Genomic DNA, 461373 nt, shown 5'->3' with positions numbered 1-461373 from the left:
GTGTGCTAAGTACACAAGGCGTTAGCTTTGAGGTCCATGATACACAGAAATTTGGCCAGGCAACTGGCCATCAGGGAAAACTGACTCAGGGCACAATCAAAGTTGGTGCTAATTTAACGGCTTTAGTCGATAACAACTTGCGCAAGAGCACTGAACTTAACCATTCAGTGACTCACTTACTTCATGCTGCACTTCGTCAAGTATTAGGCAGTCATGTGACCCAAAAAGGCTCCTTAGTTAATCCTGAGCGTCTACGTTTTGACTTCTCACATTTTGAAGGTGTCAAGCCGGCTGAAATTAAAGAGATTGAGGAGTTAGTTAATACTCAAATTCGTCTAAATCATCAATTAAATACCCAAGAAATGGGTATAGATGAAGCCAAAGAAAAAGGCGCAATGGCGTTATTTGGCGAGAAGTATGATGCACAAGTGCGTGTTGTTACCATGGGTGACTTCTCTATTGAGTTATGTGGTGGTACGCACGTTAGTCGCACGGGTGACATTGGCTTATTTAAATTAACCTCCGAGAGCGGTATTGCTGCAGGTGTGCGTCGTATTGAAGCTGTTACAGGCGCTGCGGCATTGGCGTATGTGGCAGATCAACAAGCCCAGTTAGAAGAAGCCGCTGCGTTACTTAAGTCAGACAGTGCTTCCGTTATCACCAAATTAAAAGCGCAGCTAGATAAAGTTAAACAGCTCGAAAAAGATTTATCGCAAATGAAAGATAAGCTTGCCGCTGCAGCAAGTGCTGATTTAGCAGGTGATGCTATTGAGATAAATGGTATTAAAGTCCTAGTGAAAAAGCTTGAAGGTGTTGATGCTGGATCACTACGTGGTTTGCAAGATGAGCTTAAGCAAAAGTTAAAGTCTGCCATTATCGTATTAGGTGTTGCCACTGAAGGTAAAGTTAATTTGATTGCCGGTGTCAGTAATGATTTAACCAAGCAAATTAAAGCCGGTGAGTTGGTGGCCATGATTGCTCAGCAAGTCGGCGGTAAAGGCGGTGGACGCCCAGATATGGCACAAGCGGGCGGTACTCAGCCTGAGAACTTAGATGCCGCTTTAGCTTTAGTGTTACCTTGGTTGACTGAACGCTTAGGCTAAACAATAGCCGTGAACGAAAAATAATACTTAAATCAAGTCTTAAAGCAGGGTTATTACACTTTAAGGCTTGAGTGTCATTGACACTTTTGGCATAGTTAACACAGTTTTGCTGCTGGTCACTATCACAGCGCGGTTAACTTAACACTTAAGTTGGTTCGAAAATGGTTTAATATGTCGTGCATAACGGGTTTGTTAACTATTTATCGTAATTGTCATTTTGTATGATCTAATGTCGATGCATTTTTATGTTGGTGTTAGATCATTTGTTAATTTTTGAATTATATATGCTTAATAGTCAAACTTTGTATTTGAAGTTACTATGACTTTTACTGAGCAAACCCTATAATAACGCATATTACGGACAAAGCGTGTTATGCAGTGTGAACTAAAGGAGTAACCAATATGCTAATTTTGACTCGTCGTGTAGGCGAAACATTGATGATTGGTGATGAAGTCACTGTCACAGTATTAGGTGTTAAGGGTAACCAAGTACGTATTGGTGTCAATGCACCCAAAGAAGTATCTGTTCACCGTGAAGAGATTTACCAACGGATCCAATCTGAAAAGTCAGACTCATCTGATGGCGGTAACTTCTAAGCAGTTTTTGTTAGATATTGAAACGACTAAGTCAGCATTTGCTGACTTTTTTGTTTTTACACGCGGTAAAGTTTTGTTTAGCTTGACTGCAAATATTGTAATAGGTGAGAAAGTATTTTATTTAGCTAATATTATTTATTCACTTAATAAGTAGAGCGTTTGGAGTCTTATTTGCTGTTAAACCCCTCAATGTGCTTAAAAACAGTTCAAATGGTTAGCGGTTTGGAAAAAGGGTTTGACTTATTTTCGGCAAACAGTAATATGTGCGCCAAGAAAACGGAGAGGTGGCCGAGTGGCCGAAGGCGCTCCCCTGCTAAGGGAGTATGGGCTTTAACTCCCATCGAGGGTTCGAATCCCTCCTTCTCCGCCATTTCTTACAATAGTTAAATCGATGCGGATGTAGCTCAGCTGGATAGAGTACCTGGCTACGAACCAGGCGGTCGAAGGTTCGACTCCTTCCATCCGCACCATTTCTATTGTTGTGATTTTGAATGCGGATGTAGCTCAGCTGGATAGAGTACCTGGCTACGAACCAGGCGGTCGAAGGTTCGACTCCTTCCATCCGCACCATTCAAAATAGAAAGAGTGTATAAAACAAATTTGCGCGTGTAGCTCAGCTGGATAGAGTACCTGGCTACGAACCAGGCGGTCGGAGGTTCGACTCCTCCCACGCGCACCATATTTGACGGAGAGGTGGCCGAGTGGCCGAAGGCGCTCCCCTGCTAAGGGAGTATGGGCTTTAACTCCCATCGAGGGTTCGAATCCCTCCTTCTCCGCCATTCATTCATTGATGTTATAGTGCAATGCACTTTAATCTGATGTAATGATGGCATTAAGTACTAAGTAAGATTTTGCGCGTGTAGCTCAGCTGGATAGAGTACCTGGCTACGAACCAGGCGGTCGGAGGTTCGACTCCTCCCACGCGCACCACATTAAAAAAACCTGCTATTAATTAGCAGGTTTTTTTTTGCCTTCGATTTCTAATCATTCCATTTAGCTGCGTTTAATCATCCATATTCATCTTCGATAGACATTCTGGTGATCTTTCAATCTACTTATCATCTTTGATCACTAGAAATAATGAACTCCATCACAAAGTAGTGACTTTATTTTTATGTTTAGTAAATTTTTATTCAACGATCAAGATTGGAAAAAATAAGTGGCGGTAAATCGTTGGTGGTTGCCTGTTTAGTTTGATTAACAATGATGTAACACTCTTGTGTGTCAGAGGGGGAAGTAAGATTTATTATGTAATTCTTAGTTAACGGCTGCTTTTATTATCAAATTCTTATTTGTTTCTATTTTTGGTAATTATTTATGGTAAGACCATTTTACAGTTGGATAGTGATTTTGTTATGATTTGTGTATATTTTGTAACATAAGAAGTCGTTAAAATGGATATGAATTCAGTTTCTGTTAAAGTTGGCTTGATTAGCTGGTCAAGTATTAATTGAATATTTATTCTGAAAATGGTTTTGAATAAAAGAATGCGAAATAACGAGGCCGCGAGTCATCATGCCTTAATACGCATGTCAAAGCTTGGCATGTTACCCAATGGAACACATTTGTCGTATTTATTACAGTGAGGGACTATGGCATCGATCAGCCAACAATTAGTTGATGCGCTTGGCATTATGGTGATGGGAATGGGCTTAGTGTTCATTTTCTTGAGTATTTTAATTGTTGGTATTGGAATAGTGGCTAAATACAGTCCAGTTCCTATTGAGCCAACACCAGAGCCAAAGATCAACACAGGATCAACGACAGGATTAAATCCTAAGTTAGTCGCCGCTATTACTTCTGCGATTCATCAATATCGCGCGTAAGATTTATTTTGGGAGCTTTTATGAGCAAGCCGTTATTACTCACCGATGTCGTCCTGCGTGACGCCCACCAATCTCTACTTGCAACACGCTTACGTATTGATGACATGTTACCCATTGCTCCTTTGCTGGATAAAGTGGGTTATTGGTCATTAGAATCATGGGGTGGCGCTACTTTTGATTCATGTATTCGCTATTTAGGCGAAGACCCGTGGGATCGCATTCGTGAACTCAAAAAGGCCATGCCAAACACGCCACAGCAAATGTTGTTACGTGGACAAAATTTATTAGGGTATCGTCATTATGCTGATGATGTTGTTACCCGTTTTGTTGAGCGTGCTCATACCAATGGTGTAGATGTATTCCGTATTTTTGATGCCATGAATGATGTGCGTAACTTAGAAACCGCCGTTAAAGCGGTTAAAAATGTAGGTGGCCACGCGCAGGGAACGATTTCATTTACGACTAGCCCAGTACATACCCTTGATACCTGGGTTGATATGGCTAAGCGCTTAGAAGACATGGGCGCGGATTCATTATGTATTAAAGATATGGCTGGCTTACTTAAGCCGATGCAAGCTTATGATTTAATTAGCCGCTTAAAATCGCAAACTGACTTAATGGTATCGATGCATTGTCATGCGACAACAGGTCTTAGCACAGCGACATACCAAAAGGCCATCGAGGCGGGTGTTGATGTGCTTGATACTGCAATCTCTTCAATGAGCCAAACCTACGGCCACAGCGCAACCGAAACGTTAGTTGCCATGGTAGAAGATACCGATAGGGCCACTGGCTACGATATGGTGCTCTTAGAAGAGATAGCCGCTTATTTCCGTGAAGTACGTAAAAAGTACGTCCGTTTTGAGGGCGCACTTAAGGGAATTGATTCACGTATTTTACGCGCCCAAGTGCCAGGTGGTATGTTAACTAACATGGAAAATCAGCTAAAAGAGCAAGGCGCTGCAGATAAGATGGATGCGGTGTTAGCTGAGATCCCACGGGTACGTGCAGACTTAGGTTTCTTACCTTTAGTGACACCAACATCACAAATTGTTGGCTCTCAATCGGTTATCAATGTGTTGATGGGTGAACGATACAAATCGATGACTAAAGAAACCGAAGGTGTGTTAAAAGGTGAATATGGCGCGACACCTGCTCCGGTTAATGCTGAGCTACAAGCTCGTGTGTTAAATGGAGCAAAAGCTATCACTTGTCGTCCTGCTGATTTAATCGCCCCTGAACTCGATAAGCTCCGAACAGAGCTAGCCATTAAAGCCCAAGAAGAAGGTTTTACTTTGGCAGCTGAGTCTGACGACGATGTAATGACCTATGCTTTATTTAACCAAATTGGTCTTAAGTTTCTACAAAATCGCGGTAACCCTGATGCCTTTGAACCTGTGCCCTCAGCAGATGATTTAGTGGTTAAAGCGGATAAAGAAAAAGGTCCTGAAACCTATACCGTTAATGTAGAAGGTCAAAGTTTTGTTGTTCAGGTAAGCCAGGGTGGTGAGATCAGTCAAATAGTGCCTGTGGCTACTTCTAATGCAGCTACCCCTACTCAAGTCGTCTCTGCGCCTACTGGTGCAGTTAAATACAGTATGACAGCGCCACTGTCGGGTAATATATTTAAAGTGCTTGTGGCTAACGGTCAAGCGATTAAAGCCGGTGAAGTGGTTATCATTCTTGAAGCTATGAAAATGGAAACTGAAGTGCGTGCGAACGAAGACGGTGTGGTCACTAATCTTGCGGTTAAGCAAGGCGACAGTGTTACGGTTGGCTCAGCATTATTAGATTTGGCGTAAGAGGACATTATGGAAGGATTAATGGCCTTTTGGGGCGAAACAGGTATTGCTCATTTCACCGGTGGGCAAGTATTAATGATGGGAGTAGGGTGTTTATTACTTTATCTTGCCATCGCACGTGGCTTTGAGCCTTTGTTATTATTGCCTATCGGCTTTGGCGCCATTTTAGCCAACATTCCCAATGCAGGCTTTACCGACGAAGGTGGTTTACTTTGGTACGCTTACCATATTGGAATTGAAACGGGGGTTTTTCCGTTATTGATCTTTATGGGCGTTGGCGCTATGACCGATTTTGGAGCCTTAATTGCTAACCCTAAAACGTTACTTTTAGGGGCCGCAGCACAGTTTGGTATCTTTGCCACATTGTTAGGTGCGATTGCATTAAATTGGGTGCCAGGTTTTGAGTTTACTATGCAAGATGCGGCTGCCATTGCCATTATTGGTGGTGCAGATGGCCCCACAGCTATCTTTTTGGCCTCCAAGCTCGCGCCAGATTTGTTAGGCGCAATTGCGGTAGCAGCATATTCGTACATGGCGTTAGTGCCTTTAATTCAACCGCCTATTATGAGGTTGTTAACTACTCCAGCTGAACGTAGCATTAAAATGGAGCAGCTTCGCGAAGTCAGTAAACGTGAAAAAATTATTTTCCCGTTAATGGTAGTTGGGTTAACCATTTTGTTTTTACCGGCCGCCACGCCACTTGTGGGTATGTTCTGTTTGGGTAATTTGATGCGTGAATCGGGTGTAGTTGACCGTCTATCTAAAACATCACAAAACGAACTTATCAATATCGTCACTATCTTCTTAGGGTTAGCTGTGGGATCTAAACTGTCAGCTGATCAATTTCTACGAATTGAAACCTTAGGCATTTTACTTCTAGGTGCCGTGGCATTTTCTATTGGTACCGCTACAGGCGTGTTGATGGCTAAGTTAATGTGTAAGTTATCTGGCGGTAAGGTTAATCCATTAATTGGCGCAGCAGGCGTGTCAGCCGTGCCTATGGCTGCCCGAGTGGTTAACAAGGTTGGCTTGGAAGCTAATCATCAAAACTTCTTGTTGATGCATGCTATGGGCCCGAATGTGGCTGGTGTGTTAGGCAGTGCCGTTGCTGCTGGGGTCTTATTAGCGGTATTAGGCTAATATCGTTTTAAAGTTATATATACACATTGAAGTAGCGCTTAGAAATCTGTGTCGATATTATTAAAATAAGGCCAGTACATCATGTACTGGCCTTATTTTTTGCTTAATCATCATTAGCCATAACTGCTACACTGTTTGAGATTACTTGCTACTTAAAGACCCATTTCTATGCAGCGTGCCCCATTACGTCAAGCCAAAACTATCGATAATGTCTTTAACAGTGCTTACTGGCATCTTGGTCAACAAGACTTCACCATTAATGAAATCCGCACCAAGCTAGCGCGTAAAACTGACAATCAACAATGGATTGATATCGTACTGGCTAGACTGGTAGAAAGTGGTTATTTAAAAAATGACTTCGACTTCGCTGTACGTTATTGCCAGTCGGCCTTTAGCAGTGAGCTAGGCGCAGGCGCAATAAGGCGCAAACTACAACTGCGCGGCCTATCGGCAACTGACATTGAAACAGCAATAGAGCAAGTTATGCACGAGCAACAGGTTGATACCTTTGAAATGGCCACGTCTAGATTACTTAATAGATTCGATAACTTTAATGGCACCAATAAAGAAAAAGTCTATACCCAGATGACCACAAAAGGATTTTCACGCGCAGAAATTGATCATGCGTTATCACATCATCCAGAAAGTGACACATTGCGCAGTAAGCTGTCGATAAAAGCTGACAAAGTCGATTTAACAACAGAAATCGTCAAGCTATTTAATAAAGGCAAAGGTAAAACACTTATCTTGCAGGAGCTTAAACAGCGATTGATTGACGTGACTGATTTTGAAGAAACCCTGTACCAGTTAACCTTAACAGAAGAGGTTGATTTCTATCAAAGCTGTAAAGATCAGCTAGCTAAAAAACGTTATAACTTATCGGATTATAAAGAGAAATCCAAAGCATATGCATATTTATCCCGTAAAGGGTTCGGTAGTGATGAAATAAAAGAAGCGATGTCGCTAGATGATGAGTAATCAAGAAATCTGTGTTTATATGTTGATATTTAAAGGCAGTGTTAATAGCCGATATGATCAGTTTTTGTGTCATGACGTGACTCGGCTTTAGGTTCCATTTAAGGCTCCATTTATTGCCAAAGGTGTTTACCACATAATGTTACCGCACGATGTTACTGCAAATGCTGTTATGGCAAATCAGCGCTAGGGAAAATCAAAGTGAAGTTAGCAAAATGAGCGATAAAAAATGCCAATATCATTAACGTGATATTGGCATTTATTGTTTAAGCAACAGACTTAAAGATACTCAATCAAACCTGAGTTATTTCAACGCAGGTTAAGCTATTTTCTGTTCAGTGAGTGTCTCTTCAGAGTTGAACTGCTCAATATCTAACTGGCCTTCACTTTTGCCTATAACAACCGCGGTCATCATGTCACCGGTGACATTGGTCGCGGTGCGGATCATATCAATAATGCGATCAATAGCAGCAATAAATGCGATACCTTCAAGGGGTAAACCAATCACGCCTAAGGTCACGGTTAACATCACCATCGCGCTACCGGGTACGCCTGCTGTGCCGACAGAAGCTACTGTTGCTGTTACGGCAATCAAGATGTAGTCAGTCATATCTAAGGGAATACCGTAAATTTGTGCAATGAATATTGCCGCAATAGCAGGATAAATACCGCCACAACCGTCCATGTTCATGGTCGCGCCTAAGGGTAATACAAAGGCACTGTAACGTTTTGATACGCCCATTGCTTCAGTACAACGTGTACTAGCAGGTAGGGTACCAAAGCTAGATGCGGTACTAAATGCCACTAGTTGAGCCGGCATGGCTTTGCGGAAAAACTTTACCGGGCTTAAGCCAGCGGCAAATTTAATTAACCCACCATAAACAAAAATAATGTGAATTAATGCGGCAATATAAATGGCAATAATAAATTTACCTAACGGTAAAAGAGTACTTAAACCGTATTCGCCTACAACCCAAGCCATTAAGCCAAACACACCAATCGGGGTCAGTTTTAATACCATGCGCGTCAATTGAAACATCACTTCAGCACTGGCTTCCATGACCTTCTTCAATGGTTCAGCTTTTTCACCGACGGCATTAATTGCAATACCGACTAAGGCTGCAAACACAATTATCTGTAACACTTTGCCTTCCGCTAAAGAAGCAAAAGGATTAACCGGGATCATATTGAGTAATACTTGGGCAAATCCGGGAATGTCACGTTCACGCACTTCGGTAGTGGCTAATTCAAGTGAGCCGCCCATGTCGATTAAGCTGCCAACCGCTAAACCAATAAATGAAGCTATCGTGCCCGTCAGCATAAATAGGCCTAAGGTTTTCAAGCTTAAGCGCTTTAAGTTGGTTTGATTGCCTAAAGAGGTAATGCTGACCACAATGGCGCAAAAGACTAGTGGGGCGACCAACATTTTGATCGCGCTAATAAATAGGTCACCAAGAGGCTTAAGCACAATTGCTGATTCGCCCAAAGCGATACCTGCAAGAGTGCCCAAGATGAAGCCTGCGAGAACTTTTTGCCAAAATGGAATACGTTTAAAGGTGTCTAAAATCATCGAGGCTCTCATTTTATGGTCATTGTTAGGCGTATTTATAAGATGAATGGGCGATTATGCATAATTCATCCGTCTATTGCGGTTTGAACCAGCCGTGTAAGTTACCCATTCTAGGCAGATGAATCAAATTTAATGGCATTCTAGAGAGGCAAATAAAGACAAACAACGTCAATTTGATATAACTTATAATTATATATATCAATGTTAATATAATTATAAGTTTTTTACTGTGCAATAACTTTTAAAATAAAGCGTTTATAAATAAAAAAGTATTTTAAAATCATAAGGGTATATTTTGACTGAGTTATGGCTGATGTTTTCTGGAGCTTTTTTAGCTGCCACCTTGTTACCGGGGGGATCAGAAGTTTTACTTATTGGTTTGTTACAGCAAAACAGTGACCCTTGGTTAGGTTTATTGATTGTTGCCAGTTTGGGCAATACCTTAGGTGCCGTCACGAGTTATTATTTAGGCCGAGCGGGACGGTTTGCAAAATCACCAGCTGATTTTGATAATAAGTACTATCAGCGATCACTGGGATGGTTTGAACGTTTTGGCGTATGGGCGTTACTCTTGTCCTGGCTACCGCTTATTGGTGATATTTTATGCTTAATTGCTGGGTGGTTAAAATTACCAGTGGTAAGCTCAACAGTAATGATTTTTATCGGTAAAACAGTACGCTATAGTTTAATTGTTTTTATATTTATGGCAGCAATTTGATAATGCAGTTATGTAAGCTCAAGGAGTGTGTTTTTTGAAAAAGTGGATACTTGCGGTCGCGATTAGTGCGGCAATCACCGGATGTGCAGCAGAAAAGACGAATAGTAGTGTTAGTTCCATTACACAGCAAACCAGCTTACCAGCAGGAGTCAGTTTAATTGAAACGGTTGTCGCTGCTGACAGTGAGATTGGCATTTCTTACAAAAAATATCAGCTGGCCAATGGGCTAACGGTGATTCTGCATCAAGACACATCAGATCCCCTTGTACACGTTGACGTGACCTATCATGTGGGCTCGGCACGGGAATTAGCCGGACGCAGTGGTTTTGCCCATTTATTTGAACATATGATGTTCCAGGGCTCACAAAATGTCGCCGATGAGCAACACTTTAAAGTGGTTACCGAAGCGGGCGGTACACTAAATGGTACAACCAATTCCGATAGAACTAATTATTTTGAAACTGTGCCCAAAAATCAGTTAGAAAAAATGCTCTGGTTAGAGTCCGACAGAATGGGATTCTTGTTACCCGCATTAACCAGTGAAAAATTTGAAGTACAACGTGAGACCGTTAAAAATGAGCGGGCACAACGGATTGATAACCGCCCTTACGGCCGTTTAGGCGAACGTTTTGCACAAGCCCTTTATCCTGAAGGCCATCCTTATTCATGGCCAGTTATTGGCTGGCCGGACGATCTTGAACGAGCCACTGTTGATGATGTTAAGCACTTTTTCCAGCGTTGGTATGGGCCTAATAACGCCACATTAACCATTGGTGGTGATTTTGATGAAACACAAACTTTAGCCTGGATTAACCAATATTTTGGTGAAATTCCTTCAGGACCTAAAGTAGATGCTGCCACCAAAACCGCGGTGACCTTAGATAAAACCCGTTATCTTTCAATGGAAGATAAAGTACATTTGCCTTTATTATATGTGGGTATGCCAACCGTGTATGCCGGTCACCCTGATGAAGCCGCATTAGATCTACTGGCGAATATCATTGGCGGTGGTCAAACGTCATTGTTATACAAAAACTTAGTTAAAGATGGGTTGGCAGTGCAATCATCTGTTAGTCATCCATGCCAAGAATTGATGTGCCAATTTACTTTATATGCCCTAGCTAATCCTGCAAATGGTGGCAAGCTGGATGCGTTAGAAGCTAAAATTAATGAATCTATTGCCGAATTTGAGCAACGTGGTGTGACTGACGAAGACCTACAAAAGGTTAAAGTACAGTTTGAAGCCAGTACTATTTTTGGGTTGCAAAGCGTCGCTGGCAAGGTGGCGACTTTAGCTTCAAATGAAACCTTCTATGGTGATCCTAATCGAGTAGCAAAAGATTTAGCCCGTTATAACAGTGTGACTAAAGCAGATGTTATGCGGGTATTTAATCAGTACATCAAAGATAAACCTAAAGTGGTGATGAGTGTGGTGCCTGAAGGCCAATCACAATTAATTGCCAAAGCAGATAATTTTGCGCCCAAAAGCTTAGCCATTGCAGAGGATGCTGTGACGGGATTGGTTGATATTAAGCCTGTTGTATCAAGTTTTGATCGCACCTTAATACCTGCTCCGGGTGACGCTCCACAACTGACTGTACCCACACTTTGGTCTGCCACCTTAAGCAATGGTATTGAGGTGATGGGCACTGAAAGTGAAGAGACACCGACAGTCGAGCTAGTGATTTACCTTGAAGGCGGCCACCGTACTGTGCCTGTTGAAAAAGCCGGACTAGCCAAGCTAACCGCAGCTATGATGAATGAATCAAGCAATAAGCGCTCTGCAGAAGAGTTAGCTCAAGCATTAGAAATGTTAGGTTCAAATGTCAGTGTTAGCGCAGGTGAGTCACAAACCTATGTACAAGTGTCTAGTTTGTCGAAAAATCTTGCCGCAACCTTAAGTATTGTTGAAGAACGTCTATTCCAGCCTGGTTTTGTCAGTGCTGACTTTGAACGCGTTAAACAGCAGCAATTACAAAGTTTACAACAAGCAATGACTAATCCAAGTTTTCTAGCCAGTAATGGTTTTTCTGCCTTGTTATATGGCAATAATACTGCCATGGGCAGTAGCGATTTAGGCACAGTGACATCGGTATCGGCATTAACACTTGATGATGTAAAAGCTTTTTATCAACAGCAATTTACAGCAGGTAATGCCCAAATGGTGTTGGTGTCTGATTTAGCCAAAGCTGATGTGATACCTATGCTTAATGGATTTAGCCATTGGGAGGGTAACGCCAGTGTGCAGTCACCTATTGATAAACGGATCCACGCTAAACCTGCAACCATTTATATTATCGATAAGCCAGATGCGGCGCAGTCGGTGATTAATATTGGTAAACGCGCGTTAACCTATGATGTCACCGGTGATTATTTTAAAGCCAATTTGATGAATTACCCATTGGGCGGCGCATTCAATAGTCGAATAAACTTAAACTTACGCGAAGACAAAGGTTATACCTATGGCGCCAGAACAAGCTTCAGTGGCCAAGAAGACAGTGGTGAGTTTATCGCCTCCGCCAGTGTTAGAAGTGATGTCACAGGCGCGGCAATTAGCGAGTTTATTAATGAAATTCAAATCTATCAGCAGTCGGGTATGAATGAAACAGAGTTGGCATTTTTACGCAATTCTATTACTCAAGGACAAGCGTTAGACTTTGAAACACCTTATCAAAAGGCCGGTTTTATTCGTAAAATTCAGCGTTATCAGCTAGACCATCAATTTACCGCTGAGCAAACTCAGATCATTAATTCAGTGACCACCACTGAATTAAACTCACTTGCCAAATCGCTGCTTGATATCAATACTATGGTGATATTAGTGGTTGGCGATAAAAAAGTGATTGAGCCACAACTTGCACCATTGGGTTATCCAATTGAGGTGTTAAATTAATTGTCTAAAATGGCTGACTTGAATTGATCTGATTTACCCCAATATCAGTATTAATTCCAGTTAAAACGGCGGCAGAATTTCTGTTGCCGTTTTTGTTTACAGTTTTTTTGCCAATTTGGTAATAATCTCGGGTATCATCGGGTCTACTGATACCAATCGTATTTAATCACGCGAATTAATCAATAGAGAATAGAATATTGAAATCTTTCAATGAAATTGTCGACCAGCTTGGCGACAGCGAAGGGCGCGAAGCCTTACTCGGTATGCTCCGTGGTATTGAGCGTGAAGCTTTACGTATCGAAGGTAACGGCCAGTTGGCACAAGATTTACATCCGCAAGCTTTAGGCTCTGCATTAACACACTCAAGAATTACCACTGACTACAGTGAAGCTTTGCTTGAATTTATTACTCCTGTCCACAATGACATTGATGAATTGCTTGAAGAGCTAACGCAAACTCATGCCTACACAGTACGGAACTTAAATGGCCAAAAATTATGGCCAGTGAGCATGCCTTGTTATATTGGCGATGTGAAAAATATTCCTGTGGCTCAATACGGTGTGTCAAATAACGGTCTGATGAAAACCCTCTATAGAAAAGGCTTAACTCATCGTTACGGTGCGTTGATGCAAATAATTTCTGGGGTGCATTTTAACTTTTCTGTCTCAGCAGAGCTATGGCAACGCTTATTTGATAATAAACTATCTAATAATCCGCAGATGCGCTCAGACTCATTAAGCCGTTGTGAGTTTATTTCTGAATCTTATTTTGGTTTGATCCGAAATTATCGCCGTTTGGTATGGGTGTTGCCATATTTATTTGGCTCTACTCCCGCATTATGTTCATCGTTTGTGAAAGATCAAACCGTTGATTTTGATTTTAAAAAAACCGGAAAAGGCACACTTTACTTACCTTATGCCACATCATTACGCATGAGTGATTTAGGCTATACCAATAAAGAACAAGATACGCTGAATATCAGCTATAACTCGCTGCCCGAGTATCTAGCGGGTGTGCAAGCTGCGATTAAAATGCCATCGAAAAAGTTTGAACAAATTGGCGTTAATGTGGACGGAGAATACCGTCAGCTAAACCATAATATTTTGCAAATTGAGAATGAATTTTACTCGCCTATTCGTGCTAAACGCGTGACAAAATCGGGCGAAAAACCTTCACAGGCTCTGATGCGTGCAGGGGTTGAATATATTGAAGTGCGAGCACTGGATGTTAATCCATTTAGCCCGGTTGGTATTGATGCCACTCAAGTACGCTTTTTAGATTTATTCTTACTGTATTGCTTATTGTCACCGTCAGCACTGACCGATGATCAAGGCGAGAAAGAAATTGCGGCAAACCTAAAAGCTGTAGTGTTAGAAGGACGTAAGCCTGGACTAATGCTTAAGCAAAATGGCCAGGATATTGATATTAAAGTGTGGCTAACCGATTTGTTTGCTGACTTGTCTCGACTCGCCACTTTATTAGACGGTGAGCATGGCTACAGTTATCAAAACGCATTAAGCCATTGGGCTGGTGCGATTGAAGATCCTAGCCAAACACTTTCTGGCCGTGTCCTTAATGAAATTATCACTAAAAATGTGGATCATGGCGACTGGGTTAAACAACTCGCTAATAATTACCATGATTTTTTATGCACTTATCCATTAAGTCATGAAATTGAGCAGCAATATAAAGATGAGGCAGAATCATCATTAGACAAACAGCAGCAGATAGAATCTGAATCTATGCCTAATTTTGATATTTTCCTGCAAGAATATTTTAAAGAAGTTGCTTCGCCAGAGTTGTATAGTGGCTGTAAAGCATAATGAAGGGCGATAAAGTCTGATGGGTGCAGTAAAACGATTGAACCCACAATCAGGGGTGTTCCTCAGCCTAACAGCAACGATTATGTTGCTGTCTGGTTGTGCATCGTCTGACAATGGCCTTGAATGTGGCACTGTGTCTGCTTATATAAAACCTGATGCAACCCAGTACCTTTATCGCACTATTGTGACCCACTTAGATGGGGTGCCTGTTATTTCTCGCCCTAATTACTTGCTGCAAACGGGTGAGCATCAATTTACGGTAGTGGAATTAATTAACTCACCTGAGCTAAAAGTGTCACTGTCCTCGCGAGGTCCAAAAACTTTAACTGTGAATGTTGAAACGGATCAGCGTTACCATATAGCCGCTCAAATGAATACCGACAAAATTTACGTTGGTAGTAATAAAGACTTCTGGCAACCCGTGGTATTTAAGCAAGAATTCTTTGAGTGTGAGCTAAATCCAAAACCATAAATTGCATTAGCAAGCCATAGATGTGACACTTAATTTTTATTAAGTGAGCTAATTGAGGTGCTATGAAACCGTTTTTATACATGGTCAGTTTGTGTAGTGTAATTGTATTATCCGGTTGTGCGACCTCTCCTCCTGCTGAACCTGAAAACCTTTGCTCCATTTTTAAACAACATCGTTCATGGTATGAAGCTGCGGTAGATACCCGTGAAAAGTGGGGCGTGCCTGTGCATGTTCCTTTAGCCATGATGTACCAAGAAAGTTCATTCAAGCATAACGCCGCTCCACCCATGGAGTACTTTTTGGGCTTTATTCCTACCGGGCGTGCCAGCGATGCCTACGGTTATGCGCAGGCTAAAACCATGACCTGGGATGATTATGTGCGAGAAACCGGTAATTCCTGGTCTAGCCGCAGCGACTTTGATGATGCGATGGATTTCATGGGCTGGTTTATTTATAAAACCAATAAGATTAATGGCGTGTCTAAATGGGATGCGAAAAATCAGTATCTCAATTATCACGAAGGCTGGGGCGGTTATAAACGTGGCTCATATAAAGCCAAAAAATGGTTAACACCCGTTGCTCAAAAAGTTGATGATCGCGCCAGGCGCTATGCTCAGCAATATCAAACATGTAAGGATGATCTTGATTCATCATGGTTATGGCGACTTTTCTTTGGCTAACTTGACCCGATTTTTGTTGTTAAAAAAATCAAAAAAATATCACCAATTAGGTGGTATTTTTTTATGACATTTTATTAACCTCAGCTCGGGGTAGAGATGAAAAAACGGTATTGAAATAGCTAAAAATCAATGGTTTACCCTCAAGTTTGAGCTTTACGCTGTTAACAAGGCGAATTTATGCGTCAATAGCGAGCTATTGCAAATGAATTCAATGCATTTAGCGGGGCAAAGATCTGTTTGATATGGATTTATTATCCCGAGCTGAGGTTTATTAGTTTAACTTCCCCCTTGTTTGCCGATACAATGTAACTAGCTTGTTAACAATGCATTTACCTTATGATGAATAACACCAATATTATTGATAACACAGCCCCTCCAGATTGCAGAATAATAACAAGATAATCGGAAAATAATATGAATACGATATTCCAAAAATCGATACACCGTAAGTTATTAGCGCCTATTTTATTAACAATAGTGCCTTTTTTAATCATTATTAGCTTTTTGGACGCTGAAATAACTAAGACTACGATATTAAGCTTACTGATTGGATTGCTGGTGTGTCAGCTGGCTATCGGATTATGGTCAATGGAGTATTACTTACAAGCACGTTTGGCTAAATTACATCAATATTTACAGCTGGTGGTTAATACAGAAAAAGCGCCAGCAGGGCCGCTTAAAGATAATGAAGCTGACGAACTGGCATTGATCACCAATGACTTAAGCCAGTTTGTTGAAGGCTTGAAAGTGATATTAGATGTTATTCGAGTCGATGCCAAAGCGTTCAAACAAGGTGCTAAAGTATTAACCGAACAAATGCACCAAGCGGAAGGTTCGGTTGATAAAAGCGTACATGAAAACCAACAAATAACCTTATCACTGCAAGAAATTACCCATACCGCTACTGAATTATCCTCTAATGCAAACGAGTTAAAGTCAACGTCAGCAGAAGTACACCAATTACTGCAAATCGGTAATAAAGATGCCATTGAAAATCAAACGGCAATGACCGCTTTAGCTAGCGGAATTGAGAGTATGGTCAATGATGTCAGTTTATTGAATCAAGACAGTTTAAAGATTGGTAATGTACTTGAGGTGATCAAAAGTATTGCCGAGCAAACTAACTTACTGGCATTAAATGCTGCCATTGAAGCTGCACGTGCTGGTGAGCAAGGGCGAGGATTTGCGGTAGTTGCCGATGAAGTAAGAGCACTTGCACACCGTACTCAAGAGTCAACAGTAGAAATACAAATCATTGTTGAGCAGTTACAAACCAAAGCTAAAAATGCCGTGAATGGCATCAGTGAAAGTCAGCGTATTAGCCATGGAAGTGTCGAACAGTGTCAACGTGTTACCCGCGCATTTAAAGATATCGAACAGGCTTATGGCTTGCTAGATAATGTAGCCAGTAATATGACTTACAGTATTCAGGGCCAGCAGTCCTCTACTGAAAGTATTAATCAGCGCGCCAATGAAATATCGCGCCTTAGCCAAGAAGTGTCCCAAGGGTTAAAAGTAGTTGTCGAAAGTGCGCAAATTCAAAGTAAAACCTCAGATAAACTAGAACAAGTACTTGGGCGAGTCTGCGTGTAATCTATTGATAATTTGATGGCCTATCTTTTTTATTGATAGGCCATAATGCGAATAGCGGACGCTTAAATACTGTGTTGATAAAAGTTCAATTTGTTTGCCATTTTGAAAAAAGTCAACGTCGTGGCGCTTCGCCCACACCAGACCAAAGGGGCAAAACGCTTGCGCCCCTTTAGAAACCCTCAGCGCCCCAGACGAAAAATACTGAAAAGCGCATAATTTTCGATGGGGATCGATCCAGCTTTAAACTTCATCTGTATCCAGCGTCGGCCATTGTCACCTAATATAAAAAATATCCTAACGCTTCCGATGGGCCGTCCATGGCCCAACGAAAGCTAGCGTGGCATCCATGCCAAGCTCACGGGTTCTCTGAATAAAGAGTCTCGATGACCTCAATTCAAAATGGACATCCCAGCTTTTCTTATGGAATTGTTACAAATGAAGTTGAATCGAAGATGTGAAAATTTCGGGTGCAGATGAGCCAGCGAGTATCCCAAACAGGGCGAAGTTTCACTAAGTGAAACATTTCTGAGCGAGAGGCATGGATGCCAAACTGGCTGTTTAACATGGATGTTATTGGTTTGGTTAAGCCCACATGGATGCTGATTTTAAAACCAAGAGTCGGCGTCTCGCTGGATCATCTGCACATAGGCCTGCGGCAGGCAATTGGTTAGATTGAAGTTGTGGGCTTCAGTAACCAAACCAATAAAAGCAAAGTAAAACATTGAATTAAAGCCATAAAGTAGATTAAAGTATCAAACTTAAGGGAAAAGTAGGGTAACCTCGAACATAATCATCGAGCACGCCATTTAGGGAAGAAAAAGCCATTCAATAGCATGTGCCCATAAGCTACCTTTTTAAAGTTTACTCTGACCCAACTAATTTCAAAACATAAATCACAGTAATCTTTAAACACTAATTTAGTATCAGTCATAATTATCTTCACTTATTGTTAACATTGCACATCAATCTGATGTGTTTTTAAGGCCTGTTTTGACGTTTAATTTGAAATAATTTGCTTACTTTATTCAAACCTCCTTCTTATACTTAACAGATTCAAGTGTCGCTAACCAAACTAAAGGTAAGATGATTAACGCTGAACCTATCACAAAACTCAAATCAGGAACTTCATCAAACCACATGATGCCCACTATTATGGCACCTAATAAGCCAGTATATTCAGCGCTAGAAATTTTATGTGCTTCAACTGTTCGGTATACCAAGACGCATATACCTGCATAAATCAAAATGAATAAATTTGAGCTTGCCGCTGTTAATAGCGGGTACCAATCCAAAGGTTGGTGTTCCCAAATTGCTAAACTAAAGGCAAAAGGTATTCCCATTAGATTGGTCAAGAATAAAGTCTGAGCGACAGTGTGGTGCTGAGGAAGTTTACGAACCAAGAGATTATTTGTAGCCATTGTTACCGCGACTATAAGTGCAGATACAGCCGCCAAACTAATTTGTGTCGGTTGTACAACGACGAGAATACCGACAAAACCCACAATCGATACGGTTATAGTTGGGGTGGTTAACGTGTCTTTATAAAATAAAAAACCCAACGGTAACATAAGTAATGGGGCAGTATAAAAAATAGCATTAACAGTTGCCAGAGGTAGAGCTTGAAGAGACAATACCATGAATATAGCACCAAATAACCAAATATGGCCACGTACAAAGTGCCATTTTAAATGACTAAATAATTTGATTTTTGTATTGAATAAGCAAAATGGCAAAAGCATCAATACTGCTGTTAATTGTCTAAATAGAACAAATTGATACACTGCAGCCCCAGTCGGCAGGCTTTTTATTAAAGCATCCGAAATGACGGCGACAATATTTCCTAAAATCAATAAAAACATTGCAAATCCAACACTCATCTTCGGCATTTTTTCCCTCGATTTATTCTAAAAATGTAAAAAATTAAATACCATTACGCAAATCAGGTGCTTAAGTAGGGAGTATATTCATATAATTCTATGACGTATAATGATATAAAATTGCTTAGTATTAGCTGAGGTAATAATGAAGTTGCCACCATTGCGCGCAGTACAATGTTTTGAGTCAGTTGCTAGGCTTAATAGTTTTTCAAAAGCAGCAGAAAGTCTTAATGTGACTCAAAGTGCGGTGAGTCATCAAGTACGAATGCTTGAGGAGTATCTTGGTGAAGCTATGTTTTACAGGCAAGGCCGGACATTTTCATTAACAGAAGTTGGAGAGCGTTACTTCACAGAAGTCAGTCAATCACTAGCTATTCTGTCTAATGCCAGTCAGATTATTCGACACGGTAAACCTGGGTATATTCGTTTAGCACTTTATAGTTCAGTAGCCGTCAATTGGTTAATCCCTCGATTAGAAGATTTCCGTAAACAGTATCCAGAGATAGAAATAACGTTAGATATGGTCACAGATCAGCCGGATTTTAATGACCAATTCGCAGATTGTTTTATTACCGTAAATCCACCAAAACGTCACTTTGTAAGTAAATTGTTATTTACTGAAAAGTTATTTCCTGTTTGCGGTCAAAAGCTTTGGGAAAAAATAAGAGATAAGCCACTCCCTGAGGCATTGTGGCAACATCCGATATTGTCTGTGCGATATTCTGACACAAATCAAAACATCGCCGATGATTGGTTACGATGGTGTAAAGCCGGTGGGTTTGAGCTACCTAGTGATCTAAAAGTTAATCAATTTAGCCATGTGCTACTCGCGGCAGAAGCGGCACGTTACAATTTAGGTATTACGCTTATTAATAACTATATGACGGTAGATCAATCTCATAAACAGAATTTTGTCAGAATTCCTATGCATGAATTGAAAACTGGTGATAACTTTTACTTTGTCTATAGTGAGTTAAATTCTAACAGGACTGATATAACAGCGTTTGGTCGTTGGTTGGAACAGCAATGCTATACACTTAATATATGATAATTGTCATGTTGTCATATCCCGCCTAATAAGACTTTCAACAAGTTAATGGAGTAAAAGGTTGTATTGGCTTAGTAAAATTGGCCATAGATTTTTAGTAAACAAATAATTTTCACATAGAAAAATCTATCTGAAAGTTTAACGTTGTCGGAACTTCGTAACTCGAAAATGTCCAAAATCGAATTAGACGTTGATCAAGCTTTATCATGCTTGTACACCAATACAAAATATCCAGACTTAACGCAAATTAGGCTTATTATGCGGTTTTAGCGGGCATTAGGCATTATTACACTGTGATTGATTACGTTTACAGCGGGTTAAATTCACAAAGTGCGCAATAGCCACCAGGCTGGAGCCAATTAATGTCAGTACTTTTTCGCCAGTATCTCCCACTAACTCATGTCCCCAAATCGCAGCAAATAAAAGTAACATAAGCCCTGTGCTGCCTAGCATCAACAATCTGAAACTGTTATGTTTTTTACACCCTAAAGACAATGCAACTAGGCTAATGGGAATAACGGCGATGAGTATCCATAAATGAAAGGCTTCATTGTCGAGTTGCAGTGCCCCTAATCCTGGCAGTAGTACCAGTAATAGTGGTAAGAATAAACAATGTACAGCGCATAATAGCGACAAACCAATTGAAAACTGGTCTGTTATTTTTTGAACGACTTTCATTGTTATATCCTGTGAACTGTTTGTAAATACAGCAGATATGAGTAAAACACTTTGCTTTACTCATTAAGAAGGTTATCTCACTATCGGGCTAAGCCGCTGTCGATAAGCAGGTATGACATATACAGTTCATTTCTAATTGAGGGCTAACTAAGTGAAAACCAGCCTGCTCAACATTACTTTTAAGTTCGGCGATAGTTGATTTATTTATGGTGATTTCTTTTACCTGATTACATGAACTACAAATCAAAAACTGCGGTACACCATGATCATGGCTACAGGTAATGTGCGAGCACGCGACATATTTGTTGGCCAAATTGAGCTTATGGACTAGGTTCTCATTCTCTAAGAAATCCAGTATGCGATATACGGACATAGCGGGGATTTTTTCGCCAAAATTGGTCAGGTATAATTCGATTAAGTCATATGCCGACAGCGCTTTTTCGGATTGAACTAATGAAGCCAATACTTGTTTTCTTTTGATAGTTAATCGCGCACCATGACTTTTACAGTTTTGTTCAGCATGTTTTATAATGACGTCTACGTTATGTACCATTTTTATCTCAAACTAATAATGTTGTTTTTAATGTTTAGGGTGATAGCACCTTGTTGAGTGCTGGTAACCCACATAGCCTGTATTTTTTCAACACTAGGGAATTTTTCAAATACTGTAACAGTAATGGTAGATAAATTTTCTATTTTTTTACAGTGATAATGATAGTGAGCAATAACCTCACTATGGCCGTCATTATGTGATGGCTTATTTACCTTATCTGTCACGCCACTGTTCTGGTTCTGGTTTGTCATGCTTGAGGTATTGATAGTGTGATTTACAAGTTTACAATTTCCGGCTTTAAGCACAAATAAATCGGCATTTTTAGCCAGTTTTGTTGCTAAATCCGCAACGGACTTTATGTCACTCTCCGTTTTTGCCACATGTTCAAAACCAACTAAATCTGCCGCTGGAGCGCTTATTTCAATTTCAATCGTCTGGTCTTCTATCGCTATCGTGACTTGTGCTAATCCATGGACATGGGCATCAAGATGAGCGTAACTGGCGGGTGAGCAAGTCACTATTATCAGTATGATGGTGTTACACCAATAACGCTTAATCATGCTAATACTGCTGTGTTTCATTTGGCGATGATTCCCTTGCTATGTTCTTGCAAACGATGGCGAGTCTTCTAAGCGAATGCCTTGCAGCAAATTGCTGTGAAGTTGGCTTTAAAAGACCCGCAGACCTTAATTAATGAAGTCGATAGTTAACAGTAAACGAGATTCACCAACCGCTAATGGTGGGGAGCGATGAACTAATCCTGCCCCTTGATGTTCATCCCAAAGCTCACCTTTTAGTAATGCAACATCACCGGTGTTTAAGTGTTGAATTTTGTTTTGATGATCAAATAGTCCTGAGTTTTCATCAGTGTGACCTTGGTTACCCGCACCTAGTTTGCTTCTTACTACATCTTTATGCTCAAGCCACTGAGTCGCTATGCCTTGGTATGTGGTGACTAATCTGCAAGGGATACGATCGACATGAAATCGAGGGCACATGGCATGGTCTAAAATGGTTAGCCTTAATCCGACACGCTTTTGATCAAATAAACAACAAAACATATCAACTAGCTGAGAAATGTCATGACTAATCATAGTAACCGCATCGGTTTGACCAAATATATCGTAGAGTTTTTGTTGGGTATCTTGTGGCGTTACGGCCAATATTGTTTGCTTTGTAGTACTGGTATTAACAAATGTTCTGACGGCTAAAGATAAGGCTTCAGACATGCTACGTTGCCAAATCACCATATTCGTATCTGGTTGGTAAATATCTGTAAAAATAGCTAAGTCATCTCCTTTTACTGAGCGCCGAGAGAGGGTGCTATGGATTTTTTCTTGCTGTACAGCTTCTAATTGGCTCATTGATCATCTCCCCACTGAGGGAAGGGATCATTGAGTGTCACCCAATAGTCTTGGCCTTTTAGCAATTCATCATCAGTTAGCAGGCAGTCATTTAATGCTTGTATCATGGCGGTTTTATCTAATTTTTGACCAATAAAGACTAGTTCCTGACGCATGTCACCAAAAGGTTCAAGCCATTGTTTTTGTATTTCCATGAGAGACTCCTCATCAGTGGGCCAATCTTCTTTTGGTACCGCTTTCCAAAACATTCCGGAAATAGCATATCGTGCCATGCCACCAGCTTGATTCCATTGACCGACAAATTCTGGTTGTGACGCTAACCAAAAGTAGCCTTTGGATCTGAGTAGTTTTCCAAAGGATTCAGTATTGTGAATAAACTGATGAAATCTGTCGGGATGAAATGGACGACGCGCCTGAAAGTTGCAACTACTTATGCCGTATTCTTCTGTTTCAGGAATGTGTTCTCCACGCATCTCTTTAAGCCAGCCTGGGGCTAATTGGGCTTGTTCAAAGTTAAATAAGCCGGTGTTAAAAACTAGGCTAGTATCAATTTTCCCCTCTGACATGGGAATAATCTTAGCTGTGGTGTTTAAGGCTTTGAGAATCGCAGTAAGTTTTTCTAGTTCGGGTGATTCAACTAAATCTGTTTTACTGATCAAAATAATATTAGCAAATTCCACTTGATCGATAAGTAAATCTGCAACGCTTCTTTCATCTTCATCCCCAAGTGATTGCCCTGTTTCTTGTATATCTTGCGCTTCCTCATAGTCGCGTAAAAAATTCACCGCATCCACAACGGTCACCATAGTATCTAACGTAGCAATATCTGACAGCGATACGCCATTTTCATCTGCAAAAGTAAAGGTTTCGGCAATAGGTAATGGCTCTGATATACCCGTTGATTCAATGACTAGGTAATCAAATCGACCTTCTTTAGCTAATTGACTTATCTCGATCAGAAGATCTTCACGTAATGTACAACAGATACAGCCATTGCTCATTTCGATCAGCTTTTCATCGCTTCTATTAAGCGATATATCGTTATTGACTGTGGCTGCATCAATATTAATTTCACTCATATCATTGACGATAACGGCGACTTTTTTACCATCACGATTATTCAGAATATGGCTAAGCAGGGTGGTTTTACCTGCACCCAGAAAACCAGAAAGTACCGTCACAGGCAGTTTTTGTTGTTGAAGCACGGTTAATGATCTCGAAGTAATTTTGAGTTATGTTACAACGTATCATTTTCGTGATCCATATCTTTATCAGATTAAAAATAAAAATAGACTGAAATATCACTTAGACGCCGTGTGATTAAATTGCAGCGACGCCAGACCAAAATGATCAAACATAAAAAAAGGAGCCTAGGCTCCTTCTTGTATTTCACTGAGGTTTAATAAACTTTAAGCAAACTCAGCTAATATCCAATCAAGTGGTGCTTGATATTGCGTTGGCATCCATAATTTTAATTGGTTTATGGTTTCATTTAACGCTGCAGTATTATGTATTGATAGATTCAAATGACCCACTTTACGACCTGGGCGAACTTCTTTGTTATACCAAAACAGTTCAGCGTTAGGCAGGCTTAACCAGCGGTCGTCTTTTTCAATGCCAATTAAGTTCACCATTACACACTGGAAGTTTACTTGTGGGGTATGAATGGGCAAGTTACATAGAGCACGTAAATGCAATTCAAATTGATTGATATGACAACCCGTTTGAGTCCAATGACCTGAATTATGCACCCGTGGAGCCAGTTCATTTACCAGTAAATGTTCGCCGATACGGAAACATTCCATGGCCATAACACCGACATACTCAAGGCCATTCATAATAGTTGAAAGCATGCTTTCAGCTTCATCTTGCAAATGGCTAAGACGAGCTAATGGCGCAATTGACGCCATTAAAATACCGTCTTGATGTAAGTTTAATGTCAAAGGATAAAATAAACAGCGACCATCTTGAGTTCGCACACCGACTAAAGACACTTCTTCGTCAAAATTAATCGCTTGCTCGGCAATGGCTTCATTGCGCCAGTCATTCGGAATGCTGGTCGCTTCAGCTTGCTTTAACCAGTGTTGACCTTTACCGTCATAACCACCGGTGCGACGCTTTAGTAACACACGGTCGCCATAGGCTTGATGTAAGTCGTCGGCTTGTACTTTATCGTCAACTAGCTGCCAAGGTGATGTGGCTACCTTGAGTTCATCTAACAGACTTTTTTGAGTGAAACGATCGGCTAGGCGCCCAAATACAGGGCCATTGATGAAGTGCGCATGAGTACTGAGTTGTAAGCTAGTGCTTGATTCTGGCCATTGTTCACGTTCAGCGGTAATGATGTGCGATGCATCAATGGGTAAGGTGTCGCCTGTTGGCGCCATTATGTCAACCGGGCGAACATCTATCGCTAGAGGCTGACCTGCATGGCTGAGCATTGCACCCAATTGACCATCACCTAACACCCAAACAGTATGTTGTTGGCTCATTACGCTTCTCTCGGATCAGGATTGTCTAAAATCATGCGAGTTTGTTCTTCACGAAACGCCTCAAGTCGAGCAGCAAGCTCACTGTCGGTTATCGCAAGAATTTGGCTGGCTAATAAGCCTGCATTAAATGCGCCTGCAGTACCAATTGCCAAAGTACCTACGGCAATACCTTTTGGCATTTGCACGATGGATAATAAACTGTCCATGCCTGATAACGCTTTACTTTGCACCGGGACACCCAGAACAGGTAAACGTGTTTTTGAAGCTATCATGCCAGGTAAATGCGCCGCGCCACCCGCGCCGCCAATAATGACTTTGTAACCTTTGTCGACAGCTGTACTGGCAAAGTCCATCAGCTTGTCTGGAGTACGGTGAGCTGAAACCACTTCAACATGATAAGGCACTTGGAGTTTATCCATAATTTCAGCCGCAGCTTCCATCGTTGGCCAATCACTTTTAGAACCCATAACTACAGCAACAAGGGCTTGCATGTTTACTCCTTAATGTACTATTTATTGGTATATTTAGCTCATCATTACCCAGTTAGTGGCGAAGTGATTACAGCATTAATATTAAGGCGATAAAAAAGGGGACAGATAATAGCATGATGACTTTTGTTTCGCTGCTGTTTAGTGTTTCGTGCGGCTAACACTTAGTTTGTAAAATAGAAAACTCTACAGAGTGAGGTTTGAACCGCTTGCTCATAAAAATGATAAAGATCAAAAAAGTGTGAGTTATCTGGCTTTGTTAGTAAAATGATACCCAAAAGGTGTTATATTGTTATTTGTGGATCAAGGATTCCGTTTGGCAATAATGGAATGGTGTATGCCTAAATATAATCATCATAAAATAATTTTAAAAACGAGTTAAATTTATCAGTAGTTTAACTTTATTTTGACTGGCTATAATCACTAATTTAGAGCTGAACCTTGACTATCAAACACTCAACAATTAAATCTTCATTCATAAAAACGGCATCAAGTTTATTTGCTGGTGGAGTCGTATTTGGACTGCTTTTATCAAACTCATTTGCTGATGATGCTGAACTGAAAGCTGTAATGTTAGGTGAGTTTTCTGAAAACGCTATTGATGTGACGCAAATGAAACCTATGGCTGTGTTGGCCCTGTTGAAAAAAAACAGCTCACGAAATATTGCCTTTTCTTTTCAACAAATGAGTATGCCCCGCGGCTGGTTAGAGATAACTAAAATTGACAATGCCTGTATGTATAACAAAGTCAAAACCGAAAAACGGCAAAAAATTGCTTATTATAGCCAATATCCTATTACCCTATACCCACCATTAAGACTGATTGTACGGGCAGCTGACGCTAATCAATATTCAGCGGACTTTGATTTATCGACGATTGAGCCGCAGCAATATATGCGTTATGCGGTGGCTAAAAATCGCTCATATGGCAAAAGGCTCGACATACAGATTTCTGCTCAAAAAGAGTTATTATTTTTTCGTGATGGGGCTAATTCAGTTGGCAAACTCGTGGATATGTTAGCGCTTAATAGAATTGATGGATTTATCGAGTATGCTGATTCGGTTAACACTCATATTACTGAGAATAAGATTAACTTCGATTTTAAAAGCATTGCCATAAAGGGAGTGGATAAACCCTCACCAGGTTATATTGTCTGTTCTAAAACAGATTATGGAAAACAATTGATTGATGCGATTGATCAGGCGATGAGTAGAAAACCTTTCCAAAATGAGCTAATCTCTATTCATAATGATTTTGCATCCATAGATGACAAATCACTGTTAACTTCTGAGTTAATCAGTATCTTTGGGCAACCTGAATAATTAAAGTTAAAGCAAAAACACCGCTGTAAAGGATTATTAATTTAAAAATGGATAGACGTTAACGACTGTTTTGCAGGAGTATTATGTGAGCTATTCAATCTTTAAAAAAGAGTCTCTATTTACGGCTAAAATGATTAAGCGTCTATGCTTAAGCCTAAAGCTGGTGTTATTGATCCCGATATTTCCCTCCTTACTACAATCAATCCAAGCTAGCCCGTTACAGGGAATTTTATTAGCTGAAATTGACAGTAATCAAAACGATTTAGCCCAAGAGCAACCGATGGGAATGTTTGCTATTTTATTGCAACATAACCAAAATCTATTTCATTTCGATCAACAGCAGGCGAGTTATACTCGCTCTTGGAGTGATTTAAATAAGCTTGGCAATGCATGCATGTATAACAAGTTTAAATCAACTGAACGTGAGCAAGTGGCTTATTTTAGCCAAAAACCGATCAGTATATTTCCACCGCTAAGATTAATTGTGTTAAAAAAGTATGCGGCACAATTTCCACAACAAATCGATTTAGCCAATTTACCCCCAAGTTTAAAAGGTCAAATAGGTGTAGTGACATCACGCTCATATGGTGAAGCGATTAACCCAATATTATTGGCTCACCCTGAGTCTTTTTATTTTCGTAGTGGCATGGGCTCGACGCTTAAACTTTTAGAAATGCTCGCAAAAGAGCGGGTAGCAGGTGTTATTGAGTACTCAAAAGAGGCCAGTTTAATTCAGAATTTACAGGGGCTGAACTTTGATTTTCAAGCTATTCCGATTAAAGGTGTGATGCGACCAAACTTTGGCTATATGGCTTGTTCAAAAACAGCTGCGGGTGAAAAGTTGATCGCAAATATAGATTTAATTATGGCGACGCCGGCTTTTAAACAGGCTTTTATTAAAGAACATCTTCAAAATTTTGATGATGATGAGAAAGCTTTACTCAAGCCAGAATTGGACAAGTTACTTCAGCCATAATGTGTTTAGGTTATTTAGAAAAACCCTTTTTAGTTTTGATTACGTTATAAAACACAAGCGTATTCAAATAAGGGTTTTACCATGACTATTTTTACTTCATTACGACTCTCAAGATATACCCAGTCACAGCATCTACTTTCGCAACAGCACTGTTATTCTGCAGCAAAATGGCCAATGGGCTTATTGCTAATCGGTGCTTTAGGATTAGTGGGCTGTCAGCAAAAACTTGAATCCGAATCTGTTGGGCCTGAAGGCATTTCATCAGAATCTATGCCACTTGATGCTGGGCAGATTGATAAGCGAATAAACGAGCAACAAAAAATGCCCAACGTCAGTGAAGGGATTGCTTATTCGTTAGCGCAAACTAGCATCGATATTGCTGAACATCAGGCTAAATCAGATTGGGTTAAATCATCTGTACTTACTCATCAAAACGCGAATGACAAATATCATCTAGTGTCGAATGAAAATCGCATCGGTGCCATCGGAAATTTTGCCGCCTATGTGCAAAATGGCAATATGGTCACCGCAGAAACGCCCATATCGACCTTTTCAATTGATGTTGATACTGCAAGTTATACCACCATGAGACAGCAAATAAACCGTGCAATATTACCGCTAAAGAACAGTGTTCGTGTGGAAGAACTGCTGAACTACTTTGATTATGACTATCCCATACCAACTATAAATGAAGCGCCTTTTAGCATTAATACCGAATTAGCTCCCTCGCCGTATAACCAAGATGCAAAGCTTCTGCGCATAGGCATTCAAGGATTTAAGCTAGCAGCGGATCAAATAAAAGCTAAAAATTTAGTTTTTTTAATCGATGTTTCAGGCTCAATGTCTGCAGCGGATAAATTACCGTTATTACAACAAGCCTTATTGCTGTTAACCCAATCATTAACCGCGCAAGATAAAGTCTCTATTGTGGTATATGCAAATGGCGTACACCAAGTGCTTAGTGGCGCAGAAGGTAATAATACCCAGCAGATAAAACAGGCGTTAAATAACCTTCAAGCTGGTGGCGGCACCAATGGTGGTAAAGGGTTGGCACTCGCTTATGACTTAGCGGCGCAGCATTTTATTGATCAAGGTATTAATCAGGTGTTACTGGCAACCGATGGTGACTTTAATCTCGGCATGACCAGCCAAGAAGATTTGATAAACTACGTCAGCCAACAACGAAATAAGGGTATTGGTTTAACCACATTAGGGTTTGGCTTAGGCTCACAATCTGCCCAGTTTAACGATGTTTTATTAGAGCAACTGGCTAATCAAGCTAATGGTCAGTATGCCTATATTGATAACCTCAATGAAGCGCGTAAAGTGTTACATGATCAATTATCGCAAACGTTAGATATCATAGCGTCTGATGTAAAAATTCAAGTCGAGTTTAATCCCGCCATCGTGTCGGAATACCGTTTAATCGGGTATGAGAACCGCCAGTTACAACGTCAAGATTTTAATAATGATAAAGTCGATGCTGGCGAAATTGGCGCCGGCCATAACGTGACAGCTATTTACGAGCTACGTTATAACGACAGTGAAAGTTTGATGCATGAGCCGTTACGCTATAAACAAAACCGTGAGCCGAGTTCAGGGGAGGTGGGTAAGCCATTTACCCGTAACGAAATAGCATTCTTAAAACTGCGTTACAAACCTTTTTCAGGGGGCAAACTCGCTGCAAATGACAGCCTGTTAATCAGCCAACCTATTTATGCCGACATCGAAGTTAAAGGCATTCAGCAAACCAGTGATGATTTCAGATTTGCCGCCGCAGTAGCGGGATTTGGGCAATTACTCAACCATAATCATTATGTGCATAATACTGATTATGATAAGTTGATAACACTCGCTCAAACGGGATTAGGCGAAGATAGATTTGGCTATCGGCATGAGTTTGTTCAATTAATGCGTTCGGCTAAATTGCTCGTTGAACAGGGTGTCGGGCAACAAGGAGGCTTTTATGACAAGGTACAGCCAACTGAGTATTCATCAGCGCTTTCTACTGCAGTAACTCGCTCAGTGCCGAAAACGATGCAAACCAATTAACACTATTATCCCTAGGCTGGTGGCACTTAACCTCTAGCTTATGGGTAAACAAACGGATTTTTAAGAGAGTGTGCATGACAGCAAATAATAGTGAAACCATTGAGTTAGAAGTAAATTTTGTTAATGCGCAAAGCGATGAGCAATTGATGTTAGCTTACCAGTCGGGCGATATAAAAGCATTTGAGGCCCTTTATACCAAACATAAAGGACCGCTATATCGTTACTTTGTGCGTCAGCTATACGATAACGTCTTGGCGGAAGATTTATATCAAGAGGTGTGGGGCAAGGTAATAAAAGCGGCGGCAAATTATCAGGTCAGTGCTAAATTTACCACCTGGCTATATAAAATTGCCCATAACTTAATTATCGATCACGTTCGCGCGGTAAAGCCCTTGGATGACACGCAAGAGTTGGCAGAAGATCAAACCATGGACAGCTTTAACGCTGCGTCAAATGTAGAACCTGATAGCCAATTGCAGCAACAACAGCAAGCTAGATTATTACAAGCCTGTATTGATTTGTTACCCGCAGTACAAAAAGAAGCCTTTTTACTTAATGTCGAATTATGCCTGACCGCATCTGTTATTAGCGATATTGCGCAAGTGACAGTGGAAGCAACTAAAAGTCGTATTCGCTATGCTTATCAAAGTATTAAATCTTGTGTCACCCAAAAATTACAGGCGGTATAAAGATGACTCAACAACATGATGAAACATTTTTAGCCTTACAAGATGAAATCGCTAAGCTATACCATCAAGGCCCCAAACCGCAGCCATCAGCGCAACTAGATGAAGCGATTTTAGCCCAAGCACAAACCGAATTAAGCTTAAGTCAGTCTGCGGCACTAGCGCTAGCGGTTCAAAACCAGGACGAAACAAATGTTGTAAGCATAAAGGGTTGGCGACAATATCGTTGGCAACTGTCTTCCGCAGCATCAGTGGTGCTGGTGGCAGGCTTGTTTATGATGATGCCGATGGAGCAGCACTATAATTCATTAGAGCTTAATCTATCCGATCCAAACTCATCAGATTTTGAGGCGTTATCATTGGATATGCCAGTGGCTGATAACCAAACTAATGACAAAACAGCCTCTGCCGCGCTTAAGTCTGCGCCCACGTCAGCACCTAACTCGACTGCACCTAATACCTCAGCAGCACCTATATCTACAGCACCTCAATTGTCGTCATTCGCCCAAGAGCAAAACATCGTCGACACTCATAGCGCAGATGATAGGTTTAGCAGTAAAGGATCATCGCAAACAAGTTTATCGCAGCAAGCTGAACAAGCGAATGAAACCGCTAAAGTGGTTGAGCAAGTTGAGCAAAGTCGTCAGCAAAAAATGATGTCGGAACTCAAACCTTCAGAACACAGTGAACTTACCCAAGTTGCTAATAATCAATATTTAAAAGACTCAGGTATGATCACCTTAGATACCGCTGATAAAGCGATGGTAAGGTTAACTGAGTTGGTTAAATTAAAAAAATTGTCACAAGCTGAGCGCTACATGTTAACGATGGAGCAACGGTTTCCTGAGTTGAATAATCTTAATCATCCACTACATGAAGATTACAACAAGATTAAGCAGCAATTAACTGTAAAGTGATGTTTTATAAATCAAACTAAATAGGCTCTATGGGACACATGTCTCTTAGAGCCTATTTTAGCGGTGATATTTATCACAGCACTTCACGTCAACTTATACCTGTGCCACTTAATATCATTTCCATTGAGCTTCCTCTCTCCAAAATAAGTAGTCTAGCGTTATGAAGACACCGCAATAAAGGCGATTAATCTGTTGCCATTAGTTACATTTTTAGGCTTTTAAAAAAGTCACATTCTGGTAACTTGTCTGCTAACAAAAATAATATGGAATAAACCCTTAATGAAACTTCGTCGCTCAGTATTAAGCTGCATGATTGCCCTAGGTTGTGTTAGTGCGTTCTCATCTGTGGTGCAAGCCAGTAATGGTTATTATCGTGCCCCCGCATTACATGACAATACCTTAGTGTTTACCGCTGAAGGGGATTTATGGAAAACCCAGCTTAATAGCAAGATTGCGAGCCGGTTAACCACTCAAGCGGCGGAAGAAACCGATGCCAGTATTTCCCAAGATGGACAATGGATTGCATTTAGCGCTAACTACGAAGGCGCGACAGAAGTGTATGTTATGCCTATGGCAGGTGGCGTGGCCAAGCGAGTCAGCTTTGAAAACTCGCGGATAAGATTACAAGGCTGGACAGCCACAGGTGAGATCCTGTATTCCACAGACAATGCCTTTGGCCCAGCAAACTACTGGGTATTAAAAACCATTAATCCTGATACGTTAACGGTAACTAATTTACCGCTTGCCGATGCGATAGAAGGTGTCATTGATGCTAAAGGGGAATATGTTTATTTTACCCAATTTGGTCTGCAGGCCAGTGGTGATAATGCCAAAGTGTATCGCGGCGGCGCCAAAGGTGAAATTTGGCGTTTTGGTTTAGGCCAAGACAAAGAAGCACAGCAATTAACCACCCAACATGAAGGGTCAGTACGTCAACCCATGTTGTGGCAGGACAGAGTTTATTTTATTAGTGATGCATCGGGTAATGATAATATTTGGTCTATGTCATTAACCGGAGGCGACATTAAACAACATAGCCAATATACCGATTGGCAGGTCAGAGATGCTAAATTACATCAAGGTAAAGTGGTTTTTCAGCAGGGTGCTGACATCAAATTATTTGATCTCGCCAGTAATAAAGACTCAGTTGTGGATGTTGAATTAAGCAGTGATTTTCCCCATCGACGTGAGCACTGGGTTAATGATCCAATGGATTACGCTACCTCAACCAGCTTAAGCCCTAAAGGCGATCAAGTGGTGATAACGGCTCGTAGCCATGTTGCCATTGCCAATAAAGATGATCGTCGCTTAGTGCAAATAGCCTCTGCACCAGAGAGTCGAGTACGTGATGCATTACTGAGTAAAAATGGTAAATGGGTATACGGCATAAGTGATGCTTCTGGTGAACAAGAAATATGGCAATTCCCAGCCGATGGCAGCGAGGGTGCAAAACAGCTGACTAAAGATGGCAATACGCTACGTACCAGTTTAAAGCTGTCACCGAGTGGTCGATATTTGGCCCATGACGATTATATGGGCAATGTGTGGCTACTTGATTTAACCACGAGTAAAAATAGCAAAATCGCCGTCAATGGCGAAGGTCTAGGGCCATATCAAGATATTGTCTGGTCACCAGACAGCGAATATATCGCATTAACTAAAGCCGAAATCGGTAAACAACGCCCACAAGTCGTGCTGTATTCAGTTAATGAATCTAAAGCGCAAACACTGACCTCTGATAAATATGAATCATTCTCACCAAGCTTCAGTTTAGATGGCAACTGGCTGTACTTTTTATCTAATCGTGATTTCAATGCCACGCCAAGTTCACCTTGGGGCGACAGAAACATGGGCCCGGTGTTTGATAAACGCACCCAGGTTTTTGCCCTAGCGTTAAATAAAAAAGCACTATTTCCGTTTGCTAAAACAACCGAGTTATCAGTACAAAATGACAAAGATGATGAGGGTAAAGTTGAAACAGCCGACATAAAACTTGAATGGCAAGGCTTGGCGCAGCGACTATGGCAAGTGCCTGTTGAGTCTGGTAATTACAGCCGTTTACAACAATCAAAATCAGGTCTGTATGTTATTGATAGTGTGAATGATAAAAGCGCTTTAAAGTGGATTAAGTTCGATAATGTCGCGCCAAAAGTGGACGTATTTGCTGAAGATGTCGCTGACTTTACTCTAGCTGATGATCAATCCACTATTTTACTGCGCAAACAAGCCAATCCGAAAGAGTTATTGATTGTTGCAGCGGGTGAGAAGTTACCTGCAGATGTGAGTCAGGCGAAGGTCAAAACAAATCAATGGCAATTACGCATTTCACCGATGCAAGAATGGCAGCAAATATTTGAAGATGCGTGGTTAATGCATCGCGATCAATTTTTTGATACCCAAATGCGCGGACTCGATTGGCAAGCAACCAAAGCTAAGTATCAACCTTTACTGCAAAGGGTCACCGAACGTAACGAGCTAAACGATATATTTGAACAAATGATGGGCGAGCTAAACTCGCTACACTCGCAAGTGCGCGGTGGCGATATGGTGCAGGATAAAGATGCGGCTAAATCGGCGTCACTCGGTGCACGGTTAAATCTGAGTTCCAAAGGCGTTGAGATAGCCCATATTTATCAAAATGATCCTGAGTTACCGAGCCAGGCTTCACCATTAGCCCGTATTGAAGTTGATGCCCAAGTGGGTGACATCATTAAAGCCATTAACGGTAAGCCAGTGGCAAATTTAGGTGATGTAACACAGCTATTGCGTAACCAAGCCAACAAACAAGTGTTATTAACCCTAGAGCGTGGCAGAAATCAACATAAAACCGTGGTGTTACCTACCGACACTAACACTGATGCCACATTGCGTTATTTAGATTGGGTGCAACATAATCAAGCTAAAGTTACCGAAGCATCAAAGGGTGAGTTTGGTTATTTGCATTTATACGCTATGGGCGCGGGCGATATCGAAAGTTTTGCGCGTGAGTTTTACACCAACTACGACAAACCAGGGTTAATTATCGATGTACGCCGCAATAGGGGCGGTAATATCGACAGTTGGATTATTGAAAAGTTATTACGTAAAGCGTGGGCATTCTGGAAGCCAACCCATGGCAGTGCTAGCACCAATATGCAGCAAACATTCCGTGGCGAGCTAGTGGTCTTGGCTGATCAAATGACGTATTCAGATGGGGAAACCTTTTCTGCAGGTATTAAAGCCCTAGGTATAGCGCCACTAATCGGCAAGCAAACCGCTGGTGCAGGGGTGTGGTTATCGGGTCGTAACAGTGTAACTGACAATGGCATGGCAAGGGTTGCTGAGTATCCACAATATGCAATGGACGGTCGCTGGGTAGTTGAAGCCCATGGGGTTGAACCGGATATTGAAGTGAGTAACTTACCCCATGCAACATACCAGGGGGACGATGCTCAGTTAGCCGCCGCGATTGAATACTTACAGCAAGCGCAAGCTAAGCAGCCAATGTTACCGCTTAACGCATTGCCGTTGCCAAAAAGTGGCAAAGCGGATGATATTAAATAGTCATACTTAAAGTGCCTGTAGTGATATAGGCACTTTTAAAACAAGCATAAATAGATATGGATAAGTAGACACAAAAAAGCCGCGAAAGCGGCTTTTTTGTGTTTGGTGCTTTATGTTTAGCGCATGATTGTTAACAATCAAAACAGCATAATTAAGCTAAAAATTAATGCTTAATTTCAACTTCACAGGCTAAAGAATTAGCGATAAAGCAATTGGCGTGGGCTTTTTCATGAATTTTAGCGATGGTTTCTTCGCTTACTTCAAGGCCATCGGCAAACACAACCTGAGGATAAAGGGTCATTTTCACCACTGCAATTTTACCTGCATCATTTTTACCTAAATCAGCAATGGCGTTATCAGTATAGCTATCAACCGGTAAACGTTTTAGGTGTGCAATGGCCAGAAAAGTCAGCATATGACAAGAAGACAGCGCAGCTAATAAGTTTTCCTCTGGATTAACTTTATCGGCATTGCCTTTATATTCTGGCGCTGATGAAGCTTGAACCGCTTGACCACTGCCATAACTGACTTGATGGTCACGATTAAACTCACCCTCTGGTGCAGGTGAAGTGTGCCAATCAACAGTGACTTTAAAACCCATCTGATACTCCTAGTTTGAGCGACCACATTGCATTCACAATGCGTTATTCGGTGCTGATTCAACACTAACTGGACGCTAATGTCCATGTTTTATCTATGCTTTTAGGCGCTCGGTTTAAATGATTTTCATATGAGTACTAGCACAAAAGAATATGACGCACCCCAAATTAATTACAAAGTATTAATTTATAACACTAAAAATACACAAGTTAGCTTTTTAGCTGTGATGTTGAAAATTCAATTGTTACCAATATGTTATGAATACGTATGCACTGTATTGTTATCAAAAGGGGGAGAAGCCTAGTATATCGGAATAATAAGTGTCCGGTATTCTGCATAATGTGGGTGGTATATCCGAGTATTGGACAACAATAAAAACCTTAAAGGTGAAGGGGAAAACCAATGCTCAAAAGTAAACCCAGTGTTTTATCATTGGCTTTAGCAACAGCAGGTATGAGCGTGATGTTCATGTCTTATGGCGCTAATGCAGCAGATGATATAAAGCCCATAGTGCAACAAAAAACAGTTAAAGCTGATGCTAGCCTTGAAGTGAATAAAACCACCAGTGATCAAGCTGCCAGTGGTGCTATTGCAGATGACACGCTTGCAGAAAATGATCAAGAAATCGAGCGCATTGCCGTCAAAGGCTACAGTCGTAGCCTTATCGATTCACTTAACTCTAAACGATTTAGTGACACGGTGTCCGAGCAATTATCTGCCGATGATTTAGGCGCCTTGCCCGATGTCTCAATGGCCGATGCATTAACGCGTTTACCGGGTATTTCCGCGGTACGAACCGGTGGCCAGGCCGCTGAAATTAACATTCGCGGTATGTCTGGCGGGTTTGTGTTTTCAACACTTAATGGTCGCGAACAAGTCTCTACCAGTGGTTCACGCAGTATTGAGTTTGACCAGTATCCTTCAGAGTTGATTAGCTCTGCCGCCGTTTATAAGTCGCCTAAAGCTTCACTCATTGAAGGTGGTGTAGCCGGTACGGTTGAGCTGCAAACTATTAGCCCGTTAAGTATAGATAAAGACCATAGCTTTGTGGTCAATGCCAGAGGCATGCATAACGATCGCGCCAGTGAAGTGTTTGGTGCAGAAGAATATGGCAGCCGCTTAAGTTTTTCCTATCAAGGTAAGTTTTTAGAAGATACGGTAGGTATTGCGGTTGGTTATGCCCGTTTAGATCAACCTAGCGTCGCGACGCAGTTTATTGGTTTGGCTTATAACGACTCTAAAGAGTTAGATGGCCTAGCGAACGACACTAACGGCCCGGTTGATAACCCAAGCTATGAATATATTAGTGAAGGTTTTGAAATGCAGCATTTAGGCGGCGTTGAAACCCGCAATGGTTATATGGGCGCCATTGAATGGGCACCCGTTGATAACTTTGTGCTTAAAGCCGATGCGTTTATGTCTCGTTTTGACAGTGAATCGTTTGCCCGCGGTTTTCGCGCCAAATTAGGCGGCCGTAATGCCAGTGTTGCTAATCCGGTATTTGACGGTAACAGCGTCGTTGGTGGTACGTTTAATCGCACCTCAAAAAGCTATACCCGAGTAGAAATTGTTAACGATGACAATCAAGATTTTGATGAAGTAAACAACTTTGGCATTAATGCCGACTGGCAAGTGACTGACCGTTTAAATGTGAATGTTGACGTGTCGTTATCATCGGCTAAAAGTGATTTTCGCAACGGTTTGTTATGGGCCAATGTCGCCCAAGATGCTAATGCAGAAACCCCTATTTTTGATGAAAATGTGTCAATCAGTTATTTACTCAATGGCCTAGATTTACCCGATGTGGGTTTTAATCAAGCCGATGCTTTTTCTGATATAGACCGCGTAATGGTCAGTAAATACGGTATTTATCCTTTTCTGAATGAAGATGAAGTTAAAGCCTATCGTGTTGACTTTAAATACGACTTAGAAATGGATGTGATTACCAGCGTTGAGTTTGGCGCGCGTTATTCTGACCGTAACTATTCAAATGACCGCTCGGTATTTGAATACGGTAACGATGGTGCGTTTTCTAAATCTCAGCCACCCTTAAAGCTTACCGACGACATGACCACAGTGGTCGATTGGCAAGGTGACTTTAGTTACTTCCCATCTTATTTAGCCATTGACTTAGATTCCGCGTTAAATGCCTGGTTCCCAAATGGTGTGCCACAACCGGTACAAACCTGGGGCAATGCGGGTGGCGTTATCGACCCTCAGGGTTACACCACTAACTACTCGTGGACCATGCTACAAAGCGGTGAAGTGTATGAAGAAGTATTATCTGCTTATGTGATGGCTAACATCGATTCTGAAATAGCGGGTATTCCTGTTACCGGTAACTTTGGTGTGCGTATGGTTGATACCGATCAATCAGCCACCATGCTGCAAAACGTTGAAGGCGATGTAAATCTCGGCGCACAAAACATTGCTGACAGCATTGGCATTATTAACCAAAACTACGCGCCAACGGTGCAAGGGGTTAGCTATACCGATTATCTGCCATCGATTAACTTGAACTTCAAAGTTGCTGAAGACTCACAAATACGGGTTGCTGCAGCCAAAGTGATGTCACGTCCACCGATCAATCGTTTAGCCGGTGATATCAGTGCATCAGTATCCGATGATGGCAAAATTAATGGTTCAAGCACCAACAACCCATTTTTAATGCCATTTTATGCAGATCAATACGACTTATCCTTTGAGCAGTATTTTGATGAAGGTGCATTTGTTGCGGCCATTTTCTATAAAAACATTGATTCATTCATTGATACCGTCGCGATTGAAAACTTTGACTTTAAAGGCAATGGATTCAACGTACCTGAATATATCACTGATGAAATCAGCGGTGAGCAAATTGCCACCACCAATGGTACTTACACCACAGCAGTGAACAACGCTGAAGGCGGTTACATTCGAGGCTTGGAACTGGCTTACACCCAAGTGTTTGCCTCGCTGCCCGATGCCTGGTCTGGATTAGGTTTTAATGCGAGTTACTCCTACACAGAATCTGAAGTGCAATCAATCACTAACCTTGGCGGCGATACGACGGCCCAAGCTTTACCTGGTCTGTCTAATAACGTTGTCAGTGCCACCTTGTTTTATTCCTATGAAGGTTTTGAAACCCGCGTAAGTGCGCGTTTCCGTGATGAATTTGTCTCGGAACAAGTCGCTATTAATGAGCAAGTGGTTAACTTTGACGGCGAAACCGTGATTGATTACCAGGCATCATACCAAGTCACTGACGGTCTAGGGGTGTTGTTCCAGGTGAATAACTTAACCGACGAGCCGACAAGAAGTTACTTCGGCACCGAAAACAAAACCGGCACCTTGCAGTACTTTGGTCGCGAATTCTATATGGGGTTCACTTATGCGATGTAATCAATTAGCAATTATCAAAGTTACCAATATAACAATAACAACAAATACCAACCAAGCGGTTGCTCTACAGCAAAAAGTGATGGGGAGAAGTCAGTCATGATGACTAAGTCAACAATTACGACATTCAGTGTATTTGCACTGAGTATGACAGCACTAATGGGGTGTGGCAGTGACTCAACCGAGCCAGGCACAGTATTACTAACTTGTAATGTACCAAACGTACCTAATGCAGGGGGAACAGAGTGTGTGCCGCCACCACCATTAAGTTGCCCAGCACCTAAGTTTCCCGATGCTAATAATGAAAGCTGTATTGTCGGTTACAACCCCGACTTGCCTATGCCTTCTGTACTTGCTGGGCCTAATCAGGCTGTGTTGTATTACAACCGCATTAAAGATAAAGATAACAGCAGTGGTAATACTAATTATCCCGGTTATAAGCTCCATTCATGGAACAATGATACCTGTGACGCCTATGCGCCACCCTTTGATTCAACTGACTGGGCTAATGGCCACTCTTTTGATGGTATCGACCCAAACTACGGCGCTTACTGGTTAATCAATTTAAAAGAAGGTTACAGCGAGTGCGCTAACTTTATCATTCATATCGGCACTGAAGGTTCAGGCAAAGCATTAGGCGATGGCGATTCAGTGATGAGCCTTAAGTCTTTTGCCGATGACTCTGCCCCTGAAGCACAATTTAACCGTGCTAACTTCACCATTCACGGTGAAAGTGATGTGTATGACTATCCTATTTTAGATGTAGGCTTTGCCATTGATGGCGCCAGCGCTCATTGGTTAGATAAAAACACCTTTGTGTGGAATGAATCTTCCGATGGCATCGCTAAATTTGTATTACATCATTCGGCCACCGCAGGTATTGAAGCTGATAACGACAGCAATATCAACGGCATTCAAGTTGAGTTAACCGAAGCCACGCTCACTGACGAGCAAAAAGCCCTAGTGCCACATTTAGCACAATGGCCTGCTTATGAAGCTAACTTTAGCCTTGATGAAGCGAAAAATATCGCCAAAGAACAATTGGTATTAGTGGCGTACGACAGTGATAACAAGCCCGCTGCCGCAACTCATGTTCAAGTGGCTAAAGTGTTAGATGCACTTTATACCCAGGGCGATGCAGATGCCGATGAAGCGTCATTAGGCATTATGTACGACAACGGTATTAGCGCTAAAGTGTGGGCGCCGACGGCACAATCGGTTAATTTGAAGATATATGACAGTGCTAAAAAGCTGACTAAAACTGAGCCCATGACCTTAGATAGCCTAAGCGGTATTTGGTCATTTAGTGGCGACATGAGCTTAGACCGTCAATATTATCGCTATGAAGTAAAAGTCTATCATCCAGTGTCGAAAAAAATTGAAACACTGGAAACCACAGATCCCTATTCACTCAATGTATCAACCAATGGCCGTTACAGTCAGTTTATTAATTTATCTGACGATGACACCAAACCCGATGGTTGGGACGGGCACACAGTTGCAACGGTAGAAAACCCAGAAGATATCGTTATTTATGAAGGCCATGTACGTGATTTTAGTATCAGAGATGAAACCACATCAGCCGCTAATCGTGGTAAGTATTTAGCCTTTACTGAACAAGGCAGCGCGCCGGTTGAGCATTTACGTCAACTTGCTGAAAGCGGTGTTACCCATTTTCATGTATTGCCAGTAACCGATATTGCCACCATAGAAGAAGATGTGACTAAGCGGATTGAAATTACCGATACCTTAGGCATGTTATGCAGCAAGATTGCTGACAATGCTAAAGCCTGTAAAACAGAAGATAAAGCCGCCAAAATTGTTGATATATTAGCGGACTTTTTACCTGGATCTGGAGATGCACAAGACCTAGTCAATGCCATGCGCGGATACGATGGTTTTAACTGGGGTTACGATCCACAGCATTTTATTGCACCAGAAGGCAGTTATGCTTCAAGCCCTGAAGGGGTTGCACGAGTAAAAGAATTGCGAGCTATGAACAAAGCCTTGCATGAGCTTGGTTTACGCGTGGTACTTGATGTGGTCTATAACCACACCAGTTCATCAGGGTTATGGGACAACTCAGTACTCGATAAAGTGGTACCGGGTTATTATCACAGATATAACGAAATCAGCGGCAAAATTGAATCATCAACCTGTTGTGACAATACCGCCACAGAACATAGAATGATGGATAAGTTTGTGTCTGATTCGATGGTGATTTTAGCCAAAGAATATGGCTATGACGGTTTCCGTTTCGACGTCATGGGTCATATGCCTAAAAGCAGTATTCTAGCGGCTAGAGAAGCGGTTCAAGCGGTTGATGCCGATAACTACTTCTACGGTGAAGGTTGGAACTTTGGTGAGGTGGCTGATAATCGATTATTCGAACAGGCAACCCAAGCCAATATGGCTGGCAGTGAAGTGGGCACCTTTAACGACCGTATTCGTGAAGCCGTGCGCGGTGGGGCGTTATTTGCCACAGACCAAAAAGATGATTACTTACGTGATCAAGATACCTTGCGCTTATCTATGGCGGGTAACTTACAAAACTACATCCTAAAAGACTTTAACGGCAATTCAGCCAAAGGCAGCAGCTTTAGCTGGAACAGCCAACCAACAGGTTACACCTTAGACCCAGCAGACAGTATTAACTATGTGTCAAAGCATGATAACGAAACCCTATGGGACATTTTACAATATAAGCATAAAGTCGGTTTATCGTTAGAGCACCGTGTTCGAGTGCAGAATATTGCCGCCACCATTCCGTTAATGAGCCAAGGTATTCCATTCTTCCAAATGGGCGGTGAAATGCTGCGCTCAAAATCAATGGACCGTAACACCTACGATGCCGGCGATTGGTTCAACTGGGTCGACTTTAGCAAAAACAGTAATAACTGGAATGTTGGCTTACCTTTAGCACAAGACAATAAAGATAAATGGTCGGTGATTAGCGGTATTTCAGCTAACCCAAATGCCGCCGCGTCAATGTCAGAAATTGATTTTGCATCAAGTGTGTTTAATGAGTTTCTATCGATTCGTCAATCAAGCAAGTTGTTCCGCTTAACCACAGCGCAAGACATTATCGACCGAGTGGGTTTCCATAATATTGGTAAAAACCAGCAGCAGGGCGTGATAGTCATGAGCATCGATGACGGCCTAGGGCTAACCGATATTGACCCCGCGGTTGACGCCATAGTGGTGATGGTAAACGGTAGCGCACAAACGCAATCACATACCATAGCCACCGCCGCGGGTTTTAGCTTACATGCTAAACAAATGATGTCGATTGACAGCACAGTGCAAGACGCAAGCTTCAGTCAGGGTGATACCGAGGGTACCTTTACTGTGCCGGCTTACACCACAGCTGTATTTGTTAAAACACAAGGTGATGTTCAAGGTGAAGGCTTAAGTGCCAATGCCACAGCTGGTGCACCCGATGTTGTGCCTTATGGCAGCACAGATGTATTTGTTCGTGGTGGCATGAATGGCTGGGGTGAAGTGGATAAGTTCACCTATGTGGGCGCAGGCGAATATCGCATTGCTATCACACTGGCCGCAGGCAGTTATGAGTTCAAAATAGCTTCTGCTGACTGGAGTACTGTTGACTTTGGTGCTGTTTCAGCCGATGTTGCAGCGGTTGATGAAGATATCGCAGAGCAACTGAGCGCTAAAGGGGCCAACATGACCTTTACGGCCGCTGCTGATGCAACCTATGTGTTCTCATTAGATGCTGCAAACAAAGACAACCCAGTATTAACTGTGTTCAATGAAGAGCCATTTGTCGGCACATCGGTTTACCTACGTGGTGACATGAATGGTTGGTCTACTGACAGTGAAATGGTTTATCTAGGTGGCAGTATATACCGCGCTGAAATCATGGTTACCGCAGGCACTAAAGGCTTCAAAATAGCTTCAAGTGACTGGAGCAGCGTAGATTATGGTAGCGCAGATGCTGACGGAACGGTTCAATTAGGACAGCCTAAAGCGTTAGCGGTCAAAGGGGCTAATTTAGGCTTTAATTTTGATAGCGATGCCATGTACAGCTTCACATTTGACATGCGTAACCGTAACGAACCTATCTTAACCATAGATAAAACCGATATGTTTGCCGGTAATACCGTTTATATTCGCGGTGGCATGAATGGTTGGGGTGAAGTTGATGCGCTTGCTTATCAAGGCTCATCTGTTTACACGGTTGATATCGCCATTGCAGCCGGCGATTACGAGTTCAAAATCGCCACAGGTGATTGGTCTACCGTCGACTTTGGTGCTATTGCCGCTGATGAAACCGTTGTTGAAGGTGCGATTAAAACCTTAGCTAAGAAGGGCGCTAACATGAAGTTATCTGTCGCCAGTAATGCAACCTATCGCTTTACGGTAACCGGTCCAAGTAGCGACTCACCGACCTTGAATGTGACTAAGTTGAATTAACCGATATAACGCAACAAAGTTGATTAAATATCAATAACAAAAAACCAGCGCAAGCTGGTTTTTTTATGGGGCTAGGCTGAGCAAACTAAGCTGAGTAAACTAAAGCTGAGTAAACTAAAGCTGAGTAAACTAAAGCTGAGTAAACTAAAGCTGAGTAAACTAAAGTAGAGCAAGCAGAGGCTGAGTTTATCTACTCTGCTACCAACTGCTTGATGGCTTCAATTAGGTAATCCGCACTTTGTGCACCTGAGATCAAATACTTTTGATTCAATATAATCGCTGGTACAGCACTTATGCCTCGGCTTTGCCACAAGGCCTGCTCTTGTCTAACCGACTCGGCAAATTGCTGTGATGCTAATACTTGCTCAGCTTCGGCACGGTCTAATCCAACACTGTCGGCAAGGGTTAATAATACTGCAATGTCATCAGGGTTTTGCTGCTGGGTAAAATAGCTATCAAACAAAGCGAGTTTAAGTTCAGTTTGTTTATTAAATGACTTTGCCCATTGCAGCAGCTGGTGGGCATTAAAGGTATTGTAAATACGCGATTGGTCGGTGAAGTTAAACTCAATATCCAGCGTTTTACCTATAGCCGTTAAATTGGCCCGATTCTGCTGACTTTGCAACGGTGTCGAACCGTATTTTTCAGCTAAATGCTCACCAAGGTGTTGACCTTGTTTGCCCATATTGGGATTTAACTCAAAAGGGTGCCAAGTGATTTGCACCTCAAGATCAGTAAAGGAGATTAAGGCTTGCTGAAGTCGCTTATAGCCAACGATACACCAGGGACACATAACATCTGAGACAATATCTATTTGCAGGGTTTTGAGTGACATTGGGTTAACCTATAGATTAATTTAAGTTTATTAAAGTAGGGTACAACTAACTTAACTGATTAAATTTTAACTTAAAAAGCCACTTATTAGATGGCTTTGTGAGCTGTGTTGTAAAGCGAGTAAAAGTAGTGAACAAAGTTACTTGTTTATGTCTATACTAGTTGTGTATGGTGATGTTAAATCAAATTGAGAACAAAGTTGTTCAAATAGTTTGATCTAACTTTACTGATGTAAGCAATACAGAATTAAATTACAGATGTGACTTTGATATTCATTTTGACACTTTTTTGATTTAATCCCTTGAAATCTACAGTAAATGCCCCAAGTTCTCTTTTATGCAGTCAATTAATATGACATTAAAGAAACGTTATAACGCTAAGGACACTTTATGAAAATAAATCTTTCTGGTCACCATGTAGATGTTACTGACACTGTCAAACAACATGTAGAAGAAAAGTTCGCCAAGCTTGCTAACCATTTTCCAACCCTTATTGCATTAGACATTATTATCGCTAAAGAACACGGCGAATATGATGTAGAAGTTAGCACCAATTATGAAGGTACTCGAATTGCCGCTAAAGGCCTAGATTCAGTGATGTACCCAGCTATTTCCAGTGCTGCTAAAAAATTAGACGCAGCACTTAAACACCGTAAAGGCCATTTAAAAGCAGACTTGCATGCTAAGCCTGAAGTTACCGCGCCAGAAATTGCGTATGAAAAAGTACAAGAGATGGATTTACGTTAATTGAGTTAACGGATCCAGTTTCTAATAAAAAACGCAGCTTAAGCTGCGTTTTTTATTAGAGGCTTTAATAAATTCTAGCCTGTATGCGGTGATTAACTTATTCGCTAATCTCAGCATTGTGATACACGTTTTGTACGTCATCACAATCATCTAATGCCGCTAAAAACTTATCAAAGCTTTCGATATCTTCGCCGCTGATCTCAGTCATGGTTTGTGGTACAAAAGCTAAGTTTTCTACCTTGAAATCAATTTCTGGGAAGGCTTCAGTTAACACTGTGCGGGCATTGTTAAATTCAGATACCGGTGTAAATACACTGATAATGCCATCCTCAAGTTCTACATCGGCAACGTCAACGTCAGCCATCATAAGCAGTTCTAAAATCGCTTCATCGTCATCACCATCAAACACAAATACCGCTTGATGCTCGAACATATGGCCAACAGTACCTGGACCGCCTAGCTTGGCATCATTTTTAACAAACGCCTGGCGAACTTGAGTAAAAGTACGGTTACCATTATCCGTTAGGCAGTCAACAATCACCATACAACCACCAGGGCCAAAACCTTCATAGCGAGCCGTATCGTAATCTTCACCACCGCCACCACGGGCTTTTTCAATAGCACGTTCAATAACGTGTGCTGGAACTTGATCTTTCTTCGCGCGGGCAATCAAGCTACGTAGTGCTAAGTTGCCATCAGGGTCAACACCGCCTTTAGCGCAAATGTAAATTTCTTTACCGTAACGTGAGTAAATGCGAGTCTTTTGGCCAGCGGTTTTCGCCATGGACTCTTTTTTATTTTGATATGCTCTGCCCATCTTAATCTCGTTTTATTAAATGTTTAATGCTAAAAATTGTCATCGATTCTAGCAGGAATCATTCAAGCTGTTTAGATCAGACTTTAAAAAACGTGTAGATAATCTATATTTAAATCAACATATGTCGGTTTAAGCGAGGTTATATTCAATCAACAAAGATGATTTTGGCAACATTTTGGTTACCTTTGTTTCTTTTTGTATAGGATTAACGCGGTAAAAAGCATATTATTAAACTTAAAAGTGATGTGATTTTTGTTATGACTTAATCACATCACAGTATATAAATGAAAAAGATTGATAGACTGAATACGGAATATTGGCTAATTAATCCTTCACTTAACTAGTGTCTACTGGTACGAGAGTAAAGAATGAAATCTGAATCAAAGCAAGATGCAAATAGCGATAAACCGTCATTAGCCACTGTGACAATATTATTTTATGAAGCACCCGCAGGGCTTGAAATGCATAACACAGTATTAACTGATTTAACCATTAGTGAGTCTGGTCGGGTGATGATCCCTGATAGCTTTCGTCGCGGAAAATCGATTATTGCGGTATTAGATGGCGAGTGTACTATTTTGAACGCTTTGGGCGAGCGAGTATTTTCTCAAAAAGTAATTGGTTAATAGCAAGCTAAACCCATATTGGAGTTCAATAAAAATGACGCTAAAGGCGTCATTTTGTTTTTAAAGTAAGCTATTAAATAATTTGTCAGCTAGTGGTAACAACACTTCTTTTGTTGGGTGTGTATGGGCAAATGTGCGCAAACCATAAATGCCCATCATTAAAAACTGCGCCTGTAATTGGCTATTAGTGTCGCTGTCGATTAGTCCCTGTAATTTTGCCGCTTCAAACACCTGCTCAATGCCGAATTGCCAGGCGTTAAGGTTGGTATTAATCAACTGACTAATATCTTCATCTTGCTCACCCACTTCATTTAACGCTTTGGTTAGCAAACAAGCCTGGGTGGCATCACAACTCAAACACTCTTCTACAATGCCCGCTAAATAAGTTTTTAAGTTGTGCAACGGGTTATTGTTATTGGTAAACAATAGTTGAAATTGCGCGCTGCGGTCAGCATGGTATTGGCCTATTGCCGCTAGCAGTAAGCCCTTTTTGTTTTCAAATGCACAATAAATTGATCCTGGGTGCAATCCAGTCGCTTTGGTTAAATCCGCCATGCTGGTTTTCGCATAACCTTTCATCATAAATGCTCGCATGGCCGCACGCAGTACAACTTGGCGATCAAACTCTGCATTTCTCATGGCGTTCTCTTTAGCATTAGTAATTATTGGGTGAGTTTAACCAATTTTGAATAAACATTCAAAAATTACTTGAATGAATATTCAAATAAGATTATCTTGAACGCATATTCAAGAACGGAGACTGTCATGTCAGCCAATTTATTCCAGCCTTACTCATTAAATAATTCATTAACCTTAGCCAATAAAATCTTAATGGCGCCATTAACGCGTTGTATGGCGGATGCCAACTTAGTACCAACCCAACAAATTGCTGACTATTACGCACGTCGTGCAGAAGCTGGATTGATCATTAGTGAAGCCACTATTATTCGACCTGACGGTCAAGGTTACCCAAATACACCTGGCTTATTCAGTCCTGAACAAATTCAAGGGTGGAAAGTGGTAACAGATGCGGTGCATAAAAATGGTGGCAAAATATTTGCCCAACTATGGCATACCGGTCGTGTAGCGCATCCACACTTTTTTGGTGGTGGTGATGTGTTATCTGCTTCAGCCGTTGCGGTTGAGGGCAGTGTCCCAAGAATGCGTGAACTGACATACCAAACACCTAAAGCTGCCACTAAAGAAGATATAGTGCAGTTAGTTAAAGATTATGCCCAGGCTGCAGCGAATGCAATTGATGCCGGTTTTGATGGTGTTGAAATTCATGGTGCTAACGGATATTTGATTGATCAATTTTTACACCATGACAGTAACCGTCGTGATGATGAATATGGCCAAACCCCTGAAAACATGTCTCGTTTTGCATTAGAAGTGCTTGACGCAATTGTTGAACGTATTGGCGCAGATCGTACAGGTCTTCGTTTATCACCGGGCGCCTATTTCAATATGGCAGGCGACAAACGTGACCGTGAGGTATTCGATTATTTATTACCACAGGTTGCCAAACGTGATATTGCTTTTGTTCATGCTGGGATATTTGATGATGCAATGGAGTTTGATTACTTAGATGGCCGTGTATCTAGCTACTTACGTAAAGTGTATCCAAAAACCTTAGTGGGTGTGGGCAGTTACACTGCGGACTCAGGCGCAAAAGCTATTTCAGACAACAAATTTGATTTACTGGCTATTGGCCGTCCATTTATTGCTAACCCAGATTACGTAGCCAAAGTGCGTCAAGGTGAAGCGGTTGTTGAATACAACGACGCTATGTTGGCTGAACTTATTTAACACCATTGTTTGATCTGCTTTGTTAGAGATCACTTAGGATATTATTTTCATTCAAATGAAAATAAAACTAAAAATCAACCCCAATTGACAATTTTAGTATCCATTTTACCACTGCTATGCAGTGGTTTTTTTTGCCTGTCATTTCAGCCGCCATTCCAATATGAATCTGATGACATTTGCTATCAAGCAACGGCTTCTTTACAATCCCGCCTTCATTTAGCACATTACGACATCGACAGGAATATCATTATGCATACGTTAGCTCAGCTTGAATCAGGCGAACTTAAAGGGCTTGCACGTGTGCAAATAGTGGCAGAACTGACCGAGTTTCCAAGAGCGATATTCTCATTAGCTGACAGTTTAGAGATTTTAGACTTATCGAATAATCAATTATCAAGCCTACCCGATGACTTTGATCAATTAAGCCAGCTGCGCATCGTGTTTTTATCACAAAATTGCTTCACTGAATTACCAGAGGTATTAGGTCGATGCCCTAAGCTTGAAATGATTGGTTTTAAAGCCAATCAACTTACCCACGTGAGTGAACAGGCTTTACCCGACCATACCCGTTGGTTGATATTAACTGATAACCAGTTAACCCATTTACCAGATTCAATCGGCCGCTTAACCCAACTTAAAAAACTGGCGCTAGCCGGTAACCAACTAACTGAATTACCGGGCAGTATGGCTAACTGTCGTGAGTTGGAATTAGTGCGGTTATCGGCCAACAAACTGAGCCATTTACCCGATTGGTTATTCGACTTACCCAAACTCAGTTGGTTAGCATTTGCCGGTAACCCATTTAGTCACGTCGATGAATGTTTGAATAACAGCGTGCCAATGATCCACCCAGAACACTTGCATTTTAGTGCCCAAATTGGTCAAGGGGCATCTGGCATTATATATAAAGCGCATTGGCTTAATAGGCCAGTATCTCAAGCCCACTTGCCCGACCATGTGGCGGTAAAAATATTTAAAGGCGCTATCACCAGCGATGGTTACCCAGCAGATGAGCTTGATTGTTGTTTAACAACGGGTAAACATGACAATTTAATTCCCGCCATTGGCCAAATTCATCATGGTGAACAACTGGGGTTAGTGATGGCGCTTATTCCAGATGGCTATCAAAATTTAGGCCTGCCCCCTTCATTAAGTACCTGTACCCGAGACACTTTTAACGCTGATACACAGTATTCTGTAGAGGCCATTGCGCATATTGCCAAGCAAATGAGCCGCACCATGAGCCATATGCATCAGCAGCAGGTCAGTCATGGCGATATCTATGCACATAATATTATGGTGGATGATGAGTTTAAGGTGTTATTTGGTGATTTTGGCGCAGCGTCTAATTTAGCTCACTTACCGCCGCAACAGCGCCTGAAAATGCACAAAATTGAAGTGCGTGCATTAGGTTGTTTGATTGATGATTTGTTATGCTTAATTAAGCCAGATCATCCACAACAGTCAACTTCCAAGTATGCTGAATTAGCAATATTAGCAAAGACTTGCATGCAAGGGGATGTTTTACAGCGGCCTGATTTTGAGCTGATTTTTAAACAGCTACTCAGCTGAATAAATCGCTAATGCTTGAGCTATGGATGCTGCAGGTTCGCCCAGTAAGTATCCCTGGGCATAATCAATTTCATACTGGTTAAGTAAGCTGAGAATAGCGTCGTTTTCGACAAACTCAGCGACGGTTTTTTTACCCATTTTATGGGCGAAAATAGCTATGGTTTCAACCAACAACTGCGCTTTAGGATCGCTATCTAAATGGCGGATTAATGATCCATCTATTTTGATAATATCAATATCTAAACTGAGCAAATGCACAAAGTTCGAATAACCTGCGCCAAAATCATCAATCGCAATTTTGCAGCCTAACGGTTTGACTAACTTAATAAAATGCTCCACTGCCTCGTAGTTAGTTATTTCTTCACTTTCTAATAATTCAAAGGTTATCCGCTGCGTGGTGTCCGGTTCACTTTTAAGTAAACTGACAATAGCCTCCAAATTTTGTGCAATGGCAATATCATCTAACGTGATGTTAACCGAAAACTCATAGGGCTGATTTTTAAACAGTGCAATTGACTTTTGCAGCATACAGCGCATTAACTGCGGATAAATGCGTGATTGTCTGGCTGCTGCCATAAACTGGTGCGGCGCTAATATTTGCCCATCGGGTAGTTGGAGCCGCATCAAACACTCAAACTTTATTGGCGCATCAATTAAAGGCTGAATAAGTTGAACATAGGGCACTACCCATTGCTCTTGTGCTGCTTTAGCTAGCATTCTGCTTTGGCGCATGTTTTCTTCAAATGCTGCTGAATTAGCCATTTCGCTGCTAAAGCAGCAATAAGTGAGCTGTTGTTTTTTAGCAAAGCGCCTTGCTAAATCAGCATGCCGATGTAGTTGGTTTGCTGATGTTGTTGAACTTGAATTAGCTATGGTTGAACCAGGTATATTTTTAGCTAATACTTGTTGATTAACCGATAACAGTGCTCCGCCAATACTGACGGAGATATAATATTCACTATCTTTGATCAGCAGAGGTTTTTGACAAACATCATCAAATAATAGCTGTCCAAGTTTTGCCAATTGTAGATGATTATTTGAACTTTCGGTTGATACTAAATTTGATACTGTGTCTGAGGTTAATATTTGAGTTGTTAATGTTACGACAAATTCATCAGGGCCAGTTTTATATAAGGTAATCGGCCTATTTTTAGCGGCTAATCGATTGGCGACCTCAAGTAAAATCTCATCACCGGTATCGACACCATAAAAGTCATTAAACTCACCAAAATCGTTAATGTTAATCACCAGCAAAGCGCCAATAGATTGCTCTGCAAGATCACTATATAATTTTTTTCGATTAGGTAGCGCTGTTAAACCATTAAAATATGCTTCTTGATATAACTTACTATTTTGCTCTGCTATTTGGGTAAAACTGTCCTGTAAAGACTGGCGCATGTTATTGAAGTTTTCAGACAGTTGCTGAATTTCATCCTGGCTATTGATGGTTAACACCTGTGACAAATCGCCCTTAACAATATTTTGAGTCCACTTGGTTAACTTTAAAATATCTTCAGTGACCATTTTACCCACACGGGTGAATAACCAACTCGATAATACAATTATCCCGCCAAGCAAGAGTAACTGAAATAGAAACATTCTTAGCAGTTCGTCACCGTAAAGCTTTACTTGAATAGACCCCGCATAGAAGCCTTTTAACTGGCCGCGATATACAATCGGCTGCACAAACTGACTAAACCCAAGTATCGACTCAGCAGTCCGTGTGCGCGATGTTTCAACCCCATTCATATTCTGCGGTCGTGACATTATTACTATCTGGCCTTTTTGCGCTTCAGCTATTGCTTTGGGCAGCAAGTCACGCCACATACCGTCAACGAAGTAGTCGCGGCTATTATTAAAACCCAGTTGTTCAGCCCGAGACTGTTGGATTTGTGCATTTTGCCCACGGTGGCGCAGGGTAATTAACTGGCCATTTTTATCCAACACAGCAAAATCGGAAAGGGTAATTTGAAATAAACTACTTTGGGTTTTATCAATGCGCGTGGTAGCAGGGACAAAAAACTGACTTAACCCCCTATTGATATTGTTTGCTTGTGTGTCCAGTTGTTCAAAATCAACTCCCTCACCATGTAAAATCAGATGCATAGCGTGCACGCTATCGATTAAACCTTGTTTAATTAATTGTCTATTTAGATGCAGTTGATAACTGAAAAATAATAGTTGCGCGCAGGCTAATATCAGAATATTACTGAGTACTAATTTACGATGAAACGGTATTTTTTGGTGCAGTAACCAGTAAAGAAAGGGTTCGAGAATACAAAAGAGTAAAAATGTGCCTAATAACGCTGCGGTAAGAATTTGGCTAATTAAAGTGATTTTTGGCCAATCAGCTATCCGTATAAGCGAATTTTCGCCACCCCAGGGGTTAACACTGGTTTGAGGGTTATTAGGGTCTAAAATCCACACCGGTTCGACTTTATTTTGAATAAAAAGCACTAATTTATATTCAAGATCCCCAGGGTAGACCGGTAAGTCAAAGTACCACTGCTGGTTTTGTTGTGTTAGTTGATAGAAAGTGTCGTCAATATGCCAGTCGCTGAAGCTGCCACTCACAAAGACCTTTTCAATAATTGCATCATGCTTTATGCCCCACTTATCACGAGTGGTGTTATCAACATTGACCGGCAACTGAATACGATAGGGTTCAAGCGCTCCAGACTGTAAGGCGCTAATGATGATGCTTTGTATCGGCCACAGTAAACATAAGCCAATTAATATGGCTACTCTGAATTTCCACTTATGTAAATAATGGGCAATTAAACTCATTTACTGGCGACGCCTATGGCAATCATTTAGTGTCATCACTTAGTCAAAACTTATCGAATGAAACCGCGACACATGCCATCCTTAATACGAGTAATAGAACATCTGACGGATAGACTAACGAGAAAATCAAATGTAAGTATTTTGTTACTTGTAATATGCGGTGCAAAACTGATTCGGTCAAGCCTAGTATTAACTAAAAACAATATCCTAACCTGATATTTTAGTTTGCCAATTACTGCCATAAGAGTGGTAATACAAGTTGCACTTGGCAGCTAGAATGATGGGCCTGCGGAAGATAAAAATCAGTGTAGTTGAACTGAAAAGAAAGTGCTTTTATGTAAATCAGTATCTGCATAATTGCATATAGGGTATTATCATCAAATGATAATGTTTTAATGGGAGTGACCCTAATGGAAAATAAAACGGCACGCTTTACTGTGCTACTCGATCCAAGTAAAAAGCAGGCATTTGAGCAACTGTGCGCATCGCAAGACCTAACGCCATCGCAAGTTGTACGTCAGCTAATTCGCGGTTATCTTGAACAACATGATGTGAGCTATGGCGATCAACAGCCGACTAATAACCCAAAAGTGAAGAGCTAACCACCATTTTCAGTCTTAAAAGATGATGCTGGATTGAGTGTAAATGATAATTTCATTATAATGCCATTATCATTTTGGTCAGAATGCAGCTTAAAGCCCAATAGACTCGTTATTGAGTCAGCATCGTGTATAAAGTTCTGGCTGTTACAGTATGTTAATTAAAGAGAATTAGTGATGAGCGATACAATCCCACCATGCCCTAAATGTGAGTCACCATACGCCTATTCAGACGGCACGTTATTAATTTGCCCAGAATGCGCTAATGAGTGGAACCCAAATGAAGTGGTAGTAGACCCAGACGTTATCATTCTTAGCGATGCCGTAGGTAACTTGCTTGCTGAAGGTGACAAAGTCACCTTAATCAAAGATCTAAAAGTAAAAGGGTCTTCTTTGGTATTAAAAGTCGGCACTAAAGCGGTAATCAACCGTTTTGTCGCAGGTGACCACGACATCGATTGTAAAGTAGATGGCAACGGCCAAATGATGCTGAAATCGAAATTTGTTAAAAAGCAGAGCTAGTGAAATAAGGTATGGGTTAATACTTTAGCCTTGCTTCTTTTTAAGCTTACGAAAATACCTGCCAAGTGCAGGTATTTTTTTGTTGCGGTAATATGAATTAGTTACTATACCTTTCAATTGGTTATGTTAATCTTGGAATTATGTCTAGCGCCTAAAATAACTAAACTCAGTATGACCATAGATTTCTACAACCAGCATTCTGATGCTTTTTATTCTGATACTGTTAATGTGAATATGACAGCCCTTTATAATGAGTTTATTCCGCTCATTCCGTTAACTGGACATATCCTTGATGCAGGTTGTGGCAGCGGTCGTGACAGTGCTTACTTCATTCAACAGGGTTTTAAGGTCACCGCATTTGACGCTAGCGAAGCCCTAGTTAAGAAAGCGACATTATATACAGGCCTTGAAGTCTCACTCGCCACTTTTGATAGCTTTGACACTAAACTGAAATTTGATGCCATTTGGGCATGTGCATCATTATTACATGTGCCTAGCCCTTTAATCGCCAATACTTTTAAGCGTTTAGCCTCGCATTTAGCCGTTGGGGGGATTTTCTATTGCTCATTTAAGTATGGTGATGATGATATAAGTCGAGGCGGTCGCTTCTTTACCAATGCTAATGAACAAAGATTAGCTTCGTTTATTGTTAACTCTAATTTATCAATAAACAAAACATGGATAACTCAGGATGTCAGACCCGATAGGCAAGATGATAAGTGGCTTAATGCCATTTTGATAAAACGGTAACACCATGGCTATCACTGGAAATGACATAGATAACATAGCTGCTGGTTTTCAGTATCAACTTAAAGATGTGGTTGATGTTGGTCGTTTGTATGTTTATACAGGTGGAGGAAGTCAATATTCTGCTTTAGATAAACCTGCTGTATTGGTTGATCACACATTATACGATTTATCACCAACGTCATTTCATTATGTAAGCTATACAAGTTATCAAAACAAACTCATGCATCGATATCAGGGGCTTTATCGTTTTTGTGCATCTGACAAGCTGCAATTACTCAATGATTGGCAAGACTTTCTACTTGATGAAATTGAAGATATTGAACTAAGAAAGTTTGGTGCGAATAGATCTGAGGATCATATTGACCCAACGCCACCAGAATATAAGTTTGCCGAGTTATTTGAACAAGTTTATGGTGCGGCATCTATCCATGCCTTGCAAGCAGAAGCACCCTATATTGATAGGTTAGGTCATAAACGTTACGTCGACTACATTCTCCAACGCACCACTAATCCCATTGCTATTGAACTCAATGGTGAAACTTATCATCACCCTTTATCTGCTTTAGTGACTGAAAATAAATACCGCTCACAACTGTTTAAGCAGAACTCATTAGTTAAAGATGGTTACTTGGTTTATCGATGGTCTGATAGGGGGATGAGTGACGAGTTTAAATTTGAAGACCAAATAAAAGATTATTTTGGTGATGCAAATAGCTTTAAAAAGTCGCCGCTTTATAGGGCACAACGAGCATACAATTTCGAGATATATCAACATCAACAAGATGCAGTAGATAATCTCATTTTTAAACGTGAAAACGGTCAAAACAGCTTTTTAGTCGTGTTGCCAACTGGAACGGGGAAAACCGAAGTCTTTATCGAAGACTTTAGATTACAGTTTCAGCAATCCAAAGCTAAACAGGTACTTGCCATCGTACCTACCCGAGATTTACGTCAGCAATTAATAGAGCGAATACAAAAGCGTCTACCAAATATCAACGTTGGTCTTGAGTTATCAAATACTCAATTGGATATTGTGGTGCAAACAAGCGCCTATGTATTGCGGCATTATCGTAAATTAGCTAAAGATTATTTTGACTATATTGTAGTTGATGAAGCTCATCGAGCTGGTGCAGACGGGTTAAGGCAAGTGTTAAGTTATTTCTCTCCAGAAACCTTATTAGGCTTAACGGCAACGGATCAGCGATATGATCAGCGTCAATTGGCTGATATTTTTGGTCAGTATGAAGTTGAAATGACACTGGAGGAAGCTATTCAGCAAAAGCTAGTTCCTCAGATAAGGGCTTTTCGACTAGAGTCAAATATCGACTTTTCAAAAGTGCGTTTTAATGGCAAAGAATTTGTTAAAAGTGACTTACAAAAAACAGTCATCTTACCTTCAAGGGATCAACTCATTGTTGATATGTTGAAGAAGTATTTCTTTACTCATCATAGCGAATACAAAATTAGTGCCCAGCAGGGCGTTATCTTTTGTGTGGATATTAAACATACCCAACGAATGGCTGCATTGTTGAATCAGTCAGGCATAACAGCAGTGGCAGTTAGCGGTAAAGATCGCTCAGGCCTTGCTTTATACCAGCAAGAGAAAGTACAAATAATTTGTGCATGCGAGTTACTGAATGAAGGTTGGGATGCCCCACAAACCAGTATATTGGTCATGGCAAGGCCGACTATGTCAAAGGTGCTGTATACCCAGCAGTTAGGCCGGGGAACAAGAAATCATCCAGGAAAAGAAGCATTATATGTCATTGACGTTGTTGATAGTTATGGCGCTGTGATTAAGCCTTGGTCAATTCATGGATTGTTTAATTTAGGATTTTATCAACCCTTTGGTGATGTGGTAAAAGATGTCCATGGCACCCTACAGCATGATCTGATTATCCTAGATGGCTTGTGGGAGTCTGAGCGAAGAATTGAGCCAATTAATATCTTTAACTTTGAAAAAGAATTTAGTGATTTACTCAATGAAGAGCAACTTGCACGAGAACTCTTTATATCAACGGGTACTGTTAAAGCGTGGATGAGAAAAGGTGAACTTATTGCAAGTAAAACGATTCCCTTTGGCAGTAAAACCTTAAATTATTTCAGCCAGCAAAAGCTTGATGATCTTAGACAAGATAAGAATATCCCTATTCGTACCCAAGATACCCGTAAAGCTGATTTTATAGAGTTTATTGAAAAACGAGATTATACCTATTCATATAAAATCATCTTTATGCTGATCATGATTAACCATCATAATCCGCAAGGTGAAGTCGACATTGATAAAATGGTTCAACATTACAGCGGCTTTTACCAGACTATGTTAGATCAATATGGTCGAAGTGAAAAAGAGCATAATCCGCTTAACCGCCATGAAAATTTATTTGATAATGCTTATATTAAACGCAGTATAGGCAGTAATCCATTTGAAAAATTTGAGCGGAAACGGTTCTTTTATCAGTGTAATGAACTCAGTTTAATGTCCTTTGACACTGTGCTATGGGAAAAGCTTGAAGAGAGCGATCTAAAGCAGATTAATAAACAAATGCTAGCTGACTTAAAAGATTACTACGCCAAACTCGATATTATATTAAAACCATCAGATTTAAACTCGCTGCATTTATCAACCAGTGCGTTATCTATGCTAAATGATGCACCCCAAGATAATGTTATATACCTTCCATTCTATGAAGATTTAAAAATTGCGTGCGGACATTTTAAAACCAGTTCAGCCGAACAAGTTCGTACCATTAAAGTCCCAGCACACTATGGTAACTTAAATTCTCAGAAACACTTCATCGCGCGCGCAAAGGGCGACTCAATGAATGGAGGTAAACAGCCTATTTGTGATGGCGATTATTTACTGTTTGAGTGGATTACTTCAACCAGTGCGGGCTCAATATCCAATCATACTCTTGCGATTGAATTATTAGATGAAACCGGTGATCCCCAATATTTATTACGTAAAGTGAAAAAGCTGGGGCAAGGTCAGTACACTTTAAGTGCCAATAATCCAGATTATCAAGACATGCTATCAACAACCTCAATGAATACCTTTGCAAGGTTTAAAGGAGTTATTGAGGTTTAGCGATACAAATAGGACGCGGGTTCAAGTCCCGCCGCACATCTGAATCGGATCAAAATAGAAAGCGATTTTCGCTGCAACAATATAAGTAAAAAAAACAAACAAAAAGGGCTTAGCATTGCTGCTAAGCCCTTCTATAAATTGGTGGAGGCGGCGGGACTTGAACCCGCGTCCAGAAAGCCTACATCCTCGGCACTACATGTTTAGTCTCTCTTTTATTTAACCAAGGAGTCTCCGAAAGACAGGATGCTACTTGGTGAGTCCGGTACTGTTTCACGGTTCACCCCCGGACGGAGTTCCCTCGCTAGCACACTGTAATATGACCATCATGATCCACTGTCCACGTGCGAAACGTGTGGGTGATGGCTAGCTAGCCTAAGCTGCTAGAGAGTAGTTAGAGTCGTTTGCAACTATAACGGTGCGGCTTTTTACGAGGCCAACCGCCCCTCGACATGCTCCTTGGGTTTCGTGAATCCTGTCGAATCCAGAATCGCCCCCAATTAGTGATATCATAACGTGTTGTTTGGTTAATACCTAGCGACGATTAACAAAATATCATCGTTTGGTTATTATCCGTCCAGTCTGCTCTTTTTCATTACGCGAGACTGTTCGACTTTCCATTCACGTTCTTTGGTGTCTTCACGTTTATCGTGATCTTTTTTACCTTTACCTAAGCCAATTTCAACTTTAACCCACGCACCTTTACGCCAATACATGGATAAGGGCACAAGCGTATAGCCTTGGCGTTCAATTAGCCCGGCAAGTTTGTCGATTTCACTGCGCTTTAATAGCAGTTTTTTGGTTCTTATTGGATCGCATATTACATGGGTTGAAGCGGTATTAAGGGGTTGTATAGTACAACCATGCATAAAGGCTTCGCCCTCTTTTATGTATACATAACAATCAGATAAGTTAACTTTACCCATGCGGATAGATTTTACTTCCCAGCCCATAAGTTGTAATCCCGCTTCGACTTTGTCTTCTATGCGGTATTCAAATGTCGCGCGTTTATTACGTGCGATAGTTGCTGAGGGATTTTTTGCCGATTTCTTTACCATGCTTTTTTACCATCTAGGCGTATATCGCCTGCAATTTGCCCATTTTAAAAGCGCTGTTGTGTTAACTTTTTCATTCAGTTCTACAACAGATATGGGGGGAGAGTATTAATAATTCAACGATTATACCTAAATTATTGGTTTGTGTACGTCTATGTTGTACTGCAACAGATGCCTTTTTCATTTATCGTGATAAAATCGCGTTATTATTTCGTAAAAGTGAGTGCGGATGCCTAAGATTTCCAAGAGTGTGTTGGTGCGCTTTAGTGCCATGCAGATGTATGAGTTGGTTAATGATGTTGAGTCTTACCATGCTTTTTTACCCGGCTGCGTCGGCGGTAAAGTATTGGAGTTTGATGGTACAACCATGGTGGCATCGGTTGATGTGAGTAAAGCTGGCATCAAAAAGACTTTTACGACACGTAATCATGTGGAAGCAGGTAAACGGATTACTTTAACACTCGAAAATGGCCCATTTAAACGCCTGCAAGGTTTGTGGGTGTTTACTGAGCTAACCGATGATGCGTGCAAAGTTGAGTTTGATTTGGATTTTGAATTTGCTAATCCGCTGTCTGATTTGGCTTTTGGGCGGGTATTTAAACAATTAATGTTGTCTATGGTGACCGCATTTACTGACCGAGCTAAGGTAATTTATCGTGACAATTGAACAACAACCGTTTGCTGTTGATGTGGTTTATGCGCTGCCAACCCAACAAAAAATTATTACTGTGATGGTTGCACCGGGTTGCAGTTTTATTGAGGCGGTTAGGCAAAGTGATATTTGCGCTTTTTTCCCTGAAATTGATTTAGACAAGGTAAAGCTTGGGGTATTTAGTCGTCAGGTAAAACATGATGAGGTTTTAGTGCCTGGTCAGCGTGTTGAAATTTATAGGCCGCTGATTGCCGATCCAAAAGATGTACGTCGTAAGCGCGCTGAAAAAGCTAAAGATGAAGGGCGAATTAATAAAATTACCGGCGCAAAGTTGAGTTAAAGGCTGTTGAATTTCAGATATAAAAAAGCAGGGATGGACTCCCTGCTTTTTTGTGTCCTGTAACGTTAAGTTAAGGTTTATTTTTTATTGTTAATCGTGCCGTTTAAACCACGTTGTTCTTCAACTAAAGGTTTAGCGTCTGGGCGAGCTTCCGGAATAAGCGGATCATCTTCTGGCTCATTGCTTGAAGGTAGTTTGCTTTGATCTAGTGGAGTATTAAAATCTGCACTTAAATCATAATCACCTTCAACACGGCTAACCTTGTCATCAATAAAGTGAATAATTAACTCTTTATGGATAATGCTTGCATCACGACCACTTTTAAAGTGATACACATAATACCAGGTATCGTCGGCAAAGCTGTCACGTAAAACTGGGCGACCTAAAATATATTCAGCTTGTTCTTTTGTCATGTCGATACGTAATTTATCGACCTGCTGGCTTTCCATGTAGTTCCCTTGCGGGACATCTGGCTTGTAAATTAGCCAATCAAATACACCACAACCGCTTAATGAGATAGATAATGCTACTGCGCTTAACAGAGTAAGACTTTGTTTTTTGTTAATCATTGTCTGTGCTAGTTCCTAAATTCTGTTGGTCATCATACCCAAGCAAACCCTATCATGACAAGGGGCGGATGTGACTTGCGGCTAATTTGATTGGTTTCATTGGCATAAGTTCAATGGTTTATTGTATTTTTAAGCAAAAAAACATTGGAATGTTTACTCAAATTGTTTAGCTTTAGCAATAAATTTAATGTTATTTAGCACTGCCATACGGTATTTTAATAAACAAAATAAATACACAAAATAAATAAACAATGAATGGTGTCATGTTGAAAGCTCAGAATACTGAAATAACATCTAAATCTGAACAGTCAAAAAATGTCGGCCGATTGGTGTGCGTGGGTACAGGCATGCACTTGGCGGGTCAAATTAGCACCTTAAGTAAAAGTTATATTGAAATAGCCGATGTGGTTTTTTCGTTGGTAACCGATGGTTTTGCAGCGCGGTGGCTAGATGCTATTAACACTGATGTGCGATCGCTGCAGTCTTTTTATGCCAAACCTGATGAAGTTAAAAATCGACGTGATACCTATAGTGAAATGGTAAACGCTATATTAGCTGAAGTACGTAAAGGCAAGTTGGTGGTGTGCGCATTTTATGGTCATCCAGGTATTTTTGCCTGTGTGGCACATATGGCCATTAAACAAGCTCGGGCAGAGGGTTTTGAGTCGAATATGCTACCAGGTGTTTCTGCTGAAGCCTGTTTATGGGCTGATTTAGGTATAGACCCCGGTAATGTCGGTCATCAAAGTTTTGAGGCGACGCAGTTTTTACTTTATAACCATATCCCCAATAATTGCACTCACTTATTGTTATGGCAAATTGCCTTGGCGGGTGAACATACTTTGACCCAGTTTTCGACCACTACTGCAAAACTTGAAATTTTAGTTGAGCATTTGAGCCAATGGTATCCATTAGATCATCCCGTGGTAATTTATGAAGCGGCTACCTTGCCATTTCAACAACCCAGAATTGACAGCATTGCTTTGAGTGATTTACCTTTTGCATCACTTAAAGCAATTAGTACTTTAATGATACCGCCATCAAAAAAATTAACATTAAATCAACAGATTTTAGATAAATTAGGCATAACAGCTGATACTATTGGCTAGTTTTAAAACAATTACAAAAACGATAAAGGAATACCATGTCTAGATTACAAACGTTTGCAGAGTCTTTATCAGTAGATGCCGGGTTACTAGAAGCTTATAAAGCTGATCCTCGAGGCGTTATGCTGGCAAATGGTTTAACAACCCAAGAGGTTGATTTAGTGATGTCGGGTGATTTAAATGCCTTAAAAGCACTACTTGGCGACAGTTTAATGCAAGCTTATATTGTGGTTTCGACGCCTACTGAATAACAAATGAAATTTAAAGGCTTCTTTTTCTGTTTGTTAGCACAATTGGTTTTGACCAATGGTGCTTTTGCATCTGAAAATTATGATGAGTCTTTAGTTCGAGTTGAGAAATTAATACAAACTGATTTTCCCCAAGCTGAAAAGTTGTTCGCTGATTTAGAACGTTCGCTTGATAAGTTGTCTCGTCCTCAGTTGGCTGAGTATTATATCCTGCTAAGTATGAAGTACATCTATTTATCAGAATTACAACAAGCCAATCAAGCACTGGATTTAGCGTTAACCTATAACCCTTCTGAAAAATCACTAACTCAAATTTATCTTCATAAAACAACTGTTTATATGATGCTTAGAAACTATGAAGCAGCGTTTGCTATGTTGGAAATAAATCTAGCACGCATTAAAGGTGTTGAAGATGTTAGCCTTAAAGTCGCTTCTTACGTGCGCTTATTAAACATCCTGCTTGATTTAAATGCCTATGAAGAAATGCTTAATACGGCACAGTTAGTGTTAAACCTTAATCAAGGTAAAGACCCTAAAAATGAATGTTTCGCTAAATTATATTTAGCGGTAGCCACCCTAAGGTTAGGGCGCTATAGCGAGGCGAATGATTTATTTAAGCAGTCTGAAATGTATTGCGCCAATAATGAGCAGCCGTTAATAGAAATTATGTCTATTAAGGGACAGGCGGAGAGTTATTTTGAATCGGGCCAACTAGACCTGGCTAAGCCGCTGTTTGAAGCTGCTCTTGAAGGGTATTTGTCATTTCAATTTCAAGTTGAAATACACAGCGTGAAAGCCTTTTTGAGTAAAATTTATTTCTACCAGGGCAATTATCAAAAAGCGGCGCTATATGCTAATGAACTTAACGGATTAAACGAAGATAAGTCTAATAATCATGTTAAAAAGCAAGCCAATGAAGTGTTAGCCATGTTAGCCAGTCGAGATGGGCAATATGCTAAAGCATACCAATATCAGGTGGTTGCCCATGCGTTAGATTTACAAGATTTAGATGAAAATAATCATAAACAAAATGCTTATCAAATGGCCCGTTTTGATAGTGCTGAGAAAAATCGTGAGAATAAGAATTTGTTGCAAGAGCACGAGTTAATGGTGCAGCAAAAAGATCTGTTTTTAAAAGAGAAAAGCTCATCGATTATGTTTTCGACCCTGTTGTTTGGGGTGTGCATTGGTTTATTACTTTTACTGCTAACTGCGTGGCTGCAGCGGAATCAATTTATGCGCCAGGCCCAGCGCGATGGATTGACCGGGATTTTTAATCGCCAAACGGGGCAGGAATTAGCTGAAAATGAATTAGTACAAGCGTTATCTAATCATCGCCACTTTTCTGTACTGGTACTAGATTTGGATTTGTTTAAGTCAATTAATGATCGTTTTGGCCATGCAACTGGCGATTGGACATTAAAAAAAGTAACTCAAGTTATTGAAGATGTTATTCGTCCTAGCGATATTTTTTGTCGCCTTGGCGGTGAAGAGTTTGTACTTTATTTACCTAATACCGATGAGAAGACTGCTTTTAAATTAGCTGAATCGATACGTAAAGAAGTTGAACACATTAATACTAAGTATTCTGGTCATAACTTTTCGATAACCTTGAGTGTAGGCGTCAGCTCGTTAACGCGTGATGATTTAAGTATTGACCCATTATTAAGTCGTGCTGACATTGCCTTGTATAAATGTAAGCATCAAGGACGAAATAAAGTGCTGGTATATCATCCTAGCTTCGCCTAAAACCTGCTTTATTTAACTCTCTTTACAATTCTGCAAGTTACTAATATTAAGAATATATAGTGGGTGCATGCTTTTGACTAGTGCCTAGAAAAAGCCTAAAAAGACCTCAGAAAGCCGACTTTTATCAAATAACCCTTCACTTGCTAATCACTGTTTATGTTTGTCATTCTCTCATCATTGCTAATATCTAATAGGCAAGGTTAATCGTTAGCTGCTTTATCGGCTGATTAATTTATTTACTAGCCCATTCGTCGAGCCGCTCGATAACTCAATCATCCAATCATACAGCTTTCGGCTATTCAAATTGATATGTTTTTTGGTGTTTATAGCCAGTCACCACAGCTGACATTTTCAGAGAGTTATTTGCTCCTTTTAGGATGTTGAATTGGCTGTGATATCAAATAGCATGGTCCTCAGTGTGTGGCTTGCAGAAAGCACCAATATCTGTTTGATGATCTATCAGCCATTAAATGGTATCTGTAGGTATATTAATGCTACGTGCGACAGGGTATTTCTACTGAGTTGATGGTGCGAAATGGTAACAAACACGCCTGCTGAAATCGTGTTAAGTCTGCTTCCTGCTTAAATACTAAGCTAAATGACTAAAAAGTCGAAAAAAATGAAAATAAATTAACTTATTTTTCAATAAAACCACAAAGAATAGAGTTGATGATCGGATAACGTTCATCTTTATTGCTGTGATTAAGTTCTTGCAAAAGCTCCACTTTACGTTAACGTAAGATTGAAACGAGTGTTTTAATTTGATAGTTGTTGGTTAGGGTATTAATATTTGATTATATTGATAAAAATTAGGTTACCTTAAGGTGAGTACAAAACGCAGAGGCTATTGCTGTAAAGGTTTGTTCTACTAAAGTTTTGTAATTATTGGTTTACGACATGTTTTTTTATTACGTGTGTTATTACCTATCTTTTTTATTGGTAATTAGGTAAGACCATTTAATTTTACAGGGTTGATTACACAGTTTTAAAGTAATTTAAATTGTTTATTTTCAATAATTTGTTGTGAAGATTCGCTTTTGGTATGACCATTTTGAAACTGAGGGTGTTGATGGTTTTTTACCGAATTGGTAAAGGGGTAACTGTTGCAAATACAACTGTTTTTGCGTAGTTTTTACTTCGAAACGAACATTTGATGGTTTTATTTGAATTAAAGTTTTACCGGTAAACGTAAGTCGCTCAGATTAATTTGCAGCATGTTAAGCAAACAACTTTAGTTACTCTGAATTATTGAGTTTATTAGTCACTTTTCATTCAAAGCGGTAATCCAAACAGAAATGTTCAACCCGTTTGAAAAACAATGACAGTCGCGTCAAGGGAGCCTGGTTATGACGGCAGAGCAATTAATAGCACAGTACAGTAAGACAACATCTGAACAGCCCCGCGGTTCGTCAGATCTAGTGATTACTGGTCCAGCAATAGCAGGACAAGAAAATGTGTTTAACGAAGGTGCATTAGCATTACTTAATAGCTTATGTAGTCGTTTTGCCGCAGAAGTGCCACAGCTGCTTGAAAAGCGTAAACAAAAACAAGCGCGTATTGATAACGGTGAATTACCTGACTTTTTACCTGAGACCCGTGCAATACGTGATGGTAATTGGTCTATTCGTGGTATTCCACACGACTTAACCGATCGTCGTGTCGAAATAACCGGTCCTGTGGACCGTAAAATGATTATTAATGCTTTAAACGCTAACGTTAAAGTGTTTATGGCGGACTTTGAAGACTCATTAGCGCCAAGCTGGCAGAAAGTGGTTGAAGGGCAAATCAATTTGCGTGATGCGGTTCGTGGTGATATTGAGTTTACCTCGCCAGATGGTAAACAATATAAGCTAAACCCCGATCCTGCGGTACTCATTGCCCGTGTTCGTGGTCTTCATTTAAAAGAGAAACATGTTGAATACAAAGGCCAAGCTATTCCAGGCGGTTTGATGGATTTCGCCTTATATTTTTACCATAACTATCACCAGCTATTGGCTAATAATTCAGGTCCTTATTTTTATCTTCCTAAACTTGAAAGTCATGTTGAAGCGCGCTGGTGGGCAAAAGTGTTTGCCTTTGTTGAAGAACGTTTTTGCTTAAAACCAGGCACGATTAAATGTACCTGTTTAATTGAGACTTTGCCTGCTGTGTTTGAAATGGACGAAATTCTCTATGAACTGCGTTCAAACATAGTTGCACTTAACTGTGGCCGTTGGGATTACATTTTTAGTTATATTAAAACCTTAAAACGCCATGCTGACAGAGTCTTACCTGATCGCCAGGCGGTGACCATGGACACCAAATTTTTAAGCGCTTATTCACGCTTGTTGATTAAAATCTGTCACAAACGTGGTGCACTAGCCATGGGCGGTATGGCGGCATTTATTCCAGCAAAAGATGAAGCAACTAACGAACTTGTACTGAAAAAAGTGCGTAGTGACAAAGAGCTAGAAGCCCGTAACGGTCATGATGGTACATGGGTGGCACACCCAGGATTAGCGGATACCGCAATGAAAATATTCAATGATTATATTGGCGGCGATAGAACTAACCAATTGCACATTACCCGTGATGTTGACGCGCCAATTCTTGCCTCTGAATTACTTGAACCATGCAATGGTGAACGCACTGAATCAGGCATGCGTCTTAATATTCGTATAGCTGTGCAATACATAGAAGCCTGGATCCAAGGTAATGGCTGTGTGCCAATTTACGGTTTGATGGAGGATGCTGCAACCGCTGAAATTTCACGCACCTCAATTTGGCAGTGGATCCAGCATGGCAAAACATTATCTAACGATAAATTAGTCACTAAAGATTTGTTTAGAAGCATGCTGGCAGAAGAGCTAGTGAATGTTCAACAAGAATTAGGTGATGAACGTTATCAAGCTGGCCAGTTTGCAAAAGCCGCTGAATTACTTGAGCAAATTACTACATCAGATGAATTGGTGGATTTTTTAACGTTACCAGGATATGAGCTACTAACCGCTTAATATAACAAATGTTTAATTATAGAATCTCAGGTGCTGCCGTGATAACTGACTCGCAGTCGCAGAGAAAAAGTAATACGTTAGTGTTTCACCAGCAGTAAGTGGGTTCAGGTTATTGCGACCAGGCCACAACCTGTATTCAAGGTGGTAAGCCTTCAGTAACAGCACTAACTGGTTCAACTGAAAAAGAGCCGTTTTAAGTTTTAAATGTACCGTTTTACAGTTTAGTCGCTTTGCGACTGTTGTAACCCCGTGCGGTTCTCCTACAGGCCGCACGGGACTTTTATCCGACCTTTTGGATCATAAGCCCATAAGCTTTGTCGTTGATTCTTATTGTTGGTGTACTTCCTACCCGTAAGTTTTTAACCAATTCGTTTGTGTTACGGCCCTTTATGGGCCGCTTTTTTTATGCTAAATGACATAATATCAACTTGGGTATTAATAAGATCTCCATCACTGGGTGATCTTGAGTATACTTGTCACAATATATCCACAATTATTTAATCAAAAAAGACAACTATGACAGCCAATCAATCTCATAAAGGTGTTGAATATTGGACCAAGCGCATTAGTGATCAAGAGATGCCAGCCCTATGTTCAACCGTTAGAGATTTAGAGCAGCTTGCCAAGGATGACGTCTCCTCTTTATCGTTACTCGGTCGCAGTGTGATGCACGATAATGCATTAACTTCACGCATTTTACGGGTTGCTAACAGCGCAATTTACAATAAAGGTATTAATCAAGTGTCTACCGTTAGCCGAGCGGCTGTGGTACTAGGGTTTGATACCATTAGAAATATCTGCCTAACTGCTAGATTATTATCCAGTTTACTTGAAAGTCATAATCTTTCAGACAGTGTATTTAAACGCTTATTAAAGCTGATGGCCCAATCGTTTCATGGGGCAATGATCGCCCGTATGATGGTGAGCGATCGTGATGAAGCCTTAAGAGAAGAAGTGTTTATTGCTACATTACTCTATCGCATTGGTGAAAGTGCTTTCTGGAGTACGGGTGGCACATTGGTGGATGAATTGGATGCAAAATTGCTATCCAATCCTGATAGTGTTGAGCAGTTAAGTATTATCCGTGGTGAGCTTGGGACATCATTTAATCAATTAACCCAAGGCATTGCCAGAAACTGGGGCTTAGGTGGCATGCTACTTAAAGCATTGAATAACCCCGATGAACGTATGCCTGAAATTCGGTGTATTTTTATTGCCGATAAACTGGCTGAGTCTATTGCCCAGCCTCGGTTAGATCCGCAAGGTTTTCAAAAACGGTTAAAGCAAGCGGCTGATATGCTTGATATTAGCATTGAAGAGTTTAACTTACGCTTGGTGCGTTGTAATCAAGTTACCCATAAATTAGCGGTCGATTATGGTGCTAAAATATTAGTTGAATTTATTCCCGATACTGAAAAAGTGTTTGAATCACTTGATGCTCCTCAACCTGAAAGCATACTGCGTGAGGCCAATTTATCGATTCAGTTGACTAAACTACGTGAGTTAACGGGTTTTGCTATTACTAAAACCGACTTTAATCAGGTAATGCAAACTGCGTTAGAAGGGATATTTACCGGTGTAGGGGTAGACCGTTGCGGGGTGTTGTTATTGTCACCTAATCGAAAAACGCTGCTGCCAAGAGTCGCCATGGGTGATGATGCGCAAACCATGAAAACTAATTTTGTTATTGAGTTAACGGATCACAAATCTATTTTTGCCCAGTGTATTGAACAAAAGAAACCCTATTGGGTATCTCAAGTCAGTGGGTCTGAGCCACAAAGTTTGGCTAGTGATCTGACTGAAGACTTGTCGCGAGAAGGCTTTTTAATTGCACCGCTAATGGTTGGCACTAAGGTGCTAGGTGTTTTTTATGCTGATAGGCATGCTTCATTTAGACGATTTGAACAAGCTGATTTTGATGCTTTTACCCATTTTTCACAACTTGCTAATGTGTGCTTTAGCGTGGCAATGAAATAAGTTTTACATTATTTATCGACTTAAAAAAAGCCCTTAATGATAAGTCACTAAGGGCTTTTTAATATAACTAATTTGAGTTTTTTTCGATTAGTAATAGCCGTATTATTGTTTAATTAACGATGTGATACGTTTGGCTTTATCATTTGGAATGGGAAAGCTTAAATGATATTGCGCTATCTTCCAGCCTTGTTCAGTATTAATTAGCGCACCAGTACCACGGCTAATGCCGTACGAGGGGCTATAAAGCTGTTCATCAAATACAATAACATCGCCAATTTGAAGTAAATGACGAGCTTGAAGATCATAGCGCCAGCCATTAGTGGGTGTTGCATATTGTTTAAATTGCTCCATATTCCAACGCTCATTGGCGTCAGTGCCAATAAAAATCGCATCTGGGTGATATAAGCTAAAATAGCTTTCCCAGTCAGCCGACATGGCACTTTCATGTAGCTGGTTGAGTAAGCCATTAACATTGTGACTATCTTCTTCTGTTAAGCCCTGGCTATCTAATGCTTGGTCAACTTGGTTTAAGTTTGTGATAACAGCTGGCGTTTCATCACTGCTTAGCTCACTTGCAAGTGTTTGTTGGTTACTTTTATTTGTTACCGCTTTACTCGCTTGTTCTGCAGTGGTTTCACTATCGAGATGTTGTAGCGAATTAGCATTAATATCAAATGCACTAACCGTTGTGAGTAATACTGCGATAAAGCCAAGTTTATGAATAATTGATTGCATGGTTATCCCTGCTAAATAAAACTAATGTGGTGTTGTTATCATTGTTATTGTTTGTAAAAAAACAGACGTTCAGTATTTTTGATAAGTATATGGCGATATATTAGCCTTGAGTAAATGATACTTTTAGTGCCAATGTATTGGGTCTAATTGATAAAACTGACTTAACTCGTTATACAGTTTAGGATGTTGTTGAAAGAACTGTTTTGGTTTTTCAAAAAAGGTTTCGCTTATCACCGCAAAAAACTCTGCTGGATTAGTCGCACCATAGTAATTGAATAATGACGGTATTTGCTGTGACGCGCAATACTGTAACTGATTAAATTCTTTACCTAGCGTGGATGACCAATGGGCATAATCTTTAATTTGTCTTAATGCCGGCGCGCCATTTGCGGGACCATTTTCTTGATCGAGTTGATGAGCAAATTCATGGATCACCACATTTTCACCGTCATAAGGGTCTGCTGCGCCATTTAACGTGTTTTGCCATGACAGAATAACTTTACCATTTCCCCACGACTCACCTAATAAGACACTTCTATGCTGTGATGTTACGCCAGCAAAATCGACTTTTTGTTGTTCTACGATAAATGCGTGTGGGTAAATTAAAATCTGCTTGAGGTTAGGGTAGTAGTTCGTTTTACGATTAAGCAGCAGTAAACAAGCTTGTGCAGCAACCGTGACTTTCATCTCATCGGTAATCATCAGTCCGTCACAGCCAATAAATTGTTTTTCATCTATAAAAATTTGAATATGTTTCTTAAGCTGTAGCTGTAAATCAGTTGGCATGCTTTTAAAATACGGAAATCGATGACGCAATATAATGCGCCATGATTTAGGGAAAGCTTGCAGGCAAACATTTTGGCGATGACGCTCTCGTCTAAATGAGGCGCTGGTTATCCAACCTATTGCTACAGTAGCAATAATGGAGACAATTATAATGGCAATCATGAGCACGCTCAAATTTAGGTGATAAACAAGAGATGGGGTAATGTTAATCAATTTTCAAGCAGATAAAAAAACTGGCATACAATTAATGCTGCCAGTAAAAAGGGTGGGGATAGAGCAATACTACTTTTATGACTATGTAGGAATAGATTTAAGTTGAGTTTCTAATTCAAACTTTTGATAAAGCTTTTGTTTATCTTCATCAGATAACAGGTTGTGTTCTGCGATCAAATGCCTGATTAATTTTGATTTAGCTAATTGACTCGCCTGGCTAAACTGCGCCAATTGATTAATTGCCTGTTCACTTAAGGTAAATGTGGCACGTCTAAAAGGCTGTTTACTGACCTGGGTTACTGATTCAGCTTTTACATTAATAGACGCTATTGCGCGTTTGTTATCACGACATTGTAAAAAGTCGACAACGTTGCTGGGCCGAGCAAACTCATGGGTTTGCCCTAGTGCATATAAGCTGGCAGTGTCGATAAACTCTTCAACAGACATCTGCCTCTTAAAACTCGATTTACATGACGAGGCGTTTTTCTTGAGATCGGCCAGTGCCATAATTCCCCCTCAGTGAAGTGACATTTCGCGGCGATAACCGCTGTTCCATTATTTGCTTAGCATTTTCAGCTTGCAGTAACTCACACGCTATTGCGCGCATTTCTTCAGCCGCTTTACCATTAGGTTCTATTTCAATAACCGATAAACCCGACTCTTCGCTGTCATCATAAATGTTACGGCAGTAATTAATTGCCTCTAATACGTCAATGTCATAGGTACGACAGACATCTTTCGCTTCTAGAATTCGCCCAGCTTGATTAGGTAAATTAGGGCATTGAGTGATCACAAAGGCGGCGCGCATTTTAGGATTGATCATCATACAAGTAGACACAATATCATCCATGTGGCTGACGGTTTTAAGATCACGTCGTTTTGGCCTAAGTGGCATGAGTACATGTGATGCCACTGACATTGTTGCTCTAAGGGCAAGGTTGTCTTGACCACCGCAATCAACCAGAACATAGTCATAATGCTGCTCTAGACTTAATAAATCATTACGGATTTTTCCGTAAAGTTGCACACAGTTAATCGGCGGTAGTTGTGGATTATTGTTACGCGCTTGGATCCAATCTGATGTTGTTCGTTGTGGGTCACAATCGACCATAATGACACTGGCTTTTGTTTCTTTGGTAAGAAATACAGCGATATTTTGGGCTAGACAGCTTTTACCACTACCGCCTTTTTCGCCACCAACTAGAATAATCATTTTACCTGCCCCTCATCATTGAGTGATATACCTTACTTTAATCTTGTGTGGTATGGCACGTCAATTAGCTGATTTTTGACACTTTTTATAAACTGTCTAGATGATTTTTTGTTGACGCTATTCTGTTGTTAGACAAAAAATTGACCCTGATGGGAAGACAGTGTCAATGTTGCCAAAAGGTTAATGAAATGAGTTGCTTGAAGCGGATATTTTAAAAAACGATTTTATTAAATTAAGGTGCTTGAATAGAATGATTGTTTTAATATAATCAAATGTAACTATTTTCTATTTTATTATTTCAAAATAATATAAATAATTGTTTTATATCGAGGCAAAGCAGACACATGAATGAGCAACAGCTACTTGAAGCGATTAACCAGACTATGCCTTTTGGTAAATATGCCGGGCGAAAGTTATTAGAATTACCCGAACCCTATTTAGTCTGGTTTCACGCCAAAGGGTTTCCTGAAGGCAAGTTAGGTCAGCAGTTAGCATTAATGTACGAGGTGAAGTTGAATGGGCTTGAAGGCATGCTACAACCACTTTTAAATAAAAACTCACAACGATTTGATTAAGTTAAACGTTGCTAAAGTTTGATTTTTCTTTACCCGTAAATTTGATTTAACTAATACAAAGCCATTTTTCTCAAATAGGGGTTTAGATAGATATGATGCATCAACGCTGAGTTGGTTATAGTGTTGCGCAGTCGCCCATTGCTGCGCGTGTTGAAGCAACTGAGTTGCTAAACCCTGGTGTTGGTAGCCTGGGTGGACATAAAGACAATCGATATATCCTCGGCTTTGGTATGTTGTTTCAAGACCAATAAATCCTAATACGTTTTTGAATTCATCTTCAATGACCCAAGCTTTGCTAAGTTTATATTGCTGCAGCCAATACTTGGTTGAGCGAGGCGCTGCAGACCAAGCATTTTTTTTGGCATCATTATACCTAGGATGGTTAATGGCTTGCACTGACTGATGATAAATATGGCTGATATCAGCAGCGTGGCTAGGCAGGAAACTAACGATGTTTAGTTGGGTCATGGTATTTTATCAGGAGGGTTATGAAAAATCGGTCAACTCAGTTTAAGTTAACTTAGCTAGGATTAACCGATTATTAAAGTATAAATTTTTTGCAGTATCAGCCGTAAATCGATGGTTACTTTTTAATAATATGACCGACAAACATAATTTCATCAAAGGTACGGTCCAGGCTTGCGCTTTTAAAGTCGCTCATCCACATTTGTTCAGACATTTCAACATTGTCGCCTTTCACTATTTCAACTTGAGGACCCGCAGCCCAATAAGTTTTATCGGCTTCTTTAACTTGAACATAGGTATAACCACCGCCATTCATAGTATCAATAACTTCACCTTGATGGACAACACCTTCAGCCCAGGCCGATGACACACCTAAAACAAGCATTGTAGCGGCGAGTGCTTTAATCAATTTTGTTTTCATTAATGTTCCTTAATTGTTTTTAGTATTGGCGTCATTAAAACACGCGAGATAGCTACCGTCTGTGATCCAAGCCAAAAATTATCTATGGCTAATGTAATTAATATTCACAATTTGTTGCTGACCTATTTTGTAACCATACTGGCAAACAAAGTCAATAAATGCTTCAGGTAGGTTTTTACTTTCTACCGGTTGCTGCCACAGGGCTTTTAAAAGTGCACCATATCCCTCACGTCCAGTCGCTGTGTAAGAACTGGATACCCCGATATAAAGCTCATTAGGCTTTAATAGCACCCATTGCTCGTTTCGATACACTTCAATAAGGGTAATTCTGGCACCTAAAGGTTGGGTCCCATCATAGCTATAACGGATCCCATATGGGTATGGAAAACTGCCTGCACCTGTGCCTATTACACCATTATTGGTGGCGGCGTTAATGGTCGACTCTAGCACCTCAATTATGTATTCGCCTTTGATTTGATAGGTCACTAAGGGCAATTCAAAAGGTAATATACGGCCAAATACATCGGCTACGGAAAGCTGACCTTTACTGAGTGATTGCCTTACGCCACCGGCATTGTGCAGTGCAAAATCCAATTGAGGCTCAACTAATTGAGTCGCTTTAAACATGCTTCTACTGACCCAAGGCGCAATTTCACTGCCGTGGGGAAAATGTTTACTGGGCAGGCGAGTATGAATAAAGTCTTTTGGAATATGGGCCAATATTTGACTTTCTAATGCCACTAAAGCAGGACGATACTGTGATTGAATCACCTCATCAATGGCATTATCTTGCGCAGCGTTAAGCATATTCGGATGCTGGCGAAGAGTATTGATGAGTGTGTGTTGTAGTGTGTCCGCTACCACCTCATCAGATGCTTGACTCACTTCCACCTTGTTACCGAGCATAAAGTAGTTATCACCAGTAAATTGACACACTTTGCCTTCTTTATCCAAAGATAGCTCAAGTAGACCTATGGTTTCGGCATACTTTCCCGCGTGAAAAATAGGAGTGTTATTAACGGTTTCGCCGTAGGGAAGGTGAGACATGCCAACGGCACTAAAATCACCTTGTAAGGTATGTGAATGACCGCCAATAATTAGACTGATACCATCGACTTTACTGGCAAGTTCTCGGTCTTGATCTAACCCTAAGTGGCTTAACACTAGGATATGTTTTATCCCTTGTTGATGTAATGCATCTACGGTACGTTTAGTGGTTTCAATAGCGTTGACAAACAAGGTGTCAGGATCAGGTCTGGCAATCAGCGGCATTTGATCTAACGTAATACCAATAATGGCCATTTGCGTATCATAAAAAGGCTTGATTAAGGTTTTAGCAATGCCTTGCTCAACGTTGTAATCTAATAATTGAGGGTGATCACGCAGTACGCCTTCTTTTTGAGTTTCTTCTTGGCTTAAGTCCATATTACCGGCCATTAACGGGAATTCGATGCGATTTAAAAAGGCTTTTACTGGACTGTTACCAGCATCGATTTCATGATTACCAAGTACCATAGCATCGGGTTTAAGTAAATTGAGTAAATGGGCGTTTGCTGAACCTTGAAATTCACGAAAATACAGTGTGCCTTGGAAGCTGTCGCCACCGTGAAGAAATAAGAACGGCTGTTGTTTAGCATGTGCTTGCTGGCGCGCTTGTTCAATGCGATATCCCAGCCGAGCATATCCGCCTGTATCGACTTTTAGGCTGTAAGCTTGCTGTTGATGTTGCAGGGTAAACTTGACCTGGCTTGGCTCAAAGTTAGAGTGGGTATCATTAATGTGGGCAATGGATAAACGGTAAGATTTTGGCATTTTTTTCCTCAGCTGATTGCCCTTATGCTAGCATTTTTAGATCAGCAGGTACTAATTTACCTCACTCAACGGTATCATCTTAGGGATACTTTAGCTGTGATACCGTTAAGCAAGGATAAACTTAGCTTTATGATTCAGTTTAGCCTATACGCTATCTGAATCTTATTTGATTATGAATTAATGGGTTTCGCCATCATTTGATAGCACTATGCCTTTACTTTCAATTCGACGTAACCATAGCTTTCGCGCTAATGCTTGCATGTCTGGCGCTAAATCCTTGGAGTCGACAATTTCTAAACCAATTAACGTTTCGATAATATCTTCAATAGTGACAATGCCTTCACTTGAACCATACTCATCAACCACTAATGCCATTTTTGCATTACGTTTTATCATCATTTGAAACAGTGGCAGTACTTTTGCGGATGCAGGAATAACCAGTAAGCTTTTTAGCAGATCGCCAATTGGCGTTTCTGGTGTCTGGCGGGCCGAGAGCAAAATATCATTACGATTAACATAACCAATCACATTGTCACGGTCACCCTCATATAAAGGAATACGAGTGAAAGGACTGGTTAGGTGTTGGTCAATAAACTTTGAATGACTAATGTGAGTGGGCAGTTTAAAAATTACCGTTCTAGGCGTCATTATATTAGCAACACTCATGTCTTTGACTGACAGCATTTGCATTAAAATTTGTGACTCTTGCTCACCCAACTCACCACTGTCTTTACCCATTTTGGTCATAGCGCTGAGTTCTTGACGAATATATTGGCCTTGTTCGCCTTTGCCTAAAAGACTGGTTACTTTTTGTGACATCCAAATAAGTGGAAGGGTTAATTTTTCCATCCAAAATAAACAGACTGACACTGTTGGCGCAAGTTTACGCCAATGATTGGCGCCTAATGTTTTAGGAATAATTTCTGATAAGAATAAAATTAAAAATGTTAATACTGCAGAAAATACCCCAAGCATTTCACTGCCAAACACCACAGAGGCTTGAGCACCTGCAACCGCTGCGCCGGCAGTATGAGAGATGGTATTTAAGGTTAAAATTGATACGAGAGGAGATTCGACATTCTTTTTTTGCTTATCAAGCAAAGCGGCAATTTTAGGATTGGATTCTCTTAAATTGGCAATGTAACTTGGGGTTACAGATAAAAGAACCGCTTCAAAAACACTACAAAAAAACGAAATCGCAATAGCGATAAATACAATAAAAAACAGAGTTAACATATATGTGGTGAAAACTTCCTAATAGCAGGCAATATTGCCAAGGGCTATTATCATATATTCATATTGTTAAATCCAGATATACTGGCTAAAACGTGACGCTGCCTGTATAATTCGCCGCCCTGTTACAGGTTTTAGGTGTTTGAGGTTAGGCTAATGAGTGAAAAGAAAATCAATTTATTAAATCTTGATCGTAAAGGACTGCGAGCATTGTTCAGCGAAATGGGTGAAAAACCGTTCCGTGCCGATCAATTAATGAAGTGGATTTATCACTTTGGTGTTAGCGACTTCGAAGAAATGAACAATATAAACAAAGCATTGCGAGCTAAACTTGCTGCTAGATGTGAAATTGTTGCACCTGAAATTGCCAGTTTTCAAAAATCAAATGATGGCACAATTAAATTCGCTATTGACGTCGGTCAAGGTCAAGAAGTTGAAACCGTTTATATACCTGAAGAAGGACGTGCAACCTTATGCGTGTCTTCTCAAGTAGGTTGTGCACTTGAGTGTACTTTCTGTTCTACGGGGCAGCAAGGATTTAACCGTAACTTAACCGTGTCTGAAATTGTCGGTCAAGTTTGGCGTGTATCGCAATTTTTAGGTTTTCATAAGGATACCGGCGACCGTCCTATTTCTAACGTAGTAATGATGGGAATGGGCGAGCCGTTATTAAACCTTGCTAACGTTATCCCTGCAATGGACATTATGTTAGATGATTTTGGGTTTAGTCTTTCTAAGCGTAGAGTAACTCTATCAACATCGGGTGTTGTGCCTGCACTGGATAAACTAGGTGATTTAATCGATGTGGCCCTAGCAGTCAGCATCCATGCGCCTAATGACGAGCTACGTGATGTGCTTGTTCCAGTTAACAAAAAATATCCATTACAAGAGTTCTTAGCCGGCATTCGTCGTTATTTAGCTAAGTCTAATGCTAATCGTGGCCGCGTTACTGTTGAATATGTCATGCTCGATCATATCAACGACAGTACAGATCAAGCGCACGAATTAGCCAAACTAATGAAAGACACCCCTTGTAAGATAAATTTAATTCCATTTAATCCTTACCCAGGTTCGCCCTATGGACGTTCTTCTAATTCACGTATTGATCGTTTCTCTAAAGTCCTTGTGGAGTACGGTTTAACTGTGATTGTTCGTAAAACCCGTGGTGATGATATTGATGCAGCATGTGGTCAACTGGCTGGTGATATCCGTGACCGCACCAAACGTTTAGCAAAAAAACAAATGCAACAAAACCAGATTTCAGTCACAATGGATTAACTCTTTGTTTTGCACAATAAATAGGCCATAAAATGAAACAAGGAATACAGTACATTGCAATAGTGGGTTTATTAGGTGCATCTTTAAGTGGCTGTGTTACCGAACGAACTTACACCGGTACAGACATACCTGTTGCAGAGCGAGATATTGATAAAGTTGCTGCAGCGCGTGAACGTATGCAATTAGGGCTCACGTATTTACGTCTTGGTAATGGCGAGCAAGCTAAATATAATTTAGATAAAGCGATTGAATTTGCACCACACATAAGTGAAGTTCATGTTGCTATGGCTTATTATTATCAAACTGTGGGTGATTTAACACGCACAGAAGACGCCTATGGTGATGCAATTAAAGCCAGTGATGCATCTGGTGATGCTAAAAATAATTTTGGTGTGTTTTTATGCCAGCAGAAAAAATATGCCCGCGCTGAAACCATGCTACTAGAGGCGATAGAAACACCTAAATATACCCGAGTCGCATCAAGTTATGAAAATTTAGGTGTGTGTAGCCGTAATAACGGTGAACCAGAAAAAGCGCGACAGTATTTTAAGATGGCGTTAAAATACGATCCGCGTCGAGGCAACACATTAATTGGATTGACAGAGTTGGCCATGGATGATGCCGACTATGCAGACGCTCGCAATATTTTATCAAGATATCATCAGGTTGCGAATGAAACTGCAGAAAGCTTAGCGTTAGGGATAAAAATAGAACAGGAAATTGGTGACATTAACGCCATGAAACGATTTGGTATTACCTTGATAGCCAAATTTCCAACATCTTCTCAAGCCAAAGAATATAGAGCAAACTTGCTTAAATGATAAAAGAACAATTAGACGAAACTACTGAAGTAGCAGCAGTATTAAATGACATTGCCACCGTCGGGGCAATACTAAAAGCAGCGCGTGAGAAAAAAGGTGTTACTGTTGAGGCGGCAGCATTGCAGCTGCATTTACGTCCCAGAATTCTGAACGATATTGAAGCTGATAATTTTACTAATATTTCATCTAATACCTATGCACGTGGTTATATCAAGAACTACGCGCGTTTTGTTGATGCCGATATTGTTTTAATAAAGCAATGCCTAGATCAGCAAATTCCTGAGTATGTCCCCCCAACGATGCAAAGTTTCTCGCGTAAAACAACCCGTCAAGCTAGGGATAGCCGAGTAAACTTGGTCACCTATGCGATTGTGATTATTTTGCTCGCTATGTTGGTGTTATGGTGGGTACAGAAATCAGATGTATTAACTGAGTCTAACTTCGCTTTACCAACAGTTGAAGAAATACAAGCTGAAACTGCCAATACTCAATCTGGGGTGTTAGTGCCGACTCAAAGAGATGTTGCGACTGGTTCCATCGAGGCAATTGAACCTACTAATCCGCAATTTGAGCAATTAGGTATCACAGAGAATGAATTAATTCAAAATGCTGCAGAAACTAATCTAGGTGCAAGTGAAGTCAATCAAACTGATAACCTTGTAAGCAATAGTAATGCCTCTAGTAACAATGGTTCTGCTAATCGCGATAACCTAAGCGCGACTCAACAGCCTAGTGTCACTGTGCCAGCGCCTATAGCTTCAATACCATCTGCTACGGCAGACAATAATACTGTTTCTAGTGCTAGTACCTCAGTTGTAACTATGGATGTGACAGCTGATTGTTGGATTAACCTTGTCGATGTTACTGGTAAAGTCTTGATCGATGGTGTTAAAAAATCAGGGCATAACGTTAAAGTTACAGGTCAAGCGCCTTTCAAGTTGATTTTAGGTGCGCCACAGTCGGTAACATTAGCCGTTGATGGCAATAATATTGATTTATCTGAGTATACTAATGGCCGTGTGGCGCGATTAACGTTAACTAAGCCATAGTCCTAGTTTGGGTTTGCTGTTATTTTGCTAACTCAATTGCTTATGCATTCTGATGAATCAATTTTTTGCGCTGATTGAATAGCCAAATTGATAAAACCAAATTGACAAAAATTAGTAGAGCAATATTGCATGTATAACGAATCTCCAATTATCCGCAGACCTTCAACACGCATTTATGTTGGAAACGTCCCGATTGGTGACGGCGCACCCATTGCTGTGCAGTCGATGACCAATACAAAAACCGATGATGTAGCCGCTACAGTTGCGCAAATTCTTGCCCTTGAAAAAGTGGGCGCTGACATTGTACGTGTTTCAGTACCGACTATGGATTCAGCCGAAGCATTTAAACTCATTAAGCAGCAAGTGAATGTACCCTTAGTGGCCGATATTCATTTTGATTATCGTATTGCATTAAAAGTGGCTGAATACGGCGCAGATTGTTTACGCATAAACCCCGGCAATATAGGTAATGAAGCCCGTATCCGCAGTGTGGTAGAATGCGCACGCGATAAAAATATTCCAATACGTATTGGGGTTAACGGTGGTTCATTAGAAAAAGATCTCATGGATAAGTACCGTGAACCCACACCCCAAGCGCTAGTTGAATCGGCTATGCGTCATGTAGATATTCTAGACCGTCTTAACTTTGATCAATTTAAAGTCAGCGTAAAAGCCTCCGATGTATTTCTTGCGGTCGAATCTTACCGTTTATTGGCTAAGCAAATTAGACAACCATTGCATTTAGGCATTACTGAAGCGGGTGGTTTACGCTCTGGTTCCGTTAAGTCAGCAGTTGGATTAGGCATGTTACTCGCCGAAGGTATTGGCGATACAATACGTATTTCGTTAGCCGCAGATCCAATTGAAGAAATCAAAGTCGGATTCGATATTTTAAAGTCACTGCGTATTCGCAGTCGTGGTATTAACTTTATTGCTTGTCCATCTTGTTCTCGTCAAGAGTTTGATGTGATAGCAACAGTAAATGAATTAGAACGCCGCCTAGAAGATGTCACAACAGCTATGGATGTATCCATTATTGGTTGCGTCGTTAATGGACCAGGTGAAGCCTTGGTTTCCCACATAGGCCTAACGGGTGGCAGTAACAAAAGTGGCTACTATGATGATGGTGAACGTCAAAAAGAGCGTTTTGACAATAATAATATTGTTGATGGGCTAGAAGCTAAAATTCGTGCAAAAGCCCGTTTAATGGCTAACAGAATTGCTATTAGCGATAAAACCGAATAATTTTGTGCCAATGCTAAACCTTAAATTATTTTAGGGTTCAAGCATTGGTGATTTTTTATCAGCTAACTGAGATGCAGTTAGCTTAGCAACAGAATGGACGAGTTACCTGTGGCAAAACAAATCCAAGCAATTCGTGGTATGAATGATCTTCTACCCACCCAAAGTCCAGTTTGGCAAAAAGTTGAGTCGATTATTCGCTCTTCAGTCAGTGCTTTTGGTTATAGCGAAATTCGAACTCCAATTGTAGAAAGTACCGAACTTTTCAAACGTTCTATTGGTGAAGTCACCGATATTGTTGAAAAAGAGATGTACACCTTTGAAGACCGTAATGGCGACAGTTTAACGCTTCGACCTGAAGGTACTGCATCAACAGTGCGTGCAGGTAATGAACACGGTTTACTCTATAACCAAGAGCAGCGCTTGTGGTATATGGGGCCTATGTTCCGCCATGAACGTCCTCAAAAAGGGCGTTATCGTCAATTTCACCAGTTTGGCGTTGAAATTTACGGTATTGGCAGTGCCGATATTGATGCAGAAGTCTTGATGCTTTCAGCCCGATTATGGCAGCAGTTAGGCATTGAAGATCACGTATCATTAGAATTAAATACCTTAGGTGATCCAGCAGAGCGCGCCGCGTATCGTGATGCATTAATTGCGTTTTTAGAACAACACAAAGATGTGCTTGACGAAGACAGCAAGCGTCGTATGTATACTAATCCACTTCGTGTTCTCGATTCTAAAGATCAGCAAGTGCAGGCTTTATTGTCCGATGCGCCAGCGTTAATGGATTACTTAGGTGAAGACTCGAAAACACATTTTTCAACATTATGTGAACTCTTAGACGCTGTGGGTATCCAATACACCATTAATCCGCGTTTAGTGCGTGGATTAGACTATTACAACCGCACAGTATTTGAATGGGTAACAAGCAGTTTAGGCTCGCAAGGTACTGTATTAGCCGGTGGCCGTTACGATGGCTTAGTTGGTCAATTAGGTGGAAAAGATACTCCCGCAGTGGGTTTTGCTATGGGATTAGAGCGCATTGTATTGCTGCTTGAAACCTTAGAGCTTAATGATGATATTGCTCCAGAAGTTGATATTTATGTCACGGCAATGGGCGATAATTGTCTTGTTGAAGCGATTAAAGTCGCGCAAGAGTTGCGTCAGGGGCTACCAAGCCTTAAAGTCATGAGTCATTGTGGCGGTGGTAATTTTAAAAAGCAGATGAAGCGTGCTGATAAAAGCGGTGCACAATTTGCGTTAATTATTGGTGAGAATGAAATTACCAATAATCAAGTGGCTATTAAGCCGTTAAGAAACAATAACGAACAACAATTAGTTACCCGCAGTGAGCTGGTAGCTAAAATTGCAGAACTGATTTAGAAAGGGGAAGTGCGCGTGGAAATTTATAGCACAGAAGAACAACAAGTAGATGCTATCAAGCAGTTCGGTAAAGATTATGGCGCATCTATTATAGTCGGCGCTGTAGTAGGTTTAGGCGGTTTATATGGCTGGAATACTTATTCTGATATGAAAGTGACCGCATCAGAAGAAGCCTCTGAATCTTTTGATAAATTGGTTGTTAATGCAGCCAATCCAGCATTATTTATTGAAGGTGCTGAAAGCTTCGTTAAAGCTCATGATCAAAAAGGTTACCAAGCATTACTGGAATTAATGACAGCGAAAGCGGCTGTTGAGTCTGGTGATTTTGTTAAGGCTGAAGATGCTTATAAGCGCGTTATTGTTGCTAAGCCTGGCTCAGGTATAGATATGGTGGCAACGATCCGTTTAGCACGCTTACAAGCTGAGCAAGACAATGTTGGCACTGCATTAAAAACATTGGAGGCTGTCACTGATGATGCGTTCAAATCGCAACGCGAAGAATTAAAAGGTGATTTTTTGATTCGTCAAGGCGATGTAGACAGTGCAAAACAGGCATATCAAACAGCAATTGATAATGGCGGTGCATTAACTAATCCAGCATTGACAATGAAGTTAGATAACCTAAACAAAGCATAAGGAATTACCCAATGAAGTTATGGTGTAAAAATTTCCTTGCCGTTGGGTTAGGTATGGCCCTTATCTCTGGGTGTTCTTCAAACGATGTTGAAGAAGAGCCGGTTAGTGAGCTAGTCGAAATTCAAGCAAGTGTATTCCCTCAAGTGAGTTGGAGTACCAGTATTGGTAATGGCGTAGGTGATTATTACTCACAACTTCGTCCAGCAATACGTTATGGCAAAATTTTTGTAGCAGATCGCAACGGCAATGTGAGTGCTTATGATCAGCAAACCCTAGAGTTAGTATGGGAAAAGGACTTTTCTAGCGAGTTTGAAGAAAAACTGAACATTAAAACCAAAGGTATACGTTTAGCCGCCGGTATTACCGCTGCACGTGACAAAGTGTTTGTGGGCGGTGAAACCGGTCTGTTAGTGGCATTGGATGAAGCAACTGGTGATGTTGTTTGGTCAGTACAAGCTAACGGTGAATTATTATCTGCGCCCACAGTTGCAGAAGATGTCGTGACTGTTCACAGTAGTAAAGGTGCTTTTGAAGCATTTAATATCGACAGTGGCGAAAAGTTATGGAGTCATGACATGCAGCTTCCGAATCTAACCCTACGCGGTACAGGGTCGGCGGCATATGAAGCTGGTGGATTTTTTATTGGTACTGCTGATGGTAAAATTGCTGTTGTAGTTAAAAACAGTGGCCAAATTGCTTGGGAGCAAGCTATTTTTACCCCAACTGGCGGTAATGAATTTACCCGCATGGCTGATGTGGATATGACGCCATTGATTTTAGGGGACAATTTATACGCCATTAGCTATAACGGTAATTTAGTTTCCATGGAGTTACGCACTGGTCGAGTGATTTGGTCACGTAAGTATTCAAGTTTCAACGAACTTGCAGAAGCCGGTTTAAGTTTATATTTAGTGGATGATCGTAGCCGAATTTATTCGGTTGATCGCCGCAATGGACTGGAACTTTGGAGCAATTCGGCCCTTAAAAATCGTGAACTTACTTCACCAGCCATTATTGGTCAGTACTTAATTGTAGGCGATTTTGAAGGTTATCTTCATGTATTAAATCGTGAAGACGGTGCCGTTGTTGGCCGAGTTGAAGTTGATAGCGATGGCTTATATGGCCAACCTTTGGTTGTAGATGATAAAATTTATCTACAAACTCGCAATGGTACATTAGCTGTTGTAACCCTAAACGGTGACGGCAGTGTTGCAACAAACGAAGAAGTTGCTGCTGACGAATAATTTCGCAGCAGCAATTTTTAGACAATAGAGTATAATGTACTCTATTAGAGCCCCTGGAAGCTTTCCGGGGGCTTTTTATTGAGAAGTATTTTAGAGGCAAAATCATGATCCCTGTAGTGGCCCTTGTTGGGCGACCCAATGTCGGAAAATCGACGTTATTTAATCGTCTAACACGCACCCGTGATGCATTAGTCGCCGACTTTCCTGGCTTAACTCGTGACCGTAAATACGGCCGAGCGTTTTTAGCTGGCTATGAATTCATTGTGGTTGATACCGGCGGTATCGATGGCTCAGAAGAGGGGATCGAAACTAAAATGGCAGAGCAGTCATTAGCTGCTATTGAAGAAGCTGATGTTGTTTTGTTTATGACCGATGCAAGAGCAGGCTTAACGGCTGCTGATTTAGCTATCGCTCAACATCTACGTAGTCGCGATAAAGTCACCTTTGTTGTGGCTAATAAAGTCGATGGTATTGACGGTGACTCTGAGTGTGCTGAGTTTTGGTCGCTTGGTTTAGGTCAAGTGTATCAAATGGCCGCGGCTCAAGGCCGTGGCGTTACCAACATGATTGATTACGCCTTAACACCTTATGCTGAAGCTATGGGCATTGTTCGTATCGAAGAAGATACTGGTGATGTTGTAGAGCGTGAATATACTGAAGAAGAAGCTGAGGCTGAACAAGCTCGCTTACAAAGCTTGCCGATAAAGTTAGCGATTATTGGTAAACCCAATGTCGGTAAATCAACGCTTATTAACCGTATTTTAGGTGAAGAAAGGGTTGTTGTTTATGATGAGCCTGGTACCACCCGTGACAGTATTTATATTCCGATGGAACGTGAAGGTCGTGAGTATGTCCTTATCGATACCGCAGGTGTTCGTCGCCGCAGTAAAGTACATGAGGTCATTGAAAAATTCTCTGTTATTAAGACCCTTAAAGCCGTTGAAGACTGTAACGTTGTGTTACTTGTTATTGACGCCCATGAAGGTATTGCCGAGCAAGATTTAGGTTTGTTAGGTTTTACCCTAAATGCTGGCCGGGCATTAGTTATCGCGGTAAATAAATGGGACGGTATTGATCAAAATATTAAAGACCGCGTAAAAAGCGAATTAGACCGCCGTTTAGGTTTTATCGATTTTGCTCGTATTCACTTTATTTCTGCACTTCATGGTACGGGTGTAGGCCATTTGTATGAATCTATTGAAGAAGCTTATGATAGTGCGACACGTCGTGTGAGTACTTCAATGTTGACTCGTGTTATGCAAATGTCTCAAGATGATCACCAGCCACCATTGGTGAATGGTCGCCGAGTTAAGCTTAAGTATGCCCATGCTGGTGGTTATAATCCGCCAATCGTCGTGATACACGGTAACCAGGTAACTAAGTTACCCGATTCGTATAAGCGTTATATGATGAATTATTTCCGCCGTTCATTGAAGGTGGTTGGTACGCCAATTCAATTACGTTTCCATGAAGGTGCTAACCCGTTTGAAGGCCGTGGCGAGAAGTTAACTTTAAGCCAAGAGCGTCGTCGTAAACGTGCTACTAGCCATATTCGTGATCGCAAATAAGATTGTGATTCATAAAAAGCCTGACTTGTTCAGGCTTTTTTGTTTTTTTAACATGCCTGCCTATCAGTCTGCTTATTAGATAAAGCTTAATGATGTTTATATTAAATCAAGCTTTCTAGTATGGGCTACTGAAGCGGTATAATGATTCGATGATAGCTAATATATTTTTGAGAGTTTCAATATTTTATGTGATTTTTTAAGTCTCTATAGATTTAGCCACTAGGGAGTTTAATGAACAGACAATACCGAGTATTAATCATTTTGGCTTTTCTCTATCCTGGGATGATTCATGCCGCACCCGCTGCGAATGTTAAATCTTCAGTGAATCGGATAGACAATAGCGCAAAAGTGAGAGAACAACTCATTTTACCTTATGCTTTTAGCACCGATACCATGGGAGTTAATTTAGGTGTGGGTGCCATGTTAAGTGGTTACTATCAAGATCAAATGACGCTGGGGTTAACGGGTTTTACAGGTGATGTCAGTAGCGGGATTGGTGGTGGGGTATGGAACTTTATGTTACCTAAAACCGATCGGTTTTTTTAAGTGTCTACGGCATGATCGGCTATTATCCACAGCAGCGCGCTTATGCTGATCCTAGAGAAAGTTTTATTGATCAACATATGCCACTTTCAGGCAGTAATCATTCTTCTGCGGAACAATATTTAGAAGCTAATGGCTCGTCAAATTGGTTTGATATTAAATTAGAATACGCTTTACCTTGGGGAGCCACGGAAGCAGGTGGCTTGGTCAATTATGAGATTAAAAATGGTTTATTAGTTTCAGCGCCAAGCGGTGGTAGTCAATGGAACCCATTAACCACTGGCGCTTCGGTATTAGTGCTTAGGCAATTTAACCGCTACCAGAGTTTTGAATTTGAAAATGACAAACTCGATGGGGCAGTCCATGCTATCGAGTTAGGCATTTTATACGACAATACTGATTTTCCGATTAACCCGTCATACGGTAGCAGTCAATACTTATCCATTTCCCATGATGCAGGATGGTTAGAGTCAGATAGACAGTGGTCTTTTATCAATTTAGATGTTAGTAAGTACTTCTCTATAGGTCCTTCTGAATATGCTAGCCAAAGGGTCATTGCTTTGAATTTCTGGACCGGTTACTCGCCGTCCTGGGAGTTAGAATATAATGACAATAATGATCGCCGAGTCACAAATAGCGCCCCCTATAATGAAGGGGCTACTTTAGGTGGTTTTTATCGTATGCGCGGCTACGATCAAAATCGTTTTCATGATAAAGCGGTTATTTATGGCACTGCTGAGTATCGTTATACCTTGAAGGCCAACCCAATCGAAGATATTCGTTGGTTACGTTTTTTGCACTTAGATTGGTTTCAGTTAGTGGGTTTTGTTGAAGCAGGACGAGTGGCAGAGTCGTATAAGACGAGTGAATTATTAAGTGATATAAAATATGACTATGGGGTATCAATTCGAGCCATGATGGCTGGATTAGTTATCCGCACTGACTTAGCAAAATCGGATGAAGGCACTAATGTGTGGATAATGGTTGATCATCCGTTTTAATTCGCTTTTTTATTGTCACAACGACGATGGCGCTATGATGTTAATATTAGCCTAGCGCTGAAGCTGAACTATAACGGGTTAGTAAAGTCTGCTAATTATGGGCCAAATTAATGATCAAAAAAAGCTAACACAATCGTGTTAGCTTTTTTGCACTTAACTATTATTATCAACGCTCGATTCCACGCGATTTTGAACCACTGGTATTATGGCTAGGTTGTCTCTGTGGCGCAGTTCTCGCCGATGACTGCCTACTGCTATCTGCTTGCCTATTACTACTGGCCTGCCTGTTAATCTCTTGTCTTGCTGGCGGCTGTGCTACCTGATGGCTCGGCTTACTTGATATTTGGTTATTAAAGCTCTGATTACTCGGTTTTTGACGCGACAGCTCTCTGGTATTATTCAACTCCCTCGACGCTTTAGCTGGCTGTTGGTCAGCGTTATTGGTTTGTGTACGCGTAACTTGTTTAGTCGTTCTGGTGTTTCTATCATTGTTTTTATATTGTGCAGGTTCCTTTTGGCGCTGCAGTTCGCGACTGACTCGGTCGTGTTGGCCAGGAGTAGTATTGGGTTTAGTATTCAGCTGTTTATCGTTCAACTGTTTATTATTCAACTCTCTATTCTTTAATTGGCGCTCATCGATACTGCCCGAGCGATTACCGGTGAATGCATCATCTCGAGTCATTTTATTATTTGAATAATTTTGGCGTTCTTTGCCCGCTAGCTGTAATGATTGATTCACTCTATGCTGAGGTGAATTATCCACTTTATAAGCCGCTTGACTGTTATGTGAACGTGGCTCTTTGTTCAGTGTTCTGCTTTGTGCTTGCTGCGTGTTATTACGCATGCTTCTCGCCTGTTGGTGTTGTTGATAACGCTGTGGCGAATCATAACGTTTACTCACCGAGCTGCTGCGATAGGCTACCCCATGGCGATGGGTAGGTTGATGCTTCCAGCGCTTCGCACCACTGCTGTAGGCAATTTTACGTGAAGGTTGATAATAATTGCTATGACGGTGATTAATCACAACCACACGACGTTGAGACCAATGTACAGAGCCAAAGAAGTAGTTAAAATTAACATAGACGCTTGGTCCCCAATAAATGGGTCTGTGGTATGCATAGACTGGACGAGTATACCAATATACTGGCGGATAAGCGTGCCAATACCAGTTACCATAAACCACTCGAGTGTCGTAGTAAGGCACATAAATCACTTCTGGCTGAGCAGGCTCAATAATGATCTGTTTCTCTACTTTGGTGACTCGCATATTGTCCATGTTATCAAAGCTATTAGCGTCATCCGCCTGGCGGCGCAAGGTTTGCACCATGGCTAATACGGCTTCTTCATCTTGTAAGAAGGCATCCCCTAGGTTTTGAACCCAATCAAGGTCGTCATTTAGCTTTTCTAATACGCTAGGAAAAGCGGTTAATGCGATAACACTAGGGTCCCATGACTGACCTTCAGCTAACTGCATTCTGGTGCTGACATCGACATCTTTTTGTTTTTTCACCCAGCGATTAGCCTGGACTAGCTCTAATGGATAGGTAGTGGCAATCAGAATGTGAGTTAACAGGCTATCAGGGTATAACGCGATAGGGGCGAGTATTTGCGCAAGTTCAGCTTCTGAAATAGTCTCTTCAGCGATACCTTGTTGTCTTTGCTCAGATGTTGATTGAGCAGCGTGGGCACTAAACAATGGCATGGCAATAATGACAACTGACATTATCGCAAATATGCGTATAAATAGTGACGGTAGTGAGTTAGTCCATTTCATATTATCTCCAACACTCTGGCTAAGTTAGGGTGATAATACAAAACTGAAAATGAACATAAGCTGAAAGCAGCATTTTATAATGTAAATGTTAGGCTAAATTTTGCGCCGCCTAAATAGTTTGATTTACCGACATTCAGTTTTCCTTGATAGCTATTGACTAAGTCACTCACTATCGCCAGCCCAATACCGTGACCTTGCTGATAAGTATCAGCACGCGCTCCGCGTTCAAATATTAAGGTTTGCTGCACTTCAGTCAGCCCTGGTCCATCATCCTCTACAATGATATGTAAGGAATCTATGGTGGTTTCTACAGTTAGTAATACTTGATATTTTGCTGCTTTACAGGCGTTATCAAGTAAGTTGCCTATCATTTCACTTAAGTCTGTACTGTCGCCTTTGAAAATCGCAGCTTGGTCATTATGTTGCGTGAGCTGATAATCAATATCTTTGTGACTGTCATGGTAAATTTTACTTAAGGTACGGACTAACTTTGTTGCGGTGTCGTCGACATTAACCCCTAAGTGCCAGGCATTTGCTGCGACGCTTTGGGCTTTTTTCAGCTGGTAACCAATAATATGATTGATATGATCAAGCTGCTCATGGCTATCTTGATTTAGTTCTGGTTGAGATTTAATTACTGCTAATGGGGTTTTTAAGCTGTGGGCTAAATCTGATAAGGCATTACGATAGCGTTTACGTTGTTGTTGTTCAGTATGCAGCAACACATTGAGCTGCTTTGCTAAAATGCTTAATTCATTGGGATATTGTTGATTAAGTTCAGTCAGTTTACCTTGTTCAACCAGGGTTATTTCATCGCTGAACTGGCGTAAAGGCTTAAGTGTCCATGCCAGCCAAATAGCTTGAATTGCCACTAAAACTAGCATCAATATACCAATCCAACTCCACAGAGTACGATTAAACTCACGGGCCTGTAATTGATAATCTGATTCATCTTTAATGATGTGGATTGTTATGGGAATAAGTTGCTTGTTAAGGGCAAAGCTAACGGTAAAACTAAACACAACATGTTTAGTTTTATCTATTTTAATCCGGTAAAACTGGCTTTCACCGACCGGTGGTTGTTGTAGCGTTGGGGTTTTAAGGCCGAAAAAAGACCCTGAAGACCACACCACTTTATGTTGTTCATTACTCACCAATGCATATAAACCTGAGCCAATAACATTGAATTGATTTTCGACCAAATGGGGAGGCATGTTGACGTCGCCATTGTCGACTTCTGTGACCGCCAATATGCTATACATATAGGCATTTAGCTGGTTTTCTATCGATAAGGCGATTTGTCTCTCGAAGGCTTTATTGACCGTAAAACCAATAGCTGGCAATAACACCACTATCAGTAACAAGCCACTTAATACAAAGCGGGCTTTGAGTGAATGTCGCCAATGCCTAGTTGCTGTCATGGTGGTTAATCTTGCAAAGAACGCAGGCGATAACCTTGGCCACGCAAGGTTTCAATCAATTGATATTGATTGTCGGGATCGAGTTTTTTTCTAAGCCTGCGAATAAATACTTCAATAACATTAGAATCTAAATCAAAGTCTTGGTCGTAAATATGTTCAATTAAAGTCGATTTTGAAATGACTTCACCTTGATGCAACATCAAATATTCAAACAATTTAAATTCAGAACTGCTTAGGGTGATTGGCTGTTGCAGAAGGCTTAACGCTAGTGTTCGGGTATTTAATTGCAAAGGGCCGTTATTGATAACAGGGCTGGCTTGCCCTGCAGAGCGACGAATCAGTGCATTTAAACGAGCGGATAATTCTTCTACTTGAAAAGGCTTGGTTAAGTAGTCATCAGCGCCAGCATCTAAACCTTTTACTTTGTCTTGCCAACCATCTCTAGCCGTTAAAATTAAAATAGGGTAGCTGATCCCTTGCTGACGTAATTGTTCAATTAAGCTAATGCCGTCAATTTTTGGTAAACCGACATCGATAATCGCCGCATCAAATAGAGTTTCTTGGGCTTGAAATAAGCCGTCCTCACCATCAGATGCTACATCAACACTGTAATTTGCCTGTTGTAAATGCTGGACTAGATTGGCTTGTAAGCTTAAGTCATCTTCAACTAATAATATGCGCATTGTTAATTCCTCGACACTGCGCCGGTAACGGCATTTACGCTAGCATAAAACACTACGCCATCATTGCTGAGTAATTTAACACTATACCCTGGGTTGCCATTCACTTGGCTTGACTGTACCCGCAATACTTTGCCACCAAATTGGCTTTGAGCACGACTTGAGGCTTGTTGAGGGCTTCTTATCACTAAATTTTGCTGCTTATTATTTTGTGGTCCGGGTTGCTGCAACACGGCAAGGTTAAGCACAACTGACGATATTTGAGCGGAACTTGGCAAGCTAATGCATAGCAAGCTACACAGCAGGGATACCAATATCATTACGCTTTTTAAGGGAGCCAGATTCATGTGTTATTCCATTTAGCCAAATTAGTACGCGGTTGAAGTATTCACTGCGATCACAATAATGGTGAGTCATTTTCTGCAAAATCAATCATCAGTGTAAAAGATCCTCTTCAGTTTAGAAACAGTTAACAAACTATAAGATTGATTATCGAATAATGAAAATGAATACAGACTGAATATAAAATTTTTCTATTCGTTCAGCTTCGATTCATTTTGAATAGTCTTTAATGCACTTAAGCGAGAAGTCATTAAGGAATTATTATGCAGTCGAATTACTCAAGATTAGCGACACAAGTAAAGGGTGTTCTTATTGGTAGCATGATTATGGGCAGTTTATGCGCATCGTCATCGGTTATCGCCGATAATAATATATCTACACCGCATGCCGTAAGTGAAGGTCGAGTGGTTAACAATCAAGCTGCGACTTTTGTTAATGAAGACAGAAAAAATCAAATTGAAAAGCTTAAGCAAAGCGCAAAGCGACTCAATAACAACCAAAGTGTAAGTAAACCATTATTGATAGACCGTGATGCACGTATTGCAGCATATCAACAAGGAACAATCGCGCTACCTGAGCTGAAGTTATCTGAGCAAAAGCCCGCCCTAACTAAGAATGCAACTAAACTGAATCAGGTAACTCAATTACAGGTTCAGCAGCAACAGCAAACCTATGTTGGTTATCGCGATTTCTCTGTCTATCAAGCCCATAGCCGCTTGTTTGACGATATTGATCAAGACGGATTCTACCAAACCTTTAGCGTGACATTCGATGCTGACGTGTATGGTTATACCCTTAATGAACCGGCCAATGTGTATGCCGAAATGTATTTAAGCCGTAACGGAGGGCCTTGGGAGTATTATTATACTACCGATGTATTTACCATTTATGGTGAATCAGAAGATGATGATTTTGAAGTGCTGACCACATTGAGCCAAGGGTATAAAACTGATTATTACGATGTGCTAATCGATTTATATGAGTACGGTTATACCGATGTGGTTGCAACCTTAAGTGCAGATCAATCTGATGGGTTATATGCCTTGGCATTAGAAAGCAGTGATCGTGATGTAATTTATCAAGAAGTCATCGTTGAAGAAGTGGTGATAGTTGAGGGGGGAAGTCTGTCATGGGGCGTATTATTACTACTATTTGCAGGCTTATTCAGCAGACAGGTGATATATCTAAAAAATCATAACTAATAAAGATAGTAAAGAAGCGAGTAATCGTTACAATCACCTTCATTTCGAACATTGCCACGTACTAAGTTTACAGGTGATGTTAAAAAGTGGTGTTAATAGCCGCTAAATGTTTTAAAAAGAGAGTAAATAATGAGTCATAAAGTAATGAGCAATGTTGTTAAAGTTGTATTCGCATCAGGTGCGCTTTTATTATCGGGTTGCCAACTCCCTAATCCCTATACAGGTGAAGCTGAAAACAGCAAAGCAACTAACGGTGCCATTATTGGTGCAATAGGTGGAGCCGTTATTGGCGTGGCATCATCAAGTAAAAAAGATCGTGCTAAAGGTGCAGCCATTGGCGCCGCATCGGGTGCTGCGTTAGGTGGTGGTATTGGCTATTACATGGACGTGCAAGAAGCTGAATTACGCAAGCAGTTAAAATCGACTGGCGTAAGTGTCACCCGTAATGGTGATAATATTATCCTTAATATGCCTAATGATGTGACCTTTGCGGTTGATCAAACGGTACTGAGTGCGCGCGCTAAATCAGTATTAAACAGTGTGGTATTAGTTGCCAAAGAATATGATGACACCCGCTTAAATGTCATTGGCTACACCGACAGTTCAGGTTCTGATTCTTACAACTTACGTTTATCGCAAGTGCGAGCCAGCGAAGTTGCTCAATATATTACTAGCCAGAAAGTCAGTGGCTCACGTGTATCTTCTACAGGTATGGGCGAATCAAGCCCTATAGCCAGCAATGATTCTGAGCAAGGTCGTGCGCAAAACCGTCGTGTTGAAATTGTGCTTACCCCTATGGGTAAGTAGTTGGATGACGAGCTGTTGTTAGTTGTGTAATGCAGTAACAAACATAAAAGCCACCTTGCGGTGGCTTTTGTGTTTAAGCTGTTTTTTATTTTCGAACTAATAAGCTCAATAAGCAGTCAGAGGTTATGTGTATGTGGCAGGCACTTCTTTGGAGTCTTTGACTGATATATCTTTTTTAAGTGTTAATACAATCATCATAATAATACTTAAAAAGGGGATGAAACTGGCAATAAAACCTATTGCGGTAGTCATCGCTGGATTATCTGTTTTACGTTTTGCCAGTAAAGCGATAATAATGGTAGATATAATTAGCCAAACAATAAAAAATTGGCCTAAAAAAGTTGCATCAATACTCATTGATAGAAGTCCTTATCTATAGCATTATTTTCCAGCTTACCTTTTGATTATATTATCCGCAACCTAAACGTTACAGGGTTAAAGCATAGTATGGGCTCAAATCACTTTTGATATCACTTGCCCGTTTTTCAACTGGGTTGTAAGCCGGTCACCTGAGTTCACCTTGGTGGCATCAGTTAACACATGATCGTTGTGTTTGGTTATCGAATATCCCCTGGTTAAAGTTGATAATGGGCTCACTGTCTCTAAGTGGTGCACCGCTTGTTTGAGGCGTAACTCGGCATGGTTAAAATACTGTTTGGCTGCGTCATTAAAGCGCGTCTCTAAAAACTGTAAGCGATTAGCTTCAACTTTTAAACTATTCACAGGTGAGCATTGTTGTAGCCTGCTGTGTAATTGTTGCTGTTGCATCGCCAAACGGTTTAATCGATGTTGTAAGGCATGTTGTAAACGCATTTGCATTTCATCAAAACGTTGTTCAAATTGCTGTAAGCGTCTGGCGGGATCATGACGTTGTAGTTGATGTTGTAGTTGATTTAACCGACTTGATTGATGTAATTGGTAATGACGAATACTTTGTTGTAAACGCGACAACATCAATGCCAGCTTTTCGGCTTTATTGCCTTTGTCTTTTGATAAGAGTTCAGCCCCAGCAGAAGGTGTTGGCGCACGCACATCGGCTACATAGTCGCTGATGGTAGTGTCTATCTCATGCCCCACAGCACTGACAACGGGAATTGAGCTGTTATAAATAGCATGGGCGAGTAATTCACTATTAAAGCACCACAAGTCCTCTAGTGAGCCACCACCGCGGGTTAATAGTAATACATCCACTTCAAGGCGCCGATTGGCTATTTGAATCGCATTACAAATTAACTGACTTGCCGGGCCGCCTTGTACTTGTGTCGGATAAACAATAACTTCAATAGAGGGGTCTCGCCTTGCGAGTACATGCAGTACATCGCGAAGTGCTGCGCCCGTTGCAGAGGTTATTACCCCAATACGCTGGATATTATCAGGCAGTGGGCGTTTAGTATCTGCGGCAAATAATCCTTCTGCTGCCAATTTCATTTTTAGCGCTTCATATTCTTGCGCTAATAAACCATCACCTGCAGGCAACATAGATTCAATTAATAATTGATAATCTCCACGGGGCTCATAAACGCTTATCGCGCCTTTGACTAATACTTGCTGGCCATTAACAGGGCGAAAACGCACTGCTTGATTACGACCTTTAAACATCGCACAACGAATTTGAGAGAAATTATCTTTAAGCGTCAGATACCAATGGCCAGAGGAGGGCGATGAGAAGTTTGAAATCTCGCCATTAAGCCAAATTTTACCCAATTGACCTTCAAGAATTTGCCTGACTTCGCCGTTTAATTTGGAGACGGTATAAACATTGTTTTTTGTGGCACTCATGACTGTTCTTATTCTAAGGGTAATAAAAAGCTATTTTCCATTTACCAACTGCAATATGCAAGGTATAATCTCGCCGCAATATTTCACCTCAAATCCTACTTACTAGGGAGATGTTGCCATGCTACGTTTACTGAAAGATGCACTAACCTTTGATGATGTGTTGTTGGTTCCTGCCCACTCGACCGTACTCCCTAATACCGCTGTCCTTAAAACTCGTTTAACCAATAAAATCGAACTAAACATTCCACTTGTGTCTGCTGCTATGGACACTGTGACTGAATCTCGTCTTGCTATCGCTATGGCGCAAGAGGGCGGTTTAGGTTTTATTCATAAAAATATGAGTATTGAGCAACAAGCCGAAGAAGTTCGTAAAGTTAAAAGTTATGAAGCTGGTATCGTTCAAGACCCGGTTACCGTAACCCCAGCAACAACCTTGACTGACCTACGTGAGTTAACAGAGCGCAATGGTTTTGCCGGTTACCCTGTGGTGAATGATGCCCATGAACTTGTGGGTATTATTACCGGCCGTGACGTACGTTTTGTGACTGACTGGAGCAAAACTGTTGCTGACATGATGACGCCAAAAGATCGCTTGGTGACTGTCGCTGAAGGCACTAAGTTAGATGAAGTGCAAAAATTAATGCACTCTCATCGTATTGAAAAAGTCCTTGTGGTTGATGGTAACTTTAAACTTAAAGGCCTAATCACAGTTAAAGATTTCGAAAAAGCTGAGCGTAAGCCAAATGCATGTAAAGACGAATTAGGTCGTTTACGTGTTGGTGCTGCGGTTGGTGCAGGCCCTGGTAATGAAGAACGTGTTGATGCCCTCGTAAAAGCCGGTGTTGACGTGTTATTAATTGACTCATCACATGGACATTCAGAAGGCGTATTACAGCGCATTCGTGACACCCGTGCTAAATACCCTGATTTACAAATTGTTGGCGGCAACGTGGCAACGGCTTCTGGCGCATTAGCGTTAGTGGAAGCAGGTGTTAACGCGGTGAAAGTAGGTATTGGCCCTGGCTCAATTTGTACTACGCGTATTGTAACTGGCGTCGGCGTGCCACAAATTACTGCGGTATCTGATGCGGCCGAAGCTGTGCTTGCACTGGGTATTCCGGTTATCGCTGATGGTGGTATTCGTTTCTCTGGTGACTTAGCCAAAGCATTAGCAGCCGGCGCATCATGTATTATGGCGGGTTCGATGTTTGCTGGTACTGATGAAGCTCCGGGTGAAACCGAGCTTTACCAAGGCCGTGCTTATAAGTCATATCGTGGTATGGGCTCACTTGGCGCAATGGGTCAGACTCAAGGCTCATCAGACCGTTATTTCCAAAGCGACAACGCTGCAGACAAGCTCGTTCCTGAAGGTGTTGAAGGCCGCGTACCTTATAAAGGTAAGCTGAAAGAAATTATCCATCAACATATGGGTGGCTTACGTTCATGTATGGGCCTAACAGGTTGTGCGACCATTAAAGATTTAAATGAAAAAGCGCAGTTTGTTAGAGTGACTTCAGCTGGTATGGGTGAATCACATGTTCATGATGTGACCATTACTAAAGAAGCACCGAACTACCGTTCAGGCTCTTAATCGATTAGTTTCCGATAACAGAGCGACGTAAGTCGCTCTGTTTGACACTATTTCAAATGGCTTAAACACTGTGTTTAGGTTATGCATTAATCAATATTTGAAGGTAATCCATGAGTAATATCCATGAGCATAAGATACTGATCCTTGATTTTGGTTCTCAGTACACCCAACTTATCGCCCGCCGTATTCGTGAAATTGGCGTTTATTGCGAACTTTGGGCTTGGGATGTAAGCGAAGAGCAAATCCGCGGTTTTGCCCCAAATGGTATTATTTTAGCGGGTGGTCCAGAAAGTGTGACTGCTGCTAATTCTCCACGCGCTCCAGAATACGTGTTCAACGCTGGCGTACCTGTCTTAGGTATTTGTTACGGCATGCAAACTATGTCTGAGCAGCTTGGTGGTAAAGTCATTCAAGGCATAGGTGAAGGTGAGTTTGGCTATGCTCAAATAGAGTTACAAACTACTTCTGCATTATTCAAAAGCATTGAAGATGCTGTTAGCGCCGAAGGTAAGCCTCTTCTTGATGTGTGGATGAGCCACGGTGATAAAGTGTCAGCCATTCCAGAAGGTTTTGTTGCTGTCGCTAAAACCGATACCTGTCCTTTTGCGGCAATGGCCAATGAAGACAAAAGATTCTACGGCGTACAATTTCATCCAGAAGTAACCCACACTCGTCAAGGTCAGCGTATGCTTGAGCATTTCGCCCTTGAAATTTGTGGTTGTCCAGCCAACTGGAAACCGTCATCGATTATTGAAGACGCGGTTGAGCGTTTAAAGCAACAAATCGGTGATGATGAAGTTATTTTAGGGTTATCTGGCGGAGTAGATTCATCGGTTGTGGCCATGCTGCTGCATCGTGCTATTGGTGACAAATTAACCTGTGTGTTCGTTGATAATGGCTTATTACGCTTAAACGAAGCTGATCAAGTATTAGAGATGTTTGGCGATCACTTTGGACTCAAAATTGTCCATGTCGATGCTGAGAATCGCTTTTTAGATGCATTAGCATCAGAAGCAGAACCAGAAGCTAAACGTAAAATTATTGGCCGCGTATTTGTTGAAATTTTTGATGAAGAATCTAAAAAATGCGCCAATGCTAAATGGTTAGCCCAAGGTACTATCTATCCTGATGTTATTGAATCAGCAGGAAGTGCTACAGGTAAAGCGCATGTAATTAAATCACACCACAATGTTGGCGGATTACCTGCCGATATGAAGATGGGCTTAGTTGAGCCATTACGTGAGTTATTTAAAGATGAAGTGCGTAAAATTGGTCTTGAATTAGGCTTACCATACAATATGCTTTACCGTCACCCATTCCCTGGGCCTGGTCTTGGGGTACGCGTATTAGGCGAAGTGAAGAAAGAGTATTGTGACTTACTGCGCCGCGCCGATGCTATCTTCATTGAAGAATTACACAAAGCAGATTTATACAACAAAGTCAGCCAAGCGTTTACCGTGTTTTTACCTGTACGATCTGTTGGCGTAATGGGTGATGGCCGTAAATATGATTGGGTTGTATCATTGCGTGCAGTGGAAACAATCGACTTTATGACTGCGCATTGGGCACATTTACCTTATGATTTCTTAGGGCGTGTATCTAACCGGATTATCAATGAAGTAGATGGTATTTCCCGAGTAGTTTACGATATATCAGGTAAGCCTCCAGCAACGATTGAATGGGAATAATGCGTCAGCATTAAGCCTACTTATTCATAAAAAAGACGCTTCGGCGTCTTTTTTATTTGCTAGAATAGCGCCGTACAATCATTGCCTAGGTTAATAAAGTGATAAACACCCCAGAAAAAGACACTCAAGAAGCTATCGACATTAAGTGGATGCGTGTTGCCATGCAACTTGCTGAGCTAGCAGAGCAAAAGGGCGAAGTGCCAGTGGGTGCTGTATTAGTCAAAGATGATGTGATGATTGCCAGTGGTTTTAATTTAAGTATTTTAAATCAAGACCCTACCGCACATGCGGAAATGGAATGTATTCGCCAGGCGGGTAAAATATTAGCTAACTATCGTATGTTAGATACCACCTTATATGTCACCTTAGAGCCTTGCACTATGTGCGCGGGAGCCATGATCCACAGCCGTATTAAGCGGGTGGTTTATGGTGCAGATGATTTAAAAACAGGCGCAGCGGGGAGTGTGATGAATATACTGCAACATCCAGCATTTAATCATCAGCTCGAAGTGACTTCTGGTGTACTAGCGTCAGAATGTGGTAATCAGTTAAGCGCTTTTTTCTCCCGTCGCCGAGCTGAGAAAAAAGCCCTAAAACAAGCACGGCAGTTAGCTATCGAGCCCGATGGCATCAAAGGCCGTTAAGCATATTGTTTTAGCAAAAAATCATTTGTTAAATATCACAGTTTTTACAATTCCTTCTAAATAGTCTACGTAATTTCAATGTGTTAACATATAATACCGCTTCTTTTATAAATCGGAAATGAAGCAAATTTTATATGGAATTGAAAAAAACAACACTAGGATTATTGTTGATGGTTTTAGCTGGGTGTGGCGGCAGTGAAGAATCTTCTATACCTGAAGTAGAACAACCTAAACTCCAAAGAAACTTAGCATCAAAAGACAATGGCGCAACAATAGAAGCATCTTATGATGCTCAAAATGCTAAGCTATTAATTGATAATGATATTCTTTCAAGTGCATATTGGTCTCCTAATGTCAGTGGAGACTTCTTCGTAATAGATTTTGGCCAGATAAGCCATGTCTCTTCAATTGAGCTTTTTGCTGAGCCGCTTATTTGGGAATCGAATTTTTATACTATTGAAGTATCAACAGATAAAATTAACTGGACTAAGACCTGGACCATGATGAATCAACCGGGAGTAATCCAGTGTTCTCAATTTAAGATGGGTCCTTCTTCTGGCAGCATGAAATGTACATTTGATAGAGATAATGCTCTTTATGGTCCCGATGCACGATATTTAAAAATTACCATGACAAGTCCGAAACAAGAAGATATTTCTAGAACCCTGTTTAAAGAGATTATTGTTGACGGCAAATAATGGCTAAGATTGTTATATAACAGGTTTTATTTTGGATTATAGCCATCATTAACCAAGAGATTGAAGAGGCATATAACATCTATTCTGTTTATCGCCTCTACAATTGCTTAGACCAAATGTCCTTAGGCATCTAATAATTACTCAGACTCCTCATCAAATCAGTTCAATTTACTTGTTCTAGGGCATTCACGGTTTTACTTATTTATCCTACTATTACTACCCCTTCAGCTTATCATTTGTTAGGTGTGAACTCAGAATATGAAGAACAAAATTTTAAATACTGGTAAATAGAGATTCAACCCATTAAAAAATTACTGCCACATGAGAGTGGCATGCTAGCCGCTATTGCCGATTTTTCCCTAGCTTACAAAATTGTCCTTTCTAGTGGGTTACTAGTAAGCTTTTTACTACAGGCAATTGTTTGATTTTAGCTTGGTATTGATAGCGACAGGAGTTGATTCTCATCGTTGAAATATTCAGTACGGCGATTGGAACAAAGTGTGGCTTTATTGAAGGTGACTAAAATGACAAAATTGTGCTTATAGGAGATGCTTGCGCCAGTGTGGCAGGGATTAGTATTTTTGGGCCACTCATTAATTACACTTTAAACTCCCGCTAAAGATCACATATTTAATCGGATTTGTTTTAAAAACGATCAAAAGGAATAAAAAAACGGATGCCTAGGCATCCGGAGTTTGGAAAGAGAAGAAAATATGCTGTCTATTCTTGATACGTCTTTTTTGCAGTTTTAACATCACCCGCCTGCGAGACATAAAATTACTTGCTAGTGGTCTTTTCATAATGACTCCATATACATTTTCGACTGGTATTATAACATCAATGCTAACCCTTAGGGGTTGTTGTTGAGTCTGCTAGTGGTTCTATATTGTCGGCAACGGCTTCAGGCGTTGGCTCTGAGTCGATAATGTCTATTTGCTTAGTTTGATCATCAATCCAGACGAGCGTGTCATAATAACGACGAATACTATCAACGTAATGCACAGCTTCACTTCCACGAGCATAACCATAGCGCGTTTGTTTATAATATTTAGATTGCTGTAATAAAGGCAATACCTTTTTGACATCTCGCCAAGCATCGGGGTCCATTCCCATCGATTCTGTTAGTCTACGGGCGTCTTCCACATGTCCTAAACCAATATTATATGAGGCGAGGGCAAACCAAATCCGTTGATTCTCTGGAATAGTTTCAGGTAAGCGCTCCATCATATCTTTTAAATAAAATGCACCGCCTCGAATACTTTGCTCTGGATCAAGCCGGTTATCGACTCCCACATAAGCCGCTGTAGGAAGCGTTAACATCATCATGCCCCTAACACCAGTTGGTGAGCGAGCTGAAGGATTCCAATGGGATTCTTGATAACTGGCAGCGGCTAATTTACGCCAATCAAAGTCGCCAGAATATTGTTCAAACATACTGCGGTATTCAGGTAACACATTATCGATAGCCCGGATAAAAGCGCGGGTATCGACATAATCAAACCGTTTAACGTGACCAAAATACTTTTCGTTTAAATGCTCTAAGGTGCCCGCGCGCTTTTCATTATGCCAAAAAGCCAGTAATTTACTCATTAAGCGATCACTTTCATCAGGTGGTAAAAGCCACACGACTTCAAGCTTCTCTTCTAAAATCATACCTTCACGTAACTCGGGTAAAAAACGTTGGTTGATTAACAAGCTGTTTGAATCTGCAATTGTGTAGTTGATGTCGCCATTGGCCACTAAAGCGAATAAATCTTCGTAGTCTTTATCATTTACCTGATTCCACATTAAATCGGGATGATTTTTTTGCAACTGGGTTAACGTGTGTATAGAAGACGAATTAGACGCAACCGTGATTTCACCCGCTAGATTGGCAATATCCTTAGGTTCTGGGGTGCCTTCTTTATAAACCAGTACTTGATTAACCTTGTACATGGTTGGGCCAAGTTTAAATTGCTTTATGCGGTTGGGGGTTTTCGCGATACCGGCAGCAATAATGTCAATTTTACCTTGCTTAAGTGCACTAAATAATTGTTTACGGTCAGTAAAAGGTACCATTTGTAATGGTACACCTAGATAATCAGCAAACTTGCTTGCCATTTCAAAATCAAAGCCTGACTCTCCCAACTCTTCCGAGTTAAGATAAATTTGTGGACCATAAAGCGTGCCGACACGAAGTTCAGTTTGCTTTGGTGCTGAAGATATAATGTCTTCTATTTGTTGTTTTTCGGCTGGCTGACAGGCCGAAATAAAAATAACAAACAAAATGGTGGTTATTTTTTTTGTCATATTTTTCAATAGATTATTTAATAAAATAGTTGTTGGGAATCAAAATAAATGGCTATTGTAAGCTCATGCAGAAAGAGTGTATCGCTAAGCTGTTGGGTATTTTATGCCGCCTACTTTAGCAGGAGTTATTAAAATCGCATAGTGTTGGTTAAAATAGCAGCGGTTATGCTGAGCTAAATGATGAAATCGCTTTGTCAATGTTATGCCAATGTTGAGCCAATGTTAAGGCTGGGGTGCTTAACAAGGCTAATTATCCATAACCTTTAGTATAGAGGTTAGATTGACTTTTTGGGTTTTGCTTTGCTTTGTTGGCTCGATATTTTGTCTATTAGGAAACACTGTTTTCAAACAGCATGGTAGGTGATTTGTACTGTGCAATTCCCTATAATAGCGCCAATTCTGACCCTCCTATATAATTTATAAGGTGAATAGACGTGATGGAAATCATTCGCGGAGCCCCAGCACTTTCTGCATTTAGAGTTCAAAAACTCATCGAGGCCTGCGACAGCGCAGATCTTCCAGTGAAAAGTATCTACGCTGAATATACGCATTTAGCTGATTTAACTGAACAATTAGATGATAACGAGCGTGTTCAGCTTGAACGAATTCTTACCTATGGCCCTGCCATTGAGTCCCACGCCCCACAAGGACAATTAATTTTTATCACGCCTCGTCCTGGTACTATTTCGCCTTGGTCTTCCAAAGCTACTGACATAGCCCGTAACTGCGGCTTAATTAAAGTAAAGCGTTTAGAACGTGGTATTGCCTACTATGTTGAATCACAAGCGTTAACGACTGAGCAATATGCCCAGTTAGTGAGCTTATTACACGACCGCATGATGGAGGTTGTACTTAACGATTTCGCCGCTGCAGATGTGTTGTTTGCCCGCACTGAACCTGCAAAATTCAAAAGTATTAATATTCTTGCCGAAGGTCGCCGTGCATTAGAAGTGGCTAACGTCAAATTAGGTCTGGCCCTGGCTGAAGATGAGATTGACTACCTAGTCGAGAACTTTGTGCGTTTGAAGCGTAATCCAAACGACATCGAGCTGATGATGTTTGCTCAAGCAAACTCTGAGCATTGTCGCCATAAAATCTTTAATGCTGATTGGACAATTGATGGTGAAGTTCAGCCAAAATCATTGTTCAAAATGATTAAAAACACTTTTGAAGTGACTCCAGATTTCGTGCTGTCAGCGTATAAAGACAATGCAGCGGTAATGACTGGGCCTGTTGCGGGTCGCTTCTTCCCTGATCCAGATGGCGTTTATAACTACCACACCGAACCTATGCATATCTTGATGAAAGTGGAAACCCACAATCATCCAACCGCAATTAGCCCGTATCCTGGCGCGGCTACAGGTTCTGGCGGTGAAATTCGTGATGAAGGTGCAACGGGGCGTGGTTCAAAACCTAAAGCAGGTTTAACCGGCTTTACTGTTTCTAACTTGAAAATTCCGGGTTTTGTTCACCCATGGGAAGATAATTACGGCAAGCCTGACCGTATCGTCACACCACTTGAAATTATGCTTGAAGGCCCACTAGGTGGCGCGGCATTTAATAATGAGTTTGGTCGTCCAGCGATTACTGGTTATTTCCGTACCTATGAGCAGCAAGTGTCTAGCCATAACGGTGTGGAAGTACGTGGATACCATAAGCCAATCATGATAGCGGGTGGTTTAGGTAATATTCGTGATGAGCATGTGCAAAAAGGCGAGATTACCGTTGGCGCTAAGCTAATTGTATTAGGTGGCCCAGCAATGAACATCGGACTAGGTGGTGGTGCAGCATCTTCTATGGCTTCAGGCCAATCAAGTGAAGATTTAGATTTTGCCTCAGTACAACGTGAAAACCCAGAAATGGAACGTCGTTGTCAGGAAGTTATCGATCGTTGTTGGCAGTTGGGTGACGCGAATCCAATTCAGTTTATTCACGATGTAGGTGCGGGTGGATTATCGAACGCCTTCCCTGAGTTAGTAAACGATGCAGATCGTGGCGGGGTGTTTAATTTACGTAACGTGCCGTCAGATGAGCCAGGCATGAGTCCGCTTGAAATTTGGTGTAACGAGTCACAAGAACGTTATGTATTGTCTGTTGCGCCTGAGAATCTACAGCAATTTGCAGATATTTGTGCCCGTGAACGTGCACCTTTTGCCGTTGTTGGTGAAGCGACTGAAGAAATGCATCTAACGCTTGCAGACAGTCACTTTAACAACAAGCCAATCGACTTACCGCTTGAAGTCTTATTAGGCAAAGCGCCTAAAATGAGCCGTGATGTGGTATCTGCTAAAGCGGTTTCACCCGCGTTAGACCAAGCTAAAATTGATGTTAAAGAAGCGGTTAAGCGTATTTTAAGCTTGCCTACAGTGGCAGATAAAAGTTTCTTGATCACCATTGGTGACCGTTCAGTTACCGGTTTAGTTAACCGTGACCAAATGGTTGGCCCTTGGCAGGTGCCAGTTGCTGATTGTGCGGTAACGGCATCCAGCTATGACAGCTACTGCGGTGAAGCTATGTCTATGGGCGAACGTACTCCGTTAGCTTTGCTTGATTTTGATGCATCTGCCCGTATGGCGGTGGCTGAATCAATCATGAACATTGCAGGCACAGATATTGGCACATTTAAACGCATTAAGTTGTCAGCAAACTGGATGTCTCCAGCAGGTCACCCTGGTGAAGATGCCGGTTTATATCAAGCTGTGAAAGCCATTGGTGAGGACCTTTGTCCTGAACTTGGTATTACCATTCCTGTCGGTAAAGACTCAATGTCGATGAAGACGGCCTGGGAAGATAACGGCGTGCAAAAAACCGTAACTTCACCTATGTCGTTAGTGATCACCGCCTTTGGTGTAGTACAGGACATTCGTAAAACAGTCACGCCAGAACTTCGCACCGATAAAGGCGATACCGCTTTATTAATGCTCGATTTAAGCAATGGTCAAAACCGTTTAGGTGGCTCTTGTTTAGCGCAGGTTTACAGTGAATTAGGCGATGTTGCGCCAACATTGGATAAAACTGCTAACCTAGCAGGCTTCTTTGAAGTGATGCAAAAATTAGTGGCTGACCAAGCTGTTATCGCTTATCACGACCGCAGTGACGGTGGCTTATTTACCACATTAGTGGAAATGGCTTTTGCCGGTAATACTGGCTTAAACATCGATTTAGCCAGCTTGAACGGTACTGATTTAGAGCGTTTATTTAACGAAGAATTAGGTGCTGTTATTCAAGTTAGCCAAGCTGACGTTGTTAATATAGCTGCTTTGTTTGAAGCTAAAGGGGTAACTTGTCATAACATTGGTGGCCTACAAGCTGCTGATATGATTAGCATCACTGATGGTCAGCGCATTATTTTTGCCGATACTCGCACCGCTTTACGGACGTTATGGTCTGAAACCACTTACCGCATTCAAGCGCTACGTGATAACCCAGAATGTGCTAAAGAAGAGTTCGCGCTTAAGCAACAAGCTGATGCACCGGGCTTAACCGTTAAGTTAGCTTTTGATCCAAGTGTTGACGTTGCAGCGCCTTATATCTTAAAAGGTTTAGCGCCTAAGATGGCTATTTTACGTGAGCAAGGGGTTAACTCTCACATTGAAATGGCTGCGGCATTTGACCGTGCTGGCTTTGAAAGCCGCGATGTTCATATGTCAGATATTCTATCAGGACGTATTAGCTTGGAAGAATTCCAAGGCTTAGTGGCGTGTGGTGGTTTCTCTTACGGTGATGTATTAGGTGCTGGTGAAGGTTGGGCTAAGTCAATTTTGTTCAACAGTCGTGCCCGTGATGAATTTAGCCGCTTTTTTGAGCGTGACGCTAGCATTGCTTTAGGTGTATGTAATGGTTGTCAGATGTTATCTAACTTGAAAGAAATCATTCCAGGTAGTGAACATTGGCCACACTTTGTCCGTAACCGTTCAGAACGTTTTGAAGCACGTTTCAGTCTGGTTGAAGTGCAACAAACGCCATCGGTCTTTTTTGAAGGCATGGTAGGTTCGCGTATGCCTATCGCTGTTTCACATGGCGAAGGTTTAGCGGAATTTGCCAATGCACAAGCATTAGCAAAAGCTGAGGCGTCAGGCACTATTGCATTGCGTTATGTTGATGGCCATGGCCAAGTTGCGACTCAATACCCTTTAAATCCAAATGGTTCACCAAATGGTTTAACGGGTGTGTGTACGACTGATGGTCGTGTAACGATTATGATGCCGCACCCTGAGCGTGTATTTAGAACCGTAGCCAACTCTTGGCACCCAGAAGAGTGGGGCGAAGATAGCCCATGGATGCGTATGTTCCGCAATGCTCGAGTTAAGATTGGCTAGTTAGTCTTAAGCTTAGCGCTGTAAATTGAACTAATAAAAAGGTGACTATTTATAGTCGCCTTTTTTATTTTTATCGCTAAAACATTCCGTTACGACTAGTGGTAGAATTGTTAGGCGTAAAAAAGCCCATTCAGTGATGAATGGGCTTTTTTGTCTCAATCATCGTATTGTTTAAAAAGACAATGATTGGCTATTTTGCGCTAACAAAATATCAAGTAGGATAAAACGAATTATTTCATTTCTTTTGCGTTGTACATCTCAACAAAAGCACGCTTGTATAAGCTGACAACGTTTTCAAATAATTTAGTCATAGCAACATCTCTTAGATCAATAAGTTCAGTAATTGAACGATAAAAAACACCTTGGGCTTAAGATAACGACTCCCTGGCATGTATGCTGCTCGTTTTCTTAATACGTATATCATACTGAGATTGAAGTTTGGGTTCAAACGAGTAAAAATGATTATTCGACATTAGATAATCTAATGGTTTTCTTGTGTTATTATTGGTTTTAATTTGTTGTGTTTTTTATTTTTCAATTGATTTTTAAGGTTTTTATATATAATTTTTAATTTTATAATATTTATATAATTAATCCATTATTGGTTATCCTTACCATTTTATACTTTCTATTAACAATTGGCGTAAGTTGTGACTTTTATTGTTGATTAAGGTCGATGCGTTTTTTGTTTCCTAGCAAGTGGCATGTTTTTGTCAATACCTAAAAGTTGGGGGTGATATATGTGATAGTCGGGGGGATGATTTTTTATGATTAAATTGTGAACTGTCTGACATTAAATTCAAAATTAGTAAGAGTCGGTTTTGAGCTAAGTAGATGATTATTTATATTAAAATTAGATTCATTCAAAAAATCTAATTGTTATCACATTTTTGATTAAAAAACATGACCTTTTGCTTAATTATACCTTAATATGTATACCGTTTAGAATTGGACTTGAAAACGCAGACAAACAGATTAATTTATCATTTTATATACATTGGTGAGTTGTTCATTGCGTCAATATGACTGTTTTCAGGTATAACGTCATTATAGCAACTATGTTGCTATGCAGTATTTGGTTGTACTGAAGTAAGGAGTCGCCAATGATTATCGAAGAGGTTGTTGAGCTATCGCGTTTACAATTTGCGCTGACAGCCATGTATCACTTTCTGTTTGTTCCCCTCACCTTAGGTTTAGCGTTTATTCTAGCTATTATGGAGTCACTTTATGTGATGACAGACAAGCAGATATATAAGGACATGACTAAATTTTGGGGCAAGTTGTTTGGGATTAACTTTGCCCTAGGCGTCACTACCGGTTTGGCTATGGAGTTCCAGTTTGGGACTAACTGGTCCTATTATTCTCATTATGTAGGTGACATTTTTGGCGCGCCATTAGCTATTGAAGGTTTAATGGCATTTTTCCTTGAATCAACCTTAGTGGGGATGTTTTTCTTTGGCTGGGACAGGTTCAGTAAGCGTCAGCATTTAGCGGTTACCTGGTTAGTGGCTCTTGGATCTAATATGTCTGCGTTGTGGATTTTGATTGCCAATGGTTGGATGCAAAATCCTGTAGGGTCAGTGTTTAATTATGAAACCATGCGTATGGAAATGACCAACTTTGCTGAAGTGGTTTTTAACCCTGTCGCACAGGTGAAGTTTGTTCATACTGTCGCATCGGGTTATGTCGCTGGTGCGATGTTTGTATTAGCGATTAGCTCTTATTATATTTTGAAAGGTCGTGATTTACCTTTTGCTCGTCGCTCATTTGCGATTGCGGCGAGTTTTGGTATGGCCTCTATTTTATCGGTAATAGTATTAGGCGATGAGTCAGGTTATGAAGTAGGTGAAGTCCAACGTGTTAAATTAGCGGCGATTGAAGCTGAATGGCACACTGAGCCAGCTCCAGCGGCCTTCACTGTTGTCGGTTTCCCTAATCAAGAAACTATGCACACGGATTATGCTGTTAAGATCCCATATGCGATGGGCATTATTGCGACACGTTCTTTAGATGAAGAGGTGACCGGCATTAAGGATCTTATTAAAGAGCACGAAGTTCGAATTCGTAACGGTATGGTTGCGTATGCTTTGCTTGAAAAATTACGCGCCGGTGACAAATCGGCCGAGGTTAGAGAGCAATTTGAAGCGACCAAAATCGACCTAGGTTATGGTTTCTTGCTTAAGCGCTATACTGACAAAGTCGTTGATGCGACAGAAGAACAGATTATTGCAGCCTCTTTCGATTCAATTCCGACTGTAGCTCCTATGTTCTGGAGTTTCCGCATAATGGTTGGCTCTGGTGTGATCATGTTATTTGTATTTGCTGCAGCCTTCTGGCAAAGCACTCGCCATCAAATTGCCGAGAGAAAGTGGGTACTTCGTGCCGCTCTTTACAGTTTGCCACTTCCATGGGTAGCCATTGAAGCAGGTTGGTTTGTGTCAGAGTTTGGTCGTCAACCTTGGACTATTTCTGAAGTGCTACCCACCTTTATGTCGGCCTCTAGTTTAACGATGGCGGATCTTTGGTTCAGTATTATTTCGATTACGGTGTTCTATACCATCCTGTTGGTGATAGAAGCTTACTTGATGTTTAAGTTTGCTCGTCTTGGTCCAAGTAGCTTAAAGACCGGCCGTTATCATTTTGAAAACCAAGATGCTTAATCAGAGGACCTAATTATGTTTGAGTATGAAGTATTAAGATTTATTTGGTGGGCATTAATTGGTGTGCTGTTTATTGGCTTTGCTGTAACAGACGGATTTGATATGGGGGTTGGTGCGTTATTACCCATTATTGGTAAAGATGACACTGAACGCCGTATTATGATTAACACCATCGCGCCCCATTGGGACGGTAACCAGGTGTGGTTAATTACCGCTGGTGGTGCGTTATTCGCTGCTTGGCCAATGGTTTACGCCGTCTCATTTTCAGGCTTTTATGTCGCGATGATGTTGGTATTGTTTGCCTTATTCTTGCGTCCTGTTGGGTTTGATTATCGTTCAAAAATCGAAGATCCAAAATGGCGTAAGTCATGGGATTGGGCATTATTTATCGGTGGTTTTGTGCCCCCGCTGATCATTGGCGTTGCCTTTGGTAACTTGTTGCAAGGTGTACCGTTTAACTTTGATGAGTTTTTACGGGCTAAATACCATGGTGGTTTTTTTGGATTACTTAATCCATTTGGACTACTAACAGGCCTTGTCTGTGTCAGCATGATCATGATGCAAGGTGCTTCCTGGTTACAAATGAAAACCGAAGGTGAGTTACGTGTTCGTGCGGCTAACATGACTCAAATTTGTGGTGGTTTGTTAGTTGTACTATTTGCAACTGCCGGTGTGTGGCTAGCCAATGGTATTGACGGTTACGTGATTACTTCAACACTTGATTTAGCGGGGCCATCTAATCCAACAACTAAAACAGTTGCGATTGAGGCGGGTGCCTGGTTAACTAATTACGATAAGTATCCTGTTACCATGTTATTCCCTGTTTTAGGGTTATTAATGCCGATACTAGCAATATTTGCTAGCCGCTTTAACCGCAGTGGTTTTGCGTTCTTTTTCAGTTCATTGGCCATTGCGGGGGTAATTTTAACCTGTGGTGCTGCTATGTTCCCATTTGTTATGCCATCGTCACTTGAACCCAATGTGAGCTTAACCATGTGGGATGCGACAGCGAGCCAAATGACCTTAAAAGTTATGACGTTTGCAGCGATAATCTTTGTTCCAACCGTATTAAGTTATACGATTTGGACTTACTACAAGATGTATGGCCGCTTAAGTCGTAACTTTATTGAAGACAACAAGTCATCACTTTATTAATAGGAGTTATTATCTATGTGGTATTTTGCGTGGATTTTAGGTGTATTGCTTGCTTGTTCCTTCGGTATCATCAATGCGTTATGGCTTGAAAATACTGAAAACATGGACCGTAATGCCGAAGAGTAATTGCTAGCCCTAGTTTTATAAAATGTAGGTTATTAACATAAAAAGCCGCTTTAGTGATAAAGCGGCTTTTTTAATGATAATTTATTTAGTCCCCATGCTGCCTAATGCAAAGTGGTTTATATTTGTCACTGATTCATTTAATTCTCACAAACAGAGCTGACTAGATTTAGGTTTCATCAATAAGCGATACATTACCGGCACCCAAATCAAAGACAACATAGTCGTGAGCAAGGTTCCGCCCGCTATCGCAATTGCAAAGGGAGGCCAAAATCCACCGCCAGCAATGATTAATGGTAAAAAACCGCCGATAGTGGTGATGGTTGTCGATCCAATATGACGGCCACAACTGCTAACGGTATCAACAATTAATGCCATATTGCCTTGTCTTGCCTCGGGTAAGTCCTCAAGTTCAGCCAGAATCACAATGGCGGCATTAATGGCTAATCCCATTAAACCCAATAAACCAATAATCACAGTAAAACCAAATGGGTAGCCAAACACAAACACCACTAATAAGCCCAGTCCGGCCGATTGGATGGCGCTGAGTAAAATAATACCGGTCAGCCTAAATGAGTTAAACGATAGCACCACAGTAGTGAGCAGTAAGGTGACCACTACAACCACATTTGATAATAAGTTCCCCACAGCTTCATTTCGTTTGGCGCTTTCGCCGCCTACTTCAATGCGGTAGCCCGAAGGTAAATTAATCTCAGCTAACTTTTGCTTCACGTCATTTAACACCTGAGCAGGTAATACACCACTGGTGATATAGGCTTCAATGGTATTGACCCGCTCACCGTTTCGGCGGGGTATTGCACCACGACTGACACTGATCTCGTTATAAGATAATGCCGACAGTGGAATGCCTGTGCCCGTAGGTGATACCAGATTAAGCTCGGCTAGGCGGGTTGCTTGTTCGCGGCTGTTATCGCCAAGTCTGACTCTAATAGGTAAAGATTCAGTTTGTTCTAAAATACTGCCACCAATAATGCCCGTTGTGGCCATTTGCACTTGATTGGCAATATCGGTCAAGCTAAGGCCGCTCATCAAACTAGCGTCTTCGTTGACCTGTAACCATAACTTTGGCGCTCCGGGTGATAGGGTGCCACGGGTATGAATAACATCTGGCGTAGCAATAAGCAGGGCGCGGAGCTGATCGCCAATTTCTTTTAATGTGTCAAGATTAGGTCCATAGACTAATAGCTCCACTGGCGCGTTAAAAGGTGGACCTTGTTCTAGCTTGCGCACCAAAATTTGTGCCTGGGGAAAGGCAATATCTAGCTCATTTTGCAGCCGTGGTATCAATTGATTAGCGGTTTCAAAGTCTGCAGCTTTAACCATTGCCTGAGCATAATTAGTCGCCCCTTGTTGACGTTGAGTGAGGTTGTAGTAAAAAGAAGGCGTATTGCCGCCCACAACCCAGGTGACTTCACTAATATCAGTTATCTGTTGTAGCTTTTTATCAATTAAGTCCACTTGCTGACGGGTGTTTTCAATACTCACCTGCGGGGCAAGATGGACTTCAATTTGAAACATATCCCTGTCAGACGGCGGAAAAAACTGCTCAGTCATTTGTCCTACAGCCATAAAACCACTTATCGGTAAAATACCCACCACCAATGCGGTTAACAGTGGTCGCTTTAGCGCAAATTCTAAACTGGCTTTAAAAGCATACCCCAACCGTGGAAAGGCCATCCCTTGTTGATACCATGCCGTAGCAGGCTCGCTTCGACTAAAGCGTCCAGCAAGGCCAGCAATAAGCGTATGAGAAATAATGTATGAACCTAAAAGTGCGAACATCACTGAAATAGCAATGCCGCCAACAAATTCACCCGCAGCACCTGGCATTAGCATAATAGGTGCAAAGGCAAGTATGGTGGTAATGGTTGACCCTGCTAACGGTAGCCATAAATGATGCAGAGTTTTCGATACGGCTTCTAGTTTACTCATTCCCTGTTGGCGTCGTTGCGTTATGGCATCAACAATCACAATGGCGTTATCAACCATGATCCCCAATGCAACCACTAAGCCTGTAACTGACATTTGGTGAATAGGTAAGCCAGTGTATTTCATACAGGCTAAGGTAAATAGCGCGGTTAATGGCAGAGATAACGCGACAATAAGTGCATTACGCAGACCGAGCGTGAGCATTAGCACTGCGACAATAATGACAAAGCCTTGTAGCAGATTAATCACCAAATCACCTAAACGGACGCTGGTGTAACCTTGCTGGTCAAATAACCATTGTACTTTTATGTTTGCCGGTAAATTTTTGGAAAAAGTCTCAATGGTGTCGGCAACATGCTGTTGCCACACATCCACTCGGTGGCTATTTAACATGGTTGCGCCAATCAGCACGCCTTGCTGACTATCTATTAATGCAATGCTGCTGGCTGGGGTTTTAGACTGCCTGCTAATGGTTGCCACATCACCCAAACGAATGATTTGGCCATCATCGTCGACTTTTAATGGTACTTGGCGAATGCGGCTTTGTGAATCGAGCTCACCAGACACTTCAACCAAGGCACGAAATTGATCGTTATTGATTTCGCCCGCTGAAATTTTGCTGTCAGCATTTGTCAGAATTTGCGCAATCGTGCCGGGTGTTAATTTAAGTTGGCTGATTTTATTGCCATCTAACTCCACCAATATCTCTTCTTCTGGTGCGCCATAAAGTCTGGCAAAATCAGTACCTGATAATAATCTAATTCGGCTTTCTAACTCTTTGGCATAGCGATTTAAAATATCACTTCTTACTGGCGATTCGTCATCCCACACAACACCTAAAATAGCCGTACTGGCATAACCAAATTGATCATCTAATGTGCTGTTTTGTGCTTGTGCGGGTAAGTAACGTTTGGTATCAGCAACTAAGTCTCGCGCCCTTGACCATACAGGATCGGTTTCTGTAATGGTGTCTTTAAGTTCCAGTTGAATCACCGAAATCCCTGGGCGAGAAGTAGACTGAACCAGCTTTAACTCTTCTAAGCGACGTAACTGAGTTTCTAACTCTTCCGTCACCAGAGCTTCTACGCGTTCAGCTGAAGCGCCCGGGTAGTGGGTTATAACGGATGCAAAGCGATTGGTGATATGCGGATCTTCTGTTCGCGGTAGACTAGAAATAGCACCAAGACCTGCCACAAGAAGGAGGGCGATAAATAAACTGGTAAGTCGACCGTTTTCTAAAAAGGCTTTAATCATAATGCCTCCGCCATCACGGTTTTAACAGGTGTCACAACCTGACCTACCACTAACTTATGTAAACCTTCCACAATAATGGTGTCGTCAGCGCTTATTGCCCCCTGAATGTAGGCTTGATCTTGATTGGTATAGATAATTTCAACGTCACGGCGTTCAATCGCATAGTGATTACTGCCGCTAGCATCAGCGGCTTTACTTAATACAAATATGTTCCACAATCCTCTAACGCCATCAGTTAATGCCGAAATAGGCACCCAATAGCCAGTAACTTGGATATTTTGATTGTATTCAAGGTAGGCTATTTCACCATTAAGCACATTGGCATCATTGGGTAAACTTATCCGTAACTGCACTGTACGCGTAATGCTATCAACTTCAGCACTGATCCCCGCAATGTTGCCATTGAGGCTTTGCTCACCAACACGCACAAGCACTTGTTGTTGATTAGCTAGTCCTTGTGCCACAGTAATAGGTACACCAATATATGCCTGTTGTTGATCAATACCAATTAAGGTGAAAACCGGACTGCCTAGGCCAATAACCTCACCCACATTATGATGTCTTTTACTGATTTTGCCGTTAAAAGGGGCGGTTAAGGTGGATTTTTCAATCTTAAGATTGGTGGCATATAAGCTGGCGTTTAATCTTTGGCGGTTAGCCTGCAAGCCGGTAACTTGTTGCTTGGTCTCATCTAATTGTTGTTCAGAGACGTAATTTTTATCTTTTAAGGCCAAGGTGCGTTTTAGGGTGCTTTGGGCAAGGTCTAGGTCAGCTTTTGTTTGTTGCAGGCTTGCTTCAAGTTGTTGTTTTTCAGCCTGAAGTAAATTGGTATCTAGTGTGGCAAGTGTTTGCCCCTTAATAACGCTATTACCACTATCGACATTTATGCCATTGAGTTTTCCCGCTAGCTCAAAACCAATACCTGTTGTATTAGCAGAGCGAATAGTACCGGTATAGGTTTGTTCATGTGGATAATAATTGGATGCGACAATGTTTGAGACTGCTACCGTTTGATAACTAACAGACTCTGAATGTTGCTTAACCTCTGAGCCACAGCTACTGACGAGCAATATGCTTAATAGGCCTACCATATATCGATGCATTGAGCGGGTCGATTTATGTTCCATGATTGTATTCTCCAATGCTATCGAGGGTGTATTACACGTTAATAAAACAAGTCTATGTTTAGGTTGATGATGTAATGTTAGTGTTAACTAGACTGCCTAGTCTAGTTTTAAGGAACTAGACTGTCCAGTCCATTTTGTGATTAAATAGTGTTAACTGTTTAGCTGATGTGACAACATACGGGGAAAAGATGACAGAAGAACAAACATTGACCCAGAATAATCAAATGACATTATCTAAAAGTGAACAGAAGCGGGTGCAAATTTTGCAATCGGCTATTGATTTATTTTGCCATCAGGGCTTTCCTAATACGAGCATGGATGAAGTGGCTAAACACGCAGGCGTGTCAAAGCAGACTGTATATGCTCATTTTGGCTCGAAGGATGATCTTTTTGTTGCCTCAATAGAATCTAAGTGCGTAGTGCATCAATTGACTGAAAATTTGTTAGTGGATGCTACCGATCCTGAGCGTGTATTAACTTCATTTGCTCAACATTTTGGTGCCATGATAGCGTCAGAAGAAGCCATAACCGTCTTTACTACCTGTGTTGCACAAGTTGATACTCATCCTGAAGTGGCAGCACTTTTTTATGATGCTGGCCCAAAACATATTTTAAATTTAGTCAGTGGTTACCTTAAAAAGGTTAATCAACATGACCAATATCATTTTAATAACCCCCATGACAGTGCAGTACGATTAAGTCTAATGTTATTTGGTGAGTTGAGAATGCGTTTAGAATTAGGCCTGCCAACAGCGGATTTATTGTCTAAAAGGCAAGCGTACTTAACTGAAACAGCGATGATGTTTTTAAAAGCGCATAAGCTATAATCACCTGAGCCTATAAATAAGAGCCTATCAGTCATATTGTGAAGGATAAAATAATATCATCGTATTTTATAAAAATAGGATGATATTGAACCACTTTGTAGCACAATTCGTACTATTTTAAATACCACACTGTCCTGAGGCAGTATCAATCGACTTGTTACCCTAGAAAGGATGCTTTTAATGACAACTGCACTTCACATTAACTTACAGCTAAATCAATTTAAGCCAAATAAATCTAGCCCAGATTATTTATCCAAAATGAGCTTGCTACCTTTATTGGTGACAGGTTTTGTTGCAGGTTTAAGCTTAACAAGTATGAGTGCTTTAGCATCGACATCAGCACCAGATCGTGCGCCTTTTGAGCTCAATGTTGCCAGGACTAGTTCGCAAGCCGCCACTGTGGGTAATAATGATAATGAATTAAAGCGTGATGTATGGAATGCCAAATTATCCGCGACCATGCCATTAAACAAACAATGGATGATAGGCGCTAACATTGGTTATGATAATCTTGACTATGGCTGGCGTATTAACCAGCAAACTCCCTTAAGAACTAACACTGTGCCCTGGTCTTCTATTGATCAGTACAGCGCTGGACTATCTTTGATTTATCGCCCTGATAATCAGTGGATGTTCATGTTTGCACCTAAAGTGCAATATGCCTATGCCAATACCGCATCATCTTCAAATGCTCAAAGTTATGGCGTAGTTGCTTCAGGTATGTATCGTTTTGAATCTGGCAATATGCTAGGTCTTGGTGTGGCTTATCTTAATGATATATCTGAGGTGCGAACCGTTCCCTATCTTGCTGTACGTTGGCAAATTAATGATAAGTGGGTACTTGCTAACCCGTTTCAAGCCGGATTCAGTGGTCCCGCGGGTTTAGAGTTAACGTATCAGCTTTCAAAAGACTGGGATTTTGGTGTCGGTAGCTCTCGTCGTACAGAACGTTTTTTAATTGAAAATGATGATACAACCATTGAAATTGAAGAGTGGGTTGGCTTTTTACGCGCAGGTTGGAAAATTAGCCAAAGCGTTAGCTTGAATGCTTATACTGGTTACTATTTTGGTGGCGAGATGGAGTTAAGTGAGCCACAAACAACTGAAGAGCTCAGTAATGAAGTCGCAGCGGCGTTGGCATTTAAAGTGAAATTTTAATTTTTGACGATAATCATTTAGTTGTTATAAATGCAGTTACTCAAAACAAAACGCCGCGATAATACGCGGCGTTTTGTTTTGTTGAAATAACTTAAGTGCCTTCGGGTTAAAAGTAAGTCACTTCTTTTATCCGTTTTGCGCGGTTTTGTTGCTCGTATAAATGCCAAACCTGTTCAAAATCTAATTCAAGTTCCGTGACATAAAAGTCGCCAGAAGGGTAGGTTTTAACCACTTTTGCACCACGAATAATACCGCTAACAGAGGATTTAACGCTATCGTTAGTCAGTAGCCACTCACTGACATTGCTAACCGCATCAATCTTCTGCCCATATACTTGTTCTGCTAATTCACGATAAGCAGCCACTTTTGATGCTTGCATTGCCATCAATACTTTATGTGCCTCAATATTACTTGGTTGGGTAGCGAGTGGTGCATAACCAATGGCTGAAATTTTCGGAAAGTGGCTTGGAGCCTCGGTTTCCCATTGCACATACTTATCATTACTTGTGCAACCCAGCATTAAAAAGCTTAGCACTGTAATTAGTATTAGATTTTTCATTGCTTGTCTCCTATCACAGTGTAACGACTCTGTTTAACATTTTCGGTTCGATAAATTAATCCGTCACGGGTTTGTATTTTATTGGCTGGCAAAATATAGCCGGATAAACTTTGACCTGCGACAAAAGACTGCACCGCCGACACTACACGATTATTGGTTATATCCACCACACGGCCATTAAAATTCACCCCTTCATTGGTGAGGTTTAATGTAGACACTAATACATGAGACACAGGCATGTCAGCGGGAAGTTGCTCCCAGTTTCGACTTAATATTAATTCGCCTTTTTCTGTTGCGCGCAGTGAAGTTGACACATTAAGATCAACTAAATTGAATTCATGGGCATGAAATGCGCTCAGTAAACTCTGTTGCAGCTGTAGTGCTAACTCATTAGTTTGATTAAAGTCGCTACTCATTACTGGGGTAACAATTAATAAGGGTTGATCAGGACGCAGGGCATCATTTTGTAACACCAACTCATTGACTAATTTTTCAGCCCAAATATTAATTTGTCCCTTGGGCGCTAAACCCGACGCATTAATATCATAAACCAGTTGTTCCTGGTGTACGTCATCAGCGTCTTGATAACCCACTAGTTGGCCATTTTGTGCATAGTCCAAGTTTGCTGCGGGGTTAAGTGTATTACCGCACCCAGCAAGCCCTATGGTGACTAGCATCAGAGCGAGAATAGAAAGCTTGTGCTGCATGATTGAGTCCTTCGCGTCTGTCTAAAAAACAATATTATTCATTTGATACTGATATATCGGCATCAGATAAATATTCTTTATCTTTATAAAGCGCTGCTTACTTATAAAACTGCAGTCAATGAACCTCAGACCATTTTAGGTAGACTTAAACTAGATAGAGTTTCATTAATTGTAGCGGCGTTATTCATAGTGGCGTTAGTCATAGTGTCGTTAGCGATAGTAAAGATAGGTTGGGCACAGTTTTTGCTTGATAAGTTGTTAGTAACTCACGACAGCGCTATCTCAGCGATGTAACGTGTTGTTTTGTGCTACAAGTGACAGATATCTGACGCAGGGTGAAATATGGTACATGCATTAAATAATAAGTTTACACAATACTCGTGGCCTAAATGGTGTCGGGCCTTGATGCTATTGCCTGTTTTATTGAGTCCTTATTCAATTGCAGAGCAAATTGAAGTGACAGGTACTGCCAAGATTGTGAATGGCAATATAGATAAAGCGCGCGAAGACGCCATTAACCAAGCATTGAATTACGCCAGTCTGAGGGGCGGGGTTAATTTTTCTAGCCAGCAGCAAATTACTCAAGGCTCGCTCACCCAGGATACCTTTTCAATGCAACGAATGGGCGCGGCCAATAATATTGAATTGCTCAGCGAGTTAGTTAGCAATGATATTATGACGGTTATTTTGTCGCTTAATATTGATGATGAAAGCGAAACAGAGCAGTGTCAGGCACAGTCCTTAAAGGCGGCTATTATGTTACCGCAGGCAGATATAGCGGACAGAACTCAGCTAAGTTATGGTCATTTATCCGATTTTAATAAAGCATTTACGCTTCAATTTGGTAAAGCCATTAATCAACAATCAAGCGCTAGTTTTGCCAAAGTACACGCAGATGAACGCTTAGATACCGCCAATGAGCTGGTTAATTTCAAAGGCTATAGCATCCCTAGTTGGCTTGGTGAAATCACCGACAGCCAATATATATTGAAATCTTACATTACTGATATGTCGACAGAGCCTTACACCAGCAGTTTTATGGGCTTTGTTGATGAAGTCCCCTCACGTCAATTTAGCTATGAACTAACCCTATATCATGGCATCAGCGGTGAAGAGGTGTGGTCACAAACATTTGCTACCACAGCCCCCTGGGAGTTTGAACGTCAAGAAACCGTAATGCCAAACAGCCAGCGTTTTTGGTCTTCATCCTATGGGCAAGCAATCACAAGCCAGCTGCAATTAAGTGTTATGTCACTTGATAACGCACTCAAGTGTCGCCCGTTGCTAGGGCAAATTATCGCTAGGCAAGGGGATCGAGTTATTATCAATTTAGGCCGTAAAAATGGCGTTAAACTGGGTGACAAATTTCAGTTGGTTTTGCAAAAAAACATCCCCGATCGTCTTAATATCATGCGCGCAGTTGTGACTAAAAACCGCACTGAAATAGTGATAGATCAAGTGAGTGAAGGCACAGCCACCGCGATGATTGAAAACGTTGATGCCGCCGATAACATTCAGGTTCACGATATAGCCATTAAACTCTAAGTGTTTAGGGGGTAAATGAGACAAAAGGTGAGCAACTTTGTCTTATTTAAACCAGTTTAATAATTAAGCAATTAAATCCTAACGATTTTAATCGCCTATAAGCTCTTTTCATCAGGCTGAAAACCAGTATAATCAGTTTCGTCTTCCTATAGCTCAACAGGATAGAGCAGCCGCCTCCTAAGCGGCCGATCGGGGTTCGAGTCCCTGTGGGGAGACCATAACACCTATTTTTATCTTAAAAATCAAACATTTAATAAAATCGCCAAAAGTTGTGCCGCCTATGTGCCGCCTCTGAAAACCCCTTTTTTTGAATTTTTTTAAGCATTCTTCAAAACTCCGCTTTTCGATAGTTTGAACTCAATCATAGACATTTAAGCGTATTTCTAATAGTTTTCTAATAGTTTTCTATTAAATCAACGTCATAAAAATGGATTTTTACTGTGGTTAATAAACAGATCGCTCAAGCTCAACTGCTATTTCCAAAATTGCAGTATCCTCTTTTAAGTACCTACATTGACCTTTTTGTGAAATACATAACTCAACACGATATTTGTGTTTTAGAATCTGATCTTGAAATTATGTCTATTGCGTTGGGGCAAACGACACGTCAGCTTTTCAGGGCTGTTAATTCAAAAGAAAACGTTGCAGATAAGCTTGAAAGTTTAATTTGTGATGGGCTTAAACTTAAAGTCGAAACAAAAAGAAGGCTTACAACAAGCCAAACAGAGTTATCAAAAGAAGCCAATAAAGATGTTGTCGATGTTGTTATTTCTCATTACCAATCCAAACTCGATGAAATTGAAGCACTAAAACGGCAGGAGATTCTTGAACGAAAAGCTAAAGTTCTATCTGAAGCTAAAGCAAAAGCTGAAATGTTACAGAATCAACTTAGAAAAAAAGCAGAAGCATTCAAAGCAAGCCGTGTTGATTTTGAGGATTTTGAAGTCAGAAATATTCAAAAGAATTCCCGTGTAGATAAGCTTTTGACTCAACTGCGTAAGAATGCAATTACTCCTGAAGAGCTTAAATGGTTAGATAGTGTTGGTTTTTCAACTGAACTTGTTGTACAGAAATATCACCTTCAACTTGCACACGTTCATTTTCAAAACTGGAAACAAAAAAGCCTACCTTGGGAGCTGGTTAATGCCAGTGCTGCATATAGAAAAGCTGAAGTGCTGACTAAAATAAAAAAAGCGCTAGATGAATCATATCCGTTTAATATCCCTAAGAATGAAAAGAAATTAAAATCTGCTTTATTAACCACATACGGTGGCGTTTGCAGAGACTTAAAGGATTATGTGAATTCAATTAAACTTGGTTTAGAAGCACATAAAGTGACACCATTAAATTTCAGGCCATGTACTTTGCTAGGCGCTGTTTACCTTTCAACGGGTGAATTTGACTTAGGCCATGAGTGGTATGGCAAAGCAAAAGAGCGCGGGTTTAGCCAAGACGCTTACGATAATGATATTAAATCTGTTTATTTCAGGGCAAGCGAAGAAATGAAAAACAGGTTAAAGCAAAACCTCATCGCTACTGGTCACAAATATAAATGGTTATAAATCTATACCGTCACACCCTGTGACGGTACTTTTACCCCGCTGATGACTCCGATTGGGGTCGTTACACTGAACTCATGGGGGGCGTTTTTTTGTAAGCGTGATGATCAGCTAATTAGACCGCTATACGTGCAGTTGAAAGGCATAGTGGCTTTGGGGGTTGAAATCGTCACTAGAGTACATGAATAGACGTTAAGCTATTTACAGGCTAATGGGAAAATTGTACCTAATCGCGCTAACTTGGAGTTCTGTCAATAAGTGAACGCACCTTAATCTAGTTACTTAAAATGTGCTTTAAATCATTTTCATGAGCAAGAAAACACAGTACTATCATAAACATTGGTAATTCTGTAAAAAGCGACTTAGGGAAGAGTAATGGATCCATTTTCACAATTGTTTGCAGCCTATCTGCACACGGTAAGCAATAGTATTGCTGAAGTGTATGTTGATTCAATGAACACCACGGTTACCTCGCAAAGCTTAGTATACAACGATACTAATATCAGATTTCAGCATCAGCTATGGAAGCTAAAACCCAATAGTGTTTGTTCAGACCTTGAGCAACAAGCTACTCAATTCTCTAAATGTACTCAACAAGCTAAGACTATGTTTACCGAACTTTGTACTCAGCTATCCAGCATGGACAACTTGAATCAGAGAGGGCGAAGCTTATCTAATATGTACTGCAATGCATCTTTGAATTATAAACCTATGGTTGCTTATATCAGTGAACCAAAGCAAAAGTCTGAGCAAGAATTAAAAGAAAGAGAATGTAATTTGATGATCCTGAAGTCGATGCAGGATAAGAGCCCAGAAACGTTAGAACAAAAAGAAAAAGCCTGTGGAACTTAATACTTGCAAACAGCTATAGGATAGCTTTTAAGGCAAGCTTTGGGGGGAAGTAATATTTACTCTGACTCCCATTAATTTTCTATGAACGTCTGATAACCTGCTTTAGACCTCTGGTAACTAATTGAATATATGAAAATTGATATAATAGATGCGGGGCATGGTGACTGCCTTTTGGTTACATGCGGTGAAACTCTAATTCTTATTGACTCAGGCCCCAAGTCATTAAAAGTCCGTAAGGTTCTGATAGAACGGCTAACTAAGCTTCTGGATGGGCGCTATGTGGACATTGCGGTTGTTACACACAATGATGATGATCACATTGGTGGCTTTAAGTATCTAATTGATAGCGGAATCATAATCAAATATTTTATTTTCAATAGTATAGAGTTGCTACCGAAAATTTTTAAACAGAAGTCTAATACAAAGAAAATCTCGTTTCGCCAAGATAGCCAGCTTAATAAGCTACTAAATGAACAAAGCATCAAACTTGGCACTTTCCAATTTGAAGACTCACCTATCGAGCTAAATGAACTGAAATTTATAGCATTGACACCTAATGATATAATTTTGTCTAAATTAAATGAGACAGTAGAAAAGAAAAAAAGAAAATCGCTGGGAAAAAGATCGTAGAGCCTGATATAAAATCGTGTTTGGAAGAAATTAGGTCTGGGAAAGACAATTTCGAGGAAGACTCTTCTATAACCAATAAATCCAGTATCTCATTTATACTAGAGTATAAGGGGAAACGCGCTATTTTTCTGGGTGACAGTCACCCTTCAGATATCATAATTGCTTTAAAAAATAAACAACTTGAAAATATAAATTTTGATGTTGTCAAACTATCACACCACGCAAGCCATAAAAATACGAGCAAAGAACTAATAAGACTGCTAGGAAAAACTGAGTATATAATATGTGCAGACAAATCTCATCATGGTCACCCAAACAATAAGACAATTGGTAGAATATTGTCATTCAACTCAGATGCCAAATTTCATCTAAGTGCAGACAATGAAAAACTTAAAAGTATCTTCAATGAGTGTACTTCCTTGGGATACTCAATAACTACGACACTACCCGCACAAGGTGTTAATAAGGTGTTTTATGAGTAGGAAAAATGCAATAAAGATTAAAACACTTATAGCTGAATCCAGCGGTTATCACTTTAAGTCAGCAACAGATGATAGCTCTTACGTCATAGCGTCTAAACATGGCTTATGTCATAAAGCAGATGATTGCGAACCGTACAATAATGGAGATCCGGAATGCTGCAAGACATGTGACATTCAGCTTGAGATCTCTTCTGTTTTATTAAATAAAAAAAGTGGAGCTTGCTTAACACCTCTCAAAATTTACTCATTCCCTAATAATGACATAGCGATCCTTCAGGTCGAAGAAAAGAGCACTACACCACTCAAAATTGGAAAATTGGAAGATGGCAAGGGAGAGTTTACTGCTTTTGGCTTTAAATCAGATTCAATAAATACTTCTAGATTGTTATTAAATAACCCAGAGGTTGAAGGGGATGAGTGCTATTATAATCTAGAAAGTAACGTGGTTACTGAACTAATAGAAAAAAGTGAAGATTTAATAGGAATGTCGGGTTCTATCGTCATCAACAGGAACAATAATGATATACCAATTGCATATTCAATAATCACCACAAATGAAGAGTCAAACGACGTCTTAGGCGAGCAACTTCAAAATATTAATTTCGAGGAAATGCACAATTTTTTCGGTTCAACAATTTTCACCAAACAAAGGTGTAAAATTAGTATAAATACTAATTTCAAAAATAATTTCAAAACTATCTCTACGGTTTCCATCAGTGACAAACTAATCTTATCTATTCTAATACCAAGCCAAAAAGGATTTCCATTCTTTAATCTTAACCCTATCGCCAAGTCTCTTACAAATGAATTTGGGGTTATCTTAGGTGATAATAATGAAAACAAAACGATGCTTACAATTTCAGCATTACGGGTGCTAGAACAGAAAAAAGAACTACAGCCAGCATATAAACTCCTAGCGAGTCGCATTGTAGAGTCTATGATGAATGCACCTCACATATACTCTACTTATATAGATCACACCCACTATCACCACGTACACATGTTGAATGACTCTGAGAATGGTGCTGAATTTATTGTCTCAAGCTATGGTGGGGAAGAAAACCTGTGTGAACAACTAAATTTTACTCTTGGCGAAATGTTACATCACCTAAACCACTATGCTTTTGATGCATCCTTAATCGCGGAACGCTCATTCTTAGACGTAAAGTATTCGCAGGAAGAATGCGAAGCACTTTATGAAGTTTTATTTGGTAATCAGGATGACTTTATTCGAAATTTATCTATAATGCACTGTATAAACTTACAGTACCATAATGTGCCTAAAGGAAGCTCCGTAGAAGGGGATATAGAATTACTTGTTAAGCAAGCAATTGATAAAATTGAACAATCTACTCTTGATGCGATCCATCATGAGCTAAGTGTAAATCTTTATATTTTGCCTATGAACAAAAGCAACGAATTGACTGAGCTTGTAGGGGAGTTATTAAAATGAGTGTGGATGCAGTAGATTACATTTGCCATCGCATAACGAATAGTGATGACTTTGAACTGAGCTATGAAAAACTATTCATGACAACGTCAAAGAATAGATTTAGCAGCGTTCCAACCAACCCTATATCTATTTTAGAATACAAGAAATTATTGAAGTACTCTGATTTTTTGTCTAATTCGCAAGACAGTCTTCATAGAAGTTTATCGTTAAAATTGGTTTCTTCTTTATACGAACTTTACTTTCAAGAGAAAAGTTGTCAGTTAGTCATAAAATCCGTACTAAGTAAGTTTGGGTTATTTTCTGCGGAAGAGAAATTTATTGATAAAACGTTGAGCTTACCCGTAAGTATTGAGATTTCTAGTAGCTATAGGAAGATGAATCAGCAAATAGGTAGCACTAGTGACATATTCACAAATGCACAGTTTGAAATTTATCAATCCATTCTAAATAATTTACATTTTAGTTTTTCAGGGCCAACGTCACTTGGTAAGTCTTTTTTATTAAAAAACACCGCAATAGACTTAATAGCTACCGTTAGAAACATTATATTCATCCTACCTACAAAAGCTTTGCTAGAAGAGTATTTGATAGATATAAGGCAACTATTATCACAAAGGGAAATTGAAAACGTCAATGTTACTAAATCAGTATCTGGATTTTCGAAGAATGAAAAAAACATTTTGATATTTACCCAAGAACGTTACAACAACTTTTTATTTGAACAGACATTGTTGAATGAAACAGTTGATGTTTTGTTTATTGATGAAGCACACAAGCTTGCAGAAAAGAACAACAAAAGATCTATAACTCTATTTAAGGTAATTAGAAGGACAATCGACAAATACCCTAAGGTCAAGTTGGTTTTTTCTAGCCCTGTCATTTCAAATCCAGAAGTGTTTTTTAAAACATTTGACATTAAAGATAATTCAAATAGCTTGGTTGTTAGAGAAAGTCCTGTAACACAAAATCTTTACTTCACAGACCTTAGTAATGGTGAGTTTAGATACTTTGATAGCATTACAAAAGAAAGCTTTAGATTTACACCTGACAGAAAATTTCAGAACAGTTTCGATTTAATAGCTTCAATTGGAAAATCATCGCATTCTAATTTAGTTTTTATTTCAAGCAAAATTGAATGTGTAAAAAAATGCGGCGAATTTATAAGCTATTTGGTTGGCAATGATTTGCTTGATGAAAGCCAAGATGAAGAGCTGATAAAGGAATCTGAATTTATTGCAGATTTTGTGCATAAAGACTTTATTTTAGCAAAGTATCTAAAATATGGAATTGCTTTGCATAATGGTTCTTTACCCAACTTTATTCGAAAGAGAATAGAAGACTTATATGCTAGAAAAAAGATAAAATACATCTTCTGCACCTCTACTTTATTGGAAGGTGTAAACTTACCTACAAAAAATGTTTTTATTTACCCTTTCAGTAAATCCACAATGAATAACGCTGAAAAGTGTAATCTGGACTTTTGGAACTTAGCAGGCCGAGCTGGAAGATATAAAAATGAACTTTCTGGAAATATTATTTGCATTGGCGACTCCTACGAAAGCTGGGATATAGTTGAAAAGCGAGCTAGAGAATGTAAGACAATTGATATAGATGATGGATTTTCATCACTACTCACTAAACACATTAAAATATTAAACTATTTATCTGGAAAAACTACATCTCCAGATAGAAACATTGTTGAAATAAGTAACCTGATTTTATCGGAAGTCATTAATTTTCATAAAGTTGGTGAGATTGGAAGTCTATTGCTTGGATTTAAAAAAGATATACGAGAGCGCATAATCGATGCATCTTTAGAGCACTTAAAACGTAAGGGAATTATTAATATTGATCCTGTAATATTTGCAAGTAGTCATAATTATGACAGTGACCAACAAGCAATTGCATTTAATTTTGCAAGAAATCACAATAATATTCTTCGATCATATTCAAGAGAGGACGTCTCTGAATACATTACTATGATTAATAAAATTTACAAGCTTAGAAAAACACCAGAATCGCTTGATCAACTATTTAATGTTGCTTATTCATGGCTTATGGATTCACCTTTATCAGCCATAGTTTCAAATGGAATAAAGTACAGTCAGTCAGTTAGAGATCCAGAGTCTTATAGATGGGTGGACTTTAACAAAAATGATGCTGTCCACCTAAACCAAAAGATAATTGAAACAATTTCATGTATAGAAAGTGATGTCACTTTTGTTCTTGAAAGTTGTTGTTCTCACTTCTATCAATTGATGAAATCTATTCATGGTGAATCGCGATCAGGCTGCAATTTAGCTCCAGCTCTAGAATATGGAACGATGGATTCTAAACAAGTAGAGCTCCAAGACTTTGGTTTCTCACGTTTGGCCGCTAGTGAAATTGTAAAAAAGCATAAAAACTGTGTCACATTTTCTACAAGCAACGCCAAATTAAAAGTAAATATTGATAAGTTGAAATCTCAAACTAGTGAAAATAGTGTTATTTTAAAAGAACTTAACTGGCTATCAAGATAGTTGAAGAACTAGTAAGGACTGAGACTTATATACACTTTCTTATAAAAAACTTCAGTAGTCACTATTACTTCAAACACTTAGAAGAAAACAAAGTAAGGAAACAACAAGAACAATTGTAACTAACGTTTTAAATAAAACGACCGAACAGCTCTCTCTTTTTTCTTCATCAGGGAGCTATTCAATCTCCCTCAATAATTTATCGACCTTCGACTCTTGCTGAAAAGTTCCAAGCAGATGAGCTGTAGTAATACCCAATTCAGCCTAATATGCTCAATATCCAAATGCGCATAGGTGCTTGCTGTTATGCTGGCGCTTGTTTACATCCCTAGGGCTATGGCCTAGTCGCTTACTCGTAGTTTGAATATTACCGCCACGCATGACGTTCCAGCTGGCTATGGTGCGCCTTAGATCGTGAATGGTGGCAGTTCTTTTGAAAGTGTAGGCCTTTTTCAGTGCCACTAAGCTCTGCGCGTTCTGTGATGCGATGCCAAATCACTCAGCCCAAAATCTTCAATACTTCAATGTGTATAGCGACTGGTCTTTATTGTATTTTAAAGCGCTATTTACATTGCTGATAACTTGATCTGACTGACTTACATCAGCGGAAAATATCGGCGATGCAGAACATGAAATGGATAATTTTGAATGGTTTGCTTAACTTAGCTATGGCTAAATTAGATTGACCATGGCAAAGTCAGCAGGCGCTCATTATTGGTGACCTGATAAAAAGGACGACAAAGTATGCTAAATGCAGATGATGTATTGATTAGAAATAATGTTAAGTTAATCGGTAAGGGCAGTAAAACGCTGTTTCTTGCTCATGGTTTTGGGTGTGACCAAAACATGTGGCGCTTTTTAATCCCTGAACTGGCAAAGCATTTCAAAATGGTATTATTTGATTATGTTGGTTCGGGTGCTTCTGATATTTCTCAATATAGCAAAAAACGCTATAGCCAACTTGAAGGATATGCTGAAGATATTATTGAAATTTGTGAAGCGTTAAAGCTCACTGATGCTATTTTTGTTGGTCATTCGGTCAGTAGTATTATTGGTGCAATAGCAGCAATTGAGAAACCGGCGTTGTTTTCGAACTTGATCATGGTTTGCCCATCACCGTGTTTTTTAAATCTTCCTCCAGAATACCTAGGTGGCTTTGAAAAAGAAGATCTTGAAGAATTATTGAACCTAATGGATAAAAACTATATTGGTTGGGCTAACTATTTAGCACCATTAGTCATGGGAACCAATAACTCTGATGACCTGATTGGCGAGTTATCTGGCAGTTTTTGTTCTACTGATCCTGTTATTGCCAAAAACTTTGCTGAAGCGACTTTTTTATCTGATTATCGTTATCTTTTAAAAGAGATTAAACAGCCGTCATTAATTTTACAAAGTCAAAATGATGCACTAGCAGCAACCTCAATTGGTGAGTTTATTGCCAGTGAAATAGCCCATAGCCAGCTTAAAGTTATTCCAGCCGATGGCCACTGCCTGCATATGACGCATCCTGATGCTATTATTAAATCGATAATAGAATATGCGAATTAACTACCTTGAAAACACTTAAGTTGGAGGGGGATACCTCGATGGTTTTCTCTCCGGATAGTTTCCCGTGTGGGGTGCTAGTGACTGACCCCTCAAGAATGATTACCTATGTAAATTCATATTTTACCAGTGAGCTAATGTGGCCGCCCGGTGAACTTATAGGTAAAAGTGCTGATGTTATATTTACTCAATCATCTCGAATATTTTTTCAAAGTTATTTAATTCCAACACTGTTACATGAAAAGATTTGCGAAGAAATGCAGCTGATTATATTCAATGCCTCTGGAGTGCGTATTCCGATAACGGTGAACGCACGTTTAAGTGAAGATGGCTGTATATATTGGAGTTTTTTCAATGCCTCTAAACGAGACCAGCTCTATGAAGAATTAATCAAAACAAGAAAAACATTAGAGGATCAGGCCGAGAAGTTGATGTTGCTGGCGTCTACAGACGAGTTAACCGGTTTACTCAATCGAAGGGAAATGAAATATAGAAGCACTTTAGCCCTTGAACAAGCTGCAAGGTCTAAGCAATCGGTAGGTTTGTTAGTACTTGATATTGACCATTTTAAAAAAATTAATGATACCTTTGGCCATTTAGAAGGTGACCGAGTGTTGAAGGAGCTAGGCGGGTTATTAAAGGGGTTTTGCCGTCAAACAGATTTTGTCTCTCGATTTGGCGGAGAAGAGTTTTTGATCATGTTACCGGATACGAACAAAAGTGATACTGAATTATTTTGCCAGCGGCTACATAAGTTAATTGCTCAAATTAAAGTGGGTGACAATGCATTAACCGTCAGTATAGGGGTGAGTATTAGCGCAGAACATATATCATTTACAGGTTTATTTACTCAGGCTGATAATGCTATGTATCAAGCTAAAACACTTGGCAGAAATAGAACCGAATTGTATTTTAGTGCTTGAGCATAGTTATAAATCTTATCGCCACGATTAAGGTTTTACTATTAAATATGGATGCTTCTTTGGCTTGTATTAAGATTAATATTTACAGCAATATCTTCCGGGCTCAAGCTACCTTTAATGCCGCTATTTATTATCAATTCATTAAATTGCTCCGCCAGACCATAGTCTTAACTGTCGATAAAATTAAGTTAAAATTGACAATGCATTTTACCGAGCAGTATAACCGCTAAATTTATAGCTTATATTTGCGTCTATTTTCGTTGCTTACACCCTTGTTTGGTTAAAGTAATTTGTTATATCATAATTACTTAGCGTTAAAATTATGCTGTGGTTGTATTGTTGTCGGTGAACTATTTTGACACTTGTCGGATAATTTTATATACAAGACTTGCGAGTTACTGTTTTGAGAAATAGTATCTAGCTAACTTTGATTAATCTTGTAATAGGCTAACTTCAAATATTTGATTTGTTAGTGACTTTCACTTTAAAGTAATACATCGAGGGCAGTGTCAATGACTGATCTTTTTGCTAAGAATGTTGATATCATCAGCCAGCGTTGGCCGATCCTTGCGTCGGCACTTAGATTTGAATCTATTGATCATTTTGATGCTCAACTTGTGGAAGGGAATAATCAAACTATCAGTGTTGACGGTATTCAGCTTAGTAGCCGCCATAACCGAATAGCTGAAGCTAAGTTACTGATTAACCCATTACCTTTAGTTTGCGACAAGGTGACTGTTTACGGCATTGGGATGGGAGATGTGATGAGTTTGTTGATTGATAACAAACAATTACAATCAATCGAAGTGGTACCACTCAATTTGTCATTACTAGCATTGCTGTTGAGCTTTACTGACCAAAGTGAATGGTTAAGCGACCCTCGAGTTAAGGTTGCTTATCAAGCTCATCAGCATAAAATAAACCTGCCAAATATTTCTATCACACCCGATTTGCTTCTCGCTAATAATGAAAATGCCATTTTACGCGATCACTTAGTGCTGGAAAATAATCGTGCTTATGTGAATCGTCAGCATCAACCCGCGAACCCTGAAGTACAGAAGCGTCTGAATGAAAATGCACAGGCGATAGCAAATGACCCTGACGCATCGACATTAATTCTTCCCCACGGGCAATACAAAGCGCATTTGATTGGTTCAGGCCCCACTTTAGAGAATCATTACGATTATTTACGCGCACAGCGTAAGCTGCCAATTGGCCAGCGATCACTGATGATTGCAGTGGATACTGCACTGAAGGCACTCATTCATGAAAATATTATTCCTGATATTGTGGTGTCAATAGACAATAAAATTACCCCTGCGCATTTTCCTGACACAATTCCGTCGTCGATTACTCTGGTTTATTTCCCCACCTTGTCATCATCAATACACGGGCAATGGCCAGGGCCAAAGTTTATTGCTTATTCCAAAAATCCTATTTATGACAAGCTAGATAAGCAGTATCCGAAGTTAAGACTATTTACCAATGGCAGTGTTATTCATCCTGCGATTGACCTAGCGGTATATCTTAAAATTAAGGAGATAACACTTTTTGGCTGTGATTTTAGCTACCCTGGCAATAAAACACATGCATTTTGGAATGATGGTGCCCTAGGGCCTTCCATAAATAATCAAAATCACCATTGGGTCATTAATGGACATGGCGAACGCGTGGCAACGGATCTGAATTTTAGGGGATATTTACGCAGTTTAGAGCACTATATCAGCGCTAAGCAGCATGTGAGGTTTTATCAATCTAGCCTAGATGGAGCACGTATACATGGTGCTCAGTATAAGGATTTATCACTATGACATTATGTAGTCCAAATACCTTAATAGAGAAACTTATTGCCACGGCACATGCTTTAAGACTCGGCCATGAGGCTGAAGGGGCGCAGCGCCTGCGGGAATGTTTAAATCACTTAGAACCTATGCTCGCTTTCCTTCCACATTCAAGCCAAATACTCGCGCTTATTCCAAGTATGTTGGCTGCTCAAGAACGTCATGACTGGCTAGGTTTAGCTGATTACTTAGAACACGAACTTCCAGCATTGCTTACAGTCTAGATGCGTTTAAATACGCGTTAATTTGATGTTTTTAAATCAATCACTTTACATACTTTGAGCGGTTGTAATGTAAAGGCAACTGTTCCCCAAGACCAACCTACGCCAAACCCCGACAAGAGTAATTTAGTCGGTTGACGCAGCAATTCATCTTGCAGACTTAAGCACAACGCTAAGGGTATTGATGCCGAGCTAGTGTTGCCTATGTCCCCCATTGAGATAATCAATTGCTGCTGAGTTATGCCTAATTTGTCACCTAAGCGTTTTAGCATCATTTCATTTGCTTGGTGCATTACGCAGTAGTCTATATCGTCTACTTGCCAGCCTTTATGGGTTAAACAAGCATTAACTGAGGCGGGTATTTCTCTTAGGGTGAATACAAATACCTGCATACCATCCATAAATAATTCTGGGGCGCGATTTGGCGTTCTAGCACCCCCATTTGGTTGAATAAGGTAAGGTGCGCCTGCACCGTCTGAGCCTAGTGAAAAGACCATCTCATCGCAGTTATCACGCTTCTCAATAGCGATAGCACTGACTGCGTCACCAAATAATGATGATACGGCTCGGTTACTTTCGCTGTACTGATGGCTGGTAGTATCACCTACAATTAATAACGCTTTACCTGTTGGTAGCCCGCTGAGTAATTGCGATGTCTGCCACAATCCATAAATAAAACCTGAGCAACCTAAATTAACATCAAAAGCGATAGTGCCTTTATTTAACCCCAGTTGATGTTGTAGCTGTATCGCATTGCCAGGTAATGGGTAGTCGGGAGTTTGAGTCACAAAAATAATCAGCGATATTTCATCGCGATCCCAAGCTAACTCGCTTAATAACGATTCGCATGCGATTAGCCCTAGATCTAATACCGTCTGTTCTGGTGGTGTTACACGTCTTGAATGAATACCTGTAGAGGCAACAATTCGTGCCATTTCTTGGCTAGCAACCTCAGAAGACTTATCAATATTTTCACACACTAATTCAGGTAAGACACAGACAATGCCAGCAATTGAAATCTTGTTAACAGTAGTAATGGTCATTTCTTATCCCTGATTTTTTCACTATATAGAAAAGGTTAGTGCAAATTTGACGCAAGCATGACACTTTCAAGCTATATTATTCAATGTTATAGTTAAAACCAACATTATTCGTTTATTTCAACAGGGTTATCTATGAAAGCTGTGATAAAGTCAGTCAAAATTGCAGGTATGCAAGCCGCTGTTCCTCCCCATAGACATTCATATGTTGAAACACCAGATATTTTCACTCAGGAGGAGGCGGATAAAATTTATGCCAGCACAGGCATACATAGTCGCCGAATCCTGCCAAAACATCTATGTGCATCGGACATGTGTATTGCCGCTGCTGAAACCTTATTAAAGCGCCTTAATTGGGCACCAGAGTCTGTTGATGTATTGATTTATGTATCACAGGATTCTGATTATGCACTCCCAGCCACAGCATGTTTAATGCAACACAGACTTGGTTTGTCTCAGGATGCTGCATGTCTTGATGTGAGTTTAGGCTGTTCGGGTTTTGTTTATGCCACCTGGATGGCGAGTCAAATGCTTAATGGCTCTGATGGTCAACGGGCGTTAGTACTATGTGGCGACACTTCTAGTCGTCATCTTTTGCCTGATGATCGCGGTACTCTTCCTCTTTTTGGCGATGCGGGCGTAGCAACAGCATTACAATTTGATGAGAATTGGACTGACTCTTACGCTGTTTTTGGCACCGACGGCACTGGCGGGCAGCATATTGCAGTAAAAGCGGGTGGGCGACGAAACCCCACCATGCCAGAACTTGAAGCCAGAAGCAGTGAAGAAGAACAAAAGCTATATAAAGAGTCTCGACTTTATTTAAATGGCGCTGCGGTATTCTCCTTTACGTTGAAAGTGGTGCCCAAGTTAATCAGAGAGTCGTTGGCTTTAGCTAATATTGAAGCAGACAGTTTAGATATGGTCGTTATGCATCAGGCTAATCAGTTTATTCTTGAACATTTGCGTAAAAAAGCCAAAATTCCACAAGATAAATATCTCATCGACATGGCCGACTTTGGCAACACATCCAGCGCCTCTGTGCCGCTAGCTATTTGCCATAAGTTAGGTGATTTTTTCGAAACTGATACAAAAAAAGTGATGCTAGGTGGTTTTGGTGTTGGTTGGTCCTGGGGAGCCATTATTACCGATATTGGCCCAATACTGGCGCCACAAATTATAGAGATAAGTGATGATTTTGAGCCATTAACCTTGGTGCAATAACTATAATGAATTTAACCAATAAGTTATATGTTGTTACCGGTGCTGCGGCGGATTCAGACATTGGACTCGCTATTTGCAAAAAGCTGGATGAATGTGGCGCAAAGCTCATTTTAGTTGGCCGGCGAGAAGCGGCGCTTATTGACACAAAACGTCAATTAACTCAACAACATCATCAAATAGCCCCTTTTGATTTAAGTCACCTTGAAGATATTCCATCATGGGTTAAGTCGCTTATCAAGCAACATGGTGCAATAGACGGCTTAGTGCATAGCGCCAGCTATCAAGGCTATAGCCCACTAAGAACTATTTCACCTAAACAGATTAGCCAATATTTTGATGTTAATTTTTCTGCTGCAGTGATGTTAACAGCGGCTTTTTCTAAGGCAAAACATTTTAACTCTGGAGCCAGCTTTGTATTTATAGGTTCAGCAGCAGGTCAAAGAGGCCTAAAGGCTAGAACACTATATGCAGCATCGAAGGCGGCACTATCATCTATGGTGCAATCCGCCGCCTTGGAGCTAGCCAGTAAAAAAATTAGAGTTAATTGTGTTGCGCCAGCTGTGGTAAGTGGTGCAAAAGCTGAACTTCAATTTTCGACTTTAGGCGAACAGCAAAGCCAACTATTAATCGATGCCCATCCATTAGGGTTAAGTTCGCCGCAAGATGTGGCTAATAGTGTTTATTTTCTGCTGAGTGGCTTAAGTGCTAATACAACAGGTATTACCTTAGCCGTTGATGGTGGTTTTCTTGCCGGTTAAACCACGGGTCGCATTTTACGGAAACAACTCCCATGGTATAGGCGCTGGACATATTATGCGTCTATATGCGCTTGCACAGGCAGCGCAGGTTTTTTTTGATATCACTTTTATTTATAAAACCTGTAGTTTGCCTTTACTCAATAAACTGCATCAGGCTAATTTCGACACGCAACAAATAGCAGCCCCATTATCGACAGATGAACTTTTACCACATGCGTTTACCGCCATTATTGTTGATGATTATGATCTGACAACAGATGAGTGGTTACAACTCAATCAACTTACTATTTTTATCGTTAAGCTAGATGATGCCTTAGACCATCAGCCTATTTTGGCGGACTTTGTCATTAATCCGGCCCCCAATGTCAGCCTTGAAGAGTACCGACAACGAGCGCCTAATGCGACTTTTTGCTTAGGGCCTCAATACACCTATTTACGTAAAGAGTTTGCTGCTCAAGATTATATCCCAATAGCTGAGCGCCCAGATTTGCTCATCGCCTTAGGGGGTACAGACCCAAAATCTTTGGCACTGCCGCTTTCAAGAGCCATTATTGATGCACTACCTGAAGCGCATGTCTGCTTGTTGATTGGTCAAGTTCATCAGCAACAGCGCACTTTAGAGCTGCTGGCTAAACAGCATTCAAACTTCTCGATTATTTGTAACCCTCCATCAGTTGCTCAAATAATGATGCAATCAGGGTTAGCCATATCTGCTGCGGGTGGCACATTGGGGGAGTTAGCAAGCCAAGGTGTCCCTACGTTAGCGTTAGTGACGGTTGATAATCAATTGCCCGCACTTGGCTCACCGCTGAATAACAGCTGGTATTATGCTATCGATACGCGTGCTTTTGACTGTAACCAAGCTGATACTCAGATTAATAACGATTTATTGAGTAAAATCAAAGTCGATGCTGTAAACCTCTGGCATGATAAATGCTTGAGACAAGACATGAGTGACATTGCTCGTCAACTGATTGACAGCCAAGGCTGTCAACGAATAATTAAACAGTTGATTGTCAGCATACAACAAAAATCGGAACTTTAATGATAGCGATACAAGCCATTCACCCGACCCATTATTATGACCAAGCCACCTTTGAACTTGAGCGCGTAGAAGTGTTTGAGAAAAACTGGATATTTGTTGGCTTTAAAGATCAAGTGGCTAAAAATCATGATTTTATTACCCTTAAAGTGGGTAATACCCCAGTTGTGGTGCAAAATTTTAATGGTCAAGTTAGTGCATTGCTTAATATTTGTAGTCACAGAAGAGCACGGCTTCAAACGCAAACCCAGGGCAATAGACCACTAGTATGTCCTTATCATTGTTGGAGTTATAAAAGCGATGGCGCATTGGCTGGCGTTCCACAAAATCGTACTGATTTTGGTTTAGATGAGGCTGCTAAAAAGGCGTTATCACTGAAAGAGTTTGCTTTAGAAAGTTGCGGAGAATTGCTCTTTGTTCGCGTCGCGAAAGCAGGCCCGTCACTTGAAGATTATCTTGGGCCGTATTATGCCATTTTAAGCCGTATTTCAGCTGAGTTTACCGATCCTGTTCAACAAGGTGATTATCGGTGGAATACCAATTGGAAAATCGCCTGTGAAACGGTACTAGAAGTTTATCATGTCGCCGGTGTCCACCCGGAAACGTTTGCAAAATTTGCCAAAGCAGAATGTGATATTGAGTTTTTTAATGGGCACACAACAGGTAACACTCCGCTACAAGATACTCCCAAAAAATGGTGGGCAGGGGCGAGAAAGCACCTAAAACTTGAGCAAAGCAGCGAGTTTACTGAATATAATCACTTCTTTATTTACCCTAATTTGGCAATTGGATTAACCAATGGCTCATTAATGTCGCTACAAACCTATGATCCGTTAACATCCACCCAATCGCAACTGAACTTTCAGCTACGAATGATAAAAAGACTGGATGGTAGTGCCACAAGTGATGCTGTAAAAGCGGTCATTAAAGCTAACTTTACTGAGTTTAATCATACCATTTTGGAAGAGGACCGATTAGTGGCTGAATCTTGCCAAGCGAATATGCCTGCTGTTGATACACCAGGCATATTGGGTAAATGTGAAGACAGGATCCGACATTTTCATGACGCCTGGCGTAGCGATATTAAACCGCAGTTAAGTTCGGGAGAATAAGTATGTTTGCTTCCACAATTAATATCGATGGCCGAGAAATAGGCCCACTGCATAAACCGTATGTTATTGCAGAATTATCAGGTAACCATAAAGGTAATTTAGATCAAGCCTTGGCGATGATTGATGCCGCAGCGGCAACAGGTGTTGACGCTATCAAAATTCAAACCTATAGCGCTGATACCATAACGCTTAACCATAATGGCCCAGAGTTTAGTATTGAAGGTGGCCTTTGGGCTGGTCGTACGCTATATGATCTTTATCAAGAGGCTCACACCCCATGGGCGTGGCATAAAGCGCTATTTGAACGAGCAAAACAAAATAATATTACGTTATTTTCATCTCCCTTTGACCTTAGCGCAATTGAACTGCTTGAATCCCTTGGTTGCCCAGCTTATAAAATTGCTTCTTTTGAAATTAACGATATTGGATTGATTAGCGCTGCAGCAAAAACCGGCAAGCCAATCATTATGTCAACCGGTCTTGCTACACTGGAAGAGATTGAAGAGGCTGTTGAAGCTGTTGCCTTAGCTGGTGGCACGCAGTTGGCATTACTGCATTGTATTAGCGGTTACCCAACGCCGATTGAAGATTGTAATTTACGCACTATTACCGATCTGTGCCAGCGGTTTGATTTTCCTATCGGCTTGAGTGATCACACCATTGAAAATACCGCATCTATTACCGCGGTAGCGCTTGGTGCAAGTGTTATTGAGAAGCATTTTACACTCGATAAAAGTGATGGTTCAGTAGATGCGGCATTTTCATTAGAACCTGATGAATTTGTTCAATTAAAACAACAAGCGGATAAAGTGCACAGTGCACTGGGCGTTGCTGGCTATGAAGTAAAACCCAGTGAAGCAGGTGGAAGAGATTTCAGGCGTTCCTTGTATATTGCGCAGGCGATTAAACAAGGCCAGAAGTTTACCGCTGACAATGTGCGATCAGTTAGACCCGCTCATGGGCTACACACGCGCTATTTACCTCAAATAATTGGCCAAATTGCTACCCAAGATATCGCCTTTGGTGAGCCGATGAAAGAAGCTTATCTGTCTTTTCCTTTACTTAAAAAGGAGAAATAAATGCGCGTCATTTGCATTACGCAAGCTCGCATGGGATCGAGCCGATTACCTGGTAAAGTGTTAGCGCCAATAAATGGCCGCCCTATGTTGGAATATCACATTGGCAGAGTTAAGCAGTCAACACTGGTTGATATTCATATTATCGCCACCACTACTGAGTCGACAGATCAACCCATTGTTGACTATTGTGAAGCCAATCAGCAGCCGTATTTTTGTGGTGACGAACATGATGTACTCGATCGTTTTTATCACGCAGCATTAACGGCAGAGGCAACCAATGAGGATATTATTATCCGTCTCACGGGGGATTGCCCGCTTATCTGCCCCAGCCTTATTGATGAGGCAGTGAAACAACATCGTCAAGGGGACATATCACAGTACACACACATTAGCCTCGCGTATTTCCCCAGAGGGTTTGATGTGGAAGTATTTAGCATGGCAAGCCTGTCAAACGCCTATAAAGAGGCGACGACTCAGCCACAACGAGAACATGTGACCCTTTACCTTTACAGCAAACCCGATGCACATATTGTACCGATAGAAACCGGACAATTAGCCTGGGGGCAGTTTAGGCTTTGCGTTGATGAACAAGATGACCTTCATCTTGTTGAACAACTAATTGAGCATTTAGGCAATGACTGGCTTGAGGCGAGTCCTGACAAAATTTGCACTTTGCTGCTTAATAATCCGCAGCTTGCAAAGATAAATGCCCATGTGGCACAACGCACAGCACATTAACATAAACAAATACCTATTTTTGCCGATACACTATTAGCGGCACTGTAAATAAAAAAACACGATAAATTAGAGGTGAATAAGATGAACAGACAAGAATTTTTAAACAACTTAGAAGAGATATTAGAACTTGATGACAACACCTTAAAAGGTGATGAAGTATTGATGGAGCTTGAGCAGTGGGATTCATTAGCTTTTCTGAGCGTGATTGCGATGGCTGATGAGAATTTTGACATCATCATTCAAGGTGACAAATTAGAAGAGATAAACACAGTAGCGGATCTTATTGCACTGGTTGAAGAACATTTAACTGCATAATTAACGAGTCGGTACCGAGATGATCTTTAATCCTATGGATTTCAGCGGTAAACGAGTATTGATTACTGGCGCATCGGCAGGCATTGGCCGCGCATGCGCCGTGTTACTCGCTAAATTGGGCGCAACCTTGATACTCAATGGTCGCGACCAAGTCGCTCTTGAAAAGACAGCATCAAGCCTTGAAGGTAGTGGTCATGTTTGTGCGCCATTTGATATGGCTGATACCGATAAACTCTCTGACTGGGTAAAGTCATTAGTTAAAGAATACGGTTATATTGATGGGTTTGTTCATTGTGCGGGCATTCAAATAACCAAACCTATACGGGTATTTGACCAAGCATTTTTTAATGAAACTATGCATGTCAATTTAGCTAGCGCTATGGCTATCGCTAAAGGTTTCAGGCTCAAGCGTGATCGCTCTAAGCAAGGTGCGATTGTTTTTGTGTCCTCAATTGCGGGGCTTATAGGCCAAACAGGTAATACTGTTTATGGCGCAAGCAAAGCTGGTTTAATGTCGCTAACTCGAGGGTTATCGATGGAGTTGCTGCGGGATAATATTAGGGTTAATTGTGTTGCTCCTGCACTCGTTGAAACAGAGATGGCACAACGCACCCAAGACAGTATGACCGAAGCACAATATCAGCATATGCTTAACCAACACCCTATGGGATTAGGGCAGCCAGAAGATGTGGCCAATGCGGTAGCCTTTTTACTTAGCGACGCTGCTAAGTGGATAAACGCTGTCACACTGCCAGTTGAAGGCGGCTATTTAGCAAATTAAGAAGTAGATAATGGCGTTAAATTTTAAACGTGTAGATGTCAGTGATGCAGAGTTATTGCTCAAGTGGCGTACCGATCCAGAGATCACTAAACACATGTTCAGTGATCTTGAAGATCCATCATTAGACAAACAAAAAAACTGGATACGGTCACTTGAAAAAAATGACAACTATCGTGGTTATATGATCCAAGATGATGGTGTTTCAATTGGCTTTTTGTGTTTTACCGATATAGATAGACAACACCAACGCTGCAGTACAGGTTCTTATATTTATGAGCGTCAAGCGAGACTCAAATATGGTGTAACAATGCATACTTATATTTGTAACTATGTTTTTTACCAGCTAAAGCTCAACAAAATTGTAAACTATGTACTTGATGCAAATGAAAAAGTGGTCAAGCTACAGACATTGCATAAAACGCGTTTAGTCGGTCACCTAAAGCAACATATTTGTAAAAATGGCCAGCTACTGGATGTGCACATTTTTGAGCAGCTAAAAGAAGATTGGCTAACCCAAAAGCAACATTTTAGCTTAGATAAAATATCAGCCGCTTTTAATGATTGGAATAATATATGAGTAACTTAGCCGATATCATCCTCAATGAGACCCGTCAAATTATTGAAAATAAGGCCGAGGTTTGTCCTGAAATAACTGTCGAGTCAGAGTTTTTAGTCGACTTACCAATGGACTCTTTGGACTTAGCAACATTGATTGTGACTTTAGAATTAACAACCGGAATTGATCCCTTTCGTGATGGATTTAAGACGTTTCACAGCATTGCCGAACTGATAGCGCTTTATGAAGGTGCAGCAGTTTAATGTTTGTTATCGATGAGCAATTCTTATTAATTGAGCCGGGCTTACAGTGCTGTGGAATTGATTTTACTCCCAGTGCTGACTGTAAAAGCAAAACGTTCATCGAGCTTAATGGCGCTGCTGACAACGCAACTAGCCCGCTGGTGTCGAAAATGATCCAGGCGATGGTTGATGCACAACAAGCTGATATTCCAGTTATTTTTAATCGAACTAATCAAGATATTGATGACAGCAATCTTCCAACAGGTTTCGCTATTGGACTATTAACATCGGGTACGACCGGGCAACCTAAGTTAGTTTTTCATCGGCTAAACAAATTGATGCCTAAAAACGCTAACAATACCGAGAAAGTGGCTAGCAGATGGCTACTTTGTTATCACCCAATGAGCTTTGCTGGTTTACAAGTCATTTTGCAGGCTATTGTTAGTAAAGATACGTTGATTGCCGATGTTGATGCCAATCTTCAACGCAAAGCCGAGCTTGCGATAAAGCATAGTGTTAATGCCATTAGTGCGACTCCTTCAATGATGCGGGCGTTATTAATGAGCTGGCATACAAAATCACCACCATTGGCCGTTATTACTCTGGGCGGAGAAATAGCTGACCAGCGCACCTTAGATGCTATCAAGTTACAATGTCCTAGGGCTAAGGTGCGTCATATCTACGCAACCACTGAAGCTGGTGTCATATTTTCAGTTAAAGATGGATTAGCGGGCTTTCCTCGAACTTGGCTAAAACAAGAGTTTAATGGCTGGCAATTAACCGCTACGCATACATTACAACTAAACAGGCGTAACGAGTCTATCGACACCGGTGACTGTATTACACTCACTGGTGACAGAGTATTATTTACCGGTCGAGAAGATAGTTTAGTGAATGTAGGTGGTGTTAAGGTTAATCTTGAAACCTTAGAGCAAAAAATTATTGCATTGGTTGGAATAATTGACGCAAGAGTCTACGCCAAAGCTAACCCTATTACAGGGGCACTTATCTGTGTTGAGTTATGTGCTGATGATCAACAGATTGCTAAAGAAGCACTTAAAGAACTTGCTGAACAATTAGAACCTGCGGCACGCCCTAGAATTATCACCTTTAGTGAGCAAATTAGTCTTTCTGCGACGGGTAAAAAACAGAGGTTTATTCAATGAAACACATTATGGTCACAGGCGGTAGTCGTGGACTGGGTTTAGGCACAGTTATTCACTTACTTAATCAAGGTTATAAGGTCTCTACCTGTAGTCGCAATAGCACGGCGGCGATCGACGACCTAGTAAATAACAACGAACATGTTAAGTGGTTTCAATGTGAAGTCGGTAATGCAGAACAAACCGCTACATTTGTAAAATCTGCCTGTGAATGGGCAGAAGTACCACTTTGGGGGCTCATCAATAATGCCGGTATTGCAAAAGAGGGGGTGTTAGCCACCTTTCCTAATGTAGAATCTGATGCGTTATTGCAAGTGAATTTAAACGGTGCGTTGTACTTTGCCCGTGAAGTGCTTAGGGTATTCTTAAGGCAGAATAGTGCGGGGCGAATTATCAATATAAGCTCAATCATTGGTAGTCGAGGTTATACTGGTCTTGCTGCCTATTCTGCGTCAAAGGCGGGGTTAGATGGTTTAACCCGTGCACTTGCTAGAGAGAATGGCCGCCGAAATATTACCGTTAATTCGATTGCTCCTGGTTATCTCGACACTGAGATGTCGTCGACACTTTCAGATAAAAAACGCGACCAAATTATCCGCCGTACACCTATGCATCGTTTGGGTACAGTTGCAGATATAACCCCTGCAATCAGTTTCTTGTTGTCCGATGACGCGGCATTTATTACTGGGCAGACGCTGACGATTGACGGCGGTATTACCAACTAGGACTTCACCTATGGCTATAACTTCATGTCAGCTTTGTAACCGTCAGCAATGGCAAACGTTTTCAGATATTTCATTTGGGATATGGGAGGAAAGTAGCACAATACTTTCCCGTCAAAACTCAGTTTATCCTCTATCAAAATGTAAACATTGTGGACACGTTCAGATTAGTCATGAATATACACCAGCTTTATTTGAAAAGTTGTATTTTCACTCTACCCAAGAAGCCGTCATGTGGCATGAAACTCTAGTGGGTGATAATAGTCCATACGAAGAGATGATAGACTTTGCATTAAATGATTCGACACCTAAGACTGTCGTCGATTTTGGTTGTGGCGAAGGAAAACTATTAGCTGCTGCCAATAAACGACTGCCAGACAGTACACTAGTCGGTATCGATTTTAATGACCGTTTTTCTGAAGATAATATTCACTATCTCTCGTTCGATTTAAATAATCTCGCTCAGTTGCCAAACCAACATTGGCCAGAGGGTATTGATTTAGCGATGGCTTCGCATGTATTAGAGCATGTAATTAATCCAGTTAACTTCTTACAGCATATCAAACAACAACTGAGCCCAAATGGGGCAGTGTTTATTGAAGTCCCTGACTTTTCGCAACACCATACCGTTCAATCCATTGGTATGAGTAATTTAGTTAATTTACAACATATTCATTACTATACGGCAGACTCTATAACTTTTGCAGCCAAACGGGCTGGATTTAAAGTGGTCAAAATTAGTCGTATAACAACAGGCTATATACCCAGATTACAGGTATTACTAACCCCAGATGAAATAGTCCAATCTCATCCATCATCTTCTTTATTTGATGCCGCGAATGTGATCAAACATTATCAAGCACAATGTCGTCAACTACGGGCTAATCTAGCCGATGCATTGCGTGAGAGTATAAGCCGAGATGGTAAGGTTGGTATTTGGGGGGTAGGGGCTGATTTTTATAATCTGATGACTGAGCACGCTGATATAAATGACTTGATTAAGCAAGGCAATATTGTGCTGTTTGATTACGCACTAAAAGACAGAATACTCCAGCAGCAACCCATCTTATGCAGTAGTCAAATTCCTTCGGCCAAGTATACCGTTTTTATGAGCCCTCAACTTGCAGAAACAAGGATAAAGATGCGATCACTTAGCCAAGATTGGCATAATGTTTTAGACCCTTTTTATACCGGGAATGATTAAGATGAGCACGATAGTTGCGACGCAAACATCATGTAAAGTATGCGGTCACACCGCATGGCAAAATATAGATACACTGACTTCCGGTATTTGGAATAAGCTGGCTAAAGAACTCAAAAGACAAGTGCTCCGTTTCCCTATTGGACAGTGCCAGCATTGCAGCCATGTTCAAGTAACCATCCCTTATACTGACGCAATATTTGGTGCACTTTATTTTTCCAATACGTTAGAGCCTGATATGTGGTGTGATACTCCTGAAGGAGAGAAGTCTCCCTATGAGGAGATGTCAGCGTTTTTCGCATCCTATATAAAAATGGGCGCGCATATTGTTGACTTTGGCGCGGGTGGTGGTGCGACGCTGAAGCATATTGATAGTCAATTTAAAGAGTTTTCAATCAAGCTTTCTAGTGTAGATTTTCACGACCACATACAATCGAATACAGTCGAACATATTACTGCTAACTTAAATCAACTGGATACAATCCTGCCTCATTTTGCTAAATATCCAATCAACATCGCAATCAGCACACATGTTCTTGAGCACATAGTCGAACCTGTGCGTTATTTAACGCAAATGAGCGAATGTTTAGTTGAGGACGGTATTATTTTCATCGAAGTGCCAGATTGCAGTCCAGATGCCTTTACAGATAACTTGGGAGTGACCAATATAGTTCATGGCCAACATATTCATTATTACACTAAAGACTCTCTCAAGTTGATTGTTGAAAAAGCGGGTCTGAAAATTATCAATCAACAGCAGCTAACCACAGGTAATATTCCCAGATTATTGTTGCTATTAAAAAAAGTGACCACGGCGCAAATAAGTCACCATAGCGCTATAAAACACTCGGCTAAGCTTGCTGTTGAACAGCGTTTTTCTCAATATAATAGTTACTTGAGTGCTCTATTTAATCGGATCCAGCAGGAGCTAACGCAGCAAGAAAAAGTCGGGTTATGGGGTATCGGTGGAGATTTTTATTTATTAATACAATCGTATCCTTCAATACTCAAGGCAATAGAGAATCAACAAATAATGCTTTATGATTATGAGCTTGCAGGTCACACCTTTGCGGGACAAGAGATTTTATCTAGCACTGCATTAGAACTGGTGGCTAATACTGTCTATATTGTGCCAATTTATGCGCCGACTAGAGAAAGAATGACAAAACTGTCTCAAAATTGGCACGCTCAAATCATCGATCCTTATTCAGATTTTGAATGAACGTGGCAACAATAAAATTCTGCTCACTTGCCGTTACTTCTGGGTAAGAGAAATAATGGTTATTTGATAAGGCTTAAAATGTCAGTAAGATTACTGACAATAAAATCCTGTTCACTTTCTGTTAACTCTGTGTAAAGAGGCAACGTTAAACAGTGACTATAATAAGCTTCCGCTCCAGGGCAATGACCAGGCAAGAAGCCTTTTTGTAGATAAAAAGGCTGAAGATAAACAGGGAAATAATGTACGTGAACGCAAATCCCAGCTAAGCGCATTAGGTTGAAGACAGACTTACGGTCGATATTTGCAGGCAAGCGCACAATAAACAGATGATAGGCGCTGTGACAGTGATTAAGAGGTTGAATAAATTTAATATCTAACTTGTTAAGTAGTAACTCATAACGTTTAGCCAATTGATTACGTTTATCAACAAACTCACTCAAGCGTGTAATTTGACTATTACCTAATCCTGCTTGTAAATCTGTCATCCGATAATTAAACCCAAGATTATGTTGCTCATAGTACCAATCACCTTCATCAGGTCTTAGCATCTCATCTGCGGATTTAGTTATGCCATGACTGCGGTACGATTGCATTGCTTGAGAAAGTTGCAGACAATTTGTGGTCGCAACGCCTCCTTCGGCTGTGGTGATGATTTTAACGGGATGAAAACTGAAAACGGTAATATCACTAAATTGACAACTACCAATAGGCATATCAGCATAGTGTCCACCAATAGCATGCGCGGCATCTTCAATGATTTTTATACCATAAGGCTTTACTAGCTTAGATACGGCCTGCATATCACAACTATGGCCAGCCATGTGCACAGGAATAATAACCTTGGGTAATATTCCTAACCTAGCGGCCTCAAGAAGTTTTTTCTCTAATGCAACGGGGCACATATTGGCTGTTGAGGGATCCACATCAACAAAATCGACGTCCGCGCCGCAATAGAGCGCACAATTGGCCGAGGCGACAAAAGTGATAGGGCTTGTCCAAACAATATCTCCCTTACCAACCCCTAATGCTAGACAGGCTGCGTGCAGCATCGATGTTGCGCTATTTCCTGCCACGGCAAAATTGGCCTGAGTTTCGCGACAAATATTAGCTTCAAATAGAGGTACTTGAGGGCCTTGGGTTAAATAATCACTATTTAAGACGCTAATGACAGCTTCGATATCTGCTGCATTTATATCTTGTCGTCCGTAGGGGATCATTAAACACTCTCCTCATCCAAGTTTTTTATTTCAGCGGTAGATAAAAAATGGTGGTTATTACCAGAGTGATATTCAAACCCCGGTTTAACCAGGGAGCCATTTTCGCCGAGTTGATTAATTGAGTAATCATGCTCACGGTCGAAGAAGGAAATACTTGGCGTTATCACGAAGTGATCATCAAATTCGATGGTGTGATGTGAATCATCAGCAGGGCACATAATTTCATGCATTTTCTCACCTGGGCGAATACCAACAATATCATGCTTAAGACCTGGGCCGTAAGCTTCAGCTAAATCAGTAATATGCACCGATGGTATTTTAGGTACGAAGATTTCTCCGCCTTGCATACGCTGGAAATTCTTTAGTACAAAATCAACCCCATCTTGTAGGGTGATCCAAAAACGTGTCATATCTGGGTGAGTTATCGGTAGTGATGTTGCGCCATTTCGGATTAATTGCTGAAAAAAGGGCACAACCGAACCGCGCGAGCCAACCACATTACCGTATCTAACCGCTGAAAATCGTGTTTCGCCTTCACCAACAATATTATTACCGGCGACAAACAATTTATCGGAAACTAACTTGGTCGCACCGTAAAGGTTTATCGGATTAGCAGCTTTATCGGTAGAAAGCGCAATGACTCGCTTCACCTTGTTAGCAATAGCCGCTTTAATGACATTTTCGGCGCCATGAATATTGGTTTTAATGCATTCCATCGGGTTATATTCAGCTGCAGGTACATGCTTGATCGCCGCGGCATGAATGACATAATCCACATCCTTAAAGGCCTGCATCATGCGATCGCCATCACGGACGTCGCCAAGAAAGTATCGCATACAGGGGGCATTATAGACCTGCTGCATCTCATACTGTTTGAGTTCATCGCGCGATAAAATAATCAACCTCTTAGGCTTGTATCGCTCTAAAATTGTCTTAGTATATTTCTGACCAAATGAGCCCGTACCACCTGTTATTAGAATCGATTTATTATCAAACATGTACTCTCCAAATTGTTGTCTTCGTCGCCCAGCTTTCTTTTTATGTCGATATTAAGCTGGCAAAAGACAACTTTTTCTTGTTAACCCAACATACCGTTGAAGCAATTTCTGCACCATAATGGGTTTAATTAAAACAGTTACTCATTAATCTATTCATATCTATAGTGCAATTTTAGCAATTAAACTTATAAACATTTGTAATCTTAGTAACTTAATTCTAATTGTCTAACCTTATTTTTCTTATGGGGTATGAAAATTAGTTATTTGGTTCAATTTCTAAAAAAATGACTATAAATTCAGTTTTGTCTCTCCTTGTGGCATAAATATCGCACTTAAAAAAGGAATTTTAGATAAACTGTTTAAATTGGATTGATTAGTCGATTAACATGACAATTAATTGACAGAAACTGTGGATAATTAATCGCTGAGGGCACCATGCTTAATACACCATCAGAAATAGCCAAAACATTTGCCATAAGTCAATTTAACGAAGGTTATTTACCCAGCGTTAATCGACATACCTTCGAAAAAATTGACTCAGTTTCTTTGTATGACGAAAAGTTTAAGGACGCCTTTAGCGCAGTTGACACATTACATGTCATCATAGGTTTAGACTCTGGCCTATTAGCTAATTACATCATGGAACGGCCACTCGCTAAGGGGAGTAAATATATTTTCGTTGAATTGCCTGAAGTTTTGGCTCTGCTGACAATAGATATCCCCCAAGCTCTGCAGGACGACTTGTGTGTTACTTCATCAGAGCGTTTTTCTGCCCTCATCAAAGAGCGTGAAAACAATATTTATATTGTGAAGCAAAAATTTAAAATCCATCGTGCAATAGCCGTAGCTGGGAATTACCTGGAGTCGTACTGCGAACTTAACGCTCAGGTTGAAACCGCACTTGATCATGAGTATTTCGAACAAAGCATTGGGTTTAATCAGAAAGTCTTTGTAAGGGCTCAGCTAGATAACTTAGCCGAAAATCTTATTCCAGCTAAAATTTTAAAGAAAAAGTTTGTCGGTAAAAGCTGTATTGTACTAGGCGGAGGGCCATCTTTAGATAATTCTATTAATTGGATTAGAGACAACGCAGACAATTTAGTCGTCATAGCTGCCTCTAGAGTTGTTGGCAAACTAACTAAAGTTAATATCAAAGCTGATATTGTGGTATCAGTAGATCCGCAATCTCACAGTTTTGATGTCAATAAAGAGTTTATGCAGCTAGAACATGATGCTTTACTGATTAATTCCTACCATGTTGCACCTCAAATAATGGGTCAATGGAGGGGGGCAGCACTCTATACTGGTCAGCGTTTACCCTGGAACAACGATAGCGACGAAGACAATATAAAATCAGTTGGTCCGACCGTAACCAACAGTGCCATTGAAATTGCAACTGAAATGGGTTTTAAGCAAGTTTTGCTGTGTGGTGTCGATTTTTGTCATTCTCAAAAAGGCGTAACACACACTCAGGGGACCTATGGTGCAAGTTTAGGCCCTAACATTGGTGTGATGCTTGAATGGGTGGAAACCTATTCTGGTGAGATGGCCGAAACCCCAATTCAGTTAATGCATGCAATAGAGTCATTACAGGCTTCTGTGGCATGTCAAAAAAATACCACTTACATTAACTTATCTCAAGATGCTGCTAAAGTAAAAGGTGTGCGATATCAAGCTTGTCACGATATTAAGCTTAAGCCAATAACGGATAAACAGCGGCAAATGTTAAAGCCTGAAACTTATCAGATATCTACACAAGAAAAACTTAAGTGCCTAAGTGATACCTTAGATGCTCTCACTACAACTCAAAATAAACTGCTACAACTTAACGTCTTAGTGTCAGAAGCATTAGTACTTAATAACAAAATAGAAAAAAGTCAGAAAAAGCCTCAAGCTATTCCAGCGTTGGCAGATAAAATCGATAAGATAGAGCAGAGTATTAATAAAAAATTTATTTCACTTGCCCATCTTATTAAATTTTATGGTTATTATGAGTTCTCGCACTTTTTGTCGACAAAGAAAAAGGAAGAGTGGTCACAGCAAGATGTTGTTAACCACACTCGCATTTACTACCAAGCATTTAAAGCCATCTCTGCTGAAATATCAGCGTTAATAGCCTCTGCTGTACAACGTGTTGATTCTCGGATTAATGAATATCAATCAATAAGTGATGTCACCGCTTTATGCAAACAGTGGAATAACGATAAACAATGGGGAAGATCTGTTCTCTGGCAGGCCAAGCAGCCTCAGCAATACGCAAACTTAGCAACAATCGAACTGGAACAGATTAAAAAGACTCAAAAAAAGTTTTATGACCAATTTATCGTCAAAGAGTTTATAGATGATACAGGTGAGTCTATCGTACCATTTATAGATAATGCTTTTAAAAAACTGCAAATATTACTGCATAATAAGCATCTGCTCGGTATCTCTAAGATTGTCGAATACACTTTCCCCTTTATAGCAACAGACTCAGAGGTTTCTCGACTTTACCATTTAGCGCTAAGTTATCAGTTAATGTTGGAGGAAAATACTGAGGTAGCGTTAGACATAATATTAAAAATACCGAGAAACCTTTGTCATGAAGCTGAGTTTAAACAGATTATTAAGCTTTCTCTAAAACTAAATCTGCTAGAGCTGGCAACCGAATACCTTGCAAAAATAATCCACTATAGCGATGAATACTTACCACAATATGCTCATGCTTTAAGATTGAGTGATAAACCGCAGGAAGCGTTAAATATTTATCTCGACTATTTAAATAAGTACCCTGAGGATATTCTTGTATTGCTAAAACTCGGTATTTTTCTCGCTGAAATGAACCAAATTGATAGCGCTAAATCATGTTTTCAAAATGTATTGAACTTAGATGTCAAAAATCAAGCTGCAATGCGTTATCTGCAGCAGATTGGTGGTTAATAAACACAATCAATGCTGAACAGTTAGTTATCGATAACCATAATTTCCTTTGTTGTCAGTCAAACCGTATAATGGCAGGCGAATAAATTATACATTTCAATAGTGGGGTCGTGTGGGACATACTTATATTTCATTTGAGAACTATAAACGTAAATGGATTTTTAACCATAAAGATTTACCAGTTAGCGAAACGGATAAAGTGATGATTAAGCCTTTATCTGATAAAAGCGCAATGGAAGTCTGGAACAAATGGATAAGTAATAAAAGCAGCCGAGCAGAACAATTCACTAAAGGTGATTGGCCGGTGAAACAGGATGCATGGAGCGCGACTGAACACTGGCAAGCGGCTTGGGATGCGAGTGATAATGTGCTACCTGAAGCTATCATTGAGCATATTCAATGGAGTGATGATACAACTGTTTATTTTTGTTATGAAAAGTACCAGGTTATCGAAACTCGTTGGGATGTGTTTGTCCGTAATTGGAAATGTTTTCTGTTTTTTGATGATGGCCCTTTATTGGTTTCTCCTACCCAAAAACAAGCGCTTATGTTTGAGCAAAACGGACAGTATAAATTAGGCACTCGCGGCTAACTATTCTTTATTTCCGTAATTTTAGCTTAGCTAAGTTGTGCTCAGTTTAATTCAAATATTTATCCAACAAGAATATTTAGTATGAAATTATTATCCTATTTAGGTTTAGCCGTCGCTTTATTCGTTAGTCCAATTCTGCAAGCTAAAATGGTATCTGGCATAAACGTGCCCGATTCCATCGTCGTTAATCAGCAATCTTTAGCCCTTAATGGTGCTGGGGTTCGCAGTAAGTTTTTCATGGATTTGTATATTGGCAGTTTATACCTTACATCTGTTCAATCTGAGCTGGAAAAAGTAATTGAAATGCCCGTTGCGGTTATCCGTTTGCGTATCACTTCAGAGATGATCACCTCAGATAAGATGACCGATGCCATTAAAGATGGGTTTGATGAGGCTACTGATGGAAATAGTGTGCACTTACAAACTGAAATAGACCAGTTTATGGCATTATTTAGCGCTGAAATTAACGATGGTGACCAATTTACTTTTGTATTAACAAGGGATAAAGGGGTTGCAAGTTTTAAAAATGATCAGCCACAGGGGGAAATCCCTGGTGAGTTATTTCGTCAAGCGCTTATTAAAATTTGGTTAGGGGATAAGCCTGCTCAAAAAAGCTTAAAACAAGATATGTTAGGGCAATAGATAATTCATTAAACGCTGGTTCTGTGACGCTTTACACATAAACCTAGTTTACGTTTATGCTTTGAAATCATTACCCAGAGTCGAAATCGTCGAGGTTTTACCCTTATCATTATAGGTTAAACTTGATGCATTTCGACTGGCTTGCAGTGCCTGAGAAAATCTATTTAAACTAGCGATATTCAGTTCTATTAAGCTAGAGTTTTGCTGATTAATATCTTTGCATTCAGCAAGAAGACTTTTCGATAAAGTGACTTTTTCAATAAGCTCGGGGTCTGATGTCAGTCTTGCATGCTCAGGGTGATTAGCCATCGACTGGTCATTAGTTTGCAGTGCTATCAAACATTGCTGCTTTTCTTGGGCAAGTTTCAACAGCTTGTCGGCATTTTGGTCTTGCAGCGCTTGCTTTTCTGCAGATATAAGTGACTTCAGCGACGTCAATATGCCGTGCTGGTGGGAGAGCAGTGTAGATAGTTCAGCCATGCTATTACTCGAATTGTTTTGCTTGAAAAACACTTGTCTATGATGCCATTAGGCACCGGTATTCTGATTTATTTCAGCTCAGAAGAATAGACTACAGCAAACATTCATGCACACAGCAATATTGAGTGCTTTACTACTCTTCTTGGAACTTAAGCCCGCTTAGCTCTGATTCAAAGCTTGCAATATTTGCAGCAAGTTTTTCAGGGTCAATTTTATAACGGCCTTCCGAAATAGCCTGTTTAATTTCGGCTACTTTCTTTTGATCGATTTCAGGTAGGCTAGCCATTTTTGACTGCACACTTTGCAACTCTTGCGCCTGAGGCGTAATGCTAACAGAGTCGGTCTTTACTGTAACAGTGGCAGCTTTGGGAGCTGCTTGAGCGGTATTACCTGTCGTTTTAGCATCTCGTGCCGTTTGCATTGGTGTCGAAGTTGCAGCTTTAAGTTTATTAATGTCAATTGCCATGAGTGGCTCCAGCGTTAATTTTGGTTTTCCAAATAGGCTATCGACCTAGCAGAAAAAAACTTTAATCTATTTTACATTCTTACTTCTACTTCACCAACACCAATTACCCTAGCTTCTATTTCTCTGCTTGAATTTGCATTCCTAACTCTAATCGATTCACCGATACTACCGTCATGCATCGCTTCACCTAATGTTTTAATTTGGAGGTTTTCGCTCCTGGCGTATATTGATACAGCATCACCTTTGCACACAAAGCATAAATGACTATTTAAAATCGGCGCGTCTTTACTAATACGTCTTTTAGTTTTACTGCCTAAAACGGCTTTGATGTCAGAATAAAATTGACCTCTAAGGCTGAACTGATCAATATATTCTATGTGCAGTTGTTGTGTTGATAGTGATATGCCCGGCGAGATAATTTCACTGGCGACCACAACGGGATACATGATTTCGACTCTCACCGATAAAAATATTTGCCAAGGATAATCATAGTCAGGACTGTTGCAACTTATTTTAACCGTATTATTCCTAGCTATGTCCCGATCACTTGCAAGTTCGATTGTTAATGGCTTATAACAGCGCGGAGGCGTTAAGCGACCTTCTAAATTTTGAGGGGTAATTATCAACTTAGCATCAGGTGTTAATTGGATTTTTTTCTAACAGCCTCTTCAGCCATCTCACTTATGGTCGATACAGAGGGTATGCTAGCTTCTTCATCAGCAAAAGCAGCTAATGAATTGAACAATAAATAAAAAAATAACAAAAAATATATTTTCATAATGAAGATACTAGCTTGTTTAGCCAGAATGCACCTATACTTAAATTCTATAAAGATAAAAAGAATAAATTGATCTAGAGTCTTTTGAAAATATTGATGCCGCTTATGTATGTGCTTATTTGATATCAAATACGGCATAGTTTGCTAAGCTGTAGCGACAATATATTGACTTATCTCGTTATTTATTCTGTCAATGCAATTAATATAATTTAAAAGCAATAATCATGCCGGTAGTAAGTTATTGGCTTGACCCAGTGCATAGTCGAATCATAAGCAGCAGGAAGGACAAATTTAATCCTCCTAAGCAAGACAAATCATGATTCGATTTATGTTTTTAAGTAAAACAAGCTAGTATCTATTTATTCGGATATTTTAATAAAAAAAGGCAGTGTTATGTCGAGTATCATGGAATCAGTCAACAAACGTACTCAATTAGTTGGCCAAAACCGATTAGAGTTACTGTTGTTTAAGCTTAATGGCCGTCAACGCTTTGGTATTAACGTGTTTAAAGTGAAGGAAGTACTTCAATGTCCTCCGTTAACTAAGTTACCTAAACTGAGCCCGTTTGTTAAAGGGGTTGCACACATTCGTGGTGCCACTATTTCAGTCATTGACTTAAGCGCTGCAACAGGTGGACGTCCACTTACTTCTACTGAGAATTGCTTCATTATCATTTCTGAATACAATCGCAGTGTTCAAGGTTTCTTAGTCAGTTCTGTCGAACGTATTATCAACATGAATTGGGCTGCCATTATGCCTCCGCCAAAAGGTGCTGGGCGTTATTCTTACTTGACTGCTGTTACTGAAATTGAAGGTGAGTTGGTTGAAATTTTAGACGTGGAAAAAATTCTTGATGAAATTTCTCCTGTTAAAACGGCAATCAGTGAAGAAGTTGATAAGACATTAACCATAGACAGAGAACAAAATTATCATGTCATGGTGATAGATGATTCTGCTGTAGCACGTAAGCAAATTATTCGTTCTCTTGAGTCTTTAAATTTACAAATTGATACCGCCAAAGATGGTAGAGAAGCACTGAACAAACTCAAGGCTATAGCTAAAGAGATGGATGATGTATCGTTAGAGATCCCGTTGATTATTTCCGATATTGAAATGCCTGAAATGGATGGATATACCCTTACAGCTGAAATTAGAGATGACCCTAAGTTAAAAAATATTAAGGTTGTGTTACACACTTCTTTAAGTGGCGTATTTAATCAGGCAATGGTACAAAAAGTTGGCGCAAATGACTTTATTGCCAAGTTTAATCCTGATGAATTAGCCGCAGCGGTAAACAAACATTTAAGTTTGTAATCTTTTTTGTCTATTCAACGCAGTAGGCAGCATGAAAATTCATGAATGTTAGTTATGCGTAAAAGCTCTAATGATAGGGCAAATATAACTCATTATATTAGGATGTGAATGTGACAGATAAATCACTCGCAGAAGCAGAATATAATCAATTTAGATTGTTTTTAGAACAACACAGCGGCATCGTTTTAGGTGAAAATAAACAATACCTAGTACGAAGCCGTTTAGCACCATTGATGGGCAAATACAGTTTACCCTCGCTATCTGAAGTGGTTAAGCATTCAATGAAGCCCACCGAACGTCAATTACGTGCGGAAGTGATTGACGCGATGACAACCAATGAAACATTGTGGTTTCGTGATCGTTATCCATTTGATTTATTACATAATACTTTACTACCTGAATATTCTAAGTTAGGTCGTTCATTGCGTATTTGGTCTGCGGCTTGTTCTTCAGGGCAAGAGCCTTACTCATTAGCAATGACCGCTTTAGAGTATCAACAACGCAAGCCAGGTGCACTGCCTGGTGGTGTGACTATTCAAGCGACTGATTTGTCACCTTCGATGCTTGAACGTTGTAAAAATGCTGAATATGATGGCTTGGCATTGGCGCGTGGATTATCAGAAGAACGTAAACGTCAGTTTTTTGATGCTTTGCCTAATGGCAACATGAAAGTCAAAGATAATGTTAAGCGGTTAGTGAATTTTAGAGCGCATAATTTACTTGAAAGTTATACGCTTTTAGGAAAATACGACATTATTTTTTGTCGTAATGTATTGATTTATTTTGCGCCTGAGGCAAAGGCTAAAATTTTGCGGCAATTTGCTGCCGCTTTAAACCCAAAAGGTATTTTATTTCTTGGGGCATCAGAATCTATTTCCGGATTAACAGAAGAATTTGACATGGTCCGCTGTAACCCTGGTATATATTACCAAAAGAAAACCTAGCTTAACCTATTGAAAAGCATGTGTTACTTTTTTCACATGCTTTCCTTTCTATATATCCTCCCATTGATTAAATAATTGGCATAACCTTTGCTTCATATCTATCAGTTAGCTGATGGAGGCAATTTTATGGCGATTAATTTTGATAATGCACTTGGGGTACATCAATACTCCCTTGGTGTCAGGGCACAGCGCGCTGAAGTGCTATCAAGTAACATAGCGAATGCGAATACCCCAGGGTATAAGGCACGCGATGTCGATTTTGCCTCAGCAATGCAAGCTGCTAGTTCTCGTCAGAAAGGTTTAACGATGAACGCTACCAATGAAAAGCATTTTGATTTAACTGCTCTCAGTCAGCAACATGTCAAATTCCGAGTCCCTAACCAGCCTGATACTGGCGATGGTAATACGGTTGATATGCAACAAGAACAATCAGCCTTTATGCAAAACTCTATTGAATACCAAATGTCATTGGGATTCTTAGAAAGTAAGTTTTCAGGTATGCGTAAAGCATTACGAGGTGATTAATCATGAGCTTATTTAATATATTCAATGTCGCCGGTTCAGGTATGACAGCACAGTCTGTCCGCTTAAATACCACCGCAAGTAACATTGCTAATGCTGACTCTGTTTCCAGTAGTATTGATCAAACTTATCGTGCTAGACATCCTGTATTTGAAGCTGAAATGTCTAAAGCTAGTCATCAGCAATCAGGTTCTCATCGCGTTAATGTCAGTGGCATTGTTGAAAGTGATAAGCCATTGGTTAAAGAATATTCACCAGATCACCCTATGGCCGATGGTGACGGTTTCATTTATAAGCCTAATGTAAATGTAATGGAAGAAATGGCTGATATGATTTCAGCTTCTCGCTCTTATCAAATGAATGTTCAAGTCGCAGATGCAGCTAAAACAATGCTGCAACAAACACTTAGAATGGGTAAATAACATGATTATTGTAGGAGGTAAATGATGAGCCTCGTTAATCCATATAGTAGCCAATCTTTGCCACAACAGGCATCTGCATTGTCTAATACCGGTACGGTCAGTAAAAATACCGTCCAATCGAACACGGCGAGTACGACAACAGGTAATCCATTTCTAGATGGTATTCGTTTACCTGATGCGCCTGAAACTCCTGCAGCGAAAGATCAAATGCTTAAGCAGGAAGATTTTTTTGCACTGCTTAGTCAGCAACTTTCAATGCAAGATCCGTTTAAGCCAGTTGATAATGATCAAATGATTGCTCAAATGGCTTCATTCTCAACAGTTGATGGTATTTCAAATTTAAATAAAGAAATTCTCAATTTGAATGGTGTAATGAGTTCAAGCCAGGCATTACAAGCTTCTAGTTTAGTTGGGCGCAAAGTGTTGATCCCATCAGACACTGGATCTATTTCGCCGGCAAGTCCTGAACTTAAAGGTGTGGTAAGTACACCTGCTGCTATTGATAAAATAAGCATTCGTATTGAAGATGAATCAGGTCAGTTAATTAAGACCTTTGATATTGATGGCAGTGCAGGCGGAAACGTCGATGTGACATGGGACGGTTTAGATAAAAATGGTAAACCTGTGGTTGAAGGTGCTTACGTCATTAAAGCTAGCGGTAAAGTCGATGGACAATCTCAAGATTTACCTGTTTCTACTTATGCACATGTGACGAGTGTTTCATTAGGTACAGCAGCAACTGGGGCGATTCTCAATCTTCGAGGTATTGGTGGCATTAAATTGACCGATGTACTTGCGGTGTCCGAATCATAAATTTAATAACGCTTGTGACAAGAAATTGTCATTAAAGAAAACCTGATTACTCGAGGTGAAATATGTCTTTTAACATCGCATTAAGTGGTATTGCAGCCGCTCAAAAAGATCTAAATACCACAGCCAATAACATTGCAAACGTAAATACCATAGGCTTCAAGGAGTCTCGTGCGGAGTTTGCCGATGTGTATGCTAACTCAATTTTTTCTAACAGCAAAACTGCAGTCGGTGGCGGTGTTGCTACAACTCAAGTAGCACAACAGTTTCACCAAGGTAGTTTACAGCTTACCAGTAACTCTTTGGATATGGCGATAAGTGGTGGAGGTTTTTTTGTGACCTCATCAGGGATTGGCACACGTGACCAATCATTTACCCGAGCAGGCGCTTTTAAGGTTGATTCAAACAATTATATGGTTGACTCAGCGGGCAACTTTTTACAGGGCTTTCCTGTGGATAAGGACGGTAATTCGACTTCAGTGAGTTTAACCACTACTCAGGCAATTAAAGTACCAGACACAGCAGGAAGTCCTATTATGTCTAGTAAAGTCGGCCTACAGATGAATCTAAATGTCGGTGAGTCACCTTTAGACCCTGCTGCATTTGATCCTGACAATGCAGATACATTTAATAATTCTACTTCAGTGACTATCTATGACTCTCTGGGTGAATCGCATATCATGACCAGCTACTTTATTAAGCCTGAAAACGGTTCTTACACAGGTGAAAGTAACTGGGTTGCATTTTACGCCATTGATGGTAAACCAGTAAGTTTAGACGGTGCAGCAGGCCAATATAGTGTTGATACTACGGGTGATGGTTTAGTTGATGGTGCACCTCGTGATGCACAAACTGCAGGTGGTTGGAGAGGATCTGTCATAAAGTTTAATGACTCTGGTACTTATACCGGTAGCAATCCTACAGTGATAAAAACTCTGCCACTGGGTGTTACTGGTGCCAATGTATTAGGGCCTGGAGCTGATGGCTCTCAGGCTGTTACGATTGATTTTAATAATCCGACACAATATGCCTCACCATTTGAAGTCACTGAGTTAACTCAAGATGGTACAACAGTAGGTCGATTAACTAACGTAGGTATAGGTGCTGATGGTTTAGTCACAGCAAGCTATAGTAATGGTTCTACTGTGCCTTTATCGCGAGTCGCTTTAGTTCGCTTTGCAAATGAGCAAGGTTTAACTCAGGTAGGGAATACTGCCTGGAAGGCGAGTTTAGATTCTGGCCCTGCATTAGCGGGCGAAGCAAATAGCGGTACTTTCGGAAGTATTCGTTCTTCATCACTTGAACAATCGAATGTTGACTTAACTACAGAATTAGTTGATTTAATCTCTGCCCAACGTAACTTCCAAGCCAATTCCCGTACGCTTGAAGTTAACAATACCTTGAACCAAACGATATTGCAGATCAGATAATACGCTTCCTGACAGCACTCGTTTCATTGGTTTTTATAATATTAGCTTTAATAAGGTGTTGCCCATAGCGGCAACACCTTGCCTTTTATTTTCATTATTTTTTTTCACTTTCTCTTATCGGTGTTTTTTTGACACTTCATTCACAATACTATGTTTTAAATCGTATCCCCACCTAATTAAATCAGTTACTTATATTTACCGTGATTGTTGGCATGCCCTTTGCTTTGTCTAGTTAGTATCTTTATTTAAAGCATTATTGACGGAGCGGCAAATGGACAAATTTTTGTATGTTGCAATGAGCGGTGCAAAGCAAGGCATGAATGCTCTTGCCGTTCGTGCGAACAACTTAGCCAATGCCAACACCGATGGCTTCAAATCGGATATGACCCAAGCAAGGTCAATGCAGGCGTTTGGCGAAGGTTTGCCTACGCGAGTATTTTCAATGATTGAAAGCCCTGGGTCTAATTTTTCTCCAGGTCCTATCAGAGAGACTGGTAATGACTTAGACATTGCCATTAAAGGTGATGGCTGGATTGCAGTGCAAGCGGCTGATGGGTCAGAAGCTTATACCCGTGCAGGACATTTGAAGTTCGATAGTACTGGACTGCTGGTTAATAGTCGTAATACGCCAATTATGGGCGATGCAGGCCCTATTGTTTTGCCACTGCCAATCGATAAAGTTCATATTTCACAAGATGGCATTATTTCAATTCGCCCTCAGGGAGCGACAGCTGAAGTGATTGAGGAAGTAGCCAGAATTAAATTTGTTAATCCGGGCAATGATCAAATGATGCGCGGTGAAGATGGCTTATTTCGCTTAATGTCTGGTTTGCCTGCACCCAAAGATCCCATGGTACAAGTTGAAAGTGGTGCTGTTGAAGGCAGTAATGTTAACCCTGTACATGAAATGGTGGCGATGATAGATATTCAGCGTCAGTACGAAATGCAAGTGAAGATGATGAAAAATGCAGAAGAAGCAGATCGCTCATCTTCATCGTTACTAAGAATTGGTTAGGAGTATTTATTATGCATCCAGCTCTGTGGATTAGTAAAACGGGTTTAGACGCCCAACAAACAGATATTGCGGTTATTTCAAATAATGTGGCGAATGCTAGCACCATAGGTTACAAAAAAGGCCGTGCGGTATTTGAAGATTTGCTCTATCAAACAATTAACCAAGCCGGTGGGATCAGTGCCGACAATACCAAGTTACCTAATGGTTTAAATCTAGGTGCGGGTACCAAAGTTGTTGCTACGCAAAAAGTGTTTACCCAGGGCAACATGCTCACAACCGACAATTCACTAGATTTAATGATTGAAGGTCCTGGTTTCTTTGAAGTCCAAATGCCTGATGGCACAGCAGCCTATACCCGTAATGGTCAATTTAGCTTAGATGATACCGGGCAAATTGTTACCCCTGGTTCAGGCTACGTATTGCAACCGCCAATTACTATTCCTGAAGATGCTATGAGTATTACTGTCTCTGCTGAGGGTGAAGTGTCAGTTAAATTGGCTGGTGCAACAGATAATCAGACAATCGGTCAGCTTACCATGACAGACTTTATCAACCCGTCTGGACTTGATCCACTGGGTCAGAATCTCTATACCGAAACCGGTGCCAGTGGCACGCCTATTCAAGGTACTGCTTCACAAAATGGTTTAGGGGCAATCCGTCAAGGCGCATTAGAAACATCGAATGTTAATGTGACAGAAGAATTAGTTAACTTAATTCAAAGTCAGCGGATCTATGAAATGAACTCGAAGGTTATTTCAGCGGTAGATCAAATGCTGTCTTATGTTAATCAAAATCTTTAGGGGGCAGTGATGAGTAAACTTCTTGTTTTAGCTACAACAGCCATGCTGTTAGTCGGTTGCAGTTCTACTCAGAAAAAGCCGATCCCAGATGATCCTTTTTACGCGCCTGTTTATCCAGAAGAACCTTCGACTCAAGTGGTGGCGACGGGATCTATATTTTTAGATTCACAAGCTTCAAGTTTGTACTCGGATCTTCGTGCGCACAAGGTAGGTGACATCATTACCGTTGTATTGAAAGAGTCTACCCAGGCGACCAAAAGTGCTAACAATGAAATGAAGAAGAATACCGGCCTGAGTGTTGAACCGCTTTATGCGGGTGGCGGTAATGTCTCTATTAAAGGGGTGCCGTTAGATTTACGCTATTCAGACAGCATGAATACCAAACGTGAAGCTGATGCTGATCAATCGAACAGTTTAGATGGCAGTATTTCTGCCAATGTAATGCAAGTACTGAGTAACGGTAACCTGGTTATTCGAGGCGAGAAATGGATCTCTATCAATAATGGCGATGAATTTATTCGCGTGACGGGTATTGTGCGCAGCCAAGATATCACACCAGATAACACAGTCGAATCAACACGAGTAGCTAATGCTCGTATCCAATATAGCGGAACCGGCACCTTTGCCGATACCCAAAAAGTGGGCTGGTTAAGCTCGTTCTTTATGGGTGAGTGGTGGCCTTTTTAAGGGGTAGAACATGAATATTAAACCTATTTTAGCCTTGATTTTCACTGCATGTATGGTCATTACCACACCCACTGAAGCACAGCGTCTTAAAGATATTGCCAATGTGCAAGGTGTTCGTAGTAACCAACTGATTGGTTATGGGCTTGTTGTTGGCTTGCCTGGTACTGGTGAGAAGACTCAGTACACCGAACAAACCTTTAAAACCATGTTAAAGAACTTCGGTATAAATTTACCCGATTCAGTTAGACCTAAAGTGAAAAACGTTGCAGTGGTTGCGGTTCACGCTGACATGCCAGCTTTCATTAAGCCCGGTCAAACAATAGATGTCACCGTATCAAGTATTGGTGAGGCTAAAAGTTTACGTGGCGGAACCTTGATTCAAACCTTTATGAAAGGGGTCGACGGTAATGTTTACGCCATTGCACAGGGCAGTTTAGTGGTAAGTGGCTTTAGCGCCGATGGCTTAGACGGTTCAAGCGTTATACAGAACACCCCAACAGTTGGACGTATTCCTAGTGGTGCAATTGTAGAACGCAGTGTGCTATCACCGTTTGCAAGTGGTGATCACCTAACCTTCAACCTACGCCGGGCTGATTTTTCTACCGCTAAGAGAACCGCAGATGCCATCAATGATTTGTTAGGACCAGGCATGGCGAGAGCTTTAGATGCCAGTTCAATTCAAGTTAGTGCGCCAAGAGATGCCTCACAACGAGTGTCATTTTTAGCGACCTTAGAAAATGTAGAGGTTGAACCAGCTGACGAGTCAGCCAAAGTGATAGTGAATTCTAGAACCGGCACCATAGTTGTGGGCCAAAATGTGCAATTGCTACCCGCAGCGGTTACCCATGGTGGACTCACAGTCACTATAGCTGAAGCAACACAAGTGTCTCAACCTAATGCTTTGGCTGGGGGAGAAACCGTTGTTACCAGCAACACGACTATTGACGTACAACAAGATGATAGACGTATGTTTATGTTTAACCCCGGAACCACCTTAGATGAATTAGTGCGCGCAGTGAATTTAGTCGGTGCAGCTCCTTCAGACGTTCTGGCTATTCTTGAAGCATTAAAGGTGGCAGGCGCTTTGCATGGTGAACTTATCATCATTTAAATATTGGCACTTTTTTAAAGTGATTATTTAAATAAGACCGACTTCTGTTACGGGACTACTATGGAAAAGCTGTCAAATTCTTCGCACTTTCTGGATCTAGGGGGACTGGATTCACTTCGTGCTCAAGCCCAGAAAGACGAGAAGGGCGCGCTTAAAGAAGTGGCTAAACAGTTCGAAGGTATTTTTATTCAAATGCTGATGAAAAGCATGCGAGATGCCAACGAAGCATTTAAGTCAGATAGCCCTTTTAATAGTGACGCCACAGCTTTTTATGAGCAAATGCGTGACCAACAAATGTCGATGGATTTATCAAACAAAGGCATGCTGGGCCTAGCAGAGCTAATGGTCCAGCAGCTTTCTCCTGAGGATAGCCCTATGACACCTGCATCAGTATTGCGTGGCAATATAGATGGGAATGTCATTCCAGCTATGGTTGTGAATGGCGCAAATGAGCTCAACACCTCTTCTTTATCTCCGTCTTGGACTGCGAACAACAATCTAGGCAGTTCGCAGACTTTAGCTGGTAAAAGCGACATTTTAATGGCAACACCTGTGTCGTCAATTTCAGATAAACAAACCATGGATTCAATCTTAGCCGGCAAGGTATCGCCAAGTGGCACAGATCATCTTAACGGCAAAGTATTGCCTACAGCGGTCGCATCTACTGCGGAAGAAAAGTCTGTAGTAAGTTCAAAGCGTATAAGTAAACCAATACTTAACACAGCATCTACACCTTCAATAACTGAGGTAATCAATAAATTTAATGATCCACAACACTTCATATCTGTGTTGTATCCCCATGCCGAAAAAGCGGCTAAGCAGTTAGGCACAACACCAGAAGTGTTAATCGCTCAATCGGCACTTGAAACGGGTTGGGGTCAAAAAGTTATTCGTAAACAAGATGGCAGTATGAGCAACAACCTATTCAATATTAAAGCCGATAAACGTTGGCAAGGTGATAAAACAACAGTGAATACACTTGAGTTTGAAAAAGGTATTCCTGTTCAACAACGTGCTGATTTTCGAATGTATGAAAGCTTAGAGCAAAGTTTTAATGATTTTGTGTCGTTTATTTCTCAAAACGATCGCTATCAAGATGCGCGCAAAGTGGCCAGTGAGCCGCGTCAATTTATTCATGCTTTGCAAAAAGCGGGTTATGCCACCGATCCACACTATGCCAAAAAAGTGATCAGCGTAATGCAGTCTGTAACTGAAGGACTTAAGTCCGTAATACCTGTGGAGACTAAATAATGGCTATCGATCTACTGAATATTGCTCGTACAGGTGTACAGGCATCGCAATCACAATTGGCGGTTACCAGTAATAATATTGCCAACGCTAATACCCAAGGCTATCACCGTCAGGTGGCGAACCAAGCAAGTACAGAGTCTCAACGATTAGGCAATAGCTTTTATGGCACTGGCACTTATGTCACTGATGTTAAAAGAGTGTACAACGAATTCGCTGCCCGTGAGTTACGCATTGGTCAAACTAGCTTAAGTGGTGCTGAGGCGACTTATTCAAAGATGAGTGAATTGGATCAACTTTATTCACAAATCGGCAATATGGTACCTGCAGGACTCAATAATTTTTTTGGCAGTATTAATAGCGTAGCTGATTTACCTACAGACATAGGGATCCGCAGCAGTGCATTAAGTTCAGCCGAACAATTGGCCAAAACGATGAATCAAATGCAATCGCATTTAGATAATCAAACTAAACAAACCAATAGCCAGATTGAGTCAATGACGGTGCGCATTAACGAAATTAGTAAAGAGTTGGGCAACCTCAACTTAGAACTAATGAAGTCTAGTGGTGATGACAGTCAATTGTTAGATAAACAAGATGCACTAATTCAAGAGCTTAGCCAGTATGCTCAGGTGAACGTCATTCCATTAGACACCGGTGCTAAGTCTATTATGTTAGGCGGGTCTGTGATGTTGGTATCGGGCGAAGTGTCGATGTCAGTTGGCGTAACTACTGGAGACCCTTATCCAAATGAACCCCGTATCACCGCAAGTACCGGTAATCAGTCACTGATTATTAATCCCTCTAAGTTAGGTGGACAGTTAGGTGCTTTATTTGATTTTCGTTCAGAAACCTTAGTGCCTGCCAGCCAAGAGCTAGGCCAGCTGGCTTTAGGTATTGCTGATGCATTTAATGAAATGCAGTCAAAAGGGTTCGACTTAAATGGCAATGTTGGCAAAAACCTATTTCGCGACATTAATGATCCATTAATGTCATCTGGAAGGGTTGGTGAGTTCTCTACTAATACAGGTAATGCAAAAATTAGCGTCAATGTTGATGATGTTGGCAAGTTAAGTGGTGGTGGCTATGACTTATCTTTCACCGCGCCGGCGACTTATAAATTAACTGATACCCAAACAGGTAAAGTTAGCCCATTGACATTAAATCCACCTGGAGAGTTAGTCGGTGGTGACGGCTTTACTATCAATATTAGCACTGGTGCAATGAATGATGGCGACAAGTTTGAAATCCGCCCAACCTCTGGTGCAGCTGCTGGGTTAACCATGATAATGACCGACCCTAAAGGTATTGCTGCAGCAGGGCCCAAAATTACTGCAGATGTTGCAAACTCTGGTGAAATGGAAGTTAAGGTAAGTACTGTTAATCGTGCTACATCAGGGTTTCCTCTTACAGGTAGTGAACTTACTGTTCGCGTAGATAGTGCTGCCAATACCTTTGAAGTTTTTAATGCATCAGGCACTTCTTTAGCGGGGCCAAGCGCTTTTACGCCTCCTACAGTCAATACCGGTTATGGCTTCAGCATCGAAATTGATGACACATCTGCAGCAGGTGTCACTGACAGCTTTACTTTCGATCTATCGTTTGCAGAAGGTGATAACAGCAATGCAGTTGCAATAGCAGAAATGGCTGACGCCAAATTAATGAACGGTGGAACAACCACGCTCGTCGGTGTGTTTGAAAACACTAAATTAGATATTGGCAGTAAAACAAAAGCTGCTGAAGTGAGAGCGGGGTCAGCGGATGCTATTTTTCAGCAAGCTTATAACCGAGTGCAAAGTGAATCAGGTGTCAACCTTGACGAAGAAGCTGCAAATTTAATGCGTTTTCAACAAGCTTATCAAGCATCCGCCAGAATAATGACAACAGCACAAACCATTTTCGATACTTTATTAAGCTCGGTTCGTTAGGAGGTAAATCATGAGAATTTCTACCGGACAAATGTTTAATCAAAACACCAGCAGTATTTTACAAAAGCAAACTGCGACAAACAAAATTATGGAACAACTTTCTAGCGGAAAAAAAGTGAATACCGCGGGAGAAGATCCTGTTGCAGCAATAGTGATTGATAACCTAAAGCAAAAAAATGCCTTAGTCGATCAATACGCCAAAAATATTGACTATGCGACAAATCACTTATCCATTAGCGAAAGCAAAATTGGCAGTGCAGAAACATTAATTTCATCTATGCGCGAACAAGTACTACGAGGCGCTAACGGCAGTCTTAGTTCAGTCGAGCGGCAAATGGTTGCCGATGAAATGAGATCAAGTTTAGATGAGTTACTTTCTATTGCTAATAGTAAGGATGAATCAGGTAATTACTTGTTTGCGGGAAATAAAACAAACTCTAAACCTTTTTCTTTTGACGCTAATGGTGAAATTGTTTACAGCGGTGACTCTGGTGTCAGAAAAAGTGTGGTGGCATCTGGAATCGTTATGGCGACAAATATACCAGGAGATACGGCATTTATGAATGCTGTTAATCCACTTGGCGACTACGGCGCCAATTATTTGTCATCACAACAAGGTGACTTTACTGTTTCAAGTGCAAAAATAACCAATCAAGCATCTCATGTAGCTGATACTTATACTTTTAATTTTACACCGAATGGTTCCAATGTCGATCTTCAGGTATTAGATTCCGGCGGTGTAACCGTTGCAACTGTAACCAATTTCAACTCAACAACCCCAGTATCTTTTAATGGCATTGACGTTAAATTGGATGGATCGCCAGTTGCAGGGGACTCTTTTACCATTGAACCGGTAGAGACAGTAAGCGTATTTGATACATTTAATAAGGCATTAGCGTTATTAGAAAGCCCAAACTCAACAAATAGTGCGCAAGGGTTGTCACAGTTGGCACAACTATTGAATGGTATAGATAGTGGTCAAAATCAAGTCAGTACAGCACGAGGTATAGCTGGTAATAATTTGAAGGGTTTGGAGAGCATTTCAACAAATCATTCAGACGAGAAAATTATTAATAGTAGTGCGTTATCAATTCTGGAAGATTTAGATTATGCAGAAGCGATAACAGAGTTTGAAAAACAACAACTTGCACTTAATGCTGTATCGAGTGTGTTTAGTAAAGTGGGTTCGCTTTCATTGTTTGATTATATATAACAAAAAAGCAATCACGTTAAATTGTAAAATTTAGCCAAGCTCCACAGTCTTGGCAACAAAACTAGGAATGAGGAATTATTTATGGCTATTACAGTTAATACCAACGTTACTTCTATGAAAGCGCAGAAGAACTTAACCATCTCCACTGGACAGTTAAATACGTCAATGGAACGTCTTTCAAGTGGATTAAGAATTAACAGTGCTAAGGATGATGCTGCTGGTTTGGCTATTTCTAACCGCTTGAACTCACAAGTACGTGGGTTAGATGTTGGCATGCGTAATGCGAATGATGCGATTTCGATTGCTCAAATTGCTGAAGGCGCGATGCAAGAACAAACTAACATGCTGCAACGTATGCGTGACTTGGCAATACAATCTGAAAACGGTGCAAACAGCACAGCGGATTTAACGGCACTAAAAGCAGAGATGGATCAGCTTGCTACAGAAATTACCGCTATTGGTAATAGTACCGCATTTGGTAATACTAAATTAATGACGGGTGGTTTTTCCGGTGGGAAAATTTTCCAGGTAGGTCACCAAGAAGGCGAAGATGTTAAAGTTACCGTCAAGACTAATAATGCTGCGTCATTATCTGTTAATGCTATAACAGTAGCCACCTCAGCAGGGCGTAACTCTGCATTAGGTAGAATTGATGCTGCGATTAATAAAATTGATACTCAACGTGCTGACTTAGGTGCGGTTCAAAACCGTTTAAGTCATAACATTGCTAACAGTGCTAACACTCAAGCAAACGTTGCAGATGCTAAGAGCCGTATCGTTGACGTCGATTTTGCTAAAGAGACATCCGTTATGACTAAAAACCAGGTACTTCAACAAACAGGCTCTGCAATGCTTGCGCAAGCAAATCAGTTACCTCAAGTTGCACTATCTCTATTGGGATAATCTGAAGCGTCAATTAAGTCAGCCTCTATCAGCTTCTATATATAGAGGCTGATTTTGTTTATAGGGTATCTATGACCCAATTGCTTTCTAACTTCTAGAACTTTATTTTTCTGTTAAATATTGTTTTTTCTGAAATTTATTTTTTAAACTGATTAAGAACAAAAATAAATCAAAAAAAATCTAAAGAAAAAAAGTAATTGCCGTTACATATATTGTAACGAGCAAGACCTGTCTGACTTGAGCTAAAGCAAACAGGCGTATCTCAAGTCAGAAATAATATGAGGAAGCAATCATGGCTATCACAGTAAACACTAATGTTACATCATTAAAAGCACAGAAAAATTTGAATTCATCTTCTAGTGGACTTGCGACTTCTATGGAACGTTTGTCTAGTGGTATGCGTATTAACAGCGCAAAAGATGATGCCGCAGGTCTAGCAATTTCGAACCGTCTAAATTCACAGGTTCGTGGTCTTGATGTTGGTATGCGTAATGCGAATGATGCAATTTCAATTGCACAAATCTCAGAAGGCGCCATGCAAGAACAGACTAACATGCTTCAACGTATGCGTGACTTGGCAATCCAATCTGAAAACGGTGCAAACAGTTCAGCGGATTTAACAGCATTGAAAGCAGAGATGGATCAACTTGCATTAGAAATTACCGCGATTGGTGATACTACCGCGTTTGGTAATACAAAACTAATGAAGGGTGGTTTTTCTGGTGGTAAGACTTTCCAGGTTGGTCATCAAGAAGGCGAAGATGTTAAAATTACCGTTAAGACTACAAATGCGGGTTCTTTATCTGTTAATAGTATAAATGTAACTACATCAGCGGGCCGTGCCTCTGCATTAGGCAAGATTGATGCTGCAATTAAGAGTATTGATACCCAACGTGCTGACTTAGGTGCGATTCAAAACCGCCTAAGCCATAACATCAGTAACAGTGCTAACACTCAAGCAAACGTTGCAGATGCTAAGTCTCGTATTGTAGATGTGGATTTCGCTAAAGAAACCTCAACTATGACTAAGAACCAAGTACTTCAACAAACGGGTTCAGCAATGTTAGCTCAGGCGAACCAGTTACCGCAAATCGCATTATCTTTACTATAATGTAAGTTAGTACGGTAAGCATTGATAGGGAGATTCGCTGGCGGATCTCCCTTTGTTGTTTCAAAGATATCTATTTAAAGCGTTTAATTAACTGGTAAAAGAGTCTTAGTTGAGGTGGAACATGGAAATTCAAACAAATAGCAGTGCGAGTTTTATTGCCAGGGCAGAATCGACAAAATCTGATTTAAATAGTGTACCTTTGAGCGCTAAAAAAATTGATGTTAGCCAGGTAGAGCTCGATCGGGAGTCATCTATTCAAGCAGTAAAACAGCAAGAAGAAACATCAACTGATAGCAAAAAATCAGATGAGTCTTTAGAACTTGTTGCAAAAGAATTGACTGATATGGTCGCAATGATGCAAAAAGGGTTAAAGTTTTCTGTTGATGTTGATTCAGGTAAGCAAGTTATTAAAGTACAAGATATTGAGTCTGGTGATATTATCAGACAGATCCCAAGTGAAGAAGCATTACAGTTAGCACAAAAACTCAGTGAGGTATCAGGGGTATTGATGCCAATTGAAGTTTAATTTTTTCCAAAAATTTGTATACTAAATTGTGTAGGTATTTTTTGGCAATAAGCATTTTAGGTAATTAATCGGCTCAACGGAGGCTGTTATGGCATTAACTGCGACGGGTATTGGTTCTGGGTTAGATATTTCAAATATTGTCAGCGTACTAGTAGGTGCTGAAAAAGGCCCTAAAGAAGCGCTCTTTACCCGACAAGAAACCCAAATTAATGCAAAAGTTTCTGCCATAGGAACGTTGAAAAGTGGCTTGTCAAATTTTCAAGATGCAGCTAAAAAACTACAAAGTGGTGCACTGTTAAATTTGCGTACAGTATCGACTGGAGACAGTGCATTTTTTACCGCCAAGGCTGATCAATATGCCCAACCCGGTAAGTATTCTATCAAAGTTGAGCAGCTTGCCGCTTCTCATAAAGTTGCTGGTGCCAATATAGCCGATCCAAGTCAGGCTGTTGGTCAAGGAAGTTTAGATTTATCTGTAAATGGTGCAAATTTCTCGGTTACTGTCGATCCAGCGGATACGCTTTCCGCTATAGCATCAAAAATTAATAATGCTTCAGATAATGCAGGTATTACCGCGACCGTGGTTAAAAGTGATGCTGGTAGCCGCCTTGTTTTTACCGCCAATGACTCTGGCACCGATAATCAAATTACCATGTCTGCAACAGATACCAGTGGCACAGGGTTAAGCGATATGTTTAATGGCGCCAACCTAGAAGAACTTCAAACCGCAGCCAATTCTATTATTTACATCGACGGTCAAAAATTAACCTCCCAAAGTAATACTATTGATAATGCTATTACTGGTGTCACACTTGACCTAACTAAGGCAGACATCGCCTCTACCTCAACACTTTCGATTAAACAAGATACCGATTCAGTAAAGAAGAATATTGAAGAGTTTGTTAGTGCTTATAATACTCTTATATCATCTATTGATAAGTTGTCTTCATATAATGCTGAAACAAAGACTGCATCAGCTTTACAAGGTGATTCTATGATCCGTTCATTAGAGTCCCAGCTTAGAAAGACGGTGAGTGAAAGAGTCAGTGTTGATGGTATAGAATCTGCTTTATACGAGTTAGGAATATCGACAGATAATAAAGGTAAACTCAGTATTGATAATACCCGTTTAACCGACGCTATTAATAACAATATGTCGTTAGTTGAGGGGTTTTTTTCTACTGAAGATACAGGTTTAGCACATAAATTTGATAGTTTGGTTCAGACATATACTAAAGCCGGCGGTGTGATTGATGGTCGAAAGAACTCCTATACAGAGCAATCAAGTCGGTTAACAGATCAAAGAGCTACGTTTAGCTTGAAAATGGAACAATTACAAGCTCGACTGCTTAAACAATTTAATGCCATGGATTTGATTGTTGCACAATTAAATCAACAAAGTTCTGGTTTGTCAGATAGGCTTAATTCGCTACCTGGCGTCATTCGAACATAAAAGGAATGATTGATTGCACTCTAAACTTAAACTGATTAACGACACTATTGAAGATACGTTAAATCAAATTGATAATATTCCTGCTGAAGATGAACAGTCTGATAAGTTGGTATCATTATTGCTTGAGTGTATAGGAGAGCGTCAATTATATATTGACTCAATGATTAATGATGCTGTCGATGACACATTTGCTGCTTATTTATCAGAACAGCTACTAGTCACTAATGACTTTGTGAACAGGGCTTCTAAAATAATGTCCCATCGACAAAACTTATTAAATTTAAAAAGCACTCATCAACGACAAATTAAAGTTTATCAAAACATTGATGCAAATAGGTAGGTTATTATGAGAAGTTCTTTACAGTCATACCGTAAGGTTTCGATTGACAGTGAAATATCAGTTGCTTCGCCACATCGTATTATTCAGATGATGTTTGCCGGTGGCTTGGAAAGACTTGCTCAAAGTCGCTATGCCATTGAAAATGGTGATATGGAAAATAAAGGTCTGTTTATCGGCAAAGCTATTGGTATCGTTAACGGTTTAAATAATAGTTTAAATATGGAAGCTGGTGGTGAAATTGCTGGCAATCTTAGTCAATTATATGACTTTATTTTAATAAAAGTCACCGAAGCGAATTTGAAAAACGATACTCAATCTATTGATGATGCAGTGAGCGTTCTAAGAACCCTTAAAGAGGGCTGGGATGCTATTCCGCAAAGCGATCATCATCTAACTTCTGAAGCAAGCTAGTTTTATTCAGGTATGCTGTGACAGATTTCAACGCCATTGAGCAAATCTCAATGGCGTTTTTTTATATTTTTTTAAAAAATACATTGTATTGCATGAATTATCAGCAATTGTGCACTAATATGAGTTTAGATAATGATTTAGCCGTTGAAGCACTTGCTTCTGGTTCGGGGTTAATTCATATTTAGTACTGTAAATGAAAAATTAACCCCATAAGCGAAACAATTAGTCCTCTAAACGAGAAAATCATCTTCGGATAGACATTTTATGGTTATAATTAATGTTTTGTTTAACATTTGTCACTTACTGTGACCATTTTGTCCTTTGGTTTTATTATTAAACGCGTAATAATGACTCAGGATTTTTTATACTTATAATAAGCTTTGGCCCTCTGAATGATGCAAATTGAACAACGAATTTTAATTGTCGGTACCCTCTCCGAGCGTGTAACTCGCCTGTGCTGCATTTTTGAATTCTTAGGTGAGCAATGTGACATTTTAGCCATTGACGCTTTGTTGCCTTTGATAGAAGAATCAAGATATCGCGCCATTGTTATAGACTCCGATGCGGTAGGGCTGGACAGTGTTAAAAATATTGCAGCAATAGCGCCCTGGCAGCCCCTATTACTATTAGGCAATACCGCTATTGAAGCGTCCAGTATTCTTGGTGTAATAGAAGAACCGATTAATTATCCGCAATTAACTGAATTACTGCATTTTTGTCAGGTGTTCGGTCAAGCTAAAAAAGAGCAATCTCCTACCAGTGGTAATCAAACTAAATTATTTCGCAGTCTTGTTGGCCGCAGTCAGGGTATAGCCAATGTGCGACACTTAATTAGCCAAGTCGCAGGTTCTGATGCCACGGTGCTAGTGCTTGGGCAATCTGGTACAGGCAAAGAAGTGGTCGCCCGTAATATTCATTACATATCAGAACGTCGTGATGGACCGTTTATACCGGTTAACTGCGGTGCGATACCGCCAGAGTTGTTAGAAAGTGAGTTATTTGGCCATGAGAAAGGCTCGTTTACCGGGGCAATATCATCCCGTAAAGGTCGTTTCGAGTTAGCCGAAGGTGGCACGTTATTTCTTGATGAAATTGGTGACATGCCACTGCAAATGCAAGTCAAATTATTACGTGTCCTGCAAGAGCGAGTCTTTGAGCGTGTTGGCGGCAGCAAAACAATTAAAACGGATGTGCGTGTCGTCGCGGCAACGCATCGTGATTTAGAGACGATGATTTCAGAGAATGAATTCCGTGAGGATTTATATTATCGCCTGAACGTTTTTCCAATTGAAATGCCAGCATTGTCTGAACGTCGTGACGATGTGCCATTGTTATTGCAAGAATTGGTTAGTCGAGTCTTTAATGAAGGCCGAGGTAAAGTGAGGTTTACTCAGCGTGCTATCGAGTCATTAAAAGAACATACTTGGTCTGGAAACGTTCGCGAATTATCTAATTTAGTCGAGCGATTGACTATTTTATTTCCTGGTGGATTAGTTGATGTGAACGATTTGCCCAACAAATATCGCTATATTGACGTACCAGAATACTGTGTTGAGATAAGTGAGGAGCAATTAGAGCGTGATGCATTAGCGTCTATTTTTAATGATGATGAACCCATTGAACTCCCTGACACACGTTTTCCAACTGAGTTACCGCCAGAAGGCGTCAACCTTAAAGATTTACTGGCAGAGCTTGAAATAGATATGATCCGTCAGGCGTTAGAATTACAGGATAATGTGGTTGCTAGAGCCGCTGAAATGTTGGGTATTCGTCGCACTACCTTGGTAGAAAAAATGCGAAAATACGGTATGGGTAAAGAATAGTTACCTTTATACACTGTGTATATTAACTGATAAAGCATACCCTCCAAAGGTGTGCTTTATTTTTTCGTATTTTGGCATACTAAATGCAGTAACTCGTTAAATGTCGTTCTTTTGACGGAGTCACTATGCTAATTGCACACGCTGTAACCCAGCAAAATTCAACAGATTTTCAGCAAACTCAATATTCGCTGCAACAATCTGCTGTAGCTTCTTTGCGAGTGGACACCTCAGCAGAATACCTTCATGACAGTAAATTGACCCGAAGTCAGTTTGCCCATGTGAAAGAGGCTGCCAATATGTCAAATCAAATGGCGCATATTCTTCAGGCGCTACCGTCTGGTGTCGTTATTATTAACGGTGATGGTGTGGTGACACTCGCTAACCCTATGGCGGCGGAACTGCTTGGCCGACCGCTTCAGGGGTTACGTTGGTTTGATATTATTAATCGCGCTTTTTCACCCCAAGATGATGATGGCCACGAAGTGTCATTGAAAAACGGACGTCGAGTTAAGTTGGCTATTACGCCATTAACCCCAGAACCCGGTCAGTTGATTGTATTAACTGATCTAACTGAAACGCGTTTACTACAAAAAAACTTATCCCATTTACAGCGTTTATCGGCGCTTGGCAAAATGGTGGCAACTTTAGCTCATCAAATTCGTACGCCACTATCAGCCGCACTTCTTTACGCCTCAAATTTAGGTAACACTAAACTAGCAGAGCCTTCTAGAACTCGCTTTCAATCAAAACTGGTTGATCGTTTAAATGAGTTAGAGCGTCAAGTAAACGATATGCTTTTGATGGCCAAAGGACGTCAAGATGCGAAAGCGGATAACGTAGCAGTATCTGATATTATTAATATTGTTATGGCTAATTGTGAAGTGATTGCCAACAAAAAATCCTGTGAGATATTCCAGCAATGCTCAACCGATGCCAGTTTATATGCTAATCGCGATGCGTTAAGTTCTGCGGTGAATAATTTAGTGATGAATAGTATCGAGGCCGGTGCAACCAAAATTAAAATTTGCGCCACGGAAGCTGAAGATAATGTCATTATTGATGTGATTGATAACGGTAAAGGACTAGACCCTCAAATGCAGCAACAAGTGCTCGAGCCTTTTTTTACCACTAAAGCACAGGGGACTGGGTTGGGGTTAGCTGTTGTGCAATCTGTGGTGCGTAACCATGGTGGTAACATTCAATTATCATGTAAACCGCAAATGGGTTGTCAGGTGCGATTAAGTTTTCCGATGTCTAAAGATTCGGTATTGAATAGTCAGTCGCAGGAGGGTAATCATGTCTGAAGCAAAACTATTACTCGTGGAAGATGATGCTGATTTACGTGAAGCATTACTTGATACATTATTGTTGGCGCATTATGAATGTGTTGATGTTAGCTGTGCAGAAGATGCCATTATAGCGTTAAAAGCACAACATTTTGACTTAGTCATCAGCGATGTCCAAATGGAAGGTATTGGTGGTTTGGGTCTGCTTACCTATTTGCAACAAGCTCAGCCCAAGTTACCGCTATTGTTGATGACAGCTTATGCCACTATTGATAGTGCGGTTAGTGCCATTAAATTGGGAGCTGTTGATTATTTAGCTAAACCTTTCGCGCCTGAAGTTTTGCTTAATCAGGTATCAAGATATTTGCCGCAAAAGCAAAATACTAACCAACCTATAGTTGCCGATGAAAAAAGTCTCGCGTTGTTAGGGTTAGCCCAACGTGTTGCGATATCAGATGCTTCGGTGATGATTTTAGGTCCCAGCGGTTCTGGTAAAGAAGTGCTAGCGCGCTATATTCATCATCATAGCAGTCGTAAAGATGCGCCTTTTATTGCCATCAATTGTGCTGCTATCCCTGAAAATATGCTTGAAGCGACCCTATTTGGGTATGAGAAGGGGGCATTTACTGGCGCATACCAAGCATGTCCAGGAAAATTTGAGCAGGCCCAAGGTGGCACTTTGCTGCTCGATGAAATCTCTGAAATGGAGCTGGGGTTGCAAGCAAAGCTGTTGCGTGTTTTACAAGAACGCGAAGTGGAACGATTAGGTGGTCGTAAAACGATTAAACTTGATGTGCGTGTACTAGCTACATCAAATCGCGATTTAAAAGCCATTATCAGTTCAGGCGAATTTAGAGAAGATCTATATTATCGGATCAATGTATTTCCATTAACTTGGCCAGCACTTTATCAGCGTCCTGCCGATATTTTACCTTTAGCCAGACATTTGCTGGTTAAACATGCTAAAGCATTTAATATTACACCCGTTCCTACTTTAGGAGAGGTAGCCACCAGACGGTTATTAGCCCATCGTTGGCCTGGTAATGTTCGTGAGCTGGATAATGTGATTCAAAGGGCGCTTATTTTAAGTAATGGTGGCGAAATAAGCGGGCAAGATATTATTATTGATTCGGCAGATGTGGCTTTACACACAGATATTGACAGTATCGAAAAGCCTGCTGAAGTTGAAGGTCTTGGCGGTGAGTTGCAAGCGCAAGAGCATGTGATTATTCTTGAAACCCTAAATCAATGTCATGGTAGTCGAAAACTTGTCGCTGAAAAATTAGGTATAAGTGCACGCACGCTGCGTTATAAAATGGCTAAAATGCGTGATGCGGGAATTCAATTGCCCGCATAGCTGGTTTTTGTCTGTCTTACGAGCATTCCGTACTTGTTTTATAGCTTTCTTTACCAAAGCTACGCATTAACGCGTAGCTTTTTGCTTTACTGTTAATCTTGGCATTCAAATTGCTTTATCCCTACTAAGACAGTTAAATATCGTCAAATATTCGACGAATGGGAGTTTCAGCATGCAGATCAACGCCAATCCATTACTTCAAGAAATGCAGTCACTTCGTGGTGAAATTGCACCTTCCAGCCGTTCGAATATGGGGTCGGGTATTAGCCCTAACCTAATCCAGCAAGTGAATAACACCTCAGGTTCAGACTTTGGCCAGTTGTTATCCCAAGCTGTCGGTCATGTGAGTGGTTTACAGAAATCATCTTCAAGTTTAGCGACTCGTCTTGATATGGGGGATTCAACTGTGACCTTATCTGACACCGTCATTGCGCGCGAAAAATCAGGCGTAGCATTTGAAGCGACTGTGCAAGTCAGAAATAAACTGGTAGAAGCTTATAAAGAAATCATGAGTATGCCGGTATAACTTGCATCACAAAGACGTTATTAAAGCAGTATAAAAGTAGGGGCATATTGTGAGCACAGACATAATGGTAGGTTCAGATGCGGCAGTTGATGCCGGTATTCAGCAAGAGAATAAGTCTGGCTTGTTGAGCAATGTGGGCGGGGCAGACATGATGCGTCAAATCACTATGATTTTGGCGTTGGCAGTGTGTTTAGCCCTAGCTGTTTTTATTATGATGTGGGCACAGGAGCCTGAGTATCGTCCATTGGGTAAAATGGAAACAGCTGAAATGATCCAGGTACTGGATGTACTTGATAAAAATAATATTAAATACCAAATCAGTGTTGATGTTGTTAAGGTTCCTGAAGATCAATACCAAGACGTTAAACTGCTGTTAAGTCGTGCTGGAGTCGAGAGTAGTGCCAAAAATGATGACTACTTAAGCCAGGATAGTGGCTTTGGGGTGAGTCAGCGTATGGAGCAAGCGCGATTAAAGCACAGCCAAGAGTTAAATCTTGCCCGTGCTATTGAAGAATTAAAAAGTATTAGCCGTGCCAAAGTTATTCTTGCACTGCCTAAAGAGAATGTTTTTGCCCGTAACGCATCTAAGCCAAGTGCTACAGTTGTAGTCAATGTGCGTCGAGGCGGCCTAGGCCAAGAAGAAGTCGACGCTATTGTTGATATCGTAGGCTCCGCGGTACAAGGTCTTGAACCTTCGCGCGTGACAGTAACAGATTCTAATGGACGCTTATTAAATTCGGGCAGTCAAGATGGAGTATCAGCACGTGCCCGTCGTGAACTTGAGTTAGTGCAACAAAAAGAAGCAGAATACCGTAAAAAGATAGATTCAATTCTTATGCCTATCCTTGGTCCTGAAAACTACACCTCTCAGGTTGATGTCAGTATGGATTTTACTGCGATAGAGCAAACCTCAAAACGCTATGATCCTGATTTACCTGCATTGAGCAGTGAGATGACTATTGAAAGTAAATCATCTGGTGGAAGTGTAGGCGGAATACCTGGTGCATTAACCAATCAACCTCCCATGGAGTCTGATATTCCTACTGAAGCTGGGGGCGGTGGGTCAGCATCATCAAAATCATCGGATACTCACCGAGAAGCTACCCGTAACTTTGACTATGACACGACAATTAGTCATACCCGCCAGCAAGTAGGACAAGTTCGTCGGGTGAGTGTGTCTGTGGCAATCGACTTTAAACCAGGAGAGGCGGGTGAAGATGGCCAAGTTAGCCGGGTTGCGCGTACGGAACAAGAGTTAACTAACATTCGTCGGTTGCTGGAAGGTGCAGTAGGCTTTAGTAGCCAACGTGGTGATGCGCTTGAAGTGGTAACTGTGCCGTTTATGGATCAGCTATTAGAAGAACTCCCCGCGCCAGATATGTGGGAAGAACCTTGGTTTTGGCGTGCAATTAAACTGGTGCTAGGTGCATTAGTGGTCTTAGTTCTTATTCTTACGGTAGTGCGCCCTATGCTTAAGCGCCTTGTTAACCCTGATGGTGTTAATATGCCCGATGATGTTCGTTTGGGGCATGAACTTGCTGAAATTGAAGATCAATATGCTGCAGATACGCTAGGTATGCTAAATACCAAAGATGCTGAATACAGCTATGCTGATGATGGTTCAATTCTTATTCCGAATTTACATAAAGATGATGATATGATTAAGGCGATTAGAGCACTGGTTGCAAATGAGCCGGAATTATCCACTCAAGTAATTAAAAATTGGTTACAAGACAATGGCTGATAATAAAACAGATAAAAAAGAAAAAGCTGAGAAAGTCGGTTTTGATTCTGATTCTTTAAGTGGAATTGAAAAAACGGCGATTCTATTGCTGAGTTTAAGCGAAGCCGATGCAGCGTCAATTTTAAAGCACCTTGAGCCTAAACAGGTCCAGAAAGTGGGTATGGCAATGGCGGCGATGGATGATTTTGGTCAAGAAAAAGTCATTGGTGTGCATAAGCTTTTTTTAGATGAAATTCAGAAGTTCTCTTCAATTGGTTTTAACAGTGCTGAATTCGTGCGTAAGGCACTAACAGCTGCGTTAGGTGAAGATAAAGCCGGTAATTTGATTGAACAAATTATCATGGGCAGTGGTGCTAAAGGCCTAGATTCGCTTAAATGGATGGATGCACGCCAAGTGGCGACCATTATTCAAAATGAGCATCCGCAGATCCAAACCATTGTTTTATCTTATTTAGAACCGGATCAAGCGGCTGAAATTTTTAGCCAGTTCCCCGAAAATACTCGCCTTGATTTAATGATGCGTATTGCTAACCTTGAAGAAGTGCAGCCCGCAGCATTACAAGAGTTAAACGATATTATGGAGAAACAGTTTGCTGGCCAAGGTGGTGCGCAAGCAGCGAAAATGGGCGGCTTAAAAGCTGCGGCCAATATCATGAACTACTTAGATACGGGTGTCGAAAGTCAGATTATGGAAACCATGCGTGAATCTGATGAAGAAATGGCACAACAAATTCAAGATATGATGTTTGTGTTTGAAAATCTTATTGATGTTGATGACCGTGGTATTCAAGCATTACTGCGTGACGTACAACAAGATGTACTAATGAAAGCGCTCAAAGGTGCTGATGATGCATTGAAAGAGAAAATATTAGGTAACATGTCCAAGCGTGCGGCAGAGTTACTGCGCGATGATCTTGAGGCTATGGGACCAATTCGTATCAGTGAAGTTGAAGTGGCGCAAAAAGAAATTTTATCGATTGCCAGACGTTTATCTGATAGTGGTGAGATTATGCTTGGCGGTGGCGGCGGTGAAGAGTTCTTGTAAGGAGCACTTCAGCCCATGACGAATGGCAATTGAACTTTCGAAGCGACATCTATCTCGAAAATCAACATGTCACAGCAGGAATGTATATAACATTGGCTAAACTATGACTGACTCAAAAATATCCAAGAAAGTGTTAAATGTTGAGGATGAACATGAGTTCAGCCATTGGCAGCTGCCGGATGTCACCGAAGATATTTCAGCTAAACCCTCAAACCTATACGGTAAAAAAGAAGGTGTATATCAGTCTTCTGTTGCCGTGGTTGATAAAGTCGTGTCTATGCCGACTATGGCTCAAATCGAGGAGATTCGAGCTGATGCAGAAAACGAAGGGTTTGAGCAAGGCAAACAAGAGGGGCTTAAACAGGGGCTTGAACAAGGTCGACTAGATGGATTAGCCCAAGGCCATGAAGAAGGTTTTACTCAGGGGCAAGAGCAGGGTTATGAAGCTGGAATGGTTAAAGCCAATCAACTGGCAGAGCAATTATCCTCATTAATCAATCAGTTTCAACAGCCTTTAGCTATTTTGGATGCTGAAGTTGAGTCAGAAGTGTTATCAATGACATTGGCGTTAGCCAAAGCCGTTGTACAACAAGAACTGAAAATGCATCCAGAGCATATTGCAGCCACTATTCGTCAAGGCGTAGATGCTCTGCCAATAAAAGAGCAACGCGTAAAATTAAGATTGCATCCTGATGATGTTGCTTTAGTAATATCTTTATACGGTGAATCACAATTAACCCAAAATGATTGGCATCTAGAAAGTGACCCAAGTTTATCGGTAGGTGATGTATTTATTGATAGTACACGTTCAAATGTTGACTTACGTTTATCACAACGTATTTTACAGGTATTTGGCAGCCTTGATGAACAATCAGCTCAGTTAGCTCGTCAAGTTCAGCTGGCAAAACATGAAGATAGCGTTTATACCACAACACAAGTTGATACCGGCCTATCATCTGTTGATGTTAGTTCTACCCACGACAACAATCATGATAAAAATCACAATGATGATTCAAGCGATGAACATTCGACTGTATCTGAGCCTGACGCCACAGCGTCATTAATCGACAATGTGCCAGAGTCAGTTTCTGAAACACCAACTGATGCAGTTGGTTCAGCACAAGCGGCTATAGATAAAGAGCAATCAGACTCACAATCACAATCTCTCGAAGCAGAAGCAATTGACATAGCTTCATCTAAACACGCTGATACGCAAATTACTGAGCAAGGTGAAGTTGATGAAAGACCGCCAACATCAGTTACTGAATAAACTTAAAACCCATCATCTTAAGGTTGCTCCTGTACGCCCTATTGCTAGCGGCCAGTTAGTGCGTGTTGTAGGGTTAACACTAGAAGCGACTGGGTGTCGCGCACCTGTGGGCAGTTTGTGTTCAATTGAAACTATGGCTGGTGAGCTGACGGCTGAAGTTGTTGGATTTGATGATAAATTATTATATTTAATGCCTGTTGAAGAGCTTCGGGGGGTATTACCTGGCGCAAAAGTGCAGCCTTTAGGTGAGCAAGAAGGCTTAAAAGTAGGCTTAAGTTTGTTGGGCCGCGTATTAGATGGCAGCGGTCAGCCCCTTGATGGGCTGGGCCCATTAACCACAAGTGAACAGGCTTCTCGTCATCCTCCTTATATCAATCCCTTATCTCGACGTGCAATTACCGAGCCTTTAGATGTTGGGGTTCGTGCTATTAATGCCATGTTAACAGTGGGTAAGGGTCAGCGAATGGGCTTATTTGCTGGTTCTGGTGTGGGTAAGAGTGTTTTATTAGGCATGATGACCCGTGGTTCAAATGCCGATGTTATTGTCGTTGGGCTCGTTGGCGAGCGTGGCCGAGAAGTTAAAGAATTTATAGAAGAGATATTAGGTGATGAAGGACGTGCCCGTTCAGTTGTTGTAGCAGCACCTGCCGATACCTCTCCATTAATGCGCTTGAGGGCATGCGAAACATCGACTCGTATAGCAGAATATTTTCGAGACTTAGGCTATAACGTATTGTTACTAATGGATAGTTTAACCCGTTATGCTCAAGCTCAACGTGAGGTGGCTTTAGCGATTGGTGAGCCGCCCGCAACAAAAGGTTATCCACCTTCCGTGTTTGCTAAGTTGCCTAGATTAGTTGAACGTGCGGGTAATGGTGGCCCAGGTCAGGGGTCTATCACGGCTTTTTATACTGTCTTAACCGAGGGGGATGATTTGCAAGACCCTATTGCTGATGCATCGCGGGCTATTTTAGATGGCCACGTGGTGTTATCGCGTCGGCTTGCTGATTCAGGCCATTATCCGGCTATTGATATAGAGCAATCCATTAGTCGCGTAGCGCCTATGGTGATCAGTGATGAACACTTAGAGGCAATGCGCCGCGTTAAACAAATGTACTCTCTTTATCAACAGAATCGAGATTTGATTTCTATTGGGGCATATTCTCAAGGGAGTGATCCGCGGATTGATAATGCGATTAGGTTACAACCTGCAATGAATGCCTTTTTACGTCAGGGTTATAAAGAAGCGATTAGTTTTGACAGTAGCGCTATTATGATGACGCAAATAGCGGGTCAATGTCAGAATTAATTCAAAGCAATATTTATTCTACTGTTGATTTATCAGGTGTGTTGATTTATTCGGTGTGTTGATAAGAGGTAACCTATGGCAAGTGATCCGTTATTTACCGTTCTCAAATTAGCGACTGAAGCTGAAAGCCAAGCCGCCATGCAGCTTAAGTCGGCGCAATTTGAAAAACAGAAACGGCAAGGTCAGTTAGATGCGCTAAATAACTACCGTCTCGATTACATGAAGCAAATGAAAAGCCAACAAGGGCAAAGTATTAGCGCCAATCAATATCATCAATTTCATCAATTTATTAAACAGGTCGATAGTGCTATTACTCAGCAAGTAACAGCTGTTCAAGATGCTGAATACCAGATAAGTTATCGTCAAACTCATTGGCTTGAAAAACAACAAAAACGTAAAGCCATTGAAATGTTGTTAGCCAACAAAGCAGAAAAAGCACAAGTTGCAGAAACTAAACGCGAGCAAAAAATGTCTGATGAGTTTGCAATGCAACAATATATTCGCCAGCGCTTAAATAAGTAGCTTTCTTGATAAGACGATAATCAAATTGCAACTATTATGTTGGCACTTTTATTGCTTAGTATCTACTACGTAATAATTAATCGTCATTGAAGTGGCGTTGTGACATTTTATTTAGCGTGTTATTGGGCGGTAGATTAAATACACAAAAGATGATTGATTATCTTCTTTTAGATTGAGTTTGTGGAGCATATATAATGCAACAGATGAGTAATATTCTCTTAACTGGTACGAGTAAGTCTACAGGCTCACAGGCTAAAGATGCTATTCAAGCATCTGAAAGTAAATCATTTATAGATGAATTTAATCAAGCAAGCCAAATGTCTTCTTTTCAATCGGCTAAACTTGTTAATACGAGTAAACAGTCTGAGCAATCTGCAATCACCACTATTGATGTTGATTTATCAGAGCCTCTAGAGGGAACTGATATTGAGCTTATTTTCGCTCAATTAGACATGGCGCAGTCATTTGACAAGTCAAAGGGTGACGGACAAATATTGCCGATATTTGAGGTTAAGGGTGAAAGTAATGTTACAGATGATGGCAGTCTTGATGCTATAACGCAGGCTTTATCTAACATTGATGGCATTGAAAGTGATTTTGACATTTTGGATAATCAAGTCGCTAGTAAAGACACTGATAGTGACATTACTAACATAGATCTATTAGAAAATAGCCTGTTTAGTAATATGATTCAATTGCCGCTTGAAGGTGAGTCTAATGACGAATTTTTGGCATCATTGTCTGATTCAGAAAAAGAATTGTTGAGTGATTTTTCAACTTTATCAGCCGAACAGTTAATTGCGTTGAGCCATGATGATTTAGTTAACCTTGTAGCTGACTTTAATTTACAAGCTCCGGTGCTTGATGAATCTATTTTAGACTTAGCAGCTAAAAATTTAGAGGTTAAATGGGATCCTATTGCTGCTAATTCACTTAATGATGTCTCTCCAGCGATTACAGAGTCTTCTCCAATTGCGCCCCTTCAAGCTCCAATGTCTGCTATGGCTAGTGCCAATATGGCTAAAAATATCATTCAAGACAGTGATGCGACTAAATTAGCGAATGACTCTTTGGGTCAAAAAAATAATGCTTTATTTAGCTCGGTGGGCACTCAAGATAGTGATAATATTTTGGGCGATAAAGCTCCTAGTCCAGCTAACGTCATTGAGCCAATGGCTGTGGCGCAGGTTGACTCAAAAACGCCAGCTTCTGTTGAGTCTCTTAAAACAGCTTCTGTTGCAGCGTTAACCAATATAGATAGCGAATTAGCCAAATCAGCTCGTATTGACGTTTTTGGTGCTCCGGATGAAGCGATTGATGTAAAGGCGATGCAAAATCAAAGTAGTTTTACCCCTATTCATAAAAGTGAAGTACCGCAGTTTCAATTATCTTTAAAGCAGCAGGGTGAATCTCAAGTTCAAATGCAGGAGATGATTCAACGTTTTTCACCTGTAATGAAGCAGCAATTGATCACTATGGTTAGTAATGGCATTCAACAGGCGGAAATTCGCCTTGATCCACCTGAGTTAGGTCACTTGACGGTTAAAATTCAGATAAATGGCGATCAAACTCAAGTACAGTTTCATGTTACGCAGTCACAAACTCGTGAATTGATTGAGCAAGCAATCCCTAGATTAAGAGACATGTTAGCGCAAGAAGGATTACAACTTACCGACAGCCAGGTTTCTCAAGGTGGCGGAGGACGGGATGGACAGCCGCAAGACTCATCGGAACGCTATGCTGAACAGCAAAATATGGATGAAAATTCCGCGGTAGAGCATTCAATGTTTCAAAATCATCCAGAGAGTTTGCAATCAGGTATAGATTATTACGCTTAAGTCGGTAATCTATAGCATAATTATTATCTTAAAGGTTCATAAGCTAACTAAGCGGTTTATGTTACCCTTATTAGATATTCGCATAGTTGATACGCATAATTTGTTTAGGGATCTCCATGGCTGAAGAGTTAGAGCTTAATGAAGCAAGCAGTGAACCAAAAAAATCTAAAAAATTAATCCTTTTCGGTGGAATTGGGCTAGTTGTAGCATTATTAATTGGGGGAGGAGCATGGTTTTTTCTAGGCTCTGACGAGCCTGCTGCAGCAGCTCAAAGTGATGATGTTGGTGCGGTTACCGAATCCTCTTCTCAAGCACCAACTAATGAAGCAAATTATGTCGGTATGCCAAGACCATTTTTGTTCAATTTGCCTGGGGTCGATAGATCTCGTTTAGTGGAAATTAAAGTGCAATTAATGGTGCGTGGCGCTGATGATGAAACTGCAGTTAGAAAGCACATTCCCTTAATTGAAGATGCTTTACTAACCACTTTTAGCGGTGCAGATGTTCAAAAGTTAAGTACACAAGCGGGTAAAGATGAAGTACGTCAATTGGCGTTATTAAGTGTACAAAATACCTTGCAACCTGTTACTGGAAAGCCTCTTGTTGAGAAAGTGCTATTTACTGGTTTTGTGATGCAATAATCCAGATGGATAGAGTTAAGGTGAACATGTGAGTGATTTATTAAGTCAAGACGAGATTGACGCACTATTACATGGTGTTGATGATGTTGATGAGGATGATGGTGATATAGGTGGCGAAGATGCGCGATCTTATGACTTCTCGTCTCAAGATCGTATCGTTCGTGGCCGAATGCCGACACTGGAAATTGTCAATGAACGATTTGCTCGTCATCTACGGATCAGCATGTTTAATATGATGCGCAGAGCGGCAGAAGTGTCTATCAACGGTGTGCAAATGCTAAAGTTTGGCGAATACGTGCATACGTTATTTGTGCCAACTAGCCTAAATATGGTGCGTTTCAGCCCTTTAAAGGGAACGGCGCTAATTACTATGGAAGCGCGCTTAGTCTTTATACTGGTAGATAACTTTTTTGGTGGTGATGGTCGCTTTCATGCAAAAATTGAGGGCCGTGAATTTACGCCGACAGAGCGAAGAATTATTCAGTTATTATTAAAAATTATTTTTGAAGATTATAAAGACGCTTGGGCACCCGTGATGGATGTCGAGTTCGAATATTTGGACTCTGAAGTTAACCCCGCAATGGCTAACATTGTTAGTCCGACAGAAGTGGTAGTGATTAACTCTTTCCATATTGAAGTGGACGGCGGTGGTGGTGATTTCCACATCACGCTGCCTTATTCGATGATAGAGCCTATACGTGAATTACTTGATGCAGGTGTGCAAAGTGATAAACAAGATACCGACATGCGTTGGTCTCAGGCATTACGTGATGAAATTATGGACGTGAAGGTTGGTTTTGACGCCAATATTATTGAACACGAAGTGACGCTTCGTGATGTTATGGGGTTTAAAGCGGGTGATATTATCCCGATAGATTTACCTGAACATATTATGATGCGTATCGAAGATTTACCCACTTACCGATGTAAATTGGGGCGTTCACGCGATAACTTAGCGTTAAAAATTAGTGAAAAAATTCCGCGACCTGAAACAGTAAAGTCTGAGTTGCAATTGGTAACACGCAAAGGTAAGTCGCGTGATATTTCAGAATTATAAGGTGATGTAAATGAGCACAGAAGATACCGGCGATGATTGGGCAGCTGCAATGGCAGAGCAAGCAATTGAAGAAGCTGAACAAATTGAGCTTGATGAATTAGTTGATGATTCAAAGCCGATTTCTAAAGAAGATGCCGCTAAGTTGGATTCTATTTTAGATATTCCGGTAACTATCTCAATGGAAGTTGGGCGCAGTTTTATCAGCATTCGTAATTTACTTCAACTAAACCAAGGTTCAGTTGTCGAATTAGATAGGGTGGCAGGTGAACCATTAGATGTGATGGTCAACGGTACCTTAATTGCCCACGGTGAAGTGGTTGTGGTCAATGATAAGTTTGGTATCCGACTGACAGATGTTATTAGCCAAACTGAGCGTATTAAAAAACTAAAATAGTATTAATTATGTGTATTTAGTTTATTTTTTATAGTCCTTTTTATATTGCTCTTTAATCATCAATGGTCAATTAAGTGCTGATATTTTTAGTAATCACTTAAGTGACATATGGCTCAAGGATTAACCGTGTCATACCTAACTGTTGCTTTATCCAATGCCATTACAACAGCACAAGTGTTACCCGTGGCTGATGTAACGACATCGGTAAATAACACCTCTACAGTCTCTACCTTAGCAAATATGCTTGGTGGTCTTATTGTTGTAGTTGCGCTTATTATATTACTCGCCTATATCGTTAAAAAGCTCAATCTTGTTCCGAGTCAAAATGGGATTATAAAGACGATTGCGATGACACCTGTAGGCCAAAAAGAGAAGTTGATGGTGGTTGAAATTAATCAACAGCAATACTTACTCGGCGTGACATCCCAGCAAATTAATTTAATCGATAAACTTGCAAGCCCCGTTGAAGCCTCTACCCATTCATTTGCCCAAAACCTACAACAAGCTAAGGAAAGACATCATGAGTAAAGTGTTTCAAGCAATACTCTGGGTCTCGGTGTTGGCTGCGACAGTTTGGTCTTCAGGTACAATCGCACAAGATGGGGTGTTGCCAGCGCTAACCGTAACCACAGGTGCCGATGGCGCGACAGAATATTCGGTTACCATGCAAATATTATTGCTGATGACCGCCATGAGCTTTATTCCTGCTATGGTGATAATGCTAACTTCATTTACCCGCATTATTGTTGTGTTATCTATTCTTCGACAAGCATTAGGCTTGCAACAAACTCCATCAAACCAGGTGTTAATTGGCCTCAGTTTGTTTATGACATTTTTTATCATGGCACCCGTTTTTGATAAAATTTATGCCGAAGCGGTAGAACCCTATATGAATGAATCGATGACACTTTCCCAAGCATATGATGTTGGCAAAGAACCAATTAAAAGTTTTATGCTGTCACAGGTAAGAACCACAGATTTGAAAACTTTCATTGAAATATCAGGTTACAAAGACATTCAATCTCCTGAACAAGCCCCAATGGTTGTCATTGTGCCAGCCTTTATCACCAGTGAGTTAAAGACGGCTTTTCAAATTGGCTTTATGTTATTTGTGCCATTTTTAGTATTAGATTTAGTGGTCGCCAGTATCTTGATGGCAATGGGTATGATGATGTTGTCACCCATGATTGTGTCGCTACCCTTTAAGATTATGTTATTTGTGCTGGTTGATGGCTGGAGTCTCGTGATGGGTACCCTAGCCAATAGCTTTGGCATTTAGGAGAAGACATGTCTCCCGAGTCCTTAATTGATGTTTTTCGTGAAGCACTATCAATAATCGTATTGATTGTATCAGCGATTATTTTACCCGGTTTAGGAATTGGTCTAGTGGTTGCTGTGTTTCAAGCCGCAACATCGATTAATGAGCAAACATTGAGTTTTCTACCTAGATTATTGGTGACTTTATTTGCATTGATGTTTCTAGGACACTGGCTTATACAGACTATGATGGATTTTTTCTTCGAGATGATTAACCTTATCCCTGTAGTGATTGGGTAGGCCGATGGAAATATTGTTTGATGAAATCAGTCAGACAATTGCCATGTATCTATGGCCGCTCTTTCGCATATCAGCCATGTTGATGACCATGACTGTCTTTGGCGCCAATACAACGCCCTCCCGCGTCAGATTACTTTTCTCAATGGCCTTTACGTTTGCCATTGTGCCTGTACTCCCGCCTGTTGAAAATGTAGAGCTATTTGCACTTAGCTCAGTGTTTATTACTTTACAACAGCTTTTAATTGGTACTGCAATGGGCTTTGTGAGTGTGATGATGATGCAAACATTCGTGCTGACAGGACATATTATTGGTATGCAAACCAGTTTAGGTTTTGCATCAATGGTTGATCCGGGCTCTGGTGAGCAAACCCCTGTGGTGGGTAATATATTCTTGCTTCTTGCTACGTTAATATTTTTAGCTGTTGATGGTCACTTACTAATGTTTAGAATGATTGTCGCCAGTTTTGAAACTATTCCAGTATCGGCAGAAGGTATTAATATTACCACCTATAAAAATCTTGCTGAATGGGGATCTTATATGTTCGGCGCGGCACTAACTATGTCTATCTCAGCCATTGTTGCGTTATTATTGATCAATTTATCTTTTGGTGTAATGACCCGTGCATCACCACAGTTGAACATCTTTTCAATAGGTTTTCCAGTCACCATGGTTAGCGGATTAGTGATATTGTGGCTAACATTAGGTCCTATCATGGCACATTTTGATGAAGTATGGTTAGCAGCCCAATTATTGATGTGTGATATTTTACAACTGCAATGCCAAATTGATGGTGATGTTGCTTTTTAAGGACACAGTAAATGTCAGAAGCTGACAGTGGTCAAGAACGCACAGAAGAGCCCACCAGTAAGCGTCTTGAACAGGCGCGTGAAAAAGGTCAGGTTGCTCGCTCTAAAGAGTTAGGCACTGCTGCGGTATTACTTGCTGCATCGGTTGGCTTTGCTATGACTGGGCCTGCTATCGCCAAAAGTTTATATACCATAATGAAACAAATTTTTACCATGGAGCGAGATCAAATCTTTGATACTAATTCGATGTATCGAATTTGGGGCGTGGTGGGCAATGAGCTTGCTTGGCCTTTGGTAAGTTTTATTGCTTTGCTCGCTTTGGTATCTTTTTTGGGCAATATCGTTTTAGGTGGCTTGTCTTTTTCTGTAAAAGCTTTTATGCCCAAGGGCAGTAAAATGAGTCCCGTTAGTGGATTTAAGCGAATGTTTGGAACGCAGGCGTTAGTGGAGTTAACTAAGGGTATAGCCAAATTTTCGGTAGTAGCCATTGCTGCGTATTTCTTACTAAAGTTCTATTTTTACGATATTTTAATGTTGTCTAGCGACCATTTACCTGGCAACGTTTACCATGCTTTAGATTTATTAGTATGGATGTTTATTCTGTTATGTTCCTCGATGCTAATCATTGTGATTATTGATGTACCGTTTCAAATTTGGAATCACAATAAACAACTTAAAATGACCAAACAAGAAATTAAAGACGAGTACAAAGATTCTGAAGGCCAACCTGAAGTTAAAGGCCGTGTCAGACAACTGCAACGAGAAATGGCGCAAAGAAGGATGATGGCCGAAGTGCCCAATGCTGATGTTATTGTGGTCAACCCTGAACACTATGCTGTAGCGGTTAAATATGATGTTGCCCGCTCCTCCGCACCATTTTTAATTGCTAAAGGAGTTGATGATGTTGCATTTAAAATTCGTGAAATCGCTCGTGAGCATAACGTTGCGATTGTGTCTGCACCACCATTAGCAAGGGCTATTTATCATACAACAAAAGTAGATCAACAAGTGCCAGAAGGCTTATTTACCGCTGTTGCTCAGGTGCTTGCATATGTATTTCAGTTAAAACAATACCAAAAAGGTAAGGGGCGTCGTCCTATACCAGTCCCGTTAAAACAACCCATTCCGGATGAACTAAAGCATTAATAACACTCTTAGATTGTTTTTTAATCCTAGTAAATAGATTCTATTATCAAATTATGATTGAATTTTTTTGTTGGCTTAATTCTTGCTATTTGACTGTACGCGTCAAAAATTCATCAGTAAAAGGCTTTCGCGAATGGATGTAAAAGCAGTTTTCGGGCAATTTAAACAAATCCGACCATCAACCTTTAAAGGAATTGGTACGCCTCTGTTAGTGTTGGCGGCATTAGGGATGATTGTTTTACCGATCCCGCCATTCTTATTAGATATCTTGTTTTCATTCAACATTGCACTGGCTTTAGTCGTGCTGCTTGTCGCTATTTATACCGACAGGCCACTCGATTTCGCCGCTTTCCCCACAGTACTTTTAGTGGCTACTTTACTAAGACTTGCCTTAAATGTGGCTTCAACTCGAGTGGTATTACTAGAAGGTCATAATGGTGGCGACGCGGCGGGTAAAGTCATTGAAGCCTTCGGCTCAGTGGTTATTGGTGGTAACTATGCTGTTGGTTTAGTTGTGTTTTTAATCTTGATTATTATTAACTTTGCTGTTGTAACTAAAGGTGCAGGCCGTATATCAGAGGTCAGTGCACGTTTTACCTTAGATGCTATGCCTGGTAAACAAATGGCCATTGATGCCGACTTAAACGCAGGTATTCTAAACCAAGAGCAAGCGCGTATTCGTCGTGAAGAAGTGACCCGTGAAGCGGACTTTTATGGCGCAATGGACGGTGCGTCAAAATTTGTAAAAGGTGATGCGATAGCCGGTATTATGATTTTGGTTATCAACATGTTGGGCGGCTTTGTCATTGGTATGGTCCAGCATGGGCTTGATTTTTCTAGTGCAGTTGAAGTTTATACTCTGCTAACCATAGGTGATGGTCTAGTCGCCCAGATACCCGGTTTACTGCTTTCAATTGCAGCCGCTTTGATGGTTACTCGTCAAAATGAATCTGGTGATATGGGCCAGATGATGATGAGCCAGATGTTTGACAAGCCTAAGTCGCTAGCAATTGCAGCAGGTTTGTTATTTGTTATGGGTATTGTGCCAGGTATGCCACATGTCGCTTTTATCAGCTTTGCATTTATTACCGCGGCCACTGCTTATATGGTACAAAAACGTATTAATGAGAAAAAATCAGCTGCGTTAGAATTAGTCAAAAAAGGCCCGTCAGATATCAAAGATAAAGAACCAAAAGATTTAAGTTGGGATGATGTCCGTCACGTTGACACTATCGGTTTAGAAGTTGGATATAGACTCATCCCCTTGGTTGATAAAGGCCAAGGTGGTGAATTATTGAGTAGAATTAAAGGTGTGCGTAAAAAGCTATCACAAGAATTAGGCTTTTTAGTGCCAGCAGTGCATATTCGTGACAATCTAGATTTATCGCCAAATTCATATCGTATTCACTTAATGGGCGTGGTCGTCGGTGAAGCTGAAGTCAGACATGATTGTGAGTTAGCCATTAATCCTGGCCAAGTTTATGGCAAGCTTGATGGCATAGAAACGACTGATCCAGCATTTGGGTTAGAAGCCGTTTGGATTGCACCAGAGCAACGTGAGCATGCGCAAACACTAGGCTATACAGTGGTAGATACTGCAACAGTGGTTGCAACCCATATCAGCCAATTACTCAGTAATAATGCTGCTAAGTTATTAGGTTATGAAGAAGTACAACAATTAATGGACATGCTTTCTAAGCAGTCACCAAAACTTGTTGATGGCTTTATTCCGGATGTAATGTCGCTAGGCAATGTGGTTAAAGTAATGCAAAATCTATTGAATGAAGGTGTATCTGTGCGTGACTTACGCACTATAGTGCAAACTTTGCTGGAATACGGCACGAAAAGTAATGATACTGAAGTACTTACAGCAGCCGTTCGAATTGCGCTAAAACGTATGATAGTGCAAGAAATATCCGGACCTGAGCTAGAAATCCCCGTCATTACTTTGGCGCCAGAGTTGGAACAAATGTTGCATAAGTCTATGCAGGCGACAGGGGGAGAAGGGCCAAATATTGAACCAGGCCTTGCAGAACGCATGCAGCAGTCATTACTTGATGCTTCACAGAAACAAGAAATGGTCGGTCAGCCAGCCATTTTATTGACATCAGGCATGCTGCGTTCAACTCTGTCACGATTTGTTAAGTACACTATTCCAAATTTAAGGGTAATTTCGTATCAAGAAATTCCAGATGAGAAACAGATACGGATTGTTTCATCTGTTGGCCAATAGTGATAACGTCAGATAAAAGAGGTGCGTAAGTGAAAATTAAACGATTTTTTGCCAAAGATATGCGCGCAGCATTAGCGCAAGTCAAAGAGACCCTTGGTTCTGACGCTGTCATTATGTCGAATAAAAAAGTGGCAGGCGGGATTGAGATTGTCGCCGCCGTTGATTACGATGAGCCTAAGGCGCGTGCCGCAATGGCAACACCAACTCCAGGCTTTATGGATCTTAGTGAGGATCGCGTATCACTTGCATCTAACTCTGTAATCAAGGCAAAAACAAAAATTAATCCACCGCCAGCGGCAGATTCATTACAAGCGTTGTTAGAGAAACAACAAAGCCGCTTAAGTCAGCAAATGCCTCCTAAACAAGATGACTCTGATTTACCTGAATGGGCGCGCCAATTACAAGGTGCGACAGCTGACGCCAAGCCAGCTAAACCTCAGTATCAGCAACAGGCTGGATTTGATAAGCAGTCAAAAAATAATAAAGTCAGTTCGACTGAAATGGATGCGCTTCGTGAAGAAATGGCTTCATTACGTAACTTACTGACTCATCAAGTATCTTCATTGATGACTGAACAAAAAAAGCGGAAAGATCCTGTGGGTGCTATGCTTGAAAGTAAACTACTTGCTGCAGAGTTTTCAGCACCCGTTGCAGCTAAACTTTCATCTCTGAGTCAACACTATAATCCAGCGGAATTAGTGCGTTCATTACCACAAAGTTTGGCTAACTTACTTGATAACCAAGGTGATGATATTGTAAAGCGCGGAGGCGTTGTGGCTTTTGTTGGACCAACTGGTGTTGGTAAAACGACATCTCTGGCAAAAATTGCTGCACGTTTTGCAGCACAACATGGTGCAGATCAAGTTGCACTTATTACAACGGATCATTATCGTATTGGCGCCTATGAGCAATTAGCAACTTATGGCAAAATAATGGGGTGTCCAGTAAAGCAAGCACATGATGTCACCGAGCTAGAACAGATTTTGTACCAATTTAGAAGTCGTAAGTTAGTACTTATAGATACAGCGGGTATGGGGCAACGTGATATGCGTCTTTATCAACAACTTGATAATTTGACAGCAAACAGTAGGATCCCAATTCGCAGCTATTTAGTGATGTCGGCAACAGGGCAACGCAGAGTATTACAAGACGCGGTTAATCATTTTAAACGCATTCCATTAGCGGGTGTAATTTTAACCAAATTAGATGAATCTGTATCAATTGCAGGTGCATTGAGCGTTCTGATACAAAATGAGTTACCATTAAGCTATGTGACTGATGGCCAACGTGTTCCTGAAGACATAAAAGTAGCAGATACTTTAGCTCTGGCTAAGCAAGCTTTAGCCGCGTTAAATGAAACAGAACAAGTAATTTCTCAAGACACAAGCGCATGGTCGAATGAAATGACTTATGCATTCGAGTAAGAATATGACCCGTGATCAAGCAAGTGGTTTACGTATGATGAATCAACCAAATAACGAAAAAGTTAAAGTAATTGCCGTATCCGGTGGAAAAGGTGGGGTAGGAAAAACCAGTGTTTCTATAAATACTGCCGTTGCCCTAGCGGAAAAAGGTAAACGTGTTTTAGTATTAGATGCGGATCTTGGTTTAGCTAACGTTGATGTGATGTTAGGAATTCGTGCCGAGAAAAATTTATCTCATGTTTTATCTGGCGATGCCGAATTAGACGATATCATTGTTCGAGGCCCTAAAGGTATTGGTATTGTTCCTGCAACGTCTGGAAGCAGAGCTATGGTTGAGTTAACCCAGGCTCAACATGCAGGATTAATTCGTGCTTTCAGTGAGATGCGTACACAGTTTGACATATTAATTGTCGATACCGCGGCAGGTATTTCAGATATGGTACTGAGTTTCTCAAGGGCATCACAAGATGTATTAATTGTGGTATGCGATGAACCGACATCTATCACAGATGCCTATGCACTGATAAAAATATTAAGCCGTGAACACGGTGTATTTCATTTCAAAATTGTGGCTAATATGGTGCGCAGCTTGCGTGAAGGAATGGAATTGTTTGCTAAACTAAGCAAAGTGACGGATCGGTTCTTAGATGTTGCTTTAGAGCTAGTTGCAACCGTGCCATTTGATGAAAATTTGCGTAAGTCTGTGCGTAAGCAAAAGTTAGTTGTTGAAGCGTATCCAAAGTCGCCATCAGCCATTGCTTATCACGGCCTGGCAAATAAAATTATGAGCTGGCCAGTTCCACAACAGCCGGGTGGTCACTTAGAGTTTTTTGTTGAACGTTTAGTTCAACGAAAAGAACCACAAGAGGATAGAGTGAGTGAATAAAGCCGCCGCGTATACTCAGTTCGATAATAAAACATCCGTTGTTGAACAGTATGCACCGCTGGTAAAAAGAATTGCACATCATATGTTGGCGCGATTACCTGCTTCAGTGCAACTCGACGACTTGTTACAGTCTGGCATGATAGGGTTACTTGAAGCGTCATCAAAATTTGATGATACCAAAGGGGCTAAGTTTGAAACCTTTGCAGGCATTCGGATACGCGGTGCTATGATTGATGAAATCCGCCGTGGTGATTGGGTTCCTCGTTCAGTTCATCGTAATAATCGCCGGGTTGCACAGGTTATTGACGAACTAGAGCAAGGATTGGGGCGTGACGCTCGTGACACAGAAATTGCAGAAAAACTTGATATGTCGCTCAATGAGTACCATCATATTTTAAATGATGTTTCTGTTGGGAAAATCATAGGCATAGAAGATTTAGGTATTTCGCAAGATGTGTTAGTCACAGATGATGGAATACCAGATGATAATTTTGAAGCATTAGCTGAAACGCAATTTAAATCAGCGCTGGTGGAAGCAATTAAAACCTTACCAGAAAGAGATGCATTAGTACTTTCACTGTACTATGACGAAGCGTTAAACTTAAAAGAAATCGGTGCAATTCTTGAAGTAAGCGAATCTAGGGTTAGTCAGATATTAAGTCAGGCTATGCTTAGATTAAAAGGCAAACTCAAGCATTGGACACAACAATAATTATTAATTAGAGCACTAGAGTGTCAGCTCACCGGAGGAAACCTTGGACAAGAATATGAAGATTCTTATTGTTGACGACTTTTCAACAATGCGACGTATCATAAAGAACTTGTTGCGAGACTTGGGATTCAATAATACCCAAGAAGCAGATGATGGATCAACAGCCTTACCTATGTTGCAAAAAGGTGATTTTGACTTTGTTGTAACAGATTGGAATATGCCTGGTATGCAAGGTATTGATTTGCTGAAGGCTATTCGTGCCGATGATTCATTAAAACATTTACCTGTTTTGATGGTTACGGCAGAAGCTAAGCGTGAGCAAATTATTGCAGCCGCCCAAGCAGGTGTGAATGGATATGTTGTTAAACCTTTCACAGCGGCTACCCTTAAAGAGAAATTAGATAAAATTTTTGAACGTCTCGCTTAAGCAAGGATAAGTTATGCAGCCAATAATATCGGGGTTAATTACTCTCGAGCAGGCCCAGCAACTTGTCGAACTGCTTACTGCGGGGGAGCAAGATCAAGCTGACGACGTTGTTAGAGAACTCGCTACACCAATACAGCGTGAATTATTTGAAGAAGTCGGGAAATTAACACGTCAACTTCATAGTGCACTTCAAGATTTTCAGGTAGATAACCGTTTATCAGAATTAGCCAAGGTTGAAATACCGGATGCTAAAGAGAGATTAAATTACGTTATTGATATGACAGAACAAGCTGCAAATAAAACCATGGATGCAGTTGAAGAATGTTTACCTTTGGCCGATACAATAATTACCAATATAAAATCTGTTACCCCTATGTGGGATAAGTTAATGCGTCGAGACATAGAGTTGAGTGAGTTCAAAAAACTTTGTCATGATGTTCAGCAGCTTATGTCACATAGTGAACACGATACAACCCGTTTACGACAATTACTAAATGAAATACTGATGGCGCAGGATTTTCAAGACTTAACAGGGCAAATGATCCGTCGAGTTATCGACTTAGTTCGCGAAGTCGAAAATAATCTAGTCTCTATGTTGACAGTATTTGGTGATTATACGCCGCAACCGGAAACTGTTAAAAAAGAGAATAAAATAGAGGCAGAGGGCCCAATTATGCACGCAGAATTGCGTGATGACGTGGTCGCAGGTCAAGATGAAGTTGATGATTTGCTATCCAGTCTGGGTTTCTAATTAGGAGTCAGTTGAATGTCATTTGATGTTGATGAAGAGATACTCCAGGACTTTTTGGTAGAGGCTGGTGAGATTTTAGAGCTTCTTCAAGAGCAGTTAGTTGCGCTTGAAAATAATCCTGATGACAGTAATTTGTTGAATGCTATTTTTCGCGGTTTCCATACTGTAAAAGGTGGAGCTGGTTTTTTAAGTTTAAAACCTATGGTAGACGTCTGCCATGAAGCGGAAAATACCTTCGATCTATTGAGAACCGGAAAACGGAGTGTTAATGCAGAATTGATGGATATCATTTTGCAGGCAGTTGATGCTATTAACATTATGTTTGCCCAAACTCAGCAAGGCGAAGAACAAGATCCTGTTGAAGTCGAACTACTTAATAAATTGAAGCTACTCAGTTCGGGTGCACCTTTGCCATCAGAAATGGGCGGGCAGAGTGAAGAGCTGATTCAAGAGTCAGTAGAAGAACTCGTAGAGGAAATCGCGCCTGTCAATCAACCAGAACTCATTGAAGACAATGTTAGCGCTGACACTAATATTGACGAAATAAATGAGTCCGAATTTGAAGCATTATTAGATGCGCTTCATGGTCAAGGTAATAGTCCTGTAGCAACTACTTCATCAACAGCTAAAACACCTCAGCAATCAGTTCCAGCTCCTGTTGGCTCAGATGAAATTTCTGATGACGAATTTGAAGCATTGTTAGATGAACTTCATGGTTCAAATAAATTAAGTGCAGCTGAGAGTAAACCTGCACCAGCTAAATCTGTAGAGCCTCCAGTTCAAATGGTAGACTCAGATGATATAACCGACGACGAGTTTGAGAAATTACTTGATGAGCTTCACGGGAAAGGTTCTTCGCCTGCTAAAGTAGATACTTCAGTGTCAAGCTCTGCTGCAACACTCAAAACTGCCGCACCCAAAAACGTTGAGCCAGTAAAGGCCGCATCAGCTCCAGTTCCTCAACCTAAAGCACCTGCTCCTGTAGCAAATGTTGACGTGGTTATTAAAGATAAGGCGCCAACAAAAGCGGCTGCATCTGTTCCTCAGGGAGAAACAACTGTTCGTGTTGATACCGCTAGACTTGATCAAATTATGAATATGGTCGGTGAGTTGGTATTAGTCCGAAATAGGTTAGTTAGTTTAGGCGTTACTCGTGAAGACGAGGAAATGTCAAAAGCACTGGCAAATTTAGATTTAGTTACTGCTGATTTGCAAGGCGCAGTAATGAAAACTCGTATGCAGCCAATTAAGAAGGTTTTTGGTCGCTTTCCGCGGGTTGTGCGTGACTTAGCGCGTACACTTAATAAAGAAATTGATTTAGTTATGATTGGTGAAGAAACCGATCTAGACAAAAACCTCGTCGAAGCTTTAGCCGACCCGTTAGTGCATTTAGTGCGTAACTCGGTTGATCACGGGATTGAAATGCCTATTACCCGTGAGGCGAATGGCAAGTCAAGAACAGGTACTATTACATTATCAGCAAGCCAAGAAGGCGATCACATCTTACTGAAAATTGAAGATGATGGTGCAGGAATGGACCCACAAAAGCTGAAAGAGATAGCTATTACCCGTGGTGTGCTTGATGAGGATACTGCATCTAGGATGACAGATTCCGAAGCATATAATTTAATTTTTGCGCCAGGCTTTTCAACTAAAGTGGAAGTATCAGATATTTCTGGTCGTGGCGTGGGTATGGACGTGGTGAAAACCCGTATTACTCAGCTAAACGGTACTGTTCATATCGACTCATTGAAGGGAAAAGGCACTGTTTTAGAAATTAAAGTACCGTTAACGCTAGCTATTATGCCGACCTTAATGGTTGATGTATCTAAGCAAGTGTTTGCGTTACCGCTATCAAGTGTCAATGAGATCTTCCATCTTGATTTAACCAAAACCAATGTTGTAGATGGTCAGCTAACCGTTATTGTACGCAATAAAGCCGTACCATTATTTTATTTAGAGCATTGGTTGCACAGCCATAAAACTAAGTTTAAACATGGTGATAAAAAGCATGGCCATGTTGTTATTGTCCAATTAGGCACAAAACAGATTGGTTTTGTTGTTGATGGATTAATTGGACAGGAAGAAGTGGTTATTAAACCTTTAGGAAGTATGCTACAAGGTACGCCGGGTATGGCGGGGGCAACAATTACCTCAGACGGTGGTATTGCGCTGATTTTAGATGTACCAGGTTTATTAAAACAGTACGCCAAAAATAAAAAATAAAAGTTCCATTATTTAAGGAATGAAATGGCTATAAAAGTATTAGTTGTTGACGACTCAAGCTTTTTTCGACGTCGAGTCAGTGAGATTGTTAATCAAGATCCTGAACTCGAAGTTGTGGGCGTGGCTGTCAATGGCGAAGAAGCTGTTAAAATGGCGGCAGAACTTAGTCCGAATGTCATCACAATGGATATTGAAATGCCAGTGATGGACGGTATAAGTGCTGTTCGCGCGATTATGGCAAGTACCCCTGTTCCTATTCTTATGTTTTCATCATTAACTCATGATGGTGCTAAATCGACTTTAGATGCACTTGAAGCTGGGGCACTTGATTTTTTACCTAAACGTTTTGAAGATATTGCTACAAATAAAGATGATGCGATACTTCTGCTACAACAACGTATAAAAGCGTTAGGGCGTAGAAGGGTATTTAGACCTGTTAGCCGTATATCACCATCTGCTCCTACCGCTTATAGGTCTTCTAGTTCACTTACTGGCAGCTTAAGCTCATCCAACACAAATTTAAATAGTGCCAATACGGCAAGTTCGTTAACCTCTCGTAGGAGCCTATCGTCTTCTTCAGCTGACACCTCAACACGAACGACGTTAGGCTCAACATTAGGTAATGCATCAACAGTCCCGAACTTACCTTCTTCTATTCGTGCCAGTGGTAAATCATATAAATTATTGCTAATTGGTACTTCTACAGGCGGTCCAGTAGCCTTGCAAAAGGTGTTAACTCAATTCCCTGCAAATTACCCGCATCCCATTTTACTTATTCAACATATGCCAGCGGCGTTTACACCTGCTTTTGCTACTCGTTTAGATAGCCTTTGCCAGATTAGTGTAAAAGAAGCGGCAAGTGGCGATGTGCTTAAGCCTGGCTGTGCATATTTAGCGCCGGGTGGTATGCAAATGTTAGTAGAAAAAGCGGGTATATCAGGTCGGTTAAAAGTTATCCCTGGAAACAGTGACATGAACTATAAACCCTGCGTAGATATTACCTTCGCATCGGCATCTAAAGCCTATGGGGGAGATATTTTAGCCGTAGTATTAACTGGTATGGGCGCTGATGGACGTGAAGGGGCTAGAATGCTGAAAGCTGCTGGTGCCAATATTTGGGCGCAAGATGAAGCAAGTTGTGTTGTATATGGTATGCCACAAGCTGTTGCCTCAGCAGGCATTGCTAGTCACTCTATTAGCTTGGACAACATGGCTGAGTCAATTTTAAAAGAGACTTCCCGTGGCTAGTCAAGGTTTTAAATATTACCGTGGCAGCGTCGGTATCAATTTAATGCTTTTTTTATTAATGTTAGCGGTAATCGCGCTGTCGAGTTTATATTTTGACGCCCTTAAAAAAAATGATCTTTTAAAGGCAGATGTAGAAAGGTTGGCGGCTTCACAAGTGTTACTGATGGTACCTGATGAGCAAGCTGCTGATATTGCAAATTGGTTAGCGCAACATCCAGAACAAACTGAAACAATTATTGAGTTTGCAGGTCGTGATAAGAGCAGCACTTATGGGAATGTCGGTGAAAACTCACCCCAGCAAAGTGTGTTATTAGGGCCACAAATAGCAACAGAGTTCTCTAAAACTGAGCCTTCAGCTACTCAAATGGTTCACGATAATCCACCGACAGATGTGTTAGTGTCTGAAAATGCTGATGGTGTAAAAGTTATTCGCTTACCTCATGGTGGTATAAGAGTAACTACACGTGAACTACCTAAAGAAACTGAATCAAAACGCTAGCATGATAGAATCTCACTCATAATAACAGGCCGAGGAATGAATATTTGAAAGTCTGGACCGTAGCAAATCAAAAGGGTGGGGTAGGTAAAACCACAACTGTGGCAAGTTTGGCTGGCGCTATAGTTAAGCGTGGGCAGCGTGTTTTAATGATAGATACAGATCCTCATGCTTCACTAGGTTATTACTTAGGTATTGATTCTGAAGAGGTTCCAGGCTCGCTTTATGATGTATTTGTAAATCATAAGTCGCTTACCGCAGAATTTATCCAACAATATATTATGCCAACTCAACTTGAGGGGCTTGATTTACTGCCAGCAACAATGGCATTAGCAACATTAGACCGAGCATTAGGGCATCAAGAAGGTATGGGTCTGGTGTTACGTAATCTACTCGTGTTACTAGAAGATAAATATGATATTGCCATTATTGATTGTCCACCCGTTTTAGGTGTATTGATGGTTAATGCATTAGCGGCGAGCCAACATATTGTTATTCCTGTTCAAACTGAATTTTTGGCGATTAAAGGTTTAGACAGAATGATTAAAACGATGGAGCTAATGGGGCGTTCTAAAAAGACTCGGTATAGCTATACTGTCGTGCCGACAATGTATGACAAACGCACAAAAGCTTCTCCGATAGCATTGTCGTACATGCAAGAGAAATATAATAAAAACCTATGGCCAGATAATGTGATCCCCGTAGATACTAAGTTTAGGGATGCCAGTTTAGCGCACTTACCTGCATCGCATTATTCTCCATCTAGCCGTGGAGTAAAAGCCTACAATTTACTGTTAAATTACCTTGATTCGCGGGAGTTAGCACATGTCAAAATCGGTTGATGAAACTGTTTTTGATTATTTTACAATGCTCCTCACTGAGCCGACTTCGGACACTACTGAGGATACACAAACTGCGCAATCGAATGATGCAAAGCAGGGATTTGTTGCATCTGAGAATTCTGACTCTACAGGGCTGATATCAAAAGGTAAAATAAGTCGAACAAGTTCTGACAAGTTAGTTTCAAATTTAATCACTAAAAAGTCCACAGCAGAGATAAAAACCTTACCAGACTCTCATTTTGCAAAAGGCCTTTCTGAACCAGAAAAACTATCTGAGACGAGGTTTATTTCAAAAAGAGTGGATACGGCGGATGCGATAGGTGTTGATCAAATCGATGATAAATACTCTAAAACTTCCTTTGAGGCGTTAAATAAACCAAATGCTGCAGTTAAATATCAGCAGCCATTAAATTCGATTCTAGAAAGAAGTTTTGCAGAACCAAGTGAGAATATTAATAAGCAAGCACTTGAAAAGTTATTGTCGGCAGTCTCAAAGCCTGAAGTAAAACCTGACGTCAAAACTGAAGCTATGCCAGATTCTTCTAAAATGACAATAACAGCTCAGGAAATTAAGGCCAGTGCAGATAAGGTAAGACAAAATTTAGGACTGCCAATAGAGGAATCGATTAAAAAAACTGCAGTTGATCCACTTTCATTACAAAAAACACTAAATGCCAATAAAGAAATCAAGCCTTTAGTCGATATAAATTTAACAGAAACAACTCCAAGTTCTGTAAATGAAGCTATTATAAATAGTGAAGAGAAACTTGATGTAGTACCTGAGACACAATTAGGTGCAATACCACCGAGTATCACTCACGATTTACAGCAAGTGCTTGATGATGAGTTTCAAGTACTGTTTTTTAATGTTGCTGGCTTAACATTAGCAGTACCCCTAGTTAATTTAGGTGGTATTGTAAAAGTGGAACGAATAAACCATTTAATAGGTCGTCCTAAATGGTTTTTAGGGGTTCAGCCCTATCGAGAACAAAAAATTAATGTGGTGGATACTTGTGCCTGGGTGATGCCAGAGAAATATTCTCCTGAAATGGCTGAATCGATAGATTATCAGTATCTGGTGATGCTGGACGATAGTCGATGGGGACTGGCTTGTGAATCGCTAGTCAATGCCGTCAAGATTAATAAATCACACGTCAATTGGCGTGAGAAACCGGGTAAGCGTCCGTGGCTTGCCGGAGTTGTAAAACAACAAATGTGTGGCATATTGCATGTACAAGCTTTGATTGACATGCTTGATGCAGGTTTAGGTTGTCAGGATTCGATTGACCGAGGTTAACTATGAGTGATTCTAGAAGTGTAGCAGCTGTAGCTGCAGGTTCAGACGATGCAGTATTACAGTGGGTTACATTTAAATTAGATAATGAAACCTATGGCATTAACGTAATGCAAGTTCAGGAAGTATTACGATACACTGAAATTGCTCCAGTACCAGGTGCACCGCATTACGTATTGGGAATTATTAATCTGCGAGGCAATGTAGTGACGGTTATTGATACCCGTTCACGTTTTGGTTTGCAGCCTGCTGATGTAGATGATTCTACGCGTATTGTTATTATCGAAGCGGAAAAACAAGTTATTGGTATTCTAGTCGACAGTGTTGCTGAGGTTGTTTATCTACGCCGCTCTGAGATCGATAATGCACCTAATGTGGGCACCGAAGAAAGTGCTAAGTTTATCCAAGGTGTGAGTAATCGCGACAATGAACTATTGATTTTAGTCGACCTTGATAAACTGTTATCTGACGAAGAGTGGGAAGAGTTAACAGATATTTAAATAAACTTTTCAGTGACAAAGGGCCAGCTCATTCAGTATGCTGGCTTTTTTGTTATAAGCTTTTTTGAGAGTAAAACATGGGTGATGAATTTTTAATTGCAGCCTTGGTCTATGTCATTGCCTGTTTAGGTGTAGTGCTTTATTTGCAACAACAATCAAGTAAGTTAAAAAGCAAAGTGGAAGCGTTAACTTTATTAGTAAAAGAAAGCGATCGTCAAAGAGAAGCTGTCAAGCGTGAACTCAATGAGCTTCGCAGTGGTACGATAGGCATGGGGCGAAAAGTGGCTGAAATTGAGAAGAAATTGACTAAACAGTCAGATCTTATTGATGAAGCAAGCCAACAAGATCCGCAGGCTAAACTTTACTCGCGTGCAGTGAAGATGATTGCACTTGGCGCTGGTATTGAAGAGCTTATGCAGGAATGTGAATTGCCTAAAGCTGAGGTTGAATTACTACTGCGGTTGCATAAAAAATAGCCTTTTTTAATAAAAAAACCATTACAACTGTAGTGGTTTTTTCGTTTTAATAGCAAGAATGACTATTTTATTCGGCGCATTTTTGCGACAAACATACCATCACTATCGGCCTGTTGTGGCCAAACTGTTATCATATTACTTTGTGTACCATCAAAAGGATGAGTCAATATTACCAGTTCAAAGTTTACATTACTTTGTAAGAATGCATTCACCACCTGTTGATTTTCTGCCTGTGCAAGCGAGCAGGTTGCGTAGACTAATTCCCCGCCGACTTTTACACCAACAGCACTGCGCTTAAGAATATCTAATTGCAGCTGAGGCTTCATTTCTATACTACTAACATCATCTATCCAGCGCATGTCTGGGTTTCTACGCCAAGTTCCTGTACAACTGCAAGGTGCATCGACTAACACACCATCAAAAAAGTCTGACTTAACCGGCAGCTGCTCGGTTTTCCATGGGGAAATACTTATTTGCTTAAAGTTGGCTCTTTTAGCACGTTTTAGTAGCTCATTAAGCGGATTTAATCTTATGTCAGAAGCTGTTACATGCCCCTCAATACCAGCCTGTTGCATTAATGATAATAATTGAAGGCTCTTGCCGCCAGCACCAGAGCAAGCGTCCCACCATTGACTGTCCGGCTTAGGATCGCAAGTTTGACCAATCACCTGTGAAGCAATGTCTTGGATCTCAAGCAAGCCTTCGGTGTATGCGGCTACTTGATTTAAATTAACGCTGTTATGGCCTAAATTGATTGTGTCACTAAAATACTCAGAACCTACAGCTTGAATATTGTCCTTGCACAATCGATTTAATACATTTTGAGTCGAAGCCTGTTGTGCTCTTGCCCAGATAGGAGGGCGTGAACTCATGGCTTGGATCAAAGCCTGCTTTTCTATCTCAGAGTTTATAATACAGTGCTGCCAAAACCAAGCGGGTAAAAGCTGTTCAAGTGTGCTGCCATCCAGTTGGGAGAATTGCTTAAATAGGCTAAGTTTATCGACAACGTTATCTGATGCAGATGATGGCAGTGGTGTGGCTAAATGACTATGCTTGCCAAATGTTAACCAAGCGTCACGAATATCAATCCATGAGTGGTTTTCTAATTGTGCCGCGCTCGCTAACATGCTAAAAAAAGTTTCTTGTTGTTGGTATTCGCCAAGTTGTTGGATCCAGCCCCACCAACGAAATAAACTAAACAAACTCTCTCTGATCACACGCCGATCTTTCGAACCATGCTTTTTATGTTCTCTAAAATAGTTGGCTATGATGCGATCTGCTGGTTGCTTAGTTGTCAGTACAGAGTCAAATAAATTGAAAATAGTACTGGCATAACTTATTGCACGTTTTTCAGCACTAGAAGTGGCCACTTTGCTGATAGTAAATGGAGAGTCAGTCATGAGTTTTAGTGTCAATTGCTGGAATAGGGAATAAATATGAAGTTTACCACGTCACTTAGCTATTTGACCATGCGAACACAGTTTCAAGATCTCAGCTCTCTGTTGTCTACCAGTCATTAAACTTCAGTAAGGATACGCTGATGCAAATTATTCCATTGCTCTGGGAATTTCCCCTCTAACATATAGACAAAGGCAATAAGCTCTGCAATTAAAAGATAAAGCTCTTTAGGAACCTCTTCACCTATTTCAAGTAGTTGTAGAAACTCGCTTAAATGAGGGTCTTGATGAATATGCACACCTGCTTCTTTCGCCAGTGAGATAATTTCCTCCGCGACCAAATCTTTCCCTGATGCGGTTATTTTAGGGGCATTTTTACCATCAAAACTTAAAGCAACAGCATGCCTTACTTTGTTCTTATGATCATTTTCTTGCATATTTACCTCCAAGTTTGGGTCTGTTAAGCACGTGTTTTTACCAAAAAATGATCACCCGGTAACAGGGTTGCTGGAATGTTGGCTATTTGGGTTGAAAACTCGCCGGGTGTAAATCCAATTTGACTCATTTTTTGCGATAATGCGCTATCAAAATTGGAGATTTTATCTAATAGCTGTTGGTTATTACCCTTAAATTGTAAATTGAGTACATCAGCTTTTTTGTGCGCGATAATTAAAATCGCACCTTGAGATAAATTAAATTTTAACTGTAAACGCCAACCCGCCTTATCTTCAGTGTCTTTATCAGGTTCCTTTTGAAAATGCCCTTCAAATTGCTCGTTTCGTTGATTGAGGGAATAGGGTAAAGCAAAATACCAATTTATGGTTTGATCACTGCTGCTGGCTTGCTGATAAAGTTGAAAACTATTGGCTAGCTGACTCATGCTATCTAAGGTTCCTGCTTTTTCAAGCAAGCCCAATAACCCACTACTTGCTGAAGATTTTCCTGAGGTTAAACGTTGTAGTAACTGCAAGTGGTTTTGTAGCTTTTCGCTGATTTGCTTGCCGCTATTTTGGGCTTTAACGCCCAACAATAACTGAAATAATGTTGACACAGCACCACCTGAAAAAAGTTGAGACTGTGAAGTAGGAGGTGCTGTTTGCGCTAAATTTAATCCGGTTATACTGTGTAATTCACCCAGTAATTGATTTGGTTCTGTCAATGTTGTCATAGGTTGAGGCGCTAATTGTGGCAGTAACTTTAGTAACTCTAATGCTAAATTTTGAGGTGATTGGTTGGCGGTTTTAGTCATTACGGGCATGGCACCTGCTTTAGACAGTGCTTTTTGCAACACTTCAATGGGACCTAAAGTCGGTTTTTCTGTATTTGAAGAAGCTGGATTATTTATCTCTAATGGTGATTGAGTTTTAGTTGAACCTGAGTTTAAAGTGTTCTGGTTTAAAGCGTTTTGACTGAAAGCTCCAGCAATGTCTTTAGCCATTTTTTGCGCAGATAATATGTCTATTTTTGAACTAGGAATAGTCTCTGTAACAGCCGCTGATTTGCTCTGTATACTTAAACTATCGGGTGATAGAGCTTGTTTAATGGCCGTTTCAGATTGAGATGCTTGTCCGTTAGTTGGCTGATTATTTCTGAGTGTCGTTTCTGTTAACAATGAGGTTTCGAGCTTTTTAAATAGTAGATTGAGCAGCTGTGAAGGTTCTGGTTTACTTAACACAATAGAGTCTTGCTTGGTTGTTATTGTGCTATCTTGCGTTTGAGTTATTGGCGTTAAACTCACCTTTACTTCGGCTTGCACAGGGGTAAGAGTCAGCACTAATCGCTGATTAACGTTCATAATATTGACTAGGTATTGCCCCTTTGCCAAATGAGCATGATCTAATTTTATTGTTGGCCCATCAACAAAGCTGAGTTGTTGTTGATTAATTATCGCATTGGGTAATGGATAACCTTGGGGCCGAGATGCTAATTGTGACAGTTGTTCAGTTGATACGCCATTTTTAACCGCCAGTGCAATCAGAGTTGTCGGTAATTTTATTTGAATGGCTTGTGCTAATAATATCAACTGAGTTTGAACTTGGTGATTTGGTGCAAGCATAGATGAAGATGTAGATGTAGATGAAGATGCCAACTTAGGTGCACCATCTAGCGAGGCTGTTTGCATTAATGTATTAATGACCGCTATTCGTTGCTGGTTAACCTCTTTAGCCGCATCAGCAGTAATAACAATTTGAGCACTGTTTTGAAATATTTTTTGCAGTTCTGCGGTCAAGTTAAATTGATACTGCTGATTTGCAATGGTGATGTTCATATTTTGAGATGGCGTACTATTATTTTGTGTTGTTGATATCACCACAGGTTGGATATTATTGGTCGAGATAAATGATTCGTCTGCACTGACAAGTATAGGGCTGTTGGTTCCGTTTGAACTCGTCTGTTGAGTGCTTACACCTTGTGTCGAAGCCGATTGAGTTGGCACTGTATTAGTCTTTGCTGAGGCTGATGTAGTTGCAACAACATAGGCAGAGTTATTGACACTTGCACGTAAGGGGACATCCAACAAAGATTTAGACTTATTTACAGGCGCCTGTGCATGCTGATTAGCAGAGCCAGTGACTTTATTTATTTGCTCAGTTTTACCATCAGGGCTAGAACTTACTGCTGGTTGTAACCTTGTGTGTGGCGCCTTCATGTTATGGCCTTAGGTGTTTCTGTAATAAAACTAAAGATGCAATTTTCATTTATTTTTACAATTTTGAGTTTGCGATTAATGTCTGCTGAAGTATCCTTAGCGCCCTAATGGCTTTTTAGAGTACATAGTCAATTTTTAATGACTCGTTAGCCTGTGTAGTTCGCTGGGATTGACTATCTCAGCATTTATCGACTTGAACAATCATTGCTTTAATAAAAACGACAAAATAGCAGTTTGTTTATAGCTTTATCCGCTGTGTTTTTAAGAGAGTATTATGAATAAGTCTAAGGGAATATTACTTCCTTTCCTGTTATTGAATGTCAGTAATGCTGCCGCTAGTGAGCCTGATACCGATTTAATGCAAGTCGGCGACAATGTATCTTCAGTTACCGTAATCCATAATGATCCCCGAGATCCATTTGAAGGATTTAACCGCGTGATGTGGGATTTAAATTACTTATACTTCGATAAGTATTTATTTCGCCCAGTAGCACATGGTTACAATGATTATGTTCCTCACCCGGTAAAGTCAGGTTTAGATAATTTTGTTCGTAATTTTGAAGAGCCTAGCTCAATGGTCAACAACGCCTTGCAAGGTAAATGGGGTTGGTCAGCCAATGCTGGTGGGCGATTCACTATTAATAGCACCTTAGGACTTCTGGGCATTGTTGATGTTGCAGAAATGATGGGCATGGCGCGTAAAGATGATGACTTCAATGAAGTGCTCGGATATTACGGTGTACCCAATGGTCCGTATTTTATGGCGCCCTTTTTAGGCCCTTATGTGACACGTGAACTCGCGACAGACTGGGTTGATGGTCTATACTTCCCTTTATCAGAGTTTACTTTATGGCAATCAGCTTTAAAGTGGGCATTTAAAGGGTTGCACACACGTGCATCCGCTATCGATCAAGAAAGACTGCTAGACAATGCTCTTGACCCTTATACATTTGTAAAAGAAGCATATTTTCAGCACATGGATTATAAAGTTTATGATGGTAATGTGCCTCAAGATCAACAGGATGATGAACTGTTAGATGAATATATGGATGAGTTAGAGTAAGTAGCCAGAGAGATAACGACTCTGGCAGGTTTTCATCTGTGGAGTTGTAGCATGGCACTGACAGATATATCGGTTTTAATTGTTGAAGATGATCCTATTTTTAGTCAGTTAATGACAGACTTTTTGCAAAGCAAAGGGGCTGTTGTTAAATATGCTGCTAATGGGCATCAAGGTTTAGTGCTGTTCAGTGAGTTAACATTTGATATTGTCATCGCTGATTTAAATATGCCTAAGTTGGGTGGTTTACCCATGATAAGGCAGATGATGGTGATTAATCCAAATGTGCCTGTAATTGTGATTTCTGGTAACGATGAAATGCCAGATGTTGTCGAAGCATTACGGATAGGGGCGTGCGATTATCTTGTTAAACCCTTGGCGGATTTATTTATTATTGAAGCAGCTATCCAACAGGCATTAAACCACTCCGTTAATCAAACCGCAAAGAATACATATGACCCCACAGATGTATTTGAGCATCAATTAGCTGAGCTATCATATCTTGAATTAAATGAAAATTTATTGTTACTTGAGCAAAGCTCACATGCCGCTAAAAATGTGCAACAACAACTTTTCCCCGCTTCTCACATTCAATATCCGCAAGCTGCGATAGATTACAGTTTATTTAAAAACAGCGATGTCAGTGCTTATTTTATTGATTCGACTATGGTCGGTGATGATCACCTTGTGATGTATATGGCTCATTTTCAACCTGAAGATAACAGTGCCGCATTTGGATGTGTATTATTGCGTAGTTTTATTAATCAAAAACTGAAAAGCTTTAGAACTGGAACAAGTAGCGAGCTACTTAACCCCGTTGAGATGCTTAATTACCTCAACTCACGGATAATGAGTTCCGGGCTACATATTTTTACCAATATGGTTTATATCAGTATCGACTTGAAGCGTTATGATGCTGTTATTGCGCGAGCAGGAGCAGGATTAAGATGTTATTTGCGAAATAGCACCGGTTTATTGCCTTTAGCATTGCCAGATTGTCAGCCAATAGGCTCTGTTTTATGGGATAACCCCAGCGTGCAACACCGTCACCTTTCTACTGGTGAGTATTTGTGTATTAGTACGCATTTTCAAGAACATCAGCAAGCGTTGCTTAATAATTATTTTAAAGGCTTAACCTTTGATAAGAGCACTCATGCAGGCGGCTTTATGCAGCTAAACTGCGGATAGTTATTACCTAAATTTATTGTGGTTTTGAAGTAATAAAAAAGGTTTAGTAGTGATACTAAACCTTTATTGTTGACTGTATTGTGTACTGTTATTTGGCTAGCTTATTTTTTCACAGCGTTGCATATAGTCATTAATCAGATGAGTCATAATGTCGTTTACCGAAGCATCTTGGCAACAATTATCTAAATAAACTTTAAAGGTTACCAAACCGTGACCATCATTTTTTAAGCGACTACTTTGCATCGCAAAGTAAGCTTCTTCCTTATCAGCTTTACGAATAGTAATGCCGTCTATTTCAAATAATTTACTGCCAGCGTTGTTATGCCATTTAGTGATTCTGTCTAAGGCTATTTCGCAAGAATGGTTAACTTCGATATGATTCTGCCAAGAGGCTTGCTTGTCATTTTGTTGGTAGTGAGGGCAACGAACGGTGTAATTGTGGACATGAGTTATCGCTGTCATTTTAGGTGCACCTTTTCTTTATAAGATAATTTATCATAGACCGTAAATTCTATGGTGGTCAATCGTTATTATCAGAACTGAGATCTAGGTTCGCTTTTACTAATGTACTGACTAACCATCTGTTGATAAACAAAATTTTTCTAATAAAAAAGCTCGCAAAATATGCGAGCTTTTTATTTATTGAAACGATATTTTTGGAAAACGGTACTAATCGTTTTACCGGTTAACTTTTACAACGCAGCTTGATAAATTTGACATATTTCTTCAAAGCTTGCCTGTTGTGGGTTAGTAAAACCACAGGCATCTTTTAATGCATTTTCTGCCAGTGTTGGAATATCTTCAGCTTTTACGCCAAGCTCGCTAAGTGTCGCTGGAATGTTGACAGCTTCAGATAAGCGCTTAATTGCACTAATGGCTAGCATGGCGGCTGCTTCAGCTGATAAACCACTGATCTCTTCTCCCATCGCTTTGGCCACGTCGGCTAAGCGTTGCGGTACCACTTTGGCGTTATAAATTTGCACATAGGGTAATAAAATGGCATTACAAACTCCGTGAGGTAAGTCATAGAACCCCCTAATTGGTGCGCCATCGCATGTACATACCCTAAGCTTGCATTGTTGAATGCCATACCGGCTAAAAACTGGGCGTAAGCCATTTGCTCACGGGCATCAATATTGTGACCCTCTTTTACTGCATTAATTAAATTTGCTCGAATTAATTCGATTGCTTTAATTGCACACGCATCAGTAATCGGATTAGCGGCAATAGAGACATAGGCTTCAATAGCATGTGTTAATGCATCCATACCTGTTGCTGCGGTTAATGCCGCAGGTTTTTCGAGCATTAATTCGGGGTCATTTACCGATAAAATAGGAGTGGTATTTTTGTCAACAATAGCCATTTTGATATGACGTGCTTCATCGGTGATAATACAAAAACGTGTCATTTCACTTGCTGTGCCTGCTGTAGTGTTAATAGCGACTAAAGGAAATTGAGGCTTAGATGACATATCAACGCCTTCATAATCTTTAATGCTGCCGCCATTGGTGGCAACTAATGCTATTCCCTTGGCGCAATCATGTGGTGAACCACCACCAAGCGAGATAATAAAGTCACATTGGTTTTTAGTTAACAAAGCCAATCCAGCTTCTACGTTGCCTGTAGTGGGGTTAGGCTGAACGCCATCAAAAACTGACACTTGAATATTTTCGGTTTGCAATTTATCGGCTACCTTGGCGACTAAACCAATAGCTACCAATGGTTTATCTGTAACGATAAGTGCGTGTTTAAAGCCGAAACTTTTAATGTCTTTTACTGCTTCTTCAACGCCGTTTTTACCTAGGATATTGACACTAGGAATAAAGAATTTTGTCGCCATGGTGTTACCTCTACGGATTATTTTATCTGTAGTTAACATACCAACCTCAGTGGATAATATTTGTGAGAGATATCAAATATTTCACGGAATCATACTTAAAAAGGAGTAGTTTTGTTACTAGGACGAAAGTATTGAATAAAATGTGATATGACTTCTATCATGAAATGCTAAAAAAGGTGCGCTTACACCTTTTTTAGTGTTCTTGGCTGTTATTTAAATTCGTTATTTTATTAACCGTGTTTACTGATTAAAAGGCAAAATATATCGCTATTCATTGAAGTTTGAATAGCGATATTACCAAGGGGAGAGGCTACTTTTACGATTAACCGAAAGTAAATAAGTAAGTAGCCAGGTGAATTGAGTATTACCCTGGACAGTTTGTTTCACTGATTGAATTAACGATAATTTCCTCTACAGGGACATTGGTAAAGGTGACACCATCTTTTTGTACTGATTGAGTATTAACCGCATTCATAATATCAACTACCTCCATGCCTTCTACTACCTTGCCAAATGCCGCATAACCGCCCTGGCTAGGGTAGTTTAAGTTATCGTTATCATGAATGTTAATAAAGAACTGACTGGTAGCTGAATCTAATACTTGGGTGCGTGCCATCGCTATAGTGCCGCGATCATTTTTAAGCCCAACACTCGATTCATTTTTTATTGGGTCATAAGTCGACTTTACATTCATGCCGGGGGTAAAACCACCACCTTGGTTTACAAAGTTATTGGCAATACGATGAAATAGAGTGCCATCATAAAATTTTTCGTCAACATAACGGCTAAAGTTAGCAGCAGTAATAGGCATGTTAGTGTTATCAATTCCTAAGGTGAATTCGCCCATGGTGGTGTCTACCAAATAACACACATTAATCACTAACTCAGGCGAAGGAGTCGGAGTTGGAGTTGGTGGGGGCGTTGGCGTTTGTGGTGATGAGTCTGAACCACCACAGGCGGTTAAACTGATTAAAGCTGCTGCAAATAAATAAGCTTTCATATATTCCTTTATAAAGTTGTTATAAGTTTTGCGACATAGTTGCTGTTTTAGGCCATTGTATCAACCAAAAATTGTCTGATTGATACAAAATGTTACTCGATATGTTTGAATTATGATCGACAAACCTTAGTGAAATTACCGTTTTTTATAAGTTTTCGGGTCAATCCAGTATATAATGTGCGATTGCTAATTCTTTTACTCTATAGAGCCTGTTATGTCTTTTTTATCGCTAGGATTAAAGCCTGAAATTCAACGAGCACTGACCGCTATTGGTTATGTGACCCCTACGCCAATTCAACTGGCGGTGATCCCCAAAATCCAGGCAGGTAAAGATATTCTGGCGAATGCTGAAACAGGTACAGGTAAGACAGCGGCATTTGCATTACCGTTAATTGAAATGATCACCTCAGCAGATGATAGCTTTGACAATGAAGATGGCTTAGATGCTAATCCGCTTACGGTATTAATCATGACGCCAACGCGTGAACTCGCGATTCAAATTGAACAGAATATTGTACAATTTAGTCAGTTTTTGCCAATTAAAAGTGTCGCTGTTTATGGTGGTGCCAGTATTCGCCCGCAGCTCACAGCAATAAGCCAAGGGGTAAATATTTTAGTGGCTACCCCAGGCCGTCTTTTTGATATTGTCGGTCAGCATGACTTATCGCTTGCATCGGTAAAATATTTAGTCATTGATGAAGCTGACCGTATGCTTGATTTAGGTTTTGTTAAAGACATTGAAAAAGTGAAGCGGCTTATTAATCGCGATCACCAGACGATGATGTTTTCAGCGACTTTTTCTGATGAAATTAAATTGTTAGCCGATGATATGCTTATTTCACCTGAGCACATTAATGTGGCAACCACAACGACAGCTGCCACAGTCACTCAGCTGGCCTATCAAGTCGATCAACGCCGAAAGGCAGAATTATTATCGGAACTTATCGGCAAGCATAATTGGCAGCAAGTGATGGTGTTTACCAGCCGTAAAGAAACCGCTGATCATCTCCAAAAAGAATTGTCATTAGACGGCATTAAAAGTGCCGTATTTCATGGTGATAAATCTCAAGGTGCACGTAATAAAGCCCTTGAAGAGTTTAAGTCTGGTAAGTTACGTGTATTAGTGGCAACCGATTTAGCCGCCCGAGGGTTAGACATACAAGCCTTACCGCGGGTGATTAACTTTGAACTACCTGAAGAGCCTGAAGATTATGTTCACCGAATAGGCCGTACTGGTCGTGCCGGTTTAGCTGGCGAGGCCATTTCGCTAGTGAGCCCGCAAGAGCAGGAATGCCTTGAGGCTATTGAGGCGGTTATTCAACAACCTTTACTATTAACAAGCATTGCTGGCTACGAGCAAGGTGCGCCGCTTCCTGCTCGGTATCGTGAATTAGCGTCAGATCCGACCAAAACAAAACAAGTTAAAAAGCATGCTCGTCCAAATCGTAATAACCGTTCAGGCCAATTTGATAAAGACTCAGCTAAGCCACAACGCCATGGAAAATACAGTAAGAAGAAATAACTGAGTTAATAAAAACAACTGAAGTATAAGCAAAATATGATCATAAAACCCGTCAATACCAATGTGATTACCGGCTTTCTAGGCGTAGGTAAAACCAGCCTAATTAAACAGTTACTTAAGCATAAACCAGCTAACGAGGTTTGGGCTGTACTGGTCAATGAGTTCGGTGAAATTGGTATTGATGCGGGGTTAATTAATCGCTCGCCAACAGATGGTGTGGTGATTAAAGAGGTTGCTGGTGGCTGTTTATGTTGCGCCGCTGGCATACCAATACAAGTGGCAATAAATCAAATTATTCAGCGGGCAAAACCCGATAGGTTACTAATTGAACCTACCGGCATTGGTCACCCGCAGCAAATTATTAACACTTTGAGTGAGCCACATTACCAACAAGTTATTCATCTGCAGGCTTGTTTATGTTTGGTTGACGCTCGCAAAATTGTCGATAACCGTTATCGTCAGCATGAAATATATATTCAGCAATTGTTAATAGCAGATGTCATCGTTGCCAGTAAAAGTGAACTGTACCAATCATCTGATATTAAAGCGTTAACCGCCTATTTTGACGAGCTGAAAATTAATCCTAATGTTGTTACCGCAGCCGATCATTTTAGCTCACCTCAACTTATTGACACTTTGCTAAAAAGTTTGCATAAGCCCCATAAAAAAGCCATTAAGCCGATTAAACAGATTAAGCCACAACATGCTTTGTTAAACAGTGGCTTATCTGCAAAATCAACTTTATGGTTTAATCAAGTTGAAGAGATCGCTCTACCTGCTTTAAATGAGGGTGAAGTGGTGTGTAAAATCAACCAAGGTGAAGGGTGCTTCAGTGTGGGTTGGTTAATTAGCCCAAGCGTAATATTTGATTTTGATTTATTAATGGCCTGGATTGACACATTTAAACGACCTGAAATACTTCGCCTTAAAGCGGTAATGATTACCGGAGAAGGTATTCTTGGGGTCAATATGGTCGATGCGCAGTTGAATTTATCTGAACTGGATGATGTGAACGATTCACGATTAGAGATTATTGCCACAACTTCATTAGATGCCCAAGCATTACAGCTAGGTTTACTGGCCTGTTGTGGTTAACGATTATGAGTCGCTTTATTTATATTTTACGGCGCCTAGCATTATTTAACTTATCTATTTCATTATTCGATTTTACAATTATGTCGCTAAAAAATAGGCCCGTCATCAGACGGGCCTATTTTATGTAAACATATAAAGAGTATCGTAACTGTTGTGATAGAAACTAACGGCTACACTCTTCAAGTAAATACGCTAAATGACGATACGAAATACCACTGTGTTGAGTTAACCCCACTTCACACATTCTGTTGGCGTAGTAGCCTTGTTTAACTTCAGTAGGAATAAGCTTTTTGATATTACGCAATGCACTGGCGTTAATTTCAGGCTTATATAACCCTTTTTCACCCGCATAGCCACAACAGGTAATGCCAGCCGGTGCTATCACATCCTGAGCACAGGCATTAGCAATTGCCTGGAGGGTAGGCTCAAGTTTCATTTTACGCGCACTACAGCCCTGGTGTAGCGTAATACTGGCTTTTTTAGTGATAGTCACTTTAGGTAAAATATTGTCATGCATAAACTGCACAAGATCTAAAATATCGACTTTGGGGTTACCCGTGAGCGTGCGATATGTACAAGATAATGCATCAACCACTACAGGAACTTTACCGTTCTCACTGAGCTTGCTGAGGGAGTCAATTAACTCATCTCGTTTAGTGTCAGCATTTTTGAAATCACCCTTTGATTCCCACATTTGGCCGCAACACAATTCACGCGTGTTATTTGGCGTAACAACGTTATAGCCTGCTCGTTCAAGTAAAGTCATAACCACTTCCGATAAGGTGCGGCTGTCAGGATCTTTTGGCGTAGGGCCAAATGTACGCCCACCACAAGCTGGGAAGTAAACCACAGTTGGCTGACCAATTATGTGGGCTGACGGTTTAGCAACATTGCCGCCTTTAGGGAAGTCAGGATTCCAGTAGGGCACTTCTTTGCTGATCATGCGGCCGACATTCATCAATGAGTTGGTAACACTATCACCCGTCAGTTTATGAATAGTGCCTAATAGATTAAAGCCTGTGCTGATAACGGTATTCACAGCGCCATAGTGTTTGGCTTGAAAATCTAATACTTTTTGTTCAGTGGTACTGATATAAGGAGTACGCAGTTTACGCACCAGTTGCCCCATACTGCTGTCAACAGGGCAGGCAATAGTACATAACTGACAAGCAGCACAGGTATCAATTACATCGTACTTAGCGCTAGCGCGCATTTTATCAGCCGCTTGTTTGTCACCGGATTCGGTTAATCTTTCTATTTCACGCAGTACGGCGATACGTTGGCGGGGTGAAAAATTAAGCGCTGATGTTGGGCAGGTTTTTTCACAAAATCCACATTCAATACATTTATCAATAAAATCATCAACCACAGGGCAAGGTTTGATATTTTTGACATGGATTTCAGCGTCATCATTTAAAATCACCCCAGGATTGAGTAATCCTTGAGGATCAAAAATGTGTTTAATCTGCTTCATTATGGTGTAAGCATCAGCGCCCCATTCCATTTCAACAAAAGGGGCGACGGCACGGCCAGTACCATGTTCCGCCTTCATTGAACCATCATACTTATTGATCACCATATCCGCGACATCCTGCATAAATGCATGGAAGTTGCGCGTGTCTGTTTCAGATGAAAAGGTGGGGGTGATAATAAAATGGAAGTTGCCCGCTAATGCATGACCATAAATAACCCCTTCAGGGTAACCGTGTTTATGAAATAAAGCCGTTAGATCGGCCGCGGCGGCAGCAAGATGCTCAAGTTCAAAGGCTACATCTTCAATAATAACGGAGGTTCCTTTAGGGCGTGCGCCACCAAGAATAGGGAACAAACCTGAACGCATAGCCCAGTATTGACCAAATACAGCAGGATCGTTGCTGAATTCAATCGGGCGTTCTGTTTCAATATGGGCAATTTTGTTAATCACATCTTGGGTATATTGGGCTAATGTTGTTTTATTGTTTGCTCGGCACTCAATTAATAATATCGCCGCGCCTTGAGGTAATTGATTTAACCAGGTAGGCATACCAGGCTTACCCATAACAGATTTAATCGATGCCCAGTCGAGTAATTCAACCGCAGCTACGCTGTCCCCCTTCATCGGTGGAACGGCACTTGCAGCATCTTCCATGCTGAAAAACACGGCCATAGCAGAAGCTTTAAAAAGGGCTTCTTCTACTGTGTGATAAGTCACTTCGTTGACAAAGGCTAATGTTCCTTCTGCACCCACAATGAGGTGGTTGATTAAATCAAAAGGGTCATTAAAGTCGACTAGCGCATTGATGCTGTATCCAGTGGTATTTTTAATCGAGAACTTTTTACGAATTCGCGCAGCCAAAGCCGAATTATTTTGGGTCATTTTAGCTAAAGATGATAAAGCTTCTAATATACCTGGATGACTTAGTGCGAATGCAGATTTAGATTGTTCACAACCCGTGTCTAATTCGGTTCCATCTGCAAACAATAATTTCACTGACGCAATCGTTTGATAACTATTTTGAGCGGTTCCACAACACATCCCAGAAGCGTTATTGGATACAATACCACCAATTTTAGCCGCCGCAAGAGTGGCAGGGTCAGGACCAATTTTTTTGTTAAATGATTTTAATGCCGCATTCGCATCTGCACCTATAACCGCGCAACCTAAGGTTATTTGACTTCTATCTGCACTGATATTAATGGTGCGAAAGCCGTCATGGCCGAGTATTAATAAAATACCTTCACCAATTGCTTGGCCTGATAAGCTGGTGCCTGCTGCCCTGTAGGTAACTGGTGCATTATGTTTGCGTGCAATTTTAAGGGTTATTTTAACTTGTTCAAGTTCATTAGCATGAACAACGATTTCAGGTACGATACGAAAATAACTAGCATCTGTAGACCACGCAAAGCGACGAGTCGGGTCATTGCTGACCGCTTTTTCGCCTAGTTGTAGCGTTAACTCTTGCATGATGGTTTGATAATCAATCGTCATAATATTTCTCTTATTAATTCAGCAGCAAATCACAGTAATAAACCATCAACAGTAAACTTCAGTGACTTGCGACATTGAGAACAGGTCATTAAGCTTAGAAACCACCCCAAATGACAGCAATGGTGCCAGCAACAAGCGCATAACCTAATGCTATAGGCATTGTTTTACGAATAATTTCAGACTCACGTCCTGCCATTCCCACCACGGTTGCCGCTGCAACAACGTTCATCACACACATCATGTTACCTGCATTAGCACCAATGCCTTGCAGTGCTAAGGCCAGCGCATGGCTCATTCCAATATTATCGGCAACAGAGTACTGTAAGCCTGAAAACATCATGTTGGAGAAAGTGGCTGAACCGGAAAGAAATGCACCAAATATACCAACAATGGGCGATACCCAAGCCCAAACTGAGCCCATAGTATTGGCAAGTAAATCTGCTAATGCTACCGGCATAGATTGCAGGCCTGCAGAGTTTGCACCTGAGTTTAAGAATATTTTAACCATAGGCACAGATGCGCCGAGTGAGATGATGGTGGGTAACATTGAGCCGCAAGATACCGTGATAGATTGTTTAATGGCTTTTGGTTTCATTCTGAATAATATAAATCCTACAACACACACTAGAATAAAGAAAATCCCCGGCGCATAAAATGTGGCAAAGCTGGCTTTTAGCTCGGTACCTAACAACCCCGTCCAGCTGATATTGAATCCTGTTAACCAAGTTTTAAATGGGGTTACTATTCTGGAAAGCACTAACAATGCGGCCATAATAATATATGGCGACCAGGCTGCAATTTGCGAAAACCTAGCTTCTACAGGCTTATCTTCAGTGGTGATATCCTGTGATAGTTGCTCATTGTCTGCAAAGTCATTCCAGGGCGTTATTGGAAGTAACCAGCCTTTTTGAGCGACCGGAATAACCACTGCCATGCCAATTAACGCACCAATAACCGAGGGGAATTCAGGACCGGCAAGGTAATTAATTAACCATGCCGGAATGGTGAAAGCGAAACCTGCTAGCAGTGCAAATTTCCAGATTTGTAACCCTTCTTTAAATGATTTGTTCTTACCAAAAAAGCCAGTTAACACACAGACAACCACTAAGGGAATTAATGAGCCCGTAATTAAATCAATAGTGATAATGTGCATGGCAATAAACTGAGCATAATTAGCAAAGTTACCGCCATGGGCTGTAATTTGTTCGGTTGCCATGGACACGCCATTTTGTATTAGACCTTGTTCCATACCAAATAATACAGGCAAACCAATTGCGCCAAATGATACCGAGGTCGAGTCGGCAATTAATGCCACTACAGCGGCCGCAATAGGCGGCACACCTAATAAAACTAGTAATGGTGCGCCAATGGCTGCGGGTGTACCAAAACCAGCCGAACCTTCAATGAACGAGCCAAATAGCCAACAGATAATAATAACCTGTACTCGCGCATCTGCACTGATACTGGTAAAGCCGGCTCGAATAGTGTCCATGGCGCCAGAATATTTAAGCGTATTGAGTAAAAACACTGCGCCAAAAATAATGGTGAGAGGAGTGAGGGCTGATAATAATCCTTCTACAATCGAAGCTGCGAGTATTCTAGTGTCCATTTGCCAAATGAAGATAGCCGCTAATCCTGTCGCGACCATTGAAATGGGCATAGCTTTAGACGCAGGGAGCTTAAGTAAAACAAGGAACACCATAACGCTGATAATGGGCGTTAAGCTAGCGATTAGCTGTAACGTAGTCATGCACACCTCTTTATTTGTAAGGTTGTTAGTTTAGGTCTTATTTTTGTTTGTTATATTTCTATTACTTCGATGTAACAAAAGGTAGATGTAATAGACTGTATTTTGTGACTTTAATACTTGATCAAGATCATTTTAAAACGTAACTATTACAAACCATCCAAACATTGGGACATAGATCGATTTCACTCATTTAAGTATGTGATTAATATCACCGTTTAAGTGTTCAGCGAATGAAGGATGATTTTACTTAATATTAGCGATTATGAATGTGAACTCACTCACGAGATGAGCATTCAAGGTGATAAAAAACGCTATATATCACCTTGATAGGAAGTTGAAGAGATCGAGCGTGAGCATTAAGTGATTAAAACAGCTTGCTGCCCCAGCCCAGTTTATTGCGCAATACGTGGAAGTAATTATGGCCTTTAGGATGGATTAGTCTTAATTGTTCACTTGAGCGGCGAATAATAATTTCATCACCAGGCAACACGGCTAAGTGAACGTGGCCGTCACAACTGACTTCAAGATTTTCACCATTCTCAGGTGACACTACTAATTTGATCGTGCTACAAGCATCAACCACAATAGGGCGACAAGAAAGGGTGTGGGGAAACATAGGCACTAGAATGAGTGCTTGTAAATTAGGCGTTAAAATAGCACCACCTGCTGACAATGAATAAGCAGTAGACCCTGTTGGTGTTGATACAATCATGCCATCCGCGCGTTGGCTGTACATAAACTGCTCGTCTATGTAGACTTCGAATTGGATCATGTGAGCAATTTTACCAGGGTGTAATACCGCTTCATTAACCGCAGTATTACTTGAGGTTATTTTGCCATGGCGATGTACTTCAGCTTCTAATAAAAAGCGGTATTCAGTTTCAAATTCACCATCAAGTACATCAGACAAGGTATCTTCAAAATTATCTGGAGGCAAATCGGTTAAGAACCCTAAATTACCCCGGTTAACGCCAATGACAGCAACATCAAAACGGGCTAACACCCTTGCTGCACCTAGCATATTTCCATCACCGCCGACCACAATGGCGAGATCACAATGTGCCCCCATCTCGAGTAAGTCCATGGATGAAATATCATTACCCAGTTCTGCTGAGACACGGGACTCAACAATAACTTGGTAGCCTTGCACTGATAACCAATGATGCAAACGCTTCAAGGTTAAGTTTGTGCCATGATGATGCGGCTTACCGATAAGGCCGATAGTATTAAACTTTTTGCTCATATTGATATTTGTTGGGCTTAAAAGCCTTGAAACGCTGAAATTGATCCCCATAATATACCCAAACTAATTAAAAGTGTCAGAAGCATGATAATTAATCTTCTTCTGACATGTTTCTGTCAGATTTTCGAAAATATCGCATTTTTTAGCTGGAGTGAAAATGAGCAACGAGTCAAACTACGATCCACAAGATATCGATACCCAAGATCAAGTGGAAGAAGGTACCGTCATTGAAGCTGGTGAAGCAAGCTTAATGGATGAGTTAACCCAGGCTAACTTCCGCATTGAAGAATTAGAGCAGCTATTAGCAGAGTCTGAAGCAGCACTCGCTGATCGCAAAGAAGTTGAAGTGCGTGCGGCAGCTGAGATACAAAATATTCGTACACGTACTGCAAAAGATGTAGAACAAGCGCGTAAGTTTGCCTTAGAAAAATTTGCTAATGAGCTTTTACCGGTTATCGACAACATGGATAGAGCGTTACAAGGTACCTCGCCAGCTGATGAGGCCACTAAAGCGATTTATGAAGGTGTTGAATTAACCATGAAAGGTTTCTTAAGTACAGTTGAGAAATTTGGCGTGGTACAGCTTAGCCCATTAGGCGAGACGTTTAATCCTGCACATCACCAAGCTATTGGTATGCAGCCAAGTGCAGAGTATCCAGAGAACACCGTGATGTTAGTGATGCAAAAAGGTTATATTTTAAATGACCGTTTATTACGTCCAGCTATGGTGATGGTATCGCAAGGCGGTCCAGGTGTAGATACTCAAGCATAATCACTTAGAACGGTAGCCTTCAACCTTTCCAAAAGTAATCGATTAAAAAGGGCTGATAATTCAGCCCTTTTTTTATGCGTTTTTTTAGTTGGTTTAGATTAAGAAGTTATTTTAGCTACGTTGATATCAACTAAGCTAAATAGTCTCTAATCTGCTGCTCAATACCTTTGGTATCTAATTTCAGTTCACTGATAATTTCATCTGGAGCGCCGTGTTTAATAAACTCATCCGGTAGACCTATTTGAAGCACAGGCATAATGATTTTAAGTTGTTGTAACGCTTCCATCACGCCACTACCTGCGCCGCCCATTATCGCGTTCTCTTCAACTGTGACAATCACATCATGGTTGTTTGCCAGTTCTGTCAGTAGCTCAATATCTAACGGTTTCACAAAGCGCATATCGGCAACTGAAGCATCTAATGTTTCAGCAGCAATTAAGGCGGCTTCTAATGTTGTACCAAAATTAACGATAGCAATTTTTTTGCCGTGGCGCTTCATTACGCCTTTGCCGATAGGCAATTGGGTCATTTCTTCAACTTGTTCAGCACCTGTTGCACAACCTCTTGGGTAACGCACCGCAGTAGGACCGTCCTGATAGCAATAGCCGGTGTACAGCATCTGACGACATTCATTTTCATCAGAAGGGGTCATGATTATCATGTTGGGAATACAACGCATAAAGCTTAAATCAAACGCGCCTTGATGGGTCGGACCATCTGCGCCGACAATACCACCACGGTCAATGGCAAATAACACTGGTAAGCGTTGTAATGCGACATCGTGAATGAGTTGATCATAACCACGTTGTAAGAAGGTAGAGTATATGGCTACAACGGGCTTTAAGCCTTGGGTTGCCATACCAGCACTTAAGGTTACTGCGTGCTGCTCAGCAATAGCAGCATCAAAATACTGTTTAGGGAAACGTTGTGAAAACTCAACCATGCCTGAACCTTCACGCATAGCAGGGGTAATTCCCATCACTTTATCGTCAAGCTCAGCAACATCACATAGCCATTTACCAAACACCTGTGAAAATGTCGGCAAACCTGGTTTAGTCGCAGGTTTTTTAAACTGGCTAGGATCAAACTTAGGCACTGCGTGCCAGCCAATAGGATCTTTTTCTGCTGGTTCATATCCACGACCTTTTTTAGTCATGATGTGCAGGATCTGTGGCCCTTTTAGGCTACGCATATTGCGCATGGTTTCAACTAAGGCATCAACATCATGGCCATCAATAGGGCCGATGTAATTAAAGCCTAGTTCTTCAAACAAAGTCCCGGGAACCACCATGCCTTTTAGGTGCTCTTCTGTTCTCTTAGCTATTTCCTTAATAGCAGGCATGCCTTTAAGCACTTTTTTACTGCTTTCACGGATAGTCGTGTAAAAGCGGCCAGACATAAGTTGAGCAAGGTGATTATTAAGTGCGCCAACATTTTCTGAAATCGACATTTCATTATCATTCAGCACGACTAACATATCGTTGCGTAAGTCACCGGCATGATTTAAAGCTTCAAATACCATACCACCTGTCATTGCGCCATCACCAATAACAGCAACAACTTTACGGCCTTTATTTTCTTTTTCGGCGGCAATTGCCATGCCTAAAGCTGCACTGACAGAGGTACCAGAATGACCGACACTAAAGGTATCGTAATGACTTTCTTCACGCCATGGAAAAGGATGCAAACCGTTTTTTTGGCGAATAGTGTGCATGCGGTTACGGCGGTCAGTTAAAATTTTGTGAGGATAAGCTTGATGGCCAACATCCCAAACCAATTGGTCAAAAGGCGTATCGTACACATAATGAAGCGCTACGGTTAATTCAACCGTGCCTAAGCCAGAAGCAAAATGACCGCTAGACATACCTACCGACTGCAACAGAAACTGGCGCAGCTCATCTGATACCTGCGGCAATAAACTCTGAGGTAGCTGTCTAAGTTCTTCTGGGGTGTTAGCTTTTGCTAACACAGGATATTGAGAATTATCGAAACTCATAGTGAGATATCTGTCTTATTATATTCTTCGCACGATAATATACCGGGCAAAGTCTGCAATTAACTGACTATTGTATGGCAATTTAGTCAGTTCTGATAGAGCATCATCAACAAGTTGCTGTGATGTCTGCTTGGCACCTTCTAAACCGAGTAATTTAGGAAAGGTACTTTTATTTGATTGCTCGTCACTGCCTTGTGGTTTACCTAACTCTTCGGTGCTAGCAACGATATCTAATATATCGTCTTGCACTTGAAAGGCTAAACCTATTTTACCAGCGTAAACCATTAAGGCTTGATGTTCATTATCGGGGGCATTGGCTGCAATCAACGCCATTTCTACTGCGCAGCAGATTAATGCACCCGTTTTTTTGTTATGAAGCTCAGTTAATCTCGCCATTTCAATACGCTGATTTGTGGCGCTAAGATCAATTGCCTGACCACCACACATCCCCTGATAACCAGAGGCTTTTGCCAATGATTTAACAATGGCTAGTTGCTGAGCGGGCATTAAACCCTCAATAGGCTCACTGATAATATCGAATGCCAGAGTTTGTAATGCGTCACCTGCTAATATTGCGCTGGCTTCATCAAAAGCAATATGAACAGTAGGTTGGCCACGGCGAAGACTATCATTATCCATTGCTGGTAAGTCATCATGGATAAGCGAATATGCATGAATACATTCAATGGCAGCGGCTAAATTATCTAATACCTTTAGCGGGACATTTAACATTTGTCCTATACTGTAAACCAAAAAAGGTCTGATACGCTTACCACCTAATAACGCACCATGGGTCATGGCCGCTTTTAATTTTGGTGCAGCGTTATCAAGGTCAGTTAATTTTTGGCTTAATACTTGATCAACTCTTTGTTGATAAGTCTTTATTGCATCAGTTAGCACTGTAATACCTCAACATGCTGTAAAACCAGTTTATTGTTCAATTTCTAATGGGGTTAAGGTGTCTTTATCATCTAATAAAATGGATACTTTCTGTTGTGCTTGTTCAAGTTTTGCCTGACTTTGGCGTACGAGGTTGATGCCTCGTTCAAACTGCTTTAATGCATCATCAAGGGAGACTTCACCTTGCTCTAAACTGGCTACAATAGTTTCAAGTTCATTTAAAGATTGCTCAAAACTGAGATTTTCAGGTTTTTTTGCCACGTTGATATTTCCTCTTGTTCAGCGTGTGACAAGGTATATCAGCCGAGCTTTTGGGTCAAATACAGACGCTGGATATTTGCTCAATAGCACGCTTTGTTACTGAAATTTGTTTAGAAAGTTGAAATTCGAGCTAAACTAGAAATGATTTTGACCGATAACATAGTAAGATGATGTTTAAGTTTAACGATTTTAGCATTAGCATATTCATGCAGACTTTACTGCATTTGAGGAGACGTTGTGGATTTAGCAACCCTGATAGGAATTATTGGTGCTTTTGCATTTATCATTGGCGCTATGGTGACCAGTGGTGGTATTGGCCTATTTATCGACGTACCGTCAATTTTGATTGTTGTTGCCGGCTCTTTATTTGTGGTGATGATGAAGTTTAACCTAAAACAATTTTTAGGTGCGATTAAGATTGGCTTAAAAGCCTTTATGTTTAAAATTGATAAACCAGAAGACCTCATTGAGCAATCAGTTAATATGGCCGATGCTGCCCGTAAAGGGGGCTTTTTAGCGTTAGAAGAAGCGCAAATTAGTAACACTTTTATGCAAAAAGCTGTCGATATGTTAGTTGATGGTCATGATGGCGAGGTCGTACGTAATGCATTAGAGAAGGATATTGCCTTAACTGAAGAGCGCCATAAGTCTGGGGTGAATATTTTTAAAGCCATGGGCGATGTTGCACCTGCGATGGGGATGATTGGTACGCTTGTTGGTTTGGTTGCCATGTTATCAAATATGGATGACCCTAAATCAATTGGCCCATCAATGGCGGTGGCGTTATTAACCACACTTTATGGTGCAGTAATCGCCAATATGATAGCCATACCAATGGCGGATAAATTATCACTGCGGATGAATGAAGAGCTATTGAATCGTAATTTGATTATGGATGCGGTATTGGCGATTCAAGACGGTCAAAATCCACGGGTAATTGAAGGCTTTTTGAAAAACTATATTGCTGAAAAACAACGTAAAATAGATACAACGGACGGGGAGTAACCCATGGCTAAGGCCAAGTGTGAATGTCCACCTGCCGGCGCGCCCATGTGGTTAGCAACCTTTGCTGATCTCATGTCTTTGCTGATGTGCTTTTTCGTATTATTATTAGCGTTCTCTGAAATGGACGTAATGAAGTTCAAGCAAATTGCAGGTTCAATGAAGTATGCCTTCGGTGTACAAAATAAAGTTGAAGTCAAAGACATCCCTAAAGGAACATCTGTTATTGCACTGGAGTTTCGTCCAGGTCGACCCGATCCCACTCCGATTGAAATTATTAACCAGCAAACTAATGAAATGACTCAACCAACCATTGAGTATCAAGCAGGTGAAGAAGACAGTGCTGGCGGAGTACAAAAACAGAATGGCGCCCAACGTGGGGGTAATGCTAGCGCAACTGCACAAAAAGAAGCTGAGGCGGTTAAAAAAGATGCCGCATCTTCACAAGATAATATCAATGAACAACTTAAAAAAATGGCTGAACAATTGAATGAACAAATTGTTGATGGTGCCATTGAATTAGAATCCTTAGGTCAGCAAATTATTATTCGAATTCGAGAAAAGGGTTCATTTTCTTCCGGTTCAGGCTTTCTTCAGCCCCAGTTTAGGCCTATTGTGCGATCCATTGGTGAGTTACTCAAAGATGTCCCAGGCATTATCACTGTGTCAGGACATACAGATGGCGCCCATATCAGCAATGAACTTTATAGTTCAAATTGGGATTTATCCAGTCAGCGAGCTGTTGCGGTAGCCCATGAGTTGATGAAAGTACCTGGCTTTGATGAGACGCGAATGAAAGTGATGGGAGAGGCGTCCAATAATCCACTGGTGCCTAATGACAGTAACACTAATCGAGCTCGAAATCGTCGAGTCGAAATAGCCATAGAGCAGGGCAAACCTAAAGAGTCTGATGAAATTAAAGTGACTCAGGATCCGCAGACGCCCCAAAATCCTTAATAAACGCAAATGGCTGACTTTAAAGCGCAATCAAATGATTGTGCTTTTTTTGGACCATATCTAGCGTGATATAAATATATCGTGATGCTTGCCCAAGCGGATAATGTTGTTACAAGCGACTAAAAATTTGATATAATCCTCAGAATTACTGCTTTTTTACGTACGGTAATTAATGTATTCGACTCAGTGTAAGCTGGGTCGATATTTTTTTGCCGTGAAAAATAAGTCCTTATTTTCTTAATTCAAACCATTAACTATGATGTTGGCTAAGTACATTGCCGTGTTTAGCCAGTAATTAATGTTGCCGGAACCGCTATGAAGTTTATTGTAAAGTTATACCCTGAAATCATGATGAAAAGTAAATCGGTAAGATTACGGTTTACTAAAATGCTAGAAACGAATATTCGAAATGTACTTAAAAAAGTCGACGAAGAGGCTAAGGTGCTACGTTTATTTGATCGGATCATCGTCAAGGTACCTGAAGATAAACCAGAATTGCAGGACATATTTGGGCAACGCTTAGCGTGTATTCCTGGTATTGCCCATGTGGTGCAAGTCAGCGAGTATCCGTTTGATACTATTGACAGCATTTACCAGTTAGCCTTACCCCGGTACCGTGATGAAATTGCCGGTAAAACATTTTGTGTACGGGTAAAACGTACCGGAAACCATGATTTTAATTCTATTGATGTTGAGCGTTATGTCGGTGGTGGCTTAAATCAACATGCTGATGCCTTGGGCGTAAAACTGAACAATCCCGATGTTACCGTTAATCTTGAAATTGATGGGAATAAAGTTTATTTGGTTGAGCGTCGTATTGAAGGCTTAGGTGGTTTTCCAATGGCAACCCAAGAGGATGTGTTATCACTTATCTCAGGTGGGTTTGACTCTGGTGTATCAAGTTTTCAATTTATTAAAAAGGGTTCGCGTACCCATTATTGCTTCTTCAACTTGGGTGGCGCACAGCATGAAATAGGCGTTAAACAAGTAGCCTATCATTTATGGAAAACCTATGGTGAGTCACATAAAGTGCGTTTTATTACCGTGCCGTTTGAGCCAGTTGTAGAACAAATTTTAGAACGAATTGATAGTGGCCAAATGGGCGTTATTTTAAAGCGTGTGATGATGCGTGTAGCTGCGCGTATTGCCGAGAAATTTAAAATTCAGGGTTTGGTGACAGGTGAAAGTTTAGGTCAAGTGTCTAGCCAAACCTTGACCAATTTGAATGTGATAGACCGCTGTACTGACATGTTAATTATGCGTCCACTGATAGCCATGGACAAACAGGATATCATCAATCAAAGTCGCTTAATTGGCACAGAGGATTTTGCTAAGACAATGCCTGAATACTGCGGTGTTATCTCTCAAAAACCGACGGTAAAAGCAGTGTTATCTAAAATTGAAGCTGAAGAATTAAAGTTTGATGAAGATCTTATCGAACGTATCGTTTATTCAGCTAAAGTGATGGATATTAGAGATATTGAAACAGAAATGAATCAACAAATCACTGAAACAGAAACGGTAACAGATATTGCATCTGGCGAAATAGTGATTGATGTACGTGCACCTGAAGAAGAAGAGCGTAAGCCATTATCAATAGAAGGCGTAGAGATTACAGCAATCCCATTCTTTAAGTTGGCAACAAAATTTGCTGACTTAGATAAGAGCAAAACCTACCTATTATATTGTGACCGCGGTGTGATGAGTAAATTACAAGCCTTGTATTTAATTGAGCAAGGATATCAGAATGTAAAAGTTTATCGTCCATAAAACGTTAAACTGATTGTAATAAAGGCTTGTGTCTTCAACGGTGCAAGCCTTTTTTATAGCATTTGTTTATCGCAACTGTTTATAGCAATTAACTGATAATCTTCGATATGGAAAAATCTAATTAATACCGTTTCGTGAGCGCGAATTTCCCCTTCCATTATTCAGCTGAGATACACCTCGAAAATCCTCCCCGCTAACGTTATTTCAATATGTTAATCTAATCAAAAACCTGTTCTTTACAAACCGTAAAAAATAGAGATAATCATTAGAAAAACTAATTAAAATAATAAGAGATTAATCATCATGGCCAGACGATTACCGCCCTTAAATGCAGTTAAAGCATTTGAAGCAGCAGCAAGAAACCTCAGTTTTACTAGGGCTGCAGAGGAGTTGTTTGTTACTCAGGCTGCGGTTAGCCATCAGATTAAAGCATTAGAAGATTTTCTAGGGTTAAAGCTTTTTAGACGTAAAAATCGATCATTACTGTTAACCGAAGAAGGTCAGAGCTACTTTCTTGACATCAAGGATATTTTCATTCAGTTGGGAGAGGCGACCGACCGCTTGCTTGCCCGCAGCGCTGTGGGCTCGTTAACGGTAAGTATGTCACCGAGTTTTGCGATTCAATGGTTGGTGCCGCGGTTAGCCAAATTTAGTGAAAAGAATCCTGATATTGATGTGCGTATTAAAGCGGTAGACAGTGATACAGGGTCGTTAACAGATGATGTTGATGTGGCAATTTATTATGGTCAAGGTAATTGGGCAGGGCTTAGAGCGGATAAACTGCGCAATGAAGTATTGATCCCCGTTTGTTCGCCATTGTTATTAAATGGACCTAAGCCACTAAGTACCCCAAGTGATTTGAAATATCATACCCTATTACATGACTCAAGCCGCCACGACTGGCAGGCCTGGTTTAGACAATGCGGGGTAAGTGATATTAATGTCAATCAAGGCCCCATTTTTAGTCATTCATCTTTAGTGTTACAAGCCGCTGCCCACGGGCAGGGGGTTGCATTAGGCTACAGCGTATTAGCCAGGCCGGATATTAAAGCGGGCCGCCTGGTATGTCCGTTTCCTGAAGTCTTAGTCAGTAAAGATGCTTACTATTTAGTGTGTCAGCAAAACCATTCTGAATTAGGCAAAGTCAGCGCATTTCGTGAATGGATGGTGGATATGTTTGCAGAGGAGTCACGCAGTGAATTACTCACAGGATAGCTTAGCTGTCAGTCCTTTAAATATTGATCGCCCAGCAAGCTTGTTAGCAAGCGATTACTCGCTTGAAGGCGATAATCAAAGTGATAGTTTAATTGTGCTTGCCCATGGCGCAGGCGCTAATATGCACCATGCTTTTATGCAGCAATTGGCTGAGCTCTTGGTATTACAAGGTTTTGCTGTATATCGATTTAATTTCTTATACATGCAGGCCAATATGCTTGATGGCAAGAAGCGACCACCTGATAGACCCCCTAAGCTACTGTCGCATCTTGAATCTGTGCTGAAAGATATTTATCACAAACAGCAGCAGGGAGTTATTACCGCTAAACGAGTCGTGTTTATCGGTAAGTCGATGGGCTCAAGAATGATGGCGACATTAACATCAAATTTACACACCTGTGATAATGTCGAGGCGCAAACTATATTAGGCCAGGTAGTTGGTCAAATATGTCTGGGTTATCCCTTTGTTCCTATTAAAGGCGGAGAGCCCAGATTACCACCCCTTAATGATTCGAACATGCCAACCTTAGTGCTACAGGGAGAGCGTGATAAATTTGGTTTGCCTGAACAAATAGCGGCATGGACGTTCAGGGACAGCATTGAGTTTGTCACTATTCCTGATGGCGATCATAGTTTTACACCAAGAAAGTCGTCAGGTACCACGTTTGACGCTAACCTAAAACTTGCTGTGGCAGAAATCGTTAAATTCTCTCAGTCTGTCACTTAATTCATTTTAGGATGATAAATCCGCTAACTCAATTCAAGGTGCGTTATGAACCATCGTTTGTTATTTATTGCTGCTATTAGTGGTTTTATTGCTGTTGCTTTAGGGGCTTTTGGCGCCCATGGATTAAAGAATATTGCCTCAGCAGAAATGGTTAGTATTTTCAAATTAGCGGTTGAGTATCAGTTTTATCACACCTTTGCACTAGTGAGTTTAGCTTTTGCGGCCCAATGGTTGTCAACTAAGTGGCTTAATTGGTCTGCGGGCTTCTTTATCGTAGGCACACTCTTGTTTTCTGGTTCACTGTATTTATATGCTTTAACCCAGGCTAAATGGATTGGTCCTATCACTCCTATGGGAGGGCTTTGTTTACTCATAGCTTGGGCGTTATTTGCGATTGCTGCATGGCGTAGACCCATTAATACTGATCAAATCTAAATCTGCTATAGCGTCATATTCTTGCTATAATCCGACAAAATTTGGCTCCAAGATCGACTATTGCTAAGGCTTTACATGAAAAACCTATTCTTATTTTGCCGCGCTGGATATGAAAAAGAGTGCGCAGCAGAAATTCAACAACGTGCGGCAGAGCTCAACATTGGCGGCTTCGTTAAAACTAATAACAATGACGCTTATGTTATTTATCAATGTTTTGAAGACAATGGTGCCGATAAGTTAGCCGAGCAACTAGCATTGCAGTCGTTAATTTTTACGCGACAAATGTTTGCCGCTGGCGAGTTACTAATTGACTTGCCAGAGCAAGACAGAATGAGTCCGATTGTTGCAGCCTTAGGTGAGATATCTCGTTGTGGCGAATTACGGGTAGAAACTCCTGACACTAACGAAGCAAAAGAATTGTCGGCATTTTGCCGTAAGTTCACTGTACCATTACGCCAGGGGTTGAAAAAAGCTGGTATTTTATTGGCCAAAGAAAGCCAAAGTCGTCCAATTGTACATGTGTGTTTTATTGGTCCGGGAAAGGCGTATGTAGGCTATTCTCTTAGCAATAATAGCTCACCACATTTCATGGGTATTCCGCGCTTGAAAATGGTTGCAGATGCACCGAGTCGCTCTAGTTTAAAACTAGACGAAGCTTTTAGTGCCTTTTTAACCAGAGAAGAGCAAGATTTGCGCTGTCGTAGTGGCTTAAATGCCGTTGATTTGGGCGCATGTCCCGGTGGTTGGACTTATCAATTAGTCCGCCGAGGGATGATGGTTGCTGCTGTTGATAATGGCCCTATGAATGAAAAGTTAATGGAAACAGGCCAAGTTAAGCATTACCGTGCCGATGGCTTTCGATTTGAACCCCCAAGAAAAAATATTTATTGGTTAGTATGTGACATGGTTGAAAAACCTTCACGCGTGGCAGAGTTGATAGAAGCTTGGGCCATTAATGCATGGTTTAAAGAAGCTATTTTCAATCTGAAATTACCAATGAAAAGTCGATACAAAGAAGTGCGAGTTATCCTAGATACTATGGCGGAGATTTTTAAAGAAAATAACATTGAATACCGCATGCAATGCAAACACCTTTATCATGACCGTGATGAAGTGACGGTACACTTATGGTTATTCCCAGAAAAAGGCGTTAATTATGCCGTATTGGGTGAAAGATAAGTTATTCATTTTTCAGTGTTAGATTTATATAAAACAAAAAGCCCTAATCGAAATTAGGGCTTTTTTGTAGGTTTTGTGCTCAACAGCAAAAGCTAACCTAATCGTTCTAATACCGCTTGAGTGAAGTCAGTAGTACCATAAGTGCCCCCTAAGTCACGGGTAGTACGATCGCCTTCTTCAATCACTGCTGCTACCGCATTACGGATCATTACCGCTTTATCTGACATACCTAAATATTCAAGCATTTGAATTGAGGCTAAAATAACGGATGTTGGATTGGCTAAGTTTTTACCCGCAATATCTGGTGCACTGCCATGTACCGCTTCAAAGATAGCGGCGTCGCGACCAATATTTGCCCCCGGTGCCATGCCTAAACCACCGACAAGCCCAGCACACAAATCAGATAAGATATCGCCGAATAAGTTGGTTGTGACTATTACATCAAAGTTTTCTGGGTTCATTACCAGCTTCATGCAAGTGGCATCAACAATCATTTCTTCAGTAATCAAATCAGGATAACGTAAGCTGACTTCTCTAGCCACTTTCAAAAACAAACCTGAGGTTGATTTCATGATATTGGCTTTATGCACAATAGTGACTTTTTTACGATTTTCTTTACGGGCTAATTCATAGGCAAATGTCACGATTTGCTCAGCACCTTTGCGGGTAATAATACTGGTTGCTTCAGCCGTTTCACCGTCGTCTGATACTTTTTGGCCAAAACCTGAGTACATGCCTTCGGTATTTTCTCGCACCGTAATAATATCAATATTTTCATAACGGGCCTGAGTGCCCTTAAATGAGTTTACTGGGCGAACATTTGCATACAAGCTGAACTTTTTACGCAAACTAACATTAATTGAAGTAAAACCTTCACCAACAGGAGTGGTTAACGGACCCTTTAAAGTAATGCGGTTTTTTTCAATTAAGTCTAAGGTACGTTGCGGTATTAGCTCTCCGTGTTTTTCTAACGCAGCTAGACCAGCATCGGCAAATTCATATTCAAAATTACAACCAGCCTTATCAAGAATTTTTAATGCAGAATCGATAATGCTTGGGCCAATCCCATCACCTGGAATTACAGTTATTGTACGTTTTGACATGAGAAGTCCTTACACCTGAGATGTGACTGCAATGAATACAGCGCATTAATATTGACCGCCTAAGCAAGGTGATTTAAATACGGCTTACACTAAGCGGTGGTACTAAGATCGAAACGCAATGTTTCGGTGAGCTATTTTAACGATTTAACATCTTTATTTACACAAAACTGAGAGTGAAATGACATTTTAAAGGTCATTTAAAGTCATTTTGGATTAAAATAATTCAATAAGTGACCGATTCAACTAAATCTTAACAAATCGATAAGTCAGCCTGCCTTTTTCAGCAAGAGTTAACGCTATTAAAGCAGGATATATTGTTCATTTATTGCGGTTATTTACTAGACGACCATAGTCGCATAATGAAAGTAGCGATACTTATGTGGCTGCTAGTGGAGACTGTAATTAATTATAAATGAGCACTGAACAGTAAATACTTCGAATTGGGTGTTAGTTGTTATTAATACCCCATAATTATAAAAGAGGAAGATTGTGAAATTATCTTATTTGTCCATTTACGCTGTGGTGGCTTTGTCGCTCTCATCGAGCCTGATATCAGCGGAACCATTAACCCTGACCGACATTATGCATTTTAAAACCTTACAGCAACCAGTATTAGCTGATGATGGTAGCATAATGGCAGTTGAGGCTCAGCCTGACAGAGGTGAGAGTGATGTTATTATTAAATCGACTGATGGTAGCAAGAGTTTTGAAATTACTAATGGAACTCAGCCTGAAGTGACACCTAATGGTCAATTTGTTATCGCGACTATTCCAGCAAGTTTGCTAGATAAAGAAACTAAAAAGAAAGCCGAATTAACCCAGAATATAGTGCTACTTAACACTAAGACAAACACACAACAGACATTTGAAAATGTTAAGTCGGCGCATTTTAATGATAATGGCCAGTATTTAGCTATTTGGTTCAAAGAAGAAAAACCTGCCCCAGACAGTAAGCCAGCAGAAGATAATACAGAGCAATCAGATTCGAAGAAAAAGCCCAAACTTGATGATGCGGATAAAGGCACCTCGTTAACCTTAATCCATTTAACGACTCAAAAAGAAATTCAACTCACTAATGTGACTCAATACGCATTTGATGAGTCAGGAATTCATTTTGTCGCGGCGGTTAATGATCATGATAATAATCAACATCATGTCACGTTAGTGAGCTTAAAAGATCAAACTCAACGTAATATATATAGCGCGATAGATGAGCAAGTGGGCGAGCTCGCTTTAAGCAACGATGGTCGCTTTGTTGGATTTACGGCGGGAAAACTGGCCAGTAAGCGTGATAGTCGTGAATATAAATTACATCTTATTGATATAAAGTCAGGTAAAAAACGTCAACCTAGTAGTGATGGGTGGACGTTGAATCAACATGCTAGCGTGATGTTTTCCCGTGATAATGAGCGGTTATTTGTTGGTAGAGTACCGCAAGTTATTGCCCCTACAGCGCGGGTAAAATATACCGATGAACAATCATTATTTGATCAAGGTGTCATTACTGACAATAAAAATCTACGGGTTTGGCATGGCGATGACCCCAAAATTAAGCCCCATGAAGTGAAAGAATATCAAGATGAGCTAAAGCGTACTTATTTAGCGGTTTATCATATTGAAGCAGATCATATGGTTCAATTGGCTGATAAAACTGTGCCAACCATAAATTATGGTGAGCAACAGCGTTATTTAGTGGCAACATCAGATGTGCCTTACCAGAAAATGATTACCTGGGCAGGTTTTTATCAAGATGTGTATTTGGTGGATGTGAACACGGGTCGAAAGATTTTGGTGTTGGCACAGCAACCTAGTGACGCTATTCCGACATTATCACCTAATGCTCAATTCCTTCGCTATTATCAGCAGGGAAATATTTATATTTACGATATTGCTCAAGCGGTAAGTTATAACTTGAGTGGTCAATATGATGTGCCATTTTCCGATGAAGACCATGATTATCCGAGCCAAGCTCCAGGTTATGGTTTTGGTCCATGGTTAGCCGATAGTTCAGGCTTTATTGCCTATGATAAATATGATGCATGGCAGTTCAATACCAAGTCTCATAATGGTTTTATGTTATCTAATGGGGAAGGGCGAAAGCAAGGTATTGAATTTCGCGTTAAAGGGTTAGTTGAAGATAAACAGCCTGCTACGCTTAAGCAAGATCAAGTGGTGCTATTACAAGGTTACAGTCATCGCAATAAAGAGGATGAGTTTTACCAAGCAAAAATAGGTACAGCAGGGGTAAAAAAACTCACTAATAGTAAAAGTAAATTAACCGTGCTAGCCAGAGCTAAGCAGAGCGAACAGGTATTATTTTCAACCCAGCGTTTTGATTTATATCCAGATATTTATACTGCAACGCTAGACTCCCTAAGCAGTGCTAAAGCGCTTACTCAATTAGACAAGCAGCGCCAAGGGTTTTCTTGGGGCCATGCAGAGCTAGTGCAATGGACTGGCGCAGATGGTGAGTCTATTGATGGCGTGTTGATTAAACCAAGTAATTACCAGGAAGGAAAAACCTATCCTGTTATGGTCTACTATTACCGCTTTATGAGCGATCGTTTACATGCTTTTCCTGATATGAAAATAAACCATAGACCTAATTTTGCCTGGTATACCGATAATGGTTATGCGATTTTTTTACCAGATATTCGTTTTGAAATTGGCTATCCAGGTATATCGGCGGTAAAAGCATTAACCTCTGGAGTACAAAAAATAGTTGAAATGGGTGTCGCGGATCCTAAAAAAATCGGCCTGCATGGACATTCATGGAGCGGTTATCAAACGGCTTATGCTGTTACTCAAACTAATATGTTTGCCGCAGCGGTAGCAGGGGCGCCGGTATCGAATATGACCAGCGCCTACAGTGGAATTCGACATGGTAGCGGACTTGCACGTCAATTTCAGTATGAGGCCGGCCAAAGTAGAATGGCTGAAAGCTTATATAAAGCGCCACAGAAATACATTGAAAACTCACCTGTATTTTATGTTGAACGCATTCAAACACCTATGATGATTATGTTTGGTGATATTGACGATGCTGTGCCTTGGGAGCAAGGTATTGAAATGTATTTAGCCATGCGTCGTGCAGGTAAGGATGTGGTATTTCTTCAGTATGAAGGCGAACCACATCATTTGAAGAAGTACCCTAACAAGCTGGATTACACCATAAAAATGCGTCAATACTTTGATCATTACTTACTCGGTAAGCCAGCGCCATTATGGCTTGAAAAAGGTGAAGCTTATCAAGAGTACTCAGCAGACTAATAAGATGCTAAGTTGACTAGAATATGCAGGCACTAGCGGCCTGCATTTTTATTGGAAAACATTTTCATCTCAGTGCATAACACTAGAATCTCTGATTGGCTGCGATAATGCTGTTGAGGTCGGCGATAAAAGCGACTTATTGAAAAATGATAATACATTTAAGAGGAAGTACTACATCATCTGGCCTTACCAACCATTCTGTCTTCAACAGTTATCATCTTGAATAAGTAATCCTTTATTTGACTTAATATAAGATTTGAATATTAAGGATACAAAAAAGTGAGTCAATCTCATAAATAGAATCGCGCTAAAGACTTAGTTTTGCGGGAAACATATCGATTATTTAACAGATTGCGGCTGATGGCTCAATATTGATGAGCCGCAGCATAAATGCAGGGTTAAACTAGTGAGCCTGAATACTGTTATCAGCAAAAATAGTGCTAGCTAAATATTGTTGAAGTGTTTCGGTTCCCCAAGCTATTAAGATATTATTTTTAAACAACAGCGGTGTGCATTCATCGCGGGTGGTAATGCCATCTGATTGCACATGGTGGGTGCGATAAAATAACAGTTGATATTGACCATCTATAGCCGTTTTAGCTTCAACAAAATCCGCGCTGCCAAATATTTTTATAATGTCTTCCCGTGGTTGTCCAAAGCTGAGTTCACTCATTTTCTGGTTATTATAAGCTTGCCTGTCATCCCACTCCCTATCTTCTGGCTGTGGTTCGTAGACAAACATCACAACAGCGACAAAAAAGAGGTATGCGATAAAAACCCCACCGATAACGTAAGTAGCTTTAGCTTTCATTTATAGGCCCGAATATATTTTAGTGTTGAGTTACAATATTATTTAACTTAATGGATTCTAATGTTTTTGTAACGGCTAATTTTGTAACTTATGGTGTCGATATCCCAGCTTGATATCTAAATTGTTTTAAGTTGATATTGAGTGGAATGTCACATTGCAGCTGGGCCAATTTGTAACTAATACGTGCAATGTCTTTTCCTTCTGCAAGTTTTTGTGCCTGTTTGGGGCCAAGATTTTCCAGTGAACGATAGATATTAGCTAAAGTGCGAAATTTATTCAGTAAGTCTGCCGCTGATTTAGGACCGATACCTGCAATGCCGGGGATTTTATTGCCGCTGTCGCCTGCAAGGGCAATAAAGTCCAAAAACTGACTGTGTACTACACCAAGTTTGCGTTCATATTCAATTAAATCAAATGCTTTTTGATTAAAGTGATCCCACAATGTCAGTTGATTTTGCGGTAACTGGCTAAAGCCTTTATCGGTAGAGGCAATAATTGCCTGGCCCTGATTATTGGTAATTTTAAGGGCTAATGTGGCGATGACATCATCAGCTTCTGATGCTGCATCTAATGAATAGATATGCTCTGCGGCCAGTGCCGATTTAATTTCCTTTAACCCTTTATGTAAGGCTTCAGGCATCGGCTTTCGACCTTTTTTGTAATCAGCATAAAGCTTTTTACGCCAAGACTCTTGTTCGCCATCCCAGACGGCAACGACATGGGAAGGTTGATGGTGTTGTAACATTTTATGACAAGCTGCCAAAGAGCGCACCTTAACACTGTCAATATCGGTCTCGTCTGGTAACACCGCATGTATACGGCGAACTAGGTTAAGACCATCAATAATGAGTAATTTATTCATATTATTATTTTATGTGATGATTTTATAGCAAGGCTCATAAGCGCTGCCAGGAAGTTTCATTCGCTGTTGTTCTACAAATGCATTAAGTAGCTTGTCCATCATCTCCATTAACTTAGGGTCGCCTTTAATATGGAACTTGCCGTGCTCCTTAATGCGCTTGATGGTTTCGCCTTTCACATTGCCAGCCACAATGCCTGAAAATGCCTTACGTAAATTAGCGGCAAGCTCAGCTTTATTATTTTGAAAGTATAGATTTAAATTTGCCATAACTTCATGGCTGGGATCAAAGGGTAATTGAAATTCTGGTTCAATTTTTAAAGACCACTGATACTGATAAGCATCGCCTTTTGTTTTGCGATAGGTTTTCACTTCCGCCATACCTTGTTTCATTATTTGAGCAACCTTGACAGGGTCATCAATAATAATTTGATACTTATTCTGGGCTTCTTCGCCAAGGGTGGCACCAATAAATTTATCAATTTCTTCAAAATATTGTGCACTTTCCTTAGGGCCAGTAAGCACTAATGGAAAAGGAGTGTCAGCGTTTTCTATATTCAATAAAATACCTAAAAAGTACAGTAGCTCTTCAGCAGTGCCCGCACCACCTGGGAATATAATAATCCCATGACCAATGCGCACAAAGGCCTCAAGGCGTTTTTCTATGTCGGGCAAAATGACCAGTTCATTGACGATTTGATTAGGAGGCTCTGCGGCAATAATACTGGGTTCGGTTAAACCAATATAACGAGCATTTTTAACCCTTTGTTTTGCATGACCAATTGCCGCGCCTTTCATCGGACCTTCCATTGCACCAGGGCCACAGCCAGTACAAATATCAAGTTGCCTAAGCCCTAACTGGTATCCTACGTCGCGAGTATATTGATATTCGACGGCATTAATACTGTGTCCACCCCAGCATACGACAACATTGGGGTCCTTCATTGGCGAGATCGCGCGCGCATTTCTCAATATATCGAAAACAACATTGGTAATGTGACTCGCATTGGTTAAGTTGATGTGTTTGAGGTTATCGTATTTATTGGTGATATAAATGATGTCACGCAGCACAGCAAATAAGTGTTCTTGAATACCGGTAATTATTTCACCGTCGACAAAAGCTTGCTCGGGAGGGTTGATCAATTCAAGCTTAATACCACGTTCACGTTGAAGTACATTGATATTGAAGGTGTCGAATCTATCGAAAAGCGCTTCAGCGTCATCACTGACAAGGCCTGAAGATAACACAGCTAATGAGCAGCTGCGGTACAATTGATAAAGGTCGCTTTTGGCGCCTTGTTTTAGTCGATCAACTTCCAACTGTGAAAGTTGATCCAAACTGCCTCGAGGGCTAATCCGTATAATCATAAGCAACTCCTATAGACCTAAGTGTAAAGACACTTAAGCTGCGGTGCTGCTTATATGTCTATTACGACTCTGTCTCTGCCATTATTTTTCGCTTTATAGAGTGCCGTATCTGCTCTTTCAAAAGCTTCTTCGATGGTTTCATTGTCCATCACTTGCGCAGCACCGATAGATAATGTAACTGTAATTCTCTGATTTTTAAATTTAAATGGAATATTTTTTACTTTTTCTCTTACGCGGTTAAGTAATGCTGAAATATGCTCTTCGGTAACGTCAGGCAGTAACAGCACAAACTCTTCACCACCGTACCTTGCCACAAATTCACTGTCGCGTAATGAGTTTTTAAGAGCCATAGCAATTACTTGCAGTGTTTTATCACCCGTACTGTGGCCAAAATTATCATTTACCGATTTAAAATGGTCAATATCGGTTACCGCAATCCACAAAGGTGTCTTAAATCGAACATGATTTCGATATTCTTGATCCATTCTATCCTCAAGGGCGGTTCTATTTGCCAGTTGAGTCAGTGGGTCAAGAAGATTAAGTTTTTGGTGTTCAAATAGTTTTTCTTTATAACAATTTGCTTCTTGGGTAATACTATTAAGCTCTTTACGCATGGCTTCAATAGACTTACGTAATATTGTTTGTTCACGTTGTTCAAGCGCTTCTTTACGAGATAACACATCACGAAGGGATGATAACTGTATTGTTAGCTGCGTCTTTAAATCACTTAAATCGTCGACTTCAGTGATAATACCGTCAGCATTATCAACCCTTAAGTTAATCTCTTTATTTAACTGCTGCTTAAGTTGATGGCTTCGCTCATTGTTGTTTTGCGAATTATTGACGACATCTCGGACAACGGTTAAAGCATCATTTAATGCGTATAGAAAGTCCTGGGAAGCTGATTTCTCTCTGGCAATATTATCTAATAATAAGCTTAGGATAGTTTGATACGATTCAAGTAATGTATTTAAGCTAATATCGCCCAATAATACTTCTTTCATTACCAGGATTTGGTCGCGTTGATCTTTACGAAACTCTATTTCAGATATTTTTACTGCCAGTTCATGCGCAAGTTGAATGTGCTGCGGTAATATGTCGTAACTGTCTTCATCGGTAAATTGCTGCTGTAAAATTTCTTCGTAAAAGCCAATAAGCTTTTCAACTTTGGGGATGTATTCCCATACGGTGTGAAAAGGTTTCGCGAGATCTTGCTTGAAATAATTGATTTCTTTTTTGACTTTATCGGGTGCTGAATTGACTCGTTGAATCTGCCTTATCACTCTAGCTAGACCTAATCTGCTTTCTTCAAGCTGAGTCATAGTATGGTGATATTGACCTTTCAAAATTCTTTCAATAGCAACTAATTCAGGTAGCGCCTCGTCAATTTGCTCGTAATCATGCAATTGGTGACGTAATTTGGCTAATTTATTATCAAGCTCAAGATTTTGCCCTTTACAGGCCAAGCTTAAATGGCCAATAAACTGGATCAGGGTTTTAAGCTTATCATTACGATCTTTATTGATATCCTCTAAAGCTGTTCGGGCAGCATGAAGTTTTTGTTTCATTAGCGCTATTTGTGATACCGCTATCTCGGAATCTTTCATAAAATGCCTTGTTGCTTCCGCTAAATTCAACTAATAAAAAAGATAATGTTTATATGTCTTCAATTACACCGATAACTAAACACAGATAACTAAAATTTAGGCTAAGTTGGGTAATATCTAACATAACGACGCACGACTATATCTATAGTGTAGCAATGTTATAACAAAGCGTTGTAGACGGATATCTAAAATCAGTACAAAAGATGATGATTCTTGATGTTCGCTGAATAATTGCGCAATATTTAACTTGGCCAAGACTCTTCTGTAATTATCTGATTACTTTCAGCTTTAATTATTCCTCTCTTCAATGCTTGCGTGAGGTTAAGATAGAGTGGCGCACTAAAAATAGTGGCTGGAGCAAAGTTAAGGGTCTTGATTGATACATAGGTATTTTCGTTTTGAGTCATTGCTGCTGCAATAGCATATTGTGCGGTCTCAAAGTGCAGTTCTGCAGATACTGATATATCCGGGTTGGCAAGTAATGGCATATTAATATGACCGATATAAATACGGGATAACTTTTTTTCTTTGTTAAAGCTGGGTATTAAGGGGTTTAAAAGTGTGCTTTTAGCGACATAACCTTCAATCGTTGACAATAAATCCTGCGCGCTAATAGTATAATTAAAGCAACAAGCAAATAGCCCCGGTTTGATAACGTAGATATCTGCGGTTAATAACTGGCTTAATTCATTAATAAATGACTGAATAATTTTAGCTGATTCAGTTAAACCCATCTGGGTATCGCTATGAGTCAGTGCTTCTATTTTAAGTAAAGCAAAATTAGATATCTCAGATAATTTGTCGTTTTGCAAACGTAGAATACAGGCTCTAAATCCATTTAGCTGACTTATGGGCTCCAATAGGTATTGTTGTTTGTACTCTCGTTGCGCTCGAATGATTCTCTGAGAACGGCTTATGGTCACTAACAATACAATCACAATGATAATAGTGCTGCAGAGCAATAAAATAGTCATCAATTGATTGTCATTAAGGGCAGCCTTTTGTTCGTTGACTTTTGTTTGTAATAGGCTTAAATCGAATTTTAATTTTTGCTCAGTGAGCCCCGAACTCTCAGATTCATCCTCTTCTACTGCGTCTATTCCGTCGGATAACTCAATAATTTGATCAACAATATCTATGGCGGCATTTAAGTCACCCACTTTTCGGTAAGACATTGATAGGTATTTTAATGCTTCTAACTTTTGATCTGTTAAGTTTTTTTCTGTCGCTAGGACGAGTGACTTCTTTGCATGTTCAATGGCTTCTGGCCACATTGCTAGTTTAATCAGAATTTCTGTGTACAAGGCTTCATTATAAACTAAGTAATGAGTAACATTTTTAGCGATGAAAATGCTATTAGCTTTGGCTATCGCAGCCAATGCTGCTGGCCCATTGTTAAGGTTTAAATAGGCCTCAGCAATATTGTGACTGTTTAAACCTTGACCTATTTCATTACCAAGTCGTTCGTTAACTTGTTGTGCATTAAGATAATAGTCAATTGCTTTGTTCCATTCTTTCTTGCCTGCGTAAATCATCGCAATCACGGTCAAGGCTTCTGCCGTATATGAACCTTGGTCAAAAGTCTGGAAACTTGTAGTTGCATCATGGGCGTGTTTGAGCGCTTCATCCCACTGTTCTAAATCGCGATAAGTACGGGCTAAATTGAGTTGAGCGTGTGCTTTAATCCCTGGGTAGCTAATGCGGTTACCCACACGAAAAGCCTCTGTATAATATTGTAATGACTTTGCCGGTTCACTTCTTCTATTGTAATAACGCCCTAGCTCTAATTCTGCCAGTGCGATGAAATAGTCATTACGCAGTTGATAAGCTATTTCTCGATAACGGTTTAAGTGAGTTAGGTTAGGTGATGGTTGTAAAACCATTCTATATAAGCCACTTAAGTGCTCATGAATTGAAAATCTAAATAAGGTGGCTTGCAGTGATAAGTCAGAGCTTACCTTATTCAATGCATCGTTATATTGGCTTATTGCATAAGTATAATCTTGGGTTTCTCGCGCGCTTAACCGCCCGTTTAACATAATAATTATTGCTTTATCTAACGGTGTGGTTGCCACTATTCTTAATTGCTTTATGAGAGTGAGAGCATCCTCATTTTTTGTATCTGAGTTCACATTTGATTCAAGGTTAAGCCTTGCCAGCAATATTAATTGTTGGATCAAATCATCGGGTGACATATCAAGCTTTTTGGCAATAAGATCAAATTGACTCTTATTGCTAAACTCTAATGGAAACTGAGTACTGGATCTGAGTTCAAGGTAAAGCTCTTGTGGTGTTTCGCGAAAAGTAATTTCCTGTAGTTCAAGATCTGTGGCATTAGCTGATGCAAACAAATTAATGAATACCAGTGAACACCAAATGATGATATGCCGCATAAAATCTAAACCTTCCTTGATAAGCCGACAACCGTCGGAAACTCACAATGAGTAATAATATGTAAACAGATGTTGTTTATTGCTGAGACTCTAGCAATAGGTTGTTATAATTTTTAAGATAATGCAAAACTAAATCAACATAAAAACAATAATAGAATCATACCAGAAGGATGTCACAGTGAAACCTACCTCTTTAGCAATAATGTTAAGTAGTGCTATTTTTGTCGCCAGTTGGACGACGCCAGCGTTAGCCGATGTTGAATATCAAATAGATTTAACACAGCCACAGCATCATTTAGCCAAAGTGGCGGTGACTTTTCCGCAAACTGATACAAGCTCTCTGACTATTAATTTGCCAGTGTGGCGTACCGGTCGATATCAAGTATTACCCGTTGCCGATGGGGTGAGATTATTTAAAGCCACAGATAGTGAAGGGAAAGCATTAGATTGGCATCGAACTGCTAGTGGCGAATGGCAGGTAAAGTTACATAAACCCTCAAGTGTAACAGTTCAATATCAAATTTATGCTAATGAACTTGGCGATCGATTACGTCATATTGATCGCAGCCATGCTTATTTAGATGCCAGTGGTATCTTTATGTATAGCCCAGTATTTCGTGACGAGGCGGTAAAAGTTAATTTGTCTGTGCCGAAAGAGTGGCGCAGTTACTCAGGCATGGAAAGTGGTAAAAAAGCCCACTCCTTTGTCGCTGATAACTACGATGTGTTGGTAGATTCTCCAATAGAAACGGGTATTAATCAGCATTTTAGTTTTAGAGCCGATGGACGGGAATATGAGGTTGTGTTTTGGGGCGAGGGTAATTATGACACTAAACAAATTATTACCGATTTAGAAAAAATAAGTCATCAGGCGAGTGCGATTTGGGATGATTATCCGTTTGAACGTTACGTTTATATGGTACACGCCACCAGTGGAGCAAGCGGGGCAACTGAGCATTTAAACTCAACTGTTATTCAATTGCCGCGTTTTAGTTTTCGAGAACGTAGTGATTACTTACGTTTTATCAGTACCGCTTCACATGAGTTTATTCATAGCTGGAACGTTAAAGCTTATCGTCCTCAGGGATTAGTGCCTTACGATTATCAGTCGGAAAATATGACTGAACTGTTGTGGATTGCAGAAGGTTCAACCAGTTATTTCCAACATCAGTTGTTATTGCGTGCTGGTATTATTACCGCCGAAGAGTTTTTTGATGATCTCAGTAAACGCATTGTCAATAATCAACATAATCCAGGCCGTGAAATTCAATCGATTGCTGAAGCCAGTTTAGGTCAATGGAGCAGTACTTGGGGAGACTATGCCGTTAATCACAGTGTGAATATATACGCTGAAGGTTACATGACATCATTATCATTAGATTTTGATTTACTTGCACAAACTAAGTTGAAGCATTCATTTCGTGATGTGCACAGAAAGCTTTATCAAGATTTTAAAGTGCCGATGGGCTATAACGTAAGCGACATTAAAAATATTCTCAAAGGTTTATCAGGAAAAGATTATCAAGCGTGGTGGAGTAAAAATGTTACCTCACCCGTCACCTTAGACTTTGACGCCATGTTATTACAAGCTGGTCTTCAACTTGGATACGATAAAGAGGCTAAAACCGAAGTGAATGCAGGTTTAACCCTAACTGGTTTATATGATGATTTAACGATTTTATTTGTGACCCGAGAAGGCCCTGCATGGCAAGCTGGCATTAATGCAGGGGATCAAATTGTTGCGGTAAACGGGCTTAAAGTGAGTGCATCAAGTTGGGATAAACGGTTAGCGGATTTTAACCCTGGCGACATTATTGAGTTGACGATATTTAATAATGATCAACTGGTAAAACGCAGTCTTACTTTAGCCGAACAACCAAAAGGTGAGCTAACAATATCCCCTGTTGAAAAAGTGACTGCCGAGCATAAAGCCTTTTTTAAAGCATGGTTAGGCGTAGATTGGCCATTTGATACTAAAGGTGAATATATAAAGGCTGATAAGTAGCTTAACCAGGCAATAAAATGCCCATCAACTTGATGGGCATTTTATTAATCTTTATTGCGGTGGTTTGGTGTTAGCAAAAGGTGCATATTTTGCTATACCACTGAGAAAGCCTTTTAGATTAGAGCACTTGTCTATATTGATACGATTACGGAATAACCCCCAGTCTAAGTAACACGCTAAACGCAGCTCCGGGTCTGTATAGGGGGCGCTATCGCTTAAGGTGAGTTGCTCAAACTGTGCAAGACTTGAGTCAATTCTAGCCGCTTGACGTTGGGTATATGCGACTGAGTTGATATCAACGCCATCTTTCTCTAAAAAGAACAAATTAACTGTGCTGTCTAAAGCGGTATTGACCATACAAAACAGATCGAGTTCAGCTGGAGTGCCTAAGTATGGCTGTCCAGCTTGCTGCCTGATATAAAATAAAATCGCACTTGAATCGGTTAAAAAAGTATCACCATGTTGTAGGAATGGTACCCGTTGAGTCGGCGAGAGTAACGCACTACTGGCTTGGTCCGTTTCGATAAATTCGAAATCTTGACCAGACTCCATCAATGCAATTCTGCAGTGGCGGACAAACGGTGAGGTATAACTTCCATATAGCTTCATTACCACTCCTTTCACTTATTAAAAAAGTAAGATATTTATTGATATTGTGACAGCTTAAATACTTTGTTCCATTGGGCCAAATGCACCATGTAATGCTTGAACAAAGGCGATAAGTTCACTGCCCATTAATGCAAAATCGGCATCCAAACGCGCCATAGGATCCTCATTACCGACTTCGTCGTTACCGGCTCTAAACTCTTCAGAGAATTTAATCCGTTTCACGCTCGCATCAGACTGCATAACAAATGCGACAGACTGAGCAAAATGTAGCGCGAGTTTGTGCACTTGTTTACCGGTTGCTAAATGTGCCAATACTTCGTCTTCTTGAAGAACCTGCTGTTTAAAGCGCACAATGCCACCTTCGTCTGATTCAGATTTTAACTCAGCTTCATCTTGCATTTCAAAAGGTTGTGGTGCTTCACCCGCTTGTAACCATTCAGTCAAGGTTTGCTCAATAGGCTTGACATAACTGAGTGGAATAATAGGTAAACTGCCTAAAGCTTTACGCAATAAAGCTAACATTTCTTCAGCTTTGGTTGCACTTGAGCTATCAACTAAAATCATTTCCAGTTCTGGCAAAATAAGCGCACGGGTTTGGCTACGACGAGTGAAGGCTCTTGGCAGTAATGTGGTTGTGATGTCATCCTTCATCGCATCTTTTTCTTTTTTAGTCACAGTGCGGTTTTCTGCATCTTCAATTAAAGCCACTTTTTCATCAAGTGCTTCTTTAATGACCTGACCAGGTAATATTTTATCTTCTTTAGTGACGCAAATAAGGTGACGATTTTCTGCGCTATGGACTAAAGCTTGACCTTTTTTACCCAGCGCATTTGAAAAACCGAATTTACTGATGTCTTGGCTACCACAAGGTGAAAAGGTGAAATCTGCTAAGGCTTTTTCTAACGCTTCGGTGTCGGTGGAAAACGGTTTATTGAAACGGTACAAGGTGAGATTTTTAAACCACATAAAGAGACACTCATTATTTAATAAATAGTTGGCCAAGCAGTTTACGGCATCTGATTGGTTGGGTAAACAGGCCTTTTAAATCGGCCTATTGATTCATATGACAGAATTCATAAAAATGTCACAAAGTAACTAATTATATTTTTATTATTTAAATTCAATGATTAAGTTACTTTTGTTTTGTGAATTATGCTTGTTTTTAAGTTTTTTCTGAATGACTGAAATATTTCTGAAACATTAGCAAGGCAAACTTCGGCTCGTTCCCAAGCTGTAAACACATATGATTAGAAACGTTGAAAGGATGAAATGATGAACTTATTTGCTAAAACTCTACTGGCTTGCGCTGTAACAGCATCAACAGCATACGCCGCAGACCCATTACAAGTTTATGGTAAGTTAAATGTATCAGCACAATCTAACGATGTAGCCGGTGAGACAGAAACAACGATTCAGAGTAATGCTTCACGTTTTGGCGTAAAAGGTAATTTTGACTTAGGTAATGACCTTGAAGCTTTCTATACTATTGAGTATGAAGTTGACACGGGTGATGATGTAAAAGAAAACTTTAAAGCGCGTAACCAATTTGTTGGTTTACAAGGTGGTTTTGGTCTTGTGTCTGTGGGTCGTAATGATACCGTTTTAAAAATATCACAAGGTAAAGTTGATCAGTTTAACGACTTAGTTGGTGATGTAAAAAATGTGTTTAAAGGTGAAAACCGTATGGCACAAACCGCGACATACATGACGCCAATGTTTAGTGATTTCCAGTTCGGCTTAACGTACGTAGCTGACGGCGATGCTGAGCAAAGCGAAAACACAGGCGTGAGTATGGCCGCTACTTATGGTGATTCAGGCTTAAAGGCAACGCCATTTTATGCTGCAATAGCTTATGATTCTGAAGTAAAAGGCTATGATACTGCGCGTGCTACAGTACAAGGTAAAGTCGCTGGTTTAGTGTTAGGCGGTATGTATCAGCAACAAGAAAAGCTTAACTCTGGTGTAACAGATAATGGTTATCTATTAAGTGCTGCATACGACATAGATGCAGTGACCTTAAAAGCACAGTATCAAGACATGGATAATAAAGGCGACTCAATGTCAGTGGGTGCAGATTACACATTGGCTAAGCCAACTAAATTATTTGCTTACTATACCACTAATGCAATGTATGACTCTGGCGATGTTGATGACTCATATTTTGGTTTAGGTTTAGAGCATAAATTTTAAGCTTAATATTTAGATGAAAAAAGGAGCTGCGGCTCCTTTTTGCTTTGTGGTATAAAATGTTATTGGATCAGTTTTGAAATGTAATTAAGCCAAGCATTTTGAAGCTGTTGATCAAGGAATATGGTTAAATATCTTCAAGATCATAATTCTGTAACAAAACTGACCAATAATGGTCATCGTGGCAAATTACTGATAGAAGCGAATATGACAGCAAGGATTTTAATTGTAGAAGATGAATCAGCCATCCGTGAGATGCTGACATTTGTGATGGACCAACACGGGTTTACAACCGCTGCAGCTGAAGATTTTGATTCCGCCATTGCGTTATTAGCGGAACCTTATCCAGACTTAATTTTATTGGATTGGATGTTCCCTGGAGGCAGTGGTATTCAATTAGCCAAACGGTTAAAGCAAGATGAGTTTACCCGTCAAATCCCTATTATCATGCTTACCGCCCGTGGCGAAGAGGAAGATAAGGTTAAAGGCTTAGAAGTAGGGTCAGATGATTACATCACTAAACCCTTTTCCCCCAAAGAACTTGTTGCACGTATTAAGGCGGTATTAAGACGCAGTGCGCCAACAAGGCTTGAGGAAACAATAGACGTACAAGGTTTACAATTAGACCCAGTTAGTCATCGTGTTTCAGCAGGTGATGGGGTACTCGATATGGGACCTACTGAATTTAGGTTGTTACATTTTTTTATGACACACCCAGAACGTGTTTATAGCCGCGAACAATTGCTTGATAACGTTTGGGGAACAAACGTTTATGTTGAAGATCGTACCGTTGATGTGCATATTCGACGTTTACGTAAAGCGATAGAGCAAGGCGGACACGATAAGTTAATCCAAACGGTTCGTGGAGCCGGTTACCGATTTTCAACAAGGATGTAGCGGATATTCACTGTTTGAATATTCATATCACTATGTTTGCAGTGGCTAAAAGTGCTAGTCTAGCCACTCAAATGTGAAGTCACACTGTATGGCAGTTAAATTATCATTATTGATTAATTTAACTGCCATACTGCGATTTAGGTAACGTATATTGAACTCTTATTCTGGCTTTCGCTTGCTTTTTCGCCTTGGGGTGATGTTATTGCTATTAGTGCTGGTGGGCTGGATTGTTGACTATATAATGTTAACAATACTTCTTGGTTCCGCAGCACTACTGTTCTGGCATTACCGTCAGTTGTCTAGGTTAAGCCATTGGTTATGGAAAGATAAAAAGCTTACGCCACCGCAGGGGCGGGGGAGCTGGGAGGGTATTTTTAATGGTATTTATCGGCTTCAAGGAAAAAACCGCCGTCGAGTGGGTCAGCTAGCATCATTACTTGGACGCTTCAGACAAGGTGCTGAAGCACTACCCGATGCTGCTGTGGTGCTAGATTCAGAGCACAATATTTTATGGTGTAACAAACTGGCTCAATTAATATTAGGTTTTGTGTGGCCACAAGATAATGGCCAGCGAATTGATAACCTCATTCGTCACCCTGATTTTTCAGCCTACTTGCGTAAACATAATTTCAGTGAACCTTTAGAGATCCCATCGCCTGTATCAGAAAGACGTCTGCTAGAAATTCGGCTAATGCCCTATGGTGATCGTCAGTTATTATTAATGGCGCGCGATATTACCCGCATTCATCAATTAGAAAGCATGCGTAAAGACTTTGTGGCTAACGTATCCCATGAGCTAAAAACCCCGCTGACAGTATTACAAGGGTATTTAGAGATAATGCAAACCATGGAAGACGATAACTCACCAAATCAAAAACCGCTTAATATGATGCAGCAACAAACGAGCCGAATGCAATCTATGGTAGAGCAGCTACTGGCATTGTCGCGTATTGAAGCAGGAGCCAGCATTGATCTGTCTCACACTGTCAATATGGATAGCATGTTTAGTCAGCTTAAAACTGAAGCTCAAGCATTAGCAGCAGAACAATATGAATTGGTGTTTTTCTGTGAACCGGGATTAAATATTCATGGCCAAGAACAGCAGCTTAGAAGTGCATGCTCTAATTTAATATCAAATGCGATTCGCTATACCTCACCAGGAGGAAAAGTCTCTATAACATGGCAAAGTGTTGCCAGTGGTGCAAAGTTTTCGGTAACAGATACCGGAGTGGGTATAGCTCCTCAACATATCAATCGTTTAACTGAGCGTTTTTACCGGGTAGATAACGCCCGCTCCAGTAAGACGGGTGGTAGTGGCTTAGGTTTGGCAATTGTGAAGCATGCATTAAGTCATCATCACAGTGAATTGACAGTATTGAGTGAGCTTGGTAAAGGCAGTACTTTTAGCTTTATCGTTCCTACCCATTTAATTGATAGGAAAAACTAATTTTTTGATATTCAGAATGCCGTCATAATGACGGCATTTTCATTTTTGTGACTTAACTATTTCAATAATGATGTTAAATCAGCAAATATATTTCACCTGTCACCTAACTGTCACATTATAGTCATAGACTTGTCATCATTGGAGTTGATACTGACTGCGTTATAAAAACTTAGCACGCTTAATTTGGAGCAATACAATGAAACTGAAAAAACTTGTCGGCGCAATTACCCTAACAGCCGCTGGTGTGTTCTCGGCAGCATCTATGGCTGCAATTGATGAAACGTTACCTATGTATGAAAAAACAAGTGGTGTTTCTGGTAACTTGTCTTCTGTTGGTTCTGATACGTTAGCGAATATGATGACGTTATGGGCAGAAGAGTTTAAGCATATATATCCTAATGTTAATATCCAAATTCAAGCAGCTGGCTCTTCTACAGCGCCTCCAGCATTAACTGAAGGAACTTCACAGTTCGGTCCAATGAGCCGTAAAATGAAGCCTAATGAAGTTGAGTCATTTGAAAAGCATTTCGGTTACCAACCAACGGCTATTCGTGTTGCAATTGATGCTTTAGCTGTGTTTGTGCATAAAGATAACCCAATTAAAGGATTAAGCATCGAGCAAATCGATAGCATTTTCTCTTCAACAAACAAGTGTGGTGGTAAGCAAGTTGAACGTTGGGGTGACTTAGGCCTAGACGGTAACTGGACAGCAAAAGATGTCCAATTATACGGCCGTAACTCAGTATCTGGTACTTATGGCTACTTTAAAGAAAAAGCATTATGTAAAGGCGATTTCCGTCCAAATGTGAATGAGCAACCAGGTTCTGCATCTGTCGTACAGTCTGTATCTCAAGGTCTTAACGCAATTGGTTACTCTGGTATTGGTTATAAAACAGCGGGTGTAAAAGCTGTAGCTGTATCTAAGAAAGGCGATAAGTTTATCGACGCATCAGCAGCCAATGCTGCCAATGGGACTTACCCACTTTCTCGTTACTTGTACGTTTATATCAACAAGCACCCAAACAAAGATTTATCGCCGATGGATCGCGAGTTCATTCGCTTCATATTATCTAAGCAAGGTCAGCAAGTTGTTGAAAAAGATGGTTATGTACCATTACCTCGCACAGTAATAGCAAAAGATTTAGAGAAAGCCGGTATCCGTCTTTAAACTAAATTAATTTGCACGATTAAAGACCTCCATAGTGAGGTCTTTTTTTTGCTTCGAGCTTAGCGGTATTTTGGAAGCAAAAAAAGCAACCTATTAAGGTTGCTGTAACTGCAATGTGCAATTCTGTTGATAGGATAACTCACTATCGAGAGGGGAGATGATGATGAACAAAATCATTTACAGGCTCAAACGTTCAGTAAAAGTAGGTATATAAAATTCGGTTCATATATTCAGACTAGCGTTATTTATAAAAGTTCCAAATAAAGATAAAAAAATTGAATCAACTATCTTAAGTACTGTTCCCACTAACATTGCTCGCCGCTTTCTTATTAGAAAGCACTTTACTATAAAACGCCTGTTAAAAATGATGGCACTAAAACATAGTGGCAGCTTAGCCGTTACGGTGTTTTTCAAGACAATCGGTAAAAAACAGCCAAAAAAAAGCAACCTATTAAGGTTGCTGTAACTGCAATGTGCAATTCTGTTGATAGGATAACTCACTATCGAGTGGGGAGATGATGATGAACAAAATCATTTACAGACTCAAACTTTCAATAAATTGGGGTGTACAAAATTCGGTTCATATATTCAGACTGGCGTTATTTATAAAAGTTCCAAATAAAGATAAAAAAACTAACAAAAATGTGCCGAGTATTATCTGACAGCTCTGTTCTGATGAAAAGGACTCAAGGTTAGCGTTAGAAATGTTATTTTTTTATCGTTTGATGAGCGCAGCGTTATAAAATCCGCTTTATCAATGTGCAAGAAAAAGATTATCCATAAACCGGGTGACGGCTTCGACCTCAAAAAATAGTTAAAAAAAAGCAACCTATTAAGGTTGCTGTAACTGCAATGTGCAATTCTGTTGATAGGATAACTCACTATCGAGAGGGGAGATGATGATGAACAAAATCATTTACAGACTCAAACTTTCAATAAACTGGGGTGTACAAAATTCGGTTCATATATTCAGACTGGCGTTATTTATAAAAGTTCCAAATAAAGTTAATTATTTTTATTACCCTCATAATTTAAGGCTATAAACCTGTCGAAGCTCAGAGGGGCGATACTAAAGAAGCCTTTTAAATGTTATGTTTGGTGCGATTAATTTGACTTAACTTAACAGTCAAAACTAAAACTGCAATTAAGGATATTAAAGTGGCCACTAGTCTAACTTCATCATGGGACCATCAGTATGATTACCATTCAAGTGCAAATGCTGACACGGTTTGTGTTTCTCATTTAGAACTTAATCTAGAAGTTGATTTTAGTGCTAAGCAACTTATCGGGCAGGTCACCTTATACTTTGATTTAAATAAAGAATCATCTAGTCAACATGGACAACTTATTTTAGATTGCCGTGATTTAACCTTGATAAGTGTGAGTGACTTACAAGGGCAACAACTTGACTTTTCGCTGGTAGATGTAGGGGATATCTTAGGGCAAAAGTTGGTGATAAAGATTAATCAATCAATTAGAGCTGTCACCGTTCATTACGCCACGTCCCCACACGCCCAAGGCTTACAGTGGTTGACCCCGGAACAAACTTTGGGTAAGCAACAACCCTATTTATTTAGTCAATCACAACCGATTAATGCCAGAAGCTGGATCCCTTTGCAAGATACGCCTAAAGCACGGGTAACGTTCGACGCCACCATTAAAGTCAATAATGGTTTACGCGCGGTAATGAGTGCACTTAATAATCCCCAGATGCCTAAAGATGGCATTTTCCATTTTGTGATGGATAAGCCCATACCGACTCATCTACTGGCTTTAGCGGTAGGGGACTTAGCGTTTGAAGCGACAGGACCCAGAAGTGGTATTTATACCGAACCAGCAATGCTGGCAAGTGCGGTTAAAGAGTTTGAAGATACAGAAGCGATGATCAAGGTAGCGGAGTCATTACTTGGCCCCTATGCGTGGCAAAGGTACGACATGATTGTATTACCACCTAGTTTCCCCTTTGGCGGTATGGAAAATCCTATGCTGGCATTTATGACCCCAACCTTGATAGCGGGTGATAAAAGTTTAGTGTCTACGGTAGCCCATGAGCTGGCACATTCTTGGACTGGAAACTTGGTCAGTAATGCGACATGGCGTGATCTGTGGCTTAACGAAGGATTTACCACCTACTTTACTAATCGTATCGTTGAAGCTGTATATGGCAAAGAGCAAGCTGATTTAGAATGGGTGAATGAATACACTCGTTTAGAATCTGAAATGCAGTCTGTTGATTTAATAGATCAAACCTTGCCTGCAAATGTTCAAACGCGAGATCCAAATCAGGCATTTAATCGTTTCACCTATGATAAAGCATCAATGTTTGTCCATGAACTAGAGCAGCGTTTTGGCCGTGAATCCTTTGATGCTTTTTTGTTTCAATATGTCACTCACTTTGCTTTCAAAGCCATTACCACTGAAGTCTTTATGGCTTATATGCTGCAACATGTATTACCCAATTGTCCAGATAAGTTATCTGAAGTTGAATTAAAAGAATGGGTATATGGTGAAGGACTGCCTCATTGGTTTGTACCTCCTTCTTCGAGTAGTTTAGACAAAGTACATTTGGCGCTTATGGAAATTGAACATAAAAAACCAGCAAAAATGCTGAATGTGAGTGACTGGCGGGTTCATCATTGGCAATATTTTTTAAATCAGTTGCCACAGGTTATCAGCCAAGAACAGTTACTTGATTTAGATGACACCTTTTTATTTAGTCAAAGTAAAAACGCAGAAATTGTTTGTGATTGGTTTAGGGTCGCTATTCGAAATCATTATGATCCCGTGCTTGAACCCTTATCGGCGTTTCTCATTTCAGTCGGGCGGGCTAAGTTTGTTAAACCACTTTATAGCGAGTTATTGGTTGCTGGGTATAAACAGGAAGTTGAGCAAATATACGCTAAGGCTAGGGCAGGATATCACCCATCACTGCAAGTGCAATTAGATAAGCTATTGAGTTGGTGAGAGAAGGTTAATAAATTCTAGTTAACCATTATATCGTAATCATTATTCAATCAAGACTGTACAAATAAAATGGGCCTTAGATTTTCATCTAAGGCCCATTTCTAAATCATTAATATGATGATTTACTTATCTATTAAGCTACCTTAGTAACTTCACTAGCAAGTGATTAACGCTGAATCGCTTCGTGTTCAGCAGTAACGGCAATTTCTTCCGCTAATGCTTCTTCTTCAGAATCATTATGGCCTTCAGCACCGTGCATCCAATCCACTAACTTGTCAGCCATGAAGTATAAAATTATACCTGAAACCGCCGCTGTAATTGCGATGCCCGCGAAGATTGACATTGCATTGGCAAGTTGATCTTCAACGCTGCCACCGTGGCCAATGAGTGAACCAACTAATCCGCCAACTTTGTTCGCAATAGCAATAAATAGGAACCATGCGCCCATCATAAGTGATGCTATACGCAGTGGAGCCAGTTTAGTGACCATAGATAAACCAATTGGTGATAAACATAGTTCACCCATAGTATGGAAGAAATATGCGCCGACTAACCACCACATGCTTGATTTGATTGAAGCGTCGCCGCCCATTTGTAAAACAGCACCAATCATGAATAAGAAACCAATGCCAAGTAACACTAAACCAAGGGCAAACTTAACGGGCGAATTGGGTTCGTTTTTACCTAAACGTATCCAAATTGAGGCTATAACTGGAGCAAAAATGACGATAAAAATAGCATTCAGTGATTGGAAGTAAGTGGTAGGCACTTCCCAGCTACCAATCATACGGTCAGTAAAGTTATTGGTGAATAGGTTCATTAATCCACCGGCTTGTTCAAAACCAGCCCAGAAGATAATGGTAAATAAACCCATAATCATGATCACTTTTATGCGATCACGTTCAATTTTAGTCAGTGGCTCACTGCGGACTTGGCCCTTAAGTGCATTCCTGTCTCGTTCGAGTTTTGCCGCTGGAACAGTACCTATATCGCCAAGTAATCTTTGAGCAAAAAAGAATTGAATAATTAACGATGCAACCATACCAACACCTGCACAGAAGAAACCAGCCTGCCAGTTGTTAACAAATACCTCTTGTCCTGCAACCACTTCAGTATGACCAAAAGTGGTGTAAGCCCAAGCTACAATAATACCCGATAGCGCGGCGCCAACGTTGATACCCATGTAAAAAATAGTAAATGCACCATCTCGACGGTGATCACCTTCTTCATACAAGTCGCCAACCATAGTAGAGATGTTAGGTTTAAACAGTCCGTTACCCAATATCAACGTACCTAAACCAATATAGAAAAGAGTGGTTTCTAAACCAGAAAACCAGCTATGCGGCGCAGCAAGGGTAAATTGCCCTATTGCCATTAACGCACCACCAATATAAATAGATTTACGTTGGCCAAGGTAATTATCTGCTAACCAACCACCAATAAGCGGCGTTAAATAGACTAAACCGGTGAAGGTTCCGTAAAGAGATAATGCATCCTGTGGCGTCCAACCTAAACCACTACCACCATCTGTTTGAACTTTATCAACCAAATAAAGGACCAATATGGCACGCATTGCGTAATAACTGAATCGTTCCCACAATTCAGTTGTAAAGAGAAGGAACAATCCTTTTGGATGCCCAAGCATCGTTCCTGGTGCTTTTACTTCACTCATTAAGTTTTCCACCTTAAAGCTTGTGATTGGCTGCGGCACAAGTTGCACCACAGAATAATTGTTTGCAAATTTAGGCAAAGTATTGCGATTAAGCATTGCATCAAGAAGATGTTGTGCTTTTTATCTGGGCAATCTTGGCCGATTTATTGTTCATTTCTTATAATAAATATTATTCATTTAATGTTTAATTTGTTTAAAACATCAAAAATCCCACCTTATATACCCTTTTCAGGACGCTTAAGTCAATGTTTGTGCGGGTGTCAGGCGCATTTTGCAGGTTACATTTTTGTAAACATATGTCATTTTTTAGTTGGCTTGTATGCTTATTATACAGTGCGAGTTATTTTCAATATTGCGATGCTGGTTAAAGCGACTGTTGTCAAGTTTGTGAGTTTGTTGCCGATAATTAAAAATTCACTTTATAAGTGTTAGATGGTGCTATTTTGAGCTGAAATACATAAAGCATTAACTTGTTTGCAGCAATTTATGTTTGCTTGATTGCAAATGTGTCGCTAAAAGTTAAAATATGTATAATTCAAACTTGTTGAAAAAAAGTTAAAACCTCAAAAGATGTTGTCTTACTATATTAAAATCACATGATTGGAGACTGCATGCGTTCATTACTGACTATATTCGTACCTGTATTAATACTATGGCTTTTTTTGAACAGCACCCCAACTTTGGCATGGATTGATTCAGATATGGATGGCGTACCAGATAAAAAAGATGCCTGTGCTGATACTCCTCAAGGTGAGGTGGTTATGGCTAATGGCTGTAACGATCCAGCTTTTGCTTTAACTGAATCCAATATTGATGAAGCTCCTATTTTTGATGAAGAACCTGTAACAGCAGTTGCTGAACAACCAACCAGCACTATAGAATATGTTAATCGCTGCGAGCAACTGGGTGCTGATGGCGCAGTTAATTGTTTACAGCAAGTGGTACAACCTATTTATTTTGAATTTGCTAAAGCAGAAGTAATGTTATCGCAAAGACCTGTGTTTGACAGTATCAATAAAATAATAGCCCAAGATAATAATGTAACTTTAGAGCTAGTTGGACATGCCGATTTATTGGGAAGTGATGAGTTAAATCAAGCGCTTTCATTAGCCCGGGCAAACAGCGTAAAAGCAATATTAGTCACCGATTTTAATTTTAATCCTGACAACATTTCTGTAAAAGGGATGAGTAACACCCAACCCGCTGCGGATAACGCCACATCTGAAGGGCGACAACGTAATAGACGGGTAGAATTTATCATTTCGGCAGAATAATCTGTCACTTTAGGGAGTAAAACAATGGAAAACCTTGACGGTTTAGAAGCGTTAATAAAGCAAGCACCAGAATTTATTATGGCTTATGGGCTTAAAACATTAGCTGCTTTGGCGATGTTTTTTATTGGTAAGTATTTTGCGGGTGTGGCAAAGCGCCTCACTGATAAAGTATTAACCAGTCGCAAAGTTGATCAAACTGTAGTGTCATTTGTGTCAAACCTTGCGTGGTCAGTTGTATTTGTATTCACCATTGTGGCTACATTAGGTCAAATTGGCGTGCAAACCGCTTCACTTGTAGCTGTAATTGGTGCTGCAGGTTTAGCTGTTGGTTTGGCATTACAGGGGTCACTATCTAATTTTGCCTCAGGCGTATTAATGGTATTATTCCGTCCATGTCGTGTGGGTGACTTTATCGAAGCCGCAGGCGTTGCCGGTGTAGTAGATGAGATTACTATTTTTTCGACTAAGCTTCGTACGGGTGATAATAAACTTATCACTGCGCCAAACTCCGCTATTATGAATGGTACTATTACCAATTATTCAGCGCTTGAAAAGCGTCGTATCGACTTAGTCATCGGTGTGGGCTATGCCTCTGATATCGCGAAAACTAAAAAAGTATTGGCTGAAGTATTAGATAACAATGCATTTGTGTTAAAAGATCCTGCTTACACTATTGGTTTAGCTGAATTAGCTGATTCATCAATTAACTTCGTTGTTCGCCCATGGGTGAGCACGGGTGATTACTGGCCAGCGCGTTTTCAAATTTTAGAGCAAATCAAAAATGCATTAGATGCGGCTGAGATTGAAATACCATTTCCACAAATGGATTTACATGTTAAAGAATTAGCAGCAAGTTAATCAGTTATTTGATTAACTGCGTATAACAAGAACCAGCCACAAGGCTGGTTTTTTTATAATTTTTATTATTAATCAGGAGAATATAATGACATTTCAACAATCTTTATTGAACATAGGTTTATCCTTAGTATTAATTGCCAGTCCAGTATTTATTCACTTTACGCAAGCTGCTGAAGTTACAATGGGTGGGCATCCGGTGGTGCTTAAAGGTGATTTACCCGCTAATAATATGCCAGCCCCTGAATTTAAAGTGGTTGATGATAAGTTTAATCCGGTTAATTTAAGTGATTTTAAAGGTAAAACAGTATTAATCAGTGCCGTACCGAGCTTAGATACCGGTGTGTGTGCGTTGCAAACAAAACGATTTAACAGTGAATTTGCTAATTTTGATGCCGACGTTGTTATGCTGACTATTAGTACAGATTTACCTTTTGCTCAAAAGCGTTTTTGCCAAACTGAAAGCGTTGATAAAATTAAAGTATTATCTGATTCAGTATGGCGTAACTTTGCTGACCAATATGGATTATTGATTGAAAGCCGTGGTTTACTGGCTCGGGCAATATTTATTATTGATGCTAATGGCCAGCTACAGTATCAAGAGCTTGTTAAAGAAGTTGGCAGCCACCCTGATTATGATGCGGCAATCGCAGCATTAACAAAAATTGCTGCAGCTAAATCTTAATCCGTTACACTGTCGGCCATGGTTTGGATAAATGACGATTTATTATGATTGATTTTAGAAGCGATACTGTTACTCAACCTACAGCCGCAATGCGCAAAGCAATGGCCAATGCCGTTGTGGGTGATGATGTTTATGGTGATGACCCGACAGTCAACAACCTACAAGATATGGCCGCTGAAATGTATGGCTTTGATGCGGCCTTATTTGTTAGCTCAGGTACTCAAGCTAATTTATTAGCATTGATGTCACATTGTGAGCGTGGAGACGAGTATTTATGTGGCCAACAAGCGCACAATTATAAATTTGAAGGTGGTGGTGCAGCGGTGCTTGGCAGCATTCAGCCACAGCCGTTAAATAATCAGCAAGATGGTAGTATTTTATTGTCAGATATCGATGCTGCTATTAAACCTGATGACGTTCATTTTGCCAGAACCCGTTTATTGAGCTTAGAAAATACCATTGGCGGTAAAGTCTTATCGCAAGAGTATTTAGCACAAGCACAAACTTTGGCCTTTAATCGGGGTTTGAAAATTCATTTAGACGGCGCAAGAATAGCCAATGCAGCGGTTGCCCAAAACCTTGCGATTGCCGATATTACTCAATATTTTGACTCGGTTTCTATTTGTCTATCAAAAGGGTTGTGCGCCCCAATTGGCTCTATTTTGTTAGGCGATGAGCGGCTTATTGGTAAAGCGACTCGTTGGCGTAAAATGTTGGGCGGCGGAATGCGTCAAGCTGGTATTATTGCCGCAGCGGCTAAATTGGCTTTAACCGATCAAGTTGATCGATTAGTTGAAGATCATCACCACGCAAAACTGCTCGCTGAGGCATTATATCAATTTGACGAATTTGAGGTTGATGTGAAATCAGTACAAACCAATATGGTATTTGCACGTTTGGCCAGTCATATAGATCCCAATCAATTATCACATGCGTTATTGCAAAAAGGCATTAAGGTTAGCCCTAGTCAGCAACTGCGCCTAGTAACCCATGCTGATATTACAGCGAAAGATATTTCTACTTTTATTACATCTTTAAAGCAGGTGTTATCTACTTAACTAGGGTCGTATTTTTATCCGCTGAGAGTAAACGTCATTCGTGATATGAGTGATGCCTTAAATGGCCTTAAATGGCGTTAAATAGTGCAAATATAATTCCGTTATAGGGCAGGTTTTATTAATCAGCCATATAAGTAATTGATTATCAATGTAACTAAAACTGGCTTGAACATTGCTACCTCTTTAGTGATACAAGAGTTTCTTGTTAATAACTAAAGGGTTTTTTATGAAATACTACAGCCGCCACTTAATACTTCCGGTCCATTTAAATAGTAGCCACACTCTATGCTGTGGTCAGCTATTGAGTTGGATAAATGAACAAGCAACGATATTTGCCAGTTGCCAAATGAACAGCCAATGCCATGTTGCGAAGCTTATTGCCGAGATCAACTTTATGACTCCAGGATTGGTTGGCGATATACTTGAATTTGGTTTTGAAAGCGTAAGTTTAGGTCAAAGCTCAGTGACTATTCGTTGTAAAGTACGCAACAAAGTCACCCAGGCACCTATAGCCAGTGTCGATAAAATAGTCTTTGTTAACATAAATGCTAATGGGGTACCTGTACCCCATGGCATGCGAGCAAATGCGGCTTAGCTGTTTTATCATTATTACTTTGCTTTAACTCTTTTTCTAGATAAGCTTTTTAAGCTACTGACGCATCTCTTTCTAGATTGAATGTATGCCTATATTACTGTTGGTATTATTAAGGATGTACAAAGATTATATATAGTTGCCATTAGGTTTATCGGCAACAGTTTAGTAATCTAACTCAAGCGCAAAACACAGATAGGCCATTAATTGAGTCGTTTTTTGAAATTCCTTTTGACAGAACTCGACAAAATCAGCCTGGCAAACTTGTGCTTCAGTTATCGTCTTTAGCGCGATAAAGTCTTTCCGTTTTAGTTCAGTAAGTAGCGGATGATCTTTATCAAATCCCCTTGGTGGCCTCACTAAACTGTCACCTGTCATAACAAAACCTGCTCTCTCTATCGCTTGTAACGCTTTTTTATAGCCATTAGGGTTTTCATCGATACAGTGTCTTATGGCATTTAAGGCTGTTGATTCTGGATGCCAAATACCTACAGCGATAAAGCATTCATTATTGGCTAAATGCACATAAAATCCAGGGGAATGGACATCTTTAGCCTGAAAATGTTTAAATTGAATGCCAATATTAGTTTTATAAGGTGTTTTATTTTTACTAAAACGACTATCTCTTTGGGGGCGCATTAAGCTGCCGCCGACTTTTTTGGGTACTGCATTAAAACGTGGTGACAAGGATAAAATAGGCCCTTGCATCGCCTCAATAAATTGTAATGCGGGCGTGCGCACTTGGGCTTCATAGCGGGGTTGATTAGCTTTAAACCAATCACGGTCATTATGTTGATTTAGTTCGGTTAAAAACTGGAAACTACAGCGAGTAAACATTGTTATGCCTCAATAATTAATTCTATTATTATTAATAGGTTAGTAGTATTCTTTTCGGTGTGTATTTATGAAGGATTATGGTAAATAACTTTAACGTAAAAATTCTAGATAAATAAAGTTGTTTTATTCAATATGCAGTGTATATTGCGCCAAAATTGATTGATATTAGCTATGCTTAAATGACTTTCTCACTGTTCAACTCTGCAGTAGACGATAAAACATTTGGTGAGTAGCATCGAACAAGTTATTCGAGAAAGACTTATTTCCTTTAAACGTAAGGACTGACCATGACTAAACAAACCCTCGATATTGTGGGCTGGCGAGAGTGGGGCACATTTCCTGAAATTGGCAATGAAAAAGTCAAAATCAAGGTAGATACAGGGGCAAAAACCTCTTGTTTACATGCTTTTAAAATTAAACCGTTTCAAAAAGAAAAAGAAAAATGGGTGCGCGTATGGTTGCACCCTGAACAAGAATCTGATCGTGAAGTTGTGTGTGAGTTCCCCATTTTTGATCGTCGTAATGTTAGCGATTCTGGTGGACATGTTACCAAACGATATGTAATCAAAACCCCTATCATTATGGGTGGAAAGCAGTTCGATATCGAACTGACTTTAACCAATAGAGATAACATGAAATTTCGTATGTTGTTAGGTCGCAGAGCACTGGAAGGACGATTTTTGGTGGATTCAGCAGCATCTTATATAACAGGAGAGTAAAATGCACATTGCAATTATGTCACGGAATAAAAATTTATATTCGACGCGTAGGCTTAAGGAAGCGGCCGTTGCCCGTGGTCATGACGTTAAAATAGTCGATCACATCAGTTGTTACATGAACATCAACATGACCTCTCCAAGCATCCACATGAAAGGCCAAGAGCTGCCTAAGTTTGATGCCGTCATTCCACGTATTGGTGCATCAGTAACCTTTTACGGAACAGCAGTATTACGTCAATTCGAAATGATGGGAGTTCACCCATTAAATGAGTCGGTAGCGATTACCCGTTCACGTGACAAATTGCGTTCATTACAGTTACTTTCTCGTAAAAATATTGGCTTACCTGTGACTGGTTTTGCAAACAAGCCTGCCGACGTACCTGATTTATTAGACATGGTTGGTGGCGCACCGTGTGTGATTAAGTTACTTGAAGGTACTCAAGGTATTGGTGTTGTACTTGCCGAGACGCGTAAAGCAGCAGAGTCAGTTATTGAAGCCTTCATGGGTCTTAAAGCCAACATCATGGTACAAGAATATATCGCTGAAGCGGGCGGTGCAGATATTCGCTGTTTCGTGATTGGTGATAAAGTGATCGCGGCGATGAAGCGTCAAGCATTGCCAGGTGAATTCCGTTCTAACTTACACCGCGGCGGTTCTGCCACCATAGTTAAGTTAACACCTGAAGAGCGCTCAACCGCGCTTCGCGCAGCTAAGACCATGGGTCTTAACGTTGCTGGTGTGGATATTTTGCGCTCAAAACACGGTCCACTAGTGATGGAAGTAAACTCTTCACCTGGTTTAGAGGGCATTGAAAAAGCCACAGGTATCGATGTTGCTGACAAGATTATTCAGTTTATCGAGAAAAATGTAAAAGCAACCAGCACTAAAACCAAAGGAACTGGCTAAATGGTCAAAAAACGCGAAGCTTTCACTCTAGGTGAAGTGAGCGTTAAAGCTGGCACGCAGCAAAGCGTTAAGCTTCCTGCTGCAAGGCTTTATAACGACACACCCATGGAGTTACATGTTGAAGTTTTCCATGGGCTAAAAGCCGGGCCGACTTTATTAGTGTGTGCTGCTATTCATGGTGACGAACTAAATGGTATTGAAATTTGCCGACGTTTGCTCAGCAAAATAAATGCTAAATCGTTAACCGGCACCATACTTGTCGTGCCTATTGTTAACGTGTTTGGTTTTATTCAGCAATCACGATACTTACCGGATCGCCGCGATTTGAACCGATGTTTTCCTGGTTCATCAAAAGGGGCTTTGGCTAGCCGTTTAGCCCATTTGGTGTCACATACATTAGTTGATCGGGCGACGCATATTATAGATTTACATACCGGTGCGGTTCACCGTGATAACTTACCTCAAATCCGTTGTGATACCGATGATGAAGTGATGTTTGGCATGGCAAATGCCTTTGGTGCACCTGTGATCATGACGTCTAAAAATGTTACAGGCTCTATGCGGGGCTATGCTAACGGTAAAGGCATACCTTGTATTTTATACGAGGCAGGTGAAGCCTTACGTTTTAGTGAAATGTCGATTAAGTCGGGTCTTAATGGTGTATTAAATGTCATGCGCCACCTAGAAATGGTTAAAGGCCGTATTCGCATCAAAGGCAATAGTGTTAACGCCAGTCGCAGTTATTGGGTAAGAAGTGAAGCTGATGGTTTGATTAACATTAAGCTTAAGCTGGGTGAAAGGGTTAATAAAGGCAATATCTTAGCTTATATTGTTAACCCACACGGTGGTGAGCCTTATGCGCTGCGTGCCCCTACTGATGGCATCATTATTGGTAACAGTAATATTCCCGTGACAAATGAAGGTGAAGCTTTATTCCATATTGCCCAATTTGAGGGTGATGAGATTGAAATCGTCAATGATAGTTTAGATGATTTTATGGCTGAATATGCTTAACAAGTTTGCTGGTTAAAATCAAAAATGCCGCTGAATTCAGCGGCATTTTAGTCTCTAAAAATTTATATTAAGTGATTTTTATCAGGCAATTATAAATTAAAAATCGGCATCATTAAAATCGACAATTTGTTGACTGCTAGCTTCAATCTGCTTACGTAGACTGCGGGTTTGGCTTACCCAATACCCCATATAGAATGCACCGGTTTTAAGCTTAGCGTGATAAAAACTAGCCTCATCTGTTCCTTTGTCTAATGCGGCTAAAGAGGTTGCGGCTATTCGAGCCCACATCCAAGCTAGAGCGCTAATACCAAATAATTGCATGTATGCCATAGAGGCCGCACCAATAAGATCTGGGTTAGTTGCCGCACTTTTAGCAATGTAGCCCGTTGCACGCTCAAGATCACCTGCGGCATCCATTAGACCGGCAATAAAAGGTTTCATTTGTTCGTTGCCATTATGCTGACCAATAAACAGCTTAACCATATCAGACCATAGATTTAAGGTTGCGCCTTTATCTGCTAACAATTTACGGCCAACTAAATCCAGTGCTTGCACACCATTGGTTCCTTCATAAATCATCGCAATACGAATGTCTCGAACAAATTGCTCCATGCCCCATTCGTTAATATAACCATGTCCACCATAGACTTGCTGTGCATCAACACAGGCTTTAAAACCTTGGTCAGTGACAAAACCTTTCACAATAGGGGTAAATAAGGCGGCTAATGCTGAAGCCTGCTTCGCTTTAACTGGGTCTGATTCGCGCTCTGCCTGATCTAGCCACAAAGCTTGTTGACCCATTAATGCACGGGTTCCTTCATTAAATGATTTTTGCGACAGCAGCATACGGCGAACATCACCGTGTACCAAAATTGAATCTGCAGCTTTATCGGCCTCTTTCACGCCACTAAGTGCACGGCCTTGAATACGATCTTTAGCGTAAACTAACGCATTTTGATAGGCGATATCTGATACACCTAAACCTTGAATTCCGACACCTAAACGAGCCTGGTTCATCATGGTGAACATCGCACGTAAACCTTGATGAGCAGCGCCCACAAGCTCACCTACTGCGTTGTCAAAAAGCATCACGCAAGTTGAATTGCCGTGAATCCCCATTTTATGCTCAAGACCCGTTGCCGCCAGCGTATTCGCTGCGCCTAGGCTACCATCAGCATTGACTAAAAATTTAGGCACTGCAAAAAGTGAAATACCTTTTACACCCTCAGGGGCATCAGGTAATCGCGCTAATACAAGGTGGATGATGTTTTCAGCTAGATCATGATCGCCAGATGAAATAAAGATTTTTTCACCGCTAATGGCAAATGTATCGTCGCCTAAAGGCTTGGCTTTTGTGCGTAATAGGGCTAAATCGGTACCCGCATGGGATTCAGTCAGGTTCATGGTACCTGTCCATTCACCACTGACTAGCTTAGCTAAATATTTTTGTTTTAATGCATCACTACCATGCACATGAATTGCTGAATAGGCGCCATGGGTGAGGCCTGGATACATAGCAAATGCCATATTGGTAGCGGTTTTCATTTCGGTAGCAAATGTGCCGACCACTTCAGGTAAGCCTTGTCCGCCATATTCGGGGTCACAGGTTAATGTTGCCCAGCCATTTTCAACATACTGCTTATAAGCATCTTTAAAGCCATCAGGGGTAATGACCTTGCCGTCAACTAATTTACAACCTTGATGATCACCTACCGCATTTAAGGGGAGCATAATATCGGTGGTGAAATCAGCTACGCCTTGTAAAATGGCATCTACTAGTTCCGGATCGACCTGGTCAAATCCGGCTAATTCTTGATATTGATAAATATTCAGTAACTCAGAAAGAATGAATTGGTAGTCACGAATAGGGGCTTGATAAATTGGCATGAGGTCGTTCCTTGTCAGTGCTTATTATTACTTAATTAGTGCTTGGCGTATTTCAACAATACAGCATCAGTCGCTAATGCTAAGTGATTTATTATGGTTATCTTTTCTACATTAACCCAATTTGAGTAAAAACTCAGTAAGTATTTGACAGTATAATTTGTAACAAACTATCACAACTTAAACTTAGTTTAATGCTTTGGGAACAGCTGTTAAGTAACAAGCTTGTCATTGTTTTCACTAATAATTTTATGCTGTAGCCAAAAACTAATACAGTGCTGCAAAACGGCTTTTGGTTTTTCTAGTTGAGGGTAATGACCTGTTTCCACTAAAGCAACTGTGTCAGCTTGTTCAATAAGCTGTTCAAAACGAATAAGGGTATCTTGGCCAGACACAGGGTCACAGATCCCATTGATAAACCGCAGCGGCATTTTATATTGCTGCAATGCACCCACCCAGCGCTCTCGGTGTAGTTTGCGTTCGCGAATATATTGAATAATCTTATGGATCACTTTAATCCCCTGGTTTTGTGTTATTAACTGCCAATGTATCGCCAGTTCTGCAACGGCTAGCGGTTGGTAACAAATGAAATCAAAATTTTGCTTAAATTTTTTAAATGAAAACATCTTAGCGATAACAAACCCTAATGGACTCAAAAGTAAACGTTGGATTAAGATGGGTTGAGTTGTTTCAGGAAATAATCCTCCATTTAACAATATTGTACTGTCGATGGTGAAACCGCTATCAACGCAGGCTTCACCATGACGGGCTAATAACTCTTGCGCTACAGTGTCGCCGTAATCATGGGCAATAATGTGAAAATGTTGAATACCAAGATGCGCCAATACAGCTTCAATAATGTCTGCTTGCAAAGCAAAAGAGTAATTAATATCACAGGGTTTATCTGATAAACCATAACCTAATAAGTCTAACGTGAGCAGATTAAAATGTTTACTTAGGTGAAACCAAAGCTGATGCCAGTCGTAACTACTAGTCGGAAACCCATGGATCAATAATAAACAAGGTTTATCACTTTTAGCCTGGTTGATATATATCTGTCGCTGAATGCCTTTTTCATCGATAAATGGATAGAAAAAACCTGTTTGATGCCATTTTGTAGGCCACTGATTATGAGTGTTTGATCCGTTTATGTTGTTATTAGGCATGACTTCCTTTATTGCTGGTAGGTATTGATCACATAAGGCAAAAAGTACCCGCGTTCATCTAACATAGAACACAAGTTAATCTAAACTACTATAGTGGTAAACCCTGTTAAATTCTTTACTGACTAATATTAATTGAATACAAAACGTCATATTGTCGGTCTAGTATTTGAATCTTGCCATATGTTGTATAAATCAATTTTTTAAAAAGGTCATTACCATGGATAAATTTGTAACATCGTTTTCGTCATTTTATGCGATTTCGCATTGGTTAACGCGCGGTAAATTACTCATTTTGTTACCGCTGATATTGATGTCGACCCTTGCAAGTGCTGGAGCTGTCCCTGCCAGTGATTTCAGCTTACAAGATGCTAAAGGGCAGCTGTTTAATTTAAGCGAGCATAAAGGAAAACCTATAGTGCTGCACTTTTGGGCGACTTGGTGTCCCTATTGTAAAAAGTTACAACCAGGTCTTGAGCGCTTAAGGCTGGAAAATAAACAGACTGATTTGGTTATGATGGCGATAAGCTTTAATGAGGATGAAGGGGCAACACCTGCGCAGTCGTTAACTGACCGTGGCATAGGTATGACGACACTTATTCAGGGTGATGCGGTAGCAAAACAATACGGCGTTACGGGTACTCCGACAACAATATTTATCGATAGAAACGGCGATGTGGTCTGGACTACCCGGATATCCGATCCTGATTCGCCACAGTTATCAAAAGCCCTTGGGTATTTATTGGAGGTTGAGGACTCACAATAATGCTAAGGCAGATGCAAATGCCATTTATAATTCGACACCTCATGGCATAACTGATTATAACTAGTCGCGATATTAGCTTGGTGAATTCTGCATTGATAAGGGTAATTCTCTTGCTTGTTCGCGCAGATAATCCATCCCAGCTAAAAACCCTGAGAACATTTTCAAAGCAATAAATTGGCCCTGTGTGTTTGTATGATATTGGTCTCCTTGTTTAATAAGCGCACCGGCAGATAGCAGGTAAGTCATTTCTACAGGGAAAGCTTGCCATAAACTATAGCCAGTATGTTGTTGTAATAGCTTATCATCTAACACGCCATGTCCCATCATCATCATTAAATGATGTTGTAACAGTGCTTTTTTCTCTAATGGTTTGGTATAGCAAGTGCCAGTATGACCCGCATTGATACGATTGATATAATCGGGAATATCAAAGCTTGAAATACGAAACTGTTCACCAAAACGACCAAAGGCCCCCGAACCTACGCCAAAACAGTCCTCACCATCTAATACATATTTATTTTCTACCGGTTCACCAAAGTTACGACTAAAAGTCCAAGGAAACTCCATAACATAGTGCTCAGACATTGCTTTTTTGACAGCTAAAAACTGTGGCCATAATTCCTTGGCTTGACCCGCTAGGCAAGCCGCCTTTTTACTATTTTTACCAATACCGATTGTTAGTGGATAAGTGGTAATTTGATCTGGACGTAAGCGAATGGTTTGCGCTAAATCGTTGGCAATGGTTTCAGGTGTTTGTATGTTAAAGCCATACATCATGTCTACATTAACCGTTGGAATAATCTCAATGGCTCGGCTAACATACTCAGCTTGCTGCAAACCACTGCCAAATTTTTCAAATCGTCCGCTGGCTTTTAAAATCTTATCATCAAAGCTTTGTATGCCAATAGACATACGGTCGACTAGCCCTTTTAATAGGTGTGGATTGCCCTCTTTAAAATAGATTGGGTCGCTCTCACACGATACTTCACGTACCGAGGTTAATGATTTTATCATCTCGATAGTGTTAATCAGTTCATCTTCTAAAATAGTTGTCGTGCCACCGCCAATATAAACCCGGTTAAAACGATAACCTTGGGCGAGTACTGCACGTATTTCTTGCCTTAGGGCTTGAAAATACTCCCTGGCAATATGTTCGTTAAATTTGACTTTATGGAACGAACAAAAACGACAAAGGGTATGGCAAAAAGGAATATGGATGTACAGGGTTTCAATTGGGGATTGAGGCACATTATGTGGCTGTAACTCATCAAGAGTGACAGCATTTTTAAGACTTAATGAATACTTTATCGTGTGTTCCATAACCCAATCAAGGCTGGTTGTTGCTAGATTCAATCTTAAGGATGAGAAAGAATTTTTCATGGTGAGCCCTTAATCTTTAAATGTAATAAAATAGTGCTAATCCCCATTCTTGAAAACAATCAACCCTGTTTATACCGTTAGATTAAATTAACTGATAAAGAGAAACTGTCGCCCCACGCATGAAAAGAGCTGCATTTATTGATTAAGCTTTTTTATCGGTAAACCTTGAGGTACATCACGTATTACAACCCTTGCTTGAATAGTTTTTTTAGTAAATTTATTTTGGCGATAATCTTTGGTCACTTAATTCTTACTAGAAAATTTAGAGGTTGCCTGTCATAAGGGATTTTATGTTCACAAATAAGCGATATATTTGATGTTGTTCATAGATTTTGTATCTTCTTTTTCACATCACAATTAAATATTGAAATCGATTGTTATTATGGTATTTTTAGGAATAGTTATTTCTGTTATTAAAACAATTTAGTTGGAGTGAACTATGCAGTATCGTTGGCAAATTGCACTTTCTGCGGGCTTATTAGCCGCTTTATGGGCAGGAGTTGCAGATGTATTCCAGCTAGTGACTTGGATTGGTTTTTTAGGTTGCAGCACCTTCTTTGCTCAAACTGAAAGCGGCTTTAAAGGCATGTTAATGGCAATGAGTACTAACTTGTCAGGTGTTTTCTGGGGGTGGCTGATTATCGTCGGCAGCACTTCTTTTGGCTCACCCATTATCAGTTACGCACTAACGGGAATTGTCACCAGCCTGATGTGTTTACAAGCCAGTCATAAACGTCTTGCCTTCATCCCCGGTGCATTTATTGGGTGCTGTATTACTTTTGCGATGAACGCTGATATCGCTGCAATAGTGCCCCCATTAGTTATTGGTGCTGTACTGGGATATAGCATGAGCTTGCTGACGGAGCGGTTAATTACCTTTACACAAAATAGACAAAGTATAACGCCACAGGTGACCAGTGTTAGCGATAATACAGCAAAAGAGCTGTAGTCATGGTTCATACAATAAATGCAGTCAAAATAGGAAATGTTGGCTGCATTTACCCTTGTGATAGCAATCATATTTTCAATTTAGATTACTTGACCATTACAACTTACCTTAAAAATCGATTTAGTGTAATTCCAATTACTGCTACAGATTACCGAATTCAAAACCACTTCTAATTTTTTACTCTGATATTTGTATGCTCTGTTGATTTTCTATGGTTGCTTTTCGGTTGCCGTGAAGCAAGTATTTTAGTCTATACTCTAAAAATTAATTCGCTTTGTACACTAGTTACTTTAGCGTTCTCTAGATTGCGTTGCATAAATCCTCCAATAAAAATTATAAAGGATGCTTTATGAAGTATATGACTGCACTTCAGGATTCGAAAAGGTTACCAAGGAACGCTTCAATAGCCTTTCATCTGGCCGCTTTGTTCACATTTTTTATCTACGCTTTGTATCGTTTGACCCATGATGATTTGTTTTTATTTACCCTTTTTTCGTTAGCCTTTATACCGATATCGATTTCGTTGGTGCTTGAGATCAAGCATCGTGGGACTATATTACACAAACAAATTACCTTAATATTAGTGTGTATTACGATTGCGATATCTTGTTATTCTTTAGGTTATAAATCGTTAATCTATGTTTTTCCAACAATCTTTATTTTTTTCTTTATCTTTAATTTTAAAAACGCATCCTTCATCAGTAGTTTTTACGTGTTAACCTGTTTGATCGCCGCGCTTAATATTGAAACTTACTCCCTTGTATGGCGTTTTGGGGTGGCAATCTTCGATTGTATTATTTTTGCGGCGATATTTGCTTATATCATTGCAAAACAAAAGGCTGCGCTTATCTATTTGGCTACGACAGACGAGTTAACTGGCGCATTAAATCGAAAAAATTTAGCTACCAGTTTAAGTAGCAGTATTGAATCGTTTAAGCATACAGGAACGGATACTAGTCTGTTATTAATCGATATCGATCATTTTAAAACGGTTAATGACACCTACGGCCATTTAGTGGGCGATAAGCTACTGACGCAGTTCAGTGAGGTGATAAAGCATTTGCTTCCCGCCGAGGCTAAGCTGTTTCGTTTTGGTGGAGAAGAGTTTTTAGTTCAATATGAGCATTGTGATTTGCAAAAAGCATTGGAGATGGCTCAAAGGCTAAAGCAAGCGGTTTACCAAACCGACTTTGACGGCGTACCTGTGAATGTGTCCTGCAGTATAGGGGTGGCTGAATTACGTATTAATGATTCGTTAGAGGAATGGTTAAAGCAAAGTGATATTGCACTTTATGCTGCTAAAAAATCAGGACGAAATCGAGTTGTGTCGCGACTGGATAAATAGAGGAGAACAGCCATTGTAGCCGGTTTGTAAGCCATTAAAACCATTCTATAATACTGCTGATAGGCTTATGTAATGGTATTAAATTAAGCTCGTCAAAGTAGGGGGCTTATATTGTTCTGACTTTAAGCAAGGTTAATAATATATCTTTTAACTATGTGTGAATCACTTTTTATAGCAGAGTCGAAAACCCCACCATTGCAGATAATTGCCCGTTCGGAGGCTAAATTGGATTCATAACAATGAATGTGTAGTTCACTGTTACCCATTGAATGGAGCTTCTCAATAGAGAGTTTCATTAACAGAATACCTAAACCTGCGCCTCTTTTAGATGGCCGAATACTTAAACCAATATGGCCACCACAATGCTTAATTTGAGGGTTTAGGTGATGACGCAAATTAGTCACGCCCACTATTTCATTGTGATGAATTAGCCAGAATGTACTACTAGCAACATAGCCGCAGGGCAGGTTTATGCCTTCTGAGAAATGTTTGATTTTAGTCAAATAGGCGGTGAAATCCTGATAATCAAAATCTAAAATGAAAGGATAGCGCTCTTCATTACCTAATTCTTTGATATAACTATGATAACTTTGTTGATATTCGAGGCTTGGTAAAACTAAATCCATATTGATCTGATGCTCTAAAAATTGATTTCATTACTGTTGCTAATAAAAAAGCGCACTTCTCTGCAAGTGCGCTTTTAAGTGTGTTGCATTTTTATCTTACAGACTAAAACACCATTTCTGGCACATGTTCAGGCACAACTAATTTACCAGCCGTTTTAGCGATAATTTCTTCTACCGACACACCTGGAGCACGCTCAAGTAAGTGGAATGCCCCATCTTTGATTTCGATAAAGGCCAGGTCGGTCATTACACGTTTAATGCAACCATAGCCCGTTAACGGTAGTTCACATAACGGCAGTAACTTAGAGTTACCGTGTTTGTCGGCATGCATCATGGTGACGATAATGTTATCTGCACCAGCCACTAAATCCATTGCACCGCCCATGCCTTTAATTAACTTGCCAGGGATCATCCAAGAGGCGATGGAGCCATTAACATCAACTTCAAATGCACCCAGTACCGTTAAATCGACATGCCCGCCGCGGATCATGGCAAAGCTCTCTGCTGATGAGAAAAATGATGCACCATCAACAGCGGTTACTGTTTGTTTACCGGCGTTGATTAAATCAGCGTCGATAGCGTCTTCGGTTGGAAATGGTCCCATGCCTAATAAACCATTTTCAGATTGCAGCATTACCTGCATACCCTGTGGAATATAGTTAGCCACTAGGGTAGGAATACCAATACCTAGGTTGACGTAAAAGCCGTCTTGCATTTCTTTTGCTACACGTTGAGCAAGTTGTTCTCTGGTTAAAGCCATGTGCTTGCTCTCCTTTATTTAGCCGTTGCTAGTGTGACGGTACGTTGCTCAATGCGTTTTTCAAAGCTGGCTTTGATCACGCGATCCACATAAATTCCTGGGGTATGAATATGGTTAGGGTCAAGCTCGCCTGGCTGAACAATTTCTTCGGCCTCTACTACGGTAATTTTACCTGCGGTGGCCATCATAGGGTTAAAGTTAGCTGCGGTTTTACGGAATACTAAATTACCCATGGTGTCAGCTTTCCAGGCACGTACTAACGCAAAGTCTGCGGTAAGTGATTCTTCTAAAACATAATGTCGGCCTTTTATTTCGCGGGTTTCTTTACCGTCAGCAATGGGGGTGCCGTAACCTGTCGCAGTGAAAAATGCTGGTATACCAGCGCCACCGGCGCGAATTTTTTCAGCCAAAGTACCTTGAGGGGTTAAAATAACGTTCAATTCACCCGACAGCATTTGCTGTTCAAAGGTAGCATTTTCGCCAACGTAAGAGGCGATCATGGTGGCAATTTGGCGTTGTTTGAGTAACAAACCTAAACCGAAATCATCTACCCCAGCATTGTTTGAAATTGCTGTTAAACCGGTTACGCCTAACTTAACCATATGGTTAATTAAGCCTTCAGGAATACCACATAAACCAAACCCACCGACCATCAAGGTCATATTATCTGTCAGTCCAGCTAGCGCTTCGTCATAGCTGTGAACGACTTTATTGAAACCTGCCATTGTGCTGTCCTTTTCTCGTTATTATGTTTGATAGATGCTGATTATTATTTGAGTCAGCAGCTTAAAATAAGGTTGTAGCCCATCTACATTAGGCTAATGCATTAGCGACTTTTGAGGCACTTTTTCGGCCGATAACTTGGCTAATATTATTACCCGCTATAACAAGCTTGTTTAGGTCGATACCTGTCTCAATTCCCATGCCGTGTAGCATGTAAACTAAGTCTTCAGTCGCTAAGTTTCCTGAGGCGCCTTTAGCATAAGGACACCCGCCCAATCCCGCGACAGATGCGTCAAAGCTGGTTACACCCATATCTAAGCAGGCTAAAATATTGGCGAGTGCTTGTCCGTAGGTGTCGTGAAAGTGGAGTGCAAGCTTATTGACCGGCACCACACTTGCCACTGCTGCTAACATTTTACGGGCATTTGATGGTGTGCCAATACCTATGGTGTCACCCAGTGAAATCTCGTAACAGCCCATTTTGTAAAGAATTTCAGACACGCGGGCAACTTCATTGACATCGATGTGACCTTCATAGGGGCAACCAAGTACGCAAGAGACATAACCACGCACAGCAATATTGTGCTGTTTTGCTTGTTGCATCAATGGCATAAAGCGCTCAATTGACTCATCAATTGAGCAGTTAATATTTTTCTGGCTGAAGCTCTCTGAAGCGGCGCCAAATATTGCCACCTCATCGACGCCAGAGGCTAACGCTAGCTCAAAACCTTTCAGATTTGGGGTTAAGGCGCTATAAGTGACACCTTTTACCCTTGGCATTTGGCTAAGTATGTCACCAGAGTCAGCCATTTGTGGTACCCATTTAGGTGACACAAAGCTGCCCGCTTCAATGCGAGTTAGGCCCGCTGCGGCTAAGTCAGCAATAAGTTGCAGTTTAGCGGTAGTGGGCACGGGTACTTCATTTTGTAAACCGTCACGGGCGCCAACTTCAAAAATGCTCACTTTAGATGGCATCATGTTTTAGCTTCCTTTTCGGTTTCCGTAGTCGCTTGTTTGACAGATTCTTCGACATGTAACAGCTGTACGCCATCGCTTACTAGCTCACCGCTTTGGAAGTAAAACTCGGTGACTACGCCATCAAATGGGGCTTCTATGGTGTACTCCATTTTCATGGCTTCCATCACTAATAAGCCTTGTCCCGCTTTAACTGTTGCACCCACTTCAACAAGATGAGTCACCACTGTGCCGTTCATTGGCGCTTTTAACTTATCTGCGCTGTTAATGGTTTCATCGGCAACTTGTGCAAGCACTGCGGTAAAGTGGTAACTGCCGCTAGGGAGGAATAAGGTAAAGTTGTCGCCATCACAACTGACAGGCACTTTACTTTTATGACCATTAATTTCGGCAAACAACACATCATCTTTAATTTGACCGGCTAGTTTTAGCGCCTGGCCATTTAGGCCTAAGTGCAATGCGCAGCCTAAGTCTGTCATCAGTAAGTTTTGCAGTTCATGTTTTTCATCAAGTAGGGCAACATGATGAATGCTAGCACTGTTTAATCTAAAGCCGCTTACTTGCCCCCAGGGTGAATAGGGGTCGTTGCTATTAACGGCATTCACTTTTGCTTGTTGCTGGCGTAACAACACTTGATATAAACCGGCGAGTGCAATCGCAGTATCAGATTCACTGCTCGCATCGCCAATTAAAGTATTGCCATAGCGTTCGATAAAGTCAGTGCAAAAATCAGCTTTGGCAAACGCAGGGTGTTCAGCTATATTGGCTAAAAACTCAATATTATGTTTTAACCCACTGATTTGATAAGACTCTAGAGCATTGACTAAGCGATGTAAGGCACGTGGACGAGTTTCGTCCCAGACAATCAATTTAGCGATCATTGGATCATAAAAGTTACTGATCACATCGTTTTCACGTATGCCCGAGTCAATACGCACATGGCGATTTTGCTCTGGTTCACGTAAAAAGTTTAGTTTACCGCTAGCAGGCAAAAATTCATTTTGTGGATCTTCAGCGTAAATACGCACTTCAAATGAGTGACCATGAATGCGCACTTCATCTTGTTTTAATGGTAGCTCTCCACCACTGGCGACTAAAAGCTGCCATTTAACTAAGTCCTGGCCGGTAACCATTTCAGTCACTGGATGTTCTACTTGCAGACGAGTATTCATTTCCATGAAGTAGAAGCTGTTGTCGGTATCAAGTAGAAACTCAACCGTACCTGCGCCAACATAATCAATGGCTTTGGCAGCGGCAACCGCGGCTTCACCCATTTGAATGCGTAGCTCGTCTGACAAACCTGGCGCTGGCGCTTCTTCAACTACTTTTTGGTGACGACGTTGAATAGAGCAATCACGATCTGATAGATAGATTGCGTTGCCTTTACTGTCGGCAAAAACTTGAACTTCTACATGGCGTGGCTGACGTAAGTAACGCTCCATTAATAATTTATCATTACCAAATGATGAGGTGGCTTCACGACGAGCAGAGCGAATAGCTTCCAAGGTCTCACCGTCATTTTCAACGATGCGCATGCCTTTACCACCGCCGCCATATGCCGCTTTTATCAGTAACGGAAAACCGACTTGTTTGGCTTGATAAACCAAATTTTCATCGGTTTGGTCGTCACCATGGTAACCTGGCACTAATGGCACATTCGCCTTACCCATAATCTGTTTTGCCGCACTTTTACTGCCCATGGCATCAATGGCATCACTGCCTGGGCCGACAAAAGCAATACCGTTCTGCTCGCACTTACGGGCAAACTCAGCATTTTCAGACAAAAAGCCATAACCTGGGTGAATGGCCTCTGCACCAGAACGTTTGGCAATATCAATAATCAAATCGGCTTTTAAGTATGAATCCGCAGGGGCACTGCCACCCAAATGATAAGACTCATCCGCCATAGCGACATGAAGGGCATCTTTATCGGCATCAGAATATAAGGCTATGGTACGTACACCCATGGCCTTAGCCGTTTTAATAATACGGCAAGCAATTTCACCACGGTTGGCAATCAGTAATTTAGTAATCATTATTTGGCTCCTTGAGGGACGGCGGCATGTTGCCAAGCCGGAGAGCGTTTTTCGAAAAAGGCATTTAGGCCTTCTTGGCCTTCATCAGAGACTCGAATGCGGGCAATCTGTTCACTGGTGTAGCTCAGTGTTGCATCATTAATTACGCCGTCTTCTAATCGAGACACTAAGGTTTTAACCCATGCCATACCTTGTGGACTGTTCGCTTTAAAGGCGGTAATAAAAGGCGCTGCCGCTATATCTAAATCATCATCAATGACGTGAATAACCTGTTGTTTAAGGGCTTCGTCGGCACTAAAACGCTCTGCAGTTAACATATAGCGTCTGGCTTGGCGAATACCCATAGCGCGCACAACATAAGGACTAATAACCGCAGGAATTAAGCCTAGTTTTACTTCGCTTAAACAAAAGCTGGCACCTTGATTGGCAATAGCGATATCGCAGCAACAAATTAATCCTAATGCGCCACCAAAGGCTGCGCCATTAACCAGTGCGATACTCGGTTTAGGAAATTTATCCAACACATGCATAAGTTTGGCAAGTTCATGGGCATCAGTGAGATTTTGCTCAAAATCCATTTTGGCTTGCTTGCGCATCCAATTAAGATCCGCCCCAGCACTGAAGTTTTTTCCATTGGCACGCAGTACCAAAATTTGGCATTCAGATGAATCGGCAAACTGTTCGATGGCGATAATCATTTCATTAATCATCACTTCATCAAACGCATTATGCTTTTCTGCGCGATTTAATATTAACTCACCCACGCCTTGGTTAAGATGACATTGGATGTGTTGAAAATCATTTTTAATCATTTTTTAATGCTCCTATTGATTGAACGCAATTACATGCGGAACACACCAAACTTGGTGTCTTCAATAGGCGCATTTAATGCCGCTGATAACGCTAAACCTACCACATCACGGGTTTGCGCTGGGTCGATAATACCATCGTCCCACAGGCGGGCGCTGGCATGGTATGGATGACCTTCTTTGTCATATTGCTCAACAATAGGCTTTCTGAATGCTTGTTCTTCTTCGCTGGTCCATTCAACCCCTTTACGGGCTAAACCATCACGACGAACTGTAGCAAGAACGCCTGCTGCTTGTTCACCGCCCATGACTGAAATGCGCGCGTTTGGCCACATCCACATCATAGTGGGTTCAAATGCTCGGCCACACATGCCATAGTTACCTGCGCCATAACTGCCGCCAATAATCACGGTAAATTTAGGCACGTTGGCACAAGATACAGCGGTAACCATTTTGGCACCGTGTTTGGCAATGCCTTCATGTTCGTACTTCTTACCGACCATAAACCCGGTAATGTTCTGTAAGAACAGTAATGGAATTTTACGTTGGCAACATAGCTCAATAAAGTGAGCGCCTTTTTGAGCCGACTCGGAGAACAAAATGCCATTGTTGGCAACAATACCAACAGGGTAACCATGAATGCGGGCAAAGCCACAGACCAATGTTGCACCGTAATTGGCCTTAAACTCGTCAAAGTCTGAATCATCGACGATACGACCAATGACTTCTTTAACATCAAATGGCTTTTTAAGATCGGTTCCGACAATGCCGTAAAGTTCATGAATATCATACTTAGGCGGTTTTACTGGGCTAAGCATGCTGGAAATCGTTTTTTGATGATTTAGGCGCAGTACTGCCCGACGTGCAAGCTCTAATGCATGATCATCGTTTTGAGCTAAATGATCGGCAACACCGGATATTTTGGTATGCACTTCTGCGCCACCTAATTCTTCCGCTGATACTTCTTCGCCAGTTGCTGCTTTAACTAGAGGAGGCCCGGCTAAAAAGATGGTGCCTTGATCTTTAACAATAATCGATTCATCTGCCATTGCAGGTACATAAGCACCACCTGCGGTACATAAACCCATTACCACGGCAATTTGCGGAATGCCAAGGGCCGACATTTGTGCTTGATTGTAAAAAATACGCCCGAAATGATCGCGGTCTGGAAATACTTCGTCCTGGCGTGGCAAGTTTGCGCCGCCTGAATCAACCAGATAAATACACGGTAAATGACAGCGTTTGGCGATGTCCTGTGCGCGTAAATGCTTTTTCACTGTAATAGGGTAGTAAGTGCCGCCTTTTACTGTGGCGTCGTTAGCAATGATCATACACTCAACGCCGCTTACACGGCCTATACCGGCAATAACACCTGCGGCTGGGACATCTTCATCATAGACTTCATAAGCAGCAAATTGGGCGATTTCTAGAAAAGGAGAACCAGGATCGAGCAGTTTTTCAACTCGGTGACGGGGTAATAATTTTCCACGTGACAGATGGCGTTCACACGCCACAGGGCCACCACCTTGTTCAATTTTTGCCAGTTTTTGCTGCAGATCTTCGACTAACAAAGCCATATCATCATATTTAGCTTTAAATTCATCACTACGAGGATTTATCTTGCTGCTCAGGTGCGTCATGTCAATATCCTTTATTGAGCACAAATAGGGTATTGAGGGGGAGGGCGTTTACGCCGATTAACTTACCCCTCAAGTGGAAAAGTGTTAGCCATACCTATTCACTTTGAACAAGTGTTGATAAGGCTAACGCATTGACCATTATTTAGATTCGTTAAACAGTTCACGGCCGATAAGCATACGGCGAATTTCTGAGGTACCGGCGCCTATTTCATATAGTTTGGCATCACGTAATAAACGGCCTGTGGCATATTCGTTAACATAGCCATTGCCACCAAGCAGTTGAATGGCATCTAATGCCATTTTAGTGGCTAATTCGGCACTGTACAGAATCGCGCCAGCAGCATCTTTACGAGTAGTTTCGCCACGGTCGCAAGACTTAGCAACGTTATAAACATAGGATCTTGCAGCGTTCATCCCCGTGTACATGTCAGCAATTTTGCCCTGCACAAGCTGGAATTCACCGATAGATTGACCAAACTGGACGCGCTCGTGAATATAAGGCACCACGATGTCCATACACGCTGCCATAATGCCAAGTGGGCCGCCGGACAGTACAACGCGTTCATAATCCAGGCCGCTCATGAGTACTTTTACGCCATTGTTCAGTCCGCCTAAAATATTTTCTTCAGGCACTTCACAGTCTTCAAACACTAATTCACAGGTGTTTGAGCCACGCATGCCTAATTTATCCAGTTTTTGCGCTTGACTGAAACCTTTAGAGCCACGTTCTACGATAAAGGCGGTGATACCATGGGCGCCTTTTTCTAAATCAGTTTTGGCATAAATCACATAAGTGTGTGCATCTGGACCGTTGGTGATCCACATTTTATTGCCATTAAGAATATAACGGTCGCCTTCTTTACGGGCACTGAGCTTCATTGACACTACGTCAGAACCGGCATTAGGCTCACTCATTGCTAGCGCACCTATGTGTTCGCCGCTAACGAGTTTTGGCAGGTATTTAGCGCGTTGAGCCGCATTACCATTACGGTTGATTTGATTTACACACAGGTTTGAATGCGCGCCATAGCTTAAACCAATAGAGGCTGATGCGCGGGAAACTTCTTCCATTGCGACAACATGGGCTAAGTAACCCATGTTTGCACCACCAAACTCCTCTGGCACAGTGACGCCGAGCAAGCCCATATCACCCAGCTGAGTCCACATGTGATTAGGGAACTCATTGTCATGGTCTACTTGTGCGGCAATGGGGGCAATTTCGTTGCTGGCAAAACTGCGAACTGCGTCGCGCAACATATCAATATCTTCGCCCAAACCGAAATTAAGGCTGCTGTATAAATCGCTCATGGCTTATGTCCTGTTGAATTATTATTTGAGACGCCACGCTATGTTGCGTTTTGGCGTCATTTGCTTGTCTTTTAAAGGCTGTGTTAAACAGCTAAATGGTATTGATGATGCTAATGACCGATTATTCGGTTCTATTTTTACTGGCACTTTTACTAAAATTCCACTCGATTTTTTAATGACAATATTTGTAATAATAGTCAAATAAATCGCTTTATGTTTTTGATGCCTTATTGATTTCTAAGGCTGATTTACATTGCTGCTCGGCAGAATTGAGTTCCATCAGCACCACTTTAATGTCATCCATTTGCTGCTGAAGTGCTGCCTTTTTATCATTGACTAAGTCCAGCATGGTATTGAGCTGTGATGTGCTTGATTTATCTGCATCGTAAAGTTCGAATAGGCGGCGGGTTTCAGCCAATGAAAAGCCTAAACGTTTACCGCGTAAAATCAGTTTCAGTCTGACGCGATCTTTTAGGGTGTATATGCGTGTTTGGCCACGACGCTTGGGCTTGATTAAGCCTTGGTCTTCGTAAAAACGAATGCTGCGGGTGGTGATATCAAATTCTTTTGATAAATCACTGATAGAGTATGTAGATTGGGTGCTGACTGTAGCGTTCATCATCTCACCAAATAGGTTTCTTTTGATGCACGATATATGAAGTTTACGTAAAGGTAAAGTTTGCGGTAAAAAATCTATTTTACAACTGTTAATTCATCTTGCCATTTCGATTGGATTTTTTATTTAAGCTATTAATTCTTATTTATGTTTCTGTATCCTGTTGATGTAATTGTCGCAGCGCTCATAAATATCGATACTAATCCCTTGGTCTAATAGGGATATTGGCTTAATTCTGCTCATAATCAACCTTGGGAGAGCTAACGGAGAACTAACATGACTGATGTAGGGAAGTCATTACATACACAATCAATTGAAGACCCAACGACCTTTTGGGCTGAAGCTGCGAAGATGATTACTTGGGACAAAGAGCCTAAGAGCATTTTAGACGATTCAAATAAACCTTTTTATCAATGGTTTGCCGATGGCAAGATGAATACTTGCTATAACGCTGTTGACCGTCATGTGGCTAATGGACTGGGTAACAATGTGGCAATTAACTACATAAGTCCGGTCACACAAAATCAATACACTATCACCTACAACGAATTATTAGCACAAGTAAGTCGTTTAGCGGGTTACATGCAGTCTATCGGTATTGAAAAGGGCGATAGAGTGGTGATTTATATGCCCATGGTGCCCGAAACCGCTTTTGCGATGTTAGCGTGTGCCCGTATAGGTGCAATTCATTCAGTGGTGTTTGGTGGTTTTGCCGCCAATGAGTTGGCGACTCGTATTAATGATGCCAAACCTAAGTTAGTGCTGTCTGCATCTTGCGGCATAGAGCCCTCAGGCGTTGTACCTTATAAGCCATTATTAGACGATGCACTTAACCAAGCCAGTCATAAAGTTGACCATTGCCTTATTTTAGCCAGACATCAATATCAAGCAGAGTTAACCGAGCCAAGAGATGCTGATTGGCAGTACGCACTGCAAAATGCCTCAAATGCAGATTGTGTATCCCTCAATGCCACCGATCCTTTATATGTGCTTTATACCTCAGGCACAACCGGCAAACCTAAAGGTGTTGTACGTGATAATGGTGGTCATGCGGTGGCTTTATGTTGGTCGATGAAGAATATCTACGATATTGAGCAAGATGAGGTGTTTTGGGCTGCATCTGATGTGGGCTGGGTGGTTGGTCATTCATATATTGTTTATGGGCCGTTATTAGTCGGTGCAACCACAATTATGTATGAAGGAAAACCCATTGGTACACCGGATGCCGCGGCATTCTGGCGAATTATTGCCGCCAATAACGTCAAAAGTTTTTTTACCGCCCCAACGGCTATTCGAGCCATTAAACGCGAAGATCCCGAAGGTGAGCTCATTAAGCCATTTGATCTGAGTTGTTTAAAACAAATGTTTTTAGCGGGCGAGCGTTGTGATCCAGAAACGTTAAACTGGAGCCAAGCCATGCTGGGTAAACCTGTGATTGATCATTGGTGGCAAACTGAAACGGGTTGGCCAGTAGCGTCAAACTTAATGGGAATAGAGCCTATAGCGATTAAACCCGGATCTCCCGCAAGACCGGTACCGGGTTATCAAGTGGAAGTGCTTGACGCTATGGGTGAGCAAGTGCCCGCCAATGAAAGTGGTAACGTGGTCATTAAGCAACCGTTACCGCCAGGGACATTAACTACCTTATGGCAAAATGATGATCGCTATGTGGACAGTTATTTATCTATGTATCCCGGATACTATTTAACCGGTGATGCTGGTTACATTGATGAAGATGGTTATCTGTATATTATGAGCCGCATCGACGACATTATTAATGTGGCCGGTCATCGTTTATCGACAGGGCGCTTTGAAGAAGTTTTGTGTCAACATCCTGCGGTGGCAGAAGCGGCGGTTATTGGTGTACAAGATAAATTAAAGGGCCAGGTGCCACTGGGTATGGTGGTGCTTAAAAATGGCGTCAACCTAACCGATGATGAACTTCATCGCCAACTATTAGCCTTAGTAAGGCAAGAAATAGGCCCGGTGGCATCGTTTAGATTAGTCAGCGCAGTGCCTAAATTGCCTAAGACTCGGTCAGGCAAAATTTTACGCGCCACTATGCGTAAAATTGCCGATAACCAAGAATATACTGTGCCCGCTACCATAGAAGATCCACAAACTTTAGACATTGTTCGCAATACGTTAACGCGAATGGGCTATGCTAATGCACTAACTAAAGCCTTAGGTAAGTAAATTTTTTAATGAATACAGACGTCAATGTTTGCTAAGATAATGATTTTTATACTTGATAATATTGACGTTTTTATTAAATAAACCTTAAAAAGGCTGCTTTACGAAAATATTGAAAAACACATTTCGATTACTGTAACCCATAGAATCTAGGTTTTAACTGGTAATTTAGTTACAAAAATCGCTATAATATTTGTCCATATGGGTTCGCGAATCGCGATAAATCTCTGTGACCTTGTGGAATATAAATCTAATGACTCACCACACTCAATTGTCAAACATCGGCGTAATCGGCCTTGGTGTTATGGGCAAAAATCTTGCGTTAAATATAGCTGATAATGGCTACCACGTGACTGTTTTTGATCTAGATGAGGCCAAAATTAATGGCGCGCTTGAACAAGAACACCAAGAGCGGAAAGAAGGCTTAGCACCTCGAATGCAAGCTTGTAAGAATCTTTCAGAAATGCTCGAAAAATTAATTTCCCCTAAAGTAATTGTTTTATCCGTACCTGCGGGCAAAATTGTTGATGGTATTTGTAATACTTTGATTGAAAGTGGCATTTCCAGTGATGATATTGTCATTGATACCGGTAACAGTCTGTGGACTGATACGGTTGAGCGCGAAGCGCATTATAAAGGTAAGTTTAAATTCTTTAGTTCAGCGGTTTCTGGTGGTGAAGTGGGCGCACGTTTTGGCCCGTCATTAATGCCCAGTGGTGATGAATCAGCATGGCAATATGTTGCGCCAATTTGGAATGCAATAGCGGCTAAAGTTGACAGTAAAACCGGTTTGCCTATTGAGCGTTTTGAGCCCGGCAACCCGGTTACTGAAGGCGAACCTTGTACCACTTATATTGGCCCTGCAGGTTCAGGCCATTACGTTAAAATGGTACACAATGGTATTGAATATGCTGATATGCAGTTAATTTGCGAAGCCTATCAATTGCTTCACGATGGTTTAGATTTATCAACCCACGAGATTGGTGATATTTTCAAGCGTTGGAACCAAGGTAGTTTAAATAGCTATTTAATGGAAATCAGTGCAGAAGTATTGCAACAAGATGATCCGCTAACGGGTAAACCGCTGGTTGAGATGATTTTGGATAAAGCCGGCCAAAAAGGCACGGGTTTGTGGACTGCTGTAAGTAGTTTGCAAATTGGCTGTCCAGCGCCAACAATCGCTGAAGCTGTGTATGCTCGTGCGGTAAGTACTCAAAAAACATTACGAGTGTCGTTAAGCAAAACTCTAATTGGTCCAGCAAAAACAACCTTGTCAGATGTTGAGAAAACAGCCTTTATCGATGCATTAGAAGATGCGTTATATTGCGCCAAAGTATGCTGTTATGCGCAAGGTTTTCAGCTAATGGCGATGGAAGCTAAAGAGCAAAATTGGCCACTTAACTTTGCTGAAATAGCCAAAATCTGGCGTGCTGGTTGTATCATTAGAGCGACTTTTTTACAGTCCATTACTCAAGCTTATGAGCAAGATCCTGCGTTGCCAAATCTGTTAATGGCCGAAAGCTTTAGCAGCACTTTAGCAACCAAGCAATTAAACTGGCGCAAAACAGTCGCGGCATCAGTGATGCAAGGTATTCCTGCACCGTGTATTAGTTCCGCTGTGGCATATTATGATAGTTATCGCTGCGAAACATTGCCTGCTAACTTATTGCAAGGTCAACGCGACTTTTTTGGCGCCCATACTTTTGAACGTACAGATAAACCGGCTGGCGAAAAATACCATTTAGACTGGAGCGCAAAAGAGCGCACTTTAACTAAAGTGTAAAGTTTAGTTTGTGTTATCCAATAAAAAAGGCTTCTTAATGAAGCCTTTTTTATTTTTACACTGAGCTTTTAGATTTAGGAGCTGAAAGTTAAATACCTATGCTTAACTTAAGTGCTTAGATTTGGCTGAAATTGATAACTAAGCCTGCGCTAAAAAGTGCGCTGAAAATCATCGTCAGTTTAGCTGTTTTACCCAGAATAGGATTTAACGCTTCTCCTGAGTTATCTCTAAAATCTTTACTTAAGTTTCTGGCTAAGACTAATGATACGCCTGCTAATAATACCGGCCAGCCCTCAAGTGCACCCAATAAAAATCCGGCAATGATTATTCCAAAAGGCAAATATAACAAGCTTTGGTATAAGACTCTTGCTTGCGCTTCACCAATACGAACCGCAAGGGTGTTTTTGCCCGCTTTGGTATCGGTTGTGATATCACGGGTATTATTGACTAACATTATGGCGGCGTTAAAAAATCCGATTGCACAGCCTAATAGCCAAGCCGTTAATGTGGTCTCGCCAGCTTGCAGGTAGTAGCTACCGACAACAGCAACTAAGCCAAAAAAGATAAATGCTGCAACTTCACCTAATCCATGGGAAGCCAGAGGGTAAGGGCCGCCACTGTAGCAAAGTGCCGCTAAAATAGATGCCGCCGCCAATATGGCTATTGGCCAGCCACCGTGCCAAATAAGGTAGGAGCCCACTAATAAGGCTGCCAATAAACACAATATCATTGCGTTACGTACCGTATCTGGGGCGATCATGCCGCTTTGAGTCACACGCACTGGCCCAAGTCTTTCTGCTGTATCTATACCATTTTTAAAGTCAAAATAGTCATTAGCTAAATTGACTGATATTTGCAGTAACACGGCACATAACATTGAAATAGAGGCAATGAGCCAACTAAATTGTGCTAGCTGAAGCGCTAACATATTACCGATAAGTAAGGGGCCGATTGCCGCTGGCAATGTTCTTGGGCGAATAGCCAAAATCCAAGGTTGCATAAACATCAAATAACTAGATTAGTAATGCCTAATAGCTTAACAAATTTTGTTAACGACTGCTGTTGATATTGTTTGCGACAAATCACTAATTTCGAATTTGAATATATAAAGTAGTGCTGATTTAAAATGGTAATCAAAAGTCACTAGCTCTTACTGAAGAGTTTAAGGTAGGCTTATCTATAATTATGTGGTTTGTGAGAGAGTTAAATGAGTCAGGTTTTAAACGATTTATTATCATTATTGTCCCTTGAACAAATTGAGCTGGGATTATTTCGTGGTCAAAGTCAGGATTTAGGTTTTGGCCATGTCTTTGGCGGTCAGGTGATGGGGCAAGCATTGAGTGCAGCAAAACAGACCGTGAGTGCAGATCGATATGCGCATTCTTTGCATTCTTATTTTTTACGCGCAGGTGATGAAAAACAACCGATTGTCTATGATGTTGAAATCATGCGTGATGGCGGTAGCTTTAGTGCCCGTAGGGTGAAAGCGATTCAAAAAGGCCGTCCGATTTTTTATATGACCTGTTCATTCCAAACTGTCGAGCAAGGATATGAACATCAAGCGACTATGCCTGATGTACCGGGACCAGAAGGATTGATGAATCAGCAAGAACTTGCAATGACGATGCGCGATAAAGTGCCAGCAAAGATGCTTGAAAAATTTATGGCCGATTCACCTATTGAAATGCGTTTAGTGAATCCCGGTAATCCACTCGCACCTTCAACCAGTGAGCCAGTGCGCTATGTGTGGCTTAGAGCCAACGGCATTATCCCTAATGATCATAGTATTCAAGAATACCTACTTGCTTACGCTTCTGACTTTAACTTTCTAGTGACAGCAGCCCAGCCCCATGGCGTGTCATTTTTAACCCCTGGTATTCGAATGGCAACGATTGATCATTCTATGTGGTTCCATCGTCCATTTAATATGGGTGAATGGATTTTATACAGTATTGAAAGTCCTAATGCTGGTGGCGGTCGTGGCTTTGTAAAAGGGCAGTTTTTTGATCAGCAAGGTCGCCTAGTGGCTTCGGCAACCCAGGAAGGTTTGTTGAGAATGACTAAGTCCTAATGGGTGTTTAGTGTATTAATGTCAACAATAATAGATGAATAGGTTGAGTAGTATGAGTAAGTGTAAATATGTTTTAGCGGGTCTTGTTGGCGTATTATTGATGTTGACCGGCTGTGTGACTGTTGCCCCTGAAGAGCCAGTTGTGGTGAATGGCTATGCCGGTTATCTAGAGAAAATAAAATTACCTCAAGGCTGTAAAATTAATATCGCGGTGATTGATTTTAATACACCAGGCTCGATTATTTCGCAAAAAACCTTTGATATAGCACGGGCGCCAGTACCGTTTAAATTTATTTTTCCTGTCGAAACAATAGATAAGAATATTGATTATGGCGTGGTAGCGATGATCACTTATCAGGGTAAAGTGATTTTTCAAACCTATGAGAAATTTAAAGTAATTAATAATGATAAATTCACCACAGAAGTGTTGATGAGACAAGTTAAGTAAAGGGCGACAACTGACCTTTTAAAGCCATCAAGTTCACATTTTACCGTGTTCGCCATTGATTAATCATAGTGGCGAACGATAATGTTATTCCGTTGTCATTAATCCGTGGCCTGTGTGACTCACCAATCAGTATCTCCCAGTATGTCAATTCACTCATCAGCACATGAGCAAAGCAAACAAAGTCGTTTAATCTGGGCTCTTTGCCTTGCGTCTGTGGTGATTTATATCAATCTTTATACTGTTCAGGGCATGCTGCCGCTAATTGCTGAACACTTTAATGTCACCGGTGCGCATTCTACATTAGTGCTATCTGTGACCAGTTTCACCCTGGCTTTTTCATTATTGTTTTATGCGATGATTTCAGATCGCGTCGGGCGGTTAAAGCCGATTGTGATCAGTTTATGGTTATTAGCCTGCTCAAATTTATTACTCATTTTTGCAACAGACTTTGACTCCTTGGTTTGGATAAGGCTATTGCAGGGAGGACTACTGGCAGCCGTGCCCGCGATTGCGATGGCGTATTTTAAAGAGCAACTCGCAGCTGAATTTATGTTAAAAGCAGCGGCAATCTATATTACTGCTAACAGTTTGGGGGGATCTTTGGCCGCTTATTTGGTGGCTTAATGTCACAACATTTATCTTGGCAGCAATCTATGGGGTTGGTGTTTGTTGTGACCTTAATTGGTGTGGCAATAGTCACTTTTCTATTGCCCCGGCGTGAAATTAAACCACAGGTAACTCATTTATCGGCCAAGCAAGCGAAACTGGCAAAGTTGCACCATGATTTACAAGGTTTTTGGGGGCACATCACCGACCGTAAAATGAGTTTGGTATTCATCATCGGTGGTCTTGCTTTTATGATGATGGTTAATCAATTTAGTTTTATTCAGTTGCATTTAATGGCGTTACCTTATGAGCTGAGTCGCTTCAATGCTACGTTAATCTTTTTATGTTATCTCAGTGGCACCTTTGCATCATATTTATCGGCTAAGTGGATTGTCCGCTTTGGGTCGATCATACTATTTAAAGCTGCCTTTTTACTCATGGTACTAGGCACCCTATTAACCTTAGTCGATACCCTATGGGCGATTGTTATGGGTTTTTTAATTACCGCGAGCGGATTCTTTTTAACTCACAGTTGTTGTAATTCGTTTGTGGCTATCCGAGCTACCAATCACAGGGCAAAAGCGACTTCTTTGTATTTATGCTGCTATTACTTAGGTGCAGCACTAGGTGGGCCTTATTTGATGGTATTTTGGCAGCATTCTGAATGGCCAGGGGTTGTGGTAGGTTCGTTAACCTTATTAGCTATGTTGGCGCTGGCCATATTATTCCTGAGTAGAGGGCCGCTCGATAAGCCGGCCTTAGATAATTGACTATCAGGTCAGAGAGTTTAGATTATTAGTGATCGGTGAATTGCTTACGGTCTATTTCAAATTTTTTCATTTTATCGTAAAGCGTTTTTCGGGGGAGCTCGAGTTGCTCCATTGTTAGCTTAATACTGCCTTTGTTATAACTCAAAGATTCTTCTATTAATAAACGTTCAAAAAAGTCGACTCGCTGTTGCAAAGACATATTCGAATGCATAGTGGGGTGATTGTCTATATTACCTGCGGCAAAAGCGGCTTCTGCGCCTAATAACACGTAGCGCTCGGCTAAATTACGTAACTCTCGCACGTTACCTGGCCAATCATGCGAGGTTAGCATTGCTTGCTGCTCAGGATTCAATGCAATAAGCGCTTTGTGGTAGCGAGTAGAAGCGATTCTAGCAAAATGTAGGAACAGAATAGGGATATCTTCTCTGCGCTCTCTTAAGGCTGGAATGGGCACTGTGACTAAGTTTAAACGATAAAGTAAGTCTTGACGGAACTCACCGGTTTCACATAATTGCTGCAAGTTTACTTTTGTGGCGGCAATGACTCTAATATCCAGTTCAATTGACTGGTTAGAGCCTAAACGTTCAACCTTACGATCTTCAAGCACTCTGAGTAATTTGACTTGTAAACTGAGCGGGGTGCTTTCTATTTCATCTAAAAATAATGTACCACCATTAGCATATTCAAATTTGCCAATACGGGTTTTATCGTTACCCGTATAAGCACCTGCTTGAGCGCCAAATAACTCACTTTCAATAAGACTTTCCGGAATTGCACCACAGTTAATAGCCACAAAGTTGTGTTTACTACGCAGACTATGGTCGTGAAGATAACGTGCTACTAGCTCTTTTCCTGCGCCGGTTTCACCTTCAATCATGATGTCAGCAGGTACATTTATCACTTGGTTGAGTATGTTGCGCATTTTTATAATGCCAGGGCTGTGGCCTAAAATCCGCGGCCCAGGCGCTATGTGTGACTCTAACTCTTGTTTAAGTTTGCGGTTTTCAAGGGTTAATTGGCGTTTTTCTAACGCGCGCTTGGCAACATCAACCACATGTTCATTATTAAAAGGTTTTTCAAGAAAGTCATAGGCGCCTTTTTTTACCGCATCAACTGCCATGGCAATATCGCCGAAACCTGTAATGAGTATCACGGGGAGGTCTGGGTCTTTGTGGATTAATTGCTGTAATAGGCTTAATCCGTTCAGTTGCGGCATATTAACGTCAGAAAACACCACACCAGGCCAATCATTATGAATGAGTTCAGCGACCTGTGTTGGCTGCGTTGTTGATGCGGCACTGATACCCTCTAATTTGAATAATTGACTCAGCACGCTGCCAATGTGAGGCTCATCATCAACAATAATGACTTGTAGTTGGTTTATATCACCTAGTGAGCTCAAGTTTAGTTACCTTCGTGTAAATAAATCGGTAGTGAAAGTTTAAAAATAGCACCGCCCTTAGCGCAATTTTCTACTGTAATTTGACCTTGCATCGACTCAATAATTCGCTGAGAAATGGATAGGCCTAAGCCTAATCCTTGGCGTTCATTAGTGGTGAAGTAGGGCTCAAATATTTTACTCATCTGGCTTTCTCTCACGCCTGGTCCCGTGTCTTGAATACTAATGATGAGTGTATTACTGTCACTTTTCTTGCTAACACTAATAGCTAAATTTTTTTGGCTGCTTTGGTGCATGGCAACAATTGCATTGCTGATAATGTTAACTAATACCTGTTGTAATCTGATCGTATCACCCCAAATTTGGCATTTCCCAGTAGGTAATGATTTAGATAATTGTACGCCTTGCTTATCAATTTCAGGTTGTACAATAGTCAGTGCTTGTTCAATGGCCTGTTGAATTTCGATGGCGTTATCTTTGCCTTGGGATTTACGGGTGAAACTTTTAAATTGTGCGATGATATCGGCTAAACGATCTGTGAGCTCAATCATAATTTTTAGATTGTTTTTAGCATCATCGTACATCTCTCGACCTAGGAAGGTTTGGGTGTTTTGAGCATAACTTCTTAAAGCGGCTAATGGTTGATTGAGCTCATGGTTAATACTGGCAGATAAACTGCCTATAACCGTTAGTTTGGCTGCTTGAATTAATTCATCTTGAGTGTCCTTAAGCTGGGTATTGGCTTTTTCTAATTCTAGAGTACGTGCTTTGACCCTTTGTTCAAGCTGATTCTGAGCATGGTGCATACGCAGTAGGTTTTTGCGTCTCTCAATGGTGTACAAAATAAATAGTACGATTAATAAATACAGGCTGGCCGCCAGCAACATAATAGCGGGTAGTGATTTATATAAAGGGGACATAGGGGCTAATATGTGCAATGTCCAATTTGCGTTTGGCATTAACTGTTTTTTTTCTAAAAATGTTTCACTCCCCTTACTGGACGTTATCTTGTAGGTATTTAAATCAGTTGCAGAATTTACTTTATAGTCGGGATAAATAGATAATTCACTGATTGGACGGTTTGCATAACGTTTGGCATTGTTAAGGGCAAATCGTTTAGATTGCGATAAAGGGGTTAATGAGTTAAATCGCCAATGATTAATACTGGATAAAAAGACAATGTCATCAGGGTCACTAATCAAAAACTCATATTGGCCAGCAATAGCTATGCCAGTACTTTGCTGCTCAATAACACCAATATCAACTTTAACCACTATTACGCCCAGAACTTGGCCATTGTGGTAAACGGGGTTAGAGAAATAAAATCCGCGTTTGTCTGATGATACCCCTACAGCATAGTAGCGCCCAGCGCGTCCAGAGCGTGCTGCGATAAAATAGGGTCGGTATGAATAATCTTGATTGATAAATGGTCTAGGTTGATCCCAATTACTGGCGGCAATAGCTATACCCAAAGAATCTGTGAGATAAATATCGGATGATTCTGTGACTTTCTGTAATTCTGATAGATAAGCATTTAACTCAGCCATTTTTTTGGGATTTTTTGGGGCTAATAAACCTTCTTGCAGTATTGGGTTTGTCGCAATCACTTCTGGAATAATTTCAAACTGAGCTAATTGTTGATCGATAAATAGCACGAGCTCATTAATTTGTTTTTCTGATTGCTGGGCAATATTATTGACACCCTTGTCTAGCCAATACCATTGACTGATATATAGAGTCAGAATAAGCCCTATAATAAGGGCGATACTTAACCATATTTTATGTTTGATTTGTGTGCGGGTGATAACCATAAATACTCTTATAGGAATGCTTAATTAGATGGCTAATCTGACGACGAATGCGATAAAACCATAAACGAGAAAATATCCGTTGCTGGTTATTAACAACGGATATTGAGTCTTAAGGCTGGTCTATTTGGGCTAATTAATCAAGTTAATAGCCATTCAATTTATCAATATACTCAGGTAGAAACAGTGATATTTGCGGCACATAGGTTATTAGCATTAAAAACCCTAACAATAACAACAACCAAGGCAAGCATGATTGGATCACCCAGCCCATACTTTTACCCGTAATCCCTGCGGTAACAAATAGATTGAGCCCCACCGGCGGCGTTAGCATGCCTATCTCCATGTTGACTACCATGATGATCCCTAAGTGAATAGGGTCGATACCTAGCTGCGTTGCAATTGGGAACAAAATGGGTGCCATAATTAATAAAATTGCTGAAGGCTCCATAAAGTTACCGGCTGCTAGCAACAACAAATTAACTATGATTAAGAAGCCCCAGGCTGGTAACCCAAACCCGACAATTGTTTCAGCAATAATATGCGGAATACGCTCAGTGGTGAGTACATGGGCAAATAACATGGCATTGGCAATAATAAACAACAACATAATACTGACTTTTGCGCCATCGCGAACCACATGTCGAATATCTTTATCGGTTGGGGTTTTAATCACCGCTAGCAACATTTGCAGAATATTACGTACGCCAGCGCCGACAATAGATTCCTGCTGATTACGCCAGGCCACATTTTTCAATGGACCAATATCACGATATCCAAATACCGCAATAAAATAGGCATAAACACAGGCTACAGCTGCAGCTTCAGTTGGGCTGGCAACTCCACCATAAATCGAACCCAGCACGATAATAATGAGTGCTAAACCGCCCATGGCTTTTGCGCTTGATATAGATAAGGCTTTAACGCCTGGAAAAGGGCGAGATGGGAGATTTTTAATTCTGGCGACAATATAAATTGCCAGCATTAAAATACACCCCATCATCAAACCAGGTATTAAACCCGCCATAAACATTCTAGCAGCCGACACTTCCGTTGCTGCGGCATAAACTAGCATTACAATCGAGGGTGGAATTAAAATGCCTAATGTCCCTGAAGTCGTAATCACCCCAGCGGCAAATTTTTCGGGATAACCAGCGCGAACCATACCTATAATGACAATTGAGCCGATTGCTGCAACGGTGGCAGGTGACGAGCCTGATACTGCTGCAAATAGCATGCAGGCCATTACTGAGGCCATTGCTAAACCACCGCGAATATGGCCGACACTGTCCATGGCAAAATCAATAATTCTGCGTGCCACCCCGCCAGTAGACAAAAAAGCTGATGACAATATGAAGAAGGGAATAGCCAGTAAGGTGTAATGCTCAGAGGTTGATTCATAAAGCTTCAATGCAATTGAGGCCAAAGAGTCATTTGAAAACAATAAAATAGTCAATACGCTTGAAAACCCTAACGCAATAGCGATAGGCATACCAATTAACATGCACACAAGGAGTGTGATAAATAAGGTCGCGATAGTCATTATTTTACGTCCTTATTTTTTTCTGTTGATGTTGTTGAATTAATCGCACTTGCTAGTGCAGCTTCATCAATTAAATGCATGCTGTCTTTCGCTTCATCTGCTAATTTAAATCCATCTGCTTTACCGGTTAATATGGCGATAAATAATTGTACAAACCGCCAGGTCAGCATTAAAAAACCGATAATTAAAATGCTTTGAGACATCCAAACGGGTACCGCACCCTCATCTTCAAGATCGATTTTTAATACATCCCAGGCAAAATCAGGATCGAGTTGATGAACCAGGAATGCTGGAAAGTCGATATCTTCCATCGGGAGTCCAATTTGGTACATTTGGCTCAAATAATCCCAGCTACCTTTAAGAAATAAACCACAATAGATAACGCACAATGAACAGGCTAATAATGCAACTAGCTTTTTGGGTGCTGGCGAAAGTGTTGTGACAAAAGCATCAACACCAATATGTGCCCCTACTTTTACGCCATAAGACATGCCAAATAATACAAACCATCCACACAGGGTTAGGGTCAGTTCTTGTATCCACAGAAAACCGGTATTAAAGAAAAAACGTGCGATAACTTCGCCAAATACCAATAAGGTCATCAGTGAGATCAATAGGTTTAAAAACCCTTCTTCGAATTTATTGAGTAAATTTGAAATCACTTTGTTCTCCTAAATGTTAATGAAAAGAGGGTTGTTATCCTGTGATAACTTTAGATAACAACCCAAGAGAACCTTATTGCTTGTTTGCGGCCTGAGCAGCTTCAATGACGTCTTTACCGATTTGAGACTCAAACTTAGTCCATACAGGCTTCATGGCATCAACCCATTGTTGGCGTTGTACAGCAGTTAATGACACCAGTTCAGAACGTTTTGAATCCAAAATAGCCTGTTTATCTTCGCCTTCTTTAGCCGCGGCAATTTGATTGCCTAATACAATGGCTTCGTCGAGTGATTTTTTGATAATGTCGCGTTTGTCTTTAGGTAAATTTTTCCAAAAGGTGTTTGATGTCACTAACATGTAATCTAATACACCGTGATTACTTTCTGTGATGTGGCTTTGCACCTCATAAAACTTCATTGAGTAAATATTTGACCAAGTGTTTTCCTGCCCATCAATAGCGCGGGTTTGTAAAAGGGTAAACACTTCTGAGAATGGCTTTTTAACTGGAATTGCTTTTACGGCATCAAATTGTGCCGCAATAACGTCAGAGGCCATAATGCGGAATTTTTTGCCATTGGCTTCACCCGGTGTTGAAAGTGGCGCATGGGCTGAAAATTGCTTCATACCATTATGCAAATACCCTAAACCGACAAGACCTTTGCGGTTCATTGAATTAAGTAGTTTCTGGCCCTCTTCAGATTGTTGAAAACGGTCGACCGCAGCCATATCTTCGAATAAGAATGGAAGATCAAACACCTGAAGTTTTTTTGTGTAGCGCTCAAACTTCGAAAGTGATGGTGCAACAATTTGCACATCGTTTAATAATAATGCCGCGAGTTCATTGTTGTCCCCAAATAACTGCGAACTTGGAAATACGCTGACGGTATATTCTCCGGGTAAACGTTGCTCAACTAACTCTTTAAATTTAAGTGCCATTTGGCCCTTAGGAGTATTTTCTGCGACCACATGAGAAAACTTAATTTCTATAGGCTCAGCAAATACATTAAAGCTAGAGGCTAAAACAGATGCAATTGCAGTGAGTTTTGCTGCAGACTTTATTGACTTCCATACAGGGTTACTAGTAGTTGATTTAGACATGTTATGGCTTCCTTTACTTGTTTATTATCGTTTTGTCTCTTTACTGCAATAGATAAAGCAGTCGGGATATAGCCAGCGTCCCAGAGGTGTATAAGGTAGTAAGCAAAAGAAGTGCCAGTTTGGGGGGTTGTGATTATACTGTTGTTTTTTATGGTTAAATTTGTTTTTTAATGTTTTTAATATTTAACGGGGGTGATATGAGGGACATCTTAATAGTATCAATGGGTGGGATTTCACACATTGATAGCATTTGATCATAAAGTTAACAATTAAGCCATTGATGATGAAAATACTGAAATAAATATTCAAAAAAGCAGATGGGATTTTTTAAAAAGATGATTTAGGTTTGGAGTAAATTGAATGAGATTAACATGATTCTATAAAAAGAATATTATTAAGAGGAAGTTATAATTTTTAACGTTATTTTATGGTGAGGGAGTTTATTAAAACAGTTCTAGTTTGAAATTGATGAGTTTGTTTTTTAAAGCAGATTTATGGTGGTCGCTACTGGGCTCGAACCAGTGACCCCCTCCTTGTAAGGGAGGTGCTCTCCCAGCTGAGCTAAGCGACCTGGGATAAATTAAAACATTTTGAAGATAATGGTGGTCGCTACTGGGCTCGAACCAGTGACCCCCTCCTTGTAAGGGAGGTGCTCTCCCAGCTGAGCTAAGCGACCTGGGATATCTTGCAACATCAGTACATTATGGTGGTCGCTACTGGGCTCGAACCAGTGACCCCCTCCTTGTAAGGGAGGTGCTCTCCCAGCTGAGCTAAGCGACCTGGGATAATGTAACTAATTATAAAACTGTGAGTCCAAATAAATGGTGGTCGCTACTGGGCTCGAACCAGTGACCCCCTCCTTGTAAGGGAGGTGCTCTCCCAGCTGAGCTAAGCGACCTGGGGACTCTACACTTGTTAATTATATGGTGGTCGCTACTGGGCTCGAACCAGTGACCCCCTCCTTGTAAGGGAGGTGCTCTCCCAGCTGAGCTAAGCGACCTGGGAATATAATCAACAACAGATAATTTCTTCAATGAAATTATGGTGGTCGCTACTGGGCTCGAACCAGTGACCCCCTCCTTGTAAGGGAGGTGCTCTCCCAGCTGAGCTAAGCGACCTCATGCTGTGTGGGTCGGTATTATAGGGAGCAAGGATTAGCTGTCAACGATTTTTCGATAAAAATATCACGATAGTGCTATTTTTGTGCCGTTTGGCGTTTTGTTAAGCAAGCTGGTTTTGGCTTTTAAGTAAAATAGCATCTTGATTCGATGCACGGGCATTTCAACCTAACGCGTAGGCTGTTAGAATGTTGGCCACATTTTTATACTCTGCTTGGTGCAGGGTATAGTTTATACAGACTTCTTTATATAGGTTAGTGTCCGATTATGACAACTAAGACTCGCTTTGCTCCAAGCCCTACAGGTTTCTTACACGTTGGTGGTGCACGTACTGCACTTTATTCATGGTTACATGCTAAAGCGAATAACGGTGAATTTGTTTTACGTATAGAAGACACTGATATTGAACGTTCTACCCAAGAAGCATGCGATGCAATCTTAGATGGTATGAACTGGTTGGGATTAAATTGGAATGAAGGCCCATATTATCAAACTAAACGTTTTGACCGTTACAACGAAATTATCGGGCAAATGTTAGAAAGCGGCACCGCTTATAAGTGTTACTGTTCTAGAGAAAGAATTGAGTCATTGCGTGAAGAACAAGCTGCAAATGGCGAACAACAAAAATATGATGGTTGTTGTCGTGATCTAGCGCCGCGTGACACTGACGAGCCATTTGTTGTTCGTTTTAAAAACCCTGTAGAAGGCAGTGTCGTTTTTGATGACCATGTTCGCGGTCGCATTGAAATATCAAATAGCATGCTTGATGACTTAATTATTAAGCGTACAGACGGCGTACCAACGTATAATTTCTGCGTAGTAGTTGATGATTGGGATATGGGGATCACTTGCGTGGTGCGCGGTGAAGATCATATTAATAATACCCCACGCCAAATTAATATCCTAAAAGCGCTTGGCGCGCCTATTCCAGAATATGCCCATGTATCGATGATTCTAGGTGATGATGGTGCCAAACTCTCTAAACGTCATGGTGCCGTTGGCGTTATGCAATATCGTGATGATGGATATTTGCCTGAAGCGCTACTTAACTATTTAGTTCGTTTAGGTTGGTCTCACGGTGATCAAGAAGTGTTCTCTATGGAAGAGATGATTAGCTTCTTCAAGTTAGATGATATTAATAAAGCGGCTTCAGCCTTTAATACTGATAAGTTGAATTGGTTAAATCAACATTATATTAAATCATTAGCGCCTGAATATGTTGCATCTCATTTAGAGTGGCATATGGATGATCAAAAAATAGATACTAGCAATGGACCTGCATTAGCCGAATTAGTTGTAGCGCTTTCTGAACGTGCTAAAACTCTAAAAGAACTTGCAGCATCTAGCCGTTATTTTTATGAAGATTTTGCTGAGTTTGATGAAACACAAGCGAAGAAGCATCTTCGTGGGGTGGCACTTGAGCCATTAACGCTTGTTAAAGCAAAGTTAGAAGCTTTAACTGATTGGTCTGTGGAATCATTACATGCAGTGATTGAGGCGACAGCGGTAGAATTAGATGTTGGTATGGGTAAAGTCGGTATGCCGCTTCGCGTTGCTGTAACTGGGGCAGGGCAGTCACCAGCTTTAGACTTAACCTTGTTTTTGATTGGAAAAGACAGATCTGTTGAAAGAATATCCAAAGCGATTGATTTTGTAGCAGATAGAATAAATTCCTAAAAAACGAGTTGACACATTAAGGTATGCTGCATAGAATGCGCCTCGCAGTTGAGACAAGGCTCAGTAATTTCTGGCAGTGTACCTAATTGTGTTTTAAGTAAGAGGGGTTATAGCTCAGCTGGGAGAGCGCTTCGCTGGCAGTGAAGAGGTCCACGGTTCGATCCCGTGTAGCTCCACCACTTACTTGAATTATTCTCGATGAGAAGTTAGCACTGGTGTTTAGCCTACAGACATCAATGAGTATTCACTCGATACAGAGTATAACGTATCAACAGTGTCCCATTCGTCTAGAAATAGAGCTTAGGACATCGCCTACTTTGGTTTATAAGGAGTCGGCGGTAACAGGGGTTCGAATCCTTAGGGGTTTAGCACTTGATATAGGTAAATAGCATTGATGTTTAGCCTACAGTCATTGATGAGTATTCACTCGATACAGAGTCTAACGTATCAACAGTGTCCCATTCGTCTAGAGGCCTAGGACACCGCCCTTTCACGGCGGTAACAGGGGTTCGAATCCCCTATGGGATACCATATTTCAGATGGTTGAACATAATTCGAAGCGGTTGTTTCGGAAAGGTTTAGAAATCTAAATAGCATTGATGATTAGCCTACAGTCATTGATGAGTATTCACTCGATACAGAGTCTAACGTATCAACAGTGTCCCATTCGTCTAGAGGCCTAGGACACCGCCCTTTCACGGCGGTAACAGGGGTTCGAATCCCCTATGGGATACCATATTTCAGATGGTTGAACATAATTCGAAGCGGTTGTTTCGGAAAGGTTTAGAAATCTAAATAGCATTGATGTTTAGCCTACAGACATTGATGAGTATTCACTCGATACAGAGTCTAACGTATCAACTGTGTCCCATTCGTCTAGAGGCCTAGGACACCGCCCTTTCACGGCGGTAACAGGGGTTCGAATCCCCTATGGGATACCATATTTCAGATGGTTGAACATAATTCGAAGCGGTTGTTTCGGAAAGGTTTAGAAATCTAAATAGCATTGATGTTTAGCCTACAGACATTGATGAGTATTCACTCGATACAGAGTATAAGGTATCAACAGTGTCCCATTCGTCTAGAGGCCTAGGACACCGCCCTTTCACGGCGGTAACAGGGGTTCGAATCCCCTATGGGATACCATATTTCAGATGGTTGAACATAATTCGAAGCGGTTGTTTCGAAAAGGTTTAGAAATCTAAATAGCATTGATGTTTAGCCTACAGGCATCGATGAGTATTCACTCGATACAGAGTATAAGGTATCAACAGTGTCCCATTCGTCTAGAGGCCTAGGACACCGCCCTTTCACGGCGGTAACAGGGGTTCGAATCCCCTATGGGATACCATATTTTCAAATTTTGGTGTCTATTTACTAAAATTGGGGGCTATAGCTCAGCTGGGAGAGCGCTTCGCTGGCAGTGAAGAGGTCCACGGTTCGATCCCGTGTAGCTCCACCAAGTTTTGTTGGAAACAACAAATAGCATTAATGTTTTGCCTACAGGCATTAATGAGTATTCACTCTATTTACTGAGTATAAGTAAATCTCGGCGTCCCATTCGTCTAGAGGCCTAGGACACCGCCCTTTCACGGCGGTAACAGGGGTTCGAATCCCCTATGGGATACCACACTAAACCACCGTAAGGTGGTTTTTTTATGTTTATATTTTGTGTTGGATTTAAATTTGAGCCATAAAAAAAGGCAATCAAATGATTGCCTATCGATCTACTTAGAGATCAAGGGGACCGCGCTAGAAGTCCCAGGGAGATGATGAACAATAAAGTAAATATCACTGTTATTAAGTTTGAGTCATCATTTATGTAAAAGTTCAAAAATACGTATAATTTTTTTTAAAAAATATAAGTTTTTATCACAAACTATTTATTTATTTGAAATTTATAGTGTTATTGAAAAGTTATTTTAAAAGTTTTTCTATTACTGGTGACAAATCTTCCGGTTTTGTTGTTGGTGCATAACGCTCAATGACATTACCCTGTGTATCAACTAAAAACTTGGTAAAATTCCATTTAATAGACTGACTCCCCAAAAGCCCTTTCGCAGCTTGCTTCAAGTGTTGGTATAGCGGAGCAGCATCATCACCATTTACGTCTATTTTACTAAATAATGGAAATGTCACACCAAAATTAAGCTCACAAAATTGGCTTATTTCAGTTTCAGTTCCTTGTTCTTGTTTGCCAAATTGATTACACGGAAACCCCATCACCACCAAACCCTGATCTTTATATTGTTGGTATAGCTGCTCTAACGCTTTATATTGAGGGGTAAAACCACATTTACTCGCTGTATTAACAATCAATAGCACTTTATTTTTAAAAGTGTCCATACTGATGTCAGTTCCTTGAATATCTTTGATATTAAACTGATAAATTGCCTTACTCATATCGTGCTCCAGTTAATAATTTTCCAAATATAACGAGAATAATGAGGTTGTTATACGTGTTAAACTGAAATAAGTGACCTCAAAACCTTGTCGTTTAATTTGTACTATAATGATTTATTTTGAAGCGGTCAATTTAGTTGCGCGCAATTCAATTTATCTATTTGCTTATCACTAAAAATATGAATATAGTCGGCGCATTATTCGCTGAACAAGATAAGGGGCGGACTTATGGATGAAGTAAAGAACGAACTTATATCTGAAGCAGAGCAAGAGATTACAACACAGTCACAAATAGAAGTCAGTCAAGCTGTGCAGCAACTGACAGAAGCTGAAGGTGAAGAACAAGCAGAAGTTTTTAGTGAAATACTCAATGGTGCTGAAGCTGGTACTATCGCTATTTTACTTGAATCTTTACCGTTAGATGAACGTTATGACCGTTGGCAACAGGTCGAGCCAGAAGAACGTGTTGATGTTTTAAACTTAATGCGTGCAGATCCTCGTCTGGGCATTTTAAAGAAAATGCCAGACGAAGAGCTGGATTTGATATTTTCGCAGCTAAGCCCAGAAGATCTGATTGATTGGAGTGACTCATTACCTGACAGCATTACAGATCGCGCATTAGCGCAAATGGGTGAGCGTCAGCGAAAGCACTTTGAACTTTATGACCAGTATGATGAAAATGAGATTGGCCGTTATGCTGATCACCAAATGTTGGTACTAAATCTTGATTCAACAGTGGCGCAAGGCCAGCGATTTTTCCGCCGTATTGATTTAGATTGTAATGATCATCTATTTCTAGTTGATATAAATGATAAGTACCTTGGCACAGTTCGACGCTATGACGTGTTTAAAACTGATGTAGATGTTTTACTTTCTAGTTTGATTTGGCAAGATAGTCGGGTGATATCAGCAGATTCTTCCTTACTAGAAGCCGCTGAGACCATTGAGCATAGCCGAGAGTTAGAATTGCCTGTGGTTGATGATGAAGGTATTTTAATTGGTCGTATGACATTGAGAACGGCAACAGCCTTAGTACGTGAACATTACGAGTCACAGTTAATGGCTACAGCTGGTATGGACGATGATGACGATTTGTTTGCACCTATTACTGTAGGGGCTAGACGTCGTGCTGTATGGCTTGGTATTAATTTATTAACGGCGTTTTTAGCCTCTGCAACAATTGGCCTGTTTGAGAATGTACTATCACAAGTGGTTGCTTTAGCTGTGTTAATGCCTATTGTTGCCTCTATGGGCGGCATAGCAGGTAGTCAGTCATTAACGTTAATGATCCGTGGCATGGCAATGGGGCAAATATCTGCAGGTAACGTAGTGTCACTGCTCAAGAATGAGCTAGGTATTGGTGCTTTGAATGGTATTTTATGGGCCATTGTTATTGGCTTGATTGCTGGGTGGTGGTTTGATGACCCCATGATGGGCGTTATTATAGGCTGTGCTATTTTAATCAATATGGCTATGGCTGCAATCGCCGGAGTTATGGTTCCAATGATTTTACAACGATTTAACCAGGATGCGGCATTGTCAGGCTCAGTCATTTTAACCACAGTGACAGACGTTGTAGGTTTTTTTACTTTTTTAGGTTTAGCGACAATCTTGTATCTGTAAAGTATCTGTTAATATTTGTCTACAAAAAGTTACTTAAAGGAGCCGCCGGCTCCTTTTTTATGCCTGTTAGATTAAAACCCAAGGTTTCTAAATTGAATTTAGAGGTAAAATACAAAGCATTCAGATTTCTAAGATGGTGGATTTACTGATGCATATCTATATCACGCTATCTAGTAAATAAAAAAGCAAGTTGATAGCAACTTGCTTTTTAAACTTGATGGTTAATTACTGTTAAATTTTTATTAAATTACTTTAATTTAGCAGGTGCAAACTCCATTGCAGTATCATCAAAGTAGCTACGCTTATTATCTCTTCGTCGTTGCTTTACCTTTTTAGATTTCTGTTTTCCCTTGATGTTGTCACCCCATGGTGCATCATCTTCATCAAATTCAAATGTGTGTGCCATTTTCAACTATCCAATAAAACTATACTACTATTAGTACAGTCTCCCTTTTACCTAAAGTCTGTTAAAAGCTAAAGCGAAATCTTTAGTTCAACCCGGTGAAATATTTTGTATGACTATATTAAGGTTATAAATCTAACCTAAAAAAATGTTATCAGATTAAGATGAATAAAATATGACAATACCAGGTATATCAAATTAGACATATCAATGTAAAAGTTTACCTTTGGTATTATTTATTATGCCGGTATGTCAAAAAAGGCTTTTATGTCATCTATTTGAGTCATAGCATCTTGGTAACCTAAATCAATAAGTGCGCTTGTATAAGCTTTTTCAAATAATAGGTAAGAAACAATACTTGAATCTGATTGCTGATGTATGCCAAACAGTTTGAGTAAATAACGGATTGCGATAGGTATTTCTAGGTAATACTTTGCAGCTATCATACCTAGGTCTTCACTTGGTTTAATCACTAATGTGTCTATTTTTCGTAAATTTAGCTTATTTTTATCTTCATCAGAAATAAGAGCTAGAGTGTGATTTACCCTTTGTAGACGTTCAAGATCGCTATTTAACGTATCTGAAAATATAGTATCTAATAAATGTCCTGCAATTGTCGCTGTTTTTGGGTGATGACTTGGTAGGACATCTTTGTGTTTATGAGGACTATCCAAATTAATCACGAATAATTTCTGTGCCCCTAAATGGATGGGGCTCGACAAGGGCGAAAGTTGATGAACAGAACCGTCACCGAAAAAAGCTCTGTTTAATTTTATAGAAGGAAACACCATTGGAATGGCTGAGCTAGCAAGCAGATGATCAGTGTTTAACTGGCTCCGTTTCCCTTGCCTTCGGGCACGCTTCCAGTTCTCTATTGAGTGATGGCCATGGTAAAAACTATATGACAGCGAATTGTTATAGCAAGAAGCATCGACACTGATCGCTTTCAATGCACCTAAATGTATATTTCTCTCAATACGATCAAAGTCTATTAGTTTATTTAATAACTCACGCAATGGTTGATTGTTTAACAAGCTTGCTGCATCGGTATTCACTTTTTCGTTCTGTAAACCTTTAATAGCCATCTTTAATAAGTGCTTCGCAACGCCACCTACTGAAGACTCATAAACTTGTTGTGTTTTAAAGTGACGCCATACCCAATCTAATTTCTTTACCCCTAAATGAAAGCACGCGGCATGAGTCGCTAAAGATGTTGCATTAATAGCACCTGCAGATGTGCCACAAATGACATCAAAGGGGATATGACTATTTCTAGGATAAAATTGCACCAAAGCCTTTAATACACCAATTTGATATGCCGCGCGGGCACCGCCACCACCAAGTACAAGTCCAATTGACAATTTATCACTACACCTAGGTTAGAAAAGATTAACTAAGAGTATGTCTTGTTTTAACTTGTTGCACTAGTCGGATAAGTTTTTTTGGCTGATTTCAAATTCACCTTGGTAAAACAAAACTTAACCTTTTAGTAACTTTTCTTTGACAAGAGGGCGTTTAATCAGCTATTACCTTAGTAGATAACTTAATAGATAATAAAAATAAAAATGCATTTTTCTGGTGTTTGTGACACACAGTTAGAAAAAAGTTAAAGGAGACGCCATTGGCTTTGTTTAAAAAATCTGCAGATATGCCAAAAGGCGAGGATACGACTTTAAAGCCTAAAGTCCAATTGCCGCCATGGAAAGTCGTTATTATTGATGACGAACCCGGTATACACGATGTAACAAAGTTTGCGTTAAGTCAGTTTAATCTTGATGGGCGTGGTTTGGCTTTTTATTCCTGTTTTAGCGGTGAAGAAGGGTTTAGTTTATTTCGTGATGAACATGATATAGCTTTGGCTTTTGTTGACGTAGTAATGGAAAGCGACCATGCAGGGCTTGATTTAATTCAGCGTATTCGCGGTGAATTAAATAATCATTCGACCCGTATTATTTTGAGAACCGGCCAACCAGGAAGTGCTCCAGAAGAAAGAGTGATTCGAGATTTTGATATTAATGATTATAAAGCGAAAACCGAGTTAACAGCTGCAAAATTAAAATCGTGTGTGTATACCTCACTACGTTCATATCGTGATATTAAAACCATTGAGCAAAGTCAGCGTGGAATGGAGAAAGTCATCTCAGCATCCTCCTCAGTGCTCCGTAGTAGTACACTGCATCACTTTGGTAGCGCGGTATTAGAACAAACCTTACAGTTACTTAGTTTAGACAGTTCAGCACTATATTTAACCAGTTATCATCAAGACTTATATCAAGACACTCAAATGAACTTACTTGCAGCTACCGGTGGTTTGGTGAGTTACAGTGAAATAGACAGTGTTGAGTCATTACCTGGTGATGTTAAAGAATATATCATTGAGGCTATCGCATTAAAAACCTCGGTTGTGCACGATAATATTTATGTTGGTTTTTACGAGTTTGGTAATGATGTAACCAGTATATTATATCTAGAGCATAATGCTGCACTGTCACCTTTGCAGGTAAGAATTTTAGAGTTATTTGCCGCTAACGTTAGTCTCACCTTTGAAAACCTTGCCGGTAAGGAAAACGTACAACAAACACAAAAAGAACTTATTTTAATCATTGGTGATGCGATCGAACAGCGCAGTAAAGAGACTGGTGCACACGTTCGAAGAGTTGCATTGATGAGTGAAATACTTGCCGAGCACTTAAAACTTAGTAATGATTTTATCGAGACAATTCGCTACGCAGCACCTTTGCACGATGTAGGTAAAATCGGCATACCGGAAAGCATTCTACATAAACCGGGTAAATTAACTGACGAAGAATGGCAAATAATGAAAACTCATGCAGAAAAGGGTTATGACTTATTAGCGGCTTCTAATCGCATTATTGCCAAAATGGGCGCTAGAATTGCTTACACTCACCATGAGCGTTGGGATGGTCAAGGTTATCCAAGAGGGTTAGTTGGCGAGCAAACACCGATAGAGGGACGTATCATGGCTATAGTGGATGTTATTGATGCACTGTTATCAAAACGAAGCTATAAGGATGCTTGGCCAGTTGAAAAGGTTATCGGGTATTTAAATGAGCAATCAGGTAAGCAGTTTGACCCTAAAATGTGTGAGGCAAGTCTAGAGTTGATGGATAGGTTTATTGCTATTCAACGTGATATGCCTGATTGCGCAGAAATAGTAGATTAAGACATGAATGCGTCCCTTGAGAAAGTGTTATTTACTGTAAGCCAATCAGAGTTGATTGATAAAGGCGACTTAAATAGTGCTTCTCAACTTATTATTTCGTCAGTTTGTCAAGGGCTTAAAGTCGAAAGGGCGGGTATTTGGTTGCTATCGGAAGATAAGCAATCCATCGTGTGTTTTTTGTTATTAGACAATGAATCACAGCAACAGAATATTACGTTAACTCGCGCTCAACTGCCTCGCTACTTCCATGCGTTAGATTCTGAAAGAACGATTGCTGCTGATGATGCTTTTCAGCATTCTGCTACATCTGAATTTACCGATATTTATCTAATTCCTCAGGGGATTGTGTCAATGTTAGATTGTCCAATTCGCCACGCAGGTAAAATGATTGGGATTATATGCTGTGAGCATCGTGGCCAAATGAGGTCATGGAGCCGTGATGAAGAGGTTTTTGTTGCGGCATTAGCTGATTTATATGGTCGGGCAGTAAATGCAAATGCAGTACGTAGCCAGCAAATGCAGCTAGAAGAACTTAACGCAAAATTAGAAACTATAGTCGCGTCTCGTACCCAAGAATTGCAGCAAACCTTAACACACTTAAAAGCGACTCAAGCCAGTTTGATAGAAAGTGAAAAACTGGCAGCACTTGGTAATTTGGTTGCCGGTGTGGCGCATGAGGTCAATACACCTTTAGGGATTTCAGTCACTTCAACCAGTCATTGTATTGATGAGCTGAATAAGCTTAAAAAATTATTTTCTGCTGGTGAGTTAGATGAGAAAGAGTTTGAATATTTTATCAGTACTATGAGTGATGGTTTATTGCTTATCGAACGTAATTTATCCCGTGCAGCAGAATTGGTTCATAATTTTAAGCGAACAGCAGCGGATCAACTGACTTTAGAGAAAGAATACTTTAATTTAACCGAATATTTAGGGCAAATTTCTACGCCATTAAGACCACTAACCCGCAAGCAGAATATTAATTTGGATATTCAATTAGCGGAAGAAATCATGGTTGAGTCTTATCCTGGTGCAATTGCTCAAATATTTACAAATCTAGTATCGAATTGTTTTCGCCATGCTTACCCAGATGATTTTATCGGTGACAAAACCATTATTTTAGGGGCAGAGGTTTACGGTGACGAAATTAAAATGTTTTATAAAGATAATGGAAAAGGATTAAGCCAAGAAGTTAAAGATAGAATGTTTGAGCCTTTTTTTACGACTGCTAGGCATTTGGGGGGAACCGGATTAGGTATGTCTATTGTGTATAATTTAGTGACTCAAAAATTAGGTGGGCGAATAAATATTGTGTCAGAGTTAAATAAAGGTCTCGAAATTGAAATATTTATCAAGGCAAAATAAAAAACGCACTCTAAAGTGCGTTTCTATATGTTAAATTATTTAAATCAGTCGGTTAAATACTATTTTGCAGCGGACAAGAACGTCATAATTTGATCGAATGGAATGTTTTGCTTCTCACCTGTGCGGCGATTTTTATATTCAAATACCCCTTCATCGATATTACGATCACCAATAACGATAACATGAGGTAACCCAATCAGCTCCATGTCGGCAAACATAACTCCAGGGCGCTCTTTACGGTCATCCATCAGTACTTCTATGCCAGCAGCTTGTAAGTCAGCGTAAAGCTTCTCAGCCATGTCTGCAACACGATGAGACTTATGCATATTCATCGGTAAAATACCTACCTGGAATGGAGCAATTGATTCAGGCCAAATAATCCCGCGGTCATCATGGTTTTGTTCAATAGCGGCAGCCACTATACGGCTAACTCCTACACCATAACATCCCATTAATAATACTTGGGCTTTACCATTTTCATCAAGTACAGTCGCGTTCATTGATTTTGAATAGTTAGTGCCTAATTGGAAAATATGACCCACTTCAATACCACGTGCCATTGCATAGGTGCCCAGACCATCTGGTGTTGCTTCACCTTCGACCACATTACGAATATCGGCAGCTACCGCTAAAGGTAAGTCACGCTCCCAGTTGATACCAAAGAGATGCTTATCATCTTGGTTTGCACCAGCAGCAAAGTCGCTTAATACCGCCACACTGTGATCGATAATAATTGGCATGTTCAATCCTACAGGGCCAAGAGAACCTGGTCCTGCACCTACAGCCGCTCGAATTTCAGCTTCAGTGGCAAACTCTAAAGGTGATGCAACAGCTTCAAGTTTATCGGCTTTGATTTCATTGAGTTCGTGATCGCCTCGCACAATTAATGCCACTAAAGGTGCGTCTTCTGATGCGCCTTTAACGATTAATGTTTTAATCGTTTTAGTGATATCAAGGGTAAACTGTTCAACTAACTCAGCAATAGTTTTTGCATTCGGTGTATCGACTGGCTTTAGCTCTTGAGTCGGTTCTTGACGGGTTAGCGTCGGCATTGGCGATTCAGCTTTCTCTATGTTCGCTGCATAATCACTGCCAGTAGAATAAGCAATTAAGTCTTCGCCACTGTTCGCTAATACATGAAACTCATGCGAAACACTGCCACCAATTGAGCCTGTATCAGCAAGAACAGGGCGGAACTCTAATCCCATACGGCTTAAAATATTGCTGTAAGCGGTATACATGGACTGATAAGTTTCATCCATGGTTTGTTGATCTAAATGGAATGAGTAAGCGTCTTTCATTAAAAATTCACGAGCACGCATAACACCAAAACGTGGACGAACTTCATCACGGAATTTGGTTTGAATTTGATAGAGGTTTATCGGTAACTGTTTGTACGAACTTAATTCTTTACGTACTAAGTCAGTAATCACTTCTTCGTGAGTTGGGCCTAATACGAAATCACGGTTATGACGGTCTTGGAAGCGAAGTAGTTCCGGGCCAAATTTTTCCCAACGGCCAGTTTCCATCCATAAGTCAGCAGGTTGGACTAACGGCATAAGAATTTCTATAGCACCTGCATTGTTCATTTCTTCACGCACGATACCTTCGACTTTACGAAGAACTCGTAAACCTGACGGCAACCAGCTGTATAAACCTGACGCATTACGACGGATCATACCCGCACGTAGCATTAACTGATGGCTAATGACTTCTGCATTTGCAGGGGTTTCTTTTTGTGTTGAAAGCAGGTACTTACTAACTCGCATTCCAGTATCCATTATGAGTAAAAATCAATGGAGGTCATTTTAGCACTTGAAGCGTTTATGTCACCTGATTATTAGTCATTGAGTAAAGTTACTTTAACAACTTGGGATATAGACATTGAATTATTGTTTTGCGGTAGATAAGGGTTATTTATCACGTCTATCACCAATCACTTTAGCCGGATTGCCAGCCACAATAGCGTATGCGGCGACGTCTTTAGTCACAATGCTACCCATCCCAATAATGGCTTTGTCGCCTATGGTGATACCATCGACCAAACCCGCTTGAGCGCCAATCCATACATCTTGACCTATTATAATGCCTTTTGATGATGTTGGTTGTTGATAAATAGGCGAGTCGGGTGACATGCCATGATTAAAAGCATACACAGTGACATTATTTGCAATGCGAGTTTGTGAGCCAATATGAATACCTGCCTGACCACCATCTAAACTGCAACTATGATTAATAGCCACTTCATCGCCTAACTTTATAGGGCCGTGCATAAATACGTCAGCAGCAATCATACATTTATTGCCGATAGTAATATTTCGACCAGGCTCTGCAAATAATTCTGCTTCAGGCGCAATAAAACATTGCTGACCAATGCTAATGGTTTCAAGCTGAGTTAATTTAGTTTGAATATCCAGCTGCCAGGGCGTTACCCACTCTAATAATTTGGGTTTTAGATTGAAGTAAAGCCAGGGCATCCAGGACAGTCTTTTTTTCTGCTGCTCTTGGTAATCGAGTAATGCCAACGTTCTGTCCTCATTTACTCATCAAGCAAAACCACAGACGTGGGTTTTAACATTAATACGATAATTTGGTTATCAATCACCTGCCACAAAATATCAAGGTCATATAGGGCGACTTGATAGATTTTGAGATCCTCTTTTGCTTTTTTGTAAGCAGGCCTAGGGTCTTGGGCTAATACTGCACTAATTAGCGGCTGTAATTGAGCATATTTTTCATTTTCTGCAAGTGTTGATAACTGAACACTCGCATTATCAGAAAAAACAACCTTTATTAACTCAGGCGCCTCCTGTGCTATACCGCCCTTGGCGTCTGTAATGGCATCTGAAAAGGGAATATAAGGTTTTATATCGATAATAGGCGTGCCATCTAATAAATCCATGCCGGATATTTCAAGACACACTTTGCCTTTTCGTTTCACAATGCCGTGTAATTTAACCACAGACTGTCCAATACCGTTTGGCCTAAAAGTTGAACGTGTCGCAAATACACCCAGTTTTTCGTTGCCACCTAAACGAGGTGGACGAACGGTTGTTTTCCAGCCTTGAGCTAAATTTTCATGAAAACAAAATAATAACCATAGATGAGAATATTGTTCAATTCCTCTAATTGCATCAACAGTATTTAACGCTGGAGCAAGTTCAATATAACCTTTTACATCAACTAATCCAGGCTGGCGAGGAATACCAAATTTTTGTTTATAAGGGGTTCGGCAAATTGCGACTGCACTAATTTGAGATGTAAACATGATGGCTTATCAACTAGGTATAAAAAGGAGCTGCAATATAATAAAGTCTGATATTGCAGCGATAAAATGACTAAAATAAAATATTATTTTTCTTGCTCGTGTTTAATGGCTTGTCCAATACACAAACTGCGACTAACACAGGCTTTATCCTGTTCTTCAATGATCAAGCATTGTTTGATAATAATGCCATTGGCACCCATATCTGCAGCTTTTTTACGGGCTTCAGTTCTCGCATCTTGAATCGATGCAGGTGCATCGTTTGATTGCTCCTGACAAACCTCACCCTCAGCTAAACCAATAATGGCATAATTGCCTTTTGGTAGGTTGTTTTCTTCATAAACAGTGACATCACCCACTTTAAAGTATTCATTAATCGCTTTGGGATCAAGATTACTGTTAAAGGCATAGTCACCTGCACAAGCTGTTAATAATAAAGAAAAAGATGAAAGGGTTAACACTTTAAGGATAGGCGAAAACATAGATGTGCTCACTTAATTCAATTTAATTATAGTTTACTCTCTCTTTATTAGAGGTAAAGGCAAACTTTAATTTGTTTAAAAAAAACGCCTACCGAAGTAAGCGTTTATTATTAATGCTTGAACTATTATTCCATGCCAGGAATTAAAAAGGCACTCATGGATTTACCAGCATCAACTTCTTTTTTAAATACCGTTGGCATACGGCCTTGGCCAGTCCATTGAATTAACTCACCGTCTAAGGTGATTTGATATTTTGCTGGACGAGGAGCGCGTTTTTTAGGTGCTGATTTGCTTGCTGTGACTTCGCCAAGATCTTCAATCGATAAACCACTGTTTTCGATTTGAGCTAAAATACCAGCAATAAGAGCATTTCTTTTAGCATTTGCCGCTTCATCTGCTTTGGCTTCTTCTTCACGTTCAACGATAATTTTATCAAGTTTAGCAGCAAGATCGGTAAGATCTTCAATACTGAGTTCTTTTACAGCAGCTTTAAAACGACGACCATGGGTTAAAATATCTAAAAAATCACTCATAATATTAAACGTCCTAATGAATTGGAATTTACATAGTTTTTATTTGTTAGTTCTGACGTTGAATGAATAAATGCCGCATATTATGGCCATTAATCTTGATTGATACATGTCAGTACTAAAAGCATAATCAAAAATATCTCATTCCTTAGAAATAATTCCTTCGAGGTTAACTTTTAACATCAAGCTTTATTTTTGAGCAATACATTCAAATAAGTTAATAACAAATTAATAAAATAGTATTTATCAATAACCGTAATAATAGAAAGATATTGAGCCTTGATCAATTTAATTTATCAAAAATAAGCTTATTTTATTAATTAGCCTAAAAAGGCTGTTAAAAACGACATTATGGGTGCATATAAGTGAAAAATGTTACTTTAGCTTGCCAATTTGTATGCTATATTTTTTCAAACAAGCGTTTAACTTAGGTTGACGTTAACGTTAACAGGTCGTAAAGTTGAGCTATCTTGCATTGGCATTGGCCAATGTGTTGTCTATAGACAAGGTGTAGGAAGGAAACCCTATGAAAATATTGGTGCCTGTAAAGCGCGTCGTTGATGCCAATGTAAAGGTCAGAGTAAAAGCTGATAATTCAAATGTTGATACCGCCAATCTAAAAATGGCATTAAACCCATTTTGTGAAATTGCAGTTGAAGAAGCGGTTCGCCTCAAAGAAGCTGGAATTGCGACTGAAGTTGTTGTTGTTAGCGTTGGTCCGAAAACGGTGCAAGAGCAATTAAGAACGGCAATGGCTTTAGGTGCAGATCGTGCCGTCCATGTTGAAACCGAAGAAGAGTTAGTATCACTCTCAATTGCTAAGTTACTGCATGCCGTTCAGCTAAAAGAACAGGCTCAACTGGTGATATTTGGTAAGCAATCTATTGATGGTGACAACAATCAAACTGGCCAAATGTTGGCAGCACTTGCTGACATGCCACAAGCCACTTTTGCATCAGAAGTTAAAATTGATGGCGAGACTATTGTGGTAACCCGTGAAGTCGATGGCGGTTTACAAACGTTGAAAATGCCATTGCCAGCGGTTGTGACAGTTGATTTGCGTTTAAATGAACCTCGTTATGCTTCATTACCAAATATTATGAAAGCTAAGCGTAAGCCTCTGGAAATATTATCTATCTCCGACTTAGGTGTAACGTTGAAAGCACATCAAACCGTATTGAAAGTTACGCCTCCAGCAGAACGTAAAGCTGGCATCATGGTGTCTTCTGTTGAAGAACTTGTCGAAAAATTAAAAAACGAAGCGAAGGTGATCTAATATGACCATTTTAGTTTTAGCTGAACACGATAATGTGCATTTAAAAGCCGACACAGCCAAAGTGGTTGCAGCGGCTACTGCAATTGGTGGTGATATTCACATTTTAGTGGCTGGAGCTCAATGTAGTGAAGCGGCCAAAATGGCGCAAACATTAGCTGGCGTTAATAAAGTCATTGTGGCTGACTCAGCTGCATATGCTAACCAATTAGCCGAAAACTTAGCTAAGTTAATTTTGAGTTTGTCTGCTGACTATTCACATATTTTATCCGCAGCCTCAAGCGTAGGTAAAGACACGTTACCGCGTGTTGCAGCCTTATTAGATGTGGCGCAAATATCTGAAGTGATTGACGTAGAAAGCGCAGATACATTTATACGTCCAATATATGCAGGTAATGCATTAGCGACAGTCAAAAGCTTAGATGATAAAAAAGTCATGACAGTACGTTCAAGTGCATTTGATGCGGTTGCTTCAACTGGCAGTGCTGAATTAGCCAATATTGGCGAAGTGATTAATGCGCGTACTGAGTTTGTATCACAAAGCTTAACTGAGTCAGTTCGTCCTGAATTAGGTAATGCTGGTATTATTGTCTCTGGTGGTCGTGGAATGGGTAGCGGTGAAAACTTCGCTATTCTAGAGCAACTTGCAGACAAGTTAGGTGCCGCGGTAGGGGCTTCGCGCGCCGCAGTTGATGCGGGTTTTGTCCCTAACGATTTACAGGTCGGTCAAACAGGTAAAATTGTTGCTCCTGATTTGTATATTGCAGTCGGTATTTCTGGCGCAATTCAGCACCTTGCGGGTATGAAAGATTCCAAAGTAATTGTCGCGATTAACAAAGATCCTGAAGCACCAATTTTTCAAGTAGCTGATTATGGACTAGAAGCTGATTTATTTGTGGCTATTCCGGCACTGAATAATTTGTTGTAAATGTGATTTTTGTCACAATATTCGGCCGTAGGGTGGTAACCTTACGGCCGCTATGTTTTTATGTGCTCGCATTTTTACCCTTTAAGTAGAGGTGCATTAAATAATAGTAAAGGTAAGTAGGGTGATGCCTGTGATTTACCTTGAAAGGATTTAATGCCGAAGTTGCTATTGATATCGGTCAATACAGCTGGTGTTGCCGCCAAATAGGTGCAGCACTGCCATAGTATTTTTTGTCGGGATGACAAAGATAAATTACTATGGAGCGCTACTGATAGGACAGGTGTCTCTAAGGTATAACATTACCTTACACCGGTTCAGTCGCCTCCATTCATACATACTCGATGAATAAATAATGAACGTACTTAGTCATGCCGATTCGGCACTATCTTTACTTCCACCTCTTGTTGCCATTGTTCTGGCTATTATCACCCGTAAAGTATTACTGTCCCTTGGGGTGGGTATTGTGGTCGGCGCATTATTACTTACTCAGTTCTCTTTAGGGGATAGTAGTCTATTTTTGCTCAACACAGTCCAAGGGCTGGTTTGGAGTGATGGCGCGCTAAATAGCTGGAATTTACAAATCTTAGGTTTCTTAGTCATGCTAGGCATGATAACCGCTTTAATAACCGTTAGTGGCGCAGCCAGGGCGTTCGCTGATTGGGCTAAAGGGCATATTCGCAGTAAACGTGATGCCAAGTTAATGACCATCTTTTTAGGCTGCGTGGTGTTTATCGATGATTATTTTAACAGTTTAGTGGTAGGCTCAATTTCAAAACCCATTACCGACAGATACCATATCTCGCGGGCTAAATTAGCTTATTTATTAGATTCTACAGCCGCACCTATTTGTGTTATTTCACCAATCTCAAGCTGGGGGGCCTACATTATCGCCTTGATTGGTGGCATTTTAACCGCGCATGGATTTACTGAATCAGGTCATTTGAGTGTGTTTGTCCAAATGATCCCGATGAATTTTTATGCCATATTCGCGTTACTATTATTATTATGTGTTGCCTTGTTCGGTCTTGATGTCGGCCCTATGCGCCAACATGAATTAAATGCCAAAAAAGGTGAGCTTTATGATGAATCTAAAGGCCTTCCCCCTGGTGCAAACGCTGACCTGCCTGAAGCTGATACGGGGAAAGTAATAGGTTTATTTTTACCCATTTTGACATTAATCGTTGCCACAGTTTACTTTATGATAACTAGCGGTGCAGATGTGCTTGCAGCCGATGGCAAAGCCTTTACTATTTTAGGTGCTTTTGAAAATACTCAAGTGAGTCAATCATTATTTTATGGCTCAGTCATTGGTTTTAGTATTACGTTAATTTTAGTTTTTATTCAAAAGTTAGAAATAGATTTAATTGTCAAAGGCGTGGTTGCTGGTGCGCGTTCAATGTTACCCGCTATCTATATTTTAATGTTTGCTTGGTCTATTGCTGGAGTTATTGGTCAGCTAGAAACCGGTAAATATATGGCAAGTTTAGTCACAGGTTCAATTCCTTTTGAGCTATTACCTGTGGTGTTATTTATTCTTGCAGGTATTACCGCTTTTTCAACCGGCACAAGCTGGGGCACTTTCGGCATTATGTTGCCAATTGCTGCCGATATGGCAATGGGAAGCGACTCAAGCATGATGTTACCTATGTTATCAGCAGTGCTTGCTGGTGCTGTTTTTGGTGATCATTGTTCACCTATATCCGACACCACTATTTTGTCATCGACAGGGGCCAGTTGTCATCATATAGACCATGTGATTACTCAGTTACCTTATGCCTTAATTGTGGCGTTTATCAGTATTATTGGCTATACAGTGCTTGGCTTTACTGGCTCATTAATCAGTGGATTATTAGCTTGTAGTCTTGTGTTTGTGATCAGCGTGTTAGCGTTAGCTTTTTATGCACGTCGCTAGCCGTTACTCATAAATGAATAATAATGCCGCTCAATGAAGATTAAGCGGCATTATTATTTGTGGTTAATGGTCATATCAAAGTAGAATTTAGTAAAGCAACAATATTGGACATTATTTTGGCGCAACTGTATTTTTATTATTCGTCGATGAACGCGGGTAAATCGACCTCATTATTACAATCTTCTTATAATTATCGCGAGCGTGGCATGCACACGTTAGTTATGACAGCATCAATTGACGATCGCTATGGCGTTGGCATTGTTGCATCACGAATTGGTATACAAACTGATGCGCAAGTGTTTGCCAGTGGCGATGATTTGAGTGATATTATTGGTCAATCACATCAACAGAAACATATCCATTGTGTACTTGTCGATGAGAGCCAATTTTTGTCAAAAGCACAGGTTAAGCAGCTGACTCATGTGGTAGATAATTTAAATATCCCTGTATTGTGTTATGGGCTGCGAAGTGACTTCCAAGGAGAGCTATTTACTGGTAGCCAATATTTGTTAGCTTGGGCTGACAAATTAGTTGAGCTAAAGACGATTTGCCATTGTGGTCGCAAAGCCAATATGGTGGTACGTTTAGACGGTGATGGCAAACCAATGAAAGAAGGTGAGCAAGTGGCGATAGGTGGCAATGAAACCTATGAGTCGGTTTGCCGCAAGCACTTTAGAGAGTTTTTATGGGATTAGCCCAGGTATGCTAGCATGATAAAAATGTCACTTTAAAAATCTAATATTAAAGTGACATTTTGATTAGCAGTTACACAAAATTAGTTACAGTCTCTACTAATTACCACAATATCATTTCACTTATCTCTTTGAGCATTCACTTCTATCTCTAAGTATTAAATACCTAGCGCACTTAATGTCGTCTTTAACACTTAAATGCTTTAGTTCTCAAAAACTATAACTTAAATCGTTCAACAGATGCGGTTAATGAATGGGCTAATTGATTTAATTCCTGGCTTCGCTTCGCCATTGCTGAGGACTCTTCTGCATTATTTTCCGCAGACTCTGCTGTTTCAGCCATAGTATGCTCAATTTGCTCACTAAAACTGACCTGTTCATGTGCCGCTTGATTAATACTTTGACTCATTTTATCTATGGTTAACAGCGCCGACTCAATATGTTCGATGGCATCATGAAGTGCTTGGCTTTGTTCAACACATTGGTTAGCTTGGGTTTGTCCTTGGGTAATCGCTTTCACCGCATTTGTCGTTTCATGCTGCAGAGCATCTATCATGGTTTGAATTTCAGCGGTAGATGATTGCGTTCTTGAGGCAAGGGATCTTACTTCATCGGCGACTACGGCAAAGCCTCTGCCGTGTTCTCCCGCTCGTGCAGCTTCAATTGCCGCATTTAAGGCCAATAGATTAGTTTGGTCTGCAATAGCGCTGATGGTAACTAATATTCCACCAATGTTATCGCTGTTTTTACTTAGGCTATTCATGATGTTAACCGAGTCAATTAACCCAGTTGATAACCGTTCAATTCGACCACGGTTATCATCAGCAATACCTTTGACATGCTTGCCTTGTTCCGACGCTAGGCTTATCTGGCTAGCCGACTCATTAGTCTGTTTATTCACTAAATTCGAACTTTGATGAATGTGTTCTGCGAGTTGTTTCGCTTGATTGATTTGATGAATTTGACTAATGGCTGCATTAGCAATTTTCTGACCCTGATTTTGTGAGTTAATTGCCGATTCATCTAATAGATGTGCATCGCGGCTAATATCTTGTAATAGTGAAGTTAAATCATCTGATAGCTTGTTGATATTGTCCATCAACTCGCCAAACTCATCATCGTTACGCTTTGTGAGACGTTTAGATAAATCTCCACTAGCAATACGAGACAAAGCATGATTAACCGCTCTAAGTGGGCCTAGCATGGCTTTAGAGGTAAAATAGTAAATGATAATAGCAAGTACGATGAATATTAACGCTAATGCAATCGCTAAGGTTTGTGCCGTGTTTATTTCATCAGATGCGACGTTTTTAAAGTCGTTAAAACGCTGATCTGCTAAAATCATTAACTTGCTTAGCTCGGCAAAGCTTGAGTCGAAATATTGATTTGATTGACTATATGCCATATCAGCCTGTTGGATTACCTCAACCACTTTACGCTGACTTTCATATAGCGTGCCCGGTGTATCGAGTAAGGCTTTCATTTGCTCGAATTGTTCAGCAAAAATAGCTAACAAATCATCTGCTGGCAGGGTTGCAGTTTGCTGTTTTAAAAATTGAAAATTAGTCTCAATACTATTAACCATCATTAAGATATCTTGCTGGTGATTATTCACATTCTGTAAATCTGTAAATCGAGCAACTTCACCTATGATATTGCCCATATTATAAATGGTATCGTCTAATCGAGTGCCTGTCCCTATAACCTCTGCCAATAAACTGTCTTGATCGCCTGCATCTATTATCTCTAAATCGATCATACTATTACTGGCGGTATCTTTTATTTTTTGAAACCTTTGATACTGTTTTTTATAATCTGCACGCGCCTGTTCAATGGTTAATTTTGCATTGAACATAGTTTCACTTTGCTTGATGTATTGTGAGTATTGTTGCGTCACATTATCTAGAGCCTGTTTCATTTTGGGTTGATCAGTGACTTTATTTGATAAGTCCTTAAAGGTTATTGAGTATTCATTTTGTAACAGCTTAAATCGAGCAAAGCTGCTACTAATATTGTCATTTCCCGTCTGTGAAAAGGCTAAACTACCTGTTTTGGCCATTTTGAGTAAGCTTAATTGAAGTGCATTACTTTGGGTTTGAACCGGAACCGCTAAGATTTCGATGTTAGTGTTAGCTGTTTGGATTTGTGTTAGCGAACGATAAAAGAAGCTACTTCCTGCAAGAAGCAACACACCAATCGTCGCAAAGCCTAAGGCGATTTTTTGTTTGATTGTTAGATCAAGCAGGTTCATTTGAGTCCCTTTCTGAATAATGGCAATAGCAATTTTTCATTATAATTATATGCTTTTAAATAAGATTAAGCCGTTTCAGTGTAGTCAATATAATCAATGGTTAATACATTTTATGGCAAATAAATAAGTGATTTAATAGCAGCCTTTTAGGTCATATTGAACGGTGAAGATAACTTATATCGGCAAAGGTTAAATTAAGTGTAGTGCTTTTATTTTGTATACGGGATAATTCTTCATGTTTTCCACTATTTAGCAAATTAATATGCAGCAAATACTGATTAGGCAGCAAGGCGCTGTCACTCCCTCAAAAATCGTCTGTATTGGGCGAAATTATGTCGAACATATTTATGAGTTAGGCAATGATATCCCCGACGATATGGTGGTGTTTTTAAAACCCAATAGCGCAATAAGTGCTGAGTTAATTAGTTTTCATCAAGAAACTATTCACTATGAAGCTGAGTTATGCTTTTTAGTCGAAAATGGACGTTTTAGCGCGGTAGGCATTGGGCTGGATTTAACCAAACGTCAATTACAGAGCCAGTTAAAGTCCAAAGGGTTGCCATGGGAGCGCGCTAAAGCATTTAATGGATCGGCGATATTGAGTGACTTTATGCCGATAAGTGCGAGTAACCAAGAATGGTGTTTTAGTTTGACGATAAATGATCAACTCGCCCAGTTGGGGCATAGTCAGTTAATGATGTATTCACCCGCACAAATCTTTAATGAGCTGGCTTCATTTATTACCTTAGAAGATGGGGATGTCGTCATGACAGGTACGCCAAAAGGCGTGGGGCAGGTAATTGCTGGAACCGTGTTTAAGTTAACGCTGTGGCAGGGAATTGAGTACCACTCAGATCAGCAGTTATTATATGATATTAGTCATTCCGTACCACTTATAACCCAGCAGTGGCTGGCTATTTAGTGATTAGTGATTAAGGACAACAATGTCAAAGTTTGAGCAAATCTATCAATTAACACAGCACCTTTCCGCGCAACGTACGATAAGGGATCCCGCCTCTGAGTTTGAGCTTTTTAAACCAGAAAGTATCGATGATGCTTTTGCTGTCCAGCAGCAGATGATTGAATTGTCCGGTAATGCTGTAACTGGGTGGAAGTGTTTAGTGCCGTTAGATAACGGACAGCTTATTTTTGCCCCCATTATTGCAACAGCTGTTAATCAACAAGCGTGTTGTCCAGTCATTGCTAGCCAAAAAGGTGATGAAGCCGTCGGGTTAATTGAACCGGAAATCGCATTTATTTTGGGGCAAGATTTTGACGCTAATCAAGCATACAGTAATGAACAAATTGATAGTGGCATACGTGCGACTCATATGGCATTGGAATTAATTCAAGGACGGTTTAGTGCCGACTATTCAGCAAGTTACTTCGAAAAGCTGGCTGATGGCTTAAGTAATCAAGGGCTGTATTTAGGGCCAGAAATTGACAAAGCATTAGCCTATCAAGCTAGTAAGGTTAACATCACCGTTAGCCATCAAGATGAAGTACGGTCGTTTAACGGTATTCATCCGTGTGAACTGCCGCAAAATCCGGTTTATTGGTTAGTTAATTATTTAACATCTAAGGGCATTAGCCTTAAAAAAGGTCAAGCCATTATTACAGGGTCGTACTGTGGCGTGATCAAAGTCCCTATGGACACCTTGGTTAAATTTCAATATCAAGGATTAGGTGAGATGCAACTGAAATTCATAATGCAGCATGAGCTAGCATGAAGTTTGAATGTAAAATAAGTATCAGTAAATGCTTATAATTTCAAAATGTATCGAATATTTACATGTGCAATAAAATGGATGTTTGTTCGTGTTTGAGTAGCTTATCAACAACAAGCATGAACGAGTTATCCATCAGTCGTTTTATTTCACCATTTGGAATATGTTGTTCAGTTGATTGATTAAAATAAACCGACACCCAATGCTTTTTATCCATATGATAACCGGGGGTGATAGACGAGAAAATATCACATAATGCAATGGCTTCATCAGGATCACACTTAAGGTTTATCATTAAAGCATCGTTGTTCCAGCCAATTAAGGCAAACATTTTATTTTTGACTTTAAATACATGTGTGCCTGGCCCAAAGGGAAATGTTTCAACCGCTTCGGGTTTGGCAAGCAAGTATGCTCTTAACGCGTCAAAATCCATTGTGGCTCCCATGTGATAGACTAAGAAGTCAGTTAAACCACAATATCATTTATTATTGATTAACTGACTTATTATTGGAAAATTACTCATGTACAAGGTAAATATTATAAGGCTTTCAGCCTATAAAGGTTCATTTTTTATGGTTTTAGGGCTAAAACCTTATCAATATCTGCGGCACTGTGGCGATTAGGAAGTTGTTCCCACGCTTCTCCCCAACTGCGGTTAACTATTCTTCCACGTTGAACGGCCGGACGTTGTTCAACAGCTTTTGCCCAACGCATCACATTTTTATAGCTGTTTACGTCTAAAAACTCTGCTGCATTATAAATATTCCCTAGTACTAAATTACCGTACCATGGCCAAATCGCTATGTCAGCAATAGAGTATTCCTCGCCAGCAATAAATGAACCCTTGGCAAGTTGTTTATCTAATAGGTCTAATTGGCGTTTTACTTCCATTGAAAAACGATTAATAGGATACTCAAACTTTTCTGGGGCGTAAGCATAAAAATGTCCAAAACCACCGCCAAGATAAGGCGCTGCTCCTTGTAACCAAAATAGCCAGTTCATGACTTTAGTGCGGGCTGCTATGTCGGTCGGAATAAGATAACTAAATTTGTCGGCCAAATATAATAAAATTCCACCTGATTCAAATACGTTTATGGCTTCAGTGCCTGAGTTATCAACTAACGCTGGAATTTTTGAGTTGGGGTTAACATTAACAAATCCAGAAGAAAACTGATTACCTTCACCTATATTAATAATATGTGCATCATACTCAGCCGCATTTATCCCCGCAGCAAGCAACTCTTCAAGCATAATAGTGACTTTCTGGCCGTTAGGCGTTGCTAATGAATAAAGTTGTAACGCATGTTCACCAACCGATAAAGCTTGCTCATGACGGGCACCGGAATCAGGGCGATTGATACTAGCCCATTGGCCTCCATTCTCACTGTCCATTGTCCATACTTTTGGAGGGGTATATTCATTTGTCATGATAAATCCTTAAATAGTGTCAATTCGGTATATGAAATAGCGCAAGTGTTATAACTGGGATATTGGGCGCTTGTGATGAAATTAAACCCTAAGAGTAAATTTTAAATAGCAGCGTAAGTTATGGTTTAAGGTAAAACAGTCTAAGTTAACTCAATAACTATATTTCTAATCACCTAAACTTGCTAACACCTCAGCTTCTGCATTACGAAGTAACTTATCAAGTTCACCACTTTGTTTCATGGTTTTGATTACGGCATCGAGCCTGGGCACTAATGCAGCATGCTTTTGATTAACGTAATGATATAAGTCCAATGTGGCTAAGGCTGGCGGTAAGGCTTTGACGTAATCGATGTTTAATTTCTTAATCGCGTATAAACCGTCAGATGTATTGGTGAGTGCAATGCTAGAAGGACTATCATGCAGAGCAAGCATCATAGTTTGAGTATTATTGTAATCAAATACGTTTCTTAAATCAGCGGTAATGATATTAGTGTGCTTAACGCCCCTTACTTTTAGTAAACTATACTTAGATAAATCAGCCTGAGATGTTAATACAATGTGATTATCTTTATGCACAAATGCCATAGTCTCTAATTGATAGTATGGAGTGGGTATACGGATCAAGTTGGGATTTTCTTTACCATAACTCCATATTCGCATTATTTCGCCGTCTTTATGGCCTGACGCTGCTTCACGTTGGGCGCGCTTCCCCGGCATCGGCACTATGCTAATGGTTAATCCCAGTTTTGAATAAATGACCGGCAATACTTTTGCGCCGACCTGTTGTTCAAATAACAATTCTATAGAGGCAAACTGATAATCTTCAGTTTGAGCAAAGCTTTCGCCGCAAAAAACTATCGCAGCAAGGGCTAACATAAAACGATACTTCATTGGTAACCTTGAATCTCTGTTTTTATTATGTAAGGCATATTAATATGCAAAACGTTTATGTACTTTTAACATTATAGTGTTTGTTAGTAAAAATGTAGACCGAGGGTAGATATATTTTATTTCAACCATTGTTTAATGAATGGTATTTATTTTAAAACACGGTAACTCAAGCTTGTGTCAATTCAGGCAATAAAAAAGGCGCTAAAGGCGCCTTTAATCATTAAAAAAATGCACTTTACTCATATTACATCAAGGATACTGCTTCCATATCAAGCTCGATATCAGTACAGCCTTTCGCGCAATAAATACCCGGTGCTTTTTCGCTGGGCTTAGCTTTATGAGTGTTTGGCGGTAACAATAATGTCAGTGGTTTATTACACTCACTGCAAGTTGCACTATTGCCCTTTAACATACGCTTAATCAAATTTTTATGCTGATTAAAAGATGCTAATGTTGTGCCATTTACCGCTGAGAAATCCAGTTTTTGCGTTTCACTCATAGCCATTACCTAATTTAATTGTCAGTCGCTTCCTTTTAAAAGAGACTGACATTACTGATACTTTAATTGATACCAGCTTGCTATCCAAGTGGTTAACTATTTCACCTGATCCTGTGGGCGCCAGCGTTGTAATTCAACGGGAACTGCCACACCTTGGGCGGTAAGTAAGTTAACTCGGGCTTGGTATGCGGCGCCATGCATCATGTGTTTAGCTAAGTCTACCGCATTTCGCTTAGTATAATCATCTAAATAACTGCCTTTCGCCCATTCATTGAACGCGCCTAGTGAAGGACCTGCCCAAATTTGGTAGTCCATTTCACGGCCCACTTCACCAGTGTTAGACCAGCGGCTAGATAGCCCTAAATACCAGCGGAAAATCAATGCCATTTTTCGTTTTGGATTATCTTTAGCGCGCTCAATTTGTTTCGGGTCACGTTCATTAAAATGTGCGACTGTACCGGCCCAAATATCTTCTAAACTTGAGCGGAACACTTGTTTTTCAAGCTTTTCACGCTCATCAACAGGGATCGCTTCGATAGAATCATAACGCGTATAAAGCTCATACAGTTTATTGGCTCGCATCGGGAACAAGGTCCCGCGTTTTACCACTTGCAGCTTAACGCCCATCTCAAACATATCTGCCGCTGGCGCCATGGTCACATCGGCCATTTCGGTGGTAGCTAAAAGTTTACGTGTATATTCACTCGCGCCAGCTTCAACACAAGCCTGGTTGATTGAACCGGTCACAATAAAGGCTGCACCCATGTTAAATGTAGCAAGCGCAGCATCGGGTGTACCCACACCGCCACCACAACCGACACGAATTGGTGTTTTATATTGATATTGCGCTTGGACCTTGTCTTTAAGTGCCAAAATAGTCGGCAATAAGGTCACTAAAGGACGATTGTCGGTATGGCCGCCAGAATCGGCTTCTGCTGTAATGTCATCAGCCATCGGCACAAGCAGCGCGAGTGCCATTTGTTCTGGGGTAATTAAGCCTTCATCAACCAGTTTTTGGAGCATTTTTTCAGGAGCAGGCTCCATAAATTTAATCGCCACTTCGGTGCGGCTAATTTTGGCTATCACTTTATTGGCGATATTAATCTCACCATTTGCATCACGGCTTAATCCGGCGGCGCGGTAATACACAATTTGTGGCGTTAAGCCTAAAAAGGCTGATGCCTCAACGGTACGCACCTTGTGCTTTAAAAATAACTCCACACTGCCGCGCTCTAATGCTGGCTCGCTTGGGCTGTGGATTAAGTTAAACATATACGGGCCGTTTGGCAGCGCCGCTTGAATGCGGCTAATAGCTTGCTCTACCCGTGACGGAATAAGACCCGCTGCGCCAAATGAGCATAAAATACCTGCCTGGCCTAAGGCGATGACTAACTCTTCAGAGGCAATACCATTGGCCATAGCACCAGCATAATAGGCGTATTTAACCCCATGAACTCGGCGGAAATTACTGTCACCTAAACTTTGAGTGCCAAGGGCTGGGGCAAACGCACTCACCGGTAAGTTTTGGTTGTTTGCCGTTAACGCATCATTTTGCTCAGTAATCACCTGAGCATGTTGGGCCACGCCCAACCCTTTCTCAGGGTGATTAATTAAATAGCATGCCTGTGACAAATCTTTTAGTTTTTTGCCAATAGTAGCAAGGTCAAAATTGGCATCGTTTGAATCTACTATCCAAGGCCATGGTGAAAGCTTTTCGTTATGCACTTGTGTTGTCATTATTATTATTCCTTTTGGGCCTAAGCTTCTTCAATACAGATTGCGATGTCTTTGACTTCATAAATACGCAGACCATCTTTGCTAAGATTTGCATCGCCTATGATGATGCGTTTGCCGTCTTCATCTTTTACTGCGCTGATATGCACATCGAGTGACATTTGTTTGTTTAATGGGTTAATTTGACCACGATATTTCCATTTAATGTCCGACAGAATTTGGCCAAATTTCGGGTTAGTGAAACCTTTACCTAAGTCTGTGCTGATGGCGTAAGTTTGCATTAACTCAATCACGGCTTCAACACCTAATGAGCCCGGCATTACCGGATCTTGATGGAAGTGGAATTGGAAGAACCAATCACTTGGGTCAATAGTGCGTGACGCAGCAAGATATCCTTTACCGTACTTGCCGCCTGTGTTCACAATTTCCGCTTTGTCGATAAAGTTAAGTTGGCCGCCCGCTAGTCGATAATGCGGCTGACTGGCTGGCGCATTAAATACCCGTGAAGTTTTATCGAGTAAATTGACGCTAATGTCAGCAGCAACATTATTGTCGATATGCCAAGGCTGAGTAATTCTACCGTTATCGATACCAAGCTGGTTTTTAAGCGCATCACCTTTAAAGTAACCAAAAACCGCGCTACCAGTATAAAACGGCTCGTTATCAACGCTGAGTTCAAAGGTAAAGCTTTGAATAATATTGCTGCCAGCAATAACCGTTGATAACAACTTTGAATCGTTGACGATAGTTTTACCGCGTAAATCCACATGGCGCAGTAATTTGCCGCCGCCATCTAGGTTACGGAAAAACAGCTCTTGCCCTGGGAAGCCTAGGGTGGTGCCCATGTAACCAGAAATAAAGCCATTGGGTTGTAATGATATTTCCATTAGTACCGAATACGGCATAACTGCTTGATGACTGTTTTTGGCAAAATACCAGGCATCTGCAGGCACTTCGTATTCAGCAATACAAGAAGAAGGTTTTTTCAGCTCACCGCGTTTACCGTTAATTTCAACGACGCGAGTGGTTAGCTGTAAATCACCACAGGGTGTACGTGGTGGAATTAAGCCGCGGTAAATGCTGAACTCTGGGCCGAAACATTTTTCAATGTTACCGGTGGCAAATTCAAACATATGATAAGGCGTAAATGGCACTGTATCAGGTACGCGGTTGGCATATTTAGAATCAGCTGCCACTGTAGGTGCTTCAACGTGCTTAAGCGGAATAACCCCTTTATTGGTTGGCGCACTTAAATCCGGCACTTGTGCCATCAATGGCGCTTTATTTACGGGGATATTCGCACTTTTGGTCGCTGAAGATAAAAGCGGGTAAAGAGTACATTCGCTTTCTTCTTTAATCATTACGCCTAAGTTTTGGAAATCGACCACTACTTTGCCATTAAGCAAAATATCAATGTTCGCCTTTGCATATGGGCGAGGGCTTGTGCCAATTTCAGTGACTTCCATGCGATAAGTTAATTCGCCATGTTGCGGTAATACTTGTCCGCGACAACGTACTTTTTGCGAAGCATTTTCAAGTGGTTGGAAACGACCATTACTCACTTGTGTGTGCATGCCGATATGCAACATAAAGAACTGTAATAACTGACCACAGCCTTCGGCCATTAATGATCCAGCCATGACCTGATCGCCTTGGAAGTGGCATGGGAAATACCAGTGGTCCGGTGCCAGTTGTTTATGGCCTTCAATTAAGCCTAAGCCCCAAGCGCCGCCACGGACATCTAACTTGCTCACTTGCTCAATCATTAAGAATTTTTCAGAGGCGAAACATAACGATGGCTGTAATCCATTTTCTAGCTGGTGGCTAACATGGGCGCCGCCAAAACAGCTACCGATATCGCCATTGAGTAAATGATGAATTTGACCATAGTTAAACGCTGTTTGAGCACAATGTAGCAGTGGTTCAAAACGCGGCTTATTAGGATTGTTCATCACGCTAAGACGGTTTTTGATTTCATCTTCAGTGTGAATTACGCCTTTTCCGTCTGCGAGTTCTTTATCAGTAAAGAAGCCTGCACAGCCGCCATCCATTTTGAGGATCATCTTATCGCCAACGAAACATTCGTAAGAGAAGAAGAACAGTAGCGTGTCGCCATTGCTAGCAAAGTTATTGATTTTAATATCGTAACGCAGAGTGTCGCCGCCGCGAGGTAAATCAGCCAAGAAGGTCAGGGTACAATCTAATAAGCGATAAACACGCTCGCCTTTATTTTCAAAGTCGATGCCTAAATAGCTGATCAGCATCAAGTCACATTGACCAGATTCTACCGCAACCGCCCAAGGGATTTGACCATCAACTAAGTAAGGGGCATCCACTGGGATGTCATATTCAGTGGTCATTGAACAGGGCTTATATTGGTTGATGGTCGCATCAAGCTTGGTGACGCGTGATACCAATAAATAGTCCGTGGTAGGCAGACGTACGCGACGTTTATAGCCGTCAATAATGGCGTAATCTTGACCAAATACCTTGGCGATATCCCCTTCGGCATATTCCACTAAATCTGCGTAATTCCAAATGCACGGTTTATCCGCTGGAATTGGGGCTGTGTAGGCGGGAACCTTAGCATGATTGGGTGTTAATGCTGTTTGTGGCACAGGTTGGGCTAATACGTTAACCGCTTGAGCTTGCTGTTGTAAAGGTTGAGTAAGTACAGGGTTTGATGGGTAAACATTTTGCTGGCCATTAACCTGAGCTAACTGCTGCTTTAGTAAGGTATCGGCCACTTTAAGGCCCGCATCACGGCTTTTTAAAAACGCCAAATGTGCTTGTTGCGCTAGCCACTGGTTTTGTTGAAAAGCATTTAAATGGGCTGGTGGCACACTCTGGGTAAATGCCGAGTTTGCTGAATTTAGTGCTGGAGAAGCCGGTTTTAGATTAGGCATAATAGTGTGTGTCGTCTCTGTTGAGGGCGCATTTTTTGTTGTCGATAGCGTGTTTGTCATAGGAACTACTGTGACGGATGTCGCTGCCTTTGCTTGCGGAGCAATATGGGCGCATTTAGCTTTAATGCTGTCAATTGATGCTATTGGTGTATCGATAATGTGTTGGTAAATATCTCGTCCGCCAAGGCTGACTTGCTTAATTAAACTTAATTTACTGCCAGTCGCGATTGTGTGCGATAGCTGCTGTGCAAGGGGCGAAGTCAAACGATGTGTTAGCGCTTGTTGCTGTGTCTGAGATACAGATAAATCAATGTTTGAACACTGGTTTTCACTTACCGTGACGATTTTAGCACTAGCATGGTGTGCACTTGTATTAGCCGCATTAACGCCAGCACTGACATTAAACTGACTCATCTTAATCAAAGCGTGCAGCATACTGGCCATGCCGGATGCCGCAAAGCTGTGTCCCATAATATCTTGCGCTTGGGTTAGCATTGTTGTGCCAGATGCTAATTGGCTAAACAATGCTTGGCCAGTAACATCAAAACGGCTTTCAGGTGATTGATTAAGTTCAATCAAATTAGCCGACTTAGCAAACACGTTAGCACTGATATTATTGGCGCAATAGTGGCTACTAAATTGCAAACTGTCGATACTGGCGTAACTGTTGTCTGTTAAGCTGGTATTGGCCGTTTTTGTCTGCAAGACAATCGCACCGGCACCTTCGCCGATAGCCCAAGGGCGCGCATTCATATCACCCTTTTGGATACCTGATGCGGATAAGCAGCCATTTTTAAGTAGCATATTTTCAATACTGCCCGACAAATCTACTGCAGCGATGATCACAGCGTCTAGTGGCTCTTGAATTGAGCCTAAGGCAAACAGATTTTGTGCCACATCAATACAGCGACTAACAGATTGCTCGCCTGCTGAAATGGTGAAAGCAGGGCCATTAAAGTCCCACAATGATGAAATCCGCGACGCCATAATATTGCCAATAAAACTGGTATATTGATTTAGCTTAGCGGCATCTAAAACACTGTCCATGGCGATAGTTTCAAGGGCTTGATATTCATCATCTGTTAGCACAACACCTTGGGCTTTAAGGCTCTGGCTAATTTGGCTGTGCAAATTAACGCGGCCGCGGAATTGATGCAATTCAAGCTCTGTTTCCATCGCCACCAATACCGCGACTTTACTGCCCGGTTTTAGTTTGGCGTCAATAATGGCTTCATCGGCCACTTTCATTAATAACAGTTGCTGTGATATTAATCTGTCATCTTCATTTGGCGGCACTTTAAAGCGCAAAAAATCAAAGTCAAACTGTTCAATATAAGCGCCTTGGGGAACAGAGTGCAGACCGTGTTTTGCTAATAACTCGGGATGATTATTTAACCCTTTCCAGCGTTTAGCGGGTAAGTCTGTCATCAAAGGTTGTTGCTGAGCTATCTTGTCTGCCAGTGCATTAATGTTGCTGGCTTGGCCAAAATGGGCAGCCATACCGGTAATGTTAAGCGGCGTGTTAGCAGCGTTTAACGTGTCTTGTTTGGCAGCAGGTGTATGTGTTAAATCATGATTAATCGCATTGTTATCATAAGATTCAATCAATAAATGCGCGTTACAACCACCAAAGCCAAATACCGACACGCCAGCATGACGCGCTGTATTGCCTGCTTTGTCTGGCCAAGGTAACACTTCATTAGGCAAGGTTTGCTGACCAAACAATTGATTCGGCGAGGCGATAGGGCTGCTGATATTGATACTTGGCGGCAACACACCTTGGCGCATGGCGAAAATCATTTTCATGATCCCCGGCATACCTGCGGCGGTAAGCAAGTGGCCTAGATTAGATTTAGCCGAGCCAATTAACGGAGTTGCGCTGCCATTAAGCTTATCTTCAAAGAAGCGCTCCATCGATGTGAGCTCGACCTTGTCACCCAAAGGCGTGCCGGTGGCGTGGCATTCAATCACTTCAATGCTGGCAGGCGCTATGTCAGCTTCACGATAAGCGCGCTCAAATGACAACACCTGACCTTTGCTATTTGGGCTTAGTACAAACTGACCTTTTCCATCGTTTGACAAGCCAATACCGCTAACGAGGGCATAAATATGGTCGCCATCACGCTGAGCATCGTCAAGCCGTTTGAGTACTAATACACCCGCACCTTCACCGGCAAATAAACCTTTGCTGTTACTATCAAACGGCGCTGAAATACCGTGGTCTGGGTAGGCGTGAAAAATCGAGAAACCCATGTTGATAAAGAAAGGATCCGCGCCTGATACCGCACCCGCTAGCATGATATCTGCTTTGCCTGTGTGCAAGTAATCACACGCCAGTTTTAAGGCATAAACAGAACTTGCACAGGCGGCATCTAAGCTTAATTGCGCTGCGCCTAAACCCAGTGCATCGGCAACGAGCTTTGAGGCATTATGAGCGATGGCGCCATTGCGGTAGTTGATTGTTCGCGGCAGACCTAACTGCTGCTCATTGCCAAAACCTTGCAGCACAAAATTAGGTTGAGCAAGTTTTACCTGTAAGGCTTTTTCAACAGCGCCGTGATAAAGCGGCACAAACAGCTCATTGGACTTAGCCGTGGGGAATGACAGCGTGCCCATCACAATACCGGTGCGTGATAAGCGGCTATCGTTTAACGATATGCCCGCATCATTTAAGGCATTACGCGCAGTGTCTGTGGCCCATAAAAAACTGTCATCTAAACCGTCAAATGCACTGGCTGGCACATGGTAACCATTGGCATTGAAACTGAAGTTTTCAATGTAGCCGCCTTTGTCGCAATAAAAGCGGTCAGACTGACCTTGCACGCCTGTGTAGTCACTTGGGCTGGCATTCAGTTTTTGATCGCTGATTTGACTACGTGAGTCTTTTTTATCTAATAAGTTTTGCCAAAACTTAGCCGGCGTGTCCGCATCAGGATACTGATTAGCAAGGCCGACAATGGCAATTTGGGGGGCATTATGAGAACTCAATGAGGTTCTCCTTCTGAAATAGGGTGAGGTGCCTGAGACGATAAAATCGGATCAACAAGAACCGCTAATTGTTCGACCGCGCGTGCTAGCTCTTGTGAGATGGCACAATCAATGCTGTCGATAAAAGGGGTAAATGACATAGGGACTTGATGGGTTAATAACTGGCCTAAGCATTTCAATAAACTGATACTTTCATCCGCACCTTTGGCATTAACGGCAATAGCTTGGGCTGAAAAGCTGTCTTGATTAACCTGTTTGTCAGCAAGCTGGCTGGTTAAAATTTTATCGATTAGCGTGCTAGTTTGTCTGTCCGCGCCAATTTCAACAAATAGCCTGCTGCCATGCTGACAAGCCTTGGCAATTAACTGGGTAAAATCCAATTGATGACAAAAAGTATCGGCAATCGATTGGGCTATTGCATCCGGGCTTAACACTATTGGCTCAGCTTCTGTTGCTGTGATAAAGCGGATGTCATTGGGTAAGTCCGCCATCAGAGGCTGGTGATAGAACTGCTTTACCTGCTCAATAATTTGCATCGCCGGGGGCGTGTGCATTGCAGTGACTTTATTGGATGCAATACCGCGTTTACCCGCTTGTTTGAGCATGGCTTTACAGCTAGCTTCACACCCCGCAACCACACAGGTATCGCCCTGAATAATGGCAATGTATGCCCTAGGGTAATCGTTAAGGTGTGGCGCTAACTCTTCTGGTGTTGCCCGAGTAATAAAGCTGTTCCAGACAATGTCTTCGCCTTTGGTGGCGTCTGACACATCAAGCTGCCAATCTTGTCTAACACACAGTAATGGCCCAGAAATATCCTGGGTGAATAATGAACTAGTTTGGGTGGCATCGATTAAACTGTGTGGCTGTTGCCACACATTGAGGCTAGCCCACATTGAGGCTTCACCCATCGAATAACCCAAGGCCAATTTAGGCTTGATGTTAAATTCTTTTTCTAACAACTTGGTCAGCATATAACTGGCGCCAACACCTGAAATAGCCAGTTCAGATAAACTCATGCTCTGTGCCGTTGTCGTATTTTCTGTCGAATAGATTAGCTGACTTTGCAACATGGCTTGCAAATCACCTTGTTTTTCAAGCTCACTATAAAGCGCAGGAAAAGTATGCCCCAAGTGTTTAAACATATTGGGATACACGGTGCCGACACCGGGATAGACAAAACTTAAGCCATTTTCACCTAAGGGCTGACTAGTAAATGCACTGCCAGCAGGCGTTTTATAATTAATTGGTGAGTGAATATCAGTACTGTCAGTTTGGCTTACTGCGTTAAGCATGGCGTTGACTTCAACACAAAGTGCCTCATAACTGCTTGCCATCACCACAGCGCTTAAGCTGTTTATTGCTGACTTAGCTTGATAACCAATAAGCTGCTGTTTAATCAGTTCCAATAAAGCAATATCATTACTTGAGTCACTGGCTAAACGACTCAGTAATAGTGCTAATGACGCTAACTGGGCTTGTAAATCATCAATCGATATTGCGCCAATAGGCAGCCATAATCGTGAAGTATTGAGTAAAGGCTTGGCAGTAATCAGCCCTGTGCCCTGGGTTAAAACGACTGCTTGATGCGAGTTAGCGCACATAGAGCTAGTAAAAGCAGCCACTCGGCTTTGATGAAACTCGCAAAACCAATAACCTTGTTCGCTAGCAATTGAAGAGACTAAGCAGCTAGCAACTGGAAGCTGCCTTGTCGCCATAGAAGTGACTAAGCCATGAAGTTGATTAAGCTTATGTCTGGCTGATCCTGCTTTAACGGTTTGCACCACAGGCTGAACGTGATCCCGTTTAGCATGCGCTAAAGCTTGATTAATGGCTTCAAGGCTATTTTCAGCAATGCCGACACCGTTAATTAAAGCATGTGGATGAATACCATTCTTTGCCGCCATCAGCGCAGGCATTAACCATAACTTGTCTGCTAAATTAATGATCACATTTGCCGGTTGGACACTGGTTAGACGCTCTGCTGTATCAGCAAGAGCTTGCTCAAACCCAAGCTGATTAGTTTCATCAAGGCTAACAAACTGGATCTCAGTTTGAGCCATAATCTTAGGTGCGTTAAGCAACACCGCTATGCGAAGTGGCATAGTGTGGCGTTGCTTCACGGCTTGGGCTAGTTCCGCGCTAGTTAATGCGCGGCCAGTTAATGAGTTATCTGTTAAGTCAGTACTCAAATTACACCCTCTATAAGCTTATTACGCGGTGCGATAAAGGCATCGTTCAAGCTTTTGCTAATAGTGGTTTTAGCCGCTGACATAGTGCAACTTAAGCGGCCATCTTCATGGTAAAGCGCAATATCGGCAGTGAGTGAGCGGCCGCTGCTTTTCAGTACCGTTAGCACTAAATAACCTGTATCACCCGATGCAAAAGGCACATAAGTAGTCAGTTCACCAATGGTAGACGGCAAGCTGGCGGCATCATGCTTAATACGCGCCCACACAAGCATGGCCTGTAATAACAAATCCTCAGCAAATGCCTGACTGCCACCAAGGGTTAACTTAGGGGCAAAACCGGCACAATCATTGTCGTTAATCTGCGGTAGTTCAACTTTGCACACCAACTGCTGTTCGTCAGCAATTAACACTTGCTTAATCCCTTGTAGGCGAGGGCCGTGGAATAAGCTGCCGTTTGAATAAAGCTCGCTGTCAGTGCTAATCACTTTACCTTCATTTGCCAACTGTTTTGCAGTGGTGATGATTGCAGGTAAGGCGTTAGATGCATTAACCATTTTCTCGTTAACCAAGTTTTGGTTAACAACTTTTTCATTAACAATCAGGCTCGCTTGATATTGCGGCCTTAACACACTGTCTACAGAGTCGCTTTGCAGACGGCTAGCAATAATTGCATTTAAGCCGGCTTCAGTTTGCGTCAATGTCAGGGTTAATACCTGCGGCGTATTGGAGTCAAAAATAATGCCTTTGAGTAACTTATAATCTTGAACGCAAACTGCCTTGCCACACAATAGCTGCGCAGTTTCACGCATCCATTGAATGGCACATACGGTCGGCAGTACTGGATTACCCGCAATGCAATGATCTTCAATGAAGGGCATTAAAAGCGGGTTAAGTACACGTTCAACAATATAAGTGTTGTTCATGCCATTAAAAGACAGTGTCAGCGAACCCTTGGCATAATGCAAAGAGTCCGCATTAAGCTTTTTTACAGCAGCACTCGCTTGGGCTGAAGCGTCAGAACCTTGCATACTCGATCCAATCAGCATTTGCACGCCCGTTTCAGACAGCAGGCTGTGGGCAAACAAGTTTGCGCCTTTATCTAATGGAATAACGTACACGCCGCGCTCAACAAACATCTTCTTCAATGCTGAACTGACCATACCGCCGTCCCAAGGGCCCCAGTTAAAGCTCATCACTTTAGCTTGTGGGTAGTTAGCCGCAAGTTGCAGTGCTGTTTTGTTGAGGATCTCATTAGACATTGAATAGTCACTTTGGCCTGTATTGCCGTAAAAACCCGCCGCAGATGAGAACATCGCCACTAACTTAAGTTTGCTGGCATCAATCGCATTGATAATACCGGCAAAGCCAGACACTTTAGTGCCGTATACTCGACCTAATTCAGCTAAGGTTTTGTCTTGAATATGTTTATCCGCTAACACGCCAGCACCATGAATGATGCCTGTAATGGTGTTAAGCCCTTTAAGGGTTTGCTTAATTGCCGCATCTGAGCTGACATCCATGCTGATATATTCAGCGCTGGCGCCTACGTCTTTAAATGCACTAAGCGCGCGGTCTATCTCTAAGCTGCTAGTAATAGGCCAAACTAAAGCATCAATTTGCTTAGGTGTTGGCTTATCACCTTGGGATTGAATAAACCCAATCGCTGCCGCTTTAAGCTCATTAACTTTTTTGCCTTGCGCCCAGGTTGGTAAATTAGCCGCTAAATGCTCGCTACGTCCCGCTAAAACAAAGTGTGATTTAGTTTGTTTAGCTAAGGTGAGGGCACATTCAAATGTGACTCCTTTTGCGCCACCCGTAACTAACACAGTATCATCGCTGTTTAACGTGGTGGCTTGGTAACGTGTTTTAGCACAAGCCGTTGCACTAAGCGTGTGACGACCTTGCTTGCTGATGCCGATTTCAGTGATTGACGTGTCAATATCAAACAGCTCTGCAACAATTGCCTTGGCTAGTTCTGCCGCTTCAAAGCTTGGTGCAATATCTAAGGCGCGGCAGAACACGTTTGGCCATTCATGGCTTAATGTTTTGCTTAATCCTGACAGTGCCGCCTGGTTTAGCTCAGTTGTCGCTAGGGCTTGGGTATCTAAATAACCAAAACCACCATCAATACGACTTACCGTCATAAAGCTAACACGCTCAGTTTTTGATAGGGTTTCAAAACCTTTTTGTAAATGCTTCGCCATTAAGAAGGCTTGCTCAACAGCTTTGAAACCAGCGTCGCTTAGTGGTAATGCATTGTTTATCTGTTCAAACTGAGGTTGTAGATGCACAAAACCTGCAATTTTATGTTTAGCGCTAATTTGCTTAATCACAGCAGCAATCGCATCATCACTGACTTGCGTTAACTCAAAGCTAGCAACAGCACTACTTAGTGGCGACTGTTTATTGGTAATGGCTTTAGGGCTATGGATCACTGCGACGGTTATGCCTGTTGATGCTAATTTTTCTGCTAATACGCCGGCATTGTGGCCGTCATCATTGATAACGATGCATGCGTCTTTCGAAAAACAGCCAACTAACTTATCCGCCGCTGGTAGCTTTTTTAGCGAGACTTCCTGATGAGGAGGTAAGTCTGTAGCAAGTTCAGCTGTAGCTTGGTGAATAACAGTTTGTGCAGCAGGGCTAGTTGTTGATTCGCCACCAGCAGTTAGCTTAGAGTTCATGTAGGCGACGATTTCGCCTAAGGTACGACACTCGGCTAAATCTTCTGGGTTCAGTTCTGGTAAGCCTGGAAGCTCATCTTGTACTGTGCCTAAAATCTCAACACGCTTAATAGAGTCGATACCTAAATCAGCTTCCATGTCCATGCTTAACTCAAGCATTTCAGTTGGGTAACCGGTTTTGTCGGCAACCACTGACATCATGGTGCTTTGTACTTTTTCTGCGCTCAAGGCTGTTTCAGCGCTTAAACCTGATGCAGGAGCGGCTTGTGCAGACACAGTATGTTGTACTGAAGCGGCGCCTTGTGCTGGGAGCTTAGAGTTCATGTAAGCAACGATTTCGCCAAGGGTACGACACTCGGCTAAATCTTCTGGGTTCAGTTCTGGTAAGCCTGGAAGCTCATCTTGTACTGTGCCTAAAATCTCAACACGCTTGATAGAGTCAATACCTAAATCGGCCTCCATATCCATGCCAAGTTCTAGCATTTCAGTTGGGTAACCTGTTTTGTCGGCAACCACAGCCATCATGGTGCTTTGAACCTTTTGCGCGCTCAAGGCTGTTTCAGCGCTCATGGCTGTTGCTGGAACTGCTTGTGCTGGCAGTGGAGAGTTCATGGCGCCTTGTGCAGGGAGCTTAGAGTTCATGTAGGCGACAATTTCGCCTAATGTACGACACTCGGCTAAATCTTCAGGGCTTAATTCTGGTAAGCCTGGTAATTCGTCTTGAACCGTACCTAGAATCTCAACACGCTTGATAGAATCGATACCTAAATCGGCTTCCATGTCCATGCCAAGTTCTAGCATTTCAGTAGGATAACCGGTTTTGTCGGCAACCACAGCCATCATGGTGCTTTGAACCTTTTGCGCGCTCAAGGCTGTTTGTGCGCTTAAGCCAGGTGTTGGAGCGGCTTGTGCAGAAACCGCATTTTGTATAGAAGCGGCGCCTTGTGCAGGGAGCTTAGAGTTCATGTAGTCAACGATTTCACCTAATGTACGACACTCGGCTAAATCTTCAGGGCTTAATTCTGGTAAGCCTGGTAATTCGTCTTGAACCGTACCAAGAATTTCAACACGCTTGATAGAATCGATACCTAAATCGGCTTCCATATCCATGCCAAGTTCAAGCATTTCAGTAGGGTAACCCGTTTTATCTGCCACCACAGCCATCATGGTGCTTTGAACTTTTGCTGCACTTAATCCGTTGCTCTCTGATGAAGTCGGTGCTGATGCTACCGATGCTGCAACTGGGCTTGAACCTGCTGCTGGCAGCTTAGAGCCCTCAGCTGGTAGACGAGAGTTCATGTAGTCAACGATTTCACCAAGGGTACGACACTCGGCTAAATCTTCTGGGCTTAATTCTGGTAAGCCTGGTAATTCGTCTTGAACCGTACCTAAAATCTCAACACGCTTGATTGAGTCGATACCTAAATCGGCTTCCATGTCCATGCCAAGCTCTAGCATTTCAGTTGGGTAACCGGTTTTGTCGGCCACCACTTCTAGCATGGTTTGCAGTACTTTCTGCGCGCTCAGGGCTGTTTGCGCGCTTAAGCCTGAACTTTCTACCACTGGAGTAACTGGCGCCGCTGCACCAACTGGAGTTGGTACCGGTGCTTTAACTGGCGTCACTTGAGGCGCTGGAGCTGACATAGCAACGGCCGCTTGTGGAGCCGGAGCTGCGCGATTTTGCACCGCAGCTTGAGCGAAAGGTGTTTGAGGCGCAGCAGTTTGAGTCGCAATATGTTGAACTGGCTGTTGAACGCGAGCTTGAGTGGCAACCGGCGCAGCTTGAACTTGAACTTGAACTTGAGCCGGAGCAAATGCAACTGGCGCTTGACCGCTTAACATGGCTAATGCGTTTTGGCTTGAAAGCGCTTGTTGCTCAAGGAACAAGGTATGGCTTTGCAGCGTTTGCGCTTGATGCTGGTGGAAGAATGCCATTGATTGCTGCAAGCTATCAGGAATAGCAACGCCCGAGGCTGCCATTTGCGTTTGCGCAGCCATTAAGGTGGCAAACGTATCACCGTATTGCTGTGGAATGGCTAAAAACTGTTGATGTAATTCAGCAGTTTGTTGCTGGGCGGCAAAAAATGCCCCAATGCTGTCATGGCTGACTGGTGCTGTGTTTACAGGCGCGGCGTTGGCTGGAGCACTTGTTTGAGCGCTCGCACTGTTACTCGCATTAGCATTAGCACTGCCAGCTTGTGGCACTTCAATATATTCTGTTTTGATCACTTCTTTTTCCACAATTTTTTCAACAACAGTTTCAACAATCTTCTCAACAGGCACTTCAACTTTCACTTCTTTAAGCGCAACTTGACCTGTTTCCAGTGACTTTTGCATTTTGGCTTTGGTCGCAGGGCTGATGAAGTTGGTTGCAGTTAGCTTGACATTCATCGGCGATGACTTAGCTAATTCAGCAATCGGTGCTTGATACGGGTCAACCTCTGTAAGGCTTAACCCTAATACCGCAAGCTGAGTTGCAGCCTGGCGTAATTGAATATCACTATTACCTTTAGGATTTGGATTTAAGCTGACTACACTGACAGCATCGCTTTGGTTGCCTAAGGTGCCTTCAACTAATTTTTGTAGAATATTTTTCGGGCCAAACTCAACAAAGACACGGGCGCCAGCATCGTACATAGACTGTAATTGATCGCTAAAACGCACCGATTGCAGCATGTGCTCGCTAAAGGCGGCTTGAATGGCTTTAGGATCTTTAGGGTGCAATTTACCTGTGCCATTGGCATATAAACTCATGCCTGGCTTAGCAAATTTAACCTTGCTGATGGCTTTAGCAAACGGTACTTGGGCATGGGCAACTAGCGGTGTGTGGAATGCACCTGATACTGGTAAAGCAATGGCTTTAAAGCCTAAGGTTTGAATCGCTTTTGCCGCATCACTGGTGGTTGTCGTTGGGCCTGCAATCACTAACTGAGTCGGTGAATTGTAATTAGCCACTTTCACGCCATCAAAATCTTTGATGCAGTGTTCTAATCTATCAATATTGGCCGTATCCGCTGTGGCGGGCAAAATAACCGCGTACATGGCGCCAGCATCTTGATCTTTAGGTGTTGCCGCCATGGCTTGACCACGGGCAAAGGCTAATTGGTAGTAATCCTCAGAAGAGATAACCCCAGCAGCACATAATGCCGACAATTCACCAAAACTGTGTCCTGCAACCATATCGGCTTTAAAACCAGCACGGGATAACAGTTGATACTGTCCCATGCTCACAGCACCAATAGCACTTTGCGCATTCGCGGTATTAGTTAATGCTGCTTGTTGGGCTGCAATGTCATCAGCTTCAAAGGCTGGAATAGGGAATAGAATTTGTGATAACGGCGTTTGCTTGTTTTTAGCAAATACCTTATCGGCCAACATTAATTGTTGACGCATTTCTGGGTAGTGACAGGCTAAATTCACGCCCATATTGACGTATTGTGAACCTTGACCAGCAAATAGCGCGGCAACTTTAACCTTGCTGTCATTAGCCACTAACGCGCTCGTACGATAGCTAGTACCAGACGGTAATTGCCATGCATCATTGGTGTTCGCACTAAGCTGTGCAATAGCTTGGGTCAGTTGGGTCACAAGTTCAGTTAATGAACTTACCACCATACCAATACGTGCAGCTTGGCTATCAAGTGTGGTGACCGCAAAACGTTTAGCTAACTTGGCTAATTCAATTTCACTGCTGTTAGGTGAAGCGGTATCAATTGCTTTTACGGTATTTAATAACTGGGTTAATTCAGTTTGCAGTGCCGCTTTATTACTTGCGCTAATCAGTAAGCTTTGTGCTACTGCGCGATGACGATACTTGGCATCACGGGCATGATCTTGCTTGTATTCTTCTAACACCACGTGGAAGTTAGTGCCACCAAAACCGAATGAGCTTACACCGGCGCGGCGTGGGGTATCATCGCTGCGTGGCATCCAAGGACGCGTTTCGGTGTTCAAATAAAACGGTGAATCCCCAATGCCAAGCTTTGGATTAGGTTTGCTGACGTTAATGGTTGGCGGTAACACCTTGTGATGCAGTGCAAGGGCCGCCTTAATCACGCCGGCAGTTCCTGCGGTCGATTTAGTGTGACCGACTTGAGATTTAACCGAGCCTAATGCGATGTGCTGCTTAGTATCGTTGCCTTCAGAAAATACCGACTTTAAGCCATTAAACTCGGCCACATCACCGGCGGCAGTGCCAGTACCATGGGCTTCAATTAAGCCAATAGTGTGTGGCTCAAATCCTGCGTCATCATAGGCACGTTTTAATGCTTTTGCTTGGCCTTCAGGGCGCGGAGCATAAATACTTTTGAACTTACCATCTGATGAAGCGCCAACACCTTTAATGACGGCATAAATACGGTCTCCATCACGCTCAGCATCTTCAAGACGCTTAAGCGCGACCATGCCAATACCTTCACCAATCATCATGCCTTTAGAATCAATATCAAAAGGTTGGATGGTTTCGTTAGTGGTAAAAGCAGGGGTTTTTGAGAAGCTCATGTACATGGACGGTGAGTTATCGGTACACACGCCGCCGGTGATCATCATGTCACTGCGATTTTCTGTTAATTCAGTTAACGCCATACGCAGCGCAGCTAATGAGCCAGCACATGCCGCATCGACCACACAGTTCATGCCGCCAAAATCAAAACGGTTAGCAATACGGCCGGCGATCACGTTACCCAAAGATCCCGGGAACGAGTTCTCTTCCCAGTGAACATACTGATCTTGAAACTTTTTGATCAGCATTTCAGTGTCTTCATCACTTAATCCGCTGCTTTTAAATACTTTTTTAAGTACAGGATATTGCAAACGGCCACTTAAACTGTGATTCAGTTTTTGGCCACCACCCACACCTAACGTAATACCAATGCGGTCGGTGTCGTAATCAGCACCTACGCCTGCATCGGCTAATACTTCTTTTGCCACAATAAGTGACAACAATTGTGATGAGTCTGTTAGCTCAAGGATATTAGGCGGCAGGCCGAATTCCATTGGGTTAAAGTCAACTTCTGGTAAAAAACCACCGCGCTTACAGTAGCTTTTATCCGGCGCAGATTTATTAGCATCGTAATAGTCTTCGATACGCCAATGAGTGTCAGGCACTTCGGTAATGGCATCGATTTTTTCGCTGATTAAATCCCAAAACTTATTTAAATAACGCGAATTGGCAAAAATACTCGCCATGCCGACTATGGCAACAGGCATATCTTTTAAACGTTTGTTAAGACGTTTGTCGGTGTTTTTGTTGGATTGGCTCATTGTGAGTCTCCGTTTGATGGCTGGGAATGAGCCATCTGATGTAGGGATTCAGCTGCGCTAGGTTGGCCATTATTAGGCTTGGCAGCTGATAGACTTGCTCCAGGAAATCGAGCAAGAAAACTGTGATAGTTGCGGACCAGCAACTTTCGTAAATGAAACGGGCCGTGCTTTAAGACATGGGTGATATAGCGATTACTCGCTTGGGTATGGCTGTCTTGATAAATATCTAAGTAAACCCAGTCTGACTTGAAATCGACTCCTAGCAGCACTGAATAGGCTTGCTGCTTTGTTAGTTGGGGTGGAATACTTAGGGACACGACTTGTACTACGTTGTCAGGATCAGGACTGGGTAGAGACAAAGTATCGGCTAAGGTTTGTGGATTAACGGTGTAGGTTTGAATGTCAGCACCCTGAGTAACAGGAAGCTGGTTAAAAAATTTTTCGGGCACAAAAGGGCTGTCGAACTCATCTAACTTAGACACCCCAAAGCGTTTTAAGCAGCGGGCAAGGCCCGAGCGTGACACATTGGGGTTAATAAATTCTTGGGTGACTTTTAACAACCTGTCTAATGGCATTTTCAATTGATAACGCAGACCCAACATGACGTATTCTTCCATGGGGGACAGGGTCGTATTGAGTTTGTGTGGCGTGTTAGGAGTGTTATCAACAGAGTCACGCTTACGCCATTTACGCACAGTGGCTTCACTAATATTCAGAATTTTAGATAATTGGCTTACGCTGAGATCAGATTCTTGAATGAACTGACGCATCTCTGGTGTTGTGGTTGCATTGCGGTGATTAACCGTTTTTTTGCTGGCAGTCCCGTCGGCCTGACTCACTTCTGTAGGCGTACTTATCTTTTTTGTCATCGAGACAGCATATCCGAATAATCTGTTGGGACTGGCGTGTCGTTCGTGCGCTGACTGTGCCTAAATCCACTTATATATAATAAGAAGACGCAGATTACCTGAGGTTTCACTCCGATACAATCACCCGAGACTAAAAACGTGTGTTGGTTAACGAAAAGCTATATTTACAAAATGAGTATCAGGAAGTATTGATTGTATTTAACAGGGATTGAGTAGTTAGGACTCATTAGAATGGGTCAACCTGAGTAAGTGGATTAATCAGCATGATTAGTAGTGAGTGCCCAGAGCTGATAACCAATAAAAAAGGGAGCAATTGATGCTCCCTTTAGGTGAGTTGTTACTCATTAACGTGATTATTTACCACACTCTGGCAACTAAACCCTTAAGGTAATAACCTTCAGGAAAAGCACTGCTTATTGGGTGGTCGCTAGCTTGGTGCATACGTTCAACAAATTGCACTTCACGTTTGGCATCAAGTGCCGCATCAGCAACCACTTTTTGGAATAAGTCAGACTGCATCAAACCTGAACAAGAGAACGTCAGTAACATGCCACCAGGGTTTAACAGCTGCATTGCAATCATATTAATGTCTTTATAACCGCGACATGCACCATCGAGTTGCGATTTATTATCGGCAAACTTAGGTGGGTCAAGCACGATGACATCAAAGGTTTTACCTTCATCGCGGTACTGGCGCAGTAACTTAAACACATCAGCTTCATTATAAATGACATGGTCATCATTTAGCGCATTGATGGCCATATTGTCGCGGGCAGTTTGCAGTGCCAGCGATGATACATCAACGTTTTCAATACTCGCCGCACCCGCTTTAGCGGCGTATAAGCCGAAAGTGCCCGTATAGCAAAAACAGTTAAGCACTGACTTGCCTTTAACAAAGCGCGCAGCCATGGCGCGGTTGTCTCGCTGATCCAGATAAAATCCTGTTTTGTGGCCTTTAACGACATCAACGGCAATTTTAATCCCGTTTTCTTCAATGATAACCGGCATAGGTGGCAGTTCACCGTGCAGTAATCCAGTGACGGGCAACAGCCCTTCTTTTTTCTTGAGTCGACATCAGAGCGTTCATAAATGGCACAATCTGGATATTGAATCGCTAACTGCTCGACGATAGTGTCGCGCCATTTTTCAGCACCTGTGCTGAGTAATTGGCAGACAAGCACATTGGCATAACGGTCAATAGTAATACCTGGCAAGCCGTCAGATTCTGCAGCAATTAAACGATAACCGGTTAAACCTTGTTCACGTATCAGTTCATCACGTCCAGCTTGGGCTCTTTTAATGCGTCTAGCAAAAAAATCGCTATCAATGGTTTCTTCTTTATCAAAGGTCCATATGCGCACTTGAATTTGTGATTCAGGAGACCAGGCTCCGCGTGCTAGCCAACGACCATCATGGCCGACCACATCAACCGTATCTCCCGCCTGTGGCTTGCCGCCATTAACGTTGTGAATACCGTTAGAAAATATCCAAGGATGGCGTCGCTCTAATGAACGCTCGCGGCCGGGTTTAAGTTTAATTCTGATAGCCATGGTGTTGCCTAATTTAAAATGTAAAAGAGAAAGTGGTGCACAGTGCGATTATCGAGGCAGAATACCGTTCAAGGCCATTGATAATTAAGTGCTAGCGAATAGCCAGTTAAGTCGCAAAGTCGTGGCGGGGATCATAGCGTATTTGGGCGTTAAAAACCTGACAATTAATCGATTATAAGTACGCTTTTATGGTTTGCTGCTAATGTGAGCTAAATGTAGCACACAGTCAGTTTGATATAGCCTTGGTCAAACACTGATATTGTTGTGTTTTTTGTATCTGTTAGGTAGCCGTATCAATAGGGTTTTTATGGCTAAAATATTGATAATAAATTATTTTTTTCTCAGTACTATTATTTAAATACATTGCCTTTCTGCTGATTTACTATACTTTGAACGTTCATCCCGTTTTGTCATTTATCAAAGATACCTGGCTGAGCGCCAATTATTAGGCCGCCAAATGACAAATCTACGCTTACGTTACCAAACCGTTGAGTTTGGTAAGACCGATATTCATCTGTGTACGCTTCGCGATAATCAAGAATTTAATGATCCTGCAGGCATTGCTGAAAAACTCGGTATTTCATCCGCCACATGGCCAATATTTGGCATTATTTGGCCTTCAAGTTTAGTGTTAGCGCATTACATCTCCGATTACGATACGGGAATTAAACGGATACTTGAAATCGGCTGTGGTATGGCTTTAACCAGTTTAATGCTTAATAAAAAACATGCTGATATCACCGCCACAGATTATCACCCCGAAGTCGGTAAGTTTTTACTTCGAAACACTGTGTTAAATCAAGATAAACCCATTGCCTATCAACAAACTGATTGGGCAAGCCATGACGACAGTTTAGGTTTGTTCGACATGATTATTGGCAGTGATTTATTGTACGAGGATGAACACGTCGAGCTATTAGCTAACTTTATTAACGAGCACGCTAAGCCCCATTGTGAAATGATTTTGGTTGACCCTGGTCGGGGAAATAAAAATAAGCTTACCAATAAAATGATTGAATTTGGCTTTACGTCGGTTCATTTAAAACCGCTACACACCGAATACCTTGTTAACCCCTTTAAAGGCCATATTCTTAAATTTGTGCGCTAATTTGGTATTGTAGCTCGGAAATAATGGTGGGTGTCAGAGTTAAATTAGAAATTTAGATGGAATCATCTCATCAGTAAATGAACTTAAGTATAGGCAAGTTAAATGAAAGAGGTTATGGTGTAGGTTGAAGTTAATTGTTGCATAATTGTTGACATCCGAGCTTATCGTGCTGCCAGCCTTGTCATGATATCAGCGAATCTAAACCCTTGATTTATGACCCTCTTTATTTACTTGATTTAAACTTTCCGCGTTGAAACTGAATTTTTGTGAATAACAAGCAGCGTATAACCATTTTAATGAGATTATTGAATGTTTAACCGGCCTCAACTGATTTATGTTGCGCTACTTCTGTTGCTACTTAACGCTTGTAGTCGCGACAATAATACCCCTCCAACCTATACTATTAATGGCGGTGCTACTAAAGGTCCATTGATTAACGCGTTAGTTACTGTTTATAAATTTGATAGCTCTCAACCTGGCTTTAAAGGTGAGCTTATTGACTCTGGTACCACCGATAGTAGAGCCGTTATAGTTGATTTGGCATTGCCGTTGCCACTGACACCTCCTTATATTATGGAATTTACCAGCACTCCCGGCACGACTATAGACATGACTACGGGCGTATTTCCAGTAATGAGTCATCTCAGCACTGTTATTACCCAGGCTATGCTTGATGGCGGCAATCCCTTGTATGCCACCCCCTTAACAACGCTTGCAGTAGAAATAGCAAAAAATAACGCCAGTAGTAACATAAAGGCTGCAGATTTTCTTTTAAAAATAACCTCAGCAGCGACTCAGGTTATCACGACTGTTGGTTTTGGCATGCCATTAAATATCGACATATTTACCACCCCGCCATTATTGAATGACACAGTCAATACCTCATCTAAGCGTTATGAGATGCTAGCCTATCGAACAGCCATCGAAGCGTTAACCGCTGTTGTTTTTCAGATGCAGCAAGCGACAAATACGGGTTTTGACTCTGACGCCATACTCGAGGAGTTAGCCAAAGATTTAAGCGATGGCTTGGTAGATGGCAATGTTAACGACACCTTTTCTCAGGTTTATGACAGTACCATCCTGAATCTTTTTACCCAGAATCCGGCCACACTGATGATCCCCAATGCGGCTAACGGCGAGACTGTAGCACAAGTGATTGATATTCTGATAGCTGAGACATTAACAACAGGTACTACGGCTTCTATTTCAGAATTGAGCAGCGGTGATATTACTTTTGTGATAACACCCGCCAACACCACCGCCGTGAATAATGCGGTGTGGGATCGCTTCAACTGGAATGAAAACAACGTTTGGCAATAAACTGCCAGAACAGAATTACACTGTTCTAGAGCGAATAACATTGAACGAGATTGAACCACAATAGTAAGTAAACAGGGTATTAATTATGGGCAATAAAATAAGCCGTATAACGTTTTTATTAAGTGTATTGTCAGTATTAAACACCAGCTTGGCGATGGCTGATACACCACTTAAAGTTACTCATACTTTTGTTGCTGGTGAGCCAGCTAAAGCTGCAGACATGAATCAAAATTTTAACGATGTAAAAACTGCGGTGGACGACCTGTCAGAGCAGGTCGACTCCTGGGTTGGTATACCAGGACCGGCAGGCCCTCAAGGTTTTCAGGGATTACCAGGTTCACAGGGATTACCAGGCCTCCAGGGGCTTCCAGGTTTACAGGGTATTCCAGGATTAACTGGAGCACCAGGCCCACTCGGCCCACAGGGTATAACTGGCGCTAATGGCGAGCAAGGTATTGCCGGAACAACTGGTGCAATAGGCCCACAAGGTCCACAAGGTCCAGTTGGTGTGAGCGGCGAACAGGGAATTCCTGGCGCGATAGGATTAACGGGTCCATTAGGTCCACAGGGACCTACCGGTATTAAAGGCGAGCAAGGTATTGCTGGAACAACTGGTGCAATAGGCCCACAAGGTCCAGCTGGCGTGAATGGCGAACAGGGTATTCCTGGAGCGGTTGGTGCAGGGGGTCCACAAGGACTAGTCGGGATTCAAGGTGAGCAGGGAATTCCTGGCGCGATAGGATTAACTGGTCCCTTAGGTCCACAGGGACCTACCGGTATTAAAGGCGAGCAAGGTATTGCCGGAACAACTGGTGCAATAGGCCCACAAGGTCCAGCTGGCGTGAATGGCGAACAGGGTATTCCTGGAGCGGTTGGTGCAGCGGGTCCACAAGGACTAGTCGGGATTCAAGGTGAGCAGGGTATTCCTGGCGCGATAGGATTAACAGGTCCATCAGGTCCACAGGGCCCGACCGGTATTAAAGGTGAGCAAGGTATTTCTGGAACAACTGGGGCAATAGGCCCACAAGGTCCTCAAGGTTCGGTCGGTGTGAAAGGAGCAGATGGTTTAGCAGGCACTAATGGTGAATCCGTCGCAATTACCCCTTTAGCCATCTCCAGTACCAATTGCCCTCAGGGAGGGGTTGAACTGACCTCTGCGTCAGGCACCCACTATGTGTGTAATGGCACTTCGGCAGTTACGTCGCCAGTGGCGGCGAAAAGGTATTTTCGAGCTAGCATCGAAGGTATCGGTGATTTCTATTTTGATTTAATCAGTGAGTTAGGTACAGAAAGGGAGGTTGTTGAACAGATGGGTGTAGATGGCAATGGCAATGATATTGTATTGAAGCTCCCTGGCCGAATAAAATTTTATAATCTGGTTCTTAGGCGTGATGCAGGCAGTGACCTATCTATCCAAGCCTGGCGTAATCAGACTGCCAACGGCAATGTAACACGTCTAGCCGTCACTATTGATCTGTTTGACGAAAGTTTATCGCCCATTGCAACTTGGGAATTAACAAATACCTGGCCTGCAAGCATTAACTTGTATCCCTCACAAAATGGCACGCCAATCGAAGAAATTACCATAGTAACAGAATCATTCAGTAGAATTGCTACTCGCAGCGAGAGGGCTGTATCAACAGAAGGCGCAACCATGCAACTGTGGAGAAACAATGAACTAATGGCTAGCTTTATCGGCGCACCTGCTTTGTCCAATGAAAACGAAATAGAGGAAACTAGACTTGTTGGGGTTAATGGATTTGAGATTGTTCGCAAAATCCCGGGAAGAATCAAATTTCACGTCCTTGTGCTGCGACGAGAGCTGGTCAATAACATTGATTTGGATGCCTGGAATGCACAGGTAGTAAACGGGGACGTGGATGGTGCCAGAAGCAATGTAAGCCTGCGCATGATTGAGCCGATAACCGGTCTGGTTACTACTGAATGGAACCTAACGAATGCCTGGCCTAGTAAACTCGCAGCGTTTACCGATGACAATGGCAGGGTTATGGAAGAAATAACTCTTGTTTATGAGGGCCAGCAATAGGTTTTAACCTGATAGCATCAACCGTTAAAAAGCGGGATACATTCAACCCAAATAAAAATAGGCGACGCTCTTGGAAAAACAACATCAAAACAACGTAGCCATAAATGGCTATGTTGTTTTTTGAGTGAGTGTATTGAGGATAAATGTGGCCAACCATGATTGACCACATTGATTAAATTATTGAAGGGTTTTGTTAACGCGCTGGAGTGGCAAAAAATTAGGCATTGTGCTCCAGCTACTCCACTTTATTATTTGGTTTTTACAGCGTCAATAAACGGTAATGTGCCCATTGGCAACATGGTTGTTGGTAGCTTGCCATCCCAACGTTCCGCCTTGGTCAGTTCAACCAAGTTTTGGTTTTGAGCTAATGCTTCAGCGCGGCTCTTAATCGCTGTCGCTTCTGCGATACCTTTAATTCGAATACTTTCCGCTTCTGCTTTTGCGCGAGCCAATTGTGAGTCAGCCTCCGCTTGCGCCTGTGTTACTGCAATTTGAGCACTTACACGCTCTTTTTCTAAATTTTGTAGCTGAGTTTGTACTTCAACTTCAGCGCGCATTCTGTCTTCAACAGATTTTTCGTAAGCATTAGAGAAGTCGATATTTTCAATTTGAACTGAAGTTATTTCTACTGGCCCTTTAATCGACTTTTTAATGGCTTCAGTGACATCAATACCGAATTTAATACGCTCTTGCACCACTGAAATAGCAGTGTATTTACCAAAAATGTTTTCAACTTGTGTCGGCACTTGGCGATCTAACAAACGAGCGACTAAAGAATCGATGCCTTTAAAGTTGGCGTAAACAGCTTCAACCTGATCTGGCGGAATACTAAAAGTCACTGAAGCGCGCAGAGTTGCTGGCTGCTGATCACGACTATAAGCCTGCAAAGCTTGATAACTTGTGGTGTGAGTTTGAGTAGATATTTTTACCACGCTGTCAATCATCGGCATCTTAAAACCTAAGCCAGGCTCTGCGGTACCAATAATTTTACCGTTCCGTAATATCACACCACGCTCACCTTGGTCGACCGTATACCAACTACCAAATAAGGCTGTTAACACAGTGATTAGCACAACAAGGGGGATCACTTTAGCGGCGGTAAGTACTGAGGAAAGCTTTACTTCATTATTTAACATTTTGCATCCTTTGCGTTTATTTTAAGTATGAGTCGATATAAAAGAGTTTAAACTTAACAGCTTGAATCAAAGAGATTATCTATCCCAGTGGCAGTAAGCAACAAAAATATCGATGATAGAAAGTTGTCACTATTGTTCGGGTGCGGTTTGATAACTCAACAGATGAAAACTTTGAGCATCGACGAGAGTGGGTCTATGCCCGTATTCTTGAATTGGCTACCATCTTTGCCATCGATACTTGTGCTTATGCATTCTTTTTAATCTTATCCCCAATAACCATCCTTCTCATACTTGATTGATATTACGCTTTTCTGCTGTGTTGAATTTAGTTTCTGAGCCATTTTGCGAAATTGAGAGTCAGTGTTAGTCACTAAAACGAAAGACGTTATGTTATGACTTCAACATCATGGGTGGCATTTCTACCCTTTTGCATTTCTACGCTTTCTCTGGGTAGGCTAGAGCCCTTTTAACCTTAAAAAGACCTTTAAAGCTTCACCTATACCGCGAACAATCCTTCACAAGACCGCTATTTAAAATATAAAAAACCGCCAGACTAAATAATTGAATCAAAATTGAAACTCAGATATCGTTTATTGATTAATAAAATAAATGTAAAACGAGCAATTCCACAGGCTTGTTAGGCATACAGGGTCAGCATGCATAGATCTATTACATTATCAGAGTACGTAAAAAAGCGTAATGGCGTAGCACTTGGTGCACCTGGGTCAATGACTAATATGCTCAAGCGTTCGTTAGGTGCAAGTTCATTCTATTTATTTTGGCAGTATTGGAATCCAATATGGGGTTACTATCTTTCTCGCAAAATAATGAAGCCATTGAGCGATTTACTTCCTATGTGGTTAGCAATTATTTTGACTTTCGCTGTTAGTGGTGCATTACACGATTTGGCGGTATCTTTGGTAAAGTGGGAGTTTACGTTCTATTTTACACCCTGGTTTATCTTAATGAGTTTTATGGTTTTAGTGACAAAGAAATTTGGTGTTTCATACAGTGAGCATCATTGGCTTGTTCGAGCATTAATAAACATATCAATCATAGCGGTATGCTTAGTTTTAACTCGTCAGTATGTCTAATTAGGCGTTGAGGCTATAGAATTTCTTTTTTTAGACAACATACTATTTCATGTGTTCGTTTTTTAGTTAGTTTTTGCTGTTGAAGTTATTCTACAGTTTCGTTAGGTGCTAGTGTTACTCCTACTTATACAGGCGTTTGTCACGAGGAAATGACATGTCAAAAATAGTTGAACTAGAATGTTTATGTGGAACAGTGAAAGGTAATATTAGGGTGGTTCCTGGATCATTTTTTCACGTACATTGCCTGTGTTGCGATTGCCAACAGTTCGCCTCTTATTTAAAGAATAGTGACAATATTTTGGATGAGCATGGCGGGTCTGAACTTTTCCAGACTTATCCAGAATTTATGAAAATTACTGAAGGGCAAGACAAGATCGGTGGCGTACAATTGAAAGATAAAGGTATATATCGTTGGCATACAAAATGTTGCAATATGCCATTAGCTAACACAATGAGTTCAGCAAAGATCCCATTTATAGGTGTGTCAGTAAAACTAATGAAATTTGCAAGTGAGCAAGAAAAGTTAGAAATATTAGGGCCTGTTACCATGAAGGCATTTGGTAAACACTCAATAGGAGAAATGCCTAAGGATGCTTACTCTAAGTTCCCTATGTCATTCATGCCTAAAATAATAGGTTTTATGCTAAAGGGTCTATTTAGGAAAAGTAGTAGTCCATCCCCCTTTTTCAATGGAAACGAAACGGTAGCAAAGGTTAAAGTTTTGTCAAAGGGTGAAATCGACTAATCAGCTAGCTACCATCAATTTGGTGACCCACGATTGCGGCTGAATATTAAACAGTAAACCACGCTTTATTCACCTGCTCTGAATGGTAATTGAAGATGGTTAGACCTAGCAAACTCGACTTATTAATCATTTCCACCCAACATTAAATTGAGCACTTTACGTCATTAAACAGCCTTAACCTTTGACGGCTTAAGACTTTTTGTCACTACTTCTGTTTTCAAGTATTGTTTTTTATTTCAACAAGTCTATTTTACCCCGCTAAAAACCGCACTGATATGTTATAAATAAGTTGCTTGGATGCGTCTTTTCGCCGAAGTAAAGTATTGATACTGTTTAACTTGCGAAAATCAATCGATCTTTTTGACTTACTTTCGTAACAAATCAATCAAATCAATCAAATCAATCAAATCAATCAAATCAATCAAATCAATCAAATCAATCAAATCAATCAAATCAATCAAAATGGAAATTTAACTTTAATTTTTAAGGAAGTGTTTTTATGAATAGAAAGCTAATTAATGTAATAGTTGCATCAGCGGTAATGGGTTTATCCGTATCGTCTGTTATGGCTGCTGGTGGCGGAGACGTTATAAAAAGTGACCCTACTAAGCATTTTGATGAAAAAGGTAAAGCGCCTTCTAAATTCACCATAGACTTGCAAAATGGATTACGTAAAACACTTCCATTTGAAGATAAACGCGATTTTGAGGAAGCTAAAAAAGGCTTTATTGCTGCACCTGATTATAAGCAAATTATGGCTGAAGCCGGCAACGTTGCTTGGGATATGGGCAGCTACGACTGGCTACTTGATGAAGGTAAAACCTTCGATACAATCAATCCATCGTTACAACGTCAAGCTGTATTAAATATGGCTTATGGTTTGTATGAAGTGCTTCCAGGCAAAATATACCAAGTCCGTGGTTATGACTTAGCAAATATTAGTTTTATTAAAGGTGATACAGGCTGGATTGTATTTGACCCGTTAACAGCTAAAGAAACCGCTGCTGCAGCGCTGAAATTTATTAATGAGCAATTGGGTGAGCGCCCAGTTGTCGCCGTTGTATATTCGCATTCTCATGGAGATCATTTTGGTGGTGTGCGTGGTGTTGTGAATGAAGAAGATGTAAAGAGTGGTAAGGTTAAAATCATAGCCCCTGAGGGTTTCATGCATCATGCGATTGCTGAAAACGTGATGGCGGGAAATGCGATGACTCGCCGTATGTTCTTCCAATATGGTGTATTGCTACCGCGCAGTCCTTATGGACACGTCGATCAGTCTATCGGTAAAAATACTGCTGCGGGTAATTTAGGCTTAATTGAGCCTAACGTGACTATTAAGCAAGATTTCACTGATATGACAATTGATGGCGTTAAGATGGTGTTCCAAAGCACGCCAGGTACAGAAGCCCCTGCAGAAATGAACACTTGGTTCCCAGATATGAAAGCGTTTTGGGCTGCAGAAAATATTACTGGTACTATCCACAATATTTATACATTACGTGGCGCATTAGTACGTGATGCATTGGAATGGTCTAAGCAAATTAACGTCTCTTTGTATAAATTTGGACAAGATGCCGAAGTTATGTTTGCTTCACACTCTTGGCCTCGTTGGGGTAACGAGCGTATTCAAGAAATAATGCGAACTCAACGTGATACCTATGCCCACCTAAATAACCAAGTGCTACATTTGGCCAACCAGGGTGTGACAATTAATCAAATTCATAATGTTTATAAGCTTCCAGAAAGCTTACGTCAACAATGGTCTGCACACAGCTATCATGGTTCTGAAGAGCACAATAGCCGCGCAGTATTGAATCGTTATTTAGGTTATTGGGATGCAAACCCTGCAACCTTAATGCCTTTGTCACCTGAAGATTCTGCACCTTTATATGTTGAGATGATGGGCGGCAGCGCAAAGATTATCACTAAAGGAAAGCAGTTGTTTGACCAAGGTAAGTATTTTCATGCAACTGAAATTCTTAACAAGTTAGTCTATGCAGAACCTAAGAACCAACAGGCAAAAGATTTACTAGCCGATGTGTTTGAACAAATTGGTTATCAAAAAGAAAGCCCGAGTGTTCGAAACAGCTTTCTTGCCGCAGCCTATGAGCTTCGTAATGGCATGCCTACAGGTAGCTCTCCAAAGACGACTGGTCCAGATATGATCAAAGGTATGTCTACCGGATTATGGCTTGATTTTCTTGGTGTGCGTCTTGATACTGAAAAATCAGCAGGTAAACACTATATTATTAATTTGGTTACCCCAGATAATGATGAAAAATACCTTGTCGAGTTAAGTAACTCTGCACTAACCAATATCCAAGGTATTCATTCTGACAAAGCTGACTTGACCCTTACCATTGATCGTGCTGAATTAAACGATGTGATGATGGGCGCGAAAAGTTTTGATGACAAAATTAAGGCTGGTAAAGTTAAAATTGACGGTGACCGCAAGGCGATAGATGAGTTAATGTCTTCAGTAGTTAACTTCTCTATGGCATTTGAGTTGCTGCCAGGCACTATCGCTAAGTAAGCTAAGTAAGCTAAGTAAGCTAAGTAAGCTAAGTAAGCTAAGTAAGCTAAGTAAGCTAAGTAAGCTAAGTAAGCTAAGTAAGCTAAGTAAGCTAAGTAAGCTAAGATAAGCTAAGTAAGCTAAGTAAGAAAAAAGGTTCACCTATAATTAGGGTGAACCTTTTTTATGTTTAACTAATACTAAATGATATTTATAGTAAGCTTTCATAATCTTGTGCACTTCTATGAGATTGATACTACTTCTAGCCTTTAGTTCAAATGGCTTTCGCCAACAAACTTGTTTGCGTGGCATCAATAGAAAATGCTATGACACTTGTTAGCTTAAATAAGCTATCCGAATTAGAAGGAATTATTGAGAATAGTTATAGAGAAATTGAAAATTCTAGTTTGAAATTCCACTCTCTGGAGAAAGTTGAGTGCGATACAGAATTTTTAAAACTGGTCACGTTTGTTTATTAAGGCTATGCCATCATCAAAAATTGTATAGGCTGAACTTGAATTATTATCTATCAAACAGGCAATTGAGAGTAATACAAAACACCTTTGGATTGTAGCTAATCAATACCGAAACTCTCTACAAAATTATATTAAGTTAAGTGCTCAAGCATGTGAAATTAATAAACTTGATTATGGTAAAAACTTGCTTAATCGTCTTACCAATAACTTGGGTGATTATTTTAGTACATCTCAGCTAGAGCAAAATGTAAAATTTGAACAGTTGAGTATTAGCTAAATACCTAAGGATAGGCCGCGCGAAGCCGCGTCCAACTAAGCAAATAAACTAGGACTTAAAGCAGTTTTTTCTTTTTAGTATCTCAAAATTTTAACAAACAATTTTAAGCCTGTTATTTTGGCATTATAGGGATACGCCCCGGTCAGCACCCTTACTCCAGCATCTTGCTGTTACGTTGAGTCATTAAAAGCCTATGATTAATGACCCATATTTGAATTCAACGACAAATAAAAAAGCAGCTAGTGAGGTGGACTCATTAACTGCTTTTTTACTTTGTTACTTGTTTAATAACCCGCTAACTCGGTAAAAAATCAATTGCCCAAATGGTGGTCATAACCGCAACATCTTCCGCAGGGAAGGATATTGAGCGCAATACCAAGGTTAATTGGCGTTCTAACTTAGCGTTATTCAACTCGCTTGATTTAATATCTACTCGACTAATACTGCCGTTAGGTTGGATAACAATCTCAAACATCACTTTGCCCTTTAAGAAAGGATCCTTTCTTAAAGCACGATTGTAAAGCGCATAAAGTCGGGCTTTATTCGCTTCTAAGGTGCGGCGAAGTACTGCTTCTGAACGTTGCCCTCCTGTGGACGCTTGGCTGGCTTTTTCTGCAATAGCGCCTTGAGATGCTAAAACCTCTTCTTCAGCTAAACGAATTTGCTGAGTGCTATTAGCACTTAATGCACCGGACGCAACAGGTTTACTGATGGTTGAGGTGGATAAGTTATCACTTTGCTTATTGGCGGCGCCTGCTAGCATTTCACGTTTAACTTTTACCTCTTGTGCGGTGGTTTTCTCAAGCGTACTTTGCGCGGTTGGTTTGACATCAAACGCTTCTCGCATTGAGAATAACTCATCTTTCATGGCCGCTAACCCTGAGGTTTTGGCTTTTTCTTTGGCCACTTCACGGCTGGTTTTCGGTGTGATTACTGTTGGCTGCACTATTGGCTTTAAGATGGGTTCTTCTGGCGCATTCTCAAGTGGTTGATCTTTAATTTCCTCTTTAGGCGGCTCAGGTTCCGGCGGTAATTCCTTTGGTTTTTCCGGTGGTGGAAGTTGTTTTTCTTTGAGCATTATTTTCGCCAATTGTGGCGGTACTTGCTCTTTTATTTCACGGGGAATTTCTACCTGTTCAAGAAAAGGCACAATGATCCCGAAAATCAGGTAGACCACCAACAGTAGCGATAAAATCAGTTTAAATAGTTTATCCTGGCGACTGGGTTTAAATAAGTCACCTAAATCATTGAAATCATCATTCATGTGGCTATTCAGATTGCCTTTATCTGCGAGGCTTGCATTCGATGAGCTTGCTGTCATATTAGCCCTCACCATTTGCTTTTTTGGCTTGCTGCTCTACTGCCAAAGACATATTACGATAACCTGTATCTGCACAGGCCGACATAATTTGCTTCAGCACCACATAAGGGGTTGAAGCATCTCCAATAATAGTGACTGCACGACCTTTTTCTTGCTCTGTTTCGGTTAGCTCTAGCCGTTTGCTGGCTTGGTAATTAAGCTCTTTGGTCAGTGCTTCGATAAACAACGGATTTTCTTGTTCAGTTAAGCCAATGCCATCAGCAGCTTTCTGCCAAATTGCCCGTTCCTGCACTAGCACGGTATCTTCAAGCACTGTAATGACCAGATTTTCTACTGGTAATTCTTCTGCGATAGACACCGGCAGCTTAATTTTATCTACGCTTTGCAGCACACGTACTTCAGATTGATTCACAATTAAGAAAAAAACCAAAATGGTGAAAATATCCATTAGCGCGACAAGGTTTAGCTTACCGCCGGAATTAAAGCGTTTGTGATGCTTGGCAATACGTTTCGCTCTGGGTGATTGTTTCATCATGGCTGCTCTCCTTGAGGCTGCGCAGTCACAGGCTCGGCAGAGTCGGTTTCTTTAGGTGCATCACCTAATGAGATCATCGGGAACAATTCCGCATCAACTAAATTTGCCACAACAACGGCTTTATATGAACGCACAGTATCCATTGCCGATACGATGGTTTGATAATCCACCGCAGGGTCTAGCAATAGTACAATGTCATTCTTATCAATTTCTTGTTGCTGAAAGGTCAGTTTTAAGTCCTGCAAATAAATCGATAACGCAGCAAAGTCATATCCTTGTTCGGCAATGTCGAAGCGTTTAAGCAGCATGCCGGCAGGGTAGTTAAGTTCGAAGCGTTTTGGTGTTATTACCAGTTCTAATATTTTGGGTTCTTGATCATCTTGTGCTTGCTCTGCTTCAGATAATACAGGTAGCTGCAAATTCAAAATACGCACTTGAGAAAACACCAAACTCAGCAGTAGCACAGGCACTAACACAATCATTAAATTCATAAATGATGTGATGTCTAGTTCTGCATCTTGGGCATTGTGGCGACGACGGCGTCTCATATCATTAGCCTCGGTTGTTATCCGTTTGCTTATTAAATGACAGTGAGTTCAATAATTTGATCCCCGCCATTTCGATGGAATCAACGATAGTCGCTGTTTTAGTTTGCAGACTAGAGTGGAATAGAATTAATGGAATAGCCGTTATCAACCCAAATGCGGTAGTGTTCATCGCAACCGAAATACTTTGTGAGAGTAAGTTAGCTTTTTCTGCTGGGTCTGCGCTGGCTACGGCCGAGAATGCAGCAATTAAACCCATAATGGTACCCAGTAGACCTAGCAGGGTAGCAATGTTCGCTAAGGTGGCGATAAATGGAGTGCGTTTTTCAAGGCGCAACATGTATTCCATCACAGTTTCTTCCATGGCATATTCAACATCTTCACGGCGACTGGCACTTGAAATACGGGCGATGCCTGACTGCAATACGTCAAATACTGGCGCTTTATGGTTTTGAGCATGTTGACTAATTGAGGCGATATCACCGGTTTTTAATGCATTTTTAATCAAAGAAAACGCTTTTTGATTAGTGCGATGAGCCGAGCTTAAATATAACCAGCGTTCGATAGTGATCGCTAACCCTACCACTAATACTAATGCAATCGGGTAAATAAACGGGCCGCCATTTTGTAAAAAAGCGATTATATGGTCCATGAAATTCATGTGATATTCCTTGTTATTGTAAAGTGAACTCGTGCATTTGTGGCGGCATTTGTTCGGTTTTTTATTTATTATGACCAAATAAGTAGGACTTACTTTGGCTGGTTTATGCTTGATACTCGGTTGTTTGTGGTTTGTTATTCAAATTTATTTTTTAATTTGCTGATTTATTACTCCGTCACTAAAACGCATTTTGGCTATCCGAAGTGCTATTGTTCAACGGTTCCTATTGGCGCAGAAAAATCTCTTATTTGCTGCTGAAAAACTTTAGGATGTATCGGTTTAAACTGGGGTAGGGCAAATTTCATGTCGTTATTATCTACACTAATTGGATTGGTTATTCCTTGCCACGGCATGATGTAAAGCACCTTGGGTTGTTCTTGCGAGCCAGTGACCCTACTTTCAATTAATACTGGCTTGTTGGCTCTGGCAGCGGTTGTTTTTTGTGTTGGCTCAGCGCGCTTTGATTCCGCGGCTTTGGCAATCTCTGGTTTTGTTGCCGTGGTTTGAGCATTGGTGCCGATTTCGTCAATCGCCATCGCGCTAGCAGAGAAAGACATTATCCATAGTAAAAGCAGCAATAAAAGTACATGTTTCATTATTCTGCTTCCTTTGACTGTGGAACATATTGTTCTGTATCTTTTGGTGTTTGTGCAGGTATTGTCAGTCCTGCGCGCTGCATTTTAATCTCAACACCGGCTAACCAACGTTTGGCTTGTTGGTTATCAGGTTGATTGGCCAAATAAGCTAAATAGTATTGTCTAGCCTCTGCATACTGGCCACGATATAACTCAAGTAAAATGGCTAAATTGACTTGTGCTTCAGGGTATCGAGGCCAAATAGCCAGTGCGTTACGGTAATGCTGTTCAGCTTGTTCATACTGGCCCTGGTTACGCAGTAAGCCAGCCTTAATTTGATGGGCGTAAGGGTTATCTGTGTTAACCCGTATGGCTTTATCCAATAGTGAATTTGCTGCAGCAATATTGTCTTGCTGCAATGCACTGAGCGCTTTATTGACATAAGCGCCTGATAATTGTGGCTGTGCAGCAATGACGTTATCAAATAGATTATCAGCGGCTTGCCACTGTTGGCGGCGCATCAATTCAATCGCCTGCTGATATTGGCTGATGACACTTTTAGGCACATTGGCTAACTTTATGTCGGCTTGCTCAAGGTAGCGATTTTGTGTGCTATTGGAAATGCTATTACTGTTGCTATCATTTCCCCTTGATGACTGCATGTCTACCATGGCAACAATGTCTTTACCTAAACTGCCTAATGAGCCCTTGTCAGTGTTACTGCTAACAGAATCTGGCGCTGATGCGCAGCTTTGCAGCCCAATAATCATGACGACTATAACCACTAATTTCTTAGGTATATTTGATGTGGATGCCCTAGTTTGATTAATGAACTGCATCGATCACCTCGTGGGTTAATTCTTGTTTTTGATAAAGCGCCGGGGCGATTTCTGCAAGTTTATTGAAGCTTTTACCGACCCATTGGTCATAAATATTTTGCCAAGCCCGCTCAGTATTACTGACATGTATCTCAATGGCTTTTTCTTCAAATGGATAGGCTAACTCTTCCAGTAAAATATCGTATTCTTCTAATGCCAGCTCATCTAAATCTGCTGGGCGTTGCGACTGCATCATATCTTGGGCCAATTGACGGTACATTTCAGCCAAGTTAAAAGTAGTATGGGGAACATACTTAGCCAATTGGAAATCTAATACCTGTTGATAATAACCAATGGCTTTTTTCATCGCGTCTTGCTTACGCTTTAAGCTTTTCTGCAATGGCACATTAAGCTTAATAGTCATAAAAGTTTGTTGCTCCGCCTCACCTAAACCCAAAGCAGATAAAGAAGCTAGTTCAACTTGACGCATTTGAATGTCTTGTGGCGATGACTGTGCTTGTTTTTGATGAAAACTTAATATTTGTTTAAACCAATAAAACTGTTTAGTTTGCTCGCCGTTAGCCCGATAAAACTCACTCATTTTGAAGCGAGCTTCCTGCGCCACATCAAAGGGCTCTGGGTAAGTTTTCGCGTAACGTCTAAAGGTAGTCAGTGCTTTGGCCGTATTATCTGCTTTAAGGTAATACTCGGCTGCTGTGTACTGCGCTTCACGCTTTAACGATAGAGAGTCTTCATTATCAACAATAATGAGTAGTTGTTCAGCGGCTAATTCCCATTGGCCTAACGCCTCAAAGGACTGAGCCAATTTAGCCGGTATGGCAGCGCTAAATTGATGATTTGGATAGCGGAGTTTAAAGGGTTTTAACACCACCACGGCTTCTTGCCAGCGTTGTTGCTCAAGCAATAAATTAGCCGCATCAAATTCCGCATTCACTGCATAAGTTGATTCAGGCACAACCAGGCCAACTCGCAGCAGTTGCGCAACAGCTAAATCTGGTTGGGTTAGCTTTAGTGCTTGAGCTTGAAAATAAATACAAGAGGCTAAGAGGTTGCGCATTTCCAGCCGGGCGGTAGCTTTCCTGTCAGCGTATTCTAATGCCAGTAAGTAACCTTGTTCAGCTGGTGCATAAAGCGCTTGTTGATATAAGCTATTAGCGTAGAGTTGGCTAACAAGTTGCACTTGTTTTAATGCACTTGGCGATAGCTGGTTCGCATTGTTAATGTTTAGATAAACAGCTTGTTGTTGACTGTTTTGGTTAATCACCCCGTGGGTCAGTAATACAAAATTGGTGAATTGTGTTAAAGCCACATAATCCTGAGCCTCAAATGAATACTGAGCGGCATTAGTAGCAATTTGCAGGGCGCGTTCATCCTGCGGGTAGTGGCGAATAAAGTCTTTATCTAATTGATTACGTTTTTGCATTAATGCCTGATACTCAGGGTTGTCTGCCTGGGTATCATGTGGATAGGCCTTGAGTATTTCACGAATGGTAATGGTGGTTGCATATGCCGATTGTAATTGAATTTTGGCTAGTTCGGCAGTCTGTGGTGGTTTCGCAGTATTCTTTAGCGTATCAGCAGGATATGCAATTTGTTGATAACTATTTAATGCTTGCTGATATTGCTTTGCTTCAAAATTGGCATCGGCAAAAAGGTATTGGTCAGTAACGATATCTTTGGTCAATAGTGCCGACGCTTGCGGCAATGATGCATGATTTAAATACACTTTTAACGCGATAGCGGCTTGTGAAAATGCCCCCACGCGCGCATTGCCTTGCAAAGATTGCGCGTAGGCATAAGTGCGGCGACTGTGCTCATCACTAAATGATAATAAGTTAGGCAGCAGTTCAGTTTGCTGCGCGGGTGAAGCCGCAGCCCAAAAACCACTGTTTAAGCCATATTGATTAACAAACTGTTCTTTGAGTTCATGCATTGAAGCAAACTTGCCCTGGCTTTGATATAAGTCCAGTAAAGACAAAGAGAAGCGGGTTGACCAAATGTTGTCTTTGGCTAAATCAATGTAGGCTTTATAGGTTAGCTCTGCATCATGGGTCAGTTCTTTTTTCAGCAAAAACTGCGCTAAATTATCAAATAACACATGTTGATAGAGGGCCAGGTTAGGTAAAGAACCATTGCTTTTAACCAGTTGAACCAGTGACTCAGACTGACCTTGCTGACTTAATGAAATGCTGAGTACCCTTTGGGTATCGATAGCTAAATTTTGTGCCCGCTGGCCAAGCTTATCAAAAGAGAAGTTGTCTGGAACGAGTTTATGTTGGTTTTCATCTGCTGCCACAATGGCTTCAAACACTTTTAAAAAAGCCTTGTCTGCTTCAGGCAGTCTATTGAGTTTGAATTGAGACCACCCGGACATATACAGGCTGTTTATTTTGTATTTTTGGTTATTGTCAGCTTGTAACACCTGGTAATAAGCTTGAATCGCCGCAGGGTAATTTTGCAGATTATAGTAAATCTCACCGCGTCTAAAGTTTAGCTCAGCAAGGTATTGAGTTTGTGGGTAACTGCGCAGCAATGACTCCATTTCAACTAAGCTAGGTTTCAGTTGGCCTTGCAAGTCGAGTGCTTTGGCTAGCTGGTATTGTAGATGTTCATTTTCAGGTCGATTTGGGTAGCGCTGCAATAAATCCTGGTAATCTGTGATCAGTTTCTGCAGGGCAATATCGTCTTGTTTTAACTGTGCCAATACCGCAGCATCTTCAGCTTGCACATTTTGATTTGGTTCAATTAAACCGTCATCATCACCGCCATAAGACTGTGTTTCAAATGACTCGGTATTAATTTGTACTAGGCGATATTCAACGTGAGTTCTAATTTCAGGATCAGGTTCAATTGATAATAGCTGTTGATATATTTGTGCCAGTTTTCTGCTGCGCTCCGCTTTGCTCATCGCTATTGGCTCAACTGACGATGCGGTGCGTTTTTTAGCGAGATCAGTCAGGGTCGGGCGGTTAATATTGCTCGGTTGTTCATCTGATGTATTGCTACAACCAGCAAGCATAACACCAGCGATAAACAACATCGCGACGCTGACATTAGTGCTGTAGGTTGTTTTAGAACTGACGTGATGAATCGACATTATTGAGCTCTCTGCATCGGCAAGGTGTCAGCTTGTGCCATTTGTTCTAATATTGCCGCCATTTCATGACGAGTGGTGAGTAATAACCTTTTTAACTGTTGCTGTTGTTGATCCACAAATACAGTCACTTTTTGACGAATGTCATCACTGGTTTTAAGACGCAGCTGCTTAATAGCTAGGGTTAACTTGTTAATTTCTGCTTCATTCATTTGTTGACGACTATCAAAATCAGAGTAAACCCGTTGCGAAGCAGACAATGCATTAAATCGCTGTGATTGCGCCTCAAGCGCATTGAGTTGCTGATCGAGTTGTTGCAGGCTTTTTTGGTGTTGCCATAGTCTGTCGGCAAAGTTCCGCTGTAATTGCCAGTGTAATACCCCAGATACTTTAGTGAGTCGCTGCTGATAATCGCTCATATCGCGTTGGCCAGACAACTTATTAATGCTGAGTTGGCTTTGCTCAATACGCTGTAACCATTGTTGCTCGAGTTGGGTAGCAAATGCTCGGCCATTTTGCTGATTTTCTGCAGCGGTTATAATGTTAGCTACACTTTGCTTTTGCTGCTTCAACTGTGTAATTAATGCGGCATAAGGCGTTTGCTGTTGTCTTTCAATCACGCTGCGTTGACGTTGCTTATTTAACGCTAATGTCTGTTTTAACCAATCACTTTTGCTGCGCTGACTTCTTAAATTGGCATTTAATAAATCGAGGGTTAATACGGTTTGATAATCTGTCGCTAAAAACGCGTCTAGTAGGGCTTTCTTTAACCACATTGATTGAGTAGTAAACGAGGGCGGGGTTAATAATTCAAGTGAATTGTCATCTGAGTTGACCTGTGGGCTACCAATTAAATTGGTTTTTTTATGGCTTAAACTAAAATTGGCGACATCACTTGCAGCTAAGAATGTCTGTTTAAAGGTGGCTAAGTCGGCGATTTGATCTAAATACAATTGCTCGGCTTGTTGATAACGTGCCATACCTTGTTCAAGCGTTTGTTGCTGGGTGACTTGTGCGGCACTTAATAGCGCAGCTTGCCAACCCAGATGAGAGTATGGATATTGTTGCTGAACTAAATCGAGTAAATTAAATGCGGTGTCATATTCGCCGACATTTTGTGCTGCAAAAGCAAATAAATACAGTGCTGACTCTGAGTAAGGGCTGTTCTGAGGAAAGTCAGCCAATTCTTTAAATGCGGCATCATATTGCTGCTGCATAACATACATTTGTGCCAGTAATAATTTAGCGTAATCGTTAACCGCCTGCTGTTGGCGCCGTTTATCATTGATAACATTGCCCTGGCTATCAAGGCTGTCATATTGATCACTTGAAAATGGATTGAACAGCAGTTGCCAAAAAGTTTGCTGCGCGGACAACCAGGTCTGATTTTTTAATTGACTTAAAATGGGCTCAGCTAATTGGAATTCATTTTGCTGCATATATTGCAGCGAATTATTGAGGGCGATATAAGCACCCGATAAGCTTTGCGAGACTGATTCATCTTTGCCTGGGGCGGCCAGTTTTGCCGACATTAACGGTGCATTAGGCCAATATGCCAGTTGATTTAATACTTGGTATTGGTTGACATATTCAGCTTGTACAATCTGTATTTTGGCAAGAGTTTGCTGTGCTGCTTGATTATCGCCTTGCTCAACTTGTTGTTCACTAAGCTGTAACAAGGCAATCAGTAATAGCTCCGCAGGAGAGGTTGATGATTTAGTTTTTTGTTGTGCGTTTTCATCATTTGATTTGCGCTGATGGCTATTATTCTGGTTCTGTTCAAAAGACAATAGGGTTGCAGCAGCTTGACTGTGAAGGCCTATATTGATTTGCAAACCGGCTTCGAATAAATCACTTCTTAATGATATGAGCTGATGGCGTTGCTCATTTAAACTAATTTGTCTTAGCGCAGCAGCGTAATCACCGGCAAAGTAAAAATACAGTGCTTGGCGGTATAGTTTATCTTCTAATTTGTCTTTAGTTGACTGGACAGACAAGGGCGAGGCTAGATCACTTTGTGCCATGCAAACCTGCGTTAACAACAGAAAGCTCATGACACATGCACACTTTATCGCAGACAAGCTAAAAAAATGGACCGACACATTAAGATTTTTTTTTGAAAACATTAGTTTAAAAGTCATTGTTGGTTGTAAAGTCCATATAGCGAAACCTCTTTTACAAAAACCATGTTATAAAATTCCTACTAAAAACTTCAACTACAACACCCATTGCTCTACTTTGACATCCGCGCGATAGTTAGACTGGTTATCTTCTAGTTTTAGTTCAATCATTATGGTTTCGTCGGTTTTTTCAAAGTTATGGTTAACAGCACGTTGCACCGTTCGGCCTTCAGTATCGATACCAGTGAAAATAGCCGTTAACTGATGTTTGCCCATTTTAAGGTTGCCTAAATATACCCGTTGAATACCACCTTGTTCTAAGGCTTTGCGTTGGCGCTCGGTATATAAGGTGCCGGAGACGTTATCATCATTAATTTTCAGTTCCACACTGTCGAGGGTCATAAAACGGCCAACATCGACAGACACAAATACCGCTATTTGAGTGCTGGCGGGAAACAGTAAATCTTCTTCTAAAATAAATAAATCACGGTTGAGCTTAAGCACTTGGCTTTTTATATTTTCAAGTTCTGTGGCTATGGTCGACTCTTCAGCATTGGCTTGTGTGGCCAGTGTTGCCATTACTATAACCAGTAAACATACGCTAAAAAAGCGAGTTAACGCGACACGATAAAAGTGAGATTGAGTCATATCAAAAAGCCTTGGCAATTCCGTTTGATTAATAGGGACGCTTAACATGCAATATGCTTACTGAGCGAAATTGTTAATTACAATAGTGTATGTCTGGTCGACTTTGCGAATACCGCAAGCGCTAAAAATAGACACTGACAAAAGCGCGTATAACATTGGCTGAAAAACCGTAAAACGGCTCATTTCCTACGCCGCCATCTGCGGTTGGATCTCTAAAGTTTTGATAATTAAAATCAATATAATCCCATTGTAATGAAGCCTCAGAGCGTGTTTCACCAAAGGATAATGAGGCGGGTAAAAAGTAGGTTACCCCTAATCCATAAGTGATATCGCTAAAGTCGCTCAGTTCTTTGTCGCGTGCCATATAGTTTTGCGCATCACGATAGGGAAATAAGTCGCTATAAAATTCAGCTTGGGTTTGTTGGTAATAGCGTACTTTTAATTCCAGCTCGAGATCATCACCAATGGGATGGCGATAACCTAACTCAACATCACTGGCTTGAATTTCCCAACTGTCAGTAAAGTGGCGGTAATGCGCAAACAGCGCTGCGCGATAGGGTAAAAAGTAACTGGCCGTTAACTTTGCGGCAAAGGAGTTGCGAGTTTCGGGGTAAACCTCGGCTTGATAGCCCACACCAGATGGAATGCTGCTGTCCACATATCGCACTGTTCGGTAAGGGTTGTTAAGGTAACCGCTGTCGGCAATGGCTTCGACATTTAAACTGGTGGTTAGATTGCGGGTAATAATTTGGCTAATGCCTGCGCGAATACGATATTGCTGGCTTTGCTCTTCAAATAATTCATCGCCGTTGCGTCGAATTTCGTTATCGCCAAATGATAAGCCCATATTAAGATTAGTTAAGTCACCAAAGGTATCTTGCGACACATTGACACTAAAGGATTGGGCTAAATAATCATCTTCATCACTTTGACGTATGTTAAACGACATCATGGTTTTATCGTGAAGATACTCAATGCCTAATTGGCCTTCATTACGCTCTTCTGTATAAGGGCTGGCGGTACTGATCACATCCACAGAGGCTGATGAAATACTGTCAAGGTAGTAATAGGCGGTAACCGCAACAGACTCAGAGGCTTTTTTTCGCAGTAAAATAGAGGGACCGTCAATTTTCATCCCACCCCCTTCATAACTGTGGTAGAGCACATCGACTCTATCAGGGTCAATAATGGCGGCATGTGATACAAAGCCAACTAGGCTCAGTAATAGAACTAAGCTTTTGCGTAATAACGGATTTAATCGATTAGTTACAACCACAACCTCCTCCTCCCGTGCCTTCTGCGCCGCGGGCCGATTCGCGGCCCTCTAACACGTGCGCCATGTGCATACTTGCACTAGGATGGCGGTTTAAACGCATAATGGGATCCGCTAGGTTTTGCCTTTCATAGGGTTTAACCCAGGGCTCAATGTTTAAGCTTGAACAGCCACTTAAACTGAGTAACCCAAGAACAGCTGCGGCTGATATCACTGTGTTTAGACGCTTACTCGCAGAGAGTCGGTCAGTTATGCGTTTAATGTTCATCGATTTATTCTCTGATCAGCTTTTTAATCGCATCGGCGTATTTTTTTTCATAACCGTCTTTATAGCCGCGAAAGATATGACGCACTTTACCGTCGCGATCAATCATCACTGTGGTCGGCATCGCTTCTACTTGGTAGCTTTTTGATAAGGCATTGGTTTCATCAAAAAAGATTGAAAAGCTTAAATCCAAATCGGCTAAGAAGTCTTTGCCTGCTTGGTTTTCTTGCTCAACGTTAATGCCCCAGACTTGCACACCTAAATCTTGATACTTGTCTTGTAGTTTTTGCAGCACCGGCATTTCTTTTCGGCACGGTCCACACCAGGATGCCCAAAAGTTAATTAAAATGATTTCACCGCGTTGCTCGGCCAAATTGAGGTTGTTGCCTTGCATATTCTTCAAGGTGAAATCAGGTGCTGCGTCGCCTACTGTTAAGGCTTGGGCGTTAATGGACATTAATAGTGCCAACGCGGTCAGCAGGCTTTTACATCCCAGTTTGTTCAACAACATTCGATAATCCTTTTTTATTTTTATTAGCTGTTCTTTATAAATTGAACTGATGATTTACGAGTTAAAAATAAAATGCAACACCGGTAGCGAAGGTTAAATTATGGGTTGTTTTAGACCCTCCGGTCACTTCGGTATTAAACAGGTAATCACTCATGCTTAAGTTCCATGCTAACCAGTCTGTTAGAAACACCCGATAATTTGCGGTTAAATTAACCGTGAACTGTTCATCACCGGCAAATTCAGTGCTACCGCCACCTAATTCGAATGAGAAAGCACTGTTAAATACCATGTCCTTGCTAAAAAATATCTCCCCAGGAAGGAGGGTATAGCCAATATTTAAACCATAATAGGTTAACTCGCGCTCTGCATCGGTTAATAATGGTGCAGCGTTAGCTAGCTTTTCAAAACTGGTTTCACCGGCTTTGGCTTGTGCATAGTTGGCTTTGACATAAAAATGCTCACTGATGTGATAACCCACATGTGCATTTATCCAAGGGCTAGATTCAAAGTCTTCAATCGACATGATCCCACCTTGAATACCGACTTCAAAATTTTCAGTATCAAGTAAATCTTCTACTACGTCGCGACGTTCCACGTCGGCTTTAACCGCAACGGTCGAGCTCACCTCTGCTTCTGCAGCAAAAGTCGGTGTGCTTGCCGTTATTAGGCCTAAGGTCAGCGCGCTGACGGTTAATAACGGCATTAAAAAAACACGCTGAATCCTATTTTCCATGTTTGGATCTCTTCATTTTCATCTCGGTCTGTTAACGCTAACGAGAGTTTATATTCAGCCCGAACTAAAAAGTTACGTGCTATGTGATACTTAATGCCGACAGCGCCACTCATCAGAGTGCTTTCGCGTGCTTCTGAATCGGCAATAACGCTGTGGGGTTTAGTGCTAATCAGGCCTGCGCCTACACCAATGTAAGGAATAACAATAAGGTCGGGTAACGGCTGACTCACCAGCATTATTTCAAAAACGTCACTGTCTGAAATGCTCCCCAATGCTTTACCTGCCGATAACTCAACACTGAATACGGGAGTAAAGGCATAGCCGCCATAGATATTATAAAAGTTAGCTCCTTCTAAATCACCGTACATAACGCCCGCTTCAAAATCACGGTTTATCACATCTTGCTGGCTGATTTGGTTTTGGGTAATAGCTTGGCCATCTTTAGATAGGCCGAGCAAGGCATCTTCATGGAACCAGCCTTCAATACCGCGTTTATTTTTGACTTTTATCCAGGTGGTGCGTTTTATTAGTAAAGTGACCAGTTCATTTTTTTCGATCACCGACACCACAGGATAGCCTGCGCTGGGACCTGAATGTAGCTCAATAAAAGGCACCTCAATACGCAGCGTGGGTTCAGCAGCTGTTTCAGCTAATACCGTAGGGCTTAGGCAAATTAGTGCCAATAAACAAAGTGTGTTTTTAAAGTGCCTAACATTAGTAATAAACTTAAACATGAGCTTAAACATAGATTCCTATTGTTATTATCATTCCATATGCTCCAGTACGATTACTTGTTGTGACTGTTTTATGCTTCCAGCATTTTTGCTGGTTTACGATCATTACGGTAGTGGATAAAAAGGCGTGTTGTAATATTGTGCGCCAATGTCTAACCATTCGTTTAACAGCTTAAGTTCATCAGGCGATAACATGCTTTGATGAGTTGGGCTGTTCATCGCATCAAAGAAGTTTCTGCTCGCCCTCGCGCCATTAGTCGATAAAATAGCGGGTACATTGACCGTGGTTAATACTGGAATAGGGTTACCATCGGCATCTAAAATTAATTCACCATCACTGTCGACTTGATAGACAGGGTTACCGTCAGCATCCAGTACTTCTACTAATCTATCGACAATAATGCCATCTATTTCTTCTTGTTCTACGTCGTTGAAAAATAATTCGCGGTAACTGGTTAAATGCGCCACTTGGTCAGTTGAAGGCGTATTCAATAAGGCTAATTGCCCAGCAGGTACTTGCGATAGACCCTCTTGGTTAACCATATTGTGACAAGCTGTACAGGTATTGTCAGCAATAACAACTTGAGTGAGTTCATCAATAACAGGGCGAGGCAAATCCCAAAGTGGTTGTATATGTTCAACGTAATTAATTTGAATACGGCAATAAGTGGTCCAATTGGAAAAACATTCTGCGCCATTTGGCGCCGAGGTTTGCATATTACTATAGGTATATTCCAACGCTGGGTTTACAGCGGAAATTGCTGGATTAGTCCAAATGTCTTGGTAGAGAATATCTGCGGTTAACTGCGCCAGTCCATTAACCATTTCATCTGCTTCAGCCATCGTTTGGCCCTGTGATGGAATGATGTTTGCGCTAGCATTTGGGTAAGGGCTGCCTCCAGCCACTGCGCCTGCATTGATACTGGTGGCTTGGGCATCAATTCGCCCATGGGGTAATTGGCTATTGGCAGTATGACAACCTGCACACTCAAGTGTTTCACCGGGCTTTAGGCTTATCCATTGACGATGACGCCCGCCAATTCGTTTGCCATTAATATCTAATATGCTGATAGCAAGTGGCACATTAGCGGGCACTTTAATTTTAACTGAACCGTCAGGTTGGATTGGCGTATAGCCAATGATTTCTCGCATTAATTGATTATTACTGCGGCCAAAATCAGTATTGGGAATATCACGTACTTCATCGGGTGGCATAGGTACGCCACGCACAATGCGTAAAAATCGGGCAGGTAAGTTTGCTGCAGAGGTTTGTGACGGGTCACTTAGGCGAGCAATACCGCCAGCGCTTGCAGTGCTATCAGTGCCATCAAAGTCATAAACGCTGCGAATATGAATACTGCCTGCAAGTTCTTGTGATAGTTGAGCATCTAATTCATTGCCAACCACTTTGTCTGCAATAAAGGTTTTAGGCTGAGCTGAGGGTTGCATGACCACGGCTTCTGTTAATATTTTGCCTTGCTCTGTTGTTGCCACAAGCTGCTGAGTTTTATTGGCATTGTCTAATAACCATAATTCGTAAAATGCAGGGGCGAGTACCAAGGCTTCATCAGCAAGTTGCTGTCCTGTTAACTGACCGCAAGATCTAATTTGCCCATCAATTATAACTCGGCACAAATCCCAGCTCATTAAATACCGATTACTGTTATCTGGGATTGGAAATAGATGATTAATTCGACCTGTAGCTGACAAACTGGGTGAGAAGTTAAAATCAAAATCAGCTAATGCGACATCATTTATCGCATTACCTAGAGCTCCAGACGATCCTGTGGCTTGATTAGCATCAATATAGTCGTCGATATTGATGGTAACAGGACGCTTATGAACGGCTGTTGGATCTGCTTGCGAGGTTAGCATCATCAGAATTTCTCCACTCGGAAGCTGCTGTGGCTTAATATATTCAATCACTTCAGGTTGTGAATCGAGTGCAATTTGATGCGAGTGCCAACCAAAAACCAGTTCATTATTGGTGCCGTCCGGGTTCATGCGATACAAATTTATGCCATGATTTGCCCCCATCAGGTCCCATCGGCTATATAGAATTTGGCCGTTTTGCATCACTAAGGGGTAGAAATCGTGACTCAAATTAAAGCTGAGTTGCTTTATTGCCGAACCATCAGGATCCATTACATGAATATTAAAGGTTTCATTATCTCTATTTTCATCTAATGCTGTGTATTGAGGTTTACCTTCATCAAGCAAAATTGCCCGTGATAAACGTTGCCTGGTCGACGCAAATACGATGCGGCCATCAGGTAAAAATGACGGCATTAAATCATTACCTTGCTCGGCTAAGGTGTCACTAGCCATGACTCTGCTTAACGTTTTTGTGGCAATGTCATAGCGCCAAATATTCCACGAAGTTTGCTCATCTTCATTGGCGTCAATCTTTTGTACTTTAATAGACATCAATAATTGTTGACCATCATCTGAAACTGATAAATCTCTTATATCAACAAGTTGGTCTGATTCAAATAAAGATGCAGTTAAACTGAATGGCGGAGAATCAGCAAACGCATTGCGTTTTGTCAATAAATTGGCACCAGGATTAAAGTGGGCAGGATCGAAAGTATCAAATTGTGGGGGCTGATTTTCAGCGCTTAATTGATCGCGCTGAATGTAGACAACAGGGTGCTCTATCAAGACGGGATCAGGCTGTTCATCTTTTATGGCTGTGTCAGTATCGCAGCCTAAAAGTAAGCTAAATACTGAAAAAATCACAAATTTATAGCCTACAGTCGGCCTCATTAGAATCCCTTAACGATGTATTATTATTGTTAGCGTCATTGAGTAGGCTTGTTTGCCTTTAGTGTATTATTGCCGTCATGTGTGTTTGTTTCAATACTTTTGTTAAAATAAAATTAATCCTTTTTATTTACCTTGTTGAGAAGTATTATCAGAACCGTAACAATTTGGCTATATTTAAAGTCAAACTACAAAGCGCTGGTTTTATGCTAAATATTTGAATAATTATTCATTTTAGATTATTGGCTTGAATAATAAATAAAAAACAATCTGCTTTACTGATTTTAAATGACCCGTCAAAAATCAGCTTAATGTGAAATGCTGTTTCTTCAGGCGATTGTTAATTTGAACAAATGACAAGGAGACAGTATGAAGGCTCGACTTTATACACTAAACAGTCTGGTTTATGCTGCAAAATTTGGCCTTAAACATTTAGGCAATAAAGTATTAATCCACACTTTTACAGTAGTTTTAATGATTTTTAGTTCCGCTAATGTAGCTGCAGGATCACTTGAACAAGCTAAACTACTGCACGATCGCCTTGCCGGTGTTGCCGCTTCACAGCAAACATTGCAGAATATGGCCAGTTTACTTGATGAAGGTAAAACTCTCGAAGCGGCTTACTTAGCCATGGAAACTCCTGCATTTTATTCGACCACATTAAAGCTGTTTGCTACCCCTTGGACCAATATAGATCAAGATACTTTTGAGCCTCTAAATGACTACTCTGCCACAGTGATTGGCGCAGTTAGAGATGATGTAGATTTTAGAGACATCCTACAATCTGATATGGTTTATGTGGGTAAAAGTAGTCTAGGTTTACCTGCTTACAACACTAATAACAATTCACATTATCAAGCGCTTGATGATCAATTTGTCGATTTAAAAGAGAATTTGGAGCGCACTACCCAATCAAGTCTTAATGGTTTGCCCAGTGACGCGACCGCAGGAGTGTTGACCAGTCGTGCAGCAGCAAAAGCCTTCTTTTACTTAGGGACCAATCGCGCTATGTTGCGATTTACCTTAATGAATCATTTATGTACTGACTTAGAACCATTAAAAGACAACACTTTATCAACCGATAGAATTCGCCAAGACGTTAGCCGAAGCCCAGGTGGTGATAGCCGCTTATTTATAAACAATTGTTCAGGCTGTCATACCGGCATGGATCCATTAGCGCAGGCATTTGCTTATTATAACTATGAGTTTAACCTTGACACAGACCCTGATGGCAACGCAGGGAAGGTCGCATATAACAGCAGTGGTCAAGTCGACCCAAGCACTGGCAGTCGTGTGCAAGCTAAATATCATTTCAATGCAACCAGCTTCCCTTTCGGTTTTGTCACTGCAAATGATCAATGGAAAAACTATTGGCGCGAGGGCATAAATCAAAAGCTAGGTTGGGATAACAGCTTAGCGGGTCAAGGTGCAGGTGCAAAATCATTGGGTCAAGAGTTAGCTAACAGCCAGGCATTTGCTCAGTGCCAGGTGAAAAAAGTATTTAAAACAGTTTGTTTACGTGATGCGGAAAGCCAAGCTGATTTATCACAAATCAATGCAACTACCGCCTCCTTTAAACAGAACTCTTACCAACTGAAGCGCGTATTTGCTGAAGTTGGCAATTACTGTATGGGAGAGTAACGGTGAAGCACCTATTAATCCAAACCTCAGTTATTTTCTCGCTTATATTTATGCTCACAGCTTGCGGGGGCGGCGATGTAGAAACCAATCCACCCAAAAAGCAAGACCCTCAATCTGATGTGTACACCGGTCCCGCAGCTGCCACGGAAGATATTCAAAAATACAAAGTTTCGCTTTGGGATAATATTTCAACCCAAGACCGATGTGGCGCATGTCATACCGAAGGTAATCAAGCACCTTACTTTGCTAGTCGTAATGATGTTAATGATGCCTATGCGGCAACCAACCCTTTGGTTGATTTAGCTGAGCCTCAAAAATCACGTTTAGTGGATAAAGTGGCTGGTGGTCATAACTGTTGGCTAGCCAGTGATGCTGCATGTGGTGAAACCATGACTCAGTGGATCAAGTTATGGGCGGACGATCGTGTGAGTACCGCAAATACCATTGAACTTACCGCACCAGTTATCCGTGAACCTGGATCAAGCAAAAGCTTTCCCGATGACAGCAGCTTATTTAGCCAACATGTTTACCCTATTGTTAACCAGTATTGTTCGCAATGTCATAATCAAAGTGCTCAATTAGCACAATCGCCATTCTTTGCTAGTAATGACGTTGCACAAGCGTATGAAGCAGCCAAACGTGTCATGAACTTAGATGAGCCCGCTCAGTCGCGTTTAGTGGTGCGTTTAGGCAGTGAGTTTCATAACTGTTGGGACAATTGTCAGGCGAACAGTATTGAAATGCGTGACGCCATTACGGCATTAAGTGATGCGATTCCACTTGACGTCATTTCAACGGATATGGTGGTGTCTAAATCCCTGCGTTTAACTGACGGTATTACCGCATCAAGTGGTGGCCGATTTGAAACTGGCGTCATTGCTTTATACCAGTTTAAAACGGGAGAGGGCAATATTGCCTATGACACTTCAGGTATTTCGCCTGCGGCCAACCTCAGTTTAAGTGGCGATATTGATTGGTTAGGAAGCTGGGGGTTATCGTTTAAAAATGGTAAGGCACAGGCCAGCACCGCGAATAGTAAAAAATTACATGACTTAATGACAGCAACCGGTGAGTTTTCGATTGAAGCCTGGGTGACTCCTAGTAATGTGGTTCAAGAAGGCCCTGCGCGCATTGTGACCTATTCGGCTGGTGATAATGCTCGCAACTTTACTTTAGGGCAAACTCAATATAATTATGATTTTATGCTGCGCACCGAAAGTTCAAGTGCCAATGGTGAGCCTGCATTAAGCACTCCTGATGCCGCTGAAGTTTTACAAGCTACATTGCAACACGTAGTGATGACTTATAAGGCTAATGAAGGACGTAAAGTTTACGTCAATGGTCGCTTAATCAATGTTGCGGATGAAGATATTGCCCCGCTGGCAAATTGGGATGACAGCTTTGCATTAATTTTAGGCCGTGAAGCGTCAAATCAGCATGTATGGCAAGGGGATATTCGCTTACTAGCACTGTATAACCGCGTACTAGAGCCTGCACAAGTGCTACAGAATTATGATGTTGGTGTGGGTGAGAAATTCTTTTTACTGTTTTCTATTAGCCATTTAATTGATTTACCTAATACCTATGTGATGTTTGAGGTCAGCCAATTTGATAATTACAGTTACCTATTTAGCGGTGCATCGATTGTTAATATTGATGGTACGCAAGTAGGAAATGGATTTCCGCTTAAGGGACTTCGCCTTGGTATAAATGGTAAAGAAAGCTCCCATGGTCAGGCTTATATGAATCTTGATTTGGCGATTGAAGCTGGCCAGGAAATTGCCGAACCGTTTTTAATATCTCCTTTAGGCACCCTTGTCGCACTTGAAAAAGGTGCTAGTCAAGATGAGTTTTTTCTCACTTTTGAGAAACTGGGTGAGCACGAAAACGTGGTCATTCCAGGGGTAATAGTGTTCCCCGAAGAAGTTCCTGCAACCACAAAGTCTGCTCAAATGGGGATGCGTAACTTCGCAGAAATTAATCACACCATGAGCGTGCTGACAGGGGTAGAGCAACAGTCAACCAAAGTGTTCAATACCTATCAGTTGGTAAAACGCCAATTGCCGAGTATTGAAAACATTGAAACCTTTATTTCAGCACAGCAAATGGGAATAACTCAAATGGCCATCGCCTATTGTGATACTGCAATTGAAGATAGCGTCATACGTAGTGCCTGGTTCCCTGATGTGGACTTTACTTCAGCGCCTAGTGTGGCATTAAGCCCTGCTGAGCGAAGCAAGTTACTTAATCCTTTAATAGCGCAATTAATGCCACTTAACTTGGCTAATCAGCCAAGCAGTGTGGGGGTGTTTAACGAACTTGATAGTCTAGTGAGCAACTTGTCTGTGTGTACAACCAATTGTGATGCAGTGCGCACTCGCACTATTGCAAAAGCCAGTTGTGCCGCAGTATTAGCAAGTGCCGTTATGCTGGTGCAGTAGGAGAATGATGATGAGCCAATTCAAACCATTTTTAACTGTCACCGTTTTTAATCAAACACCAGAAGCGCAAGCACAAGGAACTGACCATGAGAAAACCTAAGCATCTTCACCTAGACAGTCCTTTGTTGTTTGCTGATCATCGCAAACCGTTAACTCGACGTGAATTTATTTCTACCGGCTTGTGTAAAGGTGGCGCAGCGGTTGCCGGGTTATCTTTATTCAGCTTATTTGCCAACCCCAATAACGCTAACGCCACATTATCGCCAGATTTAGAAGCCCTAAGAGAGTCCTGCGGTATTAGTGTTCAGGGCGCAGGTAAAATTCCATTTATTAGTTTCGACCTAGCTGGTGGAGCCAACATAGCAGGCTCTAATGTGTTAGTTGGCGGAGCCGGGGGACAACAAGACTTTTTGTCGACAGCAGGTTATAACAAATTAGGCTTGCCCGGCGATATGGCACCGTCTATTGCTAACCCTAATGCAGCCATGTCTGACTTTATCAATACTGATTTAGGCTTAGCATTTCATTCTGATTCAGCCTTTTTACGTGGCATTCTAGAAAAAGTATCCACGGATACCGCATCGCGGATTAATGGCGCGGTTATTCCAAGTAGATCTGACAACGACACCGGCAATAATCCACATAATCCTATGTATGCCATTGCGGCTGCAGGGGCAAATGGCTCGTTAATGCCGCTAATCGGGTCTCGCAATACTGACTCCGGTGGCAATTCAATGTCAGCGACAAATTTTATCGATTTGGGTAAACGTCCAACGAAAATAGATCGACCTTCAGATGTTACTGGCTTAGTGGATGTAGGTGATTTATTTAGCCTGTTATCTCAACGAGATGCTGTTACTGTAATGGAAAGTATTCAACGAGTTAGTGCGCAGAAAATGGCGTCGGTTAATACCCAGGTGACCCGTGATGATGTGATTAAAGATTTGGTTAATTGTGGTTATGTTAAAAGCGCTGACTTAGCGGATCGCTTTGGTGATCCGTCAACGTTAAACCCAGTACTTGACCCTGATATTGTCGGCCCAAGTGGTATTTTTAATATCAATGAGTTTGATTCGGAATCTGAGTTTCAAAAAACCGCTTCAATTATGAAACTGGTCGTGAATGGATTTTCCGGTGCGGGCACAGTCACTATGGGCGGTTTTGACTATCACACCGGTGAACGTGCTACTGGAGAACTAAGAGACTTACGCGCCGGACGTTGCATGGGAGCCTGTTTAGAATACGCTGCCCGTCGCAATATGCCGTTAATGCTGTACGTGTTCAGTGATGGTTCAGTGGCAAGTAATGGCCGTATTGATGATTCACAGGAAGGGCGAGGTAAAGGTGAGTGGACCGGTGATAATTCATCAACTGGAGCCGCTTTCTTCTTAGTGTTTAATCCTGCAGGCAAGCCGCAATTAATGGGAGCCAATGCCGACCAAATGGCTAGAAAGCAACAAATTGGTTTTATGCGCTCAGATGCTTCGGTAGACACAGCATCTGCACCGTCAGCAAATAACGTTAACTTACTAGTTGAAACAGTATTACTTAACTATATGGCGTTACACGGTGAACAAAGCCAGTTTAATAGTGTCGCTCCAAGGCAAGGTTTAGGTAATGCCACTATGCTGGATGCATTAACCGCATTTCAACCGATAGTATAAGTTGGTTTTTATGGGGGAAGCAGATGTTTGAGAATTGGTTAATGACTCTATTTCCATTCAATCAGAGTAAGTTATCTTGCTTTAATTGATCTGGTTATGTGAGGATATTTTCTGGTATCGGTTTACACATACGAGTTAATAATAAATAACTTTTTAAGTACGAAACTAACAAGCCAGAATTTGAATGTTTAGCGTTATCTGTGGTCAATATTAGATGTGCTTGTAGAGGTATTAAATTGACAAGTGTCGATTGAAATGAATATGGATACCCAAGATTATTTGTATTAATACCCTCTTAATTTCATAGTGGGATTGTTTTCACAGCATGTATATTTGGTATCGGTCATCATGGTGATTACCTTCGGCTTCAACATTATGGACATTGTTGTGTGTAAATGAGTTGATAAGTGTGTCTCTCTGTGTTTTAAACATATAGACATTATGACATCATTAAAAAATTAAACACATCTTTCAATATAAAGCCTCATCGCGACCCTCACGAGAGGCTAATAAGTGTTAATTGACTTATTAAAAGAAGAAAACTGCTGACACACTAACTGTGTCTACGTCATCCAAATGGCCATAACCAATGCTTGCAGAAAATTGTTCTGTAAAATGGTACATAGCTGAAAGGTTAATGCCAGTTTCCGAAGCATCACCAATATCAACATAGTTAAGCGCACCACTTAATTCTATATTTTCAGCAACTAGTGTGCGAACACCTCCCTGCAAACCAAAACCGTTTTCGCTGTCATCGTCTGAATTACCTTGATATGACGCTTCCACACCCATCTTTTCGTATGAAACTATACCAAATAAGTCCGTGGTTTTAGCTACTGGATAACGATAACCAAGACCTAAAGACAATCTATTAAACTCCAAATCGACGTTAGAACCATATACATTCACATCATCAGAAACCGAAGCATAACTTCCCATTACGAATATATTTTCGTTGAGTAATTTTGTCCCAGAAATACCAAAACCCGACATGTCATATTCATCTAGCTCAACAGTTTGATAAGATAATGAAGCACTATCCCAACGAATCGATTCAGCGGCTTGAATAGAACCAACTGAAAATAATAAAACTGATGCTAATACTACTTCTTTCATTTTAACTTCCTTGCCCTATGATATGTGCGCTAGTAGTTTGGGCCACAATACTAACGCTTCGTTAACTATGTCGCTAAGAAAAAGAGTTTATCGTGAATTGCCATATAAACTCCACTATACCTATGAAGTTAATCTCTGCTCGAAACGCCAATGTCACAAATCAACATGAATACTCAAGATTATTAATATCGACTCCCTCGCAATTTCATGGTGGGGCAGTTCTCGCTGTTATCAAAAATTATTGGTCACGGCTATAGAGTTATTCAAATATAATCGTTGTGGGTCAAGCCCCATTATATTGATTGAGGCTAATTAACTTTATGCCGTGATGGGATATTAGTCAGAAAACAGTTCAGCGCTAAATAAGGTCAACCTGTGGTTATTTTTCGACAAACCGTCAATGATATTAGTCAGTATTATACTGTTTATTCATGTATTTAATCTTGCAGTAAGCCTTCAGACACATGTAAAGTTTGTTGGTTATCGATAATAATCGCTTCGTATTCGGGGAGTTGATTGATCAGTGTCATCCCTTCTTGCAATCCTTTGACAAAAATCGCGGTTGAAAGCGCATCTACATAAGTGGGATTTTTGCCAATAATCGATACGCTAACTACATTGCGGGCTGAATCACCCGTTTTAGGATTGATGATGTGATGGAACCGTACGCCATCTTCGATAAAGTAGCGCTCGTAGTCACCTGAGGTTGAGATAGCTTCATCACTGAGGGGGAGTTGAACTGCAGTTTTATCGTCTGCCCTTGGGTGTTTTATACCAACATACCAGGGTCTACCACGCCTATCACCCAGTAAGCCTGTATCGCCACCAGCGCTCACTAATGCATGTTCAATACCGGCTTGTTTGAGTATTGCGAGGCAGTTTTTCACAGCATGACCTTTGGCAATGCCACCTAAATCAATTTTAACCGCTGGGTGATTAAAATGGACTGATGAGTTATCAGTATCGAGTTCTACCGAATGATAATTAATGGCGCTGAGATTTTTATCGATAAAAGCTTGGCTGGGTTTTTTGTGTTGGCGGTAATCATACTGGTAACCAATCGAGGCATAGGTGATATCAAATGTGCCTTTGGTTAACTCTGCAATCTTGTAAGCGTCTTGCAGTAACTCAAATAACTCTTTGCTAATAATCACCGCTTCGAGCGCCGCTTGACGATTAACTAGGCTGAGCTCACTGGTGTCCTTATAGGGACTCATTGTTTCATCAATGCGTTGCATTTCTTGTTCAACTTGACTGATCAACATGTCGGCAGTGGCTTGGGTTTGACTGTCGGCCAACCAGAACTCAACATGGGCTTGGGTGCCCATAACATGAAAACTTTTTTGCTGCCATTGAGCTTGAGCCAATGGAGAGATCAATAAAACAAAAACAACTAACAATCGACATTTACCCATGGCTAATAAATTCCTTTTTAGTCACTTTTTTCGGTGCGACCCTTTGCGGTTCTGAGATACTCGCGGCGACTACTTTCATTGCTTTGGTCAATTGGCTTAATTGCGCAGAGCTAATGGTGTAGGGCGGCATAATATAAATTAAATTGCTGAAAGGTCTAACCCAAACCCCTTGCTCGATAAAAGCCTGCTGTAATTGTGCGGTATTGACTGTGTGGCGCATTTCAATCACCCCCACGCCGCCTAATATGCGTACATCTTTTACCTGCTCAAATTCAATTACCTCTGCAAGCTCAGTGATCATTTGTTGTTCAATCATATTGATTTGCGCTGGCCATTGCTGTTGATTAATTAATTGTAAGCTTGCTGTTGCTGCGGCGCAGGCGAGGGGGTTGGCCATAAACGTCGGCCCATGCATAAATACCCCCGCGGGCGAGTCACTAATCCCTTTGGCTACTTCATCACTGCACATAGTCGCAGCAAGGCTGATATAACCGCCAGTGAGCGCTTTACCTAAGCACAGTAGGTCGGGCTCAATATTGCTATGCTCATAGGCAAATAATTTACCTGTGCGACCAAAGCCTGTGGCGATTTCATCTAATATCAGTAAGACATTAAATTGATCACATAGCTGACGTAATCGGGTTAAATATGCCGGAGAATAAAAGCGCATTCCGCCAGCGCCCTGCATAATGGGCTCGATAATAATCGCGGCCACATCTTGATGGTGGGTTTCAAAAGCCGTGATTAATGCGGTTTCATCTTCAATGGCTAAGCCTTGATCATTTAATGGCAATTGAGGGGCTAATGCTGCACTGAAGCCAAACGGGGTTTGCGGGGCAGCAATAAAGATCTGTTGGGTGACATTGTCACCAAACATAGTATGCATACCGCCTTCAGGGTCACATACGCTCATGGCGGCAAAGGTATCGCCATGATAGCCACGTTTTACGGTCATTATTTTCTGCTTGTTAGGCTGATTACGTCCTTGCCAGTATTGCAGTGCCATTTTTAATGCCACTTCAACTGCAATAGAGCCTGAATCAGCCAGAAATACCTTGGTTAATCTCGAGCAAGTCATTTCGACTAACAACTTACTGGTGTCAATAGCGGGTTGATGGGTTATACCGCCAAACATCACATGACTTAATTGATGAAGCTGCTGTTGCATCGCCGCCAAAATATGCGGGTGACCATAACCGTGGACACATGCCCACCACGAGCTTGTGCCATCAATTAACTTACGGCCATTATCCAGCACGAGTTCGCAATCTTGCGCAGACACCACACCATGAACAGGCATAGCTTGAGTCATTGACGTATAAGGATGCCAAATATGCTGGCGGTCAAATGCGTAATCAATGCTTGATTCGGTTTTTGGTTGTTGTGATACGCTCGAGTTGCTCATAAAGTGACCATTAGTAAAGTTGGTGGTAGGCGCTGCGTTGACAGTTTACGGGCTACAGGTATCCTAGCCAACATAAAATCAAAATAAAGGAATGATCCATGTCGTTAGCTGAAGTTCGCAATGATTGGCAAAAAACTGAAATTGAAGCGTTATTTGCATTGCCAATGAATGATTTGCTGTTTAAAGCCCACAGTATTCATCGTGAAAGTTTTGATCCTAACGAAGTACAGATCAGCCGTTTATTATCGATAAAAACCGGTGCGTGCCCTGAAGATTGTAAATATTGCCCACAAAGCGCGCGATACGACACAGGCCTTGAAAAAGAGCGTTTACTCGAAATTGAAAAAGTATTAACTGAAGCCAAAAGTGCTAAAGCCGCTGGGGCTTCACGTTTTTGTATGGGCGCAGCATGGCGTAACCCGCGCGACAAAGACATGCCATATTTAACTCAAATGGTAAAAGATGTTCGTGCTTTAGGCATGGAAACTTGCATGACACTTGGCATGTTATCAAAAGAGCAGTCTGAACAATTGGCTGGTGCAGGGCTTGATTACTACAACCATAACTTAGATACCTCGCCTGAATATTATGGCGATGTGATCACCACTCGCACTTATCAAAGCCGCTTAGATACACTGACGAACGTGCGTTCATCAGGAATGAAAGTCTGTTCTGGCGGGATTGTCGGCATGGGCGAAAAAGCCACTGACCGCGCAGGTTTGTTACAGCAGTTAGCTAATTTAGCCCAACACCCAGATTCAGTGCCAATTAACATGTTAGTGAAAGTGGCGGGAACGCCATTTGAAAAAATAGATGATTTAGACCCACTTGAATTTGTGCGCACCATTGCCGTTGCCCGCATCATTATGCCTAAGTCTCGAGTGCGTTTATCGGCAGGGCGTGAAAGCATGAGCGATGAATTGCAATCAATGTGCTTCTTTGCTGGGGCAAACTCAATTTTCTACGGATGTAAGTTATTAACGACTGCAAATCCTGAAGAAAATGATGACATGAACTTGTTTAAACGTTTAGGACTACACCCTGAACAAGGCCCTGTGGCTAATATTGACCAAGACAGTCAAATGGTGGCCAAGGCCAGCGCGCAAACTGCTAAAGCAACTCAACAATTTTACGATGCCGCGGCACTGTAAGCTTATTATTGACAACAATACGGCAAATTGATGGCGCATCCTCTCACGGATAAAATGGCTCAGCAAATGGCGCAGCAGCAAGAAAATGGCTTGCTGCGACAACGTCATGAGCTTAATGCCAACGTGGATCAAGCTGAATCGTTTATCGATTTTAGTCACAATGATTACCTAGGTTTAGCTAACGCCAGCGAACTTGCCGATGCGCTTTATCAAGGCGCATTAACCTATGGTGTTGGCAGCAAAGCATCGCCATTAGTTAGCGGTTATGGTCAGGCACATGCAATGCTTGAGCAAAAACTGTGTGAGATGACAGGTCATCAAGCTGGCATGCTTTTTTGCTCTGGTTTTAGTGCTAATAACGCATTAATGAAAACCTTGTTTTCAAGTACCGATACAGTAATTGCCGATAAGCTGGTACATGCCTCTATTATTGACGGCATTCAAGACAGCGGCGCAAAATTACTGCGTTATCTGCATAACGATATAGATAGTGCTGCCCGCCTACTTACTAAAAATCCTAATAGTGTATTAATCACCGAAAGTGTCTTTAGTATGGACGGCGATTGCGCGCCCATTAGTGATTTAAGCGCGCTGTGTCGGCAACATAATAGCTTGACAATCGTCGATGATGCCCACGGTTTTGGGGTGTTAAGCGCCAAGGGATTAACAGCAGCTGATGCAGATATTCAAGTGGTTACCTTTGGTAAAGCATTAGGCTGCCAAGGCGCAGCCATTTTAGCGAGCCAGCAAGTGATTGATTTTTTAGTGGCCAATGCCCGCCATTATATTTATTCAACAGCCTTGTCACCGGCTAATGCATATTTGGCTTTTTCTGCGCTTAAATTGATTGAACAGCAGCCCGAACGCCTTATGCAACTCAATGACAATATTACCTTATTTAGACGTTTAGCAGAGCAAGCTGGAATAGGATTAACTGAGTCAAACACAGCAATTCAACCTATTATTATTGGCGATAATACATCGACCATGACGGTGGCAGAATCGCTGGCTCAAAAAGGCTTTAAGGTAGGGGCAATACGTTCGCCCACAGTACCTCAAGGTTCGGCCAGATTACGCATTACCCTAAATGCTAAGCATACGTCTGCACAAATTTGCCAACTTGTAGCCCAGCTTGCTTTGTTGTTAATAGATCAGCCAATTGAGAATCAATAGATGTTAGATAAATCGGTTGCCGATACCTTTTCCCATGCGGCCAGTCTTTATAAACAACATGATGTGTTACAGCGTATCACCGCCAAAACATTACAGGGTAATGCCATATTAACAGGTCATCTGGCAGATATTGGCTGTGGCCCTGGTACCTGTTTTAGTGACTTTTCATCAGTATCGAACGTCACTGCAATAGATATTGCCGCTGGCATGTTAGAGCAGGTCAGATTGAATTACCCTCAATACTCAACCCTTAACTGTGATGCGCAATCTTTGACGCTTAGCGCTAATAGTGTTGACAGCGTTTACTCAAATCTTGCCTTGCAATGGTGTGATGATTTCCCCAAAGCAGTTAATGAAATTGAGCGCGTGTTAGTGGATAACGGTGTTTGTAGTCTCGCCATAGTAGCCGATGGCAGTTTACCTGAACTACAAACATTAGGTTTTAGAACCAATCAATTTGCCAGTATGCCCAGCCTGTTAAGCGCGTTTGGTGTTAAAGATGCATCGATGCAATCGTGCAACAGTCATTGGACGATTTTACAGGCCAAGGTCGAAAAAGTAACCGTGTATTTTGATAGTTTACGCAGTTTATTGTATTCAATTAAAGGCGTTGGCGCATCAGCTGGGCAAGCTGGCAGTCAATCGCGGGCGATGTTATCAAAATCCGCCTGGCAAGAGCGGGTGGTGTTAGCACAAGGCCTCGCCACCGAAAAGGGCATTCCTTTGACCTACCACATAGCTTATATCCACGCGAAAAAGCGTTAATTTTGCATTTACATAAAGTAGGCGGAACATGATTTATTTTGTGACGGGTACCGACACCGATAGCGGTAAAACCTTAATTTCTTCAGCGTTGCTTTCTTTGGCCCAAGGTAACAAGTGTGGCTTTAAACCCATCGCATCGGGCTGTGTGTTAACACCTGATGGATTAAGAAACCCAGATGCGCAAGCGTTAATGGCACAATCAAACATGGGCTTAAGCTACCAACAGGTTAATCCTATTGCGTTTGAACCGGCCATTGCGCCGCATATTGCCGCTGCTCAAATAGATGTAACATTATCGGCGTCTAAGGTAGTAGAAGCTTTACTGGCAACACCAATTTTAGCGGCAGATTTCGCCTTAATTGAAGGGGCGGGTGGCTGGCGATTACCTTTAGGCAATAACCAGTATTTGTCGGACAGTGTTAAGCAACTGGATGCTTATGTACAAACCCATAATGCCGAACGAGTCGGGGTTATTTTAGTGGTCGGTATGAAGCTAGGGTGTTTGAATCATGCTTTATTGACCTTACAAGCGATTGAAGCCGATGGCTTAAAGGTTGTTGGTTGGGTGGCTAATCAGGTAGATGCAAACATGAGTGAGATAGCCGCTAATTTGGCAAGCTTACAACAAATGATGACAGTACCTTATTTAGGTTACGTACCTTACCTTCCACAAGCAAGTGCTGAATTAGCCGCAAAACACCTTGATATCGCGCAGTTGTCATAGTCTTTGTTGTTATAGTCTCAGTTTTCATATGGAAAGCTGAGTGTTATTTCTGTAGATAGCATTAGCAAAAAAGGCCTAATCTCATCGATTAGGCCTTTTTAAATGGGGTAAAACACAAACATTAGAGCCGTTGTTTATGCTTTAAATGTGCTCCAGATCGGTGCGTGATCAGAGGGTTTTTCGATGCCGCGTAACTCATAATCGACATCAGACTCAACCAAATTAGCCACTAACGATTGTGTTGCTAACACAACGTCAATACGCAGACCACGGTTGTCATCAAAGCCTTTGCTGCGATAGTCAAACCATGAATAACGCTCAGTACGTGTTGGATGTAATTGACGGAAACTGTCAACAAAGCCCCAGTCTAATAAGGTTTTTAACCATTCACGTTCTTCAGGTTGAAAACTACACTTACCTGATTTTAACCAACGCTTAGCGTTAGGTTCACCAATACCGATATCTAAATCAAGTGGTGAAATATTGATATCACCAATCACAGCAATGTCTTCATCTGGGGTGTGGTGAGTGGTTAAGTAGGTCATTAAATCTTGGTAAAATTTGCGCTTAGCAGGGTACTTGGTTTCATGGTGAATACTTTCACCCTGGGGGAAGTAACCGTTGATAACCGTTAATACACGGCCATTTGGCTGGCTAAATTGGCCGATGATTAAGCGTCGCTGTGCATCATCACTGTCACTTTCAAAACCTTTTATGACCTTGATAGGCTCGACTTTAGACAACATAGCTACGCCATAATGGGCTTTGCCACCATGATAATGCACCTTGTAACCCATGGCTTCAACATCGGCCAGTGGAAATGCTTCATCATGCACTTTGGTTTCCTGTAAGCCAATAATGTCTGGCTGGTGGCTATCAATCAATGCTTGTAATTGATGTAATCGCGCTCGAATACCATTGATGTTAAATGAGACAATTTTCATTATGGAAGGACTCGTTTAAACGGTTTAACAATCACGCTTTTATACACACCTGCAGCAATATATGGGTCAACATCAGCCCAGGCTTGCGCTTCTTCTAGTGAGGCAAAATCAGCAATCACTAATGAACCGGTAAAGCCTGCATCGCCAGGATTTTCATTATCGATTGCAGGATGTGGCCCTGCGGTTAACAAGCGACCTTCGTCAGCTAAAGCTTGTAAACGTGCAAGGTGGTCGGCACGGACTGATAAACGTTTTTCTAAACTGTTTTCAACATCTTGAGAAGAGATCATATACCACATAGTCAAGGCTCCATTTGTTCGTAAATTTGCTGTATAACTTTGTTGAATAAAACGCACTGTAATCGTCCTTAATAACGATTACAGTGATACTAATTTTTTTGATCTTCCGGTGGATTTTCCATGTGTTTAAACAAGTAAACCACAGTGACTACAGTATTAATTAGGGTTAATGCGGTTAAGCCAAACACCTTAAAATTAACCCAGGTTTCTAGCGGTAAACTAAAGGCGACATAAATATTAACGATACCGCAAATAATGAAAAAACTAACCCAATACCAGGTTACCTGAGCCCAGATCTTATCTTGGACAATCATCTCTTTGCCTAGCATACTTTTTAGTGCTGACTTGCCCATTAATTGGCTAACACCTAGCCCTACGGCAAACAGTCCATAGACGATAGTGACTTTCCATTTTATGAAGGCATCGTCATGAAAAAACAAAGTTAATGAGCCAAATACCGTCACCATAGCGAAGGTAATGAGATGCATTTTTTCTACTTGTTTATACAGTAGGTACGTTACCATAAGTTGTACTGCTGTGGCGGCGATAAGTACGCCTGTCGCGGTATAAATATCGGCAAATTTATACACGGCGAAAAAAATAACTAAGGGTAAGAAATCGAGCAATTGTTTCATGTTAGATAAAATTCACTGTTGGCTGCAAAGTCGATTGCATGAAAAAATAAGCTGAGAGTGTACCATGCAATAAGGTTAATCGAGAACCTTTACCACGGCTAAAATGGTGTTTGATAATTAACATTTTTTCATCAATTATGATGGATAAAATAACTGCAGTAGACAGATAAACTAATCAATAAATTTAGCTGTGGTCATTAAGTTGATCGTAAGGTTGTCGAAATTAATCGCATTGATATTTAATGTTATTGAGCGCTTTCTAGTGTTGTTAACCATAATTTGGCATCATTTAATAATGCCGCGCTTTTGGGCGATAAAAGGGGATTGGCTATTTCAAATTGTCTGCGCTTGTGTAACTGAGCCTTCTCTATTATACCTGCTGTAATAGGATGATTTAAAAGTAGTTCATCAAAGCTGCCATCATCAATTGTTTGGCGTAACCCAAACTCTAATCGTTCAGCCAATGGTTTATTTTGCTTATTAACAAAGAAGTAAATGGGGGCAGCGTAGTGCAATAACAAATGTTGCTCTAATTCGATGTCATCCCTGCGGGACAATTCATCCCAAGGTTCATGTATTGCGCGGGGGAAATAGTCAAAGCGATTTTTGGCTAACATAGCTAATAATTTACTGGCAGAACCTGAAATTACGCTAAAACCATTTTGCTGTAAAATATCTGTATCAGGCCAGTCTGAGCCTTGGCCAATAAGAATACGTTTAAATTCCGTTAGGGAATTTATGCCACTAAAACGACTTTGTTCGCCTTTGCGTATGATACCTATGCGATAACCCATTAAGCCTTTAAGTAACGGAATATAAACTGCTTGCAGCTGGTTTTCTCGTTCAATAGAGGTCATGGTCCATACAATGTCTATATGCTGGTTTGATTCAACTAATTTGATGGTACGGGCTTGTGGCATTTCGATAACCACAGGTGTCATTTTGTAAGCGCCGTACTTTGATTCACTTCTTTGTAAAGCCAGTTCAAGTAAAGCAATATAATAGGCTTGTTTAGGGTCGACAAACTGCACCGATAAGTTATATTTCACTTCAGTGATTTCTTCAATGTCAATGGCCTCAGCGTCTCCGTAAACAAAGAGCAGTAAGCCTATCGATATCATTAAATGCAATACAGTTTTAGCCATGGTGTCCTTTTCAATTTTAGTCATTTAAATCAGTATAGCAGTGTAAAAATAATGGAGCCTTTAGCGGCTCCATTATTCTATCTATTCCAATTATAATTAGCTAAATTAGGTTTACTTAATAAGCCGTGGCAGCTTTCATTTTTTTGGTAAACTCTGCAAGTGTTGTCAGTAATTTAACTTCATCATGTTGATGAGTTTCAATGATTTTAACCACAGCTGAGCCTGATATAGCACCCGCAGCACCGGCTTTGATCGCTTCTTTGACCTGTGCGGGCTCAGCAATACCAAAACCCAATAGTGGCGGCGGCGCATTAAATTCAGCTAATTTTGCCAGAATAAGTTCAACCGGTGCGCCTGCTTTAGACTCAGTGCCTGTTACGCCAGCACGGGATAATAAGTAGGTATAACCTTCACCAGACTCACTCACCTGCTTTAATGTGTCGCTGTTTGCATTTGGCGGCGCTATAAATATTGGTGCAATATTATGCTGTTTAGCTGCGGCAATAAAGGGCGCAGATTCTTCCACAGGTACGTCGGCAATTAGTACTGAGTCGACGCCAGCCGCCTGTGCTTTGGCATAAAAATTGTCAATACCATTTGAAAATACTAAGTTAGCATAAAGTAATAAGCCAATGGGTAACTCTGGATAAAGCACACGAACCTTAGCGATTAATTCAAAGCAGTCGTCAGGTGTGGTGCCTGCTGCTAGCGAGCGCAAATTAGCGCCTTGAATGACCGGGCCATCAGCAAGTGGGTCTGAAAAAGGAAAACCTAACTCCAGTGCATCAGCACCACTTTCAACTAGGGTTTTAATGATATTAAGAGAAATATCTAAACCAGGGTCACCAATGGTCACAAACGGGACAAAGGCACCTTGTTTTTTTGCTTTTAACGCAGCAAAGGCTGCCTGATATCGATTACTCATTGCCGCTCTCCTGTGCTTTGGCTGCTAAAATGTCTGCTACGGTGAAAATATCCTTATCACCACGACCGGATAAGTTAACCACTAAAATGGTTTCTTTGGTGGCTTCTTTTGCTAGACGCACGGCATAGGCAAGTGCATGAGCTGATTCAAGCGCAGGAATAATACCTTCTTTGCGAGCCAATAATTGGAACATTTCTAATGCTTCATCGTCGGTGGCTGATTCATATCTAGCACGGCCAATAGCATTAAGGTGAGCATGTTGTGGACCAACAGAGGGAAAATCAAGTCCGGCTGAAACTGAGTAAGACTCTTCTATTTGACCATGACTGTCTTGCATTAGTGGGGCTTTCATACCAAAGAAAATGCCGGTTTTACCGTGTTTAAGCGGGGCGCCGTGCATAGGCGTATCAATGCCTTTACCTGCTGGCTCGACACCAATAAGTTCAACTGACGGTTCATCGATAAAGTCGGCAAACATCCCAATAGCGTTTGATCCACCGCCAACACAGGCAATAACCGCATCCGGTAGACGACCTTCTTTTTCAAGAATTTGCCTTTTGGTTTCTTCACCAATAATACGTTGGAATTCACGCACTATGGTCGGGAATGGATGAGGGCCTGCTGCAGTACCTAAAAGGTAATGTGCTTTATCGTAGCTGCCAGACCAATCACGCATTGCTTCGTTACAAGCATCTTTGAGGGTTGATGAACCAGACGTCACAGGTACCACCTCAGCCCCCATTAATTTCATTCTAAATACGTTTGGTGATTGACGTTCAATGTCTTTTGCACCCATGTAAACTTTACATTTAAGGTCCAATAATGCACAGGCTAGGGCGGTTGCTACGCCGTGTTGGCCGGCACCGGTTTCAGCAATAATTTCTTTCTTACCCATACGCTTAGCCAATAATGCTTGCCCCAATACCTGGTTGGTTTTATGGGCACCGCCGTGGAGTAAGTCTTCTCTTTTAAGATAGATTTTTACTAATGGGTTAGGGCTTAAATTACGGGTAAGTGTCAGCGCGGTTGGTCGACCCGCATAGTTTTTTAGCAGGTCAGTAAACTCTGCTTGAAATTCAGGGTCTTGTTGAGCTTCTACAAAGGCAGTTTCTAATTGCTTTAAAGCTGGTACTAGAATTTGAGGTACATACATACCGCCATATTCGCCGAAATAAGGGTTAAGCTTGAGCTCGTCCATAATCTTGTCCTGTTGCTAAATCGATTCTGTTTTTGAGTCAGTTGTCGATTCGAAGTTAAAATCGGATATTTGTGAATATCGCTAGTCAAACAGCGATATCCTAAATGGGTTCAATTAATCTTTACTGTGAGTCATTGATGACAGCATACAACTAGTTACTGCTGGCAATGTTAGTTGCGTCTAAGGGCGCTAAATACCTGTGCCAATAATGAATATTCCTTTTGACCAGGGTGTGATTCCACACCTGAGTTAAAGTCTAATCCGTAGAACCCTTGTTGGCTGGCTTCGTAGGCATTACTGGCATTTAAGCCACCCGCTAACATAGCTTGATCTTTATTTTCGATAGATAATTGCCAGTTAAAAGCCTGCCCCGTGCCGCCAAATTGATTATCATTTTTACTATCATACAAGTAACGGTTTACGCCCTTTGGCGTAACACCAATGTCGCCACTGTTACTGTTACTGTCAACGGCAATGGCTTTCCAAATAGCACAATTAATATTTAAACCGCTAAACTGCTCAGCTAATGCGGCTATTTCGAGTTCTGTTTCGCTGCCGTGTAATTGCACCGCATGTAAAGAGAGCATGTTAGCGGCTTCGACTATTTCTTTTGCGTCGGCATTAACAAATACACCTACCATATTAAGGCTAATGCCCTGAACACGCATTTGGTCCACCAAGACTTTAGCTTGGGGTAAATCGACTGCGCGTGGTGATTTAGGATAAAAAATTAAGCCGCCATACACACCGCCTAAATCGGAGACGGCTTTAATATCTTCAATACGGGTTAAGCCACAGACTTTGTTGTTGCCAAATAATAACTGACGACACGCTAAATCAATATCTTCTTGCGCCATAATTGAGCTGCCAACTAGGTAACCGTCAACTAAAGGGTTGAGTCGTTTTATCTGGTCATGCGAGTAAATGCCTGATTCACTTATCACTACCCGATCCGCTGGAATATGCGGCGCTAATTGTTCTGTAGTAGCCAAATCTGTTGATAAATCACGTAAGTTACGGTTGTTGATACCAATAATAGGCGCATTAAGATCAATCGCTCGATGTAATTCGTCTTCATTACTGACTTCAGTCAATGTATCTAGTTGATACTTTGCAGCTTCTTCTGCTAGAAGTCGGTATTGTTCATCATCGAGCACTGAAAGCATTAACAATATTGCGTCAGCGCCCTGATGGGCAGCTAATTTGACCTGGTATACATCAACAAAAAAGTCTTTACATAAAATAGGCTGAGTAACACGGGCGCGTACTTGAGGAATATAATCCATATCACCTTGAAAGAACTCTTCATCTGTGAGGACTGAAATACCCGCTGCATACTTGGTATAGGTATCAGCAATGGCATCAACATCAAATACTGGACGAATAACCCCTTTTGATGGACTGGCTTTTTTACACTCAAATATATATTGCGCATTAGGCTGTTTTAGCGCCTCAAATAAACTGCGGTCAGATATTTTGGGTTGCAATGTCGCTTCTGGAAAACGCAGCTTTAGGGCGGCAATATGGGCGACTTTGGTATCCACTATTTTAGTTAATACATTACTTTCTTTTGGGTGTTGATTAGCTTGATTCATTTGGCGTTACCCTTGAGTTTGCGCATGCACTTGAGTTGGCTCTGTCGCTTGGCTTATAGTGGCTAATTGTGTTAGTACCTGGTGCGCTTTACCGCTAGCTAAGGTGGCTAGTGCAAGCTGGGTTCCCGCTTTAACTGAGTCAACAACACCACAGATATAAAGGGCACAACCGGCATTAATCGCCACAGCATCACGTTGTGCAGCTTCGCCTTTACCCTGTAAAATAGCTTGGGTTATTTGGGCGTTTTCACTTGGTTCACCGCCGGTTAATAAATTGATATCCGCTCTGGTTACGCCTAATTCTTCCGGCGTTAGGGTATAAAAGCGAATATCACCATTGTTTAGCTCAGCCACTTGAGTATCACCGTGTAAAGCCACTTCATCTAAGCCGCTACCATGAACAACCATGGCGCGCTTTACGCCCAATCCATTGAGCACATTAACGATAGGGGCTAACAATTTAGGAGAATACACCCCAAGCAGCATAAATTCAGGATTTGCCGGATTAATTAATGGCCCCAGAATGTTAAATATGGTGCGAGTTTTTAGCGCCTGGCGAACTGGCACGGCATGACGCACTCCCTCATGGTAATGCGGCGCGAATAAGAAACATAATCCGAGCGTGTCAATACAGTGACTTGAGGCCTCAGGTGTCATGGTCAAGCCAATACCGCAATGGGCAAGTAGATCTGACGATCCTGATTTACTTGATACGCCGCGATTACCGTGTTTGGCCACTTTAGCGCCAGCTGCAGCTGCAACAAAAGCCGCTGTGGTTGATATATTGATGGTGTTAAATCCATCACCACCGGTGCCGACAATATCAACCACTCCAGAAATAATAGATTGATTGCTGCGAGGAAAAGCTTTAGCCGCTTGACGTAATGCATCTGCAGCACCGGTGATTTCATCTATGGTTTCGCCGCGCATTTTTAATGCGACTAACATTCCCGCCATAGTGACTGGGTCCATTTCACCAGCCACTATGCTGGCAAATAAGCTGGCGCTTTGCTGACGGGTTAACGCATTTCCTTGATACAAGCTATCAAGCAGCGTTTGCATTGATTCAGTTGACATAGACATTATTGGCCTCCTTGAGACATCGAGGTCGTGGTTAAATACGTCAGTGTTTGGGTCAGTAATTGACTGCCAAGAGTGGTTAAAATCGATTCTGGATGAAATTGGAATCCCACTGCCTTGTGGGCATCATGTAAAATCGCCATTGGCATGTCATCTGTGGTAGCAATAATATCAAGGCAATCAGGCACTCTTGTGGCCACTAAACTGTGATAACGCGCAACGGGTAAAGGCGAGGGAAGGTTGGCAAATACACCTTGACCGTTATGCACTGTCGGGCTGGCTTTACCGTGCACGACAAAAGGTGCGCGCTCTACTTTCCCGCCGTAATATTCCACCATGGCTTGGTGGCCTAAACAAATGCCTAGCATCGGCACTTTGCCCGCTACTTTACCAATCAATGCCATCATACAGCCTGCTTCGTGCGGCGCACCAGGGCCGGGTGATAACACTAATGCAGCTTGCTGGGTTTCATTCAATAGCTTTTCTGCCAAATATTCTGCGCTAACATCGTTACGGTAAATAACCACTTCAAAACCTAGGCTTCTAAATTGATCAACCAGGTTATAGGTAAATGAATCAAAATTATCGAGTAAGTACAATTTCATTTTCTGAGTCGTGTTTTTGGTATTGTTATTTTCTGAGCCGCTTGAGGTTTTCATAGTCCGCCTCCTAATTTAATGGCTGTGATCACGGCCTGTGCTTTTTGGCGGGTTTCATCGGCTTCGGCTTGTGGGTCTGAATCAAATACTACCCCGGCGCCGGCTTGAATATGGGCAACATCATTTTTGACAAAAGCGGAACGGATCACAATACAAGTGTCCATATCGCCTAGGCCATTTAAGTAACCCACAGCACCACCATAACTGCCTCTGCGTGCTTGCTCGGCTTGGCGTACCAATTGCGATGCGCGTACTTTTGGCGCGCCGACTAAGGTGCCCATGTTCATGCAAGCTTGATAGGCGTGTAGCGCGTCTAAATCTCCCCTCAGTTGACCAGTTACGCGGCTGACCAAGTGCATCACATGGGAGTAACGGTCAACTTTCAAAAGCTCAGGGACTTTGCGGCTACCACTTAGGCTGATGCGGGCAATATCGTTGCGGGCTAAGTCAACTAACATTAGATGTTCTGATAACTCTTTTTTATCTAAACGCAGTTCCAATTCAATACGACTGTCTAGATCAAAATCAATTTCACCTTCAGGCGTTTTGCCGCGTTTTCGCGTGCCAGCAATAGGGTACACTTCGACTTGATTATTGGCCGCCTCATACTTCAATGCTGACTCAGGTGAAGCACCAAATAAGGTAAAATCTGCGCCGCGAAAATAAAACATATAAGGGCTAGGATTGGTTTTACGTAATGCACGATAAGCGCCCAGTGTATTGGGGCAAGGCAAACTAAAGCTACGTGATGGCACCACTTGGAAAATATCACCGGCAACGATGTGCTCTTTCAAGTCGATTACGGTCTTTTTATACTCATCATCGCTAATATTAACCGTTTCAGTGGTGTTGATAGTCACTAACGGCTTTGCTGCGGCAATGGTTTTGCATTGGGTTATCACCTGCTGACGCTGGGCGGTAAGCTGTGATGTGATTACAGCATCCAGGTTAAATTGCTGACTGATGATATCGGCTTTTTGTAGCTTGTGATCAATCAATATAAGGGTTTCAGCGAGATAAAATAAATAATCAGGACATTCATTACTGGCATTAGGCACCGCAGGTAATGGCTCAACGGTATCAATTAAGTCATATGCAAGCACGCCGCCTAAGAATAGGTCTTCAAATTGAGGCGATGTGTCGGTGTGGATATGATTAACCAGTGCCCGTAAACCATCAAGCGGAGACGTTGATTTTAACCGGGCATCTTCATCTTGCAGACTGGTGGCCTTGGTTAATTGAATAACTAAACTATTATCGGCTAACTTATTGTGACTACTAAATTGCGCTGTAAAGTATTCATCTATAGGGCTGAGTAAACTTTGGCCGTTTGTACTCAAGGCTGTAAACGTTAGCTGATAACTATCGCACCGGATCATTAATGCTGCGTGGGTTAATACGATACTTTTAAGATGGTCTTTACTCTCAATTTCAGCTGATTCCAACAACATAGTATGTGGCGCATTTTGGGTGACATGCTCATAAAGACTTAAAGGGTCTGCATGATAGGTCAATGGCTGCTTTACCGTGTTAACCTGGGCTATTTGATCATGTTTCATAGTACTGCCTTCGTTTGATTCTGAGTCGATTGAGTTATCTAAGGGGGAATGAATGACCGCTTAAATAAATACATCGCTAAATTATTATTCAGCCTCTGAGCGTGGGCCAAATAACAAGAAAGCCCACATCTCTGCGGGCTTTCTTGTAAAATTTTGTCTCTTAAAATGAGCGCAACGCTTCACACAACCCGATAATTTGGGAAGTGCCACCACCATGTAATGTTTTGAGAAGCGATAAAGTGTGTCATGCAAGTCATCTGAGTAAGTGTGTTTTAGTGCCTATAGGAAACCTTAGCTGGAGCTTAATGTCAATTGAATATTATTCATTATTTTAATAAATGACTAATAAATTCGCTTATAGATGGTTTTATTGCGGTATCTTGCTCTTATTTAGCGATTTATTTACACATACACAAAGCTTTTATTTGGAGTATCAAGTACAATATCGGCATGAATACAGAATCTATCTTGGCCGATTTACACAGCCACACAACTGCATCTGACGGCATGTTATCACCCTCAGAACTTGTTGCCCGCGCGCTTGAAAAAGGCGTGCAAATGTTGTCAATTACTGATCATGACACTATTGATGGTCTAGCGGAAGCACATTCATTTAACAGTCAACAGGCACAGCCATTAAATTTGATTGATGGTACCGAAATATCCACCCGTTGGAATAATTTTGACATCCACATTGTGGGTTTAAATATTGATAAAACCCAGCCTGCGTTACTTGAATTCTTATCATCACAACGTGAACTGCGTGAAGTTCGCGCCCAAGAGATTGGTTTACGCTTAGCCAAAGCAGGCATAGAAGGTGCCTACGAAGGCGCCAAAGCCATTGCCGGTGATGCGGCGTTAAGTCGAGGCCATTATGCCAGATGGTTGGCTGAAAACGGCTATGCTAGCGATATGCCCAGTGTTTTTAAACGCTACTTAGCCCGTGGTAAAACAGGTTATGTTCCTAATAACTGGGGTGATATGGCAAATGCGATCAACGTGATTAATCAAGCGGGTGGTGTTGCTGTATTAGCGCATCCGAGCGGTTATAAACTCTCGGCAAAGTGGCTTAAAAAACTTGTTAAAGACTTTGCTGAAGCAGGCGGCGACGCCATGGAAGTCGTGCTTGGCCAGCAAACGATTGATGACAGAAATAACTTGCTTGCCTTATGCCACCAACACCAGTTAATGGGCTCGTTGGGCAGTGATTTTCATTTTATAAGCAACTGGATAGAATTAGGTAAAAATTTATATCAACCCCAAGGAGTGACTTGGGTTTGGCAATCAGCATCTTGGATGGAACGGTAATGAGCCAATTTTTTTATATACATGAAGAAAACCCACAAGCTAGATTAATCAATCAAGTTGTGGAAATTTTAAAGCAGGGTGGGGTTATCGTTTACCCAACCGACTCAGGTTATGCACTGGGTTGTATGATTGGCGATAAAAATGCAATGACCCGTATGGCTCGTATTCGCCAGATTGATAATGACCAAAATTTTTCATTAATGTGTCGTGATCTGTCTGAGTTAGCCAATTTTGCAAAAGTTGATAACCAGGCTTATCGCTTGCTAAAAAGCTGCACTCCAGGGCCATACACCTTCATTTTTAAAGCCAGTAAAGAAGTGCCTCGCCGTTTACAGTGTGAGAAAAAACGCACTATTGGTATTCGTGTGCCGGATAACTTGATTTTACAAGCATTATTAGAAGCCTTGGGTGAGCCTTTAATGTCGACCAGTTTAGTGATGCCTAATGAAGAGCATGCTGAGTCTGATCCAGAACATATCCGCGATATTCTTGAGCATCAAGTTGAAGGCATCGTATTGGGTGGTTACTTGCCTGAAAAGCAAACAACCGTAATTGATATGTCAGAAGGTGAAATTAACATTTTACGTTATGGTGCTGGCGATACGGCGGCATTTGAATAGCAATCAGCGATATAATTGTTTAATCCTTATGCATTAATGCGTATAATCGCGCGTTCGCTTTTAGGGCCTGTTTAAATGGGTGAAGAAACAGTCATTACGCACTAATAATCATAACAAACGGAGCGCTATGCAGGGTCATCAACAAAGCCTTCCATTAGCCATAGTTCGCGGCAAAGCGTTAGACGCTATGCCCAGTGATTTGTTTATTCCCCCTGAAGCGTTAGAGGTATTTCTAGAGTCATTTGAAGGGCCGCTAGATTTGCTTTTATACCTAATTCGCAAGCAAAAGTTGGATGTGGTTGATTTACCCATTCAGCAAATTTCTCAGCAATATTTACTTTATATTGAAGTGTTAACTGAGGCGAGAATTGAGCTAGCAGCCGATTATTTAGTGATGGCAGCAACCTTAGCTGAAATTAAATCACGTTTGTTGTTGCCTAAAATGGTGACAGAAAATGATGAGGAAGAAGACCCTAGAGTTGTACTTATTCGACAGTTGAAAGCCTATGAAGTGATTAAACAGGCTGCATACGATTTAGATGAACTACCTCGACTAGAGCGGGATGTATTTCAAGTCAGTGCTGCCAAAGCACCCAACATCAAGCCTATTATTGTACCTCCAGATGTGACCTTGTTAGAATTAGCACGTGCATTTGGTGAGGTACTAAAACGCATTGACGCGAGCGAAGATCACCATGTAAAGCGCGAGCAACTGTCCACCCGCGAGCGAATGAGCCAAATTTTAGCTAAGCTATCCAGTAACGAATACCTGCATTTTGAGCAGTTATTTGATTTTGAAGAAGGCCGTGCCGGTGTGGTGGTAAGTTTTTTAGCGTTAATGGAATTGATTAAAGAGTTATTAGTGGATGTGGTGCAGAACGAGCCTTTTGCCACCATTTATATTAAAGCCAAGTAATGTTAAATAAGTGTAAACCATGATGCAAATAAACCCGACTCAATTAAAGCAATTAATCGAAGCCAGTTTATTTGTATTAGCCAAGCCGATGACCATTAAAGCGTTGAGAGAAACCGTACTGGCTGATTTCAACGTGTCACGGGTTAAAATTAAAGTCGCTGTAGATGAATTACAGCAAGAATACCAAGAGCGCGGTGTTCAACTGGTGCAAGTGGCCGGCGGATATCGTTTTCAAACTCAAGAAATACTCAGTCCTTTTTTACAGCCACTCTGGCAAGAAAAAGCGCCAAAGTATTCTCGTGCAACCATGGAAACCTTAGCCGTGATTGCCTATCGACAACCCGTTACCCGGGGCGATATTGAACAAATAAGAGGTGTGGCGATCAGCAGTCACATCATTAAAAGTTTAGCTGATAGACATTGGATAAAAGTGGTCGGACATAAAGAGGTGCCGGGTAGACCTGCACTGTATGCAACTACCATCAATTTTTTATCTTATTTTGGCTTAAAAAAGTTAGCTGATTTACCTGAGCTAAATCATATTGAGTCACTTCAAGCGATGTTTGAAAAAGCCCAACAGGCACCACAAAATGTGGAACAAACCTCGCAAGAGCAAGTCTCGTAAGAGCAAACTAAAGAGTAATACTAATGAGCGAAAAGTTGCAGAAAGTCTTGGCCCGTGCAGGCCATGGCTCCCGTCGTGAGATGGAGGCATGGATTGCTGCAGGCCGAGTTAGTATTGATGGTGAAATTGCAAATCTTGGTGACCGTGTTGAGGCTAGTGCCAAAATACGTATCGATGGACGCGCGATTGCATTAAAGTCAGTAGACGAAGTTATTTGTCGTGTGTTGGCGTACCACAAACCTGAAGGTGAAATTTGTTCGCGCAAAGACCCTGAAGGCCGCCCAACGGTTTTTGAACGTTTACCTAACATGCGTGACTCACGCTGGGTTGCCGTTGGACGTTTAGATATTAACACCTCAGGTTTATTGTTATTTACTTCAGATGGCGAGTTAGCTAACCGCTTAATGCATCCATCGAACGAAGTTGAGCGTGAATATGCAGTGCGTACCTTTGGTGAAGTACCAGAGGCTGCTGTGCAGCGTTTACGTACCGGTGTGACACTAGAAGATGGCCCAGCCATGTTCGATAGCGTTAAACCTGCCGGTGGTGAAGGCATAAACCAGTGGTGGCATGTGACATTACGTGAAGGTCGTAACCGTGAGGTGCGTCGTTTATGGGAATCACAAGAGATACAAGTAAGCCGCCTGATCCGTATTCGCTATGGCATGATTGAATTACCTAAATCACTGCCGCGTGGCGGGTGGTTAGAACTTTCATTAGACCAAGTGAACTATTTGCGTCAGCTGGCTAGCTTAGACGTTGAAACCCGTTCACTTATCGGACACGATAAACACAGTGTTTCACGCTCGAAAGTGAAAAGTGCTAAAATTCGTCGTGCTGTGCGTAAAACGAAAGTGGTCACTGGTAAAGCTAAGCCGACTCGTCAACGTAGCTAATTGAGCTGTGAGTTTGTTTAGTATTAAAAGAAGGTCGCGTTAGCGGCCTTTTTTTATAGTGGTAGGTGTTATTTTATCATCACTGCGTTGCCATGCTTAGTTCGAGTGACCGATAACACCAACGCCCTAATAAAGCATGGGTATTAGACTTGCTGTTTAATTTTTAGCGGTTAATGAATAAAAACACTTCAGTTTGTTGTTTTTTAAGTCACTTGAATCGTTTGATTAAAATTAATAGTTGCGTGATTTCAAAAAAACAGTAAAGTGTGCAGCAAGTTCAGCGGCGCAACCTAAGTTGTTAAGTTGACAATAGATTCTACGAATTGAAATTCAATTCGTCACAGTTTGCCCGAGTGGTGGAATCGGTAGACACAAGGGATTTAAAATCCCTCGCTGAATAAGCGTGCCAGTTCAAGTCTGGCCTCGGGTACCATTATTAAACTCACTTTGATATTTATATCGAGATTGAGTGATGGATAAGAAAGCCTCGACACTGCGTCGGGGCTTTTTTATGTCTGCATTTTTTAAATGAGTTTTCAATTCGTTACCGCACTAGAATGAATCCACAGCTATTAGCCAACCATTATCACAAACAAAAATGCTACCCGTTAAGATAGCATTTTGTGAGTGAATCATGATGGGTCTAACTCAGTCTGTTAACATAATCTGTTAACATCAGTTTGATAGCTAATGACACTTACCTGAATCACAACTTGTTTTAGTGCCGCAGCCGCCAAATTTTCCCTGTGACATTGGTGCATCAAACCATTCAGGTTCAGGGAAAATCGGCCAGTCTATTTTAGTAACTCTTTTTCCATGCATATTAATATGCGCCTGATATTGATTCATCCCATCAGTGCTAAATTCAAACATAAACTTAGCTCGCCAACATAAGCCAGTTTGCCCGCCTAAACTTGGGCGAGCAGATTCCATAGCGATTGCAAGTAGCTGCACTTTTTGTTTGCCACAAGCCTGCTCAGCGAAAACGCGGCTCAGTTCAGCCATATTGCGTAACTGCCAGAAGAAAGCTGCGGTGACAATCAGTGCCGCCATTATTAAAAAATCAGACATCATAGGCTTGTTGCCTTAAATAAACCGCCAATGGCGAGGGAGAGTTGTTCGCTGCGATCTGGATTACGCAAATCTGTTAGTAAAGCATTACGCAAGCTTGGTATGGCAACAATATCAGCAAAAACTTGATTAAAAAAGCTTTGTGGCTGTTTTGCCAGCGCTTCTAAAAAGAATTTGCGGGTGGTGTCATCTTTCAATGCTAACCAATTACGCGCTGCTATTGTGATTAGCATAGTTTCATCAAGTTGATCTTGAGCATTTAATCTATGTATTGCCTGTTGACTGAGTTTTGTATTTGATGCCAACGCTTTTAAAAATAGCCCCTTATATTCTACTGGAGACTGATCCAATAATGTTACCAATACGTCAGCTAAGGGCTGTTCAATCGGCAGGTGTTCAAAGCAACTACATAATGCCGCTTGTACTTCTACAGGGGCCTGCGGCAAGATGTTAATAATATCCTGTTGGTGGTCAAATGATGACATTCTCACGCATACATCTGCTAAACCTTGCATACCAATTTGCTGCCATTGTTGTGGCGGCATTTGCCCGGCAAGATACTGGGCTGCAATTTCATATTGATTTGAGGCTTGCTCACCCAGTTGTTTTTTGACTAAGGCATTAAAAATAGCCAATTTATGTTGATTGGGCTTAAAGCTGAATGGGTGGTTTGCCAATTGTTGCTGCTGTTCATCCGTTAGGTCTTGCGTCGGATCTCGGCCTAACGCCTCTAAAATCATCTTTATAAATTGTTGTCTTGGCGCGGGGGAGAGTAATCCCTGTTCATCAAGGGCAAGCTTAATAAACCAAATGTATGGTTGTTGGCTTTGCTGCCAAAAAACTATCGCAAACTGCGCATGGCCTTGAATGGGATAAGGGTATGGGGCAACCAATGACTCAATTTGATGAAATGCCATCATATCGATATTTTGTACTCTTCTGCCTAAATCATAAACCTGGAATTGAGTGTTAGCTGTGGCAAGAAATTGGCTAAGGGTGGTGATTTCTGTCATGGGGACTCGCTATACAAAACGTGGCAATATGTGGGTATTAATGGTGGCTAATGTTATCATATTCAACCTTTGCCATTGTATTTGAGCCATTATATATGCTTTATGAAGCGAGCCTGACTTTTTTAGTAAAATTAGAGCAGCAACTCAAGTTGTTAGGTCTATGGTCATTAACGCCTCCTTCCACTATAGCGCTGGCAAGTACGGCTCCATTTGCATGCGATACCTTAGCATTTGAGCAATGGTTACAATTTATTTTTATTCCTAAAATGCAGCAATTAATCGACACGCAAAGCTCGTTACCTAGCCAAATGGCGATTGCGCCAATGGCGCAACAGGTGTGGCAAGCGCGACCTGACAGACAAGAGATAATTGCACTATTGGATCAATTTGACCAACTGTTAACTAATCAATATTAGTGCAGGCTGGTGACAATAAGCGACCTAATGACTATGAGCGACTCCAATTTATATGACCTTTTAATGGCTGATATTGAGCCAGAACAAGAGGGTGATCAGACGTTAAATGCTGATGAAGAGCAACAAAGCCCCCCAGAATTAGCAGTTTTATTTGAAGATGAACACATTGTCGCTATTCACAAACCCGCAGGCTTGTTAGTGCATCGTAGCTACTTGGCGCGTAAAGAACGTTTTTTTGCTATGCAACTTACCCGGGATCTCGTTGGCTGCCATGTTTTTCCAGTTCATCGCTTAGACCGCCCCACATCTGGCGTGTTGTTATTTGCCAAAAGCAGTGAATGTGCACGTAATTTATGTGAGCAATTTGAAAATCATACCGTGACTAAACGCTATTTGGCTTTAGTGCGCGGTAATATGCATGATGGCGGTGAGCTCGACTATGCTTTAAGAGTTGAACTTGATGATGTTGCTGACAAATTTGCAGCTGCGGATAAACCCGCTCAAGATGCTGTGACCTTTTATCAGCCGCTACTTAATAGTGAAATCCCATTTAGTTCAGGTCGTTATCCAACCAGTCGTTTCGGATTAGTCAAGCTCACACCTAAAACAGGCCGAAAGCATCAATTGCGTCGCCATATGGCCCATTTACGTCATCCTATTATTGGTGATACCACCCATGGCGATGGTAAACAAAACAAATTCGGGCGTGAGCATTTTGGCGTCAACCGCTTATGGCTTATTGCTAAAAGCTTGCAATTTACCCACCCAATAACGGGTGAGCGAATGCACATAGAGACTGAGTTAGAGCAAGAGTGGTTAGATCTTTTCAGTTTACTGGGGTGGAACGATTTAGATACTGAAGCCAGTATGCTTATTTAAATTCATCAATAAAACCCACTTGCTACAAAGCAAATTTATACAGTATGTTAGTTATAATCTAATTGATTTTTAAATCATGGCACAGGAAGGATGAAGTAGTGGCAAATGTTAATCTTGTTTTTGGTACTGTTTATGGCAGTGCGCAATTTACCGCTGAAACATTAGCAAAAAAAATTACTGAGATGGGTTTTACAACCACCTTAAAGCAACCAGATGAGCTAGCAGGATTTATTCCTGCCGAATCTGATTATCTTATTATTGTTTGCTCAACCACAGGCCAAGGTGATTTACCGGAAGATATTCAACCTTGGTTTACACAAATGAAATCTGCCGCGCCCTATTTACCAAAATTGAAATACAGCATTGTTGGTCTAGGTGATTCAAGTTATGACACTTTTTGCGGCGCAGCAAAACAGTTTGATGAGCTATTAAATGAGCTTGGCGCACAGGCATTAACCCCTAGATTGGAAATAGATGCCACAGAAACCATGGAACCTGAGTTAGATGCAGTTCAATGGCTAACAACTTGGCAAGCCGCAGCTAATGCAGACATGTTATAGGTAAATTTTCTAAACACGTCATTACCCAGCAATGGTTTAAGTTCGCACAGCGATTAAGCCAGGCTTTATTGATCCCGATTGCTATACTACCAGCCGCTGGGGTTATGCTGGGTATCACGGCTAATCCCTTACCCTTCATTCCTGAAGCCGTTAATTTAATTTTTTCTTCCGTCGGTCACCTAATTTTTACTATGATGCCACTGCTTTTTGCTGTCGCGATAGCAATTGGATTTTGTAAAGATCAGGGGCTTGCCGCTTTTTCTGCCGTTTTCGGGTTTGGTGTGTTTATCTCAACCATGGGCGCACTGAGTTCACTTTATCAATTACCCTCAAGGCCAATGTGGGGTATCGAAACCATAGATACTGGTATAGCGGGTGGCATGTTGGTCGGTGCTATAACCTATATCGCGGTTAAGATGAGTGAAAAGTTAACCTTACCAGCTATCTTCTCATTTTTTGAAGGTCGGCGAAGCGCACCCTTAATTATTTTGCCTTTAGCTATGATACTGGCAAGCGTACTTGCTTTTATTTGGCCTCCCTTATCGTCAAATATAGAAATGCTATCTAATTGGGCAGTTTATCAAGAACCTTCGGTTGCATTTGGATTATATGGTTTTGTTGAGCGTTTACTGATCCCATTAGGACTACACCACATATGGAATGCGCCATTTTACTTAGAGTTTGGTTATTTTTGGCATGATGGACAACTGGTACGTGGTGAGGTCGGTCGATATTTAGCTGGTGATCCCATGGCGGGTAATCTTGCTGGAGGCTATTTAATTAAAATGTGGGGCTTACCTGCTGCGGCATTCGCCATATGGCGTTGTGCGGACAAAACTGAACGAAATCGAGTGGCGGGTATTATGTTATCTGCAGGTATGGCAAGTTGGCTGACCGGTGTTACCGAGCCCATTGAGTTTGCTTTTATGTTTGTAGCCCCTTTGCTTTTTTTGGTACATGCGGTGTTAACGGGTGTGGCCTACAGTATTTGTATACTGCTCGATGTTCACCACAGCATTGTATTTTCCCATGGATTAGTGGATTTTAGTTTATTGTTTCCCCAATCCAGTAATAGTTTCTGGTTTATGATACTAGGTCCATTAACGGCCGTTGTTTATTACAGTTTGTTTCGTATTAGTATTATAGGCTTTAATTTGAAAACCCCAGGAAGGCTGACTCCTTCTAGCGCTTTACCCCAACAAAAAGAAAGTTTAAGGGGGATGGTGGCAGGTTTAGGCGGGCGAGATAATATTATTGAGCTGTCAGCATGTTTAACGCGATTAAGAGTTAGCGTAATTGATTCAGCTTTAATTGATAAAGCACGTTTAGTCCGTTTAGGAGCAAAAGGGGTCGTGGTGGTTGGTAAAGGCGTGCAAGTGGTCTATGGCACAAAAGCAGAAACCCTCAGAAAACTTTTACAAAAATACATAGACTCCCGTCGATAAGCTTCATTTTTGATAATAATCCATCACTTTTTATGCTTAATGTTTAGTTTAGACTTTTTTTAGTGAAAATTTATTCAATTTCAGTATAAAAGTTACCAAATCATGGCAGTTTAATGGCAGACTCGAGTAAAGACATTTTTAGTAGAGATTTAGCTATGGCATTATCCGAAACGACTTCGAACGACCACATTGCGCAATCGACAGTAACCAGAAAAATCCTCATTATTGACTGTGCAGACGCTCAAGGGCTAATTGCAAAAATAACCGGCGTGTGTTTTGCCCATCATCTGAATGTGATTAAAAATACTGAGTTTGTTGATCATGCTCAGGGGCGATTTTTTATGCGCACAGTATTAGATGGCAAGATTAATGATGCTGAATTTATCAGTGCATTAAAAGCCGTATTACCCGCTAAAAACCATTTAAAACTAGTCGATGCGGGTAAAAAACGAATCGTGGTAATGGTAACAAAAGAGGCACATTGTTTAGGTGATTTATTAATGAAGTCATACTACGGTGGTTTAGATGTAGAAATTGCAGCCGTAGTAGGGAATTATGATGTGTTGCAAAATTTAACTGAAAAATTTGATATTCCTTTTCATTATGTAAGTCATGAAGGGTTAAATCGCGAAGAACATGAGCAGGCGATGCTGGAGAAAATTAAGCCCTACGAAGCGGATTATCTTGTCTTAGCTAAATATATGCGGGTATTAACACCTGAATTTGTGACACAATTTCCAGACAGAATTATTAATATTCACCATTCATTTTTACCCGCATTTATAGGTGCTTCACCTTATAAACAAGCTTGGGACCGAGGGGTGAAAATTATTGGTGCGACAGCCCATTTTGTTAATAACTGTTTAGATGAAGGGCCTATTATTAAGCAGGATGTTATTTCTGTTGATCACAGCTACAGTGCAGAAGAGCTCGCTCATCAAGGTAGAGATGTGGAGAAAAGTGTACTCAGTAAAGCTCTGCAATTAGTCCTGAACGAACAAGTGGTCGTTTATGGTAATAAAACAGTCGTATTTTAACAGTTAATATTTTACTCAAATATCAAGCCTACAATAAAATGTAGGCTTTTTTATAGGGCTAAATAACTGTTTTATTATAAATTATTAGCCAAAAATAATTTATAGGCTAAGATAAGTAGAGGGTATAAATAGACAAGGATTGTACAGAATGCGTCAAAAGAACGACTTTTTTTTGAAACACGCTGAGCTACCTAAAGGGCTCGAATTGTCATGGGCTATGTTCAATCATCGCTTAGAGATAGTAAAATTAAGTGAAGCTTTATATTCACAAGTTAAGAAACCCATCGCCTCTATCTTAAAACAGCCCATGTCAGCCGCGTTTCCAACCCTAGAATTAACCTTGATTGATTTAACTAATCGAACCACAAAACAGCTGTTGCACTTTATTGATGAACGAGGCCATGCACAACAGGCTATTATATTGCCAATTGACGACAGTGCTGACCACTGGTGCATGGTGTTAACCCAATTAGATTTAGATGAAAAAATGGCTAATGGAACTCCACCCTGATTACAATTTAGCCATTCAGTCGAGCGATGATTGGTTACAACAAATTGAGGCTGTTATTACAGCCAAATCCGATGTGGTATTCAAAACGGCACTGCAACAAGGTCTTGCACTTACCCATAGTCAAGTGGGCTATTTACACATTTATGATGAAAAGCATAATAAAATTGTTCGCACAGCGTGGACCGATAAAGTGAAGCAGTTTTTTGCCATTCCAGATAATCAGCAATATCTCGCAGATTCAGGACTTTGGGCTGAAACGATTAAAACCAAGCAAGCGACAATTGATAATGAGCCCCAAGATAATTCAGTGAGAATGCAAAAAGATGGCTATTTTGCATTCAAGAATCACCTCTGTGTGCCTATTCGATATCGTAAAAAAGTGGTTGGTATTATTGGTGTGGGTAATAGGGACAAATCTTATACTCATGTAGATGCTAAGTCGCTCAGTATTTACGCCACGATTCTTTGGCACTGTGTCGAGTTGCCTCGCACTATTAATGCAATGTCTAAACAGTCAGTCATTATCAAAGATCAAAAAGAGAAAATGACTCACATTCTAGTGCAGCTTGTTGGTGCGATTTCAGAAGCCTTAGAGCTAAAAGATGCTTATACCGCAGGCCATCAAAAATCAGTCGCGCAGCTAAGTTATTTAATGGGTGAAAAAATGGGCTTACCTGCTGATCAACTAGAGGGATTAAAGTTAGGGGCATTAATTCATGATATTGGAAAGCTTGCCATACCAAGTCAAATTCTCGCTAAACCTTCCAGATTGACGGCAATTGAGTATGAGCTAGTTAAGCAGCATCCTGTGCAAGGAGCGTTAATTGTTGATGAAGTCGAATTCCCCTGGCCCATTAAACAGATGATTCTACAACACCATGAGCGCCTAGATGGTTCAGGTTATCCTTATGGCTTAAAAGAGAAAGACATTATTCTTGAAGCCAAAATTATCGCTGTTGCGGATGTTGCTGACTCTATTTTAAGCCATCGACCTTATCGACCGTCTATGGGAATGGCAGCGTTAAATGATGTATTAATGGAAGGCCGAGGCAAGATATTTGATGCCCATGTGGTTGATGCTTGTTTAGATATTCTGGCTATTCACGATCTTAAAACAGCTGAATATGTTGGCAGTTTATCATTGGATCCAGCGGTTATCATTGAGGAGTATTATACACTTGAGCATACACAAAACATGTTAAATAAGGCGAAAATGAATGTCGCTGTGGTTTTGTCAGAAAAAAGTCGTTCACCCATAGGTGTTATCGATAAAAAGACGTTAGCTTTTTGGCATAGCCCCTTTTTAGATACTGCAGCAGAACGATTGGTTGACCGTAGTTTGCTCAATAAACGTGCTCACCAGGTAATGGAGCATAAAATTAATATTATTGCCGCTAACACGATTTTAAAAGACGCCAAAATTTTAATGGAAAAAAACAATACTGATTATCTAGTGGTACAAAATATTGATAATCAAGTTATCGGCATTGTGACATGGAAAATTTTAGCCAATGCATTGATGAATGAGCTGGATGAAGAGCGTTCGATGCAAAGTTAAATGTTAAGAAACAGATGCATTTGATTTTAAAGAATTAAAAAAGGCTCCTAAGAGCCTTTTTTGTTAACCAGAATAGAACATGCTAGTTGATGTTCTAAATTAATCAACAATACGTAATAACTCGTTAATACCGACTTTTCCACGGGTTTTAGCATCTACTTTTTTGACAATAATTGCGGCGTATAGGCTGTAAGTGCCGCATTTTGACGGTAGGGTACCAGAAACGACTACAGAGCCAGCAGGGACTCGACCATAATGCACTTCACCGGTCTCGCGATCAAAAATACGTGTGCTTTGACCAATATAAACACCCATTGAAATTACACTGCCTTCTTCAACAATAACACCTTCAACGATTTCACTGCGGGCACCAATAAAGCAGTTATCTTCAATAATAGTTGGTCCTGCTTGTAATGGCTCTAATACACCACCAATGCCAACACCACCTGATAAATGAACATTCTTACCAATTTGTGCACATGAGCCAACTGTTGCCCAGGTGTCAACCATAGTACCTTCATCAACATAGGCACCCAAGTTAACGTATGATGGCATTAATACGGTATTTTTACCGATAAATGAGCCTTTACGGACCGTTGCTGGCGGGACAACGCGGATAGCTTCAGCTTTAAAACGTGCTTCATCATAGTCAGCAAACTTTTGTGGCACTTTATCAAAATATTTAGTGTCACCACCTTCGATAACACCGTTATCAAAAATACGGAATGATAATAATACTGCTTTTTTTAACCACTGATGAACATGCCATTCGCCATCGATTTTTTCAGCCACACGTGCTTGACCTTTATCAAGCATGTTTATCACTGTCTCTACGTCAGCACGTACACTTGGCTCTACCGTGCTAGGGGTGATAGTTTGACGTGCTTCAAATGCCGCCTCTATTCGTTGGCGTAATGCCTCCATGGAACTCTCCCAATATCATATTAGTTAACTAGATTGATTCAACGCTACATGTAGCGCATAAGATAAATGTTGTTGTTGCGCTTCATTTAGCGCCTGGCCATCTTGTGTTTGTAAGATGAAAAAATCTTCAGCCCGTTCGCCAATGGTGGTGATCTTGGCTGCTAATAAAGTCACTTCACAGCGGTAAAGAATATCACCCACTTTTGCTAATAACCCTGGCGAATCAAGCGCTATTAGTTCCATCATACTGGTATCTTGACGAATACTCGGTAAGAAACTGACCTGCGTAGGCACATTAAAGGGCTTCATTATTCGCGCAAGTTTTCTAAATTTAGGTAATTTAGGGTTTTCATTTGCAAGGGCTTTTTCAAGCGCCTTTCTGATACTCTGTATGCGTGACAGCTGTAAAATAGGCTCGCCATCTTGTTCTAAAATAACGAAAGTGTCTAGTGCAAAATTATCAATTGACGTCATGATATTTGCATCATGTACGTTGATGTTTTTATTGTCCAAAACAGTCATTACGGTGGCGAATAGTTTGGGCCTATCTTTGCTGTAAACAAATAATTCAGTGCCACCACGGGTGGTGTGTTTTGACATTAATACCAAGGGTTCATCTTGGTTATGTTTAATAATAGCTTCGGTATGCCATGCGACTTGATTAGGTTGGTGACGTAAAAAATACTCAGGCTTAAATCGACTCCATAATGCCTGCATATCTTTATCTTTTAGGCCACGACGAAACAGTTCTTTTTGCGCTTTAGCCTGAACTTCGTCAACTCTAGCTTGTTCATCTACTGGCTTTTCTTTACCTCTTGCCAGCACTCGCTGGGTCGAGAAGTATAAATCCCGCAGCAGAGAGCCTTTCCAATTATTCCAGGTTTTTTCATTGGTCGCGCAAATGTCAGCGACAGTTAAACAATACAAATAACTTAAGTGCGCGGCATCGTGCACTTTATCGGCAAAGGCTGCCACTACATCGGGGTCTGAAATATCCCGTCTTTGAGCGGTTATAGACATCACTAAATGATTTTCCACAAGCCAGGCAACTAAACGGCCGTCATGATCATTTAAGCCGTGCAGTTTACAAAAATCGAGCGCATCTTGGGCTCCGAGTTTACTGTGATCGCCGCCGCGGCCTTTCGCTATGTCATGAAAAATAGCACCTAATACGAGTAAGCCTTTTTTGGGCAACTGGTTAATCAGTACCGCGCCAAGTGGAAACTCATCTTTTTGCTCGGCTTGTGAGAAGCGCTCAATGTTCAGTAATAATCTATGGGTATGCTCATCTACAGTGTAGGCATGGAATAGGTCAAACTGCATTTGTCCTTCAATGCTTCTCCAAGCGGGAAGATATGATGATAAAATACCGTGTTTATGCATCATCGAAAACGCAATAATACCGCGAGGGTGTTTTAATATTTCCATAAACACTTTACGACAAGCGGCATTATCTTGCAGTGGACCCGTTAAGCTGCGGCGAGCTTTTCTCAATAAGCGTAATGTTGGGGCATAAATATTTTCAATATTAGAGTTTCTAATTGAATGCAAAAATAAACGCAAAATTTCTTCTGGATATTGGCTAAATAATTCATCGTTCAATACTTCAATGTAATGACCGCGACGTTGGTAATTATCATTAATTTTTTGAATTTCAAGCGCTTTAATATGCCCCAGTGTTGCTCGTTTGAATAGTTGCAACAGCATTTGATTCAACTCCATTATTCGCCTTACTGTGCGATAATAGCGTTTCATCATTTGTTCTACAGCTAGCTGAGTCGCATCTTGATAACCCAACAGGCTGGCGACTTGTCGTTGCAAGTCGAATAATAAGCGGTTTTCATTACGATTAGCACTAATGTGCAAAGCAAAGCGAATTTCCCACAGGTAATTTTGGCACTCTATAAGCTCTTCCAGCTCTGATGGCTCAAGAAAATCGTGCTCAACTAACTCGGTTAAGTTGGCCGCATCAAAATGTCGCATAGCCACCCAGGCGATGGTTTGAATATCTCGAAGCCCGCCTGGGCAAGTCTTAATATTAGGTTCGAGGTCAAAGGCACTCGCTCTTGAATGACGAAGAGTTTGCTCTTCTTTTTTGGCATTATAAAAATCAGCTGAAGGCCAAAAGTCATCCTGGCGAATGCGTTGATATAACACATCAAATAATTGCGTGTTACCGCACAAAAAGCGCGCTTCAATTAAGTTGGTGGCTATGGTAATGTCAGCTTTGCCTTGCTCAATGGTGTGCGCAACAGTTCTGACACTGTGGCCAATTTCAAGCCCTGCATCCCAAAGGTAGGTGATCAGTTCGCTGAGTTTAGCCTGGGTGTTTTGGCATATTTCATCTTGTTCAACTAAAAACAATAAATCGACATCAGAATAGGGCAGTAGCTCACCCCGTCCATACCCACCTACTGCAATTAACGTCATCGAATATTGGTCTAATTGACAATCAACCCAAGCATTTTGGAGCAAGTTATCTATAAATGCGCTGCGTTGGCTAACAATGTCTGCGATAGGATGTTTCGCTTTATATTGCTCAACTAAGCGCTGGTTAAGTTCAAGTAAAGTATTTTTAGCTGCCAGCGCGGTATTCATTGATATCCTTGACTGATTAAGAGTTAAAAGTTAATGATTCTCGGAAAATCTTCTTCGTCGCGTAAGGTAAGCACTTCAACACCGGTTTCGGTGACGAGTAGCGTATGCTCCCATTGAGCCGAATTTTTACCATCTGAGGTAGTCACAGTCCAGTTGTCATTTTTATCTAATATCGATGTGTGACGACCAGCGTTAATCATAGGTTCAATAGTGAAACACATACCGGGTTTAATCACGGTTTTGTCATTATTTTTATAATGGACAACTTGCGGCTCTTCGTGGAAGCCTGAACCAATACCATGACCACAATAATCTTGCACGATAGAATACTTATCAAGTCCTGATTTGCTTGCCTTGATGAATTTTTCGATGGTTGTACCAATTTCACCTAATTTTGCACCTGGACGCACTTGACGGATTGCAAGGTAGAGACTTTCTTGTGCAATACGGCACAAGCGTTTGTCTTTAGGGCTCACTTCGCCAATTAAAAACATCTTTGAGGTATCGCCATGATAACCGTCTTTTATCACTGTAATATCAATGTTTAATATATCACCGTTTTTTAATACGTAATCAGAAGGGATGCCATGACAAATAGTATTATTGACTGAAGTGCAAATCGACTTAGGAAAACCATGATAATTAAGCGGCGCTGAAATAGCACCTTGCTCTTCAGTATATTGAGCACAAATTGCATTTAACTGATCAGTTGTCGCGCCCACAACAACGTGTGGCACGATCATTTCCAGAACTTGGGCTGCGAGTTTACCCGCTGCGCGCATTTTTTCAATTTCGTCGGCATTCTTAATCACAATACTCATGAATCTTCTCTTGGTTTTTAACGTTCAAAAAAGGCACGTTTTTAGTCATCAATTACACGCAAAAATTTGTATTTGATAGCTGTTTATGGTATAAAGCGCGCCGTTATGTGTAAGTTCTTGTTTGCTGTTTGTGGAACTTTATAGAAAAAGTCTCTACTTTTGAGTAGCTGAAATTTTCTATTTTCAACAAACTGTCAAAATTTGCGGCTATTATACATGGCAATTAACTTAAATACTAAATCACACACGTATCGGCACATTTTTCGGGGTGCTCTTAAAGCCATAATAGGTTGCTAAGGGTCGAGAAATGGGATGCGTGGAGGTCTAACCCCTTTATTACATTAAGGTAAATAAAATGACTACAGTTACAATGCGCGAAATGCTTCAGGCTGGTGTTCACTTCGGTCACCAAACACGTTACTGGAACCCAAAGATGAAGCCTTTCATCTTCGGTGCTCGCAACGGTGTACACATCATCAACCTTGAGCACACTGTACCAATGTTCAATGAAGCTTTAGCTTTCATTAGCAATGTTGCTTCTAAAAAAGGTAAAGTTTTATTCGTAGGTACTAAGCGCGCTGCTGGCGAAGCTATCAAAGAATCTGCAATTTCTTGTGACCAGTATTATGTTGATCACCGCTGGTTAGGCGGTATGTTAACAAACTGGAAAACTGTTCGTCAGTCAATCAAGCGTCTTAAAGAGCTAGAAAGCCAGTCTGTAGACGGTACTTTCGACAAGCTAACTAAGAAAGAAGCGTTAATGCGCTCACGCGAGTTAGACAAGTTAGAAAAATCTTTAGGCGGAATCAAAAACATGGGCGGCTTACCTGACGTATTATTCGTTATCGGTGCTGACCATGAGCATATCGCTATTAAAGAAGCAAACAACCTAGGTATCCCAGTTGTTGCAGTTGTTGATACTAACTCTGCACCAGATGGCGTTAACTATATCGTTCCTGGTAACGATGATGCGATGCGTGCAATTCGTTTGTACACTTCATCTGTTGCTGCAGCCGCTAACTCAGGCCGTGGTCAAGATATCGCTGTTCAAGCTGAACAAGACGGTTTCGTAGAAGCTGTTTAATAAGGCGAGATGGTTAACCATCCCCCTTATTTGCCAATAAAAAATTGGTGAGCAGGGGCCTAATGGCCCCTGTTTTATAATGTAAAATTAGACCAACTAAATTAGAGGATTTAACAATGGCGATTACTGCTGCCCAAGTTAAAGAACTTCGTGACCGCACTGGCGCTGGCATGATGGACTGTAAGAATGCACTGACTGAAACTGACGGTGACATCGAGCTAGCGATTGATAACATGCGTAAAAGTGGCGCTGCTAAAGCTGCTAAAAAAGCGGGTAACATCGCTGCTGACGGTGCAATTCTAATTAAGAATGGCGAAGGTTTCGCTGCGCTATTAGAAGTTAACTGTCAAACTGACTTCGTTGCAAAAGACTCAAACTTCCTAGGATTTGCTAACGCAGTACTAGATGTTGCTGCTGCATCAAAAGTGACTATCGAAGACTTAAAAGCACAGTTTGAAGAAACACGTGTTGCACTAGTGACTAAAATTGGTGAAAACATCAACATTCGTCGCGTTGAGTACATCGATGGTGCTAACTTAGCTTCTTACCGTCACGGCGACCGTATCGGTGTTGTGGTTACTGGTGAAGCTGATGAAGAAACATTAAAGCATATCGCAATGCACGTTGCTGCTTCTAAGCCTGAATTCGTTAATCCTGAAGATGTACCTGCAGAACTTGTTGAAAGAGAGCAAGCTCTACAAGTAGAAATCGCCATGAACGAAGGCAAGCCACAAGAAATCGCTGAGAAGATGGTTGTTGGTCGTATGAAGAAGTTTACTGGTGAGATCTCTCTTACTGGTCAAGCTTACATCATGGAACCAAAGAAAACTGTTGGCGAAGTTCTTAAAGAGAAAAAAGCGACAGTAACTAACTTCATTCGTTTAGAAGTTGGTGAAGGTATTGAAAAGAAACAAGAAGATTTTGCTGCTGAAGTAGCTGCACAAATCGCTGCCACTAAAAAGGCGTAATCGCTTTTTCTTTAAAAGACCCTAAGACCGCAGCAATCGCTGCGGTCTTGTTATGATCAGGATCAAAATTATGAGCACCAATCCAAAACCTGCGTTTAGACGTATTCTGCTTAAATTAAGCGGTGAAGCATTAATGGGCGAAGAAGGCTTCGGCATCGACCCTAAAGTACTTGATCGTATGGCTCAAGAAGTAAAAGAGCTGGTTGAGTTAGGTATTCAAGTTGGTGTGGTTATTGGTGGTGGTAATCTATTCCGGGGTGAAGGTCTTGCGCAAGCAGGCATGAATCGTGTAGTGGGTGATCACATGGGAATGTTGGCAACAGTCATGAATGGTTTAGCGATGCGTGATGCGCTTCACCGTGCTTATGTCAATGCGCGTCTCATGTCAGCCATTCCGTTAAAGGGTGTTTGTGATGATTACAACTGGGCTGAGGCGATTAGTTTACTTAAGTCTGGCCGAGTAGTGATTTTCGCCGCGGGTACAGGTAACCCATTTTGTACTACCGATTCTGCTGCTTGCCTACGCGGCATTGAAATTGAAGCAGAAGTGGTCTTAAAAGGGACCAAAGTTGACGGTGTTTACTCTGCGGACCCAATGAAAAACCCTGAAGCGGTTAAGTATGATTCGCTCACTTATGCTGAAGTGTTAGAGTCCGAATTTAAGATAATGGACCTTGCAGCATTTACAATGGCGCGTGATCACGATATACCTATTTTAGTGTTTAACATGAACAAGCCAGGCGCACTTCGACGCGTGATTATGGGCGAAGGTGAAGGCACTATTATTAGTAGTCAAAAAAATAGTAGCCCAAAATAACTTCATTATTGCATTAAATAGAGTGCAATCCTTATTTGAGCTGATCTAATGTCTGTGTCATTCTTTATCTATCAGCTCAAAAAATATTTGTGAAAAAAGGAAATTATTGTGATTGAAACAATTATGTTAGATGCGCAAGAGCGCATGGGAAAATGTGTTGATGCAAGTAAAAATCAAATGGCTAAAGTACGAACTGGTCGTGCTCATCCTAGCCTTTTAGATTCTATTCAAGTTTCTTACTACGGTTCGATGACCCCTCTTAAGCAAGTGGCGAACATTGGTATTGAAGACTCTCGTACGCTTAACGTGACAGTGTTTGACCAAACATTAGTACAAGCCGTAGAGAAAGCCATCATGTCTTCTGATCTGGGTTTAAACCCTATGACAGCAGGCACATCAATGCGTATACCGCTTCCTGCGCTAACTGAAGAGCGTCGTAAAGACTTTATCAAAGTGGTACGCAACGAAGCTGAAAATGGTCGTATTGCTATTCGTAACGTTCGTCGTGATGCAATTACTGAAGTGAAAAAACTTGAAAAAGCCAAAGACTGCACTGAAGACGATGTGCGCCGCAGTGAAGACAGTGTGCAAAAGTTCACCGATACTGCTATTAAGCAGGTTGACCAACTTTTAGCCGCGAAAGAAAAAGAGCTAATGGAAGTTTAAACTTCAGCGTTCAACGCTAGAGTTAATACGCCGTGTAAGTGTATACTACACGGCGTTTGTTTTTTATAGGGTTGTTGTTAATGTCATCTACAAATGATTACGGATCAGGTATTGCTTTACCTTCTGACTTAGCTTCATCAGAGTGTTTACCTGGACAATTATCTGACATCGTTAGGCAGTCTTTGCCTAAACACGTTGCTATTATCATGGATGGTAATGGCCGCTGGGCACAAAACAAAGGCATGCCAAGAGTGGTGGGCCATAAAGCCGGCGTTAAAGCGGTAAGACGTATTGTCAGTGCAGCGAGTCAATTAGGCATAGAATCACTCACTTTATTTGCCTTTTCGAGTGAAAATTGGCGTAGACCCGATAAAGAAGTCAGTTTGTTGATGGAACTTTTTTTTAGCGTATTACAACGTGAAATTAAACGTCTGGATAAAAACCAAGTTCGACTTAATATTATTGGTGACATCAGTCGATTCTCTGCTAGATTACAAACTCAAATTGGACAAGCTCAAGACAAAACTAAACACAACAAAGGTCTTGTTTTAAATGTTGCTGCAAACTATGGCGGGCGCTGGGATATCATGCAAGCAGCTCAAAAGTTAGCCGAAAAAGTCGAAAGTGGCGAAATCAGCAGCAGTCAGATGACCGAAGAGGCATTAAATCAACATTTGTGCATGCAAAATCAAAGCGAAGTTGATTTAATGATAAGAACAGGCGGTGATTACCGCATCAGTAATTTTATTTTATGGCAGGCCGCCTATGCTGAACTCGTGTTCACTGAAACACTGTGGCCTGATTTTGATGAGAAAGCTTTTCATCATGCACTGGCAATGTTTGCCAGCCGCCAGCGTCGTTTTGGTCTGACCGGAAGTCAAATCGAAGAAATACGTACGCTATAATTTTTAAAAGGATTATTTTTTTGCTAAAACAACGAATAATAACAGCACTTTGTTTAATCCCACTAGTATTAGCCGGTATTTTCTGGGTACCTACGGTTTATTTTGCGTGGTGTTTAGTTCCCATCTTTGCGATTGCAGCAAAAGAATGGGGCCGATTTATTGATAAGGAGTGTAATGTTACCCAGTGGTCATTTACCGTCACTGTTACCATTTTACTGGTCGTCATTAATGTAATGTTTCCTGCCGACAGTCTTTGGTTTAAAGGTCATATTAATCCAATGTTTTTAGCGATTATCAGTATTGGTGTTGTCTGGTGGGTATTCAGCACTATCTTGGTGGTTAGTTTTCCTAAAAGTGCTAAATTCTGGCGCGATAGCCACATGTTTAAATCCATGTTTGGCCAATTGACGTTGATCCCTTGCTTTGTGTCCTTAATCGCTCTCAAGTCATTAAGCAGTCATGCTGAGCCTTATTTTGGTGGTTGGTTAGTGTTTATTGTCATGCTAGTGGTTTGGGCAACCGATACCGGCGCTTATTTTGCTGGGCGCACTTTAGGTAAACATAAGTTGATGCCAAGCGTCAGTCCAGCAAAAACCTTAGAGGGTTTAGCCGGTGGATTGTTAACCACTATGTTAATCGTTGCTGCTGTGATGTATGTTTCTCCTGAGCAAGAGGTCGGACTGTTAGTTGTGGTGACCCTTATTACCGCATTAGCCTCTGCATTTGGTGATTTATCTGAAAGTATGTTTAAACGTGTGGCAGAAATTAAAGATTCAGGCAGTATCTTGCCTGGTCACGGTGGTATTTTGGATAGAATTGATAGCCTAACTGCTGCATTGCCTGTATTCACGCTCATTTACATTGCGATGTGGATGTAATTTTGATGCAAAATATGGTTATCCTTGGCGCAACGGGCTCTATTGGCGCAAGTACCTTAAGTGTAATAGCAACAAATCCTGACAAGTTTTGTGTTTACGCCTTAGTTGCCAATTCTAGTGTTGAGAAAATGCATGCTTTATGTGTGACTCATCAACCTGTTTATGCTCACATGGTTAATCAGCAGGCCGCTGTAAAACTCAAAGCATCTTTACCTGCTTGGTGCAAAACCATTGTCACCACATCAGAGCAAGATTTGATTGGATTGGTGACCAGCCAAGAAGTGCATACTGTTATGGCTGCAATTGTCGGCGCAGCTGGGCTTGTATCAACCTTTGCAGCAGTAAAAGCGGGCAAACGGGTGCTACTAGCGAATAAAGAAGCGCTGGTCATGTCTGGTCAACTCTTTATGCACACCGCAAAGACATCAGGGGCGACAATATTACCCGTAGACAGCGAACATAATGCTATTTTTCAGTGTATGCCTGAAGCTGTGCAAGCTAATTTAGGTTATTGCGATATTGCTGGAGAAGGGATTTCACATATTTTATTAACAGGCTCAGGCGGTCCGTTCTTAACTGCAGATTTAGCGTCATTTCCTCACATGAGTCCAGAGCAAGCTTGTAACCACCCCAATTGGTCAATGGGACGAAAAATCTCCGTTGATTCAGCTTCAATGATGAACAAAGGGTTAGAGTATATCGAAGCGCGCTGGCTGTTTAATACTCGTCCAGAACAGTTAAAAGTAGTTATCCATCCCCAAAGCGTTATTCACTCAATGGTGCAATATAAAGATGGCTCCGTTATCGCGCAGATGGGTAATCCTGATATGCGTACGCCGATTGCTCATTGTATGAGCTATCCGCAAAGAATTTCGGCTGGAGTTGAACCTTTAGATTTTTTCAAAGTCGGACAGTTAAGTTTCTTTGAAGCTGATTTTAATCGTTTCCCTTGTTTAAAGTTAGCGATTGATGCATGTAAACAAGGCCAAGAGTCGACAACAGTGTTAAACGCCGCTAATGAAATTGCGGTAGAAGCTTTTTTACAAGGTAGAATTAAATTTACAGATATCGCAATAATAAATGAACAGTGCCTTGTTTCAGTCAGTCCCGCGGCATTGAATTCAATTGAAGATATTATTCGCCTCGACGGCGAAGCAAGAACACAAGCGATGTTAGCGATAAAAACCTTGGCGTAATCAGGAGCAAGATGTTCGATTTTTTTTGGAATTTAGGTTCGTTTATTGTCGCTTTAGGCATTTTAATTACCGTTCATGAATATGGCCACTTTTGGGTTGCACGTAAGTGTGGCGTGAAAGTCGAAAAATTCTCTATAGGTTTTGGTAAAGCTATTTGGCGTAAAGTCGGTAAAGATGGCACAGAGTATGTGGTGGCAATGATCCCATTAGGTGGGTATGTCAAAATGCTCGATGAACGGGTTGATACCGTACCAGAGGAAATGCTTGACCAAGCATTTAATCGCAAAAATGTATGGCAACGCATTGCGATTGTGGCAGCCGGTCCTATGGCTAATTTTATTTTTGCAATAATTGCACTTTATGGCATGTACTTAATCGGTGTGCCGTCAGTTAAACCCGTCATTGATACCACTAAAGCAAATTCTCCTGCTGCGATTATTCAACTGTCAGAACCGCAACAAATAATTGCCGTTTCTGGGCAGAAGGTACGCAATTGGGAAGAAGTCAACTTAGCCTTGGTGGGCCACATAGGTAATGAGCAAGTCGATATTACGCTTGCACCATTATCTCGATTGGAAGGGGGCGAGGTCGCTGGAACTACTTACGAATTAGATATTAGTCAATGGCAATTTGATCCAGAGAAAGAGTCACCCATTACCGCTATAGGCTTAGGTATATTTAGACCTGGTATTGAGCCCGTTATAGCCGCCATAAGTGATGGCAGCGCAGCACAAATTTCTGGTTTAATGCTTGGCGATCGAATTTTAAGTATTAATCAACAAGATTACAAAGATTGGAATGCGTTTGTTGATGTGATACAAACGTCAGCCAATAAACCAATAGCTATGTTAATTGAGCGGGCAGGTGAGCAGCGTTTAGTTGAAGTTGTTCCTCAAGCTCAAAAAAATGATAGCGGTGACGTCATTGGTATTATAGGCGTTAGTCCTACCGCGGCGCAGTGGCCTGAAAATATGCGCTTTGAGTTACAATATGGCATGATAGATTCCGTCTCCGCCGCAGCTGATAAAACGTGGCAGCTAGTGGTGGTTAGTTTCAAAATGATCGGCAAATTATTTACCGGCGATGTGTCGGTGAAAAACTTAAGTGGTCCCATTTCGATTGCGCAAGGTGCAGGAGCCAGTGCAAATTACGGATTGGTGTACTTTCTTGGGTTTATCGCACTAATTAGCGTTAACTTAGGCATTATTAACTTAATGCCTTTACCTGTGCTAGATGGTGGACACTTGCTGTATTACTTTATTGAAGTGATTACGGGTAGGCCTGTGCCTGAAAAGGTACAGGAAATTGGATTCAGGTTCGGCGCAGCTTTGCTGCTAATGTTGATGAGCGTAGCGCTTTTCAACGATTTTGCCCGACTCTGAGCAGGACAGACAAATAATTAGAAGTGCTCTATGAGATTGAATAAAATTTTTGCCTCGATGTTATTCGTCGGTGCGTCTTATGCGGGAAGCGGTTGGGCAAATACATTCCAACCATTTGAAGTCACAGACATTCAAGTTGAAGGTCTACAGCGTGTAGCATTAGGAGCTGCATTGTTAAACTTACCGGTTAAAGTCGGTGACACAGTTGATCAAGTTAAAATACAACAGGCGATAAAAAGCTTATATGGTTCGACTAATTTCGAAACCATTAATGTCAGTCATGAAAATGGCGTGTTGTACGTTACCGTTAAAGAGCGCCCGACGATTAGTGCGGTGACGTTTGAAGGTAACAAAGATATTAAAGATGAGCAGCTTCAAGAGAGTCTTGATGGTTCTGGTGTCAAAATTGGTGAGTCTTTAGACCGCACAATGTTATCAGGCATCGAAAAGGGCTTACAAGATTTCTACTATGGTGTCGGTAAGTACGGCGCAAAAGTTGAAGCTCAAATTGTTAACTTACCGCGGAATCGAGTGGAGTTGCAGTTTAATTTTACCGAAGGTCTAGCGGCTGAAATTCGTCAAATTAACGTGGTTGGTAACACGGTTTTCACTGACTCTGAGTTGATTAGCATGCTTGAGTTGAAAGACTTTGTTGCATGGTGGGATTTATTTGGTGAACGTCGCTATCAAAAACAAAAGTTACAAGCTGACTTAGAAACCATTAAAACTTATTACCACAATCAAGGTTATATTCGTTTTGATGTGACTTCAACGCAAGTTGCTATGACTCCTGATCGTAAAGGACTCTACATTACGATCAACGTCGATGAAGGCGAAAAATATAAAATTAAAGAAGTCAATCTCACCGGCGATTTAATGGGCCGAGAAGAGCTAATGAATGCAATATTGCCGCTTAAAGCTGGCAGTATGTATAACGGTGCGGATGTGACATACACCGAAGAAATGTACAGTAAGTACCTTGGCCGTTTTGGTTATGCTTATCCAGAAGTGAAAATATACCCAGAAATTGACGATGAAAATAAAGAAGTTGTCTTAAATGTCAATGTTCAGCCAGGTAAACGTGTTTATGTTCGCTCAATTAACTTCACCGGTAACACAGTCACAAAAGATGAAGTCATGCGCCGCGAGTTACGTCAAATGGAAGGTGCTTGGTTGAATTCCGCTCAAATTGAGCAGTCCAAAGCACGTTTGAATCGTTTAGGTTATTTCGAGACAGTTGATACTGAGACAATACAAGTCCCTGGCAGTGATGATTTAGTCGATGTGGCTGTGTCGGTGAAAGAGCAGCCATCAGGCTCGTTTAATGCTGGTGTAGGCTATGGTACTGAATCTGGTATAAGCTTGCAGTTTGGTGTTGAGCAAAACAACTTTCTTGGTACAGGTAATCAAGCTGGTGTAAGTGTTAACACAAACAAGTATTCAAAAAGCGCTAATCTTTCCTTTACTGACCCTTATTTTACTAAAGATGGTGTGAGTTTAGGGGGCAGTGTTTACTGGAGCGAGTTTGATGCAAATGAAGCAAACTTAGAGGCCTACAAGAACAAGTCTTATGGTGTCGCGTTAAATTCAGGTTTTCCGATTAATGAATATAATCGCTTAAACGGTGGTATTGGTTACCGTCATAACGCCATTTCTGAAATCTCTGCTTACGAGCAGGCATTACGTTTTTATAATGTTTATCGTGACAGTCAAGATCCAAATGCCGATTTAGCGTTTGATAATTTTGAGTTAAATGGCGGTTGGTTTAGAAGTACCTTAAACCGCGGTACCTTCCCAACGGATGGTTCGTCACAGCGCTTAAATGGTAAAATGACAGTACCTGGGTCAGATCTACAATATTTTAAAACTGATTTTGATACTAACTTCTACTTTCCATTAACGCGTACCCACAGTTTTGTATTTTTGACTCGCGCACGTTTAGGCTATGCCAACGGCTATGGACAGTTTGATGATAACGATCAAATTCTACCGTTTTGGGAAAACTATTACTCAGGTGGCAGTAGTTCATTACGTGGTTTTAAATCCAACTCTGTTGGTCCTAGATCTTTCTATTTAGTGCGTGGCAGTGAGTCATGTGCTCCAGATGCTTCAGGTGATGGCTGTAGCTTACCTGGAGAGCCTAATGAAATTTATGTTAACCAGGGCCGCTCTATCGGTGGTAATGCCATCGCAACAGCCAGTATGGAGTTAATTGTTCCTACTCCATTCCTTGATGAAGCTTATACCAATTCTGTTCGTACCAGTTTCTTTGTTGATGCAGGTAACGTGTGGGATACCGAGTTTGACTATGAATCTTATCGAAATCTTCCATCAGAAGAGTTTAATAAGCTTGAAGATTACAGTGATCCTGCTCGTCTTCGTGCTTCATGGGGGATGAGTGTGCAATGGTTGTCTCCTATGGGCCCAATGGTCTTTAGTTTGGCATGGCCGCTGAAAGAATACGAAGATGATGAACCAGAGATTTTCTCGTTCAATATTGGCAAAACGTTCTAAAACAAATAAACTCAGCAGGCTTTGCTGAACAAGTATTTATTAACAAGGAGTCTACTTTGAAAAAGATGGTAAATCGCGCATTAGTGACATTAGCTTTTTTAGCTGCACCAATCATGGCGCACGCTGAAAACATTGCTGTAGTGGATATGGGCGAAGTATTTGAACAATTGCCACAACGTGAACAAATCTCAAAATCATTAAAAGCTGAATTTGGTGATCGTGTTGCTCAAGTCCAAAAAATGCAGGAAGAAATGCGTTCATTGGTTGAAAAGCAGCAACGTGATGGTGCGTTAATGAGTGAGACTCAAAAGACTGAAATGGTTCGTAAAATGGAATCGCTAAAGTCTGAGTTTCAATTAAAAGGTAAAGCGCTTGACGAAGACATGCGTCGTCGTCAGGGGGAAGAGCAAAATAAACTGTTAGTACAAGTTCAAAAAGCGATTAATACCATTGCTGAGAAAGAAAAAATATGACATGGTATTACAACGCGGTGCAGTTATTTTTGTTAAGCCAGACGCTGATATTAGCGGTAAAGTGGTTGAAGCGTTAAGTAAAGGTAAATAAGCCCGAATTTAAGGCGAGAAACACTATGCAACAAGTGACTTTAAAAGAAATTGGCCAACTGCTAAATGCCACAGTTCGCGGTGATGATACCCAAATTGTGATGAGTGTAGCCACTTTAGAAGATGCAATAGAAGGCCAATTATCTTTTTTAGCCAACAGTAAGTATCGTGCTCAACTTGAGGCAACTCAAGCGAGTGCGGTATTGCTTACTGAAAAAGATGCAGCAGATTATAAAGGGACAGCAATTATTGTTGCTGACCCTTATGTCGGTTTTGCGCGTGTGGCACAATTACTTGATACCTCGCCTAAAGCGGCTGTTGGTATTCATCCAAGTGCACAAATAGATGCGAGTGCTAAACTCGGTGAAAATGTGTCAATTGGCGCAAATGCTGTGATTGGTGCCAATGTTATTTTAAGTGATAATGTGCAAATAGGTCCTGGCTCTGTGGTTGGCGAGTCTAGCATTATTGGTCAAAATAGCTGCCTATGGGCTAATGTGACTCTATACCATAATGTCCATATTGGTACCGACTGTACTATTCATTCCGCATCGGTTATTGGCTCTGATGGCTTTGGTTATGCCAACGAGAAGGGTAATTGGATTAAAATCCCTCAAACAGGGGGGTTAGAATTGGTAATCGCGTCGAGATAGGTGCTTCAACCAGTGTTGACCGAGGTGCGTTATCGCACACTGAGATTCATGACGGTGTTATTATTGACAACCAAGTTCAAATTGCCCATAACGTGGTGATTGGTCAAAACACAGCTATTGCTGGCGGGACCATTATTGCCGGCAGTTCGACGATAGGTAAATATTGTATTATTGGTGGTGGTTGTGGTGTTTCTGGCCATATAAGTATCGCTGATGGCGTACACATCTCGGGTGGTACTAATGTGACCAGTGTTATCCGTGAAAAAGGTGTATATTCTTCTGCTACGATAGCAATGGAAAATAAGTTATGGCGACGCAATACCGTGCGCTTCCGTCAGTTAGATGAATTGTTTGCTCGAGTTAAACAACTTGAGAATACGCAAAAATAAGATTAACTGTCATACTAAACCTCTCATTGAACCTGTTAAGGAAACAAGAGTGTCGAACGAATTAAACACTATGGATATTAAAGAAATCCTTAAGTATCTTCCCCATAGATATCCATTTTTATTGATTGACCGGGTGTTAGACTACGCCGTTGGTGACTATCTACACGCGATGAAAAACGTAACAATAAATGAACCATTTTTTCAAGGTCATTTCCCTGTAGCACCTGTTATGCCAGGTGTATTGATTTTAGAGGCTATGGCGCAGGCCACAGGCCTATTAGCATTTAAAACCATGAGTACAGAGCCATCACCGAATGTGTTGTATTACTTTGCAGGTATCGACAAAGCGCGTTTTAAACGTGTTGTTGAGCCAGGTGATCAAATCCATTTTCATGTGAAGATGATTAAAGAGCGCCGCGGAATTGGTGTATTTGAAGGCGAAGCACGCGTTGATGGAGTCGTGGTGTGTTCTGCTGAAATTATGTGTGCCCGAAGAGAGATTCAAACGTGATAGATAAATTAGCTTTCGTTCATCCAGACGCCAAAATTGGTAACAATGTCACCATTGGACCTTGGAGTTATATTGGCGCAGATGTAGAAATCGGCGACGATACTTGGATTAGTTCGCATGTTGTTATCAAAGGCCCATCGGTTATCGGTAAAGGCAACCGTATCTTTCAATTCGCCTCTGTAGGTGAAGAATGCCAAGATAAAAAATATGCAGGCGAACCGACTCGTCTAATCATGGGTGATAACAATATTATCCGTGAATCTGTCACCATCCATCGTGGTACGGTACAAGATAATAGCGAGACTCGCATAGGGTCGAATAACTTGTTAATGGCTTATGTGCATGTCGCACATGACTGTGTAGTCGGTAACCATGTCATTATGGCTAATAATGCCTCTATAGCAGGCCATGTCCATGTACATGATCATGTTATTTTAGGTGGCATGACAGGTGTGCATCAATTTGTGCATATTGGAGCCCATGCATTTACTGCTGGTTCATCAACTATTTTCCAAGATGTGCCGCCTTTTGTAATGGCCGCTGGCAGCCCAGCTATTCCTCGTGGATTAAATGTTGAAGGTTTAAAACGTCGTGGCTTTAGTAAAGAAACCCAACATGCTATACGTCGTACTTATAAAGCCTTATACCGTAAAAATTTAACTATTGAAGAAGCATTAGCTGAAATAAAACCTGATGCTGACAATGATCCTCATGTTCAAGCCATGGTTGATTTTATTACTAACTCTTCCCGTGGCATTATTCGTTAAGTGATCTAATGAACGATTCAAAACCCCGTATATTTGCCATGGTCGCCGGAGAAATCTCCGGCGATATTTTAGGTGCAGGTTTAATCAAATCCTTGCAGCAACGCTATCCAGATGCGCAGTTTGTAGGCATTGGTGGACCTCGCATGGAAAAGTTAGGTTTTCAGTCTTGGTTTTCGATTGAAGAATTAGCGGTGATGGGCATTGTTGAAGTGCTATCACGATTGCCACGGTTATTGAAAGTGCGTGCTACTTTGATAGATAAGATTACCGTTATCAAGCCTGATTGCTTTATTGGTATTGACGCGCCTGACTTTAATATTGGCCTTGAGCTTAAACTCAAAAATAAAGGCATCAAAACAGTTCACTATGTTAGCCCTTCAGTATGGGCATGGCGTCCTAAACGGGTCTTTAAAATCGCCAAAGCCACTAATATGGTGTTGTCCTTACTGCCATTTGAAAAAGCCTTTTATGATGAGCATAACGTACCCTGTACGTTTGTTGGTCATACTTTAGCGGATGATATTCCGCTCAAAAGCGATAAAGCGTCAGCACGTAAGTTACTTAATTTAGACCCTGATGCAGAGTATTTGGCGGTTTTACCCGGGTCTCGTGGAGGGGAGTTAAAGCAACTCGCTGAGCCATTCGTTAAAGCGGCAATGTTAGTTAAGCAGCATTTTCCCGATATAAAGTTTGTTACCCCATTAGTTAATGAAGCGCGTCGGCAACAGTTTTTAGCCGCATTGGCTGAACATGCGCCAGATTTAGAGGTTGAACTTATTGAGGGGCATTCAAGGGAAGTGATGGCTGCGGCTGATTGCATTTTATTAGCATCAGGTACCGCTACATTAGAAGCTATGTTGGTCAAGCGCCCTATGGTGGTGTCTTACCGCGTTAGCCCTATTACTTATGCCATTGCTATTCGCATGATGAAAATCAAAAACTATTCGCTGCCTAACTTATTGGCTAACGAAACAATTGTGCCTGAACTGATGCAAGCCAATTGCCAGCCGCAGTTAATTGCTGATGCGGTGATTAAACAACTTAATCAAGATTTTGCGCCACTCAATACAAAATTTGAGCAGTTACATCAATTACTTAAATGTAACGCCAGCGAACGGGCTGCCGATGCTGTAGTGGCATTATTGCCAGCGCATTAATTTGCTGAAGCCAAGGACAAACTAATATGTCGACATTCCCGCAAGTGATAAAACAGATCACCCCAGAGCAAGTGGCGATAATTTCAGAGGGTATTGTCGCCGGTGTTGATGAGGTTGGCCGTGGTCCTTTAGTGGGAGATGTGGTTACCGCCGCGGTTATTTTAGACCCCACTAAACCCATAATTGGTTTAAGCGATTCTAAAAAATTGACTGAAAAACGGCGCAACTCACTGTATCAAGATATTATAGCCAATGCGCTTGCGGTCAGTGTTGGCCGGGCAACTCCGACCGAAATTGATCAAATTAATATTTTACAAGCGACCATGTTAGCCATGCAACGTGCTGTTGCTGGCTTGGATATTGTACCTGAACGGGTATTAGTCGATGGTAATCGCGTACCTGATTTTGGCATTGCTGCCCATGCAATTATTAAAGGCGATGGCTTAGTTGCTGCAATCAGTGCTGCATCCATTATTGCTAAAGTGACCCGAGATAAAGAGATGGATGAGCTTGATGCCAAGTATCCTCAATATGGGTTTGCTAAGCATAAGGGCTATCCTACAAAAGCACATTTTGAAGCACTTGCAAAGTTCGGTGCCATAGATGAACATCGAAAAAGCTTTAAACCGGTTGCAGAATGTTTAGCTAACACGGCAAAGTAATTACCTAGATGCTAATGTTTTAAATCATATCGCTATGAAGCCATTTAAATCTTAGCCGTCTTTATTTCTAGGTGTTAATCTCGATAGTTCCACGTTTTAATAAGCATTGGCTGTAATGTGAATGTTTACTAGTGTGATTAATAATTTCAACTGCATTGTTTGTATCTTTTTTCCTTCGAAAAATAAGAATTTTATTTATGTCCGATCCTCGTTTTGTACATTTGCGTGTCCACAGTGACTATTCCATGACAGATGGTGTCGCTAAGGTGAAACCTATCTTAGCAGCAGCAGAAGCGCAGGGGATGGCCGCGATCGCATTGACAGATCAAAATAACTTTTGTGGTTTAGTGAAGTTTTATGGTGGCGCACATGCAGTGGGTATTAAACCTATTGTCGGTGCTGACTTTTGGATGCGAGTGCCTGGTTTTGAAAAAGAATTATGTGCACTTACCATTATTGCAATGGATAACGACGGTTACCAAAACCTCACCCAGTTAATCAGTGAAGCCTATCTTCGCGGTCAAGTTGATGGTCGAGTCGTTATCGATCAAGACTGGCTTGTGACCTATAACAAAGGGATTTTACTTTTATCGGGTGCTAAAGAGGGCGATATAGGTAAAGCTTTATTAAAAGGCAACCAAGGCCAAGTTGAGGACCTCGTCAACTTTTATCAAACGCATTTTAGTGATCGCTATTTTCTTGAACTCATTCGCACCGACCGTGCAGATGAAGAGCGCTATCTACACATGGCGGTTGAACTTGCCGCCAAGACAGGCATTCCTGTAGTTGCTACCAACCAGGTGGTGTTTTTAAAAGCCGATGATTTTGAAGCGCATGAAATTCGCGTCGCTATTCACGATGGCTATACCCTAGTAGACCCTAGGCGACCTAAAACCTACAGTAACGCCCAGTATCTTCGTAGCGAAGATGAAATGTGTGAGCTTTTTAAAGATATTCCTTCAGCGATTAGCAATAGTGTCGAAATAGCCAAACGCTGTAACGTTACCATTAGATTATATGAATACTTTCTGCCGAACTTTCCAACGGGCGACCTATCAATAGAAGACTTCTTGGTTGCCGCGTCAGTTAAAGGGTTGGAAGAGCGTCTTGAGTTTTTATTTCCAGATCCAACCGTGAGAGCCCAAAGAAGGCCTGAGTACGATGAGCGCCTAGAAATCGAGCTGAAAGTCATCAACCAAATGGGATTCCCGGGTTATTTCTTAATTGTGATGGAGTTTATTCAGTGGGGTAAAGATCAAGGCATTCCCGTAGGCCCTGGTCGTGGTTCAGGTGCGGGATCGTTAGTCGCTTATGCGCTTAAAATTACTGATTTAGATCCCCTTGAATATGATTTACTGTTCGAGCGTTTCTTAAACCCTGAACGTGTATCCATGCCCGATTTCGACGTCGATTTTTGTATGGATCGCCGCGATGAGGTTATCGACCATGTAGCCGAGCTGTATGGCCGTGAAGCGGTATCGCAAATTATTACCTTTGGTACTATGGCGGCTAAAGCGGTTGTACGCGATGTTGGCCGTGTATTAGGTCATCCATATGGGTTTGTTGAACGTCTAACTAAGATGATCCCCGCCGAACCCGGCATGACACTGGCTAAAGCGTTTGAAGTTGAACCTGCGCTGCCTGAAGCCTACGCCGCTGATGAAGATGTCAAAGAGCTTATCGACATGTGTCGCCGCTTAGAAGGCGTGACGCGTAACGCTGGTAAGCATGCCGGTGGTGTGGTGATAGCACCGACTCGCATTACGGACTTTGCACCACTATATTGTGATGCCGAAGGGTTAAACCCGGTCACTCAGTTTGATAAAAATGACGTAGAAACTGCCGGTTTAGTTAAGTTCGACTTCTTGGGTTTACGTACTTTAACCATTATTGACTGGGCATTGCAGATGATCAATCCGCGCCTAGCCAAACAAGGTAAAGAACCGGTTCGCATCGAAGCGATTCCGCTGGCCGATCCCGCTTGCTTTAAATTATTACAACGTTATGAAACCACCGCAGTATTCCAGTTAGAATCCCGCGGCATGAAAGATCTGATTAAACGTCTACAGCCCGATTGTTTTGAAGACATGATTGCACTGGTAGCCCTTTTCCGCCCAGGGCCTTTGCAATCAGGCATGGTAGATAACTTTATCGAACGTAAACATGGTCGTGAAGCCGTATCTTATCCCGATGCTGAATATCAGCATGAATCGTTAAGAGAATTACTGTCACCGACCTACGGCATTATCTTGTATCAAGAGCAGGTAATGCAGATTGCCCAGGTGCTGTCGGGTTATACCCTAGGCGGCGCGGACATGCTTCGCCGAGCTATGGGTAAGAAAAAGCCCGAAGAAATGGCTAAGCAGCGTGGCACGTTCAAAGAAGGTGCGATTAATAACGGCGTTGACGGCGACTTGTCGATGAAAATTTTCGACTTGGTTGAAAAGTTCGCCGGTTATGGTTTTAACAAATCACATTCTGCTGCTTACGCATTAGTTTCTTACCAAACATTGTGGCTTAAAACCCATTATCCAGCGCAATTTATGGCCGCGGTAATGTCGGCTGATATGGATAACACAGATAAAATTGTTACCTTGGTCGATGAATGCGAGCGCATGGGATTACCGCTTATTCCGCCCGATGTGAACAAAGGTCAATTCAAGTTCACCGTTGATGATGACTTGAATATTGTGTATGGCATAGGTGCGATTAAAGGCGTGGGTGAAGGCCCAGTCGATTCTATTCTTGAAGCGCGCAAAGATGGACCTTTTATTGATTTATTTGATTTTTGTGCCCGTATCGATCTAAAAAAACTCAATAAACGGGTTATCGAAAAACTGATTTGTGCTGGTGCATTAGATGACCTTGGCCCGCATCGTGCCTCAATGATGGCCACATTACCTGAAGCCATTCGCGCAGCAGCGCAACACGCGAAAGCGCAAGAAATCGGTCAACATGATATGTTTGGTTTGCTTAATGACGAGCCAGACGATAATAAGCAAAATTTTGTTGAATGTACTCCCTGGCCAGACAAAATATGGTTAGAAGGGGAGCGCGATACCCTCGGGTTGTACTTGACCGGCCATCCGATTAATCAGTATTTAGCTGAGTTGAAACAATATACTTCAGCTCGCTTAAAAGACATTCACCCGACTGAGCGCGGTAAAACGGTCAAAGTGGCGGGTTTAGTGGTTGCCACCCGCGTGATGATCACCAAGCGCGGCTCAAAGATGGGCTTGGTGACATTAGATGATAAAAGTGCTCGCTTAGAGGTGATGTTATTCACTGAACCATTTGAAAAATTCGGTCATTTACTTGAAAAAGATCGTATTTTAATCTGTGAAGGTGATGTTAGCTATGATGATTTTGCCGGTGGCAATCGCATGAATGGCCGTAATATCATTGAAATTGGTGAAGCAAGAAGCCATTTTGCTAAAGCGGTTGAACTCAATATCCATGCAGATATATTATCGCCCGAATGGTTAACGAATTTTCAGCAAATACTAATGCCGTGGAAATCAGGCGCTGTGCCAGTAGTGATAAATTATACCAAAAATGCAGCTGCAGGAAGGTTAGTGCTAGGTGATGAATGGCGCGTTAATCCATCAGATGATTTGATGCTGGCCCTAGAAACACAACTGGGTTCCACTAATGTTAAAATTGTCTTTAACTAGGCGTGCACCATGACAGCGAATAACTTAGCTTCGAGTAACCCTGCTTCAAATAGTTTAGCTTCAGCGCACATGACCAAAGAGCAATTACTGAGCTTACTAGAACAAGCGGTAATGCCTCTTTATCAATTGACTATAGTGCAGGGTGACCCCGCGGCTAAGTTAGTACTGGCTTACAGTGGCGGGGTTGATTCAGAAGTCTTAGCCTATGGACTGAGTGCCTTGGCACACAAACATCCACACATTGCCTGTTTACTTATTCATATACATCATGGGCTCAGCGCCAATGCCAATACCTGGGTGCAACACTGCATAACCCGTGCAGGGCATTACCAATTGCCAGTACAAATTGAGCGCGTTAGCGTTGATAAAGGCCCAAGGCAAAGTTTAGAAGCGCAAGCGCGAGACGCCCGTTATCAAGCATTTGAGCGTTATCTTAATCCAGGTGATATTTTACTTACCGCCCATCATCAAGATGATCAACTCGAAACGCTATTGCTAGCATTAAAGCGCGGCCAAGGCCCTAAAGGACTTGGTGCAATGGGCGCCATACAAGCTTATAAGCAAGCTTGGTTAGTCAGACCATTATTAGACATCAGCCGAGATCAAATAGAGCAATTTGCCCTTCAACAGCAGTTGACCCATATTGAAGATGAAAGTAATCAAGACGACAGTTATGATCGTAATTTTCTGCGTCTAGACATTATCCCACGCTTAAAACAACGCTGGCCAAGTATCGCCACAACCGCAGCCAGAAGTGCAGCCTTGTGCGCCGAGCAACAGCAAGTTATTGATGATGAAGTCAGTCATCGCTTACCCCAATGGCTAGTGTTAGCAAGCGATGATGATGCATTACTTACTGAATCAAGTGGCTTTAAGCTCACAGGTTTTGAACAATTAACAAAAGCCTGGCAAGCATTACTGTTCCGCGGATATTTACTTCACTGTGGGGCTAGCTTACCGTCACAAGCACAATTACAGCAGATATTGTCACAACTGTTAGCTGCCAAAGACGATGCTAATGTGTCAATTCAATGGGGCAGTTATCAAGTTAAACGCTTTGCTGGAGTTGCTTATGTGCTTAACACCGGTGAGCTTGATACGCCAGAATTAGCCCAACTAAGCGATCGTTTTATCAGCATTATAAACGGCGATGCGACCGAGTTGCTAATGGATTTAGGCCAACATCAATCCCTTATAAAGCTAGAAACATTTATTAATAAGCCTTTACTCGCTTTACCATTAACCAGCAGTAAAGTGACCATTCGTTTTGGTGCTACAGGTTCAATTAAATGCCATCCCCAATTTGCCAGTTCACAACGCGTTAAACCACGTGAGCTAAAGAAGCTGTGGCAAGAGTGCAATGTCCCCCCCTGGCGTCGCCAGCATATTCCATTAGTGTTTTATGACGAAGTCTTAGTTGGCGCTATCGGATTATGGGTAGATAAACGCTATTTAGCCCAAGCAGGGCAGCAAGGGATCAGTTTGTTTTAATTGTGAGTTTGGCTAGCCCAACAGTTCATGGGGACTTATTTTCTGCCACAGGCTCTAGTGCAGATAATTCAGCGAGACGCAGCACGCACATCCATGTGAGCTTAACCAAAACATCCGTGTTTTGGATACTCGCTGGCTCATCTGCACCCGAGTTATTGTCTCTTCGATTTAGCTTCATTCGTAACAATACAGTAAGAAAAAGCTGCGGTTTACCGTTTGAATTGAGATTGTCGAGACTCTTTATTCCGAGAACCCGTGGGCCTGGCATGGATGCCACGCTAGCTTTCGTTGGAGTAGTGATACCCTCTGTGGACGAAGCGTCGCGACGTTAGTGGCCGCAGGCCATAAGCACAAACAACAAAAGAAACAGCTGGATCCCGGCTCAACAGCATTACCGGAATGACGTGAAATGAAGCTGGATCCCAAGTCAACAACACTACCTGAACGGCAGTAAATTTAGTCTGATGAAGCTGGAACCTTGAGTTCACAATTCAAACGAAGTTTGAAAAAGCCTGCTGTGACGGTAGGCCATAAAAAACTTTACGATTAAGCCAACGCCAATTTAACTACTAGACAAGACACTAATTTCTGTTTGCCATATTGCATTACCTGCGCCAACTCAGATTGGCTTATCGGCACATAAGCGGCATTAATCGCATCTTTTTGAGCGACAACATACGGGTCGTGAATAAACATGAACTGCTCGTTATACCCACTTAGAATGACCCAATGTGGGCCTTTTTCGCCATTAAAGCGATAAGTGCTGATCATCAGTAAGACCGCATAGCCGTTATCTATCCAGTCTCGAAGCTGAGCCAAACTTGGCGATGCATTGTGCATTTGAATGCCCTGGCTGGTCAGTTGCTGGCAAAATTCATTGTGCACTAGGGTTATCACTTCTTTTTTATTGCTGTCACGTACGCTGTCAATAAAAGGCACTGAAGTGGATTGGCTGTAAACCTCAAGCTGTAACCCGCGTTTTACCCCTGCTAAAGCCAAACCATGCACACTGCAACCCCCATGGCCGCTGGTCATAAAAATAGTGGTGGCTTCACGCCAAATGCTTAACTCATCAATGCGGCTAGGTTGGTAACGCTGATTTACGGCGCTCATGGCCATCATTAGGCAGGCGGCACCACAGGTAAAAGGAGTGGTTTGCACGTACAAAGGCATCTTGATGACTTTACTTGGCCCTGGTGGGTCTAGGCGTTTGTGCATGCGCACGCCGTCGGCCAAATCATCGTAATAATGGACTAAGGTTTTAAGTACCTTATAACCCATTTTTAAATAAAGATTTTTGGCGGCGATATTGTCGTTTCTTACTTCTAGGCGTAATGTAATGAAGCCACGTTCGACCACCGTTTGCTCGCAGCGGGTAACAAGTTCAAAGGCAATGTTACGGCCTCTAAATTCAGCCGCTACGGCAATTGAATACAGCCTTGCTAGGCGAGTACCACGATGAAAAAGCACCAATGCATAAGCGGCGATGATACCGTCGATTTCGGCGACTAATAAGCAGTCTAATGGTGAATTAATAAAGCGTTTCATCTGCCGAGAACTGATTTTGTCGCCACTAAACGCATTCGTTTCAAGGGTATTGAGTTGGGGGAGGTCGCTTAGAATAGCTTGACGCAGCAGCATGAATAGGCTCGGATTGGTAAACACGATAGTGACTTAATTTACGCGCTAAACCACACAAGAGGCAATAGATATTTATGGCTCAGTTTTTAATTGTTACCGATGACGCAAGTGATTGGCGTCCTTATCTTCCAAGTGACAACATGGTCACTGTTCACGATTATTTAAATATGGGCGCCTACTCAGATAAAGGTGCTATGCAAGTGATTAACTTGTGCCGTAGTTATGATTATTTAAGCACCGGATATTATTGTTCGTTAATGGCTGAAGCGCGTGGGCACAGGGTGATACCTCGGGTTATGACCATTAATGATTTGTCCCAAGACCGATTTTTTAGCCTGCCTCAGTCCGGATTAGATAAATTAGCCGCTACCGTTAATGATATCTCGATGAAAATCTTTTTCGGTTATTGTGACAACCCTGCATTAGAAAAAATCGCCCGTAAAATTTTTGAACGATTCACGGTACCTATCCTAGAAGTGCGCTTATCTAAACAGTCAGATAAATGGCAAGTGGATACTATTGAACCAGCGGCCTTTCAAAACTTAACTGACGTTGAACAGGATTTATTTGCTAAGTACTTAGAAGTGTTTTCGCAAAAGGTATGGAAGTTACCTAAAGCGGCTAAGCGATATCGCTATGAAATTGCTATGTTGGTGGATGAAGACGAAAAAATGCCTCCATCAGATAAGGCCGCGCTTAAATTATTTACTAAATCAGCCAACCGTATCGGTATGGATTTAGTGCAAATTGGCTCCCGCGATTTAGCTCGGCTGAGTGAGTTTGATGGTTTATTCATTCGCTCAACCACTAATATTAGTAACTTCACTTACCGATTTGCCAAAGCGGCAGAGCAGTTAGGGTTAGTGGTAATGGACGACCCTGAATCCATTATGAAATGTACCAATAAGGTGTTTTTAACTGAGCTATTGAATCGACATAAAGTGCCGGTTCCTAAAAGTTTAATCTTTAAAAAGTCTGATGAAAACTGGGTCGATAATGTTATTGAAACCATAGGTTTGCCCGCGGTGCTTAAAGTGCCTGATGGGGCTTTTTCGCTTGGAGTACTAAAAGTTAAAGACAGAGAAACCTTGATTGAACAAGCGAATAAAATTTTTGAACACAGTGCGCTTATTTTAGCCCAAGCCTTTATGCCAACAGATTATGACTGGCGTATTGGCATGTTAAATCGTCAGCCTATTTATGCTTGTCGCTATTTTATGAGTCGCGGTCACTGGCAAATTTATCAACATCATCAAAGCGGCCGAGTCAGCAGTGGTGACTTTGATTGTGTAGACTTAAAGATGGTGCCGCAGCAGGTGATTGATGCGGCCAGTAAGGCAGCTAATTTAATTGGTGCAGGTTTATACGGTGTCGATTTAAAAGAAATTGACGGTAAAGCATTTGTGATTGAAGTTAACGATAATCCGAGCATTGATCATGGGGTAGAGGATTTGTTTTTGGGGGATTTAGTTTACGATAGAGTAATGACAGAATTTTTAAGGCGTATTCAGCTTAGAGGGTTGTAATACCGATACCAAAGTCAATATGTGACTGATAATCTCAACAATGACCACAGAGGAGTAAGGCTGTGGTCATTGTGATGATTTTTATGCTAGCTATTGCGTGTCAGCACAAATTCTAAAACAGTTTCTACCGGCCGCTTTTGCACTGTACATGGCTTTATCGGCGCGCTCATAAAGTGTTGTCAAATCTTCTTTAGCACGCGATTGAGCTATACCTAAGCTACACTTAACATTATATTCCATTAACTCTGGGTGCAGAGGTAAGTTATCAATAATGCGTTGGCATACTAAGCTTGCAGCGGGTGATCCACCTTCGGTGATAACGACAAATTCATCGCCACCAATGCGAAATGCCTGATCGGTATCTCGTATGGCATCATTAATTAGTGCGGCAAAGCCTGTGAGTACCTTATCGCCAACAGTATGACCAAATTGGTCATTAAGTTGTTTAAATTTATCTAAATCTAATACGATTAACGACACATGGCCTTGTTTACGCTGCGCTCTGGCAATGCTTTTATGCATCGATTTTCTAAAGTAATAACGATTACCAAGTCCTGTTAATGCATCAAACATAGCCTGGTTAGATACCTGTTGATACTTAAGTGCATTACTAAATGGCTGCAGAGTTAATGCTTCAATATGGTTAAGTAGTTTCATCTGTATTGGGCTGAGCGGCACAGAAAGATAGTAATGTATCTTTAGCGTGTCAGATTCAGTTTTGATATGACGCACTAACTCAATACCATTGTGACGTCCCCAGGTAAACTTTTGATCTGCAGTGAACAGTTGCAGGGCTTTTATCGGCAAATGTTGACCGACAATTTTGCCATAACAGGCAAATACTGTCCGAGGATCTAAACTTGCATGTAATTGCTGGATGACTTGGACTAGATCAAGTTCAGGCTCCATTCGTAGATAGGTGTTTGACCTATACCCATATTCTTCTGGGAAAAGTTCGGTTGCAATAGCAAAGTCCATAGGGTTACTCCAAAACGTTACACTGTGATACAGGTATTAAGCAAGTTGTATGCCTAAAGTGATTTTCCTATGTTTTTTAAGTGTTTGTAATTTAGTTGTCATTCTGATAAACAAGATGTAACGCTTTTCGACAGTTTCTTGACAAGGAGTTTTTTGCCTATGGAAAACAATATGTTTATTCATATTTTGTTCATGCTAGTCATCGCCATTGCGACGATTGCTATTTTAGGGCGTGTAGGACTGCCAGCTATTCTTGCTTATCTTTTGACGGGTGTGATCAGCGGACCTAGTGGTTTTCACTGGTTTACTCAACATGAAATGCATTATGTTGCCGAGCTTGGCGTGGTGCTGCTGATGTTTACCTTAGGCCTTGAGTTTTCTGTTCCGCGTTTATGGTCAATGCGCCGTACTGTATTTGGCTTAGGCAGTGCGCAAGTTATTGTCACCGCTTTTATAGCCGGTGGTGTGGCTTACCTATTAGGTCAGAATTTGGTTGCTGCCGTAGTGATTGGCTCGGCTATCGCATTATCTTCTACCGCCATTGTACTGAAACTAATGAACGAGCAAGGCTGGCTAAGACGACGCCACGGCGAGTTGTCGGTCAGTGTTTTGCTATTTCAAGATTTAGCCGTAGTACCCATGTTAATTTTATTGCCCTTACTGGCAAATGATGGCAGCCAGATGAGTTTAAATAGCATTGCGTATGCTCTGCTGACCGGTATTTTGGCCTTCTTGGGATTAATGTCATTTGGTAAGTGGGTCTTGCCGCGTATTTTTGATGAAGTCGCTCGCTCACGTTCAAATGAGTTATTTGTGTTGTCGACCTTAGTTGTTGCCTTATTGACGGGGGCATTTACCCAGTGGGTAGGGTTATCGATGGCATTAGGGGCATTTATTGCCGGTATGCTACTTGGAGAAAGCCAGTATCGTCGCCAGTTAGAAGCCGATATTCGCCCATTTAGAGATTTGCTGATGGGGCTATTTTTTATCTCAATAGGGATGATGCTGGACTTTAATTTGGTGATGCAATATTGGTGGCAAATATTGACCATCTTGATTGCCGTTGTCGCACTTAAAATAATAATCGTCTATGGCTTGTTAAAGCTGGCGGGTGAACACGCCAAAGTGGCATTAAGCACAGCCATCAGTTTGGGGCAAGTCGGTGAGTTTAGTTTTGTGTTGTTGGCCTTGGCTGTTAACTATCAGTTATTAGACACTGAAGTTAGCACCGTATTAGTTGCAGTAGCCGTTATTTCAATGTCATTCGCCCCCTGGTTAATCCGTCACAGTGTCGATATTGCCAAGAAGTTTAAGGGCGGAAAACCATCTAAAAGCATGGAGTCGCAAACCATTACTTTACCTGGCGGCGATGATGATGACTTTGTGGTGATTTTAGGCTACGGCCGTGTAGGGCAAACCATCGCACGTTTCTTAAAAACCGAAGCGATTAATTACATTGTGTTAGACCTTGATCCTATCCGTGTTACAGAGTCTCGAGCAGCGGGTGAGCCGGTTTATTTTGGCGATGCCTGTAAAATGGGCATTTTAAAGCGAATTGGGATCCGCCAGGCCAGTATGGTGGTAGTGACGTTCACCGAAGAGCGTCAAGCAGAGGAGGCGTTAGCGGTAAGTCGAAAATTAGCCCCTGATGCTAAAATACTTATCCGCACCCGAGATGATTCTAATCTAAAAGAGCTTAAAGAGGCTGGAGCAACACAGGTTATACCTGAGTCGCTTGAAGGTAGTCTGATGTTAGTGTCGCAAGTGCTCTATAAGTGCGGAGTACCTTTACCGCGTATTATTAAGCGGCTTGAATCTGAAAGACGTAATCATTACCAGTACCTGCATGGATTCTTTTCTGGTACTGAAACCGATTTTACTTTGGACTTATTGCATGCCGTGTCGTTAAGTACCAGCGCCAGCAGTGTCGGTAAAAAAGTCGCGGACATTCCTTGGCATCAATTGGAAGTTGAGCTTCGAGCCGTGCGCAGGAAAGGCTCTGAAATTGAGCCCGCACCAGATGACTGGGTATTTCGTCGTAATGATATTTTAATGCTGGTGGGTAAACCTCGCAGTATTGAAAAAGCCGAAGAATATTTATTACAAGGATGATTTTAACTCGGACATCAAGCTTATTTATTGACGCCGCGACATGTTTATTTACATAGGAATTAAAGGTGTGTGTAGCTAATTAACTGTGATCTAAATCAAGGATATTTATCATTTAGCTATACCCCTAAATGTGTAGCTAGAATCATTGATCTAAATCAATGATGTTAATAAATAATTCTGGCAGAGTGACGGCAAATGTTAAGGATGTAGTGTAAAACATCTAGTTGTTACCCTAATGGAGTATGAAGATGAATAAAAAAATGGCCCTAGGTTTAGTTGCAGCAGGTTTATTATCTGCCGGTGTTTCTTCTGTAGCAGTTGCTCATCAAGCAGGGGATTTTATTTTCAGAGCGGGTGCGGTTGTGGTTGCTCCAAATGAGTCTAGCCCAGTTGTTGCTGATGTGGCTGAGTTTGGTGTTGATAACAACATGCAAATCGGTTTGAACTTTGGTTATATGCTAACTGACAACTGGGGCGTTGAATTACTAGCGGCAACACCATTTAGTCATGAAGTATCATTAGGGGCTTTAGGTAAGATTGCTGAAACTAAGCATTTACCACCAACCTTAGTAGCACAGTACTATTTTGGTGATGCTCAATCTAAATTACGTCCTTATGTTGGCGTAGGTGTTAACTTCACTAATTTCTTTGATAATGACTTTACTCAAGAAGCAAAAGATTTAGGCCTAGATAACTTGAGTTTAACCAATTCTTGGGGCTTAGCAGCACAAGTAGGTTTAGACTACAATATCAATAAAGAATGGTTAGTTAATGCTTCTATCTGGTATGCAGATATATCAACCGATGTAAACTTCACTGCTGGTGGCGCAGCGCTTTCAGTTGATACCGACATTAACCCATGGGTTTATATGGTTAGCGTTGGTTACAAGTTCTAATAACACGTAATCAAGCTGTATAAAGATAGGAGCCAAATGGCTCCTATTTTCGTTTAGCGTGATGGTGTTATTTACGCTGGTTTTTTTTCGGCTTCCAATGACGAGTATTATAAATATACTCGGGTAATAAGCGATTTAACCAAGCAACAAAACGCCAACGTTTGGTCACATATACCCGGCGTTTTCCCTTTTGCAAAGCGATCAAAATTTGTTTAGCGACTTTATCTAAAGGGGCTAATAAAAACTGATTTTGTTGCAATGCTGCTTTATCTAACAAGCCTAATTGAATGTCACTAATGGTAATAGGTAGCTTTAAACGCTGCGCATGCATGCTTAAGCCTTCAAAATAATTAGCGGCAAAGGCTTTAGACGCATGGTAAGCCATGCTTGGCCCGCCTCGCTGCCCTGCTATTGAGTTAATCGCTGCCAACTGACCGTAACCTTGTTCGGTCATCAATTTGAATACACAGTGGCAAATAGCGGCAAAGCCTTTTACATTCACGTCAATAATATCTTGTTCTAATTGCCAGGGAAGGGTGGCATCGTAACCATTCATGCCGGTATTGACTATCACCAAATGGGCGCCATTTTCCTGTTGCCATGCTGTGGTTATTTGCTCTATTAGCTTTGCCGGCTCGGCAATCGAAAGTGGTAAGACCTCTACTGACACTGGCAGTGTTTTAGCAAATTCGGTTAACAGCTCTGGTTGTTGCACAAATAACAACAATTTTACCTTTTGAGTAGCAAGCTGGCGGGCTAATTCTTTACTTAGCTGCGAGCTAGCACCAATAATCATAGCGGTTGCGATGGTGGTCATGGGGGGAATTGGCGCTCAATTTCCTAAAGATAGGTTTATGATAGAAATAACCTCCATGGATAACAAGCACGAAAATTTTTCAATATCGGAAGTGTAGACTTCTAGACGTCTTGATGTATTATAATGCGACGTCACTTAATAAAAGCAGGTGAGTCATGATTAAACAGATAATGTGCGTTATAGCGATGATTGCGGCTATATCAGGGTGCCAAACCTCGCCTCAAAATAGCCAAATAGTAGGTGAAGTGTTATATAAACAACGCATTGCACTACCTGCTGATTCTGTGATCCAAATCCAATTACAGGACGTGTCATTGCAAGATGTTAAGGCTGAAATTTTAGCGGAATATGAAATTAGCCCGGTAACAGGTGTCACGCCTTTCGAGTTTTTAGTACCAGTGGATGCTTTTAAAACAGGTCATCGTTATGCCATCAGTGCACGGATCACTGTTGCCGATGAATTGTGGTTTATTAATACGCAATCTTATCCCGTAGATATCAATAATCCACAACCATTAACAGTGGTTGTTGATCTGGTAAAGCGATAATTTTAGCGGTATTTGTCGATTAATAATTAGGTAAGGGATGTAGTATGCCGGTTCGAATTCCAGATGATTTACCCGCAGCAGGTATTTTAGAGTCAGAGAATATCTTTGTGATGTCAGAAACTCGCGCAGCAAATCAGGACATTCGTCCTATGCGGGTGCTTATCTTGAATTTGATGCCCAATAAAATTGAGACAGAAACCCAACTGCTTCGTTTACTGGGTAATACGCCATTACAGGTGGGTGTCGATTTGCTGCGTATTCATGATAAAGAGTCTAAACATACCTCTGTCGACCACATGAATACCTTTTATCGCGACTTTGAAGATGTCAGACACAATAATTATGATGGGCTTATCATTACTGGTGCACCTTTAGGACAAATTGACTTTGAAGATGTTGTCTACTGGGATCACATTAAAGAAATTATCGATTGGTCCCAAAAGCATGTGACCTCGGTATTGTTTTTGTGTTGGGCGGCACATGCGGGATTATTTCACTTATATGGCATAAACCGTGGCTTATTAGACCAAAAACGCTCGGGTGTGTTTAATCATGTTAGGGCAACTGAACCACATCCTTTACTACGTGGTTTTGATGATGAATTTTATGCACCGCATTCGCGTTTTGCCGAAATTAACATTGAAGACATTCGCCGCAATAATGACGTTGAAATTTTAGCTGAGTCAGCTGAAGCTGGTGCCTATATCGTTTTAAGCCGTGATAGCCGAAATCTATTCGTTATGGGACACCCTGAATACCAAAAAGGCACTTTGAACGATGAATATCAACGTGATTTAGCCCAAGGCTTGAATCCAAATGTTCCCTTAAACTATTATCGTAACGATGACCCAAGCCAGGATCAAATAGCACGTTGGCACAGCCATGGCAGTTTGCTGGTCAGTAATTGGCTTAACTATTATGTTTACCAGTTAACGCCATATGACCTATCGGACATGAGCAAGATGACACCGTGGGAAAGTAAGCAAGCTAAAGGGTAATCGCTATTGAATAGGGCTAAAAAATAATTGCTGATAATGTCTAAATAGGTGTTTCCAATTGATTTAAATTAGCGCTATGTTAGAGATACGGTTGATCTTTTGAGATGAATTTAAGGCTATGTTCAATTTAGCGGCAATTATAACTCGCCAGTTTGTACGTTACTGTGCTGTCTTTAAAGGCATAGCGTTATTGGCTTACCTATATGGGTCAATAAGTATTGCGGCAAATTCACCTGATTTAAGCTTAATTGAACAAGATTTAACTCGCATTGATGTACCAGCCCAAAAAATTGACTATATTACTCAACAACTGTCGCTTATTAGCCATGGCTCAGCTGAAGACAAAGCCCAGTTATTATTTCACCTTGCCGCAGCGCAACAGCAAAATAAGCAACTTGATAAGGCTTTTGACAGTTATTCACAAGCCATAGATTTACTGTTAGTCACCCCTAAACCCTCTCTGTTGGTTAAAGCCTATCTGGCTCGTTCTCTTATAGTGTCCTTGCAGACCAACGATTATAAACAGTATTGTCCTGATCGAATTAACGCAGTCAAATTAGCCCGGAAACAATCAGATCAAGACCTATTAGTCCATGCATTAGCGCAAACAGCCTATTGCTTTAACCAAGCAGATAATTTTGATATTGGCCTTTTGCACTTATCCGAAGCCTTAGATATTGCCAAAAAATATCAATTAGCGCCCGATAAATTGGCAATGATTTTTAATGCGACTGCCGCGGTTTATCGTGATAATCACCTGCACAGGCAAGCGGAAGAATACTTTCAACAGGCATTCAATCATTGGCAGCAAGCGGATGATAAAAAGAGTATGTTTAACATGTTACACAATCTAGTTGGCGAAGCGATTATGCTGACTAAATGGAAACGTGCCGACGATTACCTCAAGCAAATGTCAGCGTTAATGGTGCAAATGAAAAATAATAAAGACCTGCCATTTTTCTATTACTTCAATCAAGGTCGTTACCACCTTGGGCGACAAGAATATTCATCTGCAATTCAATCATTTGAAATGGCCAATGATGCTTCAACAGAAACCGAGGAAGCTTTATTTGTCACTGAAAACTTAGGCTTATTGGCACTAAGCTTATTTCATTATCAAGATATTGCATCGGCAGGGCAAACAGCAGAGCGGTTTCTTAATTCAGATGGTCTTAATGGCCAATCAGCAACCTTAATTGAGCAAGTTAGATCGATATACTACTCTTCTGAAGGCGATTATTTTACTGCGTTAGAGTATTTATTTTCTGCAATAGCTGTTGAAAAAAATCATATCGAACAGGCCGTTTCCAATGATGTGGTGTTAGCTTCTCTCAATCATAATGTTAAAATGACTCAATATGAGAATCAATTGCTTGAAAAAGAGTTGTCGATAAATCAATTAAACTTAAACAGTCAAATAGATAAGCAAAGAATAACCAAGTTATCTATGTTTATCTTTATCGTCATTGCCGCAAGTTTAGCTGTCTTGGTGATTTTCTTAATTTATTCGAGAAGACAATTTATTCGACGTGCACAAACAGATTTTTTAACCGGTATCGCGAATCGCAGGTTTACCTTCCAAGAAGGACAAAAACGTTTACAACAATGCCAAGAACACCATCAATCTTTAGCATTAATAATGTTTGATATTGACCACTTTAAAAAAATAAATGATCAATTTGGTCATGACATTGGTGATAAAGCGATAGCTGCCGCAGTAGGTCGTAGTCAAAGTTATATTAAGCAAACCGATATTATTGGCAGGATAGGCGGTGAAGAGTTTTTATGCATTCTGCCCAATGTTGATACCAATGAAGCCATGCAAATTGCTGAGCGTTTAAGGAACGTGATAGCTGAACAGCCTTTCAAGTTTAGTGGCGTTACCGTTGGGTTTACTATTAGTTTGGGTGTTGCTGTTGCCTCAAATAGCACCTATTCAAATTGGGACCATGATTCAAGTGAGCAGCATTTTGCCGATTTGGTTAAAAAAGCTGATTTGGCGATGTATCAAGCTAAAAATCAAGGTCGAAATCAAGTTCAACTTTACCTTGAAAGTGTTTAATTTTTCTCTCAACTCCCCGTGATAACGCTAGGTTCAATTATTCTTGATTAAGCGTCTATTTATTGGTGTAAATCTTCACTGACACATGGACCGAAATTCATCCACTTCTTAGACTAATTATTACTTGCTTTACGTTCGCGTAAACGTCAAAGTGATGTCATGTTTTTTTGTGATAATTAGTTTTTATTGGAGTAGTTATGAGTTCACAGCAAGCTGGAATGGCCAATCAGGCTCAAGATATCGTCATTGTTGCAGCAAAGCGCACCCCAATGGGTGGCTTCCAAGGTGCATTGTCATCAGTGAAATCCCCAGCCTTGGCGGCCGCCGCTATTCAAGGTTTAATTGCCGAATCTGGTATCGCTTCTGCCAGTGTTGATGAAGTGCTAATGGGTTGTGTATTACCTGCAGGTTTAGGTCAGGCGCCAGCTCGTCAAGCAACATTAGGCGCAGGTTTACCGCTTTCAGTTGGTGCGACTACGATTAACAAAGTCTGTGGCTCAGGAATGAAAACCGTCATGTTAGCCCATGATTTAATTAAAGCGGGTAGCAGTGAAGTGGTTATTGCTGGTGGTATGGAAAGCATGAGTCAGGCACCGTACCTTCTTGATAAAGCGCGCAGTGGCATGCGTATGGGCCATGGCAAAGTGATGGACCATATGTTTTTAGATGGCCTAGAAGATGCCTACACTGGTGGCGCTATGGGCACATTTGCTCAGAAAACCGCAGATGACTTTGGCTTAACCCGCGAGCAAATGGACGCCTTTGCTTTAGCGTCACTTGAAAAAGCCAACAATGCGATTAACTCAGGTGCATTCAAAGCTGAAATCACTCCGGTAACAGTTAGCGATCGCCGTGGCGATATTGTTATTGATACCGATGAACAACCGGGTAATGCCCGTCCTGAAAAAATTCCGAGTTTACGTCCAGCCTTTACCAAAGACGGTACGATAACGGCGGCAAACTCTAGCTCAATTTCTGATGGTGCCGCGGTGTTATTGCTGATGACCCGTGAAAAAGCCGCCAATTTAGGCTTAGCGGTTTTAGCTACTATCAAAGGCCATACCACACACTCACAAGAGCCAGCCATGTTCACTACCGCACCAGTAGGTGCGATGAATAAATTGCTTGGTAAAGTAGATTGGACTAAGGATGATGTTGATTTATTCGAAATCAACGAAGCATTTGCCATGGTGACTATGTTAGCGATTTCTGAACTTGGTTTAGACGCCAATAAAGTCAATGTTAATGGCGGAGCATGTGCACTAGGTCACCCTATTGGTTGTTCTGGTGCGCGTTTGCTAGTGACCCTAATTCACGCATTAAAAGCACGCGGATTACATCGTGGTGTAGCGTCATTATGTATTGGCGGCGGTGAAGCCGTGGCCATGGCGATTGAAGTATAAGTATAAAGCGCTTGACGCTGAGTACGATTTAGAAAACATAACATTCAACAAGACAGGCATTAATGAGCAATAACCCGATACCAAGTGATTGGGATAAATACAACATCATCGCCATTAATGCTTACCCCGATTTAATCTGGTTCAAAGGGAAATATTATGACCATACAAGTAAAACATTATATTGATGGCGAGTTCACAGTGGGTACTGGCACGCAAAATATCGATGTCACTAACCCCATTAATAATGGTGTGATTGCTAAAATTAACGCGGCGACACCTGCTGAAGTTGAGCAAGCAATTCACAGTGCAAAAGAAGCGTTTAAAACCTGGAAAGAAGTGCCAGTATCAGAACGTGCTCGGGTGATGTTACGTTACCAGCACCTGTTGAAAGAACATCACGATGAAATCGCGACTATTCTAGCCCAAGAAACCGGTAAAACCTTTGAAGATGCTAAAGGCGATGTATGGCGCGGTATTGAAGTGGCAGAGCACGCCTGTAATGTTGCCTCATTAATGATGGGCGAAACCGTTGAAAACGTTGCCCGCAATATTGATACCTATAGCTACACCCAACCGCTTGGCGTCTGTGCTGGTATTACGCCATTTAACTTCCCTGCGATGATCCCTTTATGGATGTTCCCATTAGCCATTGCCTGCGGTAACACCTTTATTTTAAAACCGTCTGAACAAGACCCGATGACACCACAACGTTTAGTGGAGTTATTTGTTGAAGCGGGTGCGCCAAAAGGCGTATTACAGCTTATTCATGGTGATAAAGTGGCGGTTGATATTTTACTGCGTGATCCAGCCATCAAGGCAATTTCGTTTGTAGGCTCTGTGGCGGTAGGTCAATACATCTACAAAACAGGTACAGATAACCTTAAACGTGTGCAAGCGTTTGCTGGGGCAAAGAATCACTGCGTGATCATGCCTGATGCAAGCAAACAACATGTGATTAATAATTTAGTTGGCGCTTCTGTTGGCGCGGCAGGTCAACGCTGTATGGCCATTTCAGTGGCGATATTTGTCGGTAAAGCCAAAGAGTGGATCCCAGAATTAAAAGAAGCTTTAGCCAAAGTACGTCCAGGTTTATGGAATGATGCTGATGCGGCCTATGGCCCAGTGATTAGCCCTGCGGCTAAAACACGGGTATTAAGCTTAATCGAACAAGGCAAACAAGAAGGGGCTGAATGCTTGCTAGATGGCAGTGACTTTACCGTTGAAGGCTATGAGTCAGGTAACTGGGTTGGCCCAACCATGTTTTCTAAAGTCACTACAGACATGAGCATTTACAAAGAAGAAATCTTTGGCCCTGTTTTATGTTGTATGGAAGCTGACAATTTAGATGATGCTATTGAACTGGTAAATAACAGTCCATACGGCAATGGCACCTCAATCTTTACCGCATCGGGTGGCGCTGCACGCAAATATCAACACGAAATAGAAGTCGGCCAAGTGGGTATTAACGTGCCAATTCCAGTGCCTTTACCTTTCTTTTCATTCACAGGTTGGAAAGGCAGTTTTTACGGCGATCAACACGCATACGGTAAGCAAGCGGTACGTTTCTATACTGAAACTAAAACCATTACTTCACGTTGGTTTGAAACCGACGCCGTTAGCGGTCCAAATATGAGTATTAATCTTAAATAAGCTTATATTTCGATTAGATTTAAGATAATAACAAGACCTAATGGCAGGTTAAATTCCCTTTGGCCTGCCAACAAATGACCCAAGAGTCATCAAACATAACAAATTAGGAGTCCCTCAATGGATTTTAATTTAAATGAAGATCAACGCCAATTTGCTGATCTTGCCCGTCAATTTGCCGCCGATGAATTAACTCCGTTTGCGGCTAAATGGGATGAAGAGCACCACTTCCCTAAAGACGTGATTCAAAAAGCTGGTGAACTGGGCTTTTGCTCATTATATTCACCAGAGTCTGAAGGCGGTATGGGCTTATCACGTTTAGATGCCTCAATTATCTTTGAAGAGCTATCTTACGGTTGCACCGCAACCACCGCCATGTTAACTATTCACAATATGGCCACCTGGATGGTGACAACTTGGGGATCTGAGACTGTCCGCAGTCAATGGTCAGAAGGGCTCACTACAGGTCAGCTATTAGCCTCATATTGTTTAACTGAACCGGGTTCAGGCAGTGATGCCGCATCACTGCAAACTAAAGCGGTGCGCGATGGTGATGATTACATTATTAATGGTTCAAAAGTGTTTATTTCTGGCGCGGGTGAAACCGAGCTATTAGTGGTGATGTGCCGCACTGGCGAAGCAGGCCCTAAAGGCATTTCAGCGGTTGTTATTCCGGCCGATGCTGCGGGTGTATCTTACGGCAAAGCGGAAGATAAAATGGGCTGGAATGCACAGCCAACAAGACAAATCAGTTTTGAAAATGTCCGCATCCCGGTGACTAATCTTTTAGGTGAAGAAGGCCAAGGGTTTACCTTTGCGATGAAAGGCTTAGATGGCGGGCGCATCAATATTGCCACTTGTTCTATTGGTACGGCGCAATCTGCACTTGATCGCGCAACTCAATATATGAATGAGCGTAAGCAATTTGGCAAACCGTTAGCGGCATTTCAAGCATTACAATTTAAGTTAGCTGATATGGCGACAGAATTAGTTGCTGCGCGCCAAATGGTGCGATTAGCGGCGTTTAAATTAGACATGCAAGACCCAGAATCAAGTGCTTATTGTGCAATGGCAAAACGCTTTGCAACTGATGTTGGTTTTCAGGTTTGTGATGCAGCGCTGCAAATTCATGGTGGTTATGGCTATATTCGTGAATATCCGTTAGAGCGTCATTTCCGTGATGTGCGCGTGCATCAAATTCTTGAGGGTACCAACGAAATTATGCGGTTGATTATTGCCCGTCGATTACTGGATGAAAACGCTCACCCAATTCGTTAATCGGGTCGCTAATCATTCAAACTAGACAATTTCAACGGACGATAAGGCTATCACAATGACCACAGAAGCTATTTGGGTGCGTATTGACGGAAATACCGCCATTATTAAAATGAATAACCCGCCAGCTAACACCTGGACTGCGCAAAGCTTACAAGCGCTAACCGCTAAAGTGCTTGAGTTAAATGACAATAAAGAGATTTATGCTTTGGTTATTACCGGCCAGGGCGAGAAGTTTTTCTCTGCGGGTGCTGACTTGAATTTATTTGCCGATGGCGACAAAGGCAATGCAGCCACTATGGCCAAGCATTTTGGTGCTGCATTTGAGGCATTAAGTGCCTTTCGTGGCGTGTCAATTGCGGCGATTAACGGTTATGCCATGGGCGGTGGTTTAGAAGTGGCTTTAGCCTGTGATATCCGTATTGCTGAAGTGCAGGCTCAAATGGCCTTACCTGAAGCCAGCGTCGGCTTATTGCCCTGTGCTGGCGGTACGCAAAACTTAACCGCTTTGGTGGGTGAGGGCTGGGCAAAACGGATGATTTTATGCGGCGAACGCATTGATGCCGCTAAAGCTGAAAAAATTGGTTTGGTGGAAGAAGTGGTTGAGCAAGGACAAGCCTTAGATGCGGCTATTGCACTGGCGGCAAAAGTGGCACGTCAATCACCTAGCAGTGTGTCGGTATGTAAAACCTTAATTCAGGCTGGACGCACAATGCCACGCGCACAGGCTTTACCTTTAGAGCGTGAGCTTTTTATCGGCCTATTCGATACAGAAGATCAAGCCGAAGGCGTTAATGCTTTCCTTGAAAAGCGTAAACCAAACTGGAGAAACTGCTAATGACCCAAGATGTCATATTTCAAACTCTCGGCACATTATCGGGTAAGTCTATCGGAATCGTCACCCTTAATATCGAAAAAGCGCTTAATGCACTGAATATCGATATGGTGAAGGCGATGACCGCTCAATTACTGCAATGGCAAACCAATGATGATATCGCCTTAGTGGTATTAGAAGGTAGCGGCGAAAAAGCATTCTGTGCCGGCGGTGATGTGCGGGCTATTTATCATGCCTCAATCGCTAACCCAAATAAAATGACTGACGAAGCCTGTGAGTTTTTCACTCAAGAATACCAGTTAGATTATTTGCTACATCAGTTTGGCAAGCCAGTACTAGTGTGGGGCGATGGCATTGTGATGGGCGGCGGATTAGGCTTAATGGCCGGCGGCAGTCATCGCGTATTAACCGAGCGCAGCCGTATTGCTATGCCTGAAGTGACTATTGGTTTATACCCAGATGTGGGTGGCAGCTACTTTTTAAATCGGATGCCAGGCAAAACCGGGCTATTTTTAGGGCTGACGGCGTACAACATGAACGCGGCAGATGCCATGTATGTCAATGTCGGTACTCATTTTCTAGCCAGTGATGACAAAGAGCCGCTGTTTGATGCCCTAGCTGATATTCACTGGAATGATAATGCCGATGTGAATCATCAAGCGTTAACACAGCTATTAACCTCGATGCAAAATAAAGTCTCAGTGGCGCTTTGCGACAGTCCACTAGAACAATTCCAGCAACAGATTAATTTGCTCATGTCAGGTGATATTGAAGATGTTCACCATCAATTGTCTAGCTTACAAACCGAACTAGACTGGCTTAAACGGGCACAAAAAACCGCATTAGCAGGCAGCCCATTAAGCTGGCATTTAGTGTTTGCTCAAGCAGCACTGGGTACAGAATTAGACTTAGCAGATTGCTTTAAATGGGAGCTAGGTGTCAGCGTTAACTGTTGCTCTCATGGCGATTTTTGTGAAGGAGTAAGGGCGCTGCTCATTGATAAAGACCGTAATCCAAAATGGCGTTTTGCCGATGTATCAGAGGTGACAGATGAAGCTTTATCGGCCTTACTCACCTCACCTTGGCAAGCGAATAACCACCCATTAAAAGACTTTTAAAAGGAATTGAACATGGCAACAGTAGCATTTATTGGATTAGGTAACATGGGCGGCCCTATGGCGGCCAATTTAATTAAAGCGGGCATGACGGTAACGGTATTTGACCTTAATCCACAGGCCGTAGCAACATTAACCGATCAAGGCGCATTAAGCGCCAAAACAGCTTGTGGCGCAGCGGCGTCAGCCGACTATGTCATTAGTATGTTACCAGCGGGCAAACACGTTCAAAGTATCTATATGGGTGATGACAACAATAAAGGTTTATTAGATGTTGTCGGTAAAGACACCTTATTAATTGACTGCTCAACCATTGATGCCGCCACAGCGCAATTAGTCGGCGCTAAAGCCGCTGAAAAAGGCCTCGCCTTTATGGATGCTCCTGTTTCTGGTGGCACAGCAGGCGCAGCAGCAGGGACATTGACCTTTATTTGCGGTGGCACAGAAGCGGCTTTTACCCAGGCACAAACGGTATTAACGGTAATGGGGGCAAATATTTTCCATGCAGGCCAGGTCGGCGCAGGTCAAATTGCTAAAATTTGTAATAACATGCTGTTATCAGTATTAATGGTTGGCACTAGCGAGTCTTTGCAATTAGGCATAGATAACGGTTTAGATCCTAAAGTATTGTCTGATATCATGAAAGTCAGCAGCGGCGGAAACTGGACGCTTGAAAAATATAACCCTTGTCCTGACGTGATGGAAAATGTGCCATCATCAAAAGGCTATCAAGGTGGTTTTATGGTTGATCTAATGGTGAAAGACTTAGGCTTGTCACAACAAGCTGCCTTAGGTTCAAACTCAAGTACCCCAATGGGCGCATTAGCGCGTAGTTTATATGTTAACCATGCTCGTCAAGGTCATGGTCGTCTTGATTTTTCGAGCATTTTTGAACAATTTGCCAATCAAAATAAAAAGTAAAAGGACTCGGTAATGGAATTAAAAGATAAGGTTGTCGTCATCACAGGTGGCGCGGGTGGTTTAGGTCTTGCTATGGCGCATGATTTAGCCTCCCAAGGTGCAAAATTGGCGCTTATCGATGTAGACCAAGCAAAACTTGAGCAAGCGTGTGCAGACTTAGGTGCAATAACTGAAGTGCAAGGTTATGCGTTCGACATTACCGACGAAGAAGATGTAGTTGCGGGGTTCAATTTTATTCGCGAAGATTTTGGTCATATCAATGTGTTAATCAATAACGCGGGTATTTTGCGTGATGGATTAATGGTTAAGGCAAAAGATGGCAAAGTAACTGACCGTATGTCCTATGAAAAATTTCAGTCAGTCATTAATGTCAATCTAACCGGCACATTTTTGTGCGGCCGTGAAGCTGCTGTAGCCATGATTGAAACTGGCCAGCAAGGCGTGATTATCAACATTTCAAGCCTAGCTAAAGCGGGTAACATGGGGCAATCTAACTATTCAGCATCAAAAGCAGGTGTTGCAGCAATGTCTGTCGGTTGGGCCAAAGAACTAGCCCGTTATAATATCCGTTCAGCCGCAGTGGCGCCGGGTGTTATAGCCACTGAAATGACCGCAGCGATGAAGCCTGAAGCGTTAGAGCGCATGACGAAAATGGTTCCTGTAGGACGTTTAGGTGAAGCCCATGAAATTGCTTCTACCGTACGTTTTATCATTGAAAACGATTATGTAAATGGTCGTGTATTTGAAATTGACGGCGGCATTCGCCTGTAATCTTAAGCTTGGTATTATCGTTAAACAAAGCCGAGCCTAGCTCGGCTTTTTGCTGATGAGTATTTATCTTTATTTCGTCTGCTGCTTAATTCCAATGCGTCTAAGACACGCCGCAAATACATCCCTTTATGTTACCTGCACTGTGTTTATGTAGTTGCAATGAGGTTTGACGGAATAACAATAATATGTGAACAAAAAGCAGTCTAAAGGACGGTATTTATAAGAACCGGACTATTCTAATATATTGATCTTGTTTGATTTATTTTTTACATTGGCCGCAGATACTTTTAACGCGCAATTTACGTTTTATATTTGAGTGCAACAGTCATTAAATTACTTTACTTCAAAGACCTAGCAAATGTAGGATGATATTAATCAATAACTTAAACGCTCGGCTTTATCGGTCGAGGCGTTCAGTAAGCTGTTAGCTTTGTTCAAGGAGTGGGCATGATTATCGATAAAAAGTATCAAGAAAAAATCTTAAAAAATCTATTCTATTTAATAGCTACACTATTGTCAGTTAATTCTTATTCCAATAATTTGCCATTAACTAATGATGATATTCATCGAATAGAGCATCCTCCAGGGATGCAAATTATGAGTACAATCATTACACCCAAAGAATCTTTAGTTCTTATTTATGAACACTTTTATAATTATGATATGAAATCTGGAGAGCTTAGATACAGTGAGTTGGACATAAATCCAAGCTCTATATTGTCATCGAAGCCAAAGACTCTTGAGTTTGAAAATAATCAACCTGTGAATTTTAGAACAGGGGTTAGTAGCGTTAAAGGAAATAATGTTGAATGGTTATATTTTGTTGAATCTGAAACAACTTATTTTAAACCAGCATCACTTTATAGGGCACAGTGGGGAAGCAACAACAAACTAGTAAATAAACAATTACTTTCTCTACCTATGCCTATTGCGGCAGCAAGTGCACCAAAATGGTATTTACTTAATAACGGTAAAGTTGCGCTAGTTTATCGTTCAAAACCCTATCCAGGTTGTTGCCAATTATTATTTAGTCTAAGTAATGACGGTGTTAATTTTGACTCTCCTATCGATATTGGAAGCGGAGGAGCAATGCCTGCGTTAGCAATATTTTCATCAGGCGAACTTATTTATACATTTCAAACTAGATTTACTAGTAAAGCTAATGATTCAGATGGAAAAGAAAAATCAGGTATGAGAACTCATTTTAGGCTGTCTACAAATAATGGAGCTAATTGGGGAAAGCCAATTCCAATCACAACGAGGGTTGAAGGGGTTCATGATGCAAGTCCGATTCAACGTAAAGATGGTTATGTTGACGTATATTATTCATCAATTGACAGTCGTCATGAAAATGATGTTTTTTCATTATGGCGAAGGTGTGTTTCTACTTCAGGAAAGTTAGGACCTGAAGAATTAGTTGTTGATAAAAGCTTTGGTAATATTGCAAAAGTATCACCGCATAGGTTGAGTGATGGCTCTTTATTGCTAACATTTGTTGAGCAAGGTAAGGTTTATTCTGAAGGAGATCATAACCTTCATGCAGCAAAAATCCTGAGTGATGCTAAATGTAGTGTATAACAAAGCTAATCGAGTAGCCGGAGGTATCTAACCTCCAGCCCCCACACCACCTTGCATGCGGCTCCGCACAGGGCGGTTCATTTAAAATGCCTAATAAACTTTCTGGTAAGAATAATCAAAATAACATGGCCATATATGGACGATCCCGGTGAGTCAAGATAATACTCTGCTCACCCAAAGCTTTTTGGCCTTGGCAATAACATTGCCCCCCAAGATTTCTAGCTAAATATTGAACGATTAACTACGCTTTATTTAAATGTAACTTTGCCACCCACCATCTTAAATGCCGGTGCGCCTCTCACTAATGTGTCTCTGGCAAATACTTGGCCGCATTCAGGGCATGTGCAAGCAACCTTGGTGTTGTCTTCAACAATACGCTCTTTAAAGCATTTGATTAAGGCGCCTTTACCTCCCTTACGATATTTAAACAGTTGGGCTTTACACTTAGCGCAGAATACATCGACGGTGCGCGAAGGGCCTTTCTTGTTAGGTTGGGCCATTTATTGTTTACTCTATTTTATTAAACATTGGCCCAGTAGCACTGGGCGGCTTTATGTAGACCAATCTACTAACTCCAAAACATCAAATTGAATGTACCGAAGTGAATTAAATACGCAGCTAATCCCCATTGACTTAACACTGCAATAGCCCAGTAGCACTTGTTACGCTTTAAGTTTAGGCTAGATCTTTTTTGCCATACTGCCCAGCTAAAATACGCAATAGTGAATGGCCACAGGCAGCTGATTATCCATATGCTGATGGACGGTAGCGATAGACTATTTAGCGCCCACAATTGCAATTGAGAGAAGCAAAAATAAAGGCCGATAAAAATCAATGGCAATAGCAGACAGGCTAAATGCAGTGTGAATCGAGTCGGTAACGCCTTGCGTCTGATGGCTAAAATGGCGCTATAAATGGTCATCATTGCTGCGCTAAGGCTGGTGACTAACACCAATATACCTAAAGCTAAAAAGAGATAATTTAACCAAGGCCCGTACCAACGCGTGTCGGCAAGGTATGTGTCCCAGGTTTCCTGTATTAAGGTCTGGCCTTGGCTGTCTAATGTTAGGGTTAGGCTAATTGCTTGCTTGTTTTTAGGGCGAAACCCTTGGTTTCCTACGTAGATATATTCATCGGCAGTACCAAACAGCGGTTTGATAATGAGTTGCTCGCCATCAAAACTCACCTGGCTTGCTTTAAATAATCTGTCCATCGTTGCCATGCCTTCCTGACGAGCACTTTCAGGACGGTAAAAGCCAAGCCATGGAGTGATATCAAAATCGAGCGGTATAGCCTCGGGTATAGCAGGGCTGGCTATATGTTCAAGCGCCTTATCAAATACCATACCACCAGACAGTTCTATACTATTGCTTAACGCGACGAAGGCCATATTTTTTTCTGTTGAGAAGCACACCTGAGTCAAAAAGCCATCTATGCCACCGGAATGACAAAAATAACGGCCGCTTTCTCTGTTAACGGGATAGATCCCCAGACCATATGCCCCCTGATGGATCACACTGTGTTTGTCCATCGCACTGGTGTGCATTAATGTCCAGCTTGCTTTGCTCAGTATTCTTGTTCCGTCCAATTCCCCTTCGTTTAGTAGCATACGGCTAAAGCGGGTTAAGTCATGCAGTGTGGTAACTAAGCTACCTGCAGGTCTTACTGAAAGTGGCAACGCAGGTACCAAATACTTGCCGCCACTTAGCGCTGAACCATGGCCATTAATCAATGTCGCTAATACCTGTTCATCTTGATGAAAGCTGGATTGTGTCATGCCCAATGGCTGGAGTAGGTGGGTATTTAACCAATTCTCATAGGACTCACCAGTGAGCTGCTCTAAAAGATGTCCCGCTACTAAATAGCCAAAGTTTGAATAGGCTTGTCGAGTGCCGGGGCGCCAGCGCACGATGAGTTGGTACTGTGAAATGACTTTATCTAATGCTAAATTTTCCTGTCCAGTATCGCTATAGATTTCAGTGAGGTTGGCATCTCTGAGGCCTGCGGTATGCGATAACAGATCTTTTACTCTGACAGGATCAGTGTCAGACCAGGGATTAACAAAGCGCACATTGGGCAGATAAACACTGATAGGAGCGTCTAAATCTAGTTTACCTTGATCTACCAGTTGTAGCAGACCTATGGCTATGAATGTTTTACTGACTGACCCCGCTCTAAATCGGCTGTTTTCATCAATGTTATTCTCAAGTCCATCTTTAACAGACCCATTATGGTACTGCCAAACTGTGCCCTTAGCATCGGATAATGTAGTGGCTAAGGCCATGCCATTATCTTGTCTTAATGTGTCCATTCCCTGGGTAAGTGCTTGCCAGTCGGAAGTGTCTTGCCAGTGTGTGTCTGATGCGAAACATGTTGGCGCGATAAAAAGCAAAGCTGCAAAATAGAATTTGTTTAGCATAATAAGTGTCCCTGTTAATGTTCGTCCATTGATGGGGATTATTTCAATAGTTTGAGCATGGCGATGGCTAGTTTGTAGAGTAACCAGCTGCTTATTAAGGCGAGTGGGATGAAGCCATATCCTAAATGTTCTTGCCAGCCATCTACATTGACAAAGAAACCCAGCATCATACCGTCATCTTTAGTAAACAAGCCGATGTTGTCATAGAAAAAGGGCTTAAGCAGTGCTAATACCGCAAGAGGTAATGCCAGTAAAGCAATGAAACCGATAAGAATAGCGAGTAAGGTTTTTTTAACGCTGCGGCCCGACTGATAACCAAGTACCCGACCCATAGCCGCAGGGGTGCCAGAGTGCTGGGCATCGGTGACAAAAGCTGCAGATAATAGCGGTGGAATAATGTCCTGGGGTTGCCCCAAACTCTTTAGGGCATCACTGAGTTTTTGCAGCTGCGACTCTGCCGGATTAGCTTGAGCGGCCTCGAAAGCATGTGACTCAAGTTCTTGGCGTATGGTCATGGCTTGTGAGAAAGGTGCCTTAGTCAGCTCTTTGTCAACTTTGGCGAAGTAGTCTTGCCATAGGGTGTTTGTTTTTGCGCAGTTAAAGTAGCCATTATTGTTCATTATTATTTGCTCCAAGCTTGGTTTACTGAGGCGTTAATTTGTTGCCATGCAGTGTTCATTTTATTGACAGTTTCTAGCCCCAAAGGGGTAATTTGGTAATATTTTCGTGCAGGACCTGATTCCATTATTTCCCATCTAAAATCAATAAGTTCCTCCTTGTTTAGTCGGCTTAATAAGGGATAAATGGTGCCTTCAGCTAAATCGATATCGGCAAGAGCCTTGAGTTTAATGATCAAGCTGTAGCCGTAATATTCGTTATCTTTTAAGCATAAAAGCACAAGGAATTCTAATAACCCTTTACGCATCTGTTTTTGCCAGCGTTCGATACTCATCTTGACTCCGATTATTAATTTACACATACATAGTATTGCAAGGTAGGTGTGCATATTATTAGCACACATACATAGTAATGCAAGGTATGTATGAAATATTGTTATCATTTAAATTTATTGAGGTGCTGCATACGATGAGTTTTTTATTTTTTCGATATGAAAAAGGTGCTTGTGTTCCTTTATTTTTTTAGGGTTTTTCTAATTAGGTGTCTGTTATAAATGAATTTTGTTAAATATAAGGCGGCTAATGTCGCTGTTGGGATAGCTTTCTATCTGCTTATTTAACGGCTCTGTTATATGTTTAGATAAAGCACCTGAAATTGCTTCTTCCATGGGTTTTATCAGTGAACACTATGATGTAAATGGCCATGGAGTTGAAATTGACGGCGGCATTCGCTTGTAAACTTAAGCATGTTATTATGCTGACCCAAAGCCGAGCCTAGCTCGGCTTTTGTGTGTGCCAAACTTATTTATTGGCATAGGTATAAGCATAATATTGCTATTGATTACATTTTTATGAAGGGACTAAAGTGAACATTACAATGATAGAAGTGTGGATTAAAAAGGTCATGCTGCTTGTGGGTATATTGGGTGTGATTGTTATCTACGCTGGTTTTTTGTATCTGTTTTTCAGTGGTCGCTCGACTGCGGGTTTACCCTGGTTTTTGCTTATATCGCCGTGGATTTGTATTTACTTTGGCTTATCACAAACTCGCCAATTAGCCACAATTGGTTGGTTTGTTAATAAATTCACCTTCACTAAAAATAAAAATCCTTAAAAGGTAAGTTAACTTGTCCGATAAAATCTCAACGCCATCATCGCTTATCACGGCAGCTTTAACCTTGATAGCATTGGTGGCGTTTGCTGCTAATTCTGTATTAAGCCGTATGGCACTAGGCGGGGGTGAAGCCCGCTTAATTGATGCCGATTCATTCACCTTAATTCGATTATTATCAGGTGCATTAACCCTGTGGTTGATTGTTGGTTGCATGCATTTATATCAACAAAAACCAGCCAAGTTATCAGACTCGTTGACCTCCCTTAAGCAGCATTCTTATCAACATCATCCATTTTACAACTGGCGTAAGTGGTTAGGGGCGTTAAGTTTACTGGCCTATGCTTGGTTATTTTCTATCGCTTATTTGTCGTTAGATACCGCAACGGGAGCGCTGGTTTTATTTGGTGCGGTACAATTATCAATGAATGTGGTTGCGGTTATTCAAGGGCAAAGGCCCACGGCATTTGAAGTTATCGGCAGTGTTATTGCGTTTATCGGGCTTGGATATTTGTTGTGGCCTAATATCGGCACGCCTCAATATTGGTCGATGATACTCATGGCATTAAGTGGTGTGGCGTGGGGAATGTATTCTTTACTTGGGCGACAAAGTCACTCTCCGGTACTAGATTCTGCCGATTATTTTAGCCGAAGTATGATTTTAATGCTGGCCGGGTTGGTCATATTAAGTTTGGCTATGAATGTTAATTCAGTGCAATTAACCCTAAGCAATACACTGCAAAGTGCGCATTATGATGGAGTCATATTAGCCATAGTGTCCGGTGCGTTGACCTCAGGTATTGGTTACGCTATTTGGTATAAGGCGTTAACAGGGCTTAACCCATCAAAAGCCGCTGCACTGCAATTAAGTGTGCCTTTTATTGCCGCCGTTGGAGGTGTTGTGTTTAATCATGAAACATTAAGCCTGCATTTAATCGCTAGCGGGGCAATCATTTTAAGTGGTATCTCACTGGTGTTAATCGCGCGTAATAAGTAACTTAAATGGTTAGGGTATTTACATTGATAATGTGCAAAACCCCGCAAGCGACACCTAATAATGAGCTGGATTATTTGCTATTGGTATAGCTTAGCTGATGTAAATTGTTGATAATTGATATCGCGCTAATTTTACCTATGCCTTATTTGCTAGTAGGGTAATATTGTTAACTTGGCTGATTTGTTATATACAGTAGGGTTTAATGCAATGGGCAGCTTGGCTTCTTTTGGTTTATTAAAACGCCCTAAATAAAGTAGATTAATACATATGTATCATCCTAAAAAACAACAAGGTTTTACTTTAATCGAGTTAGTTGTCGTTATTATTATTTTAGGTATTTTAGCCGTTGTAGCTGCACCTAAGTTTATCAATATCAGTGGCGATGCGCGTATTGCCTCGCTTGAATCTTTAGAAGGGGCTATGCGATCAGCATCTGAGTTAGTCAATGTGAAAGCGAGAATAGAAAATAAGACAGATTGCGCTATAGACCCTGTGGTTAAAGTAGGAAGTGAGTCTATTACTTTGCGTTGTGGGTATCCCTGTCCTCATCCGAATGGAATCGCTAAAGCCGTTGAAACTGACGCTAGTTTTACTTGGGTGGGTGGTAATTGTAGCGGGCAATTGGGTGCGATAGAAGTTAAAGTCAAACTGGCACCTGATCCTAATACCTGTAAGATTCGATATTCTTCAGCTCGTAATAATGTTCCACCAAGTTTTACCTCAACAATAACGGGTTGTTGATATAATTAAAGTCACTATTTTATGTTGAGATTTTGACGATCTTGTCATGATGTTTTGTCGGGACTTTGGTTTATTTATACATTTTCTGCTTCAATGGCTTTGTTCGCCTTCCTTTTTTTGTGTGGCCTTTATAGTAATCACTTTTATTTATATTGTTTATCTAGTTGATTTTAAAACGTTGGGCAAGTTTGAGAACAAGTGAATCCATTCCAATAATAGCTAGATTGGCTCTAGCAGTTGCTAGGCAATATATTAATTACAGTTTTACTCTTTTCGATGGTTTACAGCGATGGGGGAGACTTACTTAGGCGATTGATCGATTTGCCTAACTCAATCGGTTAATATGCTGACCTGAAAGATTATCTAAGTAACCTTTAGTTAAGTCTCCATTTAGTTTAGTCGCATGATAGAGGGTTTATGACACAAGAAGCAGTTTTTCCAATTGGCACGCCGGGGCAACCTTGGGATGAGTCAGAGAAAGCACAATGGTTAGCCCAAGTTACCATTAAGCGCAGTTATCAAGATGAAGTGATGAGCAAGTTTGCCGCTTTATCAGCAGATTTTGAACAGGTTAATTATGGCGCACTAACATTTGATGCGGCTAAATATCCTTTGTTTGCCTTTAAAACTAAAAATTGGAGTGCCACTAAAAAGACCATACTGGTCACCGGTGGGGTACACGGTTATGAAACCAGTGGTGTTCATGGTGCCATTCAATTTTTAGACACTAAAGCCGCGCACTATAGCCAATATTTTAATATTGCCGTGGCACCTTGTATTAGCCCATGGGGATATGAAACGGTCAATCGTTGGAACCCTAAAGCAATTGACCCGAATCGCTCATTTTATGCTGATAGCCCTGCCGAAGAGTCTGCAGCCTTAATGGCTTTTGTTGCCTCATTAGGTGAGGTGTACGCACATATTGATTTACATGAAACTACCGACACAGACGAATGTGAATTTAGACCACTACTGTCAGCAAGAGATGGTAAAGAGTATGAGGCGGGTATTATTCCTGATGGCTTTTATTTAGTCGGCGACTCTGAAAATCCAACGCCTGAGTTTCAAAAAGCAATTATTGATGCTGTGGCAAAAATAACCCATATCGCGCCAGATGATGACGGCCAATTAATTGAAGTGCCTATTGAGCAATTTGGGGTGATTAATTATCCGGTTAAAAAACTCAGTTTATGCGCTGGTATTACCCATAATCATTTTAATACTACAACAGAAGTTTACCCGGATAGCCCTAATGTAACGGCTAAAGAATGTAATGATGCCCAAGTTGCGGCAATAACTGGTGGACTTGATTATATAATTGAATATTTAAAAATAGGCTAAAATAACGTTTAGATATTGATGACGTTCAGTAGACAGGACGTTCAGTAGACAGGACGTCATTTTATGATTCGCTAAGCTATCATTTCGCTTAGGTTGATAAATAGTCCAAAAATCTCTAAAATGTCGCGCTTGATTCTGCCTGTCTTTGTCCTATATTGCTTATTCTTATAGCGTCAGGCAAAACGGTTACTTTAATTATCCTGTTAGCCATTTAGCTTATAGTTACCAAGCTTAGGTTTATTGCGCTAACACTCATACTCGATTTGGAATTTCATTTTGATTACTACAGCTAACATTACGATGCAGTTTGGTGCTAAGCCACTGTTTGAAAATCTATCAGTTAAATTTGGTGGCGGTAACCGCTACGGTTTAATTGGTGCAAACGGTTGTGGTAAATCAACCTTTATGAAAATTCTTGGCGGCGATTTAGAACCATCAAGCGGTAATGTGTCGTTAGATCCACATGAGCGTATGGGTAAATTGAGTCAAGACCAATTCGCATTTGATGAATTTAGTGTCATTGATACTGTGATCATGGGCCACAAAGAATTATGGGAAGTTAAGCTTGAACGTGACCGTATATACTCTTTAGCTGAAATGAGTGAAGAAGACGGCATCAAGGTGTCTGAGCTTGAAATGGAATTTGCTGAAATGGACGGTTACACCGCTGAATCTCGCGCGGGTGACTTATTATTGGGTGTCGGTATTGGCACTGATCAGCATTTTGGCTTAATGAGTGAAATTGCGCCAGGCTTTAAACTTCGAGTCTTGTTGGCTCAGGCGTTGTTTTCAGATCCAGACTTATTGTTACTTGACGAACCCACCAACAACTTGGACATCGATACTATTCGTTGGTTACAAGATATGTTGAACCAACGTAACAGTACCATGGTTATTATTTCCCATGACCGTTATTTCTTAAACTCAGTGTGTACTCACATGGCTGACTTAGATTACGGTGCACTGCGAGTTTATCCTGGTAACTATGATGAATACATGACTGCAGCGCAGCAGTCTCGTGAGCGTTTACAATCTGATAATGCGAAGAAAAAAGCTCAAATTGCTGAGCTTCAAGGCTTCGTGGCACGTTTCTCTGCTAACGCATCTAAAGCCAAGCAAGCAACATCACGTGCTAAACAAATAGATAAAATTAAACTTGATGAAATTAAAGCCTCAAGTCGTGTTAACCCGTTTATTCGTTTCGAACAAGAAAAGAAATTGTTCCGTAATGCGCTAGTGGTTGAAAACCTAGCCAAAGGGTACGACACACCATTATTCAGTAAACTTGATTTGATGGTTGAAGTGGGCGAGCGCATCGCTATTTTGGGCGAAAACGGTATTGGTAAAACAACACTGTTGCGCACACTAGTCCATGATATTCCACAGGATGAAGGTACGATTCAGTGGTCTGAAAACCATAACATTGGTTATTATGCTCAAGATCACGAAGCTGATTTTGCCAATGACATGACCTTGTTTGAGTGGATGAGCCAGTGGCGCAAAGAGAATGACGACGACCAATCTGTACGTGGTATTTTAGGCCGTATGTTGTTCGGTTCTGACGATATCAAAAAGTCAGTGACTGTGTTATCTGGTGGGGAAAAAGGCCGTATGTATTTTGGTAAGCTAATTATGCAAAAACCAAATATATTATTACTTGATGAACCGACTAACCACATGGACATGGAATCGATTGAGTCATTAAACAATGCGTTAGAGTTATATGAAGGCACATTAATTTTTGTGTCCCATGACCGTGCATTTGTATCGTCTTTAGCAACACGTATTATTGAATTAACCAAAGATGGTATTAATGACTTCAAAGGTACTTATGATGAGTTCCTTGGTAGCCGAGGCATTGAAAGCTAAATAATTGCTTTCGCGCCAAAATATTCAAGCCCTGAACGAAAGTTCGGGGCTTTTTGTTTTCAGGGCGGTAGACTTGAGTTATTACTAATGATGC

Annotated in this window: 379 protein-coding genes, 22 tRNA genes, 1 other RNA gene, 6 pseudogenes and 1 riboswitch (1 of these 409 running past the window's edge); of the genes and pseudogenes, 259 read left to right on the top strand and 149 right to left on the bottom strand. The window is 41.2% G+C overall.

Features of this window, described 5'->3' with window-relative positions:
* From alaS to ACRWQM_RS12785, 12 genes are all read left to right on the top strand, one after another.
* On the top strand, positions 1-1103 hold the 3' end of the coding sequence (alaS, locus tag ACRWQM_RS12840) for an alanine--tRNA ligase (protein ID WP_434930248.1). It extends 1522 nt beyond the left edge of the window; the window shows 1103 of its 2625 coding nt (coding positions 1523-2625); the start codon falls outside the window, past its left edge; the stop codon is at positions 1101-1103.
* Between the two features lie 402 nt (positions 1104-1505).
* Complete coding sequence (gene csrA / locus ACRWQM_RS12835) at positions 1506-1700, top strand: carbon storage regulator CsrA (protein ID WP_434928607.1); 195 nt, start codon at positions 1506-1508, stop codon at positions 1698-1700.
* 278 nt (positions 1701-1978) lie between these two features.
* Positions 1979-2070, top strand: a tRNA-Ser gene (locus tag ACRWQM_RS12830).
* A 23-nt stretch (positions 2071-2093) separates the two neighbouring features.
* Positions 2094-2170 (top strand) — tRNA-Arg (locus tag ACRWQM_RS12825).
* Positions 2171-2193: 23 nt separating this feature from the next.
* A tRNA-Arg gene (locus ACRWQM_RS12820) sits at positions 2194-2270 on the top strand.
* Between the two features lie 32 nt (positions 2271-2302).
* Positions 2303-2379 (top strand) — tRNA-Arg (locus ACRWQM_RS12815).
* 8 nt (positions 2380-2387) lie between these two features.
* Positions 2388-2479, top strand: a tRNA-Ser gene (locus ACRWQM_RS12810).
* 74 nt (positions 2480-2553) lie between these two features.
* Positions 2554-2630: transfer RNA gene (locus ACRWQM_RS12805), tRNA-Arg, on the top strand.
* A gap of 662 nt (positions 2631-3292) precedes the next feature.
* Complete coding sequence (locus ACRWQM_RS12800; protein ID WP_226410644.1) at positions 3293-3526, top strand: OadG family transporter subunit; 234 nt, start codon at positions 3293-3295, stop codon at positions 3524-3526.
* Between the two features lie 20 nt (positions 3527-3546).
* Entirely contained in the window at positions 3547-5328 is a 1782-nt protein-coding gene (gene oadA, locus ACRWQM_RS12795) for a sodium-extruding oxaloacetate decarboxylase subunit alpha (protein WP_434930247.1), read from the top strand.
* 9 nt (positions 5329-5337) lie between these two features.
* Positions 5338-6468, top strand: coding sequence for a sodium ion-translocating decarboxylase subunit beta (locus tag ACRWQM_RS12790; RefSeq protein ID WP_434928608.1), 1131 nt, complete (start codon positions 5338-5340; stop codon positions 6466-6468).
* 168 nt (positions 6469-6636) lie between these two features.
* Positions 6637-7446 (top strand): RecX family transcriptional regulator, encoded by an 810-nt coding sequence (locus ACRWQM_RS12785; RefSeq protein WP_434930246.1) that lies wholly within the window; start codon positions 6637-6639, stop codon positions 7444-7446.
* A gap of 316 nt (positions 7447-7762) precedes the next feature.
* Here the strand turns inward: ACRWQM_RS12785 and ACRWQM_RS12780 are convergent, their stop codons facing one another.
* Positions 7763-9013, bottom strand: coding sequence for a dicarboxylate/amino acid:cation symporter (locus ACRWQM_RS12780; RefSeq protein ID WP_434930245.1), 1251 nt, complete (start codon positions 9011-9013; stop codon positions 7763-7765).
* Positions 9014-9308: 295 nt separating this feature from the next.
* Between ACRWQM_RS12780 and ACRWQM_RS12775 the strand changes: the two genes are divergently transcribed.
* The 6 genes from ACRWQM_RS12775 to ACRWQM_RS12750 all read left to right on the top strand — a co-directional run bounded on the left by ACRWQM_RS12775 (position 9309) and on the right by ACRWQM_RS12750 (position 17192).
* On the top strand, positions 9309-9731 hold the full coding sequence (locus ACRWQM_RS12775) for a YqaA family protein (RefSeq protein ID WP_434928612.1): 423 nt from the start codon (positions 9309-9311) through the stop codon (positions 9729-9731).
* 34 nt (positions 9732-9765) lie between these two features.
* Positions 9766-12624, top strand: coding sequence for a M16 family metallopeptidase (locus tag ACRWQM_RS12770; protein WP_434930244.1), 2859 nt, complete (start codon positions 9766-9768; stop codon positions 12622-12624).
* Positions 12625-12821: 197 nt separating this feature from the next.
* A complete protein-coding gene (gshA, locus tag ACRWQM_RS12765) occupies positions 12822-14447 on the top strand; it encodes a glutamate--cysteine ligase (RefSeq protein ID WP_434930243.1) in 1626 nt (541 codons plus the stop codon).
* A 19-nt stretch (positions 14448-14466) separates the two neighbouring features.
* Positions 14467-14919 carry a hypothetical protein gene (locus tag ACRWQM_RS12760; RefSeq protein WP_434930242.1) on the top strand — a complete coding sequence of 151 codons (453 nt, stop codon included), beginning with the start codon at positions 14467-14469 and terminating at the stop codon, positions 14917-14919.
* Positions 14920-14981: 62 nt separating this feature from the next.
* Positions 14982-15599 carry a hypothetical protein gene (locus tag ACRWQM_RS12755; RefSeq protein WP_434930241.1) on the top strand — a complete coding sequence of 206 codons (618 nt, stop codon included), beginning with the start codon at positions 14982-14984 and terminating at the stop codon, positions 15597-15599.
* Between the two features lie 414 nt (positions 15600-16013).
* A complete protein-coding gene (locus tag ACRWQM_RS12750) occupies positions 16014-17192 on the top strand; it encodes a methyl-accepting chemotaxis protein (protein ID WP_434930240.1) in 1179 nt (392 codons plus the stop codon).
* A gap of 1025 nt (positions 17193-18217) precedes the next feature.
* Here the strand turns inward: ACRWQM_RS12750 and ACRWQM_RS12745 are convergent.
* Positions 18218-19078 (bottom strand): DMT family transporter, encoded by an 861-nt coding sequence (locus tag ACRWQM_RS12745; RefSeq protein ID WP_434930239.1) that lies wholly within the window; start codon positions 19076-19078, stop codon positions 18218-18220.
* Positions 19079-19214: 136 nt separating this feature from the next.
* Between ACRWQM_RS12745 and ACRWQM_RS12740 the strand changes: the two genes are divergently transcribed.
* Positions 19215-20117 carry a LysR substrate-binding domain-containing protein gene (locus ACRWQM_RS12740; RefSeq protein ID WP_434930238.1) on the top strand — a complete coding sequence of 301 codons (903 nt, stop codon included), beginning with the start codon at positions 19215-19217 and terminating at the stop codon, positions 20115-20117.
* A gap of 276 nt (positions 20118-20393) precedes the next feature.
* Here the strand turns inward: ACRWQM_RS12740 and ACRWQM_RS12735 are convergent, their stop codons facing one another.
* The 7 genes from ACRWQM_RS12735 to purE all read right to left on the bottom strand — a co-directional run bounded on the left by ACRWQM_RS12735 (position 20394) and on the right by purE (position 25695).
* The gene (locus ACRWQM_RS12735; protein ID WP_434930237.1) at positions 20394-20795 is read right to left on the bottom strand and encodes a MerC domain-containing protein; all 402 of its coding nucleotides are present in this window, start codon (positions 20793-20795) and stop codon (positions 20394-20396) included.
* A gap of 88 nt (positions 20796-20883) precedes the next feature.
* On the bottom strand, positions 20884-21348 hold the full coding sequence (locus ACRWQM_RS12730) for a Fur family transcriptional regulator (RefSeq protein WP_434930236.1): 465 nt from the start codon (positions 21346-21348) through the stop codon (positions 20884-20886).
* Between the two features lie 2 nt (positions 21349-21350).
* Positions 21351-21929: a DUF2796 domain-containing protein gene (locus ACRWQM_RS12725; RefSeq protein ID WP_434930235.1), complete on the bottom strand. Its 579-nt coding sequence runs from the start codon at positions 21927-21929 to the stop codon at positions 21351-21353.
* 105 nt (positions 21930-22034) lie between these two features.
* The gene (locus ACRWQM_RS12720; protein ID WP_434930234.1) at positions 22035-22712 is read right to left on the bottom strand and encodes a DUF1826 domain-containing protein; all 678 of its coding nucleotides are present in this window, start codon (positions 22710-22712) and stop codon (positions 22035-22037) included.
* On the bottom strand, positions 22709-23917 hold the full coding sequence (gene zigA / locus ACRWQM_RS12715) for a zinc metallochaperone GTPase ZigA (protein WP_434930233.1): 1209 nt from the start codon (positions 23915-23917) through the stop codon (positions 22709-22711). The genes ACRWQM_RS12720 and zigA overlap by 4 nt, the downstream gene beginning before the upstream one ends.
* Before the next feature lie 204 nt (positions 23918-24121).
* Positions 24122-25204, bottom strand: coding sequence for a 5-(carboxyamino)imidazole ribonucleotide synthase (gene purK / locus ACRWQM_RS12710; RefSeq protein ID WP_434930232.1), 1083 nt, complete (start codon positions 25202-25204; stop codon positions 24122-24124).
* Entirely contained in the window at positions 25204-25695 is a 492-nt protein-coding gene (gene purE / locus ACRWQM_RS12705; RefSeq protein WP_226410624.1) for a 5-(carboxyamino)imidazole ribonucleotide mutase, read from the bottom strand. Before purE ends, purK begins: the two co-directional genes overlap by 1 nt.
* Before the next feature lie 438 nt (positions 25696-26133).
* Here purE and ACRWQM_RS12700 point away from each other — a divergent pair, with 438 nt between their 5' ends.
* The 6 genes from ACRWQM_RS12700 to ACRWQM_RS12675 all read left to right on the top strand — a co-directional run bounded on the left by ACRWQM_RS12700 (position 26134) and on the right by ACRWQM_RS12675 (position 35189).
* Entirely contained in the window at positions 26134-27015 is an 882-nt protein-coding gene (locus ACRWQM_RS12700) for a hypothetical protein (protein ID WP_434930231.1), read from the top strand.
* A gap of 85 nt (positions 27016-27100) precedes the next feature.
* On the top strand, positions 27101-27991 hold the full coding sequence (locus tag ACRWQM_RS12695; protein WP_434930230.1) for a hypothetical protein: 891 nt from the start codon (positions 27101-27103) through the stop codon (positions 27989-27991).
* 81 nt (positions 27992-28072) lie between these two features.
* The gene (locus ACRWQM_RS12690) at positions 28073-30043 is read left to right on the top strand and encodes a vWA domain-containing protein (RefSeq protein ID WP_434930229.1); all 1971 of its coding nucleotides are present in this window, start codon (positions 28073-28075) and stop codon (positions 30041-30043) included.
* Between the two features lie 74 nt (positions 30044-30117).
* Positions 30118-30732: a sigma-70 family RNA polymerase sigma factor gene (locus tag ACRWQM_RS12685; RefSeq protein WP_434930228.1), complete on the top strand. Its 615-nt coding sequence runs from the start codon at positions 30118-30120 to the stop codon at positions 30730-30732.
* Positions 30733-30734: 2 nt separating this feature from the next.
* Positions 30735-31646 carry a hypothetical protein gene (locus ACRWQM_RS12680; RefSeq protein WP_434930227.1) on the top strand — a complete coding sequence of 304 codons (912 nt, stop codon included), beginning with the start codon at positions 30735-30737 and terminating at the stop codon, positions 31644-31646.
* Between the two features lie 279 nt (positions 31647-31925).
* On the top strand, positions 31926-35189 hold the full coding sequence (locus ACRWQM_RS12675) for a S41 family peptidase (protein WP_434930226.1): 3264 nt from the start codon (positions 31926-31928) through the stop codon (positions 35187-35189).
* Positions 35190-35352: 163 nt separating this feature from the next.
* Here the strand turns inward: ACRWQM_RS12675 and ACRWQM_RS12670 are convergent, their stop codons facing one another.
* Entirely contained in the window at positions 35353-35790 is a 438-nt protein-coding gene (locus tag ACRWQM_RS12670; protein ID WP_434928632.1) for an OsmC family protein, read from the bottom strand.
* Positions 35791-36191: 401 nt separating this feature from the next.
* Here ACRWQM_RS12670 and ACRWQM_RS12665 point away from each other — a divergent pair, with 401 nt between their 5' ends.
* Entirely contained in the window at positions 36192-39170 is a 2979-nt protein-coding gene (locus ACRWQM_RS12665; RefSeq protein ID WP_434930225.1) for a TonB-dependent receptor, read from the top strand.
* Positions 39171-39266: 96 nt separating this feature from the next.
* Positions 39267-43601: a pullulanase-type alpha-1,6-glucosidase gene (gene pulA, locus ACRWQM_RS12660; RefSeq protein ID WP_434930224.1), complete on the top strand. Its 4335-nt coding sequence runs from the start codon at positions 39267-39269 to the stop codon at positions 43599-43601.
* A gap of 190 nt (positions 43602-43791) precedes the next feature.
* Here the strand turns inward: pulA and ACRWQM_RS12655 are convergent, their stop codons facing one another.
* On the bottom strand, positions 43792-44436 hold the full coding sequence (locus ACRWQM_RS12655) for a DsbA family oxidoreductase (RefSeq protein WP_434930223.1): 645 nt from the start codon (positions 44434-44436) through the stop codon (positions 43792-43794).
* Between the two features lie 388 nt (positions 44437-44824).
* Between ACRWQM_RS12655 and hpf the strand changes: the two genes are divergently transcribed.
* Positions 44825-45181, top strand: coding sequence for a ribosome hibernation-promoting factor, HPF/YfiA family (gene hpf / locus ACRWQM_RS12650; RefSeq protein ID WP_226410613.1), 357 nt, complete (start codon positions 44825-44827; stop codon positions 45179-45181).
* Positions 45182-45278: 97 nt separating this feature from the next.
* Here hpf and ACRWQM_RS12645 read toward each other — a convergent pair whose 3' ends face one another.
* A complete protein-coding gene (locus ACRWQM_RS12645) occupies positions 45279-45998 on the bottom strand; it encodes a YebC/PmpR family DNA-binding transcriptional regulator (protein ID WP_434928636.1) in 720 nt (239 codons plus the stop codon).
* A gap of 368 nt (positions 45999-46366) precedes the next feature.
* Between ACRWQM_RS12645 and ACRWQM_RS12640 the strand changes: the two genes are divergently transcribed.
* The gene (locus tag ACRWQM_RS12640; protein WP_226410611.1) at positions 46367-46624 is read left to right on the top strand and encodes a TIGR02922 family protein; all 258 of its coding nucleotides are present in this window, start codon (positions 46367-46369) and stop codon (positions 46622-46624) included.
* A gap of 60 nt (positions 46625-46684) precedes the next feature.
* On the opposite strand, the gene ACRWQM_RS12635 is transcribed toward ACRWQM_RS12640, so the two are convergent.
* Positions 46685-47263 carry a TetR/AcrR family transcriptional regulator gene (locus tag ACRWQM_RS12635; protein ID WP_226410610.1) on the bottom strand — a complete coding sequence of 193 codons (579 nt, stop codon included), beginning with the start codon at positions 47261-47263 and terminating at the stop codon, positions 46685-46687.
* Positions 47264-47389: 126 nt separating this feature from the next.
* Here ACRWQM_RS12635 and ACRWQM_RS12630 point away from each other — a divergent pair, with 126 nt between their 5' ends.
* Together ACRWQM_RS12630 and ACRWQM_RS12625 are read left to right on the top strand one after the other, a co-directional pair.
* Complete coding sequence (locus ACRWQM_RS12630) at positions 47390-48433, top strand: alkene reductase (protein WP_434928638.1); 1044 nt, start codon at positions 47390-47392, stop codon at positions 48431-48433.
* 249 nt (positions 48434-48682) lie between these two features.
* The gene (locus tag ACRWQM_RS12625; RefSeq protein WP_434930222.1) at positions 48683-50005 is read left to right on the top strand and encodes a leucine-rich repeat-containing protein kinase family protein; all 1323 of its coding nucleotides are present in this window, start codon (positions 48683-48685) and stop codon (positions 50003-50005) included.
* On the opposite strand, the gene ACRWQM_RS12620 is transcribed toward ACRWQM_RS12625, so the two are convergent.
* A complete protein-coding gene (locus tag ACRWQM_RS12620) occupies positions 49994-52792 on the bottom strand; it encodes an EAL domain-containing protein (protein WP_434930221.1) in 2799 nt (932 codons plus the stop codon). The genes ACRWQM_RS12625 and ACRWQM_RS12620 overlap by 12 nt on opposite strands.
* A 410-nt stretch (positions 52793-53202) precedes the next feature.
* On the opposite strand from ACRWQM_RS12620, the gene ACRWQM_RS12615 reads away from it, so the two are divergent.
* From ACRWQM_RS12615 to ACRWQM_RS12600, 4 genes are all read left to right on the top strand, one after another.
* Complete coding sequence (locus ACRWQM_RS12615) at positions 53203-53394, top strand: ribbon-helix-helix domain-containing protein (RefSeq protein WP_226410606.1); 192 nt, start codon at positions 53203-53205, stop codon at positions 53392-53394.
* A gap of 174 nt (positions 53395-53568) precedes the next feature.
* Positions 53569-53913 carry a zinc ribbon domain-containing protein YjdM gene (locus tag ACRWQM_RS12610; RefSeq protein WP_226410605.1) on the top strand — a complete coding sequence of 115 codons (345 nt, stop codon included), beginning with the start codon at positions 53569-53571 and terminating at the stop codon, positions 53911-53913.
* 132 nt (positions 53914-54045) lie between these two features.
* Positions 54046-54663, top strand: a complete 618-nt coding sequence (locus ACRWQM_RS12605; protein WP_434930220.1) for a class I SAM-dependent methyltransferase — start codon at positions 54046-54048, stop codon at positions 54661-54663.
* Between the two features lie 4 nt (positions 54664-54667).
* Complete coding sequence (locus ACRWQM_RS12600; RefSeq protein WP_434930219.1) at positions 54668-57751, top strand: DEAD/DEAH box helicase family protein; 3084 nt, start codon at positions 54668-54670, stop codon at positions 57749-57751.
* Positions 57752-57890: 139 nt separating this feature from the next.
* Here ACRWQM_RS12600 and ssrA read toward each other — a convergent pair.
* Positions 57891-58246, bottom strand: a transfer-messenger RNA (tmRNA) gene (gene ssrA / locus ACRWQM_RS12595).
* Between the two features lie 71 nt (positions 58247-58317).
* A complete protein-coding gene (smpB, locus tag ACRWQM_RS12590) occupies positions 58318-58806 on the bottom strand; it encodes an SsrA-binding protein SmpB (RefSeq protein ID WP_226410557.1) in 489 nt (162 codons plus the stop codon).
* 226 nt (positions 58807-59032) lie between these two features.
* On the opposite strand from smpB, the gene ACRWQM_RS12585 reads away from it, so the two are divergent.
* The gene (locus ACRWQM_RS12585) at positions 59033-59470 is read left to right on the top strand and encodes an SRPBCC family protein (RefSeq protein ID WP_226410556.1); all 438 of its coding nucleotides are present in this window, start codon (positions 59033-59035) and stop codon (positions 59468-59470) included.
* Positions 59460-59795: an RnfH family protein gene (locus tag ACRWQM_RS12580; protein WP_434928649.1), complete on the top strand. Its 336-nt coding sequence runs from the start codon at positions 59460-59462 to the stop codon at positions 59793-59795. Before ACRWQM_RS12585 ends, ACRWQM_RS12580 begins: the two co-directional genes overlap by 11 nt.
* 77 nt (positions 59796-59872) lie before the next feature.
* On the opposite strand, the gene ACRWQM_RS12575 is transcribed toward ACRWQM_RS12580, so the two are convergent.
* Positions 59873-60364, bottom strand: coding sequence for an outer membrane protein assembly factor BamE (locus ACRWQM_RS12575; RefSeq protein ID WP_434928650.1), 492 nt, complete (start codon positions 60362-60364; stop codon positions 59873-59875).
* 263 nt (positions 60365-60627) lie between these two features.
* Between ACRWQM_RS12575 and ACRWQM_RS12570 the strand changes: the two genes are divergently transcribed.
* The 5 genes from ACRWQM_RS12570 to ACRWQM_RS12550 all read left to right on the top strand — a co-directional run bounded on the left by ACRWQM_RS12570 (position 60628) and on the right by ACRWQM_RS12550 (position 68437).
* On the top strand, positions 60628-61473 hold the full coding sequence (locus ACRWQM_RS12570) for an SAM-dependent methyltransferase (RefSeq protein ID WP_434930218.1): 846 nt from the start codon (positions 60628-60630) through the stop codon (positions 61471-61473).
* 35 nt (positions 61474-61508) lie between these two features.
* Complete coding sequence (locus ACRWQM_RS12565; protein WP_434930217.1) at positions 61509-61721, top strand: hypothetical protein; 213 nt, start codon at positions 61509-61511, stop codon at positions 61719-61721.
* 3 nt (positions 61722-61724) lie between these two features.
* On the top strand, positions 61725-63467 hold the full coding sequence (locus ACRWQM_RS12560) for a tetratricopeptide repeat-containing diguanylate cyclase (protein ID WP_434930216.1): 1743 nt from the start codon (positions 61725-61727) through the stop codon (positions 63465-63467).
* A gap of 1346 nt (positions 63468-64813) precedes the next feature.
* Positions 64814-66460, top strand: a complete 1647-nt coding sequence (aceB, locus tag ACRWQM_RS12555; RefSeq protein WP_434928654.1) for a malate synthase A — start codon at positions 64814-64816, stop codon at positions 66458-66460.
* Positions 66461-66976: 516 nt separating this feature from the next.
* The gene (locus ACRWQM_RS12550; protein WP_434930215.1) at positions 66977-68437 is read left to right on the top strand and encodes an HDOD domain-containing protein; all 1461 of its coding nucleotides are present in this window, start codon (positions 66977-66979) and stop codon (positions 68435-68437) included.
* Positions 68438-68539: 102 nt separating this feature from the next.
* Here the strand turns inward: ACRWQM_RS12550 and ACRWQM_RS12545 are convergent, their stop codons facing one another.
* From ACRWQM_RS12545 to ACRWQM_RS12530, 4 genes are all read right to left on the bottom strand, one after another.
* A complete protein-coding gene (locus ACRWQM_RS12545; RefSeq protein ID WP_434930214.1) occupies positions 68540-69172 on the bottom strand; it encodes a nuclear transport factor 2 family protein in 633 nt (210 codons plus the stop codon).
* Positions 69173-69295: 123 nt separating this feature from the next.
* Positions 69296-70120 carry a M90 family metallopeptidase gene (locus ACRWQM_RS12540; protein ID WP_434930213.1) on the bottom strand — a complete coding sequence of 275 codons (825 nt, stop codon included), beginning with the start codon at positions 70118-70120 and terminating at the stop codon, positions 69296-69298.
* 132 nt (positions 70121-70252) lie between these two features.
* Positions 70253-70618: a CopG family transcriptional regulator gene (locus ACRWQM_RS12535; protein ID WP_434928658.1), complete on the bottom strand. Its 366-nt coding sequence runs from the start codon at positions 70616-70618 to the stop codon at positions 70253-70255.
* Positions 70619-70637: 19 nt separating this feature from the next.
* Complete coding sequence (locus ACRWQM_RS12530) at positions 70638-71384, bottom strand: AAA family ATPase (protein WP_226410545.1); 747 nt, start codon at positions 71382-71384, stop codon at positions 70638-70640.
* A gap of 344 nt (positions 71385-71728) precedes the next feature.
* Here ACRWQM_RS12530 and ACRWQM_RS12525 point away from each other — a divergent pair, with 344 nt between their 5' ends.
* Entirely contained in the window at positions 71729-71959 is a 231-nt protein-coding gene (locus ACRWQM_RS12525; protein WP_434928660.1) for a DUF3820 family protein, read from the top strand.
* Here the strand turns inward: ACRWQM_RS12525 and ACRWQM_RS12520 are convergent.
* From ACRWQM_RS12520 to ACRWQM_RS12505, 4 genes are all read right to left on the bottom strand, one after another.
* Positions 71942-72427: a GNAT family N-acetyltransferase gene (locus ACRWQM_RS12520; RefSeq protein ID WP_434928661.1), complete on the bottom strand. Its 486-nt coding sequence runs from the start codon at positions 72425-72427 to the stop codon at positions 71942-71944. The genes ACRWQM_RS12525 and ACRWQM_RS12520 overlap by 18 nt on opposite strands.
* A gap of 115 nt (positions 72428-72542) precedes the next feature.
* Positions 72543-72845, bottom strand: coding sequence for an NrfJ (locus ACRWQM_RS12515; protein ID WP_434928662.1), 303 nt, complete (start codon positions 72843-72845; stop codon positions 72543-72545).
* 78 nt (positions 72846-72923) lie between these two features.
* Positions 72924-74657: a bifunctional metallophosphatase/5'-nucleotidase gene (locus ACRWQM_RS12510; protein ID WP_434930212.1), complete on the bottom strand. Its 1734-nt coding sequence runs from the start codon at positions 74655-74657 to the stop codon at positions 72924-72926.
* Positions 74658-74834: 177 nt separating this feature from the next.
* Complete coding sequence (locus ACRWQM_RS12505; RefSeq protein WP_434928664.1) at positions 74835-75893, bottom strand: CNNM domain-containing protein; 1059 nt, start codon at positions 75891-75893, stop codon at positions 74835-74837.
* Positions 75894-76046: 153 nt separating this feature from the next.
* Here ACRWQM_RS12505 and ACRWQM_RS12500 point away from each other — a divergent pair, with 153 nt between their 5' ends.
* From ACRWQM_RS12500 to ACRWQM_RS12455, 10 genes are all read left to right on the top strand, one after another.
* Positions 76047-77168, top strand: coding sequence for a bifunctional tRNA (adenosine(37)-C2)-methyltransferase TrmG/ribosomal RNA large subunit methyltransferase RlmN (locus tag ACRWQM_RS12500; protein WP_434928665.1), 1122 nt, complete (start codon positions 76047-76049; stop codon positions 77166-77168).
* 32 nt (positions 77169-77200) lie between these two features.
* The gene (pilW, locus tag ACRWQM_RS12495; RefSeq protein ID WP_434928666.1) at positions 77201-77989 is read left to right on the top strand and encodes a type IV pilus biogenesis/stability protein PilW; all 789 of its coding nucleotides are present in this window, start codon (positions 77201-77203) and stop codon (positions 77987-77989) included.
* Positions 77986-79038, top strand: a complete 1053-nt coding sequence (locus ACRWQM_RS12490) for a RodZ domain-containing protein (RefSeq protein WP_434930211.1) — start codon at positions 77986-77988, stop codon at positions 79036-79038. The genes pilW and ACRWQM_RS12490 overlap by 4 nt, the downstream gene beginning before the upstream one ends.
* A 129-nt stretch (positions 79039-79167) precedes the next feature.
* On the top strand, positions 79168-80283 hold the full coding sequence (gene ispG / locus ACRWQM_RS12485) for a flavodoxin-dependent (E)-4-hydroxy-3-methylbut-2-enyl-diphosphate synthase (protein ID WP_226410536.1): 1116 nt from the start codon (positions 79168-79170) through the stop codon (positions 80281-80283).
* A 108-nt stretch (positions 80284-80391) separates the two neighbouring features.
* On the top strand, positions 80392-81666 hold the full coding sequence (hisS, locus tag ACRWQM_RS12480) for a histidine--tRNA ligase (RefSeq protein ID WP_226410535.1): 1275 nt from the start codon (positions 80392-80394) through the stop codon (positions 81664-81666).
* Positions 81667-81681: 15 nt separating this feature from the next.
* Positions 81682-82302, top strand: coding sequence for a tetratricopeptide repeat protein (locus ACRWQM_RS12475; RefSeq protein WP_434928668.1), 621 nt, complete (start codon positions 81682-81684; stop codon positions 82300-82302).
* Positions 82303-82313: 11 nt separating this feature from the next.
* On the top strand, positions 82314-83546 hold the full coding sequence (bamB, locus tag ACRWQM_RS12470) for an outer membrane protein assembly factor BamB (protein ID WP_434930210.1): 1233 nt from the start codon (positions 82314-82316) through the stop codon (positions 83544-83546).
* A gap of 104 nt (positions 83547-83650) precedes the next feature.
* The gene (gene der / locus ACRWQM_RS12465) at positions 83651-85114 is read left to right on the top strand and encodes a ribosome biogenesis GTPase Der (RefSeq protein ID WP_226410532.1); all 1464 of its coding nucleotides are present in this window, start codon (positions 83651-83653) and stop codon (positions 85112-85114) included.
* 231 nt (positions 85115-85345) lie between these two features.
* Positions 85346-85660 (top strand): hypothetical protein, encoded by a 315-nt coding sequence (locus tag ACRWQM_RS12460; protein ID WP_434930209.1) that lies wholly within the window; start codon positions 85346-85348, stop codon positions 85658-85660.
* An 11-nt stretch (positions 85661-85671) separates the two neighbouring features.
* Positions 85672-86658: a BamA/TamA family outer membrane protein gene (locus ACRWQM_RS12455; RefSeq protein ID WP_434930208.1), complete on the top strand. Its 987-nt coding sequence runs from the start codon at positions 85672-85674 to the stop codon at positions 86656-86658.
* Positions 86659-86824: 166 nt separating this feature from the next.
* On the opposite strand, the gene ACRWQM_RS12450 is transcribed toward ACRWQM_RS12455, so the two are convergent.
* The 4 genes from ACRWQM_RS12450 to ACRWQM_RS12435 form a co-directional block, all read right to left on the bottom strand.
* Positions 86825-88432, bottom strand: coding sequence for a DUF3300 domain-containing protein (locus tag ACRWQM_RS12450; RefSeq protein WP_434930207.1), 1608 nt, complete (start codon positions 88430-88432; stop codon positions 86825-86827).
* A 74-nt stretch (positions 88433-88506) separates the two neighbouring features.
* Positions 88507-89853: an ATP-binding protein gene (locus ACRWQM_RS12445; protein WP_434930206.1), complete on the bottom strand. Its 1347-nt coding sequence runs from the start codon at positions 89851-89853 to the stop codon at positions 88507-88509.
* A gap of 5 nt (positions 89854-89858) precedes the next feature.
* On the bottom strand, positions 89859-90536 hold the full coding sequence (locus ACRWQM_RS12440; protein WP_434928674.1) for a response regulator transcription factor: 678 nt from the start codon (positions 90534-90536) through the stop codon (positions 89859-89861).
* Between the two features lie 2 nt (positions 90537-90538).
* Positions 90539-90880: a PepSY domain-containing protein gene (locus ACRWQM_RS12435; protein ID WP_434928675.1), complete on the bottom strand. Its 342-nt coding sequence runs from the start codon at positions 90878-90880 to the stop codon at positions 90539-90541.
* A 258-nt stretch (positions 90881-91138) separates the two neighbouring features.
* Between ACRWQM_RS12435 and ACRWQM_RS12430 the strand changes: the two genes are divergently transcribed.
* On the top strand, positions 91139-92077 hold the full coding sequence (locus tag ACRWQM_RS12430; RefSeq protein WP_434930205.1) for a choice-of-anchor H family protein: 939 nt from the start codon (positions 91139-91141) through the stop codon (positions 92075-92077).
* A gap of 129 nt (positions 92078-92206) precedes the next feature.
* Positions 92207-92884, top strand: coding sequence for an OmpA family protein (locus ACRWQM_RS12425; protein ID WP_434930204.1), 678 nt, complete (start codon positions 92207-92209; stop codon positions 92882-92884).
* 123 nt (positions 92885-93007) lie between these two features.
* Here ACRWQM_RS12425 and ACRWQM_RS12420 read toward each other — a convergent pair whose 3' ends face one another.
* The gene (locus ACRWQM_RS12420) at positions 93008-93241 is read right to left on the bottom strand and encodes a hypothetical protein (protein ID WP_434928678.1); all 234 of its coding nucleotides are present in this window, start codon (positions 93239-93241) and stop codon (positions 93008-93010) included.
* Between the two features lie 96 nt (positions 93242-93337).
* Positions 93338-94663: an exodeoxyribonuclease VII large subunit gene (xseA, locus tag ACRWQM_RS12415; RefSeq protein ID WP_434930203.1), complete on the bottom strand. Its 1326-nt coding sequence runs from the start codon at positions 94661-94663 to the stop codon at positions 93338-93340.
* 118 nt (positions 94664-94781) lie between these two features.
* Here xseA and guaB point away from each other — a divergent pair, with 118 nt between their 5' ends.
* From guaB to ACRWQM_RS12395, 4 genes are all read left to right on the top strand, one after another.
* On the top strand, positions 94782-96254 hold the full coding sequence (gene guaB, locus ACRWQM_RS12410) for an IMP dehydrogenase (protein WP_226410523.1): 1473 nt from the start codon (positions 94782-94784) through the stop codon (positions 96252-96254).
* Between the two features lie 110 nt (positions 96255-96364).
* Positions 96365-97942: a glutamine-hydrolyzing GMP synthase gene (gene guaA / locus ACRWQM_RS12405; RefSeq protein WP_434930202.1), complete on the top strand. Its 1578-nt coding sequence runs from the start codon at positions 96365-96367 to the stop codon at positions 97940-97942.
* A 101-nt stretch (positions 97943-98043) separates the two neighbouring features.
* On the top strand, positions 98044-98586 hold the full coding sequence (tadA, locus tag ACRWQM_RS12400) for a tRNA adenosine(34) deaminase TadA (RefSeq protein WP_434932037.1): 543 nt from the start codon (positions 98044-98046) through the stop codon (positions 98584-98586).
* Positions 98587-98720: 134 nt separating this feature from the next.
* Positions 98721-99284: a discoidin domain-containing protein gene (locus tag ACRWQM_RS12395; RefSeq protein ID WP_434928681.1), complete on the top strand. Its 564-nt coding sequence runs from the start codon at positions 98721-98723 to the stop codon at positions 99282-99284.
* 843 nt (positions 99285-100127) lie between these two features.
* On the opposite strand, the gene mltF is transcribed toward ACRWQM_RS12395, so the two are convergent.
* On the bottom strand, positions 100128-101573 hold the full coding sequence (gene mltF, locus ACRWQM_RS12390) for a membrane-bound lytic murein transglycosylase MltF (RefSeq protein WP_434930201.1): 1446 nt from the start codon (positions 101571-101573) through the stop codon (positions 100128-100130).
* Between the two features lie 437 nt (positions 101574-102010).
* Here mltF and purL point away from each other — a divergent pair, with 437 nt between their 5' ends.
* The 4 genes from purL (at position 102011) to cydX (ending at position 109833) form a co-directional block, all read left to right on the top strand.
* Positions 102011-105892 (top strand): phosphoribosylformylglycinamidine synthase, encoded by a 3882-nt coding sequence (purL, locus tag ACRWQM_RS12385; RefSeq protein WP_434932036.1) that lies wholly within the window; start codon positions 102011-102013, stop codon positions 105890-105892.
* Between the two features lie 1103 nt (positions 105893-106995).
* Positions 106996-108552, top strand: coding sequence for a cytochrome ubiquinol oxidase subunit I (locus tag ACRWQM_RS12380; RefSeq protein ID WP_434930200.1), 1557 nt, complete (start codon positions 106996-106998; stop codon positions 108550-108552).
* Between the two features lie 15 nt (positions 108553-108567).
* Positions 108568-109707, top strand: coding sequence for a cytochrome d ubiquinol oxidase subunit II (gene cydB / locus ACRWQM_RS12375; RefSeq protein ID WP_434930199.1), 1140 nt, complete (start codon positions 108568-108570; stop codon positions 109705-109707).
* A 15-nt stretch (positions 109708-109722) separates the two neighbouring features.
* Complete coding sequence (gene cydX / locus ACRWQM_RS12370) at positions 109723-109833, top strand: cytochrome bd-I oxidase subunit CydX (protein WP_226410518.1); 111 nt, start codon at positions 109723-109725, stop codon at positions 109831-109833.
* Between the two features lie 144 nt (positions 109834-109977).
* On the opposite strand, the gene ACRWQM_RS12365 is transcribed toward cydX, so the two are convergent.
* Complete coding sequence (locus ACRWQM_RS12365) at positions 109978-113034, bottom strand: efflux RND transporter permease subunit (RefSeq protein WP_434930198.1); 3057 nt, start codon at positions 113032-113034, stop codon at positions 109978-109980.
* The gene (locus ACRWQM_RS12360) at positions 113031-114161 is read right to left on the bottom strand and encodes an efflux RND transporter periplasmic adaptor subunit (RefSeq protein ID WP_434930197.1); all 1131 of its coding nucleotides are present in this window, start codon (positions 114159-114161) and stop codon (positions 113031-113033) included. Before ACRWQM_RS12360 ends, ACRWQM_RS12365 begins: the two co-directional genes overlap by 4 nt.
* 188 nt (positions 114162-114349) lie before the next feature.
* Here ACRWQM_RS12360 and ACRWQM_RS12355 point away from each other — a divergent pair, with 188 nt between their 5' ends.
* The gene (locus tag ACRWQM_RS12355; protein WP_434930196.1) at positions 114350-114988 is read left to right on the top strand and encodes a TetR/AcrR family transcriptional regulator; all 639 of its coding nucleotides are present in this window, start codon (positions 114350-114352) and stop codon (positions 114986-114988) included.
* A gap of 180 nt (positions 114989-115168) precedes the next feature.
* Positions 115169-116146 carry a DUF6268 family outer membrane beta-barrel protein gene (locus tag ACRWQM_RS12350; RefSeq protein WP_434930195.1) on the top strand — a complete coding sequence of 326 codons (978 nt, stop codon included), beginning with the start codon at positions 115169-115171 and terminating at the stop codon, positions 116144-116146.
* A gap of 106 nt (positions 116147-116252) precedes the next feature.
* Here the strand turns inward: ACRWQM_RS12350 and ACRWQM_RS12345 are convergent, their stop codons facing one another.
* Together ACRWQM_RS12345 and ACRWQM_RS12340 are read right to left on the bottom strand one after the other, a co-directional pair.
* Positions 116253-116705, bottom strand: a complete 453-nt coding sequence (locus tag ACRWQM_RS12345; protein WP_434930194.1) for an LPP20 family lipoprotein — start codon at positions 116703-116705, stop codon at positions 116253-116255.
* Positions 116702-117412: a FlgO family outer membrane protein gene (locus ACRWQM_RS12340; RefSeq protein ID WP_434930193.1), complete on the bottom strand. Its 711-nt coding sequence runs from the start codon at positions 117410-117412 to the stop codon at positions 116702-116704. The genes ACRWQM_RS12345 and ACRWQM_RS12340 overlap by 4 nt, the downstream gene beginning before the upstream one ends.
* 405 nt (positions 117413-117817) lie before the next feature.
* Here ACRWQM_RS12340 and ACRWQM_RS12335 point away from each other — a divergent pair, with 405 nt between their 5' ends.
* From ACRWQM_RS12335 to ACRWQM_RS12285, 11 genes are all read left to right on the top strand, one after another.
* Positions 117818-118957 (top strand): flagellar assembly protein FlgT, encoded by a 1140-nt coding sequence (locus tag ACRWQM_RS12335; RefSeq protein WP_434930192.1) that lies wholly within the window; start codon positions 117818-117820, stop codon positions 118955-118957.
* A gap of 142 nt (positions 118958-119099) precedes the next feature.
* Positions 119100-119175: transfer RNA gene (locus tag ACRWQM_RS12330), tRNA-Arg, on the top strand.
* A gap of 222 nt (positions 119176-119397) precedes the next feature.
* Positions 119398-120519: a hypothetical protein gene (locus ACRWQM_RS12325; RefSeq protein WP_434930191.1), complete on the top strand. Its 1122-nt coding sequence runs from the start codon at positions 119398-119400 to the stop codon at positions 120517-120519.
* Positions 120520-120891: 372 nt separating this feature from the next.
* Positions 120892-121368, top strand: a complete 477-nt coding sequence (locus ACRWQM_RS12320; protein WP_434930190.1) for a hypothetical protein — start codon at positions 120892-120894, stop codon at positions 121366-121368.
* Positions 121369-121497: 129 nt separating this feature from the next.
* Positions 121498-121998: an MBL fold metallo-hydrolase gene (locus ACRWQM_RS12315; RefSeq protein ID WP_434930189.1), complete on the top strand. Its 501-nt coding sequence runs from the start codon at positions 121498-121500 to the stop codon at positions 121996-121998.
* Between the two features lie 474 nt (positions 121999-122472).
* Positions 122473-123933, top strand: coding sequence for a hypothetical protein (locus tag ACRWQM_RS12310; RefSeq protein ID WP_434930187.1), 1461 nt, complete (start codon positions 122473-122475; stop codon positions 123931-123933).
* A complete protein-coding gene (locus ACRWQM_RS12305) occupies positions 123930-126452 on the top strand; it encodes a DEAD/DEAH box helicase (protein ID WP_434930185.1) in 2523 nt (840 codons plus the stop codon). The genes ACRWQM_RS12310 and ACRWQM_RS12305 overlap by 4 nt, the downstream gene beginning before the upstream one ends.
* 741 nt (positions 126453-127193) lie before the next feature.
* Positions 127194-128000, top strand: a complete 807-nt coding sequence (locus ACRWQM_RS12300; RefSeq protein WP_434928692.1) for an alpha/beta fold hydrolase — start codon at positions 127194-127196, stop codon at positions 127998-128000.
* A gap of 38 nt (positions 128001-128038) precedes the next feature.
* Positions 128039-128920, top strand: a complete 882-nt coding sequence (locus ACRWQM_RS12295; protein ID WP_434930183.1) for a sensor domain-containing diguanylate cyclase — start codon at positions 128039-128041, stop codon at positions 128918-128920.
* A 512-nt stretch (positions 128921-129432) separates the two neighbouring features.
* Complete coding sequence (locus tag ACRWQM_RS12290; RefSeq protein WP_434930182.1) at positions 129433-130731, top strand: motility associated factor glycosyltransferase family protein; 1299 nt, start codon at positions 129433-129435, stop codon at positions 130729-130731.
* Complete coding sequence (locus ACRWQM_RS12285; protein WP_434928695.1) at positions 130728-130985, top strand: hypothetical protein; 258 nt, start codon at positions 130728-130730, stop codon at positions 130983-130985. Before ACRWQM_RS12290 ends, ACRWQM_RS12285 begins: the two co-directional genes overlap by 4 nt.
* A 17-nt stretch (positions 130986-131002) precedes the next feature.
* Here the strand turns inward: ACRWQM_RS12285 and ACRWQM_RS12280 are convergent, their stop codons facing one another.
* Positions 131003-132025: a ketoacyl-ACP synthase III gene (locus ACRWQM_RS12280; protein WP_434930180.1), complete on the bottom strand. Its 1023-nt coding sequence runs from the start codon at positions 132023-132025 to the stop codon at positions 131003-131005.
* Positions 132026-132157: 132 nt separating this feature from the next.
* On the opposite strand from ACRWQM_RS12280, the gene ACRWQM_RS12275 reads away from it, so the two are divergent.
* The 14 genes from ACRWQM_RS12275 (at position 132158) to ACRWQM_RS12210 (ending at position 144177) form a co-directional block, all read left to right on the top strand.
* Positions 132158-133246: a 3-oxoacyl-ACP synthase III family protein gene (locus tag ACRWQM_RS12275; protein WP_434928697.1), complete on the top strand. Its 1089-nt coding sequence runs from the start codon at positions 132158-132160 to the stop codon at positions 133244-133246.
* Positions 133247-133251: 5 nt separating this feature from the next.
* Positions 133252-134004 (top strand): SDR family NAD(P)-dependent oxidoreductase, encoded by a 753-nt coding sequence (locus tag ACRWQM_RS12270; RefSeq protein ID WP_434930178.1) that lies wholly within the window; start codon positions 133252-133254, stop codon positions 134002-134004.
* Positions 134005-134059: 55 nt separating this feature from the next.
* The gene (locus ACRWQM_RS12265; protein WP_434930176.1) at positions 134060-135049 is read left to right on the top strand and encodes a PseG/SpsG family protein; all 990 of its coding nucleotides are present in this window, start codon (positions 134060-134062) and stop codon (positions 135047-135049) included.
* Positions 135049-136158, top strand: coding sequence for an aromatic ring-hydroxylating oxygenase subunit alpha (locus ACRWQM_RS12260; RefSeq protein WP_434930174.1), 1110 nt, complete (start codon positions 135049-135051; stop codon positions 136156-136158). Before ACRWQM_RS12265 ends, ACRWQM_RS12260 begins: the two co-directional genes overlap by 1 nt.
* A 2-nt stretch (positions 136159-136160) precedes the next feature.
* Positions 136161-137237: a pseudaminic acid synthase gene (gene pseI, locus ACRWQM_RS12255; RefSeq protein ID WP_434930172.1), complete on the top strand. Its 1077-nt coding sequence runs from the start codon at positions 136161-136163 to the stop codon at positions 137235-137237.
* Positions 137238-137975 carry a cytidylyltransferase domain-containing protein gene (locus ACRWQM_RS12250; RefSeq protein WP_434930170.1) on the top strand — a complete coding sequence of 246 codons (738 nt, stop codon included), beginning with the start codon at positions 137238-137240 and terminating at the stop codon, positions 137973-137975. It abuts the gene before it with no gap.
* Positions 137976-138056: 81 nt separating this feature from the next.
* Complete coding sequence (locus ACRWQM_RS12245; protein ID WP_226410496.1) at positions 138057-138290, top strand: acyl carrier protein; 234 nt, start codon at positions 138057-138059, stop codon at positions 138288-138290.
* 19 nt (positions 138291-138309) lie between these two features.
* Complete coding sequence (locus ACRWQM_RS12240) at positions 138310-139071, top strand: SDR family NAD(P)-dependent oxidoreductase (protein ID WP_434930169.1); 762 nt, start codon at positions 138310-138312, stop codon at positions 139069-139071.
* 10 nt (positions 139072-139081) lie between these two features.
* A complete protein-coding gene (pseH, locus tag ACRWQM_RS12235; protein WP_434928704.1) occupies positions 139082-139648 on the top strand; it encodes a UDP-4-amino-4,6-dideoxy-N-acetyl-beta-L-altrosamine N-acetyltransferase in 567 nt (188 codons plus the stop codon).
* On the top strand, positions 139645-139890 hold the full coding sequence (locus ACRWQM_RS12230) for a phosphopantetheine-binding protein (protein ID WP_188923647.1): 246 nt from the start codon (positions 139645-139647) through the stop codon (positions 139888-139890). Before pseH ends, ACRWQM_RS12230 begins: the two co-directional genes overlap by 4 nt.
* Positions 139890-141035 (top strand): AMP-binding protein, encoded by a 1146-nt coding sequence (locus tag ACRWQM_RS12225; RefSeq protein WP_434930167.1) that lies wholly within the window; start codon positions 139890-139892, stop codon positions 141033-141035. Before ACRWQM_RS12230 ends, ACRWQM_RS12225 begins: the two co-directional genes overlap by 1 nt.
* On the top strand, positions 141032-141757 hold the full coding sequence (locus ACRWQM_RS12220) for an SDR family NAD(P)-dependent oxidoreductase (RefSeq protein ID WP_434930166.1): 726 nt from the start codon (positions 141032-141034) through the stop codon (positions 141755-141757). Before ACRWQM_RS12225 ends, ACRWQM_RS12220 begins: the two co-directional genes overlap by 4 nt.
* A 10-nt stretch (positions 141758-141767) precedes the next feature.
* On the top strand, positions 141768-142958 hold the full coding sequence (locus ACRWQM_RS12215; RefSeq protein ID WP_434930164.1) for a class I SAM-dependent methyltransferase: 1191 nt from the start codon (positions 141768-141770) through the stop codon (positions 142956-142958).
* A 1-nt stretch (position 142959) separates the two neighbouring features.
* The gene (locus tag ACRWQM_RS12210) at positions 142960-144177 is read left to right on the top strand and encodes a class I SAM-dependent methyltransferase (RefSeq protein ID WP_434930162.1); all 1218 of its coding nucleotides are present in this window, start codon (positions 142960-142962) and stop codon (positions 144175-144177) included.
* A gap of 59 nt (positions 144178-144236) precedes the next feature.
* Here the strand turns inward: ACRWQM_RS12210 and pseC are convergent, their stop codons facing one another.
* Entirely contained in the window at positions 144237-145394 is a 1158-nt protein-coding gene (gene pseC / locus ACRWQM_RS12205; protein WP_434928709.1) for a UDP-4-amino-4,6-dideoxy-N-acetyl-beta-L-altrosamine transaminase, read from the bottom strand.
* Positions 145394-146392: a UDP-N-acetylglucosamine 4,6-dehydratase (inverting) gene (gene pseB / locus ACRWQM_RS12200; RefSeq protein ID WP_226410488.1), complete on the bottom strand. Its 999-nt coding sequence runs from the start codon at positions 146390-146392 to the stop codon at positions 145394-145396. Before pseB ends, pseC begins: the two co-directional genes overlap by 1 nt.
* A 435-nt stretch (positions 146393-146827) precedes the next feature.
* Here pseB and ACRWQM_RS12195 point away from each other — a divergent pair, with 435 nt between their 5' ends.
* The 3 genes from ACRWQM_RS12195 (at position 146828) to ACRWQM_RS12185 (ending at position 150545) form a co-directional block, all read left to right on the top strand.
* On the top strand, positions 146828-149311 hold the full coding sequence (locus ACRWQM_RS12195) for a 6-hydroxymethylpterin diphosphokinase MptE-like protein (RefSeq protein WP_434930161.1): 2484 nt from the start codon (positions 146828-146830) through the stop codon (positions 149309-149311).
* A 112-nt stretch (positions 149312-149423) separates the two neighbouring features.
* Positions 149424-149903, top strand: coding sequence for a DUF2947 domain-containing protein (locus ACRWQM_RS12190; protein ID WP_434928711.1), 480 nt, complete (start codon positions 149424-149426; stop codon positions 149901-149903).
* 81 nt (positions 149904-149984) lie between these two features.
* Entirely contained in the window at positions 149985-150545 is a 561-nt protein-coding gene (locus tag ACRWQM_RS12185; protein ID WP_434930159.1) for a chalcone isomerase family protein, read from the top strand.
* 54 nt (positions 150546-150599) lie between these two features.
* On the opposite strand, the gene ACRWQM_RS12180 is transcribed toward ACRWQM_RS12185, so the two are convergent.
* From ACRWQM_RS12180 to ACRWQM_RS12165, 4 genes and pseudogenes are all read right to left on the bottom strand, one after another.
* Positions 150600-151025, bottom strand: a complete 426-nt coding sequence (locus ACRWQM_RS12180; RefSeq protein WP_434928713.1) for a flagella synthesis protein FlgN — start codon at positions 151023-151025, stop codon at positions 150600-150602.
* A gap of 133 nt (positions 151026-151158) precedes the next feature.
* The gene (gene flgM, locus ACRWQM_RS12175) at positions 151159-151491 is read right to left on the bottom strand and encodes a flagellar biosynthesis anti-sigma factor FlgM (RefSeq protein WP_226410483.1); all 333 of its coding nucleotides are present in this window, start codon (positions 151489-151491) and stop codon (positions 151159-151161) included.
* 71 nt (positions 151492-151562) lie between these two features.
* The gene (gene flgA / locus ACRWQM_RS12170; protein ID WP_434932035.1) at positions 151563-151937 is read right to left on the bottom strand and encodes a flagellar basal body P-ring formation chaperone FlgA; all 375 of its coding nucleotides are present in this window, start codon (positions 151935-151937) and stop codon (positions 151563-151565) included.
* A gap of 60 nt (positions 151938-151997) precedes the next feature.
* A pseudogene (locus ACRWQM_RS12165) lies at positions 151998-152117 on the bottom strand (flagellar basal body P-ring formation chaperone FlgA); the annotation flags it as partial.
* Between the two features lie 545 nt (positions 152118-152662).
* On the opposite strand from ACRWQM_RS12165, the gene ACRWQM_RS12160 reads away from it, so the two are divergent.
* The 51 genes from ACRWQM_RS12160 to ACRWQM_RS11910 all read left to right on the top strand — a co-directional run bounded on the left by ACRWQM_RS12160 (position 152663) and on the right by ACRWQM_RS11910 (position 202294).
* The gene (locus tag ACRWQM_RS12160) at positions 152663-153583 is read left to right on the top strand and encodes a chemotaxis protein CheV (RefSeq protein WP_434928715.1); all 921 of its coding nucleotides are present in this window, start codon (positions 152663-152665) and stop codon (positions 153581-153583) included.
* Between the two features lie 104 nt (positions 153584-153687).
* Positions 153688-154527 carry a CheR family methyltransferase gene (locus ACRWQM_RS12155; protein ID WP_434928716.1) on the top strand — a complete coding sequence of 280 codons (840 nt, stop codon included), beginning with the start codon at positions 153688-153690 and terminating at the stop codon, positions 154525-154527.
* Positions 154528-154653: 126 nt separating this feature from the next.
* Complete coding sequence (gene flgB / locus ACRWQM_RS12150) at positions 154654-155052, top strand: flagellar basal body rod protein FlgB (protein WP_434930157.1); 399 nt, start codon at positions 154654-154656, stop codon at positions 155050-155052.
* 2 nt (positions 155053-155054) lie between these two features.
* Positions 155055-155471, top strand: a complete 417-nt coding sequence (flgC, locus tag ACRWQM_RS12145) for a flagellar basal body rod protein FlgC (RefSeq protein WP_434928718.1) — start codon at positions 155055-155057, stop codon at positions 155469-155471.
* A gap of 24 nt (positions 155472-155495) precedes the next feature.
* Positions 155496-156284, top strand: a complete 789-nt coding sequence (flgD, locus tag ACRWQM_RS12140) for a flagellar hook assembly protein FlgD (protein ID WP_434928974.1) — start codon at positions 155496-155498, stop codon at positions 156282-156284.
* Positions 156285-156346: 62 nt separating this feature from the next.
* Positions 156347-157711 carry a flagellar hook protein FlgE gene (gene flgE, locus ACRWQM_RS12135; protein ID WP_434930156.1) on the top strand — a complete coding sequence of 455 codons (1365 nt, stop codon included), beginning with the start codon at positions 156347-156349 and terminating at the stop codon, positions 157709-157711.
* Positions 157712-157982: 271 nt separating this feature from the next.
* On the top strand, positions 157983-158726 hold the full coding sequence (gene flgF, locus ACRWQM_RS12130; protein WP_434928720.1) for a flagellar basal-body rod protein FlgF: 744 nt from the start codon (positions 157983-157985) through the stop codon (positions 158724-158726).
* Positions 158727-158737: 11 nt separating this feature from the next.
* Positions 158738-159526, top strand: a complete 789-nt coding sequence (flgG, locus tag ACRWQM_RS12125; RefSeq protein WP_226410474.1) for a flagellar basal-body rod protein FlgG — start codon at positions 158738-158740, stop codon at positions 159524-159526.
* 9 nt (positions 159527-159535) lie between these two features.
* A complete protein-coding gene (gene flgH / locus ACRWQM_RS12120) occupies positions 159536-160213 on the top strand; it encodes a flagellar basal body L-ring protein FlgH (RefSeq protein WP_434928721.1) in 678 nt (225 codons plus the stop codon).
* Between the two features lie 10 nt (positions 160214-160223).
* On the top strand, positions 160224-161324 hold the full coding sequence (locus ACRWQM_RS12115; protein WP_434930154.1) for a flagellar basal body P-ring protein FlgI: 1101 nt from the start codon (positions 160224-160226) through the stop codon (positions 161322-161324).
* Positions 161325-161384: 60 nt separating this feature from the next.
* Positions 161385-162575 (top strand): flagellar assembly peptidoglycan hydrolase FlgJ, encoded by a 1191-nt coding sequence (flgJ, locus tag ACRWQM_RS12110; RefSeq protein WP_434928723.1) that lies wholly within the window; start codon positions 161385-161387, stop codon positions 162573-162575.
* On the top strand, positions 162575-164500 hold the full coding sequence (gene flgK, locus ACRWQM_RS12105) for a flagellar hook-associated protein FlgK (RefSeq protein WP_434930152.1): 1926 nt from the start codon (positions 162575-162577) through the stop codon (positions 164498-164500). The genes flgJ and flgK overlap by 1 nt, the downstream gene beginning before the upstream one ends.
* Positions 164501-164510: 10 nt before the next feature.
* Positions 164511-165713, top strand: coding sequence for a flagellar hook-associated protein FlgL (gene flgL / locus ACRWQM_RS12100; RefSeq protein ID WP_434930151.1), 1203 nt, complete (start codon positions 164511-164513; stop codon positions 165711-165713).
* Positions 165714-165794: 81 nt separating this feature from the next.
* Positions 165795-166616 (top strand): flagellin, encoded by an 822-nt coding sequence (locus tag ACRWQM_RS12095; RefSeq protein WP_434928726.1) that lies wholly within the window; start codon positions 165795-165797, stop codon positions 166614-166616.
* Positions 166617-166908: 292 nt separating this feature from the next.
* Positions 166909-167727, top strand: coding sequence for a flagellin (locus ACRWQM_RS12090; protein ID WP_434930150.1), 819 nt, complete (start codon positions 166909-166911; stop codon positions 167725-167727).
* Between the two features lie 121 nt (positions 167728-167848).
* Positions 167849-168253 (top strand): flagellar protein FlaG, encoded by a 405-nt coding sequence (locus ACRWQM_RS12085; protein ID WP_434928728.1) that lies wholly within the window; start codon positions 167849-167851, stop codon positions 168251-168253.
* Between the two features lie 88 nt (positions 168254-168341).
* On the top strand, positions 168342-169706 hold the full coding sequence (fliD, locus tag ACRWQM_RS12080) for a flagellar filament capping protein FliD (RefSeq protein ID WP_434930148.1): 1365 nt from the start codon (positions 168342-168344) through the stop codon (positions 169704-169706).
* A gap of 13 nt (positions 169707-169719) precedes the next feature.
* Positions 169720-170046: a flagella biosynthesis chaperone for FliD, FliT gene (locus ACRWQM_RS12075; protein WP_434928730.1), complete on the top strand. Its 327-nt coding sequence runs from the start codon at positions 169720-169722 to the stop codon at positions 170044-170046.
* A 6-nt stretch (positions 170047-170052) separates the two neighbouring features.
* Positions 170053-170457 carry a flagellar export chaperone FliS gene (gene fliS, locus ACRWQM_RS12070; protein ID WP_226410463.1) on the top strand — a complete coding sequence of 135 codons (405 nt, stop codon included), beginning with the start codon at positions 170053-170055 and terminating at the stop codon, positions 170455-170457.
* Positions 170458-170474: 17 nt separating this feature from the next.
* Entirely contained in the window at positions 170475-170642 is a 168-nt protein-coding gene (locus ACRWQM_RS12065; protein ID WP_434928731.1) for a hypothetical protein, read from the top strand.
* A 207-nt stretch (positions 170643-170849) separates the two neighbouring features.
* Positions 170850-172280, top strand: a complete 1431-nt coding sequence (locus tag ACRWQM_RS12060) for a sigma-54 dependent transcriptional regulator (RefSeq protein ID WP_434928732.1) — start codon at positions 170850-170852, stop codon at positions 172278-172280.
* A gap of 125 nt (positions 172281-172405) precedes the next feature.
* Positions 172406-173584: a sensor histidine kinase gene (locus ACRWQM_RS12055; protein WP_434930147.1), complete on the top strand. Its 1179-nt coding sequence runs from the start codon at positions 172406-172408 to the stop codon at positions 173582-173584.
* The gene (locus ACRWQM_RS12050) at positions 173577-174923 is read left to right on the top strand and encodes a sigma-54-dependent transcriptional regulator (protein ID WP_434928734.1); all 1347 of its coding nucleotides are present in this window, start codon (positions 173577-173579) and stop codon (positions 174921-174923) included. Before ACRWQM_RS12055 ends, ACRWQM_RS12050 begins: the two co-directional genes overlap by 8 nt.
* A 172-nt stretch (positions 174924-175095) precedes the next feature.
* The gene (gene fliE, locus ACRWQM_RS12045) at positions 175096-175449 is read left to right on the top strand and encodes a flagellar hook-basal body complex protein FliE (protein ID WP_226410458.1); all 354 of its coding nucleotides are present in this window, start codon (positions 175096-175098) and stop codon (positions 175447-175449) included.
* A 64-nt stretch (positions 175450-175513) separates the two neighbouring features.
* Positions 175514-177193, top strand: a complete 1680-nt coding sequence (gene fliF / locus ACRWQM_RS12040; protein ID WP_434928976.1) for a flagellar basal-body MS-ring/collar protein FliF — start codon at positions 175514-175516, stop codon at positions 177191-177193.
* Positions 177186-178238 carry a flagellar motor switch protein FliG gene (gene fliG / locus ACRWQM_RS12035; RefSeq protein ID WP_434928735.1) on the top strand — a complete coding sequence of 351 codons (1053 nt, stop codon included), beginning with the start codon at positions 177186-177188 and terminating at the stop codon, positions 178236-178238. Before fliF ends, fliG begins: the two co-directional genes overlap by 8 nt.
* A gap of 103 nt (positions 178239-178341) precedes the next feature.
* Positions 178342-179508, top strand: a complete 1167-nt coding sequence (gene fliH, locus ACRWQM_RS12030) for a flagellar assembly protein FliH (protein WP_434930145.1) — start codon at positions 178342-178344, stop codon at positions 179506-179508.
* Positions 179477-180817: a flagellar protein export ATPase FliI gene (gene fliI, locus ACRWQM_RS12025; protein WP_434928737.1), complete on the top strand. Its 1341-nt coding sequence runs from the start codon at positions 179477-179479 to the stop codon at positions 180815-180817. Before fliH ends, fliI begins: the two co-directional genes overlap by 32 nt.
* Positions 180818-180892: 75 nt before the next feature.
* A complete protein-coding gene (fliJ, locus tag ACRWQM_RS12020) occupies positions 180893-181339 on the top strand; it encodes a flagellar export protein FliJ (protein WP_434930143.1) in 447 nt (148 codons plus the stop codon).
* Positions 181340-181533: 194 nt separating this feature from the next.
* Positions 181534-183177, top strand: a complete 1644-nt coding sequence (locus ACRWQM_RS12015; protein WP_434930142.1) for a flagellar hook-length control protein FliK — start codon at positions 181534-181536, stop codon at positions 183175-183177.
* 116 nt (positions 183178-183293) lie between these two features.
* On the top strand, positions 183294-183818 hold the full coding sequence (gene fliL / locus ACRWQM_RS12010; RefSeq protein WP_434928740.1) for a flagellar basal body-associated protein FliL: 525 nt from the start codon (positions 183294-183296) through the stop codon (positions 183816-183818).
* A 28-nt stretch (positions 183819-183846) separates the two neighbouring features.
* Positions 183847-184875, top strand: a complete 1029-nt coding sequence (fliM, locus tag ACRWQM_RS12005) for a flagellar motor switch protein FliM (protein WP_226410452.1) — start codon at positions 183847-183849, stop codon at positions 184873-184875.
* Between the two features lie 10 nt (positions 184876-184885).
* Complete coding sequence (gene fliN / locus ACRWQM_RS12000) at positions 184886-185269, top strand: flagellar motor switch protein FliN (protein ID WP_226410451.1); 384 nt, start codon at positions 184886-184888, stop codon at positions 185267-185269.
* Between the two features lie 126 nt (positions 185270-185395).
* Positions 185396-185797 carry a flagellar biosynthetic protein FliO gene (fliO, locus tag ACRWQM_RS11995; RefSeq protein ID WP_319002882.1) on the top strand — a complete coding sequence of 134 codons (402 nt, stop codon included), beginning with the start codon at positions 185396-185398 and terminating at the stop codon, positions 185795-185797.
* Positions 185790-186548: a flagellar type III secretion system pore protein FliP gene (fliP, locus tag ACRWQM_RS11990; protein WP_226410450.1), complete on the top strand. Its 759-nt coding sequence runs from the start codon at positions 185790-185792 to the stop codon at positions 186546-186548. The genes fliO and fliP overlap by 8 nt, the downstream gene beginning before the upstream one ends.
* Before the next feature lie 8 nt (positions 186549-186556).
* Positions 186557-186826, top strand: coding sequence for a flagellar biosynthesis protein FliQ (gene fliQ, locus ACRWQM_RS11985; protein WP_434928742.1), 270 nt, complete (start codon positions 186557-186559; stop codon positions 186824-186826).
* Between the two features lie 4 nt (positions 186827-186830).
* Entirely contained in the window at positions 186831-187634 is an 804-nt protein-coding gene (fliR, locus tag ACRWQM_RS11980) for a flagellar biosynthetic protein FliR (protein ID WP_434928743.1), read from the top strand.
* Positions 187635-187645: 11 nt separating this feature from the next.
* Entirely contained in the window at positions 187646-188779 is a 1134-nt protein-coding gene (flhB, locus tag ACRWQM_RS11975) for a flagellar biosynthesis protein FlhB (RefSeq protein WP_434928744.1), read from the top strand.
* Positions 188780-188912: 133 nt separating this feature from the next.
* Complete coding sequence (gene flhA / locus ACRWQM_RS11970) at positions 188913-191012, top strand: flagellar biosynthesis protein FlhA (protein WP_434928745.1); 2100 nt, start codon at positions 188913-188915, stop codon at positions 191010-191012.
* Between the two features lie 29 nt (positions 191013-191041).
* Positions 191042-192436 carry a flagellar biosynthesis protein FlhF gene (gene flhF, locus ACRWQM_RS11965; protein WP_434928746.1) on the top strand — a complete coding sequence of 465 codons (1395 nt, stop codon included), beginning with the start codon at positions 191042-191044 and terminating at the stop codon, positions 192434-192436.
* A gap of 4 nt (positions 192437-192440) precedes the next feature.
* Entirely contained in the window at positions 192441-193322 is an 882-nt protein-coding gene (locus tag ACRWQM_RS11960) for a MinD/ParA family protein (RefSeq protein ID WP_434932034.1), read from the top strand.
* Entirely contained in the window at positions 193315-194034 is a 720-nt protein-coding gene (locus ACRWQM_RS11955) for an RNA polymerase sigma factor FliA (RefSeq protein ID WP_226410444.1), read from the top strand. The genes ACRWQM_RS11960 and ACRWQM_RS11955 overlap by 8 nt, the downstream gene beginning before the upstream one ends.
* A gap of 43 nt (positions 194035-194077) precedes the next feature.
* Complete coding sequence (cheY, locus tag ACRWQM_RS11950; protein WP_007649667.1) at positions 194078-194461, top strand: chemotaxis response regulator CheY; 384 nt, start codon at positions 194078-194080, stop codon at positions 194459-194461.
* Between the two features lie 13 nt (positions 194462-194474).
* Complete coding sequence (locus ACRWQM_RS11945; protein ID WP_434928747.1) at positions 194475-195212, top strand: protein phosphatase CheZ; 738 nt, start codon at positions 194475-194477, stop codon at positions 195210-195212.
* Positions 195213-195227: 15 nt separating this feature from the next.
* Complete coding sequence (locus ACRWQM_RS11940) at positions 195228-197438, top strand: chemotaxis protein CheA (RefSeq protein ID WP_434930140.1); 2211 nt, start codon at positions 195228-195230, stop codon at positions 197436-197438.
* A 24-nt stretch (positions 197439-197462) separates the two neighbouring features.
* On the top strand, positions 197463-198686 hold the full coding sequence (locus tag ACRWQM_RS11935) for a protein-glutamate methylesterase/protein-glutamine glutaminase (RefSeq protein ID WP_434930139.1): 1224 nt from the start codon (positions 197463-197465) through the stop codon (positions 198684-198686).
* The gene (locus tag ACRWQM_RS11930) at positions 198679-199185 is read left to right on the top strand and encodes a membrane anchored protein in chemotaxis locus (RefSeq protein ID WP_434930138.1); all 507 of its coding nucleotides are present in this window, start codon (positions 198679-198681) and stop codon (positions 199183-199185) included. Before ACRWQM_RS11935 ends, ACRWQM_RS11930 begins: the two co-directional genes overlap by 8 nt.
* 44 nt (positions 199186-199229) lie before the next feature.
* Entirely contained in the window at positions 199230-200024 is a 795-nt protein-coding gene (locus ACRWQM_RS11925) for a ParA family protein (protein ID WP_226410439.1), read from the top strand.
* Positions 200008-201321 carry a chemotaxis protein CheW gene (locus ACRWQM_RS11920; protein WP_434930136.1) on the top strand — a complete coding sequence of 438 codons (1314 nt, stop codon included), beginning with the start codon at positions 200008-200010 and terminating at the stop codon, positions 201319-201321. Before ACRWQM_RS11925 ends, ACRWQM_RS11920 begins: the two co-directional genes overlap by 17 nt.
* A gap of 2 nt (positions 201322-201323) precedes the next feature.
* On the top strand, positions 201324-201818 hold the full coding sequence (locus ACRWQM_RS11915) for a chemotaxis protein CheW (RefSeq protein WP_226410437.1): 495 nt from the start codon (positions 201324-201326) through the stop codon (positions 201816-201818).
* 77 nt (positions 201819-201895) lie between these two features.
* Positions 201896-202294 (top strand): DUF2802 domain-containing protein, encoded by a 399-nt coding sequence (locus ACRWQM_RS11910; protein ID WP_434930135.1) that lies wholly within the window; start codon positions 201896-201898, stop codon positions 202292-202294.
* A 62-nt stretch (positions 202295-202356) separates the two neighbouring features.
* Here ACRWQM_RS11910 and ACRWQM_RS11905 read toward each other — a convergent pair whose 3' ends face one another.
* The 3 genes from ACRWQM_RS11905 to ACRWQM_RS11895 all read right to left on the bottom strand — a co-directional run bounded on the left by ACRWQM_RS11905 (position 202357) and on the right by ACRWQM_RS11895 (position 206341).
* Entirely contained in the window at positions 202357-203694 is a 1338-nt protein-coding gene (locus ACRWQM_RS11905; protein ID WP_434930133.1) for an RsmB/NOP family class I SAM-dependent RNA methyltransferase, read from the bottom strand.
* Positions 203695-203810: 116 nt separating this feature from the next.
* The gene (locus tag ACRWQM_RS11900; RefSeq protein ID WP_434930132.1) at positions 203811-204128 is read right to left on the bottom strand and encodes an EscU/YscU/HrcU family type III secretion system export apparatus switch protein; all 318 of its coding nucleotides are present in this window, start codon (positions 204126-204128) and stop codon (positions 203811-203813) included.
* A 23-nt stretch (positions 204129-204151) separates the two neighbouring features.
* Entirely contained in the window at positions 204152-206341 is a 2190-nt protein-coding gene (locus ACRWQM_RS11895) for a hypothetical protein (RefSeq protein WP_434930131.1), read from the bottom strand.
* 358 nt (positions 206342-206699) lie between these two features.
* On the opposite strand from ACRWQM_RS11895, the gene ACRWQM_RS11890 reads away from it, so the two are divergent.
* Together ACRWQM_RS11890 and ACRWQM_RS11885 are read left to right on the top strand one after the other, a co-directional pair.
* Positions 206700-207404, top strand: a complete 705-nt coding sequence (locus ACRWQM_RS11890) for an MlaA family lipoprotein (protein ID WP_404830057.1) — start codon at positions 206700-206702, stop codon at positions 207402-207404.
* 51 nt (positions 207405-207455) lie between these two features.
* On the top strand, positions 207456-208589 hold the full coding sequence (locus ACRWQM_RS11885; RefSeq protein ID WP_434930129.1) for a response regulator: 1134 nt from the start codon (positions 207456-207458) through the stop codon (positions 208587-208589).
* Positions 208590-208685: 96 nt separating this feature from the next.
* On the opposite strand, the gene ACRWQM_RS11880 is transcribed toward ACRWQM_RS11885, so the two are convergent.
* The 3 genes and pseudogenes from ACRWQM_RS11880 to ACRWQM_RS11870 all read right to left on the bottom strand — a co-directional run bounded on the left by ACRWQM_RS11880 (position 208686) and on the right by ACRWQM_RS11870 (position 211429).
* Entirely contained in the window at positions 208686-209051 is a 366-nt protein-coding gene (locus ACRWQM_RS11880) for a cytoplasmic protein (RefSeq protein WP_434928756.1), read from the bottom strand.
* A 230-nt stretch (positions 209052-209281) separates the two neighbouring features.
* Positions 209282-210429, bottom strand: a pseudogene (gene yiaY / locus ACRWQM_RS11875) (L-threonine dehydrogenase).
* A 364-nt stretch (positions 210430-210793) separates the two neighbouring features.
* Entirely contained in the window at positions 210794-211429 is a 636-nt protein-coding gene (locus ACRWQM_RS11870; protein ID WP_434930128.1) for a peptidylprolyl isomerase, read from the bottom strand.
* 214 nt (positions 211430-211643) lie between these two features.
* Here ACRWQM_RS11870 and ACRWQM_RS11865 point away from each other — a divergent pair, with 214 nt between their 5' ends.
* Positions 211644-212951 carry a DEAD/DEAH box helicase gene (locus ACRWQM_RS11865; RefSeq protein WP_434928759.1) on the top strand — a complete coding sequence of 436 codons (1308 nt, stop codon included), beginning with the start codon at positions 211644-211646 and terminating at the stop codon, positions 212949-212951.
* 36 nt (positions 212952-212987) lie between these two features.
* Entirely contained in the window at positions 212988-214046 is a 1059-nt protein-coding gene (locus ACRWQM_RS11860; RefSeq protein WP_434930127.1) for a CobW family GTP-binding protein, read from the top strand.
* A gap of 163 nt (positions 214047-214209) precedes the next feature.
* Here the strand turns inward: ACRWQM_RS11860 and ACRWQM_RS11855 are convergent, their stop codons facing one another.
* From ACRWQM_RS11855 to nadK, 3 genes are all read right to left on the bottom strand, one after another.
* Entirely contained in the window at positions 214210-217014 is a 2805-nt protein-coding gene (locus ACRWQM_RS11855; RefSeq protein WP_434930126.1) for an FAD-binding and (Fe-S)-binding domain-containing protein, read from the bottom strand.
* 94 nt (positions 217015-217108) lie between these two features.
* Positions 217109-218764: an L-lactate permease gene (locus ACRWQM_RS11850; protein WP_434930124.1), complete on the bottom strand. Its 1656-nt coding sequence runs from the start codon at positions 218762-218764 to the stop codon at positions 217109-217111.
* A 364-nt stretch (positions 218765-219128) separates the two neighbouring features.
* A complete protein-coding gene (nadK, locus tag ACRWQM_RS11845) occupies positions 219129-220007 on the bottom strand; it encodes an NAD(+) kinase (protein WP_434928763.1) in 879 nt (292 codons plus the stop codon).
* Between the two features lie 157 nt (positions 220008-220164).
* Between nadK and grpE the strand changes: the two genes are divergently transcribed.
* Positions 220165-220779 carry a nucleotide exchange factor GrpE gene (grpE, locus tag ACRWQM_RS11840; protein WP_226410422.1) on the top strand — a complete coding sequence of 205 codons (615 nt, stop codon included), beginning with the start codon at positions 220165-220167 and terminating at the stop codon, positions 220777-220779.
* Positions 220780-220909: 130 nt separating this feature from the next.
* On the opposite strand, the gene dxs is transcribed toward grpE, so the two are convergent.
* Genes dxs through xseB form a run of 3 tightly spaced genes read right to left on the bottom strand, consistent with a single transcriptional unit; the run spans position 220910 to position 223936 of the window.
* Positions 220910-222775, bottom strand: a complete 1866-nt coding sequence (dxs, locus tag ACRWQM_RS11835; RefSeq protein WP_434928764.1) for a 1-deoxy-D-xylulose-5-phosphate synthase — start codon at positions 222773-222775, stop codon at positions 220910-220912.
* Positions 222776-222793: 18 nt separating this feature from the next.
* On the bottom strand, positions 222794-223675 hold the full coding sequence (gene ispA / locus ACRWQM_RS11830; RefSeq protein WP_434928765.1) for a (2E,6E)-farnesyl diphosphate synthase: 882 nt from the start codon (positions 223673-223675) through the stop codon (positions 222794-222796).
* Positions 223676-223705: 30 nt separating this feature from the next.
* A complete protein-coding gene (gene xseB, locus ACRWQM_RS11825) occupies positions 223706-223936 on the bottom strand; it encodes an exodeoxyribonuclease VII small subunit (RefSeq protein WP_226410419.1) in 231 nt (76 codons plus the stop codon).
* Positions 223937-224173: 237 nt separating this feature from the next.
* On the opposite strand from xseB, the gene pomA reads away from it, so the two are divergent.
* From pomA to rlmM, 7 genes are all read left to right on the top strand, one after another.
* Positions 224174-224941 (top strand): flagellar motor protein PomA, encoded by a 768-nt coding sequence (gene pomA, locus ACRWQM_RS11820; RefSeq protein ID WP_434930123.1) that lies wholly within the window; start codon positions 224174-224176, stop codon positions 224939-224941.
* A 3-nt stretch (positions 224942-224944) separates the two neighbouring features.
* Entirely contained in the window at positions 224945-225895 is a 951-nt protein-coding gene (locus ACRWQM_RS11815; RefSeq protein WP_434928767.1) for a flagellar motor protein MotB, read from the top strand.
* Between the two features lie 315 nt (positions 225896-226210).
* A complete protein-coding gene (gene thiI, locus ACRWQM_RS11810; RefSeq protein WP_434930122.1) occupies positions 226211-227665 on the top strand; it encodes a tRNA uracil 4-sulfurtransferase ThiI in 1455 nt (484 codons plus the stop codon).
* Positions 227666-227968: 303 nt separating this feature from the next.
* Complete coding sequence (locus ACRWQM_RS11805; RefSeq protein WP_434928769.1) at positions 227969-228880, top strand: transcriptional regulator GcvA; 912 nt, start codon at positions 227969-227971, stop codon at positions 228878-228880.
* Positions 228881-228920: 40 nt separating this feature from the next.
* Entirely contained in the window at positions 228921-229607 is a 687-nt protein-coding gene (locus tag ACRWQM_RS11800) for an alpha/beta family hydrolase (protein ID WP_434932033.1), read from the top strand.
* A 45-nt stretch (positions 229608-229652) separates the two neighbouring features.
* Positions 229653-230042, top strand: coding sequence for a DUF423 domain-containing protein (locus tag ACRWQM_RS11795; RefSeq protein WP_434930121.1), 390 nt, complete (start codon positions 229653-229655; stop codon positions 230040-230042).
* A 75-nt stretch (positions 230043-230117) separates the two neighbouring features.
* Positions 230118-231221 (top strand): 23S rRNA (cytidine(2498)-2'-O)-methyltransferase RlmM, encoded by a 1104-nt coding sequence (rlmM, locus tag ACRWQM_RS11790; RefSeq protein ID WP_434928771.1) that lies wholly within the window; start codon positions 230118-230120, stop codon positions 231219-231221.
* Positions 231222-231313: 92 nt separating this feature from the next.
* On the opposite strand, the gene ACRWQM_RS11785 is transcribed toward rlmM, so the two are convergent.
* Positions 231314-232324, bottom strand: coding sequence for an isocitrate dehydrogenase (locus ACRWQM_RS11785; RefSeq protein WP_434928772.1), 1011 nt, complete (start codon positions 232322-232324; stop codon positions 231314-231316).
* 489 nt (positions 232325-232813) lie between these two features.
* Between ACRWQM_RS11785 and ACRWQM_RS11780 the strand changes: the two genes are divergently transcribed.
* Complete coding sequence (locus tag ACRWQM_RS11780; RefSeq protein WP_434930120.1) at positions 232814-235594, top strand: alpha/beta hydrolase family protein; 2781 nt, start codon at positions 232814-232816, stop codon at positions 235592-235594.
* A 403-nt stretch (positions 235595-235997) separates the two neighbouring features.
* On the opposite strand, the gene ACRWQM_RS11775 is transcribed toward ACRWQM_RS11780, so the two are convergent.
* The 5 genes from ACRWQM_RS11775 to ACRWQM_RS11755 form a co-directional block, all read right to left on the bottom strand.
* Positions 235998-236405, bottom strand: a complete 408-nt coding sequence (locus tag ACRWQM_RS11775; RefSeq protein WP_434928773.1) for a DUF3192 domain-containing protein — start codon at positions 236403-236405, stop codon at positions 235998-236000.
* Between the two features lie 88 nt (positions 236406-236493).
* Positions 236494-237267 carry a flap endonuclease Xni gene (gene xni / locus ACRWQM_RS11770; protein WP_434930118.1) on the bottom strand — a complete coding sequence of 258 codons (774 nt, stop codon included), beginning with the start codon at positions 237265-237267 and terminating at the stop codon, positions 236494-236496.
* 9 nt (positions 237268-237276) lie between these two features.
* On the bottom strand, positions 237277-238632 hold the full coding sequence (gene ppnN, locus ACRWQM_RS11765) for a nucleotide 5'-monophosphate nucleosidase PpnN (RefSeq protein WP_434930117.1): 1356 nt from the start codon (positions 238630-238632) through the stop codon (positions 237277-237279).
* Between the two features lie 50 nt (positions 238633-238682).
* Positions 238683-240239 (bottom strand): diguanylate cyclase domain-containing protein, encoded by a 1557-nt coding sequence (locus ACRWQM_RS11760; protein WP_434930115.1) that lies wholly within the window; start codon positions 240237-240239, stop codon positions 238683-238685.
* A gap of 242 nt (positions 240240-240481) precedes the next feature.
* Positions 240482-242632 carry a tetratricopeptide repeat protein gene (locus tag ACRWQM_RS11755; protein ID WP_434930114.1) on the bottom strand — a complete coding sequence of 717 codons (2151 nt, stop codon included), beginning with the start codon at positions 242630-242632 and terminating at the stop codon, positions 240482-240484.
* A gap of 178 nt (positions 242633-242810) precedes the next feature.
* Between ACRWQM_RS11755 and ACRWQM_RS11750 the strand changes: the two genes are divergently transcribed.
* The gene (locus tag ACRWQM_RS11750) at positions 242811-244637 is read left to right on the top strand and encodes a M61 family metallopeptidase (protein ID WP_434930113.1); all 1827 of its coding nucleotides are present in this window, start codon (positions 242811-242813) and stop codon (positions 244635-244637) included.
* A 51-nt stretch (positions 244638-244688) separates the two neighbouring features.
* On the opposite strand, the gene ACRWQM_RS11745 is transcribed toward ACRWQM_RS11750, so the two are convergent.
* Together ACRWQM_RS11745 and rdgC are read right to left on the bottom strand one after the other, a co-directional pair.
* A complete protein-coding gene (locus ACRWQM_RS11745; protein WP_434930112.1) occupies positions 244689-245246 on the bottom strand; it encodes a glutathione S-transferase family protein in 558 nt (185 codons plus the stop codon).
* A gap of 54 nt (positions 245247-245300) precedes the next feature.
* On the bottom strand, positions 245301-246212 hold the full coding sequence (gene rdgC, locus ACRWQM_RS11740; RefSeq protein ID WP_434930111.1) for a recombination-associated protein RdgC: 912 nt from the start codon (positions 246210-246212) through the stop codon (positions 245301-245303).
* Between the two features lie 303 nt (positions 246213-246515).
* On the opposite strand from rdgC, the gene ACRWQM_RS11735 reads away from it, so the two are divergent.
* The 5 genes from ACRWQM_RS11735 to ACRWQM_RS11715 all read left to right on the top strand — a co-directional run bounded on the left by ACRWQM_RS11735 (position 246516) and on the right by ACRWQM_RS11715 (position 253909).
* Positions 246516-247436, top strand: coding sequence for a porin (locus ACRWQM_RS11735; protein ID WP_434930109.1), 921 nt, complete (start codon positions 246516-246518; stop codon positions 247434-247436).
* A gap of 204 nt (positions 247437-247640) precedes the next feature.
* Positions 247641-248330 (top strand): phosphate regulon transcriptional regulator PhoB, encoded by a 690-nt coding sequence (phoB, locus tag ACRWQM_RS11730; RefSeq protein ID WP_434932032.1) that lies wholly within the window; start codon positions 247641-247643, stop codon positions 248328-248330.
* 148 nt (positions 248331-248478) lie between these two features.
* Entirely contained in the window at positions 248479-249777 is a 1299-nt protein-coding gene (gene phoR / locus ACRWQM_RS11725) for a phosphate regulon sensor histidine kinase PhoR (protein WP_434932031.1), read from the top strand.
* Positions 249778-249973: 196 nt separating this feature from the next.
* On the top strand, positions 249974-250945 hold the full coding sequence (locus ACRWQM_RS11720; RefSeq protein WP_434928782.1) for a PstS family phosphate ABC transporter substrate-binding protein: 972 nt from the start codon (positions 249974-249976) through the stop codon (positions 250943-250945).
* A gap of 1158 nt (positions 250946-252103) precedes the next feature.
* Positions 252104-253909: a M1 family metallopeptidase gene (locus tag ACRWQM_RS11715; protein WP_434930107.1), complete on the top strand. Its 1806-nt coding sequence runs from the start codon at positions 252104-252106 to the stop codon at positions 253907-253909.
* A 166-nt stretch (positions 253910-254075) separates the two neighbouring features.
* Here the strand turns inward: ACRWQM_RS11715 and ACRWQM_RS11710 are convergent, their stop codons facing one another.
* Complete coding sequence (locus ACRWQM_RS11710; protein ID WP_434928784.1) at positions 254076-255581, bottom strand: peptide MFS transporter; 1506 nt, start codon at positions 255579-255581, stop codon at positions 254076-254078.
* Positions 255582-256192: 611 nt separating this feature from the next.
* On the opposite strand from ACRWQM_RS11710, the gene ACRWQM_RS11705 reads away from it, so the two are divergent.
* From ACRWQM_RS11705 to ACRWQM_RS11685, 5 genes are all read left to right on the top strand, one after another.
* Entirely contained in the window at positions 256193-256855 is a 663-nt protein-coding gene (locus ACRWQM_RS11705; protein ID WP_434930106.1) for an OmpA family protein, read from the top strand.
* Between the two features lie 24 nt (positions 256856-256879).
* Complete coding sequence (locus ACRWQM_RS11700) at positions 256880-257713, top strand: mechanosensitive ion channel family protein (RefSeq protein WP_434930104.1); 834 nt, start codon at positions 256880-256882, stop codon at positions 257711-257713.
* Positions 257714-257798: 85 nt separating this feature from the next.
* Entirely contained in the window at positions 257799-258395 is a 597-nt protein-coding gene (tpx, locus tag ACRWQM_RS11695) for a thiol peroxidase (protein WP_434930102.1), read from the top strand.
* A gap of 44 nt (positions 258396-258439) precedes the next feature.
* On the top strand, positions 258440-259453 hold the full coding sequence (gene ltaE, locus ACRWQM_RS11690) for a low-specificity L-threonine aldolase (protein WP_434930100.1): 1014 nt from the start codon (positions 258440-258442) through the stop codon (positions 259451-259453).
* Positions 259454-259679: 226 nt separating this feature from the next.
* Entirely contained in the window at positions 259680-260048 is a 369-nt protein-coding gene (locus ACRWQM_RS11685) for an acyl-CoA thioesterase (RefSeq protein WP_434930099.1), read from the top strand.
* Between the two features lie 162 nt (positions 260049-260210).
* Here ACRWQM_RS11685 and ACRWQM_RS11680 read toward each other — a convergent pair whose 3' ends face one another.
* Complete coding sequence (locus ACRWQM_RS11680; RefSeq protein ID WP_434930098.1) at positions 260211-260882, bottom strand: DUF2461 domain-containing protein; 672 nt, start codon at positions 260880-260882, stop codon at positions 260211-260213.
* Between the two features lie 287 nt (positions 260883-261169).
* On the opposite strand from ACRWQM_RS11680, the gene ACRWQM_RS11675 reads away from it, so the two are divergent.
* Genes ACRWQM_RS11675 through ACRWQM_RS11665 form a run of 3 tightly spaced genes read left to right on the top strand, consistent with a single transcriptional unit; the run spans position 261170 to position 263522 of the window.
* Entirely contained in the window at positions 261170-261601 is a 432-nt protein-coding gene (locus ACRWQM_RS11675) for an ATP-dependent zinc protease family protein (RefSeq protein WP_434930097.1), read from the top strand.
* A 1-nt stretch (position 261602) separates the two neighbouring features.
* A complete protein-coding gene (gene rimK / locus ACRWQM_RS11670) occupies positions 261603-262508 on the top strand; it encodes a 30S ribosomal protein S6--L-glutamate ligase (RefSeq protein ID WP_434930096.1) in 906 nt (301 codons plus the stop codon).
* The gene (locus ACRWQM_RS11665; RefSeq protein WP_226410390.1) at positions 262509-263522 is read left to right on the top strand and encodes a succinylglutamate desuccinylase/aspartoacylase family protein; all 1014 of its coding nucleotides are present in this window, start codon (positions 262509-262511) and stop codon (positions 263520-263522) included.
* 96 nt (positions 263523-263618) lie between these two features.
* On the opposite strand, the gene ACRWQM_RS11660 is transcribed toward ACRWQM_RS11665, so the two are convergent.
* Positions 263619-265409, bottom strand: a complete 1791-nt coding sequence (locus tag ACRWQM_RS11660) for an acyl-CoA dehydrogenase C-terminal domain-containing protein (RefSeq protein WP_434930095.1) — start codon at positions 265407-265409, stop codon at positions 263619-263621.
* A 209-nt stretch (positions 265410-265618) separates the two neighbouring features.
* The gene (locus tag ACRWQM_RS11655; protein ID WP_434930093.1) at positions 265619-266572 is read right to left on the bottom strand and encodes an alpha/beta fold hydrolase; all 954 of its coding nucleotides are present in this window, start codon (positions 266570-266572) and stop codon (positions 265619-265621) included.
* A gap of 217 nt (positions 266573-266789) precedes the next feature.
* Between ACRWQM_RS11655 and ACRWQM_RS11650 the strand changes: the two genes are divergently transcribed.
* Positions 266790-267335 carry a TlpA family protein disulfide reductase gene (locus ACRWQM_RS11650; protein ID WP_434930092.1) on the top strand — a complete coding sequence of 182 codons (546 nt, stop codon included), beginning with the start codon at positions 266790-266792 and terminating at the stop codon, positions 267333-267335.
* A gap of 72 nt (positions 267336-267407) precedes the next feature.
* Here the strand turns inward: ACRWQM_RS11650 and ACRWQM_RS11645 are convergent, their stop codons facing one another.
* Positions 267408-268715 carry a coproporphyrinogen III oxidase family protein gene (locus ACRWQM_RS11645; RefSeq protein WP_434930091.1) on the bottom strand — a complete coding sequence of 436 codons (1308 nt, stop codon included), beginning with the start codon at positions 268713-268715 and terminating at the stop codon, positions 267408-267410.
* 439 nt (positions 268716-269154) lie between these two features.
* Between ACRWQM_RS11645 and ACRWQM_RS11640 the strand changes: the two genes are divergently transcribed.
* Together ACRWQM_RS11640 and ACRWQM_RS11635 are read left to right on the top strand one after the other, a co-directional pair.
* Positions 269155-269664 carry a DUF1097 domain-containing protein gene (locus ACRWQM_RS11640; protein WP_434930090.1) on the top strand — a complete coding sequence of 170 codons (510 nt, stop codon included), beginning with the start codon at positions 269155-269157 and terminating at the stop codon, positions 269662-269664.
* A 712-nt stretch (positions 269665-270376) separates the two neighbouring features.
* On the top strand, positions 270377-271009 hold the full coding sequence (locus ACRWQM_RS11635; protein WP_434930089.1) for a GGDEF domain-containing protein: 633 nt from the start codon (positions 270377-270379) through the stop codon (positions 271007-271009).
* A gap of 122 nt (positions 271010-271131) precedes the next feature.
* On the opposite strand, the gene ACRWQM_RS11630 is transcribed toward ACRWQM_RS11635, so the two are convergent.
* The 9 genes from ACRWQM_RS11630 to ACRWQM_RS11590 form a co-directional block, all read right to left on the bottom strand.
* Positions 271132-271635: a GNAT family N-acetyltransferase gene (locus ACRWQM_RS11630; protein WP_434930088.1), complete on the bottom strand. Its 504-nt coding sequence runs from the start codon at positions 271633-271635 to the stop codon at positions 271132-271134.
* Between the two features lie 103 nt (positions 271636-271738).
* On the bottom strand, positions 271739-272395 hold the full coding sequence (locus ACRWQM_RS11625) for a 3-oxoacid CoA-transferase subunit B (protein WP_434930087.1): 657 nt from the start codon (positions 272393-272395) through the stop codon (positions 271739-271741).
* Between the two features lie 14 nt (positions 272396-272409).
* Entirely contained in the window at positions 272410-273120 is a 711-nt protein-coding gene (locus tag ACRWQM_RS11620; protein WP_434930086.1) for a CoA transferase subunit A, read from the bottom strand.
* A gap of 88 nt (positions 273121-273208) precedes the next feature.
* Positions 273209-274096, bottom strand: coding sequence for a hydroxymethylglutaryl-CoA lyase (locus ACRWQM_RS11615; protein ID WP_434930085.1), 888 nt, complete (start codon positions 274094-274096; stop codon positions 273209-273211).
* Positions 274093-276129 (bottom strand): acetyl/propionyl/methylcrotonyl-CoA carboxylase subunit alpha, encoded by a 2037-nt coding sequence (locus tag ACRWQM_RS11610; RefSeq protein ID WP_434928797.1) that lies wholly within the window; start codon positions 276127-276129, stop codon positions 274093-274095. The genes ACRWQM_RS11615 and ACRWQM_RS11610 overlap by 4 nt, the downstream gene beginning before the upstream one ends.
* A complete protein-coding gene (locus ACRWQM_RS11605; protein ID WP_434930084.1) occupies positions 276129-276941 on the bottom strand; it encodes an enoyl-CoA hydratase-related protein in 813 nt (270 codons plus the stop codon). The genes ACRWQM_RS11610 and ACRWQM_RS11605 overlap by 1 nt, the downstream gene beginning before the upstream one ends.
* A 29-nt stretch (positions 276942-276970) precedes the next feature.
* Complete coding sequence (locus ACRWQM_RS11600; protein ID WP_434928799.1) at positions 276971-278578, bottom strand: carboxyl transferase domain-containing protein; 1608 nt, start codon at positions 278576-278578, stop codon at positions 276971-276973.
* A 138-nt stretch (positions 278579-278716) separates the two neighbouring features.
* Entirely contained in the window at positions 278717-279886 is a 1170-nt protein-coding gene (locus tag ACRWQM_RS11595) for an isovaleryl-CoA dehydrogenase (RefSeq protein WP_434928800.1), read from the bottom strand.
* Positions 279887-280097: 211 nt separating this feature from the next.
* Positions 280098-280505 (bottom strand): MerR family transcriptional regulator, encoded by a 408-nt coding sequence (locus ACRWQM_RS11590; protein ID WP_434928801.1) that lies wholly within the window; start codon positions 280503-280505, stop codon positions 280098-280100.
* A 273-nt stretch (positions 280506-280778) separates the two neighbouring features.
* Here ACRWQM_RS11590 and ACRWQM_RS11585 point away from each other — a divergent pair, with 273 nt between their 5' ends.
* Both ACRWQM_RS11585 and gndA read left to right on the top strand, forming a co-directional pair.
* Positions 280779-282698 (top strand): propionyl-CoA synthetase, encoded by a 1920-nt coding sequence (locus ACRWQM_RS11585; RefSeq protein WP_434928802.1) that lies wholly within the window; start codon positions 280779-280781, stop codon positions 282696-282698.
* A gap of 250 nt (positions 282699-282948) precedes the next feature.
* Positions 282949-284478, top strand: coding sequence for an NADP-dependent phosphogluconate dehydrogenase (gene gndA, locus ACRWQM_RS11580; RefSeq protein ID WP_434930083.1), 1530 nt, complete (start codon positions 282949-282951; stop codon positions 284476-284478).
* A 115-nt stretch (positions 284479-284593) separates the two neighbouring features.
* Here the strand turns inward: gndA and ACRWQM_RS11575 are convergent, their stop codons facing one another.
* Entirely contained in the window at positions 284594-285478 is an 885-nt protein-coding gene (locus tag ACRWQM_RS11575) for a 1,4-dihydroxy-2-naphthoate polyprenyltransferase (protein ID WP_434930082.1), read from the bottom strand.
* 207 nt (positions 285479-285685) lie between these two features.
* On the opposite strand from ACRWQM_RS11575, the gene tesB reads away from it, so the two are divergent.
* From tesB to ACRWQM_RS11560, 3 genes and pseudogenes are all read left to right on the top strand, one after another.
* Entirely contained in the window at positions 285686-286549 is an 864-nt protein-coding gene (tesB, locus tag ACRWQM_RS11570) for an acyl-CoA thioesterase II (RefSeq protein ID WP_434928805.1), read from the top strand.
* 52 nt (positions 286550-286601) lie between these two features.
* Positions 286602-286997 (top strand): YbaY family lipoprotein, encoded by a 396-nt coding sequence (locus ACRWQM_RS11565; RefSeq protein WP_434930080.1) that lies wholly within the window; start codon positions 286602-286604, stop codon positions 286995-286997.
* 141 nt (positions 286998-287138) lie between these two features.
* Positions 287139-288373 (top strand): annotated as a pseudogene (locus tag ACRWQM_RS11560) (MFS transporter).
* 25 nt (positions 288374-288398) lie between these two features.
* Here the strand turns inward: ACRWQM_RS11560 and ACRWQM_RS11555 are convergent.
* The 11 genes from ACRWQM_RS11555 to ACRWQM_RS11505 form a co-directional block, all read right to left on the bottom strand.
* Positions 288399-289775 carry a sigma-54-dependent transcriptional regulator gene (locus tag ACRWQM_RS11555; protein WP_226410369.1) on the bottom strand — a complete coding sequence of 459 codons (1377 nt, stop codon included), beginning with the start codon at positions 289773-289775 and terminating at the stop codon, positions 288399-288401.
* 2 nt (positions 289776-289777) lie between these two features.
* Positions 289778-291583, bottom strand: coding sequence for an ATP-binding protein (locus ACRWQM_RS11550; protein ID WP_434930079.1), 1806 nt, complete (start codon positions 291581-291583; stop codon positions 289778-289780).
* Between the two features lie 142 nt (positions 291584-291725).
* Positions 291726-293123 (bottom strand): TRAP transporter large permease, encoded by a 1398-nt coding sequence (locus ACRWQM_RS11545; RefSeq protein WP_434928808.1) that lies wholly within the window; start codon positions 293121-293123, stop codon positions 291726-291728.
* The gene (locus ACRWQM_RS11540; RefSeq protein ID WP_434930078.1) at positions 293123-293785 is read right to left on the bottom strand and encodes a TRAP transporter small permease; all 663 of its coding nucleotides are present in this window, start codon (positions 293783-293785) and stop codon (positions 293123-293125) included. The genes ACRWQM_RS11545 and ACRWQM_RS11540 overlap by 1 nt, the downstream gene beginning before the upstream one ends.
* 73 nt (positions 293786-293858) lie before the next feature.
* Positions 293859-294884: a TRAP transporter substrate-binding protein gene (locus tag ACRWQM_RS11535; protein ID WP_434930077.1), complete on the bottom strand. Its 1026-nt coding sequence runs from the start codon at positions 294882-294884 to the stop codon at positions 293859-293861.
* A 495-nt stretch (positions 294885-295379) separates the two neighbouring features.
* Positions 295380-295455 (bottom strand) — tRNA-Val (locus tag ACRWQM_RS11530).
* A 29-nt stretch (positions 295456-295484) separates the two neighbouring features.
* Positions 295485-295560 (bottom strand) — tRNA-Val (locus ACRWQM_RS11525).
* 28 nt (positions 295561-295588) lie between these two features.
* Positions 295589-295664 (bottom strand) — tRNA-Val (locus ACRWQM_RS11520).
* 42 nt (positions 295665-295706) lie between these two features.
* Positions 295707-295782, bottom strand: a tRNA-Val gene (locus ACRWQM_RS11515).
* A gap of 26 nt (positions 295783-295808) precedes the next feature.
* Positions 295809-295884: transfer RNA gene (locus tag ACRWQM_RS11510), tRNA-Val, on the bottom strand.
* A 42-nt stretch (positions 295885-295926) separates the two neighbouring features.
* Positions 295927-296002 (bottom strand) — tRNA-Val (locus tag ACRWQM_RS11505).
* Positions 296003-296269: 267 nt separating this feature from the next.
* Here ACRWQM_RS11505 and gltX point away from each other — a divergent pair.
* From gltX to ACRWQM_RS11460, 9 genes are all read left to right on the top strand, one after another.
* The gene (gene gltX, locus ACRWQM_RS11500) at positions 296270-297679 is read left to right on the top strand and encodes a glutamate--tRNA ligase (RefSeq protein ID WP_434928811.1); all 1410 of its coding nucleotides are present in this window, start codon (positions 296270-296272) and stop codon (positions 297677-297679) included.
* Positions 297680-297782: 103 nt separating this feature from the next.
* Positions 297783-297858 (top strand) — tRNA-Ala (locus ACRWQM_RS11495).
* A 276-nt stretch (positions 297859-298134) separates the two neighbouring features.
* Positions 298135-298210 (top strand) — tRNA-Glu (locus tag ACRWQM_RS11490).
* A 129-nt stretch (positions 298211-298339) separates the two neighbouring features.
* Positions 298340-298415, top strand: a tRNA-Glu gene (locus ACRWQM_RS11485).
* 129 nt (positions 298416-298544) lie between these two features.
* Positions 298545-298620: transfer RNA gene (locus ACRWQM_RS11480), tRNA-Glu, on the top strand.
* A 129-nt stretch (positions 298621-298749) separates the two neighbouring features.
* Positions 298750-298825: transfer RNA gene (locus ACRWQM_RS11475), tRNA-Glu, on the top strand.
* 129 nt (positions 298826-298954) lie between these two features.
* Positions 298955-299030 (top strand) — tRNA-Glu (locus tag ACRWQM_RS11470).
* Between the two features lie 35 nt (positions 299031-299065).
* A tRNA-Ala gene (locus tag ACRWQM_RS11465) sits at positions 299066-299141 on the top strand.
* A gap of 92 nt (positions 299142-299233) precedes the next feature.
* Positions 299234-299309: transfer RNA gene (locus tag ACRWQM_RS11460), tRNA-Glu, on the top strand.
* 287 nt (positions 299310-299596) lie between these two features.
* On the opposite strand, the gene ACRWQM_RS11455 is transcribed toward ACRWQM_RS11460, so the two are convergent.
* On the bottom strand, positions 299597-300082 hold the full coding sequence (locus ACRWQM_RS11455) for a glutathione peroxidase (RefSeq protein ID WP_434928812.1): 486 nt from the start codon (positions 300080-300082) through the stop codon (positions 299597-299599).
* Positions 300083-300310: 228 nt separating this feature from the next.
* On the opposite strand from ACRWQM_RS11455, the gene ACRWQM_RS11450 reads away from it, so the two are divergent.
* Positions 300311-301705 carry a magnesium transporter gene (locus tag ACRWQM_RS11450; RefSeq protein ID WP_434928813.1) on the top strand — a complete coding sequence of 465 codons (1395 nt, stop codon included), beginning with the start codon at positions 300311-300313 and terminating at the stop codon, positions 301703-301705.
* 247 nt (positions 301706-301952) lie between these two features.
* Here the strand turns inward: ACRWQM_RS11450 and ACRWQM_RS11445 are convergent, their stop codons facing one another.
* Complete coding sequence (locus tag ACRWQM_RS11445; protein ID WP_226410363.1) at positions 301953-302111, bottom strand: small highly charged protein; 159 nt, start codon at positions 302109-302111, stop codon at positions 301953-301955.
* Positions 302112-302347: 236 nt separating this feature from the next.
* Positions 302348-303469, bottom strand: coding sequence for a patatin-like phospholipase family protein (locus ACRWQM_RS11440; RefSeq protein WP_434928814.1), 1122 nt, complete (start codon positions 303467-303469; stop codon positions 302348-302350).
* A 260-nt stretch (positions 303470-303729) separates the two neighbouring features.
* Here ACRWQM_RS11440 and ACRWQM_RS11435 point away from each other — a divergent pair, with 260 nt between their 5' ends.
* The gene (locus ACRWQM_RS11435; RefSeq protein WP_434930076.1) at positions 303730-305292 is read left to right on the top strand and encodes a DUF3369 domain-containing protein; all 1563 of its coding nucleotides are present in this window, start codon (positions 303730-303732) and stop codon (positions 305290-305292) included.
* A 3-nt stretch (positions 305293-305295) separates the two neighbouring features.
* Positions 305296-306657 (top strand): sensor histidine kinase, encoded by a 1362-nt coding sequence (locus ACRWQM_RS11430; RefSeq protein WP_434930075.1) that lies wholly within the window; start codon positions 305296-305298, stop codon positions 306655-306657.
* Positions 306658-306716: 59 nt separating this feature from the next.
* Here the strand turns inward: ACRWQM_RS11430 and ACRWQM_RS11425 are convergent, their stop codons facing one another.
* From ACRWQM_RS11425 to ACRWQM_RS11405, 5 genes are all read right to left on the bottom strand, one after another.
* Positions 306717-308426, bottom strand: coding sequence for a proline--tRNA ligase (locus tag ACRWQM_RS11425; RefSeq protein ID WP_434928817.1), 1710 nt, complete (start codon positions 308424-308426; stop codon positions 306717-306719).
* 144 nt (positions 308427-308570) lie between these two features.
* On the bottom strand, positions 308571-309134 hold the full coding sequence (locus ACRWQM_RS11420; protein WP_434932030.1) for an acyltransferase: 564 nt from the start codon (positions 309132-309134) through the stop codon (positions 308571-308573).
* Positions 309135-309196: 62 nt separating this feature from the next.
* Positions 309197-309928 (bottom strand): tRNA (N6-threonylcarbamoyladenosine(37)-N6)-methyltransferase TrmO, encoded by a 732-nt coding sequence (gene tsaA, locus ACRWQM_RS11415; RefSeq protein ID WP_434928988.1) that lies wholly within the window; start codon positions 309926-309928, stop codon positions 309197-309199.
* Positions 309929-310008: 80 nt separating this feature from the next.
* Positions 310009-310404: an Rcs stress response system protein RcsF gene (rcsF, locus tag ACRWQM_RS11410; protein WP_434928818.1), complete on the bottom strand. Its 396-nt coding sequence runs from the start codon at positions 310402-310404 to the stop codon at positions 310009-310011.
* Positions 310405-310529: 125 nt separating this feature from the next.
* Entirely contained in the window at positions 310530-310937 is a 408-nt protein-coding gene (locus ACRWQM_RS11405) for an H-NS family histone-like protein (RefSeq protein ID WP_434928819.1), read from the bottom strand.
* Between the two features lie 523 nt (positions 310938-311460).
* On the opposite strand from ACRWQM_RS11405, the gene ACRWQM_RS11400 reads away from it, so the two are divergent.
* The 4 genes from ACRWQM_RS11400 (at position 311461) to ACRWQM_RS11385 (ending at position 315742) form a co-directional block, all read left to right on the top strand.
* Positions 311461-312210, top strand: a complete 750-nt coding sequence (locus tag ACRWQM_RS11400) for an electron transfer flavoprotein subunit beta/FixA family protein (protein WP_434928820.1) — start codon at positions 311461-311463, stop codon at positions 312208-312210.
* Between the two features lies 1 nt (position 312211).
* Positions 312212-313135 (top strand): electron transfer flavoprotein subunit alpha/FixB family protein, encoded by a 924-nt coding sequence (locus tag ACRWQM_RS11395; protein WP_434930074.1) that lies wholly within the window; start codon positions 312212-312214, stop codon positions 313133-313135.
* Positions 313136-313213: 78 nt separating this feature from the next.
* A riboswitch (Lysine riboswitch) is annotated at positions 313214-313411 on the top strand.
* 76 nt (positions 313412-313487) lie between these two features.
* Positions 313488-315047: a Na+/H+ antiporter NhaC family protein gene (locus tag ACRWQM_RS11390; protein WP_434928822.1), complete on the top strand. Its 1560-nt coding sequence runs from the start codon at positions 313488-313490 to the stop codon at positions 315045-315047.
* Between the two features lie 116 nt (positions 315048-315163).
* Positions 315164-315742 carry a thymidine kinase gene (locus tag ACRWQM_RS11385; protein ID WP_226410353.1) on the top strand — a complete coding sequence of 193 codons (579 nt, stop codon included), beginning with the start codon at positions 315164-315166 and terminating at the stop codon, positions 315740-315742.
* 214 nt (positions 315743-315956) lie between these two features.
* Here ACRWQM_RS11385 and ACRWQM_RS11380 read toward each other — a convergent pair whose 3' ends face one another.
* On the bottom strand, positions 315957-317984 hold the full coding sequence (locus ACRWQM_RS11380; protein WP_434932029.1) for a methyl-accepting chemotaxis protein: 2028 nt from the start codon (positions 317982-317984) through the stop codon (positions 315957-315959).
* A gap of 268 nt (positions 317985-318252) precedes the next feature.
* Between ACRWQM_RS11380 and ACRWQM_RS11375 the strand changes: the two genes are divergently transcribed.
* Both ACRWQM_RS11375 and ACRWQM_RS11370 read left to right on the top strand, forming a co-directional pair.
* Complete coding sequence (locus tag ACRWQM_RS11375) at positions 318253-318912, top strand: fumarylacetoacetate hydrolase family protein (RefSeq protein ID WP_434928824.1); 660 nt, start codon at positions 318253-318255, stop codon at positions 318910-318912.
* Between the two features lie 22 nt (positions 318913-318934).
* Positions 318935-319720, top strand: a complete 786-nt coding sequence (locus ACRWQM_RS11370) for a 2-keto-4-pentenoate hydratase (protein ID WP_434930073.1) — start codon at positions 318935-318937, stop codon at positions 319718-319720.
* Positions 319721-319778: 58 nt separating this feature from the next.
* Here the strand turns inward: ACRWQM_RS11370 and ACRWQM_RS11365 are convergent, their stop codons facing one another.
* From ACRWQM_RS11365 to ACRWQM_RS11320, 10 genes and pseudogenes are all read right to left on the bottom strand, one after another.
* A complete protein-coding gene (locus tag ACRWQM_RS11365; protein ID WP_434930071.1) occupies positions 319779-320150 on the bottom strand; it encodes an MmcQ/YjbR family DNA-binding protein in 372 nt (123 codons plus the stop codon).
* A 137-nt stretch (positions 320151-320287) separates the two neighbouring features.
* Positions 320288-321145 (bottom strand): glutathione-dependent disulfide-bond oxidoreductase, encoded by an 858-nt coding sequence (yghU, locus tag ACRWQM_RS11360; RefSeq protein ID WP_434928827.1) that lies wholly within the window; start codon positions 321143-321145, stop codon positions 320288-320290.
* 165 nt (positions 321146-321310) lie between these two features.
* Positions 321311-322036, bottom strand: a complete 726-nt coding sequence (locus ACRWQM_RS11355) for a substrate-binding periplasmic protein (protein ID WP_434930070.1) — start codon at positions 322034-322036, stop codon at positions 321311-321313.
* A 244-nt stretch (positions 322037-322280) separates the two neighbouring features.
* Complete coding sequence (locus ACRWQM_RS11350) at positions 322281-322535, bottom strand: hypothetical protein (protein ID WP_434928829.1); 255 nt, start codon at positions 322533-322535, stop codon at positions 322281-322283.
* A 96-nt stretch (positions 322536-322631) separates the two neighbouring features.
* A complete protein-coding gene (gene pfaD, locus ACRWQM_RS11345; protein ID WP_434930068.1) occupies positions 322632-324272 on the bottom strand; it encodes an eicosapentaenoate synthase subunit PfaD in 1641 nt (546 codons plus the stop codon).
* Positions 324273-324292: 20 nt separating this feature from the next.
* Positions 324293-330163 (bottom strand): beta-ketoacyl synthase N-terminal-like domain-containing protein, encoded by a 5871-nt coding sequence (locus ACRWQM_RS11340; protein ID WP_434930067.1) that lies wholly within the window; start codon positions 330161-330163, stop codon positions 324293-324295.
* The gene (locus ACRWQM_RS11335) at positions 330160-332355 is read right to left on the bottom strand and encodes a PfaB family protein (protein WP_434930065.1); all 2196 of its coding nucleotides are present in this window, start codon (positions 332353-332355) and stop codon (positions 330160-330162) included. The genes ACRWQM_RS11340 and ACRWQM_RS11335 overlap by 4 nt, the downstream gene beginning before the upstream one ends.
* Complete coding sequence (locus ACRWQM_RS11330) at positions 332352-340301, bottom strand: phosphopantetheine-binding protein (RefSeq protein WP_434930064.1); 7950 nt, start codon at positions 340299-340301, stop codon at positions 332352-332354. The genes ACRWQM_RS11335 and ACRWQM_RS11330 overlap by 4 nt, the downstream gene beginning before the upstream one ends.
* Positions 340298-341170 carry a helix-turn-helix domain-containing protein gene (locus ACRWQM_RS11325; RefSeq protein ID WP_226410340.1) on the bottom strand — a complete coding sequence of 291 codons (873 nt, stop codon included), beginning with the start codon at positions 341168-341170 and terminating at the stop codon, positions 340298-340300. Before ACRWQM_RS11325 ends, ACRWQM_RS11330 begins: the two co-directional genes overlap by 4 nt.
* Positions 341171-341527: 357 nt before the next feature.
* A pseudogene (locus ACRWQM_RS11320) lies at positions 341528-342720 on the bottom strand (class I SAM-dependent rRNA methyltransferase).
* 457 nt (positions 342721-343177) lie between these two features.
* Here ACRWQM_RS11320 and ACRWQM_RS11315 point away from each other — a divergent pair.
* From ACRWQM_RS11315 to ACRWQM_RS11305, 3 genes are all read left to right on the top strand, one after another.
* On the top strand, positions 343178-343828 hold the full coding sequence (locus tag ACRWQM_RS11315; protein ID WP_434928836.1) for a class I SAM-dependent methyltransferase: 651 nt from the start codon (positions 343178-343180) through the stop codon (positions 343826-343828).
* Between the two features lie 309 nt (positions 343829-344137).
* A complete protein-coding gene (locus ACRWQM_RS11310; protein ID WP_434930062.1) occupies positions 344138-345148 on the top strand; it encodes a hypothetical protein in 1011 nt (336 codons plus the stop codon).
* Positions 345149-345233: 85 nt separating this feature from the next.
* Positions 345234-347195 (top strand): phage tail protein, encoded by a 1962-nt coding sequence (locus tag ACRWQM_RS11305; protein ID WP_434930061.1) that lies wholly within the window; start codon positions 345234-345236, stop codon positions 347193-347195.
* Between the two features lie 248 nt (positions 347196-347443).
* Here ACRWQM_RS11305 and ACRWQM_RS11300 read toward each other — a convergent pair whose 3' ends face one another.
* A complete protein-coding gene (locus ACRWQM_RS11300; RefSeq protein ID WP_434928838.1) occupies positions 347444-348331 on the bottom strand; it encodes an SPFH domain-containing protein in 888 nt (295 codons plus the stop codon).
* Between the two features lie 656 nt (positions 348332-348987).
* Here ACRWQM_RS11300 and ACRWQM_RS11295 point away from each other — a divergent pair.
* The 3 genes from ACRWQM_RS11295 (at position 348988) to ACRWQM_RS11285 (ending at position 352703) form a co-directional block, all read left to right on the top strand.
* Positions 348988-349425 carry an acyltransferase gene (locus tag ACRWQM_RS11295; protein WP_434930059.1) on the top strand — a complete coding sequence of 146 codons (438 nt, stop codon included), beginning with the start codon at positions 348988-348990 and terminating at the stop codon, positions 349423-349425.
* A 154-nt stretch (positions 349426-349579) separates the two neighbouring features.
* Positions 349580-350170 (top strand): DUF6151 family protein, encoded by a 591-nt coding sequence (locus tag ACRWQM_RS11290; RefSeq protein ID WP_434930057.1) that lies wholly within the window; start codon positions 349580-349582, stop codon positions 350168-350170.
* A gap of 499 nt (positions 350171-350669) precedes the next feature.
* Positions 350670-352703, top strand: coding sequence for an alkyl/aryl-sulfatase (locus ACRWQM_RS11285; protein ID WP_434930055.1), 2034 nt, complete (start codon positions 350670-350672; stop codon positions 352701-352703).
* 1027 nt (positions 352704-353730) lie between these two features.
* On the opposite strand, the gene ACRWQM_RS11280 is transcribed toward ACRWQM_RS11285, so the two are convergent.
* From ACRWQM_RS11280 to ACRWQM_RS11210, 15 genes are all read right to left on the bottom strand, one after another.
* Entirely contained in the window at positions 353731-354756 is a 1026-nt protein-coding gene (locus ACRWQM_RS11280) for an AgmX/PglI C-terminal domain-containing protein (RefSeq protein WP_434930053.1), read from the bottom strand.
* A gap of 1 nt (position 354757) precedes the next feature.
* A complete protein-coding gene (locus ACRWQM_RS11275; RefSeq protein WP_434928841.1) occupies positions 354758-355291 on the bottom strand; it encodes an ExbD/TolR family protein in 534 nt (177 codons plus the stop codon).
* Positions 355288-355839, bottom strand: coding sequence for a biopolymer transporter ExbD (locus ACRWQM_RS11270; protein WP_434930051.1), 552 nt, complete (start codon positions 355837-355839; stop codon positions 355288-355290). Before ACRWQM_RS11270 ends, ACRWQM_RS11275 begins: the two co-directional genes overlap by 4 nt.
* 4 nt (positions 355840-355843) lie before the next feature.
* Positions 355844-356497, bottom strand: coding sequence for a MotA/TolQ/ExbB proton channel family protein (locus ACRWQM_RS11265; RefSeq protein ID WP_434928843.1), 654 nt, complete (start codon positions 356495-356497; stop codon positions 355844-355846).
* 206 nt (positions 356498-356703) lie between these two features.
* Positions 356704-357093 carry a hypothetical protein gene (locus tag ACRWQM_RS11260; protein WP_434930050.1) on the bottom strand — a complete coding sequence of 130 codons (390 nt, stop codon included), beginning with the start codon at positions 357091-357093 and terminating at the stop codon, positions 356704-356706.
* Positions 357093-357911, bottom strand: coding sequence for a tetratricopeptide repeat protein (locus tag ACRWQM_RS11255; protein WP_434930049.1), 819 nt, complete (start codon positions 357909-357911; stop codon positions 357093-357095). Before ACRWQM_RS11255 ends, ACRWQM_RS11260 begins: the two co-directional genes overlap by 1 nt.
* The gene (locus tag ACRWQM_RS11250) at positions 357898-361008 is read right to left on the bottom strand and encodes a tetratricopeptide repeat protein (protein ID WP_434930048.1); all 3111 of its coding nucleotides are present in this window, start codon (positions 361006-361008) and stop codon (positions 357898-357900) included. Before ACRWQM_RS11250 ends, ACRWQM_RS11255 begins: the two co-directional genes overlap by 14 nt.
* Entirely contained in the window at positions 361008-363029 is a 2022-nt protein-coding gene (locus ACRWQM_RS11245) for a tetratricopeptide repeat protein (protein WP_434930047.1), read from the bottom strand. Before ACRWQM_RS11245 ends, ACRWQM_RS11250 begins: the two co-directional genes overlap by 1 nt.
* A 192-nt stretch (positions 363030-363221) precedes the next feature.
* Positions 363222-363773, bottom strand: a complete 552-nt coding sequence (locus ACRWQM_RS11240; protein ID WP_434930046.1) for an AraC family transcriptional regulator — start codon at positions 363771-363773, stop codon at positions 363222-363224.
* 121 nt (positions 363774-363894) lie between these two features.
* A complete protein-coding gene (locus tag ACRWQM_RS11235) occupies positions 363895-365049 on the bottom strand; it encodes a DUF3570 domain-containing protein (protein WP_434930044.1) in 1155 nt (384 codons plus the stop codon).
* Positions 365036-365314, bottom strand: coding sequence for a DUF4266 domain-containing protein (locus tag ACRWQM_RS11230; protein ID WP_434928851.1), 279 nt, complete (start codon positions 365312-365314; stop codon positions 365036-365038). The genes ACRWQM_RS11235 and ACRWQM_RS11230 overlap by 14 nt, the downstream gene beginning before the upstream one ends.
* 4 nt (positions 365315-365318) lie before the next feature.
* The gene (locus tag ACRWQM_RS11225; protein ID WP_434928852.1) at positions 365319-365822 is read right to left on the bottom strand and encodes a TlpA family protein disulfide reductase; all 504 of its coding nucleotides are present in this window, start codon (positions 365820-365822) and stop codon (positions 365319-365321) included.
* Between the two features lie 61 nt (positions 365823-365883).
* Positions 365884-366555 carry an outer membrane beta-barrel domain-containing protein gene (locus tag ACRWQM_RS11220; RefSeq protein WP_434930043.1) on the bottom strand — a complete coding sequence of 224 codons (672 nt, stop codon included), beginning with the start codon at positions 366553-366555 and terminating at the stop codon, positions 365884-365886.
* Positions 366525-367289, bottom strand: a complete 765-nt coding sequence (locus tag ACRWQM_RS11215) for an outer membrane beta-barrel protein (RefSeq protein WP_434930042.1) — start codon at positions 367287-367289, stop codon at positions 366525-366527. Before ACRWQM_RS11215 ends, ACRWQM_RS11220 begins: the two co-directional genes overlap by 31 nt.
* 105 nt (positions 367290-367394) lie before the next feature.
* Positions 367395-370055, bottom strand: a complete 2661-nt coding sequence (locus ACRWQM_RS11210) for a hypothetical protein (protein ID WP_434930040.1) — start codon at positions 370053-370055, stop codon at positions 367395-367397.
* Positions 370056-370421: 366 nt separating this feature from the next.
* Between ACRWQM_RS11210 and ACRWQM_RS11205 the strand changes: the two genes are divergently transcribed.
* The 3 genes from ACRWQM_RS11205 (at position 370422) to ACRWQM_RS11195 (ending at position 375798) form a co-directional block, all read left to right on the top strand.
* The gene (locus ACRWQM_RS11205; RefSeq protein WP_434928856.1) at positions 370422-371693 is read left to right on the top strand and encodes a hypothetical protein; all 1272 of its coding nucleotides are present in this window, start codon (positions 370422-370424) and stop codon (positions 371691-371693) included.
* 2 nt (positions 371694-371695) lie between these two features.
* Entirely contained in the window at positions 371696-374134 is a 2439-nt protein-coding gene (locus tag ACRWQM_RS11200) for a LamG domain-containing protein (RefSeq protein WP_434930039.1), read from the top strand.
* An 86-nt stretch (positions 374135-374220) separates the two neighbouring features.
* Entirely contained in the window at positions 374221-375798 is a 1578-nt protein-coding gene (locus ACRWQM_RS11195) for a hypothetical protein (RefSeq protein WP_434928858.1), read from the top strand.
* A 528-nt stretch (positions 375799-376326) separates the two neighbouring features.
* Here the strand turns inward: ACRWQM_RS11195 and ACRWQM_RS11190 are convergent.
* The 3 genes from ACRWQM_RS11190 to bioA form a co-directional block, all read right to left on the bottom strand.
* Positions 376327-376914, bottom strand: coding sequence for a porin family protein (locus tag ACRWQM_RS11190; RefSeq protein WP_434930038.1), 588 nt, complete (start codon positions 376912-376914; stop codon positions 376327-376329).
* Between the two features lie 437 nt (positions 376915-377351).
* Complete coding sequence (locus tag ACRWQM_RS11185; RefSeq protein WP_434930037.1) at positions 377352-378329, bottom strand: FAD:protein FMN transferase; 978 nt, start codon at positions 378327-378329, stop codon at positions 377352-377354.
* Positions 378322-379734 carry an adenosylmethionine--8-amino-7-oxononanoate transaminase gene (gene bioA, locus ACRWQM_RS11180; protein ID WP_434930035.1) on the bottom strand — a complete coding sequence of 471 codons (1413 nt, stop codon included), beginning with the start codon at positions 379732-379734 and terminating at the stop codon, positions 378322-378324. Before bioA ends, ACRWQM_RS11185 begins: the two co-directional genes overlap by 8 nt.
* Before the next feature lie 98 nt (positions 379735-379832).
* Here bioA and bioB point away from each other — a divergent pair, with 98 nt between their 5' ends.
* Genes bioB through bioD form a run of 4 tightly spaced genes read left to right on the top strand, consistent with a single transcriptional unit; the run spans position 379833 to position 383547 of the window.
* Positions 379833-380885 (top strand): biotin synthase BioB, encoded by a 1053-nt coding sequence (bioB, locus tag ACRWQM_RS11175; protein WP_434928862.1) that lies wholly within the window; start codon positions 379833-379835, stop codon positions 380883-380885.
* 30 nt (positions 380886-380915) lie between these two features.
* A complete protein-coding gene (locus ACRWQM_RS11170) occupies positions 380916-382058 on the top strand; it encodes an 8-amino-7-oxononanoate synthase (protein ID WP_434930034.1) in 1143 nt (380 codons plus the stop codon).
* Positions 382059-382823, top strand: coding sequence for a methyltransferase domain-containing protein (locus ACRWQM_RS11165; RefSeq protein WP_434930033.1), 765 nt, complete (start codon positions 382059-382061; stop codon positions 382821-382823). It begins immediately after the preceding gene.
* 31 nt (positions 382824-382854) lie between these two features.
* Complete coding sequence (bioD, locus tag ACRWQM_RS11160) at positions 382855-383547, top strand: dethiobiotin synthase (RefSeq protein ID WP_434932028.1); 693 nt, start codon at positions 382855-382857, stop codon at positions 383545-383547.
* A 134-nt stretch (positions 383548-383681) separates the two neighbouring features.
* On the opposite strand, the gene xthA is transcribed toward bioD, so the two are convergent.
* From xthA to ACRWQM_RS11110, 10 genes are all read right to left on the bottom strand, one after another.
* Positions 383682-384491 (bottom strand): exodeoxyribonuclease III, encoded by an 810-nt coding sequence (gene xthA, locus ACRWQM_RS11155; RefSeq protein WP_434930032.1) that lies wholly within the window; start codon positions 384489-384491, stop codon positions 383682-383684.
* Positions 384491-384790 (bottom strand): YciI family protein, encoded by a 300-nt coding sequence (locus tag ACRWQM_RS11150; protein WP_434928867.1) that lies wholly within the window; start codon positions 384788-384790, stop codon positions 384491-384493. The genes xthA and ACRWQM_RS11150 overlap by 1 nt, the downstream gene beginning before the upstream one ends.
* Positions 384791-384879: 89 nt before the next feature.
* Positions 384880-385425 carry a septation protein A gene (locus ACRWQM_RS11145; RefSeq protein ID WP_434928868.1) on the bottom strand — a complete coding sequence of 182 codons (546 nt, stop codon included), beginning with the start codon at positions 385423-385425 and terminating at the stop codon, positions 384880-384882.
* Between the two features lie 245 nt (positions 385426-385670).
* Positions 385671-386594: a substrate-binding periplasmic protein gene (locus ACRWQM_RS11140; protein ID WP_434930031.1), complete on the bottom strand. Its 924-nt coding sequence runs from the start codon at positions 386592-386594 to the stop codon at positions 385671-385673.
* Between the two features lie 91 nt (positions 386595-386685).
* The gene (gene trpA / locus ACRWQM_RS11135; RefSeq protein ID WP_434930030.1) at positions 386686-387495 is read right to left on the bottom strand and encodes a tryptophan synthase subunit alpha; all 810 of its coding nucleotides are present in this window, start codon (positions 387493-387495) and stop codon (positions 386686-386688) included.
* Entirely contained in the window at positions 387488-388693 is a 1206-nt protein-coding gene (gene trpB, locus ACRWQM_RS11130) for a tryptophan synthase subunit beta (protein ID WP_434930029.1), read from the bottom strand. The genes trpA and trpB overlap by 8 nt, the downstream gene beginning before the upstream one ends.
* A gap of 170 nt (positions 388694-388863) precedes the next feature.
* Positions 388864-390288: a bifunctional indole-3-glycerol-phosphate synthase TrpC/phosphoribosylanthranilate isomerase TrpF gene (gene trpCF, locus ACRWQM_RS11125; protein ID WP_434930028.1), complete on the bottom strand. Its 1425-nt coding sequence runs from the start codon at positions 390286-390288 to the stop codon at positions 388864-388866.
* Positions 390289-390294: 6 nt separating this feature from the next.
* A complete protein-coding gene (gene trpD, locus ACRWQM_RS11120) occupies positions 390295-391365 on the bottom strand; it encodes an anthranilate phosphoribosyltransferase (RefSeq protein WP_434932027.1) in 1071 nt (356 codons plus the stop codon).
* A gap of 5 nt (positions 391366-391370) precedes the next feature.
* Entirely contained in the window at positions 391371-391973 is a 603-nt protein-coding gene (locus ACRWQM_RS11115) for an aminodeoxychorismate/anthranilate synthase component II (protein WP_226415974.1), read from the bottom strand.
* 50 nt (positions 391974-392023) lie between these two features.
* Positions 392024-393586, bottom strand: a complete 1563-nt coding sequence (locus ACRWQM_RS11110; protein WP_434930026.1) for an anthranilate synthase component 1 — start codon at positions 393584-393586, stop codon at positions 392024-392026.
* 450 nt (positions 393587-394036) lie between these two features.
* Between ACRWQM_RS11110 and rnm the strand changes: the two genes are divergently transcribed.
* The 6 genes from rnm to ACRWQM_RS11080 all read left to right on the top strand — a co-directional run bounded on the left by rnm (position 394037) and on the right by ACRWQM_RS11080 (position 398384).
* Positions 394037-394894: an RNase RNM gene (gene rnm / locus ACRWQM_RS11105; RefSeq protein WP_434930025.1), complete on the top strand. Its 858-nt coding sequence runs from the start codon at positions 394037-394039 to the stop codon at positions 394892-394894.
* Positions 394894-395514, top strand: a complete 621-nt coding sequence (locus ACRWQM_RS11100; protein ID WP_226410316.1) for an L-threonylcarbamoyladenylate synthase — start codon at positions 394894-394896, stop codon at positions 395512-395514. Before rnm ends, ACRWQM_RS11100 begins: the two co-directional genes overlap by 1 nt.
* A gap of 127 nt (positions 395515-395641) precedes the next feature.
* Positions 395642-396430 (top strand): segregation and condensation protein A, encoded by a 789-nt coding sequence (locus tag ACRWQM_RS11095; protein ID WP_434930023.1) that lies wholly within the window; start codon positions 395642-395644, stop codon positions 396428-396430.
* Positions 396431-396452: 22 nt separating this feature from the next.
* Positions 396453-397055, top strand: coding sequence for an SMC-Scp complex subunit ScpB (gene scpB, locus ACRWQM_RS11090; RefSeq protein ID WP_434932026.1), 603 nt, complete (start codon positions 396453-396455; stop codon positions 397053-397055).
* Between the two features lie 23 nt (positions 397056-397078).
* On the top strand, positions 397079-397951 hold the full coding sequence (rluB, locus tag ACRWQM_RS11085; protein WP_226410314.1) for a 23S rRNA pseudouridine(2605) synthase RluB: 873 nt from the start codon (positions 397079-397081) through the stop codon (positions 397949-397951).
* 347 nt (positions 397952-398298) lie between these two features.
* Positions 398299-398384: transfer RNA gene (locus tag ACRWQM_RS11080), tRNA-Leu, on the top strand.
* 254 nt (positions 398385-398638) lie between these two features.
* On the opposite strand, the gene ACRWQM_RS11075 is transcribed toward ACRWQM_RS11080, so the two are convergent.
* Entirely contained in the window at positions 398639-399025 is a 387-nt protein-coding gene (locus ACRWQM_RS11075) for a DUF3301 domain-containing protein (protein ID WP_226410313.1), read from the bottom strand.
* Positions 399022-400035 (bottom strand): DUF3549 family protein, encoded by a 1014-nt coding sequence (locus tag ACRWQM_RS11070; protein WP_434930022.1) that lies wholly within the window; start codon positions 400033-400035, stop codon positions 399022-399024. Before ACRWQM_RS11070 ends, ACRWQM_RS11075 begins: the two co-directional genes overlap by 4 nt.
* 95 nt (positions 400036-400130) lie before the next feature.
* On the opposite strand from ACRWQM_RS11070, the gene ACRWQM_RS11065 reads away from it, so the two are divergent.
* From ACRWQM_RS11065 to ACRWQM_RS11035, 7 genes are all read left to right on the top strand, one after another.
* Positions 400131-400451: a YqcC family protein gene (locus tag ACRWQM_RS11065; protein WP_434932025.1), complete on the top strand. Its 321-nt coding sequence runs from the start codon at positions 400131-400133 to the stop codon at positions 400449-400451.
* Between the two features lie 33 nt (positions 400452-400484).
* The gene (truC, locus tag ACRWQM_RS11060; protein WP_434932024.1) at positions 400485-401330 is read left to right on the top strand and encodes a tRNA pseudouridine(65) synthase TruC; all 846 of its coding nucleotides are present in this window, start codon (positions 400485-400487) and stop codon (positions 401328-401330) included.
* A 98-nt stretch (positions 401331-401428) separates the two neighbouring features.
* Positions 401429-401890: a flavodoxin gene (locus ACRWQM_RS11055; RefSeq protein WP_226410310.1), complete on the top strand. Its 462-nt coding sequence runs from the start codon at positions 401429-401431 to the stop codon at positions 401888-401890.
* Positions 401887-403335 (top strand): PTS transporter subunit EIIC, encoded by a 1449-nt coding sequence (locus tag ACRWQM_RS11050; RefSeq protein ID WP_434929000.1) that lies wholly within the window; start codon positions 401887-401889, stop codon positions 403333-403335. Before ACRWQM_RS11055 ends, ACRWQM_RS11050 begins: the two co-directional genes overlap by 4 nt.
* A gap of 155 nt (positions 403336-403490) precedes the next feature.
* The gene (gene purU, locus ACRWQM_RS11045; RefSeq protein ID WP_434929002.1) at positions 403491-404372 is read left to right on the top strand and encodes a formyltetrahydrofolate deformylase; all 882 of its coding nucleotides are present in this window, start codon (positions 403491-403493) and stop codon (positions 404370-404372) included.
* Positions 404373-404520: 148 nt separating this feature from the next.
* A complete protein-coding gene (locus ACRWQM_RS11040) occupies positions 404521-404883 on the top strand; it encodes a hypothetical protein (RefSeq protein WP_434930021.1) in 363 nt (120 codons plus the stop codon).
* Positions 404852-406441, top strand: a complete 1590-nt coding sequence (locus ACRWQM_RS11035) for an HD domain-containing phosphohydrolase (protein WP_434930020.1) — start codon at positions 404852-404854, stop codon at positions 406439-406441. Before ACRWQM_RS11040 ends, ACRWQM_RS11035 begins: the two co-directional genes overlap by 32 nt.
* Positions 406442-406540: 99 nt before the next feature.
* On the opposite strand, the gene dapD is transcribed toward ACRWQM_RS11035, so the two are convergent.
* From dapD to map, 3 genes are read right to left on the bottom strand one after another with little or no spacing between them, the layout of a single operon-like run.
* Positions 406541-407365 carry a 2,3,4,5-tetrahydropyridine-2,6-dicarboxylate N-succinyltransferase gene (dapD, locus tag ACRWQM_RS11030; RefSeq protein WP_235085501.1) on the bottom strand — a complete coding sequence of 275 codons (825 nt, stop codon included), beginning with the start codon at positions 407363-407365 and terminating at the stop codon, positions 406541-406543.
* A gap of 24 nt (positions 407366-407389) precedes the next feature.
* Positions 407390-409963, bottom strand: a complete 2574-nt coding sequence (gene glnD / locus ACRWQM_RS11025) for a bifunctional uridylyltransferase/uridylyl-removing protein GlnD (RefSeq protein WP_434930019.1) — start codon at positions 409961-409963, stop codon at positions 407390-407392.
* Positions 409964-409986: 23 nt separating this feature from the next.
* Positions 409987-410784, bottom strand: coding sequence for a type I methionyl aminopeptidase (gene map, locus ACRWQM_RS11020; protein ID WP_434925822.1), 798 nt, complete (start codon positions 410782-410784; stop codon positions 409987-409989).
* Positions 410785-411139: 355 nt separating this feature from the next.
* On the opposite strand from map, the gene rpsB reads away from it, so the two are divergent.
* The 17 genes and pseudogenes from rpsB to tilS all read left to right on the top strand — a co-directional run bounded on the left by rpsB (position 411140) and on the right by tilS (position 431061).
* Complete coding sequence (rpsB, locus tag ACRWQM_RS11015; protein WP_226410305.1) at positions 411140-411868, top strand: 30S ribosomal protein S2; 729 nt, start codon at positions 411140-411142, stop codon at positions 411866-411868.
* Positions 411869-411984: 116 nt separating this feature from the next.
* Positions 411985-412836, top strand: coding sequence for a translation elongation factor Ts (gene tsf, locus ACRWQM_RS11010; RefSeq protein ID WP_434925823.1), 852 nt, complete (start codon positions 411985-411987; stop codon positions 412834-412836).
* A gap of 70 nt (positions 412837-412906) precedes the next feature.
* The gene (gene pyrH, locus ACRWQM_RS11005) at positions 412907-413653 is read left to right on the top strand and encodes a UMP kinase (RefSeq protein WP_434925824.1); all 747 of its coding nucleotides are present in this window, start codon (positions 412907-412909) and stop codon (positions 413651-413653) included.
* 123 nt (positions 413654-413776) lie between these two features.
* Positions 413777-414319, top strand: coding sequence for a ribosome recycling factor (gene frr, locus ACRWQM_RS11000; protein ID WP_226415966.1), 543 nt, complete (start codon positions 413777-413779; stop codon positions 414317-414319).
* Between the two features lie 80 nt (positions 414320-414399).
* The gene (locus ACRWQM_RS10995; RefSeq protein WP_434930018.1) at positions 414400-415224 is read left to right on the top strand and encodes an isoprenyl transferase; all 825 of its coding nucleotides are present in this window, start codon (positions 414400-414402) and stop codon (positions 415222-415224) included.
* 20 nt (positions 415225-415244) lie between these two features.
* The gene (locus ACRWQM_RS10990; RefSeq protein WP_226410301.1) at positions 415245-416102 is read left to right on the top strand and encodes a phosphatidate cytidylyltransferase; all 858 of its coding nucleotides are present in this window, start codon (positions 415245-415247) and stop codon (positions 416100-416102) included.
* 5 nt (positions 416103-416107) lie between these two features.
* Positions 416108-417298, top strand: coding sequence for a 1-deoxy-D-xylulose-5-phosphate reductoisomerase (ispC, locus tag ACRWQM_RS10985; protein ID WP_434930017.1), 1191 nt, complete (start codon positions 416108-416110; stop codon positions 417296-417298).
* Between the two features lie 11 nt (positions 417299-417309).
* A complete protein-coding gene (gene rseP / locus ACRWQM_RS10980; protein WP_434930016.1) occupies positions 417310-418680 on the top strand; it encodes a sigma E protease regulator RseP in 1371 nt (456 codons plus the stop codon).
* A 30-nt stretch (positions 418681-418710) separates the two neighbouring features.
* The gene (bamA, locus tag ACRWQM_RS10975; protein ID WP_434930015.1) at positions 418711-421194 is read left to right on the top strand and encodes an outer membrane protein assembly factor BamA; all 2484 of its coding nucleotides are present in this window, start codon (positions 418711-418713) and stop codon (positions 421192-421194) included.
* 65 nt (positions 421195-421259) lie between these two features.
* Positions 421260-421758, top strand: a pseudogene (locus ACRWQM_RS10970) (OmpH family outer membrane protein).
* A gap of 25 nt (positions 421759-421783) precedes the next feature.
* Positions 421784-422799: pseudogene (gene lpxD / locus ACRWQM_RS10965) on the top strand (UDP-3-O-(3-hydroxymyristoyl)glucosamine N-acyltransferase).
* Between the two features lie 49 nt (positions 422800-422848).
* Positions 422849-423310, top strand: a complete 462-nt coding sequence (gene fabZ, locus ACRWQM_RS10960) for a 3-hydroxyacyl-ACP dehydratase FabZ (protein ID WP_226410296.1) — start codon at positions 422849-422851, stop codon at positions 423308-423310.
* Positions 423307-424077: an acyl-ACP--UDP-N-acetylglucosamine O-acyltransferase gene (lpxA, locus tag ACRWQM_RS10955; RefSeq protein ID WP_434925827.1), complete on the top strand. Its 771-nt coding sequence runs from the start codon at positions 423307-423309 to the stop codon at positions 424075-424077. The genes fabZ and lpxA overlap by 4 nt, the downstream gene beginning before the upstream one ends.
* 8 nt (positions 424078-424085) lie before the next feature.
* The gene (gene lpxB / locus ACRWQM_RS10950; RefSeq protein ID WP_434930014.1) at positions 424086-425234 is read left to right on the top strand and encodes a lipid-A-disaccharide synthase; all 1149 of its coding nucleotides are present in this window, start codon (positions 424086-424088) and stop codon (positions 425232-425234) included.
* 26 nt (positions 425235-425260) lie between these two features.
* Positions 425261-425896, top strand: coding sequence for a ribonuclease HII (gene rnhB / locus ACRWQM_RS10945; protein ID WP_434930013.1), 636 nt, complete (start codon positions 425261-425263; stop codon positions 425894-425896).
* A gap of 197 nt (positions 425897-426093) precedes the next feature.
* The gene (gene dnaE / locus ACRWQM_RS10940) at positions 426094-429570 is read left to right on the top strand and encodes a DNA polymerase III subunit alpha (protein ID WP_434925830.1); all 3477 of its coding nucleotides are present in this window, start codon (positions 426094-426096) and stop codon (positions 429568-429570) included.
* Positions 429571-429579: 9 nt separating this feature from the next.
* On the top strand, positions 429580-431061 hold the full coding sequence (gene tilS / locus ACRWQM_RS10935; RefSeq protein WP_434930012.1) for a tRNA lysidine(34) synthetase TilS: 1482 nt from the start codon (positions 429580-429582) through the stop codon (positions 431059-431061).
* A 546-nt stretch (positions 431062-431607) separates the two neighbouring features.
* Here tilS and ACRWQM_RS10930 read toward each other — a convergent pair.
* Positions 431608-432702, bottom strand: a complete 1095-nt coding sequence (locus ACRWQM_RS10930; RefSeq protein ID WP_434930011.1) for a peptidase C39 family protein — start codon at positions 432700-432702, stop codon at positions 431608-431610.
* A gap of 74 nt (positions 432703-432776) precedes the next feature.
* Here ACRWQM_RS10930 and ACRWQM_RS10925 point away from each other — a divergent pair, with 74 nt between their 5' ends.
* Entirely contained in the window at positions 432777-434228 is a 1452-nt protein-coding gene (locus ACRWQM_RS10925) for a RimK family protein (protein ID WP_226410280.1), read from the top strand.
* Between the two features lie 90 nt (positions 434229-434318).
* On the opposite strand, the gene dgcS is transcribed toward ACRWQM_RS10925, so the two are convergent.
* A complete protein-coding gene (gene dgcS / locus ACRWQM_RS10920; RefSeq protein WP_226410279.1) occupies positions 434319-435206 on the bottom strand; it encodes a diguanylate cyclase DgcS in 888 nt (295 codons plus the stop codon).
* Between the two features lie 159 nt (positions 435207-435365).
* On the opposite strand from dgcS, the gene ACRWQM_RS10915 reads away from it, so the two are divergent.
* Positions 435366-437318, top strand: coding sequence for a monovalent cation:proton antiporter-2 (CPA2) family protein (locus tag ACRWQM_RS10915; RefSeq protein WP_434930009.1), 1953 nt, complete (start codon positions 435366-435368; stop codon positions 437316-437318).
* Positions 437319-437566: 248 nt separating this feature from the next.
* Positions 437567-438214 (top strand): outer membrane protein OmpW, encoded by a 648-nt coding sequence (ompW, locus tag ACRWQM_RS10910; RefSeq protein ID WP_434930008.1) that lies wholly within the window; start codon positions 437567-437569, stop codon positions 438212-438214.
* A gap of 67 nt (positions 438215-438281) precedes the next feature.
* Here the strand turns inward: ompW and ACRWQM_RS10905 are convergent, their stop codons facing one another.
* Entirely contained in the window at positions 438282-439031 is a 750-nt protein-coding gene (locus ACRWQM_RS10905; RefSeq protein ID WP_434930007.1) for an SDR family NAD(P)-dependent oxidoreductase, read from the bottom strand.
* Positions 439032-439186: 155 nt separating this feature from the next.
* Here ACRWQM_RS10905 and ACRWQM_RS10900 point away from each other — a divergent pair, with 155 nt between their 5' ends.
* The 11 genes from ACRWQM_RS10900 (at position 439187) to ACRWQM_RS10850 (ending at position 452184) form a co-directional block, all read left to right on the top strand.
* Positions 439187-439579, top strand: coding sequence for a YbaY family lipoprotein (locus ACRWQM_RS10900; RefSeq protein WP_434925838.1), 393 nt, complete (start codon positions 439187-439189; stop codon positions 439577-439579).
* A gap of 44 nt (positions 439580-439623) precedes the next feature.
* Positions 439624-440577 carry a homoserine O-succinyltransferase MetA gene (metA, locus tag ACRWQM_RS10895; RefSeq protein WP_434930006.1) on the top strand — a complete coding sequence of 318 codons (954 nt, stop codon included), beginning with the start codon at positions 439624-439626 and terminating at the stop codon, positions 440575-440577.
* A 118-nt stretch (positions 440578-440695) separates the two neighbouring features.
* Entirely contained in the window at positions 440696-442639 is a 1944-nt protein-coding gene (locus ACRWQM_RS10890; RefSeq protein WP_434930005.1) for a tetratricopeptide repeat-containing diguanylate cyclase, read from the top strand.
* A gap of 218 nt (positions 442640-442857) precedes the next feature.
* Positions 442858-444042, top strand: coding sequence for a thiolase family protein (locus tag ACRWQM_RS10885; protein ID WP_434932023.1), 1185 nt, complete (start codon positions 442858-442860; stop codon positions 444040-444042).
* Positions 444043-444198: 156 nt separating this feature from the next.
* Entirely contained in the window at positions 444199-445692 is a 1494-nt protein-coding gene (locus tag ACRWQM_RS10880) for a CoA-acylating methylmalonate-semialdehyde dehydrogenase (protein ID WP_434930004.1), read from the top strand.
* A gap of 117 nt (positions 445693-445809) precedes the next feature.
* Positions 445810-446967, top strand: a complete 1158-nt coding sequence (locus tag ACRWQM_RS10875; RefSeq protein ID WP_226410270.1) for an acyl-CoA dehydrogenase family protein — start codon at positions 445810-445812, stop codon at positions 446965-446967.
* A gap of 55 nt (positions 446968-447022) precedes the next feature.
* The gene (locus tag ACRWQM_RS10870; RefSeq protein WP_434930003.1) at positions 447023-447802 is read left to right on the top strand and encodes an enoyl-CoA hydratase; all 780 of its coding nucleotides are present in this window, start codon (positions 447023-447025) and stop codon (positions 447800-447802) included.
* Positions 447802-448917 (top strand): enoyl-CoA hydratase/isomerase family protein, encoded by a 1116-nt coding sequence (locus ACRWQM_RS10865; protein WP_434930002.1) that lies wholly within the window; start codon positions 447802-447804, stop codon positions 448915-448917. The genes ACRWQM_RS10870 and ACRWQM_RS10865 overlap by 1 nt, the downstream gene beginning before the upstream one ends.
* 12 nt (positions 448918-448929) lie before the next feature.
* Entirely contained in the window at positions 448930-449835 is a 906-nt protein-coding gene (mmsB, locus tag ACRWQM_RS10860) for a 3-hydroxyisobutyrate dehydrogenase (protein ID WP_434930001.1), read from the top strand.
* 12 nt (positions 449836-449847) lie between these two features.
* Positions 449848-450606: an SDR family oxidoreductase gene (locus tag ACRWQM_RS10855; protein ID WP_434925845.1), complete on the top strand. Its 759-nt coding sequence runs from the start codon at positions 449848-449850 to the stop codon at positions 450604-450606.
* A gap of 447 nt (positions 450607-451053) precedes the next feature.
* A complete protein-coding gene (locus ACRWQM_RS10850; protein ID WP_434930000.1) occupies positions 451054-452184 on the top strand; it encodes a hypothetical protein in 1131 nt (376 codons plus the stop codon).
* A gap of 248 nt (positions 452185-452432) precedes the next feature.
* Here the strand turns inward: ACRWQM_RS10850 and ACRWQM_RS10845 are convergent, their stop codons facing one another.
* The 4 genes from ACRWQM_RS10845 to ACRWQM_RS10830 all read right to left on the bottom strand — a co-directional run bounded on the left by ACRWQM_RS10845 (position 452433) and on the right by ACRWQM_RS10830 (position 455555).
* Positions 452433-452684: a hypothetical protein gene (locus tag ACRWQM_RS10845; RefSeq protein ID WP_434929999.1), complete on the bottom strand. Its 252-nt coding sequence runs from the start codon at positions 452682-452684 to the stop codon at positions 452433-452435.
* 68 nt (positions 452685-452752) lie between these two features.
* A complete protein-coding gene (locus ACRWQM_RS10840) occupies positions 452753-454603 on the bottom strand; it encodes a serine hydrolase domain-containing protein (RefSeq protein WP_434929997.1) in 1851 nt (616 codons plus the stop codon).
* Positions 454604-454641: 38 nt separating this feature from the next.
* Complete coding sequence (locus tag ACRWQM_RS10835) at positions 454642-455223, bottom strand: hypothetical protein (RefSeq protein ID WP_434929996.1); 582 nt, start codon at positions 455221-455223, stop codon at positions 454642-454644.
* A gap of 2 nt (positions 455224-455225) precedes the next feature.
* Positions 455226-455555 carry a PadR family transcriptional regulator gene (locus tag ACRWQM_RS10830; RefSeq protein ID WP_434929994.1) on the bottom strand — a complete coding sequence of 110 codons (330 nt, stop codon included), beginning with the start codon at positions 455553-455555 and terminating at the stop codon, positions 455226-455228.
* A 542-nt stretch (positions 455556-456097) separates the two neighbouring features.
* On the opposite strand from ACRWQM_RS10830, the gene ACRWQM_RS10825 reads away from it, so the two are divergent.
* The 5 genes from ACRWQM_RS10825 (at position 456098) to ACRWQM_RS10805 (ending at position 461279) form a co-directional block, all read left to right on the top strand.
* Positions 456098-456334 carry a hypothetical protein gene (locus ACRWQM_RS10825; protein ID WP_226415963.1) on the top strand — a complete coding sequence of 79 codons (237 nt, stop codon included), beginning with the start codon at positions 456098-456100 and terminating at the stop codon, positions 456332-456334.
* Between the two features lie 13 nt (positions 456335-456347).
* Positions 456348-457328: a DMT family transporter gene (locus ACRWQM_RS10820; RefSeq protein WP_434929993.1), complete on the top strand. Its 981-nt coding sequence runs from the start codon at positions 456348-456350 to the stop codon at positions 457326-457328.
* A 267-nt stretch (positions 457329-457595) separates the two neighbouring features.
* Entirely contained in the window at positions 457596-458069 is a 474-nt protein-coding gene (locus ACRWQM_RS10815) for a type II secretion system protein (protein WP_434925849.1), read from the top strand.
* Positions 458070-458486: 417 nt separating this feature from the next.
* The gene (locus tag ACRWQM_RS10810; RefSeq protein WP_434929992.1) at positions 458487-459410 is read left to right on the top strand and encodes a M14 family metallopeptidase; all 924 of its coding nucleotides are present in this window, start codon (positions 458487-458489) and stop codon (positions 459408-459410) included.
* A 276-nt stretch (positions 459411-459686) separates the two neighbouring features.
* On the top strand, positions 459687-461279 hold the full coding sequence (locus ACRWQM_RS10805) for an ABC-F family ATPase (RefSeq protein WP_434925851.1): 1593 nt from the start codon (positions 459687-459689) through the stop codon (positions 461277-461279).
* Positions 461280-461373: the final 94 nt, after the last annotated feature.

The organism is Shewanella sp. HL-SH5, assembly GCF_051163755.1.
Classification (GTDB): Bacteria; Pseudomonadota; Gammaproteobacteria; order Enterobacterales; family Shewanellaceae; genus Shewanella; species Shewanella glacialimarina.
This window is presented reverse-complemented; position numbering and strand designations above follow the sequence as displayed.

Excerpts from the sequence above, each read along its gene's own strand:
- ACRWQM_RS11260 (WP_434930050.1), bottom strand. The coding sequence starts at position 357,093 with ATGAAACATGTACTTTTATTGCTGCTTTTACTATGGATAATGTCTTTC.
- ACRWQM_RS11110 (WP_434930026.1), bottom strand. The coding sequence starts at position 393,586 with ATGAAACATGATCAAATAGCCCAGGTTAACACGGTAAAGCAGCCATTG.
- ACRWQM_RS11115 (WP_226415974.1), bottom strand. The coding sequence starts at position 391,973 with ATGAAATTGTACTTACTCGATAATTTTGATTCATTTACCTATAACCTG.
- ACRWQM_RS12340 (WP_434930193.1), bottom strand. The coding sequence starts at position 117,412 with ATGCAGCACAAGCTTTCTATTCTCGCTCTGATGCTAGTCACCATAGGG.
- ACRWQM_RS11190 (WP_434930038.1), bottom strand. The coding sequence starts at position 376,914 with ATGAAAGAAGTAGTATTAGCATCAGTTTTATTATTTTCAGTTGGTTCT.
- ACRWQM_RS11265 (WP_434928843.1), bottom strand. The coding sequence starts at position 356,497 with ATGAATTTCATGGACCATATAATCGCTTTTTTACAAAATGGCGGCCCG.
- ACRWQM_RS12530 (WP_226410545.1), bottom strand. The coding sequence starts at position 71,384 with ATGATTATTCTAGTTGGTGGCGAAAAAGGCGGTAGTGGTAAAAGCTGT.
- ACRWQM_RS11870 (WP_434930128.1), bottom strand. The coding sequence starts at position 211,429 with ATGAAAGCTTATTTATTTGCAGCAGCTTTAATCAGTTTAACCGCCTGT.
- ACRWQM_RS11330 (WP_434930064.1), bottom strand. The coding sequence starts at position 340,301 with ATGAGCCAATCCAACAAAAACACCGACAAACGTCTTAACAAACGTTTA.
- yghU (WP_434928827.1), bottom strand. The coding sequence starts at position 321,145 with ATGACAAATGAATATACCCCTCCAAAAGTATGGACAATGGACAGTGAG.
- ACRWQM_RS12230 (WP_188923647.1), top strand. The coding sequence starts at position 139,645 with ATGAGTAACTTAGCCGATATCATCCTCAATGAGACCCGTCAAATTATT.
- purU (WP_434929002.1), top strand. The coding sequence starts at position 403,491 with ATGGCATTATCCGAAACGACTTCGAACGACCACATTGCGCAATCGACA.
- ACRWQM_RS12085 (WP_434928728.1), top strand. The coding sequence starts at position 167,849 with ATGGAAATTCAAACAAATAGCAGTGCGAGTTTTATTGCCAGGGCAGAA.
- ACRWQM_RS11215 (WP_434930042.1), bottom strand. The coding sequence starts at position 367,289 with ATGTTTAAGTTTATTACTAATGTTAGGCACTTTAAAAACACACTTTGT.
- fliP (WP_226410450.1), top strand. The coding sequence starts at position 185,790 with ATGAGTAAAGTGTTTCAAGCAATACTCTGGGTCTCGGTGTTGGCTGCG.
- ACRWQM_RS12265 (WP_434930176.1), top strand. The coding sequence starts at position 134,060 with ATGCGTCTATATGCGCTTGCACAGGCAGCGCAGGTTTTTTTTGATATC.
- dapD (WP_235085501.1), bottom strand. The coding sequence starts at position 407,365 with ATGGAGGCATTACGCCAACGAATAGAGGCGGCATTTGAAGCACGTCAA.
- ACRWQM_RS11140 (WP_434930031.1), bottom strand. The coding sequence starts at position 386,594 with ATGACTAAAATTGAAAAGGACACCATGGCTAAAACTGTATTGCATTTA.
- ispG (WP_226410536.1), top strand. The coding sequence starts at position 79,168 with ATGTATAACGAATCTCCAATTATCCGCAGACCTTCAACACGCATTTAT.
- ACRWQM_RS12725 (WP_434930235.1), bottom strand. The coding sequence starts at position 21,929 with ATGAAACACAGCAGTATTAGCATGATTAAGCGTTATTGGTGTAACACC.
- ACRWQM_RS11225 (WP_434928852.1), bottom strand. The coding sequence starts at position 365,822 with ATGTTGTTGAACAAACTGGGATGTAAAAGCCTGCTGACCGCGTTGGCA.
- ACRWQM_RS10905 (WP_434930007.1), bottom strand. The coding sequence starts at position 439,031 with ATGACCACCATCGCAACCGCTATGATTATTGGTGCTAGCTCGCAGCTA.
- ACRWQM_RS11735 (WP_434930109.1), top strand. The coding sequence starts at position 246,516 with ATGATGAACTTATTTGCTAAAACTCTACTGGCTTGCGCTGTAACAGCA.
- ACRWQM_RS11450 (WP_434928813.1), top strand. The coding sequence starts at position 300,311 with ATGGATGAAGTAAAGAACGAACTTATATCTGAAGCAGAGCAAGAGATT.
- ompW (WP_434930008.1), top strand. The coding sequence starts at position 437,567 with ATGAATAAAAAAATGGCCCTAGGTTTAGTTGCAGCAGGTTTATTATCT.
- ACRWQM_RS11565 (WP_434930080.1), top strand. The coding sequence starts at position 286,602 with ATGAGTAAGTGTAAATATGTTTTAGCGGGTCTTGTTGGCGTATTATTG.
- der (WP_226410532.1), top strand. The coding sequence starts at position 83,651 with ATGATCCCTGTAGTGGCCCTTGTTGGGCGACCCAATGTCGGAAAATCG.
- ACRWQM_RS12500 (WP_434928665.1), top strand. The coding sequence starts at position 76,047 with ATGAGTGAAAAGAAAATCAATTTATTAAATCTTGATCGTAAAGGACTG.
- guaB (WP_226410523.1), top strand. The coding sequence starts at position 94,782 with ATGCTACGTTTACTGAAAGATGCACTAACCTTTGATGATGTGTTGTTG.
- ACRWQM_RS11675 (WP_434930097.1), top strand. The coding sequence starts at position 261,170 with ATGACTAAACAAACCCTCGATATTGTGGGCTGGCGAGAGTGGGGCACA.
- ACRWQM_RS12600 (WP_434930219.1), top strand. The coding sequence starts at position 54,668 with ATGGCTATCACTGGAAATGACATAGATAACATAGCTGCTGGTTTTCAG.
- purE (WP_226410624.1), bottom strand. The coding sequence starts at position 25,695 with ATGCAAGCCCTTGTTGCTGTAGTTATGGGTTCTAAAAGTGATTGGCCA.
- ACRWQM_RS12050 (WP_434928734.1), top strand. The coding sequence starts at position 173,577 with ATGTCTGAAGCAAAACTATTACTCGTGGAAGATGATGCTGATTTACGT.
- ACRWQM_RS11325 (WP_226410340.1), bottom strand. The coding sequence starts at position 341,170 with ATGACAAAAAAGATAAGTACGCCTACAGAAGTGAGTCAGGCCGACGGG.
- ltaE (WP_434930100.1), top strand. The coding sequence starts at position 258,440 with ATGATTGATTTTAGAAGCGATACTGTTACTCAACCTACAGCCGCAATG.
- dnaE (WP_434925830.1), top strand. The coding sequence starts at position 426,094 with ATGTCCGATCCTCGTTTTGTACATTTGCGTGTCCACAGTGACTATTCC.
- pfaD (WP_434930068.1), bottom strand. The coding sequence starts at position 324,272 with ATGACAACACAAGTGCATAACGAAAAGCTTTCACCATGGCCTTGGATA.
- ACRWQM_RS11290 (WP_434930057.1), top strand. The coding sequence starts at position 349,580 with ATGTCAAAAATAGTTGAACTAGAATGTTTATGTGGAACAGTGAAAGGT.
- map (WP_434925822.1), bottom strand. The coding sequence starts at position 410,784 with ATGAGTATTGTGATTAAGAATGCCGACGAAATTGAAAAAATGCGCGCA.
- ACRWQM_RS12560 (WP_434930216.1), top strand. The coding sequence starts at position 61,725 with ATGAAATTTAAAGGCTTCTTTTTCTGTTTGTTAGCACAATTGGTTTTG.
- ACRWQM_RS11545 (WP_434928808.1), bottom strand. The coding sequence starts at position 293,123 with ATGACTATCGCGACCTTATTTATCACACTCCTTGTGTGCATGTTAATT.
- ACRWQM_RS12455 (WP_434930208.1), top strand. The coding sequence starts at position 85,672 with ATGATCGGCTATTATCCACAGCAGCGCGCTTATGCTGATCCTAGAGAA.
- ACRWQM_RS11795 (WP_434930121.1), top strand. The coding sequence starts at position 229,653 with ATGAACCATCGTTTGTTATTTATTGCTGCTATTAGTGGTTTTATTGCT.
- ACRWQM_RS12380 (WP_434930200.1), top strand. The coding sequence starts at position 106,996 with ATGATTATCGAAGAGGTTGTTGAGCTATCGCGTTTACAATTTGCGCTG.
- ACRWQM_RS12535 (WP_434928658.1), bottom strand. The coding sequence starts at position 70,618 with ATGTCTGTTGAAGAGTTTATCGACACTGCCAGCTTATATGCACTAGGG.
- ACRWQM_RS11575 (WP_434930082.1), bottom strand. The coding sequence starts at position 285,478 with ATGCAACCTTGGATTTTGGCTATTCGCCCAAGAACATTGCCAGCGGCA.
- ACRWQM_RS10825 (WP_226415963.1), top strand. The coding sequence starts at position 456,098 with ATGATAGAAGTGTGGATTAAAAAGGTCATGCTGCTTGTGGGTATATTG.
- ACRWQM_RS11890 (WP_404830057.1), top strand. The coding sequence starts at position 206,700 with ATGCAAGTCGGCGACAATGTATCTTCAGTTACCGTAATCCATAATGAT.
- dgcS (WP_226410279.1), bottom strand. The coding sequence starts at position 435,206 with ATGGACTTTGCTATTGCAACCGAACTTTTCCCAGAAGAATATGGGTAT.
- ACRWQM_RS12425 (WP_434930204.1), top strand. The coding sequence starts at position 92,207 with ATGAGTCATAAAGTAATGAGCAATGTTGTTAAAGTTGTATTCGCATCA.
- rnm (WP_434930025.1), top strand. The coding sequence starts at position 394,037 with ATGAATACAGAATCTATCTTGGCCGATTTACACAGCCACACAACTGCA.
- fliN (WP_226410451.1), top strand. The coding sequence starts at position 184,886 with ATGAGCACAGAAGATACCGGCGATGATTGGGCAGCTGCAATGGCAGAG.
- ACRWQM_RS11885 (WP_434930129.1), top strand. The coding sequence starts at position 207,456 with ATGGCACTGACAGATATATCGGTTTTAATTGTTGAAGATGATCCTATT.
- ACRWQM_RS12735 (WP_434930237.1), bottom strand. The coding sequence starts at position 20,795 with ATGAAAGTCGTTCAAAAAATAACAGACCAGTTTTCAATTGGTTTGTCG.
- ACRWQM_RS11915 (WP_226410437.1), top strand. The coding sequence starts at position 201,324 with ATGAGTGATTCTAGAAGTGTAGCAGCTGTAGCTGCAGGTTCAGACGAT.
- ACRWQM_RS11775 (WP_434928773.1), bottom strand. The coding sequence starts at position 236,405 with ATGAAAGCTAAAGCTACTTACGTTATCGGTGGGGTTTTTATCGCATAC.
- ACRWQM_RS12645 (WP_434928636.1), bottom strand. The coding sequence starts at position 45,998 with ATGGGCAGAGCATATCAAAATAAAAAAGAGTCCATGGCGAAAACCGCT.
- ACRWQM_RS12800 (WP_226410644.1), top strand. The coding sequence starts at position 3,293 with ATGGCATCGATCAGCCAACAATTAGTTGATGCGCTTGGCATTATGGTG.
- ACRWQM_RS11350 (WP_434928829.1), bottom strand. The coding sequence starts at position 322,535 with ATGAGTGAAACGCAAAAACTGGATTTCTCAGCGGTAAATGGCACAACA.
- ACRWQM_RS11095 (WP_434930023.1), top strand. The coding sequence starts at position 395,642 with ATGCAGGGTCATCAACAAAGCCTTCCATTAGCCATAGTTCGCGGCAAA.
- tpx (WP_434930102.1), top strand. The coding sequence starts at position 257,799 with ATGACATTTCAACAATCTTTATTGAACATAGGTTTATCCTTAGTATTA.
- ACRWQM_RS12690 (WP_434930229.1), top strand. The coding sequence starts at position 28,073 with ATGACTATTTTTACTTCATTACGACTCTCAAGATATACCCAGTCACAG.
- ACRWQM_RS11405 (WP_434928819.1), bottom strand. The coding sequence starts at position 310,937 with ATGAGTGATTTTTTAGATATTTTAACCCATGGTCGTCGTTTTAAAGCT.
- ACRWQM_RS11935 (WP_434930139.1), top strand. The coding sequence starts at position 197,463 with ATGGCTATAAAAGTATTAGTTGTTGACGACTCAAGCTTTTTTCGACGT.
- nadK (WP_434928763.1), bottom strand. The coding sequence starts at position 220,007 with ATGAGCAAAAAGTTTAATACTATCGGCCTTATCGGTAAGCCGCATCAT.
- ACRWQM_RS12395 (WP_434928681.1), top strand. The coding sequence starts at position 98,721 with ATGGAATTGAAAAAAACAACACTAGGATTATTGTTGATGGTTTTAGCT.
- ACRWQM_RS12760 (WP_434930242.1), top strand. The coding sequence starts at position 14,467 with ATGGGTGCAGTAAAACGATTGAACCCACAATCAGGGGTGTTCCTCAGC.
- truC (WP_434932024.1), top strand. The coding sequence starts at position 400,485 with ATGAGCGACTCCAATTTATATGACCTTTTAATGGCTGATATTGAGCCA.
- ACRWQM_RS12445 (WP_434930206.1), bottom strand. The coding sequence starts at position 89,853 with ATGACAGCAACTAGGCATTGGCGACATTCACTCAAAGCCCGCTTTGTA.
- ACRWQM_RS12285 (WP_434928695.1), top strand. The coding sequence starts at position 130,728 with ATGACATTATGTAGTCCAAATACCTTAATAGAGAAACTTATTGCCACG.
- guaA (WP_434930202.1), top strand. The coding sequence starts at position 96,365 with ATGAGTAATATCCATGAGCATAAGATACTGATCCTTGATTTTGGTTCT.
- ACRWQM_RS12295 (WP_434930183.1), top strand. The coding sequence starts at position 128,039 with ATGGTTTTCTCTCCGGATAGTTTCCCGTGTGGGGTGCTAGTGACTGAC.
- ACRWQM_RS11355 (WP_434930070.1), bottom strand. The coding sequence starts at position 322,036 with ATGAAGTATCGTTTTATGTTAGCCCTTGCTGCGATAGTTTTTTGCGGC.
- ACRWQM_RS11255 (WP_434930049.1), bottom strand. The coding sequence starts at position 357,911 with ATGCAGTTCATTAATCAAACTAGGGCATCCACATCAAATATACCTAAG.
- ACRWQM_RS11430 (WP_434930075.1), top strand. The coding sequence starts at position 305,296 with ATGAATGCGTCCCTTGAGAAAGTGTTATTTACTGTAAGCCAATCAGAG.
- ACRWQM_RS12640 (WP_226410611.1), top strand. The coding sequence starts at position 46,367 with ATGAAATCTGAATCAAAGCAAGATGCAAATAGCGATAAACCGTCATTA.
- ACRWQM_RS12565 (WP_434930217.1), top strand. The coding sequence starts at position 61,509 with ATGTCTAGATTACAAACGTTTGCAGAGTCTTTATCAGTAGATGCCGGG.
- ACRWQM_RS11605 (WP_434930084.1), bottom strand. The coding sequence starts at position 276,941 with ATGATTAAAAATGATTTTCAACACATCCAATGTCATCTTAACCAAGGC.
- rluB (WP_226410314.1), top strand. The coding sequence starts at position 397,079 with ATGAGCGAAAAGTTGCAGAAAGTCTTGGCCCGTGCAGGCCATGGCTCC.
- rcsF (WP_434928818.1), bottom strand. The coding sequence starts at position 310,404 with ATGTTTTCGCCTATCCTTAAAGTGTTAACCCTTTCATCTTTTTCTTTA.
- ACRWQM_RS12245 (WP_226410496.1), top strand. The coding sequence starts at position 138,057 with ATGAACAGACAAGAATTTTTAAACAACTTAGAAGAGATATTAGAACTT.
- fliR (WP_434928743.1), top strand. The coding sequence starts at position 186,831 with ATGGAAATATTGTTTGATGAAATCAGTCAGACAATTGCCATGTATCTA.
- ACRWQM_RS12335 (WP_434930192.1), top strand. The coding sequence starts at position 117,818 with ATGCTATTGCCTGTTTTATTGAGTCCTTATTCAATTGCAGAGCAAATT.
- ACRWQM_RS10875 (WP_226410270.1), top strand. The coding sequence starts at position 445,810 with ATGGATTTTAATTTAAATGAAGATCAACGCCAATTTGCTGATCTTGCC.
- ACRWQM_RS12300 (WP_434928692.1), top strand. The coding sequence starts at position 127,194 with ATGCTAAATGCAGATGATGTATTGATTAGAAATAATGTTAAGTTAATC.
- rnhB (WP_434930013.1), top strand. The coding sequence starts at position 425,261 with ATGTCGACATTCCCGCAAGTGATAAAACAGATCACCCCAGAGCAAGTG.
- ACRWQM_RS11455 (WP_434928812.1), bottom strand. The coding sequence starts at position 300,082 with ATGAGTAAGGCAATTTATCAGTTTAATATCAAAGATATTCAAGGAACT.
- ACRWQM_RS11705 (WP_434930106.1), top strand. The coding sequence starts at position 256,193 with ATGCGTTCATTACTGACTATATTCGTACCTGTATTAATACTATGGCTT.
- flgE (WP_434930156.1), top strand. The coding sequence starts at position 156,347 with ATGTCTTTTAACATCGCATTAAGTGGTATTGCAGCCGCTCAAAAAGAT.
- ACRWQM_RS12430 (WP_434930205.1), top strand. The coding sequence starts at position 91,139 with ATGCAGTCGAATTACTCAAGATTAGCGACACAAGTAAAGGGTGTTCTT.
- pseC (WP_434928709.1), bottom strand. The coding sequence starts at position 145,394 with ATGATCCCCTACGGACGACAAGATATAAATGCAGCAGATATCGAAGCT.
- fliG (WP_434928735.1), top strand. The coding sequence starts at position 177,186 with ATGGCTGATAATAAAACAGATAAAAAAGAAAAAGCTGAGAAAGTCGGT.
- ACRWQM_RS11395 (WP_434930074.1), top strand. The coding sequence starts at position 312,212 with ATGACCATTTTAGTTTTAGCTGAACACGATAATGTGCATTTAAAAGCC.
- ACRWQM_RS12745 (WP_434930239.1), bottom strand. The coding sequence starts at position 19,078 with ATGCCGAAGATGAGTGTTGGATTTGCAATGTTTTTATTGATTTTAGGA.
- purL (WP_434932036.1), top strand. The coding sequence starts at position 102,011 with ATGGAAATCATTCGCGGAGCCCCAGCACTTTCTGCATTTAGAGTTCAA.
- ACRWQM_RS12270 (WP_434930178.1), top strand. The coding sequence starts at position 133,252 with ATGAATTTAACCAATAAGTTATATGTTGTTACCGGTGCTGCGGCGGAT.
- ACRWQM_RS11275 (WP_434928841.1), bottom strand. The coding sequence starts at position 355,291 with ATGATGAAACAATCACCCAGAGCGAAACGTATTGCCAAGCATCACAAA.
- ACRWQM_RS11655 (WP_434930093.1), bottom strand. The coding sequence starts at position 266,572 with ATGCCTAATAACAACATAAACGGATCAAACACTCATAATCAGTGGCCT.
- ACRWQM_RS10880 (WP_434930004.1), top strand. The coding sequence starts at position 444,199 with ATGACCATACAAGTAAAACATTATATTGATGGCGAGTTCACAGTGGGT.
- tsf (WP_434925823.1), top strand. The coding sequence starts at position 411,985 with ATGGCGATTACTGCTGCCCAAGTTAAAGAACTTCGTGACCGCACTGGC.
- ACRWQM_RS11220 (WP_434930043.1), bottom strand. The coding sequence starts at position 366,555 with ATGGAAAATAGGATTCAGCGTGTTTTTTTAATGCCGTTATTAACCGTC.
- pseB (WP_226410488.1), bottom strand. The coding sequence starts at position 146,392 with ATGTTTGATAATAAATCGATTCTAATAACAGGTGGTACGGGCTCATTT.
- fliE (WP_226410458.1), top strand. The coding sequence starts at position 175,096 with ATGCAGATCAACGCCAATCCATTACTTCAAGAAATGCAGTCACTTCGT.
- ACRWQM_RS11645 (WP_434930091.1), bottom strand. The coding sequence starts at position 268,715 with ATGAAAAATTCTTTCTCATCCTTAAGATTGAATCTAGCAACAACCAGC.
- ACRWQM_RS11270 (WP_434930051.1), bottom strand. The coding sequence starts at position 355,839 with ATGAGACGCCGTCGTCGCCACAATGCCCAAGATGCAGAACTAGACATC.
- ACRWQM_RS12635 (WP_226410610.1), bottom strand. The coding sequence starts at position 47,263 with ATGAGAAATGCAGAGTTTGATCGCCAAGTTGTACTGCGTGCGGCCATG.
- ppnN (WP_434930117.1), bottom strand. The coding sequence starts at position 238,632 with ATGATTATACGGATTAGCCCTCGAGGCAGTTTGGATCAACTTTCACAG.
- ACRWQM_RS12220 (WP_434930166.1), top strand. The coding sequence starts at position 141,032 with ATGAAACACATTATGGTCACAGGCGGTAGTCGTGGACTGGGTTTAGGC.
- thiI (WP_434930122.1), top strand. The coding sequence starts at position 226,211 with ATGAAGTTTATTGTAAAGTTATACCCTGAAATCATGATGAAAAGTAAA.
- ACRWQM_RS10930 (WP_434930011.1), bottom strand. The coding sequence starts at position 432,702 with ATGCTGCTGCGTCAAGCTATTCTAAGCGACCTCCCCCAACTCAATACC.
- pyrH (WP_434925824.1), top strand. The coding sequence starts at position 412,907 with ATGAGCACCAATCCAAAACCTGCGTTTAGACGTATTCTGCTTAAATTA.
- ACRWQM_RS12610 (WP_226410605.1), top strand. The coding sequence starts at position 53,569 with ATGAGCGATACAATCCCACCATGCCCTAAATGTGAGTCACCATACGCC.
- ACRWQM_RS12750 (WP_434930240.1), top strand. The coding sequence starts at position 16,014 with ATGAATACGATATTCCAAAAATCGATACACCGTAAGTTATTAGCGCCT.
- ACRWQM_RS12505 (WP_434928664.1), bottom strand. The coding sequence starts at position 75,893 with ATGTTAACTCTGTTTTTTATTGTATTTATCGCTATTGCGATTTCGTTT.
- ACRWQM_RS11905 (WP_434930133.1), bottom strand. The coding sequence starts at position 203,694 with ATGACTGACTCTCCATTTACTATCAGCAAAGTGGCCACTTCTAGTGCT.
- ACRWQM_RS11660 (WP_434930095.1), bottom strand. The coding sequence starts at position 265,409 with ATGCCAATTTATCAAGCCCCTATTCGTGACTACCAATTCATTCTTTCT.
- ACRWQM_RS12585 (WP_226410556.1), top strand. The coding sequence starts at position 59,033 with ATGCCTAAGATTTCCAAGAGTGTGTTGGTGCGCTTTAGTGCCATGCAG.
- hpf (WP_226410613.1), top strand. The coding sequence starts at position 44,825 with ATGAAAATAAATCTTTCTGGTCACCATGTAGATGTTACTGACACTGTC.
- ACRWQM_RS10855 (WP_434925845.1), top strand. The coding sequence starts at position 449,848 with ATGGAATTAAAAGATAAGGTTGTCGTCATCACAGGTGGCGCGGGTGGT.
- fliF (WP_434928976.1), top strand. The coding sequence starts at position 175,514 with ATGGTAGGTTCAGATGCGGCAGTTGATGCCGGTATTCAGCAAGAGAAT.
- ACRWQM_RS11685 (WP_434930099.1), top strand. The coding sequence starts at position 259,680 with ATGAAATACTACAGCCGCCACTTAATACTTCCGGTCCATTTAAATAGT.
- ACRWQM_RS12060 (WP_434928732.1), top strand. The coding sequence starts at position 170,850 with ATGATGCAAATTGAACAACGAATTTTAATTGTCGGTACCCTCTCCGAG.
- ACRWQM_RS12575 (WP_434928650.1), bottom strand. The coding sequence starts at position 60,364 with ATGATTAACAAAAAACAAAGTCTTACTCTGTTAAGCGCAGTAGCATTA.
- ACRWQM_RS11940 (WP_434930140.1), top strand. The coding sequence starts at position 195,228 with ATGTCATTTGATGTTGATGAAGAGATACTCCAGGACTTTTTGGTAGAG.
- ACRWQM_RS12620 (WP_434930221.1), bottom strand. The coding sequence starts at position 52,792 with ATGAGTTTAATTGCCCATTATTTACATAAGTGGAAATTCAGAGTAGCC.
- scpB (WP_434932026.1), top strand. The coding sequence starts at position 396,453 with ATGCAAATAAACCCGACTCAATTAAAGCAATTAATCGAAGCCAGTTTA.
- ACRWQM_RS11445 (WP_226410363.1), bottom strand. The coding sequence starts at position 302,111 with ATGGCACACACATTTGAATTTGATGAAGATGATGCACCATGGGGTGAC.
- flgJ (WP_434928723.1), top strand. The coding sequence starts at position 161,385 with ATGGAAAAGCTGTCAAATTCTTCGCACTTTCTGGATCTAGGGGGACTG.
- ACRWQM_RS10840 (WP_434929997.1), bottom strand. The coding sequence starts at position 454,603 with ATGCTAAACAAATTCTATTTTGCAGCTTTGCTTTTTATCGCGCCAACA.
- ACRWQM_RS12525 (WP_434928660.1), top strand. The coding sequence starts at position 71,729 with ATGAATGAGCAACAGCTACTTGAAGCGATTAACCAGACTATGCCTTTT.
- ACRWQM_RS12490 (WP_434930211.1), top strand. The coding sequence starts at position 77,986 with ATGATAAAAGAACAATTAGACGAAACTACTGAAGTAGCAGCAGTATTA.
- bamA (WP_434930015.1), top strand. The coding sequence starts at position 418,711 with ATGAGATTGAATAAAATTTTTGCCTCGATGTTATTCGTCGGTGCGTCT.
- ACRWQM_RS12720 (WP_434930234.1), bottom strand. The coding sequence starts at position 22,712 with ATGAGCCAATTAGAAGCTGTACAGCAAGAAAAAATCCATAGCACCCTC.
- ACRWQM_RS11230 (WP_434928851.1), bottom strand. The coding sequence starts at position 365,314 with ATGAACATTAAACGCATAACTGACCGACTCTCTGCGAGTAAGCGTCTA.
- ACRWQM_RS12290 (WP_434930182.1), top strand. The coding sequence starts at position 129,433 with ATGACTGATCTTTTTGCTAAGAATGTTGATATCATCAGCCAGCGTTGG.
- ACRWQM_RS11195 (WP_434928858.1), top strand. The coding sequence starts at position 374,221 with ATGAGAAAACCTAAGCATCTTCACCTAGACAGTCCTTTGTTGTTTGCT.
- fliJ (WP_434930143.1), top strand. The coding sequence starts at position 180,893 with ATGGCAAGTGATCCGTTATTTACCGTTCTCAAATTAGCGACTGAAGCT.
- ACRWQM_RS10885 (WP_434932023.1), top strand. The coding sequence starts at position 442,858 with ATGGCCAATCAGGCTCAAGATATCGTCATTGTTGCAGCAAAGCGCACC.
- ACRWQM_RS11400 (WP_434928820.1), top strand. The coding sequence starts at position 311,461 with ATGAAAATATTGGTGCCTGTAAAGCGCGTCGTTGATGCCAATGTAAAG.
- ACRWQM_RS12160 (WP_434928715.1), top strand. The coding sequence starts at position 152,663 with ATGTCGAGTATCATGGAATCAGTCAACAAACGTACTCAATTAGTTGGC.
- cydX (WP_226410518.1), top strand. The coding sequence starts at position 109,723 with ATGTGGTATTTTGCGTGGATTTTAGGTGTATTGCTTGCTTGTTCCTTC.
- pseH (WP_434928704.1), top strand. The coding sequence starts at position 139,082 with ATGGCGTTAAATTTTAAACGTGTAGATGTCAGTGATGCAGAGTTATTG.
- rpsB (WP_226410305.1), top strand. The coding sequence starts at position 411,140 with ATGACTACAGTTACAATGCGCGAAATGCTTCAGGCTGGTGTTCACTTC.
- ACRWQM_RS12315 (WP_434930189.1), top strand. The coding sequence starts at position 121,498 with ATGAAAATTGATATAATAGATGCGGGGCATGGTGACTGCCTTTTGGTT.
- ACRWQM_RS11065 (WP_434932025.1), top strand. The coding sequence starts at position 400,131 with ATGCTTTATGAAGCGAGCCTGACTTTTTTAGTAAAATTAGAGCAGCAA.
- ACRWQM_RS11630 (WP_434930088.1), bottom strand. The coding sequence starts at position 271,635 with ATGGATTTAGTTTTACCAAGCCTCGAATATCAACAAAGTTATCATAGT.
- ACRWQM_RS11665 (WP_226410390.1), top strand. The coding sequence starts at position 262,509 with ATGGTCAAAAAACGCGAAGCTTTCACTCTAGGTGAAGTGAGCGTTAAA.
- rdgC (WP_434930111.1), bottom strand. The coding sequence starts at position 246,212 with ATGTGGTTTAAAAATCTCACCTTGTACCGTTTCAATAAACCGTTTTCC.
- flhA (WP_434928745.1), top strand. The coding sequence starts at position 188,913 with ATGGATGTAAAAGCAGTTTTCGGGCAATTTAAACAAATCCGACCATCA.
- ACRWQM_RS10830 (WP_434929994.1), bottom strand. The coding sequence starts at position 455,555 with ATGAGTATCGAACGCTGGCAAAAACAGATGCGTAAAGGGTTATTAGAA.
- fliS (WP_226410463.1), top strand. The coding sequence starts at position 170,053 with ATGAGAAGTTCTTTACAGTCATACCGTAAGGTTTCGATTGACAGTGAA.
- ACRWQM_RS12615 (WP_226410606.1), top strand. The coding sequence starts at position 53,203 with ATGGAAAATAAAACGGCACGCTTTACTGTGCTACTCGATCCAAGTAAA.
- ACRWQM_RS11680 (WP_434930098.1), bottom strand. The coding sequence starts at position 260,882 with ATGTTTACTCGCTGTAGTTTCCAGTTTTTAACCGAACTAAATCAACAT.
- ispC (WP_434930017.1), top strand. The coding sequence starts at position 416,108 with ATGCAAAATATGGTTATCCTTGGCGCAACGGGCTCTATTGGCGCAAGT.
- ACRWQM_RS11720 (WP_434928782.1), top strand. The coding sequence starts at position 249,974 with ATGAAACTGAAAAAACTTGTCGGCGCAATTACCCTAACAGCCGCTGGT.
- ACRWQM_RS11070 (WP_434930022.1), bottom strand. The coding sequence starts at position 400,035 with ATGACAGAAATCACCACCCTTAGCCAATTTCTTGCCACAGCTAACACT.
- flgF (WP_434928720.1), top strand. The coding sequence starts at position 157,983 with ATGGACAAATTTTTGTATGTTGCAATGAGCGGTGCAAAGCAAGGCATG.
- ACRWQM_RS10925 (WP_226410280.1), top strand. The coding sequence starts at position 432,777 with ATGGCTCAGTTTTTAATTGTTACCGATGACGCAAGTGATTGGCGTCCT.
- ACRWQM_RS12685 (WP_434930228.1), top strand. The coding sequence starts at position 30,118 with ATGACAGCAAATAATAGTGAAACCATTGAGTTAGAAGTAAATTTTGTT.
- fliD (WP_434930148.1), top strand. The coding sequence starts at position 168,342 with ATGGCATTAACTGCGACGGGTATTGGTTCTGGGTTAGATATTTCAAAT.
- ACRWQM_RS12435 (WP_434928675.1), bottom strand. The coding sequence starts at position 90,880 with ATGAATCTGGCTCCCTTAAAAAGCGTAATGATATTGGTATCCCTGCTG.
- rimK (WP_434930096.1), top strand. The coding sequence starts at position 261,603 with ATGCACATTGCAATTATGTCACGGAATAAAAATTTATATTCGACGCGT.
- ACRWQM_RS11860 (WP_434930127.1), top strand. The coding sequence starts at position 212,988 with ATGATCATAAAACCCGTCAATACCAATGTGATTACCGGCTTTCTAGGC.
- ACRWQM_RS12280 (WP_434930180.1), bottom strand. The coding sequence starts at position 132,025 with ATGACCATTACTACTGTTAACAAGATTTCAATTGCTGGCATTGTCTGT.
- pulA (WP_434930224.1), top strand. The coding sequence starts at position 39,267 with ATGATGACTAAGTCAACAATTACGACATTCAGTGTATTTGCACTGAGT.
- pilW (WP_434928666.1), top strand. The coding sequence starts at position 77,201 with ATGAAACAAGGAATACAGTACATTGCAATAGTGGGTTTATTAGGTGCA.
- ACRWQM_RS11920 (WP_434930136.1), top strand. The coding sequence starts at position 200,008 with ATGTCAAAATCGGTTGATGAAACTGTTTTTGATTATTTTACAATGCTC.
- tilS (WP_434930012.1), top strand. The coding sequence starts at position 429,580 with ATGACAGCGAATAACTTAGCTTCGAGTAACCCTGCTTCAAATAGTTTA.
- ACRWQM_RS12350 (WP_434930195.1), top strand. The coding sequence starts at position 115,169 with ATGACAACTGCACTTCACATTAACTTACAGCTAAATCAATTTAAGCCA.
- bioA (WP_434930035.1), bottom strand. The coding sequence starts at position 379,734 with ATGAGCAACTCGAGCGTATCACAACAACCAAAAACCGAATCAAGCATT.
- ACRWQM_RS11850 (WP_434930124.1), bottom strand. The coding sequence starts at position 218,764 with ATGACTACGTTACAGCTAATCGCTAGCTTAACGCCCATTATCAGCGTT.
- ACRWQM_RS11035 (WP_434930020.1), top strand. The coding sequence starts at position 404,852 with ATGAAAAAATGGCTAATGGAACTCCACCCTGATTACAATTTAGCCATT.
- ACRWQM_RS11310 (WP_434930062.1), top strand. The coding sequence starts at position 344,138 with ATGTTTAACCGGCCTCAACTGATTTATGTTGCGCTACTTCTGTTGCTA.
- ACRWQM_RS10900 (WP_434925838.1), top strand. The coding sequence starts at position 439,187 with ATGATTAAACAGATAATGTGCGTTATAGCGATGATTGCGGCTATATCA.
- frr (WP_226415966.1), top strand. The coding sequence starts at position 413,777 with ATGTTAGATGCGCAAGAGCGCATGGGAAAATGTGTTGATGCAAGTAAA.
- ACRWQM_RS12345 (WP_434930194.1), bottom strand. The coding sequence starts at position 116,705 with ATGAAAAATCTAATACTAATTACAGTGCTAAGCTTTTTAATGCTGGGT.
- ACRWQM_RS11390 (WP_434928822.1), top strand. The coding sequence starts at position 313,488 with ATGAACGTACTTAGTCATGCCGATTCGGCACTATCTTTACTTCCACCT.
- ACRWQM_RS11535 (WP_434930077.1), bottom strand. The coding sequence starts at position 294,884 with ATGTCTAAATCAACTACTAGTAACCCTGTATGGAAGTCAATAAAGTCT.
- fliI (WP_434928737.1), top strand. The coding sequence starts at position 179,477 with ATGAAAGACCGCCAACATCAGTTACTGAATAAACTTAAAACCCATCAT.
- ACRWQM_RS12365 (WP_434930198.1), bottom strand. The coding sequence starts at position 113,034 with ATGATTAAAGCCTTTTTAGAAAACGGTCGACTTACCAGTTTATTTATC.
- flgA (WP_434932035.1), bottom strand. The coding sequence starts at position 151,937 with ATGTATCCCGTTGTGGTCGCCAGTGAAATTATCTCGCCGGGCATATCA.
- ACRWQM_RS12675 (WP_434930226.1), top strand. The coding sequence starts at position 31,926 with ATGAAACTTCGTCGCTCAGTATTAAGCTGCATGATTGCCCTAGGTTGT.
- ACRWQM_RS12360 (WP_434930197.1), bottom strand. The coding sequence starts at position 114,161 with ATGGAACATAAATCGACCCGCTCAATGCATCGATATATGGTAGGCCTA.
- ACRWQM_RS12115 (WP_434930154.1), top strand. The coding sequence starts at position 160,224 with ATGAATATTAAACCTATTTTAGCCTTGATTTTCACTGCATGTATGGTC.
- ACRWQM_RS11210 (WP_434930040.1), bottom strand. The coding sequence starts at position 370,055 with ATGAGGCCGACTGTAGGCTATAAATTTGTGATTTTTTCAGTATTTAGC.
- flgC (WP_434928718.1), top strand. The coding sequence starts at position 155,055 with ATGAGCTTATTTAATATATTCAATGTCGCCGGTTCAGGTATGACAGCA.
- flgM (WP_226410483.1), bottom strand. The coding sequence starts at position 151,491 with ATGGCAATTGACATTAATAAACTTAAAGCTGCAACTTCGACACCAATG.
- ACRWQM_RS11865 (WP_434928759.1), top strand. The coding sequence starts at position 211,644 with ATGTCTTTTTTATCGCTAGGATTAAAGCCTGAAATTCAACGAGCACTG.
- ACRWQM_RS11075 (WP_226410313.1), bottom strand. The coding sequence starts at position 399,025 with ATGATGTCTGATTTTTTAATAATGGCGGCACTGATTGTCACCGCAGCT.
- ACRWQM_RS12310 (WP_434930187.1), top strand. The coding sequence starts at position 122,473 with ATGAGTAGGAAAAATGCAATAAAGATTAAAACACTTATAGCTGAATCC.
- ACRWQM_RS11150 (WP_434928867.1), bottom strand. The coding sequence starts at position 384,790 with ATGTGGTATATGATCTCTTCTCAAGATGTTGAAAACAGTTTAGAAAAA.
- ACRWQM_RS11855 (WP_434930126.1), bottom strand. The coding sequence starts at position 217,014 with ATGACGATTGATTATCAAACCATCATGCAAGAGTTAACGCTACAACTA.
- ACRWQM_RS11760 (WP_434930115.1), bottom strand. The coding sequence starts at position 240,239 with ATGAAAGATTCCGAGATAGCGGTATCACAAATAGCGCTAATGAAACAA.
- ACRWQM_RS12730 (WP_434930236.1), bottom strand. The coding sequence starts at position 21,348 with ATGGTACATAACGTAGACGTCATTATAAAACATGCTGAACAAAACTGT.
- ACRWQM_RS11165 (WP_434930033.1), top strand. The coding sequence starts at position 382,059 with ATGTTAGATAAATCGGTTGCCGATACCTTTTCCCATGCGGCCAGTCTT.
- flgG (WP_226410474.1), top strand. The coding sequence starts at position 158,738 with ATGCATCCAGCTCTGTGGATTAGTAAAACGGGTTTAGACGCCCAACAA.
- ACRWQM_RS11805 (WP_434928769.1), top strand. The coding sequence starts at position 227,969 with ATGGCCAGACGATTACCGCCCTTAAATGCAGTTAAAGCATTTGAAGCA.
- ACRWQM_RS11745 (WP_434930112.1), bottom strand. The coding sequence starts at position 245,246 with ATGAAGCTATATGGAAGTTATACCTCACCGTTTGTCCGCCACTGCAGA.
- oadA (WP_434930247.1), top strand. The coding sequence starts at position 3,547 with ATGAGCAAGCCGTTATTACTCACCGATGTCGTCCTGCGTGACGCCCAC.
- ACRWQM_RS11880 (WP_434928756.1), bottom strand. The coding sequence starts at position 209,051 with ATGACAGCGATAACTCATGTCCACAATTACACCGTTCGTTGCCCTCAC.
- ACRWQM_RS11040 (WP_434930021.1), top strand. The coding sequence starts at position 404,521 with ATGCGTCAAAAGAACGACTTTTTTTTGAAACACGCTGAGCTACCTAAA.
- ACRWQM_RS11610 (WP_434928797.1), bottom strand. The coding sequence starts at position 276,129 with ATGATTACTAAATTACTGATTGCCAACCGTGGTGAAATTGCTTGCCGT.
- pseI (WP_434930172.1), top strand. The coding sequence starts at position 136,161 with ATGTTTGCTTCCACAATTAATATCGATGGCCGAGAAATAGGCCCACTG.
- ACRWQM_RS12790 (WP_434928608.1), top strand. The coding sequence starts at position 5,338 with ATGGAAGGATTAATGGCCTTTTGGGGCGAAACAGGTATTGCTCATTTC.
- cydB (WP_434930199.1), top strand. The coding sequence starts at position 108,568 with ATGTTTGAGTATGAAGTATTAAGATTTATTTGGTGGGCATTAATTGGT.
- ACRWQM_RS11550 (WP_434930079.1), bottom strand. The coding sequence starts at position 291,583 with ATGGTTATCACCCGCACACAAATCAAACATAAAATATGGTTAAGTATC.
- ACRWQM_RS10850 (WP_434930000.1), top strand. The coding sequence starts at position 451,054 with ATGATTATCGATAAAAAGTATCAAGAAAAAATCTTAAAAAATCTATTC.
- ACRWQM_RS11185 (WP_434930037.1), bottom strand. The coding sequence starts at position 378,329 with ATGGGTAAATGTCGATTGTTAGTTGTTTTTGTTTTATTGATCTCTCCA.
- ACRWQM_RS11895 (WP_434930131.1), bottom strand. The coding sequence starts at position 206,341 with ATGAAGGCGCCACACACAAGGTTACAACCAGCAGTAAGTTCTAGCCCT.
- ACRWQM_RS11640 (WP_434930090.1), top strand. The coding sequence starts at position 269,155 with ATGCAGTATCGTTGGCAAATTGCACTTTCTGCGGGCTTATTAGCCGCT.
- ACRWQM_RS11365 (WP_434930071.1), bottom strand. The coding sequence starts at position 320,150 with ATGGATTTTGACGCGTTAAGAGCATACTTGCTTGCCAAACCCGAAGCG.
- ACRWQM_RS12420 (WP_434928678.1), bottom strand. The coding sequence starts at position 93,241 with ATGAGTATTGATGCAACTTTTTTAGGCCAATTTTTTATTGTTTGGCTA.
- flgH (WP_434928721.1), top strand. The coding sequence starts at position 159,536 with ATGAGTAAACTTCTTGTTTTAGCTACAACAGCCATGCTGTTAGTCGGT.
- ACRWQM_RS11305 (WP_434930061.1), top strand. The coding sequence starts at position 345,234 with ATGGGCAATAAAATAAGCCGTATAACGTTTTTATTAAGTGTATTGTCA.
- ACRWQM_RS11700 (WP_434930104.1), top strand. The coding sequence starts at position 256,880 with ATGGAAAACCTTGACGGTTTAGAAGCGTTAATAAAGCAAGCACCAGAA.
- ACRWQM_RS12275 (WP_434928697.1), top strand. The coding sequence starts at position 132,158 with ATGAAAGCTGTGATAAAGTCAGTCAAAATTGCAGGTATGCAAGCCGCT.
- gltX (WP_434928811.1), top strand. The coding sequence starts at position 296,270 with ATGACAACTAAGACTCGCTTTGCTCCAAGCCCTACAGGTTTCTTACAC.
- ACRWQM_RS12785 (WP_434930246.1), top strand. The coding sequence starts at position 6,637 with ATGCAGCGTGCCCCATTACGTCAAGCCAAAACTATCGATAATGTCTTT.
- ACRWQM_RS11250 (WP_434930048.1), bottom strand. The coding sequence starts at position 361,008 with ATGTCGATTCATCACGTCAGTTCTAAAACAACCTACAGCACTAATGTC.
- ACRWQM_RS11425 (WP_434928817.1), bottom strand. The coding sequence starts at position 308,426 with ATGCGAGTTAGTAAGTACCTGCTTTCAACACAAAAAGAAACCCCTGCA.
- purK (WP_434930232.1), bottom strand. The coding sequence starts at position 25,204 with ATGAGCCAACAACATACTGTTTGGGTGTTAGGTGATGGTCAATTGGGT.
- ACRWQM_RS12515 (WP_434928662.1), bottom strand. The coding sequence starts at position 72,845 with ATGAAAACAAAATTGATTAAAGCACTCGCCGCTACAATGCTTGTTTTA.
- lpxB (WP_434930014.1), top strand. The coding sequence starts at position 424,086 with ATGAACGATTCAAAACCCCGTATATTTGCCATGGTCGCCGGAGAAATC.
- ACRWQM_RS12630 (WP_434928638.1), top strand. The coding sequence starts at position 47,390 with ATGTCAGCCAATTTATTCCAGCCTTACTCATTAAATAATTCATTAACC.
- ACRWQM_RS11375 (WP_434928824.1), top strand. The coding sequence starts at position 318,253 with ATGCAGCAAATACTGATTAGGCAGCAAGGCGCTGTCACTCCCTCAAAA.
- mltF (WP_434930201.1), bottom strand. The coding sequence starts at position 101,573 with ATGACAAAAAAAATAACCACCATTTTGTTTGTTATTTTTATTTCGGCC.
- rseP (WP_434930016.1), top strand. The coding sequence starts at position 417,310 with ATGTTCGATTTTTTTTGGAATTTAGGTTCGTTTATTGTCGCTTTAGGC.
- ACRWQM_RS10890 (WP_434930005.1), top strand. The coding sequence starts at position 440,696 with ATGTTCAATTTAGCGGCAATTATAACTCGCCAGTTTGTACGTTACTGT.
- ACRWQM_RS11785 (WP_434928772.1), bottom strand. The coding sequence starts at position 232,324 with ATGTCAAAACGTACAATAACTGTAATTCCAGGTGATGGGATTGGCCCA.
- ACRWQM_RS12450 (WP_434930207.1), bottom strand. The coding sequence starts at position 88,432 with ATGAAATGGACTAACTCACTACCGTCACTATTTATACGCATATTTGCG.
- ACRWQM_RS11280 (WP_434930053.1), bottom strand. The coding sequence starts at position 354,756 with ATGACAGCAAGCTCATCGAATGCAAGCCTCGCAGATAAAGGCAATCTG.
- trpB (WP_434930029.1), bottom strand. The coding sequence starts at position 388,693 with ATGGACGAGCTCAAGCTTAACCCTTATTTCGGCGAATATGGCGGTATG.
- aceB (WP_434928654.1), top strand. The coding sequence starts at position 64,814 with ATGACGGCAGAGCAATTAATAGCACAGTACAGTAAGACAACATCTGAA.
- ACRWQM_RS12570 (WP_434930218.1), top strand. The coding sequence starts at position 60,628 with ATGTTGAAAGCTCAGAATACTGAAATAACATCTAAATCTGAACAGTCA.
- ACRWQM_RS12655 (WP_434930223.1), bottom strand. The coding sequence starts at position 44,436 with ATGTCACTCAAAACCCTGCAAATAGATATTGTCTCAGATGTTATGTGT.
- ACRWQM_RS11625 (WP_434930087.1), bottom strand. The coding sequence starts at position 272,395 with ATGGCTTTAACCAGAGAACAACTTGCTCAACGTGTAGCAAAAGAAATG.
- ACRWQM_RS11300 (WP_434928838.1), bottom strand. The coding sequence starts at position 348,331 with ATGTTAAATAATGAAGTAAAGCTTTCCTCAGTACTTACCGCCGCTAAA.
- ACRWQM_RS12780 (WP_434930245.1), bottom strand. The coding sequence starts at position 9,013 with ATGATTTTAGACACCTTTAAACGTATTCCATTTTGGCAAAAAGTTCTC.
- flgK (WP_434930152.1), top strand. The coding sequence starts at position 162,575 with ATGGCTATCGATCTACTGAATATTGCTCGTACAGGTGTACAGGCATCG.
- ACRWQM_RS11960 (WP_434932034.1), top strand. The coding sequence starts at position 192,441 with ATGACCCGTGATCAAGCAAGTGGTTTACGTATGATGAATCAACCAAAT.
- flgD (WP_434928974.1), top strand. The coding sequence starts at position 155,496 with ATGAGCCTCGTTAATCCATATAGTAGCCAATCTTTGCCACAACAGGCA.
- ACRWQM_RS12185 (WP_434930159.1), top strand. The coding sequence starts at position 149,985 with ATGAAATTATTATCCTATTTAGGTTTAGCCGTCGCTTTATTCGTTAGT.
- flhB (WP_434928744.1), top strand. The coding sequence starts at position 187,646 with ATGTCAGAAGCTGACAGTGGTCAAGAACGCACAGAAGAGCCCACCAGT.
- phoB (WP_434932032.1), top strand. The coding sequence starts at position 247,641 with ATGACAGCAAGGATTTTAATTGTAGAAGATGAATCAGCCATCCGTGAG.
- ACRWQM_RS11145 (WP_434928868.1), bottom strand. The coding sequence starts at position 385,425 with ATGAAACAATTGCTCGATTTCTTACCCTTAGTTATTTTTTTCGCCGTG.
- ACRWQM_RS11590 (WP_434928801.1), bottom strand. The coding sequence starts at position 280,505 with ATGAACGCTACAGTCAGCACCCAATCTACATACTCTATCAGTGATTTA.
- ACRWQM_RS12210 (WP_434930162.1), top strand. The coding sequence starts at position 142,960 with ATGAGCACGATAGTTGCGACGCAAACATCATGTAAAGTATGCGGTCAC.
- ACRWQM_RS11420 (WP_434932030.1), bottom strand. The coding sequence starts at position 309,134 with ATGCCCTGGCTTTACTTCAATCTAAAACCCAAATTATTAGAGTGGGTA.
- ACRWQM_RS11815 (WP_434928767.1), top strand. The coding sequence starts at position 224,945 with ATGGCTAAGGCCAAGTGTGAATGTCCACCTGCCGGCGCGCCCATGTGG.
- tesB (WP_434928805.1), top strand. The coding sequence starts at position 285,686 with ATGAGTCAGGTTTTAAACGATTTATTATCATTATTGTCCCTTGAACAA.
- ACRWQM_RS12460 (WP_434930209.1), top strand. The coding sequence starts at position 85,346 with ATGAACAGACAATACCGAGTATTAATCATTTTGGCTTTTCTCTATCCT.
- ACRWQM_RS10995 (WP_434930018.1), top strand. The coding sequence starts at position 414,400 with ATGTCATCTACAAATGATTACGGATCAGGTATTGCTTTACCTTCTGAC.
- gndA (WP_434930083.1), top strand. The coding sequence starts at position 282,949 with ATGACTCACCACACTCAATTGTCAAACATCGGCGTAATCGGCCTTGGT.
- ACRWQM_RS11240 (WP_434930046.1), bottom strand. The coding sequence starts at position 363,773 with ATGACTCAATCTCACTTTTATCGTGTCGCGTTAACTCGCTTTTTTAGC.
- ACRWQM_RS12250 (WP_434930170.1), top strand. The coding sequence starts at position 137,238 with ATGCGCGTCATTTGCATTACGCAAGCTCGCATGGGATCGAGCCGATTA.
- dxs (WP_434928764.1), bottom strand. The coding sequence starts at position 222,775 with ATGAGTTTCGATAATTCTCAATATCCTGTGTTAGCAAAAGCTAACACC.
- ACRWQM_RS12090 (WP_434930150.1), top strand. The coding sequence starts at position 166,909 with ATGGCTATCACAGTAAACACTAATGTTACATCATTAAAAGCACAGAAA.
- ACRWQM_RS12665 (WP_434930225.1), top strand. The coding sequence starts at position 36,192 with ATGCTCAAAAGTAAACCCAGTGTTTTATCATTGGCTTTAGCAACAGCA.
- ACRWQM_RS10835 (WP_434929996.1), bottom strand. The coding sequence starts at position 455,223 with ATGAACAATAATGGCTACTTTAACTGCGCAAAAACAAACACCCTATGG.
- bamB (WP_434930210.1), top strand. The coding sequence starts at position 82,314 with ATGAAGTTATGGTGTAAAAATTTCCTTGCCGTTGGGTTAGGTATGGCC.
- mmsB (WP_434930001.1), top strand. The coding sequence starts at position 448,930 with ATGGCAACAGTAGCATTTATTGGATTAGGTAACATGGGCGGCCCTATG.
- ACRWQM_RS11295 (WP_434930059.1), top strand. The coding sequence starts at position 348,988 with ATGCATAGATCTATTACATTATCAGAGTACGTAAAAAAGCGTAATGGC.
- ACRWQM_RS11205 (WP_434928856.1), top strand. The coding sequence starts at position 370,422 with ATGAAGGCTCGACTTTATACACTAAACAGTCTGGTTTATGCTGCAAAA.
- ACRWQM_RS12540 (WP_434930213.1), bottom strand. The coding sequence starts at position 70,120 with ATGATTGCCATTATAATTGTCTCCATTATTGCTACTGTAGCAATAGGT.
- trpCF (WP_434930028.1), bottom strand. The coding sequence starts at position 390,288 with ATGAATCAAGCTAATCAACACCCAAAAGAAAGTAATGTATTAACTAAA.
- ACRWQM_RS11370 (WP_434930073.1), top strand. The coding sequence starts at position 318,935 with ATGTCAAAGTTTGAGCAAATCTATCAATTAACACAGCACCTTTCCGCG.
- ACRWQM_RS12015 (WP_434930142.1), top strand. The coding sequence starts at position 181,534 with ATGCAACAGATGAGTAATATTCTCTTAACTGGTACGAGTAAGTCTACA.
- ACRWQM_RS12320 (WP_434930190.1), top strand. The coding sequence starts at position 120,892 with ATGGATCCATTTTCACAATTGTTTGCAGCCTATCTGCACACGGTAAGC.
- ACRWQM_RS11100 (WP_226410316.1), top strand. The coding sequence starts at position 394,894 with ATGAGCCAATTTTTTTATATACATGAAGAAAACCCACAAGCTAGATTA.
- ACRWQM_RS12740 (WP_434930238.1), top strand. The coding sequence starts at position 19,215 with ATGAAGTTGCCACCATTGCGCGCAGTACAATGTTTTGAGTCAGTTGCT.
- bioB (WP_434928862.1), top strand. The coding sequence starts at position 379,833 with ATGTCGTTAGCTGAAGTTCGCAATGATTGGCAAAAAACTGAAATTGAA.
- ACRWQM_RS12095 (WP_434928726.1), top strand. The coding sequence starts at position 165,795 with ATGGCTATTACAGTTAATACCAACGTTACTTCTATGAAAGCGCAGAAG.
- ACRWQM_RS12215 (WP_434930164.1), top strand. The coding sequence starts at position 141,768 with ATGGCTATAACTTCATGTCAGCTTTGTAACCGTCAGCAATGGCAAACG.
- ACRWQM_RS12545 (WP_434930214.1), bottom strand. The coding sequence starts at position 69,172 with ATGCAATCAATTATTCATAAACTTGGCTTTATCGCAGTATTACTCACA.
- xseA (WP_434930203.1), bottom strand. The coding sequence starts at position 94,663 with ATGAGTGCCACAAAAAACAATGTTTATACCGTCTCCAAATTAAACGGC.
- ACRWQM_RS12510 (WP_434930212.1), bottom strand. The coding sequence starts at position 74,657 with ATGCCAAAATCTTACCGTTTATCCATTGCCCACATTAATGATACCCAC.
- ACRWQM_RS11285 (WP_434930055.1), top strand. The coding sequence starts at position 350,670 with ATGAATAGAAAGCTAATTAATGTAATAGTTGCATCAGCGGTAATGGGT.
- flgL (WP_434930151.1), top strand. The coding sequence starts at position 164,511 with ATGAGAATTTCTACCGGACAAATGTTTAATCAAAACACCAGCAGTATT.
- ACRWQM_RS10870 (WP_434930003.1), top strand. The coding sequence starts at position 447,023 with ATGACCACAGAAGCTATTTGGGTGCGTATTGACGGAAATACCGCCATT.
- fliQ (WP_434928742.1), top strand. The coding sequence starts at position 186,557 with ATGTCTCCCGAGTCCTTAATTGATGTTTTTCGTGAAGCACTATCAATA.
- ACRWQM_RS11755 (WP_434930114.1), bottom strand. The coding sequence starts at position 242,632 with ATGCGGCATATCATCATTTGGTGTTCACTGGTATTCATTAATTTGTTT.
- ACRWQM_RS11710 (WP_434928784.1), bottom strand. The coding sequence starts at position 255,581 with ATGAGTGAAGTAAAAGCACCAGGAACGATGCTTGGGCATCCAAAAGGA.
- ACRWQM_RS10915 (WP_434930009.1), top strand. The coding sequence starts at position 435,366 with ATGGAAAACAATATGTTTATTCATATTTTGTTCATGCTAGTCATCGCC.
- ACRWQM_RS11945 (WP_434928747.1), top strand. The coding sequence starts at position 194,475 with ATGCAGCCAATAATATCGGGGTTAATTACTCTCGAGCAGGCCCAGCAA.
- ACRWQM_RS12440 (WP_434928674.1), bottom strand. The coding sequence starts at position 90,536 with ATGCGCATATTATTAGTTGAAGATGACTTAAGCTTACAAGCCAATCTA.
- flgB (WP_434930157.1), top strand. The coding sequence starts at position 154,654 with ATGGCGATTAATTTTGATAATGCACTTGGGGTACATCAATACTCCCTT.
- ACRWQM_RS11650 (WP_434930092.1), top strand. The coding sequence starts at position 266,790 with ATGGATAAATTTGTAACATCGTTTTCGTCATTTTATGCGATTTCGCAT.
- ACRWQM_RS10810 (WP_434929992.1), top strand. The coding sequence starts at position 458,487 with ATGACACAAGAAGCAGTTTTTCCAATTGGCACGCCGGGGCAACCTTGG.
- trpA (WP_434930030.1), bottom strand. The coding sequence starts at position 387,495 with ATGAGTAATCGATATCAGGCAGCCTTTGCTGCGTTAAAAGCAAAAAAA.
- ACRWQM_RS12055 (WP_434930147.1), top strand. The coding sequence starts at position 172,406 with ATGCTAATTGCACACGCTGTAACCCAGCAAAATTCAACAGATTTTCAG.
- ACRWQM_RS11900 (WP_434930132.1), bottom strand. The coding sequence starts at position 204,128 with ATGCAAGAAAATGATCATAAGAACAAAGTAAGGCATGCTGTTGCTTTA.
- ACRWQM_RS11170 (WP_434930034.1), top strand. The coding sequence starts at position 380,916 with ATGGCGCATCCTCTCACGGATAAAATGGCTCAGCAAATGGCGCAGCAG.
- ACRWQM_RS11620 (WP_434930086.1), bottom strand. The coding sequence starts at position 273,120 with ATGGCAGGTTTCAATAAAGTCGTTCACAGCTATGACGAAGCGCTAGCT.
- ACRWQM_RS12550 (WP_434930215.1), top strand. The coding sequence starts at position 66,977 with ATGACAGCCAATCAATCTCATAAAGGTGTTGAATATTGGACCAAGCGC.
- rlmM (WP_434928771.1), top strand. The coding sequence starts at position 230,118 with ATGAAAAACCTATTCTTATTTTGCCGCGCTGGATATGAAAAAGAGTGC.
- ACRWQM_RS11315 (WP_434928836.1), top strand. The coding sequence starts at position 343,178 with ATGACAAATCTACGCTTACGTTACCAAACCGTTGAGTTTGGTAAGACC.
- ACRWQM_RS11595 (WP_434928800.1), bottom strand. The coding sequence starts at position 279,886 with ATGAGCGATTTATACAGCAGCCTTAATTTCGGTTTGGGCGAAGATATT.
- ACRWQM_RS12305 (WP_434930185.1), top strand. The coding sequence starts at position 123,930 with ATGAGTGTGGATGCAGTAGATTACATTTGCCATCGCATAACGAATAGT.
- ACRWQM_RS12180 (WP_434928713.1), bottom strand. The coding sequence starts at position 151,025 with ATGGCTGAACTATCTACACTGCTCTCCCACCAGCACGGCATATTGACG.
- ACRWQM_RS12225 (WP_434930167.1), top strand. The coding sequence starts at position 139,890 with ATGTTTGTTATCGATGAGCAATTCTTATTAATTGAGCCGGGCTTACAG.
- ACRWQM_RS10845 (WP_434929999.1), bottom strand. The coding sequence starts at position 452,684 with ATGGCCCAACCTAACAAGAAAGGCCCTTCGCGCACCGTCGATGTATTC.
- xni (WP_434930118.1), bottom strand. The coding sequence starts at position 237,267 with ATGAATAAATTACTCATTATTGATGGTCTTAACCTAGTTCGCCGTATA.
- csrA (WP_434928607.1), top strand. The coding sequence starts at position 1,506 with ATGCTAATTTTGACTCGTCGTGTAGGCGAAACATTGATGATTGGTGAT.
- glnD (WP_434930019.1), bottom strand. The coding sequence starts at position 409,963 with ATGAATACCGCGCTGGCAGCTAAAAATACTTTACTTGAACTTAACCAG.
- ACRWQM_RS12680 (WP_434930227.1), top strand. The coding sequence starts at position 30,735 with ATGACTCAACAACATGATGAAACATTTTTAGCCTTACAAGATGAAATC.
- xthA (WP_434930032.1), bottom strand. The coding sequence starts at position 384,491 with ATGAAAATTGTCTCATTTAACATCAATGGTATTCGAGCGCGATTACAT.
- ACRWQM_RS12625 (WP_434930222.1), top strand. The coding sequence starts at position 48,683 with ATGCATACGTTAGCTCAGCTTGAATCAGGCGAACTTAAAGGGCTTGCA.
- ACRWQM_RS10865 (WP_434930002.1), top strand. The coding sequence starts at position 447,802 with ATGACCCAAGATGTCATATTTCAAACTCTCGGCACATTATCGGGTAAG.
- fliH (WP_434930145.1), top strand. The coding sequence starts at position 178,342 with ATGACTGACTCAAAAATATCCAAGAAAGTGTTAAATGTTGAGGATGAA.
- ACRWQM_RS11615 (WP_434930085.1), bottom strand. The coding sequence starts at position 274,096 with ATGATGCCATCTAAAGTGAGCATTTTTGAAGTTGGCGCCCGTGACGGT.
- ACRWQM_RS12195 (WP_434930161.1), top strand. The coding sequence starts at position 146,828 with ATGCTTAATACACCATCAGAAATAGCCAAAACATTTGCCATAAGTCAA.
- fliL (WP_434928740.1), top strand. The coding sequence starts at position 183,294 with ATGGCTGAAGAGTTAGAGCTTAATGAAGCAAGCAGTGAACCAAAAAAA.
- smpB (WP_226410557.1), bottom strand. The coding sequence starts at position 58,806 with ATGGTAAAGAAATCGGCAAAAAATCCCTCAGCAACTATCGCACGTAAT.
- ACRWQM_RS12240 (WP_434930169.1), top strand. The coding sequence starts at position 138,310 with ATGATCTTTAATCCTATGGATTTCAGCGGTAAACGAGTATTGATTACT.
- ACRWQM_RS11245 (WP_434930047.1), bottom strand. The coding sequence starts at position 363,029 with ATGGCACAAAGTGATCTAGCCTCGCCCTTGTCTGTCCAGTCAACTAAA.
- ACRWQM_RS11600 (WP_434928799.1), bottom strand. The coding sequence starts at position 278,578 with ATGACGCACCTGAGCAGCAAGATAAATCCTCGTAGTGATGAATTTAAA.
- ACRWQM_RS10815 (WP_434925849.1), top strand. The coding sequence starts at position 457,596 with ATGTATCATCCTAAAAAACAACAAGGTTTTACTTTAATCGAGTTAGTT.
- ACRWQM_RS11910 (WP_434930135.1), top strand. The coding sequence starts at position 201,896 with ATGGGTGATGAATTTTTAATTGCAGCCTTGGTCTATGTCATTGCCTGT.
- ACRWQM_RS12520 (WP_434928661.1), bottom strand. The coding sequence starts at position 72,427 with ATGACCCAACTAAACATCGTTAGTTTCCTGCCTAGCCACGCTGCTGAT.
- metA (WP_434930006.1), top strand. The coding sequence starts at position 439,624 with ATGCCGGTTCGAATTCCAGATGATTTACCCGCAGCAGGTATTTTAGAG.
- ACRWQM_RS12355 (WP_434930196.1), top strand. The coding sequence starts at position 114,350 with ATGACAGAAGAACAAACATTGACCCAGAATAATCAAATGACATTATCT.
- ACRWQM_RS12260 (WP_434930174.1), top strand. The coding sequence starts at position 135,049 with ATGATAGCGATACAAGCCATTCACCCGACCCATTATTATGACCAAGCC.
- ACRWQM_RS12755 (WP_434930241.1), top strand. The coding sequence starts at position 14,982 with ATGAAACCGTTTTTATACATGGTCAGTTTGTGTAGTGTAATTGTATTA.
- ACRWQM_RS12670 (WP_434928632.1), bottom strand. The coding sequence starts at position 35,790 with ATGGGTTTTAAAGTCACTGTTGATTGGCACACTTCACCTGCACCAGAG.
- grpE (WP_226410422.1), top strand. The coding sequence starts at position 220,165 with ATGAGCAACGAGTCAAACTACGATCCACAAGATATCGATACCCAAGAT.
- ACRWQM_RS11585 (WP_434928802.1), top strand. The coding sequence starts at position 280,779 with ATGACTGATGTAGGGAAGTCATTACATACACAATCAATTGAAGACCCA.
- trpD (WP_434932027.1), bottom strand. The coding sequence starts at position 391,365 with ATGTCAACTGAATCAATGCAAACGCTGCTTGATAGCTTGTATCAAGGA.